Raw genomic sequence first — 461,373 nt, 5'->3', positions numbered from 1 at the left:
GGCACCCGATTTTGAGTATTTTTTCCGGATGCAGCCATTCAGCGTGTACAGTCACACCATGCTCGGTTTATGGCTGGTTGATTTGCCCATCGCGATCCTATTAGCGCTTTTGTACGGGTACGTGGTCAAAAAGCCGATGCTTGCACGGTTGCCAGAGTGGATGGGGCGAGGGCTGGACTACACAAACAAGGGAAGCAGAATGCCAGCGTGGAAAATGGCAATTGTATTTGTATACTCCGCGATAATCGGCAGTTTGAGTCATATCGCATGGGACGCCTTCACGCATGACGGTGGTCGTATGGTTGACCACTTCTTGTTCTTGCAACAATCCATCTCGTTCGCTTATTATCACGTGCCCGTTTACAAGCTGCTACAGCACAGTAGTACCCTTTTCGGCGGCTTGGCCATATTGTATGTGATTGGGCGAAGAGCGCGGAAAAACAGACAGATCGTCATGAGACAGGTACCTGTCTTGGAAAAATGGTTGTTCTGGTTCGGAGTGGGGTTATTTGGGATCGTGACGGTCTTTTTACACGCATTTGTGGTAAAAGGAATTTCACCCCTCATCCATCCTTTGCAGCAAGTTGTCCCGTTTCTCTCGGGATCACTGCTTGGAATCGTGGTGCTTTGCTTCGCTTTGGACAAGCTCGGATTGAAAAAGTAGAATCCCTCAATATGAGGGATTTTATTGTCTTTAAATGGAAAAATCCTCAGACTTCAAATTCATTAAATCATCACGGGTTGGGTCAGGAATTTTGAGCAATCTAACGGCTTGCACACGTATTGCCTTTTCTATATTATTTCGTACATATCTTGCATTACTGAAATTTACTTGAAACGGATCACTCGTTACTGTTAGCAATCTTCTTCTCAGTTTTTCACTTGCTTCAGCAGAGATTCTATACTCCTTGTTCTTTGCCATTACGTTCGCAATTTCCATCAACTCATCCACCTCATAATCAGCAAAGTTGATGTGGACGGGAAAACGTGAAGGCAGTCCCGGATTTAACTCAAGAAATGTATCGATTTCATCGTTGTACCCAGCAATGATACAGACGAAATCATTGCCGAAGTCCTCAAGGCATTTTGTAAGGCAATCTACAGCCTCTTTCCCAAAGTCTTTTTCGCCACCGCGAGCTAAAGAGTAGGCCTCATCGATAAACAGTATTCCTCCCATGGCTTTCTTAACAAGATCACGGGTCTTTTGTGCCGTGTGCCCAATAAATTCACCAACGAGGTCTGCACGTTCAACTTCAGTTAGGTGGCCCTTCGTTAAAACACCCATTTCCTTAAAAATCTTTCCGAAAAGGCGTGCAATTGTTGTTTTCCCAGTACCGGGATTTCCTTTAAAAACCATATGAAAAACTTGCTTCTCAATTTTAAGCCCGTGTCGTTCCCTTGCTTTATTCATTTTGATGAGCGCATAAATTTCATAAATCGTTTTCTTGGCTTCATGTAAACCAATCAGGCTTTCTAGTTCTTCAAAAACAGTTGTTAAATTTGAACTCGACGTGGTACGAACTATTTCAGGTAAAGTATTTAGCTGTTTAACACTTACTGGACGATTGAATACAACTTGAATTCGATTATTGCTACTTGAAGATTCGAGCACCTCAGTTTGAGGAATGGCTCCTGCTTGCTTCACATGTTTCACCTGCCTTGACCATCATACAGAAAGTATACTCAGGAACATCGGAAAACCTGCCAATTTTTATGCGAGAGATCGAATTGGAAAAGTCACTGGGCGAAATTGGATGTGCTCATTAAAATAAGAAAGGCACCTGATAAACAAGTGCCTTGGGAAACTACTTGATTGCATCTAGAAGATCGTCTTCCTTAATGGAAGGAAGTGCTTCTGATTCAGAAATGCTTTCAAATTTTTTCCGGAAGTAATGGTGATGAAACAGGATATCAAGTTATTGGAGTGGTTTGTAGGCGTGTGTTAGCAAGGAGGTAAATCCTATGAAGAAAATAATAGAATACTTGATGATATACTCGCTCTCTGGGACTTTCTTGTTTTTCGGAGAAGTATTTGTTTATATGCTAGGTGATGAACATGCATTTGGAGATTCTGCGCCTGTTTATTTTAGTTGTTTTCTATATTACATTGTGACGCTTTCTATCATTTATCTTGGTGTCAAAAGGTTGGGGTTAAATAATCGTAGTAAGACAAATAAAGCACTGGATATCACCATATTTATTATCTATGTCACTCTAGTATATTTGATTGCAAATACGTTTATCTCAAAATACGTTGTCTACTTTGTGTAGACATCTTGAGAAGTAGATATTATTCTGCAAATTAATGCACAAACGGGAGAAGTGAGTCATTTAACCAAAGAGGAAAGGTAAACGACCATTACTCCGTGATGAAGAGTGATGGTCGTTCTGTTTTCTTCAAGGAATCCCATTCAAAATTCCATAATATGATATAATCTTCCAAAATAAAGGGCTTTATCAAACATGCGGAGGATTCAGATGGAACAAAAGAAGTATACGGACGTCATACGTCTCGGACATCAAACGACAGAAGATATATTTAACGAAGGGAATTTCATTATCATTCAAGAAAAGCTTGACGGGGCGAATGCAAGCTTTCGATACGATGAAGAAACGAACAACATCCGGGCATTCTCTCGAAATATGGAATTACACGAGGAAGAGAATTTGCATGGCTTTTTTCAGTGGACACAACAGCTCGCAAAAGAGGAAATTGTGGCGGGCATGGTTTATTTCGGAGAGTGGTTGAATCCGCATAAAATTAAATATCCTCAGTATGAAAAGCAGTTCTTTTTATTTGATATGTACGATACTGTAGCCTGCGAATATGTGGATTTCGCTATCGTGGAAAGGAAGGCGCAGCGACTTGGCTTGCATCTAGTACCGGTCTTTTATCAGGGGGAATACCAAGGAGAAGAGCATCTCAAATCGTTTGTCGGCAAAACAGCGCTAGGTGGCAGGCTCCGGGATGAAGAAATCGGTGAGGGCATTGTCGTGAAAAATGCCGATTACCGGGATCGCTTTGGGCGACAGTTATTTGTTAAGATCGTCACAGATGTATTTAGTGAAGTCAAACGTCTAAAGCCACCGAAAGACCCGAATCAACCGAAGTCAGGAGAAGTGTTGTTCGTAGAGCAGTATGTAACGCGCGCACGCGTGGAAAAGTTTCTTTACAAATTAATTGACGAAGGTGTACTGGAAGAGACCTTTGGTGTAAAAGACATGGGGGCTATCCTGAAAAATCTGAATCTCCGCATTCAAGAAGATCTCTTCAAGGAAGAGGCGGATTCCCTGCCTGATGGATACGATGAGAAGGAGCTCCGCAAAGCGATTAGCAAAGTGATTCCGCTTTTCGTCAAGGAGCTTTTCTCAGAGAAAGCGCCAGGTAACCCATGATACAAGTTGATTTCAGTTGGCGTGCCCCGCTGTCGTAACGTTTTGGGCAAAATGTGGTATGATAATCAGGAAGGGGCGTGAATCGGTGAACGATCTGATCAAAACGCAAGAAACAGCCATACTGGTTGGTTGCTATTTAGATAACCGGGATGAAGAAAGAACTCGTCTTTCCATGGAAGAATTGCATGAGCTGGCCGATACTGCTGGTGTAGAAGTACTGGACGTCATCACGCAAAATCGGGACCGGGTTGATTCTGCCTGGTATTTGGGGACAGGAAAAATTGATGAAATCGCGCAGAGGGCTGAAGAGCTGGATGTAGACGTCATCATTTTCAACGATGAGTTGTCTCCGAGCCAGACTCGTAATTTGGATAAAGTATTTGATTGCAAAGTGATTGATCGCACACAGCTCATTTTGGATATTTTTGCAGGACGTGCACAGTCTCGTGAAGGGAAAATTCAGGTAGAGCTGGCTCAGTACAACTACTTGCTGCCGCGGCTTGCCGGGCAAGGGAAGCAGCTTTCCCGTCTCGGAGGCGGTATCGGTACGCGTGGTCCAGGTGAAACCAAGCTGGAAAGCGACCGTCGCCATATTCGGAAGCGGATCAGTGAGCTCAAACAGCAATTAGAGGATACCGTTCGGACGAGACAGTTGCATCGGGAGCGTCGGAAGAAAAACAATGTGTTCCAGATTGCGTTAGTCGGCTATACGAACGCTGGGAAGTCGACGATCCTCAACAAGCTTACGAATGCAAACACATTGCAGGAAGACAAACTGTTTGCCACTTTGGACCCGACGACCAGGCAATTGGAGCTGCCGAGCGGACTGGATGTGCTATTGACGGATACGGTTGGTTTTATTCAAGACTTGCCAACGAGTCTAGTCGCTGCATTCCGTTCGACGCTGGAAGGCGTTAAGGAAGCAGACCTCATCCTGCATGTGGTGGATAGTCATCACCCTGATTTCCAAGTACACATGGAAGTTGTAGACAAGATTTTGCGCGAGCTAAAAGCAGAAGAAATTCCGCATTTAGTCGTTTTCAACAAGGCAGATATGCTTACAGAGGGTTCTTACTTGCCGCGTGCAGATGAATCGATTTTGATTTCTGCCATGCGGGAAGATGACCTGAAGCAACTGCTTACCCGGATTGAGTCATTTGCACTTCAATCTTTCAATGCGATGAAACTGCGCGTTCCCGTCGAACGTGGAGACATTCTCTCCCTTTTGCATCGGGATGGGGTAGAGATGGAACAAGAATTTAATGAAGAGGAAGCGGCCTACTTGATCACCGTCCGCGTGAACAAGGATAATCCGATATACGGCAGGATTGCTCCATTCCTCCTGGATAAACCAGAGACTGTTGAAGAGAGTTGGTAAGTAACAGATGTTTTCATATTTTTCCCATGGAGAAAAGCTTCGTCCTCTCGTACTTGAGGTGGAAGCGACAATCTCAGAGAGACACCGTCAAATTTCCGCTTTGGTGGATACGAATCAACTGAAAGTATTGCGTTCCTTCCAAAAGCATGAAGTCAATGAATTTCATTTTTCAACATCCACAGGCTATGGCTACGATGATTCTGGACGTGCAACGTTAGAATCGATTTACGCTGAAGTGTTTGGTGGAGAAGCTGCTTTGGTGCGCAATCATATCATCTCGGGTACGCATGCGATCGCGATTTCTTTATTTGGTATTCTTCGTCCGGGCGACGATCTTCTCTATATTACGGGCAAACCGTACGATACGCTGGAAGAAGTAGTAGGTGTGCGCGGCGAAGGGCAGGGCTCACTCAAGGATTACGGCATCGGTTATAGTTACGTGCCTTTGACGCCAGAAGGTGAAATTGATTTTGTTGCAGTCGCACAAGCGATTACACCAAAGACGAAGGTCATCGGGATTCAACGTTCGCGAGGCTATGCAGATCGACCTTCTTTCACCATTGCGAAAATCCAAGAAATGATTCGGGTTGTAAAAGAAATCAAGCCTGATCTGATCGTATTTGTAGACAACTGCTACGGAGAGTTCACGGAGGAGCAAGAGCCATTGCACGTAGGTGCAGATATCATGGCAGGCTCTCTCATCAAAAACCCGGGTGGCGGCTTGGTCAAAACAGGCGGTTATATCGTAGGACGCGAGGATTTGGTTCAGCTTGCTTCGTATCGGATGGCAGCACCAGGAATTGGTGCAGAGGGCGGTGCATCGCTCTACTCGCTACTGGAGATGTACCAAGGCTTCTTCTTGGCTCCACACGTCGTGGGCGAAGCTTTAAAGGGAGCGGTATTCTCTTCAGCAATGCTGGAGCGTTTGGGCTTCAAAACGAATCCATTGTGGCATGAGCCGCGAACCGACCTGATTCAATCCGTGGAATTCGGAAGTGCTGAACGATTGATCACGTTTTGCCAAGGGATACAAAAAGCAGCACCAGTCGATTCCCACGTCACTCCGTATCCAAGCGAAATGCCTGGATACGCTGATCCTGTGATTATGGCAGCCGGTACGTTTATTCAAGGGGCCAGCATTGAGTTTTCGGCAGATGGTCCGATTCGTCCACCGTACTTGGGCTTCGTTCAAGGCGGTTTGACGTACTCGCACGTAAAAGTGGGAATTTTGACGGCGTTGAATGGGATGCTGGAAAAAGGCTTGCTCGAAATACCGGGTGAATAAGATAAAAACGCAAGGAATGGCGGCATTCTCTGGATGATGGAGGATGTCGTTTTTTTATGTGAGAAAACTGTACATAACTTTTCGTGTAATATTATCTAACATCTATTGACAGAGATTTTGTTATAAAATAGAATAAGACTAAGAAATACGAAACAGGAGGGACAAGTCATGAGTGATGACCTTCGCCGGAATATGGCCCTCTTTCCCATTGGGATCGTCATGAAGCTGACGGATCTCACTGCGAGGCAAATCCGTTATTACGAACAAAACGACCTAATTCAGCCTGCCCGCACAGAAGGGAAGCAGAGGCTCTTTTCTTTCAACGACGTAGATCGTTTGTTGGAAATCAAGGCTCTGATTGAAAAAGGACTGAATATTGCAGGGATCAAGCAAGTCCTGCAAATGCAAGAACCTGCTATGGAACAAACAGAGATTACTACGACGTCCGAAGAGAAACGCAAGGACATGTCCGACAAAGAGCTGCATCAGCTCCTAAGGCAACAGATTATGTATCGCGATGCCACTCGCCATGGCGAGGGTGCATTGATACGTGGAGAGCTTTCCCGCTTCTTCCACTAGATAGAAAGCCGATATAGAGACTGGAGGAGAGAAATGTGAGCAAGTTTACAAGAGAAGACATCATGCGCATGGCCAAAGAAGAGGACGTAAGGTATATTCGACTGCAGTTTACCGATCTGATGGGGATCATTAAAAACGTAGAAATCCCGCTATCCCAATTGCCAAAAGCACTCGATGGCAAAATGATGTTTGATGGTTCTTCCATCGAAGGCTTCGTTCGCATCGAGGAATCCGACATGTACCTGGTACCAGATCTGGATACATGGGTAGTATTCCCGTGGGGCAATGAGTTTGGCAAAATTGCACGTCTGATCTGTGATATCCACATGCCAGATGGCTCTCCATTCGAAGGAGACCCCCGCTACATCCTGAAGCGTGCCTTGAAAGAAGCAGAAGAAATGGGCTTCACAGCCTTCAACGTAGGTCCAGAGCCTGAGTTTTTCCTGTTCAAGCTGGATGCAAAAGGTGAGCCTACGCTGGATCTGAACGACCAAGGCGGATACTTCGACTTTGCTCCACTCGACTCCGGTGAAAACTGCCGCCGTGATATCGTTTTGACGCTGGAAAAAATGGGCTTTGAAGTGGAAGCATCTCACCACGAGGTAGCTCCAGGACAACACGAAATTGACTTCAAGTATGCGAATGCACTCCAAGCAGCTGACCAAATCTTGACGTTCAAACTGGTTGTTAAAACCATCGCGCAAAAACATGGTCTGCATGCGACTTTCATGCCAAAACCGCTGTACGGTGTAGCAGGTTCCGGTATGCACGCGAACCAATCGCTGTTCCGCGGGAAAGAAAATGCTTTCTATGACGAGTCCGATGTAATGGGACTGAGCCAAACAGCCAAGCATTACCTGGCAGGTATTTTGCAACATGCTCGCAGCTTTACTGCGATCACGAACCCGCTCGTAAACTCTTACAAGCGTTTGGTTCCTGGTTACGAGGCTCCTTGCTACGTAGCTTGGTCTGCGAAAAACCGCTCTCCATTGATCCGTATCCCTGCGTCCAGAGGCTTGAGCACGCGTATTGAAGTACGCAGCCCAGACCCTGCAACGAACCCATACTTGGCGTTGGCAGTTATGCTGAAAGCTGGTTTGGACGGAATCAAAAACAAGCTTACACCACCAGCTGCTATTGATCGCAATATCTACGTGATGACCGAGCAAGACCGCGAAGCAAACGGAATCGAGAACTTGCCTGCTACTTTGAAGGAAGCAATCGAGTGCCTGAAAGCAGATCCGGTAATTTGCGAAGCATTGGGCGAGCATGCATTGGTACACTTTATTGAAGCGAAAGAAATTGAGTGGGATATGTTCCGCACACGCGTTCACGATTGGGAGCGCGAGCAATACATGACTGCTTACTAATAAGCGAACCCCTTGTGCCTGTAGGTGCGAGGGGTTTTCTATTTGGTGGGCAATTTTGATTTTTAAGAGGCTTATCATTTTTGCCCACGAATTGCCCACATCGGCACGCCCTACGACTTCTGGCAGACGATTACAAACGGGCTGTATCTGCTCACAGGGTTGCCGATCCGTGATTCGCCTCATCGTTTGAATTGTTCGGAGACAGTGGACCGAATGTTTGCTGCCGCAGGCATTAATTTAACGCCTGATGAGTTGGGGAAAGTAACACCGGGAGATCTGGTTAAATCCAACCATCTCTTAAAAATCGCATAGCTATTTTCATGGGGAGCTGCTAATTGCGGCTCCTTATCTTTTGCCCCAGGGGGTTAGGAGGATGCAGGTATGGACTTTGCAACATGGACACCTTTCATCACGGTAGCAGCCGCAATCAGTGGAATCCTGCTTGGGTGGGCAGGGCGTTCAAGGGCAATCAATCAGGATATCGCACAGCAGGCGAGCGCTGACGCCCTTCAACGGGCGGATATCGAGTTTATTAAACGTGGGGTAGATGATATCCGCCTTGATCAGAAGCGCGAAGTATTGATTGTTGTAGTCGCGCTCCTGTTTATTGGCGTGATTCTAAAGAAAACACCGAGGGTAGCTGACTGGCTGATTCCATGGCTTCTGACCGTAAGCGGCGTTGGACTAGCCTGGGGAGTTTATGGGAGCCATTAGTGTTCAAGCAACGATTCAGGGTATTCTTGCTGCTGGGATCGCAACACTGGGGCACCAGCTTTGGAAGCAGACATTTGTGAAAAGGGAAGGTGATCAATAATGACCCAGCAAGAGTTTATCGCAAAAATCGCGCCTGCAGCTGTTGCCGATATGAAAAAGACACGGGTACCAGCCTCGCTGACCATTGCCCAGGCGATCTTTGAAAGCAATTGGGGAAAAAGTGGATTAACCATCAATGCCAACAACCTGTTTGGTATCAAAGGAACCGGCACCGCGGGCAGTGTTAACATGCCGACTACGGAGTATGTAGGATCGACCCCAATTAAAACAAGCGCGGAATTCCGGAAATACAATAACTGGGCCGAATCGATTGCCGATCACTCAGCCCTTATCCTGAACGGTACAAGGGACAAACCTACTCGATACCATGGCGTCCTCGGGGCTGATTACAAGATAGCCTGCCAGAAGATCAAAGAAGGCGGGTATGCGACTGATCCGATCTATCCACAGAAACTGATCAACTTGATCGAAACGTATAACCTTCACCAGTATGATGTCGATAAGTCTGGCAACTCTGTGGATAAAGAACAACCAGAATTAAAGCTGGAGGAATGGGAGCGCGAAGCAGGCTTGAAGGCAATTGACAGCCCTGCTGCAAAAGGATTGCTAAACGATCCTGACAAATGGAAACAGAGGCTAATAGACAATCCGAAAGGCGTTCTGGAGGAATTGCCGTGGTTAGTCTTTACGCTACTTGACCGAGCAACAGATAAAATGCTTCTGCAAGGGGTACCGCCAACAAAATGCGGACTAAGCCCCGTTTGATCAAAAAAGGGCCGGTATCCTGTACGCTAAGGATTACCGGCTATTCCTGTTATGGCTACTTCATTTGTGTTCCCACAGTGGTTTGATTTAGGGCCGAACGGAGACCATGAACTAAAAACTTTCATCTAATAGGAAAGATTAACCTCTGTCCATTAATGATAAATATTTATGTACAACGGCTTGAGCGAGACAAGTTGATGAATCAATAAAGGAAATATCATTGGATTTTTTATCTGTAACAACATTTAAATCTGTACATGCAATGATAGCGGTATCAATCGTTTCAGCTAATTCTGAATAGAATTCATCCCATAATAGAAGGGACTCATCGATTTGACCTTGTTTAATCTTTGCTATTATTTGATTCACGCAGGTTTGCCAACGATCTTGATGTAAAAAATCATAACCTTCTCTCACTAAAGCATCTTGAAATATTCCAGACTGAACCGTTGGATTGGTGGCTAAAAGAGCTACCTTTTTTGAGTTTTTTGGTATTTCCCTTATTGTTTCATCAATCATGTTTAATATGGGAACTGAAACTGAGTTGTTTATTTGGTTAAAATAGATATGTGCCGTATTACATGGGATGGCAATAAAATCAACATCTGTTTTTTCAAGTCTGCGAGCCCCATTAATAATTGCCATTTCCATGTCCGTATGGTTGAGAGGTTTATCAATGTAGAAAGGCGTTGGACATGAATAAATCATCATGTGAGGGAAATCAATGTCATTTATTGCTCCATATATCTTTTGGCACTGGTCTACTACTTTATCTACAAATGGCCCAGTAGATTTTGGACCCATTCCTGCTAATATTCCAATCATAGTTGTACCCCCTAAAATAATGTCACCATCTTCTCTATAACTTTAACATAAGTATCCAATTTCCTTCTATGTGCTTAAGTACATCATGCATAACTGGCCCGACGAGCAGGCAACTCAAATCTTGCGAAGTTGTTGGGAGGCGACGGCTCCTGGCGGTCGGGTGCTCATCATGGACCCAGTTCTCCCTCCTGGAGATACGCCTCATACAAGTAAATTAATGGATGTCCTTTGAATGGCGATCTACGAAGAGGTCGAGAACGTACGGAAGAGGAATTCCGCCGATTGCTGGCTGGGGCTGATTTACGGTTTAATCGCGTCATCGATACCGGTTGCTACGTTTTGATCGTAGAAGCTGTGGCCAACTGAGACTCGAATCCAGGAGACTTCCCAAGACGATCAGCCTTTCACAAGGCCCACTTACCATGTTCTCGGCGGGATGTCCTACGAAAAAACTACTGCAAACATTGAATTGTTCTGTACAGAAGCGGAAGCACAGGCTGCAGGATATCGGAAGGCAAAAACGTAGTGGTAAACAACCCGCCTCCACATTAAAAGGAAACGGGTTTTCATTAGTACATGTCTAGCTAAACATATAGATGAGTTTTAAGTTACTTGCGTGTTCCCGTTTTGTTCGCATATAATACAAACAAACGTTCTTGTTTCTTCGGGGTGGTTACTTTGGCCTTGTCTGACATCGAGCGGAAGGTATTAAGAGTGATCGGCAACTATTCGGCAGGACGAAGAAGGACGCCAACTGTAGATGAACTATGCATCAAGACAGGTCGTGATAGAGGCGGAATCATGACAATACTCGATGCTCTCACGAAAGAGGAATACATTGAGTGGCATAGGTCTGAGCCCGATCAGATGGAAGTGTTCGAAACTTGGGAAAGGAACGGTGTATTGAAATGGCCTCTAAGATAGAAAATCCTTTTTCGATGCGTTTTTTGCTACCAGATCAACGGACGATGTATTTACAGATGAAGGAAGACGATAAACTCGTACCCATGCCTATACTTGAGCAGGATGAACTTGAATCGTTTCATTACCAACTCAGAGACGCCGGACGAGAAAATTATGCTGTTGCGATTACTTGGTGGAAACGCAAGAAGAATAGCATCGGAACTACTTGTAGGATGTGGGGAAAAGTTGAGTGGATAGATACGAATATTAGAAAGGTAAAGCTGCTTACAGATGAAGATGTTCAATGGATACCAATGGATACGATTATCGACGTTAGGAGCTAGGAGGTTCAATAGATGGCAAAGTCAACCACACCAAAAAGACCGACTCGAGATGAATTTGAATTAGAAGAATTGGGAAATCAGCTCGTTGAAGCGAAAGATGATGGCGATGAAAGAGCGTTGACTGTTTGGGGTATGCCTGAGAAAGTCCGAGGGCGGATCACAGTTCTTGACTCGCGTACAAGGCTAGTTCATGTGGAGGAAAACGAAACAATACGGAAAATCCCCTTTCTGGACATCATGAAGGTGAGTTACGAGTAATTACCAGCGCATGTCTCTCTAGGTATTGATACAATTATATCGGTGATGCTATATGGGGTACCTTCGGCATAACGCGGAATTACCTTGATTGACAACTATTACTTAAAAAAAGGAAAACGCCTCGAATAATCGGGGCGTTTTTTGTATGTATAGATTATTTTACTGAATCCTTTAGTTCTTTACCTGGTTTAAACGCAGGCATCTTACTCGCAGCGATTTCAATTTCTTCTCCAGTTTGAGGATTACGACCCTTTCGAGCAGCTCGCTCCCTCACTTCAAAATTGCCGAATCCAATAAGGGATACTTTGTCCCCTTCTTTTAGCGCATCTGCAATAGCATCTAATATAGCATCTACCGCTTTTGTAGCATCTTTCTTAGTTAATTCGGAGGTTTCAGCGACTTTTGTAACCAGTTCAGTCTTATTCATGAAAACACCCTTTCCTCAAGATATCCTCATTTTACTAGAAAAATAGAGGGAATGTAAGTATTTGGGGAACAATCGTTTGTGGTATCTGTGATTAATAGCCTGAAAAACGACATACCAGAATGTATCGAAGAGATTGCTAATCTATAAAAAAGAGGCACCTTCCTGGTTTATAGGAGGTGCCTCGTCGTGTTATTTGGTATATTCCATCACCTTAAAGGATTGAATCTTACTGAAAGATACATAATCTTATCTATAAGTAATGGCCCCTTATTAAAAACATGTATGTTTCTTTGCCACGTCTGTCTGCACGGCCATTATACCAGGTGATGAAGTCCTTTACTTCAAATGCAGTTAGAATCAAAGGCAGGTTGTTTTTTTATTTGCTCTATGATGACCCGTGTTCCTGTGTTTAACGGATATCAATCTGACTTTTTATAGATGTCTGGAGGAATTGCGAAAAGTTCAAGCCAGCTTCTTCTTCAGTCTGCTTCAAACTTTTGGGCAATTTTTCGACATTGATTTGGTTGCTTCTACATCTCGGTACGGTGACATTTAGTTGCCGAGGATACCAATGGGTCCAGGTTGAATATTTAGAAAATATAAATTTTAAAGTATCGACAATTAGCGACAAAATGTAAAATAATTACATGTTATGGTAAAAATATACAAATTGAGGAGGTAATTTAAAAGCATGAAAAGAATATTGTCAGTAATATTGGTAGCTTCTCTAGTATTTACTTATTCTGGAGGTGCTCAGGCTGCAAGTCATAATACAAAACTATTGTCGGAACAAAGTGAAGAGCTCAATCACTTTTTCTCAGAAACAAAAGATATCTTTGGAGAAGATGGCGAAGTCATCGGTGAAGAAGTCATAAATGTTTTTAGAAAAGTAGAAGTTGATGAAAATGATACAAAGAAGGTTACAATCACTAAACAAGTAGAAGAGAAATATATTGACGATCGCGATTCAATCAAGAGTGAGAAAACATTTGAACTGGAAATCACAAGCGATGGAAAGTATTTTATTAATGGAGAAAAATTAAGTGAAAAATTTTTACAATCTCCTGTATACGAAGAAAGTAACAACGAGAATAAATCATCAAAGAAACTAAAGGCAGAATATGATGGTCAATCGGGTGGGATATACAACATTTGCTCTTACGACGAAATTAATAAGCGCTATTATAAATTGGTTGCAACACCTGATGCTGATGACTATCTGGAAAGGGGTAAAGGAAAGCGATTAACGAAGTATTCTTATAATGATGAAAACGTAAGCGATTTTAAAAGGTATTGTGATAAAGTAGAAGATGCTAGGGGCGATTTAAGAGAGGCTCAAGCTGAGTTAGCTGTAGTTATAGGTGTTGCTTTGGTAACGTGGGAAATGATACTTCCTTTAATTGCTGAAGGGGCAGCAGGTGCTGTTCTTGCTTATAAAATCTATGATTCCAGTACATCGGGAAGAGAAGATTTAGAAACTGCATATAACATACTAAAAAATGATATTACTCCATACTAATTAATGTTAAACGATCCGCAGTTAAGTAGTTTTTCTGCGGATCGTTCTTAGATTATAATTATTTTTGGAAGGATATCGGCTAATACTTAAAGAGAAAGGATGGTGAGTCAATATTGTAGCCATCATATTTGTTGTATGCACCTTGTTGTTTTTACTGCTCGTATCATTGTTAATTTTCAAAAAAAATAAGAGCCAAAAAGAAATATTTGCTTATATTGTATTGGCTCTAATAATGTTACACCAAGCCATCGATTCGTTTGGGAAAATGAACCAATGATATCATTAAAACGAAACTATAAATAAAATCCTTGCTGAAAAAAAGTTTATTTTAGCTGGCTAGAAAACAACCCGTCCCTGTTTTGAGGAGACGGGTTGTTTTGTTAATACCTGTCCATGTAGTCAGCCAAATATACGAAATGCTTTCCTCCACCAATCATGTAGCCCTTGAGTTTCTCACGGAACACTCTGTCAGCAAGTGCCAACTCAACAACAAACGCTTGGGCACTTCCTAGCGACCTATTCCGTTTCGCTCGACCTGAAATAACAGATTTTCCATTATTCCAAAAAAGCGGTTTTGTGATAGAAGCGGTAGGAGTTCGCAATTCTGTTACCAAACAAGCATGAGAGAAAAGGCCATATATTATAAAGCAAAATCCACCCAGGAGCTTGGATTACCCCTAGGTGCACTTAATTTGAAGAATATCGAGATTTGTGTTTGCCCACTATTTTGCCCACTTTTTGCCCACGAAAATTTGAAAAGGCTTTGATGTCGTTTGAAACAACAGTAGGTGAAACTGTTGATATTATGCGCTTTCCAGGGAGTATTAAAACTGATCGAAAGCCAAGGATATGTTCCGCACACGCGTTCACGACTGGGAGCGCGAGCAATACATGACTGCTTACTAATAAGCGAAACCCCTTGTGCCTGTAGGTGCGAGGGGTTTTAAAAATTTGTGGGTGCGGCTGTAAAAATCATTTCACCAACAAACGCACCCACAGATCACCCATAAATCTTCTGCATATGGTCTTCAAATTTTCTCATGTTGTCACTTTCAATCTTTTTGGAAATGTGGGCATATACATCTGCGGTAATTTGCATGCTGCCATGACCTAGACGCACCTGGATGTATTTCATATCCGCTCCAGTTTCCATGAGCAAGACTGAGTGAGTATGACGTAGTGAGTGGATAGGCATTGAGGGGATGTTTACTTTCTTTAGCGTTCGTGAAAAGGAGTTAAACAATGAAGACTTCGGTATGAAATTACCATCTTTTCTACACAAAACGAGATTTAGATCATGATGGTAGAGTTCGTCGAATCCTAATTTGTTTTTGTTTTGGTAGGATAAGTGATGTTTGAGATCATTGATTAGTGATTGGCTAATTTTGATCGTCCTATTGGAGTTAAGCGTCTTAGTATCACCAAAAAGCTCGGTTTTGTTTTTTGCTCCGAATCGAGAGTCTTATTAATGCTAATCGTATATTTTTTAAAGTCTATGTCTTGCCACCTTAAAGCAGCTGCTTCACCTTTTCGCATACCTGTTTCAATTAACACTTTGAAGAATATCCAGTAGATGTAATCATATTGAAGGGTTGCCTGTAAAAACCGAGGTATGTCACTTGATTCCATGAACGTAATTCCATCATTTTTTGACTGACCTTTGATTGTAACTCCTAAGCATGGATTTTTCTCAATTTTAGCTAATGTGACTGCTTTCTCCATAGCATTAAACATTGTGGTATGGACGATCTCGATTGATCGTTTACTATAGTTTTTATCAGTAAGTTGATTTAAAAATTTTTGATACATTATTGGCTTTACGTCTTGAAGCATGATGTTATCAAAATAGGGAAGAAAGTGTTTCTGAATATTCCTTTGGTGCAGTAGATAAGTGTTTTTACGGATAGTGTCTTTTTTGTACTCATCCAGCCAAATCTGAAGAAAGTTCTTTAGTGGTATGTCACTCTGTTCATGAAACTCTAGTAGCCCTATCGAGTCACGTTTAGAAAAGGAAAGAGACCTGGGTCCATAGGTGGTTCCTACATTAGGCCAGCCCCGTAATCGGGCTACAGACTGATGCTAAGTATATATTGGTTTGTTACATTTTATGGGTAAGAAATTTAGCCTGAGGGAGAGTAAGCATGTGAAAACTGTATGGCGAATCAGTATTTATCTCATCGTTTTTGTTGCCGTAGTAGGAGGTGCAGGCACTCTCGGGTTCGTCAATACAATGAATGAGGTAATGTCGGTTTACGATAAAGCCGCACCTGCATTGACGAATGTGCAGGTACCGAAATATGACGCAAACAAACCGACAGTGGCAGTGTTACTGGCGAATGAATCAACAGAAGTGTTCGATTTTCTCGTCCCATACGAGATGTTTGCGATGACGGAAGCTTACAATGTATACGGCGTTGCACCCGATCGTGAAATAAAATCACTAACCGGCGGACTCGATGTCGTTCCGCATTATTCGTTTGACGAAATGGATGCGATGCTCGGCAAAAGCCCGGACATTATCGTCATACCGTTTATGCCGATTCTAGATGAGAAAAAATATACGCCTGTCCGCGAATGGATTCAGAAGCACGCAAGCGACAAGACTTTATTGCTTTCCATTTGCAATGGGGCAGAAAACCTGGCTGATACTGGCTTACTTAACGGCAAATCTGCCGCGACGCACTGGGGAGACATCGACCGACTCATTAAACAATATCCGAAAGTCCAGTGGGTGAAAGATCTGCGCTACGTCCCACAAGGCAATATCATATCTTCTGCGGGTCTGACATCGGGAATTGACGCTACACTATATGTCATCTCACAGCAGTTGGGTGAGGAGGCGGCGGAGAAAGTAGCGGTAGAGATGAACTATCCATCTTACGATTACGTGAAAAAACCGCAAATGGAACCGTTCACTGCCGGGCTCAGCGATATAACGTTCATACTTAACAACGCTTATCAATGGAACAAAGTAAAAGCGGGCGTTCTGCTGTATAACGGCGTTGATGAACTAGATTTGTCCGCCGCATTCGATACGTACGCTGCTTCTGGCACGACATCGACGTTGACTGTTTCCGGTGCAAACGAACCGATCGTAACGAAGCATGGCCTGAACTTAGTCGCGCGCTATCAGATAAAAAACGTGCCGAAACTAGCGAAAATGATTGTCGTCGGTGCCGATGCCGAATCAGCCGCCGCCAAAGATATCAACCAATGGAACGAAAGCGGCAACAGCGCGGAACTACTGTACTTACATCGCGAAGCAATGGATCGGTTTGCAATGGATCCTGCATTCGAGGATTTGGCCAAGCAGGAGGATATTGGGACGGCGAAATTTGCTGCAAAGCGGCTCGAATATCGCGCCACCGATCATCTGAAGCTAGAAGGTAGAACCTTCTCTTTTGAAGCGTTTGGCGTACCAATTTTGCTCGGCATCCTATCCTTGAACGTTGCTTTTTTCATCGATCAGCGCTTCTTCCGCAGGAAAAAAGATATAAGCGCATCAAGGTAGTGACATTCTATCCGACTTGAAGGTGGCCGATCAGGGGTGCTGGCTGAAAGAATAGACTGTTTTCTACGCCTCTCCATCTTTCCGATGAAAAAATGATTTATACTGGTGTTGTTGATCTAGTGATTTCTTAACCATAACTGCTCGTTAGTTGGATAACTTGCCGTCAGATTTTTGCATGGAGCAACAACCATTTCAACAAATGCGGAAGCCCTCCCTTGGACAATCTGGGGGGGGCTTTTAGACACTGTCGTAGGGTCTCGTCGAATTCCAGTTCAATGTCTCGATGCTTCTGACCTTGCTGAACGGCAATCTGCTTCACTATGGTCTGTATTAAAGTCTTCTGTGATGGGAGACATCACAGTCATGTTCGTCTAAATTTTTGAAATTGAATGATAGGTGGATTAATGAAACTTTGGAGGCTCAGACTTCATCGTATCGTTAAGTTGGGTCACAAAAACACCTTCGTTCGGGCCAGGGTTATTTCGAAACATTTTCGCTTCTTCGACTAGAACTTCGTCTGTATCCGTACCAAGTATCTTTATCGTTGCATCAATGAATGACGCAAGTGGCATTGCACGCGGTTCATCGTTGTTGCTTTGAACCCATGGTGGCACAATTTCTATTACTTTTACCGATGTGTCTTTAAGTAGATATCTTTGGGACAGCGTATAGGTATGAAGAGCTGCCTTCGTCGCGGAGTATACAGCAGTTGCCGCTAACGGAACAAATCCAAGTATCGAAGTCGTGTTGATGACAACGGCTTCTTCTTTGGACTTCAAATGGTCGATTAATGCAGAAGTCAACCGAATCGGACCTAACAAGTTTGTGGCGACTGTCGAAACCAAAATATCCTCATCAATCACGCCCGCCGCGTCATCGGGTTGAATGATGCTTGCGTTGTTAATCAAGACATTCAAATCCGGGAATTCTTCGATTAACTGCTTGGCAGCCCCTTCTATACTGGCAGGGTCTTGTACATTCAATTCCATTGCGGACATGCCGGGATTCGCTTTGATTGTCTCCTCCAAACGCTCTTTACTTCGACCAGAGATAATAACTTTATTTCCAAGATGGTGGAGTGCTTCTGCTAACGCACGTTCCCGAGCCACCACCTGTAATGAAAATCGTGTTTCCTGTAAGTTTCATAATTATACCTCCTCTTAATTTGAACATATGTTGAATTACCAAAATATGTTTTATATAGTGAATGTATCAGTGCGATAAATGGGGTTCAATGGTTAAAACAAGCTCGGTTGTTGATTTTTCAACAGAGGGCTTTGAAGTGATCATTTTTTGGATGGGATAAAGGGGAGAAGGATATGGCCAGGCGTATTCAAAAATCGAGACAAGCGATTATAGATGCTTTTATGAGGCTGATGTCAGAAAAGGAATTCGAGAGCATAACGATCAATCAAATTGCGGTAGAAGCAAATGTCAATCGAGGAACAGTGTATTTGCATTTCGATGACAAGTACGATCTGCGCGAGCAATGTATAGCAGCTCAAATTAACCAGTTACTTCGACATTGTATGTCTGGAGATCACCTAGTTCATCTCCCTTCCAAAACCGCATTACTTCACACTTTTGAATATTTGGAGCAACATGCTTCTTTCTACTCCATAATGCTGAAGAGTAAGGGAAGCACAGTATTTCGAAATCAAATGGAGACCATGTTCGGGGAAAGTCTGAGTGAATATCTGGATTCAATCAATCTCGATAAGGAAATGAACAGGGACATTACGGTACAATTTTTAACTTCAGCAACAGTGGGTATATTGGAATGGTGGATTATCCGTTCGATGCCATATCCTCCATCGGTCATGGTTGAACAATTTTGGAATTTGCTGAACCGAGGTGTCGAAGGACACGAACATCTTTCCCTTGGAAGTCGCTAATTTGGCGGCTTCTTTTGTATTAATGAAGGTTTGCAGATTAATGAAGAGTTTTCTTAGGTTAGATAGGGGGAGGGGGGATAATTGAGAGTATAAAAAAACATCTTGAACCTCGTATGAATGTGCGCAGTTTAAGATGGGATCTTTGATTATAATAAATGCACGTCATTTTCGTGTCCTGGACTGCCTCTGACTCTTTTAACAAGGGTTGTAGAAAACTAATTTTACGAAGGCAGCTGATTTAGCAATGAAAAAACTGTTTTGATCAACAATGCCAGTCTAAAACTTATATCTCTGTACACTTATTAATCCTTCAAGCCTCCTTATATGAACTACCACTTTAAAGCGTCAATGTTTTAGTATAGAGTCTTTAACATAATCTTAAGTATATAGGTTAAAAGCACGCGCTGAGACGCTCACTGAAAAGCCAGCCTTTCGCCGCTTGTTTGAGAGGAAACGATGCATTGTACCAGCAGATGGATTTTATGAGTGGCAGCAGTGCGAGTCAGGTAAACAACCGATGCGAATCATGATGAAAAACGGAGAGCCTTTTTCGTTTGCGGGCTTGTTTGATACCTGGATGAATTCAGCAGGCGAGAAGTTCGATCATCACAACACGTCCAAACGAGATTGTAGGGCCAATTCATGACCGGATGCCTGTGATACTGAGACAAGAAGTCGAGGGAATATGGTTAGATCGTGAGAAGTTCGATGCTGACTTGTTACAATCGTTGCTAACACCATATGATCACGAAAAGATGAAAACCTACCCTGTTCCAGCAATGGTTGGCAGTCCGAAAAACGACATGCCAGAATGTATTCAAGAAATAGCTAACCCGTCCCTGTTTTAAGGAGACGGGTTGTTTTGTTAATACCTGTCCATGTAGTCAGCCAAATATACGAAATGCTTTCCTCCACCAATCATGTAGCCCTTGAGTTTCTCACAGAACACTCTGTCAGCGAGAGCCAGCTCAACAACAAACGCTTGGGCACTTCCTAGCGACCTATTCCGTTTTGCTCGACCTGAAATAACAGATTGTCCATTATCCTCAAAAATGCGGATAAGGTCAGTTAATTAAAATTACAAGGTGAGTTGAAATGAACAAATCCGTAGACATTCTCGAAGTAATAGTTCAGCAACTATTAGAGGATGATAGGCTGGTAAAAATGTTGATAGCAAGATTAGTAGAAAGGATGAAGACAAGAAGCGAGCCTACGATTGAAAAGTGGTTAACTGTTAACGAAGCAGCCAAATACCTGAATATTTCTTCTTATACGATCTACGTTATGGTACGTGAAGGTACATTACCAGCATCTCGACTCGGATCATTAAGTTCACGAAAACCAGCACTTCGCTTTCAACTCAGTAAATTAAATGCTTGGATGGAAGCGGGAGGAGTTAGAGATGCTGTTAACAAACAAGTATGATAGAGAAAACAAATACTAAATGAAATCAAGAGCCCTTCAAAGTTAAAGGGCCTAGCAGCTTTATACCGGGCATTTTTAAATGTGTAGCGCACCCACAAATCACCCATAAATTAATCATAAATATTTTGCATGTGCTCTTCGAATTTACTGATGCTACTGTTTTTAAGTTTTGGGAAACGTGGGCATACACGTCTGCTGTCACTTGCATGCTACCGTGACCGAGCCGTTCCTGGATGTATTTCATATCAGTTCCGGTTTCCAATAATAGCACTACGTGAGTGTGCCTGAGAGAGTGAAATAGGGATAGAGGGAATGTTCAATCGTTTGCGTGTATGTGAGACAGCGTAAAGCAGGCATAAAGGCGACCGACAGTCTAGCTGCCAAAGGATTATTGAATAATCCGGACGGCTGGAAAATGCGATTGATCGAGAATCCGTCAGGTGTATTCAGCTAATTGCCTTGGCTCGTGTTCCGGTGTTGGACATGTCAAAGGTGATAAAAACGCTCGTTCTACAATATATGCAAACCTGTTTTTTTATAATAAATGAAATTTATCAACTTTTGTCAAATGTGCTAGATAAAGAGCCTAGTATTGTTTAAAATATACGTTATCAAAAATATTCAGGAGACGATAATGAAAAAACTTGATTTCTTGCAAGCGTTTAGAGGAATTGCAGCATTGATGGTGGTAATTTTACATAGTAGGATAAACTACCCAATAAATGACTCTAGCGTAATATCGAACTGGCTTTTTAACGCTAATGCTTCGGGTGTTGACCTATTTTTTATTATAAGTGGGTTCATCATGGTATACACTACACGAAACTCAGATGGATCATTTTTTTACGCAATACAGTTTGGCATCAAGCGCCTTGCACGCATTGTTCCGGTTTACCTGGTGTTGACATTCATATATTACATAGTCATGAGAATAGCTTATGAAATAGTTGGTGCTAAGTTTGATTTCACATGGGAAGATGTAATTCAGTCTCTAATGTTCATCCCTCTTAACCTAAAGGATGGAGGAGCACCGTTCTTTGGAAGTCCCGTACTTCACGTTGGGTGGACACTAAATTACGAAATATATTTCTACTTAATTTTTGGCATCAGTTTACTATTTAAAAAGTTTAGGTGGCTTGCATTTTTAGCTTGGATAGCTACATCCCTTTACATGTTGCCTCATCTCCATGGTAATAGCATAACATTGGCAGGAACCGAACAGTACAACTTCACTGGGTATCTCAATATAGTGACTTCCCCTCTGATTTGGGAGTTTGTCGCCGGTGTTGGTATCGGGCTATTGTACTTTAGCCCTCTTCGAATACCTAATTCTGTAGTCGCGCGCAGTATCGCATGGATCTCTGCTACCTTTGCATTCTGGTGGATTGTTTCCGGAGTACATTCAGATATGGGAATTACTCGTTGGGGATTCCCTGCGGCAATAATGGTGCTTTGTTTTGCTATCGCAAGCAAGACATACGAATTCCGTGTCCCTAAGTGGCTTTTATGGCTCGGAAATATATCCTTTTCTCTCTACCTAGTTCATCCACTAGTCACAAACCCTACTTCTGTAATCTTGTGGGAGACTCCAGCCAGAGAGTCACTACGAGACCCAAGTTTTCTCCCATTAATGGTTGCTTTGTCTCTAGCGATTGGGACTATATCGTACCACTACTTGGAGAAACGACTAAGCAATAAAGTACGAGATGCAATTCTAAGTTTAGTTCGGGACTTGTTTTCGAAACATAAGGCATCCAAGGCTAAGGATACACCCCCTCTACCGTTTTAAAGCGACTATTTTGTTGATTTCAAATACCGATTCATGTAATCGGATAATCGAACAACTTTCCACCACCAAATCATGTAACCCTTTGTCCATTATTCCAAAAAATGCGGTTTTGTGATGGAAGCGGGAGGAGTTCGCGATTCTGTTAATAAACAAGCATGAGAGAAAAGGTTATTTATTAAGGAAAAGTGCACCCAGTAGCTTGGATTGCCCCCTGGGTGCACTTAGTTTTAAGAATATCGAGATTTGAGTTTGCCCATTTAGTTGCCCACTTTTTGCCCACGAAAATTTGAAAAGGCTTTGATGTCGTTTGAAACAACAGTAGGTGAAACTGTTGATATTATGCGCTTTCCAGGGAGTATTAAAACTGATCGAAAGCCAAGGATATGTTCCACACACGCCTTCACGACTGGGAGCGCGTGCAATATATGACTGCTTACTAATAAGCGAAACCCCTTATGCCTGTGCGTGTGAGGGGTTTTAAAAAATTTGTGGATGCGGTTATAAAAATTGTTTCACCCATAAATGCACCACAAATCTACTGGATATGCTCTTCAAATTTTCTCATGTTATCGTGTTAGCATTTGGTGATCCATAAAAATAAAAAAGCTCCCTCATCGGAAGCTGATAGGGATTCATACACCACACGCCGTTGGAGATGGATTTCCTTCGAACACAAGATGAAATGGGTTAGGCTTCAAACTACCTTTACAATCTAGTACCTTATCTTACATCGTTATCCTTTACAATAGGATAGGTTCCACTATTTTCAGACGAATTGGTTAGCGATTGAAAACCATTGAGGATACTCTTCATCTGTTTTATGTCCTCGCTTAATTCATTTGGGGAGTTTACATGTTTTTTAATATTTGAAGCAAGACCCTCCATTTGATTAGCAAGCCTGTGAACCAATCCAACATCGAATTGAGTCATTCGAATTCACTCCTTCAACTGTTTTTAAATTCCTTGCTTACAATGCCAGTGTGAGAAAGAAAATCCCCGAATCTCGAGGATTACAGTCTACCAATATGTTTGCTTACTTCAAAGCCGCTTAGACTTATCTTGGTCCCAGATTGATTCGCTTCATATTTCTCAGGTAGGTTAGTCTTCGTAACGCTCCTTTCTAACGTAGTTTTTCCAAACAAGTAAAAATGAAATCCTTTTTAGGTTTGTGCCCGGGGGAGGAGAATAGCATGGAGACTCAAGCGCCAGCAATGCAATGAGGGGAAAGCGACCGAAGAAGTTTACGGGCTGAGAAATAATTCGATCGAACCAACGCATCCAGAACTGTTTGTATGGTGGCATATGTCGCAAAATTTGATCTTTTTCCATTCCTTCTCTGCACCAATAAACCTCCTAATGCCGTCCGGAGCAAGCTTGCCACCATGAAAACCTCAGTCAATTTTGACAAATAAAGTGAGTGAGTGGTAGATTCTATTTATACTAATTCTTTAATTTGGGTGGGCTTATGAGAAAAAAATTACAAATATACATATCGTCTACTTACTACGATCTTATTGAGGAAAGACATACCGCTGTTGAAGCCGTACTCCAAGCCGGTCATATCCCTGCTGGAGTCGAGCAATTTTTCAAGGAAAGTCCAATGAAAATTAGGAAGAGATGGATCGACGAGTCCGATGTATATATCCTGATTCTCGGAGGATTCTATGGTTTAACACTTCCTGATGAATCCAAGAGCTATACGCATTGGGAATATGAGTATGCCGGAGAAGCGGGCAAACCTAGATTTGCTTTTGTTGTCACAGATGAAGCATTAAGACAAAAGCCTTACGACTTCGCAGCAATTGAATATTATCAGAAATTTCAAGAGTTTAAGCAATCGGTCATGGAACAAGTTCCTACCTATTATGTTGAAGATGTACGGCACATTAAAATGGTACTTCGTGATCAATTGCCAGAGTATGCAGCAAGAGACGATTTGTATGGCTGGTTTTCCGGCAAGGATGTCCCGGACGTTCAAAAGCTGTTGGAAGAGAATGCAAGATTAAAGGCGGAGTTGGAGAAAAAGAAATGAAAGAGGGGCTGGCACAACTAGTCCCTTTCTTCCGACTTCCATTAATTTTTCTCATGTAATGACAAAGAACAAACCGTGAATGCTCCCGGTCAGCGTAGACTTCTGCCTGGCGAACTTAAACTTCCCTAACTCCGCAGGATTCCCTCAGAAAACTTAAACCCAACAAATGGACATCTTTTAGCACATTATAAAAGCAGGTATCATTCTGAAAAAAGGTGATTGCTGTGACTGGAATGGCTATTAAAAAAATATGTAAAAACTTCTCTATTTTTACTGTTGTACTGGTTGTTATATTGGGCTTTATTTCGCTTTACCGTGTTGGATACGTAGACTACAATGATAGTTTTATTGTATGGCTAACCTCATCACTTGGATATCTATGTGTATTAATTTTATTCGAATTAAGAAATAAAACAGGCAAGAATACCTCTGGTGATTAGTGGGGCACTTGCAACGGAAAAGACTTACCAACTGAAATGGCAGCTACAATAGGAGCTGTCCATTCCGTGGGCACTCCACGTTTCTCCAATCATTTAGAAATACGAAATGAAGACAAGAGCCCTCCAAAGTTGAAGGGCTCTAAGCAGCATATATCGGGCATTTTTACATGTATAGTCCAATCACCATTCACAAATGTTGATTTTATGCGGTTTTCATGGAGTTTTGAAACCGATTGAAAACGAAGAGCATGTTCCACACACGCGTTCACGACTGGGAACCCCAGCATTACATGACAGCTTACTAATAAGCGAAACCCCTTGTACCTGCAGGTGAGAGTGGTTTTTTATTTGTTGGGCAATTTTGATTTTTTCAGGAGTTTAACTCTTTTGCCCACTATTTTCTGAGTACATACTTTCCTTGTAGCTTTCAAACTTGTCCATGATATCTATCTCAATTTTCTTTGAGAAGTGGGCATACACATCAGCGCTTCATTTTTCTCGCGCTCTTTTTCTTCCGGACGTACCAGCCACGTTTATGAAAGGAGATGGACCTGTATTTCTGAGCCAGACTGATGATTCGTTTGCGAGTAAGTGATGCTGGTTTTGAAGATAAGCTTTTGTTAAGGGAACTTCTTACAACTAGATGACCAGGGTAGTGAGCTTTCACGAAGTTACCATAAGTTTCGAACTCGGAGAAGCCAGCATAACTCTGCTTGTTGGTCTTCTTGATAATCGCCCAGTACCATCTAGTCTTATGCCTAGCTTCAATTTTAGACTTCAGTCGGGAGAGCTTCGATTTGTCGAACAGCATATAGTGGGCAACGAAAGAGCGCGAAGCGGTTGGTTTGGCCCCCATTAATTTCCTATAGGTTCGAAAATACTCGGGACGACTCCAGTTACGGCAGTAAAAAACAGTTTTCCCATTGACGAGAAAGACATGAGGTCGGATGAGAATGGTGTCGGCGTCAATCACAAGATAATACCTTTGCTTGGTCAAGTTTCCTCCTGCCAGCTTCAACAATTGTTGGAGCAGCCAGCCTGAGCGATTGGTGCGTTTGGTCTGGTAGTGAATGTCATTTTTTGTAATCGGTAGGACGCGTCTTTCATTGATGAAGGTGCAGTTTTTACGTCGGCAGAGGGCTTGAATTCGTTTGCTTGGTGGCGATACAACCATGATCTTACCGACAGGATGCTTCACTTGCTTACGGATGCTGTCAATGACATAGGGAAGAGTGCCGAGGTCTTTCTCAATAGCGGGGATCAGGACATCAATTTTAATAGAGCTGTTGAAGGTGCTTTTCGCTGAATGTGTCAACTTCTCAACTCCTTTTCGCTAGGCAGTTTCAAGCATAGGTGCCTGAGCAGGTTGGCCAAAGTGTCCGACTTTCCAGATAGGATATGATTTTCTCCCTTAGGGTGAATAAGACAGATATGGAAATCCTACAAATTGTGTATTTGTCTGCCTTCTTGAGTCATTGAGAAACTCTCCTCACTCACTTTTGTCTTGGCGAAATCGTTGACCTTCAACAATGGCAGCTCGATCCGACTCCGATAATACTGACTGGGTAAATGCGTTACTTTGAAGGTAGACCGGTATAGATGGAGCTGGCAGAAAAACAGGAGGGCTGTGATGGCCGCAACGAAATCCGAAGAAATTGACAAAAGGCGTTTAGAGGGGGATAGATTGAAATCCGATAGGAATGGTCTTTGACCATAAAAGCCGTATACAAATTCATATCGGGGATGAATTCATTCACATTTTAACAATCGGTGTACAAAGTAAAATAGCCGTTCGATTTGAACGGCATCGTTTTCAACAGATCTTGCTTCGGCGTAAGTGTTATCCTCAAGGTTGTATTGCATCACCTCGATAGTATGTAACAAAACGGTAATTGAATAAAGCCCCCAATTGGAGGCTTACTCAAATTATCTGGGATTAATATGGTGTACAATGGTGTTCAAGGGGTTTTTTGCCACCACCACCCCAACTGCCGCCACCGCCGCCACTGCTACTACAATTTGGTTTACTGTATGCAAAAGCAGCCGTAGAGACTGACATTACCATAACGACTGCTAGGGCAAAAGCAAAAAGCTTTTTCATAAGTATCACCTCCTTTACAGAAAGTTCTAATAATAATAGCGTAACTTAATTTCAAATTTTTGTAAAATATTGATCTATCAACCATTTTGATTCGTGCTTATTAGGAAGGACAGGGCTATTGAATAACAGATTAAACATAACGAGACTAAGGTGCAATTTGGACGGTCTAAGGCGCGTCAAAAAGACGTCCAAATTAGGACGTCTCTCTGTATATATCTATATACCGTATACATGTTGATCACGAAGTTTGACTAGCTTCGTAGATTTTATTTTTACATCATAATGAATCTAAGGGGAATGTATCCAGATGCTTGATCGTGAACTGCGAGAGGGCTTTTTTATTTGCATGATTCACTTCTGTTCGTATGTAAAGCAAATGAACGTTCCTGTTAATCGTGATTCCAATAAAAAACATGGGTGAGGAAGAAATCCTTCGTAGCGAGAAATCGTAAAAAATACCCCATAAAGGGGTAAAGATTAATGCTTCAAGACTGAATTGGCATGACGAACCTTGTAGGCAAATTGGACGGGTTCATCTATTGATTCAAAGTGTATAAACATGATGCCAAGGTTGTTAAAAAGCCAGTGGTTGTGAAGGGCAGTAACGAGTATATCGTAATGGCGAAGAACTGAAATGAATGGGTTAATTTCTTCTGGGAGAATTACTGTTTCACCCAAACAAAGCGCCTTCCCATTTTGATCCACGGATTCAAATGAAAACATCAAAGGAGGCCTTCAGTAGAAAGCCTCCATCAAATAAGAAAGGGAATTTATGGAGTGATGACTGACACAGTTCCACGAACTTTCCCGGCTCCATTGTTCTTAACTCTAATATAATATTGGCCTATTGGTAACACTTTAGTACTTTGAAAACTAAATGAACCTGTCCCAGGAAACAGAAAATATCCAAAGTTTGGGTTATAATCAGTTCCGTCTTGTCTATATATAGCGTACTCTACTAACGGATTATCAACATTTATTCCGCTTTGAGTCACCTTAACAGTAAGAACAGTAGGAGAATTAATATAAAAATAAGCAGAGTCAGAATATCCTCTAGTTCCTTGCTCAAAACCTAATACTTTTGTTTCAGTCGCAGCAGGTGCTGCTTCTTTGGTCGAAGACTGCTGGGAACCGGCAGCAAATGTTTCTGATGGTAGAAAAACGGAAGCAGAAAGTAGTGTAACTAAAGCAACTTTACCAAACCATTTCAATTCTATCATCTCCTAATTTTTAGATTCTACTAAATATTACAAATAAATCCAATTACTTACAATATTTTTCTGTGCGAAATACCTTGTCACTCAAGAAATTGACTGAAGCATTCCACTTTTCAAGTGATTTAACACAATATTTCGGGAGTCTAACAGCATAGGCTTCTATATCCTGAATTTCAAGGTAATCACTCTCCTTGAGGAAAAAGTAACTACTTCAGTAGGAATTTTAAGCTGCTTGTAGAATATGATTTATCAATTAGTTGAATAGGGGGACGTTAATGTGGGCTTATTAGATGGTCTAATGGGTAATGCTTCGGAAGTTAACATTGCAGAGGTTCAACAGGAGTATGCTCAAATCTTAGCGAACAATGAGAGAATAGAAAAGGCGTACAAATTAATTCGCGATATGTTCATCTTCACCAACAAGCGGTTAATATTAGTTGATAAGCAAGGTATTACTGGCAGAAAGATAGAGTACCATTCCATTCCTTATAAAAGTATTCATCATTTTAGCATTGAAACAGCCGGAAATTTTGACTTGGATGCGGAATTGAAAATTTGGGTTTCAGGAAGTGCAGTACCGATCCAAAAACAATTTAACAAAAACTTGAATATTTACCAGATACAGAGCGTATTGGCCGAGTACATTTTGGGTTAATTTCGCTTGATTAGAAGTCCTCATTCAAATGGAATGCCCCTGAAATGAATCGATTTCATAGAAGCATTATCAGCGGGCATTCTCTTGGGGATAAGGCGTACGACTTAGTCTGAGCTATTTTTTTGGCAAGAGAAGGTATGCATACTAATATATACTTGTAGTAAATATAGAGCTGATATCCTAATATATTAAAGACTACTTTTTTATTCACGTATTACTTCTTGTAACCCCCAATTTGCTTAAAGCAGTTGGGGGCTTTTTTTATCGAAGTGACCTACGAAGCTGCTCGAACAGGTAGATAAAGTTATCTGACGTCCTTTACATTTCGAACCTAAAGTATCTCTATAAAAAAATTTGTACATCATAAAAACCAATCTCAATTCTTTTGTACCATACATGACAAGCAAAATTGAATCTGTACATAAGTATCATGCTGTACAAAATAGTCTGTGTAAGCAGCTATTTTTGTACAGTTTTTTTAAAGTTCCTCCTTAATTCCCCATAAGAAAAAGAGCAAGGAAGACCTTGACTTGGAGCTTACTCCAAGGAGTAAGGTTATAACGCAAGAGAAAGTTGAGCAAGTAAGGAGGCATTCATGAACGAAGATCGGACGTATTCGATTTCCGAAGTTGCAGAGCAGACAGGGCTTTCTACGGATACCCTTCGTTATTACGAGAAAATCGGACTACTTGCTTCGCCGACGAGAGGCGGCGGACAAAAACGAATGTACGACGAGGGAGATATCGGTCGTATCCGTTTTTTGAACCATCTCAGAAGAACAGACATGCCACTGAAGAAAATCAAAGAGTACGTAGAGCACTACTCACTAAAAGACGATGCGCACTGTTATGCGTTGTTGGACGAGCACCGGGAGGCGATCGAGCAACGCATATCCGAATTGAGCGCAACCGCTGAAATCATTCGATACAAGCTCAAGCATTTTCAAGAGATCAAGGATGGGCATCAAATGGAGGGAAAAGAATATGAGGATTGAAGCAAACCAACGGATACCGCAACAACCGCTGCACACCGGTTACGGACCACGTACAACTGCCGAAGATATCATGCAAGGAGTAGATTTGGCCGGTAAGGTTGCCATTGTGACTGGCGGATATTCTGGTATTGGCTTGGAGGTATCGAGGGTACTCGCGAAGGCAGGCGCACAAGTAATCGTTCCTGCCCGTTCGCTGGACAAAGCCAAAGTTGCAATGGAGGCCGTTCCTGAAGCGGAACTAGGCGAGCTTGATCTTGCCGATCCGGACTCAATCGATGCCTTCGCCCACCAATTTGAGGAATCGGACCGCCCCCTTCATATTCTCGTGAACTGCGCAGGGATCATGGCTATACCTGAACAGCACGATCGCAGAGGATATGAACTGCAGTTTGCCACCAATCATTTGGGACACTTTCAACTGACATCACGGCTTTGGCCAGCTCTGAAACGAGCAAACGGCGCTCGAGTCGTTTCCGTTTCTTCAGGCGGTCATAGACTAGGTAGCATCCATTTCGAAGATCCGAATTATCTACACCGCGCTTACAACAAGTGGGAGGCGTATGGGCAATCCAAGACGGCTAACGCCCTATTTGCACTAGAACTGGATAAGCGGGGCAAGCCACACCATGTACGCGCGTTCTCCGTACACCCCGGTACCATCGTCACCGAACTCTCGCGTCATTTGTCCAATGAAGAATTAAGCGCTTCTGGGGTGATCGACATACAGGGACGGCGGGCGTTTAGCGAATTGACGGAGGAACGCAAAACCGTACCGGAAGGAGCAGCGACAATCGTCTGGTGCGCTGTAAGCAACCAACTCGACGGAAAAGGCGGCGTTTATTGCCAAAATATCGATATTGCTCCTTTGGTTCCGATAGATTCTGGTCATAGCCTTCAAAAGTCCAATCTTTGGGCCATTCTTTTATTACATCATCTCTATAACTTCGGGCAGCAATCGTGTATTTTTCTATTTGTTTTGACTCAGTGAAGTTCAAGAAATTGAAAACCCGTCCCTATTTTAAAGAGACGGGTTTTCTTCCTATCAGAGAGAATACTGATGAGTTCTTGAAACGCTAGTCTATGTGTGGACAGGGGGAGACTCCTAAATCATTTTAGGGAGCCCGCTTGATTCCGATTACAACGGTAGCATTGAGCTCGTCAGATATTGTCACCCGTGTAATAAGCCCTTAATGAGTGAAGATAGCGGCTGTCTCAGTATGTTCGGAGGCATACGCTACAATTCCAATTCCTAAGCCAATACGCCGCTTCATCTTATGAAGTTCAACTGTATTTTTCCAATGCTAACTTCTGGTAAAAATATTCGAAAAGAAAGGGCGCTCAAAAGCACCCAATGATGCTTAACTCGATTTACCAATGGAACCTGGAGAAGGCCCAAAAACTGGGGCTAATCTTGACGGGTGCACCTTGGGGCTAAGGCCAAAAAATTCGCAAAAGTTCATAATTAGTGGGCTCCACTTCTCAGGATCGATGTAGTTCTTCTCGCCAGTCATAAGGATTTGTTCATCAATATGAACGCGTATTATCTTCACTTCAATAGCTTTTAAAGAGCTGGGCAGTTCAAAATTATGGACCTGCTCTACGATTGCCTCTAATTGAACTGGACACTCAGCAACGCGTGGTGGACGAATTAGGTCCGAATCTTGGGGGGTGAGCCTAGCCGTTTTGAATTTATCTGGTTCAAATCGGTATCCCACATTAGCCTTACGCTCCGGGACAGGATTTCGCCCAGTAAGTAAAGCTAGTCGGTCTACCGCATGAGCAAGATCAGACGAAGGAAGATTTAAAACACATTCACGCTCACGCAATAAATTGGCAACGGTTTGAGATGAACTACTCATTCCAAGCATGCATGATTGATTCAGCCACCATGCAGAAGACATAGGTGCCAAGTTGACAGAATTGTCTTCATTTAATGTGCTGATGAGTACAACTGGCGTCCCAAAGTAAAGAATTTTTGGCTCAACTACCTTATGCATAATCGCGCTCCCTCCACTAAGAAAAGAAAGGTTATCATACTCGTCTCAGATAAGAGACCTAGTTTAAATTATAATCAGTATTCGTTTCGTTATTTTGCTGTTTCATTTCGATTGAACTTTACTCGAAATTACTTAAGAGAAGGGGAAGAGGGTAATACAGGGTTGCGTGATCAAGAACAGTTGAATCGGGCACGACGGCAGCTATGAACCAAAGTAGTTTTGCTACGATGACATTAAAAAGCAAGAGGATGCGGAGAAATTCCCAATCTGCAACATGCTTTTTATGTATCAACTTGGCCTTAGGTTGGAAGGGGCTGTCCTAAAAGTCGAGAGACAATGGGACAAGCTCTTTTTTATATATACACAAAAAATATAAAAATCATTGACATAAGAGTTCAAATATGTGATTATCTACTCTGTCACTTATAATGATAATCATTATCAAATGATATTTCACACTAAACACCACGTGACGAGGAGAAATGAGCACATGAAAAAAGGAACACAAATCGTACTGGCCTGCTTGGTCGCAGTAGTTACTGCCGTGTCGGCGGGTTGTGGAACCAGCCAAACGGCTACGGAAGCCCCGAAGAAGCCTGAGACACGCGTAGTCAAGCACCTGATGGGGGAAGTGACGATCCCAGCGGAACCAAAGAGAATTGCTGACGTATCGGGAGCAGCGGAGGAGCTTCTCATTTTGGGACACAAGCCGGTTGCTACGGCCAATACATACAAGACAAAAATCATGTCCCACGTAGCGGATAAGCTGACAGATGTAAAACCAGTTGGTTGGATGTGGGATGACTCCATCAATCTAGAAGCTGTGGTAGAAACAAAGCCAGACCTAATTATTATGAATAACCGCCAGCAAAAGATGTACGAGCAGCTGTCCAAAATCGCGCCGACTGTCGTTCTGGAGACAGACATGGACAAATGGCGTGATAAGTTTAAAGAAATCGGTCGCCTGTTTGGACAAGAAGAGGACGTGAACAAATGGCTGGCTGGATATGACGTGAAGACGAAAGAAATGCGTGAGCAACTCAAGCAAGCGTACGGCGACGAGACCTTTATGTTCCTGGCCGTAACGCCAAAATTGTTCCGTGTGTACGGGAACTATGGCTATGCAGATATCTTATTCACTGACCTCGGCCTAAAGCCGGCAGCTGGAACACCTACAGATAAAACAATGGAAATGATCGAGCTAGAAGGACTGACGAATTTTCAGGCAGACCATATGTTCCTCGTCAATTTCGGAGGGAAAGCAGATGATGTTTACGCAGAACTGAAGAATAGCCCAGTATGGAAAAGCAACAAGGCAGTTCAACAAGGCCATCTCTATGAGATTACCAATGAAACATTCAATACCAAAGCCTTTGGCCCAATTGGAAAGGAAATGCTCCTAGAGGAGATTGGTAACATGTTGCTGAAAAAGCAATAACCATGCAATCGACACAAAAGATAGGGCGATGAGGCGGATCACTATGACGGCTTTTTGAAATTCATGTTGGTTTCCTCTTTATTCATAGAAGGGGTAAACAACGTCAACGCTTGTAACACTCTTCAGAGGAAGGCTTACATGGAAGAGTGATGCAAAACGTTATAAAGCCCGTCTTCACTATCAAGACGGGCTAAAATCTATTCACGCTTTACTGAATCGTATAAGTAGCTACGATTACATTTTGATCCTGATAAGAATACGGCGCTTGAAATTGTACGTAGCGATACCCGTCCTCATCAGCCTTAATAATGATACCTGTCGTACCACTCCAAATCTGTTTATTTTGAGCATTATAAACGGTGTAATTAGCAAAGCTACCATTTGCACGGATACGGAGCTCCTGCCCTTTCTTGAGATAAATCGCTTCCTTTGGACTTAACTGCCCAGGAGTAAGGTAGTAATATTTGGTGAATGATTGTGTTTGTTTTTGTTGCTCAACGGAGACTGTGTTTGTTTCACTTTGTACGTGAGCACTAGTAGAAGCGGAAGCATATGCAGGTGCGCCAGAGAGGAGTAAAGCGAACAGTGAAATAGAGAGAAGCTGTTTTTTCATACCTAGAACACTCCTTTTGCTCAATTCTGACCAAATTCTAAATATATAAACCAAAGGTAATTATACTAAATTTCAATAAGATGGTAAATATTTACATTATGTAGCTTAACCTTTCATTTGATGACAATGACAGATGCAAAGCAAGTCGCAAGTGAAAAGCGTAAAATAAATAATACTCTAGAAGTATGTAGTCGCAAGTCGTTAGACTCCTGACATGAAGACGTTAAGCCGCTCGGAAAAGAACCGGGCGGCTCTTTTGGTGAAATGGTAGGTTTTGTCGTCTGACAGGGTGTCCTCAGCTATCCTCTCCATAATACTAATCCTCTTTCTACGAAAGCGTATCGTGGGAGGATTGGACAAAGAAGGGCTCAAAGCTCAATGATTTCGAAGAGGGAGGAAGAGGGCAGCTTAGCCGCCCATAACATTGGACAGGTATATTAGCACTCATCACAACTGCAAGCAACAATTGTTAATAAAACGAAAAGAACCAAGACCAAAGCAAAATTGTCGTCAAAGAATCCCATCGATATCACCCCTTTGAAAAGTATGAGGAAGAACCTCAAACTCAAGCTATGCAAATTGCGGAGCTATGTAAGGGCGATATCACAGTAGGCGAAAAATTTGGGCATATAACAAACAGTTACCTGTCATGTCCAACCGCTCAAAAATGTCAAATCAACCGGGGATATACGACAAAAAAAGGCTATCCCCTAGCCCTATTTATGGCATTTGGGACAGCCTTGTTGGTATGATTTTGTCGAGGGTAAGTATTGGCGTTAAACGCTATAGGTTGGCCATCCGCAATACCCGTCAACTTCACAAGGTATACGTTGTTCTTTTGCGCTGCTAACACTAGGAAATGAAAGTGATAGAAATAATGCAGCAGCAATACCAAACAGAGCAATTTTTTTCATAAATCTTCCCCCTCACAAGTTTCATTTTTCAAAAAGTATACGACCGGGAACAACATATATTTCGAAAATAAATCGAGTAGCTGGTGAGCTAGAAAAGTTGACGCGAAAAGACCATCCCTCTGCCACGCACATAGCTGTTGGGACGGCCTTTATTTACTATCTAACATTAGTTGGCGCACAGGCAATTTTTACCTGCTGGTATGCATCCCCGAGGGCATGGAATGATTGAGTTAGCACCCATTTTTTGAAGTAGTTTCTTCAACATTGTTATTCACCTCCTTAAATGGAAGAATATAACTTTCATTTCAATGATAGCACACACAAACTCAATTTAATATATAAAATATGGAAAATTCGGAAAAATGTAATCTACCGTAAAGTAAATTATCAACATTCCAGTCATTCTGGCCCATCATCAATCGCGAAGTTCATGGCAAGCCTGTATGGGAGTGTTGCACGTCATTTGAAACCCACCACAAACTGACGTATAATCAGGTATTATTGATGAGTCACTAAAAGGAGACGATTTAGAAATGGCGTCGGTCAATCGTAAAACGGAAATCATTTCTGCTGCCATTGAAGTCTTTGCTGAAACCGGATATTTCCGGGCAACGACAGCGCAAGTGGCAGAGCGTGCAAAGATTTCTCAGCCATATATTTTCAAGTTTTTTGCATCGAAGGAAGCTTTGTTACTGGCAGCATTAGAGGCATCGTGGGAGCGGATCATTGACTCTTTCCGTCTCGTTGTGGAGTCCGCATCCAAAGAGCAATTGGAAACAGATTTAATTAAGGCATATGAAAAGATTTTGGCTTCGCATCAAAATGAAATACTGCTTCAAATGCAAGCCCAGACGATTCCAGAGCCTTCGATTCGAGAGGCAATGCGCGAAGCATTTCGAGGGGTTCGCCAGATCGTCCTAACAGCTTTTCGTGAAGCGGGCATCGAGAATCCGGAAGAGAGAACGCTTATTTTCCTGGCAAGAGGAATGCTGTGTAATATTTCAGTAGCTTTGGACATGCCAGAATTGATGGAGGAATAACGGAGGGAAAATTGAGATAATTAGTTATTGACTAATCACTAACTAAAGCGTTATTCTTCAAATGAGTTAGTGATTAATCAATCACAAAATAAAACAAGTGGAGATGATCCGAATGAATAAAGCGATTGTAGTCGGGGCAACAGGCGGAACGGGAGCGGCAATTTTGACAGAGCTGATCAATCGAGGGATTGAAACGATTGCTTTTGGGCGTTCTCTACAAAAGCTAGAGCAAATGGCGTCAGAATTGGGGAATCCAGCACATTTGTCATTAGCAGTCGGGGATGCATTCCGGTCTCCAGACATCGTAGCAGCATCGGAAGGAGCGGATGTACTATTTCATTGTGCAAACGTTCCTTATCACGAGATGGTGAATAAGCTGATCCCACTTGGCGAAGCGATCATGGAAGCCGCCAACAAGAGAGGAATGAAAGTTGTTGCGGTAGACGGCATCTATCCATACGGAAGAAAGCAGATGGAACCAGTGACGGAGGAGCATCCAAAGCAACCGCATACGAAGAAAGGAAAAATCAGGTTGGCATTTGAACAGATGCTGTTTAGCAATCGCTGGGATCATAATCGAACGATGATTGTCAGACTACCGGATTATTACGGACCTACTGCTAACCAAGCATCGTATTTAGGGTCCACACTGGAGGCAATTGCCGCTGGAAAACCTGGGATTTTTATTGGGAATATGCGTGTTCCTCGCGAGTTTGTTTATTTGCCTGATGCAGCAAAGATGATTGTAGAGTTGGCCTGCCGCGAGTTTGCTTATGGACAAAATTGGCACATTCCAGGTGGAGGCATCATTTCCGGTCGAGACATTGTGCGAATTGCTCAAAAAGCAAGTGGCACCGTGAAGCCTGTCATTCCTCTTGGGAAAATGGGTTTGTCTTTGCTGGGGATGTTCGTCCCGGTGATGAAGGAGGTTGTCGAGATGCTGTACTTAACCGAAAAACCGTTGATTCTTAGTGGAGAAAAATATAAACGGCTTATTGGGCCGATTCCTGCGACGAATTTCGAGGAGGGTATAACGGCAACGATCCAACATTTGCAGAATCGTACTTCTATGAAATAAATAATAGCAATCAGTTATTGATTAATCACTTACAATGATCCGTCGGAAATTCTTTAAATATTCCTTTACAGGAATATTCCCTTTGGTGTATATTTTACCTAACAAAGATCACAATAACGCTGAAGGGGTTGAGATGAACGTAGAATCCATCATGTAACGAGGTGAGTGACATGTCAGGGATGAATCCGGGCATGGACATGGCGACGCTGAGTGCTTTGGCTGAACCAAATCGTATGAAAATCGTCGAACTTTTGCGCGACGGTCCTCTGACAGTAGGGGAAATTGCTGACCAACTGGGGCTTCGCCAGCCCCAAGCCTCGAAGCATTTGAAGGTGCTTAGTGACAATGGGATCGTGGATGTGAAGGCCGAAGCCAACCGCCGATTTTACAAGCTCAGGCCCGAGCCCTTCCGAGCGTTGGATTTTTGGGTGAGGTCATTCCAGCGTGTTATGGAAGAGCGATTCGATAACCTGGAAGACTATTTGCGGGAACTGCAAAACAAGGAAAAAGCTTGAGATCCATTCAAAAGAATGAGGAGGAATTACTATGTCAAGAAACGCAATGGTTTCAAGGGTAGAGAACGAGCGAGTGCTGGTACTGGAGCGTGTATTCGACGCGCCCAGAGATCTCGTGTTCCAGATGTTTAAGGAGTCTGAGCATCTCAAGCGTTGGTGGGGACCGAAAGGGTGGGAACTCCCGGTTTGTCATGTTGATTTCCGCCCAGGTGGTGTTTGGCACTACTGCATGAAGTGCGTCGATAAGAATCAAGGAGATTTTTACGGCATGGAATCTTGGGGCAAAGGTGTTTATAAGGAAATAGTTGAGCCCGAGAAAATCATCTATACCGATTACTTTTCAGATGCAGAAGGCAACACAAACGATGCGATGCCATCAACAGAGGTTATGATGGAATTCATCGATTTGGGTGGCAAGACGAAGCTGGTCAGCCGTTCAGAGTATGTATCTGCGGAAGCTCTCAAAACTGTCATGGACATGGGTATGCTGGAGGGCATCACCCAAACGTGGGATCGTTTGGAAGAGAGTCTGAACGAGATCAAGTAAGCGAAATAGGAAAGGCCGCCTGGTATGAAGACCCGGCGGCTTTTTCTTTTTAGTAGCAGATTTATTTCACCATTAGCGCAATAAAATCGTTTAGCTTATCCAGCGAAATGATATTTTGATTGCATGACATGCTGTCTTGGCAAATGTAGTTTCCTTTTTTCAAATACGTTCCATCCCCGGAACCTTTGGCTTCAAGGATGAACATGCCGATCTCCTCAAAGCGATTACAGAGCGCACAAACGCCTTTTTTGTTTACATTTGTAAACTGTCCGTGTATGCCAATCAGTTTTCCTTCGTGGTAAGCAACAATAAATTTCTTTTCCGTCGCAGTGTCTAGCCAGCTCAGATAAGAGATTTCTGAAAAATCGATCTCAGCTAAATTCGATACCTTTAGCTTCTTTACTTTTGGAAAGAGCTTCTTAATGGAAGATTCTGTGATAGCAGGGAATGGAATTACAAACGGTGAAAGCTGATTCAAAAACTGCTTTCCTTCTGCCTTTTCTTTTATCGAGTCAATCGGATGCAAAATCTCTTTTTGTTCTTCCGTCATGTTTGGGAACAATTGAAAGACTTCTTCATGAGCGATTTCTTTTCGAGCACGAATCACGTTGACATCTGTACTGGTCGCATAGGCGTTCATGATTGCTTGAACGCGTGATTTAATGAAGTGATATTGATGCGTATGGATAAAAGGTTCCATGTTGCGGTTCCTCCTGTTTCTGTCTTGTAAGGTGGGTTCTTCTTTAACTTTAGCGTGTTTGCAGGTGAGGAGAAAGGGAAAGGACATTTCCAAAAAAAACTCGCCATAAAAAAGCACTGACAACCTAATGAAAAGGTCTTCAGTGCTTTATAAACGTCTATTTGGTATACACGATTTTTTTAATCGTCTCTGTAGACAAAAAGTATTCCTCCGCTAACTGAGAAATAGCCGTCCCGGCCCGAAAACTGCTTTTAATAGCTGTATTCCGCTCATCCAGGAGTTTTCTTCCGCCAGTGCGCGTCCCCCATTTTTGATGGGTTACTTTTGTCTTCGGAATATAAATGGTTTCTCCTTGCACGTACTTTTGAATTTCCGCGAGTAACGATTCAGGAAGGATTAAATTTGCTTTCACACATTTCATTTCTGCTCGCTCCTTATTTATAGATAGGCAAATAAGGGGCAAAGCCAAGAAATAGGAAATGAGATACGCAAATGAAGGCGATGATTCGTTTAAACGGAAGACCACCTCATGCAAAGTATCGCCTCACTATTTCTAGGCTTTGCATGAGCCGCTGCGGTATGTGGCAAATTGAGAGCATTCGCCATTGGTACACCCCCCTCGAGGTCCATTTTGGAAACGGTGTCCCCCTTGTTTGAAAGGGGGTATTTGAATTATATAAGAAAATGGCTTTTTTGTATAACGATACTTACAAAAATGTGAGTGGATTTTGAATGTTCATTTACAACCTTTTGAAAGTCAAATATAGTAATGGTATCGAATGTGAAAAGAGGTTTTGATTGAGTATGATGAAACTGATAATCGCTAAGTAAAATTCGAATGAATTTTATATGGGAAAAGGTTAAATGAAGGGCGTGCCCTTGGTTTCTTTTTTATTCCTTTTTTCAAAAGCGATTAGAAGGCATTATATCTCATTCAAACAAATTTCACGTTTGTGCATGATATCTATTCAGTTCGGGATAAGTATCTTCATCACAACGATAAATTTGACCATGAGAAGAGAATTCTTCTTGTGGTCTTTTTTATTTGGAAAGAAGGGATTGCGAAAAAGGAATGGATGAGGACAAACCGCACAAAAAATAGAACGGGAGGTTTTTATATGCGTGAATATCGATTGATTAGTGACTACAAGCATATCGAAACATACAAGGAAAGCTTTAATGACCTCGCCAAGCAGATCTTTCAGCTCGATTTTAGAGAATGGGATAACAAGGGCTTTTGGAATGACAACTATGTCTGCTATTCCTATTTGGATGGGGATCAGGTTATTGCGAACGCTTCTGCCAGTAAGATGATCGTGACATCCAATGGAAAAGACTACAAGGCACTTCAGATCGGAACGGTCATGACGCATCCTGCCTATCGCAACCAGGGGCTGGCAGCGAAATTGATGAACCATATTCTTGAAATATGCGAGAAGGAATACGATTTTATCTATTTGTATGCCAATGATACCGTGCTCGATTTTTATCCGAAGTTTGGATTTGAGAGAGTACCTGAAAGTAGTTTTCGTTTATTGGCAACCGATTTGAAAAAGCACGTGGAACAAAAATCGGTCTTGCGTAAGCTGGATGTTGATAATGAGGCTGATTTTGATATTATGAAGGAATTTGCTGCGAAAAGAATCCCCGTTTCAACGAGACTAGGCATCAAAGATAGCGAGCATCTGTTGATGTTTTACTTTTTGCTTGTTTTTCGGGATGCGATCTATTATCTCGAAGAGGCGGATGTGATTGTCTTATTTGAACGAGAAGATGGACAACTGCATGTATTTGATGTTGTAAGTAAAAAACCAGTTGATATAGAAATGGTCATTTCTCATTTGATAACCGCTGAGACAACGATCATTCATTTTCACTTTATGCCGGATAGTGAGAATGAAAAGATCCAATCTGCATGGATGACAACAACCGATGATGTCTTATTTGTTCGCCCCTCGTTAAAAATGGAGACAGAACATTTTCGTTTTCCGCTTACTTCCCACGCATAAAAGGTTTGAAAAGACACAGTAGGTGAAACAGTAAAATAGCTTCGTGCCATCGGGGGTTGCCGAAAAATGATCAAATGTGATTATCACAATATATGAGTTATGTGCTACCAGTTTATAAAGACTGGTAGTTTTTTAATCCCCCTTCTGAAGGGTGGATGTACAAATGATGGTCACATCAAGTCGACGATCGGGAAGGATGATCAACAGATTGAGGCCAGATCGTCGTACAGCACACAAGAATGGCGGGATGATTCATTGTGATACACAACAAAAGGACCTATCCCAGCAGTTCTTTGGCTCCGTTCATGACTAAGGGCAAAGACTGTTTAACGAATGATTCCGCACTTATTAGACGCCCCTCATTGTTCCAAACGTAAGCCGCCCCATACATTCCCCAACTTAACATGACAGAAGCTGTATTTATTAAGAATTGCTGGTTTGGAGTCGATAGCATCTTGTCTTTGTCTATAAAGGAAAGAAGTATCGTTTGAATTTTTTCCTTTATTTGAATTTCGAATACAGGTACAAGCGATGTATTTCTTCTTTTGCACATAGTGCTTAGACCCATGTGAAATTCACATACCCCGAGAAAAATACTCTGAATTGTTTCTTCATTCAATACTTCGTGACCGCTTATTCTACGATTCATGATTGTCATAAATGATTCCATTAGTCTGGCCTCAAGAATTTCGAATTTATCTACAAAGTGCGCATAAAAAGTCGCTCTGTTAACAGTAGCCCGCTCTGCAATATCCCTAACGGTTATCGATTCAAAGTCTTTTTCTTGAATTAATGAAGCAAAAGCGTCTTGAAGGAGTCGCCGTGTACGTATCACACGAGGATCAGCTTCATTCTTTTTAATGGTCATGGTTAAGATCTCCCCAGTAAAACGACATTATAGAAATGGTGTTGTCTATACAACGGTTTATGGTTATTGCTGATTGCGTACCATTCGGTTGCTATTATAGCATACAAATACAACAAGTGTTGTTCAAGCAACTGGTGTTGTATTGACACAAAATGCTGAATGCCATTTTTTCAAAAGGAGGAGAGAACCATGTCGGTTTGTAACTATGATCCCGAGATCAAGATTTCGCGGGAGGAATAGACCGAAACATTACGGCAAGCTCCGCGCTGGCTCCTTTAGCTGCTGACATGCAGCCGTGGCGTTTTTTCGTAGTGATATAAAACACATCAGGAGTGTGAATGATGAAGAGCACTTGGAAAGTTTACGTTCTAGCCTTGATCAGTTTTTTAGTTGGAACATCCAATTACATCGTTTCCGGAATATTAGACCGAATTGCAGAAACATTGGGAACTAACGTTGCGGTAGCAGGTCAGCTCATTACGGTTTATTCCCTGGCCTATGCGGTCGGCACTCCTATTTTGATGGCGCTGACGGCCAAAATGGACCGGCTTAAGCTCCTACTTTATTCGCTGGGCCTCTTTATTGCCGCAAACCTGCTGACATTTATAATGTCTGACTTTGGTTTCTTCATTACCGCGAGAATCATTACGGCGTTAGGCGCCGGGGTGGTCACAGTTAACGCGCTCAGTATCGCCGCCAAAATCGCTCCGCCAGGTAAGCAGGCCAGCGCCATCGCGAACGTCACCATGGGCATTACCGCATCGCTCATCATCGGCGTCCCGCTGGGCAGAATGATAGCCTCTGCTTTTGGCTGGAAAGCGGTATTTCTGGCCATCGCGATTGTCGGGGGCTTGGCCATGCTTGTCATTGCTGCAGTTATACCACGTATGCAGGGCGACAAGCCTATCCCTCTGATTAAACAATTTGCTTTGTTAAAAAAACCTCAGGTTTTGGTTGCTTTAGCGATTACTTTTTTCTGGTTGGGAGGATATTCCCTCGTCTATACTTACTTATCCCCTTTTCTGCTAGAGGTAACTCATTTACATGAATCATTGATTAGCGCAGCTCTGTTCGTGTTCGGCGTTGCCAGTTTGATTGGCTCGAAAGTCGGCGGCTACAGTGCGGATAAACGGGGCATCAAATACACGCTCGTTTCTGGGATGGTGCTTCACGTCATTTCGTTGATTTTGCTATCTTTAGTCGGACAGTCGGTCATTGCCGTATTCGCCATTTTGATCCTCTGGTCTTTTGCCGCATGGTCATCTGCTCCCGCGCAGCAATTTAACCTAGTTTCGCTTGTTCCTGAATCCACGGGCGTCATGCTGAGCTTGAACAGTTCCATGATGCAGCTTGCCATGGCAGTCGGCGCAGGAATTGGCGGGCTGATCGTTAACCGTGTTTCTTTAGCATCCATTACCTGGTTCGGCGTACTCGGCGTACTCATCTCCATCATTGCTGTGTTTGTATTGTCCAGAATGGCATCACGGCATTCGGTGGTTCAATCAGTGGAGTAAGGTGATCTTTCAGTTCTTTACAAAAAAGCAGACCGCAAATGAACGGCCCCCCAATTGTTGGACGCAACAATGCGGTGTGGTTGTTAAGGCAACGAAAAGTACATATCCATGTAGATAAATGAACGTAAACTATCGGGGGAACGATGCTACAATAAATAAACGAGACGCGGCTGCCGGCATGATTCGGTAGCCACGTTATACTCTAGGGGGAGTTTCCATGCTACTTCGAAGATTTCATGAGACGGATATTGACCAGATCATCACTTTATTTTATGAGACCGTGCATACCATAAATAAGCAAGATTACACGCAAGAACAAGTAAATGCTTGGGCTTCCCTAGCGGATTTGAAGCAGAGGAAAGAGGTCTGGTTGAAAGCTCTAACGAGTAATATTTCCTATGTTGCTGAAATGAATGGTTATATCGTGGGCTTTTCTGACATGAGTGTACAAGGTTACCTGGATAGACTATTTGTTCATAAAGAGCATCAGGGGCAAGGAATTGCTTCAGCATTGGTAGACACACTTGAATCTGAAGCCAAAAAATTAGGTCTAATCGAAATAGAAACCGATTCGAGTATTACCGCTAGACCCTTTTTTGAAAGAAAAGGGTACATCGTAGTAAAATCGCAAATCGTTGAACGCAATAGCACTAAGCTGATGAATTTTAGAATGAAGAAAAGTTTATGCTAACGAGAGACGAAAGCTGAATACAAAAAAACAAAAAAGTCGGTAATCCTGAGAACGGGAAGCTGGTTACGTCGGCCAGCTGAGTGCCCTGATTACTCTTTAAATGAAACCATAGTAACATTCTGATCTTTTTCGTTCACCGTTAAAACAACCTCACTTGCATAGCGTGAGAGAAATACGAGAAAGGGGGATTCTAGCAGGTCGTCACTGAGCACCCAGTTCGTGGGGGATATGGAGACCTCGTCACACGTTTTGAATGGTCTATTCATAAAGTCCCAGAGCCTTTTGTGATCCGGTTGGGGAAGGTAGGTAGTCTGCTTGATAAAGGAATCCCTGTCTATTTGGAACAGCTTAATGCTTAGTCGATTACTACGCTCACATTCTCCCTGTAGATAAAAATCGCTTACCAGAGGATCAATCTTACTTGTATGTATGACCGATTCGATAAAAGAACTCTTTATATTCGGCTTTAAGTCCTCCAGCCTGATTTCCTCCAACTTTCCATTTGTGCATATTCCCCGTACTGTCGTAAACAGGCTTGTGAAATTGACGGAAGCATACGCTTCTATCTCGGGATCGTTGTGGGCCGGAATCCGATAAGCAGTGTGCTCATGAACAACAAAAGGGGCGATGGCCCATTGCAGAACGATATCATGGATAAAATCGGGAGGTTCCTGAAGCCCACTTGACTCGAATCTCTTAAATGAGAAGTCGACGTTTGTTTCTACCCGATTCTCTCCAGTGAGGAGCGGTAGCTCTATCAGCCAATCCATATAGTATGTCCTCCTTAATGATCGGTTGCAACGCCAGTCACTGTTTACCCCTTATGATCCCAGCAAGTTGATAGATTTGCTAGCAGATTAATCCTTTCGTAGGGGCTGAACTCTTTGGCGTAATTCCTGTTCGGTCAACGACTCCAATTGCAACAAGGCCTCATACGGATCATCACCCGGAATATGAAAGTATCGAGCAAATGCAGGTTCTGTTTTGAGGCCGTCTTGCTTCAGAGCCCTGATATGGATACACGCATCCAAGCCCCCTATATGTAATAATCGTGCTTCGATGTCCATATGACGATAGGCGTTTTGCTTTTCGACTGCAACCGGTTGAGCAAACAATTCAAACCAAAAGCCAGCTGTGAAAAACGAAATAACGCACGTGGGAATCCCTTTTAGATCGAGTTTTGTCACTTCAAATCTGGACAAGCAGCCAAACGCTTTACGGACAACCTGCTCAAACTGATCCAGATCACGACTCTCACAAATAATATCCAGATCGCTTTGCTCAACATCAATGTCCAATGGGATGGTTCCGGCAAGCACTGGACGGTAATCGGCTAGTACTTCCATGATATGCGTCTGTTGAATCGCTTCCCACGCCGCTTTTTGGCGCATTGTTCCTCTGCTCAAGTAAGAGAGATCATGCCAATTTTTCATGAAACTACCCCCATGTCCACTTTCTTTTAAAATAGTGTAGACAAAAGTGAATAAGTGCGCAACGAAATTGGTAATCACTCGTATACCTAAATGAAGGGAGTGTAGTGGATGGAAATACTTTTATGGGTTGTGGTTGTGTTATTGTTCCTGCTAAGCATCGCAGGAATTTTCTTACCCGTTTTACCTGATACGATCTTGTTGTGGGCGGGCTTTTTGCTCTATCACTTTTTCATTGCAGATCCGGGAGCGGGATTGCCGGCATCCTTTTGGTGGGGAATGGCCGTTCTAAGCATTCTGCTTTACGGTGCTGACTTGCTGACGAACATGTACTTTGTGAAAAAGTACGGGGGGTCCAAGTGGTCGTCCGTTGCTGCAGCGGTCGGAATTATCCTCGGAATTTTCGTTTTCCCACCGTTTGGTATGCTGATCTTGCCGTTCGTATTCGTCGTTCTCGTAGAGTTGATGGTGCAGAAGCAATCGATGGAGCGAGCAGTGAAAGCGGGGGTAGGCTCACTGATCGGATTTTTGGGCAGTGCGGTCGTAAAAGTCATCTTGCAAGTTACGATGATCATCTGGTTTTTTATCGCCAGATAACATATAGAAAACAAAAGGGACAGCCGAGGCTGTCCTTTTTTACGTGGAAACTAGTGAATGAGGCGATAGACACCAATGACTTTACCGAGAATGGTGACATGCTCCAGAATGATCGGTTCCATCGTGGCATTTTCCGGTTGGAGACGGAAGTGGTTCTTTTCTTTGAAAAATCTTTTGACGGTCGCTTCATCTTCTTCTGTCATGGCTACGACAATGTCACCATTGTTCGCTACGTGCTGTTGGCGAACAATGACGTAGTCTCCGTCGAGAATCCCGGCATCAATCATGCTATTCCCGGAGACGCGCAGCATGTAGACCTTGTCGGAAGTCACGATATTGTCTGGAAGCGGGAAGTATTCTTCCACATCCTCAATGGCTGTAATGGGTTGTCCAGCGGTTACTTTTCCAATTACTGGCACACGGACGACAGAGTCTTCGAAATTGTCTTGAAAACGATCTTCATCTGAAAGCAATTCGATGGCGCGAGGTTTGGTAGGATCTCGACGAATGAGGCCTTTTTTCTCTAAGCGTGCCAAATGACCATGTACCGTTGAGCTGGAAGCGAGTCCAACAGCCTCTCCAATTTCACGTACAGAAGGCGGATATCCTTTATCACGAACTTCCTTTCGTATGAACTCGATGATGGCTTGTTGTCTACTCGATAATTTTGACATAGAAAGACACCCCTGATTTCTCGAACATATTTTCCTATATTATACCATGGGAGCTTGCGTTCGACAAACATAAGTTCGTTTCGTTGTTGACATGAACATATGTTCTCATTTATTATGAGCTTACAAGAGAACAGAACGTATGTTTGTAAGGAGGCCATTATCATGAATTCATCGACAGTACGTAATCGTTTCGAGAAAAAAGAAGAACGTCGTGTTCGTTTTGGTATCACGAGAGGTCAAGCACTCTTGTTTCTTATTACATTTACTCTCTTTTTTTACTTGTTGACCGAACTAGTGTTTGCTGCTTCACCAATGGACGAGCCACAAGGCATAGAAGTAACCGTACAATCCGGAGATAGTCTATGGTCGTTAGCCGTTCGCTACTCAGATCAGCATACGGATGTTCGTGACTATATCATAGAAATCAAGGAAGCGAACGGTTTGGATAGCAACTGGATTTACCCGGGGCAAACTCTGATCATGCCTGATATGCCGTAAGTGTTCGGCTGTCTTGCGAGATCATTCGAATGTGGTATAATGAAGCGGCACTACTACAGAGTGGGAGGAACCAGCAGTGGTATCTGACGCAGAAATTAAACGCATTAACGAATTGGTCAAAAAGTCTCGCGAAGAAGGTTTAACTGAAGAGGAAAAGCTCGAGCAAAAAGCATTGCGCCAAAAGTACATTGACGCCGTTAAGCTTTCACTGAGAGCAAATTTGGATTCCATCCGTTATGTGGAAGACCTTGAAGAAAATAAGCCAAAACAGTAAGATAACAATTACTGATACGACAGACATCCTCGCTTGACGCTAGGGTGTCTTTTTCTGTGACAGACATAACGCTTTGATAGCCAGGGAGGGAAAGCGATGGCGTGGATAGCTGTGGCGGTTGGCGGAGCAGTTGGCTCTCTTGTGCGCTACCTATTGTCTTTACTCGCAAATCAGCCGGAATGGCCGTGGGGAACCTGGATCGCCAATGTCTGTGGCTCCTTGATCATTGGCATCTTGTTCGTGCTGGGGAAAGAACGTGGCATTTTATCTCCCACACTCTATCTCTTATTTGCAACGGGTGTCATGGGAGGATTTACGACTTTCTCTAGCTTCTCCTTGGAAGTGGTCACTTTTTGGGGAGAAGGACATCTGTTGCGGGGCACATTATATGCTCTTCTCAGTTTGGGACTCGGTCTACTTTCATGTGCGGTTGGAATATGGCTGGCCAGGCATTGGTCCTGATACGTTCAAAGACACGATACATGTGAGGGGGAATGAAGGTGAGTACACAGCATCGTGATTATGAGTTGGAACAAAAAAAGCTGGATGAAACCATTTCAGCTATTGATGAAGAAATGGAGCAGCTTCGCAATGAAATTCGCGAGGCAACCGATGACTATGTGAAACAGGTCGTTAACTCTAAAAAGGCAAAGGATTTGCGCTATCTGGAAGATCAGGGGCGAGAGAAGCCTTATTTCGGCAGAGTGGACTTCTTGAAGGATGAAATCTACGAGCTGGATCAGGTCTACATAGGAAAACGGGGAATTGTACGCAGCGATACATTTGATTCTGTCGTCGTGGATTGGCGAGCGCCTATCGCCAGTCTTTATTATTCTGGTGAGAGCAAAGACGCGTTTTATCGGATGGGACGCGAGATCGTGCGTGGTGAAGTTCGATTAAAGCGTAATTTTGCGATTGAAGACGGAAAGATCGTTGGCATCTATGATGGAGCGGTAAAAGAAACAATTAACCGCGAAATGGGGCATCCTGACGAGTTTTTGCAGGAGGGCTTCATCGATGAATTTTTGGCAGCCAATTTAAATCAGGCGAACGATAGCAGACTAAAAGACATCGTCGCTACCATTCAATCCGAGCAAAATGATATTATTCGGGCGGAAAAAGAACGGCCCATTGTCGTGCAAGGTGTAGCGGGGAGCGGAAAAACGACGATTGCGCTGCACCGACTCTCCTATTTGATTTATAACTTCCAGGATTCCATGATGTCCAAAAAATTCATGGTGTTTGCGCCAAACCGGATGTTTCTTACCTATATATCCGAGGTTTTGCCGGAGTTGGGAGTTGATGACGTTCAACAGTCTACCTTTGTAGATTGGGCAGCGCGTCTTGTGAAGCCTCTGCTTCCAAAAGGATGGAGAATCGTGAGTCCCGATAAGCCTCTTCAATTGTTCTTCGAAGAAGGGCAGGATGAGCGCCAGCAAGAAATGACGCGAAACAGGCTTCGCTTCAAAGGATCGCTCGCTTGTCGGGAGGCGCTGGAGCAATACATTCGGCATATCGTCGAAACGAGAATCCCTTTTAAGAAACTCAGCTTTTTATACAACAAAACAAAGCAAGTCTTTTCCATTCCGGGTGATTTTATACGCCAATGCTTCTTGGAGCAATTCGCCAATATGCCGTATCATCGTCGAGTAGAAGCGCTTCGCAAGCATTTAAAACAAGAAATGAACAAGCAATTATTTGCCCATTTACGAGAACGAAAAGTCGATTTGGACAAAGAAGGCTTGTACAAATTCGAGAAAATGCTGGAGCAAATCCTGGATACGTACCTGACTTCGTTTCCAAGACTGGAAATCTTCGCAGCTTATCGCGAGCTGATTGCTGACGAGGAATTGCTGCGCAAACTCGCACCTGCTGACATTTCAGACGAAGTTGTGCGTGATGTGACTCAGTCAAGTGCTGCGCTGTTTGCAGAGGAGCGATTGGAGCCCGAAGATATCGCGCCATTGCTATACTTGCAGCATATTGTGGAAGGAATGAATAAGGCGGAGCATTTTGATCATACGGTCGTGGATGAAGCACAAGACTTGAGTGCGTTAGAAATAGCTGTCATTGCATTGGCAACCAAGCGAAACTCGCTCACGATCGTGGGAGATATTGCGCAAGGCATTCATAGCTACCGAGGAATTCATGCTTGGGAAGAGTTGACCAAGGGGATATTTGCGCAGCTGTTTCCTTCCTATTATACGTTGTCGCAAAGCTATCGTTCGACAATTGAGATTATGCGCTGTGCTAACGAAGTGTTGCGGCAAATTGAATTGCCCGAGACGGTATTGGCAAAACCGGTTTTGCGTCATGGTGAAAAACCAATCATGGTCAAGGCTCGTTCACGAGCGCAACTGTGGGAGGACATCTCTTCGCGTGTGGCAGACTACCAGTCGGAAGGCTTCAAAACGATTGCGATCGTAGCGAAAACGATCCTAGCGAGTAAAAAAGCACATAAAGGCCTGCAAGACAAGATAGCTGATCTGACTCTGTTAGGCAGCAAGGATAACCAATTTCCAGGTGGCGTAACCGTCATGCCTGCTTTTTTAACAAAAGGCTTGCAGTTTGATGTGGTCATTTTGCTGGATGTGGACGCCTATCAAAATAATGAATGGGACGCGAAACTATTGTATGTCGCGATGACACGTCCAGTCCATCGGCTTGTTATGACGCAGGTTGATGACGTTTCTTCACCGTTGCTAATAGATTTACCAACAGCGCTCTACACCATGGCTACTGACGAATAAGAATCGACTCATCAAAGAAAACCCTCTGCTTGTAAAAAAACAGAGGGTTTATCTGTATCATGCTTAGTGGTCGCCTGTGTTACCTTTAGAAGGGTTCGTAATCACAAAACCTTCTTGTGGCAAGAAGAGGTAATCAATGACGACGCCATCCAGCAAAGGCTCATCCTTTTTCACGATCACATCGATCTCTTTGTCGGTAGAGATCACAACATCTTCTTCTGTTGGCTTGTCCAGAGCGAGTCCGTAATGTGCATGATCACCGTGAGCGTGCGTAATATAAACGCGCAGTTTCAATTCTTTGTCTTCTTCTTGCTCGATGATTGGAGCCAATTGCTTGGCAGCGTTACGAGTGATTTTTAGTTTCACAGGTCAAATCCCCTAACTGTATGTAAGTTACCCCTCCATCTTAGCAAGAGGGAAATCAGGATGCAATGTTGAAAGTGTTACGATATGTCTAGATAATGACAACAGGGTGGGGGAGAATCATTTATGAAAATCGATTTGCGAAGTGATACCGTTACGAAGCCAACCGAGGAGATGCTTCGAGCAATGGCAGAAGCGGAGGTTGGGGATGATGTTTACCGGGAAGACCCAACTGTCAATCGTTTGGAAGCGATCGCGGCTGAAATACTCGGAAAGGAAGCTGCCCTGTTCGTAACAAGTGGCACGCAAGGTAATCAGGTCGCTGTTTTGACGCATTGTGTCAACGGAGACGAAGTCATTGCGGAAGCGGATTCGCACATTTTTTACTATGAAGGCGGCGCAATGTCGGCATTGGCTGGCGTGCAAACACGGACGCTGGTTGGTGAACGCGGTGCTCTGCGTGCAGAAGAGGTAGAGAGGGCGATTCGGGGCAACAATATCCATTTTCCTCGGACAAAATTGATCTGTCTCGAAAATACACATAATCGCGCGGGCGGGGCGGTAATCTCTGTTGAGCAAATGAAGAACGTCTATGATATCGCGCAAAAACACGGTGTTCCCGTTCATTTGGACGGTGCGCGTCTCTTCAATGCGGCTGTGGCACAAGGTGTTGCAGTCAGTGAGCTAAGCGCTTATGCCGATACCGTTCAGATTTGCTTGTCCAAAGGGCTGAGTGCTCCAGTTGGTTCCATTTTGGCTGGTGAACGTGCGTTTATCGAAGAAGCGAGATGGTGGAGAAAAAAATTAGGCGGGGGGTTGCGTCAGGCAGGGTATTTGGCAGCGCCGGGCATCATTGCTCTGACACAAATGACCGAACGATTGGCAGAAGATCATGAACGGGCACAGCAATTGGCGAAAGGCTTGCGCCAGCTATCGCTTCAGGTGGAGCAAGTCGAGTCGAATATCGTGCTGGTGAATACGGGCTCGATTGGACAAACAGCTGTCGCCTTCTTGGAACGTTTGGAAGAAAAAGGAGTGCTCGCGGTCGATTTTGACGAGTATGTCATTCGCTTTACGACGCATCGACACATTAGCGATCAACATATCAAGACCGTTGTGGAAGCAGTAGAGGAATTATTGGTAACAGTGTAATTGAATCAAACGCTTGTAGCCAGTCGAAGGGAAGACTGGCTTTTTTCTTTGCTTCAACCATCAATTCTAAATAGTTAGACAATTTGTACAAAATAAGAGTCTATACACGATCTGTTTTTCGCCATACCGTCTGATTTGTTTCTCCTACACTTGCGTTATCATAGTAGTGTGATAAAGCAATAGTATTTACTGGTGTATGGAATCGAATGGAATCAAGGGGGATGGTCTCGATGAGAAAGAGAAAGAGCTTCATTTTGAGTTGTTTCTTGCTACTTCAAGTTATTACGGGATGTAGTACAAGTGAAACGGGGGTAACGAACAAACCGAATGATCAGGCATCTCAAACAGTGCAGCCAACAGGAAAAGAGATGGTATTGAATTGGAACGCAGACGGTGGAGAGCCTCCGACAGCGGATCCCGGACTTGCTTCCGATGGTACCTCCTTTGATGTCATTACTGCCTGTTTTGAAGGACTGACTCGCTATGGACCGGATGGAAAAATAGCTAACGCAATCGCCGACAGTTATACGGTATCCGAGGATTTGACGACGTACACATTCAAATTGAAAACGAATGCGTTATGGAGCAACGGAGATTCGGTAACCGCCCATGACTTTGAGTTCGCCTGGAAAAGAAATCTCGACCCGAAGACAGCGTCCGAATATGCCTATATGCTTTATTTCATTAAAGGGGCAGAGGGATTTAACACAGGGAAAGGATCGCATGAAGGCGTAGGGGTTAAAGCACTTGATGATTTTACATTAGAGGTCAAGCTCAATTCGCCAGCTCCGTTTTTTTATGAATTGACGGCTTTCCCGACATTGTTTCCTTTACATAAAAAGACCTTGGAGGCACATCCGGATTGGGCAGCGTCTCCAGACAACTACGTAGGCAACGGCCCATTCAAAATGGAGCTGTGGGAGCATAAAAACAAATTGGTTCTTGTGAAAAACGAGAATTATCATGACAAAGAAGCTGTGAAGCTCGACAAGATCGTCTGGAGCATGATTACTGATACCAACACAGCTCAAGCGTTGTTTGATTCTGGTGATTTGGATTGGGGAGGGCATCCAAGCTACGTGTTGCCCGTCGACGTGATTCCCGCCTTGCAGGAGGAAGGAAAAATCGTAATGGCGCCGTATCCGAACACAGTTGCCGTTACCTTTAATACAACCGTGTCCCCATTTACGAATAAAAAGATTCGACAAGCCTTCTCGTATTCGATCCAACGGCAGCCTTTGGTAGACGGAATTGTGCAGACAGGGGTGCCTGCGGCTTTTGCATGGGTTCCGCCCTCCATGCAACTTAGCGGAAATGACTATTTTCAAGAGGATGTAGAGAAGGCGAAAAAGTTATTGGCTGAAGGGTTAAAGGAGCTGGGGCTTTCGACGATGCCTGCCATGACCTTCACGTATGGTTCAGGTGACGATCGTCAGAAAAAGCTGGCTGAAGTGCTTCAAGATCAATGGAAAAGAAGCTTGGGTGTTGATGTAAAAATCAGTGGCTTGGAGGAAAAAGTATTTTTACAAAACAAGCGCTCCAAAAACTATCAGTTTGCCTACCGAAATTGGGGTGCTGATTTTAACGACCCCATCAATTTCCTGGAAATTTTCAAGGACAAAACAGTGGGGACGAACGACGCTGCTTGGGAAAACGACAGATACCGGGAGCTAATCGTCCAGAGTTACTTGGAAAAAGATCCGACGAAGCGTAATGCGATCATGCGTGAGGCAGAGAGCATCTTAATGGAGGAAATGCCGATTGCCCCTGTGTATTATGGCGTAAGACCGTATATAAAAAATGACAAAGTCAAAGGATTTTTGAACAATCCGTTTGGTGGTAGAGATTTTAAATATACAACCATCGAATAATAAAAAAAGAGTCTTGCCGTATCCGGAAACATGGAGAGCGGCAAGGCTTTTTTTGGTTCCACTCGGCAAACTCACTTGTGTGTAATTCAGAGCCGCCAATGAAATACTATAGCTATCCAACATAGGGGAAAAGAGGGATGGATATGATCTCGGCTAAAGAGCGAGAACGCATTCTCAATCAAATGAAACGGGACGAGAGCAAGATTGTCAACATCGTCCTAAACGACGCCAATCAGGTTGCGGGCGAAATTGAAAAAGCCAACCACCAAGGCATTTTCCTGGTGGATGGCCGGTACTACGGATACGAGGACATCAAAGAAATCAATGGCTCGTAATGGTTACAGACGGGGAGGTGGGAAGAAGTAGCGCAAGGCATCTGGCAGCTCTTTTTGCCACAAACCCCAGACGTGATTCCCTGGTTTTTCTCGATAGGACAAGGTTGCTTGCTTGTCCTCAAGAATCTGTTTTGCCTCGCGATTCCAGTGCACGAAATCGAAGGTACCCGCGCTTGTTTCTACAGCAGTCTCATCGAGGCCGACGACCATCCAGATTCGCAGCCAGGAAAGACTGGCCTGATTCAAAAGTGGATCGAGTGTTGTTTGGAAAAACGCCCCGGACAACGCGAGTACTTGTGGAAAGAGATCGGGATGTTCCAATGCGAGATGCAAAGAAACAGTTCCACCCAAAGAATCTCCTGCCAGTATGCGTGAACCAGGATCACGGCGCACAGGATAACGCTCCTCTATGTAAGGAATCAGTTCTTCGGTGAAAAAGCGCTGATAGGCTGCATTTCTCGACCCCGATGGAGAATACTCGCTTGTGCGCTTGTTGCGATCGACGGAGACACCGACAACGATGTAGGGTTCGATACCTTCTTCCAGAATCAGTTGATTGGAGATGGTCGCGATTCGTCCCATCGTAAAAAAGTCATTCCCATCCTGGCAGTACACAACAGGGTAAGAAAGAAGCTCATTGTACCCCGGCGGTAGGTATACTTTGACCGAGCGGGGAGTGTCCACGTGGATGCTAGGCACTTCTTCTTTCATTATGGTTCGCTTTACATAATCAGACATCGATTCACACTCCCTGATTGCTCAAATAAAAAACTAAGCCTTGAAAAAAACTGATACAGCTTATATAGTAAATGATAACAGAGAGGAAATAAACCCTGTAATATCAATACTGTAACACATTAAACAGGTATTTTGACTGCAATATAACAGGGTGTTGCAAACGGCGCTGTAAGCCCTTTCTTGCACCATGCAACTTTCTTCTGGATTTTATCAGGGTCACTTCCACCCGCGAATGGCATTCGTCGCTTATCGAGCAGATGCTCAGATAGATGACAAAGGGCAACGCGGAAAAGGAAGCCCCTTATTCTAGTGACGAGGTGAATGTGATGAGCGTATCCACTGCTGTTGAACAAACAGAGAACAACGCCCCGCTGCAAATTCTTGCCCCGGATGGTACGGTTGTTCGTCCTGACTTGATGCCGAAGCTCTCCGATGATGAATTGCGTGAACTGATGCGTAAAATGGTATTTACCCGTGTATGGGACCAACGCGCAATCAGCTTGAACCGCCAAGGTCGTCTTGGTTTCTATGCACCAGTAGCTGGTCAAGAAGCAAGCATGATCGGTTCCGAGGCTGCTCTTTCCAAAGAAGACTTTGTCCTGCCTAGCTACCGTGATATTCCACAAATGGTATGGCATGGTTACCCTATGCACAAGGCATTCCTGTACTCCCGCGGACACATCGAGGGTGGCAAAATTCCTGAAGGTGTAAACGTATTGATGCCACAAATCATCATCGCGGCTCAATGTACGCAAGCAACAGGTGTTGCAATGGGTTACAAGCTGCGCGGTGAAAAGAAAGTAGCGATCAACTACTTTGGTGACGGTGCAACTTCCCAAGGTGACTTCTACGAGGGTATGAACTTTGCAGGTGTATACAAACTGCCTGTTATCTTCTTCTCCCAAAACAACGGTTATGCGATCTCCCTGCCGTTCGAAAAACAAACGGCTTCTGAAAATATCGCAGTCAAAGCAGTAGCGGCTGGTATTGCTAGCGAACGCGTTGACGGTATGGACATTCTCGCGGTTTACTACGCGGTTCAACAAGCAAAAGAGCGCGGCGTAAATGGCGAAGGTGCGACTCTGATCGAAGCAATGACGTACCGCTATGGTCCTCATACCATGGCTGGTGACGACCCAACTCGTTACCGTACAGGTGAAGAGCAAAGCGAGTGGGAACTGCGCGATCCACTGATCCGTTTCCGCAAGTTCCTCGAGGCAAAAGGCCTCTGGAGCGAAAAAGACGAAGAAGCTGTCATCGAAGAAGCGAAAGCAGCTGTTGCGGACGCAATCAAAAAAGCGGACGAAACACCTAAGATGAAAGTTAGCGAACTGATCGATGTAATGTTTGAGACACTGCCGCCTGCACTCGAAGAGCAAAAGGCAGAATTCCTGGCGAAGGAGTCGAAATAAGCCATGGCACAAATGACAATGGTTCAAGCCATTACGGATGCAATGCGCGTAGAGTTGAAGCGCGATGAAACCGTTCTTGTCTTCGGTGAAGACGTAGGTAACAACGGCGGGGTGTTCCGTGCAACAGAAGGTCTGCAAGCTGAGTTCGGTGAGCAGCGCGTATTCGATACGCCACTCGCTGAGTCCGGAATCGGCGGTTTGGCTGTCGGTCTTTCCATCAACGGCTTCCGTCCAGTAGCAGAAATTCAATTCTTCGGTTTCGTATTTGAAACGTTTGATGCTGTAGCATCCCAATCTTCCCGTATGCGCTACCGTTCTGGTGGTCGCTTCTCGAGCCCAATTACATTCCGCTCCCCATTTGGTGGCGGTGTAAAAACGCCTGAACTGCATGCGGACTCTTTGGAAGGCTTGATGCTGCAAACTCCGGGACTGAAAGTGGTTATCCCTTCCAACCCATATGATGCAAAAGGACTGTTGATCTCCGCGATTCGCGACAACGATCCAGTTGTATTCCTTGAGCACATGAAGCTGTACCGTTCCTTCCGTCAAGAAGTTCCAGAAGGCGAGTACACGATTCCACTTGGCAAGGCAAACGTAGTAAAAGAAGGTAGCGATGTTACCATCATCACCTATGGTGCGATGGTGCATACCAGCCTGAAAGCAGCAGAAGAAATCGAGAAAGCGCGTGGAGCAAAAGTAGAAGTAATCGACCTGCGCACCATCAGCCCACTCGATATCGATACCATCGTAGCTTCTGTGAAGAAAACAAACCGTGCGATCGTTGTTCAAGAAGCACAAAAAACGTCTGGTGTTGCGGCTGAAATCATCACGCAAATCAACGAGCGTGCGATCCTGCACCTCGAAGCACCAGTACTGCGTATTACAGCACCAGATACCGTTTACCCGTTTGCTCAAGCAGAAGATGTATGGCTGCCTGACGTAAAACGCGTAGTAGATGGTCTGACACAAGTCCTCGATTTTTAATTGAGAAACAGACATAATGGCGGAAAAGTTGAAAGCTTTCCGCCTTCTTTTGGGAAATATAGGCTTACTACTATGGCGAAGTGTTATAAGGAGGAGATACTGTGAGTCGTTTTACATTCAGACTCCCGGAGCTCGGCGAGGGTATCCATGAAGGCGAAATCGTCAAATGGCACGTACAGCCAGGAGATTCCGTAGAAGAAGACCAAGTAATCATGGAAGTACAAAATGACAAGGCGGTTGTAGAAGTACCGTCGCCTGTTAAAGGGAAAGTTATCGAGCTGAAAGTAACCGAGGGTACGGTTTCCGTAGTCGGCGATCCACTGATCGAGTTTGACGTAGAAGGCGAAATTCCGAACCTGCCAGACCATGGTCATGGCGATTCCCACGCTGCTGAAGCGGCACCAGCGCCTCAAGCTGCAGACAAAATGGAGCCAGGCTGCGACATCGGTTCCCAAGTGAGCGCAAATGCGAACCAAACTTTGGAAACGCCAATGGCACAAGCAACTGCAACAGCAGTAGCGGCACCAATTGACCGTAAGCATGTGCTGGCTACACCTTCCGTTCGTAAATACGCTCGCGAAAAAGGCGTTCAATTGGCTAACGTACCTGGTACAGGCAAATTGGGTCGCATCACACGCGAAGACGTAGATCGCTTCGTATCTGGTGGAGCAGCAGCACCAACTGCACAAGCAGCGGCAGCTCCAGTAGCTACTGAAGCTCCTGCAGCAGCTACAGGTGTAGCACAAGCAGCAGCGGCTCCAACTGTTCACCACGCACCTACAGCAGGCGAGCTGGAAGAGCGCGTTCCGATGAAAGGTATGCGTAAAGCAATCGCGAAAGCAATGGTGAAATCTGCTTACACAGCACCACACGTTACCATCTTCGACGAAGTGGATGTTACAGCGCTTGTCGCTATGCGTAAAGATGCGAAGCCACTTGCTGAAGAGCGCGGTGTGAAGCTGACTTACCTGCCTATGATCGTGAAAGCAGTTGTAGCTGGTCTGAAGAAATTCCCAGAACTCAACGCTTCTATCGACGATGAGAAACAAGAAATCATCTTTAAAAAGTACTACAACATTGGTATCGCTACCTCGACAGAAGAAGGCTTGCTCGTTCCAGTTGTAAAATCTGCTGACAGCAAATCCATCTTCCAAATCGCAGGCGAAATCGGCGATCTGGCGAAGAAAGCACGCGACCGCAAAGCGACTGCTGACGAGCTGAAAGGTTCTACTTTCAGCATCACAAACATCGGTTCTGCGGGTGGTATGTTCTTCACGCCTATCATTAACTATCCAGAAGTAGCTATTCTGGGTGTTGGCCGCATTAGCGAAAAACCGATTGTGAAAAATGGAGAAATCGCGGTAGGTCAAATGTTGCACCTGTCCTTGAGCTTTGACCACCGCTTGGTTGATGGCGAACCTGCACAGCGTTTCGTCAACTACGTGAAGCAGCTCCTTGAAAACCCAACGCTGCTCGTCATGGAGGGATAAGAGACAATGGTAGTAGGTGAATTTACTACAGAGGTTGACGTACTCGTAATCGGTGCCGGTCCAGGTGGATATGTTGCAGCGATTCGTGCAGCTCAACTTGGTAAAACAGTAGCTGTCGTGGAAAAAGCTGAGCTGGGCGGTGTGTGCCTGAACGTAGGTTGCATCCCTTCCAAAGCGATGATCCACGCTGCACACACATATGAGCACACACAACATACAGAATCCATGGGTATCACCATGGAAAATGTAAAAGTGGATTTTGCCAAAGTACAAGAGTGGAAAAGCGGCATCGTGAAGCAACTGACTGGCGGCGTAGGCTCCCTCTTCAAAGGCCACAAAATCCAGGTAATCCCTGGTGAAGCGCTGTTCGTAAGTGAAAATGAAGTGCGTGTATTCCACGGTTATGATGTCAACCGTTATCGCTTCCAGCATTGCATCATTGCAACTGGTTCGCGTCCAATCGAGTTGCCTGCATTCCCGTTTGGCAAACGCGTAATGTCTTCTACTGAAGCGTTGTCCATGACTGAACTGCCGAAGAGCCTTGTGGTAATCGGCGGCGGATACATCGGTATCGAGCTTGGTACTGTGTTCGCGAAGTTTGGTACAAAAGTTACGATTTTGGAAGGTTCCGATCAAATCTTGCCAGGATTTGAGCCAGACATGCCACGTTTGGTGGAACGCAAGCTGAAAAAGCTCGACGTTACCATCCATACAAAAGCATTGGCACAAGGAATGGAAGAGACAGAAAACGGCGTGATCGTAACTGCAGAAGTAAAAGGCGAGCAACAAAAAATCGAGGCTGAATACGTACTCGTTACTGTTGGACGCCGTCCGAATACAGATGAACTCGGTATTCGCGATATCGGCATGAACATGACTGACCGTGGGTTGATCGTTGTCGACAAGCAAGGCCGCACGAGCATTCCTAACGTGTACGCGATCGGGGATATCGTAGCAGGTCCTGCATTGGCTCATAAAGCTTCCTACGAAGGTAAGGTTGCTGCTGAGGCGATTGCTGGCCATCCTGCAGAAGTTGACTACAAGGCGATTCCAGCGGTTGTATTCTGCGATCCAGAAATCGCAAGCGTTGGAATCAATGAGAAAGAAGCAAAAGAAAAAGGCATCGACTATATTGTAGGTCGTTTCCCATTCGCAGCAAACGGTCGCGCTCTGTCTGTAAATGCAGGCGAAGGTTATGTGAAGCTGATTGCAGAAAAAGAAACGAATCTCGTATTGGGTGCGCAAATCGTTGGTCCAGAAGCATCCAACATCATCGCAGAGATCGGATTGGCGATTGAAATGGGCGCAACACTCGAAGACATCGAGCTGACCATCCACGCACATCCAACACTGGGTGAAGTAACAATGGAAGCTGCTGAATTGGCTCTGGGTCGTCCGATCCACGTCATGAAATAAGAAGTGGAAAAAGCCTTGTGCCGGAAATGGGTGCAAGGCTTTTTCTTCCACATCTTCCCCTTTCCACCTGATCTTAAATAATGTAAAATAGTGGGAGACAACGTTAGGTGGAGGTCTGCAGCATGGAAATTACGAGTCGGATGATTGATGACTTGCGACTAAAACTAGAGCGCGCAGCAAAAGATGCAGGTTACAATTTTCTTGACCCTGAAATCGTGAGAATCAGCCAACAATTAGATAAATTAATTGTCGCACATATGCAACATGAAAAACGCCCTTCATGAGGGCGTTTTTGGTTGAGTGGGTACTTCCGAGATGGAATAAAGCAAATGGGCATTCCAGCCTTTTTTCGTAAGCGTGGGCTCTTGTGCATAATAATAGCTAGGATATAAAATCAAATGCTGCGCATCATAGCTAGGACCATTACTCGGACAGGTAAGCCGATGGGTTTCTGTATCATAAGTAATTGTGGGAGAAATGGATTGCAGATAGGTAGTAAGGGATTTGATTCCTTGTAAAGAGTAATAAATCCGTTCAGCTTCACGAACAAATTTTGGAGCAATCGCCTCCCAATTCGCCTCAAAAAATAGCTGCCAATAAGATGAAACGAACAGGCTGAAACGGCCTTTCACATAATCGGCATCTTCTTCTAAATCGAAGGCAACTAGAGGAGCATCATGATGCAATATCCACTCCTCCAAGATCGGTTTTATACTACGCACAAAATGATCGGTGGGAAGTGTTACGAAGTACTCATATTGATCATCGACAGCCATTACACCTTTTGTATGTAAGGGGTCAAATGAGTCAGGGATCCCATATCGAAAGAGGGGGACAAAATAGCCCCATTCTTTTAAAAGACGGGCAGACTCAAACTGCTCAACTTTTTCTTCCGTCCAATGCGCAAATCGCTCGGGAGGTGTCTCTTGGGCAAGTGTATACAAACTAGCAGCCATCTCGTACAGCGGAGAAACACTATAGCTGATCAAATTGGAAAGAGGGCTATGGTTGCCCGGAAGTGGAATGGTGATCATCTTCACTTAACCTCCATCAAGGATACTAAATTTATCATAGTGCATCCTTGTGGGACAATTCAATCATTTTTGATGTAAAAAAAAGGAAGGGTAGAGGCACCTGACTGCAATGGAGCCAGGTGCCATTCATTATCCTTCGCGTGTTTGAATGGAGCGAGAATGATTTTGCTGCTTCACTTTTTTTGAGCCGGGCTGGGGTTCGCCAGTCTGTTCTAGCGGACGGGCTACATTATTGTAAGTTTGATGCGGATTTTCATCTAGAATATGGTCCTTTTCCATAAAATCAACTCCTTCTTTACCTAGTTTGGCGTAAACACATGATGACGAATCATAGGAAATGCTGGTATTCTATAATGAGGTTGTTGCAAACTCGTATGTAAGGAAGCATGTCCACATTTAGAAGGAATTGATATGTTGTCAAAATTACAGAATGGCACGATACTGTTTATAGAACATAATATTTATTATGTAAACAATAAACGTGCTCTGCTGGTCTGGAAGGAGCGAGAACTATGCCAGTCTTAATCGCCCCCGTATTCAATTCAACAACAGCACAGCCCGTTCGGATCGATTTGCCTAATTCGTACACACTCATATCCGGCGCAAAAAGGCCATATGAGATCGCGTCTCGTTTTTTACGCAATGAGATGGACGAGAACAAACGAACCTTTGATTTGCGTGTAGATCCCAGCAGTTTATTTTTAGTTGGGGATCACGAAGAGATGAAAGTAACGGATGATCGGGTGTGGATTGAAGAAATCGAAAATAAGCTGAATCTAGCGTGCACAACGGGGACTTGTTCGATTCCTTACATCATCACCGTCAATGGCAATATGTATGGTATTACGTATTTGAAGCGATCGCTTGATGGTGACAAGTACTCATTTGATGATGAAACGGCGGGTATTTTTACTTCATTAGTGGAACAGAAGCTGCCATCCCTTGCTTTTCGTCGCTATGCGCTCTCGCTGGAGAAGAAAAACTACGAGGATCAGTTGTTGGATCTGTGGATTGCATTAGAATCTTTGTTCGTTCCCGATGGCAAAAAAGGCGAGATTACCTATAAATTGCGTGTCCGAATGGCGTACTATTTTGGAGAAACTGCCTTGCAGCGTGAACAGATTGCACAGTTTGTAAAAAAATCGTACAATCATCGCTCAGAGATTGTGCATAGCGGAAAGCTGTTTGGAGACAAGCTGGCAAAAGAAGTCACGATTCTGAGGGCGATGACAAGAGCCGCGATTTTGAATATCGCCGGGGAAAGCATCAACCTTCAGGATATGCGTGTCAGGCTGGACGAATTGGCATTTACGGGCGAATCTTATGTGGCAAGGTACGCTCCTGCTTTTTTTGAAAGAATTTTGTTGTAAGCCTCATAGAGGAAACAGATCAGGAGGAAGAATAGAGCATGAGTGTTTTGATCGTAGAGAATTTGTCCCATGGTTTTGGGGACCGTGTTTTGTTTCGCGATGTATCTTTCCGTTTGCAACCAAATGACCGTGTAGGACTCGTAGGCGCAAATGGTACCGGAAAATCAACAATGATGGGAATTTTGACAGGCCAAAACTTGCCTGATAACGGTCGTATTGAATGGATGCCCAAAATCGAATACGGATATTTGGATCAGCATACCAAGCTGCAAGCTGGTAAAACGATTCGTGATGTACTCAAGGATGCCTTCCTGCCGTTGTTGGAGCAAGAGGCTGAACTGATGACGATTGGGGAAAAGATGGCTGAGGCATCTCCAGAGGAACTGGAAGAATTGCTGGAGCGCATGGGCGAAATTCAAGACAAGCTGGAAACGAGCGGCTTTTATTTGATCGATGCAAAAGTAGATGAAATCGCCAACGCTTTGGGTTTGAGTGCAATCGGTTTGGAGCGCGATGTTGCATCTCTCTCCGGTGGTCAGCGCACCAAGGTTCTTTTGGCAAAATTGCTGCTGGAACAACCAACTGTTCTGTTGCTGGATGAGCCGACAAACTACTTGGACGAAGAGCATATCGTGTGGTTGAAAAACTACTTGAAGGAATATCCTTACGCTTTCATGCTGATTTCCCATGACACGACCTTCATGAACGAAGTCGTGAATGTGATTTATCATTTGGAATTTACCAAGTTGAATCGTTACACAGGGAACTACGAATCCTTCCTGGCACAGTCTGAGACAAAACGCAGTCAGCACTTTGACGCATTTGAGAAGCAGCAGGAAGAAATTGCTAAAATGGAAGACTTTATTGCGCGCAATAAGGCACGTGCGTCTACTACCGGCCGCGCGAAGAGCCGTCAAAAGCAGCTCGATAAAATGGATCGCATCGACAAGCCGGAGACGGCTGCGAAACCTTCGTTTATCTTTAAAGAATCCCGGGCAAGTAGCCGTTTTGTCATTGAGGCTGAAAACCTGGAGATCGGATATTCGCATGCATTGCTGCCAAAGCTTAGCGTGAAGCTGGAGCGCGGTGAAAAAGTAGCGATTGTTGGCATGAACGGTGTCGGTAAGTCTACTCTGCTGAAAACGTTGCTGGGTGTGATTCCTCCGCTGGGTGGAAAGCTGGAGAAAGGTGATTTCCTCCATCCTGCTTACTTCGAGCAAGAAGTAAAGGCGAAGCCAATTACTGCACTCGATGACGTATGGAATGAATTCCCTTCCATGAATAACCATGAGGTTCGCGGAGCGCTGGCACGTTGTGGCTTGAAAAATGAGCATATCAATCGTAACATGAACGCTCTGTCCGGGGGCGAGCAAGCAAAGGTTCGTCTCTGTAAATTACTGCAGCGCGAAAGCAACTGGCTGGTATTTGACGAGCCGACGAACCACTTGGATGTCGTCGCCAAGGAAGAGCTCAAACGCTCCTTGAAGGAGTTCAAGGGGACTGTCCTTCTCGTATGCCACGAACCTGAATTTTATGAGGATTGGGTTACACAGACGTGGGATGTTGAGAAATGGAGCTTGGAGCAGGCAAAAACACCGATTAAATTGTAAAAGCAAAAACAGGCAGCCACCATCGGGTGAGACTGCCTGTTCTTTATGTGAGCGACGCATTGCGCATACGGATCATGGAAAAGTGCAGACTGCTTTGTAGCAATGAATCCTGGAGCGGCATCAACGAAGGGGTGATGCGCAATTCAATATCCGATCGGCTAAGATAGTGTACAAGATCACCTAATGGCCTTACGTCTAGTGGCGAAACAGTTTCCTCTGACAAATAGTAGCCTGCACCTTCGTCCCAGCTATAAAAAGATTCTGGAGAGAAGGTATATTCATACAGCGTAGTTTGTGTAACCGCGGGATACCATTTGCTTTCGATCGCTATAACCATTTTGGCGCTCGTCAAGCCAAGAAAGCGCTCGACGTCTGCCGGCTCAGAATTTGCTTTTTTGTAAAAGCAAATCCTTGGGCAATCACGCGGTAAATAATACATCGGAGCTCGTTCTGCATCAATCGCCCATACAGCCGGAGCAAGTGTGGGGTGAGAGGGATGTGCGCGAGGCTGAAAAATCGTAATGGCCGGGTCTTCACTATAGTGAAACAATTTGTCCAAGAATTTGAAACCTCCTCAAAATCAACCCCGCCGTTTTCTAAAAAACTGCCCACGCATTTGGCAAATAGCGGCCTCGATGATAGGGAGAAGACGTCTTCGTGATGGCCTCACCATTGTGCAGCATCATGGAGCTGGAACCTCCGTCCATGGCCATTGCCGTAACGACACCTCGCTCAGCCAATAGCTCCGCCATGTCGTTCATGCTCGCCCCGATGGAATGCCCGGGTTGGCGACCGTCAATGACTGCAAATACAATTGTCCCGTCTTCTTTTTGTCCAATCGCGGTACGCGGCTGAATACCCCAGCTCTTGGCAGGCTTTCCTTCAAACATATTATTCCCGTTTACAATTAACTGCGGACGGAAGCTCACAGCGTCACGCACGCCCATCTTCACGAGTTGTTCAGCCGAGTAGCTGCCTGTAATCAGTTTACCGTCATAGGTAAGCCCTAACGCAGTTTCTCCGCTTCTCGGGTTGTAGCCCTGCAAAATCTTTCCTTCGTGGATGACGACGCCGTAAGCTCGTGCTCCTTTGCCGTAGCCGTCTGGGTCGGCGAATCCACTCGCATTGACGATCCCGATGGCTCCTGTTTTGTTTACAAACTCATCGAGCAAATCACCACGGTCCTTGCGATTCGTGACGACGAGCCGTACTCTGCTCGGGTCGCTAATGTACATGATTTTTCCTTTAAAGTAATAACTGCCTTTCGAGACGTCAATATCCTCGACCTCGATTAGTTCTTTTGGTTTCTCTGGAAGTGTGACGGTTACCAGATTCGATCTCGGCGGAATAGCAGGTCCTGTCGTGGCTGAGCCTGTATCCTCAGAATTGATAACAGTGGGATGTGTAATTTGCTGCTTAAGTTCTTTCAGTTTTTCATCGGGTAAAAATGTATAAGGAGCCCAGTAATCGTGCTGGGTTGTCAGCAAAGTACCTGCCGCCCACTCGCGTAATTCTACGCCGTTTTTCGTTCCAAATAAAAAAATAATTCCCAGTAGAGCCAAGGTTGTAAAGGTTAAGGCTATGCCAAGCATCCATTTCTTAACCCAACGCCATGGTCTTTTGCGGTTGGCTCGCTTGCGTGAGCGAGTCCGAGACAACGTCTCCATTCACTATTCACATCCATCTAACAAATTGTACGAGAGTTATCATTCCTATATGAAGAGACGCATGACCGGGAAAAAGGTTTCAGGAAAATAATATGTGATCAGCCTGGTCAAAATAAGAGTAGGGGGTGATAGGTGTGCGTGACTATGATGCGGAGTTTCAAAAGGAAGTAGAGGAGTACATGGAAAGTCCAAAAGGGACACGTAACCAAACCACCAGCCGGGACCGTCAAGACCAGGGTGAGAAGCAGGAAACCCGTTTCGATTCCAATAACGGGTAGAAGGAAGGTCAGGCGAAGTCCAATGCGGATTTCGCCTGTTTTTTTATCTCGAAAAGGACCTTGACTCACGAGGACTGGCTTACCTCTGTATTCTACCTGCAAAGTGTGGTAAGCTTACCCAATGCACGACTTTATGCCAGGAGGGTTTTTGTGAGCACCACGTTTGCAGATTTACAAATTAGCGCACCGCTGTTGACTATATTGCGAGAGCGAAAAATGGAAACACCGACACCGGTACAGAGTGAAGCCATTCCGTTGATTTTGGCTGGTCGAGATGCCTTGGTTGAGTCACCGACAGGGACAGGCAAGACGTTTGCTTATCTATTGCCGATTTTATCGAAAGTCAATATGGAGCAAAAAGATGTACAGGCCATTGTACTTGCACCGACGCATGAGCTCGTTGTTCAGATTGCACGGGAAGCAGAAAGCCTACTGCCAGGGAAGGACACGGCTGTGATGTCTATTATTGGCGGTGTCGATGTGAAACGCCAAATCGAGAAACTGAAAAAGAAGCCTGTATTGATCGTAGCAACACCAGGAAGACTGTTGGAGCTGATTGAGCAGCGCAAGCTAAAGGTCCATGAAGTGAAGACAGTTGTTGTCGACGAGGCAGACCGTATGCTGGATGCAGGCTTTGGCAAGCCAGTCCAAGAGGTTATGAAAAAAACACTGCGTGATACGCAACGACTGTTATTCTCAGCGACAATCGCAGAGGAAGTCGTACATACGGCTGAGATTTTTACAAAAGACGCTGCCGTTATTCGTGCAGCGGCACCAGAAGGGGCCGCAGGAGTAGCACACATGTATTTGGTCACCGATCCACGCAAAAAGGTGGATACGCTCCGTCGTTTGCTGCGCCTCGTCAATGTTCGCTCCTCCATTGTTTTTGTCAACCAAATCGAAAAAGTGGACGAGATTGTATCGAAGCTCAATTACCACAATTTGCCGTGCAGACTCTTGCACCGTGATGCTACGAAGGAAGAGCGTGCCCGCACCCTGCAACAATTCCGGGACGGAGCATTCCCCGTGTTGATTACGACAGATGTATCGGCACGTGGCATTGATATTCCAGGTGTGGAATGTATTGTGCATTATGATCCTGCATCGGATGCGGATACGTACATTCATCGCAGTGGTCGAACTGGGCGAATGGGGCGTGCCGGACTGGTATTTTCGATCGTTACGCCACAGGAACAGTTCATCATCCAAAAATTTTCCAAGCAAACAGGCTTGCCTATCGCTGAAAAATTCATGACCCACGGAGCGCTGGAAGATCCGCGTCCTGTACGAAAGCCCGCGCCAGCACAAAAGCCAGGAGCTCCAGCTAAAAATGCGAGCCCTGCCAAGCGGAATCAAAATCGTGCACATAAGAAGGGCAGCTTTGGAACAAAGTAGGACAAGAAGCACACAACTTGTCTGCAGGAGGTTTCCATGCGCAAAGATCGGTTATATGAAGAGGATTTGCTGGTAAACGGCACAGTTGGTGGAGAAGTTCTGACGAAACACGAACGACAAGTGCTGCGCCAGGAAGCAGGGGAACTAAAGGAAAAGATGGAACAGGCGAAACAAGAGCCGATTGCCGAATGAAGGACGAAGAAGAGCAGGGAGAATCCGTGAGGTCTACGGATGCCCTGCTCTTTTTTTATGGGAGTGGATCAAATAGCGATCTAGCTCTTCTAGCCAGTCCTGAACGCTCTCATAAGGGGCGTCCATTTGTAACAAACGCCGAATCATCATGCGAATCGGAGGAGATAAAGAAAGCTCCTCTTCCCAGCTTTTTTCTGGTGCATCTGGTTCCGATTCGTATCCGGAATAGAGCAAAAATAAAAAGAAATGTCCCAATGCGTACAAATCACTGGAAGGAGCGACTTCACGCTTCAATTGTTTTTCAGACGGGTAGGCGGACAAGGTATCAGCCGTGTATGTCGGACGATCACCAACGAACCTGGCGAGGCCAAAATCAATCAAGTACGGCTTGTCCCCTTTCCAGATGACGTTGGGAATCCGTACGTCGCGGTGAATCACATTTTGCATATGGAGGTAGGCCACGAGCTCCCCGATTTGGCGGATCCATTCGGCGCATTTTTGCTCATCAGCCACGATGTTTTGATCAAACAACATGTCTTCGAGTGTCGGGCCTGCTAGATAAGTCATGACTATAAACGAGTCTTGCCGGTAAGTAAAGGAATCCAGACAGCGAGGGAATTGCGGATGCGAGAGGGACATCAGCACCTTTTTTTCATACGCCTGCATGGCTTCTCCTTTTGGTGTGTGACGCAGGCTGGGTTTCACTTGCTTCAGCACAACCTGATTACCTGTAGGGTTGTGCGTTGCGAGATATGCGATCCCGTAGCTTCCCATCCCCAGTACTTTTGTTATTTCATAGTGTCCTGCCAGGTGGCCGGGCCGATATGGTTTATCGCGTATTTTTTCATTCCACCATGACTTCATACGAGTCCACATTGTCTGATTTTCCCCTCCTCCCTTCATCTTATCATGATTTGAAAAAGCTGACCTTTTTTTCAATAGGTTTGCTATAATCAGTTCGTTACATGCAGACAGGAGCGAAGGGTATGAATTTTACAATTGATTGGTTATCCTTTTATCTGATGGAACAACCTGAAGAAGAGGATGGCATAAAACAAGTGCGGATGACGCGCTATTTGGGCCATGATGAATATCAGAAAAGCGAACTGAAAGATTTTCTCGATGGGGAATTCGCCCGGATTGCGAAAAGAAAAGTCGAGATGAATCCGAAGACAGAAGGCACGCCGACAAAACTGGGTCAATTTGTGCTGGAGCCTGGACATCCATTGGAGTCGAACCCCAACTATGCCCTCTTGAATCGATTGTTGGCAGCGGAGACACCAGGGGAGAGCAAGGAGCCCTGCCAGGAGTTGATTCAGTCGTATTTGCGAACCTCTCAGGTGAGAGGCGGGGTCATGATTGTGGTCCGGACGAGGCTGGATCTGATTGATGAACGCTATGTCTTTATTTTAAAATGCGATTTCGAACAAAAAACAGCAGTCATCACAGACGAGAAGAGCCTCATATCGAATGTGCGCATGGCGATTAACGCCAAAAACATGAAATCGCTGATGTATCCGTATATGATTGAATCGGGAATGAATGATCCTTATCACGTGAAAATTCATCAGTTCTCCCACGCACGGTATTTCGAGGAGTTTCTGCGTTTTATCGAGTATCCGCAAACGATGACGCAGATCGTCTCTGAAGAAGTCATTTCATTGGCAAGACAGCACATTGAATATACGTATCCCGAAGAGTCGGAAGAACGGGTAAGGGAAGAGGAAGCCATCGAACTCATTGCCGCAAGTCCGAAGCGGGAGCTCGCAGAAAAATGGGAGCATGAGACTGTGATGGAAGCGATGCAAATCATTACAGATCGCCAACCAGAGGTCGAGCTGAAGTTCAAGCTGGATCATATGCAGATCCGCACATTATTGGCCGATTACGGTACCAACCTGCATATCGCGAAAGTAAACGGGCGTTATTTGGTATTGTTAGAAGGCGAGCAGCTACAGTTCGAGCGTGGCATGTCCCCTGTTGAGTTTTTAAAGCCAAAGGCATTGACGGACATCGTGAAAGAAATCGAAGAGCGAAGCCAAAACGTAGCGTATACCCCAATGAGCACGCCAACGGAGGACGACGATAATCCACCTTGGTAATAAACGAGGAAGGGAGTGAGTAAATTGGATCGACAACTGAAAGTAATCGGTCAAGAGCCTAACATTTATCCGGTTTTGCGCCATGCCTCGATGATCAACAAGTACCCGGAGCGTTGGGTTGTGAAGGAACATACAGCAGATACGTACGTCCTGTACGCGCTAGACCAAGGGGAAGGCTACGCATTGATTGAGAAGAGGATGTTACAGGAAGCAGGCTGGACGAGCGAGCAGCTTCATGCATACGCGATGGAAAACTTGCGAAAGCTCCCCTTTTCAGTGAAGTCACAAGAGGTAGGGGGCCAGCACATCCATTTTATTAGTCCGACAGACGGCTACGCGGCAAGCCGAATTTTGCTGGATTCATTTCTGGCGGAGATGGATCAGAAAAAGCAAGGAGACTCGCTTGGTGTCGCCATTCCGCATCAGGATGTGCTGATTGTGGCGGATATGGCAGGAGAAGCTGGAGCCCATCTGTTAGCTCGTCTTACTTATGATTTTGCATCGAAAGGGCAAGTGCCGATTTCTGTCTTGCCTTTTTATTGGGAGGAAGGGGAATTGACCCCATTTCTCGTGGTGACGCACGACTCGGGTACGAAAATTGAAAGAAAGTAGAGCAAGCGCGGGGAGAGACTTCCCGCGTTTTCTATACGGTGGAAAATCGGAGGAAACCCTCGAATGAAAAATTTCATGATTGGTCAATACGGAGGTTTTGATCAGGCAAAATACGCACGAGATTTTAAAGAGGGCTTTTACGGAATAGAGGCATGCTTATTTGAGTCGGAGGAGGATATCCAAATTCTGCAGCGCGAATCACAAGCAAAAGGATTTGCGGTTGGTGTTCATTTTCCCCTGCGTGCAGGTCAATCCGAGCTGCGGGATGCTCTATTCATGGATGCTCATGATCAGACGAGAGCAGAGGCGTTTGAAAGGATAGAGAGGGAACTGGTGTATATGGCATTCCTTTCGCCAACCTATGTCTTATTCCACTATCCGAAGCCTGTCATTTTGGATGATCGCGTCGACTGGAATGTTTGGCGTTTTCATGATTCGCGAGACTTTGTTTGGGAGCAGGTCTACACAGAAGCAGAGTTTCAATCACGTACTGAGCAGGTGTTTGCGTGGTTAGCTGAGAAAGGCAAGGAGTTTCACTTCACACCAGTCCTTGAATTCGATGCACTCAACAAATATGTGTATGAGACAAAATTTTTAGAGGACTTGCTGCAGAAATATCCAACGATCAAGCTCTGTCTCGATACGGGCCGATTGTTCCTGCAAGAAAAAATCGACCCGTGTTTCGATGCGCGCAAGGTCATCCAAACGTATACGAAATATGCGTTTAGCATTCATTTGAAGAGTATGAAGGTGACCGCGAGTGGGGTAGAATTCGTTCACTTTCCCGTTCTCCCTGAATGGAAACCAGAAGAAGGGTGGGCACCGATTGAGGACTACCTGACAATCATCCGGAAGGAAAACCCGCACGTAAAGATCATGTTCGAGCATCGTTCCGACCAAGTTACAGACGAACAGCTCGAGCGTTGCTATCGTTGGGTAAAGGACCTCCTATCTGAACCTCATGAATCCACTTCAAGTAGTAACTCGATATAGCGTCCGGCATCTTGAAGCAGCCAGTACGGGTACCTCGGACCGTGTATGTACAAATCTGTAGCGGTCACGAGCATGGTCCTCACCCGTGTTTTATCACCCATCAACTGCGCGCATACCCCCATCGTCATCCAAGGGTATAAATCACCAGTCTGAAACGTATCAAAGTGCGGGAAAGCGTCTGTGATCCTTTGGTAGAGTAGCGAAGCCGTATTGGCATCTGTCATGCTGTAGACAATGGGAAACGCTTGGGAAGTGACGTCCGGGTACCATTTTCGCCAGCCGGGATACGTACGATCATACATGGCATACGACTTGCGAATCCGACTGTACATTCCACGGATGCCGAGCTCACAGGCCCTCGCACGTGAAGCCGCTTCCTCGGCAGCCTCCACATCTCCGATCAACGAAAATAAATACGAAGCATCTGCCAGTCCTTTGGCCACCTCGCAATTGTCCATCAAATATTTGACCCGATACGAACGCTTCGCCCAGGTCAGACTGTCCTTCTGTTGAAGGCGGGCAACTGCTCGGAGAAGGGACAAGAGTGTAGCGTGGTTGGCATACAGCCAGTCCATATGCCCCGTTGCTCGTATCCATTCTGCTAGCAGGCTAAAATAGGTGGTGTGGTAGCTATCTTCGCTATCATTTGTGCCGGTATCGATTTCTCTGTTCTGTTCAAGACGAAAATCATTGATATAGCCGTCCGCATTCAGGTTTTGCAAATACCAATCGAGATGACCGCGAACAGCCTCTACCTCCTTCATACGGATGAGGGAAACAATTCCGAGATTAGTAAAATACGGATTGATTTGGTCACGTTGGGGGCCAAGGCGAAAGGTACCACTCGGCAATTGGCAGGATAGCAAAAAACCTGTTTGATTCAACGCCATTTCTTGCATCCATTTTTCCATGAGGCTGACCTCCTCTCCAAGCTACGTGATTGCTGAGACGAGTTTGACGCCGTATTCGATCCATTGCAGCGAACGCACATAAGAATCACAGTCGATGGAAGGCAGTGAAGCGGGTTCATTCACGACCTTGTGCCATTTTTCATCTCGAAACCAATCTACCCCATCTGCCGGATCGTGTCCATAATCAGCCCATGCATCTTGAAGACGGGGGCTGTATATCTTCGGGCTTCCTTCTAGCAACTCATGTCCATCCAAGCGTAGTTGGTAAGCATCTTCTTTGGTAGAAGGAGTATGATGAGGGGTGAACAAATGCGGCCAATAATCTGCTCGGGAGCCAGTATGAGGAATACGAGAGCAGTAGGAGACCATTTTTTCGGAGCGGAAAGAATCCCCAAACAATTGCTGATACAACGTTTTTCCGATCTGAATGCGGTTTCTGATGTCGGGAAAATGATGAACATGTAACCCGATCAAACTAAGTCGGCGATCAGTAGAATGCGCTTTATAGGGAATGAGCACTTGATTCATCGAGAGAGCAGATTGAGCAACGAAAGCAAACGAACTGAAAATGCGATTTAGTGTAAACGGCTTCTGTACGACACGTTGTTCGATATATTGCTGTTCATTGACGATGAGAGCATGTGTAAGGCGCGCGCTGTCTTTGGTTGCGAGGAACTCTTGCCAATACGATTGCATAAAGACTGAAACACCAAGTGGTGCCAAAAGCTTTGTTAAATCTGCCCCCGTTCGTTTCATCTCCGCATACAGAAGCAATTGCGGATAGGCATCGTGAAAAATCAGCCAGTTAGATCTTTCCAAAAACCAAAAAAACGGCTCAATTGCTTGTGCGTCCATAATAAGCGGTAGCCATTCTCCTTTTAAATCGGTCATGTTCCACCCGCCATTTCGTGAGACCAGATGGGCCAATAACGCCCAGTGAACCTCTTGATGCTCGAGATAAAAGGCGAGGTATGCTTGTGTGCGGGTGACATTGTTACGATTGGCTTTGGTCGTTGCTTGTCTGATGTGAGCAACCAGGTGTTGCTCGGAAATTTCCGTTACGGTCGTATCTGTCATGTATGGGTAGCTCCTTGTTTTTTCACATGGAAAAAAGCAGGTCCACTGGGCGACCCGCTTTTTATTCAACCAATCATTTCTAGTACGAGAAGCCGAACGAGTAGTTTTTCCTTGGCTTCCTCCCACGTATTCGCAAAAATGACAACGAGCTCCGATTGGAACTCCGTTTCCGCGACAAAAATCCCATCTTGTTCGTAGATGTTCATAGATGATCGTCCTTTCTGCTGCCTTTCAAGCATTGTATGCTATCATGAAAGAGATGATGCATTCAGCATGCTGGAAAATCATGAGAAGGGTGGCATCAAACATGATAGTAAAAGTGACAAAAGAGGCCGAAGAACGTATGGCAAGTACAGATAAGCCCATTCGGATCAACGGTGAGCTAGTCGGTGGCTGCGGGATGAATGTAGAGTATGCGTTGTGGTGGGATAGCCAAGGTCCCGAGGATGAAGTCTACCAGGTCGATTCTTTGACGTTTCTGATAGATCGCGAAACGATCGCCTATATCGGATCTGATCTGCTTACGATTGATTATCGTGCACAGCAAGGCTTCCGCATGGTTACGCCACAACAAATTTTGGCCTACGGTCTTCAGCTAAAAGAGCGCTGGAGTTAATCACTTCGGGAGAAATTGCAAGATAAAGGCGAGAATCCCTGCTGCAATTAAAGGACCGACTGCAACACCTCGGAAAAAAGTGACACCAGCGATTGTACCTAGCAAGAGGCCAGTAACGATCAATGGATTTTGGGACATCAAGACCGTTCCTTTTCCCGCCAGGTAGGCCACAAACATACCGACGGCGACGGCCAGCAGCGAATGCCAATTTGTAAAAATCTCCAAGATAGACGAAGGATTAATTTTGCCGCTTGCCAGCGGAGTCATGATGCCAATCGTCAGTATAATGATCCCGAGCTGTAATCCATGCTGCTCGAGTAGAGGGAAATATCGTTCCAATGACAGGAGCCTCATTAAGAGAAGAATCGCAACGGCAATGGATACGGTTGCGTTGTTACCAATAACACCGAGCGCAAGTAGTACCAAAAGGATGATAGAAATCCAGTCCATATGCGGGTTGGCTCCCTTTCGTTTTTCTTAGTATATCCATCTGCTGCGGCATGTGCCCGGGCAAGAAAAAAGAGATCGGCATGCACAAGTGTGCGAGTGCCGATCTCTTTTTTCTAGTCGAACCATAGCTCCAGCATTCCTACTGGAAAACCTGTCTGCTCGTCCGAATCAGGGAAACGTCCCCAAGCAAAGACGCCGTTGAAATAATCGATTGTAAATGGCTGATCGTAATCAGGCACGCTGTATTTGCTGCCGATTCGGAACTCACTTGTTCCTAAATAGTACGATTTCGCCATAAAGTACTTTTGTGTAATGATCGCAAGCTGTGAGTGATCCCCAAGCTTCTTTTTCTCTTTCGCTTCTACGTGCAGGCGCTCCATTTCCTCCTGGAGCTCTGCGAGTGTCATTTGACTGTACAAACGCAACGAACTGCCCCCTTTCCATACAGGTATATTGTAGCAAAAGACAAGGTGTTATGTCTGTATACGGGTTTGAAAATAAAAAAGGGGCACTCCCAGTTGGGAATGCCTAATTATTGGGGGCGATTGAGAAAAAGAACGACTGATTGTTCTATGACTGGTTTGCTCTCACCCAAAACAGTCAATCAATCAAAGCTATTAGCGTAGGCATACTCAGATTGAATGATCGATCTAAACATGCTTACGTTAAAAAGTCATCCAAAGAAGATAATCGAACTTTTTCTCAATGCGTTGAAAAAGTGCTTACACGTACAACATAGCAAGTAAAAGTAAAACATCAATTAAATAAAAATAAAGTATTATTAAATCTTTTTTGTGAGTAACGCGTTAACGAGCAAAACGATGGTTACCGATCTCAACCGTTACAGGACGTGACCAAATCCACTTGGATTTAGCTGTATCCGGATTAAAGAAGTACAGGGAACCGTTGGTCGGATCCTTTCCATTCATTGCGTCCTGAACCGCTTTTCTCGTACTTTCATTTAATTTATGTGTCAAATTGCCGTCATGGACAGGCGAAAACGCATTGGGAGCATAAATAACCTCCCGTACCGTATTTGGAAAATCATCTGAAGCAACCCGATTCAATACAACGGCAGCAATCGCTACCTGTCCTTCATACGGTTCTCCCCGGCCTTCCGCATACACTAACCGGGCGAGCAGTTCCATATCCCTCTCCGAAACTTTCACTTTTCCATTGCGAACCACTCTGGGGCGACTATCACGACTAACCTGTACAGACTCGCGTTTTACTGCTGTAGCAGATATGGTTGGTTTCTTTTCCTTCTTTGAAACTTGTTCCGATGGCGACGTTGTACTATCGAGAACAGGGAGGATTGGTACCGGTTGTGGTGCCATTGCACTTGTCGGTGTGACAAATAAGCATAACAGCATCAATCCAAAACTGTTCAAAAAGAAGAAAAAGCGCGTTGGCGCTTCTCGTGACAACATGGTGTGAACCACTCCTTTTCGCTTTTTGCGTTTTGATTGCGGAAGCGAATCAGGTCTTTTGCAAGTCTATCGGTCTTGCTGGAGTGGTTCAAGAGGAAAATGGTACCATAGCACTATTTACAAAACAGCATTTAACGTGAAATTGTTTTCATGAACAGATGTTTCCTCGATAAAAAAGCCACTTTCCCGTTGAGAAAGTGGCTTTCGTGTGCAGCTTTAGGCTGCTCTTATTTTTCTGTAATTGCAATGGATTTAATAGTAATCGTTTGCTCTGGAACACTTGGCTCACCCGTTTGTGGGTTTTTCTTTACTTTTGTTCCGGCAATTTTTTGAACAACATCCATGCCACCCGTGACTTTTCCGAAAATCGTGTAGTTCGGAGAGTTGTCCAATCCTGTCACGTCAGGTCCAGAACCAATGAAGAATTGGCTACCATTCGTGTTTTTACCGGAATTCGCCATGGCAACCACACCTGGTTCATATTTATGACCATTTTTCAATTCGTCTTCAAACGTGTAACCTGGACCACCCATGCCAGATCCCAATGGATCGCCTGTTTGAATCATGAAGTCTTTGATGACGCGGTGGAACTTAATGCCGTCATAGAACTTGTCCTTTGCGAGGAAGACAAAGTTGTTGACAGCAATGGGGGCATCTTTTTCAAACAGATCGATCGTAATGTCTCCCATGGAAGTAGATATTTTTGCTTGATAATCTTTTGCTTTGTCAATCTGCATAGCCGGAGCCTTCTCGTATTTCTTCTCTCCGGTTGGACCCGGTGGGTTAGCTGGCTCTTTGGATGCTGGTTTCTCTGCTGGCGTAGTCGGTTGATTAGGAGCGGCTTGATTGCTTCCTGTAGAACAACCCGTAACCAAGGCGATTGCCGTCAGACATGTGAACAGAGTTGTCATCATTTTTCTCATCTTATGCACCTTCCTTTGTATCATATCGTTGGGTGGTTCGGTTTCGAATTATAACACAAATCGTCGAGCATTTGCCAATCCGCTAGTTTCCTTTCCAATCTCACGTGGTATGATTGGGAGAAAAGGGTGATCAATGTGGCAGAGCGATTTGAGACCAAAACGGTACATATCGGACATGACCCTTTGCAGGGAGTAAAGAGCAAAACGACACCGATTTATCAAACCTCTGTTTTTGCCTTCGAAGGCTTAGAAGAAGTAGAACAATACTACGTCGGCGAAGGTGAATACTTGTACACCCGAAATGGAAATCCCAACCAGGCTGAGCTAGCTCATGCAATCGCAGCTTTAGAAGGCGCCGAGGCAGGTGTCAGTGCTGCCTCCGGTATGGGAGCGATCATGGCGGGTTTACTTGCCGTTCTTTCCCCTGGCGATCACGTTCTGGCATCCCATGAAATTTATGGGGGTACCTATGCTCTACTGCATAAGGAGCTGTCGCGGTTTGGAATCGAGCTTGGATGCATTCAGCTTGGGCAAACGACAAAGCTTGCTGATCATGTTCGCCCGACGACGCGGCTGTTTTTCGTGGAGAGCATCACCAATCCGCTGTTGACGGTTGTAGATTTGCCATACTGGATTAAGGAAGCAAAAAGACTTGGCTTAACCGTCATGGTGGATAATACGTTTGCGACCCCGTATTTGGTACAACCCGTTTCATTCGGAGCAGATCTTGTCGTGCACAGTGGAACCAAATACATAGGTGGACATAGCGATGTGACGTCAGGTGTTTTGGTTGGATCACAGGCGATAGTCAAGCGTGCTACCGAGATCGTAGTCAACTACGGTGCGTCCCTCAGTCCTTTTGAGGCTTGGTTGACATCGCGGGGTTTGAAAACACTGGCAGTGAGAATGGAGCGTCAATGCGATAATGCCAGTCAGATTGCTGCGTTTCTTCGTGATCATCCTGCAGTTGCACGGGTGTATTACCCAAGTCCTACGGAGACCTTCTTTTTTTCAAGGCAAAAACAGGGGGCAATGATATCCTTTGCTCTGGCAGACGAGACGAAGATTTACGATTTTTACCGGGCACTTGACTGGATCAAGCTGGCTCCGTCTCTGGCAGGTGTGGAGACGAGTGTATCTCATCCAGTTACGACGTCTCACCGTGCTTTTTCTGAAGAGCAGCGCAAGGAAACGGGAATCACGGTGGGACTGGTACGGTTATCGGTCGGAATTGAGGCTGTTCAAGACATTCAGATAGCATTAGATGCCGCATTAGGGAAATAATTCAAAAAACTTTGCCACATTATGAAACTTTCTTCCTAAGAAATACGTATTACTTAGTTAGAGTAGTCTCAGAATGCAGTGGAGAAAGTCCATTCTGAGAACATGCTTCAGTCTGGAAGAAACCGAGGAAAACGCAAATGGGAATGGCTATGAAGCAACCATCGGGGCCATCATCCGGAGATTATTATGAATCTCGTCCATTTACGGAACTATATGACGAATATTTTGATCGCGTCAACCGGTATTTACGATGCCGGGTTCAAAGTACGTGGGATGCCGATGATTTGACCACCGTGGTCTTTTTAAAAGCGCTAGAAAAATTCGAGCAATATAGCAGAACAAGTCCATTCGCATCGTGGATTTTTCGTATTGCTCACAATACATATGTGGATTTTATGCGGAAAAACAGGGAGTTTCCGGTTGATCAGGAGGATTTTCTAGGAGCAGAGCCGGACGACACATGGCAGCCGGAACGACAGGCGCTGACGAATGAAGAGATTCGTCTGCTTCGTGATCGTCTGGATTTGTTGTCTCAGGATCAACGAGACGTGTTGATGCTCCGGTACTTTGCTGACCTCAAAATCAGTCAGGTAGCTGAGGTGCTCGGCAAAACAGAATCGAGTATCAAAATGATTTCTTATCGCGGATTACAAAAACTTCAGAAGATGTATGAGAGGGGGGACTCCGAATGAGAGAAGAGGAGAAGCACCCCCAGGATAATCAATCGGATGATCAGACCGTAACCCAGCTCCTAGCCCATTTGAAGCAGATGCGTGGATCGGTTCCAGTCAATTATCAGCTGAAATCAGACCTGAAAAAACAATTGCTCCAGAAAATGAGAGATCTCGAAGCCAAACAGACAAAGGCCCCAAATGCCGCTCCTAAAAAGCTTGGGAAGTTGGTTTGGAGCGGAATCGCTGCTGCTGCTCTCATCCTTGCCATAGGTGGATTTGTGTGGTGGAACAATTCCTCTCTTGCCGTTCGAGAGCATGAAGTACTTACGCTGCCAGCACAAGCGGCCGTGGAGCTTGTTGATATTGATAGCAAAGCCACTCAGCTCGCTTATATCCATAACAATACAGAGCTGAAAACCATTCCAATCGACGCGGAACTAAAGCCAGTCACGATCAAATTGCCGCCAACCGAAGGCAAATACACGGGGGTTGCGTGGTCTAATTCCGGGAAGAAAATCGCTGTCGTCGAGCAAGATAAAAAATTATCGCGAATATGGATTGTGGAGATGCCGACAAGCTACAGCATAGGAAGCAGCCGATTGCTGAAGGAAGAAGAAGGGGTCGTGTATTCTTCACCAAGCTGGTCTGAACACGATGATTCGCTTGCCTTTACTCGCTCGAAAAATGGCGTCGATGAAATTTGGGTGAGCAGCACAGTTTCGTTCCAAGAGTGGAAGCTTGTAGAAGGCACTCAGCCTGAATGGTCACCAGATGGAAGCTTGCTTGCCTTCAATAAAGCCGGTGAAGTACAGCTGATGGAAATGCGAACAGGCAAAGTTACCTCGCTTGCAGTGGGACAGTGGGCATCGTGGAGCTCCGATACGAGATTGACCTATACTCACCCCGATGGAACACTGATGGAAGTAAACGTGGGTGTAGAGCCTTTTGTGACACGCGAGCTACCATTGCGAAACCAGTCATCGGAAGAGCTGATCAAAGGAAACTGGGCAAATAATGGTAAGCACTTACTGCTTATCTCACGCCATGATCAACTGCAACAACTGGTTATCTCTTTGGCGTCACGAAAATGAGCGGAGGAACAAGCATGAGATGGAAATGGGTGTTAATCTTTGTCATCACATGGCTTAGCTTTTCGATACGCCCAGCTATGGCAGAGAGCAACGTAGACATACAATTCGAAATACCCTTAAGTGGTATCGTCAAATATGAATCATGGATGAGACTAAACGTAAAGGTAACCAGCCAGGAAAAGGATTTCACAGGATCTGTAGAGTTATCGCAGCGACAAGTCAAAAAAAATAATGAATTGAAACTTCGGCGTCCGATAAAGCTCGAGCAAGGAAAGAGTACAACCGTATACTTTGATATGCCTACCCAAATATTGCTCGATGATTGGTACGTTCAGGTTACGCAAAACGGTCAAGTTGTCAAAAGTGAAAAGCTGCGTATCTCATATCCAACAGACGGACGCACAATTGGCGTGATTAGCGAGGAGGGCAATGCGTTTCATTTCCTTGCCGTCAATCAGTCTCAATCCAAAATGAATCGTCCCTTGTCCGTACAAAATCTTACGGAACAAATGTTACCTGACCAATCATGGATTTACGAAAACATAGACATGTTAGCGCTGGCAGGCAATAGTGGCTCCACAATAAATGATCAGCAGATGGCTGCGATCAAGGAGTGGATCCAGCTGGGAGGGATCGTAGTTGTTTCCGCAGGTCCCAATCAAGATGGGATGATCCAGCGGTTTGCTGATATTCTCCCTGTGGAAGCCGGAAAAGCTGGTAATATCGATCTGCAGCAAGCACTAAGTGAGTATGACATTGCAAAAGTTGCGCCAAAAGGCAGTATTGGTGTATACAACCGTGACTTGCCCTTATTTGTGTCAAAACCATACGGCAGAGGGTTGCTACTATTTGTCAACTATGATGTGACAGCAGAGCCGTTGGCATCGTGGCAATTCAATCCACAACTGTGGCAGAATGCAATGACCCAGCATGGCGCCAAGAAGATTTTTGAAGAGAAGCTTTTTATGGATCAAATGACCCGGCCTTTTCTAGACTTGAGCAAGAAGATTCCTGAAGTGCAAACTCCTCCGCCAACCTGGATGGTAGCGTTATGGGGCGGATACGTAATTGTACTCGCACCATTGACATACTTCATTCTAAGAAGAATGAGAAAACCTGAATGGGCGTGGGGAGTCATCCCGTTGGGAGGAATTTTCTTGACCGTCGCTATATTCGCGATTGGAAAGCCTGCTGTAGTGAAAACGAGTACTAGCTACGCCGTAACCAAGATCGATATATTAGATGAGTCTTTGGCTCATGTTCGCTCAGCCGCAACGTTTTTAGGGGTGGATCAGAACGACTATGATGTTCAGCTTGAACCTTCGATCGTTGCTCTGCCCTTGACAGTAGGACGAAATGATTATCGACCAGAGGGACTAATGAATGGCGAGGAGCTTCTCTCTTTCCGTAATCTACCCTATTTGACACCGAAACAGGCAATTGGTATCGGGGTAAAGCACGACATGGGGGCTTTTGATGCTTCCTTGCGAATCAATGAGAATCGTGTGCAAGGGCACGTGAAAAACAATACGGAGTTTGCCTACGATCAAACTTATATTGAAATTGGTTTTCAGCGAATTCCTCTTGGGCCTTTGAAAAAGGGAGAAGAAAAACAGATTGACAGTGTGCTTGAGCCCCTGTTTATGCCAAGAAAACCACAAGCATCAAACGAATTGCAAACGTTGGAAGAGCGAATCAAAGAAATGAGGGAAAGAGTCGTTGAGTACGAAGAGGGAAATCAGGTAAGTATCATCGGTACAACGACAGAGCCTCTTCCTCTGATGACAATGCAGGTGCCTCACCAAGCACATTACTGGAATGTTATTCAGCAGCCAATTCAATTCCAGCCGAATGAACAAGGCATCGTGACTTTTCCGTATGGCTTGCTTGATGCAGAGGTGTATGAAACGACAGGGGACTTCGATAGTACCGGATACATTTGGCAGATTGGAAAGGGCAGCATTACGTTTGAGCTGCGTGCAGACAAAGCCGCGATCAATATGAAGCGAATTACGGTACCACTGAATCACAGTTCATTTAAGCCTTTCCGGATAGAATACTTCCACCAAAAGAGTGGTAGGTGGATACCTGTTGAGCGTGGGACGAGACTTGTCCTCGACAAAGAACTCCAACAAGTGTTAACGCCAAATCAATCGTTATTGCTTCGTTTTTCCCATAATGGAACGTCACGATTAGCTCTACCAGAGCCAATTTTCCAGGTAGAGGGGGTGCGGAAATGGTAATCGAAACCGTTCATTTAGGAAAGAGATACGGCAATTTGCAAGCGTTGACGGATTTGAACCTTTCCATCGAACCAGGAAAGGTGTTTGGCTTTATTGGTCCAAATGGCGCTGGAAAATCTACCACGATGCTCATCTTGTCTACCCTTCTGGAACAGAGCGAAGGGGAAGCATTTGTCTGTGGCTACAATGTAAGAAAAGACCCTGCCAGTGTGCGCCAGTCAGTGGGATACATGCCCGATTTTTTTGGTGTATATGACAATTTGACAGCGGTGGAGTATTTGGAGTTTTATGCCGGAGCGTACAAAATTCCTGCCTCCAAAAGACGGGCACTCGTAAGTGATCTTTTAGAACTAGTGAATTTGTCTCACAAAGCAGACGCTTTCGTCGACTCATTATCTCGAGGCATGCAACAGCGTCTAGGGTTAGCGCGTTGTCTCGTACATGATCCGGCCGTGCTGATTTTGGATGAACCGGCGTCAGGACTGGATCCGCGTGCTCGTATCGAATTGCGCGAAATTATGAAGCAACTACGCGAAATGGGTAAGACGATTATTATCAGCTCCCATGTTTTGCCGGAGCTAGCCGAGCTGTGTGATGATATTGGTGTCATTGAAAAAGGCAGATTAATTGCGTATGGCTCCGTGCACGAGGTCAGTAATCGGGACACAGGCCAAAGCCGTATGCAACTAAGAGCCCTGCGGAATTTGGACAAAGCGGGACTTCTGTTAGCGTGCTCTCCGTATGTGCATCAATTGACGGATTATATGGGAGGCTTTCGCTTCTACTTTCAAGGGACGGAGCAACAAAAAGCTGAATTGCTTCAAGAACTGCTGGATGAGCAGGTCGCAGTCGTCTACTATGGTGATTCCAAGAAAGATTTAGAAGACGTCTTCTTAGCGATTACGGAAGGAGTCGGTATGGAGTGAGCGACTTCTTGTTCAATCCTCTTTTGGTAAAAGAAATGCGGGAAAGATTCCGCTCGAGAAAGACCATGCTCATTTTAGCGATTTACTTATTTGTCATGGGGGGAATACCGATGGGCTTTTTGCTCATGGATCCCTTAAAGGCCGAATCGTTAGGGGATAACCGGGATCTGTTTCTGATATCTGCGGGGATACACTACGCGATGGTTTGCTTTGTGGCACCTGCCCTGACTGCTGGAGCGATCAGTGGGGAGAGAGAACGCCAGACCTTGCATATTTTGCTGACGACCCAATTGTCGACGCGCACGATTATTTTAAGCAAGCTCATTACGTCTTTGGCGTTCTCTACGCTACTGTTGGTTGCCTCGATGCCTTTGTACAGTATCGTGATGCTGTACGGAAGCGTCTCCCCGGAACAAATGGCTCAGCTTGTCCTTTTTCTTGCGGTGAATATGTTTTTTCTCGGGTCGCTGGGGTTGTTCTGTTCTACTTGGATTAAACGAACGTCGATCTCGACGGTCACCACATACGGTATTGCCTTCTTTTTTGTGGTAGGTACTGGCTTGCTGTTCTTTTTTATCGGTGAGTCCTTGCAACAGGCGCATCCGGAACGGTACGTCAATTCGAATGTTTGGAGCATGTATGAGCTTCAGATGTTGGCAGGGATGAACCCTATCATCGTGTTGTTCGATATTTTAGGCGAGTCGTTCGATCATTCCGATGACATCACTTTTGCACCGTGGTTGTTTTTCTCATGTGTGTACGTGATTCTTTCTTTTGTGCTCGTCATCTGGAGCGCTTATTTGTTAAAACCAATTCGCCGAAAATGGTGGAGTTGGAAGAAACGACCTGTTCGTGTACAATGAAAAAGGTGCGTGGGAAAAGGGAGGTTTTTTTGTGAGCGATCAACAAGTGCAGATCATTGATTTTGAAGAACTGCTTCGTGCGATTGAGAGCCGATTGGCATCTGCTGGCATGTATGTCAAACGCGAAGCGATCGTGACGATTCTTCAGGCAGAAGAAGCATTTTTGCTTGAAAAAGGTGTTCTTGAAGAGTATAGTGAGTAATCAGCTAACAACCTGCCTCAAGTGGTGGGTTGTTTTTTCATGGACAGGGAAGGCGCAGAGTTATTCGCCTGTTTGCTTCTCCCGGAAAAAAACGGTATGATGGAACAGAGTACGAATATCAGCATAAGGACGTGAACACATTGACAGAAGAGAACAAAGACCTCGAGTTGGGCGATATCATTACATTGGACGATGAAAATGGTGAACCGTTGGGGGATTTCGAAGTATTGGCTATGTTCGACCTGAACGGTAAAGAATATATTGCCTTGGCTGAAGCTGTGGAAGATGAAGAAAGCGAAGAAGATGAAGAAGTAGATATCTTCGTATTCCAAGTGGACGGCGGCGAAATGGTACCATTGGAAGAGGACGAGGAGAGCACTGTTTACGCGAAGCTGAACGAAGTGCTGGAAGGCATCGAACTGATTAAAGAAGACAAGTAATCCCGATAGGAATGAAACAAGCCACTGCTGGCGTTAGAAACCAAGCAGTGGCTTTTTCTTGCGGTCGATCAGTCATTCATTTTAATAATGTTATCCTTAAGGTCTCGTACAACGAGAAGGCATGTATAGTCGGTATCTTGCAGTTCCCGAACCAATGCCGAGCATTCGTCTTTTGTAAGACCTAGCTTTTCGAGACGGGTACGGAGTTCTTTACCGCCATTGTCAAAGAAATGCGCCATGCTGTCAATGTGACCGACGGCACTTTCAAAATGGGTACTGTATTTATAAAAATTGTTTCGTTGATTGGAGTGATTTTTATCAGGATTCCATTTCAAAACCCAGATATCATCACTGTTGTATCCGGCAGAATTTAGTGCATGAACGTCAGAAGCTAGCTCAGCATCATACTTATGGAATTTGACAAACGGCTTGGTAGCACTGATCAAAAGTATTCCCCCCTTTTTCGCCTCAGGAATCGATGCCTTACTAGGATGTCCAAAGCTTATGAGCGAATGAATGGAAATACCTGAGGCACAGCGTGAACGCTAAGAAAGAAACCCATTGACATATTTTCCTTGATCGTAGCAGGATTTACGCAGTGGGGGAAGAAATAGAGAAAGGGAAACAAATGTTTTGGTTTTTCATTTTGACCAATCTTCACCATTAGTGCTACACTAATTAATGGAATATGCTTGTCATGTACAGAACGAATGAGAAACGAGGAATACTGAGAAGAATCGGCCATCTCGCTAGGGGCGAGGTGGCTTTTTTGCCCCATTTTGCTACTAGCGTTGAATACTATGGGAACCATACGGTACAATAGCGATTAAGTGTTCGCTTTTATTAGGAAAACGTTCCTCTCAAGGGGATTGAATCATCTCGGCGTTTCTCAAAAAAGGTGAATACGACGCTAGCCATCAGTAAAAAAGGCATGATCGTTTTTTCTACGTGTCCGAAGAGTAGAGGGGAGAGCGCGATTGAAGGAAACAGAAACACAGCAAACATTAACGTATACGGAAGAAGATATTCAGGTCTTAGAAGGCTTGATTGCTGTTCGAAAGCGGCCTGGAATGTACATAGGCTCCACGGGCTCGCGTGGCCTGCATCATCTGCTGTGGGAAATTGTAGATAACGCCAAAGACGAGGCGCTTGCAGGCGTTAATGATAGCATCATCGTCACTTTGTACAAGGATGGCAGTGTCAGCGTAGAGGACCATGGACGCGGAATTCCAACGGGTATGCACAAGACTGGCCGACCTGTACCAGAAGTTATTTTTACGACGCTCCATGCCGGTGGGAAATTCGGCGGTGGCGGATATAAAAAAAGTGGTGGCTTGCACGGGGTAGGCTCCAGTGTCGTTGTGGCTTTGTCCAAATGGCTTGAGGTCGAAATCCACCGCGAAGGCAAAATTCATAAGCAGCGCTTTGAATATGTTGTGGATGCAAATGGAACGGAGCATGTCGGTAAACCGGTTACCGGTCTTGAAATCACGGGGAACACCAAACGCACAGGAACAACGGTACGTTTTTTGCCGGATGATGCGGTGTTTGGCAATGCTCGCTTTGACTATGAGACGATTCGTGATCGTTTTCGTGAGACAGCATTCCTTCTGAAAAAGCTGCGCATGGTTTTGATTGACGAACGTGGACCTGAAAAGAAACGGGAAGAGTTTTACTTCGAAGATGGCTTGAAATCATACGTTTCTTACTTGAACGAAGGAAAAAATTCACTCCATCCGATCGTTTACTTCGAAGGAGAAAAGGACAATATCTATGTCGAGCTGGCTTTTCAGTACAATGACGGCTATGCAGAGACATTGGTGTCCTATGTCAACTCGATTGTAACAACGGATGGCGGAACACATGTCACGGGCTTCCGTAACGGTACGACCCGGATTTTTAACGAATTTGCCCGGAAAAAAGGGTACTTGAAAGAAAAGGACCCGAACTTGACTGGAAACGATTTGCGGGAAGGTTTCCTCGGTGTATTGTCATTGCAAATGGCTGACGTCCAGTTTGAGTCCCAAACAAAAGACAAGCTGGGGAACGAAGAAGCACGGGCAATCGTAGAACAGATTGTTTCCGAAAAGCTAGGCTTCTTCCTCGAGGAAAATCCGGAAATAGGCAAGCTGCTGATTGACAAGGCAGTGCGTTCTGCTGAAATTCGCGAAGAGCTACGCAAACAACGCGAAGCCCTGCGCGGCGACAAGAAAGGCAAAACCGCGAAAAAGCGCAAATCGATTTCGGAAAAGTTCACTCCGCCGCAATACAGAGACTCCAAACGCAATGAGCTCTTCCTCGTCGAGGGGGATTCCGCAGGTGGCTCTGCAAAGCAGGCGCGTAATTCAGAGTTCCAAGCTTTGTTCAGCCTGCGTGGGAAGCCATTGAACACGGAAAAAGCAAAGCTATCCGAGGTATTGGCGAATGAAGAGTTCCGTACGATCCTCGAGGTGCTTGAAACCGATATTGGCGAAGAGTTTTCCATCGAAAACTGTGCATTTGATAAAGTCATCATCATGTCTGACGCGGACGTTGACGGCTCGCACATTCAAACGCTGCTCTTGACCTTCTTCTTCCGCTACATGCGCCCGATGATTGCAGCTGGTCACTTGTATATTGCGCAACCGCCTTTGTATCAGGTGAAAAAGCAAAGCAAGGGCAAGCAGACTGAGGCGATCTACTGTTGGAGTGATTACGAGCTGGAACAGGCGTTGAAAAAGGTTGGACGCGGTGCTGAAGTGCAGCGCTACAAAGGATTGGGTGAGATGAACGCCGATCAGCTCTGGGAAACAACCATGGACCCTGAGACGCGCAAGCTCATTAAGGTTGAACTGGAAGACCTCGCTCACTGTGAGAAGCTGGTAACCGTTTTGATGGGTGATAAAGTCCCACCACGGCGTGAGTGGATTGAGAACCACGTCACCTTTGAAGTGGGGGAGGATGAATAAGCATGCTGTCCAATCAAATTATTAATCAGAGCTTCGCGGAGATTATGGGAAAGCGCTTTGGGGACTATGCCAATCTGGTTATTCTCTCACGCGCAATCCCAGATGCTCGCGATGGACTAAAACCGGTACAGCGCCGTATTTTGTATGCCATGTACCAAGAAGGCAACACGAACGATAAACCATACCGGAAATCAGCGAAAACAGTCGGGTACGTGATGGGTACCTATCACCCGCACGGTGACTCGGCGATTTACGAAACGATGGTGCGGATGGCGCAATGGTGGAAAATGCGCCAGGTGCTCATTCAAGGCCACGGAAACTTTGGTAGCTTGGATGCAGACCCGCCAGCCGCTATGCGTTATACCGAATCCAGACTGTCAGCATTGGCCAATGAGCTACTGCGTGATATTGAAAAGGATACGGTTACATTCATCCCGAACTACGACAACTCCGCTCAACAACCGGCAGTATTGCCTTCACGGTTTCCCAATCTTCTCGTGAATGGCGCTGCCGGGATCGCGGTTGGTTTTGCAACGGACATCCCTACTCACAATTTGGGTGAAGTCATCGATGCGGCTGTGGCCCAGATGAAGAACCCGAATATCTCGCTGGATGAGCTGATGCAGCATGTCAAAGGTCCAGATTTTCCGACAGGCGGCATTGTTCAAGGGCTGTCCGGAATTCGCAAGGCGTTTGAGACAGGCCGTGGACAATTCATCATTCGCGGGAAGACCCATGTAGAGGAGCCAAAAGGCGGCAAGATCAAAAAAATCGTCGTTTCCGAAATCCCTTACGAAGTGGTCAAGTCAAAGCTCGTTGGCCAAATCGATGAGCTTGTAATGGAGCGCAAAATCGAGGGGGCACTGGCGGTTCGCGATGAAACGGGTCGCAAAGAGGCCGAGCAGAAAAAAGTCCGCATCGTAGTGGATATTCGTAAGGAAGCGGATGAGCAGGCGATTCTCAACTACCTGTACAAAAATACCGATCTGCAAATCTATTACAATTACAACATGAACGTGATTCATGAGGGGACCATCCGCCAGATGGGACTCAAGGCTTTGTTGGGGGCGTACATCGACCACCAAAAAGAAGTCGTCACGAATCGCTGCCAATATGATCTGGATCGAAAGCAAAGCCGCGAGCATATCGTGGAAGGCTTGATTCGCGCCAAGTCCATTTTGCGTCAGATCGTCGATACGATTATGGATTCGGAAGACCGTGCAGATGCCAAGAAAAACATCATGGAGAAATACGGCTTCACCGACAACCAAGCAGATGCGATTTTGAGCATTCAGCTAGCTTCTTTGACACGTTTGGATATCGTCAAGCTGGAAAAAGAATTGGCTACATTAGCAAAAGAAATCGAGGAACTAAAATCGATTTTGGCAAGCGAGAAAAAGCTAATTCAAGTCATTACAGGCGAGCTGAACGAGATCAAGAAAAAATACGCAGAAGAGCGTCTAACAGAAATCCAGGGCGAGATCGAGGAAATCAAAATCGATATTGCCATGCAAATCAATGCAGAGGATTGTATCGTAACCCTGACGAATGAAGGATATATCAAGCGGACAAGCCCGCGCTCCTTCAAATCAGTGGGGGGAACGCTGGAGACATGTGGGGTAAAAGAAGGCGACCGTGTCCGTTATTTCATGGAGACGAATACGTCTCACACTGCTCTCTTCTTTACCCAGGATGGTAAATACTTCGCCACACTGGTTAACGCCTTCCCGGACGATAAGTGGAAGGATATCGGTTCGGCTCTCGTCAATATCATCCCGTTGGAGAAGAATCAGCGGATCGTTGGCTTTACGATCGTAGAAAACTTCAAACAACCGCTGTATGTATACCATGTAAGTAAAAATGGTTTGATGAAAAAGACGGCGTTGTCCGAATACGAAACCAATCGTTCGAGTGCGTTGGTAGCTGCAAAGCTAAAAGGCGGCGATGACGAGTTTATGAATGTATTCGTGGCGGACGAAGCTGGAGCGATACTCGGTGCGACAAAAGATGGAATGGGCATCCGATTCCAGCGAAGTGAAGTCAGCGCAACGGGTAGAGCGTCGAGCGGGGTAAAAGCAATCGCACTTGCTCCTGGCGACGATGTCATCACGATGCTTCCGATTGAGGAAGTCGATTCTCGTGCCTTTAGCTTGTTGACGGCTGAAGGGGTTGTAAAACGCACAGCCATTGGTGCAATCCCACTTCAGGCTCGCGCAGGCAAAGGGGTACAGTTGATTCGTAAACGAAAAAATAACCCGCATGAGCTTGTTGCGATGTTCCTCGAGGAAACGGTTTATGCCTGGACGTCGCAGAACGAATGGACCCTTGTTGAGACAGAGCAAGTGATCATCAACGAGCAAGGTGGCATTGGCCGACAACTGATCGAGGGTGGGGTAAAAGCAGTTGCTTTTGAAACCATTTTGCCGACGGATGAACCGAAGGACGAAGCGACGGCAAAAGGCCCAGGAGACGGATCTGGCACAGCAGGACAACAGAAAACGTCGAATGTCCAGGCTAATTTGTTCGATGGAGATCATCGTAAATAAAAGGAATGATGAATAGATGGCGTTTGAAGCCTTTGTTTCACCGCTAAGCTGGCAGCAGGTTTCTCTGCTCCTCGATACTGTGCAATATTTCGAAGACGCGCCAAAACTGCTCTCTCTTCCACAAGAGCAAGGAGCAGCTGTGCCTGTGCCGATTACGTCAGACACATTGAAGTCGATGCTTGGTTGTTTGGACGAAGAGGAAGCATTTAGCCGCAAAGCTTTTTCATTGAGATGGGAAACAGCTGGGGACGAAGCGAGTGGCTTTCTCGTTGTCGAGCTCCCGAATGGAGACACCGTGAGACAGCCAGCCGTTCTATCCGCCTTTTCTCCGGTTTAACAAATAAACGAATAAACGCTTTGGTGACGCGCTTGCATCCATGACAGGATGTGAGTGATCCGCCAAAGCGTTTTTTGCATACAAAAAGATTGCCAGTGAATTGGAATATGTGGTACAGTTTGAACACGAGTTATTGCGCGATAAAGTTAGTAACTTACTAAATGGCAACCATATCACTGGAGGATGGAATCATGGAAAAAGTCATCGATCAAAAGGCTTTTAAGGACGTCATTCGGGAGCGTCGTTCCGTACGTCATTACGATCCAACAGCAAAAATCTCGCGGGATGAACTAAAAGAAATGCTGAAGGAAGCAACCTTGGCACCTTCCAGCTCTAACCTCCAGCCATGGCGGTTTTTGATTATCGATGAACAGCCATTGAAAGAGAAGCTGCTCCCCATCGCATTTAACCAAAAGCAGGTGGTAGAGGCTGCGGCAATCATTGCAGTTCTAGCCGATTATGAGGGCTACAAGCAAGCCGGGAGCATTTACAAAAAAGCGGTAGAAGCAGGCTACATGACAGAGGAAGTAAAAGCTACACTCATCGACAACATCAACAAGCGTTATGAAAATCGGGATCGAGCAATCATCAAGGAAATTGCTTTGGTAGACGGAGGTCTCGTCTCGATGCAATTGATGCTCGTTGCCAAGGCAAGAGGGTATGACACGGTGCCAATGGGAGGCTATAACAGCGAGAAATTCAAGGAAGCTTTCCAAATCCCGGATCAATATGAAACGGTCATGCTGATTGCAGTTGGTAAAGCGGCAGAGCCTGGTCATCCGACTACTCGTCTGGACGTAGAAGAGATTACATTCTGGAATGAGATGCCGAATAAATAAGCATAAAGAAATGGAATAGCCTTGGCCTAATCTGATTTTTGGGCCTTGGCTTTTTTCACGTTTGCAAGCTTTCGAGGGGCAGACATGCTGGCAATCAGGTCAAATGGGGCGTACAATAGAAAGACATGACAGCGAAAGAAGGGTGCAGGATGAAAAGATTGTTGGCAATCAGCGATATTCATGGGGAATTGGAGAAACTGGAATCGTTGATAGAGCAAGTTCAGTACGATCCACAAAACGATCAATTGATCCTGCTAGGTGATTATATAGACCGTGGACCAGAGTCGAAGGGGGTCGTCGAAAAGGTAAAACAACTCCATGCACAAGGGGCAATTGTGTTAATGGGCAACCATGATCATATGATGGTTAAATCATTCGAGCAAGACCCAGTCTTTATTGAACGATGGTTCCGAAACGGCGCACAAAAGACGTTGGCGAGCTATGGTCATACCGCAGCAGATACGGAATCTGGTGCACCAGAAACCTTGGAAATTACTGCTTCAGTCAATGAGCATCTGGAATTTTTGGCTGGCTTAGACAGCTATTATGAAACCGATGATTATATTTTTGTTCACGGGGGTGTCCATCCCGAGACTCCAGTTGCAGAGACTGACCCGTATCTCCTGATGTGGATACGTGATGAGTTCCATAAAGGCTACCAGGGTGAGAAGACCGTAGTTTTTGGTCACACGCCAACCAATTATTTGCACGGTAAACATGATGTGTTTTACGGAGAAAATAAAATCATCGGCATTGACGGTGGTGCCGTATATGGCGGCCGTCTGCATTGCTTGGAGCTTCCCAGCCGAAAGGTTTACTCGGTAGAGTAATCGAACAAAAACAAAAGGCTTTCACTTCTCTTTAGAAAGAGCGGGTGAAAGCCTTTTTGATATACGTCAAGATAAGTTAAGAGTAATATTGTAATGAAATTAATTTAAATAAATTGCAAAAATTAATAATTAAAGGCTTGTCTTCTAATATTTGGGATAGTAAAATATTCCCAACTCACTCATATTCTTATTGTTTACTATCATATTAGCCCACGTGAATATTTGCAAATTAATGACTAATTTCCCCTGCTATACTCACTAAAACGTGACCGTTAAACTAATCGTCGCCCTTATTCCACTACTAGAGAAGACAAAAGTACCAGCCATTTTAAAAAAATCATTGATCGATACATTCATTCCTGGAAAAGGTAAGAATCACCCATCTCATTATGGCGATGGTTTCTTACAGTTTAACACTTCAAGTAAAATCAATTAAAGGGAATATAAGTAAAACTCGTGTATCTGGTCGTTGCATTTCATAGTGCTGAAAGAAAAAGAAGCGGCTGAGCTTTTTCTTCCGGGTAAGTGGCGCTATCGTTTCCGGAAAAAGGTTCCTAATATTCAGAACGAAAAACTACTTTTTTATTTCCCGTACCAGCATACGAGCTGCCCGGAAAAGAAAGCGGGAAACAGGCGATTCGTACAACGAGTCACAGAATGGGGAAATTCACATCTCTTGTAACACGTGGGGAGATCAAAGTAGAGCTCGATGTATTGGGTTTTACAAATGCTAGAGGGAGCATTTTGAGTGGTGATGCTCATCAGGCAAGCTAGAAACTATCAAACATGGGACAAGGGAGGAACAACGCTTTGCATTTTGTTCAGACATTAGTAGAGGCGCTGGAATTGTGGAAGAACGAGGACCATAAAGGCGTTACCTTCATTTTGGGAGACCAGAATGAGGTGTTTGTTTCCTATAAAGAATTGTATGAAGAAGCCCTCGGCTATTTATTTATCCTCCAAAAAAGTGGAATCAAACCTGGTGATGAGGTCGTTTTTCAAATTGAAGATAGTAATCTTCGAACTTTTGTCTGCCTTTTTTGGGGATGCTTACTCGGTGGAATGATTGCTGTTCCTATTTCTGTAGGGGATAACGAAGAGCATCGTCTTAAGCTGTTAAAGGTTTGGCGTACATTAATCAATCCGTATCTCATTACAACGGATAGTGTCTGGAAACGACTGGAGGATTTCTTTAGGAAACACAACTACCTGACGGAAATGGAATCGTTGAAGTCAAAGTCCTTCCTGCTTGATGAGACCGTGAAAACAGAAGAGAAGGGCACAATCTATTATCCTACTGTTGATCATGTGGCCTTTATTCAATTTTCATCTGGGTCTACGGGGGATCCAAAAGGGGTTACCCTGACGCATGAAAACCTTGTCCATAATGTGCTTGCGATTAATAACAGACTTGAAACGACTGAGTCTGACTCATTCCTAAGCTGGATGCCCTTAACTCATGACATGGGGATGATCGCGTTCCATTTAGCCCCGTTGTACGCAGGAGTTAAGCATTATTTTATTCATACCTCACTGTTTATCAGGCGACCTACGCTATGGCTGAAGAAAGCAAGCGAGCACAAGGCGACAATTACTTCTTCTCCGAACTTTGGGTATAAATATGTGTTGTCTAGGTTTAAACCAGAAGTGGCAGAAGAGTGGGATTTGTCTACGCTTCGTGCGATTCTAAATGGTGCAGAACCCATTGCTTCAGAATTGATCCATCATTTTTTGGATCAGATGAGCCCTTATGGATTGAAGAAAACAAGCATGGTCCCATGCTATGGATTGGCTGAAGCCTCTGTGGGAGTATCGATACCTGATCAAAACTTGCATTTTACAACGCTTTCTCTGGATCGTAGGTTTATCCAGATAGGAAAGCCAATCAAGATGACGGATCAAACAAATCCAGAAGCGCTCACCCTAGTAGAAGTCGGTTACCCCATTGATTTTTGCGAGGTAAGAATATGTGATGACGAGGATCATGAGCTGCCAAGCGATACGGTTGGCCATATCCACATTAGAGGGAAGAATGTAACCGCTGGATACTACAACAACCCTACTGCCACCGCAAATGTAATGACGGCTGATGGATGGCTCAGAACAGGGGATCTGGGTTTTATGCGAAACGAACGTCTTGTCATTACGGGGCGTGAAAAAGACATCATCTTCGTGAATGGTCAAAACGTTTATCCGCATGATATTGAGCGGATTGCTGAGGAAGTCGAAGGAGTCGAGCTTGGGAAGGTCGTTGCCTGCGGGGTATTCAACGAGGAGAGCAAAGAGGAAGACATTCTAGTGTTTATCCTTCACCGGAAAAGTGTTGAAGACTTCATGGAGCTTTCTAAGAAAGTGAAAAAGCATTTGAACGAGCGAACAGGGTGGAGAATAAGCGAGGTCTTGCCGATTCAGCGCATCCCCAAAACAACGAGTGGAAAAGTTGAACGATATAGAGTGGCTAGGGAGTATCAGTCCGGAGCATTTCGCGAGGTTTCCGAGGAAATGCAAAGCCGAACCACCGAACAGGTAAAAGAGGAAAGAACCGATAAATCACCTCTCTTGCGCGAAGAATTGGAAAAACAACTGCTAGCCATTTGCCGCGAGGTGCTTCAATCCGATAAATTGGGACCAAACGACAGTTATTTTGACGTAGGTGCTTCCTCTATGCAGTTGACCCAGTTAGCAGGGCGAATCGAAGAGGAGATGGGGATTACGTTGGCGGTAACAGATTTGTTTGCCTATCCGACAATCTCCAGGCTTTCTCGCAGTCTCTTCCCTGACGATCAAGCGACTGATCACATAAAAGAGACAGATACGAGCCAACAGAAGCAAAAGGATATCGCGATTATCGGGATTTCTTGTAAGTTCCCGCAGGCTCAGGATGTGGATCAATTTTGGCAAAACATCCGGGCAGGAAAAGATTGTATCCATGAGCTTCATGGTCAGAGACGAAAGGACACGGAACAATATGTATCGCTGATAAGAGGCGAGCTGGGCAATCCTACCCTTGTGGAGGGCGGTTATTTAGAGGAGATTGACAAGTTTGACCATTCGTTCTTCTCGATCACCCCGAAAGAAGCGAAGCTAATGGACCCCAACCAAAGGCTGTTCCTTCAAAATGCTTGGAATACGCTAGAGGATGCAGGCTATGGGGGCCACAAGCTTTCAGGGGAAAAAGTAGGGGTGTATGTCGGCTTCTCCAAGCTGGGATACGATTACGAACGACTTTTGTCAGTGGTAAGTCCAAAAGATTTGCCTTCTTATGCAGTAGGCAACCTTCCTTCGATCATTGCGAGCCGCATTTCACACTTGCTTGATTTGCGCGGCCCTGCTGTCACCGTGGATACAGCCTGCTCTTCTTCCTTGGTTGCGGTTCATATGGCGTGCAAGGCTATCCAAAACGGTGATTGTGAGATGGCTTTGGCAGGGGGAGTCAAAACGATCCTGCTAGCGCTGAAGGCTGGAATTGGAATGGAATCCTCTGACAACCGTTCAAGGGCGTTTGACGATCAATCGGATGGAACAGGTTGGGGTGAAGGCGTAGCTTCTGTTCTGTTAAAACCTTTGGAAAAAGCCATCGAGGATGGGGATCACATCTATGCTGTGATTAAGGGAAGCGCTGTTAATCAAGACGGTGTTACAGTCGGGATTACCGCTCCGAACTCACAGGCCCAGGCAGAATTAATCGTAGACGCTTGGAAGGATGCGCAAGTCGACCCAGAAACGATTAGCTATATAGAAGCGCATGGAACAGGTACAAAGCTGGGGGACCCTGTTGAGCTGGACGGAATTCAACGAGCATTCCGACAATATACACAGAAGAAACAGTTTTGTGGAATCGGCACTGTCAAAGCGAATATTGGACATCTATATGAAGCAGCGGGAATCGCTGGCTTGATTAAGGCTGCTTTGCAATTGAAACACAAAGAGCTGCCAGCCCTCGTTCATTTCCAGAAGCCCAATCGGAATTTCTCATTTGAAAAGTCGCCAGTCTATGTGCAAAACAGACTGGAAAAATGGGAAACAGATGGACATCCACGGAGATGCGGGGTTAGCTCGTTTGGGTTTAGCGGGACGAATAGCCACGTCATTTTGGAAGAGTATGTGCCGGTAAATGAAGCGGAGCTGACAGTCTCAGACGAGGTGCAAGTGTTTACCTTGTCGGCCAAATCCGAGTCAGCCCTTCAACATCTGATTCAAAATTATCGGGAGTTTCTATCTTCTTGCGGACCGCTTTCTCTGTCTGATTTGTGCTATACGGCAAATACTGGGAGAGAAACGCTTCCTTATCGGATTGCGCTCATTTTGCATAGCCGAAGCGATTTCGAACAAAAGCTCGACCGATTGGCGGTCCGGCTTGAAAATGATCGAGATGTTTTTGTCTACTCACCTGGGAAAAATCGCGTTCCAGAAGAGACTGTTCATCTGTTGAGTCAATCCGCGCGGGATGTGCAGGAAAAGTACCACACGGCAAGTACCGAGATGAAGTATTCCTATGCAACTACTTTATGCGATTTGTATGTACAGGGCGCCACGGTTGACTGGGATGCGTTCTACAGGGATGGCAAAAAGAGAAGAAAAATGCCATTGCCGGTGTATCCTTTCGATCAGCATCGCTCTTGGATTACAGATGATATGAGCAGTATCATTCCGGAACAGCCGAATACTATTAGCGGAAATAGAGGTGCTACTGTGTCAGAGATAGGAACTGCGCCAATCGCAAAAGTTCTGAAAGAGTTGGTTCATCAAGCTTCGGGTTTTGCTGTAGAAGAAATTGATCCATCCCTTCATTTTCTTGAGCTAGGCTTAGATTCTATTATGCTCGTACAAATCAATCGTGAAATACAGGAAAAGTTTGGAGTCGTCATTCCGGCTCAAGAGTTGTTTGAAACCATTACCAGCGTTGATAAGCTAGCAGCGCATATCGCACTGGAGCTATCCAGTAGCCCGGCTGTGGCTTCTGCCAAACAAATGGAATGGATGGCAATCGAGCAACCGAAAGCAACTGTAGTTGTGGAACAGGAACAGAATGACGTTCAGCCTATTCAACAATCAGAGCCGAGAGAGCAATCCACGAAAATGCCAGTCCCGATCAGCACAGGGGCGGTTGAAACCATTATCGAAAAGCAGATTTCGCTCTTATCTGAACACCAAAACCAAATGGCTACGCTATTACAAAAGCAATTGGAGCTGTTGAATCAGGAACAAAGCTTTGTGCCAAAACAAAGCGCTGAATCTGTGATTGTTGCTCCCGAGATCAAGAAACCTGAGGCAAAACCACCGGTCAAGGTCAAGGGGAATGAAGAGGAACGTCAGAAGCCATTTATACCGTATCAGCCACTGATGATCGGTGAACGAGGCAATTTTACACCAAAACAAAGAGAGTATCTGAACGCATTTATTCAAAGCTATACGGAAAAGACAAAGAAATCCAAGCAGTATACACAAGAGCACCGATTTGTGCATGCCAGCAATCGCAATGTGTCTGGATTCCGTTCCTATTGGAAGGAAATGGTTTACCCAATCATTACGCAAGCATCAGCTGGTTCCAAAATGTGGGATCTGGATGGAAATGAATATCTCGATCTGACGATGGGATTCGGTGTAAACCTGCTTGGTCATAATCCAGCATTTATCATGAAAAAGCTGGAGGAGCAGATTCAATCTGATTTGCCTCCGCTGGGTCCAATGTCGGATGTAGCTGGAAGGGTAGCGGAATTAATCAGCGAGCTAACCGGAGTGCAGCGTGTCGCGTTTTACAATTCCGGGACAGAGGCAGTAATGGTGGCACTACGCTTGGCCAGGGCTGTTACAGGCCGCTCGAAAATCGCCTTATTCTCCGGCTCCTATCACGGTACATTTGACGGCATTCTGACTGTTGCTGATCTTGAGTCCCAAGATGGGAAGGCCATACCGATGGCACCAGGTATTACCCAGCATACGGTGGATGACGTCCTGGTCTTAAACTACAACCATCCAAAATCAATTGAGCTGATTAAGAAACATGCTCATGAACTGGCCGCAGTTTTAGTCGAGCCTGTTCAAAGCCGCCGTCCGGATTTGCAGCCGGTGGAATTCTTGAAGGAAGTCAGAGAGATTACAAGCCAATCAGGCACTGCCCTTATTTTTGACGAGATCATTACGGGATTCCGCATACATCTTGGTGGTGCACAGGCATGGTATGGAATAGAAGCAGACCTCGTTACCTATGGAAAAGTTCCGGGTGGCGGCATGCCGATCGGTGTTGTAGCCGGGAAAGCTGCGTTTATGGATGCAGTGGATGGGGGAGTTTGGAATTTTGGAGACCAATCTTACCCGGTAAACGCTGAGAAAAAGACGTTTGTGGGCGGAACGTTTTGTACGCATCCACTGACGATGCATGCTGCGATCGCAACGCTGGAATATTTGAAGGAGCAGGGGCCGCAGCTTCAGGAAGCGATCACGCAAAAGACCCTCTACTTAGTAGAAACGCTTAACGCGTATTTTAAGAACGAGCAGATTCCAATCCAGATGATTAATTGTGGTTCCTTGTTCCGCTTCGTATCGTTTACTGATATCGAATTGTTCTTCTATCATCTGATCAGCAAGGGCATTTATATATGGGAGGGCAGAAATTGCTTCCTTTCCACTGCTCATACTGATGAGGATATCGAGAGACTGATCCAAGCGGTGAAGGAGAGTATTGATGATTTGCGTCGAGGAGGCTTTTTGCCGGAGCCACCGCCAACTTCTCCGAGTGGAGGATGCAAACAAAATCAAGTTATCGAAATGACAAGCTTTACGAGACAGGATGGGCAAAAGCCCGAGGCAACGCTTGTGGAAAGGGTGGGGGAAGAACTGAGGCTTCCCCTTAGCCCAGAACAGAAACAAATGTGGTTTGCAGTCAAATATCGCGTGGAAGCATCCGCGGCTTTTAACGAGACAGCCTCACTACAGGTCGAGGGAGAGCTTGATATCCCTGTGTTTGAGCAGGCTGTCCAAGCCATGGTGGATCGTCATGAAGCATTGCGAACCATCATTGATACCAACGGAGAGTATCAGGTGATTCTGCCCAAGAGGGATGTACGTGTTCGATTTGTGGATTTGAGCCACCTTTCGTCTGGGGAACAGGAAGAAAAAAAGAATCAGCTGCTGGAGGAACAAACAGGCACGCCATTTGAGCTGTCTTCTGAGGACCCCCTGTATCGGGTAAGTGTCATCAAGCTGGCTCCCGCCAAATTCCTGACTTCCTACACCTTCCATCACATGATTGCGGATGGGTGGTCCATGGCTGTGTTTATCAAAGAGCTGGATGACATCTACTCGGCCCTTATACAGAAACGACCAATAGCACTCGAGCCTTCTACACCGTTTTCTGCTTATCGAAACTGGCAAGAAGATCAGATGCAGAAACCAGCATTTCAGGAAGCGCTTGCGTACTGGAACGAAAAATTCGCTGATCCAATCCCCAAGCTCGTTTTTCCTTTGGAGAAACGAGGTACGGGAAAACCATCTTTTACAGGCGAGAGAATTACTTTCAAGATAGACAGCAGCATCACAAGGAAGGCAAGAAAAAGAAGCATTCAAAACAAGAACAGTCTGTTTATTACCTTGCTCGCTTCTTTTAACCTCTTCCTTCATCGTATTCTTGGCAATAGAAAAATGGTGGTTGCGATTCCTACTGCGGGTCAATCCCATATCGGTAAAATGTCTTTGATCGGAAACTGCGTTAATCTTTTGCCGATTTGCACGGAAATGGATGGCGATGATACGGCTGCGGAATATTTGTCCCGAGTAAAACAAGCGGTTGCGGAGATGGAAAAGCATCAAGCCTACTCCTTTGCAGCATTAGCTGAAAATTTGCCGCATCAGAACTTGCCAGAGCTTTCTGTGCTGTTCAATATGGATCGACCGCTTCACAATCTGACTTTCGCTCAAATGAAGGCTACGCTGCTGCCCAATCGGATCATTTACAGCAAGTACGATCTTTTTGTAAACGTGACAGAAGTGGGCGGAGAGCTTGTTGTTGATCTGGATGCACGAAGTGGGGTAGTAACCACGGAGATTCTTCGCCAGTGGGGCGTCTACTTTGCCAATCTTTTGGATCGTATCGCAGAAGACGATCAGGAAAGAATTCGTTCACTATCACTTTTACAGCCAGACGAGATGGAAAAAATGAAACGCGAATCCAATGGCAATCTGAGAAAATATACAGCGGAATGGACGGAACTTTTGCAGGATATGCCAGATGATCAGGTGGGACGAGCTTCACTCTATGTCCTGGATCAGTATCAGCAATTGGCCCCTGTGGGTGCGGTCGGACAGGTGTATTTAGCAGATGGGGAATTTGAGCATGCAAGCCCGTCTCATTGGCAGCGAACAACGAAATCTGCTGTTCCGCTAGGAAATGGAGAAATCCAAATTATCCATTCATCCGATCGGCTTACTGGGCAAAGAAGCATGAGCGGTAGAGAAGTAGAGCCGGCTGGAACGGCGACCGAAGAGACTATTAGAGTCATATGGCAGGAAATCTTGGGCAGCTCCCCGATGTATCTGGATGATAATTTTTTTGAACAAGGCGGGAACTCCTTACAAGCGACTGTCATGCTCAGTAGAATCTACAAGGAATGCCACGTGCAAATTCCTTTGCATCAAATCTTCCAATCGCAGACGATACGTGAGTTAGCCAAATATGTAGACTCGTCAAAGCATCAAGCTTTTACACCCATTCGTTCATGCGAGTTGCAGCCTTACTATCAGTCTTCTTCCGCACAGAAAAGAATGTACATCCTCCAAGGTCTGGATGGAGGAACTGCCTACAACCTATCCGGCTACTTACAATTGGATGGGGAGCTGGAGCTTGATCGTCTGATCCACTCTTTGCAACAGGTTGTTCAAAGACATGATTCTTTCCGGACCAACTTTGTCATCAAGGATAATGAGGTCGTGCAAGTTTTACATGACGATCTGCCATTGGATATTGAGGTCGAACAATTGGCCGAAGAGGATGTCAATGAGGCGATTCGGACCTTTATCCAGCCATTTGATCTGAGCAAAGCACCACTTATCCGAACAAAAATTTTCCAAGTGTCAGCCAAACGCTTCATTGTGGCTGTGGACATGCACCACATTATTTCGGACGGCTATTCCGTTTCTCTGTTTATTCGTGAGCTACTCCATACGTATAGAGGAGAATCACTGCCTGAGCTTGGCGTGACGTATAAAGATTTCGTGGCATGGGAGCAGGAGAGGGAACAGTCAGAACAGCTCTTGGCTCAAAAGGAGTACTGGCTTGAGCAATTTAGCCAAGGAGAACTCCCCGTGCTGAAGCTCCCCGTCGATTACCAAAGACCGCCGGTTCAATCCTTTGAAGGTGACCGCTTGACTATGGGAATCGGTGAGGAAGTCAGAAAACAGTTGCTCCAATTGGCTAGGGAAACTGACACGACCTTGTATATGGTATTGCTGGCTGCTTACAATGTCATGCTTTACCGATACACCGGACAGGAGGAGCTGATTGTCGGTTCTGCTGTGGCGGGAAGACAACACCCTGATTTGGAACGAATGATCGGCATGTTTGTAAATACGTTGGCTATCCGTAACTATCCAACAGGAAGCAAGACCTTTAAGGACTTCCTGAAAGAAGTGAAAAATCAAGCCCTCCTTGCATTTGAAAATCAGGAGTACCCATTTGAAAAACTGGTTGATGCTCTTCAACTAAACAAAGATTTGAGCCGGAATCCGCTATTTGATACCATGTTTGATTACCATTATGAATCCTTTGACGACGTGGCCTCAGATGATTTCAAAGTGACAACGTATGAATATTCGAAAGGCGTATCCCTTTTTGATCTCAGTCTTGATGTCCATGACGATGGGACAACGCTCACTTGCCAATTTGATTACAGCACGCATCTGTTTAAACGCGGTACGGTTGAGCGAATGGCTAAACACTTTGCCAAGATTCTTCACTCCATTCTGCAGTCTAATGAGAGCTGCTTAGCTGATTTGGAGTACTTGTCCAGTGAAGATATCAATCAGGTGGTTGCCGACTTTAATCAAGCGAGAAGGCAAATACCTGCTCCTCTCCATCCAACGTTCTATGAATGGTTTGAAGCAGAAGCAATCCGCCATGCAGAGAAAGTCGCTGTTTCTTACGGGGAAGAGCAGATCAGCTATCAGGAGCTGAATGCGAAAGCAAACCGATTGGCACGGACTCTGCGTGATCAGGGTGTAAAACCAAATAGCTCCGTTGCGATTTTGGCAGAACGCTCGATTAACATGGTCGTCGCTGTTCTGGCAGTCATGAAAGCGGGAGGAGCCTATGTTCCGATTGATCCGCAGTATCCAAAGGACCGCATTTCGTTCATGCTGGAAGACAGTCACGCAAAGGTCATGCTGGTCAACCAAAATGGGCAGAGCGGAGTAGACTTCAGCGGCACCATTATCGATCTGGACGCAGAGACCAGCTACAGGGAGGATTCGTCCAATCTCGACGCCGTTTCCGGGCCGAACGATCTCGCCTATATCATTTATACCTCGGGTACTACTGGCAAACCCAAAGGGGTCATGATCGAGCATCGCAATCTGGTGAGTGTCGCCAATACATGGCGGTACGAATACGAATTAGAAGAGATGAATGTGAATCTCTTGCAGATGGCGAGTTTCTCTTTTGACGTGTTTGCAGGGGATTTGTGCAGGGCTCTGCTGCATGGTGGACATTTGGTGATTTGTCCAAGTGAGGTAAGGATTGATCTTCCGGTTCTTTATCAGTGGTTGACCCGGTATGAAATTTCCTTGTTTGAATCGACACCTGCTCTTGTTCTTCCTTTTATGGAGTACGTTTATCAAAATGGATTGCCGCTCAATCATCTGAAACTGCTGATTCTTGGTTCAGATACATGCCAAAGCGAAGCGTTTGTCCGTTTGGTCGAGCGTTTCGGGCAGATTAAAATCATCAATAGCTATGGAGTCACTGAGGCTGCTATTGATTCCAGCTACTTCGAAATCGCTGGCGATACAGAAATGACAACCGGAAATGTTCCGATCGGAAAACCGCTGCAAAACACAGAATTTTATGTGTTGGATTCCCAATTGCGGCCGCAGCCGGTAGGTGTTTATGGTGAACTATATATCGGGGGAGCAGGTGTTGCGCGGGGTTATTTGAACCGAGAAGAATTAACCCGTGAGCGCTTCATCCAAAATCCTTTCCGTCCTGGTGAGAACATGTATAAGACCGGGGATATTGTCCGCTGGATGGCAGATGGAAATATGGAGTTTGTTGGTCGTTCGGACTACCAATTGAAGATACGTGGTTACCGTGTGGAGCTTGGTGAAGTCGAAAATCAGCTGTTACGTCATGAAAAGGTTCGCAATGCCATTGTGCTCCCGAAGACAAAGGGAGATGAATCCGTTGTGTTGTGCGCGTATTACACGACGGATGAGGGAGTAAGTCCATCCGAAATCAAGGGGTTCTTAGCCGAGTCCCTGCCTGAGTTCATGGTACCGACCTTTATCATCCAATTGGCAGAGCTGCCTGTGACGCCAAACGGCAAAATCGATCGAAATGCCTTGCCAGAACCCGATCTGTCTAAGCTTGTATCCGAGGATTACGTAGCGCCAGCGACAGAAAATGAGAGAAAACTTGCAGAAATATGGCAAGAGGTCTTGGGGATCGAGCGAGTTGGCGTTCTGGATCGATTCTTTGAGATCGGTGGACATTCGCTGCATGCTGCCATTCTTCTTGCCAAAGTGAACAAGGAGTGGCAGGCAGAGATTCCGCTGCGAGCTGTTTTCCAAAATCCTACCGTCAGGAGCTTTGCCCACGTCATTTCCGAAGCGACCCAAGCAGAAATGCCGTTGATTCAGGCGGTTGGAAAACAAGAGCACTATGAGCTCTCTCCTTCACAAAAAAGGATTTTCACCGTTCAATCACTCGATGAAACGAGTGTGGCCTATAACATGGCAGGCGCTTTGGTTCTTTCCGGGCAGCTGGATTCTATAGCATTGGAAAACGCATTTCAATCTCTCATCCAAAGGCATGAGGCGTTCCGTACATCCTTCGACTACGTAAATGGTGAGCCGAAACAATTTGTCCATGACTCTGTCCATTTTGCCATCGATCATGCTAGCGAAGAGGACAGTCCTGAACGTATAGAAGCTCTCATTCGGACGTTCATTCAACCCTTCGAACTGAGCCAGGCACCATTATTGCGCGTTAAGTTGGTCAAATTGGCGGAGGACAAGCATTTACTCCTGATTGACATGCACCACATCATTGCAGATGGAACATCGGTGAGCGTTGTGATTGATGAGTTAAATCAACTGTATAACGGGCAAAATCCAGAACCACTCACCGTTCAGTACAAGGATTATTCGGCTTGGTTGAAACAGATCAAGACGACGGGGCAGTCGCAAAAGCAGGAGAAGTTTTGGATAGATGAATTCAGCGGGGAATTACCTGTTATGAATCTGCCTACGGACTATCCGCGACCGCAGTTTCAAAGTTTTGAAGGGGGTACGGTCGAAAGCGAGATTGATGCGGATGTATCCCGCAGATTGCAGTCCTTGGCGAAGGAAGCAAACGTAACGGTCTTTTCGATTCTATTGGCGGCGTACAACGTTTTGCTGTCCAAATATACTGGGCAAGAGGACATTGTCGTTGGGACCCCGGTGGCAGGAAGAAACCACACCGATATTCAAAATGTAGTGGGAATGTTTGTAAATACGCTTGCTCTGCGAAACTATCCAGCAGGCAACAAGACGTTCCGCGAGTTTGTTCAAGAGCTAAGTGAGAAGTCCCTATTGGCGATTGAACATCAGGATTATCCATTGGAAGACCTGGTAGAAAAGCTTCAGGTTCGACGTGACCCAAGCAGGAATCCATTGTTTGACACCATGTTCTCGTATGACAATGTGGCAGATACGGCCTTTGACTGGAACAGGGTAGAGGTCAGGCTTTATCCATTCCCAACGAAAATATCCAAGTTAGACATCGTCATGAATGTCGAGATGAGAAATGAAGGCTTTTTCGTGGAGTGCGAATATAGCACGAGCCTATTTAAGCCTGAAACGATGGAGCGTTTTATTAGCCATTTTACAAACGTCTTGCGGCAGATAGCTGCGAACATGGATATTCTTGTGGGCGAGATTGACCTCATGTCTTTGGAAGAAGTGCAGTTTTTGGAGAAGCTCAGTAATGATACGAAGCGAGAGTATCCTGTGGTACACCCGATCCATGTTGCCATCGAGGAATCAGCCAGACTTTATCCAAATCGAATTGCCGTTTCCTATCAAGGCTCGACAATCACTTACCAACAATTGAACGAGAAAGCCAACGCAGTCGCATCGGATCTGCTGAAACGCGGGATAGGAAAAGGCAAGTATGTACCAGTGCTTATGGAAAGAAGTCTGGAATTGGTCGTATCGTTATTAGGTGTAATGAAGACGGGAGCTGCGTTTTCACCATTGGACGTTCAGTGGCCTGTTGATCGACTCCAGTCTGTTATTGCCGAGTTGGGTAGCGAGTTCGTATTCGTAGAATCTGGACATGCTTTTACGGAAACGGATTTGGGAGCGAAATTGGTCGAGATTGATCTGGAGCACCTGACAACGGAAGTGGAAAATCATAATCTGTCCGTATCGCCGGAAGACCCCATCTATGTCATTTTTACTTCTGGCTCAACAGGCAAACCAAAAGGAGTCGTCGTACCGCATAGAGGGATCGTCAACCGCTTTAACTGGATGAATGATTATTTTGGACAAGAGGCAGCGCAATCTGTCCTTCAGACCACCAACCATGTATATGACAGTGCCATTTGGCAATTCTTCTGGCCGCTGACCAATGGCGGAAAAACAGTTTTGCCTACAACGGGGATGACTGTCTCGGCTGATTACATGGCTGGAATCATTGAAGACGAACAGATTACTTTAACTGATTTCGTTCCATCTGTTTTTAATGTGATCGTTAATCAGTTAGCCGAAAATCTCGAGCTGCAGGGCAAATTACAATCGCTCAAAAAGATCATTATCGGTGGCGAGGAAATTGTTCCGTCTGCGGTTTCCAAATTCCTGAAAATATACCAGTATGTATCTCCGACGAATTTGTATGGTCCGACAGAAGCAAGTATCGGATGCATTGCCTATCAAATTACGGGAGAGGAAGATCGCATCCCGATTGGAAAACCGATCTTTAACACGAAAATCCTTCTACTCGATCCATACGGAAAACGAGTGCCGATAGGTGTCCCAGGAGAAATCTACATCTCAGGTATGCCGCTTGGATTAGGTTATTTGCATAACGAGGAGCTAACGAGACAGAGCTTTGTCGATAATCCATATGCGGAACCGGGCTACGAAAAAATGTATAAGACAGGAGATCTGGCTGTCTATTTACCGGATGGGAATATCCACTTCCTGGGCAGGAAGGATTTCCAGATCAAAATCAGGGGATATCGAATCGAGCCAGGTGAAATTGAAAGCAAGCTGCTTTCGCTGGAACAGGTAAAGGAAGCAATCGTTATCGCCAGAGAAGAGGAAAATGGTAGCAAGTACTTATGCGCTTATATTGTGACAGAGCATGAGCTTACGGCTGATGAGTGGAGAGACCTGCTCGCGAAAGATTTGCCGGATTACATGATCCCGTCTTTCTTCGTTCGACTAGACGCTATGCCGATTACGGCTGTTGGAAAAGTAGATCGGAAAAAACTCCCTCTTCCTGATCGCTCTCTCTTGGTAGAGGAACACATCGTTGAGCCGTCCGATGAACAGGAACAAATCATGGTCACCATCTGGCAGGATGTGCTGGGGCTTGCGCAAGTAAGTGTGACCCACAACTTCTTTGAGCTTGGGGGAGACTCCATTAAAGCACTTCAGATGATTGCGAGATTGAGGAGTCATGGGTATGAGCTCCGATTGAAAGACTTGTTCCAAAATCCGCGTATTCGCAGTGCAGCTAGATATCTCCAGACACTGACCAGACAAATTGATCAAGGGCCTGTAATGGGAGCAGTCGCGTTGACACCAATCCAGATGAACTTTTTTGAACAAAACCATCAGAACCCTCATCATTACAATCAATCGGTCATGTTGTTCAGAGAAGCTGGCTTCGATCCAGAACTGGTTCAACAAGCATTTACGAAGCTCATAGAGCATCATGATGCTTTGCGAATGAAATTCCAAATGAATGAGTCAGACATTGTCCAGGAGCATCGGAAACTGGAGGAGTGCCTGGTTCCGATTATGGTCAAGGAGTTTTCGGCGCAAAACGTAGAGGAGATGGAGCAAGCTGCTCAGCTTATACAGGAAGGGATCGATTTGACGGATACCGCGTTGGTAAATCTCGGCCTTTTCCGAACAGAAGCTGGAGATCACTTGTTAATCGTGATTCATCATCTCGTTGTCGATGGTGTCTCATGGCGGATTCTTCTAGAAGATTTCCATACAGTGTATGACGCATTGTTGCAGAAAGAAGAGCCTGCTTTGCCTATGAAAACCGATTCCTATCAAACCTGGTCAGAAGAATTGCAAAAATATGCACAGGGAAGCGAAATTCAACAGGAAATCGGATATTGGAAGCAGGTCGAGGAAATGCCATTCTCTCCGCTGGCAAAGGCGGAAACGAATGGGGCACTGCTTATGCAAGATACAACAGATGTCACCATCGAGCTTGATGAAGCCTTCACAGAAAAGCTGCTGAAGCAGAGCCACCAGGCTTATAACACGGAAGTGAATGATTTGTTGCTTACGGCGTTGGGTTCGGCGGTAAAAGAGTGGGCGGGGATAGAGCATGTGCTCGTGAATCTGGAGGGACATGGCAGAGAAGAGATCGTGAAGGGCATCGATATTTCACGCACTGTCGGATGGTTTACAGCCCAGTATCCATTCGTACTGGATATGAGCCGATCGGAATCCCTCGGCTATCAAATCAAAATGGTAAAAGATAGCCTGAGACGTGTGCCGAACAAAGGTGTTGGATACAGCATTTTACAATACCTGTCTGCGGGACAAGCCGATGTTCCGTTAACGTTCCAGGTAAAGCCCGAGATCAGTTTTAACTACTTGGGACAATTTGATACAGACTTGGAATCAGGGAGCATAACGACTTCTTCCCTGTCACCGGGCCGAGAAATCAGTCCGACCGCCATTCGTTCCTTTGCGCTTGATGTGAATGGCATGGTTGTGAATCGCAAGCTAACTCTCACTTTTACGTATCATCGTGAAGAGTTTGAAGAAGGAACCATTCAGCGCCTCGTGGATGCCTACCGAGAAAAGATCGTAGAAATCATAACGCACTGCTTATCGAAAGAGACAGTCGAGCAAAGCCCAACAGATTTCACATACGATGAGATGTCCATTGAGGAATTAGATCATCTTTCCCAACTGTTGGGTGAAAAAATTCAATGATAGCTGGTGGTGATGAGGTTTGAATGGTGTTCAAATTAAAAATATATACCGCTTGACACCAATGCAAGAAGGCATGCTATATCACTTTATCCTTCATCCTGAATCAGAGGTTCACTTCGAACAAACGGTGATTACGATGGAGGAGTCGTTGCGGCTTGATCTCCTTGATCAGAGCTTTCGCGACCTGGTCGAAAGATTCGATATCCTGCGAACAGTCTTTCACTATAAAGATAGTAAAAAGCCGCTGCAAATCGTGTTGAAGCAAAGAGAAGCAGCTATTCAGATCGAGGACATCTCTGACCTGACTCAGAATGAACAAGAAGCATTTGTGGAGCAATTTCTTGTACGGGATCGGAGCAAGAGATTTGATCTGGAGAAAGATCTGTTGTTTCGGATGACCGTTATGAAATTGAGTGAGTCGAAATACAAGATGGTGTGGAGCTTCCACCATATTATTATGGATGGCTGGTGCTTGGGGATTGTCGCAAAAGACTTTTTCCATATCTATCGCTCGTATCTTCAAAATAAGAAGGCTGAGCTGGCGCCACCGTATTCCTTCAGTAGCTATGTCACTTGGCTTGGCAAGCAAAATAAACAAGAAGGACTCTCGTTCTGGCGAGATAGTCTGGATGGATTTGATCAGCAATCTCCTTTACCGGTTGAATATATTTCAACCGGTAAAGGGTACCAACGAGAAGCGATCGTGTTCCGCATTGATCGGGAAACGACTGCCCGTTTGGAGCAAATAGCGAGATCAAATGATGTGACACTGAGCATCGTCTTTCATTCCCTTTGGGGATTGTTGCTGCAACGATACAACTATGCCAATGATGTTGTCTTCGGATCAGTCGTTTCAGGCCGTCCCTCTGAGCTCGTTGGCGTAGAAGAAATGGTTGGGCTGTTTGTCAATACGATCCCCATGCGGATTCGCAGTGAAGGTAAACAGACATTTTCGGAGTTGCTCGGGCAGGTGCAACAATTTTTCACAGCCACAAGCAGCTACCAATACATGTCTCTGGCGGATATTCAGTCCGAAACCACATTAAAACAAAACCTGATTCAGCATCTGATGGTTTTTGAGAACTATCCATTGACGGAGGAGGCATCCGACGAAGATGGAAAAGGCGGTTTATTCGGAATCACGGATGTCCAAGGATATGAGCAAACCAGCTACGACTTCAACTTGTGCATGATTCCCGGGAAGGAATTAGAAGTTCACTTTATTTATAACGCACTTGCCTACAGTGATGCCTACCTGCAAAAAGTACGAGCGCATTTGAATCAGCTGATTCAAAGTGTCGTCCGCAATCCTGACCAGCCGATTGCAAACATGCAAATGGTCACGGACGAGGAGCAGGCTCTCATTCTGCAACAATGGAATGACACGGAGATGCTGGTTGATCAAACGCGAACGATTGACCAGCTATTTAAGGAACAGGTCAAAAAGGGACCGCATCATATTGCCGTGGTCGATCAGGATGGCAGCTACACGTATCAAGAATTAGATGACAAGTCCGATGCGCTGGCTCACGTGCTGCGTGAGAAAGGGGTAAAACCAGGCAGCGTTGTTGGTGTGATGGTGGAGCGCTCTACCGCTTACAGCCTCGCCATCTTGGCCGTTTTAAAAGCGGGTGGTGCCTTTCTCCCAATTAGCACCGACCATCCGAGCGAACGGATCAGCTATATGATCGAAGATAGCGGGGCCAGCATTGTTTTGGTCCATGATCCGACGGTAGCGTACGCAAAGCGTATTCTCCCTGCAACAATGTTGATCAATCTTGATGATAGGAGCATATACACCGACGTTACATCTGATGTACAGACCCTTCATCGTTCCAGTGACCTGGCCTACGTCATCTATACCTCCGGGTCAACGGGGAAGCCAAAAGGGGTAAGGCTACATCACGTCGGAATCGCCAACCTCCAGCAGTTTTTCATCAACGATCTCGGCATCACCAAAAATGACAGAGTGCTGCAGTTTGCCAGCATCTCCTTTGATGCCTCTGTCTGGGAGTTTACGATGGGGGTATTGACAGGGGCGAGATTGGTTATTGTTTCAAAGGAAGTCGCACTCGATTCGCAGGCTTTCAGTGAGTATTTACTGCGGCATGAAGTAACGGTCGCGACGCTCCCCCCTACATTCGTGACGTATTTGGAGCCGGAAAATTTCCCGAAATTGCAAACGTTAATCACCGCAGGTTCCGCAACAAACTGGGAGCTCGTGCATAAATGGAGCGCGCATTGCCGATACATCAACGCATACGGTCCAACCGAAACAACCATTTGTGCAACGACTTGGAAGTATGAAGGGCAAGAAGAGCTGCCACAGCAAGTTCCAATCGGAAAGCCCATCGCCAACACAAAAGTATACGTGTTAGATCCGCATGGTCATTTGCAGCCTGAGGGAATTCCAGGTGAGTTAGCGATTGCGGGCATTAGCGTCGCTGATGGCTACATCAATCGAGAGGAATTGACGAACGAGAAATTTTTGGCAGATCCGTTTACTTCCGGCTCAAGGCTCTACAAGACGGGAGATATGGTGAAATGGCTTGCGGATGGAAGTCTGGAATATTTGGGGCGAATGGACAATCAGGTCAAGATACGCGGTTTCCGTATCGAGCTTGATGAGATTGAAAACGTGATCCAATCCCAGACAGGAGTGAAGGAAGCGGTCGTGTTGGCCAAAAAAGAGCAGGGAGGAGAAGCCTGCCTGATCGCTTATCTGGTCTGGGAGCAGCCTGAGTGGAACAGAGATTTGCGTCAGGAGCTTTTGTCTACCCTTCCGGCCTATATGGTACCAACGTATATCCACGTCCTTGAGAGAATGCCTGTAACACCGAATGGAAAAATAGATCGGAGGGCATTACCTGAGCCTGTCATGATCAGGGAGGCAGGTAAGCAACTGAACCCACCTGTTACAGAGCAGGAGATGAAGCTGGCGGAAATCTGGAAAGAAGTGCTCGACCTCCAGGAAATCAGTGTGGATGACCATTTTTATGATCTGGGCGGGCATTCTATCAAAGCGATCCAACTGGTAGCGCGACTGCATAAGGAAGGCATAGAAGTGAAGATTCAAACGATCTTCCAATACGATACGGTCAGAGCTCTAGCAGGATATATAGATACCGTAAACCGGATTCGTACCACAAAAGCGCATGATAAAAATGAGCTGGAAACCTTGATCTACGCCCATTTCCAAGTACGAAGCAACTATGTAGAGGTGCCGTTCGGCAGCAAGCACCGAGCTGTTCTGTACGTGGAGGAAAATGCGCGGGACAAACACCAAGAAATCCTGTCCTTATTGCGTAGATCTTGTGATCCTTCGATTCAGCCGCACGCCATTCAATATCTGGATCTCGGGCAAAAAGCATGGGAAAAAGAGAAGAAGCTTTTCCAAGAGGCTATGTTTGATGAGAAGGAATCGTTGTCCTGGCAGGAGCGCTTCGTCAACGACATAGATCAGCAGCTCCTTCGTTATTCGGAGGCGATCATCAATCAGCAGACCTTTATCAGACAGCCGCTGTCACCTTCACAGCGCTATCATGTACAGGAAAAGGATATTTCTGGAACCGTGATTCGCTTTGAGCGGATGATCGATTCTAGGACGCTGGAAAAGGCCTTTCTTAACGTCTTAGAGCGGCATCATTTGCTGCGATGCACGCTGGCTTTTGAGGGAGAAGAGCCATATTGGAAGGAATATCCTTGCCCTCGTGAAATTGCGCTCCCTGTTGTTGATGTATCGGGCGATTCAGAAGAAAGAAAAGAAGCGGTGCGCCATCTTTTACAGAGCGAATATTTTTACAAGCAGGATGATTCGATCGGCTCGTTGTCATACAAAGTGATCTTGCTGAAAGAGAGCGAGAAGGAGTACTCGTTCATATTCCCGGCGTCGCATCTCATTTTTGATTTTATTAGCAGTGAGGTTCTGCAAAACGACTTGAACCTGTATTACGAAGCTTTGGAGAATGGTACAGAACTCCCGGAAAATGGTCGGAATACGTATTGGGACTTTGTCCGGCAAATCACGAAGGGTCCAGTCGGAATCGAAGATCAGCAGATTATGGAGGAATTTGATCTTCACGGATTTGAGAATAGTCTTTTGTCCATCGAAAGACAGCTTCCATCTTCATCCGCTTTGGACGGATACACGATTGTTACCTGCGAAATGGATATGGATAACCCACAGGAGATAGAAAATGCGCGGATTCCGATTGCTCTTTTAGCCAGATTTTGTGAAAGAAGTTATGGAGTCCAAAAGGCTCCCATCTTTCTAATGAACTTTGGCAGATCCTTTATGGGGAACCATTTCTTCGATGTGCTTGGCGAGTGCATCGATCATATTCCGCTTCATATTGATCCGTCGTGGAGTCTCGATGAGATGGAAACGTATGTGAAAGTTCGGTTGGATCTCGCAAAGGAGAGCAACATTCATTTCACCAATCTCGTGCAAAATCCAGACGTAACGGAGAACTATCCTCTTTCCCATCACTCACTCATCCAATCCTTACAGATGACACCTATGATTTGCAACTTCCTGGGTGAGCAGAACAAGAGTCAACCAAGTGAATACGATCACCTGTTTATAAAAGGGAAAAAGCGAATTCTCTTTGAGGCTTCTTATACATCCACGGGTAAAATGACTATTTTTATGGCTTTGCCATATCGAGAGGATGAACGGAAGCTGCGAGCGATCTTGGAGGAGGAAGCGAAAAAATTGATAGGAATGCCTCTAGTCATACGCTAAGAGTGGCCTAGGCATCGTATTGAAAATCGGCAGATGGATTCCGCTCTATTCCGGGTTTATGTCCGTGATGTGTAGCGGGATCATCTTGCCGAAATAAATCGTCACCTAGAGGGATTACTATTCAGGGAGGTTAAGATGGGCAACCAAACATACGGATTAAATATTTTTCTCTTTTCTTTTACTCGTTTCATCACGGAATTAGGTAGTGGTGTATACAAATTTGCTCTTGCTCTTTACATTGCGGATGTGACGGGTTCTTCTGCTGCATTTGCAACTGTTCTGGGCTTTTCGTATTTGCCAGGGGTGCTGATTAATATTTTTGCAGGTGCCTATATTGATAGACACAACAAGAAAAAGATTATGATTGTCACCGAGCTGTTAAGCGGTGCGCTCGTTCTCTTGTTTTTACTGTTTTTCCTCCAGTTTCCCACGAATCTATGGCTGTTTGTCGGATACGCCTTCGTGATCAGTACCATTCAGGCTTTTACGTATCTCGCTTTGCAAGCATCCATTCCTGAGCTGGTAGATGAGGACAGAGTAGGAAGCATGAACTCTATTTACCAAGCAATCAGCGCCATTCTCAATGTAGCGGGTCCTTTGGTAGGGGCGATTGCCTATCGTTTAATGGGGATGGAAATGATTTTGCTGATTGATGGTCTTTCTTTTATCGGAGCAGGTATCTTGCAAATGTTCCTCCGTTTCCGCAAGGCCGAGGTAGTACAGGAGACAACACAAAGCTATACAGAAACAATCAAGGAAGTCTTCCAATATATCCGAGAACAGGTTGTTATCAAGTACTTGTTCCTGATTTTCCTTTTGCTCAACTTTATTTTCCCTCCGCTCATGTACGTGGGGCTGCTGCATATTGCCTATCGAGTCGAAAAAGTATCGATGGAGCAATTCTCCTTTATTCAGTCCTCCTGGTTTATTGGGATCATTATCGGAGCGGCTATTGTTTCGATGAAAAAGGTAAGCAAATACGTTGAGAATAAAATCTTCCTTTTGATTCAAGTGCAAGGGATTCTCTTGATGTCGTGGATCTTTCCGGTTTTTGTTCCGGAAACGAGTAACGCCTCGTGGATCATTACGGGCGTGTTTGTCGGGATTTTATTGGTCTCCGCCATCTTCAACTCCATGGGGAACATCCCGATCTTTACCTTTGTTCAATTGAACACGCCTGAGCATTTGCGTGCCAGCATGTTTGGTGTGGTCGGCACTTTTACCGGAGTGGCCGTACCGTTTGGGATCTGGTTGTACGGTATTTTACTGGAGGCCGTTTATTGGCCGTATCTCGTGTTGGCCTCAGGTGCCGTCATTTTCGTGATCGCCTTGATCGCTCATCTGAACAAGCAAGTGAGTCAATACTTTAAGAAAAAAGAAGAACAGGTTGTTGCTACAGACAAGTCTGCTTGAGCAAGGTCACGATAACGAGAGAGAGAATAGGATGTCAGCTTCATTCAAAAAGACAATGACAAAACTACTGGAGGACTCTACGTGAAGAGTATGCACTATGTCGTTTTGACCGTTGTACTGATGTTCATCACGGGATGTGGAGTCGAAACGAAACAGGAGACGGAGCAAACGAAACAAAAGATCGTACAGGTGCACACGGTAAAAGAGACGGAATCCTTGCCGATCCCTCTTACTGCTATCGTTGAATACAAACAGGAGAGCCACTTAGCCTTTGGGGCTTCTGGTACGATTGAACGAATGAACGTAACAAAAGGGGCAAAGGTGACACAGGGCCAGGTATTAAGTTCATTAAATACGAACTATTATCAAAAAGGGCTGGAAGCGGCACAAAGCCAGGTTCAAAGTGCATCTGCGTTGCGTTCAAAAACGTTGCAAGGAGCAAGCGCGGACCTCATCAGCAAGCAACGCTTGGCAGTGGACAGCCAGGAAAAGCGTTTGAAGGATGCTCAGCGGAAATGGGAGACAGCCCAGGAGCTGTTTAAGGGCGGCGCTATTTCGCAGAGTGAGCTGGACAGTGCGCAGTCGGAAAAAGAGCAAATCGAGATTTCGCTACAAGAGGCGCGAATTACGTTGGATAAGCTGCTAAAAGGTGCGGAAGTCAACGAGATTGCTAGTGCGGATGCCAATCTGAAACAAGCAGCCAGTGAAGTAGAGCTCGCAAAGAAAACCCTTCAAGAAACGCAACTCGTCGCACCGTTTAGTGGTACGGTCATCGATGTGACCCAAAAGGCAGGCAGTCTTGCTCAGCCTGGTCAAAGTATCATTCACCTTGTCGACGGCTCGGAAGTGAAGCTAAAGGTCGATGTCCCATTGGATGTGAGGGAAAACTACAAGCAAGGGGACACGGTGCCTGTGGCAGTGGAGGGAAAGGCCAAAAGTACAGGGACCATAACATTTATCTCGCCCGTTCTCAACGAGGAAACGGGGAAGTATCTGGTAGAGATAGCTGTTTCCAATAAAGACAACATGTTGATCGAGGGGATGGTCGCGACTGTAGAGATGTCACGCAAAGTAAACGGGATGCTCGTACCCGTCCAAAGCGTGGGCATTAAAGAAACACAGCGCTTCGTCATGGTTGTCGAGAATGGTGTACTCAAGAGACGCGACGTGGAAGTTGGGCAAATTATTGGAAATAACGTTGAGATTTTATCGGGTTTACAGTCAGGCAATCAAATCCTAATCTCCGGCATAACGTACTACGCCGAAGGAGAAGTCGTTACGGTGAAAGGGGAGTAACCGATGGACAAGGTCATTCTCTTTTTGCTGAAACGAAAAGTGATCCTCTATTTGTGTACATTCCTCATCGTGCTTACGGGAATCGGTGCTCTCTTTTCTTTCCATGTGGAGCTCGTACCGAAAACGAATTTGCCTTGGATAGAAGTGAATATTTCAGGAGGAGCGCTGCCGCCTGAAGAGATGGTGGAAAAAGTCACGAAAAAAATAGAGCAGGAATTGAAATCTGTAGCTGGGATTAAAAACTTCTCATCAAAAACAGGGACGGGGTTTTCTGGAATCTCGATCCTTGCAGAGGATGGGGAAGGTGAAAAGGTCAAGCAAGAGACCCAAAATATTGTGAATCGGCTACGCAACGAATTTCCCAAAGTAGTGGATACCGTAACTGTCACGCAAACGAATTTAGGTGACGAGGACTTAATCGACTACGCAATAGTGGGTGCCGATACACAGACCATGCTCACCTTGCTGAAAACGACCATTAAGGATCGAATAGAATCCGTCCCGGGTGTGAAGGAAGTGGTCGTATCCGAGGACGGTTTTGAAAATAAGGTTGCGATAACATTTCGACCTGAACGGCTTACTACCTATCGAACGACACCAGCAGATATTGTTGGTCAGCTACAGGGTACGAATTGGAAAAAAGCCGTGGGGATATTGGAAAATCCCGGGTTCGACACGGTTGTGATGATTGACAACAGCTTAAAGAATGTAGAAGAGTTCAAAAGCATTTTGATCAAGACACCCAAGGGCAAGGTTGCACTCGAACAACTGGCATCGGTGAGTGACTTGCGTGGAAGCGTGAAGGACGCTATTTCCATGACAGAAGGAAACCTCTTTGTGCAAATGAGTGTAAAGCGCGCAGCGGGGAGTGACCTCATCACCACACAGAAGAAAGTCGAGGAAGTTGTGCGGCAAATCAATGAGGAAGCGGGCGGAAGCTATGAGCTAAGAGTCATGTTTGAATCCGTCTCTTTTATTAAAAAAGCGATCACCAATTTGAGTCGAGATGTTGTCATTGGGGGAATATTGGCAATCCTCGTGCTCTGGGTATTCCTGCGAAATTGGCGTGTGACAATGGTCATCGCAACGACGCTGCCTCTCTCTATCCTGATGACGTTCATCGCACTGAAAGCTGCCGGATATAACATTGACATGGTGGTATTGATATCACTGAGCTTGTCGATCGGATTGATTGTTGACGCCGCGATCGTTGTGCTGGAGAGTATTTATCATTTGAGAGAAAAAGGAATGCAGCTGAGACAGGCCATCGTTCAGGGCTCAAAAGAGGTGATAGCACCTGTATTTGCTTCCCAATTAACCTTGATTGTTGTGTTTTTACCGCTAGTGGTCGCGGATTTTGAACAGTGGCTGAAGCCTATTCTTCATACCATTGCGTTTACCGTTACCTCTACCATTCTTGCGTCAACGATTGCAGCTTTTCTGTTTGTTCCGATTTTTTCAGAGCGTTTTCTCCAGCATGATAAACAGTTGCAGTCCCCTAGCGAAGAAGGGAAAAATCGCATTGTTTCTCTTTTCCAGCGATTACTGTTGTTAACCCTTCGTCATCGAGTTCTCACATTGCTGGTCGCTCTTGGAGTGTTTGTAGGGGCGTTGAGTCTCTTCCCTTTGATTAAAATAGGAAACGGCTTGAATGCCAATGAGAATCAAATTTTTGCGACGCTAACAATGCCGGATGGCACGAGCTTGGAACAGGCGCGAACAGCAGCAGTTGAAGCGGAAAAAGCATTACGAGAGCTGTCCGATGTGAATCAAGTCTTTTTTACGGCAAAGAAAGAGACAGTGGAGTTAAACATTACATTAGTGACCAAGTCGCAACGAACTCAAGAAAAAGAAGAATTTATGCAAGAAGTAAACGGTCGCTTGAATGCGATTGACGGTGTGGAACAAACGAGTATGACATTTGGATTCTCAGGTAAATCGGCACCCATTGAGTTGCAGGTTGCGGGCGAAGATTTGGAGGTTTCGCGGGCGATTTCCGCAAAAGTAGAAGAAATGCTGGCTAGCATCCCTGGTGTAGTCAACATTCGGAATGACTTCGAAAGAGGGAAGGAAAAAGTAACGCTCACACCGAAGCAGGAGGCAATGTCTCAATTACAGGTTGACTCCGATTCATTGGACAGCCAAATCAGCATGCTGCTTGGGGAGCAGCCCCTATCCACAATCAGTCAAAATGGTATCGAAACCTCGATTGTTGCCAGATTTCCAGAGACATGGGTGACACATCCTGACCAGCTCCAGCAGATCATGATACGAACAGAAACAGGCACGCAGGTGCCGCTACACCAGCTGGTTGATTTTCATTTCAGCAAATCTCCGATTACGATCAAACATGAAAAAGGAGAACAAATCATCACGGTATCCGCAGAACTGTTGGGCACAGATATTGGTACGGTGGGCAGACAAATAAATGAGAAGCTGGGTACAGTGGAAATGCCTGCTGGATACAAGATCGAGATCGCTGGTGATTTGAAGGAACAGAATAACACCTTTACGCAAGGAATTCTTGTTCTGATAGCGGTCATCTCCCTTATTTATGTGATTATGGTTGCACAGTTTGGGAGGCTATCTCAGCCGTTTATTATCATGCTGTCGTTGCCAATGGCCTTGGTGGGAGTCATTCTCGGATTCGTGGTCACGCAGCGAACTTTTGGTGAGATGGCGATGATTGGGCTCATCATGCTGGTAGGAATTGTTGTTTCCAATGCGATTCTGTTAATTGACAGAATCAATCTGCTCCGCTCACGGGGGATGGGGTTGGAAGAAGCGATTGTACAGGGCACGCGAGATCGTGTTCGTCCGGTAATCATGACCAAACTGACAGCGATCCTCGGTATGCTGCCGATGGGACTCGCTGTTGCGGAAGGAGCGGAACTAGAGGCGCCGCTTGCTACCGGGGTAATTGCGGGATTGATTTTTCACACGCTCGTAACGCTTGTATTGGTTCCTGTTCTTTATTCGATCTTTGAGGGGATTCGCGAAAAGAGAGTAGCGCGAAAAAAAGCAACTCGCATTGCTGATATGTAAAAAGGAAAACGGGGCACGGCGCTGGCGAACCAGCGTTGTGCCCTCTAACTATTTCATAGAGCCGAATAGCATGACGACAGGTGAGTCAACCAAGGGTGAAACACAACGATTTCTTTGCAACAAAATATTGGATGATTGCCATGTTGCTTGGTCACAATAAGGTGGGAGGTGTAACCATGGAACGAACTATTCAGGTCAATGGTGAGGATTATCATTTCGAGTCAACATATGATGGGGATTCACAGTACAACGTACAAGTACGATGTGGCAAAAAAGTGGTATCGAGTTTCAAAATCTCGGCCGGATCGGAAAGTGAAGTGTTTGAGGCAGCCCGTGCTCATTTTAGTGCGGATAAGGAATTGGGCAATCTAAATGGATAGAGATTGGTCTCGGAACGCAGCTTGCGAATGCAGGGCTGCGGTTTTTTCTTGCGTAAAAGGAAGTCTCATGATAAGGTTATTTTGTTTCCGCGGAAACAAAGATAGAACAGATAAGGAGCTGATGCTGCATTGGACCCTAAAAAGAAGCTTTGGAATCGATGGATCACCTTCCTACATAAACAGGAGGAGCGCAGCAAGCTTCGTGAAGAATTGCTACTGCGCCAGATCAAAAACAGTGTACCTGATTATGATAAAGTTGGAAGGTTATCCGTAACAGAGCTCCACGTCCTTCAAGAGGTAGGGGGAAAAGATCGAGTCAATGTTACGACAATTGCACAGCATATTGGGGTAACAAAGAGTGCGATATCCAAAATAACAGTCAAACTTTTGAAGAAAGGATTACTCGAGCGCTATCAGCTCGAAGACAATCAGAAGGAAGTTTTTTTCAGGCTGACATCAGTAGGGGAGATGGTAAACGAGATTCACGAACACTACCATCAACGCCTGGAGAATGATGTGTACCGATTCTTGAATAGGTATACTCCCGATGAATTGGCATTTTTGGATGAGGTCATAAGAGAAGCAACAGAAGATTAGGGGAAACATACAACGGGTGTTCATTATTTTTTTTACGAAAATTGTTTCCAAGGACACAATGTTAAAGAGATAAGAGGAGAGGAACTATGAATCCAAAAAAAGTACTGTACCTACTTGGGATAACACTTATGCTAGGTATGTTCGCGCAAAATTTGTTCATGCCTATTTTACCAGCCATGCAAAAAGAGTTTCAGACGAGTGCAGCCATGATTAACTGGACCGTTTCAATCTTTACCGTCATGCTTGCGATTATGCAAATCATCTACGGACCATTTATCGATCGGTTCGGCCGGAAACGTGTCATGATACCTGCTCTGATCCTATTTACGATCGCGTCAATCGGATGCTATCTGGTCGATTCTATTTATGGATTACTATTTTTCCGAGCTTTACAAGGGGCTGGCTTTGCTGCCATTCCGATCGTAGCCGCAACGATTATTGGAGATATATTTACAGGAGTCCAACGTGCATCTGCAATGGGTACTTATCAGATGCTGCTTGCGCTCAGTCCGGCACTTGGTCCACTGTTAGGAGGCTGGATTGGCGGTATCGGCGGACATTCTGCGGTCTTTTTGTTTTTGGCGATTTGTGCAGTCTTTCTCGTCGGCATCAATGCGATATGGTTACCCGAAACGAAAAAGGCTCAAGCTACATCATCAGGCGGCTTTACACTAGGGTCTTTCCGTAATATTTTACTCCACCCAGTCGGAGCATCTGTCATTTTGATCGGTTTTAGCCAAATGTACGCCTATTATTGCTTCCTGCTTTTTCTCCCTGTCCAATTGACGAACCATTACGCAGTCTCCGTTGAAATAATCGGATTGGTTTTCTTGCTCGTGTCAGTCGTCTTTATTATCAGTAGCAAGCTGTCTGCTGTCTTGCAAAATCGATGGGGAGCACGTAAAACATTACTGGTGACGACCGGTTCAAATGCTTTGGCGATGTTTCTCTTTATGACTGCGGCGGATGTTTCTCTTCTCCTGCTTGTGATAACAAGTACGCTGTTTGCCTTAACCTTAGGTGTAGGTATGCCTGCACATACAATTTTGCTATCCGAAGAATTTGAAGCAGAGCGTGCAACGTCCATTGGTGTGTACAATTTCATTCGCTATACAGGGATGGCTGCAGGTCCGGTTGTGGGTGCGATGCTGTTAGAATGGGGAGGGGTCTGGCTTGATTTTGGGATGGCTGGTATCCTCATTGCTTTGGCGACCTTATTCGCACAGCAAAAGGTGAGAAGAACCACAGTGAACATGCAAGCGAAGCTCTAATGTTCGGACAGACTTTTCATGTTCGGCTAAATATGCTAAAACAGGGATGAAACAATGGAGCGGGAGGAGCAATCAAAAAATGCAGCATCAAGAAGAACGGGACCCGAGGGTACTGATTGCAGGTATTAGCGAAAATCCGTCTAGCATCCAGTCATTAACCGAAGGCGAATGCCTTACATTCCTGCAAATGCTCGAACAGCAACGCCTCGAACATCCAGACGAAGAGCTTGATTTGGCTGAGGCGATGGTGCTGACGCGGATGTCTGCTTTGCGAATGCACAAAACAGGAGGCCATACACTTGCAGCTGAATGGGTCGATCGTGCGCTTCAACTAGCCCCTGATTATCGCTACGCGAGAGAGGTTAAGCTCGAGTTGTATTTTTCTCAGTTGCGAACACATGCCTTTCTCACTGAATTCAAATCTGTGCGTGAAACAGATAATGTCGTCATGCGCAGGAGAACAGTTGAAGTGCTGGCGGAGCAAGCAACCAATGAGCTGGCGGAAATCACGAAGTGGCGCGCTCTTGCGGAGGAGACGCTACTGGCAGCGCAAAAGTGGAACGATTCGGAGGCGGAAGCTACGGCTGCTGGCCTCGTGCTGTTATACACAGAACGACAAAATTTATTAGTACAATTGCAAGAACGTGTACAAGCGTATGGCGCGTCTTTATCCGGGGTCTTTTACTCGAGTGAAATGCTTGTCCAATTGCAAGAAACGATTCGCGCTTTAACGAACCAGCAAGACCAGAAAGAAAACCTTCTGCCGCAAAGGAACGAAAGGATAGAAGATCGCGAAAAAGCGCCTCAGCAAGATTTGAGTGCGTTAGAGCAATTGGAGCAGTTGATCGGCTTGGACGAGATCAAACAGCGGGTTCGGCAGTTGGCGCAATTTCTGCAATATCGCCAGCTGCGTGAAGAAAAGGGCTGGCATATGAAAGACCAGCTCCCCTTACATCTCGTACTGATGGGGAACCCAGGCACGGGGAAGACGACTTTGGCTCGCTTGATCGCCAAGCTGTATCAAGAGCTCGGGTTGTTGGCAAAAGGACAGCTCATCGAGGTAGATCGTTCTCAGTTGGTCGGGGCTTACGTGGGACAGACAGAGCAGCGCGTCATGGATGCGATCAAGCAGGCAGACGGCGGCGTCCTGTTTATCGATGAGGCATACAGCTTGAAGCGCCCCGATAGCTCTGGCAGTGATTACGGGCAAGTGGCCATTGACACGCTTGTATCCGCTATGACAAGTGGCGAGTATGCAGGACGCTTCGTCGTGATGCTGGCGGGCTATCCGGAAGAAATGCGTCATTTTTTGTACGCCAACCCTGGGTTGAATAGCCGTTTTCCAGAGACGGGCCACTTTTTGCTGCCGGACTATCAGGCGGACGAACTGGTACAAATCGCAGAGGAAGTAGCCGGACGGAACGATTTTACTCTAACAGAGGCGGCAAAAATTACGTTGGGTCAGCGCATTGAAAAAGCGCAAGTAGACGAGACGTTTGGCAATGCACGGGCAGTCACTAATATCGTACTCGATGCGATCTTTGCCAAAGGGCGCGAGACAGACGGTAAGGAACTGAAATGGGATGACTTTACGATTCTGAAACCCGAGGATGTACGTGGCTTCGATCCGCCGCAAACAGAAAGAAATGCGGAAGCTCGACTGCAAGCGTTGATTGGTCTTGCTCAAGTGAAGACGGAGCTGAAAAAAATCGCTGCGTATGTGTCCGTCCAGCAAGAACGCGCAACTAGAGGCTTGCCGAAAAGTCCGATTGAACTGCATGCCGTCTTTACTGGAAATCCAGGCACGGGGAAGACGACAGTGGCACAGCTGTATGCGCAGATTTTGCAAGAAATCGGCTATTTGAAACGCGGTCATCTTGTTACAGCGAGTAGAGCCGACTTGGTAGCTGGGTATGTCGGACAGACCGCAGCGCTTACACGACGAAAAGTTCGCGAAGCGTTGGGTGGCGTCTTGTTTATCGATGAAGCGTATTCGCTGCTGGGCGGAGGAGAGCGAGATTTTGGGCAGGAAGCGGTTGATACGCTTGTAGAGGAGATGACCAAACACGAAGAGAATCTGGTCGTGGTCCTCGCAGGTTACCCTCTCGAAATGAATACTTTAATGATGAGCAACCCTGGACTTTTGTCACGTTTTAAAAAATACATTGCGTTCCCAGACTACACCGTGAAGGAACTCGTGCACATTCTTGAACAGGCTGCATGTGAGGTGGGGTATGCGATTGAGAAGACCGTGCTGGAAAAGATCTCACAGTCTTTGGAAAAAGCAATCAGTGATCATCGATTGAATGGCAACGGTCGTTTTAGCCATAACCTGTTGCAAGAGGCGATCCAAAACCAGGCTGTACGACTGATGGATATTCCGAAGCAGGAATGGAATCAGGAAATGCTGATGCAGTTGGCATGGGCCGATTTTCAACCGCTATTACAGTGGACAGTAGAAGAAAATGGGGCAAAAAATTAGTTTTTGTCCCATGTCTATGCCTTCTTACTCTTTTGACAATTCACCCTTTCTCTTATAATGGATAGAAATGGTTTTCTTATGCCATGGGGGAAGGGTGTTTGGTTTGCGAAAAAAATGGCAGGCAGCTTTATGCACGACACTTGTTCTGACACTTTCACTGGAGGGCATTCCGGCGGATGCCAAGCAAGAGGGAGAGCGTCGGGGCAACATCCAGATCGAAGCGGATAAGGGTCTTGCATTGGACAAGCTTTCGTCGAAGAAGAGAGAGTCTGAGCTCGTCGTTATTCAGTTATCTGGTCCTGTTCGTGAGGAGTGGAAAGAAGAACTGGAAAATCTCGGCGTCACGCTTGGTGATTACATACCGGATTATGCATTCATAGCAAAAATGGAAAATGAACAGGTAAGAAAGGAAGTCGAGGAGCTGTCCTTTGTCGAAGAGGTTATGGCTTATACACCGAAGTCAAAGGTATCGTCCGAGCTTCGCTTTGAAGGAGGCAACAGCGAGCGGGTCGAGGTTGCCGTCATCGGTTTCAACCAACGGGTGGACATGTATCGAACGATGACGAAAATGACGGAGGATCAAGATATACGAGATATTCAAACACCAGAGGATGCTCCGCATATTTCAATCGCTAAGATGGATCAGCAAACGATTGAACAAGTGATCGAGTCAGATGATGTCGTTGCGGTTGTCCCCGTGCCAGAAAACAAGCTACACAATGATGTGGCGGCTACCATCATTCATTCGGACAAGCTGGCCTCGACAGGGTACACAGGCAAGGGACAAATTGTCGGAGTCGCCGATACCGGACTTGATACAGGGAAGCTCCAAACGATGCATCCAGATTTTAAAGGCCAAATTGAGAAGCTCATTTCACTTGGTCGACCGAATGATGCGAGTGATGTCCATGGTCATGGTACGCATGTAGCCGGCTCCATTGTAGGCACAGGAGCAGCATCAAATGGACAGTATAAAGGAACGGCACCGGGTGCCAAGCTCGTATTTCATTCCATAGAGAATGCGAAAGGAAAGCTCGTCACGGATGTCGAGACCATTTTGCAGGAAGCATATGAAGAGGGAGCCCGCATTCACTCCAATTCATGGGGGGCGAATGATAAGGGAGAGTACAGCCTGTCATCACTACTGTTTGATCGCTTTTTATGGGAGCATCCAGATATGACGGTGCTTGTTGCGGCTGGAAACGAAGGCGAGAAGGGCTATAAAACGATTGGGAGCCCAGCCACGGCTAAAAACGTCATTGCCGTTGGCGCTACGGAAAATGTTCGTCCCAACTTGGGGAAGAACTCCGATAAAGCGGACGACGTGTGGGTATCGAGTAGTCGTGGGTTAACAGGCGACGGGCGTTTGAAGCCGGATATTGTCGCGCCCGGTACAGCGATCTTGTCCACGCGGTCTTCACTGGCACCGAGCAAAAATTTCTACAAGCGTTTTAACGAACAGTACGCGTATATGAACGGCACGAGCATGGCTACGCCAATTTTAGCGGGCGGTGTGGCACAAATCCGGGAATTTTTGCAGGAAGAAGGGGAAAAAAAACCGAGTGGTGCATTAGTAAAAGCCATGCTGTTGACGAGTGCTGACAACTTGGATGAAGATATGCGAGAGCAAGGCTTCGGACGGGCCAATCTGGCGAATGCGATTGAAACGAGCTACAAGGACGAGAAGGACGGCATTCGCACGCGTGAAAAAGTTACGTATAAAGTCAAGGTCTCGGATGATTCCAAGCCGTTGGCAATTACGCTTGCGTGGACGGATTATCCTGCTACCATTGTCGCAAAGCGTGCACTCGTCAACGATTTGAATCTGAAAGTGACGACACCGAGTGGAGAAAAGCTGAACGGCAACGACTTTTTTGAGGCACCGTACAACGACGAAGTGGACAACCTCAACAACGTCGAGCAAGTATGGATTACCGAGCCGGAACAGGGAACCTACACCGTGACGGTCGAAGGTTATAACATCCCGAAAGGACCTCAGCCGTATGCGCTCGCAACTACGGGAAAATGGCAAAAGGCCGATGACGAGGGAGAGGAAGAGGAAAAGCCACCGGTTGAACAGAAGCCTTTCCGAACAGGAAAGCTGACGAAAAAGCAGAAATACATGGATTATTCCATTCGCGTCAATGAGCCTGGGGATTTGGAATTGTCTGTAGACTGGAAAGAGGATGCAGACGTTGATTTGTACGTGTATAACAGTCGTTCAAAAGAGCTTGCTTCTGCCACAACGCCCAACAGTCCTGAGCAACTAACGGTGAATATCGAACAAACTGGTCTGTACAAAATCCGGGTTGTGCTAACGGAAGGAAAAGAAGCGAATTATCGCATGTATATGAATAAGCCAAAAAAATAAATCAAAGACACAACCTTCGTCTCCGAACAGATGAAAGGTTGTGTCTTTTTTAATGCTCCTCTTCTTTGCTTAACCACTCCTGTGCACGCATGGCGATTTCTAGGCAAATTCTGTTTTGCGTTACCGTGTAATCCTCACCAAGAATTTCTGCGATTTTTTCCAAGCGATGATAGAGCGTTTGACGATGAATGAACAGTTTTTCCGCCGCCTCCTGCTTGGAGAGGTTACTATCCAAATAGACACGTAGCGTATGAACGAGCGAGGAGCCATGTGCTTGGTCGTGGGCTAACAGCGGGCCGAGGTAATCGCTGATGAAGGTCTTTAGCACAGGCTCACTAGGTACGTGGAACAGGAGCCGGAACAATCCGAGATCAGCGAAAAACGGACTGGAAGATTCCTGACAAAAAGCCAGTGCCTGTTCCGCCTCCGCGAGGTGCCGCCCAGCGTCTGACAACCGTTTTCCGGCTCGACTGACGCCCATTCGTATGGGAACATCCGCGCCTAGCATTTGCGTCATGATCCTTTTGACCTCGCGAAAGGCTTTTTCCAGGGTGCGACGGGAATCTGCAAGCGGTCGTTGTTCGATCAGCAAAAAGTAAAACCGATGGCCCATGCAGCGTATGAAAGGACGAAAGTGATGACGAGTCAATAGTGAACGAAAGATAGCCGTCAGATCGTGCGGTGGAAGGGAATCCTCGGTCAGGTTCTTCGGCTTCTCAAACGATAAAATAATCATGTGATAGCCAGTTGCTTTACTGTTGCCAGTGATACCGAGCAAGGAACGCATTTGTTCCTCTGGTATGGAGCGATTGGCAATCAAATCATCAAACAGACGGTTTTCCGTAGCAAGTGCCTGTTCCTCCACAAACATTTTCCGCATTAAAATTTGGGCCAACGCACTGACCGTATTGTCTAAGGTCAAGAGCAAATACTCATCTGGACTGCGTTCATACAAAACAATGCCGACATAAGCGAGCACGTGCCCCATTGCCATCACCGGTTGATAGGCAAGCTGCCTGGTCGCAGATAGAGAAAGAAAGCGGACGCCAGCTTCACTACTATCCAGTTCGGAAAAATGGGACCGCATTAAATCGCTCATTTCCACTGCAACATCATGCGGAACCACCGGGGCAAATTGTGTCGAGCCATCTGGAGCGTAATAGAAGACCTGCGTCTGAACCGCCACCTGAAAATGCTGCAATAGCTTGAGTATGCCCGCTGCCTGCAGGCTGAGCTGTTGCAAACTGCGAGAGTAGGCTTCGAGATTGCGGAGTGCTTGCATCTGCGCATGGATCAAATGCTCGTGCAAATCTTGCGTGATGTCCACAAAGCGGACAGGCTGATGAAAGACGAGCAACGGAAACTGGTGGTGGTTCGCCAGCTCGAGCATATCTTCAGGGATGGACGGGATGTAACGTCCCAGCTCGATGCACAGCCCGACTGCTTTTCGCCGAATCAGCTCTGTTAAATAGGCAAGCCGCTTTTCCTTTTCTTCGCCAAATCCGAGTCCGGTCGATAGGATCAGCTCACCGCCATTTAAAAACTGTCCCGTATCGGCAGTCTCCAAGACGTGAACCCAGCGAACAGGACGGGACAGACCACGATGCCCAGCTACCACTTGGGCATGTTGAAACAAAGGACGCTTGATGATTTCTGCAATGGTCAGGCGCAAATCGTTACTCATCAGGATCACCTCTTCATTTGCACTCTGTATGATTAACCCTACGGAATGCGTTACGTTTTGTCTAGTGCTGACAGGCATTATTTTTGGATAAAATGAAATTGTCAATCAATTGATCGTGAGGAGTTGAAGGGATGAACACAGCTATCGTTGGAAATCCGTTGAAAAACTACATCGGGGGCCAGTGGGTAGATTCACTGACGACACGTTTTGAGGATGTACCGAATCCGGCAACAGGAGAATTGTTGTCACGCGTACCACTGTCGACGAGAGAAGATGTGGACAAGGCTGTTGCTGCTGCAAAGGAAGCATTTGTGAGCTGGAGTGCTACCCCTGTCGTGGATCGCGCGCGCATTATGTTTCGTTTTCATAGTCTTCTCGTCAAGCACGAGGATGAACTGGCCCGGATGATCACCATGGAGAACGGCAAAAATCTCCCTGAGGCACAGGCAGAGCTATTGCGTGGGCTGGAAATGGTAGAGTTCGCTTGTGGGATGCCGACACTGATGATGGGAGAAACATTGCCTAATATCGCAAACAGCATCGACAGTCAGGTGATCCGCTTTCCATTGGGGGTAGTCGGCGGGATTACACCGTTTAACTTCCCTGTGATGGTCCCGATGTGGATGTACCCAATTGCGATTACCGCAGGAAATACGTTTATCCTGAAGCCGTCGGAGCGAACGCCGCTGTCTTCGATTCGAATTGCCGAACTGCTAAAGGAAGCAGGGCTGCCAGACGGTGTATTCAATGTGGTTAACGGAGCGCATGATGTCGTCAATGGTCTGTTGGAGCATCCGGACGTAAAAGCGATCTCATTTGTCGGCTCGCAGCCAGTTGCAGAATACGTGTATAAAACAGCAGCGACGAACGGGAAGCGCGTGCAAGCACTGGCTGGGGCGAAAAATCATCATTTGGTCATGCCTGATACGGATTTGAAGCGCGCGGCAAAAACAATTACGAGCTCCGCATTCGGCTGTGCAGGAGAGCGGTGTATGGCAGCCAGTGCTGTAGTAGCTGTGGAGGAGATTGCCGATGAACTGATCGCACATCTGATCGAGGAAGCGAATGCTCTCGCGATGGGGAATGGTTTGGAGGAGGGCATCGACCTCGGTCCTGTCATCCGTGATTCGCACTTGTCCAAAGTACATGACTATATCGAAAAAGGTGTCGCGTCTGGTGCCGCTCTGGTTCGTGATGGTCGTGAGGACGCGCAAAAGTTGCGGGATGGCTACTTCCTCGGGCCAACGATTTTTGACAAAGCAGATGCCGAAATGGTCATTGTCCGTGACGAGATTTTCGCGCCTGTCCTGAGTGTCATGCGTGTAAAGGACTTTGAAGAGGGCTTGGAGACGATCAGTCGCTCCCGTTTTGGCAATGGCGCGACCATCTATACGAACAACGGAAAATGGGGAAGAGAATTCGTTCAACAAGTGGAAGCGGGGATGGTCGGTGTCAATGTAGGGGTGCCTGCTCCGATGGGCTTTTTTGCTTTCTCGGGCTGGAAACAGTCCTTTTACGGTGATTTGCATGCAAATGGAAAAGATGGGGTTCTCTTTTTCACGAAGAAAAAAACGGTCACATCCAGATGGTTCGAAGATGGTGATACCAGCATAGGCTCGCAAAAAGTTTTTGTAAAATAACCGCTTACGAAAAAGAAGGAGGATTGTGCGATGGAGCAAGGACAAGTGACAAAAGATTTTGATAAAGAGAGCTTGCTGGATGCCGACCGTTCGCATATGTGGCACCATATGTCCCCCTACAACCCAAATCCGATGATCGTAACGGAAGCGAGCGGATCGTGGATCACCGATATCGACGGGAATCGGTACCTGGATGGGATGTCTGGCTTGTGGTGCGTCAACGTTGGCTATGGCCGACAGGAGCTTGCAGACGCCGCTTACGAGCAGTTGAAGCAATTGGCCTATTTTCCACTCACACAAAGCCATGTCCCTGCTATTCGTTTATCTGAGAAGATCAGCGAATGGCTTGGGGAGGAGTATCGCGTATTTTTTTCCAACAGCGGCTCGGAAGCGAACGAAGTCGCATTCAAGATTGCTCGTCAATATCATCACCAGAACGGCGAGCCTGGTCGCTACAAATTCATTTCGCGACATCGCGCTTACCACGGGAATACGATGGGCGCTCTCGCTGCAACTGGTCAATCCATACGTAAGGAAAAATACGAGCCATTAGCGCCTGGCTTCCTTCATGTGCCACCGCCTTACTGCTATCGCTGTCCGGCTGGAAAATCGTACGGCAAATGCAATCTGGAGTGCGCCCAATATTATGATCAAGTGATCAATTGGGAAGGCGAGAAGACAGTGGCTGCCGTCATCATGGAGCCTACCATTACCGGGGGAGGCGTCCTCGTTCCTTCGCCGGAATACATGCCAAAAGTTCGGGAAATCTGCGATAAGTACGGTGTGTTGATGATCGTGGATGAGGTCATCTGCGGATTTGGTCGATCCGGTCAAAAATTCGGGCACCAAAATTTCGGAATCAAGCCAGACATCGTGACTATGGCCAAAGGTATTACGAGCGCCTACTTGCCACTTTCCGCAACGGCTGTACGCGCAGAAATCGCAGACAAATTCAATGAGCAGGGGAATAATCTGCATTTCCGTCATGTCAATACATTCGGCGGCAATCCGGCAGCATGTGCACTTGCCCTAAAAAATCTCGAAATTTTAGAAGAGGAAAAACTGGTGGAGAGAGCCGAGGAACTCGGTGCAGAATTGCGTGCCAAGCTGGCTTTTCTCGCAGATCATCCATACGTTGGAGACATTCGCAGCTTCGGCTTCCTGATGGGGATCGAGATGGTAGAGGATCGTAATACGAAGGAGCCTGCGGCACCAGCGAAATTGACGCAGGTGATTACCGAGTGCAAGAAGCGGGGGTTAATCATCGGGCGCAATGGCGACACCATTCCGAGCTTCAATAATGTGCTGACACTCTCGCCGCCGTTTACTACGACGAGCGACGATATCGATTTTATTGCGCAAGTGATGAAGGAAGCCTTTGATACGTTGGAATAAGAATAGCTTGGACGAAAAGACGAATAGAGGAAAGCAGCGGCAGACTAGGAAATGCGAAAATTCTAGTCTACCGCTGTATTTATTCAACGATGCAGCTGATAGCGCTTTTGCAGCTTCGCTCGATGTGCGTCCAAAATTTCCTCAAAAGGAACCTCGTATTGGTTTGCCAGCAAGATTAAATTCCCAAGTACATCGCCTAGCTCTTCCACCAGCTCCTGTCGTGCTTCCACTGCGGGCTTTTCCCCTTCATCAGGACGATCTCGACCGATTTCAATGGCGCGTACAGCTCTTGCCAGCTCGCCAGCCTCTTCCATCAGAAAACCTACACGAATAAACGGACCGTACCCAGTCCAACCTCGTTCTTGATAAAAATCTCCAACCCATTTTTGGAACTCAGTTATATTCATATATCTGTCCCTTCCTGATTTTAGTATAATTATATTACACGCAAAGAAATTTAGGAAAAGCCATTCTACTTCAACAAGTTTTGGGAGGATGACATGAAACGTATTTGTGTTTATGCAGGTTCCAATCCTGGTGTAAATCCACTTTTTGAGCGTTACGCCCAGGAGTTGGGAAAAGAACTGGTCTCTCGTGGTCTTGAATTGGTCTATGGTGGCTCTAGCATGGGATTGATGGGGCGTGTTGCAAATGCAGTACTGGAGGGCGATGGAAAAGCGATCGGCGTCATGCCTACAGGACTGTTCCGCGGAGAAATCGTACATAAAGGGCTGACAGAATTGCATGAAGTCCTAACGATGCACGAGCGCAAAGCGAAAATGATCGACTTGTCTGATGGCTTCATTGCTTTGCCAGGCGGATTGGGTACCTTTGAAGAGATTTTTGAAGTGGTGAGCTGGGGGCAAATTGGCATTCATCAAAAGCCAATCGGACTATTGAACGTGGATGGTTACTATACGCCGTTGATGCAAATGGTAGAGCATGCGACTGAAGCTGGATTTATTCCCGCTATGCAGGGCGAATTGATCCTGTGTGAGAGTGATCCCGCTATCTTGCTAGATCGGATGCGAGATTACACACCGCCAGTGAAAGTGAACAAGTGGTCGGAATTGGATAAATAGTGACGTGAAAAAATAACCCGAAGCCCTCCGTTTGTGGGAGAACTTCGGGTTATTCTAGTGATTGACAGAATGAATGCAGGAGTGTTAATGTAGTTGATTATATCCCTAGTAAACACATAGGAATAATATTAATATGATTCGTCTTCATACGTCAGGAGGATTCTTCATGAACAGATCAGCGAAATGGCTACAACTCTCCACTTCGGCAGCCGTACTCTCAGCGGCGCTCGTTTTTCCAACGGCAGTCGGTGCAGCAACGAAAACAACGGTGGAAGCACACGCAGAGTGGAACAGCTTTTTACAGCAGCAATACGGTGTGACTTTTGACAAGACGGTGACTCGCGAGCAATTTGAGAAAGCGTTGCTCAAGATCGTATCTGCTACTACAAGTATATCGGAAAAAGACTTGTCAGCCAAAACTTTCTTGCCTGCATCCAAAGATTCCTCCAAGCTGCTTGTATGGGAAGCGGTCAGTGCTGCTGCAAAAGCGGCAGAGTTAAAGGAGCTCGGGTATACATATAGCGAGGAAAAAGTAGCGACTGCCTTGAAAAAAACAGGGATTTCGTATAAAAAAGGCGGCACGCTTACCTTGCAGGCTGCACAAGAGCTGGCTGTGGCCGTTGACACGGGGCTTGTGTCCGCCAATGCCTTGAAGTCAGCTTCGGTAGAAGGGGCAGTAACCGCAGAGCTTGCGAGTCAATTGCTAGCAAAAGTAGCAGAATTCCATGGCTCAGCCAAAAACTATTTGGGAACAATCGCCGATGAAGAGATTTTTGGCAAGCTCGCTCAAGCATGGAATGAATCGCAAATCATCAAAGCTGGTGAATTGCAAGAGCTCGTAGACAAAGGCTTGAAGCAAAACCTGATTACTGGCTACAATCTGAAGGATGCTGCATTCGATCCTCATTTTGATCCACAGCGCACGATTACGTATGGGCATAGTGATATTGCTCACGCTATTCAATTAATCGCCCTCTTAAAAAGTGAAGGCGTCGATGCTAAGGTCCAATTTGAGCCAAAAACATCTGCCTTCATTTATCTGAAAGAATGGGGAGAGCCCGTTCAAACAGCCGATTATCAGGTGGTTCAGATTGAAAACGGCAACTATATTGCGTATGCCAAGGAGTACGATCTCAGCCTGGAATTCGACAGCGTAGAGGCGAAGAAGAAGTTCCAGCCACTTGTTTTGAAATATGCCAAACGGGATCAAGAGGACATGACCGGATTGCTCAAGGCTTCTTGGTGGCAGCCGCTTTATCATTCTCGTACGGAGCTGGCAGATTATGCTGTCATTACGAACAACGTGTTAAAAGACGGCCGTTATGTCGTGCAGTCTTTCTCCCTAAATGAAGAATCACCAAAAGTCGTGGAAGGCTTCCAGAAGCTGAATGCCAAGGTAAAGGTAGAGACATACAAGTTTTGGGTGGATCAACCGTTCTTTCATTATCTCAACGGCGAATCGAAGTAAAAACCGTGCATCGAAAAGCGTCCTTCCCTTCACAACATCGGGGAAAGGACGCTTTATTTTCTAACATGGATCTTGAATGAAAAATTCCGTTTAGCGGATTTTGTCTATTTCTGGTATAATTTAGGGATAACCGTTGTTTTATGACGATAGTTGTATAGTCATGCTGATAGTTTGGGAGGGAATGAAGTGGAAAAGAAAGCGATAATGCTACTGTTGTCCTGCTGTTTGTTCGCTTCGACAGCATTTGCAGCAAACGCATCAACGACAATGCCAACCTCAACGCAAAGCGGTACTGGAACATCCGTGCAGGCACCAGCAGATTTGTCAAAAGGGCTGCTCGTGAATACCTTCACTTCCCATCAGTGGAAACAAGATTCGCTCACAAAGCTTCTGGGGAAATCCGTAAAAGAATTTGATGATTATGTGTATTATCCACAAGGAATCAGCATGAAGTGGGACGAAAACAAGCAAGCGTTTGCCGTTCTCGTTGAACCTTCCTATAAAGGCGAAGTTCTAAAAGGGATTACGACCTCTAAAAGAAAAGACGAGATCATCCGAATCTTGGGTAAACCACATTTCTCTGATGAAAAGCTTGCGTTGATTGGCTATGCGGAACAGGGCTATCACTTGTTCTTCACGTTCACGCAGGATAAAGTAAAAGCCATTTCTATTTATCGTCGCGATCAGATCGCCGATACAAAAGCACTTGTTGATATGGCTAAAAACTTGCAAGACTATGGTGAAAAATTAGGGGCACCCGCAGAATTTGCTGATTTTTCTATCTTTGGCGCTTGGGGTAAGCCGGATTTTTCGTATCACCTTAGAGGAATCGGTACATACGCCTGGGAGTATCCTTCCAGAGGCATCGCCTACGATGGTATGCCAGATGATGCAACGCTAACCATCTACAGTAATTTTCCGAGCAAAGACAAGCTCGCAGATTTGAAAAACGTAAAGAACATCGTCTTTTCGAAAGAAGATTCCCTGTTCCTGATCGAAAAACTGAGAATCGAAAATGAAAAAGAAAAAATCGAATTGGCAAAAAAAGCCGGAATTCCTTCACCAGACAAGAAAAAAATTGCCGTGATCGATTCAGACAATTTGTACAATACCGCGAATCTGCGTTTCTACCAGCCAGATTACACACCGCAAGCCCAACTGTTTCCAGGTTATTTTATCGATGAAGTAACATGGCTGGACAACAACTGGATCTTGTATCAGACCATGATGGGTGTGGGAGTTTATCATGTCGCGACCCATGAAAAGATAGAAATTGTAGGGATGGAGAAAAAGGCAAACGAGCCGTTTGATATGCTGGATGTCCTTTCAGTCAAGCCGGATCTGACGAAAAAAGCAATTGTGTTTGAAGTTAGCATGAAAGAGAAGAAACAGACTTATACGGTGCGCTATCAAATCACGGGTAACAAAATCACGTTCTCCAAGTAAAGAGTAGGAACTAGTGCTCTTTTTTGGCGCTGATGGGCGAGGTGGCTGCTTCCTTCTCGGCCAGATACGAGCGCATGCCTCGAACAAACAACTCACGAAGGACTTCCTGCTGCGTTTTGCTGCTGACAAGAGAGCGAATGAGCTCTAGCTCAGCTACCAATTCTGAATCAAGGTGAAGGTTGACAGTCTTCCCTTTGGCCCGCGGGTGCAGCTCGTAGTAATCTGTTGATTTTTTTACGATTCCTTCGATGACAACAGCTTCGTCCAACCATTCATGGACAGGGATATACAAGCATGGTGCTTCTAAAATAATATGGGTCAGTTCTTCGCTAAAGCGTATGGCGAGGATCTGGCCCTTTTTTTTATGCAAGTCGCGGATTTGTCGTGATCTCTCTTGATTGGCAACTGTATTTTCCAGCGTGAGTACGGCCAGTTCCATAGTGCCTCCTTACGGGATGAGCAGTTCTTCTTCTGGTACCGACAACAATACTTCTCCCGTTTTTTCCAATTGGACTTGGTAGGTGAAGTGCTGATCGCTTCGCTCAATGGATGTGACGATTCCCCAGCAGCAATCGCTCTTTCTTGTGAGTTGGACACGATCCAAAACCTCGTAGCTCGGGCGAAGATACCCTTTTTTATATAAATAAGTGAGTACGGATTCTCGAGGAAAAAGAAATCGTTTGTTTCCTTGTTTACTGACCAACAGGGGGAAGGACTCCCGTTCGTCGATACAATCTCCTAAATAGCCTTGATCTGCCCAGCGTTTGACGGTAGCCATACTACCAGCACGACCGGCTTTTGACTCCAGGATGTCGAGTATTTCGCGCGAAGAGAGAAACGCTTTGCGCTTTTCGAGTTGCGTCAGGTAGTTTTTGCGCTCGTCTTCCAATTGGCTGAGAATCGCATGTGCTTCCGCGATTTTTTGTTTCACTATCCTGATCTCCAGGTCGTAATCCTTCATACGGAATGGCCCTTTCTACCTTGTTTGTTTTTATCCTATTCAAACATGAAATCATTCATGTCAATTCAAGCAGATTGATTTCGTTTCCTCACTAGGCAAATACGAAATGTAACAATCATAAAAAAGCGAATTCGCACATTGATTAATAGCAAGCATGTTTAGATCTGGTGAGGAGGTTGTGGACCGATGAGCATTCCCAATGAGCTGGCGAAAAATTTCTCGGAAGTCGTGCCTGCCCTAAAACCGATGGAAGCCATCCATGAAGCGAATCGTTGCTTGTATTGCTACGACGCACCCTGTATTAAGGCTTGTCCCACGTCGATCGACATCCCTTCCTTTATCAAAAAAATTGCGACCGGGAATTTGTTCGGATCAGCCCGGACGATCATGGAATCGAATCCCGTTGGGGCGAGTTGCGCGCGCGTATGTCCAACCGAGGAGCTGTGTGAGGGTGCCTGTGTACTCAATTCAGCCTCCAAGCCCATCATGATCGGCCTGCTCCAGCGTCACGCGACAGACTGGGCAATCCAAAATCAGGCAACGCTTTTTTCAAAAGGCGAAGCAAATGGAAAACGGGTAGCCATCGTCGGAGCGGGCCCTGCGGGATTATCAGCAGCGCGAGAGCTTGCGCGTCTCGGCTACGCTGTTACGGTATTTGAAGCAAAGGAAAAAGCGGGGGGATTGAACACGTACGGCATCGTGTCGTTCCGTCTGCCACAGGAAATTTCGCTATGGGAAGTAGAGCAAGTAGAGGCATTGGGGGTAGAGATACGTACCCATACACGAATCGGCGAGGATGTGTCGACAGATGAGCTACTTGACCAGTATGACTCCATCCTGTTGGCAGTCGGTATGGGCAATGTCCCTCAGCTGAATATCCCGGGAGAAGAACTGGAAGGTGTTCTCGATGCCATCGCACTTGTGGAGGAGACCAAGACCAAGCCACTATCAGACGAGATGCTAGGCAAAAAAGTCGTGATCATCGGTGCGGGGAATACGGCAATTGACGCTGCCACCTGTTCGAAACGGCTGGGTGCAGACAATGTCCAGATTCTGTACCGGCGGACCGTTCAGGAGATGTCCTGTTATCAGTTTGAGTACGAATTCGCCAAGCAGGATGGCGTAGAATTCCGCTGGCTCGTTGCCCCAACGCGTGTGCTCGAGGAAAATGGCCGAGTAAAAGGATTAGAACTGGTGCGCATGGAGCTGGGTGAGCCAGATGAGAAAGGAAGAAAGCGTCCAGTAGAAATTCCAGGCAGTCATTTTGTCATCGAAGTCGATTATGTCGTCAAAGCGATCGGACAAAACAGACATCTGTCTTTACTAGAAGCATTTGGGCTCCAACATCGCAATGGGATTGTCAAGGTCGAGGAAGGCACCTATCGAACCTCCCATGTCAAAGTTTACGCAGCAGGCGATGTCATTTTTGGTGGAGGCAAAACAGATGCGATGGTCGTTGATGCAGCCAATCATGGGAAACGAGCGGCTCATGCCATCCACCAATCGCTCAGTGATCGAGAACAGCCAGTATAAAGGAGGAGACCTATCATGGCAGATCTCAGCATTAATCTGGCAGGAATCCAATCCCCGAATCCATTCTGGTTGGCTTCTGCGCCGCCGACTAATTCAGGCTACCAAGTACAGCGTGCCTTTGAAGCGGGTTGGGGTGGCGCGGTCTGGAAGACACTCGGAGAGCCGATCATCAACGTCACCTCTCGCTTTGCCGGTCTGAACTTCGGGGGTCAGCGCGTCTTTGGTTTCAACAACATTGAACTAATTACGGACAAACCGCTCGAGGTCAATTTGAAGGAAATGGATGAAACGAAGCGGCGTTTTCCGAAGCACACGTTGATTGCGTCGTTAATGGTTGAACATAAACGGGAAGCATGGCACGAGATTGTCAAAAAGGTCGAGGCAATCGGCGTAGACGGTCTGGAATTGAATTTTGGCTGTCCGCACGGCATGGCAGAACGCGGGATGGGCTCTGCGGTTGGTCAGCATCCAGATTTAATCCGGCAACAGGTCGAATGGGTAAAAGAAGTCGCCCAAACCCCTGTCATCGTCAAGCTCACCCCAAACATTACGGACATTCGCTTTACTGCACGAGCCGCAAGCCAGGGAGGGGCAGATGCCATCAGCATGATCAACACGATTAACAGCTTGATGGGGGTTGACCTCGACAAATGGCTGCCGATCCCACACGTGGATGGAAAAGGGGCACACGGCGGCTATTGTGGACCAGCAGTCAAACCAATCGCTCTGAACATGGTCGCAGAATGTGCACGCGATCCCAAGGTTGGTATTCCGATCTCTGGTATTGGAGGAATCTCTGATTGGCGCGATACCGTTGAATTTCTGCTGATGGGTGCAACAGGTGTTCAAGTATGTACAGCTGCCATGCATCATGGATTCCGGATCGTCGAAGACATGATTGATGGGCTAAACCATTATCTGGATCAGCGCGGAATTGCCTCCGTGATGGACATTGTCGGAAAAGCCGTGCATACGTACTCGGATTGGGGCCACTTGAATCTTAATTACAAGGTAGTGGCACGCATCCATGAAGAGACCTGTATCAATTGCAACAAGTGTCATATCGCTTGTGAGGACACCTCGCATCAATGCATTGACATTGTTCCTGATGCAGTAACAGGCAAAGAGCGCTTGGTCGTACGAGAAGAAGATTGTGTGGGCTGTAATTTGTGCTCTATCGTTTGTCCAGTGGAAGGAACGATCGAGATGGTCGAGATCCCGAGCGACAAAGCCCCTCTCAGCTGGAATCAGCGGCAGGCTGCGTTGGCTGCGGGAGGTAGCTGCGAGCTGTAAAGCAATCATGTTTTCGACGTGGGATGCATAGCGTGTACAAGGGAAAGCATGTCTACTTAGTGACGGGTTGAAGGGGAGATGATCATCGGATGAAAAAATGGATTCGAAATGGCACAGTCGTGACAGCATCAGACACGTATCGGGCGGACATTTTGATCGAAGGGGAAAAGGTAGTCGCAATCGGCTCCAATCTGGATGGGAAAGAAGCCGAAATGATCGATGCTACCGGGTACTACGTTTTCCCAGGAGGGATTGACCCACATACCCATCTCGATATGCCTTTTGGCGGAACGGTTACTTCCGATAACTTTTATACAGGCACGAAGGCAGCAGCCTTTGGCGGTACGACGAGCATCATCGATTTTTGCCTGACAAATAAAGGGGAGCCATTGCATTCATCGATTTCAACCTGGCACGAAAAAGCAAGAGGGAAAGCGGTCATTGACTACGGCTTTCACCTGATGGTTTCAGATGCGAACGATCAAGTGCTCGAGGAATTAGGAGCAGTCGTACGAAATGAAGGGATTACTTCGCTCAAAGTATTCATGGCCTATAAAAATGTACTGATGGCCGATGATGAGACGTTATTTAAAACATTGGTTCGCGCTAAGGAACTAGGTGCGCTGGTACAGGTCCATGCAGAAAATGGAGACGTTTTGGATTATTTGATCAAGCAGGCAATTGCAAAAGGGCAGACAGACCCCGTGTACCACGCCTACACCCGCCCTCCTGAAGCGGAAGGAGAAGCGACGGGACGTGCAATCGCATTGACTGCACTGGCAGATGCCCAGCTGTATGTCGTGCATGTATCATGTGCAGAGGCAGTGCGCCGGATCGCAGAGGCTCGGGAAAAAGGATGGAATGTGTACGGGGAGACATGCCCGCAATATTTGGTACTCGACATTACGGATCTACAGAAGCCGGGCTTTGAAGGGGCGAAGTACGTCTGGTCCCCCCCACTCCGGGAAAAGTGGAATCAGGACGTCTTGTGGAACGCGTTGAAAAACGGCATCTTGCAAACGGTTGGTTCCGATCATTGCTCCTTTAATTTCTCCGGACAAAAAGAACTGGGGCTGGGGGATTTCACAAAAATCCCGAATGGTGGACCAATCATTGAGGACCGCATGCGCCTCCTCTTCTCGGAAGGCGTAGCAAAGGACAAGATCAGTCTCAATCAGTTCGTCGATATGACCTCTACAAAAGTAGCCAAACTGTTCGGGATGTTCCCGCAAAAAGGAACGATTGCGGTAGGTTCGGACGCGGATATTGTATTGTTTGATCCAACGGTTACGCGCACGATCTCTGTTGAAACGCACCATATGAATGTCGACTACAATCCATTTGAAGGGATGGTGGTGAACGGCGATATCATTTCTGTGCTCTCGCGCGGCTCATTTGTCATTCGCGATCAGCAATTCGTCGGTCAAGCCGGGACTGGACGCTTTGTAAAACGATCGACCTTTGCAAGACCGTAATAAGGGAGAGCGTAAAATGCGAGGAGGGCGCTTATGGCAGATATCATTCGCATCGGCTTGATTCAGGCAAAAAACGATGTCCACGGAGACGAACCGGTTCATTTGCACAAAGAAAAAGCCATCGAGAAGCATGAGAGGATGGTGCGAGAGGCGGCAGCCAAAGGAGCACAAATCATCTGTCTGCAAGAAATCTTCTATGGCCCCTATTTTTGTGCCGAACAGCAACCGAAATGGTATGAGTCAGCGGAAGAAGTCCCAAATGGACCAACCGTACAACATTTCTCTTCCCTTGCCCGTGAATTAGGAACCGTACTCATTTTACCTGTGTATGAACGCGTAGGGATCGGAACGTATTACAATACTGCCGCTGTGATTGATGCGGATGGCACGTATTTGGGCAAATATCGCAAGCAGCATATTCCGCATGTCGGAGTGGGAAGCAGCGGCTGCGGATTCTGGGAGAAATATTACTTTAAGCCCGGCAATCTCGGGTATCCCGTTTTTGAAACCGCTTTTGCCAAGGTTGGGGTGTATATATGCTATGACCGACATTTTCCAGAAGGCGCGCGATTGCTTGGCTTGAACGGAGCGGAGATTGTATTTAATCCGTCTGCAACGGTAGCGGGCTTATCCGAATACTTGTGGAAGCTCGAGCAGCCTGCTCATGCTGTAGCCAATGGTTACTATGTGGCAGCGATCAATCGGGTAGGGACAGAAGCGCCGTGGAACATGGGAGAGTTTTACGGACAATCGTACTTGGTCGATCCGCGCGGACAATTTGTCGCCATGGGGAGCCGGGATCAGGATGAGGTCATTCTCGCTGAAATGGACCGCAACAAAATTCATGAGGTGCGAGATACGTGGCAATTTTATCGGGATCGCAGACCGGAGACCTACGAAGATATGGTAAAACTATTACCTTAAGAAAAGAGTGAGGGAGGTGCCGGTTACGCGCCTTCCTCCTTTTCACATCATTGGAAGGATTCCATCAGAGTCAAAAGGAGCGTTCAGGGATGAGGCAGATTGTATATCGAGGGGTCGAATACGGTGAGGGACTTCGTGTCGTGAAAGCGCAAAAGTATGAGAGAGCAGAAAGGCGTCATTTTACAAACGGTGCGAGTGCAAAGGCAGTGTTTGGCGCTGGTGTTTACTTGGTGAGCAATCCGGAAATCGCCGCACAGTATGCGATTTGTCATGCAGAAACCAATGGGGAGAAGGCAGTGGTGCTGAGTCAGCAGCTTCATTTGCAGGGTCTCGTTTGTTTGGACGAGCGCTATGGGGAAAATGAACTGCGCATCGATGCATTGCGTGCTGCTTTTTCAGAAGAGGAACTCGAACAAAGACAAAACGGAATGGGCTATGAAGAGTGGCTGCAATGGACAGGGGACAAGGTGCGTGCGTATTTGATTGCCTGTGGATACCGGGGGATTCGGTATCGAATCAGCCCGGAGCTAACGTATTATATTTGCTATGAGCCTGACATTCAAATCGAAGAGATTGCGATACTATCTGTGCTCGATGTCAGTCCATTTAAATGATAGAGGAAGTGAGCAAACGAAAGACTGGCAAACCCAACGGGGCAGCCAGTCTTTTTTGGTAGCTTGCTATTTAAGAAGCAATCGTTTGTTTGTTGTTTGCCGTGATTTTCTCATAATCGTTGGCACTCAAGATCGAACCATCATTTTTCATCATCCATGTGTAAATCACGAGTGAAATTAGTAGTCCGACAGTCCAAGCATTGTCCCAAATAATGGATAAGCCCGGGATGTATTTACCAATAAAAGGAATCGCAATCCCGATGAGCATCGCCCAGATGGCTCTACCATTAAAACCCGTTTTGTAGGTGTAGATTCCATTTGTTTTGTACAACTCTGTTAAATGAATACGCCGCTTGCGCACAAGCCAATAGTCGGCGATGGCTATTCCGTCAATCGGGCCTAACAAGGCTCCATATGTGCCGAGCCATAAAAAGATGTAGTTGCCGAAGTTCTCTAAGATGTACCAAGGCTGCATCAAGAGCGACACGACCCCGGCGATGAGGGCGCCGGCTTCATAGGAGAGACGGCGAGGGGCCAGATTCTCCACTGCCCGGGCGGGAGCAACGATATTGGCCGCTACGTTGGTCGTCAATGTGGCAAGAATAATTCCAATCGTTCCGAGGAAAATGGCGAAAGGCGAGAATTTAGCCAACACGGCAGCAGGGTCCCACAACGCTTCTCCGTAAATAACGACAGTAGCAGAAGCGACTGCAACTCCAATGAATGAGAAGAAACCCATCGTGGTCGGTAACGAAGAGGATTGTCCAATGACTTGGGCTTTTTGACTTTTGGCATACCGACAGAAATCCGGAATGTTGAGGGCCATCGTTGCCCAAAAAGCAATGGCTCCCGTCAATGCTGGGAAGAAAACCTTCAGAAATTCAGCAGTGGTAGTGAATTTCGAAGGTGCAGAGAGCATCGGTCCCCATCCGCCTGCTTTCGTTAGCGCCCAGACGAGAAGAGCCAAACTCATAATGATCAGGATGGGAGCAGCCCAAGCCTCCATTTTTTTGATCGCTTCGGGACCGCGATAAGCGACCCATACGTTTAACAGCCAAAAGCCAAAGAAGGATATCCAGAGATGTCCGGGAACATTTGCCCAGCCTGTCATCGACATGAGGAGAGTATCGATGGCAGCACCTCCGAACCAACAGTTGATGCCAAACCAGCCTGCACCAATCAAACCGCGAGCGACAGCAGGGATGTGCGCTCCTTTGGAGCCAAACCAGAGGCGCGCAAAAACTGGATACGGAATGCCAAATTTCGTCCCGGCATGAGAGTTAAGGAGAATGGGAATAAGGACAATACAATTACCGAGAATGATCGTCAAAATGGCCTGCCACCAGTTCATACCCAAGGAAATTAACCCTGCCGCCATTGCATACGTCGGCAAACAGATCGACATACCAATCCACAAGCTGGCGAAGTTGTAAGATGTCCAGGTGTGCTCTGCTGTCCTCGTCGGTCGAAGACCTTCATTATAAAGCGGACTGTTCTTGATTGCCTCTTCGCCTTCCTTCGTCAGGGTAACAATTCCATTTGATACCGTTTGCGTCTTCACTTCTTTCCCTCCTTTGCTTTTCAAGATGTCTCGTATTCGGACAAGCTCCCCAGTTTGTCTTGAATACAAGTTGTAACATTATATTGGGGGAAAGAAGGCCTAATACCTGAATTTTCGTCGTAAAAAGATAGCCTGCAACGACAAGCTTCGCCATTGACAATGGGAATGATTCTACCTTTTTACCTAATGAGGGTGGTAAGATGAAGCAAGGGGTGAGCAAGCTGTGACGACAAGAAAAATCCATATGTCTTTGCAAACCAGAATGATCTTATTAATTACTATCGTTATTATTCTGATTGTTTCGTCAATTGGAATGGTGTTTTCTTCCCTTGTTGCGTCTTCGATCGAAGAGCAGGTGGGCAAAAAAGCATTAAGTGTGGCGAAGATCGTTGCCAGCGATCCTGAGTTGCGTAGTGCTTTTTCAAGCAATGATCCTCCTGCGCTCATTCAACCTATCGCTGAAAACGTCCGTGTTCAAACCGGAGCAGAGTTTGTGGTCGTGGGAAACCATGAGGGAATTCGGTATGCGCATCCGATTGCGGATCGGATTGGAAAGGAAATGGTGGGAGGAGATAACGAGCCTGGACTCTCGCATGGTCAATCTTACATATCGAAGGCGGTTGGCAGCATGGGACCATCATTGCGAGGGAAGGTGCCGATCAAAAATGAGGAAGGGGACATTATCGGAATCGTTTCCGTGGGGTTCCTGCTAGAGGATATCGAGGAGGCCATTGACCTCTACCAAGACCGTATATTGATTCTGACTCTTCTCGCTTTGTTGTGCGGTGTTGCTGGTGCCATTGCACTCAGTCGCTATTTAAAGCGCTTAATTTTGGGATTGGAGCCGGAGGAGATCGCATCGTTGTACGTAGAGAGAAATGCTGTACTGGAGTCAGTCCGCGAAGGCATCGTGGCGATTGACCGCAATAAACGCATTACGATGATGAACAAGGCTGCCATTCGTATTTTGAACCTACCGGAAGAAGAGTTTCATCGCAAAGAAATAGTGGAAGTGCTACCAGACAGTCGTATGCCAGAAGTTCTGGAATCAGGCGAGCATCAATTCGATCGCGAAACGATCATGAGCGGAAAAGAAATCATTGTGAATCGACTTCCGATCAAGTTCGGGGGGAAGGTCGTAGGAGTAGTCAGCAGCTTTCGACCCAAATCGGAAATTGACCAGTTAGCTTCTGAATTGTCCCAAGCGAGGCGTTATGCGGACGTACTTCGCGCCCAAACACATGAATTTCACAATTTGTTGTATACCATTTCCGGCTTGTTGCAGCTTGGTTCGATTCAGGAAGCGGTCGAGCTGATTACGAGTGAAACGTCCGCACAACAAGAGATGATTTTATTTTTGGCGAAGCAAATTCCTGACCCGTTAATAGGCGCGTTGCTGTTAGGCATGCACAATCGAGCCAAGGAGCTGAAAATTCAATTCGTCATCCATCCCGACAGTCACTTGAAGGAGCTCCCGCCGACGATTAACCGACAACAGATCGTGGTTTTATTGGGGACACTGATCCAAAATGCGATGGAAGCTGTCAACGAGCCATGTGTCGAGCACAAACGAGTGGAGTGTTATTTGTCTGACACAGGCGATGAGATCATGTTTGAAATCGAGGACTCAGGACCGGGAGTTGGGGAAGAACTGCGAGAAAAAATATTCGAACACGGCTTCTCAACGAAAAAAGGCGAAGATCGTGGAATTGGTCTGGCCAAGGCGCATGGAATCATTAATGAATGGGATGGCTATATTCTCGTCGGCAAAAGCGAGCTAGGAGGCGCACTTTTCACAGTATCTCTACGCAAAAAAATGGAGGTGGCGTCTTGAGAAAGCTGGAGGTTCTCATCGTTGAGGACGATATGCGGATTATCGATATCAACAAGCGATTTGTCAGCAAGATTGAAGGCTTTGAAGTCATTGCTACAGCAACGAATGGGACGGATGCCAAAGAATTACTGTCTTGTACGCGCCCCCAGCTCGTTTTGTTGGATGTGTACCTGCCTGACATGCTGGGAACGGAGCTGGTCTGGCATATTCGGCAACATTACCGCGAAGTTGACGTGATCATGATCACCGCAGCCAAGGAAATGGAAATGGTACAGGAAGCACTGCGCGGCGGAGTGTATGATTACATCGTCAAGCCGCTGGTTTTCGAGCGTTTTCGTGAACGGTTGGAAAGCTATCGCAAGCATGTCATTCGGACGAGAGAAGCCGTAGAGGTAGACCAGGAAGTCATTGACCAAATGCTGACCAGAAGACTGGTCGCCCCGAAAAATCGGGATGTGCTTGCACCAAAAGGAATTGACCACTTAACGCTTGAAAAGGTGATCGAAGCGATTAGACAGACGGGAGACAAAGGGGTCTCGGCGGAGGAAATTGGCCGCGAGATTGGAACCAGTCGAACAACGGCGCGACGGTATTTAGAATACTTGGTCCTGGAAAAAAAGGCGCGTGCTGACTTGATTTATGGCACCGTTGGCAGACCGGAAAGAAAATATCGCTATCTTCCGTCATGTTCCATGAACAATATGAACAAAAAGTGATTAATTTTCAAAATAGACCTTATGCACGAAAACTATTCCCCTGGCTACCGCGGTGGTACATTATGTCCAAGCGTGATAGCGCTTACAAATAAGCGGGTTAAGGGGGATATTTGCTTGATGAAAAGAAAAAAAGTGCTAATCACTGTGTCCACTTTTCTTACACTAGTTTTGGCTGCTTGTGGTGGAGGTACCGGAAATACGGGAACAGCAACTCCCGGAGCGCAGCCTGCCCCAGAGGCATCCAAATACCCGGAAAAGCCGATCGTGTATGTAGCTCCATCCGGTGCAGGCGGGGGCTGGGATAAGACAGCTCGCTCGGTAGCAAAGGTGTTAGCAGAAAGCAAGCTGGTGACAGAAACCATCACGGTAGAAAACAAGCCAGGCGGCGGGGGAACTGTGTTCTTGGCTGAGTATGTAAGCAAAGACAAAGGCAATCCTTATAAATTATTCGTGAGCTCTCCTCCTATCTTGATTAACCATAACAAAAAAGAGGGGAACAGCCCATTTGGCTACAAAGAGGTCACACCATTGGCGCAAATGACGAAAGATTTCGGTACTCTTGTTGTGAAAGCGGATTCGCCTCATAAGGACATCAAGAGTGTGCTGGATGCGATCAAGGCTGACCCTAGCAAAATTACTCTGGCAGGGGGCTCTGCTCCTGGATCGATGGACCATCTGATCGGCGTATTACCAGCAGCTAAATATGGAATTGATCCGAAAAGCGTCAAATACGTCTCGTATGATGGCGGTGGAGAAGCAATGGCAGCCTTATTGGGCGGGAATGCAGACATCATTGCAACGGATGCTTCCAGCGTGGGTGAATATTTGAAAGCAGGGAAAATTCGCGTGCTGGGCGTTACTTCTGATGAACGTCTCGGCGGGAATTTAAAAGAGATCCCGACGTTAAAAGAGCAAGGCATTGATGCCACGTTCACGATTTGGCGCGGTGTCTTCGGTCCGGCTGATATGCCAGCAGACGCCAAAGCTTACTGGGATGCCAAGCTGAAAGAGCTTTCCAAGCATGAGGCATGGGCCAAAGAATTGGCGGCAAACGGTTGGGAAAGCGAGTACAAGGACGCTGCTGCTTTCTCAGCATTCCTGGACGAACAAGATAAGCAGGTCAAAGAACTGTTGACATCACTGGGAATGTCGAAGTAGGGAGAGGAGGGGCATCCCCTCCTTTTTCCACAACTTAGGAGGTATACATGAACCTGATGTTTGATCGGATCGGTAGCCTGTTCTTTGCGCTTGTAGGTGCACTTTTCATCGCTGAAAGTCAAAATATTTCGTCTAGTGCATATGGAAGTCAGGTCGGGCCGAATATGTTTCCATTTGGACTTGGTGTCATCCTGATCTTGTTGAGCTTGCGACTGTTGTGGGAGACCTATAAGAAAGGCGTGGTTGCTTCCACAACTGTGTCACAAAGTCCACTGCGTTATAAGCGGTTTTTATTCATTTTGGCAGCGACAGTTTTGTATGTTTTGTTGCTGGAGCAACTCGGTTATGTTATCGCGAGCTTCGCATTCCTTCTGTACACCTTCACCATGATGGGCAGTAAAAGCGTACTTAAATCGGCAATCGTTTCCTTACTGTTTTCAGTAGGCGTTTATGTTATCTATGTGCATTTGCTAAAAGGTACGCTTCCAGGACTACCTGTCTGGCTAGGCGTCTAGGGAGGGGATAGATTAGCATGAGTGCCTTGCAATTTTTGGCGGATGGTTTTCTCGTTGCCCTACAGTGGCATAATCTTGTCTTTGCCTTTATTGGCGTCCTGATCGGTACTGCGGTAGGGGTCCTTCCCGGCATCGGTCCGATGAGCGGCGTCGCGTTATTGATGCCCGTTACGGCTTCCTTGACCTCTGGCTTACCTCCTGAGAGTGCGGCGGCTAGCGCACTGATTTTGTTGGCAGGCGTTTACTATGGCGCGATGTACGGTGGTTCCACGACATCCATTTTGTTAAATACGCCGGGTGAATCCTCCTCTGTCGTCACGACATTGGATGGCTATCAAATGGCCAAACAGGGACGTGCTGGCGCAGCGCTGTCGATTGCAGCGATCGGTTCTTTTGTCGCGGGGCTAGTAGCGTTGATAGCGCTTGTGTTTTTAGCTGATCCATTATCCGATCTCGCTTTGAAATTCGGCCCCGCTGAATATTTCTCCCTCATGCTTCTCGGTTTGTGTGCGGTCAGCGGACTGGGGGGTAAGTCGATGACGAAAGCCCTCATTATGACAGTCATGGGACTGTTGCTTGCGACAATTGGGATGGATACCGTTTCGGGTGTGGCGCGATTTACTTACGATATTCCCGATTTGTACCAAGGCTTGGAGTTCCTCACGATAGCAGTTGGTTTGTTTGCCCTTGGAGAAGTGTTCAAGACGATAATCGAAGACGATCAATCCTCAAAGGAAATCATTAAAGTGGGGCGGGTACTGCCTTCCAAGCAGGACTTAAAAGAAAGTGCCGGACCGATTACACGCGGGTCGTTGCTCGGCTTTTTCATTGGTGTTTTGCCTGGTGCTGGCGCTACCCTCGCATCCTTCTTCTCGTATATTTTTGAGAAAAAGCTGAGCAAAGATCCTAGCCGCTTTGGAAAAGGAGCGATCGCAGGTGTAGCAGCACCGGAGTCTGCAAACAATGCTGCTTCTGGCGGTGCGATGATTCCACTGTTGACGTTGGGCATTCCCGGCTCTGGTACCACTGCGATTTTGATGGGTGCCTTATTGATGTATAACGTACAGCCGGGGCCACTATTGTTTAGTGATCATCCACAGATTGCTTGGGGCTTGATTGCTAGTATGTTTATTGGAAATGTCATGTTGCTGGTTTTGAATATGCCTTTGGTAAAAGTGTTTGCCAAAATTATTGAAACACCGTCCCATTTCCTGCTTCCGCTCATTATCGCGATTTCCGTTTTCGGAGTGTACGCTGTGCAAATCAGTACGTTTGACCTGATTTTGCTTGTGATTTGTGGGGTAGCTGGCTATTACCTGACGAAAAACGATTTTCCACTGGCACCGCTTGTCCTCGGCCTTGTTTTGGGACCGATGATCGAAAATAACATGAGAAGAGCGTTGACCACCTCGAATGGCGACTTTTCGATCTTCTTCACGAAGCCGCTTTCCGCTGCTTTTCTGGTTTGTGCGGTTCTGTGGTTGCTGATCCCTCTACTCTTAAAACGCAGAGGGAAGCAGGTCATTATCAGTGAAGAAGCGTAACCTCATCTTTTTTGTCTTGACAGCTTCCTCGCAAGCCCGTATCATTGGAAAAATTTCGAGGGACTGTTCTGCCTGATGATTGAAGCAGAACAGTAGAGGAGAGACAGACATGTTAAACATTGAACCTGTTATCTTGGAAGGCAAACTGGTCCGATTGGAGCCGCTCAGGATGGCTCATGTGGACGGAATCTGGGAAACAGGTGCATACGAAGAGATTTGGCCGCATATGTCCATTACCATTCGAACGAGAGAAGATGCTCAGGCTTTTATCCTGCAGGCTTTAAAAAATGAACAAGCCCAAACTGAATTGCCATTCGTCATCATTCGCCGAGCAGATGAGCAGATCATCGGGAGCACGAGATTCTTAGGGATAGCGAAAAAGGATCGCGGGCTGGAAATCGGGTTTACATGGTTGACCCCATCCGTCTGGAAAACGGGTGTCAATACGGAATGTAAATGGCTGCTTCTGCGTCATTGCTTCGAACAACTGGGGTGTATTCGCGTACAGCTCAAGACAGATTCGCGCAATTTGAATTCGCAACGTGCGATTGCCCGAATCGGTGGCATTCGAGAAGGTGTCCTGCGTAATCATATGGTGATGCCAGATGGATATATTCGCGACTCGGTATACTTCAGCATACTTGATCGTGAATGGCCAGAAGCCAAACAAAAGCTGCAATTGTTGCTGTTTGGTGAATAAAGGCTTGGATTGATTGAAGGGCGTTCAGAGCATGTGTACAATAGGGGTGAACCAAGAGGGTTTACTCTGACAAGACCCGGGAAAGAGGGTATACATGAGACTGCGTTTGTCGACACCGGGCTATTTATTGTTGCTCGGGGATCTGATCGCCTTTGTGCTTTTTGTTTATTACGGAAAAATCATTCATAACTACCCAGTTACGGTCATGGGAATGATCGAAACATTAGCGCCTTTCCTCGTAGGATGGATCATTGCGATTCTGCTTTTCAAGAGCTACGGACAACGAACGTATGAATCTGCGGGCAGACAATTCTTATCAGTACTGCTTACTTGGACAGTAGCGGCACCCATTGGCTTACTGATCCGGTCCTGGTGGACAGATGTACCGACTACGCTTATTTTTGCAGGTGTGACTTATTTCATCACGCTGGCGTTTTTGTTTGGGTGGCGCGTACCGTTCGCCATCGGCTACGCGATCTACAAACGCAAGAGACTACTCGCAACCAGCTAATAAAGTGACCCGAATTGGTTACGCTATCCTATGAACGACGTAGGAGGTGAATCAATTGGGAAAGAACAACAACAGCAAAGACCTCGGGAAAAATCGTGGTAAAACGCTGGATGAAAATGATCGCAACACAAATTTGCGACAATCGAATCATAATGATCGAAATGAAGGAACTGCAAAAGACCGCTGAGCAATCAGCGGTTTTCTTCATTGATACAGGTCATGATGTGATATAATAGATTTTGTTTTTTTCTAGCGAGTGGAGGGAAACGTATGACGGAACCGATGCAGAATGTACAGCCGGTGACCTTGTCGTCACAGGCGTTTTTACTTTTGTGCAGACTATATGATGGCTGCTATGACGAATTAAATCAAAATGAGCAGATTCGCGAACTTGTGGAGTCCATCGGGGATATTTTGTTGGCGGGTGTAGAGACGTTGGAGAAACAAGAAACCAAGCCCAAAAATATTACCTTTCCACTTACCGTGCAACAAGCATTTTTCTTGCGACGTCTCGTGATTGAGTTGTTGGCTCAGTCGCCTACGGACAAAGAAGACCGAACGACACAATGGCTACAGGAATGTGTGACAGCACTCGCTGGAGGCGGTGTCCAACCTAATGTCAAGCACTCGTGAGCTGCATGTGATTACGAGCGGTCGACATTCGCTTGATGACGCAATGCGAATGGCAGAAGCTGCTTATGCAGGTGGTATGAACTTTTTACACATACGGGAAAAACAGCGTACCGCAAAGGAATGCATGGACTGGGTAAAGGCATTGTCGAATGTTATCCCCCTTTCGTCCTTGATCATGAATGATCGGGTGGACGTGGCAGCTGCGTCTGGTTGTGCTGGTGCTCACCTGGCATACCATAGTCTGTCTCCTGCGGAAGCGAGAATGGTACTGAAGACTGGTCAAAAAATAGGGCGTTCTGTCCATTCCGTTGTGGAAGCACAGGAAGCCATTGCTGCAAAAGTCGATTACCTGCTCTACGGGCATATTTTTGCGAGTGGTTCGAAGCCGGGTCTTGCGCCAAGAGGAACAATCGAACTTGCGCAAATAACGGCAAGATGGCATGTGCCGATCATAGGACTCGGTGGTATCACACCAGATCGGACGACGCATGTTTTGGAAGCGGGTTGTGCGGGCATTGCTGTTTTATCGGGGATCACAGATGCAACGGATGCCAAGTCAGCAGCCAGCGCTTATCGAGAGGCATTGGATCGTTGGGAGGGGAAATAAAGCATGCGTGATAGACAAAGACTTCGAGAAAAGATGGGTGTCTATTTTGTCATTGGCACGCAGGATTGCGGGTATTCCAGTGAAAAGACCGTGCAAACCGTGGAAGCAGCATTGCGCGGTGGAGTGGGCACGCTTCAGCTACGTGATAAAGGAAGCAAGCTAACTGCTCAGGAACAATATGAGTTGGGCATTCAGTTGCAACAGCTATGCCGTGAATACGATACCGTATTTTTTGTGAATGACGATGTAGAACTGGCGATTCGCTTGCAGGCAGACGGCGTCCATGTTGGGCAAGATGACATGACGTTGTCAGAAGTACGAGCCAAAGTTGGCTCTGAGATGTACATCGGTGTTTCGGCAGGTACAGTCGAAGAGGCACTTGCTGCCCAAAACGGTGGCGTCGATTGTATTGGTGTAGGAGCGATGTTCGCTACCCATTCCAAGGCAGATGCTGGTGAGCCCATCGGACCAGTTGGGCTAGAGGAGATCCGCAAGGCTGTCGGTAATGACTTGCCTATCGTCGGGATTGGTGGTATCACACTGGAAAATGCCTCTGAAGTGCTTGCTGCGGGGGCCGATGGCGTCGCGATTATCAGTGCGATCAGCCGGGCAGAATCACCTGAAAAAGCAGCCCAAGCGCTTCAGCGGATTGTACGAACTCGTTAGCACGGACAAAGCGACGATTACATAAGGTAGGGTAATAGAAACAAACCAGGATGATGCAATAATGGCGATCAAAAGGAGGTGAAGCCGATGAAAAATCGGATTTACCGCATCGGATATGAATGGGTGAGCAAGCGGGAATTGCTCGAGCGATTGTTCATGACCGACTGCATTCTTATCGAACACAAGCGAATTCATCCCCCACCGGAGGATCAAGATACAGAATTGCCACCAGAAAAAGAAACTCATGCTGTTTTAGTTCGCAGTCAGCGCCGCCCTGGCGAATGGGTGACGTTTAACGGGCTATACGAAATACAGACGAGAGAGCCCATTCCCTGGATAGATTCACCGCTGGAGTACCATCAATTCGGCGTAGAATTGATTCCTGGTAATATTCGTAGGGAAAAGGCACCTCAAGGCAGGATACCAGCGCGAACCAAGCTGCAAATCGCAGCAGTGCGACAAGATACGGTATTTGTCACGGTTCCAGGGCATCCGTCCAGACGTTACGAAATGTCGTTGGCTCACGCTCGATTTGCCAAGGATAACCCGACAGAATTGGAAATGAAGCTGCAAGTATACGCTTTTCCTCCACGTAACGATATTTTTGTGGATTGGTTATTGAAAGAAGGGCGCAAAACAGGAATCATTACGCGCTCCAATCAGGAAAGGGTAGAAAAATCTGCTTTTCAGGTGTGGGACGATCTACGCCAAGAATACGGAATTAGTGTCAGTGCGGCATTGATTGCGATTAAACAGGCACTCATTGTTCTCGATCGTGCTGGTGTCGAGACTGACTTCCCATATCCGCCCCAAGAGCGATCGGATATATCTTTGTTTAGTGAATCGGAGAGAGATGCTTTTTATTCCTACCAATCCGTTCGATGTTCGATGGCCGCTGTCGCTGCCTTGCTGACGGCAGACCCGAAAGATCCGTTGCAGGATACACTCTTGATGGATATCATGCTCGAGCAACAAATCAACCGCAGGCGCGAATAGCGTTTGCGGTTTTTAGGTTTTTCGCCAAAGGAGTAGTATAATGGAAATTGGTAGATGAACCCAATGAAAAGGACGTGTGACCCATCATGTATGTATCCATGAACAGACTGACTGTACCAGCAGACTACCAATCCCATTTGGAACGTGCATTTGGTAATGGAGGAGAACGGATGAAGGAGGTTCCTGGTTTTTTGGAGTTCCTTTTCCTGGCACCTACGGAAGGTGAAGAATACATCGTGTTCACGAAATGGACAGATGAAGAATCGTTTAAAAATTGGACGGAAAGCGAGGCTTTCAAGCGCGCGCATACAAGAACCAATCCAAATAGCCCGGTAAAATCGGATTTGCGCAATTACGCTGTCAAGTCCCATTCATAAAGCGAAAGCATTTGTCTCTATGGGGGCAGATGCTTTTTGGATTAGTTGACGAATAAACATCCTTGACCTTTTTATGCTCGATCGTGATATGATAGAAAATGTTGGGAAAGCGGTTTCAGTCAAACTCGGTTAGGAGGTGAGGGACTCCGAAAGCGGCAATAAAAGCGCGCGATAATAGGATGCTAGCCGAGATTGTTTGTCTGTAAGGATAAGAAGAGAACCTGATTGGATGGTGTCATTCTCTGCACCAGGATATCATCAAGCCGCTTTACATCTTGTCTCATTTACGTCCATAATAGAGCCTATACATACTTGGGAAAATAGCCTCAATGAAGCACGGAGAAAAGGAGCCAGAGTGTTTTGAAAAATCGAATAAGTAAGTATCTTACTCATTTGGTCCCTGCGGCGGTGGCCAAGACGTTTTCCTTTCTTTCAGATCATCATTACTCTGCTTTGCTTCTAGAAGACCGCGAAAATACAGAGGCTTTGTTTGTTCAGCAAATCACGAAATGGATTGAAGTAGTAAATGCAGTCGACACGTGTGCATTCGAGCGAGAATGGAGCGAAATGGCGTACCAATTTTCGTTGCTCGGAATGAATCTTACGTATTTACAGCAATTTTTGCGCAAGTGTCGAGACGTTATTATTGAAGAAATGAATAACAACGCATTTTCTCTTGCCACGACGGAAATGGAGCGAGTAGAGCTTTTGCAAGCACAGCTTCGTCTCTATCAATCGATGGACTACATATTGCAACAAATGGACGATGTCTTCAACAAAAATTCGCATCAATTTCCTCTTGAAAAAACACCAATTTCTCCTACAAGTGACGCCAAAGGAGAAAATGTTACCATGCTCGCTGAACAGGAGCTTGTCCAATTGGTTCTACAGTCCAGTGATATTGCCGTTTTGATGATTGACCGCCAGCTAAGAGTCATTGAGGCGAATTACGCGGTCTGTCATTTATATGGCGTGGATAGGAATCAACTCATTGGTCAAAACATTGATCATGCCCTTCGCCCTCATGTAAGCGAGCGTTTTGTCCAGTGGGTGATTGAACGCGGGCAGTCCGGCCATTATGTTGCGGAATACAGAAGCAAATGGACGACGGTGAGTACGAGTCCCATTTATTACGGTGGAGAGATGTGGGGAGCGATCGCCGTTCTTCGGAATGTTACGGAAAGCAAAAAGTACGAAGAAGAATTGAACAAGCGTGAAGCGCTGGCAGCAGTGGGGCAATTGGCTGCCGGGATGGCACATGAGATACGGAATCCACTGACAGCCATCAAGGGCTTCATTCAGTTATTGCGGGAGCAAGGGGAAGCAAATCGTAGTGAATCCTATTTTTCTGTTATCTTAACGGAAATTGAACGCATTGATGGGCTATTGAATGATGTCCTTGTTTTGGCACGGTACAGGGATGATAAAATCGTATCGGAACGTTTCTTAGTGATGGACGAGTTATATGGCGTCATTCGTTTACTGGAGCCAGAAGCCAATCGAAGAGGAATCAAGCTAGAGCTGGATATTGCACAAGGCGAGTGGCATGTGTTTGGTCATCGTTCACGAATCAAGCAAGCCATCTTGAACATCTTGAAAAATGCGCTTGAAGCATTGATGACCCAAGGCAACCTCGTTCATGTGAAGGTATACTCCTCTCTCAATCAAGTAATCATTGTTGTGGAAGACAACGGACCTGGTCTATCAGATTCTTGCCTGCAAAATTTATTCGTTCCTTTTTATACGACCAAACAAGAGGGAACGGGGTTAGGTTTGTCTACGACACAACGCATCATTGCGGATCACGGTGGCGAACTCTATGCGGAAAACTCTCCGAAATGGAAAGGAGCCCGCTTTGAGATACGTTTACCTCTTTCCATTTCCTAAAAAAACAAAATAGCATTGTGACTGTAGACGGATCGAATATCCGTCTTTTTTTATGTTAAAATGAGCGAAAAGTCCTATTCGATAAAAAGTTGCAAGTCTTTCGAATCAATCTTTTTGTAAGTTGTTGTCAAGGTCTGTCGATCAGTGGAATAATTTACAAAACGGTTACAATTTGAACGGAGTTGAACAACAGTGATTCGGATGCTGAAAAAAAACGAAATGAGGTGGAGCTACTGGGAGGTTTGGTATGAGGAATCAGAGCATCTTTATACCGTTCATTACGGAAATGTCGGGGAAATTGGCGAGTATTTTGCTGTAGTAGCGGAACAGATCGAGGGAAGACCTGATGAGGTTTTGCAGAGCTGGACAGAAGAGATGAAAGAACAAGGATATCAGGTCATGAAAGAGCACGATTTCCATCCAATGATCATTCGCTTTCCCCATTTACGTGAGTCAGAGATTGAAATGCGCTATTTGATCGAACAGCTGTTGGACGAATGCTTGGGAAAGACAGGGAATGGTCACAGTGACGGTGGGGAAGACAGTGAGAGGACGTTGGCAGTGATTTGCCGGGTGATCGATACGAAGAAAGCGGCTGCTGCCGTATTTGAAGCGATGTCTTGTGCAAAGCTGGGCGAAGGGGTTTCCATCAGCATAAAGCAGGAGGATGGAAACTTGATTCCACTTCATCCTCCTGCCTAAAACTGTCTGATTTATTTCACGATTTTATGCCGCAGAGCTTTTGCCACTGCCTGTGTACGATCCTCAACACCCATTTTTTGCAAGATGCGATGCACGTGTGTTTTGACAGTGCCTTCAGATATAAACAAGTTTTGCGCAATCTGATCATTTCGATAGCCATCTGCGATCTGTTGAAGTACATCTAACTCCCGATCCGTGAGTTCATCTAGCAAGACTGATTGGGAGGTGGTTGTCGAATCAGGTGTCTCACGTTGACCTTGCAGAGCTTCGGCAAGGGCTTTTGCGGCTGTCACGGTGTGGAAGAGGGCTTCTCCCTGATGGGCTCTGCGAATCAGATCAAGCATTTCCTGAGAGTCGGCATCTTTTAGCATATAGCCAACCGCTCCCGCGCGAATCCCTTCCACCACGTAATTGTGATTGTCAAAGGTGGTGAGGATCAATACCTTCGTGCGAGGATGCTGTAGCATGATTTCTCTTGTGGCCTCAATACCCGACTTGTTGGGCATCTGAACATCCATCAAAACGACATCAGGTGCGAGGGAGCCAATCAGCTCTACTGCTTCTACACCATCGGATGCTTCCCCAATTACTTCCATATCGGCTTGCATTTGTATGACATAACCTAAACCTTGGCGAATCATGGTTTGGTCATCTACTAGGACCACGCGAATGGCTCCTTCTTTTTGTTTAACGGTCATGTTCGCATGCTCCTTTCTTGTTCAGTCTGGTGAATCGGAAAGCTGAAATCGAGTTGGAATCCGTGGGGCTCTCGAATGCGGTACGCGAGAGTTCCGTTCAATAGTTGAATCCGTTCAAATATGCCAGTTAGGCCAAAGCCAGGTTTGATTTTTTGGTCGCTCGTGATGCTTCCATCGTCTCGGATGGACAACAAAAGGATGTCATTCTTCTGTTCAATGATGACGAGAATTTCTTTTGCGTCAGAATGACGTAAGGAATTGGTGATCGCTTCTTGCAAGATTCGATAAAACGTTATCGTCATTTCCTGAGAGAGTGGGATGTCCAGGTCGGAGCATATCAGCTCCATCTTTATTCCTGTATGCTTTTGAGCCTGCGACAAAAGAGCTCGCAGAGGCGTAAGTCCCAAGGAGGTTTTATCCAGAGCCAGTGTATGGACAGATGTGCGAATATCCTCCAGACTTTGCTTCGCAACACCAAGCATGTTGCGCACGGCTTCTTGTGCATTGTCAGGTCCATCCTGCAACATATACTTCAAGGCATGTAGCTGGACAATGAGTGAAGTCAAACTATGACCCAAAGCATCGTGAATATCACGGGCAATTCTCGTTCGTTCCTCCAGAACCGCTACTTGCAGGGAATGAAGCGCTGCTTCTTGAAGTTGTAAGTGTGCCTCCTGCAACTCTGTATGTGCTTTTTGCAGCTGCTCCAGGTGCTGTTGGTTGGTTTCGTATGCTTCTCTTTGAATCCGATAGCCACGTGCACCGATATAGCAACCCACATACGTTAGAATATAAGAGATGATGTGCGTGAATCTCAGGTTTTCTTCAAAATATAAAAAAAGCGTACTGCACGTACCAAAAAAAGTAGCATAGGCCAACGCTCGGCGTCCATGAATGTGAAAACCGATAAAAACAGCGAGTGGGAGCATCAAGCCGAAGCCCTCTCCCCCCAAGGTGAGAGACTTTACTAAGGAAACGATTCCAAGCACGACTGCTACTAATTCGAATTGGAAAGGCTTCCATTTTTTCTTGGAAATCCAAAATACCACAAGGTAACAAATAAATAGTACAATGGTAAGGGAAAATTGCAACGGAGTTTCCCGTTTAAATGAATCAGGAAGCAAAGCTAATACAAGTAAGATGGAAAACCACATGATCAGCAAACGTTTTTGTATGGCTTTCATCATTATTTTCAACAATGAAAAGTCCTTCTTTCTCTGCCGGATAATCACTTAACTTCATTCTAGCATGCGTTGTCGTCTATCTCCAGATAGATAAATCCTTGTCAGAAATCTACCCCTGGGTAGACTTCACTACATATACTTTTCAGTAGAATTATTTTTGGGAAATAAACGACTAGTTATGGGTGTGGAGTGGTTAAGTAAGGATGGCAAGGGAGGTTCTCATGAAAGAACTGATTCAGTTGGCAAAACTCCTGCAAGAAGCCAGTGTTTTGTTTACCACGATTTCTGAGCAAGAGCTGGATACAAGTGATGTAACCTGGCAACAGGTCTTGATTCTGGAGCAGCTTGGAAACGGGCCAAAAACGATGGGGGACATAAGTAAGACTGTCGGTCTTTCATACAGCACAACTTCCGGTCTTATTAACCGATTGGAGCAGGAAAACCTGGTACGCAGATTCCGGGACCAAGCAGATCGACGAGTTGTGTGGGTGTCACTGACAGAGCGTGTGTACCAACAGCGAGACGTGAAATGGGGAAATTCACAAACCGTTTAAAAATGGTTTCACCCCTTTATATTTCGTTAAACGAAATGTTATGTGAGATTTACCTTGTTCATTTCGTTATGCGAATTATTTCTCACAAAAAATTAGCAGATATATAAAAAAGAGGTGAGTGGATTGAATCTTTCTGAACTATCGATTAAACGCCCGGTCACCATGATTATGTTGACTCTGGCCATGCTGATTTTTGGTTTCGTCTCTCTGCCTCGCTTGGCGATTGATCTCATGCCGGATCTGAACTTCCCGGTTGCTGTCGTGGTTACATCCGTAGACGGCGGATCTCCAAGTGAGGTAGAAAAACTAGTAACGAAGCCGATTGAGGATGCACTTGCAACGGTATCCGATTTAGATAGTATACAATCGGTATCGATGGAAGGCGCCTCGCAGGTTATCCTCATGTTTAACTGGGGGACAGACCTTGATCAGGCGACTCTCGACATGCGAGAGAAGGTAGATCAGGTTCGTGGTTCTTTGCCTGACTCAGCCAGAGCGCCACGCGTACTGCGTATTGACCCGAACAGTACACCGATCATTGAGTTTGCGGTGACGGGTGAGCAAGATATCAACAAATTGAAAAAGATGGCAGAGGATATGATCCAATCACGCCTGGAGCGTATTGATGGGGTCGCATCTGCTTCCATCAGCGGCGGACAGAGCCGGATCATCGATGTTACCGTCGACCCAGCCAAACTGGCGGCGTATGGTTTGTCACTTGACCAAGTCCAGCAGGCTCTACAGGGCAGCAACTTGTCAGGTTCCGGTGGAGCGGTACGTGAGGGTGATGCCAAGCTCAACATCCGTGTACAAGGTGAGTTTGCTGATGTCGATCAAATCGCGCTGACACCAATTTCTGTCGGAGGAAACTCCATTAGGCTCAGCGATATTGCTCAGGTAAAAGACACGCATCAAGATGTAACGCAAATGAGTTACGTGAATGGAACACCTAGCTTGGGTATTAGAGTGACAAAAGCTTCTGGCGGAAACACCATTGAGGTAGCAGATGATGTAAAAGCTGAGCTGGAGAAAATCAAAAGCGAGCTGCCAGAAGGCGTTCAAATCATTACAACTCTAGACACATCCACCTATATTAAGGATTCCGTTTACACGACCGCTGAACATGCCCTGTTGGGTGGCGGTATCGGAATGGTCTTGCTGTTCTTCTTCTTGGGCAGCTTGCGATCCATGGTAATTGCGGTCATCGTTCTTCCTGTATCGATCGTCGCTACGTTCTTGCTAATGTACATGTCAGGACAGACGATCAACCTGATTTCCCTTTCCGGTTTGACATTGGGATTGGGATCATTGATTGACTTTGCGGTTGTTATGCTCGAGAATGTTTTCCGTCATCGAGAACAGGGAAAAGGTATGATGGAAGCGGCCTTGGATGGTTCCAAAGAAGTAGGTACGGCAGTAATGGCTTCGGCTTTGGCGCAAATTTGCGTATTCTTGCCGATTGCCCTCACGGAAGGTATTGCTTCTGAGTTGTTTGGACCACTTGCATTGACGGTTGTTTACTCACATATTGCGGCGCTTGTCTTCTCCATTTTGCTCGTGCCGATGCTGAGTTCGAGAATTTTGAACAAAATTCCGTCGCATACGCATCATGAGAACTATCGTGGAATTAATCCGGTTACTTGGTTCAACATTGGATTTAGCAAAGTAGAAAAAGGCTATCAAGGATTGTTAAAATGGTCATTGGGCCATCGTAAAACCGTCATGATTTCTTCGGTTGTCCTGATGGTGGGCTCTCTCGCATTAACTCCGATGATCGGGGCAGAGTTTATCCCGGCCATGGACCAAGGTCAAGTAAATATCTCCATCAAAATGCCGAATGGTACGGTTCTGGCTGAAACCGAGAAAGTAACTAGACAAGTAGAAGAAATTGTCAACACGGTTCCAGAGAAGAAAATTGTAGCGACTTCGGTTGGTAGCAATGCATCACCGATAGCGAGCACATTGTCATCCAATCAGGGAACGATCACCCTGATGCTGGTAGATCTCGACCAGCGCAAACGTTCCTCCAATGAAATTGTGATGGATCTCCAGGAAAAGCTGAAGCATATTGCCGGACCAGAAATTAAGGTAAGTGCACCAGCCGGTATGTCTACAGGTTCCCCCATTCAATTGAAGGTGAGCGGGGATGACTTGGCCGTACTGAAGGACATCAGTGGTATTATTAAAGGCGAGATTGAGAAGGTACCTGGTACGAGTAACGTAACAACCAGCTTGGAAGAATCAAGACAAGAGTTGGAAGTGAAAATCAATGCTGAGAAGGCGAGCTTGTACGGATTGACGACAGGACAAATTCTCTCCAGTGTTCGAACTTCCTTCCAAGGTCAAACGGTAACGCACTATCGCACGGGTGATGATGAGATTGACGTCAACCTCAAGCTGCCGAAATCGTATCAGGAAGATATCAACTTCTTGAACAATTTGCGAATTTCCGCTCCTGGTGGGGCACAGATCGCATTGACCTCGGTTGCGACTATCAATAAGATAGATGTGCCGGTATCGATTAACCGTGCCAACTCCAGCCGTGAAGTTCAAGTAACAAGTGATTTGGCCGGGCGTGACCTGAGCTCTGTCACGCGTGAAGTGCAAGAGAAAATTTCGAAGCTGAACTTACCAGATGGCTACACAGTCGATTTTGGCGGGCAAAGTGAAGAAATGATGGAATCATTCAGTAGCCTTGCTCTCGCGATTGTCCTGTCAGTCGTGTTGCTCTATATGGTAATGGCTGCGCAGTTTGAATCGCTATACACCCCATTTATCATCATGTTCTCCGTGCCACCAACCGTTACAGGCGTTCTACTTGGACTATTGGTGACAGGCACGACGATCAGCGTTGGGGTTTTGATCGGATACATTTTGTTGATCGGTCTGGTCGTGAACAACGCGATTGTATTGATCGACTACGTGAACCAACTACGTGCAAAAGGTATGGAGCTGTTTGATGCGATCCTGCACGCTGGGCCGATTCGTCTTCGTCCGATTTTAATGACGACACTCACCACGATTCTGGCGATTGGACCACTTGCGTTCTCTGGTGGCGCCGGATCTGAGACGAACGCACCAATGGCCGTGACGGTTATTTTCGGTCTTGGATTCTCTACCTTGATTACACTGGTTCTGGTTCCTGTCGTTGCTTCTTGGTTTGATGATGCAGGGAAAAAGAGACGCTTGAAGCGCCAGTTGAAACTAGAAAAGAAACTTGCTAAGAAACAAAAGAAAATCAATCCCGCTTTGGAATCGTAAGACGTTTGTGGGAAGAGGAGGGACATACATGAAACGAAGTAAAAAACCCGTCATTTTGGCATTGCTGGCCATCACTCTAGTGGCAGGGTGCTCCAGCCCGCAAGCGGAAACGCCGCCTACGGAAACGGTGGAAGCCGCCGCAACCCCTGTACAGATTGAAACCGTCGCTACAGGCTCAGTAGTATCAGATTCTGGTCTCACGGCAAAGCTGGCGCCGAGTGAGGAAGTGCAAGTTTCCCCGAAAATGGGCGGGAAAATTTCTTCCCTGCCAGTGAAACTGGGACAATACGTGACAAAAGGTCAAGTATTGTTCAAGCTCGATGAAAAAGATCTGGTGAACGGTGTCAAGCAAGCAGAAGCAGCCTACAATGTATCAAAAGCCAGCTTAAACCAAGCAGGCAGCAGTTCAGATCAAGGCTTGGTGCAAGCAAAAAATAGCTTGAAGCAGGCAGAAACTGCCCTTCAGGATGCAAAAGTAAACCAGCAGCGGATGCAACAGCTCTTTTCACAAGGAGCAATTTCCGCACAGCAGATGGAACAGGCCAACTCCCAACTGACAACAGCACAGACTTCTTATGATAACGCACAGCAGGCTTTACAATCAGCTGGGCAAAAAACGAGCGTGCAAGTTTCTGAAGCATCTGTGCAGCAAGCACAAGTAAGTCTGCAAAATGCTCGTGAGCAATTGGCGAATGCGACTGTGACGTCTCCGATCAACGGATATATTTCCAGCGTAAGCGGTGCAGTTGGTCAAATGGCAGGTCAGCAGCCGGTTGTGGTTGTCGTTAACACGAACCCACTTCTGGTAAAAGCAAATCTGTCTGAAGCTGATATTACAAAAATAAAAGTAGGAACAACCGTAAAAGTAAACGTACAATCGACAGGAAAAACGATTGATGCAAAAGTAACGGCGATGAGTCCAGTCATGGATTCGCAGCTCAAGGCATACCCAGTGGAGATTACGATTCCAAACCCATCCAATGAGCTGAAGTCCGATATGGTTGTGAATGTGATCTTCCCATCGGTTGGGGAAAGCGGAGCAAAATCGATCGTTGTAACGCGCGGTGCCGTTTTTGATCGCGATGGCAAACAGTATGTATTCAAGCTGGAAGGTGACATTGCCAAACAAGTCGAGGTCACTACGGGCAAATCCTCCAGTGATCAGATCGAAATTTTGACAGGCTTGTCTGCCGGCGATAAGATCGTGGTAAAAGGGCAAACATTGCTCCAAGATGGCGGAAAAGTTACGATTCAGTAAGAAAAAGAGTAGCAAGAAAGGGACGGAGTACATCCGTCTCTTTTTTGTGTACAATGGAACTACTCGGCCATATTATGGATACAGAGCGAATCATGAGCTATCTTTTTCTATCTAATTATGAAAAGGAAATTGTCACGGATTTAAGACAAAGTGTCATTGCTACTTTTGAAGGGGGCAAAGATTCGATACAATGAGAAGATAGTGGATAAAATACCCAGCGGAGGTACATATGACTGGCGATATTACTGTGTTTGTGGCTTTTGCAGCAGGTTTTCTCTCGTTTATTTCTCCTTGCTGCCTGCCGCTTTATCCGTCCTTTTTGTCTTACATAACTGGAGTAACGATTGATGAAGTAAAGAAAGGGAGAGCAGTTTTTCGCAAGGAAGCCTTCTTGCATACCTTTTTCTTCATTGTCGGGTTTTCGATCATTTTCGTTGCGCTGGGACTGTCTACCTCTTGGATCGGAAGCTTGTTCACCGACCAGCAGGATTTGATTCGTCAATTGGGCGGTATTTTGCTTGCTGTTATTGGCTTTGTTATGCTTGGCGTGTTTAAAATGGATTGGATGATGCGTTCTTTTAAAATCGATTTAAAATCGAGGCCATTGGGGTATACTGGGTCCATACTGGTGGGAATGACGTATGCAGCTGGATGGACACCTTGTGTGGGACCCATTCTTTCTGGCATTATCGTCATGGGTGTATCCAATCCTTCAAGCGCCTTGGCTTACACATTGGCGTATACACTTGGTTTCGCCATTCCATTTTTTGTCATGACATTCTTCATCAGTAAGGTGAAAGCGATTGTGAAGTATTCCGACCTGTTTATGAAAATCGGAGGAGCCATTATGATTTTGTTCGGTATTCTTCTGTATACAGATAAACTGACGGATATTACACGCGTTCTCATTCAAATGTACGGAGGCTTTACGGGATTCTAACTCAGTAGGGCAGAGGTGACAAAATGAAAAAGCTGTTGCTCGCGGTGATCGTATTATTGGGGGTCGGACTTGCTGTTTGGGAAAAGCCTCAAGAAACAGCCGCAATCGTAGCAGAGGTTCAAAAACCAGAAGTTGGCTTTGCGGCTCCTCATTTTACACTGACAGGATTGGATCAGCAGACGTACAAGGTAGAAGGTAAAAGGGCGAAACCATTGGTCTTGAATTTTTGGGCTTCCTGGTGTGGACCATGCAAGCTGGAAGCGCCTGATTTACAAAAAGTCTATGAAAAATACGGCGGACAGGTTGATCTGTATGGTGTGAACGTCACGAGCAATGACAGCCCGGAAGCAGCCATGGCCTTCGTCACCAACTATAAGCTGACATTTCCGATACCGATGGACGTCGCTGGAACTGTGTCGAACCGTTACAAGGTGATGGCATTCCCAACGACTTACTTGATTGACGCGGATGGGATCGTACGAAAAAAGATCATCGGCATGGTTGATGCTCCTACACTGGAACTGGAACTGCGCCAGTTGTTAAGTCCAAAGCCATAAGGAAGGCACATAAGTCGCTGGGGGAGAATTCTCCGGCGGCTTTTTCTATTTGTGACACGTATGACAAGGCCCATTTTGCAGGTGAAGATCTTGATTTTGTATGCTTGCCTAAAGAGCAGTGGTGTTCTCCTTCATAGACTGGAGTGATCTAGGGCAAAGGGAGGAAAACGGATGGCCAAGGGCAAAAAGGTAAAGAAGAAGAATACACGACAGCATCCCAATCAAGTACAGCTAAGAATCGTAACGTCCCATACATGTCAAGTATGCAAACAGCAATGTGCACGAGGGTTGGCATATCTGGAACAGATGTCCCAGCCCGGCGCGATCGGCTTTGGTGTACCATGCATTCTCACTAAGCAAAAGCAATAGCTTGTCTTTTTCTATGAGCGAAATCTTCTGTTCACGAGAGAGATTCCCTTCAAAGTGAGAAGGGATCTACAGCCTGTCTCCAAATTGGAGCTGCCTATGGGTGGCTCTTTTTTCAGTTTTTATGAGGAGTTAGGAGTGGGGGAATGTGGACAGGGGAGACAACAAGTAAAGGAATATTAAACTCTACGCCTTTTCCATTGTGGCACATCGAAAAGCAAAATATAGACGTTGCATTCTATTATAATTTTTATCCATCGTTAAGAGTGCTATTAAAAGGAGACAAGGTAGCTAGTATTGAAATAAGCAATGAAGAAGAGCAACCATAAAAAGGAGTGGGTAATGCGATTTGAAGAAGGCTAGAGAAGCCAGAGAGGGAGAGTAATATAAAGGATGCAGAATTCTATGATTTTGTCTGAGCAATACAAAGCGTTGTCTAAGCCAAATTTTTCTATAATGCTTGAACTGTTATTTTCACCATCAAGTTTTCATGAAATATATTTACATCTTGGACATACAAAGGAATCAGAAGATAAATTAAAATATTCGATTAGGTATGCTACGTTTTCATTCATGGAGCCATATGAAGTGTTAGAAGTCCCAATTGAGCTAAGTATAGCAGAAAAAATAGAGGAGATACTTTGTGAGTCAAAGATTAGTATTATTCCTCAAAGATATAGTATGGGACTAGATGGACATTCTTTCATACTAAAAGTAAATAGAGGATTCAATAAAATTGAAATTCGGTGGTGGTGTGAACCTGATGAGGAGTGGGCACCACTTGGAGAACTAGTTGAACTTATATTTAGTCAACTACCTAAGAAATTAAGGGAATATTAGTTATGTAAAGACCTACTTATAGCTTGCATGCTGGCAGCTTTAACAACCGTGTATTATACTGAAGGGACTGATGAAAGCAAGGGAAAGGAGCAAAAATGCGTCCATTACAAATATCACCGGAAACGGCAGTCAAACTGGCGGAAGCACTTCAGGTACCCTTGGAACGCCTCATGCACATGCCGCAGCATATTTTGTTGCAAAAAATGATGGAGCTGGCTAATCAAGAAAAGGAAGCAAACGAAGCAGCGAATAAAAACCAAGAATAGGCCAGCGATACAAAAGGAGGAGAAAAGATGGGGGCAAATGTAGCACATAAATTCCGTACGGGGCTTAAGCCACAAGTGTTTGTGGAAAGCATGACGAAAAATCAGGATACATACCAAAACTGGTCGGATGCATTTTCATGGGAGGATGAACAAGACCGTGCGTTTTTTGCTTCTCTCCAGCATCGTGATGACCTCAGATGCTTGATTTTGGCTGCGGAATGGTGTGGCGACGTCGTTCGCAACTTGCCAGTCGTCTTGCATGCCTTGAAAGAAACAGACATGCCAGTGGAAATTATGGTGATGGAAGAACACCTCGATCTCATGGATGAGTTTCTTACGATGGGCGGTCGGGCGATCCCTGTTGTTATTTTCGCAGACACGGGTGGACATGTTCTGGCAAAATGGGGACCACGACCAAAGCATGTCCAAGCTGTCATGACGGCATTCAAACAACAAAATCCGGACCGAAACGCCACGGATTATGAAGACAAGATTAAAGTAGCGCGTGCCGAAATGCTCGAGCAGTATGGAGAAGGAACTGGCTACCAGCAAGTGATTGTCAAAGAACTAAGAGAGCTACTTTCCTCGATTTAATCTATCACATCCATAACAGGGCGGAGTCACGGCTCCGTCCATTTTCATGCAGAAGGGCTGAATAACATGTATTACTACGGGAATGAAACGATTATGTCCTTGGAGCAGGTGCTACGCTTAAAAGCATCGGAAGTTCGAATTTTGGAGTGGGTACGTACCTACGAGTTTTTAGAAAACAGTTATGGAATAGATGAAGCTGTTCCCTACTTCTTGGAGATAAAATGTGAAGAAGGGCAAGTGAAGATTCGCAAAAACCGTATACTTGACTTCCCGGAATACTCCTGTGAGGGAGAAGCAACCTTTCAAGAAGTAGATGAAGCACTGCGCGTCTTTCACGAGTGGGCACAAGAGATCTTGGCGAAAAAAGAGAGTTAATCAAAATAATATGTTGACGTCAAACAAAGTTCATGATAAATTAATAAATGTCGCTTCTGGTTGAAGAGAAAAGCAGAAGATAGACAGCACATATTGTGGGGAGATAGTGAAGTGGCTAAACACGGCAGACTGTAAATCTGCTCCCTCCGGGTTCGGCGGTTCGAATCCGTCTCTCCCCACCATTGATTTTCTATCGATGATGTGCTAATTTATTCATAGTTCACTTGCCGGTGTGGCGGAATGGCAGACGCGCGCGACTCAAAATCGTGAGGGAAACCGTGGGGGTTCAAGTCCCTTCACCGGCACCATATCAAAAACGAATGCACACTAACCATGATGTTTACAGACACATGGATGGTGTGCTTTTTACTATACGGGAAACAATTCAAACAGCGGCGAGTCTAAGACTTGGTTTTCAGGTCTTAGGTCGCCGGTGTTTCATTTTTGGGTAATGAAAACTCGCTTAAAAGTTCAATTCTGCAATCGTCTCGCCGAACAAAACCATTCCATTCTTTTGAAATCCGAGCGAAGCGTAAAGGTTTTCGGCTGCGACATTGGCTGGGGCATAGCCAATGACAATTTTTTGACAATCTTCCTTTGCTTTCAGGATCTCAATGACTTGTGAAATGGCAGTACGTCCATAGCCTAGTCGTTGGTACTTCGCATCAATTAAGAGTCTGTAAATCCAGTAATTTCCGTCGTCGGGGTCAAGCCCATACATGACAAAGCCAACCATCGTGTCATCATGGTATATGGCCAAAGGAACAAATGTAGTTTGAAACTTTGATTCAGCGATGGAGTAAAGGTTTGGGGCAACAAACTCGCTCTGTTCGGGAGTAGGTTCCAGTTCAATACACTCTTCCCAGTTTTCCAACGTTACTTCACGAAGTGTCACAGGCATCTAATCACATTCATCCTTCCGGGGATTTATTATTTTGTCAATATATTACATTTTATCCTACGTGAAAAGAAAGTCAAAATCAATAGAGTGCACAAATTTTTTTCTAAATCTATGCAGCACCAGAGGAAGGGAAAGAGGGAAAGAATTAGCTCAATTTTCAGAAATAACAATTTATGGAAAATTCATTTGACACTATAGAAGAGTCATCTATATAGTTGAAACTGGAAGTATTTGTAACCGATTTGATTTTTTACCATGCCTGAGTTGTGATTACATCTACACAATTCAGAAAGGGGGATATTCTTTGCGCCAGGATAAGAAGCAATGGAAGGTCGGTTATCCTTTAAGTCATCCACAAAAGCGTATCTGGTATACGGAAAAATTACATCCACAGCTTCCTATCCATACGTTAGGGGGGATGGTGCGAGTTCAAGGAAAGGTGAAGCTGGATGTACTGGAAGCGGCCATTCACCTGTTCATTCAAAAGAACGATACCTTGCGACTCAACTATCAGGAGGAAGAGACAGTCCTTCAGTTTGTTGGAGAGTACGAACCGCAGCCATTGCAGGTGTTTGATTTCAGTCAGGAACCGAATGCCCCTGATCGGTGCAGACAAGTCCTGCAAGCTTTGTTTACAAAGCCGTTTTCAATCGGACAAGAGCCTCTGTTCTACTTTTGTCTGATCCAACTGAGTGACGAGGAAGCAGGGTATTTTGTAAAGCTGCACCATTTGATTGCTGATGGCTGGTCCATCTCAATCATGACAGAACAAATTGCTCACTATTATGACACGTTGTTGGCAGGCGGTACCGTTCATGTAGGAGATGAACACGCTTATCAAGCTTTTGTCGACAGGGAGCATGCCTATGCTCAGTCTGAGAGATTTGAAAAGGACAAGCGCTACTGGCGGGACAAGTTTCAGAGCTTGCCCGTAATCACGACCTTACAAAAGGCAACAGATACTACCGAAGGCAAGCGCAAAGTCTATGCATTTAACAAGGAAGATTCGACAAGAATACGCCAGTTTGCGGAACAGATGAAATGCTCGCTAAATTCCGTGTTTGTAGCTCTCGTCAGTCTTTACCTTCAGCGTTGTACGAGGCAAGAAGAAATCGTGATCGGTACGCCGCTGTTAAACCGTTCAGGCAAAGTGGAGCGCAAAATATTCGGGATGTTTACCAGCACCATGCCTTTTCGTCTGGCAGTTCCGATGGAAATGGATGCCTTCGATTATGTTAAATATGTCAACAGGGAATTGACTTCCTGTTTTTTTCATCAGAAATATCCGTACGATTTGCTGGCTCAAGAGTTGGAATTGAAGAAACATGGCTATGACAGCCTGTTTCAGATTTGTGTGAATTATTACAGCACGCAGCTGCCCTTCACCCTTGGCGGATACCCCGTGACGAATGAGGAGTTTTACAACGGACACCAGTTGTATTCGCTCCAAGTCATTATCAGGGAGTGGGCTACAGATGAACAATTGACGCTGGAATTGGATTATAAGATCGCCGAGTACACGGAAGAAGATATTGACCGAATAGCTGATCATCTCGTGCGGCTTCTCAATCAGATGATCTCGAATCCAGAAGGACCGCTATCCAATCTGAACTTCCTTGCTGACGAAGAGCTGGCGCTACAGCTCAATACATGGAACGATACTGCAGCTTCCTATCCCAGCGAGAAGACGGTTGTCCAGTTGTTTGAAGAGCAGGTAATGCGCTCGCCACAAGGAATTGCATTGGAGTCAGAGGGGCGCACGCTGACATTCCAGGAACTGCAGGATCAAGTGAATCGACTCGCTCAGTCGTTGCGAAACCGAGGAGTTGGTCCTGGCGTAATTGTGGCGTTGCTAGCAGATCATTCGCCAGAGATGATCATCGGACTGTTGGCTGTTCTAAAAGCTGGCGGGGCATACCTTCCGATTGATCCTCAGCTCCCTTCACAGCGTATTGAATACCTGCTGTCTGATTCTAGAGCGGATCTGTTGCTTCGTCACACGTCGCGATCAGAGGATATTTCGTGGTCCAAATCAATTCTGGAGCTCGGTGATTCGTCCTTGTATCGAAATGATGGGGCAATCCTGGAATCGGTCAATCAGCCAGATGATTTGGCTTATGTCATTTATACATCAGGTTCTACTGGAAATCCGAAGGGAGTCATGGTTACTCATCGAGGGTTGGTCAACTATATTTCGTGGGCGAAAGACCGCTATCTCTCTTGTCCTGAAGAAGCGTTTGCTCTGTATTCCTCACTGGCATTTGATTTGACGGTTACGTCCATTTTCTGCCCGCTGGTAAAGGGAAATCGGATGGTTATTTATCCTCACTCCGATTCAGAGTTTGTGTTATCGCGCATCTTTAGTGACGGACGCTCTCATGTTGTAAAGCTGACACCTGCCCATCTGTTTTTGCTGCAAGAGATCGCTCTGCCTTCTACTACGGTAAAGAGAGTGATAGTGGGCGGCGAAGACTTGAAGGTGAGTCTGGCTGAGGCCATTCATGCGAAATGGAACGGACAAATCGAAATTCTCAATGAGTATGGCCCTACCGAGACAGTAGTCGGATGCATGATCTATCAATACGATCCAGTGACCGATGTCGAAGGATCTGTACCGATTGGACATCCTATTAGTAACGTGCAGCTCTATATTTTGGATTCATATGGGAAGCCAATCCCAATCGGATCGACAGGAGAGCTATTCATCTCAGGAGATAGTGTGGCACGGGGGTATCTTAACCGCGAGGAATTGACCCAAGAGCGTTTCCTACCCGATCCGTTTCGGCCAAGGAAAGTGATGTACAAGACAGGCGATCTGGTTCGCTATCGTCCCAATGGAGTCATGGAGTATTTGGGGCGAGCTGACTATCAGGTGAAGATTCATGGATACCGCATTGAGTTGGGTGAAATTGAACAGCAGCTACTTGGTCATGCTTCTGTGCGTGAGGCAGTGGTGATTGATCGCATGGATACGTGGGGGCGTAAGTACCTTTGTGCTTATTTGATCACGGAAACATCTTTCCGGGAAAAAGAGCTCCGCGAAGAACTGGCAAGTCGATTGCCCGCTTACATGATCCCTTCACAAATCGTACAGCTTGAACAATTTCCGCTGACCTCAAATGGCAAAGTTGATCGAAAACAGCTTCCCGAACCTGTCATGGAGCGAAAAGGTGCGGAGGATGAAACAAGTCCTCGTGACGAGTTTGACAAGCTATTGGTTGAAGTGTATGAGGACGTGCTCGGTCATTCACCATTTGGTTTACAGGACCCGTTTTCCCAGCTAGGGGGGGACTCGATCAAAGCGATTCAGGTTTCTTATCGCTTGCATCAGCGGGGAATCAAGATTCCGGTTAGAGACATCTTGATTTATGACACGATTGCAGAACTAAAAGCGAGAAGTGACTGGAGTTGGGGAGTGGAACAGATCCCACAAGAGCCGTGTACGGGCGAGTTGCCTTCATCTCCCATTGTTTCTTGGTTTTTGTCACAACAGTTCCGCAATGCTGATCATTGGAACCAGTCGTTGCTCCTCGAAAGCAAGGAAAAAGTAACGCTGGAGGAGTTTGAGGCGAGTCTGTCAGCACTGGTTAGTCATCACGATTGTTTGCGACTCAATTACTCGGCAAAAGAGGGGAAGCTCTTTTACAATGAGCGCCACCTAACCAATCGAGTGTCAGTATCTTACGTTGACCTTTCTTCCGTACCGCAAGAAGAACAGGAGAGAAGAATGCTTGAGGCGATGAGAGATTGTGCTGTTAGCTTCAAGTTGGAAGAATCAATACTGTTTACCGGTTGTCTCTTTGAATTGGGACCGGATCGACCTCAGCGATTGTTTCTGACGGCCCATCATCTTGTTGTGGACGGCGTCTCCTGGAGGATTCTCCTGGAAGATTTGATGAGCGCCTTGACCAGTCTGAAACGTAATGAGCCGATTGTTTTACCAGATAAAACGCATTCGATGCAAGCGTGGATCAAGGAAGTCTCCGCCTATTACCAGTCGACTCAAGCAAGCAAAGAAAAAGCATATTGGGACATGTTTTCCATCCCGGAAGACCAGCTACCGACTGACTTCGATTTTGGCGAAGACTTGGTAGAATACAGCGCTACATCTACTCGCACACTTTCAGCCGAGATGACGTCGCGACTGTTGACAACGGCCAACCGAATGTTTAATACGGGTCCCCAAGACCTATTGGTTGCAGCACTTACTCGGACACTGAGTGATGTGTTTGATAGGGAGCGTCTCTTGCTGGTAATGGAGTCGCATGGGCGTGAGTCTTCTATTCACACGATGAACGTAACCAGAACAGTAGGATGGTTTACTAGCATGTATCCTGTTTTGTTTGAAACGAATCCATCCAATCGGACCGATCACCTAAAAGGGGTAAAGGAGAAGTTGCGCCAGATTCCGATGGGGGGGCTTGGGTTTGGCTGGCTAAAACCTGATTTGCTCGCGGCAGTGGAAAAATCCCATGTTCGATTCAATTATCTGGGATCCGTGGATAATCAACTGAGTGATGAGCTGGTTCTCATGGGAGGAAACTTGGCGGTTGATGCCGGAGTGGGTAATCATTTGACAGCATTGCTTGACGTGGCTGCTCTCATTCGCCAAGGAGAACTTCAGGTTTCTGTTACGTACAGCTTGCGCAAGTATAGCGAGGAGACCATGGAGAAGGTACTTACGTTGTTTATCAATGAATTGGAGCAGCTCATTGATCATTGCTGCCATCAGGAGGTCCCTGAATTTACGCCATCGGATTTTGAAGAGGTGGAATTGACGCAAAAAGAGCTGGATTTGCTGTTTGGTTAAGAAGCGAATCTCATGCTTGACCAAGTTTTCCGAGAAGCCAAAAATGACGAGTGTTTAATGAATGACAGGAGGGATTACATTGAGTGTCAAGGTACTAATGGGAAAAAAGGGGTTTGAGGAGTTCGCAACAATTGTCGGCTTTACAGAAGCAGAAAAGGAAGAACGCGGTGCATTGCTGGAGCAGTCTTATATGCCATTCAAGGTGACTCGCTATTATGCCGAGTTGATAGCAAGTCAATCAGAGCCTTATCGTACCCAGATGATCAATATCGTGCTTCCTCCACCGGGAGTGAAACCCTATAAAGGCCGTTTTGATCCGTATGGAAACAAGTCGTATCGTCAGGATGAAACAGCATTCCTGCAACACAAGTACAAAAAGACATTATTGCTTCACATCGACGACTTTTGTATTGCCAACTGCCAGTTCTGCTACAAAGTGAACGAAATCCGCCATGAAGATATTGGATACACCAATATTATGGACAAGGCAGAAAGGGCAGTGCAGTATTTGGAAGCCCATCCGTACATCGATAATGTCCTCTTTACCGGTGGAGACCCTGCTTCCTTCCGTAAAACTTCTGACTTAATCAAGCTGATCAGCACGCTATTGAGTGTGAAGAGTATTCGACTCGTTCGCTTTGCAACCAAGGCTTTGGCCTATGACCCTGCTCGTTTTCTTGATGGAGAGCTGCTGGCGTTTTTTGACCAAGTAAGACAGACGCCCGGTAAGCAGGTAAGTGTAATTTCCCAGTTCAACCATCCTGGGGAAATCAGTGACGTTTCGATCCAAGCAACGCAAGCACTGCTATCCGTCGGTGTCCAGATTCGCGGACAGCCTGCTATCATTCGTGGCGTGAACGATTCTGTCGAGACCTTGATCGACTTGCAGCGCAAGTTTTTGGATAATCGAATCATTTCGTATTATTTGACGGTGTTTATGCCAGTTAGGGGAGTCGAGCAGTATGCCATTCCACTGGACGAGGCGTTCCGGAATGTGGCCGAGTCCAAACGCAATCTGGGTGGCTTGGAGAAAAAAGGGGTACTTCTTACTTCGCACGACTTTGGAAAACTAGAGATTTGTGGCTTTTATCCGACAGCCGAGCGCCCAGAAAAAATTGTTTTGAAATGGCATCAAGCGGTCGGACCAGACTATCTTCCAGAGCGGTTGAAGGAATTAATCCCAACCCGTTCAGAAGACCTGATGATTTTGGACTACAAACAGGGAGAGATGTACTGCCTCGACCATGTTTTCGAACATAATGGCTTGCCGTACGTGAATGCAGATGGGGAGATCGTGGAAAACCTGCCGAGTGAAGCTGTTCGGTAAGGGAGTCAGGAGAGAAAAATTGTGATGAACAAGATCGACAAAAACAATATAGCTGACATTTTGCCGTTAAGTCCAACGCAGGAGGGTATGCTGTTTTACTATCGACTCCAAAAGGATTCCAATCTGTATTTCGAACAGCATCGACTAACCCTTCGTGGCAAGTTTCAGCTGGAGTTGTTTACGCAGGCTGTTTCGATGGCGTTTGAGGCCAATGAAATGCTTCGTACGGTTTTTCGCTGGGAGGGGCTTCAAGCCCCTGTCCAGCTCATTCTCAAGCAAAAGACATTGGAGATTCCTTATTTCGATTGGAGCGAGTTACCGTCCGGAGCGCGTGAAAGAAAACTGTCTGCCTTGCTGTCACAGGACAAGCAAACACCTTTCACGCTTGAGTTGGGCAATACCATTCGCATCCAAGTAGTAAGGATGGAGTTGTATCGTTATGAAGTCATATGGTCATTTCATCACATTCTCATGGACGGATGGAGCTCTGGCATTCTCCTAAGAGAGATATTTACGGCATATGGACAATTATGCTCGGGGCTGTCCCCTGCAATCAAACAAAAGGCGAAATATAAGGAGTATCTGCGTTTTCTCAAAGAAGCATCGAAAGAACATTCCTTATCGTATTGGAAAGATTCCTTACAAGGAATTAACTCGCCTACACCGCTTCCCTATATGCGGGATCGTAACGAAGAGCGGAAGTATTCTTCTTATCATCTTCAGCTTAGTCGAACGCTGACGGAGACACTAGAGGAAACATCCAAGCGTTACCGCGTGACAATCAGCACATTGTTGCAAGCCGCATGGGGTATTTTGCTGCAAAAATACAGCGATACGCGGGATGCTCTTTTTGAAGTGGCCTACGCCGGACGTCCTGCCCATCTCACCGGAGTAGAGGAAATCGTCGGCCTCTTCATCAAGACGTATCCGCTCCGGGTCAAACGGACAGAAACGACAACAGTCAAAGATCTGCTGGGTGTCATGATGGAAGAGCAGCACCAGATGGCCCCGCACTTGTACGTGCCAGCAGTTGAGTTGAAAAACTGCTCAGAGATGGACGTACAAACCCCTTTGACGCATAGTTTGTTCGTTTTCCAAAACTATCCGATCGACAAGACGCTGGCTGGATTGGAACTTGATTTCGAGCTAGAAAATATTACTTCACATGAAACAACCGACTATCCATTGGTGCTGGAAGTAACACCAGGTGATGAATGGACAGTCCATGTCAACTACCAGGCATGGAAGTTTCAAGCAAAGGAAATCGAACGCCTGGCGCTTCACTATCAGAGCCTTCTCGAGCAGATTGCGGCTGATCCAGATCAAGAAATTCGTGACCTTACCTTGCTCAGTGATCATGAGCGGCACGAGATGATTGAGGAACAGATGAAAGTCGTACCAGTTCCGAGTAACTACTGCGTGCACGAGTTGATTGATCAAGCGGCAGAAAAAACACCGGATGCAGTTGCGCTTGTACAAGGAAAGCAGACAGTGACTTACAAGGAGCTACAAGAGCAAGCCAATCGCCTGTCTTGCGCTCTGCAAAAGGAGGTGACAGATGCAGGTAGACCGATAGTTATCATGTGTGATCGTTCCCCTGAAATGATTACTGCACTGCTAGCTATCCTCAAAGCTGGGTGTTACTATGTCCCACTTGATCCAGACTTGCCGAAAGCGCGAATTGAACAGATCGTAAGCCAGATTCAGCCTAGTCTGATCGTGACAGAGGGCAGCTATCTGGAACTCGTTGCTGACTTGCAAACAAGGGTGTTTCGTCTGGATGAACCAGCTTGCTGGGCACAGGAATTAACACAAATACCACAGCGAAAAGCGACGCCTTCGAGTACCGCATATGCCATCTTTACTTCTGGTTCAACAGGTACGCCAAAAGGTGTGCGTGTAAAGCATGATCAATTAATCAACGCTCTTTGGTGGCACATTGAATTTGTTGGGTTCGGAGAGCAGACGAGAACGTTGCAGATCGCCACATTGACTTTTGACGCATCGGTTGTCGAGATTTTCTGCACACTCATCAGCGGTGGGACCCTTTGCTTGTTGCAGCGACATGAAAACAAATCCCCGCAAAAGCTTGCGGCTGCCATCGAGAGCCAACAAGCAAACGCGATACTCGTCGTCCCTACGATGTATCACGCTTTGCTTGACCACGCGGCTGATGGATCGCTGGATTCGATTCAAAAAGTGTTGTGTACAGGAGAGATGTTATCTTCTTCGTTAGTGGAACGACATACAGCCCTTTTACCTCAAGCGCAGATGTACAACTTGTATGGTCCGACGGAAAATAGTATCTCGGCATCCGGGTATTGTGTACCGCGACAAGGGCCTTTTGAAAACCCGCTTCCGATTGGACATCCGAGTTACAACGTTCGTGTTTTTCTTCTGGACCAAGATTTTCACCTGTTGCCCAAAGGGGTAATAGGGGAAATGTACGTTGGCGGGATGGGAGTAACGGAAGGTTACATCGCTGACGAGGAAAAAACCAGAGCGTCCTATATCCTGACCCCGTATGGCAGGCTTTATCGTACAGGAGACTTGGCTTGCTGGACGGATGAAGGACATCTGCAATATTTTGGCCGCAAGGATTTCCAAATCAAGATTCGTGGCAACCGCGTTGAATTGGAGGAAATTGAAGCTGTCCTGCGCCGTCAGCCTGGTGTCCGGGAAGCAGCGGTAGTGGCTATTCAGGAGTCAAAGCGCGATCCTTATCTGGTTGCATGCTTGGCCGCGATGCATCCGATTGAGGAACACGTTCTGAGAGAAGCAGTGCTGACTTATCTGCCTGACTACATGCTACCTGCCTTTTTCGTCCATCTTGATGCCTTGCCTCGGACTCAGAGTGGAAAAGTAGACAAGACTGCCTTGCAACGTCTGGATTACACGCAGTATCGCTCGGGAAAGGAAGAGGCCCCGGCAGATGAACTTGAGCAGCAATTGGCACAAATATGGCGAGAACTTTTGGCAGTCGAAAAAGTAAGCGTGCACGATCATTTTTTCTCGCTAGGAGGCCACTCGCTGAAGGCTGCTCAACTAGTGACCAGATTGCAAAAAGAGAGAAAAACGGACATCACAATCAAGGATGTATTCCAGAACCCGACCATTCGACAATTGGCTGATCGCATCAGAGGTAGACAGGCGATATCTTACACGCCGATTGATCGGGTCAGTCAAGCTGAGAGATACAGGGCTTCTTCTTCCCAGAAACGAATTTTCGTGATGCATGGAATAGAAGGGGAAAGCACCAGCTACAACATGTCGGGTGTAATCGCGGTAAACGGTCATTTGGATGTAAGTCGAGTGAAACGTGTATTTAAGGAAATCATCCAAAGGCATGAAGCATTCCGTACTTCGTTTACAGTGCAGGATGGGGAAGTGTATCAGTACATCAGCGACCATGTGCCATTTGAGATCCAAACGATGCATAGCGATGGCAGGACATTGGACGAAGTAATGGAGGACTTCCGGCAATCTTTTGATTTGACGAAAGCCCCTCTCCTTCAGGTTTGCCTAGTCGAGGTCACAGCCACTCAGCATTACCTGCTGTTCAACTCTCATCATATTATTTTGGATGGCATTTCACTGAATGTATTAATGGAAGACTTCGCTAGAGTGTACGTGGGTGAAGAGCTGCCTGCACTGCCTATTCAATACAAGGACTACGCCGACTGGCAGTGGCAGAAGCGGGGGAGCGAGCAGTGGAATCAGCAGGAAAAATATTGGGTGGACACCTTTAGCGACCGAGTCCCGCTTATGGCTTTTCCACTGGATTACCCGCGTCCCGCTGTTAAGACATTCCAGGGCGATCACCATACGTTCTTCATTACTGATTCTACGTACGGTGATTTGCACGCGTTTGCCAAGCAGAACGAAGTGACTGTCCATGCTGTTTTGATGTCGGCATATTACGTGTTGTTGATGAAATACACGTCTCAGGAAGATTTCGTTGTCGGTTCACTGGTAGCTGGACGAAACCACCCCGATTTGGAACGAATCGTCGGTGTCTTTATCAACTTCCTTCCGATTCGCAATCGTCCTCGTGCCGAACTCGTGTATACCGATTTTGTACAAAAGGTTCAGCGCAGTCTGTTCCTGGCCTACGAACATCAGGAGTATCCGTTTGAAGAAATCGTTGCTCGTAGCGCTGCAGGCATCCAGCAAACGCAAAATCCATTGTTTGATACGATGCTGATCTTCCATAACCAACGGGAGCAAGAAGTCAGGTTTACATTGGGTGACGTGCAGTTTGAAGAGGTTCCGCACGAATCCAAAACATCGAAGCTTGACTTTAAGCTGGATATTACACCACTCGCTGATCAATTCAGATGCGTGCTGGAATACGATACCCAGTTGTTTAAAGCGGAGACTATGGAAGGCTTTGCTGACAACTATTTGCGTGTACTCGCAGCGCTTCTGAAGCAACCGAAGCAGCGATTGGATGATGTTGACATCGTACATCACCAAACAGAAAAAGAGAGCGTGATGAACCGCCTTCATCATGTCGGAATTGCCGTTCCAGAACTGGGTCCGGCTCAAATCATGTATGGCACTCTCGGGTTTGATGCGAGCGATTCCCTGCAAGATCCAGAACAGAACGTGTATCTCTCGATGTGCATGAAACCGGGAAGTGTACCAATCGAGCTGATTGCGCCAGTCGATGAAACCTCACCTTGCGTTCGTTTGTTGGAAGAGAAGGGGACGGGACCATACCATCTATGTTATTCTATTTCCAATATTAATCATTTTTTGAAAAGGTTAGTTGATTCTGGATTCAAATACGATTTGGTCAGCGCTCCTAAGCCAGCGGTGCTTTTCAATCATAGACTCGTTGCCTTTCTCTTTCTGGAATCGGTAGGCTTGATTGAACTTGTAGAGAGCGAGGATATGAAGCTTGACGAATGGCAAAGCAGCGATCAGCGGTCTGTTGTCCGTTTGCTTACGCCAGATGCTAATCAGGCACTGTCGTTCTTTACATTCCTAGGCTACCGTGTTCACGAGAAATATCTGGATCGGCAATCGCAAGCGAGTATCATCACACTGGGCAAAGCGAGTGAGAGCAGTATCCAATTAGTCGAGCCTCTTATGGAACACTCGCAAGAACAACGGGCGCTCATGAAAAATGGTTGTGGTGTTTACCAAATAGAGGACAGGGTAGCGAATCTGACTGAACGGATCGATACACTGATTGCGTGTGATATCCCCGTTTCTTTTGCAGACCGGGCAGGACGTAATCTGCTCCTGACAGATGCCCCCTACCTACTTTTAACCGACGGGAAATCAGCCGCCGAAAGACCTAAGCCGATTCTAGGCGAGTTTCATTCGGAAGCTACGCCCATCTATTCCTTCGTTCAGGAACGTTTGCTGAAGCAGGAACAAGAAGAGGGGATTGTGGCTGTCAGATGTTTTGACATCGAGCTTCGAAGCAGAATCGAACCGTCATATATGCAGCAAGCATGGCAAGCTCTCGTGCGACGTTTTCCACAGCTGTTGCCACTAGGCTTATCCGAACCGATTCCGCTTGCGTTTTGGGATTTACAGGAGAAAAGCGAGGCAGAGGCAACGGTATGGTTGCGGGATCGATTAATTGCCGAGCAGAAGAGACCGTTTGAGCATCATGCAGGAAGTTTGGCTCGATTTGAACTGATAAAGTTGGCAACTGATCACTATCGGTTGATTGGAAGTCTACACAGCTCCATTAGTGATTGGCGAGGCATCGGACTTCTTCTGGAGGAATGGGAGGCTCTGTATCAGACGATTGAAGAAGGGCATGAACCTTCTACGGAAGAACAGCCTCACTACGAAGAAGCATTCGCTGTTTGGCAGAAAAAAATGCTTTATTACGGACATCTCGAGGCCGAGCGCCACGAGTGGTTGGCAGCAGCAAATCTACATTCTGCTCAACCCTTTGGTACAGGAGGGGTAGCAAAGCGACAAGTCGAGCAGTATATCGACCCGATGAGTCACGCTGATTTACTGCATGTAGCTGCTCAGTCCAATCAGGAGCTGGGCGACATCTTACTTGCCTCCTACCTGCTGTTGCTTCGACAGGTCACCCAATTGTCTAGTTTGACGCTTGGGGTAGTAACGACGAATCGGAAACAAGATGTGCTGGAACATACGCTTGGCAACTTTGACAACATCGTACCGCTCACGATCGATATGCAGGCGATCAGTTCGTTTTCACAATTATTGGATCAAACGAAGCAAATACATGCCCGGATGCAAGGGCTCGCGTTGTATCCGTCAGAGCACTGGCAAGCGACGACGAACATGGAATGGCCGACACTTTTTGTCAACCAGACGATTCCGTTCAAAGCTCAGTCAACTGTTTGGAAACGTGAAGTCAAACGATCAGTCGAGCCAGAGATGGCCGGAAGCCCATTAGTTCTCCAAGTAGCAGAAACTTCGGAAGGTATCCATGTCGTTTTTACCTTTGATCCAGCTATGCTTCAGACGGCATATGTTGAATCGCTTTCGGATCGCTATGTGAAAATCCTAAAAATGTTAGCAGAAAAATCCAAAATAAAGTAAAAGGGGTAGGAGAATATGGAAATCAGATCCTCAATTAATTTTCACGACGAGCGCTTTTTGATGTTTGTACTGGACCAGATGGCAAATGAGCTTGAGAGAAACGGTGGAGAAGCGATCCGCATGACTCTTGGGAAGTCAGAAATGCCGCTGCATCCAGAAATTATCAATTCCATGCAACAGGCGTTGAACAGCTTTGAAAAATATTCGCTCGTATATCCAGGTGGTCTGCCTGAGCTGAAAGATAAGCTCGCGACCCACTATCAAACAAAATACGATGTGACAATCAAGCCGGAAAATTTCGTGATCAGTGTCGGTACCAGCACACTCTTCCGTAACCTGTTCTACCTCTTGCTTAAAGAGGGTGATGAAGTGTTGCTGCCACTTCCGTACTACTCGCTTTACCATTTCTGCGCGCTCTTAGTCGGTGCGAAAGTTCGTTACTACAAAATTGATATGGATACATTGAGACTTGATGTGGATTCTTTCAAAGAGAATTTCACAGACAAGACGAAAGTGGTCGTGATCAACACGCCAGGTAACCCGTTGGGAAATATTCTTACAAGAGAGGAATTGTATACGATCGACAGCATCGTAGACGGCCGTGCGGCTATTATCAATGACGAGATTTATGCGAACACTTACTTCGATGACGAGTGCGAATCCGTGATGCAGCTGAAAAATACCAAGTCTACCTTCATCACAACGGATGCGTTTTCCAAAGCGTATCGGATGTATAGCAGACGTGTCGGATACGCGATCGTACCAGATGAGCTGGTGCAACCACTGACGGTCATTCAGCACCACACACTGCTCACAGCTGACCCGGTCGTACAATTCGGGGCAATGGCTGCGCTTGATTACCAGCATGAAGTTGATCATTTAGTCCAACTGTATAAAGGTCGTCGGGACTACACGATAGACGCTTTCCAAAATGTACCCGATGTCCGTGCTCTGCCAGCGAGAGGCAGCTTCTACTTCACGCTTGATTGCGAAGCCTTTATGAAGAGAAAAGGCATCAGCACCTCGCTTGAGTTGGCTACACAAATTTTCGAAGCTACACATGTGGCGACTGTACCGGGTTCTGACTTCGGCATCCCGAACACACTGCGCCTCTCGTACTCTGCCGCGAAGTATAACGAGGGAATTAACCGTTTGCGGGAATTTTTCACCACCACCTAAAAAGGGGAAGAGTCGCAATGAATGGACGTATGCAGCTCGATCTGGATCTGAATGAGTTTAACCTGCTCACTGATGATGAAGCGAACTTGTTAACTCGAGTCAATCAGACAGACAAACCTTATCGCAACAAAGTGACAATCGCTGAACTGTTCGTCCGGCAAGCAGAAAAAACGCCTGATAGAGTCGCTGTGGTAGAGGCGGATCGAGAAAGAACATACGCAGAACTACACGCGGAAGCAAACCAGCTAGCCCGTATCTTAAAAGATGCGGGTGTGGTTCCTTCGCAACTCGTAGGAATTCTCGCAGACAGGAGCTCCCGTATGGTAGCGGGAGTTCTTGCCATCCTCCAAGCGGGTGGGGGATACGTCCCGGTTGATCCGCATTATCCCCGAGCTAGAATTCGGTATCTTTTGCAGGATAGCCGCTGCAAGGTGCTTGTAACAGAATCCATCTATCTGGATGAAATTATACCGGATCTACCTGACAGCATCGAAACGATCATTTGTTTGGACGAGACTTCCTTCCAGCACGAAGGATACAAGGTCTATACAGCGTCCGACATTTGCCGCCAAAAGGATGAGGCGATAGCTCCGGCAGGTTCAGAGGATGATGTTGCGTATGTCATCTACACATCTGGTTCGACCGGTGCACCGAAGGGCGTCATGATTACGCACAAACAGGTCTTGAATACGTTGTTTTGGCTGGAGGAGACTTTTCCGTTAAGCGAGACAGACGTTGTTGCCCAAAAAACCTCGATTTCTTTTACGGATTCGGTGTGGGAATTGTTTTGGCCGCTGATAGTTGGATCAAAGCTGTCTATTTTGAAAGAGGAAGACGGAAAAGATCCGGGAGCGTTGTATGACTGGCTCCGGGAGCAACGCATCACAGTCACGCAGTTCGTTCCAGCGATGATGAATGTGTTTCTGGCGCATGTGCATTCTCGTAAGGAGCCAGATCCATTGCCCAATTTGAAGTGGGTATTTAATGGAGGAGAAGCACTGACCGCTAATCTGGTTCGCGAATGGAATCGACTGTTCCGTGTTGCGCGAATCGCGAATATTTACGGGATGACAGAATCAGCGATATACGCTTCCGTCTTTCTTTGCACAGAACAGCCTGCTGAAGAAACACTCAGAATTCCTATTGGTGTTCCTATTGCCAATACGCATATGTTCATCCTTGGTCAGACGGGGGGAATTTGTCCCCCTGATGTCAAGGGCGAGATTTGTATCGGAGGAATTGGCATCACCGATGGATATTTAGGCAAGCCTGATTTGACTGAGAAAGCTTTTACGTATCATCCCATTACCGGCGAGCGCCTTTACCGTACTGGAGATGTCGGTTTGCTCAGTGAAACGGGAGTTTTTGAATATCTGGGGCGGATGGACGATCAGGTTCAAGTGCGCGGCTATCGTGTGGAACTAAAAGAAGTTGAACGCGCCGTCCTTCAGCATCCCGCTGTAAATCAAGTAGCTGTTTTGGCTATGGCTGATCAAATGGGGCTAACCGAGCTGGCTTGCTACTATGTTGTGCAAATGGACGGTGTTCAGCCGGATGAGCTTCGCGCGCACCTGCAGGAGTGGCTCCCTGAATATATGATCCCGAGTTACTTTATGGAATTGTCGGAGATGCCGCTTACCCCGCATGGAAAGATCGATCGTAAAGCTTTGCCTGCTGTAAAGCCAAGTGCTAGTAGTGAATACGTACCTCCAGCAAATCCTATCGAACAAAAGCTGGCTGAGTTGTGGGCGGATGTCTTACAGCTTCCATCCCCTGGTGTACTTGATCACTTTGTCGGACAGGGAGGACATTCGCTCAAGGCCATTCAGCTTTTATCCAGGATTGAAAGTGACTTTCAAGTGAAGCTTTCCATGCGTGACCTGTTTGATGCTCCAACGATTCGTGGTTTGGCGAATCGGATCACAGGCAACCTCCAAGAGATGGAGCAAAAACCGATAGTCATGCTTTCTAATCAGGAATATTACCCTGTCACACGTGCCCAAGAGCGGCTTTACCTGTTGTGGCAGTTGGAAGAAGATGCTACCAGCTATCATACACCGGGAGTTATGCGGATCACCGGTTCCCTTGATTCAGGGCGTCTCCAAGACGTTGCAGATCAACTCGTCGCACGACATGAAGCCCTGCGAACTTCGTTTCATCTGCTGGAAGGTCAGGTGAGGCAAAAAGTACACAGTGACTTGTCTGTAGAAATCGAGATATGGGAAGCAGACGAGGAAGCTGTGGAAAAGACAATCGAAAGCTTTTTTAGGCCATTCGATTTAAAGCAAGCTCCCTTACTTCGTATCGGCTTAATTAAGCTCTCATCAGAAGATCATCTGTTGATTTTCGACATGCATCATATCATTTCAGATGGCATTTCCAAGTCCATCTTGCTTGAGGAATTTTGTTATCTCTACCAAGGACAGGTGTTGCCGGAATTGTCGGTACAAGCCAAGGAATTCGCTTGGTGGCAATCAGAACAAGCTGCCGAAATCGGTTGGGCCGAGCATGAAGCCTACTGGTTGGAGGCATTTTCCAAGCAGCCGCAACCGCTGGCAATCCCGACCGATTATCCTCGCCCACAAACCATGACATTTGATGGAGACGAGTTGTTGACTGAGCTGTCTAGAGAATGGGTGGAAAAGCTCGACGCGTTTACCCGTCAGAGTTCTACGACGCTCTACATGCTTCTGTTGGCCGTCTATTCTGTTTTGTTATCGAAATACAGCAATCAGGAAGACATCGTCGTAGGCTGCGACATGGATGGTAGACAACGTGCGGAGTTTGCCCCTGTTGTCGGAATGTTTGTTAACACCTTGGCCTTGCGAAACTGGCCGAAGAAAGAATTGACCGTCGAAGAGTATATCGGGCAGGTACGCCAAAACGTGCTTAGCGGTTTTGAGCATGGAGACTATCCATTCGATCAACTCGTAAGCCAGATTCAATTGACTCGGGATCCAGCAAGGAACCCGTTGTTTGACGCCATGCTGACCCTGCATCATGCAGCGGAGCAGCAAAAAGTCAGCCTCGATCAAATCGAGTTTGCACCGTACGAGTTCAGACGCAAAGCTGCCATGCTCGATCTAGCTTTGGAAGTGGTTAAAGCTGAGGATCACCTATGCATGCATTGGCAATACAACACGAACTTGTATCAAAGAAGAACAATCGAGAGGATGGCTCAAGACTTTGTCATTCTTCTGGAGCAAATGGTAGCCCACCCGAACCGAACCATCGGACAACTTCAGATCGGTCATGGAGTAGTACAAGTAGCACAGGGACAAGTGGACGACGATGACTTTGCTTTTTAAGAAATACATGACGGACAGAAAAGAGGGATTGGCTTGACAACGATAACGGCACAAAACATCTTGCTGGCCAGTGGGCAGTTTGATCGCGAAAAAGACTATTGGATGGAGAACCTCTCTCGAGAGTTTCATTCACTCGACCTTCCAACAGACTCTCGGGCCTCGTTTCAGCGTCAGTCTGAGCTTCGTGAGATGACCATCGTGTTTCCGGACGAACTGAGCAAGGCGCTGATTCATTTGAGCAATGGTTCGGATCAACGTTTGTTCATGGCTTTGCTGAGTGGATTTGGCATCCTGTTGTCCAAATACACGGGACATCAGGACATATGCGTTGGAACGGCTATCTTTCGTCAAACAGAGCCGGGTGAGTTCTTGAATAAAGTGCTGCCTCTGCGTCATCAGGTACTCCCGGAATGGAGCATCAAGGAGCTGCTGCAAGAAGTTCGGCAGACCTTAAAGGCCGCTGTGGAACATCAGAACTACCCAATCTTGCGGTTGATCGAGGAACTGCAAGTACCACAGCAGGGGAACAGCACACCGTTCTTTGAGGCGACTTGCTTGTTGGACGTTCTTCATGATCAGGACAGCCTGGAGCAGGTCTCGAGTGAGTTGCAGCTCCTCTTTTCTAAAAAGGGGAACTCGCTCGAATTACTTGTGCGTTACGTCGGGCAAAGATACCAACTCCCCATGATGGAACGGATGATAGAGCATTTGGTCCGTATCTATCAGGTTATCGTAACCCTACCAGATCAGAAGATCGCGGAGATCGCGTGCTTATCTGAGGCAGAGGTACGGGAGCTAGTTCTTTCATTCAACGACAACCGGATTGATTTTCCACGCGATCAGAGCTTTGATCGCCTCTTTGAGGAGCAGGTAAAAAAGACGCCTCATCGCAAAGCGGTGACAGACGGTAAATCAACGTTAACCTATCAGGAATTAAACGAGCGAGCCAACCGACTTGCGCGCCATTTTATCCAGCAAGGATTACGACCTGGCACGAAAATCGGTATCTATATGAAGCGTAACGTGGATACGCTTGTTGCGACTCTTGCCGTGTTCAAGGCAGGAGGAGCCTACGTACCGATTGATCCAGACTATCCGCAGCATCGGATCCTGTATATCGTGCAGAAGAGCGAGATTGCAGGGTTAATCACTCAGCCTGACTTGCTAGATGGGTTGGAGCCGATTCGAGCATCCTCACCTGAACTGAAGTATTTCTATGTTTTTGGTCAATCTGATCAATTAATAGAGTCACTTTCGGGAGAGGACATCGATCGGGAGAGTGCGGGAACAGACTTGGCATATATCATCTTCACATCGGGTACGACTGGACAACCGAAAGGCGTAATGGTGCACCATCGCGGAATGATTAACCACATTTTCGCTAAAATCAACGATCTGTCCCTCTGCGAGGATGATCTTGTCACACAAACGGCTTCGCTTTGCTTCGACATATCCGTTTGGCAATACCTGGCTGTTCTGCTAGTGGGTGGCTCTGTGCTGGTGATCGATACAGAGACGGTAATGGATACGCAGGCTCTTCATAACGTACTCCGTTCCAACCACGTTACCGTCGCTGAAGTGGTACCGTCTCTGCTCTCCGTACTGCTTGATCTCGTTCAAGAATGGCCCAACTCCGAACGTAGCTTCCCTGATCTGCGGTGGATGGCCGTGACAGGAGAGGAGTTGCCTGCTCCTCTGGTGCGACGCTGGTTTGCCAGCTATTCAGAAATTCCTTTGGTGAATATGTACGGGCCAACGGAAGCATCTGATGATATTACGCACCACATTATTCGGGAAATGCCCAGTGATCAGCAGATTGTGGTTCCCATCGGCATACCGATCCAGAACACTCATATTTACATACTCGATCAAAATCAGTGTATCTGCCCGCGAGGCGTAAAAGGAGAAATAGGTGTGGCCGGTCCGGGGGTTGGTTACGGCTACTACAAAGATGACGAACGAACGCAAAAAGTCTTTGTAGCAAATCCGTATGCCAGTTGGATAGATGACCCAGACTACCAAGTCCTCTACCGAACGGGTGATGTAGGCCGGATCACGGAGGACGGATATATTGAGTACTTCGGGAGAATGGACAATCAAGTCAAGATTCGGGGTTACCGAATCGAATTGAGTGAGATTGAACAGGTGATGCGCAGACATCCAGCGGTTAAGGATGCAGTGGTCTTGGCGCTTTCAGAGGAAACGGGTGCAAAGTACTTATGTGCCTATGTCGTTCCCCAAGAGGAATTTTCCGCACGAGATGTACGTGAGTATCTGCTTACTGTGCTTCCGGAATACATGGTGCCGATGCACTATGTAAAACAAAACGTATTACCACTTACGCCTAACGGAAAAGTGGATAGAGGGGCTTTGCCGAAGCCTGGCATACAGGATCGCATAGACACATCTATTTTGGTGTCAGCGACAACCGAGACGGAAAAAGCTCTCATACACATCTGGGCGCATGTGTTACAGCTCGATCCAAACACAATCAGCACTCGGGACAATTTCTTCGCTCTAGGGGGGCACTCGTTAAAAATCAACGCGGTGGCTGCGCAGGTTGCACAGCAGTTTGGCGTACAGCTTCCACTGCGAACGATGTTTAATCACCCAACAATTCAGGAGCTTGGCAACGTGATTGATGGATCAGACAAGACGATTATGAAAAGACGATTCTCAGTCGAAGCCAGATCGTACTATCCTGTTACGGCTGCCCAGCGAAAGTTCTTTATTCTTCAGCAGTTGAACCCGGCTGACACAAGCCTTCACATTACGGCTGCCCGTTTCATCGAGGGCGAGTTGAGCCGTGAAAAGGTAGAACATGCGTTTCAAGGATTACTTGACCGCCATGAATCTCTTCGTACCTCGTTTGATTATAGAGATGGGCAAGTCGTTCAAATTGTACATGATTCGTTAGTCTTCCGTTTGGAAGTGAGCGAAGCAAGTGAAGAGCAGTTGGAGGCCAGCCTGGCAACGTTTGTACGGCCATTCGACTTGCGTCAAGCACCTTTGCTGCGCGCGGGGCTAATCAGGATTGCACCAGAAAAGCATCTGTTGTTGTTCGATATGCATCATATCGTTTCAGACGGTGTATCCATGGATATTCTCGTAGAGGACTTTGTTCGTCTCTATGCAGGCGTGACACTTCCTGCATTGGAAGTTCAGCAAAAAGAGTTTGCTGTTTGGCAGGAATCTGCACTTGAGTCAGGGGAGCTTCAAGCTGACTATTGGGCAGACTTGTTTACCAGCCCCGCTCCACTTCTATCGATTCCGACTGATTACGAAAGACCAGAATCTCTTACGTATCCTGGTGAAACGATTGAGTTCGAGATATCGGTAGAGGAGAGGCAGCGGTTGCAGGAGCTGGCAACGCAGGAACATACGACACTTTACATGGTGCTGTTGTCGGTTTACAACATATTGCTTGCAAAATACAGCGGCCAGGAGGATATCGTTGTCGGAACTCCTGTAGCTGGGCGTAAATTTGCAGAGTTTGATGAAGTCATTGGGATGTTTATCAATACCATTCCCCTCCGCAATTATCCAAAAGGCGAGAAAACCTATCGCGAGTTTCTTGCGGAGGTCCGCGAGCATACGCTAGCCTCTTTTGAACAAGCGGATTACCCGATTGATCTGTTTGTCCAGACTCTTGGTCTTGAGCCAAATACAGGTCGTCAACCCCTTTTCGATACGATTTTCGTCCTACAAAACATGGACAATCCGGAAGGGGAACTAGAGCTTGAGGACATGATCGTCAAAAACTATCCACTGCAAAACAATACGGCTAAACTTGATCTTCATCTGGCGGCTTATCCCGTTTTCGACAGACTTATATGTAAGCTGGATTACCGCAGTGATCTGTTCCGAAGAGATACGATGGAACAGTTTGTGAGTGACTTCAAAAGCTTGTTGCAGCAGGTGATGGAAGATCCGCAGCGCCTCCTGCAAGACTTTGAATTGACCCGTGAGGTAGCCCTTATTCAAGCACAGGGCGTCGATTGGGATTTTGAATTTTAGAGCAAGCGGTGAGTAAGAGGGGGAGGGCATATGGAGACTACTATTTCGCAAAACATTCTGCTAACCAGTCGGAAATTTAGCCGGGAGGAGCAGTACTGGCAAGAGAAGTTACAGGGGGAGTGGACGCTCTCCCTCCTTCCAACCGAAGGAACGGAGAAGGAAGGCGATGGGGAGGAGGAGACAAAAGAAATATCGTTTGTCTTTCCAGATGATTTGAACGCTGCCGTTGCGGCCCATTGCGATCATCATCCGATGAAGCTCTACCTGTTCCTTCTGTCGACGTTTCAAATCATGCTGAATCGGTATAAGCAGACAGACGACATGATCATTCTCACACCCGTCTTTCAGAATCCGCTTCCCCCTAACGCTTGGAATCGGGTGCTGCCGCTGCGTGTACGGATGCATCAAGAAGCTACTTTTGCAGAAGTGGCGAAAGAGGGTAAGCAGCTAGTCAAAGAGGCAATGGAGCATCAGAACTATCCGTTTTCGCAAATGATGCAATGGCTTGATCTACCCGACACGGATCGGATGGCACTGCTGGATACAGCCTTCGTACTAGAAAACATGCAAGATATTACTGCTTTAGAAGGCCTGTCCCTACAAATGGTATTCGCATGCAAGCAAACAGAAGCTGGAATTACCGGACGCGTACGGTATAAGGGCGAGCAGTTCAAAGAGGCTGTCATCGAACGAATGATCAACCATTATCAACAAATTCTTCGTGAAGTCGTCGTCGATCCTAAACGCTTCGTTCACACAATCGAAATGTTGACAGAAGCAGAGCGGACAGATCTGTTGTACACCCGCAACCAGACGGATGTTGCTCATCCTGCTCCAAAGCCGATCCATCAACTGATCGAGGAGCAGGCAGCGCGGACGCCTCATCTAACAGCTGCTGTGCTTGGCAACAAAACCCTTACCTACGCTCAACTTAATGGCAAAGCCAATTGCCTTGCACGTATGTTGAAGGAAAGTGGCATTGGAAGAGGAAGCTATGTTCCGGTCTTGATGAATCGTAGCTTGAATTTGGTCATTTCCTTGCTAGCTGTGATGAAAACAGGTGCGGCATTTGTCCCGCTAGACGTGCAAAGTCCAAGCGAACGGAAAAAGCAGCTACTGGATGAATTGAATTGTCCCGTGACGCTGATCGGACCAGAAATACGCCAGGAGCCGTCATTCGTGCAATGGACACGTGCTGTAATCGTTGATGCGGATGATATCCGGGAAGAAGGGGACTTGAATGTCCAGGTAGATATGGACGATCCGATCTATGTGATCTATACATCTGGTTCTACTGGTAAACCAAAAGGGGCAGTCGTTCCTCATATCGGTATTTTCAATCGGTTTCGCTGGATGGATGAACACTACGGTTGTACAGAGCAGGACGCCATTTTCCAGACGACTCCCCATCACTACGACAGTTCGGTCTGGCAACTCTTCTGGCCGCTCTTGCATGGTGGCCGTACGGTATTGCCGATTCCTGAATTCGAGATGACGCTCGATCAAGTGTTGCAAGCCATTTCAACCTATCAGATTACAATTACGGACTTTGTGCCGTCGGTGTTCAATCTGCTGGTGGATCAAATGGAAACACGGATGGACATACACGATTCACTTTCTTCGATTCGCCACCTGATCTTGGGGGGAGAGGAAATCACCGCTCACACCGTGCATCTGTTTCTTCAGCGGTTTTCCCACGTTCGTATCACGAATCTGTACGGTCCGACGGAGACGTCTATTGGTGTCATCTACTTTGAGATCGATCATACCCATGAGGGACCGATCCCGATTGGAAAACCGATAGCCAATACGAAAATTTTGCTGCTAGATTCAAATCGCAAACTTGTTCCGGCCGGACATCAAGGGGAGATATATATAACAGGCTTGTGCTTGGGGCACGGTTACTTGCACGATCCCGAGAAAACAGCAGCCAGCTTTGTTGACAACCCTTATCCGGAAATTGGTTATCAAAAGCTTTATCGGACAGGAGACCTTGGGCGTTATCTGCCGAATGGCAATATCAAGTTCTGCGGTCGCATCGATCATCAAGTAAAAGTACGCGGGCACAGAATTGAGCTGGGCGAGATTGATGAGGTGCTATTGTCCCACCCGCTAGTAAAGGAGTGTGCCGTGCTTTTTCAAGAAGAGAAGGCTCGATTGTGCGCGTACTACGTGGCAAATGCCGAGGAATTGACCGCAAGTGACCTTCGCGGTTATCTTAGCGAACGACTTCCCGATCACATGATCCCATCCTTTTTTGTCAGCATTGAAAAAATGCCTTTGACAGCAGGGGGCAAGATCAATCGCAAGCTATTGCCTGAAGTGGATGAACAACAGGCGTCCGATGCTGAATATGTAGCCCCACGAAACGAGAAGGAAGAACAGCTGGTTACGATCTGGAAAGAAATCTTGGGAATCGAAAAAGTGGGGGTACACGACAGCTTCTTCCAGCTGGGAGGAAATTCCCTGCTGTTGCTTAAAATGCATGCACAAATTGTAAAACAAGTGGATAGCGAGATTAGCGTCGCGCATTTGTTTTCCTACTATACGATTGCCATGTTTGTGGATTTTCTCGAACAAAGAAAACAGGATCAGTTTGCATCGATGGAAGATCAAAGCGATGATGATGAATCCCTTCTGGAATTGCTGAGGGAGGTCAAGGAGGGAGTTCTCTCCGTAGACATGGGTGCCGAGCTGATCGACAAAAGGAAGGGGAATTAAGATGAGTTTGCTAAAAAAATACATCTTGGAGCAAGTGGCAGCTCATCGACTGCATGAAAAGGAAGCACTTCCTTTGCTGAAAGAATTGTCCTCTGCCAACGTAAATACGCGCCAAGATATCGCAATCATCGGTATGGCTTGTCGTTTTCCTGGAGCCAACAGCCTCGAAGAATACTGGAACAATTTGAAACAGGGGCACGATTCGATCAGTGATATCCCGGCTGCAAGGCGTCCAGATGTCGAGAGGGTCGCGAGAGAATTTTTTAACGGCACAGATTTTCAGTATGAGCGGATGGGTTATCTCGAACACGTGGATTTATTTGATCACGCGTTTTTCGAGATATCACCTGCTGAGGCTCGAACCATGGATCCTTATCAACGGATGTTTCTCGAGTTGGCTTGGGAAACATTTGAACATGCCGGGTATAGCGAGAAGATGATCAGCGGTTCTCCTACCGGCGTATTTCTGGGATATTGTGACAATGAATCACAATACCAGCGTGTGCTGAAAAACGTTGATTCGTCCTCGCTGGCTGGCAACGTTGCAGCAATTATCGCTTCCCGGATTTCCTATTTGCTGAATTTATCAGGTCCGAGCCAACTGATTAATACATCTTGCTCTTCCTCCTTGGTCGCTCTGCACCAAGCATGTCAGGCCATTGGAAATAACGATTGTCGAATGGCTCTCGTAGGTGGAGTTAACCTTTCCCTGTTTCCGATTCAACAAGATACGGACTTTGGCATCGTTTCCGTAGATCGCAAAACCAAAGCTTTTGATGACTTTGCTGATGGAACCGTGTGGGGAGAAGGTCTTGGCGCTGTTCTTTTGAAGTCATACGATCAAGCAGTTAGAGACAATGACTATATCCATGCCGTGATCAAAAGCACAGCGGTCAATTGTGATGGCCGTTCTACCAGCATTACTGCGCCAAATGCGATTTCTCAGTCTGCTTTGTTGCGAACAACATGGGAGCGGGCGCGAATCAATCCAGAGAGCATCTCCTATATTGAGGCACATGGGACAGGGACTAGATTAGGCGACCCTGTCGAGATTGAGGGGATCATGCATGCCTTTCAGAAAGTTTCAAAACGCAAGCAATTTTGCGCAATAGGCTCGGTTAAAAGTAATATCGGGCACACGATAGCGGCATCAGGTGTGGCTGGGATCATTAAAACGGTTCTGATGATGAAGCATCGCCAGATTCCGCCGACGCTGCATGTGAAACGGCCGAATACCTTAATTCCTTTTATTGATTCGCCTGTTTATATAAATGATGTGTTAAAGGCTTGGGATGTAGAGGCTGACCAGCCTGTGAGGAGAGCCGGGATAAGCGCATTCGGCCTGAGCGGGACAAACGCCCACGTCATCTTGGAAGAGCCTCCTGGGCGCGAGGCGATAGCCGGTTCAGAATCTGGCAATTACCTCATTACGTTATCTGCCAAAACAAGTGAGTCGCTCTGGGATTTGCTCGAGAAATACCAAACATTTTTATCAGGACCTTCTGAGCATTCCCTTTTGGATATGTGCGCTACTGCTAATATGGGGCGCGGACACTATCGGTATCGCCTTGCCTTCGTTATCAACAGCAAAGAGGACTTTTTGCAGAAGATCCATCGCCTGTGCGCGGGAGAACGGATGGAGGACGGTGCTCCGCTTGTTGATGGGAACCAGGTGCTCTACGGAGTACTGAATTCCCGTGGGGAAAGTTCATCGCCGATCAGCATGCAAATAGACAGCTCTGACCCTGTAGAAATGGCAAAACAGTACGTACGAGGAGTGCCAATCAATTGGCTTGAATACTACCGTCCAGTCAAATGGAAAAAGGTACCTTTACCAACCTATAGCTTTGCCAAAACCCGTCACTGGGTGCAAACGGATCAACCCGCAAACAACATGGTTGAGCAGTCCGATGCTGTAGCATCTGTAGCGGCTCATGAGAACGAAACTGCTGATGTGCATAAAATTGCTTCCACCTTCTTTACTTTTGGAGAAATGTTACTGACTCAGGTGAATGTCCAAAAGCAAACGAGTTTGGAAGAGGACGAAACTTTTTATTCCGGCTTGTTATCGCTTGAATGCTTCAAGCAACTAGGCGCTTTCCACAAGCAGACGCAAACGTATTCGCTGGAAGAATTGCGTGAAGCTGTAAGGTTTGATGGAAAAAATGAACACTTCTTCCAACTCATGCTTGAACTTGTCGTTAAAGCCTCCCTGGTTGAACACGTTGAAGGAGCATACCGTCTAACTGCACATGCAGAGGGTCTTGATGCAGAAGCGTTTTATCAGGATTGTCTGGATCGCTATCCAAATGAGCATGATACGTTCTCTCAATTGAAAGCGTGTTTTGCCCATTACTCAACGAGCATGACGGGACAAGACGTATTCGTGACGAACGGCGGTTCTTCTGACTTATATAAGTCGTATGCGGATCGCATTACTCTTGGAAACCCTTCTGGACTTATGGCAGTGGAAACCATTGCTCAATACATCCATTCGTTTAGCCGTCCCGTTCGAATTCTGGAGCTCGGAGGAGGTTCCAGCGGTCTTACTCGCTTATTGCTGCCGAAAATTGAGAAACAAGATGTCACCTATCTGTTTACGGACGGTGAGCAATCGTCTCTCGCAGATGCAGAAAAAGAGTTCCAAGAAGTATACCCGTTTGTGCAGTTCCGCCTGTTCAACATGGAGCAGGCCCCAGCCGAACAAGGCTTCGATCTGCATGCTTACGATGTGATTATCGCGAATAACGCTATACACAGGACGAAGGATGTTCGGGCATCCTTATCGATTGTGCATCAGTTGCTTGCAGAGCAAGGTGTGCTGTTTGCAATCGAGCTCGTGAAAAATCGCTCAACGGCAAATGTGATCGGGGGGCTTGCCGCAGACTGGTGGCAGCACGAAGACACCGAGCTGCGACCGCAAGCCAGACTGATGGATCCCTTACGTTGGGAAAAGGCGCTTCGAGATACGAACTATCAATCGGTTGCCATTTATCCGTCGTCAACAGCGATGGGTGATCTGTCTGATTCAGCGTTATTGATCGGACATTCAGCGTATACGCCACAAGAGTATCGGGAGTGGCTCTACCAGATCCATTGGCAAACGAAAGAGCTGAGAACCAATCAGCAGACCCAGCGTCCCGGGATATGGCTCGTACTTCAAGATGAAGGCGGTGTAGGAGAAACACTGGCTGACGCGATGTCATCGGACGGACATGAAGTGTTCAGACTTCGCAGCGGTGAGGCTTTTGCCTCTGTTTCTTCCCACGAGTTTATCCTAGACCCTAGCCAGCCGGCAGATTTGCGGCGTGTGTTCGAGAGCCTCGGGGACAAAAAGGAAAGGCTGACTGGGATTATCCATTTATGGAGCTTGACCTCGGGCGTCCAACAGCCAAATGATCTCAGAGAGCTTGAAGCTCTTGAGTCTGCGCAACCTCTGGGAGTTTACAGTCTGTATCATTTGACACAAGCGTTGCTTGAGCTGGATCTGAAGCAGGTGCTTGATTTACGGATCGTTTCGAACTACGCACAAGCAGTAGATGAAAACGGACCTGTTTTTCCAGAAAAAGCTCCCTTGTTCGGTCTAGCCAAGGTTATTTCGCAGGAAAATCCAAAACTGCAGTGCTTTAGCCTGGATCTCGCAACAGAGGGGCGTTCAACATCCCAGTTGGTAGACCAGCTTCTAGCGGAAATTCGCTGCAATCGAGATGACACATTGGTTGCCTATAGAGGAAATCGCATCGTACCAGAAATGAATCGCTGCGATATCGATAAAATTCCGAAACGGCCTGTAGAGATACGTGAAAATGGTGTTTACTTGATCGCCGGAGGTACCGGAAAACTGGGCCTGGCATTTAGTAAGCATCTGGCCGCTCAAAAAAATGTGACGCTCGTGCTGATTAATCGTTCGCCACTTCCACCTAACCACGAGTGGCAAGCGCGTTTACAGCATCCAGACTGCAGTGCTGCTGAGGCCCGAAAGCTGAAAGCCCTGCTGGAGCTAGAGGAAATGGGAGCGCAGGTAGTCTGCTACGCTGCCGACGTGTCGGACCGTCAGCAAATGGAGGATATTTCCGAGCAAGTCCGTGCTCGTTACGGACCGATCAACGGCATTATCCAATCCGCGGCGCATATCACCTTTGAGACGATTCAGAAGAAGAAGTTTTCCGATTTTCAAAATGGTTTGAAAGCGAAGATGGCGGGCACAGTCATACTCGATCAGATAGCTGAACCGGAGCATTTGGATTTCTTTGTGATCTTCTCATCACTTGCTTCGATTTGGGGTGGGGCGACTGGAAGTGACTATGTCTCGTCCAACTGCTTCTTGGATGCCTATAGTGCAGCTCGCAGTCGAACAGGAAGACCAACGATAGCTTTGAACTGGTATGCGTTTGAAGGGATAACAGGTCCTGGTTTTATCGGATACATGCCGATGGATGGCGCAATCCAAGCCTTCGCTGCTTCGCTGTCTTGCCAAACTGAGCACCTGATCATTGGGCAGTTTGATTTGCAAGTGCTGAAGGAATGGGCACCGTCTCTGAAAGTAAAGCTCGGAGATTCGATATTTGCAAGCGAAAAGTCTCGTAAAGAACGCGAAGTACCTACAGAAGTGACCATGCAAAACCGTGTTGTTTTGTCTGGTAGGGAAAAAGGCGATCACTACACTTCGCTGGAGCTTGCCTTAGGCCAGATTTGGTCTGATGTGCTGGGTTACACCGAATTGAGCATCGACGACGACTTTTTCAGACTGGGTGGCGATTCTCTTTTGGCAATTGGTATCGTTTCCCGTGTCTCCAAGCAGATGCAAAAAGAGATCACGATCACCAACCTGTTTCAGACACCGACGATCCGTCAATTGGCTATGTTGATGGCTCCGAATGAAGAAACAGCCGTGTCAGCGATTCCTGTAGCGGAGTATCGGGAAGCTTACCCAGCCACCTCGTCTCAGCAGAGAATTTATGTGCTGGAACAAATGCAGGGAGGGGCAGTCGCCTACAACATCCCTACAGTCATGATGCTTGAAGGAGAGCTGGACAGAGAGGCTTTCGAACGTGCATTTATCTCGCTGGTGCAGCGTCATGAGTCGTTGCGCACCTCGTTTTCCATCGTGGATGGAGCATTGATGCAAACCGTTCAACCGAGCGTAGATTTTACGTTGGCGTATAGTGAAGTCGACGAGAACGATGCCAAGAGAACGGTCGAACAATTCATTCGACCATTTGACTTGTCAAAAGCGCCGCTTGTTCGCGGGATGCTCATTCGCATGGATGTCAATAAACACTTGTTGCTGTTCGACATGCATCACATTATTTCCGATGGTGTATCCATCAACATTTTGATCCGCGAGTTCTTCCAGTTGTATCAGGGACTCGTGTTGCCCGAGCTGCGAATTCAATATAAAGACTACAGCGTGTGGCAAACCGAACAACTTAGCAATGGGATATTGGCCGCTCAGGAGAAATTCTGGCAGGGAGAGTTGGATGGAGAACTTCCTGTGCTTAATCTGCCTACGGACTACCCTCGACCGTCTGTCCAGAGCTTTGACGGAGATGTCCTAACCTTTGAGATTCCTCAAGAAATGACTGAGAAGATACTGGCACTGGCAAAAAACAATGGGGCAACCTTGTACATGACGCTATTGGGCGCGCTCAGCATTATGTTGTCGAAATACGCTGGCGAAGAAGACATTATCATCGGATCGCCAGTGGCTGGTCGTCATCATGCAGACCTGGAAAACATCGTGGGTGTCTTTCTGAACACACTGGCGATGAGAAATTTCCCGCGAAGCGATCGAACCGTGTCAGATTTCCTTCAGGAAGTAAAAGAACGGGCACTGGCGGCGCTCTCTCATGCCGACTATCCGTTCGAAATGCTGGTGGATCGTCTGACGCTGCCCAAGGATACAGCGCGCAACCCATTGTTTGATGTGATGTTCATTTTGCAAAATACCGGCGACGCGAAGGGAAGCATGAGTGCAAATGGGCTGACGCTCTCACCTTATCCTTTTGAACAGCGCTCTGCCCAGTTTGATCTGACCTTTGACATTATTGAACGAGAACAGCGCCTGATTGTCGATATCGAGTACAGCAACAAGCTATTCAGCAAAGAGACGATCGCGTCAATGTCCACACACTTCCAGAAGATTCTGGAGCAAATGGTGGAGGATCCTGAACAGTTGATCGGCAAGATGTCCATGCTGGCAGCAGAAGAACGCATGCTGCTGATTGAGCATTGGAATGACACGAGTCTGGAATACTCTCGTGAAAAAACGGTCGTCCAGCTCTTTGAAGAAGTAGCGGAAAAACAGCCGAACGCGTTAGCAGTTTCATGCGGAGATGAGAAAGTTACTTATGCGGAATTAAATAAGCGAGCAAACCAGGTTGCCCGTTTGATCAAACAACAAGGCGTCATTGCTGATACTTGCGTGGGCCTTCTGACGAATCGCTCCGTGGAAATGATGGTCGGACTCATGGCGATCTTGAAAGCGGGAGCTGCGTTTGTTCCGATTGATCCGCACTATCCAGAAGAACGCATCTCCTATGTTTTGGAAAACAGCATGACTCGCCTCGTCTTAACCCACGATTCTCTGGCAGAGAAGCAGTGGGGAAGTGTTGTCCGGGTGGACGTAAACGATTCCCGGATAGAGACGGAAGACGACTCCAATCTTCCGCCACAGGCTACACCTGGTGATCTCGCCTATGTCATTTACACATCGGGTTCTACAGGCAAGCCTAAAGGTGTCATGGTTGAGCACGGCAATTTGATGAGCTTCTGCGCAGGGATCGGAGAACACATCGATTTTGCCAGCGCAGACAAAATGCTGGCTGTGACGACGATTTCGTTTGATATTTTTCTGCTTGAAACGATTGTACCGCTGACGAAAGGGATGACTGTAGTCATTGCAACCGAGCAGCAGCAAGCAGACCCGCAGGTGCTAAAGGAGTTGATTTTGCAGGAAGAAATCACATTCCTTCAACTGACTCCATCCCGGCTGCAGCTCATGCTGGAAGAGAAGAGCAACTTGCATGCACTTGACAGCCTGAAAGCGATCCTGATTGGAGGAGAGGCTCTTTCAAAGTCTTTGTTCCAAAGGCTTCGCACACAAACGAAGGCGAGACTTTACAATCTGTACGGTCCGACTGAAACAACGATTTGGTCTACGGTGCAGGACTTGACCGATGCAGAGGAAGTAACGATTGGTGCGCCGTTGCCCAATACACAAGTCTACATCCTCGATGAGCATCTCCAAGTGCAGCCGATGAAGATCAATGGTGATCTTTATATTGCAGGAGATGGGGTAACGAGAGGATACTTTGGCCAGCCAACACTGACGGCTGAGCGCTATATTCCTAATCCGTTTCAACCTGGTCAGCGCATGTACAAAACAGGTGATCTCGCGAGATGGCTGCCGGACGGGCGTATTGAATACGTGGGACGATCTGACTTTCAGTGCAAAGTGCGCGGTTATCGCATCGAATTGGGTGAGATTGAAACTGCCCTTTCTCAGCATCCGGATATTACGGAAGCAGTGGTCAGTGTGCGAGATACCGCCAGCAATCCTTACCTGGCTGCCTACTATATGGCGAAGCGAACGTTGGACAGTGATGAATTGCGTGCGATGCTGAGCAAAAGTTTACCCGATTACATGATTCCACATTTCTATACGCATATGAATATGTGGCCGCTGACACCAAACGGAAAGTTGGATCGCAAATCATTGCCAGAGCCTGATTCACTCCAAGACAAGCACATCGAATATCAAGCCCCGGCTACCAGACTGGAAGAACAGGTGGCGGGCATCTGGCAGGAAGTGCTTAAACGTGAAACGGTCGGTATGCAGGATCACTTCTTCCAAATAGGCGGTAATTCGCTTTTATTGGTACAAGTTCATGCCAAGCTTGAACAGCTTTACCCTGGACGGGTTCGAATTGCCGATTTGTTCGCTCATCCTACGCTGTCTAGCCTGACCAACTTTTTGAAGAATACCGCTTTAGACCTGGCAGATGAACAAGGGGAATCTGATACGGCTACCTATTGGTTGAAGGAGCTGGATCGTGTCTCGCTGATAGAGTTGTCGCCTGAGTATTGGGCTAGTGGAGAAGCGAATGTGGACACAGACTGGGTCCAATTCTCACTTACTGATGATCTGTTTGAAAATGTTCAGCAGGTAAGTCAAATGGAAGCAGTTGAGGTACAAGACGTTCTGCTTTCGATGTACCTGTACCTCATGGCGGAATTGACAGGACAGCAGGATCTTTATATGGAAGTAGCTGTCGCCAGGGAGCTGCAGATGAATGTTTATCCATTCCGGGTGAACATGTCAGAGGTCAATACCTTCTTCGATCTTTTCAAGCAGGTGCAGCAGAAACGACAGTTCATCGAGAAATGGACGGGAGACGCCTCGTTGTGGCTTGAAAAATTGCGGATAGAACGCAACGACGGAACGATTATTCCATTATTTGGCGGTGTCAATGCGTTTACAGATGCATCGTTTACACACCATGAACATGAGCTTGCCTTCTGGATCAAGGAAGGAAACGACGTGATTGATATCGTGTGTGCGTTCGACCCTAAATGCCTCCGGGCAGAAAAAGTCACGGAAATGACTCAGGATTACCAGCAATTGCTCAAGATGCTAGTGAATGAATACATGACGTAGAGAAGGGTGATCAAACATGGACAAAATCGCACTCTTATTCCCGGGACAAGGTTCGCAATATGTTGGAATGGGCCAAGCATTATGTGAGGCCCATCCCATTGCGGCGCGCACCTTTGAAGAAGCAAGTGATGCACTTGGATTTAACCTGCAAACACTTTGTTTTGCAGGGGATGTACAAGAATTGACCAAAACAGAGCACGCACAGCCAGCAATCCTGACAGCAAGTGTCGCAGCCTTCCGCGTTTATTCACAGGAAATGGACATCGAACCGAAGTGGGTGGCTGGTCACAGTCTGGGCGAGTTTACGGCCCTGACTTGTGCCGGTGCCATCCAGTTTGCAGATGCCGTCCGCCTTGTCTATCGGCGAGGTCAGTTCATGCAGGCGGCTACGCCGCAGGGTGTCGGAGCCATGTCAGCAATCTTCGGGTTGGATGCTCAACTTGTCGAGGAGATTTGTCGGGAACATTCTCGTGACGGTGCGATCGTTGTGGTCGCCAACCATAACTCCGCTGATCAGATCGTCATCTCTGGACATGCACATGCGGTGCGGCAAGTAGAAGAAGCGTGCAAGCAGCAAGGCGCTACTTCCGTTGTCACCCTCAAGGTGAGTGCGCCTTTCCATTCGCCTCTCATGGTGCAAGCAGCCGAACAATTAAATGAAGAACTGACGCGGTACACGTACTGCGATCCCAAATGGCCTGTCATTTCCAATGTGACAGCACAACCATATGTCCATGCTAATCAGCTTGTCGATTTGCTCACAGCCCAGACAACCAGCCCTGTTCGCTGGCAAGCTACGATGGATTACTTGGTAAAACAGGGAGCGAATACTGTAATTGAGCTCGGACCAAAAAGTGTACTGACAAATTTGGCCAAAAAATGTCCGCTTCGGGCCTTTGCCTTTGACAAGCAGGGGGAGATCGATCGTTATCAACAAGAGCTTCAAGATGCTAAAAAGCGTAATCAAGCAGCAATTGCCCAATTCGTCGATTCTTGCATTGCGATTGCCGTTTGCACGAAAAACCGCGGTCTCGATGAAGAAGCGTACCAGCAAGGGGTGATTACGCCCTATCAAGCACTTCAACAACTGAGACAACAGCTGGAACAAGGGGAAAAAGAGGGGGGCTATGGGGATGTACGCGAAGCTTTTTCTCTGCTTCGTTTGATCTTGCAAACCAAAAAAGCTCCTGACGCGGAACAAGCCATGCGCTTTGAACAGCTGACCAGCAAACCAGAACTGCAACAGCGATTTCCCGAGATCAGCAACGAATGGCAAGCAAGCTAAGCCGAACCAGGTAAGCAGAGGACCCAAGGAGGAAGAATGCAGTGAGCAAGCCATTAGGACTGAACCGAGTCAAACTGAATAAACAGCAGACGGATGCTCATTCAACTGACAGCAAAGCCAATCAACACGATATTGCGGTGATTGGTGCTGCTTGCCGATTCGGAAGCGCAGAAAACCCGGAAGACTTTTGGCGTCTTTTACAAGCTGGTCAAGATTGCGTCCGAGAGCTTCCCAAAGAGCGCCAGAACGATTTGATTCCATTGTTACTCGCCAAAGGGTTGACGATGGAGCAAATTCAATTTCGAGAGGCTGCCTACCTGAATGAAATTGATAAATTCGATCCGCAGCTCTTCGGTCTTTCTCCTAAGGAAGCCAGCCAGATGGATCCGAACCAGCGCTTATTTTTGCTGACATGCTGGGAGGCGATTGAGGACGCAGGATATGGTGGAACAATGCTCGCGGGCAGCCGTACGGGTGTATATTTGGGATTTAGCAGTGATTTTGGTGAGGAGTATAGACGAATGATTCGAGAGCTGGAACCAGAAGCGTTGTCCACCTCAATCATTGGCAATATGAAATCGGTGATCGCTTCTCGCGTCTCCTACCTGTTGGATCTCAAAGGTCCGAGCATGCTTGTAGACACATCCTGCTCCTCGTCGCTGATGGCTGTTCATCTGGCATGCCAAGCGATTCGTCGAGGAGAATGTGAGATGGCGCTGGCCGGCGGTGTCAAGCTCATATTGCTGTCTTTACAAGATGGAAGCAATGATTTGGGAATTTTATCGCAATCCGGTCGTACTCGCCCTTTTGACAATGATTCAGACGGTACGGGTGTCGGTGAAGGCGTTGGCGCCGTTTTACTGAAACCGTTGGCAAAGGCTCTTGCAGACGGGGATTCGATTTATGCGGTGATCAAGGGAAGCGCCGCCAATCAAGACGGCCATTCGTTCGGGCTTACAGCGCCAAATTCACTGGCACAAGCCGAAGTAATCCAGCAGGCATGGAAAGACGCTCAGATTGATCCCGAAACCCTTTCCTATATCGAGGTGCACAGCATAGGTACCAAGCTGGGTGATCCTATGGAGATGGACGGGCTGGAGAGAGCGTTTCGCCCATACACAAATCGGCGCCAATTTTGCGGGATCGGCTCGGTAAAGACGAACATCGGTCACACCGACCACGTAGCGGGGATGGCTGGTCTTTTCAAAGTGATCCTGTCTCTTAAACAAAAGCAGATACCTCCGCATTTGCACTTTCAACGTGCGAATCGGATGATTCCTTTTGAACAATCTCCCATTTACATCCATGACACGTTGACAGAGTGGGAACCTGAGAAAAGCGTGCGACGGGCTGGAATCAGTTCGTTTGGGATGAGTGGAACGAATGTGCACCTCGTAGTAGAGGAAGCACCAGGATTTATACCACCTCCCAAGCAAGAAGAAGGGACTCAGGCTATTGCGTTATCCGCGAAAAGCAAGGAGAGCTTGCTCAACCTGTTGCTCCGCTTTCAGAAGTGGACCAGCAAGCCAGTGGAGGAACTGCCGACATTGGAAAGTCTCAGCTTTACGGCAAATACGGGGCGTAGTCATTACGGCTACCGATTGTTACTGATTTGCAGGGACATGGACGATTTTGCAGCAAAAATCTCCAAGTTGTGCGTAAGCGACTGGACAACACTTTCTGATCCAGATATTTTCTTTGGCTGGCACAAAGTTATCTCCCAGGAAAAAGCGGATAAAGAGCCTGGAATACTGACCGAGGCCGAACAACAAGCGATGAATAAGGCGGCTAATGCTCTTTTGCAAAAGCTTTTGTTAGCGCAAAGCAAAGAGTTATCTGATCTGAAAGAGCTTGGCGAATTGTATGTGAGCGGGGCAGATGTACGCTGGAGTGCCATGTATACGTTTAAAAAGCCGCGCCGCGTGCACCTCCCTGTTTATCCGTTTGAGCGTAAGCGTTATTGGCTGGACATCTCTTCTCTTCCTTCTCTTGACAAGGATGCCGGGAGAGAAAAAGACAAGGTCGCACCGCAAAAATCTGGAGAAGCGAAGCTGCCAAACGTGGTTGTACGTGGGAGAAAACATGATACCTACACCACTTTAGAGCAAGAGCTGGCTCACATTTGGGGATATGTTCTGGGGCTTGAAGAAGTAGATGTCCACGACAATTTTTACGAGCTGGGCGGGGACTCGATCATCGCAATTAAAATGATCAGCGAAATCTCCAAGCGGATGAACCGAGAAGTAGAAGTACAAGACCTGCTTACCCATTTGACGATTTCCGATTTTGCTGCCTTTCTTGATGCGGCTGGGCATGTAGAAGAACAGGTTGCGAAAGCAGAGGCAGCTGCTACTACAGTCCAAGCTATTCAACAACAAAACGCAAAATCAAGGCAGGGTGCGCAAATCAAGCGCGGCTCGTATGCCGATGTCAGCCATTTATCCTGGCGTCAATGGAATTGTTATGATCGCGGTCTCGCTTTATTAATGGAGGAGCAGGATGCTCATCTGATCCCTTATTTTAAGCTTTTTCTCGGGTTGAAGCGCAGCTATCAGCTTGATACTGAGGGGTACCCCTATTCGTATCGGGAACATGCTGAGGTTATGGGATATTTGTCGGATGAGGAGATGCTTTATAAATTTGGCTATCGGGTCAAGCTCGTGCCAGTCACACATCTGGATGAATTGCATGAGTCGATCATTCGCCAACTGGATCATGGCAAGCCCGTAATGGTTGCGTTTGACGAGTACTATACCTTTTACACACCGCAATACCAGAAGGAACATACCGATCATCTCACCGTCATCACTGGCTATGACCATGAAAAGCAGGTCTATACGATCATCAATCACAATCATTTGACTCGCGGGCAAGCGCAGCGAATCCAATATGATAAATTTTCCACAACGTACCAAACGCTTGAAGAGATTTATGCAAATGTAGATCCGCATTCCCGGCTGATCATGGTGCTCGATCGCGTTACAGATGACGAGGCAAGCTTGCGTGCGAGCGCGGATGAGGAGTTGCTGCGATTACTAAAAGCGGTCGAGACTAAACAGCAAGTTGGCCGTGAGCTTACGCTGTTGCTGTCACTTACGGAGCAGCCAGACACCTATTTTCATGAAGCTAATCTAAACGAGCTCTACGTTCAATTAGGCGGGAAAGAACTGTGGATGGAAACATTATTGGACTGGTACATTCCACAGGCGGATCAGTCTGTACGCGAACTGGCGGAGGAGATTTTGCAGATATCCAATAACGCGGTGAATCGTTATGCCCTTAGCTTATACAAAGAAAAAATGTTGAAGCGATCCGATGTGGAAGCTGCTGTCGACAAGTTGAAGTCACTTACTAGTCAATTTCTGCAACAAGTATTTGCCTTGCGAGAACGTGATTCGGATATCCGATAGTCGCATGTGTTTACCATTACGATAGACAGGAAGGAGAGTGCTCATGTCACTCATCGAGATTCAACCGAGCAAGCATCCGAACCTGGATTGCATCGGCGCTTCTATCTACACGGTTCTGAAATACTTGAACTTTTCCGCTTTGGAAACAGCTTGGAAGCAGTGTGGTGCCATCTATCTTAAAACGCAAGATTCTCCTTATGGAGATGTAAACGGTCAATACATGAGAACAGTTGCAGAACTGACGTGGATTCACAATATCCGCGTAGAAGGACAGGCTGAACCGGAAAACGACCTGTTTTTGGCAAATATTCAAGAACGTTTGGAACGGGACATACCGACAATCGTCCTCTGCAATATGGCAGAACTCCCGTATAACCCTTATTATCAGGACCTGCCTGAAATGCATAGCATCATTGTCACCGGTAGAGAGGGTAACCAGCTGCTGATCGTCGATGATTACTACCGCTATAAAGGTCTGTTGCCCATCGAGCAATTCTTACTGGCGAGCAACTCTTCCTATCGGGATGCAGGTACAGGTGAATGGTATCCACTCCACAATCGTTCATTTGAATTGGTACTTTCAGATTCCCTGCATCCGACTCACAATCAGTTGCTGGAAGCGGTCAGGAGCAATCTCAGCGTACTTGAGGGTCGTTGCGACATCAATCAAATCAAGCGGGAGTTGGATGTACCCGATGATGTCAACATCGAGGTAGGGCTGAAATCCCTTGATCCTTTTATGAAAGACGTAGAGGCTTTTCTCGCTAGTGGAGTGGAGATTACTGACGATCATCTCGATATCCTTAACCATAGCTTGATCAGCATGGCACAAACACGAGCGATGTATGCCAACGTGCTACAGGTGATCAGTGAGAAGTACGAAAGCTTTGCAGATCTTGCCGAGCTGTATCGTAGTATCGGACATCAATGGAAAATTACGACCAATATGATTTTAAAGGCTTTTGATAGTAATCGCAGTGACATGGTTCATCGTGTTCTGCAAAAAATCAGCAGCATAAAAACGCAGGAATTTGAAGCGGTCACAAGCACAAGAGAAGTACTGGAACGAGTTGGCGTTGTTGTGTAAGCATCTAGCACATGGAGGTACTCCTATGGAAAAGGAAAACGAAGTATACGAGACGCTCCTACAGTTGTTTTCTGAGTACGTGAACGAAAGCGGAGAACTTACGGAGTACATTGATTCATTGACCTTTATCAAGTCGGTCGTAAAGGTTGAAAAAGAGTTTGGTATTGAATTCGATGATGACATGCTCCACTTGGAAAACTTTCAAGATATGAAAACATTGGCAGGTTACATTCAGCAAAAAATGGATGCAAAGACTGCCTGATCAAGGGCCGAGATATATTCAATCGATCGGACGAAGACGGGAAAAAACGGGAGAGAGGGCTCACCATGCTAACGAAAATGATGGCCATTAGTCACATGATTGGCAATACGCCTTTAATCAAACTTGAGCATGAGCACATCAATCTGTTTTGCAAGCTGGAGTACAACAACCTCATGGGAAGTGTAAAAGTGAGGCCCGCCTTTTATATATTACAGGAGGCGATCAAAAGAGGAGAGATTACGCAAGAAACTACCGTAATCGAGTCATCTTCGGGAAATTTTGCTATCGCTTTAGCGACTTTGTGCAAGCAAATCGGAATTAAATTTATTCCAGTCATTGACCCCAATATTAATCCTGTATATGAGAATTTGCTCAGGGTATTTTCTCATGAGGTCGTAAAAGTAACGGACCGTGACGAGACAGGGGGATTTCTCCTAACGCGCATCCAAACTGTCAATCGTTTACTCAATGAGACGAAGAACTCGTTTTGGACCAACCAGTATGGAAATCCGGATAGCGCTCGCGCCCATTACTTCGGACTGGGAGCCGAGATCGGAGACAGCTTCGAGACGTTGGATTATGCGTTTATCGGCGTCAGCTCTGGCGGCACGATTACTGGAATCTCGCAGCGATTGAAAGAACGATATCCGAACGTAAAAATCATTGCGGTCGACACGGCAGGATCCGTGATTTTCGGACAAGAGCCACAAAAACGATACATCCCGGGAATTGGATCAAGCATGCGACCTGACATACTCAAGGGTGCGATCATTGATGAGGTCGTTCATGTTTCGGAGGAGGACACAGTCGAGGCTTGCTATCAGCTTTACACTGAGCATGGCATTTTTGCTGGAGGATCTTCTGGGACTTCCTACTGGGCGATTAAAAACTATTTCAAAGATCAAAAGCATGTAGTCAAGCCTAATGTCGTCTTTTTATGTCCAGACGGTGGTATGCCATATGTCAATACCGTATACAACCAGGAATGGGTTCAGTGGTTGCATCAGCAAAAGCATTCTTTCGTTGGCAATTAAGCAGTGTCCAATAAATCTACTACGATAAGCAGGGTGGGATGTACAATGTTATATCTAAATACGAGTGATATTGAAAAGGTCGGCAAGAATTGGAAGGAAACCATTGATGTTATTGAACATGCTGTGCATTCCTTATACAAGGAAGATTATGCACAGCCAGTTAAACCTTACTTGCGATATCATGACATGGCAAACCGCATTATTGCCATGCCAGCATTTGTAGGCGGAGATACTTACATGGCGGGAATCAAGTGGATTGCCAGTTTCCCGAAAAACCTCCAAGAGGGCATCCAACGCGCGCATTCGATTACGATCCTCAACGAAGCCAGAACGGGTAAGCCTGTGGCAACGATTAATACTGCCCTGGTGAGCGGGATTCGAACGGCTTCTGTTTCCGGTCTTCTCCTCAAGCATTACGAACAAGTACGTCCCCTGCAAAATGTAACGGTCGGAATTATCGGATTTGGTCCGATTGGCAGACTTCATCTACAAATGGTAACGGCCATGTTAGGTGAGAAAATCGACAAGGTGGTTCTCTATGACATTGCGGGTATCCAGCAGGAGCATATTCCGGCTGAGATAAAAGAGAAAACGGTTATCGCGCAAACGTGGGAAGAGGCATACTGCGAGGCAGATGTGTTCATTGCATGCACGGTATCACCGCATGGTTTTATTGACAAGCAACCCAAACGTCACTCTTTGTTGTTAAATGTGTCGTTACGCGATTTTACACCAAAAATCCTCGACTATACCCGCTCCATTATCGTAGATGACTGGACTGAAGTTTGCCGTGAGAACACAGACATCGAGATTATGCATCTGGAAAGAGGATTGCAAAAAGAAGATACCAAATCCATTACAGATATCGTCTGCCTGGACCAGATGAAGGAATTTCCACAAGATGAGCCCATCATGTTTAATCCGATGGGGATGGCGATTTTTGATATCGCCATTGCTGCCTACTATTACAAACAAGCGCTCTCGCAGGGGATCGGAACTCACTTGCAAGACTAACTGGAGGTTACCATTTTGTACGATGTGCTAGCAAATCTAAAACTGGTAGAGTCATCTCGTATTTGTTTGCACGAGTCACATGAAAACAAGCGACTACACAAGACCAGACAGATCATTGAGGAGGAAGGAATTTTGCGACATCCTCCGCTGGCGATTCTCATGCAAAACGGCCAGTATTTGATCATTGATGGTGCACATCGGACCTTTGCTCTTCAAGCGCTTGGGTGCAAACATATCCCCGTACAGGTAGTGGAGCATGAGGATTTTCACTTGGATATGTGGGATCATATTGTGCCAGTCGCTGCATGGTTGCAATCAGTGGAGCAAGATTCTGTGTTTCGATGGGAAACAGAGCGTTTACGAGAAACACCTGTGGCAGAAATGAAGATAGGGAACAACGAACGTTTCTATCTGTATCCAAATGAGAATCGGCAGGATGATGAGTGGCGAATGAAGCTATGGCGTCAACTAGTAGATAGTTACAACTATAGCCATCCGGTGCATCGGCTGCCCACAGGGATGCTCGAATGGCCGGACACAGGAGCTGCCTTGATACGATTCCCGCAAATCAGTTTGGCTGAATTGGAGCGTATCGTATCGGAAGGGCATGTTTTGCCTGCGGGAGTTACCCGTTTTGAGATAGACGGGCGTCTATTAAACTTGTGTATTCCGATTAGCCTATTGAAACAAGAGCAAATCGAGCAAGAACAGTGGGAGCGATTGGTTAAAAAATGGAGAGAAACCTTGCGCCTCTACTCGAAACCCGTGTATATGTGCGATGCGTAATAAGAAACCGTGGCGAGTTTGATTCGCCACGGTTTCTATCCAATCCCAATTGACATCATGTGCTCGTTTTCTTGCGGTTACGGTCTTTCCCACAGACGCAGTGCCTAAAAAGGAGTGGATCATTCTGCAAAAGATCATAGAGGAGTCGAGACGAAAATTAGCGTTTTTGCTAATAAGTTTGGTTCTCGTACTATCTGGCAGTATGCCCGTGTACGCCGAAACAAGCGTTCGACAGGATACGGAAATCGGAACGGCAATCGAACAGCTGGTCAATCAGACCATGGAGTCGGAAAAAATCCCAGGTGCAGCCGTTGTGGTCGTCAAAGAGGGGAAAACCATTTACAAGCAATCGTTTGGTTTCTCTGACACCGAAAAGCAAGAGCCGGTGACTTCTGACACATTGTTTGAAATCGGATCGAACTCCAAAGCATTTACAGCGTTAGCCGTTCACCAGCTTGTCGAGCAAAAACGACTTTCGCTGGACGACCCGGTTCAGAACTATATTCCGTGGTTCAGTGTTACATATAAAGGACAACAGGAAACGATCCTGATTAAGCATTTGCTGCACCATACCAGCGGGATTCCGTTTGAAAGCATTGGCTCCATCCCTATTTCTTCTAGCGAAAATGCGATCGAAGAAACTGTGCGAGCCATCAATCATTCTGAACTGGTACGCAAACCGGGGACCGAGTATGAATACGCCACCATTAATTACGATATCCTGGGCTATGTCGTTGAGAAAGCCACCGGAGAAACGTATGAGCAATATGTACAGCAACAGGTCATTGCCAAATTGGGATTAACCCAAACTTTTTTGAAGGCGCAAGCACCCGTGGAGGGGATGGCAAAAGGGCATAAAATCGAGTTCTTTTCCCCAAAAGTGTATGATGCGCCTGATTATCGTGGAAATACGCCAGCAGGCTATGTCGTTTCCAATGTAAACGATATGGAACGATGGTTGCAGATTCAGCTGGGGTTCGAGGCATCTTCGTTTCCTCCCGAGTTGGTGCGTGCTTCCCAGCTTCCTGATCGTTCGGTAGCTCCTGCTGCAGACGGTTTCTCGTATGCGTCAGGCTGGATGATTTATCAGGATGGTGGAGGACAAATTTCGCACGGCGGAAATAACCCAGCATTTTCTTCGTATATGGTATTTCGTCCAGAAGAAAAGCTGGGCGCCGTCGTTTTGACCAATCTCAATTCGTTGAACGCATCTGTTATCGCCGAAGGGGCCGTCAATCTCGTACTAGGCAAAGAAGCTCCCGTAGTCGTGTCCGACACCAATCTTCAAGCGGATCGCCTGGCAAGCATTTCTCTTGTGATCCTTGGCATCCTTTTGTTGCTACTTGTTGGGGGGATCGTGCAGATTTTCGTACAAGTTTACCGAGGCGAACGAAAACTCGCCGCAAATGCGGGGCGAATCTGTTTTGCATCCTTTGTTGCATTTGTTGTCATGGGCAGTGTTTTGACAGCCGCCTTATACTATTTGCCGGACGTTTTTTTTATGGGCTTACCGTGGACATTCATTGAGGTCTGGCTCCCCATCACCATTTTTTACGCCATGTACGCATTGGTGACAGGACTCGCACTGTTTAATGTCTACATCACACTCATCCGCTTGTTCCCGAAATCGCAAGAAAACTCCATGACGTCTATTGTTATACAGGGGCTTATCAGCGGATTTGGAAATGCGTTGATTATTTTTATGATCAATCTGGCGCTTACTTCTACGAACAAGTTTCACGCATCCATTTTCCTGTATTTTCTCCTGGGTATCTTGTTGTATATCGTTGGGGAGAAAATGATGCGTAGCCGGCTGATTGTCATCACAAATGAAATTGTATACGAAAAAAGAATGGAACTGATCCGCAGAATTTTTCGGACCCCCTATCAAAAGTACGAGACACTTGATAACGGTGAAATATATGCGGGGTTAAATAACGATACGGAAACGATTAGTACGTTCGCCAATAGTGTCGTCGTGGCACTGACGAGTGCGGTTACACTCGTGTTTTGCTTCATTTATCTGGGCTCGCTGGATCTATACGGATTTTTGTTTTGCTTAGCGGTCATTTTTGTGGCAGTAGGCTTGTATACGTTGGCAGGTCGCTTTGCAAACAAAGTATGGGAGGAAACCCGAGACATCCAAAATGTGTTTTTCTCCTATATTACCGATATGATCGGAGGCTTCAAGGAGCTGTATCTGACGCAGGCGCAACGAAAAGAATTCGAAGCAGACATGGAAAGAAGCTGCTCTGACTATCGACATAAGAAATCAGCGGGCCAATTTAAATTTGTGAACGTGTATTTGATTGGGGAATTGCTTTTCGTTGTGGTAATCGGCACGGTTGCCTTTTTATTCCCGGTCCTATTCCCTTCGCTTCAAAAAGAGATGCTGATTAGTTATGTGTTTGTCTTTCTGTATATGACAGGGCCTGTTCACGGTATTTTGAATGCAGTACCGGAGCTGATTCGGATCAAGATCAGCTGGCAGCGACTAAATGCGTTGCTTGATTCCTTATCAGTGGAAACGAGAAGAGAAGAGGAGAGCTTAGCTGAGCGGAATGTGCAAGATTTTGAGTCGTTTTCAACGGAACAGGTACGTTTCCGATACAAAAACAAGGAGGGAGAAGAGTTTTCCGTAGGACCGCTGGACTTCTCCTGCCAAAAAGGGGAAATCGTCTTCATTGTTGGTGGGAACGGCAGCGGGAAGTCAACATTTGCCAAGCTAATCACCGGATTGTATGAGCAGGATGAGGGCGAGTTTTTCATGAATGGCCAAAAAGTGAATGCTGATCAACGCTGCGAATTTTTCTCTGCGATTTTCAGTGATTTCTACCTATTTGAGAAGATGTACGGAATCGATTACCAAGCGAAGCAAGAAGAAGTGAACAAATATTTAGAGGTGCTTCGCATCGCTGACAAAGTAGAAGTGGATAAAACGGGAACGTTTAGCACGACGAAGCTGTCTACGGGTCAGCGTAAACGTCTTGCCTTAATGCTCAGTCTGGTAAGAAACCGACCTATTTTCCTCTTTGACGAGTGGGCAGCAGACCAAGATCCTGAGTATCGTCAATTCTTTTATGAATCCTTGCTGCCAGAAATGAAAAGACAGGGGAAATGTGTCATCGCGATCACACACGACGATCGCTACTTCCATCTTGCTGATCAGGTAGTGAAAATGGAGAGTGGACGAATTATTTCGCAGCAAACGTTTGCGCATGCCTGATGGAAAAACAAGCAGAGAAGACCGGACGGGGACGATACCCGGCGGTCTTTTCTTGTAGGAGTGGCACGGCTCCCTTCGATTGGAAATACTAGACAAATAATTCAGACAGGTTTATAATTGGAAGCAGCTGGAATGGAATGCGGTAACATCATGCGGGTGTAGTTCAATGGTAGAACTCCGGCTTCCCAAGCCTGCGGCGTGGGTTCGATTCCCATCACCCGCTCCATACGAAATGGTAGAAAAGCCTTTGATATCAAGGGCTTTTCTTGTTTTTGTAGCAATGTTTGCAGAAAAACACGATTGGAAGCGAAACTTTTAAGTAGTTCATACAATTAAACTGTAAGTAGAGGTGGTCAAATGGAGTCCATATTGACAGAGGAATTGATATTGGAAGACTTAATTAGAGCTTCCCATCATTTTTTTGGATTGGAAGTAATTGAATCCAGTCCAATAAAACGTGGTTGGTTAAACCTGAAATGGAGAGTCACGACTGAATCAGGGCAATTCTTACTTAAACAATTCAATAAAGAACGATTTAAGCTGTATAATCCTGAGGATCTAAAGTTTGCATTTTCTCAACAGGTTCGATTAAAAATCAAGGCCTTGAATGTCCTAATCTTTTATCACACGATGAAAGTATACTGCTTGAATCAGATAAAGGAGAACTCTTTATTGTCATGGAATATTGCCAGGGCAAACTAATCTCGCCAGGTAAAGCTAATGCACATCAAGTATACAATCTAGGTCGAGCAACTGGAAAAATGCATCGATTGTTAAACGACGGGACACTTGGTTCTAAAGATACCCCCCAATTTGTTCCTCCAAGCCGTGAAGAGCGTTTAGCACATTGGAAATCAGTTTTGAAAAAGGCGAGGGAAGCTGGGAAGATCGAATTGCTTGATGATATAGAGACACAACTTAAAGCAACTGAAGAAATGAATATTGAAAACCTTGAAATACTTTCTACTGGGTGGGCACATCGTGACCTCTGGGTCGATAATATTTTATTTGATCATAATCGATTAACTGCAATACTAGATTTTGATCGACTGAAATATGATTATCCTCAACTTGATGTTGCACGGGCAGTTATGTCATGTGCCTTAGGTGATTATTTTGACGTTTCCCTGGCTTCAGCGTTTATTGAGGGATACAGTGAGGAACGTACCGTTATGGATGGTTACTTAACAAATTCATTGCAGTTGTTGTGGTATATGGAAAGCCCATGGTGGATTCATTCTAACATGGACCAACATAGTGTACCTCCGGCTCGTTTTGCAAAGGAAATGATTTGGCTCGCTAACAATCATAAAAATATGTCCACACTTTTAGGGAATATCTAGCTAAAGAAAGTGATCATGAAAAACGAACCGACTTTTTGCCGTTTAAATGGTTCAATAAACACAACAGTTAGCTTTAATAATCTGTTGTGTTTATTTATTATCAAATACCCTACCAGTCTTTCATAGTCAATAATGACCGCATATTATTTCGTTTTTGGATTTATTCAACTAACAGGCAGGATAATACAACAGCCGTGTTTATCGCAAGGGTTTTTCCAATGTCTACATTAATGGGTGCACTTCAACCGAAACACATTGGCTGCTTAGGCTTTTTTAGTTCCGTCTACTTGACAGGGGTAAGAGACGGTCGACTGGTAATCCAAAATGGTTTTCTTTGGATGTGAAATAAGGCGGTAACTTGTTATTACATCAATTTCATGTATAATGCAATTAATGCATGATACATATTATGCGCAAGACACTAGTTGAGGGGAGTAATTAATTTCTTATGAATAGAGAAGATGCCTTGAAACTAAGAACAGATATTAAAAAATTTATTAGAATGACTGGAATTCTCGAACCAGAAAGAATTCCAAAAGATCTGTTTGAAAAACCTTTGTCGGTTTCCCAAATGATGGCGTTAGAAGAACTAGAGCTCAAGAAATTAACTATTTGGGAATTAGCTAACAAGCTTAAATTAGAACAATCATCAGTAAGTAGATTAGTAGACAAGTTGGTAAAAAATGAGCTTATTTGCCGTGAAGTAAATGAAAATAACAGAAGGGAAGTTTATCTACATCTCACAGAAAAAGGTAAAATAACGGTTGCTTCTTTACGGGAACAATCGATTCATTTTTATCAAGGAATTCTCAATGATTTATCAGAAGCTGAACGGAAAACAGTTGTCAATGGCTTTGAACTCTTAATCAACTCGATAGCTAAATCCGCTTCCTTAAAAAGGAATGGAAAATCGTATATAGAAGGAGGCAATGAATGAGTTTAGATTTTGAAGGGCCAATTATAGAATTAAAAGAAAAAATCGATGAATTACAGAAGTATATGGAAAAAAATGATCTCGATTTATCTTCAGAAATTCATGCATTAAAAGAACGATTAAAAGTAATGCAATCTGAAATTTATACGAATATTTCACCATTTCAACGAGTTCAAATTGCTCGGCTTCGTAACCGGCCTACAACATTGGACTATATTCCGTTATTGTTTACAGATTTTATCGAACTTCATGGCGATCGACTTTATGGAGATGATAAAGCAATAATCGGTGGAATTGCGAAATATAAAGGCATGCCTGTTACGATTATTGGTCACCAAAGAGGTAGGAACACAAAGGAAAGCATAGAAAGAAATTTTGGAATGGCACACCCAGAAGGTTATAGAAAAGCTTTACGCCTTATGAAGCAAGCTGAAAAGTTTAATCGCCCTATTATTACATTCATTGATACTTCAGGTGCTTATCCGGGGAGAGAATCTGAAGAACGTGGAATTTCTGAGGCAATAGCTCGTAATTTATTTGAAATGGTAACACTTAGAGTACCGATTGTTTGTATTGTAATAGGAGAAGCATCAAGTGGTGGAGCCCTTGGGATTAGTATCGGTAACCATATTCATATGCTAGATAACTCGTGGTACTCGGTTATTTCACCGGAAGGAGCGGCATCGATATTATGGAAAGATGCTAAGTATGCTCCAAAAGCGGCTGAATACATGAAAATTACAGCAAAAGAATTGAAGCATTTAGGAATTATTGATCAAATCATTCCTGAAGTGAAAGGTGGAGCACAAAATGATATAAAATGGCAGGCGGAAATGGTTGAATCTGTCATCGAATCATCTCTAAAAGAATTGGTACGATTGTCTCCAGAAGAGCTTACGCAACACCGATATGAAAAGTATAGAGAGATGGGGAAAATTGGAATCATAAACGGAACTAATGAGGAAAAATAGTGAAGATTGAAAGGAAAGGTAAATACGCTTTTCTGTGAGGTGAAATGCTTTATTTTCTCTGAACAGAAGAAACAAGGGTGTACAGGGAAGTTACACCAAACAAAGTCCTTCCATGGGAAGGACTTTTTATTTGTACATTCACCTTATCCATCTCGAGCTCCATTCCCGCAGGATTCTCAGTCTTGTGAGTAGAATAAACCAATGAGCACGCATGAAAATCCGCTTTAACAAGCCGTCCTTTCTTGTTGGTACCAGTTGAAAAAATAGAATCGGAGGATTGACATGAGAACCATACCACTCGGCACGAGCACGTTAGAGGTACCTGTTATCGCAATCGGTTGCATGAGAATAGGCTCACTAGACAAGCTGCAAGCAGAGAGCTTCGTACAAACGGCGCTTGAAGAAGGGGCGAACTTCTTCGACCATGCAGATATTTATGGAAAAGGCAGTTGTGAGGAAGTATTTGCAGAAGCGATTCAGATGAGTCCTTGCGTTCGCGAGCGTATCCTGTTGCAATCGAAATGTGGTATTCGGCCCGGTATGTTCGACTTTTCCAAAGAGCATATTTTGAATGCGGTAGATGGCATTCTAAAGCGTTTAAAAACTGAATATTTGGATGTTTTGCTGTTGCACCGTCCTGACACGCTTGTCGAACCGGAAGAAGTAGCGGAAGCGTTCGATCTTTTGGAAAGCACGGGTAAAGTACGCCACTTTGGCGTTTCTAATCAGAATCCGATGCAGATCCAGTTGTTACACAAATATGTGAAGCAACCAATCGTCGCTAACCAGTTGCAGCTCAGTATTATGAACGCGACGATGATCTCACAAGGCTTCAACGTCAATATGGAGAGCAACTCGGCTGTGAACCGAGATGGCAGTGTACTCGACTTCTGTAGGCTGCATGATATTACCATTCAGCCTTGGTCGCCATTCCAGCATGGATTCTTCGAGGGGTCTTTTCTTGGAAACGAGAAATTTCCTGAGTTGAACAAAAAAGTCGACGAAATTGCAGCTAGATATGAGGTATCCAACACGACAATCGCCATCGCTTGGCTGCTACGGCACCCGGCGAACATGCAACCTGTCATTGGCACGACGAATATCGACCGAATGAAAGATTGCGTGAAAGCCGCCCATATTCGTTTGACGCGAGAAGAGTGGTATGACATCTATCGTGCTGCCGGAAATGTGTTGCCATAACGGCTTCCATTTACGAAAATACCTGATCGATCTTGGCTCTGTCATAGTCTAAAATCCAATGCGAATAGCTTTCATAAATCCCTCTGATTGTTTCAGGAGAAGTGGCTAATAAATCACAGCCTCGATCGTCATAGATGTGAAAGATGGTTTGTTTGCTCGTATTGATAATGTAGACCCGGTGAAAAATATGTGGTTGTAATCCCATGTCCTGACGGCAGATTGCTTTTATCATCGGAACAAATGAAAAGTCCGATGTCTTACTTCAAGGCGAATCGATGCGTTCGATAGGCTTCATTCTCATCGTCTTCTGGAAAAACAAAAGGGATAGTGTGTTGTTGCAGCTTATACAAAAGGGATTTGTTCTTCACATATTTGGAAAAGACGTTCAATTTACGCTTGAAAGCTCCACCGTCTCCAAAATCGTTTACATCCACTACAATATAAATGTCATCGTTAGGTGCATGTAAAGTCTTACATAAAGTAATCGCTCGCGTATAAACCCCCTGTAAATAGGGGCAATTTTCATAAACGTTATGGTAATGGTAGTCCACGCCCAGTTCAAAACGGATTCCGATATCCCAGTTATAAAACAATGGTGGTCTAAGCATTAACGTTGGAAATGTATGGCGTAAATACTCGTGAAACGTCATCAAAGCACCTCTCTATTAAAATGGATGAAAGCTATTCCTGTAAAAATTCTTTTTGTTTCCACTCTTTGTATAGAGTAAGGTCGCTGCTCACTTGTCGAAACACCAGTCCAATGATTGTCGCGTCATCTAGTAAACCAACAACGGGAATAAAATCTGTGATGGCGTCTACGGGTGAAACAAAGTACAAAATCCCGCCAATAATCATCAAGATGGATTTAACCGGGATTGTTCGGTATTTACCACTCGTCCAATCACCGAAAATACTAAAGAGTAGCTGTAAATTCTCCCAAACATCACCGATCGCTTTTTTATCAGCTTTTTTCATTGCTTTTTTTAGGAGATGAGAAGCTTTTTCTTTATCGTTCAGATATTCAGAGGCTTTGGATTCATAATTTTTAAGAAACGTCTTTTCATGTTTAGCCATAGTGCCCCCTATGTTTCGTTGAAGCCAAAAAGGGCGAGAACACGGTCATTTTTGGCTTCGGTGTTTTTGAAACCGCTTATAATCCTTGAGGTGCTGCATGATGGATCGTTCCCAGCGTCTTTTTCTGGTGTTTACACCAAGATGACTTTCCCCGTACGATGACGGCTCTCCGCAAATTGCACGGCCTCTTTTACATCCTGCAAAGCAAATTTTTCTCCAGGTGCAGCTATAAGGAGCTTCCCATTCTGAACGAGCTCGATGACTTTCTCAAACGTTTCGTGCCAGGTAGACAAGGAAACGCGTTGATTCCAGTGGCGCAATAAAAATAGTTGTGGGAGAACGCCAAGCTCTTTCGAGATGATCGACCAATCCACTTGAACTCCCGATAAAAGGCCTAATGACAAGAAAATCCCGCCAGCACGTGTAGACTTCGCCAGCTCTAAACCATCAGGTCCGCCAATGGAATCAATAGACGCATGTGCACCTTGTCCGTTCGTGACACTCATGATGGCATCATAGATAGACACATGTGAACTGTCGATGACATGCCATGCCCCAAGCTCCATCAACTCCTCGGTATATCTTGCGTTTCGGACGATAGCGATTACCTGAAAACCAAAAAGAGCGGATAGTTGAATAAACAAGCGGCCAATGGCTGAGTTAGCTGCATTGACTAACAAAACCTGCTGAGAAGACAGTTGAAGGGTCTCCATGCAGATGACCCACGCAGTAATGGGGTTGATATACAACCGACTGGCGATATCATCTGGGATCGAATCAGGTACCTCAATGGCTAGCTCGGCAGTCGTTTTGACGTAATCTTGCCATGTACCCTCACCGCGCAATGGCAGAACACGTTTCCCGATAAGAGAGCGTTGAGCAAAAGGACCTGTATCAATAACGGTACCAACCCCCTCATACCCAGGAATAGCGGGGAGGTTGATGCGATGCTTGTAAGCACCACGAATCGGGATGATGTCAGAAGGGTTAATAGGACGTGCGCTCATTTTCACCAAAATTTCATCTTGCTTCAACGGTTCAATTAGCCGTTGTTCAACCTTCAATACTTTATGGGGCTCACCAAATTGATCGTAACGTACTGTTTGTGCATACATGTTTGTGTACTCCTAACTTTGTCAGCCATAACTGACGAAGGAAAGTGTTTCGTCATTGCGTATATGGGATCGGAATGTCTTTATCTTAGGTATAAAAAATAACCCCCGTCAATCAAAACGAGAATACAAAAAAGAACAGATACGTGATCGGAGCGCTTTTCAAAATTATACCAGTACTTCTATGAGGAAACAATTTGATAGAAAAAGCGATTGATAAAAGAAAAAGAGCGCATCTGCGCTCTTTCGGATCATTCTTTTGCTCGTGGTGCACTTTCAAAGCCTACTTTTTTATGCGTGCCATCACAGAACGGTTTTTTCTCGGATTGACCGCATCGACAGAGTGAAAAAGATGAACCGACTTCATACTTGTCACCTGCTCCATCCAGTAACTCAACTGCACCGGTAACACGAATTGATCCATTGTCGTTAATCTTGATGGTTACTTTTTCTTGATCCACATGTCATCCCTCCTTTTTTACTATCTTTACCTACTATGATTTCGGGCAGAAGGGTATGTGGTAAATAATTATTCTCTACATGGGAAGAGCCTGTCACAGCGATAGTGAACTTGCTGGTGGAACAATGCAAATTGGTGTTGAAATCAGGACAAGGTACGGTTATTTTTAGCAGGGAAAGGGTTTTGTCTCATGACGATTTCAATGGATAACTTAGAGTCAGATCCTCCTACACTTTATAAAGAAGCATTTGTAAACGAGTGAGCTTGAAAAAAAAGCGAGAGGTCGTCAGCTCCTCACCTGGTTACGGGTGGGAACTGGCGGCCTTGTTAGCGAGCAGAAGGATTAAATCGGCGTAGACCGATCAGCAAGAAAATAAAGAGTAAGACAAGCGGAATCGCTACAGTAGATGTGTCACCATGTAAAAGCAGAGTGACTGTAGCACCAAGCATAATGATTGCGAGTGTATAGGCAGCGTAACGCGCATACTTTTTCATCAATAAACCCAGTCCGCCGAGCACTTCTCCCAAACCGATTACAACTTGGAACCAAAGGGGAAACCCGAATCCTTGGAAAGCGAGTGTGGTCTCTGGATGACCAATCAGCTTGTAAATACCAGAGGAAACGAACATCAAGCACAATCCTACAATCATTACCCATTTTGCAAACATACGCAGACTTTTCACACTGAAATCCTCCAATCGTTTCGTTGTTGGATTCAGTATAAGCCGTCATTTATGACATCTTTTGTCATATAGCAATGACTGAACGTTTTGGATCGTAGTTGAAGGTAATTCCTCCATTTCGTAAGCTGATTTGAGTATAATAGGATGGAGATATAGCCGAAAAGTAGATAATTTCCGGGAACCAGGTGTACACAAAGGTACCAAACCATCGGGAAAAAAGCATGGAGGAATGCGATATTCAAACGAAACAATATAACGTACCCGTTGAAGCGACATTGGAAGTAATTGGTGGGAAGTGGAAGGTTGTTATTCTTTGTTTGTTAAAAGAAGGTACGAAAAGATTCGGTGAGTTGCATCGATATATGCCTAGCGCATCGAAAAAGATGCTGACCCAACAGCTACGAGAGCTCGAAGAAGATGGATTGGTCAACCGATCCGTCTATCATCAGGTTCCTTTAAAAGTGGAATATTCACTTACGGAGCAAGGAGAGAGCTTGCGGACGATCTTGAATCTGATGTGCGAGTGGGGCGAAGCGCGTATTCATAAATAAAATGATACATAGGAAAAACCCGCCATTTCATCCACAATGGAATATCGATGGCAAGCCCTTGTATAACAGATATGCGCTACTCATCACTTGTATTTTTCAGCGTACTCGGCGTAGTTTACTACTTCGATGACACTCGACCAACGAAGAACGGTTCCTACAAACCGTTTAATGTCTAAACCTTGCATGTCGTATGATTCGGCCGTATTTGTTGTTCCAGTTGCGTCCTTAATAAACGTCACCTTATATCCGCGATCATAGGCAGCGATCGCCGTAAACATACAACAAAATTCCGTCTCAAAACCGATTATAAAAAGATGCTCGACCCCTAAGTTTTCTAAAGTTTGTGTGAGCTCTGTTTGGAAGAAGGAACTAGGGGTTTGCTTCTCGATCAAGTAGTCGGAATAGTCTTTAAATGGAGGGTGTATTTCAGAACCGATAGAGCTTCTATTCAGTGGACTTTCTTCTGCAGCATCGATATGTCTGATAAAAATGACAGGACGATTGCTCTCTTTAAAATCCTTAATTACTTGTTCCATCAAAAAAAGTTCCTCTTTGTAATCCCCACCATTCACAATTCCGCTTTGCACATCAATGACTAAGAGTGCGTTCATTGCTTCACCTTCCTTCAATCATGTAGATAAATCATTCGGTAGGAAAGCGTGTACTTCCTGCAAAGTAAATACCATGAGATAATGAAGGAAATTCAAGTACTTCATCCGTGTTTCCCAATTTTTAGCCACACAAGGCTCTTCTTCCACGAGTGAAATACCGGAAATGGGAACGGTTTCCGTCTTGCATGTCGTCAATGAAGTGCGAATTAAGCTAGGGTAGTATGGATTTTCATTGGAAACAAGCTGTTGACCAACTCGCATTCACGGCCTCGACTAGTACAGTTCGAGGCTTTTTGTATGCAGTTTAGCCTTCTGTTTTTGATATGATAGAAAGGTCTAGTTTGTACGAATACTTGATCAATAAAGATTTCTGGAGGTTGCCATGCGCTATCAAGTCATATTATTCGATGTAGATGATACACTTCTTGATTTCAAAAAGACAGAAGCAAATGCTTTGCAAAAGACGTTTTCCCAGTTTGGACTTGCTACGGGATCGTCTGATTATGGAGCGACTTACAAAGAGATCAGTAAAGGATTGTGGGAGGATTTAGAAAAGGGGCGAATCACTCTAGCAGAGCTGGGCGTAGAAAGATTTCGAAGACTTTTCAAAGCTGTTCAGCTAGACGTCGATGCAGAGGCGTTCGGCAGTGCCTATCTCCAATCCTTGGGCAAAGAAGTGCATTTGGTACCGGGAGCGGTTGAATTGTGCCACAGTTTGGAGGATTGCCGTTTGGCGATCATTACGAATGGGTTCGCCTCTGTGCAAACAACAAGAATCGCCGCTTCACCGCTTTGCAACTCTTTTGAGCATCTGATTATTTCCGAAGAGGTCGGCTACAAAAAGCCTGATCGAGAAATTTTTGACTACGCGTTTTCCAAATTGCAATGGACGGAGAAGGCGAACGTATTGATGGTGGGAGATTCCCTGACCTCTGACATACAAGGGGGGGCCCAATACGGGATTGATACGTGCTGGTTCAATCCTCAGGGCAAGGAAAATCAGACGAGCATTCAGCCGACGTACGAAATCAGAGAACTGAGCGAGCTTCAAGAAATTGTGCGGAAGGGTATCGTGAATTTGTAGGATCTTTCCTGTATGATGAGAAGGTATTGATCTACAGGTAAATCTAGAATCTAGTGATTGGAGCCCTATAGATATGTATCAGAATTTAGAAGAGTGCATCCTTGACTTGGAAAGGCACGGACATTTGGTCCGTATACGCGAAGAAGTAGATCCCTACTTAGAAATGGCCGCGATTCACTTGAAGGTCTACGAAGCGGGCGGACCAGCATTGCTGTTTGAAAATGTAAAAGGCTCAAAATTTCGCGCGGTATCCAATCTATTTGGCACAATCGAGCGCAGCAAGTTTATTTTCAGAAGCACCTGGCAAGCCGCTGAAAATATCATCGCTATGCGCAATGATCCGATGAAAGCGCTAAAGCAGCCATTTAAAAATATCGAGAACGGCTTTGCAGCTCTGAAAGCATTGCCTGCAAAAAAATCCACTAGCATGCCGGTAACTGCACAGGAAATCAGCATAACGGACCTTCCACTCATCCAAAGCTGGCCGATGGATGGCGGAGCTTTTGTCACGCTGCCCCAAATCTATTCGGAAGATCCGGACAAGCCTGGAATCATGAATTCCAATTTGGGTATGTACCGTGTGCAGTTGACTGGTAATGAGTATGAAGTAAACAAAGAAATTGGCTTGCACTATCAAATCCATCGTGGGATCGGTGTCCACCAAGCCAAAGCGACCAAAATGGGGATGCCGCTGAAAGTAAGCTGTTTCGTTGGCGGGCCGCCTGCACATACTTTATCGGCTGTTATGCCGTTGCCAGAAGGCTTGAGCGAAATTACTTTTGCAGGTTTGCTATCTGGGCGCCGTTTTCACTACAGCTATATCGATGGTTACTGCATAAGCAATGATGCGGATTTTGTCATCACAGGAGATATTTATCCTGGAGATACGAAACCAGAAGGACCGTTCGGTGACCATCTGGGTTATTACAGTCTGATCCATCCATTCCCTGTGATGAAGGTACAGAAAGTGTATGCCAAGCCGAATGCCATCTGGCCCTTCACGGTTGTGGGCCGTCCGCCACAAGAAGATACATCGTTTGGCCAGTTGATTCACGACTTAACGGGCGATGCGATCAAACAAGAAATCCCGGGTGTAAAAGAAGTCCATGCAGTAGATGCTGCCGGTGTACATCCGCTGCTGTTTGCCATCGGAAGCGAGCGCTATACGCCATATCAACAAGTCAAACAACCGACTGAGATGCTCACCATTGCCAACCGCATTTTAGGGACGGGTCAATTGAGCTTAGCCAAGTATTTATTCATTACCGCAGAAGAAAACCGCCCATTGACGACGCATGATGAAGTTGATTTTATGACCTATATTTTGGAAAGAATCGATCTGCATCGCGATGTTCATTTCTATACGAACACGACCATTGATACGCTGGATTATTCGGGAACGGGCTTAAACAGCGGCAGCAAGGTTGTCCTCGCAGCTTACGGCGATCAAAAACGAGAGCTGTGCAAAGGGGTACCAGATGAACTGAAGGATTTGCGAGAGTTTGCGAATGCTCGCCTGATTATGCCAGGTGTGGTGTCGATTCAAGGTCCAGCTTTTACCGATTACGCAAACGCCCAGCAGCAATTACAGAATCTGTGTGACGCGATTCAAGCAAGAGGACCGATCCCGTCTTGCCCGATGATTATCCTTTGTGACGACAGTACCTTTATGAGCGCCTCGCTACAAAACTTCCTGTGGGCTACCTTCACACGAAGCAATCCATCCCACGACATTTATGGCGTGAACAGCTATTACGAGAACAAGCATTGGGGCTGCGATAATTTGATTATTGATGCTCGTACCAAGCCACATCAAGCACCGCCATTGGTACCAGATCCAACTGTCGAGAAAAATATCGAACGACTGTTTGTCAAAGGTGCGAGCTTGGGAGGAATCCTGTAAGCATTGCCTAAAAGTAGAGGTCCGTAACCTTTCGGTGCGGACCTTTTTCATGGAATGGTACTATTTGGATGGAGGTTTCACCAAAAAATGGTTGGAGGGGTACGGAATGCTTTTCATGGAGCGAAAGCAGTCTTCGAGGATTTATTTCCTCATGAGTTGGATTATAGCAGTAGCCTTGCTTGTCACATGGTCACCACAGTCACCCTGGCATCCGAAGAAATAGAAGAGTCGATACCGGTTGAACTAAAAATAAGTCCAGAAAAAGACAGGTATTCTCCAAGAACAAAGATACAGATGGAGGCAGTTACGAAAAAAGAGGGAAAATCATTCGAAGCGAAAATCGTGGTTAAGGCAAAAATGGATAAAGAGCAGACGATAACCATTGAGCCAGACACGAAAATAAAGGGAAAGAACTATGTGTCAAAGGCGACATTTACACCGGAGGATATCATCGGCGACAGAGTGGGAAGTTTGGGTATCGAGTTTGAGATCATTATGAGTGATACAGATAAAATATGGGTAGGAAGAGCGAATAAAAGGATCTTTGTAGACAACATGCCGGAAACGGTGCCTTCTGTAGATTCAGAATTTTTCATTTCACCTGAACAAAAACTTAAAGTGGATGAAAAAATAAAATTCACTGTACATACTCCGTATAAGGGAATGATTCGCGAAGACGCGAAGTTTTTATTTTTCTCGTTTAATTCAGTAGATACGACTCAAAAGGTAGAAAAAGTAAGAACCACACTTGATCGCAAGAAGGGGATGTACGTAACAACAGGTTACTTTACCCCACGTAAAGAGGGAACCTATACCCCTTTCTTTTTCTTGGAAATGTATGATAAAGAAAAAGATGAGGAGATAAGTGGAAGTGGAGTGGTAAAGTTTGACGTGATCGCGAATCCCAAAACCGAAGCTTCTCTTAGCCCACAAACCGCAACAATCAAGCTTGGTGATGAAATTTACTTGCTGCTAACCTATCAAGCAACTGGAATGGATTCAGCAAAATTTAGCAGAGAGTATAATTATGACGTGGCCGAAATCAATGATGAATATGACGAAGAAAATAAAACGCACAAAGTACTGCTAAAGTTCAAGCCGGAGCAAAAAAAGACACATAAGTTTGAGGCAACTGTGAAAAACATCGAAACGGATACAAAGGCAACTGCAAAAACGACAATCTATGTCAAATAGGTTATAAAGAGAGGATGGATGGCTCCCAGTTTTAACCGGGGTCATCTTTTTCATTGCTGTCGAATCGAACTGATAATTGCAAAAATTGCACGATTGATGGGGAAAGGAATCGTTCTTTACCACCGAGAAAGCGTTTTCTATAATGAATCTCAAGCAAGGACACAGCTTTTTATGGAAAGGAGAAAGGAATGGTCTTTTTAACCACACGTTCCCATGCATTACTGAAGGTGATACTCGACAGCTACTATCCGCTGAAAATTAAGGACGTCGCGCGCGATTTCCAGGTAAGCGAACGCACCGTCAAGTACGATCTGGATAACGTTAGGCAATGGTTAAAGGAACGAAATGTCATCCTCCATTCTCAACCGAATAAAGGGCTGTGGATCACGGAAGAACAAGAGCATCGAAATGCTTTGAAGGAAAATTTGCAAAGGGATGACAGCAAAACACTCATTCTGCCGCAAAAGGATCGGGTCAAGCATTTTTTGTTCATTCTTCTACTGTCGGAAGGGTATCAGCGAATGAACGATTTGGCCGACCATATGGGTGTTAGTCGCAATACCGTCGTTGCCGATGTGAAGGACGCGGAAAAGCTGCTCGATGGCTGGCGTCTCGAGCTCGTCACGAAACAAAGGTATGGTGTGCGCGTAGACGGGAGTGAGCGGCACAAGCGGTATGCCCTCGAAAACTTGATTCACGATCTGTTGGATGGAATCGACATGTATCGGATGGTACAGGGGATGTTTTTGGAAAATGGACAAGAAGCGAGAACGGGTCCGTTATTGGAGAAGTGGCTGATCAGCCGTGCAGAATTAGGGGAGATTATTCACAGCATCAAAGCATGGATGAATGCTGCTTCGGAGACGCTGGCAGACCGAGCACTGATTAGTTTACTGATTCGCTTATGTATTGTCGTCCATCGTGTACAACGAGGTCAATTGGTCACGGCAGATGATGCCGAGCTGGGGGAAGCGAGGCATTGGAGCGGGTACGAGCTGTTCTCACACGAGGTTCGAGTATTATGTCAGCGATTGCACGTCGATATTCCCGAACACGAGATTGCGTATGCGTGCCTTCCGCTGTTAGGGACCGAACAGGTGCCAAGAGAGGCGCGAGCAGGGAGGATTGTTTTGGACGTTTTCCAGACAACCAAAGAACTGACGGAAGCGGTTAGTAACCGGATGCTGGCACCGTTGCACGAGGATCAGGAGCTGATGAGACTGCTTTTTGCTCACCTGGATGACAGTTTGAACCGTTATCGCCAGGGAGTTCTTTTTGCGAATCCACTGACAGAGGAGATTCGCCGTTCATACGCACGCATGTTTGATGCAGTCAAACGCTCTTGCGAAGAAGTGTTTTGGCAGCGCGGGGTCTATTGGCTTGATGCAGACATTGCTTACTTTGTCCTGCATTTCCAAGCGGGATATGATCGCTGGCTGGAGCAGAAAAAGGCAGATGCGCTCGTCGTTTGCGGAACAGGCAGAGGGACTTCTCGGTTTTTGAAAACGTACCTCGAAAGCGAATTGCGTTCACTTCGGGTCGTAGGCCTGTGCTCCAGTACAGAGGTAGAGAAGTATTTGGCGAGTCGTCGCGTGGATGTCATCATCAGTGTTCTGCCGATCAAAGCCGAGGTGCCTGTTGTGATTGTCAGTCCCCTTCCAACGCGCCAGGATATCAACCAGATTCAGAATTGTCTGGAAGCCTTGCAAGTGGAGGGAGGAAATCGACAGCAGACTGTGAATGGTCGCAAGGAAGCTTGGTTTCCCACGATGACTGCTGATCTCAATCCGTCAGATTTGCCAGTGGTGGAGAGGTTGTCTCAGGATGTCATCTGCAAAGGGTATGAGATCAATCAAAAAATCGTGACTGCTTTTCGTGAGTACGTAACGGAACAGACGGCAAGCGGACTGACGCTGCATCTACTGCTAATGGTGAATCGATTAGCTTTTGGCTCACCCTATCAGGAGGAGTGGGAATCGTTGGGTGAGGCAGAATCAAAAGAATGGAAGGCATGGCGTGAAAAGCTGAACCAATTGATGGCTGAGGCAAACCTCCAAGTTCCGTCTAGTGAGGTGACGGCCATTATGCGCTATTTTTCAGGAAAAGGGGCGGTAGAGAGTGAAAGTGGATCTACTCATACGCAACGGACGGGTCATTGATCCTTCCCAGAACCTGAACGGGCACTATGATCTTGCCATTCGGGAAGGGCGAATCGTTGGGTTGTATGAGAAAGGGAAGACAACCGACGTTCAAGGGATGTATCTGGAAAGCAAGGAGACGATCGAGGCAGAGGGATATGTGGTGACACCTGGTTTGATCGATCTGCACGCTCACGTTTTTCCGACAAAGACGAGTTTGGGCGTAGCCGCGGATCGGGTCGGGGTCGAGCAAGGAGTGACAACCGTAGTAGATGCTGGCAGTGTCGGGCTATGGTCGTTTGATGCTTTTCTTGAAGAAGCAGTGCACCCTTCTGTTACTCGTGTTCTGGCATTTCTGAACATTTCAGGGGATGGCTTGTGTACAGGTGGTGGGGAGCTCGCAGACATGTCGAGGTTAACCCCGAGAGAAGCGGTAGCCCTTATCAGAAAACAGCCGATAATACGAGGAATAAAAGCCCGCATGAGCGGTTCTGTTGTCAAGCAAAACGGGCTTCAACCCTTGCTCGTAGCCAAGGAAGCGGCGAAGGAAGCGGGCGTACCCATGATGGTGCACATCGGAAACGCTCCGCCAAAACTCACGGAAATATTGCCTCTGCTAGACCGAGGAGACGTGGTGACACATGCGTTTCATGGGAAAAAAGGAGGGATGTTCGACGAACGAGGCGAGTTGATTCCAGAGGCACAAGACGCATTAGAGCGGGGAGTCTTACTCGACATCGGGCACGGCGAAGCGAGCTTTAGCTTCCAAACATTGCGTCATGCGCAGGCCCAGGGTATTACGCCACATGTCATTAGCACGGATGTTCACCAGCGCAATATCGATGGTCCTGTGCACAGCTTGACGCACACACTCACGAAGTTTCTCGCAATGGGCTACGCGCTCGATGAGGTGATAGCGGCGAGTACGTATGCGCCCGCACGAATTCTCGGGCTGGAAAACGAGATTGGGACGTTGAAAGTAGGGGCATGCGCGGACGTATCCATTTTGCAGCTCAAAAAAGAGAGGACAATTTTAACGGACAGTGAACAAGAAACGCTGGAGACAATGCAAAGAGTAGTGGCTTATCAAGCGATTACTTCAGGAAGGGTACTGACATGCAAATGATTGATGACATTCTCAAGGAACTGGCTGAGACAAAACCGGAATATATATCTGAAATTTCTGAATGTAAATGGATTCTCCAGAAAATTGAGGAGGAGTTTCGCCTCATAGAGATTCATATACCGCGAGAGCGCTGGCTGGCCATCGGTGCTCATGTACTGGCATTTGTGCGTCGGATGACAAACGGTGAAAGGCTACCCGTAATTGAAGCGGAGTTATTCGCTGAAATTCATCCCGATATGGTTATGCTCTCGCACAAAGTCCTCGCGGAAGAAAAGAGTGCATGGCAGGCCGATGATACAGAAGCGTTTCTATTGGCTGTTCATTTTGAAGCGATCCGTGCCATGCAGATGGGGCCAACTTAAAACATTGCTGTGAATATAGGGAGGTTTTGCATATGTCTAAGGTAAAAATCGTGATTGGGGATCGTCTCGGAAAAGGACAGAACATCGCAAAAGGAATCGAAGCAGCTGGCGGGACCGCGATCGTCATTCCAGGTGTTGGCGCGGATATGAAGGTAGGGGATGTCATGGTCAGTGAGAGCGCAGACCTCGGGCTGTCCTTTTGCGGAAGTGGTGGGGCTGGGGCACTGACAGCCAAGACCAAGTATGGTTTTCCAGTCGAGTACGGCTTGCGCTCAGTAGATGCTGGTATTACTGCTTTGCGTAGCGGCAACAAAGTGATTGGCTTTGGCTTCATGGATACAGAAGAGCTGGGCAGACGCATGGCGGAAGAATACATCAAGCTGGGAGGGAGGTAATTCATGTACACGGAGACGACGCAGACCTTGCGATTATCCGGCAGTGGCGATACGAAAGAAGGAGCCTTCAACAGGATTTTTTCCCAAATCAAGCATGTAGTGGCCAGACAAACGAATGATTTGGTCGTGCGAATCGAACCTGTAGGGGTTTCCATTGTGTCTGCGACAGAAATAGTGAAGTATGAGCGATTTTTGGGTTTGTTTTTCCCCCGTAAACGGACGCGGTATGACATCACCGTAGATATTCAAGTGAGGCTGGGTCTGGTCCAGGTAGAAAACATAACGTTTCAGCAGCAGACCGAGACGACTGCGGGTATGGGGCAGTTGGTTCGTCAGCGATAGAAGCAGACAGGGGGTAGCTTTATGGTTACATTGATGATTGTGTTGAAGTCGATCGTCATCGGGGCATTGGTCGGCTTCGGGGTTGGTGCGGGGGCAGCGAGGATGTTCCATGCACCCAATGTTCAGGGGATGGGAGCATTCCGGACTTTTGGAGAGCTGAACGCATGTGCAGGCGATCCCATTTCCCACTTTTCATTTGGTCTTGGTTTTTTGTTTAACGCATGGGCGTCTGTTGTTGGTGCTGGTGCATTGACGCAAGATGTCGATCATCGCGTCATCCCGAACTGGGCGGCGGCATTGTTGCTCTGGCGCAACAAGAATGTCGCAGAAACGTTGCACAATCCGAAACAAATGGCGATTGCCGGAGCAGCGGTCGGTGTCGTTGTGGTCACCGTGTTGAATTCCACTGCAACGGCAATTCCCGAATCGATGCAGCTCGTAGCGACGAAGGTACTGGTCCCGGCTGCGAACTGGTTGATTAACCCGATTATGCCGATTGTGTTCTGGATGGCGGCGATGGATGCAGGCAAACGGACCGGGATTTGGGGAACGGTCTTGGGCGGTTTGTCGCACTTGGTCATGGGGAATGCAGTGCCTGGAATCGTCTTGGGTATTTTGATCGGTAAAGGTTTGGATGACAGCGGTTGGAACAAAATTACCAAATCCATGTTTATTGCAGTCATTCTCTTGTTTGTATTCAGTGGCTTCTTCCGCGGTTTTGATGTTGCGCTCTTGAAGAGTATGTACGTGGAAATTCCACAGTGGTTGATAGAGCTACACGAAACATTCGGATCGGTGGTGAAAAAGTAATGGGTGAATTGCAGGCAAAAGGGTTTTGGTATTCAGAATGGGCATTTCCCCTCTTTGTGGCGTGCTTGGCTTCAGGAATCTTTGCGGGTACTCATCTTTACTATGTGTATCATGTCGGGGCCTTTAACGATATCGCCATCGTTGCGATGCTCGAGGCGGGGATCAAGGGTGGCGGATATGGTGCGGCTGCCGCGTTTGGTGCGAGCTTTTTGTTTGCTCGTATTTTGGAGGGACCGTTGGTTGGGATTCTCGATATTGGAGGCTCGTTGCAAACAGGTATTGGGATTGGCGTTCCAGCGTTGATGCTGGGAGCGGGCTTTACAGCTCCGTTGACTTCTTTTCCTTTGGCGCTGGCGACAGGTGCGCTCTTGGGCTTTATCATTGGTACCGTGATTATTTTGATTCGGAAGTATACGATCAACGCATCGAACTCCACCTTTGGTGCCGATGTCATGATGGGAGCAGGAAACGCAGCAGGGCGTTACTTAGGTCCATTGATCATCATTTCAGCGATTATGGCTTCGATTCCAGTTGGACTCGGTGCAACAGTTGGAGCAGCGATTTTCTATTATTACAACAAACCAATTGCGGGTGGTGCGATTATCGGGGCCATGCTCCTCGGCGCCATTTTCCCGATCCCGACACAATGAGGGAAGAGCGAAGCGTTTTCACAGGAGGGATGGGCAAACCATGGGAATCTATCAGCAGCTAGGGTTGAAGCAAGTCATTAACGCAAGCGGTAAGATGACGGCATTGGGTGCGAGTGCCGTCCATCCTTCTATCGCAAAGGCCATGGGCGAAGCCGCTATGGATTATGTAGAAATCAGCGAGCTGATGATTGTGGCAGGTCGTCATATCGCAGAGGCGACCGGGGCAGAAGACGGTTGTCCTACCTCTGGAGCAGCTGCGGGCATTGCCATTAGTGTAGCAGCTGTCATAGCTGGTTGCCATCTGAGCTTGATCGAGCGGCTTCCTTTTTCCGAAGGGATGAAGAACAAGATCATCATCCAAAAAGGACACGCGGTGCATTTCGGTGCTTCCGTTCAACAGATGATTGCACTGGGCGGAGGGAAAGTCGTAGAGGTCGGGCATGCCAATCAGGTAGAAGCAGACCATTTGCGAGAAGCCATTGATGATCAGACCGCAGCACTGCTCTATGTCAAATCTCACCATTCGATTCAAAAAGGGATGCAGTCGTTAGACACGATGATTCAACTCGGTCGGGAGTTTGGACTTCCTGTCATTGTAGACGCAGCGGCGGAGGAGGATCTGCGGCGTTACGTGGCGATGGGGGCCGATCTGGTCATTTACAGTGGCGGAAAAGCAATTGGTGGACCCACGTCTGGGTTTATCGCAGGTCGTGCCGATCTGGTTGCCGCATGTCGCGCGCAATATAAAGGCGTTGGTCGTGCGATGAAGGTAGGAAAGGAAGCCATTGCGGGTTTACTTGCAGCGCTTGGACAGTACGATCCCGAAAAGCAAAATGTTACCGAGCAGCGCAGGCGAGTGGAGTGGCTGGCAGGAGAACTGGACAGATTGCCCGGTGTGAAAGCAAGGATCGCACAGGATGAGGCAGGCAGGGAGATCTATCGTGTGCAAGTTCAGCTTGACGAACGAGTGACGGGAATGACGGCTCGCGAGCTTACACGCCAACTGGAGCAAGGAAATCCAGCTATTTTTACCCGTAACCATTATGTGAATACGGGTGTGATCGCCTTTGATCCACGACCGTTTCATGAAGGGCAAGAACACATCATTGCAGCACGAATGAAGGAACTGCTGCAAAAACAGGGAGAAGGAGAATAACAAAAGTGGGCACACAAAAAATTCGTTTAAACGTTTTGGCACGGGATGTAGAAAACGCAAAACAAATATGTGCCGTGGCTGATGGCCGCGCTCTGGTCGGGATCTTGGTCAAAGGATTTGCGTCCGTAGAAGCAGCAATAACCGCTGTTGAACAATACCAGCAAGCAGGTGTACCCGTGTCTGTAGGGCTTGGCGCAGGTGATCCTACGCAATGGAAAAAGGTCGCTGAAGTCGCGGTGCAGACACAACCAGATCACGTCAATCAGGTATTTCCGGCAGCAGGCTATACGCTCGGGGGGCTACAGGCAGTCGGCAACTCACATACCATCGTGAATGCATTGATTGCCCCCGGTGGGCAACCAGGAAAGGTTCAAGTCACCACGGGACCAATGAGCAACAAAGTGCCAGAATTGCTCTCTTGTGATGCAGCCGCCGCGATGCTGGCGGAGATTGGCGTACACTCGGTCAAATTTTATCCAGTCGATGGGTTGGAAAGGCTGAATGAAATCAAGGCGATGGCAGAAGCAGCCGTACGTTACGGGATTCCCGTTTTTGAGCCGACTGGCGGGATCGATGCTGCTTCGATTCGGCCGATTGTGGAGGTATGCCTCGCAGCTGGTGCCAAACAGGTCATTCCACACATTTATACATCGATCGTTGACAAGGAAACGGGATTGACTCGTTTAGATCAGGTAGAAGAACTGCTGACGGCTATAGAAGGCCTGTAGCTATTTCACGAGAAAGGGATAGGGGTGAATCAAATGAGAGAGAGACAGGTCATCGTCCAGTTGGCACAGGGATTACACGCGCGTCCCGCTAGTTTGTTTGTGAAAGTAGCAGCATCTTTTTCCAGTGAAATCGGATTGAACAAGGAGGAGAAGAAGGTGAATGCCAAGAGTATCATCGGCGTCATGTCCCTCGCTGTGTCGAAAGGACAATCAGTCGTCTTGACTGCGGATGGTGCCGATGCAGAACAGGCGTTGGATGCGTTGGAGCGCGTTTTGGTCAGTGTGGAGTAATGGGGAACGACAATAGGTAATGCAATCAGCGTCAGTGTAAGACTTTATTAGGTCTTACACTGACGCTTTTTCTTTTATTGGATCAGACTAAAACATGGTTATCATCAGGGATTTCGTCTCATTCGAACCTCAACCACCGTAGAAAATGGTTACTTCCAGGTTCCTACTGTACTAAAAAGTGCGTTCTTTTCTTTGATGAGGCTATACCACATAATGAGTCTCAAGATGATCATCACCTTTGAAGAAGACGATTGTATCGTTCAAAGGATGTCGTCGATACGAAATATACTCACTTCTTTAGGAGGAATTCATATATGAAGAACATTCTGCAGAAGAAACAACTTGGTTTTGGTACGGCTCCTCTGGGTAATATGTTCCGCAACATCCCGGAAGAAGAAGCACTGGCTACCGTCGATGCTGCTTGGGAGAATGGTGTCCGTTACTTTGATTCTGCCCCATTTTATGGTGCCGGCTTGGCTGAGCTTCGCCTGGGGGAAGCCCTCGCGAAACGTCCGCGTGACGAGTATGTGTTGAGCACAAAAGTTGGGCGCATCATCCTGGATGAACTGGAAGATCCAACCTTGCGTGACTTGGGTGAAAAAGGCGGACTGTTCGAATATGGTCGCAAAAATAAGCTCCACGTGGACTACAGCGAAGACGGTACGCTTCGCTCGATCGAGGACAGCCTGAAACGGTTGCAGACCGATCGCCTGGACATCGTCTACGTTCATGATATCGCACAGGACTTCTATGGCGACGAGTGGCTTTCCCACTTTGAAAGTGCGCGAAAAGGTGCCTTTCGTGCCCTGACCCGTTTACGTGAGGAAGGTGTCATTACGTCGTGGGGCCTCGGGGTAAACCGTGTAGAGCCAATCGAGATCGCGATGGCATTGGATGAAGTACAACCGGATGCCTTCTTGATGGCTGGTCGCTACTCCCTGTTGGATCATGACCGAGCTTTGCAACGCGTGATGCCAAATGCCGCAAAAATGAATGCCAAGATTATTGCTGGAGGGCCATACAGCTCAGGTGTATTGGCCGGAGGTACCCACTTCGAGTATCAGAAAGCATCGCCTGAAATCATGGCAAAAGTCGATCGCATCAAAACGATTGCCAATCGTCACAACATCAGCGTCAAGGCTGCTGCGCTGCAATTTGTGCTTGCAAACCCAGCAGTTGCTGCCGTCATCCCAGGTGCGAGTCGCCCGGATCGAATCACGGAGGACGTAGCTGCGATGAACGAAGTGATTCCTGCAGCCTTCTGGCAGGAAATGCGTGAACAAAAACTGGTGGCGCAAGACGCTCCACTACCAATCTAACGATAAAAGGGGTAATCAACATGGCAAACACAATGGCAACGATTGAAATCTCTGCTTCTCCTGATCAAGTGTGGAAATTGATCGGTGGATTTAACTCACTACCAGACTGGCTTCCATATATCCCAAGCAGCGAAATGAGCGAAGGGGGACGGGTGCGTCGGTTGGAAAATCCGGACGGTGATGTGATTATAGAGCGCCTGGTAGGCTTCAATGAAAAAGAGCGCCATTACACCTACTCCATTATGCAAGCACCTTTTCCTGTTACCAATTATGAATCGACGATCCACGTTCGTGAGAATGGTGGCAAAGGAACGCTGGTGGAATGGTCTGGCGAATTTACACCAGTAGGGGTTAGCGACGATGAGGCTATCAAGCTGTTCCACGGAATCTATTCAGATGGTCTGGATGCATTGAAAAAAGCATTTCAAGCTTAAGCATTTGGAACGGATAGTAGAGCAAAAGGTCAACTGACAAAAATAGATACGGCAGCCGCGGTGTAGAACATATCAACGTGTTCTACACCGCGGCTGTTTTTTGGGGGAAAATGCATTTCATTTTCAGAGCTTTTCATTTTTATTAGGATACAGAATCCCGTACCGATGGGGTGAATCCTTTTATGATTAGCCATATAGCCAAAACCAATTGTTGAAAGGCTATTGGAATGTTCAACATCATGTAGGTTGCATCTAGACCGATGAAGCGAATCATAAATAATAAGCTTGCCAATATAGACAATGTAGCTCCGATAAGACCCCAGACTGACAACCAACGTGGAACTAATTGTGTTTGATAAAATACGCAGGTGAACAAGAGCATCGCCAACGCGAATGCCAGTGTCGTTGCCACATGGTTCACCAAATCACGTCCTTCCCGCAACAATCCACCCAGGGTCTGAAAATACGATACATGCAAAGTTCCGATTTTTGCAAACTCGTGGCTTACTGTCAAAAGCAACAGAAGAATGATTACACCTAGAATAATAAACACACCCGCAATGATGCCAAAAGCAACAGATCCTAGAGCTAACCCTTTATGGTGCTTACTTAACAACGGATACACCAAAACAGGAATACCAACATAGGCAACAATCATTAACAATTGGAAAAACGCTCCTAGTAGTACCTGGTTCTCATTTGGAGAAGCCATGACAAGGTAGTCGGCTCCATCTATTACAGGTACAACACTACATATACCTGTAATCAATCCGGCTAGTAATAACACCCCAGTCATTATTGCAGACCTTCTACCTGCATTTGTTCTCTTCCTCAACATAATTAGCCTCCTTCTCATACACTACCTTTGGCGGATGAAGGGATGCTGCCTTCCTCGGCATTTTTTATCGCGCATCAAGTGTAAAGGGTAAGGAGGAATAAAGTTCAATGAGGCAGTCTATAACATTATTATTCAGTTGCGATCCATGATTTGCTCCATATTTTTAAAAATGCTTCCAAGTAAAATCAATACTCAAGTACCCAATCGGTTTCTCCTTGAAGGTCAGTGCTTCTTTCGTCGCCAATTCTGGATTGCGAAAACAGACAAGGTCTTTGTGATATCCAAAAGCGCGACACACTTCCGGTCGAACGCTATGAATGCCACACTGATCTTTTTGCATGTCGTAGAAGATACAAGTTCCAAACATTCTCGGTTGATTTTTTAGATCGTCACGGAGTTTATTTGGAAGCGCTTTCAATTTCTTGTGTACCATTTTATATTCTTTTTCTGTTATGGGAACAGGCCCACAGCACAATCCTTTACAGCCTTGGCAAGGCAAAGTATTCATATCATCTACAACCTTTCGTCATGTGATGTTTGCTAGAAAAAACAAAAAAGATGATCCTCATTCATTCAGGAGATCATCTTAGGAACTACCGCATTCAATTGTGTGGGTGATTCAAAAATTCGGTAAGAAAAAAACTGTACTTCTATTATAGCACATATAGGAAGATTTTGACGAATGCTTTTCGAAACAGTCGAGTTGGTTTCGAACTGTACGATGCTCCGGACGGGTCCATCACCAATGATCCAACATCGAGGAAGTCATTGACGGAGCAAGCCCCATTTTTCTTGTTTATTTCGTCAAAACATACAACCACTCACCATTGCACTCTTCATCGTCCCCAGTCAAGCCTTCTAAGACGCGTTCAAACGAGAAGCCGAGCCTCTCGATGATGCGCACCGATGCTTTATTGTCTGGGTGTGCTTTTACGTACAATCGATCCAATCCGATTACATCAAAAGCGTAGCCGTTCCCCCAATAATCCCGTCCGATTAAATAATAGAGTTCTTTTTCCGGAGCAAGAAAATCGAGAACGCTAACACCACACCAGCCAATGAAACTGCCAGTAGCCTTTTCGTGTATGGCCACAGAATATTTAAAAGGCTGGTCAAAAGGGTAGGATGTCCCTTTCGATTTTGAAATGATCGCTGGATATAAAGAAGGGAAGCGCTCACGGTAAGCGCTTCGAACCTCATGTGTGTTTAATCAGAATGAGTTCTTCTACTTCTTCGCTTCGTGCTTCCGAATATGCCCGATCGATACCGAAAGGCTGAAAACCGTTTTTTTCTAACACACGAATGGATCCGATGTTGTCATGGGCGACACGCGCATATACAGGACGTAGTCCAAGGTCCTCTAAAAAGAGAGTAAGTGCATTTGTCGCGATTCCTTTGCCCCAAAAGCTTTTGTCTATCCAGTATCCAATCGTAGGTAAGCGAAACAGCTCAAAGCACGAAACATTACCAACAATCTGCCCATTCAAGAGAATGGCTCTTTTCACAATCGAATCATTGTTCAAAATCCTCGTCCAATGAGCGATGAAACCGTCCCTATCTTCTGGGTCCTTGACAGTAAAAGCAGCCATCTCATGTGCGGATTTGTCCAATTGCTGGGTGAAAAATATAGGGAGATCTGCCTCTGTTACTTCTCGCAAAGTAAGGGACTGATCACATAATGGCTCCAAGGAAAAGCACCTCCAAATACATCAGCTACTCTCTCTTCACCAACACTTTGATAATCAACGACAGTACCGTGAGAACCAAAATGACATTAGCGATGAGCATAATGCTAGGTAATTCAAGCCTAAACAAGATGTACACACTCCTACTCGTTACAACCTTTGAAAGTGAAAAAACTAGTTCTCCTCAGTGACAAGCATGATCGCAAAGCCATCATAGCCCTTGCTGCCAACTGTCTGTACAACGGTTCCACTAACACGCTTTTCTTCAGCTACCAAATCGGTGAATTGACGTACGCCGACAATATTGGGATCCGTGCTTGTTTCGTCCACGACTTGACCACTTCGTACAACGTTATCCGTGATAATCACAGTACCTTTGCGAGAGAGCTTTAATGCCCATTGGAAATAGTCGGGGTTTCCTTTTTTATCTGCATCGATAAAAATAAGATCAAAAGGTCCCTGATTTTCTTTGTGCAGTTGGATGAGAGAATCAAGGGCAAGTCCGACCTTCACTTCTACGATTTGATCCAGTCCTGCGCGGGTAATGTTCGATTGTGCAACTTCTGCATGCTTTGGATCATATTCAAGAGTAATGAGACGACCGTCCGCAGGAAGTGCGCGGGCTAGCCAGATGGTACTGTATCCACCGAGAGTGCCAATTTCCAAAATCGAACGAGCGCCTTGAATCCGTGCTAACAGATGAAGGAATTTACCTTGATTGGGTGCTACATCAATAGCTGGAAGACCTGCAGCTGCGTTCTCTTGAAGGACTGTGTCTAGAACGGAATCGGCTTCCAGTAGTTTATCTGTAAAATAGTGATCGACCGCTGTCCATTGCTCTCTATTCATGATCTCAACTCCTCAAGAATTTACAGGGATATCATAACACGATTAGCAACTTCTGGCTGGCTTTTTTGTAACAATTAACACACTTCAGCGGAGGGATTGTATGGTCGATCAAGCTTTATAGGTAAGATTTTCACCTGTTACCATTATTTGCGCATAGCGTGAACGCTGAATTTTCATGATAATAGAAAAGTAATCCAAGCTAGCTAGTATAATCCAACCTTGGGGATTCTTTTTACGCGTCCGACTAATTGAGGCAGTCTAAGTCGGCGCCACTTTTTTGTTCCATCTATAGGTAAATGTACCTATTATTGTTCGTTGTCAACAGAAAACAAGTCCTATATGATTATATCATTCACGTATGACATACGCGTACTACCCCGTACGCCCCAACCACTTTTTGTTGGTTGGGATTTTTTTTGTTCCGATTCATATCCAGTTATCTCCTATCGCGTTTCGATGCGATTTTTAATATCCTTGTACATAGGACTTGAAATGTTCTTGGGGTCCGCGGTGACTCAAATTATGCAGAGGAGTCACCGCTTTTTTTTACATACTTCCTCCGTTCAAGGTCAAGCTAGTAACAGGTGATTTTGGTCAGGAGGTGTTTTGTGTGCGCGCAACTTTCGTGGTGCTGACACTGGCTTTTGCTTTAACCGTAACGGGATGTACAAAGCAATCTGGTACGGAAACGAAGAAATCTGGTACAGAAACGAAGCAAAAAGCGGAAGCGGAGCCGTTGTGCATGCCTGTTCCCGTGAGACATTATCAATGGGAAGAGCGAGCGAGATCGATTACGGCTAGCGTGAAGGGCATAGACAAAATCGTGGTTGTGCAAATCGATAAAGAGCTCGATGTGGCTATTCAAGTAACGAATTTTAATCGGTTCAAGCTGGAATCGATTCAAAAAGAAGTCGGAAAGAAATTAAAAGAGGCCTTCCCAGATGCCAATATTCATGTGACAGCTGACAAGCGATTGTTAAAAGATTTGCAAAGGCTGAGTGACGAACGGTGGCCAACCGATGTAAAAGAGGCATGCCAGAAGAAGAAATCCTTAAAAGAAATTGAAAAGAAAATGAAGGGCTAGCCCATTTCTCAAACCTCACACACTGCATGGGTAGAGTGAGGTTTTTGTCGTTTGATTTGACAGAATGATGAATAGAAAAGGAAGGTTCTGTGATCAATGAACAAAGAAGGACTCCCTGACTGGGAGTCTATATCAGCTAGTAGTGATCACGATCGTAATGATGAGCGCGCTCTCGATCTCGATGGAGATCAATGCCTCTTAATTCACCCTTGGCTTTTTCCACAAGGACTTGATAATCTCTTACCACTTCCGTCAAGGTCGTAATGGATTCCTTATAGTCGGGATCATTACAGATTCCATCTATCGCTCGATGGAGGTGATACATCTTATCTTCGGTTTTTCGGATAAATTCTACCCAATCCATTCCGTTCATAAAATACCTCCTTTCCGTCATAGGCTTTACTCCCATGCGCGAAAGTATGCAAGGTGAAAATGCGAATAAAATCATGTGCATGCAATCTAATAATGAACTTTGGTCTTGTAACAATAATCTGTTCATGATAACATACCTCACATCACTAGCATCAAAGGACGAGACTTGAGGTGTATTAAATGAATGGGTTAGCCAAACTGAATCGATTTCTTGAGAAAATCATGCCCATACTAACGCCGAGTAGTGTTGCTATTGGCGTAATAGCCGGGACACATTTGCAACCGTTTGCTTTTTTGTCTCCTTGGGTGTTTGCCTTCATGACATTTACCGGCAGTCTGGGTTCAGGATTTAAAGAATTTGCAAAGGTACTGACCAGACCACTCCCTTTAATTGTCAACTTGTTGATTCTTCATGCACTTATGCCGCTTGTTGCCTGGTCAATGGCTCGGTTGTTTTATCCAGATGATATCCATGTCATCACGGGCTTTTTGCTGGCGGCCTTAATTCCCACAGGGATCACGAGCTTTTTGTGGTCATCGATTTATTTCGGGAACATCGCCCTGACGCTATCCATTATATTGTTGGATACGATGCTCTCTCCATTGATTGTTCCGTTGGGAATGTCCTTGTTTTTAGGGGCAACCGTCGAGATGGATTTGGCAGAACTGATGAAGGGTTTATTTTATATGATCGTGTTGCCGTCGCTAGTTGGTATGCTGCTCAATCATTTGTCAAAAGGGAACGTCAAAAAAACGTTGGCACCAAAACTAGCGCCATTTTCGAAGATGGGAATGGGTGTTGTTGTCGCGATCAACAGCTCGATGGTTTCGTCTTACTTTCATATGATGGACGCTAAACTGGTGGGAATGGCAGTCCTTGTACTGGTAGTAGCCATTTTAGGTTATTTGATGGGGTGGGGGATCGCAAAGCTGTTCGGGTGGGAGCGCGATGTGATTGTCACGTTAACCTTTAACAGTGGAATGCGAAACATTAGTGCAGGGGCAGTGATGGCGATCACGTACTTTCCGGCGCCTGTTGCTCTCCCAGTTGTTCTCGGTATGCTTTTTCAGCAAATACTCGCTTCTACCTTCGGAAAGTTTTTGGAGCTGGTCGAGAAAAGACCGCAACCTCAACCACAGGAACTATCAAGCTAAAAGGAAGAGCCGTTTTCCAAAGCCACTGGGAAAACGGCTTTTTTCTTGGTACAACCTGAGCTACCTACTTACATGGCGATAGGAGTGGCTAAAAAAAGAGTTGCGAACTTATGTTCGCATTCACTATAATGTAAGTACAATTTCCCACACAAGATGAGGATTTGGATATAAATGTTCGTAAGTAGGCGGGTGGAAAAGCGTGGCTAACGGCAATCTTGAAGTAACGCACGATGAAAGAGAGGCATTTATGTACATGCTACGAGATTCGGGTAGAGAGAATTATCCCTTAAATGTGAGCTGGTGTGTGTCCTTTGAGGGGGAGCGGGGGAATACATGCAGCATGTGGGGTGTGGTCAAATGGGTAGACCCGAAGGCGAGACGTGTTCAATTAGCGAACCAAACGGGGAGTCAATGGATCGAGATGGAGAAAATTATCAATGTACATGCATAGGTGTACGTACGGAGACCTTACATGAAAATCGACTGCATTCTCTCCACTTCCTTTTTTGACCCAATGATTGGGTCTTTTTTTCTTATGTACCTTTCTTCGGATATGGTTTCGCATCCGCTTGAAACAACTTGCTCACCATTCCATAAAGACGACCTGACATGTTAGGAAAAACGAAGGAGTATTCATTCGCTCCTTGATTCAGCAAAACGATCGGTGCTTCCACGATGTAGGGGATTTTCATTAGATCGAGCATCTTCTTATATTCTTCTACCTTGGAATGGTTGACCGTATAATAAAATGATTTAGAAAAATTCATGCGAGCACGCTCCTTTTCCTTATTGTAGCATATCCACAGGTTGGCGTATAAGTGAACATAATAAATGTTATGTAAACTCAATGTGGTTTCCTTCTCTTTAGGAAGAGAGAAGATTCACAAAGACTTCTACCTATGATAAAATAAAAGACCAAAATTTTACCAATAGGAGAAAAATGATGATAATCAGCCAGCAACTACTTTCTGTGAACGGGTTATCCTACACGATTCGCTCTGCAATGGAAACAGATGCACAACAGTTGTCGGACCTTCGACTGCAAATCGATGGGGAGACTGAAAATTTGGACAGAGAAAGAGGAGAGGCCTTCATCGATGTGCAAGGATTCGAAGGCATCATCAAAACGGATGCAGAGAGCCCAAGAAATTTGTTTTTAGTGGCTGTTGTTCAAGATCGAATTGTCGGGTTTTCCAGATGTGCAGGTGTTTACTTAAACAGATTTGCGCACAAAGTAGAGTTTGGTGTATGCGTATCACAAGATTTCTGGGGTTATGGCATCGGGAAGAATCTCTTGCAAGAATCGGTTGCCTGGGCAGACGCCAACCACATTACCAAAATGACGTTGAATGTAATGGAAACGAATGAGAAGGCAATTGAGCTGTACAAACGGTTTGGTTTTGAAATCGAAGGGGTACTCAAAAACGACAAAGTTCTTTCCGACGGCAATTACTACAACACCATTATTATGGGAAGATTCAAAAATGATAGGAGCGTAACATGACGAGAAAACGAGCGAGAGAATGTGGCGTATTGATTGGGACGGGGATCCCAGGTGCGTATAATGCAATTACGGATGTAAAAGGAGTGAGGGTCGGACACAAAACAATTAACAAGGAAGACGTTTGTTCGGGTGTCACGGTGATCGTTCCCAACGACGGACATTTGGAGGGGCAGCATTTTCCTGCTGGTTTTTTCTCCTTTAACGGTACGGGAGAGTTTACGGGAAGTCACTGGATAGAAGAGACGGGTACGCTGGTGACACCCATCGTATTTACGGGAAGCCATCTGCTAGGGTTGGCACATCATCATCTTGCTCGTGCGACGAGAAAAATCGAGGGACTTGAACCGTTTTCTAACGGAATCGTCGCGGAGACATGGGATGGTTGGTTAAGTGATCTCGAAAAGACGCAGATTCAGTATGAGGATTTGGAAGAAGCGATTGTAGAGGCTCGTACAGGACATGTCGAGGAAGGCAATGTGGGCGGAGGTACCGGGATGATCTGCTTCGAATTCAAGGGCGGAATCGGAACCTCTTCACGCATCGTCGAGACTGAATGTGGCACTTTTACTATCGGGGCATTGGTGCAGACGAATTTTGGCAGAAGACAGGATTTCAACGTGAATGGTATTCCCGTGGGCCAGCTGATTTCCGAGAATGAAGTTCCTTTGCCTTGGGTAACACCTGAAAATGATGGTTCTTTCTTAGTCACAATTGCGACAGACGCGCCTCTCTTGCCGACTCAATGCAAGCGCATTTCCAAGCGAGCCTCACTCGCGATGGCACAACTCGGCGCGATTGGTGAGGAGGGCAGCGGTGATTTCTTTCTGACCTTTTCCACAGGAAATTGCTATTCATATGGCGACGAACAAATGAGCACAGTGAAAATGTTTCCGTCCGAACAACTGGATGCACTGTTTGAAGCAGCGATCGAAGGGGTCAAGGAAGCGATCCTGAACTCCATGTTGATGGCGGAAACGATACAAGGCCAGAAAAACAGAACCGTACATGCATTGCCACTAGATCGTTTCGTAGAAATCATGTCTCGTTAAATGAAAAAACTCCGCTAGCATAAGCGGAGTTTTGCTGTCTAATCATTTGTTGAACAATTGTTTAACTGCTGAAGAAGCTACGGCTGGAGCGCTTTCTTTTATAATGAGAGCTGCCGTAATGGGAATGTCCGTACCGATTGCTGGAGCTGTACTTTCTGCGATGTTTGTAATCGCTGCTGCTGTATTTCCGGTGCTTATGCGAAGATGAGTGATTACCGAGTAAATTTTTTAAAAGCTTCTTGAGCATATCAATCACTCCTAGTTAGGTTGGAAATGTATTCCGTATAAGTATATACGAATATGATGAAGAACCGTTTCATTATTTTTCTGCGTTTTCGTGAAAAGCTGGACCGATCAGATCGATCCGGTTCGTCCATATTCCTCCTGTAAAGCTTTCAGGCACCCGTTTTAAATCATTCGGGACATCAAAGCCTTGTGACACCTCTCCACTGCCTGCGACTAGGATCACGCGGGTGTCTTTTGCTTCCATTCTTGCCATGAACCGATTCGGCCAACCCCAGAGCCATGGGGCAATCTGATCAGGAATATGTAGTTGGGTATGTGCACAGGCTTGTGGTACATATCCGGACCAACCTGCAGCGATGTAAGGGATCAGGCAGCTTTTCATTGTCGCCATTGACATCACACGCAGTTGGGGGAGTTGTTGTTTCAATGTCTCGATTGGCTCGTCGCCGCCATAAACAGAGAGCTGTCCCAGTCGTTTTGCAGGCAAGGTCGCCAAAACATCCGCCAACGCTTTCCCCTCGAGTGGGTCATTGCTTTTGATATGGATAAGCAGCGAGCGATTAGGGAATGTTTGTAGCACATCTTCGAGAGCGGGCATCATGCCAATCCCTTTTCCACGGAAGGGGAAGGTTTTCCCTTCATCGGCTGTATAATGGTAGCCAATGTCGAGCTGGTGTAATTCGGCCAAGGTATAATCTCTCGTGACACCAGTACCATTTGTCCGACAGTCAAGCGTCCAGTCATGAAACACGGCGAATCGATTGTCTTTGGTCCATTGTACATCAAGCTCAACAACGTCCGCGCCTGCATCAAAAGCCGCCTGCATGGACGGAATCGTATTTTCCAGGTACGGATGCTCCGGTGGATAAATCCGTTCCGCCGTACAAGTTTCGTTGGTGATGTTCTCCATATGAAAGGTTTGCGCCATTCCCCGGTGAGCAAGTAAAAAAGGCTCGCCTTCTGGCTCTTTTGCAAGATAAGAGCTGTTACCCAGAAACAGGAAAGCGATGAAAAGAAGAGGAATCCAGATGCGTTTTCGCTGGAACCATTTCTTTCGAGGTTGATTTCGTTGTTTTGACATGATGGAATACCACCCCTTCCTTAAAATGCTCTGTTCATTGTAGCAAAACGCAAGGGAGTAAGGTACATGCTTTGGGAGTAGGGCTAGGGGCTTGGCATCATTCGAAAAGACTGGCACAATAGACGGAAGATAAGATGTATCCTTGAAGAGCAAGGGGAGGTTCCATGAAAATAGCTTTACATCAAATCGCTTATCAAATCGGCATGCACCCAACTGAGATGGCGAAGCTTGTCTACGATGGTGAAATAACGGGAGAGATACCTGACCGCAATCCGCAAGCGAAGGATGCCTGGGTGGATTTGCACTCTCTGCGTAACTTCGTTCAATGGCGATACGATCAGGGGCAAATGGAGCAGATGTTCTATGATAAAGCTATGCGTCACCTGAACAAAGCAATGCCCAAAAAATAATCGAATGTGGGGGAGAAGCATGCAAGACTCTATCATTTACTGTATGGTACCAAAAACATACTGGGAAAAGTGGATGGACAAGGATCACTACTTACCGCGCGATTACGAGCAAGAAGGCTTTATTCACGCGTCAAAAGGGGATGAGCTGCTTGAAAAGGTAGCAAACCGCGTCTACGCACAGTTTGACGAGGAGTTGTATGTACTCGTTATCGATGAAACGAAAACGACTTCGGAAGTCAAATACGAGGCTGCGAAGGATGGATTGCTGTATCCGCACATCTATGGACCGCTGAATCAAGAGGCGATCGTGGATATAAAGCAAATGAATCGGATAGACGGTCAGTGGCGTCTGGGAACGTCTATCCGCTAATCTCTACCATTTAAACCATTTGAGTAGCGCAAGCACTTCTTGACGCTTGGCCTCAGGTAGCTTGTCGAGTCTGCGCAAGAGAAGATCGATTCGCATGCGCTGTTCCACTTCGGATTCAGGTACCTTCTGCCCCTTCACCCATTGTCGTTTCAGGCGGACGGGATCGGTATCAGAGATGATCCGAAGCAGCTTTCTTTCCAACAAATCTAAGGAAGCCATAGGTGAAACCCTCTTTTTCGTTTAATCCGTTTCTTCTATTATAACACGGGTACATAAAGAAACCATGATTGGCGCACAATGGTAAAGGTGTTGAATATAACCCTTTGTAGGAGGCGTATCGATTATGGCGAAGCCGGATGACCGTTCTGACAACGCAGAAAAGCTTCAACAGATGATTTCCAATACGGAAGAGAACATTCGTGAGTCCGAAGATTACCTGACGGCTCATGCTGGAGAGATTTCTGCAGAGGAAAAAGCAAACCTCGAGGCGAAGAATCATCGTCGTGAAGAAAGCATCGAGGGATATCGCGCAGAAATCAAGGATGAATCTACGCAGGCATAACCTTGCTACCAAACGTCTGGCGCCAACTACGCGTCAGGCGTTTTTTCATTCTATCGGGCAAAAGTGCAACAAAACATGATTTGTTTTGCGAAACATGGTAATCTGTAATGGTACAAATTGAATAAGAGGAGAAAGACTTATGAAGCGACCAGAAGATACACGCGTCGTTGTCGGCATGTCCGGCGGAGTCGACTCCTCCGTGACGGCTTACCTGCTTAAGCAACAGGGATATGACGTCATCGGCATCTTCATGAAAAACTGGGATGATACCGATGAATTCGGCCACTGCACGGCGGAAGAAGACTTCCAGGATGTCCGGCGCGTCTGTGAACAGATCGGCATTCCATATTACACGGTAAACTTTGAAAAAGAATACATGGACAAGGTATTCCAGTATTTTTTGGATGAATATAAACGAGGCCGTACACCGAATCCGGATGTCATGTGCAACCGTGAAATCAAGTTCGGTGAGCTTCTCGCCAAGGTGATGGATCTGGGGGCGGATTATATTGCTACCGGCCATTACGCGCAGGTTAAGTACATCGATGGCGAGTACAAGCTGATTCGTGGCGCTGACAACAACAAGGACCAGACTTACTTCTTGAATGTATTGGGCCAAGAACAGCTTTCCAAAACGATGTTCCCGATTGGTCATCTCCCGAAACCGCAAGTAAGGGAGATCGCGGAAAAAGCAGGACTCTATACAGCGAAAAAGAAGGACAGTACAGGGATCTGCTTTATTGGGGAGCGCAACTTCCGCGAGTTCCTGCAAAACTATTTGCCAGCCAAACCAGGAAATATCGAGACCGTAGATGGAGCAGTCATCGGTACGCACGACGGGCTGATGTACTATACATTGGGCCAACGACAAGGCCTAGGGATAGGCGGAGGTCATGGCACAAGCGGGCAGCCTTGGTTTGTTGTAGACAAGGATCTGGAACGGAATGCCCTGATCGTTGGCGAAGGCTCTGATCATATCCGTCTGTACTCGAAGAGTCTCTTGGCGACCAACGTGAGCTGGGTGAGTGATAAGAAACCATCCGAAACGTTTACTTGTACAGCCAAATTCCGTTATCGTCAGCCAGATCAGGGAGTAACCGTTCATCTGCTGGAGGATGGCAACGTAGAAGTTGTATTTGATCAACCGCAAAAAGCAGTGACACCTGGTCAGGCTGTCGTCTTCTACGATGGGGAAGTGTGCTTGGGTGGAGGTACGATTGACAAGGTACGCTTAGTCGATAAAGAGAACTAAGATAGACGGGGGAAGCACTCGGTGGATGCTACGAAAAAATCAAAAGTGATTATCGTTTCATTTTTGGCGGGAGCAGTTCTCTTGGCGATCATCTCTTATTTCGGGATGGCCTCCATGGGTAAAGAGCATATGGCGACGATCCAAAACGTCATCAAGGAGAACGGCGGGGTTGTAAACGCGGGTGGAGTGACAGCGGTACCGATGGATGAAAGTCCTTTTACCAATAGCGGAAAAGGCAATACCATCTACCGTATCTACTTTACGAAAGATGGGCAAACGTTGACGGCTTGGTATCGTGCTGATAACGAATCCTCCATCAAGAAAGAGCCGGAAGCGTGGATTCTGCCGTAATAACGAGGATAAACCTGACTGGGAGAGTGAAGGCATCACATGACCCAATATGCTGGATTGCGTGAACTGGCTGAACTGATTCGAAGACTCGAGCCAGAGTTAGCGGGTGCACAATTAAGTATTCTTGCTCATGAAAATAAAGAGGAAATCGCAACATTGCTAGTGGAAGGACTCGGGACAAAGATTCCTGTCCAACACAGCTCTGGCGAATATGCGAATCATTTGGCGATTTTGCGTGTAGGAGCGAACAAGTACACCTTTGCGCAAGATTGGAGAGAAGTGTACATCAGTGAAATCAATTACTGCGCTTGTCGCATACCTCCAGGGGCCCACGGATTGTTGGTTCGCCATATCGATTATCCAGGCGTGATTTATGATGTCTCACGAAAACTGGCCGAGTATCAAATTAATGTTTCCAAGTTGAATGTATCCCGCGAGCAAAAAGGGAAGAATGCCCTGCTTATCTCTGTGACTGATGAAGAGATTACACCAACGATTGTATCTGCCATCGAAGAGCTGCCCCAAATCACCAAAGTGTTATCTCTACAGTAAGCGAATCATGAAAAACAAAAACTGCCCGTTGTTAGTAGCGGGCAGTTTTTTTCGTGGCGAATCTGAGTCCTTGACTAATGAAGACTGGCAAAACGGACGAGTGATTTTCGTTGGCAAATTCCTTAAAGGAAGCCTTGATTTGGCCCTTACCCATGGAGGACAATCGTTCGATCATCGCCAGCGATTTTTCTTTGACCAAGAATCGCCCATCGTTTTCCAACTCCCCGATGGTGAGGAGTGCATGGACGTCGAGGTCATCTGTCAGCAGGCTCGGCAATTGACTCTCCTTCGCAAGCAGCACGCTCTCATTCCAGTGGATAGAGGGACTACCGGCAATATATCGCTGGAACGCGTGTGGTCTTGACAGAAGCACATGCAAGACAAATAAGCCGCCTAGCGAATGTCCCAAAATCGCTTGCTGGGTCCGATCGATGGGGAAGTCGTTTTCGATGCTAGGCTTGAGCTCCTCCTCTAAAAAGGTGAGGAACTGCTCGGCTCCCCCCATCTGTGGCCACTCGGCTCCTTTTGGGCTGTCAGGAAGCTCTGAGGCGGGAACTTCATACGTGTAATCATAGAAACGGGCAGGATGGTATGGATCGTCTGTTGGATAGCCAATCCCGACGACGATAGCAGGATACACGCCAGTTCGTTCAGGGCCACGTGATTGTATCCGTATCGCTTCGGTCATAGTGGCAAAAACAGAGTTGCCATCTAGCAAATATATGATGGGAAAGCCTGATTCCGGAGGGGGATCGGCAGGTATACTTACGAAAATGTGATAGTCACGCTCTTGATAAGTCATGATTCTACGGTATGAACGAGGTATGACGACAGGTTGATAGTCGGTGCTTTTCATGAGGGCGACTCTCCAATCTCTCCAAGGCTAACCAACACACACAAAATCTATTATATGAACGAGAACCAGAGATTGGCAATAGCCGAAAAAGGAGAATAGTTAGTTTTCGAAAAGAGCCCATACTGAGCTTGACTCCTACGATATATTGAGGTAAAGTAAGTTTTACCAACTACATATTGATGCGGTAAGGTGTTTACCAGCCAGATTTGGTAGACTTAATAGGGAAGTCGGTGAGAATCCGACGCGGTCCCGCCACTGTAATGAGAGAGCTCCATTTGCGAAAGAAGGCCACTGATCATGAAGGATCGGGAAGGTGAAAATGGAGCGATGATCCAAAAGCCAGGAGACCTGCCTAACCGCTTGCACTGTTTACCCTACGGGAGATAGGGAAGTGTTCGAGCGCTCAATTCGCATTGGTGAATTGCTAGATGGAAGTCATCACGCGCATTCGGCATGTAAACGTCGGATGCGCTTTTACTTTGGCTAAATAACATACATACAGAGTAAAAATAGCAAGGATAGGATGAGGGACATGCTAATCGCTTATGATTCAAAAACAGGAAACGTCCGACGATTCGTCAACAAAATTAATCTGCCACATGTGGAAATTGATCAAGATATGGTGCTGGACGAGCCATTCATTTTGATCACATACACGACGGGATTCGGACAAGTGCCGGAGAAGGTGGCGACGTTCCTGAAGCGAAATCATGTCCATCTGCGCGGGGTATCTGCCAGCGGCAACCGCAACTGGGGAACCAGCTTTGCCAAAAGCGCGGATACGATCGCGAGCCAATATGGCGTTCCGGTGATTTCTAAATTCGAACTGTCCGGTACCGGCCGTGACGTGGAACAATTTACGAGTGGGGTGGCAGCAATTGCGGCATATTGAATTGAACAACGAACTGATGCAGCGTGGCAACGACGGATTTTATCAACTGGAAAAGGATCGGGAGGCGGTTGCGGTCTTCATGGAAGAAGTGCAGTCCAACACGATGACTTTTGGCAGTGTCAAAGAACGCATGGACTATTTGATCGAGAATGACTTCTATGAAAACGTCTATGAAACATACACAGTTGAGCAGGTCGATGAGGTTTTCCGTTTGGCCTATGACGCCGATTTTCAATTTGCTTCGTATATGGCTATCTCCAAATTTTATAAAGATTACGCTTTGAAAACGAACGATAAATCGATGTACTTGGAGCAGTATCCAGACCGGGTGGCCGTTGTGGCACTGTCCCTTGGACAAGGTGACTTTGAGCTCGCCAAGCGTTTAACGGTCTCCATGATGGACCAACGCTTGCAGCCAGCGACACCAACCTTCCTGAACGCAGGCAAAAGCCGCCGGGGAGAAATGGTCTCCTGCTTCTTGCTCGAAATGGATGATTCACTGAATTCCATCAACTTTATTTTGGGAACTTGTATGCAGTTATCTAAAATTGGCGGCGGTGTAGCCGTGAACCTGTCCAAGCTTCGCGGACGAGGAGAGCCGATCAAAGGCGTCGAGGGCGCGGCAAAAGGTGTCATGCCCGTTCTCAAGCTGTTGGAAGATGCGTTTTCCTACGCGGATCAAATGGGGCAACGCAAAGGCTCAGGTGCAGCGTACTACAACATCTTCGGCTGGGATATCAACGAGTTTCTCGATTGCAAAAAGATCAATGCGGATGAAAAAGCCCGCATCAAAACGTTGTCCATCGGCCTGATCGTACCAAACGTGTTCTACAAGCTGGCCGAGGAAAACAAGCCATTGACTGTGTTTGCTCCGTACTCCGTGTACAAAGAATACGGTGTGCATCTGGATGATATGGACCTCGATGAGATGTACGAGGAGCTCTTGGCTAACGATCGCATCAAGAAAAAGACCGTGATGAGCGCACGCGAGATGTTGACCAAAATCGCGATGATCCAAATGGAATCGGGCTATCCGTACATCATGAACAAAACGAATGCGAACAACAACCATGCGCTGAAAGATCTCGGTTCGGTAAAAATGTCAAACCTGTGCACGGAAATCTTCCAGCTACAGGAGACTTCGACGATTGCCAATTACGGCGAGATGGATATCATCCGTCGCGATATTAGCTGCAATCTGGCATCGCTCAATATTGTCAATGTGATGGAACGCAAAATGATCCGCGAATCTGTCCACGAAGGAATCGAAGCCATTACAGCCGTGAGTGACATGACGCGTGTAGAAAACGCTCCAGGCGTTCAAAAGGCAAATCGTGAGCTGCACTCTGTAGGTCTCGGTGCGATGAATCTGAACGGATATCTGGCAAAGAACAGAATCGCTTATGAAAGTGAAGAAGCGAAAGATTTCGCCCGTACGTTCTTCATGATGATGAACTTCTACTCCTTGGAAAAAAGTATGGAAATTGCAAGGGAAACAGGCATGACCTTCTTGGGCTTTGAACAATCGGAATATGCAAAAGGCACTTATTTTAACAAGTACGTGACGAACGATTACAGCCCGCGGACGGAAAAAGCAAAGCTTCTCTTTGAAGGAATGCACATTCCGACGCAAGCAGATTGGGCGGAGCTACAGCAAAAGGTGCAAAAGCATGGCGTTTATCATGCGTACCGTTTGGCGATTGCACCGACACAGAGCATTTCCTACATTCAGAATGCGACTTCTAGTGTGATGCCAATTGTTGAGCATATCGAAACGAGAACGTATGCCAACTCTACGACGTATTACCCGATGCCGTACTTGTCGCAGGAAAACTATTTTTACTACAAATCGGCGTATGTAATCGATCAATTCAAAGTGATTGATCTGATTGCCGAAATTCAAGAGCACATCGACCAAGGAATTTCGACTGTGCTGCACGTGAACAGCAACATTTCAACCAGAGAACTGGCTCGCTATTATATTTACGCAGCGAAAAAAGGTCTGAAGTCGCTCTACTATACGCGTACGAAGCATTTGACTGTAGAAGAGTGCATTAGCTGCGCAGTTTAGTGAAGTCGATTCATATAAGGAAAAGCATCAAGCAAAAAGAGAAGAGGAACGCCATATGAAAGCAGTCAATTGGAACAGGCCGGACGACGATTTTACGATGACGTTTTGGAATCAAAACATCATGCAGTTCTGGACGGATGATGAGATTCCGTTGTCAGATGACAAGATGGCCTGGATGGAGCTCAGTGCGACTGAACGGGATACGTATAAAAAAGTATTGGGCGGCCTCACCTTGCTGGATACGGTTCAGGGTGGAGTAGGGATGCCGAAGATCATGGAGCATGTCGATGGACTGCAAAGAAAAGCGGTTCTCGCCTTCATGGGCATGATGGAGCAAATCCATGCCAAATCGTACAGCAGTATTTTTACAACGCTGGCATCAACAGAGGAGATTGACGGTATTTTTTCGTGGGTAGAAAACAATCCACATCTGCAAAAGAAAGCGGCCCTCATCTCCAAACGCTATCAAGAAATTGAGAAACCGAAAGACTTGTACATGGCGATGGTAGCGTCCGTCTTCCTGGAAAGCTATCTGTTTTACAGCGGCTTCTTCTATCCGCTCTATTTGGCGGGGCAAGGAAAGATGACAAGCAGCGGGGAAATTATCGACCTGATTGTTCGTGACGAGAGCATCCACGGACTCTATGTCGGTGTTCTCGCGCAAGAAGTCTATCAAGGCCTGAGTGTGGTCGAGCAGACCGCAGCAAAAGAGGAGCTGTATGCCCTTTTGCACGAGCTGCAAGAAAATGAAGAGGCCTATACGACTTCGTTGTATACCGAAATCGGATTGGCTGACGAGGTTCATGCCTACGTGCGCTACAACGCGAACAAAGCTTTGATGAATCTGGGGCTGGACCCGCTATTCCCGGAGGAAGAAGTGAACCCGATTGTGCTGAACGGCATTCGTACGCAGACGAAGCAGCATGACTTCTTCTCGAAAAAAGGAAATGGTTATGTCCGTACACTAAACGTAGAGCCGTTGACGGACGATGATTTTAGATTTTAGTATGACAAAAATTGGATTCTGTGTTACTGTATGAACAGTATGCTGCCCTGCTCGTTTTCTGGGGCACTTCATAGAACCATGATAATTTCATAGGAGTGGGAACAGGTTCTTTGGTTATCAAAATCAACCAAGGATGAAAAGGGAAGTCGGTGAGAATCCGACACGGTCCCGCCACTGTATGAGGGGAGTCGGCACATTTATTAGCCACTGATCCAAACGGATTGGGAAGGTATGTGCAGATGATGATCCCAAAGTCAGGAGACCTGCCTGTTTCGACGACACTGCTTAACCTACGGGAGATAGGGAGGTGTTAGGATGCTGTGATCTCAGTGCTTATTTGGCATTTCTAACGTTCTTTTTGATCGTTGGAGATGCCTTTTTTATTGGGCGGATTCAAGTCAAGATCGAATGAAGAATGGAGAGGAAGCTCATGAAAAGCAGCAATTTGGGATATCCACGGATCGGGAAGAACCGCGAGTGGAAAAAGGCATTGGAAGCATTTTGGGCAGGCAGCATCGATGAGGCAAGCCTGGTACAGCAAATGGAGCAAATCCGTCACCAAAACCTGTTACGTCAGCAGGAAAAAGGGGTCGAGCTGATCCCTGTGGGTGACTTTACGTACTACGATCACATGCTGGATATGGCTGTGATGTTTGGAATGGTCCCCAAGCGCTATGAATACGAGGGAGGCCCGGTTTCATTAGCCACTTACTTCGCCATGGCTCGCGGTTCGAAGGAAGCTGTCGCCAGCGAAATGACGAAATGGTTTAACACGAACTACCATTACATCGTCCCGGAGTTCGGTGAAAGACAACCAGCCATAACCGAGAACAAGCCTCTCCAGGCCTATTTAGAGGCCAAAGAAAAGTATGGCATCATCGGAAAGCCTGTTATTGTAGGCCCGTATACGTTTGTCAAATTGTCTAAAGGATATGAGAAAAACGAATTTGAGATCATCGTGGATCAACTCGTTCCGCTCTACATAGACGTTCTCCGGGAGTTAGAGCTGCACGGCGTGGAATGGGTGCAAATCGATGAGCCTGCATTTGTACTGGATGTCTCTGAGCAAGAACGCGCCATCATCAAGCGTATCTATACGCAAATCGGTCAAGCACTACCGCATCTACAATGCATGTTGCAAACCTATTTTGAAGCGGTGGATTGGTACAAGGAGCTAGTTTCCTTACCGGTAAAAGGAATCGGTCTTGATTTTGTACACGGAGCGAAGCGCAATTTGACTCATCTGAAAACACACGGGTTTCCAGCAGACAAGATTCTCGCAGCGGGAATCATCGACGGTCGTAACATATGGCGTGCGTCCATTGAGGAGAAATGGGAGCTGGTCAATGAAATTTCCGAGATCGTTCCACTCGAAAAGCTGTGGCTGCAACCGTCTAGCAGTTTGTTGCACGTTCCTGTAACAGTTGAAGCAGAGAGCGAATTGCCAGAGGAAGTCGTGTCTGCATTGGCGTTTTCCGACGAAAAACTAGGGGAAGTACAGCTTTTAGTCCAAGGATTCCGATATGGTAAGTACGTCATTTCAAAAGAGATCGCTCAAAATGAAGCGGACTTGCTGAAGCTCGCTTTATCTCCAGCAAGGAATCGTCAAGATGTGAAGAATGCTTTACGTCAAATCGCTGCTGTCAAACTTGAAAGAAGTGTTCCTTATCTCGAACGTCGAGAGATTCAACAAAATACGTGGAAGTTGCCACTGTTACCAACGACCACAATCGGTAGTTTCCCGCAGACGGCGGAGGTTCGTCAAGCTCGACAGCAGTTTAAAAAAGGGAACTGGACAGTGGAGCAATACGACGCTTTCATTCAGGCGCAAATCAAGGAATGGGTCAAAATACAAGAAGAGCTCGGTCTGGATGTCCTCGTCCATGGTGAGTTCGAACGAACAGATATGGTTGAGTATTTTGGCGAAAAGCTCGATGGCTTTTTGTTCACGAAAAACGGCTGGGTGCAGTCATATGGCTCGCGTTGCGTGAAGCCACCTGTTATTTACGGAGATGTGGAGTTTGTGGCACCAATGACGGTCAAAGAAAGTGTGTATGCAAAATCATTGACCGCCAAACCAATGAAGGGTATGTTAACGGGCCCAGCAACTATTCTGAATTGGTCGTTTGCTCGAGACGATGTCTCCAGACAAGAAGTGTGCGAACAAATCGCGTTGGCATTGCGAAAAGAGGTAGAAGCCTTGGAAGAAGCGGGGATTCTCATGATTCAAGTCGATGAACCAGCGTTGCGCGAAGGACTTCCGCTCAAAAAAGAAGAGCAAGCAGCTTATCTCGAGTGGGCTGTCAGAGCGTTTCGTCTAGCGACTTCCACTGTTGCGCCGAGCACCCAGATTCATACACATATGTGCTATTGCGAATTCCATGATTTCATGGACGTCATCAGCGAACTCGATGCAGATGTGATCTCGATTGAAACCTCACGTAGCCACGGAGAACTCGTGTCTGTGTTCGAAACAGGTACGTATGATAAAGGCATCGGGCTCGGCGTATATGATATCCATAGCCCCCGAGTTCCAGCTGTTTCAGAAATGGAAGATATGGTAGCACGAGGCGTACAAGTACTGCCACCGGACCAATTTTGGATAAACCCGGATTGCGGGCTGAAGACGAGAGGAAGAGAAGAAACCGTTCAGTCATTACGAAACATGGTTGCGGCAACGAAGGCGATTCGGAATCGTTTGACAGCTCAGTCGGGAAGGTGAACGCGATGAGAGGAGCCACACAAATGATGACAGAAGCACGACCGATCCAACAATCGAGAACCTTTTTGACTGATCTCGTCTTTCCGCCGGATACCAATCACCACCATACCATTTTCGGTGGAAAAGTCATGGCCTATGTAGATAAAATCGCCTGCATCGCAGCTATGCGACATTGCCGTAAGCCTGTTGTCACCGCGTCGAGCGATTCCTTCGATTTTCTTGCGCCAATCAAGACAGGGGAAGCGATCAACCTGGAGGCATATGTGACCTGGACCCATAAGACATCGATGGAAGTATTCGTGAGAGTGGAAGCGGAGAACTTGTTGACTGGGGAAAAGCGCATGACAGCACGCGCGTATCTGACGATGATTGCCCTCGACGATCAAGGAAAGCCGACGATCGTACCTGGTGTTATTCCTGATACTGAGGAAGAGCGCATACAGTATGAAAAAGCGAAGGAACGCCATGTATTGAGAAGGAAGCGGAAGGTAGAGATGTAAGGAGGGACACTATCCCCCCTATAACGAATAGATGCCTCTGGTGAGCTTGGTTGCAACAAGTCACCGGAGGCATTTTTTTTATGACTATTTAGAAGGTCGTTTTCTGCCACTGGATTCATTCTCGCTTCCGTACGATTTACCTTTTCGTCTATGGCTAACTTCTTTAAAAGGGGTGCTCTGGTAATTTTACGATTTAGTAAGATTGTACTCTGTATTGTAAGACAGCAGTCATTCATTTATCTAAATTTAACGTGTATGTTTAAGTCATGAAACCGACTTGGGGAGTTGAAAAGATAAAGGTAGGTAAGGTGTTTAATCCAAATAACTATTTTCAATGAGGAGATTCTACATGAATAAAATAAATTCGTATACAAGAATAGACATTATGGATTACTTACGAGGATTTGCCTTGATTGGGGTACTTCTTGTGAATAGTTTTCAGGTGATGAATAATGTGTCGAATTATAATGAATTACATGCTGGACTGTATTATATTTTTAACAGTAAATTTTATCCAATTCTATTTTTCTTATTTGGACTTGGAAGCTACTTTTTTATGAATCGATCCCAACAACAAATAAAGAACCGTTACCTTCTGTTTTTCCGCAGAATCTGCTTCTTATTTGTACTAGGACTGATCCATACATTTTATGCACCGTCAGGTATTCATGATGTGCTGATGCAATACGCTGTACTTGGCCTATTTATAGCTCTGTTTTTTAAAACAAATCAATGGACGAACTTAGTGGTAACGATAATTCTAATCATTTTGTCTATCGTAACTGCCTTTTGTCAACCGTATTATGGGGAGAGAATTGCATGGCTAGAACTTATCTCAGCAATTAGTAAATGGTTATCTCTGATGATGATAGGTTTTACCATGGGCCAATTTAAAATAATGGAAAATATCTATGCGAAAGTAAAGCATGTTTTGATTTTTTTAATTGGGATAATATGTGCTTATGTCATTTTATATTTTGTAAATATCGCAGTAGAGATTACTCCAGCAGGCATTGAAATACTAGAAGATTATTTAGTTTCCTCGATGATGGTTAGCATCCTTATTATTTCTCTGCAATGGAATCAGATAAAAGCTATATTGTCGCCATTAAAATTATATGGACAAATGTCCTTAACAAATTATCTTGCACAAAGTGCCTTACTAATTGTTTTTAGCTCCATGATTAGTATTCATTCTTTGATTACTTTCTTAATCATTCATGCTGTTCTACTCACTGGTAGCTCCATATGGTTAAAGTATTTTAAGATGGGACCGGTTGAACTGTTATTACGATCTTTCACTTATTGGAGTAAAATTCAAATAAAAAAGACTAAGCAAGTTGAGAAATAAGCGAAATACGATATAGCTTGAGGGCTTGGTTCCAAATGAATGTCTCAGTACGGAATAAAAAGAGAAGAGAAGGGGCCTTCCAACTGTGGAGGTCCCTTTTACAGTCCGCATACACCAAAATGAAGCAAAAACTACATTTTCTGAGAAGTATTGAAGTGATTTATTGCAAAGGATATAATATTCACAAAATTAAAATAAATCAGAATGGCAAAGGAGCTTCAGGTATGGCACAACTCGTAAAAGAACGGATTCGGAGGCAGTATGGAAAGCTGACAGCAAGCCAAAAAATCATCTGTAAGATCGCGATAGAAAAGCCCAGCTTACTTGCGATCCATACCGCCAAAAAAATTGCGGAATTTACGAATACCAGTGAAGCGACTGTCATTCGCTTTTGTTACGCATTGGGTTACTCCGGATACACAGAGCTTCAAGAAGAAATCAAAAAGTCTCTTTTGATAGGAGACCAAAGGAAGGGGCCGATCCAGAAATATCGAGACACGGAGGTTACGCTCGATCTGAGCAATTACGCCCATCAAGTGATGGAGAGTGATATTGCGTATCTCCAGCAAGGCTTGCAGCAAATAGATTACAACTTGCTCCATGATGTGGTCAAAAGCATCGTGCAGGCTAACCGAATCGTAGTGGTGGGATTTCGCTGGTGCCATATTCCTGCAAAATGGCTGTTTTCGGCGTTGAATGCGATCAAAGGAAACACACATCTGTATACGGGAGCCGTTGATAACGCCGATTATTTTCTCACCGAACGGGATCAAGAATGGCTGGTCATTGCGATTTCATTTCCTCGTCATCCTAGCGAGACAGTTGCAATGGTCCATTCAGCAAAAGAGCTGGGAGCAAAGATTTTGGCGATTACGGAAGGCGAGTTCTCCCCTATCAGCCAAGTCGCAGATCATCTCCTGAAAATCACCACACCCCAACCCGTTGCCACTAGCGGTATGCCCACACTATTCTCCATGCTAAATGTCTTGATCAAAGGCGTCATGCTCCACGACTCGGAAAATGTCCAGAAACGATTGCAGCACTATGATGAAATCAGTTCGAAGCTATACTCGTTTGTTGGAGAGGAAGAGGAAGACTTCTCGATCTTTTGAAAACAGTAAAAATGAGAAAAGCGAAAGGGGAATCCTGCCAATGACCAAGCCGATTTGGTTTACCGCGACTGGCGACAGCTTCATTACACGCAATCTTCCATACAGGGACCAAGCTTTTGAAGAGGTATCCAGCTTGCTGCACCGTGCGGACGTACGCATTGCGAATCTGGAGACGACCGTACACGATAACGAGGGCTATCCCAGCGCACAAAGCGGAGGCACGTGGGCGATGTCACCACCATCCGTTTTGCAAGTCATGAAAGATTATGGCTTTAACATGATTGGGTGGGCGAATAACCATACGCTCGATTATTTGTATGGGGGACTAGAAGCAACGGAACGATATCTCAATGAGTATGGCTTCGTCCATGCTGGAGCTGGCAAAAATCTCGCTGAAGCGGGGGCGCCGCGTTATCTCGAATGCGAAGGAGCCAGGGTAGCTTTCATCGCTGCAACGTCGACTTTTCATCCATGGTGGGCGGCCGGAGATCAGCGTTCGGATAGTATCGGCAGGCCAGGGATCAATCCGATGCGATATATCATGACACACCACATTACGGAAGAAAAGCTCGCTGATTTGCAAGCCATTGCGGAGTCGACGGACATTAACGCCTTCAACAAGCTTCTCATCGAGGAAGGCTTCATGAACGATCCGGGCAAGGAGATCTTTCTCTTCGGAAATGCGCGTTTCATGATAAGCGACGAAGAAGGGACGACTACTCAGCCGCATCCGCGCGATCTGAACAGAATCGTCAAAACGATTGAGCAGGCAAAAAGGCGGGCTGATTACGTCATCGTGAGTATTCACGCGCATGAGATGAAGGGGGATGCGAAGGAAGTGGCGGCTGATTTCTTGCCTGTGTTCGCAAAAGCTTGCATCGATGCGGGCGCACACGCCGTGGTGGGACATGGCCCCCATTTATTGCGAGGCATTGAAATCTACAACAATCGGCCGATCTTTTACAGCTTGGGGGATTTTATTTTTCAGACAGAAGCTGTTACGAGTCAGCCTGCTGATTTCTACGAGCACTATGGTTTAGACCACAACCATAATGTGGCAGACGCGTTGGAAGAGATGAGTGCCAACTACACACGCGGACTCTGTGTGCACAAAGAGGTGTGGGAGTCGGTTATTCCCTTGTGGAAAATGCAAGATGGTGAACTGCTCGAACTAGAGCTGCATCCGATTGAATTAGGCTTTGATCTGCCTGTACATCGTATGGGGTGGCCGAAATTAAGCGAGGATATCTCCATCTTGGAGGGGCTCAAAGCTTTGAGTGAACCATATGGCACAGTGATTGAGATCACGGATGGAATTGGGCGCGTCCGACTTTCAAAATAGCGGGAAACAGCGGTAGTCTATTTCCTACACAAATGGAGTGATTCACATGATGGCCAGAATCACCATGATTATGTTGTTTTTGCTATACATGATCAATTATGCGGATAAAACGATTGCGGGATATTCTGCCGTGCCGATCATGACTGAATTTTCATTGAACGAGAAAGAATGGGGACTTGTTGGAAGCAGCTTCTTCTGGTTTTTCTCCATTGCCGGGATTATAGGCGCGGCATTATCGGATCGCATCGGGACGAAAAAAATGCTGGCGATCATGGCACTGTCCTGGACTGTCATCCAATTCGGCGCTTATGCGATCGCGGGTTTGCCGATGCTTGTCGTAACGCGTGTATTGCTTGGAATAGGCGAAGGGCCATTTTGGGCAACGGTTGTCAGCCATCTGAATAAATGGTTTCCCGAAGAAAAGCGTGGATTGGTTTATTCCACCGTGAACTTTGGTGCTTTCGTCGGTGCGGTTGCTTCCGCACCGATGATTGTCGCGCTGATCGATAGCTATGGATGGCGATTTTCCTGGGCATTTATGGGCGCACTCAGTCTGATATGGCTCCTGGTCTGGTTGTGGATTGGAAAAGAAAAACCACATGTCACTGTCGCTCCTGCAAAAGGCGCGGCTCCTACCTTGCCAAAAGCGAAATGGTCGGATATATCCGGTATCTTGCTCTCATCCACGTTTCTATTCTGTTTTTTAATCTATTTCGCACAAATATGGGGGACGACCTTCGCATCCGTTTGGGAGCCTGTCTATCTCGTCAAGGTCTTCCAGTTTACAAATCAGGAAATGGCCTATGCAATTGCTGGCACGGGACTTTTAGCCGGACTGATGACCATACTCATTTCTTCAATCGGTGATCGTTTCTTTAAAAAGCATCGCAGCTATCGTAAATCATACGTTTTGGTTGGCGGTGTTTCGATTATTTTAGGGGGACTGTGCTTTTATGGTGTGACTCTCGTTCAATCTACAGTATTTGTTTTGATCTTTCTGTGCCTCGGAAAAGGATTTGCCTTTTCTGTTGGGACAGCTGCCTCTGTCATTGTTAGCAGCTTGTTGCCGGAACGCACGGGACTTTTAGTAGGCGTGTTGTCCAGCCTGGTTACATTGGCAGGGATCATCTCGCCGTTGGTAACGGGCGCTATTGTTCAGTCAGCTGGAGATATTGGAACTGGTTTTGGCAACGCCATGATCGTCAACGGGTTGCTATTTATTATTTGTGGCGTGCTTTTCCTGCTCTTTGTGAAGCGCAATGAACAAGTCAGTCAATTAGCACCGCCAATCTCCCATGTTTCCTAAAAGTAATGCTTTATAGGCTTGTCTCTAGGTGTTAAAATTTTCTGAAAAGGGGGTAGGTGTGCGATGTATCATTTGAATGAAAGCCTCATGCAGAGCGCGAAACAATTTGCGGATCGTCCGGCCTTTGTCTTTATGGGAGAAACGACGACGTATGCACAATTCAATCAGCAGGTCGAACATCTCGCAGCAGGACTTGCCCAGCACGGGATTGGAAAAGGGGATGCTGTCGCTCTGCTCATGGATAATCGGCCGCATTTTGTAATCGCTTACTATGCGATACTCCGCGTAGGAGCAGTTGTTGTTCCCATGAACCCCATCTATACGGCTCGCGAAATTAGCTTCATTCTTTCGAACAGTAAAGCAAAGGCAGCCATTGCCTTATCGGCGTTGCAGCCGGTACTAACCCCGATGAAGGAAGAAATAGAAGATTTGCAGCTTCTTATCTACTCGGAATCTATTGAGAATGAAATAACGATCGATCAGCTTGTAAAGGAAGGGCAAGAGTCAGAGGTAGGCTACGCGGAGCCGGAACGAAACGAAGACGACCTCGCTGTTATTCTGTACACATCAGGTACGACTGGCCAGCCAAAAGGAGCGATGCTCTCTCACCGGAATATGGCTTCGAATGCGGATGCGATGGGGATATTGTTCGAGTTGGTGCCAGAAGATCGCATGGTCGCGGTACTCCCGATGTTTCACGTCTTCTGCATGACGGTGTGCATGAATGGCCCGATTCAAACGGGTGCAGCCATTATTATCGTGCCAAAATTTCATCCGGTAGACGTCCTCCAAACGATTCGTGAGCAAAAAGCCACATGCTTTGCAGGCGTTCCGACCATGTACAACTATCTGCTACAGGTGCCGACTGCGACAAAAGAAGATTTCTCATCCATCCGGATATACTGCTCGGGAGGTGCATCCATGCCCGTCGAGCTCCTGCACAAGTTTGAAGCAAAATACGATGCCAAGGTACTGGAAGGCTACGGTTTGTCCGAGGCAGCCCCAGCTACAACATTCAATCCATTGCATGGGACCAGAAAGCCAGGATCGGTTGGAATCGATATCCCGCTTGTGAAAAACAAGGTCGTCGATCCCGAAGGAAACGAAGTCGCACGTGGAGAAGTGGGTGAGCTGATAGTACAAGGGCCCAACGTCATGATAGGGTACCTCGGTTTGCCAGATGATACGGCCGCAGCGCTTCGAGATGGTTGGCTGTATACGGGAGACATGGCGCGTATGGACGAAGAAGGATATGTGTACATCGTTGACCGCAAAAAAGACATGATTCTCGTTGACGGCTATAACGTGTACCCCCGTGAGGTAGAAGAAGTGTTATACCAGCATCCCGCGATTATCGAGGCGGCTGTGATCGGAATTCCTGACGAAGTGCATGGCGAGGCAGTCAAGGCATTTGTGGCATTGAAGGAAATAGCGGTTTCTCAAGAGGATATTATGGCGTTTTGCCGTGACAAGCTGGCGAAATACAAAGTTCCTCGTCAGGTGGAATTCGTAGCGGAGCTCCCCAAAAACACTACAGGGAAAATCTTGCGTCGCTCGTTACGGACCACGTAAACGATCGCACGACGGGATGTGGAGGTGTTGGGATTGCTGCGTTTGATTCATGCAACGGAGGATGATGAATACGAACAAGCACGTGAACTTTTTTTGGAATATGTAGATTCATTAGGAGTTGATTTGAGCTTTCAAAACATTGCCATCGAATTGCAAAATATACCCGGCGAATACGCACCACCAGACGGTTGTATTTTGTTGGCACTCGATAACGAACAGCCCGCAGGATGTGTTGCCTTACGGAAAATAGATGAACAAGTTTGCGAAATGAAGAGATTGTACGTGAAGCCTGAATGGAAGGGTAGAGGAGTAGGGAAAAAATTAGCCTTGGCGATCATCGACGAAGCGAAATTTCGAGGCTATTCATTCATCCGATTAGATACGCTTCCTACGATGGAACAAGCGATTCAGCTTTACCGCTCGTTGGAATTCTATCCAATTGAGCCCTACCGTTTCAATCCGATTGAAGGCACGCTGTACATGGAGAAACAACTCAAATAACCCATTTGCAAAATGGTCTCCCACGATACCAACCTAGAATCATTAGGTCGCGGGGAGGCTTTTTTCTGTTCTTTACACTCACCTTTATGTAAGTAACTGAACAAAATGTGCGTACTTACAAATTTGCAGCAAGCATTTTATACTCATAAAACAACAAACTTCAAGGAGGACCTTACATTGAAAACGCTTGTAATCGTCACACATCCAAACATCGAAACATCCGTCATCAATAAGCGATGGGTAGAAGAACTCAAAAAATATCCAGAAAAGTATACCGTACACGAATTGCATAAGGTTTACCCGGATGGAAACATTGATGTGGAAAAAGAACAACAATTGGTTGAATCGCATGGACATCTAGTATTACAGTTCCCGGTTTACTGGTTTAATTGTCCACCTCTCCTGAAAAAATGGCTGGACGATGTTTTTGCATATGGGTGGGCGTACGGTTCAAAAGGAGGCGATAAATTAAAGAATCGCAAAGCTGCATTAGCGGTGTCTGCGGGAATTAGGAAGGAGGATTATCAGGAAGGGGGAAGGTATCGGTATACGCTTGAGCAAATATTGACCCCTTTTGAAACAACCTTCCGCTACTGCCACGCGGATTATCGCTCTTTCTTTGCGTATTATGGTGCGGAGACTGAGTCAGGGGAAAATGTACCTGGTCAAGAACTTGAGCCGACTGGTAGCGTATTGGATAAGAGCGCGCAAGATTATGTGAAATTCATCGATAACCTGTAAGAAGCCCAAAGAAAAAAGAAGTATTTCCGCGGTTGGGAGATACTTCTTTTCTTGTTAGAAACGATCGTTATGCCTGTTTCTTTACATCCTCCTGAGGCTGCAAGCTGTTTTTCTCTCCCCAGTCGCACATCATATTTAATAAAGGGATGAGAGAAAGACCACGTTCTGTTAAGGAATATTCCACTTTGGGAGGGACTTGGGGGAATTCCTTGCGGATGATCAAGTCATCTGCCTCGAGCTCTTTTAACATCACGCTCAGCGTTTTAAAAGAAATGGTACCGATACTTCGCTTTAGCTCATTATGCCGCATCACCTTCTTTTCAGCGAGCCAATACAAAATGATCATTTTATATTTACCGCCGATTAAAGACAACGTATAACCAAAACCAGTATCTTTCAGCTCCACACCAGTCGGAACACAGGTTTCACGCACGAATCACACTCTCCTTTGGGAAGTATGGTTTGTAAATACATATACTTTACCATATACCATACTGCCATCTTTGGAAAGTGATGCGGAGCATGAAACCCGTGGACTTTTATGATTCGACACTCTTTTGATGGCGCTCAAGCTTGCCAGGGCCTGCGTATAGTACGGAAAAGAAACCAATAACGGCGAAAATCAATCCCACGATATAACCATGATTGATGGCAGTACCTAGAGAGTCACTCAGAAAAGAATGAATACTCGGCTCGATTTTTAACGGCTCACGCATGAGAACTTCAGGATTAAGCAGATCAGCTACTTTCTCCGAGGAAATGCCATGTAATGACGCCCTGGTGGATACGATACTTGCATAATTTTGGTTCACAACAGCAGCCGTGATCGATGCACCGAGTACGCCTCCCATGTTTCGGCAAAACCCAACGATCGAGGAAGAAATACCGATATATGGTTTATCGACGGAATGCACGATCGCGTTTTGTGCAACGCTCATTAACGGCCCGATTGCAGCAAACCCGAACAGAATCATCAAGAGTGTTAAGAAAAAGAAGGAAATGCCCGTTGAAACGTACATGAGCAAAATAGAACTTACTACACTAGCGAGCATAGAGAACGCCATGAGAGATCGGAAGGAAAACTTTGTTTGCAACATTCCGAATACCACGGCACCTCCCGTCAAAGAGAGCATCAACGGAGTCAAAACACTATTGGAGTTCGGATACCCGAGCACGGCCACAGCGAAAATAGGCAAATAAGTGATGGCAGCAAACATGATGGCACCTTGAGAAAGACAAGCGATACAAGTCGCGACCACCATACGGTTTTGGAAAATCTGGAAAGGAAGGATCGGTTCCTGTGCATGACGTTCTACCAGAATAAAAGCAATCCCTACTATTATGGCCAGGGCAAATAGTGAGATGATTTGCCACGATGACCACTCATATGCTTTTCCTCCCCATTCAAGCGCCAGCATGACAGCTATACAGGAGACGATTAATGTAACAGTCCCCAAATAGTCAATCTTTGGCTTTGATTGAGAACGAGATTCTTTCAAGGAAAACAGAAGCGTTAAGAGAGACAACAAACCGATCGGAACATTGACATAAAAGCACCAGCGCCACCCCAAGTAATCAGAGAGCAAGGTCCCGACTTGAGGTCCGGCGATAGAAGAGAGCCCAAAGATTCCTGCAAACACGCCAGAGATTCGTGCCGTATATTTCGGATCAGAGGAAAGCGTAAATAGGATTGTGAAAGTAATCGGAAAGAGAGCCCCTGAACCAATTCCTTGAAGGGCACGGAAAGCAATTAGCTGTTCGATGCTTTGGGCAACGCCACAAAGTGCCGAGCCAATGAGAAAAATCGTGATGCCAAGTAAGTAAAACAACTTGCGTCCAAAAAGATCGGACATTTTTCCGAAGATGAGCATCGTACTGGTTGCGGCTAATACGTACGAAGTGAAAACCCAGCTCATGCTTTCAAAGCCACCGATATCTTTAATCATGTGACTAATGGCCGCTGAGGTGATGGTATTGTCGAGGGATGACATCAGTAAGCCAAGTGCCATTGCAAGGATAATGAAACGGTTACGTTTTTCGGATCGTGACATAAAAAGCGAACTCCTATCTCTTTTTCTATTGATTTAGCAAACTTCGCTACAAGACTATTATTTATGCTTTCGTTGCCAAGAAATAGGGAAAGAACAGTTGCAAATAAAACTTTACCTCGTTACAAGCCACGCGTACCATTTTGCTAGAAGAGGGGCTATCGGCGAAAAAGCAAAAGGAGCTGTCGCGGTGCGACAACTCCAGAAAATCCATTTCGCTCTTCTCTGTATTTATCGATTTCGAAATCCGGAATCTGCCACGGAATGGCCTTCTTTAATCAAGCATGAGATACCAATAAATTGCAATCTCATCACTATCTTTATCTAGACCTCTGTAGACGTAGGAATCGAAACCTCCGATGACAAAACCACAACTTTCGTAAAATTTACATGCGCGGACATTATTACTTTGTGTCTCCAGCATGATTCCCGTCATACCGCCATCCTTCGCCCAGCGTTTAGCTTGTTCGATTAGTTTTTTACCGAGACCGTATCCTCTATATTGCTTATCAACTTTGATATCTTCCACATAGGCAAATTTGTTCCAATTTCTTTTCAAAACAATTTGGCCCACAACTTGATTGTTTACGAGCGCTATATAAATGATTTGATGGGGATTGCCGATATAGTTCGAATAATCCTCAATCGTATCTTCTTCAAGCTGTTCATCATCGTAGCTTTTCGTTCTAAGAGGTCTCTCGTTCACCGTATATCCGATTTGCTGTCCGATGAGTTGCAAGACAAGGGTAGAGTCTACGATAAAGCTCCCATCAATGTTTGCACCACATTCTTCGTCGCCAGCCCGCAGTTCTCTAATGAAAATATCCATATTCGTCCTCCTCTGTATTTATAAGGTGAGAATAGGGATAGAAAGGGGGACCGCGGACTTAACGGAATACATATTGCTCCGCCATTTGCAGAACCTCCTCGTATTATTTTGTATGTAAGATTCTCTCAATAATTGTACAATGATTGCCTAGTAGGTGCTACAGTTTTCATGCGGGAATGATCATATTCATCTCACATGATGGCCGATTGCTGAAAAACGGCTCTTGCAGTTGACTTTGCCCTTAGGGGAAGGGGTATAAGTAGGATATCGATATAGATTGAAGAATAGAGGTGAGCCTGTGCTATCAATCGGAGAATTTTCAAAGATATGCGGAGTGACAACCAAAACGCTTCGCTATTATGCCGAAATCGGATTAATGAAACCGGACGAGATTCATCCTGAAAATGGCTATCGATATTATTCCATCAAGCAACTGAAAAAGATGCTCTTCATCAATCGTTTGAAATCGTATCATTTTTCGCTAGACGAAATAAAAGCCATTCTGGAAAGGGAAGAAGATCAATCGGAAGAGAAGCTCGTTACCGTGCTTCTTCGCAAGCAAAGGGAAATGTATGAAAAACGAAACGCGTTGGATTACACCATCAAACAACTGAACCATGATCTTTTGAAAATGGAGCAGGGGATCCCCATGATGGCATACCTTGACAACATTGAAGTACAGCTTGTCGAGACCCAGCCCATCCATATTCTTTCGTTACGCCAGGTGATGACGAGTGATGATTATGCAACAGGATATAGAAAGTATTTTAGTAAGCTGTATGAAAGGATTGCGACTGAAAAGCTCACCTTGCTCGGTACGCCAATAACGATTTATCACAGCCCGGAATTCAATCCCGCCGGAAATGATACCGAGTTTGCACTTCCGGTCGCGGAGGCTGTAATGGGAACAAGAGATTTGCCAGGGGGACTTTGTGCAAAGTCTGTATGTAAGGGGCCTTACTCAGAATTGACATCGGTATATGCCAGGCTGAGGGAATGGGTAGAAAAGGAAGGCTATGAATTGGTGAGATCACCCTACGAAGTCTATGTAACCGAACCCGATCATGCCAGCGTTCCTGAGGAGCTTGTTACGGAAGTGTATTTTCCAGTTAGAAAAAAATGACATTCTCTTGTGGAGGAGGGAATTATCATGCAAAGAAGTGATTGGTCCCCTACAAAATGGCAAGCAGTTGACCCGGCCCTCTTGAACATAGAGGCTGAAAAACTAGCAGAGCTAGACCCTATCATTGAAGCCTCGTACAGCAACATAAACGGGATCATTCTTGTAAGAAATGGTTATATCGTCCATGAAAGGTACTATCATGGCTATGGACCGAAAGATAGACATCATGTCGCGTCTGTAACGAAAAGTATTCTATCTGCTCTCATCGGAATTGCCATACAGAAAAGGTTTATCAAACATGTTGACCAAAAGGTGCTGGATTTTTTCCCAGACTATGCACCCGATCATACGGAAACGCATAAACAAGCAATTACCATACGCCATCTCCTCACGATGACAGCCCCCTATCCTTTTGAGGACTGGCACGAACCACTGGACAAGATGTGTATGCAGTCCGATTGGGTAACATATACCCTGGATATGCTCGGGCAAAAGGGAAGGATTGGCGGGTTTAAGTATTCGACTGCTGGGGCGCATTTGCTTTCAGCCATCCTCACACGCAGCGCAGGAAAAAGTGCCCGGGAATTTGCCAACGAACACTTGTTTAAACCCATCGGCATAGAAGAAATCCCTGATTATGATATGAAAGCGTTTGGATTTGAAGATTTATTCGGGAAAGATGTGAGAGGGTGGGTAAAAGATCCTGACAACAACTCCACAGGAGGGTGGGGGCTCACGTTAACTCCCCGTGACATGGCACGTATTGGCTTGCTCTATCTGAATCGTGGCTGTTGGGGTAATCATCAGATCATTCCAGTAGCTTGGATAGATGATTCAACCGCGATGAATCTCAATCACTACGGGTATCTATGGTGGTTACGTGAAGAGGACGGTGTTTTTTCATTCGCTGCACTGGGCGATGGCGGAAATATGATCTGTTGCATCCCAGAAAAAAACCTCGTCGTAGCCATTGCATCAGAATTCATGCCGAATTCTCGTGATCGATGGACGCTGATCAAGGAACATATTATCGAGGCGGTAATCTAAGGCAGCAGATAGGAATGGAAGCAATGAACCGGGGAGTGGCCGCTCACCCGGTTTATTTGTTAAACGGTCGTTTAACTATACTTTACTTAGAAGCGTAATTTTCGGCAGCCATGCAAATGTAGTAGCTTAAACCCGTTTGCTGCTCTTCCAACATCGCGCGGTGGAACTCATCTGAAAGGAAAAATCTTGACTGCTCGGCAAATGCTCGCGCATCAATCGGATGGTCTTTTTGTAAAAAAGAAAGATGGTTTTCGATTGCAGAAACCACTGTTTCATCGTCGACACTTTTGTTGTTTTTCAGCGCATCGGCCATAAACGTCATGAATGCCTTCGCTTCGGCAGCTTTTTCATTCAAGGAAGCCACGTCCAGATTCTCTGTATCCAATTGAAAATCATACGCTTTCTGCAAATGCTCATTTTGTTGAGTGAATGCCTGCTTCCATTCTTCTTCGTTCAATCCATCAAACATGTTTTCTGTGGACATTTTTCCTCGCTTCCTCTCGTGTCGAATTGTTTCTTCGAGCGTATCCAAGATGCGCTCCAATCGTAGCTGGCGTGCCTTTAACATCGCTTGCTGCTCACATAAGCATCGAAGTCTTTCTGGTTCGTGATCAAGTGCAGCTTTAATGCTGTCCAATGAAAAATCTAGCTCACGATAAAACAAGATTTGTTGTAACCGCTTGAGCTCATTCTCACCGTAATAGCGGTACCCATTTTCTGTAACGACTTCTGGCATTAGCAAACCAATCTTTTGATAGTGATACAGTGTCTTGATTGTGGTACCAGACAGTTTAGCTACATCGTTAACGGTATACAACATGGCGCTTCACCTCCTGAAGTTGAGTTTGCAGTCTGACCTTAGGTTGGAGTCAAGCGAAAAAAATGAAAAAAGGAGTACGGCCGAAAACAACCGAATGTAAGCGTATGATCCATTTATTGGGTGGGGGGATTCGCATGACGAAGCTATTTCAGTTGAATTCTGAAGATGACATGGAGAAGGTAGTGGCCCAGTTCCAGCAAATCGCACAAAAGGCGCTGCAAGAATACGACTTGGATGGGGCGCACATTCGATTCAACCAACTGTCCGATACTTGCACATTTATCGTAGAAACTGAGAAGGATGGGGATTATTTACTCCGCATTCACGCTAACAAGAACAGAAAAGAAATAGATTCCGAGCTTGCTTGGCTCAGCTATTTGCATGAAAAAATAGACGTAGCGATTCCAACGGGAGTAGAGTGCCGCAATGGTTCCAAGACAGTGAGCATCGAGCTAGCAAATGGTGACTGTGTCTTCGTATCCGTCATGCGCTGGGTCGAAGGAGAGCATGTAGATGAAAAAATGACCGAAGAACAAGTATACAAAGAGGGTGTCTTGTTAGCAAAGCTTCATACAGTATCTCCAGATTTCCAATTGCCCCCTGAATTTGCACGTCCGATATGGGGAGAGGATAGCTTCAAGCAATCTATGACTCGTTTGACAGAGCATTACCATCGATTTCTGACGGATGAAGAATTCGAACTATATCAATTGGCAGCGGATAAAATACTCACTGGTCTTTCCAAATTGGACAAGAATAGCAGCAACTATGGAATCATTCACGGCGATTTGCACCAAGGAAACATTGTTTTTCACAACGGAGATCCTCGTCCGATTGATTTTGGAAGATGTGGGTTTGGTTACTATCTTTATGATATCGCCCATACCATTTTGGGTTTATTTCCTGCACAAAGAGAGCTAGTTATGAAAGGCTACGAGAGTTTGCGGAAACTGGAAGGGGACTGGCTCTCCAAACTAGAGAGCTTTGCGGTGATGGTCATGATTGAAAATTATAGTCATCATGCTTCTGACCCCAGGGAAACCGAGGGACTTAAAAAAGAACAACCCTATGCAATACCTATGGTTAAAAACTACTTGAATGGTAAGCCATTTCTTTTTCCTTCAAAGGCAGTGAAATACTGGAATCAAACCACCATTTGAAATGCTGGTTGATGACTTAGTTTTATGTGTCGGTATTATAAGTAATGTAAGAAAAATCATAATCCAGAAGAATAAACGGAGGCAAAGAAATGATATTAAGAGGTAGTGTTTTTTCTAGTATGCTAGAAATTGAAACCGGAATAACGGTTATTATTCCAAACAAATTTAATATGGAGCAAAATTATCAAGTGGTATATCTGCTTCACGGTCTTTGCGGAAGTAATGGTGATTGGGCAAATTATACGATGTTGCCTGTTTATGCAAATGACTATAATGCAATATTTGTCATGCCGGAAATTTCGAGGAGTTTTTGTTCGGATATGAAGTTTGGATTTAAATACTTTAGTTATATTTCCGAAGAATTGCCAATCATATGCAAAAGTGTCTTTAACATATCTTCAGAAAGAGAGGATACGATCATTATTGGTGATTCAATGGGAGGATATGGAGCTTTGAAATGTGCATTGTCAAAACCAGAGCAATATGGTTATTGTTGTGCATTTTCATCACCATGCTTATTTTTGAAGGAGGATTTAGATGAGCATGGAGAGATTGAAAAATTTAGAATGGTTTATGGAGAACAGATGCTCAAGGATTTTCAAGGGATTTTAGGAGGTAACTTGGAGTGGAGCGATGAGCATGAGATATTGGACTTAGCTAACAAGATCAAAGATCAGTCAGTCAGACCTGAAATATATATCGCATGTGGAACTGAAGATTTTATGCGTGATATCAACGTAAGATTCTACAATGAAATGCGGAATCTTACCTTTACCATTGAGTATGAAGAATGGTCTGGCAATCATGACTGGTATTTTTTCAATGAAGCGTTACAAAAAGCATTAAAGAAAGTTTTGAAATAATTTGAAGTGTTATTCTCATCAAATAGAAAAGCCATAAAGAGGTCGTTTACATAATAAAATTATGGTAAACAATACATCAAACACGAAAAAAAAATCGTTTGTAAAGAAAAAAGGCAGTGGTAGCTCAGGACTTTTTCCGTCCGAAGCTACTCCTGCCTTTTTCGATTTATCCTTCCTGGCGCAAATGACAAGCGAGCTGTAATTTTAGCAAGTCTTCCGGATTTCGCAAATCGATATGAAGAAGCTCCTCGACTTTGCGCAAACGCTGATACAGCGTATTGACGTGTATGTGCAGCTCTTTGGCAGTCAGTTGAGGGGATTGACTGCATTTCATATACGTGATGATCGTCTGTTCCCATTCCTCATATTTTTCCGGGTCTTGCCAGAGGGGGGCAAAGACATCATGAATGAATGCATCAATATCGGTTTGACTCTGGTTCAGCATGAGGCGATTGACACCCAGGTCTGTATAGTGAACCACACCAGAACGGCTGCGGTTGGTCAGGTAGAGAGCGGCTTTCTTGGCTTCTTCGTAGCTTTTGCTGATTTGCTCAATCCCGCTTGCCATACTTCCCACGCCAATGGATAACGATGCTTCCTTGCCAAGTTCCCACTCATCGTACGCCTGTTGCAGCCTCTCCCGGATGTCCTTTCCATCTCGGGAGCCGAGAGTCCGGATGAGGAGGGTGACATGGTTATGGAATCCGTAGACAAACATTTGTGTTTTGTTGAACGCCCATTTGCAACGGGTAATGAGTCGGTGAATGTTTGCTTCTAGCAATGCCAGGTCGTGGCACTGCGTCAGATGGGCATAGATCACGTAGTATGTTGCTTGTGGCTGTAACCCCATCGAATGGGCGCGGTCAAACAGTTCATTGCCTTTGCTTGCGATCAATTCTTGAAAAAGATCGTGTGCACGCTTGTACAGCACAGAGCTGATCGATTGCTTTTTCACCAAATCGAGTATGAGCACAGCGCTCCCTTGTTCGACCGTCATGCGTGTGAGATCAGATAGCCCGCGTTCGTCTACGGGAAGCATGAGACATCCGAGAAAGATGCTTCCATTGATTAGTGGATACAGACAGAACCGTTGATCGTCACCAGAAGCGGGCGAGAACAGGTTGACGGAAACGGGCTGTCTTCTTTTGTTCAGCAATGTATACAGTTCATCCCAGCTAAAAAAACTCTTTTCAGGATACATTTTCTGCTCAAGCCAATCGGCAAAATAGATGGGATGTCCGGTCATTTTGCTGAGGGTTTTTACGATTGTTTCCGCGCCTTTATTTTGCAAGGACAACTGCTTGATGGACTCGTGGATATGGTTGCGTTGTATCCAATCATCGTGCTTGGCTTGCAGTTGAGCACTAATGGTAGCCATATGCTCATACGCTTGTTTGACTTCAGCATAGAGCTCGGCATTTTGCAGGGCGATGGAAGTTTGGTCTGCGAAGCCTTGGAGGAGGTTGAGGTCGTACTCGGTAAACACATTTTCTTGATGAAACTGATGCAGGACAACTACACCAATACGCTTTTCTCCTCGTGATATTGGAACACATAACAACCCATTCAAGTCTTGCAATGCTTTTGCGTGGTTCAGAGAATGAAAGTTATCAGCAGAGATATCCTTCATTGCATGGGCTGTTTCTTGGCTGGTTTTGTACATACGTGGGATTCCGTCCTCGAACACTTTGCCCGCGATGGATTCTCCTACTCGCATTTTGAGGTCTTTGAACACGGTATCATAAAAACCGACAGTCGCTTTCGGAATCAATCGGTCGATAGAGGGATCATACAAGTGCAGGAGGCCTGCGTCTGCAGCCGGGATAACAGCCAGTGCATTACCAATGATTCCGGGGATGATTTGGTCAACGTCGAGAGTAGCAGATATGGAACGAATCCCTTCAAAAAGCTTCTTGCTTTCCTCCGCTTTGGCAGTCATTTTTTCTTCTGCCAACAACAGACGAATCCCGAACCACAATAGGTCCCATTGGTCAGCGGTTAGGATGACCGGTTGGTTTGCTTTATGTGCTTGTGCTAGACAGATAACAGCTTGTCCTTCGTTTTCGTAGAAAAAACGGTACATTTGTTGGGAGGGAAGGGACTCATAGGTATAACGCTTATCGTTCGCATCGCTATCACAGTGAGGTACAGTCATAGGGGGAATAACTGTGGTAGCGTTTTCGTGAAAAGAGGAGAAAACAAGCCGAAAATGTCGATCACGCGAAAATTGGAACCAGATAGAAAAAGGCTGATCAGCAAACCATTCATGCAGCTTTTCAAGCAGGAGCGAAAAAGAATTCATCCACGTGTCCTCCATATAGAGAAATACACATTTGTATCTGGAAATAAGTGTCTGTATATACATTGTATTCATAATTTTTGCTAGATACAATACTCCTATATGAAGCGGAAGGTGGGAGACGATTTGACAGCAACTTACAATAACTACATCGCCGGAGCTTGGGTGACGAGCCATACTGGACAGGTTTTCCCCAGCACGAACCCTGCCAATACGAATGAGGTTCTCGGTTATTTTCAAAAATCGGACGGGCTAGATGCGCGTTCTGCCATTGAAGCTGCTGCCGATGCTTTTGGTGAATGGTCACAAAAATCGGCTCCCACACGTGGAGAATTCTTGTTCTCCCTCATTCACTTATTGGAAAAACACAAAGAAGAGCTCGCAGAAACGATCACCCGTGAAGTCGGGAAAACATTGCGGGAAGCGAGAGGTGAGGTTGCCAAGACAATCGCTTCCATGAAGCAGTTGACCGGAGAAGCGACTCGCTTGACTGGTCAAACGGTGCCTTCCTTTGATGAACGGGTAGTGGGTTACACGGTACGAGAACCAATCGGGGTTTTCGCGATTATTGCTCCATGGAATTTTCCGCTGGGGATTGGCTTGTGGAAGATCGTTCCAGCCATCCTCGCAGGTAATACAGTGGTGTTCAAGCCAGCAAGCAACACCTCCTTGATTAGTGTAAAGCTAGTAGAGCTCCTAATTGAAAGTGGCGTTCCAAGTGGCGTTGTGAATTTGGTTACAGGACCAGGTGCAGTAATCGGGGATGAATTAGCGAATCATCCACTGGTCAAAGGGATTTCATTTACGGGTTCATCTGAAGTGGGACTTGCCTTGGGGAGAGCAGTTGGAGCTAGAGGAGGGAAGATTCAGGCGGAGATGGGCGGGAAAAATCCGGCGATCATCCTAGCAGACGCCGATATTGACCTCGCTATCGATTCCATCGTACTGAGCGGATTCTTCGATAATGGTCAACGTTGTACGGGGACCAGTCGCGTATTGGTTGTTCCCGAAGTAGCCGAAGAAGTAAAAGCAAAACTGATCGAGCGGGCGAAGGGCTTGAAAATCGGGAATGGTTTCGATCCAGACAATCATAATGGTCCAGTAGTGGACGAGCATCAGCTCAATTTATATCTTCATTATATACAAAAGGGCATCGAAGAAGGCGGCGTACTGGAATGCGGAGGGAAGCGCCTGGTAGATGGTGATCTCGCCCAAGGCTATTTCGTCGCGCCGACGGTATTTACCGGCATCACACAGGAGATGACGATTGCCAACGAAGAAATTTTTGGCCCTGTGATCGCCGTGATCGATGTGGATTCTTTCGAACATGCTATGCAAGTGGCTAACCAGGTGGAATTTGGCTTGTCCTCTACGATTTTTACGAACGATTTGCAAAAAGCTTTCCAGTTTGTCAAAGGGATTCAGTCAGGTGTCACGCATGTCAATATGCCGTCGACTCATTTTGAATCACAGTTTCCGTTTGGCGGGAAAAAGATATCTGGATTGGGTCCGAGAGAGCAAGGGGAGTCAGCGCTCGATTTTTACGTCGAGACAAAAACGGTCTATATTCGGCCATAAGTATAGGGAAAGCAGGAGGAGCGAAGATGGAAGCGATTGGTGTGATCGGCATTGGTGCAATGGGAAAAGGGATGGTCTGCAATCTGTTGCAAAAAGGCTACCACGTGTATGCCTACGATCCAAGTCCGGCAGCAAAAGCCTGGGCAAAGGAAAAAGGAGCGACGGTCGTCGAGTCTCCACTGGCAGTGGGTAGCGTAGCACGTGTCGTTTTCACTTCGCTTCCAGGTCCTGCGATTGTAGAGGAAGTCATGCTGGGTGCGGACGGACTTTTCTTATCATTAGGGGCTGGCAGTTTCGTATTTGATACCAGTACGATCGATCCTGCAACAGCAAAACGTCTGAATCAGCAAGGCGTAGAAAAAGGGATCTACTATTATGATTGTCCGGTGAGTGGGGGACCCGCTGGTTCTGCGGCCGGAACGTTGACCATTATGGTCGGCGGTGATGAGACAAAGCTTCCAGAAATCATGGACTATCTCAGAGCGATTGGAAAGGAAATTTTTTACTTGGGGGAATCCGGAGCTGCACAAGTGGCGAAGCTTTGTCACAACTCTGTCGTTGCAGTCATTACAGCAGCGTTGGGCGAGGCGTTCAGTGTCGGAGCAAAAGCTGGCGTTGATCCACACAAGCTGGCAGCCGTCATGGATAAAGGCTCTGCCCACAATCGTGTGCTTTCCGTTTTTGGGCCTAACATCTTGTACGGTACGTATGAAAATACAGTCTTCTCCTTGGATCATATGCACAAAGATTTGCAGCTCTATGCGCAAACCGCACGTGAACAGCAAGTGCCTGTACTCGTTGGAGGAACGGTTGCACAAATGTATGAGGCAGCCAAAGCACAAGGCAAAGGTAGCTGGGATTCGAGTGCGGTCTGTACCGTGACCGAAGAGCTGGCTCAGACAACGATTGCGCGTTAAGCGTTGAGTTTGAAAGTGAAAGTAGACTACGGCAACGATTGCTTGTAGTCTACTTTTTTGTAGGTTGCAATTCACTGAAAGTATGGACCACTATCTGCGATCAAAAGCAAGACTCGCAGCAAGACCTGTCAAGACACTTGCCATTAGCCAACGCTGTACCCGTAGCCATGTTGGTCGTGTACCAAACCAGACAGCAACTCTGCTTGCTACAAGAACAATAAGCAGGTTAACAGTAAAGCTGACGGCAATTTGTGTAATACCTAGAGTAGCACTTTGCAGGAGCACCGATCCCCGCGCAGGATCTACAAACTGAGGCAAGAGTGAAACATACAAAATAGCAATTTTGGGGTTCAGCAGATTTGTCATCAATCCCATTAGAAATAACTTTTTCGGTGGTTCAATAGAAAGAGTATCAGGCTTGAGAATGGAAGTCGCACCCGGTTTTACTGCATTCCAAGCGAGCCAAAGCAGGTAGATAGCTCCGACCCACTTGACTGATTCGTAAACGAACGGAACCGTTATGAAAAGAGCAGAGAGACCGAGCATAGTGGCGATCATGTAAATCACGAATCCAAGTATGACACCAAGAAGTGAGATGACTCCAGCTCTGCGACCTTGTGAAATCGTCCGGGAAATGAGGTAAATCATGTTAGGGCCAGGAGAACAAACCATGCCGAGCGAAACAAATAGAAAGGTAATAAGAGTACCGAAACTCACCAATTTGCATGACCTCTTTTCATGAAGCAGCTTCTCATTTACTCACTCTCTTTATTCATTTGTGCATAAGACCGTTCAATCACATGCAATGCTTCATCGTGCTTCACGACATTGTTGCCTAACGTCACAATGACGAACAATAGGATAAGACCGAGTAATGCCTTTTTTACTTTCACATGGCGCAGATGCATGATGAACCTCGCAGCGAGCAGGAAAAAGGCGAAGAAGTAATGTCCGGCATACAAGTACAAATCGTATGTAAACGTGGCGAGTCCGAACCCTATTACAATGTGCAGCACGAAAGCAAACCCGATATAGGCGGCGAGCGACCAGGCTTCTTGTGTACGAATCCCTTTGATGAAACCGAGTATAGCCAGAGTGATCAGCGTCAAGCCGATGACATGCACATACCATGGATACGGCAGCGTGAGGTCCGTAGCGAATGCGACCATCCCCGGTTTTGGATCGATGAGCGCAATGTCTGGGGTCAGCACAGGACTGATAACGAGCATATACAGAGCTTTCCAATGCTCGAAAAACGAGAACGGAGCCGTGTAGATGAACCCTCCGGTATGAATCGCTTTGAGGTGACACCAAAGTTGACGAGGGCGAATGAAGCGTTGGGCCACACAGCCAATTTCTTTTCCGCACGACTGTACTGCGTGTAAAGTACCGATAATAGAATGACGAACTGCGCGTACGGATAGGAATCGGGAATCATTGCCGTGAAAATTTGATAAGAGGCCGTCCCGAAAAATACGGCAAAAAGCAATGGGGTATAGAAGCTATTCCATCCCTTGCGCAGGTAGTAGTAAACCATTACAACGCCGAGCGCGTTCATGATCGATTGAACCACCGCGAAGAAGAAGTTTTCCTTGAAAAATTCCGATAAATAAGCCAAAGGAAAAGAAATCAAATTTATAAATGGATGGATCACCGTCGGGTTGTTAGAGCTATAGTACAGCGTCGGGTCAAAATTAAACAGATTAAGCGTAAATGGAACGCCGTAAAAAGGGCTGATCGGGGCAAGAACAGTGATGTTTTGATTCATATAAGTGAGAAAAGGCACATTCATCGACAAATAAAACATGAAAAAACAGGCAAATAGAAGGAACGCTCTGACATTATCTTTTCGATCATGAAACAAATAGCTGAAAAAACGCATACCAATCCACCATTCAACGTATTTTTGAGATTAACGTAACGAATTTTAGCTATATTATACAAAAATAATGAATTCTGCACCAAAATTTTACATTCAATTGGCTAGCCATTTTTTACGAAGCCTGTGCATCACGCTGTTGACAGCTACAATCAGTGGGTCTAGCATGAATGAACATGTCCGATGAGATTGAAAGGAGTGAACGACTTGCAAGAACTAACCTCAACAGAACTGATCCAATACCTGCAAGAAAAGAAGTCGGTCGCTCTTTTTGTCTATACACCGATGTGCGGGACCTGCAAGCTCGCAGCACGTATGCTCGGCATCATGCAAGAAGCATTGCCTGCCGTTCCTCTGTATCAGATTAACATTAATACGGCGCCTGCATTGGCAGAACAATGGCAAGTGACCAGCGTCCCCGCCTTGCTTATTTTTCAACGAAACGAATTGGTAGCACGGCATTATGCCATCCAGTCCGTTGGATTTTTATACGATGTATTGAAACCTTTGGCCTAGACATACACCTATTCCCTTCGCTATGAATATGACAAAGAGAGAAGAAATGCGAAGGAGGAGGCGTATGCAAATCCACGTGGTGGAAGAAGGACAAACCTTAGCAAGCATCGCCGAGACGTACGGCACAACGTCAGAAGCGATCGATAAGGCGAATGAATTACCAGATCCCAATAAACTGGCAATCGGACAGGCGATGGCGATCCCGATTGTAGGAAGCTACTATTGGGTCAAACAAGGAGATACGTTGTATACCATCGGTCAGCGTAACCATATCAGCGCAGCAGAGCTTGCTCGTGTCAATGGGATTTCTCCCTATAAACCGCTACAAGTTGGGCAAAAGCTATATATCCCGCCTCGCCCTAGACGAGCGGCTGATTTCAATGCCTATGTGGAACCGCGCCGCACTGTCCCACCCGCGATGGAAGCGGATGTTCGGAGGGCTGCCCCTCATCTTACGTATTTGGCACCGTTCAGCTTTCGTATCAAACGGGATGGAACTCTCCAACGACCAAATCTGAGCAATTTTCCAGCGATCGCAAAAGAAAACCAAGTCCTCCTTATGATGGTTGTGACGAATTTGGAAAAAGGTCAGTTCAGTACGGAATTGGGCGCACTCATTTTGAACGATCAAGAACTCCAGAACAAATTGCTGGATAATATTCTTGCGACCGCCCATGAGCTGGGAATGGGGGATATCCATTTTGATCTGGAAGCTTTGCCTACAACAGGTGCAGAAGCTTACGCGAACTTCTTGCGAAAAGCAAGGAGTCGTATACATGCAGAGGGGTTGATGATGTCTGTTGCGCTCGCACCGAAGACGAGTGCCGAGCAAGCAGGTAAATGGTATTCCGCCCATGATTACAAGGCGATAGGAGCGCTTGCCGATTTTGTCGTGATTATGACGTATGAATGGGGCTATAGTGGCGGTCCTCCCATGGCAGTTTCTCCGATTGGACCGGTGCGGCGTGTCTTGCAATACGCCATTACTGAAATACCAGCTGATAAAATTTTGATGGGCCAAAATCTGTACGGATACGACTGGACCTTACCGTACGAGCGAGGAACGACAGCGAAAGCGCTGAGTCCGCAAGCGGCAATTGCCCTGGCTGCGCGGCATAATGCCGTCATTCGATATGATTATCGCGCGCAGGCTCCATTTTTTACGTACACCGATGATCAAGGCAAGCAACATCGCGTATGGTTTGAGGATGCGCGGTCGATTCAAGCCAAGTTCAATCTGGTTAAACAGCTCGGTTTAAGAGGCGTCAGCTACTGGAAACTCGGTTTGCCATTTCCGCAAAATTGGCTGTTAATCGAGGAGAACTTTCGCGTCCGTAAACGAGCATAGTCATCTGGCGTACATTCCACCGCGGGTTGTACGCCTTTTTTTTGAATGAAAAATCATGGTATGATGAAGATGACAGGAAGGAAAAGGGGAGAAATCATGGGAGAATGCAAATTGGATCACAGCCATGAGGATGTACTCAAAAAACTGGCAGAGCAAGCTCCACATTTATCAGAGTTGCGTGTGAGTCAATTCAAAAATCAGTTGAATGGCGAGCTCAGCCAAGAGCGTCTAAACGAGCTGTTTCATTTATTGAAAAAGTATGACCTGGCAAGCCCAGAGGAGCGCCAAGAGCGCGAAAAACAAATGGATCACTTGTTTGGCTAAGCTTTATACATACGCTTTTTGTTTTGCCCCCGAGTGGGAGAATCAGGCTGGAATCATGGTTCCATGCAGCGAGGAGTAACGATGGACGACAGACTCTATTATCAGGATGCCTATACAAGAACGTTTTCGGCCCGGGTGACAAAAACTGGTGTCGAGCAAGATGGGACACCTTACGTGGTACTGAATCAAACGGCTTTTTACCCTACTGGAGGCGGACAGCCTTCCGACCTGGGTGTATTGGAAGAGATTCGTGTGGTAGATGTTGAAGAGGTAGACGGTGAAATTCGTCATCGACTGGAGGCTCCCTTGTCCGAAAGTATAGGGGAAGTAACGGGGCACATCGATTGGGACCGCCGCTTCGATCACATGCAGCAGCATGCTGGCCAACACATTTTATCTGCGTCCTTCCTGGAAGTTGTGCAAGCGGAGACCGTTGCCTTTCACTTGGGAAAAGAACGCGTCACCATTGATGTACGACTGGATGAGTTGACAACAGAAGTATGGGAAAAGGTAGAAAAGCGCGCGAATCAGATTGTTTTGGAAAACCACCCCATCCTTGTACGGTTTGTTGATGACGAGGAATTGGCAACGCTGCCCTTGAAAAAACAGCCGACTGTTACCGAAAATATTCGTGTCGTGATGATTCCTGAGTTTGATTACAACCCGTGTGGAGGAACACATCCAGCGCGCACGGGCGAAGTCGGGATGATCAAGATCTTGGGCTGGGAGCGACATCGCGGGAACATTCGTCTGGAATTCATCTGTGGCTGGCGAGCTTTGCGGGACTACAACCAAAAGCAAGCTGTCGTTCGCGATACAGCGAAGCTGCTCGCTACCAATGAAGGCGAACTGATCGCACAGACGGAACGCGTCCTTGCAGAACGCGACACCTTAAAGGCAAAATTGGCAGAAGTGGATAAGCAGCTCCTGGAAGTGGAAGTCAATCAACAACTAGCTGCTGCTAGCCAACTCGGTCAGTCGCGCCTCATTATGTGTACCTTCACAGACAAGACCATTCAACAGCTTCAGCAGTTCGCACAGCTGGCTACCGCTTTGGCGCCAGATGCAATTTGCCTCTTGGCTGCTACTACCGAAGACAAAGTGCAAATCGTGTTTGGTCGTGGGCAAGAAGTCAACGTAGCCATCAATCAAGTGTTGAAAGAAACCTTGCCGGTCATTAATGGTAAAGGTGGGGGAAATCCTGCCATGGCACAGGGTGGCGGTCAGGCAGTAGTGGATGCGGAAGAAGTATTGCTGCATGCACGCAAACTGCTGGAAGCCTCACTGTTGTAAATGCATTCGATTCAAGAAAAGGAGGAGACCGCGATGAACTGGAATCCGGGAGATATCGTTCGCGTTGCGCAGCGAACGGGTGAATATATTGCAGAAGTATTGGAAATCCACGATTCGAAGTTGCTGGTAAAGGTGTTGGCAGTTACCAAATACCCGACGCAAGGCGATTTGCATTCTTCCTACGAAGTAGATGTGCCGCTGTTTCACCAGCGTCCAGCACTGTCGTACATGGAAAAATTCATGACGCCTGTCCAAGGGCTCATTCGCTATAATGGAGCGATTCCCGACTACAAGGAATCTGTCCGACAAGCGATGGAGAGAGAAATGGAAAAGCTTTCGAAAATGGCAGCTTGGGCAGAGCGCTGTCTCGTTGAGCTGGAAAAGATGCATAAGGAAGCCTTTACAAACACGAAATAGAGTGGTACTGTAGTACTCGAATGTACGACAATTGCATAGCTTTACTACCAAACGGGGGCCAAGCAACGTTGGCTGAGATTGTGACGAGTGTGTTACTGACCGTTGAACCTGACCTGGGTCATGCCAGCGGAGGAAGAGGTATTTGGAATCAGTATCACGGTGTCGCAACCGAGCGGAACTATGCTTGTTTGCGTGCATACATGATAAGATGACACTCAACCATCCGAGGCGGATGGTTTTTTTACGCCATTCGTCCGGTGAGATGGGATGGGTATACAGCTTCTTCTGTTTGTCTGAATCGACTCAGGCAGGCGGGAGAAGCTGTTTTTTTTCCAGTAGAAGGAGGTAATCAATGATTGTTCAGCTGAATGGGAAAAAAGTAGAGTTGGCGGAAGAGATCACGACAGTGCGGGCTTTGCTCGCTTCTTATTCCCTGCAAGAGAAGATTGTCGTCGTTGAGCGAAATGGTGAAATTATTGATCGCTCAGCGTATGAGCAAACACCGATTGCAGACGGAGATCGCATAGAAATCGTTCATTTTGTTGGAGGAGGATGATCATCATGATGGATACATTGAAAATTGGACCGTACGAGTTTCGCTCCCGCTTGCTTCTGGGTACTGGTAAATTCGCTGACTTGGATACACAAGGGAAAGCGGTAGAGGTGTCGGAAGCAGAAATTTTGACCTTTGCGATTCGTCGCTTAAATTTGGAAAATCCGCAAGAACCGAACTTTTTGGAACAACTGGATTTGAAAAAATTCACCCTGCTACCAAATACAGCAGGTGCCTATACAGCAGAAGAAGCAGTGCGCATCGCCCGTTTGGCTAAAGCATCTGGGCTGTGTGACATGATCAAGGTCGAGGTTATTGGAGACCCGAAAACACTTCTCCCTGACCCGATTGGCACGCTCGAGGCTTCGAAAATCTTGGTGGAAGAAGGCTTTATCGTGCTGACCTACACCAATGACGACCCGATTCTTGCTAGACGACTGCAAGAGGTTGGCGTACATGCGGTTATGCCAGGTGCCTCACCAATTGGTTCAGGGCAAGGGATTGTCAACGAAAACAACCTCCGCTTTATCATTGAGGATGCCAACGTACCGATTATCGTAGATGCAGGAATTGGCTCGCCAGCAGACTGCGCGAAAGCAATGGAGCTGGGTGCTGATGGTGTCTTGTTGAATACAGCCGTCGCTCTCGCTGACAATCCTGTCCTGATGGCAGAAGCGATGAAGCTCGGCGTGGAAGCAGGTCGCAAAGGCTTCTTGGCAGGCCGTATCGCGAAAAAGCGTTACGCGTCCGCGAGCAGCCCGGTCGAAGGGATGATTGAGTAGCGTGGATCGACTGACAGAAGCGGTAGAATCGATCGCCAGCCGCAAAGAAGAGCTGTTCGCTTTATTGGCAGAGCTCGTTTCTTATCCGACTGTGAGTCCTCCAGCGCGAAACAGTGATACCGCACAAGGAGCAATCGCCGACAGGCTGCAAACGATGGGATTCGAGGTAGATCGCTGGACGGTATATCCGGGAGACGACAATATTGTCGGTCGGTTATCAGGGAGTGCCTCAACCTACGCAAACAGCTTGATTGTCAACGGGCATATCGACGTGGCTGAAGTCGGTGATGACATCGGGTGGACCTATCCACCTTTTGCTTTGACACACGGCAAGGATGGGCGCCTGTACGGACGTGGAGTTGCGGATATGAAAGGCGGACTCGCAGCGAGCTTGTTTGCGATCCAAATGCTGCGCGAACACGGAGTGGAGCTCCAGGGAGATCTGCTTTTCCAATCCGTCATCGGAGAAGAAGCGGGTGAAGCGGGGACATTGGTCGCTATCGAGCGTGGCTATCAGGCTGACTACGCCGTTGTAGTGGACACGAGCAATTTGCAAATGCAAGGGCAGGGCGGGGTCATTACAGGCTGGATCACGATTGAGAGTCCGACGACGCTGCATGACGGAATGCGTGCACAGACGATTCATGCAGGCGGACGCGTCCGGGGAGCATCTGCCATTGAAAAAATGACGAAGGTGATCACCGCACTACAGGAGCTGGAGCGGGACTGGGCTGTCATGAAGTCCTATCCCGGCTTCCCGCCAGGCAGCAATACGATCAATCCTGCAGTCATCGAAGGAGGCCGGCACGCTGCGTTCATCGCAGACCGTTGCGCCCTATGGATTACCGTTCATTTTTATCCGAACGAATCCTACGAAGAGATTATTCGAGAGATCGAGGATCACGTCGGGCGTACGGCTGCCGCAGATCTTTGGCTGAGAGACAATCCTCCAACATTCCGCTGGGGTGGACGTTCGATGATTGAGGAGCGCGGTGAAATCTTCCCTTCACTGGAGTTGGATACGAAGCATCCGGGGTTGGTAACGCTGCAATCCGCATATGAAGGTCACATGCATCAAACACCTATCGTTAACATGTCGCCTACGGTTACCGATGCAGGCTGGTTTGCGCATGCAGGCATTCCAGCTGTCCTATTCGGGCCTGGTGAGCTCACGCATGCTCATGCCGTCGATGAATCAATTGATTCTGACCAGCTTGTTCATTTTGCCCAGATCATGGCCCGCTTTATTGCCACCTGGTGCAATACCCCAAAGGAAGCGAAGGAGTGAGTATCGCATGACAACCTTTACTGATCGTCTGAGAAAAAGTGTAGCCCCGATCTGGGAGCGTGTTCATCAACATCCTTTCGTCACGGGACTTGGAGATGGCAGCCTGCCTGTCGGTGCATTCAAATATTACATGAAACAAGACTACATCTACCTGATTGATTACGCGAAAATGTTCGCGATTGCGAGTGTAAAGGCGTACGATCTGGAAACAAGCTCCCGATTCGCTGCTTTGCAAGAATCGACGCTAAACACAGAGATGGAGCTGCATCGCCAATATGCTGAGCGCTTTGGTATCTCTCGCGAGGAGCTGGAAGCGACAGAGCCTTCGTTTGTGATGCTGGGATACACCAGCTACATGCTGCGTGTTGCTCATCAAGGGTCGTTGGCGGAATTGGTGAGTGCACTACTCCCATGCACATGGAGCTATTGGGAAATCGGCAAGCGCTTGGCACAAGTAGAAGGGGCACTGGATCACGAACTGTACGGCGAATGGGTACGTATGTACAGTTCCGATGAATTTGGGCAGTTGGCGATCTGGCTGATTGATATCATGAATCAATTGGCAGAAGGTAAGAGTGAGCAAGAGCTGGCCAAGCTAGAGGAGTATTTTGTCAACACCTCCAAAATGGAGTACATGTTCTGGGACATGTCCTACAGAGAGGAAATGTGGCCGTGGGAGAACAACTAGCTTTCGCCGACGTCAGCTTTTCGTATGGCGACAGGCAGATTCTCGATCATTTTGATCTGCGTGTGGAAAAAGGGGAATTCGTCAGCTTGATCGGTCCGAGCGGGATCGGGAAAAGCACGTTATTTCAGCTCATCGCAGGTCTTCTTGAGCCGGGACGAGGCGAAATCAGGCTCGGCAGTGTACCGGTAGCAAATCGTTTGGGGCAGGTCGGCTATATGCCCCAACGCGATTTGCTCATGCCATGGCGTACGATTGTCGAAAATGCAGCTTTGCCGCTGGAAATCAAAGGTATGACGAAAAAAGAAGCGCATGAGCGTGTCAGACAGCAATTGCCAAGGTATGGTCTTCAGGACTGGGCTGACAGCTATCCAGCCCAGCTTTCCGGCGGGATGCGTCAGCGAGTTTCCTTTTTACGGGCATTGTTTTCAGGCGCAGAGATGATGCTGTTGGATGAACCATTTAGTGCGTTGGATGGAATTACAAGAATGGACATGCAAGAGTGGCTGATGGAAAAATGGCACGAAACAGGCAGCACGATGCTGATGATTACACATGACATCGACGAAGCCATTTTACTTGCCGATCGGATTATCGTGCTTGCAGGTAGTCCGATCACCAAGCCGATGGAATTAACCGTTCCGGTGAGCAGACCGCGAACGGCGAGCAGCCGCAACCAAGCCGAATTTTTGGCATTGCGTGAACAGATTTGGGAACGGCTTCGACAGGATCGCCAAGCAACAATGAAGCCGTTGAGGAGAGAAGCATGATGGGGAGAGGCATATGGTTTGGTATCTCCATCGCCATTTTTCTTCTGGTATGGGAAGCTGGATGTCGCTTCCTCGGGGTGCAGCCCTTCATTTTACCGCCGCCTAGCGCTGTGATTGTGTCTTTGTGGGATTTACGCGCCTCTCTAATAGGGGTACATCTTTGGGCGACGTTAAAGGAAGTGTTACTGGGGCTATCGATCTCGATTGTATTTGGAATCTCCCTTGCATTTGCGATGATTCGCAATCGGATTGTGGAGCGCTTGGTCTATCCGTATATCGTCATCTCCCAAACGATCCCCATTATCGCGTTATCACCCGTATTCATTTTGTGGTTCGGGTATGATTTATCTGGAAAAATCGCGGTTACGATTCTGTTTACTTTCTTTCCGATTGTCGTCAACGCGTATGATGGACTTCGCTCGACGGACAAGGAAATGCTTCAGCTGTTAAAAACCATGGGGGCAACAAACGGACAAATTTTCACCAAGCTGCAACTCCCGTCGAGTTTACCTCATTTCTTCAGTGGTCTAAAAGTGGCAGCTACCTACAGTGTGGCTGGGGCGACCATTGGGGAATGGCTGGGAGCGAGCGAAGGACTCGGGTACTTTGGCAGACGGGCATCCGGTAATTTTCAGGCACCCGCGCTGTTTGCCTCGGTCCTGTTGCTCTCGATTCTCGGTATGCTGCTGTTTTGGCTGGCTGGACGAATCGAACGTCATTTTTCCCCGCATATGAAAATCAAAGGAGAACAACAATGAAACCTTTCAACAAATGGACGAAAGCATTCATGGCACTTACATTGGCAACAGGTCTTGCTGCTTGCGGCAATCAGGCGAGCTCGGATGCTGGTCAGACGCAAGCCCCTGCTGATAAAGGAGTTGCGCCTACTGAGCTGACGATTGCGCTCGATTGGTATCCGAATGCCGTTCATTCCTTCTTGTATGCAGCAGAGGAGCAAGGCTATTTCAAAGACGAAAATCTCAAGGTGACCATGCAAATGCCTTCGGACAGCAATGATCCGTTAAAGATGGCGGCTGCGGGCAAAGTGGATTTGGCAATCAGCTATCAACCACAGCTCATCCAAGCTCGTGCAGAAGGAGTTCCTGTCGTATCTGTAGGTGCACTCGTTCGTCATCCGTTAAACGTGATCATGACGCGCCAAGACAGTGGAATCGATACTCCGCAAAAGTTGGCTGGAAAAAATATTGGTTATCCGTCACTTCCACTTGATGAATCGATTGTACGTCAAGTTGTGAAGCATGGTGGTGGCGATGATTCCGGACTGACCTTCACGGATATCGGCTTTGACATCGTCCCGGCGTTGACGGCCAAAAAGGTCGATGCAGTGGTAGGTGGCTATATCAACCACGAACAACTGATTTTGGAGAAGCACGGCGTTCCAGTCAATGCGTTCAAGCCTTTTGAGTTTGGTGTTCCAGACTATTATGAGCTCGTATTGGCAACAAGTGACGAGACTTTGAGCAAAAAACAGAAAGCAGTGGAAGGTTTCCTGCGTGCGATTGGCAAGGGTCAGGACTATGTGAAAAATAATAAGGAAAAGGCACTCGATTTGTTACTTGCCAAACAGGCTGCCGATTTCCCACTGGAAAAAGACATTGAGACCAAGAGCTTGGATATCCTGATTCCGTTGATGGATGCAGGGGAAAAGCCTTTTGCATACCAGACGGCCGAATCTTGGCAAACACTGATTGATTGGATGAAAAAAGAGAAGCTGATAACAGCTGACATCAAAGCAGATGAGATCATGCGCGATCTCGTGAAGTAATCAGTTAAAAAGCACCCCCTTTGCACGCTTTTGAGAGTCTACTCTCGATTAGCCAGACAGAGGAGGTGCTTTCTCTATGATGTCTTCCCTTTAGGAGGAGAGGGGGAAACAAAGTTCTGCTGTCATCCCTTTTCCTGTATCGCTTGTTAACAGCAGGTGTCCATGATGAGCGGCAGCAATCCGTGCAACCATGGGCAACCCGAGACCATGACCATTTTGTAAGGGAGATTTTCTTTTCGACGAATAAGGCAATTCCACCAAGTCAGGTAGCATGCTTGGCTCAATGCCTTTTCCGTCGTCAGTGATAATCAAAAGAGCATTGCGCTGGTTGGGTGACAGGGCCGTTTGCACGTGGATGTGACAGCCTGATGGGTTATGCACGATGCTGTTTAGGATCAGATTCGTGATGGCGCGGACAAGAAGTTTTTCATCGCCCATTACGAAGCATTGCTCAGTCGTGACATCCAGCTCAATGGTAAACGTCTCTGCCAAATCATTGTTTAAAAAGTCAGTGACAATTTGCCGCGCAAGTGTCGATAGCCGAATCGGTTTGGTATGAATGGGCTGCATTTCGTATTCCAGCATGGAAACGAGATTCAAGTCACTGACCAAAGACCGGAGCTTTTCCCCTTGCTTTCGAATAATGCTTGCTTTTTGCTGCTGCTCGTAAGGCACCGCGTCGCTCTCTTCCAGTTCACTGGCATACCCGAGCACCATTGATAGTGGCGTGCGTATATCGTGGGAGATTCCAGCGATCCAATTCGAGCGTGCTTCGTCTCTGGCTTTTAACAAAGCGTTCTTCTCTTGCAGAAGCGACGATGCATGATTGATGCTTCTTGCAATCCCGCTGAACATTCCTTTTGCCTCGACATGTGTATGCTGATCTTCTGACAGAGCGTGAATCCCGCTAATCAGTGGGCGGATTGCCCGAATGAGTCGAGAGCCAATGAACAGAGAGAGAAGAGCGGCGAGCAGGATATTTCCGAAAAGCAAAGCCAGTAAGCGGTATGGCAAATCGCTTATCCAACTGATCGGAAAATGAAACTGGTACTTGGCGAGACTGTCCTTCGGGTAGCCCACGACGACCAGCCCCAACTCATGCTCCCAAACAAAAACAGGATAGTCCTGTAAGTAATTTCGCGAGAACTGCGCCACTCCTGCCAGAGAATAAGTGCGGGGCAATTCGTTCGGTATGGCGTAGTCCCAGATGACCTTCCCATCGTTTCCAATCAACATGGCCCAAGCCTGGCTTTTTTGCAACCACTCTTGTGCATTTGGTTCCAACGTATAGTGGGAACCGTTCTTGTGCAGCCCCTCTGCGACAGCTTGTGTGACGTGGATGGGAGGAGAGCCCTCGTTCATTCCTTTGAAAACAAATGTGCCGAGAATGATGTAATTGACGATGAGCAAAAAGACGGCGATCAGGATAGAAGCACCTGTATAACGACGTAAAATTCGTGCGGCTCCATCCATCTACAACTCTTCCTTTACGAGTAATTTGTATCCGAGTCCTCTTACCGTGAGCAAATATTCAGGAGTGGACGGGCATGGCTCGATCTTTTCGCGAATGCGCCTCATATGAACCATCAGGGTGTTTTCATACCCGTAGTAATCGTCCCCCCATACGGATTGGCACAGGGCATCGCTCGTGACGATTCGTCCTCGATTTTCATAGAGTTTTCGCAAGAGCGCGTGTTCCTTTGCAGTCAGAGCATATTCGTGGTGATCTCTCGTCACGATTGCTGCCTCCAAATCGATCGTACTATCACCAAGCTGGAAAACGGGGAGACGATCGATTTGGGGAGGAGCGTAAACGCGTCGTAAAATGACCAGAAGACGAAGAACGAGCTCGCGCGGTAAAAATGGTTTCACAATATAGTCGTCAGCGCCCAGGCCAAGTCCGAGCAATCGATCTTCATCTTCCCCTCTCGCTGACAGAAAAATGACAGGGATTTGCGAGAAACGACGGATCGAAGTCAATAGTCCAAATCCATCGCCATCAGGAAGCATGACATCCAGGATCGCGATATCTGGCTTGTCCGAAGCGCATATCTCTAACGCCTCTTTACAACTACCCGCATGAAAAATTCGAGAGAATCCTTCCTTACGTAAAAATCCATCGATCATGTTTCTGATTTCTAGCTCATCTTCCACAATGAGCACTTTTTTCTGTTTCCACTCTTCCATATTGAATCACCCGTATTTATTATACTCGTTCGATTTGTGTGTTCTACCCACTCGGAGTCGATTTAAGGTTGTTGTAAGATTCTTGTCAGCTTATCGACGGGTTGGGACTCTAAGATTTCGTAGGAGAGACCAACAGATAGGAGCGAGAAGAGATGAATACGGTGATTCGAACAGAAAACCTTTCCAAAAACTACGGAGGAGCCTATTGCGTCCAGCGGGTGAATCTTGCGGTAGGAGAAAGGGAGGTCTATGGCTTCCTCGGTCCAAATGGTGCAGGAAAATCGACGACTCTGAAAATGCTGCTAGGCTTAGTCAAGCCGACTGAAGGGAGTGTATCTGTATTCGGGAAGGATTTTAGCAGGAATCGACTTGAGATATTGAGTCAGACGGGTTCCTTGATCGAGGCTCCTTCCTATTACGGCCATCTTACCGGTCTGGAAAATATGCGCGTCATGCAGCGGTTGCGAGATGTCCCGGACAAACAAGTAGAGAAGGCCCTGCAAATCGTTCGTTTGGAAAAACAACAGAACAAAAAGGTAGACCAGTATTCGCTCGGGATGAAACAGCGACTGGGAATTGCCATGGCTTTGCTGCATTTTCCAAAGCTCGTCATCCTCGACGAACCGACAAACGGTCTGGACCCTGCGGGAATCGGCGAAATTCGGGAATTGATTCAATCATTGCCACACCAGTATGGAATGACGGTCTTGCTCTCCAGCCATCTGCTATCGGAAATCGAGCAAGTCGCCACGTCCATCGGCATTATCCACGGGGGGAAACTCTTGTTTCAAGGGAGTATGGAGCAACTGCAACGGAATAGTCGGCCTCGTGTTTGGATGAAAACACAGGACAATGACAAAGCGAGAAGAGTTCTTCAAGAGCGGGAGCTTTCTCCAAGTCTCCAAGATGGCTTCCTTGTTATGGAAGGGATGGGGGATAGAGAGGTAGCCCAGACAAACCGGGCGCTGATGATGGCGGGCATTGATGTTTATCGCATTGAAGTGCACAAACAAAGCTTGGAGAGTATTTTCCTTTCCCTTACAGGCAAGGAGGGAAGTTTGTAATGCGGATGCTTTGGCTGGAGTTTTATAAAATTCGACATAAGCGTTTGTTTCTCATGCTTGCCATTCTTTTGAGTATCGAACTGGCATGGGGGTTTATGGCTGTCAGTATCTCCATGACAAAAAATCCGGATGCGCAGACGTGGAGCGCCATACTTGTCACGATTACAGCCATGAACGGATTGTTTTTGCCGATCGGTTCGGCTGTCATTGTTTCACGGATTTGTGATATGGAACACAAAGGGCGTACATGGAAGCTGCTGATGGCTGCTTCTGTCAGTAGGAAAGCTGTTTATGCGGCAAAATTCGTCTCTGCGGCTGTTTTGATGGGAGGTGCCGTCATTCTACAAGCTTTGGCGATCGTGGCCTTTGGCATTGGTTTTGGTTTAGCCGAGCCAGTCCAGATTGGCCTATTACTCCGCTTTGTGGTAGGAACCACGGTGACAACACTCGTGGTGATCGCTCTGCAACAATGGGTCTCTCTCGCCATCAAAAATCAGGCGTTCAGCCTATGCCTTGGGATGATCGGGGGATTCATTGGCATGACAGCAAGCTTGTTTCCGCCACAAGTCGGACGCCTTTTCATCTGGTCGTACTATGTAAACTTTTCGCCCGTTACGTATCAGTACGTGAACGAAACTATGCGGTTTACTACACGAGAAATCGGCATTCAATTGCCGATCATCGTCGTACTCATGGGCATCGCATTTTACCTTGCTGGGAGCATTCACGTATCCCGGCAAGACGTATAGGGAGGACCTTGTATGCTAATCAGATGTTTGGGAGCAGAATGGGTAAAACTTCGACGCTCTCGTATATGGCTCGTTTTGCTTGTGCTTCCTGTTTTCAGTACGCTGATCGGTTTTGCCAACTACTGGATGAACCAAGCGATCCTGCAAAATGGCTGGTACAGCCTGTGGACGCAGGTGAGCTTGTTCTACGGAGAATTTTTCTTGCCCATTCTCATCGCAATCTGCTGTTCGTTTGCGTGCAGATTGGAGCATGTAAACCGAAACTGGAATGTAATCCTGACAGCGCCTGTATCGACTCCAACGATTTTTTTCGCGAAGCTGGTGGTGGTTGGCGTTCTTCTTTTTGGTGTGCAGCTTTTCTTCTTCGTGCTGTATATTTGCGCGGGTTTCATCGCTGGACTACATGCACATTTTTCGTTTCCTTTGGAAGTGTTCGGGTGGATGATGCGAGGCTGGCTGGCTTCGCTCACCATTATTTCCTTCCAGCTATGGCTTTCTACGCGGATACAGAGCTTTGCTGTACCTGTCGGCATTAGTGTTTGCTCTGTTTTTGTAGGGTTGGGCTTGTATGTGTCTGGGCTCGGGATGTTCTTTCCCCAGTCACTTTTGACGATTGGCATGGGCGTGCTCAGTCAAGAAAGTTTGTCACTAGGAGAGCTGGGGGCGTTCGTGGTCATGTGTGTACTGTTCGTGACGAGCGGTTGTGCGCTGGGGATTCGTCGTCTTACGAGAGAAGGGTTTTAACAGTTTTCGCCATATTAACGGTTTCCCTTTCCTGTCAAACAACCTTATAATAGAAGGTGAATGATCGAATGAGGAGAAGTTTCCATGGACGATAAACACATAAACAAGACGAATAGCAAATGGGTGATCTGGGGGTTTATTCTCAGCGTACTCGCTTGTGCTGTGTCTATGGTGATTTTTATCTACGTGATGCGCAACTGACAGCACATGATGGAAGCGTCAAAAAACCGCTCGTTCCATAGAGCGGTTTTTTGCTGTGGTGTTAGCGGGATATCGCTGTTATTTTTCGGATGGCTTCTTCTTGTGATACCTGGTTCAGCTCAGTAAAGCCAAGGTTGGAAAGAGCAATTGTTTTTCCTTGATAGATTGGATAAATGCCTTGCCAGAGACCTGCTGTACTGTACAGCTGTGATCCGCTCACTTTTCGTAAAAACAATAAATAATTCCCTTCCGCCAGCGGCCCAGGATATTGCAGGTTGAGCGGACTGGAGGCATCAGGAAGCGGCTCTACGCCAGTGCTAACGACTGTTAATAGTCGGGATGCTGTGCCTTTTACGGCCTTTTTTACCTGGAGTCTTTGTGTGTAGTTCACGATCTTACCCTGGGGAAGGGTGCGTCCCGTGGGATACGCCCGATGGGTACTGTCTACCCGCCCGATGACGATCAAGTCGCACTTTTTGACGAGCTCCGCAAGGGAAGAAAAGGGGGAGGGATCTACTTGTACCCGCCCGATGTCCGTTTGGGCATGGACAGGGAATGAAAAGCTGCAGAGAAGTGACAGACAAAGCAGCAATTGATAGAACATGAAACCATTTCCTCCAAACAAAAGAAGTCTTGAAGGTAGTATGAACGGAATGGGTATCGTTCATGCCTGTATGTTTTTAGTATAATGGTAATATTCCGAATAAATAGAATACGTGCTATCATGGTGGCGTACTGTGATTTGTTGGTTGAAATCGCCCAGACTATGACAAGGAGGTTATCATGAATCAATTATTTGCTTTTCGACGTGTCGGTACGTGGTTTTTCGTGTTGGCTCTTTTGTTGCAGGTAGCAGCTTCGCCTGCGCTAGCCAAGGAAGAGGCCACTTCTTCTAGTCCTCTTGCACTCCACATAGAAAAATTCCTCGCCGATTTGAAAAACGATGAGAATAGCAAGGGGATGTACGCTGGAATTGCGGTCTACGATCTACCCGACAAAAGGTACGTATATAAGCACAATGCCGAACGAAATTTTATCCCGGCTTCCAACATGAAGCTGTTTACGACCATTGCGGGTATGGATAAGCTGGGGCCGGATTATCAATGGAAGACCGAGGTGTTTGTTTCAGGAAAGGTAAATAACGGAGGTATTTTGCAAGGAGATCTGATTTTAAAAGGCTATGGGGACCCTAGTCTGAAGCCAGAGGATTTGCAGCAAATGGCAAAAGCCATCAAAGATTTGGGGATCAAACGAATCAATGGAAACCTGCTTCTCGATGACAGCTATTTCGATGAGACGAGACTGGGCACGAGCTGGATGTGGGATGACGAACCGTATGGGTACAGCGCTCAGATAAGTGGATTAGCCGTAAATAAAAACGTTACGACCCTAACCGCAACCCCTGGAAAAACGGTGAACGATGCCCCCGTCCTGACGATGAACCCAGCTACCACATACATAACAGTCACAAACCAGTTGAAAACGACAGCGGGCAAGGAGAGCAACGTGCTTGTCGAGCGTCCGCGCGGAAAAAATGAAATCATCGTATCCGGTACGATCGGGGTGCAAGCAGCTCCTTATGATGAAGATGTCACGATGGAAGACCCGGCTTTTTATGTAGGCGATCTATGGAAGGATCAGTTGCAAAAACAAGGGATTGCCTTACATCCGAAGGCAGAAGTGAAAAAAACCGTGCTGCAAAGCGGAGTGCCTCTCTATACCCACTTGTCCAAACCATTAGGTGAGATCACGGTGGAGCTCAATAAGGATAGTGACAATTTCTATGCGGAGATGCTTGTAAAGACACTGGGCGTTACCCAGAAAGGTGAGGGCAGCTTTGAAGCAGGCAGTGAGGCGGTAGCGGACGTGATGAAGCGAGCTGGCATTGAGTCAGGCTTCCGTCAGGTAGACGGCTCCGGGTTATCGAGATTTAATATGATCACTCCGGAACAGATAATCGAAACACTCATCTTTTTGCAGGAGCAAGAATATCGAACGGAACTGGAAAAATCACTCCCAATCGCGGGAGTAGACGGCACCTTGAAAAACCGCATGAAAGGAACCAGTGCGGAAAAAAACCTGGTAGCGAAGACAGGCTCATTAAGCGGAGTCAATACGATGTCGGGTTATGTAACGGCAAAAAATGGTCATAAGCTGGCCTTCTCGATTTTGATCAACGGCATTTATAAATCGAAGTATGCAAGGGAGCTACAGGATCGAATCGGAATTTTGTTAACAACCTACCCGGATATCGCAGCACCGGAAGGATTCAGCCTTCCAGAGAAAAAGTCGTACCCACTCTCTGCTATGATCGATCCCATCCTAGATACGCCGGAAGCAGCAGGGGTAACGGCTGGAATCTTGATCAAATCGTTGGATTCAACAGGTGATCCTGTTTTATACGAGCGGGATGCGGACACACTGATTACCCCAGCTTCGAATTTGAAGCTGTTGACGACCGCAACCGCGTTGAACCAGCTTGGCTCGGATTACGTCTTTAAAACAGAAGTGTATGGAGATGCCCCGATCACCTCAAGGGGCATACAACAAGGCAATCTGTATGTGAAAGGATACGGTGACCCTACCTTGCATACGGAGAATGCACTACAGGTGCAGGAAGGTGTGTCGATTGAAAAAATAGCGGGGTGGCTCAAGCAACAAGGAATCACGCGTATCAACGGGAACCTCGTGATGGATGACAGCTACTTTGATCAACAACGGCTTGGCCTCGGCTGGGCATGGGATGACGAGAGCTACTATTACAACCCGACCATAGGGGCTCTCGCATTAAACCGAGGGACGGTCATGATCGAATTCAAGCCCGCTAACGATGCTGGCAAGCCAGTGGACATCAATGTGCTACCCAAAACAGCGTATGTGCAGGTGATCAATGAAGCCAAGACCGTACAAAAAGGGGAAGAAAATACGTTTGCGATCCTGCGTGACCGTGGAGCAAATACCATCAGACTGTCAGGGAACCTCCCGCTTGATCACGAAGGGGATTACGAGCGCGTACCCGTGGAGGAGCCAGCCAAGTACGTGGGGACCGTACTGAAGGAAACGTTGCAGCAGCAAGGAATTGCGTTTGCTCCAAAAAGCGAAGTGCTGATCCAGCCAGTTCCTCCTGCAGCTGTGAAATGGACACAATTTGAGTCACTGCCGCTCAAGGACATCGTTAAGTACCTCAACAAGCGAAGTGACAATTACTACGCAGAAATTCTCCTCAAGACGCTCGGAGCGGCAAAGAAAGGCAAAGGGAGCGCAGCCAGTGGTGCAGAGGTCGTTCAGGAAGCTGTAGCTTCACTTGGCGGGAATACCACCTTCGACATGATGGATGGGTCTGGTTTGACCCGCTACAATCTAATTTCTGCTCGGCAGATCGCATCTGTGCTTGAAGGGATGACCAAGGAATCGACATTTGCTGCTTATGATGAATCTTTACCCATAGCGGGAATAGATGGTACACTGAAAAACCGCTTGAAGGACACACCTGCCGCAAATAATCTTCATGCGAAGACAGGTTCGATGACGGGTGTGAACACACTGTCAGGCTATATCACGACAAAAGGCGGGGAGAAGCTCATCGTTTCGATTCTATTTAATGGCTATGTCGAGGATGAAGAGCTGTTTACCAAGATGCAGGATCAGATTATTACGATACTAGCCAGTTACGAATAGATATACGAAAAAGGAGTGCCAATTACTAGGTGCTCCTTTTTCTGTTGGTATCGTCTCCTGAACTGGGTCAATGCCTGTAGCGGTCAATCAACGGGCGACATATCTATATTCAGATTAGGATGCAGACGAAGTATAGAACAGCGGTGAAGGAGGGGAAAAAGAAAAGATGCACCCTGCACTCTTTCATTGGAAGCGTTTGGAGCAAGTCGTAACAGAAGTGCTTGTACAGGCAGGTGCCAGACATGAGCATGCAAGGCTTGTCGCAGAATCCCTCATCCATGCTGATTTGCGCGGCATCGAATCCCATGGTTTGGCGAGGCTGCCGATCTATATCCAACGAATCGAAGCAGGCTTGATCGAATTGAATGATGAACCTGTTGTATGGAAACAGGAGGGAGCAACAGCATTGGTAGACGGCAAAAACCATTTGGGTGCGGTAGTCGGGGTTGCGGCATTGGAGGAAGCAATTAAATTGTCGCGGCAGATGGGAATCGGGATAGTTGGTGTTCGGCATTCCAACCACTTTGGCTCCTGTTCGTACTATGCAGAACGAGCGATCTCAGAAGGAAAGATTCTCATTGTCCTTTCTAACGCCCCCGAAGCCATGGCGCCAACAGGTGGGATTCGCCCTTTTTTCGGAACAAATCCGATTGCAGCGGGAATACCGGCAGGAGAAGAGCCATCCTTTTTGCTAGATATGGCTACAAGTGTTGCTGCCAGGGGAAAAATCGCCTTAGCCGTTAAAAAAGGAGAATCCATTCCTGCAGATTGGGCCATCGATGCCAATGGGAAGGAAACGACTGATCCTACAAAAGCCTTGTTAGGCTCACTTTTGCCGATCGGGGGAGCAAAGGGATACGGATTGGCGATGTTCATCGATATCTTGTGTGGGCTGCTAACCGGTGCAGCAACGGGACCACATGTAAAAAGCCTGTATGACAATTGGCACGATCCACAAAACGTAGGACATCTATTCTTGACAGTGGATATTGAACGATTTATACCACTCCCCGATTTTTGTGCCAATATGGATGCCTACATTCGTGAGGTGAAAAGTGTACCTAGGAAAGAAGGTGTCTCGGACATTTTCATTCCTGGGGAGATCGAGAGCCGAAAAAAGCAAGAACGAATGGAAAACGGTATTCCTTTCGATCCAAATCTGACAAAAGAACTGAGCCAATTATGCCGCACCTATGGAGTCGATTTGCAGGCAGCGTGTTATCTCCCCTAACCAGATTTCCTTTCGCAGGCGGTTTCATGGACAATCCATCCGACATAGACTAATGTCATCGGTTTGGAAAGGAGTGAACCGTCTATGCAACGACACATGTGCAAAGGCAAAATTCACAGAGCGACAGTTACGCAGGCCGAACTGGATTACGTGGGGAGTATCACAATTGACGTTGCTCTCATGGATGCGGCAGATATCAAGCCTTATGAAATCGTGCAAGTAACCAGTTTGCGTAATGCCACGCGCTGGAAAACATACGCGTTACCCGGAGCATCGGGAAGCGGAGTCATCTGTTTGAACGGTCCACCTGCCCACTTATTCTCGCCGGGAGATCTCGTCATCATTTTGAGTATGGGCATGTACGATGAATCCGAGATGGAACAGCTCGTTCCCAAGGTCGTGTTTGTGGACGAACAGAATCGCCTCACGAAAATAGAGGAGCATCATCTGATAAAGAATGGAGAGACACTGCCATAAAACCGCCAAACGTAGGAAAATGGGGCAAGCATAAACACATGGTCAAAGACGAACTTTTGCTGGAGTATTTGCCCAAAACCCGCGTGTACTCTCCTGAAGAGCTTTGGGAGTATGCAGAAGCGTTTACACACGTGATGCTGAAGCCTTCGGGAGGCGGCGGTGGGGCAGGGATTATTCAAGTAACGGCGCGAGGAGAAGAGAAGTATTTGGTCCATAGTGGGAGTCGTCAGCGTCTCGTGGAGGGGAAGGAGGCCACGATCCGATACGTGGAGTCGTTGTTTCGACCTAAAACATATCTGCTCCAGCCACGTATCCCACTCGGGAAAATCAAGGGCAAGCCTTTTGATGTGCGTGTCATGATCCAGCGCAGGAGCAATAAGGAGCCTTGGGTGATAACGGGGTGGTGTGCAAAGCTTGCAGGTCCGGGCTTTGTCGTGACAAATGTGGCTCGCAGCCGTGGAAAAGTTTTGCCCATCCAGACAGCAATCAAGCTGTCGAATATAAAAGCGGGCCCACATCTCTTGCGTGATATCCGCATGATAGCATCGGCAGTAGCTAATCGATTGGGAAGAGTCTATCCGACACTACGGGAGATCGGTTTGGACTTAGGGATTGATGTGGATGGCAAACCGTGGATTATTGAGGCCAACTTCCGACCTTCACTTGCTCTCTTTCAAAAGCTGGAGGATAAGACCTTTTACAAACGAATTGTTTCCATGCGAAAACGATAAGAGGAAAACCACTTGTCGTTGTGGTTCAAACGGTAAGAGATGGACAGGTGGTTTTCTCAGTTTTTTTTCAACGAATGGTAGTGAGAAAAATCTTTCAATTACAACTATGGCGTTACTACTAGCGAAGGAGCGCAAAAGTTGATAGAATGCCTCTCAATAAGATGGGAGGTAATATACACGTCGATGATAACCTTATCTAAGAAAGAAATGCTGCTGGTCAGTTTTATGCTGTTTTCGATGTTTTTTGGTGCAGGAAACCTTATTTTTCCACCCTATCTGGGTCAAGAGGCTGGTTCCTTTGTTTGGCTGTCGATTGCAGGCTTTGTGTTATCTGCTGTTGGTCTTCCCATTCTTGGTGTGATTGCCATCGCAAAGGCAGGGAGCTTTTACCAATTGGCAAGTCGTGTTCATCCAAGCTTTGCTCTTATTTTTCCTATTTTGATTTATGTGTCGATTGGACCCGCACTTGCTATCCCGCGCGCAGGTAGTCTCGCGTACGAGATGGGAATGGCGCCATTTTTGCCGGCGCAAGCCGTGGATTCCCCCTGGAGTCTTTTCCTCTATACGCTCGTATTTTTTGGCATTGTCTTTTGGTTCAGTCTGACTCCTTCCAAATTGATTGATCGCTTTGGGAAAATACTGACGCCTACACTGTTAACTATGATTGCATTGATCTACGTTAAGAGCTTATTCACACCACTTGGTCCAACGGGGGTACCAGCAGGAAAATATGCCACCAATCCCGTTGTGCAAGGTTTTCTGGACGGGTATTTAACGATGGATGCTTTGGCTGCACTTGTATTTGGGATCGTGATCGCCAATACACTGCGTAGCAAGGGAATTGAGGATAAAAAGCAACTGTCTGCGAATATGATCAAGGCAGGCATTGGAGCAGGTATGTTGCTGACATTCATCTATGTCATTTTGGGATTGCTTGGTTCATCCGGTGCGTCTTTAGGACGGCCGGAGAATGGCGGACTGCTCCTGACAGCAATCATGAGGCAGCTATTTGGGACAAGCGGTACGCTGATTCTTGGTGTCATCTTTACTGTTGCCTGTCTTTGTGTATCCATCGGACTCGTAACTTCTTGCAGTCAATACTTTCATGGACGATTCAAAGGCTTATCCTACAGAGCATGGGCGATTATTCTCTGTGTCCTGAGCATGGGTGTCGCAAACTTGGGCCTATCGGAGATTTTAAGTGTATCTGTCCCGATCTTGGGGGCCATTTATCCGATTGCTATCGTACTCATTTTGTTGGCGTTGCTTGAGCGGTGGATACCTGCGCATTCGTCTGTGTATATGACGACTGTCGCCGTTGTGACGGTTTTTGGTGTCGTGGATTTGATGAATCTTACGTTTTTTCATCAGAGCTGGAACGATATCTTGGGTTTCCTTCCGTTTTATAAGGAAGGCGCCGGTTGGATCATGCCAGCAATATTTGCAGGCTTTGTCGGAGTTTTGCTTGATTTTCGGAAAAGGACAGACCGCACAGGAACAAGAACAACAACCACCCCATCCAAATAAGGTAGCACGAAAGAGAGGGCTTCGATTTTGCGAAGCTCTTTTTGTTGTGGAAGAAGCATTTTGTTACTTTTTTCAAGATTCATTCGTATTAAAAGTGTTAAATATTAGGAGTTTTTAAGGAGGTTCATTGACGTGAAAGTAGCACCTGTTGCGGAAGGTGAGCGAATCCGGCAGCTTGATGGGATTCGAGGCTTTGCCCTCCTGGGGATCTTGCTAGTGAATATGCCGTCATTTTTGTTTCCTATCATGTTCTTACCAGATGCAGGGATGGTCAATACGCATTCGGAAATAGATGGTTGGATACGGCTTTTGTTTAACATGTTTGTACAAGCGAAGTTTTACACCATCTTTTCGTTTTTGTTTGGGGTAGGCTTTTTTCTGTTTATGCACCGTGCCGAGAGCAAGCAGTTGCCTTATCGGAGTCTATTTACTCGCAGATTAGCCGTTCTGCTGATTTTTGGTTTGGCCCATCTCGTTTTCCTCTGGTATGGAGATATTCTTCATACGTACGCCCTAGCTGGTTTTCTCCTGTTGCTGTTTTACCACAGACAAGAAAAGACAATCAAAAGATGGGCGTGGACGCTCTTGATTGGTATGCAGACCCTGTCTGCTCTGATTCTGGCTGTTCCCGAGAACCTGGGTTCTATGCCTGATCAGTCTTCGCTCATTCAAAAGGCAATCAATACGTATACGAACGGGTCGATTATCGAGAGGTTGCAATTCCGGCTTGGTTACGAAATTCCGGTAGTCCTTCCTTTTGAGTTTTTTGTCATCCTATCGGTATTTCCTCTTTTTTTATTCGGATTCTTGGCAGCCAAGCGGGGAGTATTTGCGAGGACGGAAGAATTTATTCCAGCCATTCGCCGCGTATGGTGGCTGGCGCTGAGCTTGAGTGTTGTGCTTGTACCGATGATTCCGCTTGTTCAATTTGGCATCGTAAAATTCCCTGCCTCGATCTCGGTCGCCGTTCAGACTTTTGTTACCTGGAGCGGTCTTAGTCTGTGCGCTTTTTACATCACGTCACTGTTGCTTCTTTATCGGAAAGAGAGCGGACAGCGCATACTGAAGCATTTGGAACCGGTTGGCAGAATGGCATTAAGCAACTATTTGAGCCAAACCATCATCATCATATTGGTTGTACGTGTTGGACATTTGTATGGAACGTCTGGATTGGCGCTCGGATTGGTGTTGAGCTTGGTGATCTTCTCTGCGCAAATCTTGGCTAGTCGCTGGTGGCTCGCCAACTACCAGTTTGGTCCGGCAGAATGGCTTTGGCGTTGTTTGACATACGGCAAATTTGTACCAATGAAACGAAAAGGAGGGCTTCTCTCGAAAACGTCCAGTTAAGGTGGACGTTTTTTTGTTCCTTCAGCGTGAGGGTAGAGCATCGGATAAAAGTGGAAGAGTTGGGGCAAAATTTTCCTATCTCACAAACCGGGTAACAAGCAGCAGCGCTCTGAAAAGTAGGAAGGAGAAAGAGGATGGCTGGCAACTGGATTCCGTTTTTGATCGGCTCCTTTGTAGGATCGATGGTAGCTCTCATCGTGGTGGGACTGCTTTTGATCTGTCTTTTTCGTCCTCTTACACAGTGGTTACTCGCCAAGTTCATGAAGCGCCTTATGTCAGACCGCTATCCGGAAAATATTTTCGAGATGGTCTCTGCAATGACCAAAGTCAGTCCTCGCTATGTTCTGGAGAACAGCTTGCGAGCAGCTACTGGACAAGCCATCGAACGTCCTTTCGGAAGTCCACGCAAGTTCTTGAACTTCGATAGCTTGATATTTTCTCCTGCCCAGCTGGCTATGATGCCTGCGTGTGAGGATATAGAAGTGGATATGCAAATCACGATTGGACCCATGGCAAAAAAGCCGTTAACCTTGGACATTCCGATCATGGCAGGGGCGATGGGATACGGTATCGGTGTAAGTGAGGATGTGAAAATCGCGATTGCAAAAGGAACGGCCGCCGTGGGGAGTTTGACGAATACGGGGGAAGGTCCGTTACTGCCGGAAGAAAGGAAATTCGCCAAACATCTGATTCTCCAATACAACTCGGGAAAGTGGGCAAAGGAGCCGGAGATTTTGCGACAGGCGGACGCCATCGAAATCCATTTTGGACAGGGGGCGACAGCAGCTTCCGCGAGCTTTATCCCCGCTGAATATATTCAGGGAAGAGCTGCTAAAATCATGGGGGTTCAGGACGAAGAAATGATCGTCATTCCTTCGCGGCATCCGGAAGTACAGAAGCCGGAAGATCTCAAGCAGCTCGTAGACAAGCTGCGCACCATAACAGACGGCGTCCCGATTGGCGTCAAAATCTGCGCCAGTGCCATTCTTGAAAAAGACCTGGAGATTGTCATCCAAGCCGGTGTAGATTTTATCAGTATTGATGGCGGACAAGCGGGGACAAAAGGAGGACCTCCAATTCTGGAGGATGATTTCGGTTTGCCAACGATTTATGCCCTGACCCGCGCCGTGCGCTATTTGGAGAAAAAAGGTGTGAAAGAACGAATTACCTTATTGTCTGGGGGCGGATATAATACCCCGGGTGAGTGTTTGAAAGCGATTGCTTTGGGAGCAGACGGCATCTTTATGGGGACGGCTCTTTTGTGGGCGATGACTCATGATCAGGTGACAAAAGCAATACCATGGGAACCACCGACAGAGCTGATCACCTATCCAGGGAGCTTGAAAAACAAATTCGACCCCGATTCAGCCGCGAAATACTTGACTAACTTTTTTCTTTCGTTTGTGGATGAGATGGAAATTGCCATTCTCGCGCTGGGAAAAACGTCTCTTTGTGAAGTGACCGCTGCGGATCTCGTCTCACTCGATGAGATGACGAGCAAAGTGACGAAAGTACCCCTTGCCTATCATTCATCCTCTTCCAGTTAAAATCGCTTGATCGACGTACGAATGGGAGGGATTCGTATCGAACAGAGGATCATCCAAATCAAGTCACCTGCTCAGTATAATGGATGGACCATGACGCAGACGTGGGAGCATCTTCTTTTTTTACATTGGGCAATTTCCCCGGCGTCTATCAAAACGCTGATTCCAGCAGGGCTTGAGCTTGATACTTACGAGGGCAAGGCATGGATTAGTATTATCCCGTTTTTGCTGAGTGGCGTCCGTCTGCGGCGGATGCCATCCGTACCATTCACGACGACTTTCCCTGAAATTAATGTGCGGACGTATGTGAAGGCGAAAGGGAAGACGGGCGTGTATTTTCTTTCGCTTGATACGTCGAATCCCCTCGTGATCAAGATTGCGAAATTTTGGTACCGACTGCCGTATTATCGGGCCCAAATGGCTTTTCATCGCCAAGCGGATCGGATTGATTTCACCTCCCGACGCTTATCTGGTCTATCTCAGTCTCCTTCGTTCAAAGGCAGCTACCAGCCTCTCAGTGACAAATTTTTCGCCAAAGAGGGAACGCTGGTCCATTGGCTGACAGAGCGATACACGCTCTTTTGCAGGTGTAACAGAACGAAGCAATTGATGTTTGCGGATGTAGTACACGAGCCGTGGCAGCTACAGGAGACAGCCTTTCATATTCGTGAAAACGCGATGACCGAAAATCTGTCGATCTCACTCACGGATACTCCGCATCTAGCATTGTATTCACGTGGGGTACAAAGCCTGATTTGGCCGATTCGCAGCCTAGCGGATTTATCTTCAGATCAAGGTGGATAGTGGTGACTGATACTGCTCCTAACGGTATCAGTCTTATTCGATTTGAGACTTGTCAGACTGACTTTTGGTCGGTAAGATGGGAAGAGTACTTTTTTTCGTAAAAGAGGAAGGATCTGGTATTTGGTTATGGCTCGAAAAGAACGAATTGGTGAGTTGGATCTGATCCGGGCCTTTGCATTCTTGGCTGTGGTTTATCAGCATGTCATTGGTGTATACATCCGTGAGCCGGGATTGACAGAGCAGGTGTCGATCATCTACGGAATGTTGTTTCATTTGCTAAAATTCGCGGTTCCAGCATTTATTTTCATCACGGGTCTTGTATTGTTTTACAACTACTCCGAAAAAGTGAACTATATTTCCTTCACACGTAAACGGATATCCGAGATTTTGGTTCCGTATGGAATATGGTCGGCGGTTTATCTTTACTTGATGGAGAAGCCCCTGGGTGAGGGAGCAGCGTTCATTTGGAATGTAAGCAAAAACTTCCTGACAGGGACATCCTCGTATCATCTGTGGTTCGTCGTGATGATTTTTCAGTTCTATCTTTTGTATCCATTTTGGCAAAGAGTATTTGAACTTTTCCGCAGATTCGTGACAAGCCGCTTCCGTCTTGTTCTCGCTCTTGGTGTCACCGGATTGATCTATGGGGGCCTCATGTGGTTTTCAGCGCGGTACATCCCGGCGCACGGCTTCCGATTCGATATGAATTGGCTTGATACGTATTTCATCAAATACCGCGATCGAAATGCGTTCTATTATTTCTATTACTTTTTGTTCGGTGGCTTGGTTGCCTGCACGTTGCCTGCATTTCGTGCCATGCTGAAAAGATACTGGCAATGGATCATCATTTCGGTTGGTGTCCTGTACGCAGTCATTGGCTATGAGCTTTTCCATGATTCAGGGCAAGGCCATATCAATTTAAACGTAGCGACATCCTTGAAGCCGTCCATGTTCCTCTATACGATGGCTTGCTTACTGGCTGTGTACGCGCTCTGCCTATGGATGAGCAAAAAGCAGTCCAAATGGACACATTGGCTGGGACTCGTTGGGAAGTATTCGTATGGAGCTTATTTGATTCATGCGCTGATCTTAACGTACTTGATGAAGCTTTTGCGCGAGCTCCAGCTTTTTCACACGGGCGTGTGGGGGAGTGTGGTCGCATTCGTCTTGTGCTCTATTCTTTCTTTTGCCCTATCATATGGGCTGGGAAAACTGCCGTTTGGTTCCTGGCTAGTGGGAGCAACCGAGAAAAAGACAAAAAAGGTTCCGTCCTCTCAAAAAGAATGGCAAAACGCAGGATAATCGCAGGCAGTTTGGCCAGATGCAGAGAATGGTAGGAGGTTGAAGGGGGAAGCGGGTCGTCATGCTGTTCGCTTACATACAGTTAGCCTTGGCTATGGCCTTGGTTGGAAGCAACATCTCCATCGGGAAAGAAATTGTTTCCCATGTTCCCGTGTTTTTGTTTTCGGAGCTGCGCTTTTTGCTAGCGATCGTCATCCTATTGCCGTTGCTCGCTATGCGTGGAGAATGGAAAACGTCTTGGGGCCGTGAGGAAGGCAAGGTGCTATTCTGGCAGTCGTTTTTCGGCGTGTTTCTGTTTAGTATTTGCATGCTGTACGGCGTTCAGTGGACGACTGCTACTGCCGCGGGTATCATTACGAGTACAGTACCTGCCTGCATCGCTTTGTTTTCGTTCTGGATTCTCAAAGAAAAATTACAGGCCAACAGCTTAGTGGCAATCGGTCTTTCAGTCGGCGGCATCGGCTTCATTACGTTCACAGGTAGCGGAGTGGAGCAAAACTGGGTAAGTATGCTTGGCAATTTGTTCGTATTTTTTGCAGTCGTCAGCGAAGCGCTTTTCACGATTTTCGCCAAAAGACTGTCTGGGAAAATTACGCCTTTTCAAATGACGGCTGCGATTAATGTCATCAGCTTTGTCTTGTTTCTTCCGTTTGCGATCTGGGAAAGCTTGCGATTTGATTGGAGTGCTGTACTGTACCTGCAAATGTCTGGTGGCTTCTTATGTACTATGCGGTTACGGCCAGTGTCTTATCCTTCTTTCTCTGGTACAAAGGGGTGGAGAAGGTGGAGGCATCCAAAGCGGGCTTGTTCACCGGAATGATGCCGATAAGTGCTGCTCTCGTGGCTGTCTTTTTCTTGAATGAAGCATTTACTTGGTTGCATGGGGTGGGGATGATCCTGGTGCTTGCCTCCATTTTTATCGGTACACAGCAGCCTCGTCGTATACGTTCGTCGATGGAAAGCGAATGGAAATAGCTTGATGATAAGGTCTCGGAAACCCTCGCATTTTTATTTCGTGGGTATCCGGGTCTTTTTTTATAAAGGAAAACGAAAGCGCCCTGACACGAGGTCAAGACGCTTTTGCAAGAGAGCTTGTTATTTGGTCAATGCATTTTCCAAATCTTTCACACCGCTGTAGACTAATTCGAACAAGTCCGCAATGTTTTCTTCTTCAATGCAAGAGAAGGCAATGCGCAAATCGGTTTGACCGAGAGCGATCGTACCCACGCCATACTGTTCCAGCAAGTGCTGGCGCAATGTTTCTGCTTCGACAGTCTTTAGCTTGAGGCACATGAAGTAGCCAGAATTAAATGGATAGTAGGTCCACACGTCATCGTATTTACCGCTGTCGAGCACTTCCTTGGTGCGGTTGGCGCGGCCTTTCATGATATCGAATTTCTCCTGCTTCTGTGCTTTGTACTCCGGTGCAGTGATTGCTTGCAGGACGAACGTTTGGGAAGGATGTGATCCGCTAGAAAGAGTCGCGCGGATGATTCCCATTGTCTTCTGCTCCAAAGCGCTGAGCAAGTCGCTGGACGGGGATGCATACGTAATGAAGCCAACGCGGAAGCCCCATACGTAATCCTCTTTGGTAGCACCATCTACTTTTACAGGCAGAATGCGAGGGTGAACATCGCACAGGCCAGCGAAGAGAGATTCGTGCATCGAATCTTCGAAGAACAAGCCGAAGTACGCGTCATCTGTGACCGCAACAATGTTGATTCCAGCCTCTGCGCCTTCTTTGAGCGCAGCGATGATTTGTTTTCCTTCCTCTGGGCCTGGTGTATAGCCTGTTGGGTTATTCGGGAAGTTGAGTACGACGATGGCTTTGCCTTTGTCTTTTTGTGCGAGAATGGCATCGCGCAAAGCAGCAGCATTAAATTTCATCTCGTCGTTATATAATGGGTAATAGACCATTTCCGCACCACGGCGGATCGAAAAAGTAAGCTCGTAGTTTTCCCAGTTTTTGTCCGGGATGATGACACTGTCGCCGCTGTCAGCGAACAGGTCCGACACGATGCTCAGGCCATGCGTCAAAGCGTTTGTAACGATAGGATTACTGAACGTATGATTAGCCAGTGAAGGCTGTTCCTCGATCATTTTTTTACGCCATGCTGCACGCAGCTCAGGCTTTCCAGCTGGGGGCGCATACTCGTAAATGTCTTTTGGCTGGTAAGCTGACAGGTTATCTTGGATGACCTTAAGGTGCATCGGTTGACCGTTTTCCAGTGCAATCCCGATGGTTGCGTTGTACTTTTTCGCTTTTGCTTTCGCTTCTGCCGATTGGCTGAGAATCCCCTCTTTTGGGAAATAGATCAGCTTGGCGATATCGGACAGCATTTCATACACGTGCGGGTTTTCTCGTTGGATGGTTTCGTTCAGCGTTGATGCCAATGAATGCATGGTAGCCTCCCTTTTCATATACAAACATCTATCTTTACCAATAAAGATAGCGTATCTACATGCATTTGTCACCCTTGCCTAACGGGATATTTCAGATTTTGCGAGGTTCTTTTTGACAGCGAGGACCTGATTTGCTACCTTGAAATCGAAAACTGAGTAATGCGGGAGGGAGAAGGAAATGGCTGAACGTATGATCGTTCGCCTGGGGGACCCTATCTTGCGTGAAACTTCAAAAAGAGTACAATCCATTACTCCGCAGGTTGAAAAGATATTGGATGATATGACCCAAACCATTTATGCTGCGAAAGGTCGAGCAGGCTTGTCTGCGATCCAGATTGGTATCCCGAAGCGTTTGGTTGTCATGGATTGCGGCAGCGGCTTGATTGAACTAATCAATCCGGTGTTGATGGAAAAATCAGGTGAGCAGGTAGGGCAAGAAGCTTGTCTTTCGATCCCAGGTGTTTTCGGAATTGTACCTCGAGCGAATTATGTCAAAGTCCAGACGCTGAACCGCCAAGGAGAAACAAAGACAATCGAAGCCGAAGATTTCCTTGCTCGGTGTATTCAGCACGAGATGGACCATTTGGAAGGAATATTGTTTATTGATCAAACGGAAGAGCTCTACTCGGCAAAAACAGGAAAGAAACTGAATCGCAAGGATTTGCACCGGATACAAGATAAAAATAGAAAAAAATGGTGGAAATAAACGGAGCATAAACAGCAAGGAGATTGACTCATGAAACGTTGGAATATTATGGTGACAGGCTTCGGAACAGTAGGACAGCAGGTAGCCAGACTGCTGGAAGAGCGACGGGAGCGGTACCGCGAGCTATATGAAGCAGATGTCAGACTCGTGGGAATCGTTCGTTCATCCTCCGGCCTCTATGATGAGAACGGAATCGATCCAGGGAAATGGGCAGACTATGCTCATACAAAACAAGCAGGGAACGCATCTTGGAACGCGCTGGAATTTATCAAATCAGTTCAAGCAGACGTACTCATCGAGGCAGGTCCATCTGAAAAAGAGGGGGGACCTGGTCTGACTTATATTCGGTATGCATTGGAGAATGCCATGCATGCGATCGCGATTTCAAAAGGTGCGCTTGTTGTTGATTATGCTGGTTTGGCCGCTCTTGCCAAAAAACATGGTACCGCGTTGAAAATTAGTGGGGCAACAGCAGCAGCTCTGCCGACGATCGATCTTTTGCAGTATAACTTGGCAGGCTGTGAAGTAAAACGAGTCGAAGGTATTTTTACAGGAACGACGAACTTCGTGCTAACAAAAATGATGGAAGAGGGGCTCACCTGTACAGCAGCTGTCGAGCTCGCTCAGAAGATGGGGATTGCCGAACCGGATCCCTCCTACGATATCGATGGTTGGGATACAGCTTCGAAGCTCACGATCCTGGCAAACGCTGCTTTTGGCGGGCAAGTAAATCTAACCGATATCGAACGCGCAAGTATTCGCGAAATAACCACGTTCCAAATCGAGACGTGGAAAAAGCATACGAAGATTCCCAAGCTGATCGGAACGATTCAAAAGGAAGCGAATGGTACGGTTTCTGTAGCAGTTGAGCTGTGTGCGGTGGATTTTACCCATCCGTTTGCATCCGTATCAGGTACGACAAAAGCCATCCGGGTAGAAACAGATGTCATGGGGGATTTATTGGTCGTTGGAGGAAAATCAGATCCTGTCGCGGCAGCAGCGGCTGCCTTAAAAGACCTTGAACATATTATTAGCAGATAGGTTCATTTGCATGTGCTTCCAGTGTTCCTTAGGAATGAGTCGTTTAGAGCCGCGTGCATACTAGGGATGTACCACCAAAAACGGCGAGGGGGCCATACGGATGAAACAATCGTCTGATGTCAATGCCGAGCTGCAGCAAGTATCTGCTTACCCAACCAAGCAAGAAATGAATCAAAAGGACGTTGCTTTGCTAGATGAGCAGGAAAGCTGCTGTACCCCCAAAAAACAGGCTTCTGAAACACAGCCGGATTAATGTCTACACGAAAAAGCCGGGTCTCGATTAAGAGACACCGGCTTTTCGTTTCGTGCAAAGCGTGTTACCCGATAAATTCTTGTACCCAGTAGCCATTTGTGAAGCCTACACCAATTTTTGTGAAGTCAGGGTTCATAATGTTTTGGCGGTGGCCTTCACTGTTCATCCATTGTTGCATGACTTCTTGTGGACTCTGTTGACCCATGGCGATATTCTCACCTGCTGTCGAGTATTGAATGCCATACTGCTTCATCATGTCAAATGGGGAACCGTACGTTGGGCTGTTGTGGTCAAAATAGTTGTTAGCAGACATATCTTGTGCTTTTGCCAACGCTACTTTGGACAGTGTTGCATCCATTTGAACAGGCTTGAGACCTGCTTTTGCACGTTCTTGGTTTACCAAATCCGCGACTTGTTTCGCAAAATCACCCGTCTTAGCTTGATCCGCTTGTTTTACTGGAGCGGCAGGCTCAGTGACATTATTGGTAGGTTGTGCTGGTGCTGTTTGTACTAGTTGTGCTGGTGTTTGTTGTACTGGAGCTTGTTGTACGGGTGCTTGTTGGAAAGATCCTGGTTGATACGGGCATGGTTGTTGTACAGGTGTAGCTTGTCCTTGCTTAACAGGTTGCATCAGCTGTACTGCTTGTGGCTGGCCAGGAACAAAGCCTTGCTTTTGGAAAAAGTTAAGGAACTGTTGAGCATTTGGTGCTTTTTGGAATTGTCCCATATTTTGACCCACATTGAATTGGAATTGTCCGTTCTTCAATGGGCAGTTAGATGCTGCGGAAGCAGAAGAAGCAAACCCTGTCAAAGCCAAGCCCAGACCAAGAGTCATCGCGATTGTAACAGAACCAAAACGTTTCATAAAACAAATCTCTCCTTTTTTTTGCCTACGAGGTTAGTTGTCGGATTCGGATTGAGGAAACAACCCTACGCCAGTTTGGCGATTCACCCCAATGTGGAATAGCTCATCCACAAAAAAGTCCCCCGCACTTCCTTTTCAAAGAGGAAGTCTCGGCTTATTTCGTTTGGCATGAACAACGATATCAAACAATCCCAATCGAAATAAAGGAGTAATATATGGCAAATAGCTAGAATCGTTGATAAATTAGGCTCATTTCGTTTCGTTTGATTGTTCCTTCCAGGCAGTTAAGCCGCCTTCCAATGCTTTTGCATGAAAACCATGCTCACGAAGGAGAGCCGCAGCTTTTTGAGCTTTGTTACCTGTTGTACATAAGGTAACGATTTGCACATTTTGCGCGAGTTTTTCGGTTTCTTCATCAAGCGGCTTGTCCTGTTCTTTCATAAGAAGATAGGGGACGTTTTGCGTCGATGCGTTTTCGTGAACGAGGCTGCCGGAAACAAATTTCTCGGCGTCGCGTACGTCCAATAAAAGTACGGGCACTTTCTTTTCAAGCATTTCAGATAATTGAATGGTTGTCAAAATATGATTTTGCAATGTAATCCCTCCCAATCCTATTGTATCAGAGTCCCGCTTCGTCCAGAATAAGGGTGAACGGTTGCTTTTTTTGGACAACCATGGTAGAATGAGGTTGCTACTTGAAAAATTGATACCTAATCATTCATCGAGGTGTTTGTATGCTGATGGATAACATTTTTGGATCCCCGATTCACACTGGCGCGGTCATCGGAGCCGCAAGGATGGAAGAGAGGAAGGGCTTTCATTGTTTTAGGTTTTCAAAAGGTTTAGTTTTTTATTTTGCAGTTCCGTCCTATGACATTCACATTTTTGCCGGGTAGGTAAAATTCACATATCATGAAGGCGTATCATCGCACATGATCTGGTATTTCTTCATGATATGTGAGCTTTATTTGCTTCGGTAAATATGACTAGCATATTCAAATCAATTTTTGGAGGTTTTTTCAAATGCAAACGAACGGAACAGTAAAATGGTTTAACGCAGAAAAAGGTTTCGGTTTCATTCAAGTAGAAGGCGGAGACGATGTATTCGTACACTTCAGCGCAATCCAAGGTGACGGTTTCAAAACTTTGGACGAAGGTCAAAAAGTTCAATTCAACATCGTTCAAGGCAACCGTGGCCCACAAGCTGAGAACGTAGTAAAACTGTAAGTCTCCTTTTCAAAGAAACTGTCCTTTCGAGGGCAGTTTCTTTTTTTGTCGTGGTCGTAGAAGCAAAAAGGCGTTGGGATCGTCCCAAGCGCCTTTTCCTGCATGCGAATGGATAAAAAAAGGAACTATGGCGTCCCACCATAATTCCTCATTTTCTTCCTGCAAGATAGTTAAATACAAGTTTCGATTTCGACAGTTTGGAACTGACTGTCAAGAACGGTAAGACCAACAACTTGACCGCCGCCGATAGTAGTACGGCCATAAGTGGTGAGAAGGACATTTCTGTTGTTTTCTGCTACGGTAAGGCGGACTTCATAGTGGAAAGAAGCGGGGATCAGCGCATTGAAAGCAGTTCGAGTATTCGCTGGGATAAATTGCGTGATGTCAAGCAAGGTGCTAACTGGATTCGTTTGCGTAACTGCGTTACCCCAGTTTAATACTTGCACACGTACTTCAACCGGTTCTGTGTTCAGATTTACCAGGTCGAGGTGAGCGGTGAGAGCACGGGCGAGGTTGTTTTGCAAAATACCGGTCGTTCTCACAGTATTTCTTCTTGGGCGTTTGTGATTTCTTTTTTCCGAATTACCTTGATCGTCGTCGTATTCGATTTCAGACATCCATGTTCACTCCATTCTTGTTAATCTAGTGGGACAATAATACGATATTGTTTCTTGTCTTAATTCGTAACGGCGAACGTAAGGGGACGAGTACCTATTTTTGATAGAGGATGGTGGAGGGTTTGGGAGATAGAACTGTATGCAAACAACTTGACTATACAGCTCGATTTGATTGGGGATACGAAGGGGTAGAACAGGTCGGGGCAGCATCGGATATGATCGTCATTATCGATGTGCTCTCCTTCAGCACGTGTGTCGATATCGTAACGGGACGAGGAGGTATCGTCTATCCTTATCAGGTAAAGGATGAGTCAACCGTAGCATTCGCCAAACAAAAAGCAGCGCTGCTCGCTGGAAAACGCGGAGAACCAGTCTCCCTTTCACCCACCTGTTTGAAAACGGTTCCAATGGGAAGTAGAATCGTATTACCCTCGCCAAACGGATCGACCTGTACCGTGTTGGCGAAGAAAACAGGTGCGAAGGTAATCGCTGCGTGCTTGCGAAACGCGCCATCTGTGGCCAGATACATACAGCAGCAGAATGGAACCGTAACCGTCATTGCTTGCGGTGAACGGTGGGGAAATGGAGCATTGCGACCTGCTATTGAAGATATGATTGCGGCAGGTGCGCTGCTTCATGAATTGAAGGGATATCGATTGTCACCAGAGGCCGAAATAGCAGTGGCAGCCTTTCGATCGGCTCAAGATCATCTTCCTGCTTACTTGCAGAAATGTGCTTCTGGCCAAGAACTGATCAGTATGGGGTACCCGGAAGATGTCGAACTTGCAGCGCAGTGGAATCAGAGTGGCGCAGTTCCAGTGCTTAACGATGATTTTGCGTACGAAGCGATTTAGTCTTTTCGCATAAAGAATCCCTCATTCGGTAACCATGGTTATGAACCACACATGAGAAAAACTGGACAGGGAGGATTCATATGGATGAAAAGAGCAAGTCCATCAGCCAGGCAGAAGATAATATCCTGACGAATCGTCAAGGCCATCCGATCACAGACAACCAGAACTTGCGGACAGTTGGAAATCGCGGGCCAACCGTTCTGGAGAATTACGATTTTCTTGAAAAAATTACGCATTTTGATCGGGAGAAAACACCTGAGCGTGTCGTGCATAGTCGAGGTGCAGGAGCACATGGCTATTTCGAAGCGTATGGAACCGTTGGTGATGAGTCGATTTCTACGTACACGAGGGCAAAGCTGTTTTCGGAGCGTGGGAAAAAAACGCCTGTGTTTGTGCGGTTTTCTACGGTAAATCATGGCACACATTCGCCCGAAACATTGCGAGATCCACGTGGGTTCGCGGTGAAGTTTTATACAGAGGACGGGAACTGGGATCTGGTAGGCAATAACCTCAAAGTTTTTTTCATTCGGGATGCCATGAAGTTTCCTGATCTTGTCCATGCGTTCAAGCCTGATCCTGTCACAAACATTCAAGACGTGGAACGGATTTTTGACTTCATCTCGAACACGCCTGAGGCCATACATATGATTACGTTTTTGTTCTCCCCGTGGGGAATACCAGCGAACTATCGACAAATGCAAGGCTCTGGCGTAAACACGTACAAGTGGGTAAACCATGAAGGAAAAGCGGTCCTGGTCAAATACCATTGGCAGCCGTTAGCGCAAGGAATTAAGAATTTGACACAAAAACAGGCGGAAGAGATCCAAGGGAAAAACTTCAATCATGCCACGCAGGATTTGTATGAAGCGATTGAGCGGGGAGAATATCCGGAGTGGGAAATGTGCGTCCAGATCATGAGTGATGACGATCATCCCGAACTCGATTTTGATCCGCTTGATCCAACGAAAATATGGCCTGAAGATCAGTTTCCGTTTCTTCCGGTAGGCAAAATGGTATTGAACAAAAACCCGGATAACTATTTTGCTGAAGTCGAGCAAGTAGCATTTGGGACAGGTGTTTTAGTGGATGGACTTGATTTCTCTGATGACAAGCTCCTGCAAGGAAGGACCTTTTCCTACTCCGATACGCAACGGTATCGCGTTGGCGCCAACTATTTGCAGCTTCCGGTCAACGCTCCCAAAAAGCATGTCGCTACCAATCAGGAAGGCGGTCAAATGCTGTATCGAGTTGATCGGACCCAGCGGCATATTAACTATGAGCCATCAACGATTGGCGGATTGCAGGAAGCCAAGCAAGCAGCTCCTGATCATCAGCCAGAAGTGGAAGGGAAGGTCGTTCGTCAAAAAATTGATCGCACCAACGATTTCAAACAGGCGGGAGAACGATACCGCCTCTTGGAAGACTGGGAAAGAGAAGACCTCATTGCCAATCTGACGGATGCACTCCTCTCCTGTGATCCTCGCATTCAAGAGAAAATGCTTGGTTACTTCTCCCAATGTGACGAAGAGTACGGTCAGCGTTTGAAAGCTGGAGTTGCACAGGGCAATGGCGGAAATCACAAAGAAATGGGCGGACCGATGGGAGCGACGAATCCTGGAGCGGCTGTCAAGGAAGCTGAACAGAAGTCTCGCCCGTCCAAGCCTTACTGATGACCCGCGTGAAAACAAGACTGAATGAACTGCGGAGCTTTGCCGAATCTATGGTAAAGCTCTTATTTGTATCCGGTTGCAATTGCTACAGAAGTAGGGATCACGAAGCCGGCGATCTACAGTAACGCAATTCGAGTTGCCAACGTCTTACATTTGTTTACATTTGACGATGGCGAGGAGACTCATGATGGTACAAAGAGAGAAATGGGTAGCAGTGTTGAGCTATACCGCGGTACTTTCCCTATTGACGACAGGGGGCGTCGTTGCTGCATCCCCTGCGAAGGCAGCTTCCCAAAAGGTTGAAGCAACGGTTAGCACGACGGGCAATACCGAGGTGAAGCTACAGGCTTGCGGTCAAGATGATGCAAAAGCAGATTTATCGAACACAACGATGAAGTCCTGGAAACCATTGGGGAATAAGCCGGTACTGGAAGGGATTACTGCCATTGCAACAGGCGTCATTTTTGATGAAGCAGGCTATGGGTGGAGGCCAGGCATTTCTTATGCCTTCACTGAGGATGGGCAAGTGTGGAAGTGGGGCTTTCAATCTGACAAGAAGTATGAACCGCACAAGCTAGCCGGGATCAAGGATGCCAAGCAAGTCATGACGGATTATGTCCTCACGAGCGCTGGTGAAGTATGGCAGATTGATGAGAAGAAAGCACCAGAAAAACTGGCCGGTTTGGATAAAATCAAGAACATTCAGCAGCTCGATCTTCATGAAGGCGTACTTTTTTTACTGAAAGAAGACGGTACTGTACTGAAATGGGAAAAAGGAGCGAAAGCAGCGGAAAAGGTGACGAAGCTCTCGAATATCCGTGACATGTATAGCTCTGCCTTTTCCTTGTTTCTAGTAGATGACCAAGGGAAGCTTCTTTATCTCGATGGCAAATCCGGAGAGCTGAACACTGAAAATCTACAGGTAATGGATATCCCAGGGAAAGTCAAACAGGTAGCCGTCGATTACACGGATCGCGCCCTGATCCAAACAGATAAGGGCGAAGTGTACAGCTACAATACAAAAGAAAATGAAAAAGTAGTGCGTGCTGCTCATGCAGATGGTGCCATGCGGATGGCAGTTGGCGGAGAAGGAATGTACGTAATCGTAAAAGTGGACGGAACTGTTTGGGGCTGGGGACATAATACACTAGGAATGCTTGGTGCGAATCTGGAAAATGAGCTCGAGGAGCCAGTTAAAATAGCGGGTCTTTCTGATATCACGGACGTAAAAGCGGGCACCGACCATGTGATTGCTCTCGATAAAAAAGGAAACGTCTATTCATTTGGCAGCAATATGACAGGACAGCTGGGGCGAATCCCTGTTACCTTTGACACTTGGACGGAATTGGGCGAATTACGTGATGTAAAACAGGTAGTAACTGAGCTGAATCGACCGTACTTCGTTCGGAAGGATGGTTCTGTATGGGGTTTTGGCGCGGATCGAGTGCCATATGAAGTAAAAGGACCTACGAAAGTAAAAACAATGGATAGCATCCTGGATTCTCCGGTTACCTTGAATGAGAACGGACAAATCCAGTTGTGGACCAGTGAATTTAGCAGCTGTCAAACATTGGCGTTGCCTTCTCGCATTAAGGATTTTGTTGGTGGAGAGGAGCATCTCTTGTTGCGTACGGAGGATGACCAATTCCTGACTGTGGAATTCAGCTTTGATTCTGCCGAACGCGGAGGGGTATATGTCATCACGAACCTGCGCCCACAAAAAGTGGAAACCCTCCAAATAGATTCAAAAATGGCTGCGGATGTGACCAAGCTTTATGCCAATCTTTATACGTTTTTTGCTGTGACGAAAAATGGTCAGGTATTGTACGCAGAACGGAAGAATGATGAACCGTTCACTTCATTTGCGACAATAGCTGGTTTGGAAGGAATTCGTGAGCTTGCGCCTGAATATTTTGTCCGTTATACAAAGGATACCGCATCAGTTTGGGCAATCAATGATGCAGGCAAGGTTCAGGAAATGCAGGTTTACCCTGAGAGTGAAGGAAAGAACGCTGGAGCTATCAAAGTAAAGCTGGAACCCAAAACGGAAGAAGGCATTGCCATGATGAGCGGACGTTTGCGGATTACGAAGGATGGGCAAATCTTCGAACACGAATGGGAACCGCTTCAAAAGCAAAAAGTGGCGACTCCCGTTAGACTGATTTCTTCTTCGTACGACTATGCGATCGAAGGGCCAGGCTACCATTATCATGTGCTGGTCACTGAAGCTGATAAGATCGTATTGATTGGCGATAATCCATACGGAAAAGGTGAGCTTCACCCAGATAGGGTCAGACAATAAAAGAAGAAAAGTAACGGCACAGTGGGAATATTCTTTTTCTACTGTGCTTTTCATTTTTCCGTTTTTAGAAGTTGTGGAAAAAGATGGTTGACAGTTTGTATTTACAATTGTAATATTTTCATAGAAGCTGAATTTACACTTGTAAATCTAAGAGGTGATGTATGGATGAACAACATTCCGAAAATATCGGAGGCCGAGTGGGAAATCATGAAGGTGATCTGGCGAGATCATCCAGCGACAGCGGAGCAAATCATTGAGCGTTTACCAGCCGATATCGAATGGACGGAGCAAACGGTACGCACGTTTTTGAACAGGCTGCTTAAAAAGAAGGCAATCAGCTATGAAAAATCGGGCCGCAGCTACCGATATTTCCCACTCGTCCAGGAAGATGAATGCAAACGGGCGGAAAGCGAGTCCTTTTTGAAACGAGTATTTAACGGGGCAGTAGGCACGATGATGACCAATTTTCTCGAAGATGTGCAACTATCCAATGAAGAAATCGATAAGCTGCAAAAAATACTGACGGAAAAACAAAAGAAAAAGCAGTGATGAGGGACCAATAAATGGATATTCTAGGGAATGTTTTTTTGTGGATGTGCTACATCTCGTTGGGAGCAAGCCTAGTAGCTATTTTGTTGGTAGCCATGAAAAAAGGGGTTCACAAAGCGATCAGCTGGCGTATGCACCATTTGTTATGGTTCATCGTTTTAGCCCGACTAATGATTCCCGTGCTACCGGAGAGTTCATTTAGCCTCTTCACTTGGATATCCTGGGCGAGTACGAGCATGTCCGTCGAACAGCCGCTTTCTTTCTCCGCAGAACCACTACTACAGACAACCACACAATCGCCTGCCGTCATCTCAGATCTCTCACATGGATCAGAACACAATGAGAATACCCCAATACAAACCGAAGTTGTCAAGGATGAGGGGATAACTGAAAGATCATCCTCACATCCAGCTTACATCCAAATCATGGCAGTTTTATGGCTTATCGGCGTAGTCATTTTGCTAGCAAGACTATTCATTTACCTGTATAACATGCACACCAAAGAACGCTTTTTGATGCGGGTGACAGATGAAAGGGTAACGACCATCATGAATGCGTGCAGGGAGAAGTTCGGTGTGAAAAGGCAAATGCCCGTATACACAGGAACGCTGGCAAAGGGGCCGCTAATCTCGGGGATCTTATCACCATGGGTTTATTGTCCGCGGGATGTATACCAATCGTTGTCAGATGCCGAGCTGTATCACGTCTTCGCACATGAGCTCGCTCATCATAAGCGCAAAGATTTGCTGTGGAGCTTCATCGGCTCCCTGGCACTCGCCATCCATTGGATGAATCCGCTTGTCTGGCTATGGATTCGAAAAATGAAGGCTGATATGGAACTTGCCTGTGATGAATATGTTTTGGAGATTCTGGGGGAAAAAGAAGCGATTCCCTATGGCATGACACTCCTTTCATTTGCGAGACAGATCTCAGAAAAAAGACCCATGTCGTATCCGCTCTATTTTCACCATTCTCACCATATCAATCAAATGAAAAGGAGAATTCAAATGATTTCCACGTTCAAAAAAGGCTCCGCAAGGTTATCTGCTGTAGCCATTGCATGCGGGCTCGTTATTAGTGCAGTCACACTTACAAATGCAGCAGAGCCGTCAACACTTCGGATGCCTGTAAAACAGGATGAAAAATTGCGCCCCTTGTTTGAGGAAACAGCCGTCAAGGAGACAAATCGGCTGGAAAAAGCTGAAAAACTTGCTGGTTTTCCTTTCAAAGTTCCGTCTTATTTGCCACCAGAATTTACCTATCAAAACAGCCTTATCTATCACTTGGGGGAATCTGAACCTTCTGATAATGGCGTGTTCCATTATTTCAAAGGTCCCGATACCAGTTTCAAAATAGTAACGAGCACAATCGAAAGGACCGAGAATTCTTTACACGTGAAATCGGAAGACGGTAGCATCCTCTCCACACTTTCAGCAGAAGAAGATCTATCTGCGAATGGAAAAACCGTAAAAGTTATCAAAAGAAAGACAACTTATGATAAGGATTCGGTTGGTCAAGACTTACTTTATTTCTGGAGTGATGAAGGTCTCTATTACTCAATCGAAGGAGATAGCTCCTTCGAAAATGAGGAGATCGTAAAAGTCATTGAATCGTTTCAAGCTCCAAATGAAGAACTGAGAAAAAGGTACGTCAATTACGACATATTAAATTACAATATCCTTGATTTAGAGGATGTGGAGTACTTCTCAGGAATAATCGGTTTTGCACCAGCCTTTCCGTTGGAGCTGCCTGGAGGATACAAGGCAACAGATGCATATGTGAACAAGAAGCTCAATTTTAGTTATCCTGAAAACGAAGAGGATAAACAAAAGCGCACCATCCATCTCACGTTTGAAAATCCTGAAAAACCAAAAACGATTGTGTTGTTTGCCCAAATCAAGGACAAATCCATTGTGGAAAACATGAGAAAAACAAAAAAGATCCCTTTTGAGAGAATAGACGGGGTAAAATTTGAAGTTCCAGTCACCTCTTTGAACATCGGTGGCCAAGAAGTATTCCGCACAGTGCCGTATAAAATCGATGATACACTGAGTAGCCCAACGGATAAGTACAACCACACTTATTTTTGGTTAAAAGGAGATATCTGCTATAAAGTGACGTTCAAAGAAGTGGAAGAAGAAGCACAACAGCAAATGGTAGCAGCTCTGGTAAAGGAAAAAGCGATCGATTTGAAAAAGTAGCGGGAACATTTAGAGTCTGTACATAAAGCGTGCAGACTCTTTCCTTTTTTGATCTTCTTTTGTAAAGCATTTCTAAACAGTAGATGGAATCATTTTGTAATTATTGATACAATGATGAGAGTCCCTTCGGGGGCTATTTTTTTAAGGAGGGTTTATCTGATGAAGAACATTACGTTCATCAAACATGTTTATGAAAAGCAACTGGGGGGTGAAATCTACTATGAACCCTAGTATTTTGAATGGCACCAGAAATCATCTAATCAACCAGCTAGTCTTTTTTGACGAGCAGTATTCACTCTTTTATGATCAATATGTACGCAATTATGGGAAAGAAAAGCAAGCCATCGATGAGATTGTCGATCGTTACAAGCAAACACTTGAAAGCCTTTTGGCTAAAGAAGACAGTGCACTCTTTCAATCGCTTAAAGCAATTACATTATTAGGCAGCAGCGTTAAAGTGCTATTTGAAGAAGATCAATTTGAGGAGTCATTTACTGTGGTGTATCCCACAGACATTGACCCGGATAACAACAGAATTTCATTCTTATCGCCCATAGGCAGGCAACTGCTGCTAGCGGCTCCACACGATTCTGTTGTGCTGGAAAGTCCGGTTGGCAGACAACAGGTGCAGGTTCGGGAGATAAGCTTTACATATATGGGGGGATTTTCGTCACCTTAGGAACCTCCCCATCACAAGGATCACATGAGAAGGCACTAACACGAGGTTAGTGCCTTTTTTTGTCCATTTTAGTAAAATACAAGAAAAGTAAGCTAAGGGTACAGGGGGAAAGACAATGCAAATCATTGCCTGTCCAACATGTGAACAAGATGTGCAATGGGATATGAATCGCCTGCAAAAGCTGGGGGAGCAGTGGGTGATGGCTTGTGAAAAATGCGGTGATCCGTTTTTTAGCGTGTCAGGGGAAGAAAAGGAAATGATTCTTGAAGGCATCCGATTGACGGTAGCGTATGTACCGGATATTATCCATGCTTATCATAGTGAGGATGTAAAGAATCTCCCTTCCAGGGTTGGGTTCGAGAAACATGGGAAAATGGGTCTCTAGACACTAGAAATTTGTTAGTGTCTTTTTTTATTTATTCAGGTAAAATTTAGTCGGATGATATTTCTGAAAAATAGAATGAAAAGAAGGGATTTCATGATTGTTTTTGGGATGATAATTTGCATTTGGTTGTTATCTCTCTGGCTGCTGCCGATCCTACAACCTTATGTGGAAACTTTTCTGCTCTCCACTTATGGGGACAGATATAAAACGTACATTCCTTATGAAATGACAGCCTTACATTATGTGGTATATGCCATGGCACTTGGTTTCATCCTTGGACTTCCTCTTGAAATCAAATATAAAAGGGCAAAATCAAAATGGCTCAAGAAACTCAAGTTTCATGAAAGCCTTGAGTCCGATAATATCCTGCTTATCCTTTCCCTTGCGCGTGATCAGCAGGGCTATGTGACAGCTGCGGATATCGCGTCCCAATCTACTCTTACGATAGAAAAAGCCCAGAATATTTTAAGTAAGCTTCAAAAAGACGGTTTCGCTGACCTAAGTGTAACCGAAAAGGGTGACATTCTCTATTATTTCGAGGGCTTTAGTGAAGGTGAGGTATGAGCGGCGAATGAAAATAATTTTGGGTCTCTTGGCGTTTCTTCAAATTATTGGCTTTTTTCTCATAGTTGCTTTGTTTGCTGGTTTATTTGTCATTGAGGTTATCTATCAAATCTTAGATAACGCAATCTTCTTAGCAATCTTGATGAGTCTCATTTCCATTGGTTACGCGCTCTTTTACATGGAAGGAAAAAGGCTGTCAAAAAAGCAAATGCAACGAACACAGCAAGCTGTTGCCATGAAAGTCGCCAATCGTAATCATGGAGTCGTCTCTGTTGCATCGTTTGCTCTGGAATCTCAGTTGTCGCTATCGCAGTGTGAGCAAATTCTAAAAGAGATGGAACGACTAAAAATTCTGAGGACGTCCTCCTTACCTGGCAAGATGGCGGTCTATCAGTTGGATGATTACGTATACAGACAAATGCCTTATGAAAGTAATGACAACAAGAAGGCTGATGATGAGGAAACGCAAAATGATTATGACGATGACGACGATTATGACTACGATGACGATGACGACGATTATGACTACGATGACGATGATGACAATTATGATGATGATGATGATGACGATCACGACGATGATGAAACACAAGAGCTGGAACGAACGCAGCGCAAACGTAAAAAAAGAATTGTTGGTGGTGTATCCCTTACCGTTATCGGCACATTGGTTATGATCTCCGAAGAACAGATCTTACAAAACCTGAGTGAGTATCTCTATGCTACAATTACTGCACTTATCTTTCTTGTTTTAATCGGACGTTACCTATTAACCACCCATCGAAAAGAGGATCAACGACATTCGGAACACAATGTTTTGGCGTATGTCATGGATAATGAAGGGGAACTCAATCAGAAAGAAATTCCTTATTATACGCAGGAAAGCTATCAATCGATCGAACCCATGATCGATAGATGGCACAAAAGAAACTACTGCTCGATTGCGTATCAAGAAGATGATGGAATCCTCTATCTCTTTCCGAATTATACGGATGAGTCGAAAGTGTACGATTATGACGAAGAGTATGAACCGATCCCTGCATGGATCGATAAAAGGACGAAATTTCTGCTGTTTAGCTGTTTAGCATTTGTCTTCAGCTATGTAGGCGGCTATGCCCTTGTACATTGGAACAGCCTTATCTTCATTCTCGCTTGCACCATTATAGGAGGAGTCTACGGTTATTTTGCCTTCTCAAAAGAACGGGAGCTAGAGAGAATCGAGCGAATCGCACTGCAAGTAGCTACAAAGAAAGGCGGTACTTTAGCAGTTTACGAGTTGGCTTATAATGCCAGGATCACCATGGATGAGGCAGCAACGTTTTTAGAAAAATGGGAGCAAACGGACATGGCGAGAAAAGTGTATTCGGAGGAAGGCGCGCCAGTTTACGTGGTGAGTGGTGTCGTTTCCAAAGAACAAAGACTACAGTCGGAGCATGTTTGAATACACTCCCATAATCTGCACATACTACCATACACGACAACAATCACAACCAGAGGTGAACAGCATGGCACGTTCGAATTCCTTGGTGAATGGACAAGCTCGTGCAGCATTAGATCAATTAAAGTACGAGATCGCTGCTGAATTCGGAGTCGAGTTGGGCGCAGATACGTCGGCACGCCAAAATGGCTCTGTCGGCGGAGAGATGACGAAGCGTTTGGTACAATACGCGGAACAGCAAATGTTTCGCCTGTAATCCCTCCTTGTGAGGGATTTTTCTTTTGCTTACATACAGTGTACTGACAGAGGCATTGGTGAAGGTCGATGACGAATTGTTTACTCAAGGGGCAAGTGTCTATACAACCAGACGGGCGATCACGTATGGATAAAGGAAGGCATATTTTGATGGAAAGGAGTGAGGACATGCCGAACGACAAGAGAAATCCGAAGAATAGAAGACCCATTCTTAACCAGCGAGGAGCCTTGCAAAAGTCGAGAGCATCACTCCCGCTCCTCTTTGTCGCACCAAAGGAACAGATAAAGCCCCAGGAAGGTTCCATGGATAAGCAGAAAATGTATCGCACCAGGAAACCCAAGGGTAAACGAAACCATGCGCCTTTACATCGGGTCAAGCAGACAGCTACTGAACAAGTCACACCGCAGTCCACTTCTCCCACGCCTCCCACCTCCATGGAGGCCAAGACTCTTACTGAAGAAAACAACAGATCCAAGCAAGAACTGATTCAAGCAAAAGTAGTCTACGTGGAAAATGTGGGACAATCGTTTATGCAGGTTGCTTTTTTAGAAGAAATTTGGGACGTAGAGTGGGTCCATTCCTTACGCGTGCCCTGGAAGCTTGAGTGGAAAGAGGTGGAATGCCAAAGTAAGATCGATGTCCAGCACGTTCGGCATGAGGATAGTAAAAAGATTGTCTGGCTGTCAGGTGAATTGGAAGTCCAGGCTTTGGGCGTCACTGTCCATTCGCAAAAAGTAGAGCATGAAACGATTCGCATTCCATTTACCGCTACAGTATTACGCCCTTCCATACCGAAAGGAAATGTAGCAACAAACGCCATTTTTCATGGAGCACCAACTTGTCCGACGAATAGATGGATAGAGACGGGGGACTGGCAAATCAACATCACAGCAGATCCGCTCACCCATTCGCAATCAACATGGAAGGAGTTCAGCGGCTTGGCAACCATTAGCGGTCGTGTATGGTGGTATCGGAAGCAGCTGGTTCCTGCTCCGCCTCCATACATAACGAAAAAGGTAAACAGTCTTTTTTAGAAAAAAGGGCAGATAACGCTTGGCATCAGCCAAATCCATATTGTGTCTAGTCCATATAATATAAAGAGAGTAGGTGGCTGATAAAGGAGAGAGTAAACATGGGAATACATGGCGATGGCTGTAATTGTGGCCAAACTCAAGTTACGCAAAATAGCTGCACGGTAGAAAACGCCCGTGTGTTCGGAATGGCTTCAACCGATACCATTTTTCCTAAAACGATAAAAGTACCTGTAACGTTGGCAGAAACGGCTGTTGTCGTATGTGTAGAGGCTAACGTTCACTTGGAGAGGCCTGCACTGGAGATCATTCGGGTATTGAAGAGTGTCATTCTGGAGCAATGTGAGCTGGTTCCTACATTTAACCCGTTGTCTGCAAAGCTGTTCGTGAGTGGTTTCATTCGCAAAAATATCGAGTACACCACAGTCGACCAAGTAACAGGAACTGCTGTATGCGGTGATGTCCGACATACAACGGCTCTGATACCATTCGATTTCTGTACGGATCTGACCTTTCCGGCTACAGGACCGACTTTGCAACTGGCACCAGATTTCGAGTCACACGGAGAATATTTGAATAAATCAGGGCATGCGGCAAAGATTAACGTAGGTTTGTTCGGTAACCGAAAAGTTTACAACGAAAGACCGTATTGTGAATTGGTATTCACGGAATTCACCGAATTAGACATCGGTTTGGAAAATAAGCGGTGCAAAGACACAACCAAAACATTCTCGACCGTCCGTGAAAAAATCGTACTGCGTCTTGGTATAAAAGTTTTGCAGGATCAACAAGTTCCTATTCCAACACCACCACCGACACATCCTCCAAAACCGACATTTCCGCCACCTTGCAAACCGATATGTCCACCTAAGAAAAAATGGTAGCATAGCTGTAGGAAAAAAACATAGAAAAAGGGCAGATGAGACTACCAGTAGCGTTATACTTGCTGACTGGTAGTCTCATTTTGTTTAGGCAAACGATGCTTTTCGTCAAAAGCAGGTCAAAAATCAACGAAAATACAAATATCGATTCGTAATCAAAAACGATATGGATACTCTGCCATTCTGGCATATAATTGGGAGAGCAATCTCATACGAGGAGGATCTTTGCTGCGTGAAAATAAGCGAATTATCACAATTAACCAATGTCAGTACCCGGTCAATCCGCCATTATGAAGAGAAGGGCTTGCTACAGGCAGAACGACTGGAAAATGATTACCGTTATTTCAATGAATCGGCAGTCAACCGTGTCAAGATGATTCAACTGTACTTGAAGCTGGGCTTAACAGCAGATGAAATCAGATTGGTGTTCCGAGGGGAAGTGGCATCTCCCGACGATTACGAATATTGCGAGGAAATGCTGGCGATTTACGAACAAAAGCTCAGCAAAGTGAACGAACAGATTGAGGCACTCCAAGAGTGGAAAAAAACGCTGGAGAGGCAAATATCCATTACACGTGGAAAAAAGGTTACGAACTAGTACATAGTCACGGCCCCGAAGCGATCAGCTGCTCCGGGGCCGTCTTTTTACAAGGAATGCAAGTTTTGTCCGATGCCACCATCCACAGTTAGCCTCGCACCAGTCGTAAAAGTGGCGTCAAAAGCGAGGAAAAGCACCGCTCTCGCCACTTCTTCTGATGAACCATGACGTTTCATGGGTGTAACCTTGTCGCCAAGCTCCTGGAAGGTAACGCGTTCCGCATCTGTGAAACCGGCAACTCCCATGGAAGGTGTATCAATGAAACCAGGACTCACGACATTGACGCGAATGCCCTTGTCTAGCAACTCCACCGCAAAGCTGGAGGCCAAGGAACGCAATGCCGCTTTGGATGCACTATATACGCTCATGCCAGGATAGCCGCCTTCATCTGCTACGGAAGATGTAAATACGATCGAACCGCCTTCATGAATAAGTGGCGCCAATCGCTGAACGGTGAAAAATGCCCCTTTCGTATTTACCTCAAAAATTCGATCGTAGGTCTCTTCATTGACTTCCAAAAACGGTTCCAGAATGGAAGTGCCTGCATTTACATGGAGAAAATCGATCTTGCCAAAATGCTTTTCAACATACTCTCCGAATGCTTGCACATCCTTCATGCTCGATACATCAGACACCACAACATGTGCCCGTTCTCCCAGCTCACGTTTTGCTTCTTCCGCATTTTTCGGATTGCGACCAGAGACGATGACCTCGGCGCCGCCTGCCAGCAAAGCTTTTGCCACAGCCAAGCCCATACCATGTGTACCTCCAGTTACGACTGCTTTTTTCCCTGTATAGTTGTTGTTCATTTTTGTTCCTCCTTGAGTGGATGAGTTATCTTTCTGAATGTAGTCTAAACGTTCACGCTAATGTGAAGGTCAAGGGCTTATGGAGGAAAAAGAGGGGTTCACCTCTCCAAAATTTAGATAGTCGGTATACGGGAAAGAAAACCTGTTGTGTAATTTTTGAAAAGGAGTGTGTGGAATGAAAAACAGAAGCTTCACGAAGGGAGAAGGAGATTAATACTAGAGGTATATGTTGCAGCTCCTTGGGATCAATCAGCACCAAGATGTTACGGAAATTAGATGCAATAGACTATTACCATAATTATTTTCTCTTTAAAAATTGAATAAATTTTTTTAGACCTTGTGGTTGCTGTTTTCTATGTTTGATTAGAAAATCAATCTTGATTGTTTCAGACAGTTCTTTATATCGAATTAATTGTACTTCTGTTCGATTTTTTGCAACGTCTGCCGGTATTATACTGATACCAAGCCCATCTTGAACTGCTTGCAGAATAGATTCAAGTGAATCAAACTCCATGATAGTCGGATCATAAAAGTTATTCTCCTTGGAAAATTCTAATGTTTTGTTTCTATATATGCAATTTGGATCACTATTAACAATTAACGTTTGTTCATGCTTCTTTTCAAAATGACTATGTTGAGGTAAAACGAGTACGAGTTTCTCAAAATAACTATAAACGGTTTCGAACTGTGGGTAATTATATGCATCATTTATAAAAATACCATCAAGTTCTCCATAGGAAAGCATTTCCTGTAACTTTTTCTTATCATGTGTTTTTACTTTTACATCGATATTTTTATGTTCCCTTAAAAAAGAAGAAAATAGCTGAGGAATTCTAACTGCAGAGATCGTTTGGGATGCACCAATTGTTAAAGGTTCCCTCCATTTTTGGGGGTTAATTAATGACTTGGCTTCATCCATTAATTTTATAATTTGATTTGTATAATCTAATAAAACTTTTCCTTCCTCGGTCAATGTTACTCCTCTATTATTACGCACAAATAATCTAGCACCTAGTTCATCTTCTAAGCTCTTAATTCGCTGACTGACATTAGGTTGTACATAGCCCAATTTTTCTGCGGCTCTAGATACTGATTGCATTTCTGCAACATGTTTAAAAATCCACAAATCATGACTTTCCAAGAATAACATTCCTCTCATTGGTATCATTTAAAATGATACCTTCTTCATTATTCAGAATTATACTCCTCATATTAATAAAAGCATAATAGAACATATAAATTAGACAAAGTAAGGAGGATTTAGAGTGGAATTAAAAGATAAAGTAGTTATTATAACAGGCGGTGGTACTGGTATTGGTAGAGCAACCGCTTTGAAATTAGCTGCTGCTGGTGCAAAAGTTGTTATTAATTATAGCCGATCGGGAAAAGAAGCTGCCGAAGTCGTCAATGAAATTACACAGAAAGGGGGAACAGCATTTGCTTATAGAGCGAATGTAGCGATAGAAAACGAAGTGATCAATATGGTATCCCAAACTGTATCAACATTTGGGAAGGTCGATGGTTTAGTAAACAATGCGAGTATTACGGCTCAAATAGCTATGGATGACTTAGTCGCCGTAACAGATGAAGTGTGGGATTCCCTTCTCAATGTAAATGTAAAAGGGATGTTTCATTGCATAAAAGCTGTTGTCCCTTATATGAAAAAGCAACAATCGGGTGTAATTGTTAATATAGGAAGCGTTGCAGGAACGACCGGAATAGGCTCATCTATCCCATATGCAGCAACAAAATCAGCAATCCACACAATGACAAGGTCGTTAGCTATCGCATTAGCACCTTATATCAGAGTGAATTGTATATCTCCTGGTGCAGTTGATACAAGGTGGTGGTCTGGTCATGAAGAAAAGATGTATAAACTTACAGGCAATTTACCACTTAAGAGAATTTCAACACCTAATGATATTGCAGAGGCTATTCTTTTTCAACTGACTCAAGAATCTGTTACAGGCCAAGTTTTTACAATCGATAATGGTCAAACACTTTAAACATCTTCTACAAACAATCGAGGCATGAAAGGATATTAGGGCAGAAGGATGTAGACTGAACAGTAAAATCAAAACAGTGGTAGTCTTGGACGAGAAAATAAAGTCCTAGACTTACCACTGCTTTACTGAACATTCGATCTGGTAGCACCCTTCCATCGGGCATTCGTCTGTGATTCCATTTATGCTTTGGTCTCTTCTTCAAGGATAAGTGCGTGAACAATTCCTGGACCGTGAACGCCAATGGTTAAGTCGTTCTCAATATCGGCTGAACGGCTGGGACCGGAAATCAAGTGAACGCCCGCAGGCATTTTGACGTTATTCCATTTGTTGATTTCCTGTAGAGCTTCACCCATACGTGTTTTGATATTTTCAGTTCGAATGACAGCCATAAAAATGGTGGGCAGTAGGCTGAGAGAGCGGCCTTTTGACGCTGCCGAAGTCATTACGATTGTGCCAGTATGGGCAATAGCAAAATCTGCAATAGAAATCCCAATATCAGCATGCGCCGCTTTACTCAGCAAATCAGATTCTTCCTGTTTCCGCCATATCGTCATCTCTACACCATTAAATGGGCCGTCCTGGTGCATGCTTTGAAAAAGGGCGTGGTCTTCGTGAATGATTCGTTTTGCTTCAAAGGTTTGGACTACTTCAGCGATATATGAGCAAAGCGCTTCTGGAGAAGAAAAGCGTTTAGCGACACCACCAAGCATCCCCCAATTTTTAATAAATAGGTCTATTCTTTCATCAGAGCTGAGATGGTACATTTTCCAAAAGTCCGGAACACCGCGAACGGGTTGTGGGGGAGGAGTGGTCATCCGGCTTCTGCCTAACCGATTTGCGATCGTGTTGAAGAATTGTGCTTCTTTTTCACTGTGACTCATGTGTGTCCCCCCGTTTTTTCAGGATGTCGGCTAGACGATCTTTCATTTCCGGACCCATTTCTTGCAATTCAAACTGAAGTTCAGTATCAAGCGCTTTCCACGTATCCCGAAAGGAATGTTGGGCAAGTTTTGGTGCGTAACGATAGGTATTCCAACCCTTTAAAGGTCCGATTTTGGCTGTGATCACTCCACCTTTGACAAAAGGCTTTTGTCCCAGTTGGCTGATTCGCAGAATTCGATGGAACAGCCTGTGGTTGGAAGAAATAAATTTAAAGGCTTTCATTCCCAGTTGTTCCGCTTTCTTTGTCAAAGCTTCTTCCACATTTCGTCTACGCTGATAGACGAGCATATCATGCAGCGGTATTTTGACGGGACAGGCTTCATAGCAGGCCCCACATAGGCTGGATGCATTCGCCAATTCCTTGTCTTCATGCAGGAGAGGAGTCAGTACGGCGCCAATCGGACCACTGTACACCCAACCATACGCATGTCCGCCTACATGTCGATAGACAGGGCAAGCATTTAGACATGCTCCGCAGCGGATGCAGTTTAAAACCTCCTGAAATTCGGGATCTCCCAGCTGCTTAGAACGGCCGTTGTCAATAATTACTACGTGTAACTCCTCTGGTCCGTCGAAGTCATCTGAGCGGCGAGGCCCATTTATCAACGACATGTATACCGTCAGCTTTTGCCCTGTAGCGGCACGCGGCAGCAAGGTAGCCATTACTTCAAGGTCTTCCAAAGAGGGAATGATTCTTTCCATGCCCATGAAGGTGATCTGTGTTTTAGGAACCGTGCTTACCATGCGGGCATTTCCTTCATTGGAAAACAATGCAATGGAGCCTGTTTCCGCGATAGCAAAGTTGCATCCAGTCATCCCAATATCGGCCTCAAGGAATTTCTCCCGCAGCTTGGATCGGGCAAAGCCTGCCAGAACAGCAGTATCTGCTGGTAAGCGCTTTCCAGCCACGTTTGAAAATAGCTCTGCTACTTGCTCTTTGTTTTTGTGAATGGCGGGAATGATTATATGGGAGGGAGTCTCACCAGCGAGTTGAATAATATATTCTCCTAAGTCCGTTTCCACCACTTCGATTCCATGTTGTTCAAACACTTGATTAATATGCACTTCTTCAGAAAGCATCGATTTTGATTTGACAACGGATCGAGTATGCTTTTCTTTCACGATATTCATTGTGATTTCGATAGCTTCTTTGGCATCAGAGGCGAAATGTACATGCCCACCTGACGCTCGCACATTATTTACGAACAGCGACAGGTAGTAGTCTAAGTGTGCAATTGTATGCAGGCGAATCTGCCGTCCTTGTTCACGCCATTCTTCCCAGTTACCCAACTCGTCAGTTGCTGTAACTTTGTTTGTTCTTAGTCTTTCTGTTGTGAATTTTACGGCATTTCGTAAAAAATTATCGTTTAGTGCAGTTTGTGCGCGTTCATTTAAAGTTGCGGTTGAGGATGTTTTTACGTTCATACCCTCTCTTTCACCCCTTCATACAATAGCTCTGCCAGATGCATTACGCGAATCGGATGTCCAGCATGGTGTAAACGTCCGGAGATATTTGTTAGACAGCCCATATCAAGGCCCACCAGGACTTCTGCTTTGGTTTCCAGCACATGTTCTGCTTTTTCCGTAACCATCGCACCGGAGATGTCGGAGACCTTTATGGCAAAAGTTCCTCCGAATCCGCAGCAATCTTCCGCAAAAGGAAGGGGCACGAACTCCAAGCCTTTTACCTGGGAGAGCAGAATGTGAGGCTCGTCTTTGACGCCAAGTAAACGGCTGCCGTGGCAGGAGGGATGATAGGTGACGCGGTGGGGGAAGAGGGCACCGATATCCGTCACCCCGAGCACATGAACGAGAAACTGCGAGAACTCATAGCTTTTACCAATGAGATCATGGGCCATTGCCAGATATTTCGGATCTTCTTTAAATAGAGTAGGGTAGTGGTGATGAATCATCCCGATACACGAACCGGATGGAGCAACCACAAAATCGCTGTCTGCGAATGCATGAATAATTGTTTTTGCGCCTTCTCTAGCGGTATCCCAAAACCCGCTGTTAAAAGCTGGTTGGCCGCAACACACTTGCAGTTCGGGAAAATCCAGCTTGATGCCATATCTGGCGAGAAGTCGTGCCATTGCTTCGCCCACTTTAGGATAAAAAGCATCTGATAGACAAGTAATAAACATTGATACTTTCATTCATTCAGCTCCCTTTCGAATGTGTTAGCCATAATGATCTATAATCTATATGGTCATGATGTCATCTGATGACTTGGTTTAAAAGAAAATGTTTGATCTTAATCAAACATCTCTTTTTCTACGCCAAGTAGGTGGTAGAGCATGGATTCTTCGGCTCTTTTTGAATTTTTGTTGGCGATCGCCTTGAAAATTTCCTTGTGTTCAGCCAGGAGCCGTTCCGGATTTCCTTTCGTTTGAAACATTTTTTCGCGGCTTGCCTTTAATGCCTTGCTCATGGTTTCAGATATGGTTTGCATGATCGATTCCAGAACCGAGTTATGACAAGCTTTGGCGATTTCGTAATGAAATTTCCAGTCGGCCTTTTCTCCTAAATCTCCATTTGAAACTGCGGCTTCCATTTCTTTCAATGCATCCTCGATGCGTTGCAAATCTTCATTAGAACGTCTCTCGGCGGCCAGTTGAACGATTCCCGTCTCAATGATCTTCCGAACCTCCAAGAGTGACATGATGTCTTGTTCCGTGACAGGTTGAATCGGTTCAAATCCTGACAATACCTCATCTGGATTTAAGCGGGTGACAAAAGTACCTTCCCCCTGACGAATGGTCACAAGACCCATCGTTTTGAGTGCACTGATTGCCTCTCGCATGGTTGACTGACCGACTCCGAAAAGCTCGCTGAATTCGCGAAGAGAAGGCAGGCGATCTCCAGGTTTGTAAACTCCATTCATAATTTGATCTTTGATATAGTCGGATACTTCTTCGTACGTTTTACGTACTTTGAATTTTGGTATCGCTTTCATTCTGCATTCACCCGTTACTTTCTTAGGGTCATCTGATGAGTTCATACTAGCTGAATTGTCAGTTAGTTGTCAAGGCTGCATTCTTTCTGGCATTGGTTGCGAGTGGAAAAGGGAAATCATTCAACTTTTAAACTACCAGTTTCGAATATTCAAAAAATACTTGTCAAAAAAAACAGGGGTACATATAATGAGAACTGTCGAATAGAAGACATCAGATGACCATATCAGATGGTGACACTTTGACTGTCGGGTAAATATAAGTTCGTAAGGGGGATATCAAGCCATTTTAAAATTTCATTTCCGAAACCGCTTTCAAATGAAAAGAATAAAAAAGAGGTGGAAACCATGACATGGACGCAAGTTTTTACTCCTGTTGGGGGGAGTCTCGGAATCTCTGCGCTTGTTGCGCTTATTCCCATTCTTTATTTTTTCTGGGCGCTTGCGATCAAACGTATGAAAGGCTATATGGCAGGGCTGACCACTTTACTGATGGTGATCCTAGTTGCCGTATTGGTGTATCGCATGCCTGCGGGAATAGCGATAATGTCTTCGGTGCAAGGAGCCGTTTATGGTATTCTGCCCATCGGATGGATCATCATTTCCTCAGTATTTTTGTACAAGCTCACGGTGAAGACAGGGCAATTTGATATTATCCGCAGCTCTGTCTTATCGATCACGGAAGACCGCCGTCTGCAGGCGCTTCTTGTCGCCTTTTCTTTTGGAGCCTTTCTTGAAGGGGCTGCCGGTTTTGGCGCTCCTGTAGCGATTTCTGCTGCGCTTCTTGTCGGCTTGGGTTTTCATCCTTTGTATGCCGCGGGTCTTTGCCTAATTGCCAATACGGCACCCGTTGCTTTTGGCGCGATCGGAATTCCGATTATCGCCATGGAAGGTCCCACGGGCGTTCCAGCCATGGAAATATCCAAAATGGTCGGCCGCCAGCTGCCTATCCTATCTGTTTTTGTTCCCTTCTATCTGGTTGTGATCATGTCTGGATTTAAAAAGGCTCTTGAAGTGCTTCCAGCGATCCTAGTTTCCGGCATTTCTTTCTCCTTGACACAATACGTCACATCCAATTTTATGGGGCCGGAGCTTCCTGACATTTTATCTGCACTGGTTTCTTTGGTTGCGTTAACCTTGTTCTTAAAAGTTTGGAAACCGAAAACGATTTTCCGTTTTGCCTCGGAACAAGCAGCTACCGCAGAAGTAGCAGCCGCTTCACAAGCGATCAAGAACAGCAAAGCTCCCTTTACAACCGGACAAATATTCAAGGCATGGTCTCCCTTCCTGGTATTGACCGCCTTTATCTCTATCTGGGGGATTCCGACTGTGAAAAAAGCGCTGGTCGGCAAATATGAAGGGGCTAATCTTTTATTTAACTGTCTCAATCCCATTGGCAAAGCTTTAAGCTTCACGCCTGAGGTCCCTGGTCTGCATAACCTGATTATCGATGTGAATGGAAAACCGATTGCTGCTCTCTTCAAATTGGAAGTATTGGCAGCAGCCGGAACAGCGATATTGCTTGCTGCCATCGTAACCAAATTTATCGTCAGCATCTCTTGGAGAGATTGGCTTGCCACTTTTGGCGAGACATTGAACGAGCTGAAATTTCCGCTGCTCACGATTGCGTCTGTTGTCGGTTTTGCCTATGTTGCAAACGCTTCCGGAATGAGTACCACACTGGGGATGGCGTTGGCAGGCACGGGGATGTTATTCCCGTTCTTCTCTCCGTTCCTTGGCTGGTTAGGGGTGTTTATTACTGGCTCAGATACTTCTTCCAACCTGCTGTTTGGAAATCTGCAAAAAGTCACAGCAACTTCAGTGGGAATGGAACCTGTTTTGGCCCTTGCAGCCAATACGAGCGGTGGTGTAGCGGGTAAAATGATTTCGCCGCAGTCGATTGCCGTTGCCTGTGCTGCGGTAGGACTCGCCGGAAAAGAATCTGATTTATTCCGCTTTACAGTGAAACACAGTCTACTCTTGGTTGTAATAATCGGTATTATCACGTATTTGCAGTCCAATTTACTGTCATGGATGGTTCCATAAAAAACAGCGGGTGCTGAAATAGCACTCGCTGTTTTTTTATCCGTTCCAAACCATTTATGACCGTTGTTCAGGCACAGTGCTTTCCTGAGGGCGTTGTCAAAGTCCACGCAATCGGCTTTTACTTAATCGGCAAACTGTTCATGAGCTTGGTTGAAGTCGGTAATGTTCGCGTACCGTGGCACTTCCTTCAGATTTATTCCTTGGGTGCTCTGTTGTAGGCCCGATAAGGCTCGACTGCCTCGTCACTCGCCATGTCGGCAACTGCGCGGTACAGATTCGGGGGATATTCGGCGATCCGGTGGCACAGGTATAAAAACCATTCACGACCATAGGTTACGTAGATGCGAACCGGATAGCCAGCAGATTGCAGCTTTTCGCTAAGCTCCGGACGAATGCCGTAAAGCATTTCGAACTCGGCGCTCCCGGAATCGAGCAGCCCGAGGTGGATTGCCTCGTTGATTATACGCTCATCATGTGTCGCGATTGATACGCGATGTCCTCGGTGGATGGCGTCTTGCACCAGCGTCAGATAACGCTCGTCCAGTTCTGATGATCGGGACAGCGCATGCGTCGCTGGTTCTTGGTAAGCTCCTTTGACAATCCGAATGAGGCGAGGCGAATCACTTAAGACAGCCAAATCCATCGGTGTGCGGTGTAAATGCGCCTGCAGCGTTATGCCGATATTCGGATAGTGGGCAACGGCCTTCTGATAAGTGTCCAGAATAAGATCCGTCTTTGCGGATTCCTCCATGCTCACAAACAGTTCTACGTTAGCTGTCCTTGCTTCATCGGCCATTTCCATCAACTGACGGTAAGCAAGATCCTTCTTCACCGACAGGCCGATATGCGACAGGTCGAAGGAAACACGGTCACCGATTTCACCCAACTCGCAAATGAGTGATTTCATCTCTTCTGCAGCTGCCTGACACCTCTTTACATCCAGCGTGTTTTCGCCTATATATTCCAACGATATTTTGTACCCCATGTCGGCGAGCCTGCGTGCAGCTGCAAGCCCGTCTTGACGGTTTTCGCCTGCCACGTACTGTCCAGCCGCACGCCGCAACAGCCGATTCAGCCAGGGTGTCAGCTCTACATAAGACTTGATCTCCTGGCGTCTGGCCACATTTTTTAGGGTATCAGTCAATCTTTGCTCCCAGTCAAATTCATGGTTCATAAGTAGTCTCTCCCTTCTTCATTGCACCTGAGTATACAAGGGAACAGGGGAGAGCGTATTGTAATTTATTGCTCTTTTTTAACGAGATAAAGCATATCGCTGGGGGGGAACACCGACAATCCTGGCGAAGGCCCTTGAAAAATGGCTCTGGTCGTAGAAGCCTGTTTCCACGGCAATATCTGCAATCGGCCGTTTTTTAGCAAGCTCGACCTTGGCGTGATTGATCCGGAGCAGGTTCTGGTAAGCATGAGGAGGCATATGTGTTCCTTTCTTGAACAGTCGGATGAGATGAAATCTGCTAATCCCTAAAGCCTTCTCCAACTCCTCAAGTGTGACCCGTTCAGTATAGTGAGCGTGCAGATACTCTCGAATTCGTCCGATATACTTTAGCTCTTGCCTGTTGCGGGATGAATGCTCTGAATCGAGTGTATTCCAGTTAACGAGGGCATGTATCAATTCAATGACCAGGGTTTCAATTACCAGCGGTTCGTCTGCTACTGTGAGAGATTCCATCACCCGGTTGATCAGATGGCGGCAATATTGATTTTTATCTCCTTCTAGTAAAAATGGGATGTGAAGTTGTTCCAGTTCTCTTCGCTCCAACTGTTTCAGCCAATCCTGCTTGATGAACAACATCTTGTATCTCCATACTGTGAGGGACGCTGGATGACAGGCGTGCAGCATGTACGGCGGAAAACTGATCACTCTGCCAGCCTCAACCTGATGCATTGTTCCGTCGCACCAAGCGCTCGTTTCTCCTTCATCAATCGATCCTATCGAATATTCCTCATGAAAATGCTTCTGGTATGTCAAATCACTCTTCGTACATTGTTTTGCTTCAAGGAAAGGCAAAGCTTCGTTTCGGTAAAAGGTTACATCTGGCATGGTATGGCTCCTCTCCCTAATGTTCTGAGAAGAATAAATAGTTTTTGTGTCCGTTCTTACCTGAAATTCTTTCAATTATAATAGTACTTCTCTGTCAAAGACAATTACACGCTCATCGGAACTGGTTGCACCGGATCGCATATAACCATTGTGTCAATGAACTGCGGCGCCGAAAGAAGACCGAGAGAGTGGAGATCAGCGAGATTTGAGACATCCCCGTTAACCTGGTTCAAGTCCGTCTCCATCGTGCCAGAAAAAAATTGGAAGTGCCCGATTCAACTCCGAGAAAAATAACGAGTATGCTACTGCAGGCTGGCACCCCTGTCGGAAATGCTTAGACAAAGGAGAAACCCCACATTTGTTGGGGTTTCTTACAGTATTGCTTCTTAATCTCACTTTTCTAAAAGAAAATAGAAAGTATTTTAACTACATGCATCTTCTTTGTTACGACTAGATATTGTCTAAATGGAGAGATGCTTATGGATAGTTATAGAGGATGAGGTAGGGCTTGCAACCCGCAACTCAAGAAAACAGTGGGAGGTAGCGAAAGCCGTTCTGTTCTTAACCAGCAAAGATGCTTCTTTCATTACAGGCCTCAGTTTGATGTTTGTTGGTAGATGGGGGATACACTGCCGTTTAAAATACTGAAAATGTGGCTGTTCTCTTGTCCCGCTATGCTTCATCATATAGCAAGAACGAAAACGGCAGAGACGCCGTTTTTTACTTTGAATAAAACTCACTGGCTCATCAACCGGGAATCCTTTGGCAAGAGTAACGCGAGTATGCCAATCAACGGCAAGTACGCGCATAGTTGGATGACGAAGGCCACCCCGGTCTGGTCAATCAACCAGCCGAGCACAACCGAGCCAAGTCCGGCCATGCCGAACGAAAGACCGAAAAACAAACCTGCGATCGTCCCCACCTTGCCTGGAAGCATTTCCTGGGCATATACGATGATGACGGAAAAACCCGACATAAGAATGGCTCCAATCGCCAGGCACAGAAAAACAGAAGCGACCGGACCAGCGTAAGGCAGCCACAAAGAAAACGGTGCCGTTCCGAGAATCGAAAACCAGATGATCTTTTTTCGACCGAAACGATCTGCGAGCGGGCCTCCGAGCAAAGTACCCAACATTCCCGAAAATTGCAGGGCGAACAAGGACATCTGGGCGCTTTCCATCGGCAGCTGATAACGTTCCATGTAATAAAACGAATAGAACCCTGTCATGCCCGCCAGATAAACGAACTTGGAAAACAGCAACATGATCAACGTACCCAGAACGAAAAATACGAAAACCTTGGGTCTCGTAAAATCACTTTCCCCAGAGGAGCGCCTCTCCGGCCTGTTCTGTAAATGGATTTGGCCGGTGTACCATCTGCTTACATACCGCTGAACCACGATGCCAATGAGGGCAAGCAACGTAAACCACAGAAACCCCAGCTGTCCCTGCGGCGAAATGATAAATGCCGCCATTAGCGGGGCAAGAGCCTGTCCGGTGTTACCGCCAACCTGAAAGATCGATTGCGCGAGTCCTTTGCTGTTGCCTGCGGCAAGGTGTGCCACGCGGGATGATTCCGGGTGAAGCACAGAAGAGCCGACGCCTATGAATGCAGCGGAAACAATCAGCATCCATAAAACAGACGAGAAAGCAAGACCAATCATGCCAAGCAACGTGAAGACCATGCCCAAGGGCAGCAATGCCGGCATTGGTTTGCGGTCTGTATAAGAGCCGATCAGTGGCTGAAGTACCGATGCCGTCAGGTTAAGAGTAAACGCGACCCACCCAATTTGGGTAAAGCTGAGCTGCATCGATTTTTGAAAAATAGGAAATGCGGCAGGCACAATATTCTGCATTGCGTCATTAAGCAAATGTGCCATGCTGACTCCCAGTAGTATGAAGTTGGCGGTTTGTCTGGCCGTTCCAACTGTCGCAGGTTGAGACATTCATTTCACCTCTTTCTTTTTTCCTATCTTAACGATGGGCTGAAGAGCTTGTCGCCGTGATTATTGCTTTGAAATTGTGCAATAATTGCTATAATGAAAAAAGGTGAGAATTATATGATTATTAAAGTCTCAACGCCGCATCTGGAACTATGGCAGATCGAAGGGGAATTCTCCAATCATCCGCATATTCACGAGAACGAGCTCCAAATTACGATTCCGATATTTGGTCATTGCCAGTTCACGCTAGTAAATCGCCATTACAGGCTAGTGGACGGTGGTGGACTAGTGCAGCATCCAAAGGAGCAGCATTCTTTCGAGATCGGGTCGCAGTCGGGCGTACTCATTTTTAAAGTCAACCAAAACAGCTTGAAGGAGCTAACCGGACAAGAAGAATTTGAATTTGCGGTGCTGCAGAAATTCGACCCCAAATTTATGCGAGAGAAGTTCCGCAATTGGACGAACGCGCTTCTCACTTGCGACACAGCAGATCGGCTTGCACAGGAAGAATTGGAGTCGCAGGTGCTTTTTTACTTACTCGGCGCTTTAGCTGGCAACCACAAAAACGATCCCAATCCCACCGTGAGGATACCCGCGCACTATTCCGATCCGCAATTGGGAAAGGTTCTGGAATATATTCATGAGAACTATCGGAATGATATCCGGGTTGATACGCTTGCTTTCATGGCCCTGCAAAGCCGATATCATTTTATACGGTCCTTTAAAGCGATGATGGGTGTCACACCATATCAGTACGTACTCCTGCTGCGAATGGAGGAGGCTAAAAGGCTTCTGAAAAGATCGATCCATTCGGTGACGAAGATTAGCTTCAGCCTCGGTTTTTCAAGCGTCAGCCAATTTCAAAGGACGTTTGTCAAAACGGTAGGCATGACACCTACGCAATTCCGGAACTTCAGCAATTGAAGAAGGAAAGAGTGAGTCTTTAGGGCATCCACCGGTTGAAAACTGGTTCATTCGCTCCGATTGGCTCCTGACTAAGTTCAAACCTTGACGGAAGATTCCAATCCCTTTTTATAATCTAACCAGTTAGTTATATTTTAATGAACGAGGTTCAACATGACAGAAAGAAAGAAAAAGACGTATGACGCTGCCAGAACTAAGGAAATGATCCTTAACGCCGCGGAAGAATTGTTTGCTGTGCATGGGTTTTCTGCGACCCGAATTGCGAATTGATACGATTGCAAGTGTAGCTGGATATAACAAAAGTCTCATTTATCAATGATACTTATTCATGTAACAGATTCCGAGATTTTGTCGACGCACCGGATGAGAAAAGTCCTGGCGGAGGAAGAGGCGAATCTCTATTCGTTTGACCAAGACTCATGGGTGAATGGAGTGGGGTATGATCAGTTGGATCTCGAACAGCATCTGCTGCTCTTCCAATTGCTACGCAACAGTATGTTGCCAATTTTGACCAATCTGACAATACAACAGAGCGAGCGAGTAGGGGTGTATCCCGATCGAGCGCGGTTCACTTTCAAAGAATTGCTGGAATATCGCATCCAGCATGTGCGCGTTCACCTTGCCCAGATTGAGCGTGTGAGAGAGGAGTATCGACAGAGATAACCCCACGCCAGTTTGAGAACGTGGGGGCAAAAATGAATAGGAGTTGGTAATCTCCTATATTTGGGAAATCTCATAATTGAGTGTGTAAGCTATATCGTCGTTGGACTCTTTCACAGGATGAAATCCTAAGCCCCAATGGTTATCTATGTTCCATGTATGAATAAAACCAGGTAATTCGTCATCACTAACCGTATCAATTTCGTTTCCATAAACCTCGATATGAATGATTGAGTTATCAGGAACATCAAGATCATGACTGATATCAATGGCGTACGGTGTATTTTGTGCTTTTAGATTTTTTGTCCAGGAAAAGATGGATCCATTAATGATAAAATTCCATTTTGTTTCTAACGTACTGTCAAATGCTCCATCATCAGATCTGTGAACGACTATGCTTTTAAACGTAACACGAAATTTACCCATTCCTCATTCTCCCTCAGAACAAAAGTTTTTTGATTGTGTCGGAACACAATTCTAAATTTATTCAGGTTTAGTGGGTATATTACTCTTGGCGAAATAATAAATCATTGTGAAAAAAATCTAAAAAATCGGGGAGTATCAATACATGGTTGCAGTATAAAATAACGAAACTAAACATTCAGAGGAGCACTCTATCATGCGATTTTTCGTTTGATAAGGGTTGCTCTTTTTTTGCTTGGTGAGGTGATCGCCAGACCCATACTTAATCTGGTTGGGTGTAAGAAGCCAATTAAACGGCTTTGGACGAGTTCACTTACAAAAGATAGTGTAATGAATCTTTTCAAAGATGTTGCCTGAATATGCAAAACACCCTTTATTTTATGAAGCGCAAGCTCGAGCGCAGGCCGATTGGTTAATCGGATTAAAATGCTATAGGAACTTTTCAGTACCTATAGCACAAAAAAGTACGTACTTTTGATTAGATTTGTTATGGATCATAATAACACTTGCCGGTAAGGGGGAAAACGAAATCCGGTTGTTGCCCTGTTTTATATGTTTATTTTGAAAGCAGTTGTGTTTTTTCTCTTAACGTTCACTGCTCCATTTAAAGCTATTGGGTTAATTTCGATTATTTTGATGGGGTTACATCATTTTATTACGTGCCTGGACGTTGTGATCTTGGCTGAACGCTTTACTCAGGTGGGGTGATCACTGATTCCATCGGACTTATTCAAGCTTGGATAGGTGGTTTGATGGTTGTAGGAGCCGATATCCGTACAGGTTGGAGTATGGCTTTAGAACGAAAAGATCAAAGAAATCCGGTATAAAATCCATGAGGTGATAGATATGAGTACAGCATCCTTTGATGAAATGATGAAAAAGATAATAAATGATGAGGAAACGCTGCAATTCACATCATTTACGAATGAAGACGCTCTCCAATTGGGTTTGTTGATTGTTGATATGGCCAAACAAGAGGAAAAACAGATCGCTGTAGATGTAACAAAAAATGGTGTGCAATTGTTTCACTTTAAGATGACAGGCACATCTCAGGTAAATACGGAATGGATCCAACGCAAAAATCGAGTTGTAGCCCTGCATGATCACAGTTCCTATTATTTGCAAAGACAAAGTGAAATAACTGGAATTCCTCATCACGAATCAATTCGAGTGGATGCCTCTAAATACGCGGCATATGGGGGAGCTTTTCCCATCATGGTGAAAGGCGTTGGGATCATCGGGACCATAACGGTATCAGGACTAACTCCCGAAGAAGATCATGAATTGGTTACAAAAGCAATCAGCTCTTATTTAAACAGATAATTAGAAGAGTAATCTTCTGATTTAAGGGGGTGGTTCAAGCTTATAAAAACATTCGTTCGGATATATTTAAGTAACCTGCTCCTTTTTATCAAATAATCAAGGATGTGTATGAAATGCCATTCATTGTACTAAATACATGGCCAGCTATGTCGAAAGATATGAAAAAAGAATTCATTGCACAGACAACAGAGTTAACAACAAACGAATTAAAGATCGTGCCGGATAAAATTCAAGTGTTGATACATGAACTTGAAAAAGAAAACTGGGGGAAGGCAGGCGCTTCCGCAACGGATCATGACTTTGCTCTTAAGAGCCGGCGTATCAATTGGGTTACAGAAGAGTCTTATCACACAGATGACGCGGAAATAAATGGTATGGCTGTCGTTACAGTTGATATTTGGAATACGTTTGACCAGGTAACGAAAGATAAATATGTAAATGACCTGACTCACCTCACTATGAAATTCACCCGTGCACCTTTGGATAAAGTTTTGATCCTTATTCGAGAAATGGTACCAGGTAATTGGGGGCAAAGTGGTGTGACAGGAGCAGATAAAGATTTTCTTTCAAAAAGTCGACAATTGTAAACAGTTTTCATAATAGCAATGGAAATTGGCTCAATAAAATAACAATAATAAGGGAGATAATGTTCAATGGCGAAAAATTTGCAAGATACTACGACTCTTTACAATGGTGTTAAAATGCCTTGGTTTGGTTTGGGAGTATTTAAAGTGGAGGAAGGTCCAGAACTTGAGAATGCGGTAAAAACAGCCATCAAGCATGGATATCGCAGTATTGATACAGCTGCTATTTATGGAAATGAAGAGGGAGTCGGCCGCGGGATCCGTGAAGGGCTGAAAGAGGCCGGTATTTCCAGAGAGGAACTTTTTGTTACTTCAAAAGTATGGAATGCAGATTTAGGATATGAGTCAACTTTGGCAGCTTATGAAGCCAGCTTAAAAAAATTGAATTTGGAGTATCTGGATTTATACCTGATTCACTGGCCAGTGGAAGGGAAATTTAAAGAAGCTTGGAGAGCATTGGAAACACTTTATAAAGAGGGACGAGTAAAAGCAATCGGGGTAAGTAATTTCCATATTCATCATCTCAAAGAGCTGATGAAAGACGCGGAGATTAAACCAATGGTGGATCAAGTGGAACACCATCCACGTTTGACCCAAAAGGAGCTTCAAGATTTTTGTAGGGAGCAAGGCATTCAATTTGAAGCATGGTCTCCGTTAATGCAAGGACAACTGTTGGATAATCCAGTATTAAAAGAAATTGCTAATAAGCATCACAAATCCATTGCACAAGTTATCCTGCGTTGGGACTTGCAAAATGGTGTCGTAACGATTCCAAAATCTACAAAAGAACATCGAATCGTTGAAAATGCATCGGTGTTTGATTTTGAGTTGACAAAAGAAGAGATGGATCGGATCGATGGCTTGGATCAGAATCATCGAGTTGGTCCAGACCCGGACAATTTTGATTTTTAATAGGTCCATGGACAAGCTAATTTGACAAAATAATCGGTTGCACCCTTAACGTGGAGATAACCGGCTCGGCAAAGACTGGCTGTTTATTCACATGGTAGAGATAACAAGCCAAGGAGCATGAGATTGGCAAAACATCACATGCGCATTCCAGTCGTTTCTTTAACCAACGGAAAATCAAGTCGAAGGTAGACCTGAAAGATATTTCTAACGTTACTGACATACTGTTGTCAGTAACGTTTTTATATAGTTACGTTAAGATGATTATATGGCAAAATACTTACTCATCCGTGATTCGGTGTACTACATACAAACGTATAAATTTTAAAGAAGGAAGGGATAGGAACGATGCCGATGAAAGTAACAATCCAGAAAAGTCGCTACTGGATTGGAGTTGTATCTGCTTCACATGTGAAAAGGGGGGTGCTGGGTGGATTCGCCCAGCTCTGCCATGGCAAGTCGGCACCATTGCGACGGATGTCTCCCGGTGATTGGTTGATATACTACTCTCCACGAACAGACTTGTCTAAGGGGGAGGTGCTTCAAGCATTTACCGCCATTGGACAAGTGGCAGATGACAAAATCTACGAATATCCGATGTCCGAATCCTTTGTGCCATATCGTCGGAATGTCCGCTATATTCCGTGTCGCGAAGTGAAGATTGCCACTCTATTGGATCAGCTAACTTTCACGCGCGGGAATCGAAATTGGGGATATCACTTCCGCTACGGTCACTTTGAAGTCGAGTTCGAAGATTTTCTGACGATTGCTGGCGCAATGATTGGCGATGTGGAAGGTATCCAGCATGACGTCGACAATCCGTATAAGCGGCAGGATTCTAAACCTACTAGACAAAATAGAGGTGAAGCAAATGACTGATGGGCTATAACGGTAGCAATATGCATGGTTATCCCATTACAACTAAAAAGTCCCCTTCAGGATAAAAGGCAGATGGTCACTTTGCCTTTTATCCTGAAGGGGATTCCTTTGGAGTTGAATTATTTGAGATATCAGTTTAATGATAGTAAAAACGCGAAATTAGTCGAGAAATTGGTTTTCTAATATTCCAACGAGTATATTATGCAACTTTTGACGAAGAAAATTTTGAGCATTATATTGGGTTTACGAACTAGGCTGAATTTTTTCATTCCACATGGTCAGAATTAAAGAACCGATTTCCTGTAAACTTATTTGAATAGGGTATAAGTACCTTGTTGGATAAATTCTAACAAGGTCCTCAAGTCTGTTAAGATTTTGTGTAAACTCATACAGTTATTTGCGAGAAATGCAATTACATGCTAAATGCCACCTATTTACATATGGAGTCAGAATCCGATACATATAAGAACAGCTATGATTGTCCCCGATGTACAGAGAAAATGCCGCCTGAGCCAATCGGTGAGAAGCTCTTAGACAGGGGAGAGTATTTAGTCGGGTTATTGACAATGTCTTGGGAATTAAAGGAGAATCTAACATGAACATTTGGCCTAAGCCTTTCTTGGAGCCAGAAGTATTAAAACAGCGTCTGCATATCCTGAGCGCACTGGATATCGTATTGTGTGAAGAGGAATGGCTGCGCCGATATCACTTCGATCCGCAATGGGATGAAAACACGACATTCGCGAGCGTTAGCAACGGTTCAGGCGACGATCTTTACATCCTGTTCACCCCCGAGGGCGTTATTGTAAAAGGATTCGATCATGAATCGGAAATGAGTCCACATGCTAGGGAAGAATGCGAGGTTTGGCCTGGTATCTATGAGCAAGTCCCTCCAGCATTGCTTCACCGTCTCAATGACGAAGCGTTGACCAGAGAGGAAGTTACTTTCTGCTTATGGCGAGAATCTGCTGATCACGTATGGAAAACGGGAGAGGTACATAATCCGCATGGGTTAGATGATGGATCAGATTTTTTGCTAGGAATGATATATGATAGTCCAGAAGACTATGTAGAGTGGGCAGAGGACTACTACGAGGTGAAAGTCCCGCTTAATGTAATTGGTTATGTCTTTACGGATACTTCCATCACCAAAGAAATGATGATGGAGCTGAATCCAGAAGTTGATCTGGAAATGGCGATGAAGGAGCTTCAAGCAATCGGTTTTACAGTTGCGTAAAGTACGTCTTGACTCATACAAATACAATTAGGAAGAAGATGACGATATGCCAAAAGGTATGTATTCTCAAGGGGTTGCCGTCCTGTTGTCAACAGCGGTTCCAATTCACAAAATAGCAGACAGGCTCAAGGCTCAATTCGAAATTGCGAATATCATAGAAACGTTCGACCAATGGGTGTTCAGCGGCCCTAGCTTGCTTATTCCGTACCGTCCAGAAGTAAACGGATATATCCAGGTCGATGTCGTCGATAAGCCTTGGCCGGATAGTATGGGAGATCCGGTAGAAGATACGATGCTGTTTGGCGCTTGGTCGATGGGCTTTTTCGGACCGTTTACATTCTCGAATAACCTGGAGCGGGCAGCTCAGCAGTCGTGGGGATTTCCCGAAGGGCGGCAAGCCGCCACCGAGCACGGAGCGTTTATTCGAATCCGCTCTTCTTTCGTGTTGGGGGAGTCGGATGATCAGGCTCCAGTACTGCCTGAGGATTATGAGTCGCTCTCGGAGTTGATGACTGTCACCGCCATTGCAGAGTCGCTCTTGAAAATGCCAGAAGCTCTTTGCTTTTTTAATCCGAATGGGGAGTGCCTCGCGTCTGCCGAGCTGATGCAAGAGCTCAATCAACGCTATGAGCAAATCCAGCTTCTTCCGCTGGAGCTATGGTCCAATGTCCGGTTGTTCAATCTTCCAGAGGGATGGCTCTTGATGGATACTGTCGGCATGCAGCAGTTGGATGTGATCGATCATGAGGCGGTATTTAATGGGGATGCCTACGATCCAAATGAGGTCGCGAGTTTCCTACGTAATATATCGAACTATGTATACGAGAATGGTCCTGTTATCAATGACGGCGATACAACCGATGGGCCGGGTGAAGAAATTTGGAAGTGTGTCTTGTTGGAGGAAGGGTTGGCAAGTCCTCCGCGTGATGTGCTTCGCTGGTATCCGTTGGATGGAAGGGAAAAACCTGCGGGATTGGAATAATTGCGTGATCACTCGGGAGACCTGAGGAACTTGATAGGAAAAAGCACGACCATACCCCTGTTTTAGGGCATTGTCGTGCTTTTATTTATTAGTATGAGAATGTAAGAAAAGTCAGGCTCACTGTACCTACTTATTTGATAATCTCCTCGTAGATCAGTTTGCCGTCATGCGTATACACACCGATCTTTTTAGTCCCTGAGATGGTGTACTCGATGGCGACTGTCTCATTCGTAGGGGTGATCAACAATTGATGTGGAAAGTTGAAGCTTTTATTGTTAGCTGTGTTCGCAATGATCTGGGTTTCGGTATGGAACAACTGTCCCGTCTGCTTGAGCTCTTTCATTTGTTCTGGCTTATTTAGCAAATATTGTTGGGGTGAGACGACTTTATCCGTTGCATTTATTTTGGAAAAGGTATATTGCTTGTTGGTTTTCGTCACTGCGAGAAAGTGACCATCGGATGTTGGGTGGATAAACGCATACTTTTTGGACACAATGAGTCCCTTTTTATTCATTAGCACATAAAATTCTTCGTTCCCCAGCTTGCCTGAGACAATGAATGCTCCACTGTGCATATTCGATTCGACTTTATAGTTACGGGAAGGCTTCAGCATAATTTTGCCTTCATTGCTGATAAAATGCGTTTGGCCGTTTATTTTCACACGATGCCAGCCTTCACCATATCCGAAATATTCATCAAAAAATGGCTTGCTCAGTATTTTTCCATGAATATTTCTCATGCCCAACTTGTAGTATTCATCCCCTTTTGCGTCTTTTACCAGTCCACCATAGGGCAAGTAATACGGATCAAACGTTTTCGTAGTCGGTTCGGCTAAGTAGATTGGATGATCCGCGTCTGGAAACTTCTTGGTAATTTTCCTTGTTTTGGCATTGTACAGATACGGCAGGTTTCCTGGATAGTCTGTGCCCGTAAACCATTCCCCATGTATCTGCTTGAAAGAGCCAATATCGCAACAAGTAGTCATTTTCTTAACATTGCCCTGTTTATCGTAAAGGAAATAGTCCATATGTTTAAAAAAGGGGGAATCAAAATAATATCCGTATCCATTTTGGAGCGGGTACACTTCACTTTTATAAGCGAGGTAATTGCTTATTATTACTTTTCCAGACGGTGAAACCAATGACATGGTGTAACTCTTTGGAGGTGAATCATACTTGTAAAGTGGTTGCTTCGTGAAAAGAAAGAATGGCTCTGTCAAATGAGACGGTATTTGCAGGTTTTGATACACCACTGGTAATTGCGGTTCTCTTGATGGGTCCTGCTGCTCTTCGGCCTTGATTGGCGAAGTAGAGAAGAACGTGAGTAACAGAACGAGCATGGTTTTTAATAGGGTAGAAAATTTCACGATAGGAATTCCTTTCTAGTAGCTTGATGAGTTGGGCCTTAACGAATGACGTTTCAACTGTTACAAATGTTACCATTGTTGGTGTAAAAATTAAATCTAAAGTCTCGAAAGGAGGCTACGAATATGCCTGGCGGTGACAAATTGTCAGAAACAGCGAAGGCTTTTGTTCAGCAATGTACAAGAAGGAAAACCATTACGGACAGAGAGCAAGTAAAAAAAATCCTACAACAGAAGGGCATTCCAGCTTTTGATGCTTTGTTGGATGTGCAGGAAAAGTATGGAGGCTTGAGCTATTCATTTGGGGGAGAGATCGACAATCGTTTTTGCATCGATTTATGGGGGAGCTTTGCGCATCGAGATGGAGAGGAACGGAGAATACCCCAGGTATTAAATTATGAAGGTCAAAAGGTAGTAGAGTGCTTTTATGTGATGGATGATCGGTTGAGTAAGGGTGGATATATAGGTGAGGACGGCAAGTTGTATACGTTACTCCATACTACGTTTCAAGTATTTGCTGAAAATATGGAGGAACTGCTAGAGAGTGAAGGTGTCAAATACAGCCTGCTTCGAGAGAAAAAACAATGGGTAGTAAAATGGATAGAACAGTCAGACGTTTCGCATTGGCTCTCACGTATAGAACAGAAACCGATTCTTATTGAGCAGGCGAGTCAGGGTTATCAAAAATGGTGGAAGAGTCACGATGGCAGGTTATATGTTCATGTTCGAAATGGAATGGGAATATATGCGGTGGCTTATGCGATGGAAGTCGCTGATCTTACGCAGCTCGACCTTAGCAGTTATTTCATTCTGCGTGGGTTTCCGTTTGATTGCTCTTACCAATATGATCGCGAACGTGCTGAAGTCAAGAATACGATGGAAATGTTTCATTTTCAATCTCGTTTGTATAGAACCTGCGATTATTCCATGATCACCCTTCCTCAGGTAAAGGAAGCGAAAGACATCTATTTGTATGTAACGGGACAGAAAAACTACCAGAGAGAGCGACCAATCGAAGACTTTTTATTGAAATTTCCAGCGCTTGAGCTGCCTATCGAAGATTTTGATCATAGTCTGCTGGAATTTGCTTTGTGCAACGGAAATGAACGGATTCTAAAGCTGATCACGTATATAGCCAACCTGGCAAACCACCATAGCCATAGAAGTACTTCAGCTGAGAATAACGTGGTTTATTTCCTGTTCCATGAATATTTGCGACGGATCCACGTATTCATCGAAGCTCATCCAATGAATGTTCACCCACTGTACTTTCATCCTTATCGTGCAGCAGGTGTACCAGCCGAGCATGATATCGCAAAGAAAAATACAGTCGTGGCAAGAATGAGGGGTAACCGTGTTCAATCCGTTAGTGAGCTAACGTTATACTATATGACTTGTGCCAAAGAAGGAAATGAGATCGCTGCTCACATCTATCGAATCTATGAACCTTTACTTTTACTATATGCACTCGAAGGAAGTATACGTGTAGATCATGGGCTTATTGAGGTTGGCGGTAACGCCTTTCATCCCTCGAGTTGGCAGGCGAGGGCTGGTAAAGAACCATTCGATGTGTATCACAGAACAGCTGAAGCCTGGAGAAATCGGAATGTAGAGTTTGCCATTGACCAAATCAAACGCGTGAAATGGGATAAGAAAATCGGGAATACGGTGGAGCGGGACTTTGGTAAATCAAAGAGAAGTGGCGAAGCGCTGAAAGCTGCGTTTACACGTTTAGAAAGACGTCTAGGAGATGCTCTTTCTGAATCGCCTTTCGCTTCTGTTCATACTGATCAAATCCTGTCAAAGCTATGCTATGATTACCCGTTGTTACAGACTGATGACGGCACCATCGCTTACTCGATTTCCCAACGATATCTAGAGTGGGCTCATTTAGTGGACCGAAAACATCCTGTCGCAACCAAAAGCCCGTGTTTGTACGAACCATTCATTGAGCTGTTATATGAAGAGGATCAAATAGAGAATTGGGAAAGCAAGGCGATGAATTTGATTCGGCTCATGGAACTGGAATCTATAGAAAAGTATGCAGAAGTATTACGAAAGAAAAATGTTTGAGATAACGAATTCCATACTTTATGGCTATACATATGATAATTGTTCGTTTTTTAAGATAGCCTTTTGCTCGTTGTTAAAAAAATTACGGGGGTAATACTTTTGTACGGGCCCTTCGATCACCTTAAATCCGAACATTATCGTCATTGGAGAGGGTTCGAAAATGTCTAATGGTCGTCCAATCAAAACCGCTTTCTGATTACATTCCCTGGAAGCGAAATCCGACAGAGCGTAGACAACCCCAAATACCCAAACAACGGATACAAAAACATGAGCAACTGACTATACCCAATCAGGCACAAAACGAAAGCAGTAGAAAACAAATACAAGTAAAGCCGCGTTTCCGGAACGTCCAATAACTCACGCAGCTGCTGACCAATCCCGAAGACGTTGGAAATCAGCGTGGTAAAAATCTCGGAGTAGAGCACGAAAACAAAGAACAGCTGGAGCCATTCATTCCATTGCTCCGTTACAAAAAGAATCGGGATATTCATGAGACGGACATCGTCCCAGTTGGCCAACATGGCAGTATGGACGACGAGGAGCATGAATCCAAGCACGACTCCGCCAATAACGGCTGCCCGTAACAAAACAACCTTGTTGCGGATTGCATAGCCGATCGGGATGAGAACGGATTGGGCCATGGCTAGATTAAAGGATACGTATAAGACTGTTTTCCATAAGAAGGAGTAATTAGTTGGGGTCGAGAGCGGCATGGGAGATTCTGCGGTGCCATCCAGCAAAATGAGCAAAGCGAACAATACCATGGACGGAACGACGATCGCATTCACGACGAGTAACTGCTCCAACCCTTTTCGCAGAAGCAACAGGGCGAACAGAACGGTGGCGACGGTCCCGACCAAATACGGAATGTCGAACTGTTCCTCCAAGACCGAGCCCGCTCCTGCCAACATGACAGTCGTGACGCCAAAAAGGGTGAGAAATACCAAAATATTCATCGTACGACCGATCATCGGTCCAAACAGTTTTTGATTAAAGGATTCATAGGAGGGTGTGCGCAAATGATGAGCGATTAGCATCATCTTGTAGCCCAGCCAAACAAAAAGAGAGGTGGCGAGCAGGATGCCGATTGTTCCGGCATGGCCGTAGGCAGTGAAAAACGCGAGGATTTCTTGACCGCTCGCAAACCCGGCGCCTACGACGGTTCCAATGTACGTTGCTGCGACTTGGATACTTTTTCCCCACAACTTCATACTGGTTTTTTCCTTTCCCATCCAAATAGAGGCTAGTACAAGTGTATGAGTCTCGGAGAAAAACAGAATGAGAAAACGCGTCTATCTAATCAAACACCCCATGAAAAAAGCGAATGGCTTGTGACCATTCGCTTTTTCGTATAAATACTGACATTTTACAAAAGAAACATCGCCGCGATTGTCGTGACCAAAAGCCCAATCGCCACGGGATACAAATTTCGTCTCGCCAGCTCAAAAGGGTCTACTCCACAAATTGCTGCAGCAGGAATCAATGCCCAAGGAATGATCGTTCCACCACCGACCCAGATAGCGGCAATTTGACCGAGTGCAGTTAACATAGCGGCACCGGCACCCAGAGCAGTTGCGAATAGTTGAGCCAAAGAGCCAGCCAGTGTAATCCCGGAGAAGCCTGAGCCATCCAGCCCTGTAATGACACCTACTGCGGATACAGTGAGAGCAGCTACTTCCTTGCTAATGGGAATCGTCTGTGCAAGCGCCACGCCGAGGTCATTCACGATTCCGTGTGAACCCTGCGGCAGGACCTCCCCAAACACCTTGATAAACCCACTGTCGCCCATATAAAAGAACGCAGCAATCGGGATGACCGGACCAAATACTTTAAACCCGAACTGAAAGCCTTGAATGAGATGTGTCGTTACCTGCTCGAGACCACTTTTCTTGTGCGCGAGCATCGTTGCGATGACGAGAATGAGCAAGGCAGTTCCGCCCACAAGCGCCGTTGCATCACCACCGTGTAAATCAAAAGCAAACATGGCCACGACATCGAGAACAAATAATACCGGTACGAGTCCAGCCAACGTACGCCGCACGCCATCAGACAAAGGGACTCGTGCGGAAGTAAAAACAGCATCGGGCACGACAGTTTCTTTGGGAGACGCAAGCACGCCGAGCTTCATGTCTTTTTTCAAATACCAGAATGCGATTGCAGTTGCCACGACGCCCATAATAATCACAAGAGGGACACTGGCCGAAATCACGTCCGTGACAGGAATTCCTGCGGCTTTGGCGGTTAAAGTGGGGGCGCCTTGAATAATATAATCACCGGACAGTGCAATCCCATGTCCAAACAAGTTCATCGAAACGGCGACACCCATTGCCGGCAGGCCAGCGCGCAATGCGACGGGCAACATGACAGCACCGATCAGGGCGACAGCTGGAGAAGGCCAGAAAAACCAGGAAATGACCATCATGACGATCCCGATGACCCAATAAGCTAATGTTGGATTTCGAACCAAATGGGTCATCGGCCGAATCATCGTTTCATTTACGCCTGTATCGGTCAAAACGTGACTCATCGCAACGATGATGCAGATGACTAAAATCGTCGGTAATAGCTCGGTAATCGCATAGATGAAGCTGCCGAATATTCCACCGACGGCTGTTGTCACAGAGCCTGTCGCGACGAAGCCGATGATCGCTATACCTACGATACTAATCAGACTCGTATCTTTTCGCAAAACCATTACGAGAATAATGCCGATCACGAACAAAACATACACACCATGTATCCACAAAAGCTCGATTCCCATGTAGCACCCTCCTTCTTCGTTACTCCGATGGAAGTACCTTGTTGTCACAACATATGCGAAAAATAGGCCATGGGTGAACGCACATCACAGAGCAGACGAGTGAACCAACTGGAAACTGGCATTTTTGTCCACGATATGCCACTATTAATGAATGACGTACATTTGGGTTCCAAGCAAGAGAGGGGGATCGGCACATCGACGTTCGTAATCAGTCCGTCGTGCAGCCAACTACGATGAATTCGACTACACCCATCCAACGTAAAATGGACCAGGCAATTGAGCTTTTGGAGCGCCGTTTCCTGGAAAGAAGTGAACTGATTCGCCTTTTAATGCTGGGCATCATGAGCGGGGAAAATGCTTTGTTAATCGGTCCGCCGGGAACAGCGAAGTCTCAGTTGGCACGATCAGTCTCTCAGCTTTTTGGATCGGAACATTGGTTTGAGTATTTGCTTACCCGTTTTACGACTCCTGATGAGATATTCGGTCCAGTCTCCCTTCAGCAATTGAAACTGGATCAATACGTACGAAAAACAGCTGGCTATTTACCCAACGCTCAGTTTGCGTTTTTAGACGAAATTTTCAAAGCGAACAGCGCGATTCTGAATGCGCTGCTTTCTATATTGAACGAACGAGTTTATTTCAATGGCAGAGAAAAAGAGGAGGTTCCGTTGCAGTTCTTAATCGCTGCATCGAATGAGCTTCCCGATGACGATGATCAATTGACTGCTCTTTATGACCGCTTCCTGTTCCGTTATGAGGTTCACTATTTGAAGCAGGCGTCCAGCTACGAGCGCATGTTTTCTTTGCCAACGACGCCTCTTCCTGTTGTGTTCTCACTGTATGACGTGAAGGATATTCAAGTAGCAGCGAAGCAAGTGGTCATTCCAGAAACCATCATTTATTTTCTGTACCGCCTCAAACAAGACTTGGAAGCAAAAGAGTATGTGCTCTCCGACCGCCGTTGGAGCAAAATCGCGCATGTATGGCGCACTTCTGCTGCCTTGCATGGACGTGAGCAAGTGACGATCTGGGACACGGTTTTCACTCCGCATATGCTGTGGAATGTCCCTGAGGATTTACCTGTTATGCAGGAAGCGTTTGAACAACAATTTACGGAAATGCTGAAGAATGATATGGAGAATGAATTACCACTCCAACGCTTCGGACAAATTGCAGATAAATGGAAGGAAAAAGAATCGGAGCTGCATGCTTTCCAGTTTAAAAAAGAAGTGGGCGCAAAGCTGGGCAAGGAAGCGATGGAGCGCAATGTCCGGTTGTTGGAGGAGAGTCGCGAAGAAGTAGAAGAGACGGCACGAGACTTGCGTAATCGTCTTATTCAGTGGGAGAAGCGGGAGCACGATCTGCATGCCTATGTCCTGGAAAAAAACCGTTTGATTCCTCATGCAGAAAAATACGCAGTTAAATATTCGTATCTGCGAATTGAAGGCGAACGGATTTTACAACAACTCCAGCGCACGTATCGGACGATTTTTGACAAGGAAATCCCCGGGGCGGATTATGATTTTACGTTGTAGGGGGTAGCTCGTATGATCATTCGCGCTAGTGGTGTTGATCGTTATGTATTTGAAACATACCTCGCCTCTTCGCGCACAGCTCAGGAATGGGTTCATGAAGCGCAGGCACGAGCAGCATGGTTTGATTTGGATCTCTTGGCTGACTTTTTCCTCGTCTTTTATTTGGAAAAGCCGGAGATCGATCTGACGCAAGAATCCACTCCTTTTCATCATTGGATGATTCGTACGCTCATGAAGCAGTATTTTACACGCATGATTCATCCACGTACAGTCGGGCAGGAAAGTGCGTCGTTCAAAACCGCAATCAAGGCCTTGCTGTGGCTGACAGAGACGTTTTCCGAGGAAGTGAAGCAGCGGGAAAAGGATCAACGGCTCTCTCCGCTCTTAACTGGCTTGAAAGACCAGCAAGGCCAGGAGGGAAGTCAACAAGCACAGCTTTCCGAGCTACTGACAGAAAAACAAAAGGCCAAGCTCGAGTTAGTCGGTTATACCCTTCAACAGGGGAAGCGCATCGTGGAGGATAAGCAGGAAGCCATGGACACCAAGCCGTTAGTGCGGGCAGAGGTACTGTCCTTGCAAAATCGCATTACCGAGCTGCAAGAAGAAATGAAAGTACAGTTCACGAAACGGACTAAGCTTCTGCAAAAGGTAAAAAAATTGGAGGGGGAGCTCGTCCAACGCGAAAAGCAGCTAGATCGATTGCAAAAGCAAGAGAAGGAAGCGATCGCCGCTTTTGAAAAAGAGCTGGGACACTGGCTGGAGCAATCGTTAAAGGCGACGCTATCCACTGAGGAACTCGATACGCTTTTTGTCGAAGAGGTATTTACGGCCAGTCAGCGTTTTGCCAACCGAAGCTGGGGGCATGAGTTAGGAAAGCTGCGTAGGCAAAGCTTTGAGCAGTATTTGAAATGGATTGAGAAATTGAAGCGCCATCCGGATCTGGTCGCTTTTCTGAACGAGGTAGGCAGGCAAGTCCATCGCTTTCGTGTAAAGCGCAAAGAAATTCGCTCCAGACATTTTCCAGAGGAATACTATGATTTGCGACAATCGGGCGATATTGCACACATGCTGCCTGGTGAAGCGGTGCTTCTCGCTGATCCGGACTTTGAGAATTACTTCATGCTCAAATGGCTGGAGCAAAAGCTCATGACCTACGATACCTCGGGATGGGTAGAAGAGCCGCCAAAGGGTCCGGTGATCTGCATGCTGGACACATCCCATTCGATGCGGGGAAGTAAGCTGCGGCTTGCGCAAATTTTCATCATGACGTTTGCTGCCCTCTCGATGCTGGAAAAGCGCGATTTTATCCTCCTCTTGTTCGGGGCAAAAGGAGAGATTAAGGAGCAACCGCTCTATCACAAGAAGCCAGATTGGCCTGCCTTTTACGGCCTGGCGCAAATGGCGTTTGGCGGTGGGACTCACTTTGACGCTCCGATGAAGCGAGCCATCGAGCTGGTTGAAAAGGAACAGGCGTGGCGCGGAGCAGATTTTGTCATGGTAACGGATGGAATTGGGGGAATTTCTACTTATGTCCAAGAAAAACTCATCTCTTTGGGCCAGCATAAACAAGTTCGCTTGCACAGCTTGATTGTGGGTTCTGCGAGGCAGCATCTCGTACAAGCGTATGATTTGCTGGGCGTTTCTCATCGCGTCAAATTTGCGACGAGCTGGGAAGCGGATGGGGAGGAGAATACAGGGCTGCTCCTAGATGTTTTTCAAACAGCCAAATAAGTTGTTCGACGTACTTCCAAATCTCGTCTCCTCTCGTGGGACGGGATTTTTTCATTTCGTTTAAGAAAAATTTTAACTCTTACCCACTGTTTTCTTTAATTGTTTCGCCTATGCTGAGCGTAGCCAATAAAATAGCAGAAGGAGGACTCTATGGAGAGACTGATTAAGCTGGCCAAGCTTATACAGGGAGCCAATGTATTATTTTCAAATATTGCACGAAAAGAGCTAAAAACAAATGATATCAATTGGCAACAAGTATTGATTCTCGAAATTCTTGAAAACGGGCCAAGAACAATGGGGGACCTTAGTAAGGCTGTTGATTTGTCAAACAGTACAACTTCAGGCTTAATTAGTAGGCTGGAGGAGGAAAATTTGGTACGAAGGTACCGAGACCAAATGGATCGCCGGATTGTGTGGGTTTCACTGACGGAGCGATTATGCAGTGCATAAAGAAATCGGCTGAAAAAAAGGGGTAGTCCGCTTCTTCTCAGCCGATGCTCATGACCCAATTAGCCAACTCTCGCGGCCATCGTACGTCCGAATTCAAGCTCGTCGAATTTGTTCTGAACGACTTGACGATCGTATTCCCATAGGGCATCCTCCAGCGCATACTCCACCGGAACATCCCGAATAATCGTAGCCAGTTTTCTGCTCAAGTATACCTGATCGCGATTTTCTTCCAGCTTGCTGCGCATTTTAGGCGTACAGTTTGCCAGATTTACATATAGGTTGTCCAGATCACCATGCTCGGTAATCAATTTTGTCGCTGTTTTCTCACCAATTCCTGGGCAGCCTGGGATACAGTCAGAGGCATCTCCCATTAAAGCTTTGACATCCACGACCTGTTCAGGTGTAATTCCACGCAATGCCAAGAGACTCGCAGGATTATAATGCTCGTGTTTACCGCCATTTTTCAGGATTTTTACACTCACTCGCTCAGATATGAGCTGCAAGCTATCGTAATCACCTGTCGCAATGATGACCTCGTGTCCTTCTTCGGAAAGACGTGTGGAGAGCGTGCCCAATACATCATCGCCTTCAAAGCCAGGGCAACCCAAGTTCGGAACCGAGAATGCATCCGTTACTTCTTTTACCAAATCGAATTGTGGAATGAGCTCATCCGGTGCCGCTTGGCGATTTGATTTATAGCCGTCATACCATTGACTGCGCACCAAAGACTCGCGCGAAGCGACATCCCAGCCCACTACGAGATGAGAAGGACGTGTCAACTCTGCGTAATCGAGCATCATTTTTGTAAATCCGTAAACTGCATTTGTGTACACACCTGTTGAAGTCTGGCGATAGGCTCCACCCCAAGCAGAACCATAAAAGGCGCGAAATAAAAAGCTCATACCATCGATGAGCAGTACTTTTCCAGAATCACTCACAAAACCTTGCCCCTCTCACTACCAAACTATACGCACCATTATAGCATAAAGGAGCGGGACAACCTTGTCAGATTTTACAACAGAAATATCGGGAGAAAACGTGTATGTACTTTTCTTGCGGTGGGATGATAGTACCACAAGAGGTCAACAACCACCTCTTGAAAATCAACTTCCGGTCTCAAGGCGAGAAGCAACAAGCTGACGGTTCAAATCCGTCCCGGGAGAAAAAACCGCGTCGGGAGGAATCAATCATGGCTAACAACAACTCGGGCAGCAACAACCTGGTAGTTCCTCAAGCGAACCAAGCTTTGGATCAACTGAAGTATGAGATTGCATCTGAATTCGGTGTAAATCTCGGACCAGACACTACTTCTCGCCAAAACGGTTCTGTTGGTGGAGAAATTACTAAGCGTCTGGTGAGCTTCGCAGAGCAACAATTGGCAGGTCGTCAAGTCTAACGTTCAGACAAGTAAATAGCTGGATGAAGAGAGGTCCCTTTTTAGGGGCCTTTCTATGTTTGCCATGAATAGCCCTTTTCTTTCCTGTGTGGTGCAAACACACAAGCACAATCGCGGACTAGTCATATGGTGTAACGAACAGTTAACTATCCTCGTTTGTCCAGTGGAAAGGAGCGACGTCCGGCTATGAAGAAAAAAGAAGTCAAGCAGCTTTTAAAAAAGCATCCCGAATTTGAAGCATGGGTCCTCGAAGATTCCATGCGGATTAGAGCGGTTAAAAGCAACCCCGGTATGGCGGAAGAATTGTTTAAAAGATGGAACGAACGCAAAAAAGGGTTACTTGATTTTGAAGGCATCTCACAAAAAACCAAACGTGCAAGCGAAATGCTGACAGGCGTGCAATCCATCATGGAAATGATGTCGGATTATTCGAAGAAACAGTAAAATTACATTTGGAATGATTGGAGAAGGCTAGCTCATTAGCCTTCTTTTTCTTTTTCCTTTCAGGGTGTGTTTTGTTATACTAGAAAATGGGAGGGAGCATGTCTATGTTTAAATCAATGGTTAGTTTCATGTTGGCCACAGCATTGCTCGTCCCTGGGACAAGCATATTCAGCCAGACAGTAGAAGGAGTTTACGCCCAAACGACGAAACAACAACCAGCGATTAGCGTAACGCCAGCCAAAACATATCCTGGGGACGTTATTTTTGTACGCAGTAAAGAGCCACAAACCGTAACGGTATTCTCTCAGAACTATCAATTGCAAAAGACACAGGATGAGTATGCCCGGTTTATCCCGATTCCTTTTAACACGAAAGCAGGGACCTATAAAGTTACATCTGCAGACAAAAAACTTTCCGTAACGGTGACAATCGCACCGAAAAAATTTGAAGTAGACAAGCTTACGGTAAGTAAACAGCTCAACAACATGCGACAGGATACAAAACGAATCAATGCAGATCAAAAAAAGATCAATGCAGCTAGATCAAACTCGCGAGCGATTCCGTATTTCTCGGAGCCGTTTCAACAGCCGGCAGTCGGAAAATTAACGACTCCATTTGGCTACCAGCGCGTAGTAAATGGTGTACCAGCCAACAGACACGCGGCGATTGACATCGCGAACAAAACAGGTACGCCAATTGGGGCGAGCAACCACGGGAAAGTGGTTCTGGCCGACTCTTTATACTTAACAGGCAATACCATCATCATCGATCACGGGTTAAATATTTTTTCCATCTATGCTCACTTGTCCAAGCTAGATGTAAAGACAGGGCAAGAAGTGAAACAGGGACAGGTGATTGGACAAATGGGTAGCACCGGTTTTTCTACAGGTCCTCACCTTCATTACGGCATGTTAGTAGGTAATACGTATGTAAATCCGCAGCCGTTTTTTGATGCATCACCTTTCCTCTGGAAGTAATTTGGAGGTGTCTTTATGAGAGTCACAAATGTGCCAAGCAAAGTACTCAACAACATGGTTCATTTCTTGGCGCCGTATGAACAGGCAGTTGAAGAGCTAAAGTTAAAACTAAAAGGAATTAAATATGGCTTTCAAAAAAGCGGCCGTTATTCTCCTATTGAATTCGTTGTCGGACGAGTGAAAAAAGTCGACAGTTTAGTAAAGAAGGCAAATGAAAAAGGAATCGACTTTTTGGGAGATCATTGGCAAAGTGACGTCGCCAGGGAAGTCCAGGATATCGCGGGCCTTCGAGTCGTATGCCGCTATGTAGACGACGTGCGCGAGGTGCTGCAGTTGCTGCAGGAGCGGGAGGATATTGTCATTCACGATGTCAAAGACTATATAGCAGCTCCGAAGGAATCTGGCTACAGAAGTATTCACATGATCGTTTCGTATACGGTCTACCACGGCAGCGAAAAGAGAACACTTTTTTGTGAGATTCAAATCCGTACATTGGGAATGAACTTCTGGGCGACAAATGAACATGAACTGCGCTACAAATATGCGGGCAACATTCCGGCAGACGTGTTGCAGCAGCTTCATGAAGCGTCTGTAATCACACATCAGCTCGACGTGTTGATGAACAATTTGCGCCAAGAAATTCTCACACCGGCAGAAGTTGATACGACACTGGAAGAAAAACTGGAAGAAATATTTTCTTTGTACGTCAAGCAGGATTTGGATTCCGCCGCAGCCTTGTACAGGGAACATGTCAGCGGTTTCGAAGAGGCTTTTGCGGACAATCCTAAGTTTAAAATGATTCACGATTTGTTGGGAATACGGTTGAAATAACGTCTCTAGTTGTCTACAGACCAAATGTAACCTGAAATAACGCGACAAAGTAGGAAAGGATATAGACTAACATGCGCTTTTTACTAACGAACCTACTCGTTGTGGTGATGGTTTTGTTCAACCTAGGCATGCCTTCCGCTTTTGCCGAGGAGTCATCAAGCCTGGAGCCTAACACTCTCATTGGACAATCAGCCATTCTGATTGATGCTACAACGGGACAAGTCTTGTTTGAAAAGAACCCTCATGAGAAGTTGTACCCTGCTAGTATTACGAAAATCGCAACAGGTATTTACGCGATAGAAAAAGGGAATCTGGATGACACTGTCACCGTCTCAAAAAAAGCACGTCGTGAAGAAGGGACACGTGTTTATTTAGAGGAGGGAGAAAAGATTTCCCTCCGCAATTTGTTGTACGGACTGCTCATGAATTCGGGCAACGACGCTGGTACAGCGATTGCGGAGCATATGAGCCAGACGACAGAGCGTTTTGCAGTGGATTTGAACGCCTATTTGAAAGAAAAAGTAGGGGTCACCGAAACGAATTTTGCCAATCCACACGGACTACATGACCCGAATCATTACACGACTGCCGCTGACATGGCCAAAATATCGCGGTACGCGATGAAAAACCCCGTATTTAGGGAAATTGTCGGTACCAAGCGGCTGCCTTGGCATGGACAAACGTGGGAAACAGTGCTAGTGAATCATAACAAGCTCCTGCGCGAATACGAAGGGGCGACTGGCATCAAAAACGGGTTTACAGATCAGGCGATGCATACGCTGGTAGGCTCTGCCAAGCGTGGAGAAACAGAGCTCATCGCTGTCACAATGAAGGCGTCTACTAGTGCAAATGCATACAAAGATATAAAAAAGCTACTGGACTTTGGCTTTCAAGGATTTGAGACCAAATTTATTGCCAAAAAAGGAGATTCTTTTTCAGAAGTAGCTGTTCCTGGCAATACCTCGGTTGTGACTTTTACAGCCAAGGAAGATTTGTATGCGACGGTTCCCAAAGGGGTGGAGCCTTTGGTAGAGCTAAAAACAGATGGGAGTCTGTCTGTCCACGCTGGCAAGCTAGCCATCTCTTATCCGTTGCTTCGCCATGATCCGCCTGCGCCAGCTCCTGCTACTATATTTGGGGATTCAGAAAGTGGCAACCCACATCCACTGGCGCGCTATAGCGTATTAATCGTCTGGTTAGGAATGAACCTTTTCTTAATCGCGTATACGTTTTCCCGTGTCCAGAGGAATAAACGAATTCGCGAGCGCAGTCTGCAACGACGGTTCTACTAATACAAAAATGAGAATCCAAACAGGACGTAGCACCATGCGCGTCCTGTTTTTTAGTTAGGTCAACTGTGGGGGATAGATGCCGTGTCCAATTGTGGAAAATGAACGTACATTAGAGAAAGAACTTTTCTCTGGTGAGGGGGAGTGAGATGGACAACCGAATCTATGATCGCCCTGCCGTGTCCGTCATCATCCCAATGAGTGACAACGCCAGGAATATGACGAAACTACTCTCTGTTGTTAAAAGAATAGATCCACACACGGAAGTAATCGTCATATGCAACGGAATGAGCTCCCAAGAAGCTAATCTTTCCAATGAATGGGGAGTACTAGTCCTTTCAACCGGTTTAGAAGTTGACAGTCATGAGGCAAGAGCGATCGGCTCTGCTCACGCGAGGGGAGACGTTGTCCTTTTTATCGACGAGCGACTCGCCATGCCTCTCTTATACTTGAAGAAATATGTCACGCTGGTCAAAAAGGGATGGGATGTCATTATCACGACATGCTCGGACCACGGGGGATCCAAAAGAGGAGAACTTTCAGCACACAGTGCCTATTGCCTGTTGAACCATCTTCTTGGTCAAAAAAGCATGGGGTCCGCTTCCTTTGACAATATTCCCGTTGCTTTGAGCAGAAATGCTCTGGAGGCCATTGGTTTCAAGACTTTATTCAATCCGGCGGTTACTATGGTTCAAGCGTCTGTCTTGGGGCTCAAAATGACGACAATCGCCCCGTTTGCTGCGAAAAAACAACCAATTGGCACTTGTGATATCGTGCAAAAAGACATCCGTACGATTTATCGGGAGCATGCGAAGGCAATCCAGCTACTAACGGGTGGAACGAAGCAGCGCCGCGCAGAGCAGGATGGTCAACGACACCGCGACTTGGTGCATGCATCGGACGTTTTGCATCTGCGCTCGGTCATTCATCTAGAATCGCGCGTTAAGGAGGGCGGTGGACGGGGTGGCAAACGCAAAGCGAAATATGCGCGATCCCACAAAAAAACGCAGAGAAGAGCACATTAATGGCAAAGAAAAAGGCCAGAATGGATATCGATTAAGTGTCATCCTCTCTGTTCACCACGAGCGGACAATCCAAAAAGTACTCAGACAAATTGAGAAGCTTCGGCCCATGGAAATCGTACTCGTTGTGGAAGGCTGCCCGGATCAATCGGTGAAAAAGCTCGCTTATTCCTCCTGTCCACTCACCGCGCTTGTGTACCCGTTTTCTTTGGGGGATGATGTATGGAGAGCCATTGGTGCCAGGGAGGCCACAGGAGATGTGTGGTTGTTTCTCGATGCAGATCAAGTTGTAGCTGCAAATGATATGCAGTCCTTTGTCAGAACGTGTTACCGAGGAGCAGACATCACGTTGAGAAGGTGCATGACACCCCTTCGACAATCAATTATGGAAGCGGATACCATTTTGCTAGCGAAGACATTTCTCAATTCCTTGGTTTCACGTCATGAACTAAGAACGTCCTCGATGTACGATTTACCTTTTGCTATGACACGACAAGCTGCCGCTACCATCGGCGTTCAACATTTGGCCGTACCTGCCGTTGCGCACGCCATTGCACTACACAAACAATTGCGTGTCATGTCATCTCCTTTCAGTGCATCAGCAAAGCATACGAGAAAAAGAGCGACACCAAGCAAGAATAAATCGAGCGTTAACCAGACGATCTTGGGAGATCATCTAGAAGCAATGGATTACGTAATGCCCCTCAAATGAATGAAACCGTTGTCGAGGCGATGCCAACTGTGGGTATCGCTTATTCGTTATTTTCAAAAGTTGCGCGCAAACGCGCCATCAAAAGCCGCTGGAATCATTTGATCTCTTGACTTTGCATTGTTCGGTTTTTGTAGTACGATAGGCAAGTAGGTCATTTTTTCTTGATAAAGGAGCAAACAGATTATGAGTATCCATATTGGAGCACAGCAAGGTCAAATTGCTGAAACTATCCTGCTGCCGGGAGATCCGCTACGGGCCAAATACATTGCTGAAACTTTCCTCGAAGGAGCAGAGTGCTACAACAACGTGCGTGGCATGCTCGGCTTCACAGGTACATACAAAGGTAAGCGCGTTTCTGTACAAGGAACGGGCATGGGAGTTCCTTCTATCTCGATCTACGCCAATGAGCTCATGCAATCGTATGGCGTTCAAAACCTGATCCGCGTAGGCACATGCGGCGCGATCCAGGAAGACATCAAAGTTCGTGACGTGATTATCGCCATGAGCGCATCCTCCGAATCCCAAACGAATCGTCTCTTGTTCGACCAGATTGATTTTGCTCCTACTGCTAACTTTGAATTGTTGCACAAAGCATATCAAGTAGCGACTGAGCGCAATCTGCCTGTCAAGGTAGGGAATATCTTTACGAGCGACAGCTTCTATCGCGAGAGCTTGGATTTGTACAAAAAATTGGCATCCTACCAAGTGCTTGCTATTGAAATGGAATCTTCCGCGCTGTACACATTGGCTGCAAAATACAAACGCAACGCATTGTCTATCCTTACCGTGAGTGATCACATTCTTACTGGTGAAGAAACTTCCGCTGACGAGCGCCAATCGACTTTCAATGAAATGATTGAAGTCGCGCTGGACGCAGCTCTGATCAAGTAAATTAGCATGCAGACGACATCCCACTGGCAAACTATCGTCAGTGGGATTTTATGTAGAGAATGGAAAAAGGGGATGGAATCATGAAACATAACTGCCCTGCCTTTTTTGAAACGGCATTTGACGAAGGGTATACGCAAGAGCAGGAAGGCTATTTATACAGGCTGTTCCGTGAAGATATGGGCAAGCTTCAAATAAAAACCGGAAAAATCGTAGCGAACGATCCGTTTGTCATGTTTGAGACTGAACCATTTCAGGAGGTTTTCCCAAAAGGGAGCTTTTCCGTACAGCTTGCTATTGCGCAAGTTCAATCCCTGTCAAACGATGAGCAAACGGATGACGCTCTGGAGCCAGATGAACGGGTAGCATTGGCACGGATTGTCTTCTCAGATAAACCTGTCGTGTCTTGGAAAATGGCTGTTTGGCCAGAGTCAGATGTGTCACAGCTTGGCGAAGGTGAATTTTTTGGCTACGGTGTGGATGCGGGGACAGGCTCGTTCATGGATGCAGAGGCCTGCGCGCTTTTGGAACGTGAAATGGAGAAGGACGAAATGTTTTATGAGACATTGACAAAGAAAATGGATCAAACATATAAACATACGCGGAGTTGGGGGCTAATAGATTTGGCGGAAGGCTCTAATGTGGCTATGTTTTCAACGGGTTGGGGAGACGGCAGCTACGCGAGCTATATCGGTTATGATACGGAAGGACAGATCGCACGTTTGGTAACAGATTTTTACTTGTTGGATTGGATGAGAACTGCAGAAGAATAGAAGTCGGGGTAAACGGGGAAGGAAGAGAGAAGAAAAGCTTATAGACGCCAAAGTAGAGTGCCTCCAGTGGCACTCTTTTTATTGGTTATTTTTTCTTATTTCGTTCGAGGTATTGCGCCAGGTTATTCAACGTATTTTCGTACGATCTTTTTTTCGGTGTAGGGGCGATCGTTTTAGATTTTGGAATTACTTTGGTCATTTGGGGACCTCCTGGCGTTTTTAGTTATAGTGATCTTAATTATAATATAAATGAATTTACAATAAATGTAAATATTATTTTTTATTTAAAGTGAATTTTTTTATTTTGGTGAAATTTAAGCGATTTATGTAGATTGTTGATAAATGTCTGTGTGGTCTTATTAGATGATAGATGGTTCAGACAGTAATATTGTTACTGCTTGTTAATATCTTATGGTGAAACTGATAAACATACTGGTAGAGTTTCTGATTACTAATTAGATTTTTAAAAAAGCAAGTTTCGGTACATGCATGTATTTGCACCATCTTTTCATTAGATCCTTGTACGAACGAGCTTGTGACATAAAACTGATAAACAGGTGAGTACCCCTCTCAGAAATTACGCATTTCATTTTGAGTCCGATAATATATATTATGTAAACTTATAAAAAGTGCAAAAGAAAATGGGACATTAGCGATGGTGTCTTGTCTGGCGACACAAACATACTTTCAAGTAATTTCACGACACAAACATACTACTAATCAGGACTGATTTTTGTGTTCAGTAGCATGTTTGTGTCGTAATAATTAGCACACAAACATACTGCTATAACTGTCTTATGACACAAACAAGTCCACCATAAAAAATCACTGGTGGACTTGTTTGTGCATAGACATATTTATGTTTACGACACGACTATCTAAAATCTGACCTGCATTTTTTTGCTTTTTCTTATTCAGTACATAAAATAAGCATTTCATGTACTGGAAATTTGGTGTTTATTCTACTCTTTTATCGTCATTAAATTCTGTTGTTAAACACAAAAACGATTTGAGCATCTCGATTGATCCTTGCTTTACAGAACTCTTTGGCAACATTTAGTGTAATATTCTCTAATAACATTTGCTTAGATAGCGAGTTACCATTCACTCATGTCTGGACGAATCCTCATGAGTTCATTTCTTTCGTCTGGTGTTAGTAATTCTCTCCCTCTAACCGGCATACACTGCTCATCCTTTCATATTATTTCCAAGCTATTTTTTCTACTTCGGATTGTAAATCAGCACGTGTTGCTTTGACGTAAATCATTGTTGTATCTAAGCTGTCGTGCCCCATAATTTGCGCTAACCGATGTAATGGAGTGTTGTCGGCCATGACATAGCCGAATCGATGGCGTAAATCGTGAGCACTCAATCCTTCTAATCGAGCTAACTTCATGTATTTTTGAATGAGATGTCGTAAAGCACGTTCAGTTAAACGGTCACCAGTTTTTTCTGATGGGAATAGATACGGACTATCTGGAGACAAGTCCGCCAAATACTTTTCCAAGATGGTCCGGCAGGTTGCATTCAGCGGTACTTCTGCGTACGGAGTTCCAGGACAAGCTTCAAAAAGCAAATGAAGAACCTACGACTAAAATTCAGGCTCTTTATGAACGGATCGAGCAGATCAGAAAGGAACATGAAGAAGATTTAAAAAAGCAGGAAAAAGAATATGAGCAGCAGATCGAGGAATTGAAAAAGAAAGAGTAACGAAAAAGCCGATTTTCCTTAGCGTACAGGATACCGGCCTTTTTTCTGTCAATCAGGGCTTAGCGTACAAAATCCGCACTTTGTTGGCGGTACCCCCTTATGATCTTTACGATCTGCTCCCGATCAAACACATCTGTAATAACAGCTTTTGCTCCTAATTTTTCGATCGCCTGTCCTTGTTCCTCTCGACGAGTCATTCCGATCACTTCGTGACCTGCTTGTATTATTGTCGGAAGTAAAAAGCGTCCAACAACACCACTTGCTTCAGCAACCCTGAAGCCCCACTGTCAGGTGACTTGCTCTCTCATGCTGAGATTCTCACTTGGCTCTCTTTCTTCTGAGGTTTCTTCAGTTTTGGTCTGATTTCGTTTCTTGAGCTCCCGCGTAATTAGCAAGATCAAGAAAACAAAAATAACGGCTAACATTAGAAGAAACACCCCAAGCTCTTCCCAATAGTACATCATGTTTCCGCCACGAAGACCCATTCCACGGAAGATTTTGAAGTACCATGTTGCCGGGATCAGATTGCTCATGATTTGGATGGGCTGTGGAAAGAGGATTATGGGGGAAAGCACACCAGATAACAAGAACGCAGGCGAGATCAGTATCTGTGCCCTCCCAGCAGCACTAAGCGGATGCTTGGCAGTCCAGCCTATCAACATTCCAAGCCATGCGCTCACTAAACAAAATAATCCAAGGGGTACTATATATTCCAATGGGCTTGCAACGAAACGCATGCCCCCGATTTGTTTAAGCGCTGCTAACGTAAAAATCATGGCTATCATGTAGACGATCGTGTAAGGCACAACTCTCAACAATAAACCGATTGGCTGCTTCAAATCATCTGCCAGCCTACCTTCCACCCGTAAACGTGGAACGATGGTGAGGGTTTGTCCATAAATGATTCCTAAAGAAATAATGGTGATATAACCGATGCCTATAAAATTCAGATTATCGTTCGTCGGATTAAATAGGAATCGCTGCTGAAGCGCAAGGTTGGAAATCGTAGCCGAGATCTGATCATCGACCAACCCCAACGCTTTCAATTTCCCTACTGTTGGAGCCGTGCTATTCTCAATTGAGATGATTTCCGTCATAGCCGAGCGTAAATTTCCTGTAGCAGATGGGACCGAATAATCTACCAGAAAGCCGATGTTGGACTGCTTGCCCTGGTAACGGTTCTGCTCCAATCCGTGCGGGAGATAGATCACCGCTATGTACTTTTCATTGGAGAGAAGCACCTCAGGATCAACATCCTGGTGAAGAATTGTCTTTACATCAATATATTGGGAAGCGTTTACCCTGTTAATCAGTTGTTGGCTGTATAAACTATTATCCTCGTCTATGACCGCTATAGGTGTCTTGACAATTTGATTGTTGCTAAATACATACCCAAAGAAAACCGAAAGAATTAGAGGGGTAAGGATTGCTTTTCGAACAAATTTGCCACTTAACATCAAATTCCATTCTTCAAGAAAAGCCCTCACTTTATATTCACCTCAATGGTCATTCCCGGGAGAATGTTTTTTGTACGTTCAGGATATACGCGGATCTGAAAGGTATTCAGATCGGATTGACCTTTTTCTCTGCTCATTCGGAGACTCGCAAACTGGGGCGCGGCCGTAATAAATTTAATCATCCCAGTTATATCCTGATCAGTCGATACCAAGTGACCAGCAACCGATTGACCAACCTTGAACTTCGCAGCCTGGGTCTCATCCACATAAAAGTCGTAGTATATCTGGTTCGTCTCTAACAAGATAACTGGAACACCAGCGGAAACGTTCTCACCCGTTTTGGGGATTACTTTGACAATCTTTCCATCATGAGGCGCACGAAGAGTCAGACGATCTTTTTGAACGCGAAGCGACTCCAGTTGAATTTGCAAGGCTTCCCTTGATTTGATTAACAAGTCGATTCCTAATGCGCTGTTTTGTAATTCCGCTTTAGACTGTGCGATCACTTCCAAACCCAGCATTGCTTTTTCCGTCGCCTGGCGTGCCAGATCTTTATCTTGTTGTTGTGCACCTCTACTCATTTGGCGATATGTTTCATCCTGTTGCTTCAATGAATTTTGCGCACTGGTTACTTGAAGGTAAGCCGTATCCAAGGATGCTTTTGGAACCGCACCGCTTTCATATAATGAGTGGATCCGATCATAATTGGTCTGAGCGTTTTTCAAGGATTCACTTGCCGTATCAACAGCCAGGCGCTGCTTTTCCAGTTCTTCCTTTCTGGTTCCTTCTAAAATTTTGCTTTCAGCCGTTTGAGCACTCCGAATCCCAAGAGACGCTTGACTCTCTTGGGTTTCTATCTTCTGTTCACCAATTCGAATGGAATCCTGCATCTGTTTGATCCTGATATCTGTCGATTGAATGTCTGATGTTACTTTGGCAATTTGCAGGTTGACGTCAGTGGGATCTAACTGAAGCATTACGTCCCCTCTTTTTACTTCCATCTCTTCCTGTACACCAACATTTGTTACCTTTCCACCCACCTGTTGGAACGAAACATTAATTTGTTCAGCGGTTACAATACTGCCTTTTTGCTGCATGGCGAGTGAAACAGCATCTTTTCCGCCTAGTAGAAGCCCAAATCCACCTAAAGCTGCTATCACTATTAAAATAACGATGGTTGCTATATTTTTTTTCATCGTGGTTTCTCTCCCAAATTATTACTATTTGTGCAATACTGTTCTCACTTTGCCAAGAAGAAATCTTTGTGTCGGTTTTCCAAATCCGTCAATCGCTTTATACCATCTTTGGTAAACCGCATTTCGACATAAGTGAATCATTTATCGCTTTCCTGCACGTTTCGGCGACAAGCTGATCTTTATTCGCAAAGTGAGCGTAAAATCCGCGATGCGTTAAGCCTGCACCCTTCATAATTTGCGGCACGCTCACCTCTTTAATGCCTTTCTTGCGGAATGCATCTGCAGCACTTCCCACGATTTTTTCACGAACTTTCATTTTGTGTGTTTGGGTATAAGACATGCCTATCACTCCCGTAAAACATGTGCCCTAAAATATTATAATCATCATATTTTAGCCGTCAAATAGGAACAGAAAATGACGGAAATAGCTGAAAGTGGAGAGGATGTGGCTGGATGCAACGCCGCCACATAGCCTTCGGGACCTGATCCAATAACCAAAGTGGCCGATGGTTTAAGCAACGTACATATGGAGAACTGACCTCAGACCCTTGTCGTAAAAGACCGTTTTCTGCTCCGCTTCAAGTACTGCTTGTTTTCTGTACTCCGCCTGGCTGACGGCATCGTTCCCTTTTACGGTAAGAAGCAGGCCTCCTGCAACAAGTAAGATTGCGATACCAAAATATAAACCTATTTTAAGCTTCATTGTCCCGTTCTACCTATCTTGATTGTCCCTAGACTGTATTTGTTTATTTTCTTGTGTTTTTTTTGCTGCGTTGCCGGCAGCCTCCATGATCACTTCTCCCATGGTGGGATGGGGATGGATAGTCATCGCCAAATCCTCCACGGTTGCTCCCATCTCAATCGCCAATGCAAGCTCTGAAATGAGAGTTGACGCCTCTGCCCCAACGATTTGCGCGCCCATGACGATGCCTGACACCGGATCGGCGACCACTTTGACAAACCCTACTGCCGCTTTCAGCGCCAACGCTCTGCCGTTTATCGAAAATGAAGATTTCCCAACGACAACCGGAATCGCTTTTGCCTTGCACTCCGTTTCAGTTAACCCGACGCTCGCCAACTCCGGCTCGGAAAAAACGACAAGCGGAATCGCTTTGTAATCGACTGCAGAATGCTCGCCCGCAATGGCTTCCGCCGCAACCTTGGCTTCATAAGAAGCCTTATGGGCAAGTGCAGGTCCGTTTGCAATATCGCCTATTGCGAAAATATGCGGAATCGCCGTTCTGCATTGTTCGTCTGTTTCTATCAATCCTCTGCTCGTTGTCGGCAATCCGATACGGTCCAGCCCCAAGCTCCCGTCCGTATTCGGTTTTCTTCCGACAGTCACTAACGCATATTCAGCGCGAACAAGATGCTCTTCATCTTTTTTTAAATAGTGGAGGGTAAGCCCTTCCGTATCCTGTTCAGCTTTAACGGCTTTCGCCCCCGTAATGATGGTTACGCCGTCTGTGTTCAATTGCCTTCCTACAAGAGCTGTAAGGTCCGCCTCAAACCCGGGCAGCACTTGTTCTCCTCCCTCGAGAATCGTCACCTTGGTGCCGAATTTGGCAAACATTTGTCCCAGCTCCACGCCAATATATCCCCCGCCTATAACGACCAGACTGGCAGGAAGTTGAGAAAGCGACAGCGCTTCTGTGGAAGACAAAATACGATCGCCGAATGGCAAAGCCTGCAACTCTATCGGACGAGAACCCGTTGCCAATATTGCGTATTTAAATGAAATCAATTGTTCCGTTTCCGGTCCTTTCATCACAACTGTATGCTGGTCAATAAAGCTTGCCTCCCCCTCGAGAATCGTTACTCCAGCACTTCTTAACAAGTAATGCACTCCACCGGACTGTTTGTTTACGACCGCTTGTTTGAACGCTTGAGCCTCCTCAAAGGATACCGAGGCGACCGCATGATTCCATTGACTGTGCAAATTGTAGCGGTGTGCTTCCGCTATCAACGATTTGGAAGGAATACAGCCTATATTCGTGCACACTCCGCCAATTTGACCGCGTTCGACAACGACCGTCGTCATTCCAAGCTGCGCCGAACGCACCGCAGCCGCATAACCACCCGGACCTGAGCCAATGACCAAAGTATCTATCTGTTTAAGCTCGCTCATCTCCCTTGCGCCTCCCTAAATAAAATATTATGATCGTAATATATTATTATCATCATATTTTGGAGCGGTCAATAGTTCCCTAGAAATTGACGTGTTAAATTATGACGACTATAATATTTTTAAATATGAATTTAAATGTGAAGAGGTGACTGCAATGCCCTATCCTGAAGGCCATAAGATCAAAGTTCGAGGCCGTATCATCGAAAGTGCCGCCAAAGCGTTTCGTACAAATGGAATACGCGACATCAGCGTTCCGTTCATTATGAAAGGAGTCGGTCTGACCCATGGGGGATTCTATTCACACTTTGACAATAAAGAACAACTAGTCTCGGAAACGTGCCAATATGCCATAAGCGATACGATATCACTTTTGCAGAAAGCAGCTGAGAAGGAGGAGGGAAAATCTAAGATCGATACGGTTATCGATTATTATTTAAGCACGTATCATCGTGATCAAACTGAGATGGGTTGCATTCTCCCCGCTCTTTCCAGTGAGATATCCAGATCATCCGATGAGGTGCGTCAAGTCTTCACCCGCGAACTGCAACGGATGATTGATTTTATTTCCACTCTGGCACAAATCAATAATTCCACTGGGAGTGCAGTTCTTAGCATGATGGTTGGAACGCTTGTGCTAGCTCGGTCGGTTAATGATTCTAAGCTTAGCGACAGCCTCCTGGAAACGGGCAAACAGCAGGCTAAAGGGATAATAAAGACCAATCAATAAAAATAGCCGACACGGCTGCTTTTGGATCATTCACCAAGCAAGTAAAAGGGATGTCTATCCGATTTCCTCTACTACAAATATTGTGGTCGTGTATTTCCGGACTCAAAGTTAACCTAGAAAATAACTTGTGTTCTCTAATACTCAATAGCCGGCATAACTACTCAAATACAAAAAGAAAGAGGAACTGTCTGACGCCCACATGTTAACAAAAGTACTATACAGCGAATTAGATCGATCAACTAGCTGCAATAGTTTATACACTTCAACATCTGTTACAGAAGCGGGGATTTGTGAAAGTAAGTTTATATTATTGAATGAATCCTCTCTAAGATCTGATTCGTATCCAAAATTAATAAGCTTGCGTATTAATAACGGATGATGAGTAAGCCCTGCCATCAGAACGTGATAATGTTGACCGGGCCCAGGAAGTTAGCCAAGAAAAAACGCTGCTTCAACGGCAGCGTTTCTCTGTTAACGTCTATGAAATCCTTGTTTCTCCACAAATTCCTTCATAAACATTCTAGTAGGTTTGGACAGCATTGCTGCCATTTGGCCTGTCCAAGTATCGCTTCTCTCTCCGCCAGTCCGCTGCAAGTAGTACTCTTGAATCGTTTTGTTGTATTCTAACAGTTGTGCCTGTAGCTCATTTTTATCTTCATTGTATCCCTCTTCATGATAGACATGTTCAAAGGGGAGCCGCGGTTTCTTACTTGATTCATGCAAGGGATAACCAACAGTCATAGCGAACAGCGGAATGACCCGCTTGGGGATCGAAACCACCTGTGCCACTTCTTCCACATTATTACGCAAGCCCCCAATATAACAAATACCAAGTCCCATTGACTCGGATGCAATTGCAGCATTTTGGGCTGCCAGTGCCGCATCGATTACAGCCACCATATATTTCTCTGCACTTTCAAGAGAAGCTGTAATATCTGCTCCTTCCATTTCTGCTAGGAGCTCATGGCGATACAAATCTGCGCAAAAAATGAAGAGGTGTCCGTTTGTTTCCACATATGGCTGATTCCCTGCCAGTTCAGCAAGTCTTCTCTTCTTTTCTTTCTCTTTCACGCCAATGATTGAATAGGCCTGAATATAGCTCGATGTAGAGGCAGCCTGTGCACAATCTATAATCGTACGGATTTGTTGGTCAGTGAGCGGGCGATCTTCGAACTTTCGGATCGAGCGATGGTGTAACAACGTCTTGATCGTTTCATTCATTTGGCATCCCTCTTTTTAATAATCGATAATGGTACCAAGTCTAAATACCTCCTGATCTTCTGTCAATGAACAGGTATAGTGAAAACTGTAAGTTACGTCCGTCAAATTCGTAAAAAGGCATTTGGTATAACCAGCTGCTTTTAAAAACCGACTACCTTTGTGTTTGGAATGTTGAACTATCGAACCGGTTAGCACAATCATGCATTTGTATCAAGCATCGCTGGTATATTTATTTCTTTCACACAAGAGGCCTTGGAAAGGTTCATGACGCATTTAACCAACGAAACGATATCTTGAAGGGGAATCTGTGTGCCATTATAAGCCGATAATACTTTCTCTATTCCGTCTTCATAAGGAATTTGGGTAGCAATTTCACCTGGATTTATACATGTTACACCTATTCCATACTTCTTTACATGTTCCCGTAAAGAATTGCAAATACCACGCAATCCGAATTTTGAAGCTACAAATGAAACTTGTGTAAATTCATTATTTTCAAGACCTGCCGTAGATCCGATTAAGATGATTTTTGCGTTATCTGATTTTTTTAGATTCGGTAACAGCTTTTGGATGCAAGTAATTGCGGATGTTATATTTACATGAATAATTTTAGCAATTTCGTCCGGATCATCTTTCTCAAAATCATATCCATCCCTAAATCCTTTGCTCTCCCAGATCCCAACATTATATATTAATACGTCTATAGTAACGCCATTTATTGTCTTCGCAATCCTATTGCTTACATCGGATAACGATAGGTCAGCTTCTATCCAATATCTATGGACACCATCGTTAAGCTTCAAACTCTCTGGACGACTTCTGGAAACCATCCATACGTTATCACCCGTATCAGGCAATTCTTTGACGAATGCCTCACCTAATCCTTTACTCGCTCCGAAGACAATAAAGTTTTTCATATTTTCCTCCCATGCGGTTTTTTTCCATTATTTTAATTGCATTTTTCTACTTTGTAAATAATTATGTTTAGTTATTTACAAAGATAGGTTCATGCTACCGATTTTGGGAGGATTTTCGTTATCCTGCCCGTTAGTTTAACGGCACCAGTAAAATCGGAACAAAAATCTTTGGAGTCAGCTATCGCTAAGCTTTCAGACAAAGAGTTTGACTCATTTATTCACAATTTGGTAATGGCTAACAAGCGGGATGATAAAGAACTGAAAGAAAAATCAAAACCAATTAGAGTAGAATTTGAAACATAGAAAAAACTCCTCTAACGTTGGAAATACAAGTTATACAACAGCAAGAGATGGAAGTAAACGTTTAGAAGGAGTGTACATATTTAATGCCCACGATTATAAATTGGGCTTTGGTTCATTTGTAGCTGTCTATGTAACTAAAAAGACCAACTCAACGTTAGAGTATGGTTCTAAATATGTTCATACCTATGATACTGTATCATAGAGCGGTAATTTCCAGGCTAATTTCGCTTGGGAAAAATTGGGTAATACTGGTGGTGCATCGTTTACACTTACTCCAACCACGACAGAGAAAACTTGGCAAGTCTGGGCTGATGGTGCATTACATTCGGTAATCCGAGTGCTTTTTTTAACTTAAGAAAGGAAGAAAACACCTTATGAAGAGATTTTCCATAATATTCGGTTTATCCCTCATTTTGGCTTCATGCAGCACAACATCATCGGAGCCTACGCAGAATCAATTCGCAATTACTTTGACCGATGTATTCAAACATCAACACTCCTCCTCGATCTTTCAGTTTGAACTTATTACGAAAGAACTCTCCAATGTAAAAGACAAAGAGAGGTTAGCTTATCTTTCAGGAATGATTGATAGCTATTTGATTCCGAACCCCCTTTTCCTACCATCCATTATTTTTACCAATGGAGAAACAAAACAGATTATAGCCGATGAACAATTACAATCCGAAATCGTAATCTTGTACCAGAATAAAAAAGAATATCTTAAAAAAATTCAGTCATTAGTAAATGAGAATAACATCAAGGAGATCCAAGGTAAACAAGATGAACTCAAGAGACTAAGTCAACTTATGGAGAGAATAAATGATGATCGGCTTTTCAGTAAAGATAAGCAAAAGGTTGATTCTTATAAGAAAGATCTAGAAACTGTTATTCAGGCATTCCCCAAATAAGAAAATAATATATCCGTTGCCCGAATCCGAAGGTAAAACATGATTTTAGAAGTGCTCAGTTCTACATCCTACTCATCCAGCTTTGCTCAAAGGCATAACGTGCAAGTTGAACTCTATTTTCCAAATGTAGCTTTTGGAGAATATTTTTCAAATGGTTTTTTACGGTATGCTCGGAAATGACCAGCTTGCTTGAGATATCTCTATTACTCAGGCCCTTGGCGACCAGACCTAGTATTTCACGCTCTCTGCTGGTTAACTTGCTGGGCTGAGCTACATCGGAGCCTATTGGCGCGAACTCTTTCAAGATGCGAAAAGCGAGCTCCCGCGTCATGGGTGTCTCATCGACAGCAATTGCTCTCAAATATTCGTGCCATGCTTCCGGTTTCATATTTTTTAATAAATAGCCTTGTGCGCCCTTTTTAAGTGCATCGAACAGGTGCACAATATCGTCCGAGACGGTTACCATGACCACTTTGACATAAGGAAGTTTTTCCTTCAGGCATTTAGTAGCCGCCAGCCCGCCCATTCCCGGCATTTGAATATCCATTAGGATCAAATCAGGCATCCACCGTTCGCTAAGAATGATCGCCTCTTCGCCGCTGCTCCCCTCCGCTACCACTTCAAAGATCGGGTCGCTTTCCAGAATCATACGTATTCCTTCTCTGGCCATTTCATTGTCATCTATGATCATTACTCGAAATGTTGACATTTACATTGCCTCCTTTACAATCGTGACCATCGTTTCTCCATCTTTTCGTTCGTAGTTTAGGTTCCAGGACATATTGTTAGCGCGATCCCGCATCATCTTAAGTCCATAGCTGCTTCCTCCCATCTCCTTCTCCAGATCAAATCCTTTTCCATCATCTATGATCTGACAAATCCATCCATTTTTGTTTGCCAACGCGTGTACACGTACACAGGTAGCATTCGCATGCTTATGTATATTGAGTAATGCCTCTCGAACAATGGCTAATAACTCCACTTTATCTTTAGTTGAGAGGAGAGATTCTGGAATTTCCCATTCTGTTTCAAATTGCATATTGGTTTCACGGCGCAGCTCGTCAATCAAGCTCTCCACTCCTTGCAGCCACGGTATTCTGTTTACATCTGGCGCATACCGTAGATTTGCGATGGCTTGCCTTACGTAATCGTTCGTGTGATGAACGCTCTTTTTGAATTTGTCTATAAGCAATTCGTCTACCTGCTTCATGCGCTCAATCCGTGATACCTGGGCATTTAAGAAGAATAATGATTGGGCGATACCATCGTGCAACTCCCGAGCAATTTGCTCGCGTTCCTCCAAAATCGCCTGTACAGCCTTTGAACGATTCAATTCCTCATGATTATGCTCGATCATCGCGAACAATTGTGTCAGAAACAACAGGCTTACCACTAGCACAATGACAGGAGCAAGCCAATTGCCAAGCTCCATGGAAATATAGGGGAGCAGAAACTCATGTCTTACATACTCCCATGTGCCAATCGTTAATGTAGGAATCGTCAAAATCAACCATTTCATTTGTTTATAAGTCAACCTAAAAATCCCCTCTCTGATATGACGTGTCCTTAGAGAAATAACAAGAGACCCGGCACATTGAAAAATCGTAACGGGTCTGTTTACGTGCTTATAGAAGAAAGAATGAGGCGTCATGGATCATTTTCTTTCCTCCTTTATTCAGCGCTTTACCGGCAAAAGCCGCATCGATTTGATAATCGGATGACCGCTCCCTTCTTCCAGCTCTACGCATGCTTCTACCTCAAATACATCTCTGAGCATCTCAGCGCAGATTACTTCACTTGGCTTTCCGTGAGCATAGACGGTGCCTTGTTTCATGACAGTAATTCGATCGGAGTATGCTGCGGCATGATTCAAATCGTGCAGTACCATAATAACTGTCATGTTTTGAACGCGGTTTAAATGCAGGACAAGTTCCATGATTTCGAGTTGATGACAGATGTCCAGATAAGTTGTTGGTTCATCTAGCATCAATACTTTTGGCTGCTGGGCTACTGCCATTGCGATTCGAGCTCGTTGGCGTTCCCCGCCCGACAGTTCGAGTACGCTTCTTTCCGCGAATGCTTCCATGCCTGTTAGCTTGAGCGCGCATTCCACGATCGCCCTGTCATCGTCGTCAAGTCGCTGCATAAACCCTTTATGAGGAAAACGTCCGTACGAGACCAAGTCATACACGCTGATATCTGACAATCGTTCCTGCGATTGTGCAAGCATGGCCAGATGACGAGCGAACGGCTTCAACCCCCACTCCTTCGCCTCTTTTCCATCAACATAGACTACGCCGCTTTCTTCCTGCAGCTGGCGGGAGAGCACTTTTAATAACGTGCTTTTCCCACAACCGTTCGGACCCAAGATACTGTGAATGAGTCCTGATTCAAAGCGAATATTTACATGGTTCATGGCCGTATTTCCGCGATATTTGACAACCAGATGCTCTCCACGAATCATTCTTGCATCCCCCTTTTTCTAAGCAAATACAGAAAAAAGGGAGCGCCGACAGCACCCATCATAATCCCTACAGGCAGCTCAACCGGAGCAAAAATAATTCGAGCAAGCGTGTCGAATATGGTCAGTACAGCTATACCAAGCAATGCTGTGACAGGAAGCAAGATTCGATAGTCGTTTCCGATCAGCAACCTTGCAGTATGAGGAACAATCATACCGACGAAAGCAAGCAAACCAACAACGCTGACCGCGCTGGCAGCCAGGAGCGCCGCGATGGCTGTCACGAGTAGTCTCGTACGCTCGACATGCAAACCCAGCCCTTTCGCATCCGAATCTCCAAGCATTAAGATGTTCATTCTCTGAGTGGTCATTAGTGCGAAAAGGGTACCGATTATGGAATAAGGAAGCAGGATCTGTAAATGAGGCCAGCTTTTCGCCGAAAGTCCGCCCACAAGAAATAGCAATGCTCCATTCACCTGCTCACTATAAAATACAAGCAGACCTGAAGTACCCGAACTAAAAAAAGCAGAAACGGCCACCCCGGCCAATATAATCCGCCCGGGACTCGCCCCGTTTTTCCAGGCAAGTGTATAAATGAACAGTGCCGCCCCAAGCGCTCCCAGGAAAGCGGCAGGCGTCATCAGGTATGCATAAGCCGGAAACATGACAAGCATGGCAATACCGAAAAATCCCGCTCCCGATGATACACCAATAATGTGCGGGTCCGCCATCGAATTTCGCATGACTCCCTGCAGCAAAGCACCCGCGAGTGAAAGATTGATCCCAATCAGACCAGCAAGCAGAGTTCTTGGTAATCGGACGTTCCAGATGATCTCCCGTATCGAGCCTTGCTCGCTTCCTGTAAATACATGAATAATTCCCATGAGGCTTACTTTTACTGCTCCACTGACAAGGCTGAAAATTACCCCCGCCGCAGCCAATAGGATTAAAATCAAGAGGACGCCAATTCGCCAGGATGTGGTTTTCCGAAACCCCGATGTCGATTTATTTTTCATAGGTATCGGGATATACCAGCTTGGCGAGATATTCAAATGTCTGATCGATTTTCAAACCTGGCGAATTCACAAAATCGGATGGTAAAAATATCATTCTCTTCTCTTTTACAGCCCGAAGCGATGCCCATGCAGGGTTGCTTTCCAATTCATCTTTGAGCTTTTGGCGCCCGTATTCCTCCGTTCCATATACAACCATGAAAAGGTAATCCGGATCAGCCTCAATTAATTTCTCGATGCTGTAGGGCACGGAACTTGGCATTTGACCAGACTGCATATCTTCAGCCGCATTTTTCAAGTTCAATTTATTCGCTATATCGAGTGCAAGGTTGCCATTTTTTTGAATGGATATCCCATTAGATGCGATTGTAATGAAAGCAAATTTTAGCGACCTATTTGGCACTTTGGTAATAATCGTCTGGATATGGTTTTCCGTTTCTTTCCATGCTTTTTCCGATTCTGCTTCTTTTCCGATGATTTGTCCGAACAGCTTTCCGGTTCGTTGAATATCGTCATAGCTATTGATATTCACTAAAGCGAGCGGTATTTGACTGGTAACCAGAGCGTCTTTCAAATTCGCATGAAAACGAGGATGCCCAATTACAAGATCTGGCTTCAAGCTTGTGACTTTTTCCAAGCTAACCTGGTTAATTTCCCCGATATCCTCCACCGCTTTAGCCGCATCTGGTACGGGCGTTCCCGATGCTTTGGCTCGTGCGATCGCTGCACCCCCAAGCTGGTAGAATAGACCAAGCACCTCTGTATTCAGAATGACCACGCGTTCTGGTTTTTTCACTAAAACAACCTCTTGTCCTGTATCGTCAGTAAAGGTGAAAAAAGGCTGCGGGTTGGAAGACGACGTGTTGTCTGGATGACCGTCATGGTTCGAATAGGAACTACAACCGATCACAGCGAGCAACAATATAAGACTCAGCAGCGCACACGTAATCCTGATTTTCATTTGCATTCCTACCTTCATTCAGCTTTTTGGATGGAAGGAATAGCTCCATGCTCGTCAAAGCGAATATCGTATTCCATGAATTTTGCCGTATCTGCTGCTACTTTCGTTCCGAGCAATCGACTTACCATATGAAAGGCCATATGGATGCCCGCAGAAATGCCTCCGGAAGTGACGATCCGATCCTCATCAACAAATTTGACACCTTCGACGACAGTTACTTTGGGGTATTCGCTTCTCATGCTATCCAGGCTTGCCCAATGCGTTGTCGCACGTTTACCATCGAGCAATCCGGCCTCGGCCAGTAGCAAAGCACCTGTACAAACGGATGTCATCCATTGAACCTCTTGAGAGTGCTTACGGATCCAATCGAGCAATACTTTGTTGTGGATCTCACGCCTGGTTCCTGCCCCTCCCGGAATAACTAGCAAATCATACGCAGGAGCGGTATGTATGCTATAGTCGGGAATCACCTTTAAACCGTTTCTCGCTGTGATAAAATGACCTGATTCCGAAATCGTGGTTACTTGGAAAGGCTTACATTCATTCGTTTGACCGCGATTCAGCGCCGTCACGGAAAACACTTCAAACGGACCCGCAAAGTCAAGCACTTCTACGTCGTCAAACAATAAGATACCGATCTTCCAAGGTTGCATAAATACTCCTCCTATCATCGTTCATGCTTTAGCATGGATTTGCGGCAATCCATCATCTGCAAATGTAAGTAAGAACAATTTTCTATGCCCAAATTATATAGAGCGGCCAAGGAAGGTAGAATGACTCACAAGAGCTATTGATGTGGCTATTATGTGAAGTTTTGATGATCGATTCCAGGGGGCATATAACTCTCAGTAACGGGGCGTGCATGAACAAAAAAACCAGCCAAATTTAAATTTGAGCTGGTTTCGATTTGTTCCTATTTAATTAAGCCCTTGGAACGAGCTTTCGTGAGATACGATGGGAACTCGGCAAGAGAACGTTTGAACAACTCCTCGTCTGAGATCCGATCAAGATCGGTGCAAGTAAAAAAGTTTGCGTTATCGATAAATCGTCCCTGAAGGTTATCGAGCTTATTCAAAAATTGAAATTTTTCATTTCCGATCCCAACGAATTGCCAAAAAATGCCCAATTTAGATGCTTCCCGAGTTACTAATTCCGTTTCATCCTTATCGCCATTATCCCCATCTGTAAGAAAGTAAACGTATACTGGTTCACTATTCTGGTAATGCGCTTTATACGCATTCTGGTCAATTGAAAACTTTTGCCCACCAAATAGCTTTCCGAAGAACCCTCCACCTGTAGAGGAACCCTCAAAAGCTTGTGGGTAATACTTTTTCGTAATGCGTTTCATTACCCCCGCGTAATTTGTATAACCCTCAAGTTGATATTTCTTGACAATGTGATCATTTACGTAGTTGAAGAAATCCCTTTCAGACAGTTCTCCTACTTCGTAATCATTTTTGCCAAACAGAAAGATGTCAATCGAGCGATTATCATCAAACTTCACACCAAGCGCAAGCAAACGCTCAACAGCTCGTTGGACTACTCCATTTTTGTATAGAGTATGCATCGAACCAGAAATATCAATAGCTAGTGCGACCCGAGCTGTTTGACCATTCAAACCGACTTTAGAAATGGCTTCATCAGCCTTTTTCTTCAGACTAATAAAGTTCTCTTCTGCTTTCTTTTTCAAATCAATAGACACCAAGATCACTTCCTTTAATTATGTACACACTTTTGGTTAGTCCATAGAAATATGTAGAATCTATTAAACAAATTGTACCATAAAATGCTAAAATCAAGTATATATAGGGAACCCAACCCATTGTTCCTCCCCTATTAACGGCTCTCTTATCTGAGAATTTTTTGTCGAAAGTCGAAATAGACATCTTTACATATTTTTTTGTCATGTTATATATGGGGTACAAGGTTTCCGACAAACAAGTAAGAAAGAGAGGATAAATGATGAAAAAAAGAGTTAGATACAGAAAAAGATATGCATTCCTTGGTGCTATAACGGGATACTTCTTAGCTTTGCTTGCATCCATAATACTTCCGACTTTTATCATGTTAGCCATACCGTTGCTAGCAGCAGCCATAGGGTTTGTCTTAGGTGAAAAGAAAGAGCAGCGATTCAGTGGGATTACGGTACCAGAACCGGACCAGAGAATTACTTCTACTGAAACGGGGAGTGAACAAACGAAAAAGGAACTGGAATCTACCTATTCATCAGAAATACGAGAATATCTACAAGTTATTAAGGAAATTGTGATTAACGAAAATGAAAAGCGCAACCTCGATGATGAAATATCCGAAAAGACAATAAACCTTTGTTCTAAGATCGATACTCTCCTCCCCTACATAGAAACGCTCGGTAGTGCGCAAACAAAGCATGATATTAAAATGCTCGTCATGAAAGACTTGAATAGTGTCATCAACCCCTTCTTGAGGCTGAGTGTTGAAAACAAGCTGAAGAATAGACGAAAATTATTAGACGGTCTCCGTGACATCAACCTAAAGCTGAAAGTGATCTCTACATCCATTGAACAACACGACATCTATGAGTTGGAGAGAAAGCTTACTCTTATCACCGAAAAATATAATGCCAAAGAAATTTACTAATCACCTTTAAGGAGCGTGTTAGATCAATGACGACACAGGCTATCCAATTAGTTAAACAAGAAGACATCATCAAGATCCAATCTGAAGCAGAAAATGTGGTGCGCCAGCTGCAAACGGATAATCAAAGCCAGATGGATTCAATTTTGGAGCAGCTGGGTAATTTGGGCGAAAGCACCCAACGAAATGCCGCTGAATCTCTCGAAATTCTAAAACGACCTGTGAAAGATCTGATGGAAGGGAAAAACAATGAGATTCCGAATACACTCTTAAAGCTTCGTTCTTGCACAGAAGAATTGAATCCGAATAAAATCTTTCAAAGCGGTGGGATCAGCAATCTCTTCAACAGAATCTTAGGGAAAAACCCAATTTCCCAATATATTCGAAAATATGAATCCGTTCGTACGCAAATTGATAACATCATTGCCTCCTTGCTTAATGGCAGTGACAAGTTAAAAGAAGATGTCATTAACTTGAAATACATTAAGAAAAAATCCGGTGAAAATATTTATGAATTAGAGAAACGGATTTACTTCGGTAACAAGTTGCTTGAGATGCTTGAAGTTGAAAGCAATAAGCCTGAAAATCAACTTCGCAAACCCGAATTCGAAAAAGCAATGGTCAAAGTCGTAACAAGAGTAAAAAATATGAGTCAAATGATCAACATTTTACAACAATCTATCGCTTCTGTTGATGTTATTGCGGACAATAACGAAAAGTTGGATGAAGCTGTCTTTAACGCGATTACGATGACGCAAAACGTTGTCACAGTGTCCGCTGCCATTCAGTTGGCCTTGAATAATCAGAAGAAGGTAATCGAAGCTGTACAAAATACCAATCAGGCCATTGAGGATATGCTGGTAGCCAATGCCCAAAGCTTAAAACAGAATACACAAGAAATCACCTCGATGCTGGAGCAACCAAGTATCGCAATCAATAAACTGCAGCAGGCATTTAATGATGTGTATAGCGCAATCCAAATTACCGAAGATTCAAATCGAAGAATTATCGATTCTAGCAAAAACTTCATCCAAGAGATGGATAAGCTCAACGCAGACATGAGAGTAAAACTCGGTATGGCAGATCCAAATCAACTTTCTGCACCAGCCAATCAGCAAACCTCACTTCTACAGTAAATAAAAAAAGAGGGAACCAAGTGATCATTCCTTGGTTTCCTCTTTTCTTTCCCTTGGCGACCTATCGCTCCCCTTGAGATGACGCTTCAAGGAGCTTTCCGACACCTAATGAAGCTTTTTCACTGAACATTATTCTACAAAGAAGTTTTCACTGCCCATTAGTTCCTTGTAAACTTTTTTCGTGTATTGTACAATCGCTGCCGGTGCCGTCTTAACTGATCCCGCATCAAAAGGGGGCTTCGGATCGTACTCAAGCGTCAACTGCGTTGCCTGTGCTATCTCTGCTCCAAACTCCCAAGCTACAACTTGGAGCGCCATGTCAATGCCGGAAGACACGCCCGCTGCAGTGACAATCTTCCCATGGTGCACCACCCGCTCCTCCTGTGGAATCGCACCGAGAGCGCGAAGAGATTCGCATACAAACCAGTGGCTCGTTGCCGGTACTCCTTCCAGCAGACCTGCAGCACCGAGAACCATTGAGCCTGAACAAACCGAAGTCGTCCATTTCGACGTCTTATGTAACTGGCGAATCCAGTTCAGCGTCTCTTCGTCATTCATTAGCTCCTTACAACCTATACCACCAGGAACGATTAAAACATCCGCAGAAGGGACTTCTGCATAACAGTATTCTGCATGCAGGTAGCCCATCTTTGAATCGAGTTGAATCAATCCTTTTTCTTTCGCGACAAATTTGATTTTGCATTTCATACTTCCAGCGAACGCTTCATAAGGACCAATTGCATCTAATGCTGTCACACCGTTATACAACAAAATAGCGACTTCCATAGTGTCATTCTCCTTTGGTTCTGGTTCTAAGTTGTAGTTAAATTAGTTGAACGCTTAAAGAATCGGCCCCAATCTCATAAACGGTTTTACCCTCCAAAATCGTACACAGGACTTTTGTGTTTCGAATGTCGGTTGGCGGTATCGATAACGGGTTGCGGTCGAGAACAATCATGTCGGCTGATTTCCCGACCTGGATTGACCCGGTTATGTTATCCAGATACATCGACCGTGCGCCATTGATCGTAAACAATTCGATAGCTTGAACGACGTCGAGGGCCTCGCTGGCATTAACTGTCCCTGGATAATCGATATACGGGTTTTGACGGGTAACCATCGCTTCGAGGCTTGGCCACGGATTAAACGAAGGCACGACAGGCCAGTCCGTTCCATATACAGCCAAAGCGCCAGTATCTACCACACTGCGAATCAAATACTTGCCATCTGCGCGCTCGGGCCCAATCACCACTTTATCCTGGGTATGAAAATCGGAAGGGAACCACATCATCGGTGAAAACTCTGCCACGGCATCTAGTGCGCAGAAACGATGAATATCTTCGGGATGAATAAAGGTCGTATGGGCAATCTCATGCTTCAATCCAGAGAACCCGTTTACCGCTCGAGCAGCCTCAATGGCATTCAGTCCGACCCGAATCGCTGCGTCTCCGACGGCGTGCATTTTGACTGTGATACCCATGCTGTCTAAATAAGCGAGATCCTTTTTAAGCTGTTCGGCATCAACCAAAATGTTGTCGTTGGCATCTTCGTCTCCGAGATATGGCTGCATAAACGCCGCAGTCTTGAATGCAGGGACTCCATCTATAAACATTTTCGCAAAATCCGTGAAAATGCGGGAGGAACCGTACTTCTTGCGGTCTTCGATCAACGCAAGCTGCTCTTCCAGGCTGATCTCTAATGGTACCTTGTACATAAGGTTGGTAACTACCCGCAAATGAAGTCCGTTTTCATCATCCAGCCGCTTATAGGTCTTCAAGATTTCCCGATCCGTCATCGGTTCTTTTATGCCCGTAATCCCATGGGAATTAAGCTGGTTCACGATCCACTTCACTGCTTCAAAATGTTCTTGCTCACCGCCTTTGGGAATATGTTTGGCGACAAGCTGTATCGCAGGCAGCTCGATCAAGACTCCTGTTGGCTCTCCACTTTCATCGCGATGGATGTGACCGCCCTCTGGGTCAAAGGTATGGGCGTCAATTCCTGCAATCTCTAATGCCTTACTATTCACCCAAGCATTATGATGGGAGAAGTCGTATAGAATGATAGGACGTGAAGAATCAATAGCGTCTAACTGGCTTTTGTTTATGTACGGCATAATCTCGGGCTGCCAGTCCACCCCTACAATCCATGGCTTGCTCGGATTATTTTTGGCATATTGTCGGACGCACTCCAAGATGTCTGTTACTGACTTATGAGATTCGCAAGGAAGGTGGCATTCATTTACCGCGGAATAAGACCCCAAATACGCATGTATGTGCATATCATGCAAGCCAGGTAAGACTGTCTTTCCTTTCAAATCAACTACTTCGGTTGTTTGAGAGATCAGCGACTTGATTTCGTCGTTACTCCCCACTGCAACGAACTTTCCCGCTTTCACCGCTACTGCCTCAACGTAGCGATAGCGCGGAACTATACAATAAATCTGTCCATTCAAATAAACCGTATCCGGTGCCACCAAATGAACAACCCCTTCGCAAGAAAGTAGAATCGCAGACAATCAGATAGCTAGCCGCCCCCCTTCCCCATCCATAAGGGTGCTTGCTTGAGCTTTATTATGACAAAAGCTGAAAACGCTGCCTATTACCCAAAAGGGTGATTTTTGCGCTCGTCTCCTCACCCCGTCAGGCCGTTGCTGCCAATGGGCGTATGTATTATGATTGTGGAAACCTGGTACCATAAGGGGGAAAACAATTTGCTGGATAAGGGCGCATTGAAAACAGATTATTTGAAAGTTCTACAATTTATCGACTCCATGCTGGTTCCCGCAGAGAGTTTTCGCAAGCAGGTATTGCTTTCGCTGTCGCAACTATTTGGTTTTAACAGATCTATCTTTTGGACAGCTGACAGACAAGGCAATTTATGCGATCCGCTCACCTATAACGTCGAGGACCGACTAATCCAAGAATATGTTTCCTATTATTTTCAATTCGATTTGCTGCATCCCCAAAAGATTCTTCACCGGATTTCTACCAGTAAGGCTTTGCGGATCAATGACATCATGTCCTATGAGGAATATGAACAATCTGTTTACTATAAACAATTTATGCAAGTATACGGAAACTACGATATGATTAGTGTTTATCTGGAAAAGGAAAATAAATTGGTGGGCGGTATTGGATTGGCACGCTCCAAACAGGAAAAAGGGTTTACCGCTGATGATGCCCAAATATTAGGGATCCTTGCCAAGCATATTGCCAATACCTTGGCCATGCATACACGTGTGGAAGAGATGGAGAACGAAAAAATACTGTTTGAGACCCATTCCAATATGTCCTCCATCGGCATGATTATCGTCGAGCCTCCTGCCTTTATCCGCTATGTGAATCCGGCGGCCCGGGACATTTGCATCGAATTGACCCGTGGAAATACATGGACGAATCCGATCAAAGCCTTTATTGGGCAGCTTTTGGCAGACCATTCTACCAACAGGCTCCCCGCTTATGTCACGACAGTGCATTCACCTACACTGCAGGAAGTAACGATACATGTCCAGCACTCGTTTCAGACTCAAGCTTCCTATCAAAGAAAGCTTCAATATGTCATATACCTTGTCCCAAAAAGCAAAGTAGCCAGCCGAATTGCATCGCATGACAGTAACAAGCTTGCCCTCCTGACCCCGAAAGAGTGGGAAGTTTACGAGCTTGTGCAGCAAGGATCTACAAACAAGCAGATTTCGGGCGAATTACACATCAGTCTGAATACGGTCAAAAGGCACTTACAAAATATATATAAGAAAATGGAAGTAACGAACAGAACGAGCTTGTGTTACAAGATTAACTGGTAATTTCATCTTTTTATGACGCGATGATAAGCGCATACGGCAGGGGATCTACACTAAAAAAGCTGTGAATGCATTCGCACTCACAGCATAGGCCTCAATTGATCAGTGTCATCCTCGCTCGGAACCAATAGCGAGTCCATAAACTCTTTGGACAGGATATACGGTTCATAGGCAAGAGGAACTTTTGTTACCTTGCTCGTCAATTCATCAAGGGCTGCAAGATCATCAACGCCAACTTGATGAACAGATGTTTTTCCCAATGCAAGAATCGCGACTTTCATTTCCTCCACAAAAGACGTAAGAAAGTTCTCTAAATACTTTGCTGCTTCTTGCTCATCAAATTGAGCAGTTAAACTTCCCGGATAAAAAACAAGTTGAGTAGGAGGTTCCCAAGGAATTGCTTTTGTTACCTGATCATGCGTCATCGCCCAAAGGAGTGCCGTCCCCATATAGACACCATCAACACCCAACGCAAATGCTTTCAAGCAATCAGATGGCGTGAAGTACCCTCCTCCGCTTAACAAGGTGATTTTTTCCTTCACCCCGCGTTTTTGTAAGTAATGTACGGCACGTGAAACGGCATAAATGGTGGGAATTCCAAAATCGTCCTCCAGGATGGGAGGTCCGCCCTTAGATCCTGCCTGTCCGCCATCGATGCTCACAAAATCAACCCCTGCAAAAATGGCGACTTCTAAATCGGCTTCAATCTTTGCGCTTGCACATATTTTAACTCCAATGGGGATTCCACCAGTAAGGGCGCGCAGATGATCAACTACTTTACGAAGATCTTGCGGTTTATTGATATCCTTATGCCTGGAAGGAATCACGACATAATCATCATTCTCCACTTTCAAGATTTTTCTGGCTCTTCCCTGAACGTACTCCGAAGGGATAAAACTCCCCGCACCAGCAATAGCTCCTTGCCCGATATGGATTTCGATTGCATCGGCCTGTTTGAGAATTTCTGGCTCTTTTGACCACTTACCGCTGTGGTATTGAATAATTAGATGTTTGGCGTTTTGTCTCTCTTCGGGTAAAAACCCCCCTTCACCCGTATTTGTTAATGTGCCGACTGCAGCAGTTCCTTTTGCAATCGCTATCTTTGTTTTCTCTGACACACCAATTCCATACCCCATTCCCCCTGCCATAATGGGTATTTCCAGCGACAAAGGTTTTTTTGCCTGAGGTCCGATGGTAATCCGCATATCTATATCTACATCTTCAGGGGTGACTAACGTAGCCAGTTGTGCCGGTGAAAAGATAAGTCCGTCGTAAGTAAGAAATTTACGCGGACTCCCAAACGGTCTTTCAATGACGGCCCCTTCTGAAGCTCGCAAGCTATTTTCAATCAAAATTCTTGGTGGCAGGCGAGTCAAAGCCGTTACCATTTCCCAAATGTTTTCGGGATACCGTTCATTCATGAGCCGCTTCGTGAACCGGCCAATGATCCATTGCAGCAACGACCTGGAAAACATAAGCGCTAGAATTCCTGAAAATAGAATGGCTGTCATTGTACCCGTAAATGATCCGATGTCAAAAGACATCCATTTACTTCCCATTATACTTCTCCCCTTCGATACCGTTAGCAATAGCGTACATGCAGATAAGAATGATCCATGCGCAGGTTAGCGATAGTGGCGGATTTTCAAGAATTTTGTGTTTTACCATCGTTTGGCTTACCGCAGTATCGTATTCTTTTTTTCCTGGTTGTAGTATAAGCCAGTTAGACAAGTTTATTCTCGCAAAAACGTCGTTGAGCAGTACATCCTGAGACAAACAGATGCTCCGGTGCGAGGCTATCGACGAAAAATGCAAAAGGAGCTGTCGTGGTGCGACAAGAATTCTAGTACAAACTCTAATGTCCTAAATGGGAGAGGAAGTTTGGGACTAATGTGGTCGACCGACCGCTGTCATGCAGCGAAACACCACGCGCAGAGAGCTGTGCGTGGTGCGAAAAAAATAACCTAGGTTTGTCGCTGTTTAATTAGAAGGAGTCATTGTATAATTCTTGCTGCTGTTCCTCTGCAATGGCCTGTAAGTCATATGCGTTAATTCGAAAAAACTGATAATCGCTACTATCCGCTTTTTTTGCGGCAAGCTTACTTAAAAATTTCGGGGAGCCTTCGTTTTCTTCATCGTAAACTAACAAGATCCCATCTGAATTCGATAGCAAAAATTTGTCTTTCTCTCCAAGCTGCCAAGCTCCTTGGTAAGGTGTTTGATAGACACTATTGATATAATCGGCTTGCGTCACAATATTTCGGTAGTAATCCTGGGTTTCTTCTTTCCACCTTTCCTCTTGATTCAAAAATGGAGTAATTACCGCCAGTTTTAGATGTGGATACTCCTTCTTTAATTCCAGAACAGTTTCGGCTGCCCACATTTCTACCCCAAGCTGACCTGATATGATGACCCATTCCAACTCTTCCTCAAGGAATCTTACGAGCTCCCGCTTCAGTGCTTTCTTTATAATTGCAAATCCCGGATTTTTTTCATTAAATATTCCAAGCTCGTGAGCCTTGTATCCTGAAACAAATAACCGTTTTAACATGATACCACCTCATGTCGCTGATCCTTTTTATCATCAAATTAAAATTTGAACATCCATTATAACAAGATCTGACTGTTCCTGATATACCAAATTCCATTAGTAGGATCGAAGCAATAGATGGCTCTGGGTCATTGAATAATAAAAGGGATCATCTGGCCCCCATCCATTAGGTGAACGAACATATCACCGAATGGTTGCCGCGGTAAGCTCGATGAATCGAATCATTGGCAGGCAGCCCCTACCATGAACCATTCGAGAGCTTCAGAAAATTCATGAGGAAGCTCTGACACATGGAGGAAGGTACACATCTCGCTTACGATCCGTTCTCTGTTTTGCCCGTATTGCTCTGTGAGCAGAGCTAGCTGCTCCCAATCACGGAGCTCCTTTTGAAAGGCAGCTCGATCCAATGGACGGCCGTGCGATTCCACGAAAAGGATTGCTTCAGACTGGTACGCTTGCTTCAACACGTGCAGAAAACGGGAGGCTGTATAACTGCGCGGTCCGCCATAAACAGAGGGCCCCAAGGCATCTCCCAAGAACAGAGTTTGATCCTCTTTTACGTACACATAGCACGAATCTTCCGAATGATCCCCTCCGACAAGGTTCACCTGACATGTCACGCCACCAAGGTCGATCGTAATCGATTCATCGAATAGGATATCCGGCTCGACTATTCGGATCAAGTCCCGGTTCTTACCGTACTCTTTTTTGATGTTCGCCATCGTGCTGGCATTGATGATCTTCGCCGTACAGAGCTGTTCCATGACTTCATCCGACCAATTCAGCCTCATCAGCTTGCTCAATGAATGTGCGGTTTTTGCCTGCGCGATGGTAGGTAGAGCCCATTCTGACATTCCGAATGTATGATCCCAGTGCCAATGAGTCAGTATGAGCAGATCTGGAAGGCGAACGCCTAGCCTTTGCAACTCCTGACGAAATAACGCGGCATGCGCCGGTGAATTTCCAGCATCAATCAAGAGAGTTTTTCTTTCCCCTGTAATGGCTGCTAGGATGGGGCGATCCGTGTCATGGCTTGCATGCATAATCAAGATATGCTCGGTAATTTGTTCGAACGTGGACATTTCCCCTACTCCCCTTTCCAAATACGCCAATGTAATTTTCTATCTACAGAATGACTCGGCAATATTTTCCATGTTATCACACAACAATTCCCCTCGCGCAAACAAAAAACGCCCGTGTTACCAGGGGGCTTTGTAGATACTCGAAAATAAAATGGAGGCTAAGCAGTTCAAGCTGCTCAGCCTCATAAAACGAGAATATTGAAATACCTGCTAGTTTTTATCGATAATATTGCCTTTTGTCCTTTTCTTTTACGGATACTCTTAGTTTCCAAAGTTCTTGAGCCAATTGGAAAGCTTCTTTATCATTTCCTTTTTCAATGGCTATTTCCCTTGCTTTTAATAGAGCATTCGCAGCAGGAGATAGGTCAGGAGAATCCACAACCCATATTTTAAAATCATGTTGAAATGGATCCGTATCGCTCCAAGCATAATCATGCTTTCTAAATGCAGCACCTACTGTGTTTTTCGTAAGCTCTTGCTTAGAACGAAATAGTTCCTTCTCATCATGACCTAAAAACACCAATTGCTTTTTATCCATAAATACCAGGGAGATATCCTTCTTTTTAAAAAGAATTTCATCATCTCTAAGTTTACATGTAACCTTATCATCGTAGACAGACGTTTCTAAGCTTTCATGGAAAGAGAGTAGAGTCAAGGCAATACCCGCAATCAGACCAAGGATCATCGTAACAATGCCAACCCATGCTCCATTATAGGCGGCAATTAGTTGTAAGGGTCCCTGTAAGGGTATCCATGGCAAAGAGCTGCCCCATTTAGCAATACTCGGAAGAAACCAGCCGAACACTAAACCGATAAGCGGGAAACCAAGCCACAAGATAACCTTATCCGTTTTTGAAAAATGTAATATTGTATGATTCTTGCTCATTTACAGTCTCCTTTTTTAGATAATACACTTGTAACGGTTTCTCTCCATACAGCTGATACATCTAGTTGAATGCCGATCAGCGGATAGTTTGATAAGTTATCGAGTGTTAACGCTAATACACATGCTTTTTCACGTAATCCTTTTGAATCAGTGTGACCAAATTCTTCACCTTTTTGTAGTAATCGAAAAAAACCGTCAATAAAGCCTTCCTGAATGGCCTTAATTTTTAATCGGTACTCTTTATTATGGGAAGATTCTCGGTTTCCATATAAAAGAAACTCATTTAATACCTGTACAACAAGCATTTGTGCATCTGTAGGCTCTTCACCTAACAATTGCAAGCCATCACGAACCATCTGCTCTACAAAATTCTTTTTCGTATACTCATGAATCTGAAAGTATTGTTCAAAACTATATCCATCTAAAATCCATGCGAATACAGCGTCTATTAGTTCCTCTTTTGAAGCGTAATAATAATAGATGGATGGCTTCTGTATGCCTACAGACTGAGCAATCATGGAAAGGGAAGCTTTTTCAATTCCATACTGCCCGATCAACCATGTAGTCGTTTCAAGAATTTTTTGTCGTGTTGCTTCGCTTTTATTCATTTTTTCACCATTTTCTACCTATCGTTAGTTAGATAATAGCGCCTACTTTCGCTGACTGTCAAGATGATTCATTAGGGGATTCGCTTCCCAACATAAAAAGGAGCCGAGAGAATACGGGATAACCCCGTGCATTCTTCTCGGCTCCTCGCCTTGCTGCCTATCTCGTTTTCACCACAAACTCAATGCTTCCGAGGCCACCCCATTTGGCGACTACCACATCCCCTTCCCGTAGTTGGTGGGAACCGGTAATGCCCCCGGACAATATCAAATCTCCCTTGTGCAGCTTGCGTCCTTCGCGAGCAAGCATGTTCGCCAGCATCGCGACCGCGTGGGCTGGATGACCGAGAACCGCCGCACCAGCGCCCAAGTCTTTGAGCTCGCCATTGATCGAAAGAGTAACGCCAACCAAATCGAGATCAAGATCATCAGGCTTTCTCCAGGTCGATCCGATAAACACACGTGAAGATGAAGTATTGTCGGCAATGACATCCGGCAAGGAAAACTGGAACTGCGCATACCTGCTGTCAATAATCTCTAGTGCGGGAACCACATAATCAGTGACTGCCAGGACATGACCCTCCGTGATGCCTGGTCCTTCCAAATCCTCACGCAAAACAAAGGCGATTTCCGCTTCCACTTTGGGATGAATCAATTCATTGATCGGCAGAATGCCGTCCTCGATATTCATATAGTCAAAAATGTACCCACGAATCGGTTCGTGCACATTCATTTGCTTCATTTTTACCTGACTGGTCAAACCCATTTTAGAGGCAAAGATTCGATGTCCCTGCTCAAGCTTGAGGGAGACCAACTCATCTTGAATACGATAACCATCTTCCACGGTCAGCTCAGGGTATTCAGCCGTCAGTTTCACGACCACCTCCCTATTTAACTCCGCATCCACCAGCTTCTGAGCCAACCTTTTGTACAATAGTTCCGATTGCACGCTGATCACCCCCTATCTGATTTTGGTAGAGCTGTACCGTTGGGCGATTTCCGCTGCAACATCCACGATCATGTCTTCTTGTCCGCCCACGACCTTTCGTCGTCCCAACTCGATCAAAATATCTCGGGAGTCGATACCGAATTTCCTGGCTGCACGCTCGGCATGAAGCCGAAAGCTGGAATAGACACCCGCGTATCCAAGAACCAGGGCGTCTCTGGTAATCTCCTGTGGTACTTGAAGAATCGGCGAAACGATATCCTCTGCCAGGTCCATCATTTTGTACAGATCGACGCCTGTCTGAATGCCCATACGATCCAATACAGCAAGAAGAACCTCGGTTTGTGTATTGCCCGCACCTGCACCCAAGCACCGAACACTGCCGTCAATCCAGGTGGCACCCTCTTGAATGGCAACGAGCGTATTGGCCATGGCTAAAGACAAATTGTTGTGTGCGTGGAAGCCAACGGGAACATGCAGACATTGCTTCAATGCTCGGACTCGTTCCCCTGCTTGATCAGGTAGCAGAGCGCCAGCTGAATCAACAATGTACACGACATCGGCTCCGTAGCTTTGCATGAGTCTAGCTTGCTCCACCAGTTTTTCCGGAGCAGCCATATGCGCCATCATCAAAAAGCCAACTGTCGTCAAGCCAAGCTCTTTCGCCTGATAAATATGCTGAGCGGAGACGTCCGCTTCGGTCGCATGTGTGGCGATTCTTGCCATGCCTACCCCCAGCGCTGCAGCCGTCTTCAAATCTTTGATCGTGCCGATTCCCGGCAGCAAGAGCACGCTCACTTTCGCTTGTTTACAAACGGAAACGGCAGCCTCGATCAGCTCCAGTTCAGGGGTCCTGGATAGCCCATACTGCAGGGATGATCCCGCCAATCCGTCTCCATGGGAGACTTCAATGTACGGTACGTTCGCTTCATCTAATGCACGGGCCACCTCGACTACTTGCTCCACGGTAAACTGGTGATTGATCGCATGGCTTCCATCTCGAAGCGCTACCTCAGTGATCACAATATCACGAGTCATTTGCGGTCCCTCCTTTCATTCATGGCTATAGCTACATACTCGTGCCGATGCCGACAGCATGCTTGGCATACTCCTCTGCTACCTTCACCGCTGTCGCCGTCATGATATCCAGATTGCCTGAATAAGTAGGGAGGTAGTCACCCGCGCCTTCCACTTCCAAAAAAACAGTGATTTTGCTTTCATCAAAGATCGGTTCTGAGCGCAGGCGGTAACCAGGAACGTATGATTGAATATAGGCAACGGTCTGGTGAATAGCCTTCACGATCGCCTGTCGGTCCGCACCTTCGTCCACTACGGCATAGACCGTATCCCTCATCAGGATCGGTGGCTCCGCCGGATTCAGGATGATGATCGCCTTGCCTTTCTTCGCTCCGCCGATCGCTTCGATACCTTGGGCGGTCGTCTCTGTAAATTCATCGATGTTGGAACGTGTGCCAGGACCCGCGCTTTTACTGGAAATAGTGGCCACGATCTCTGCATAACTGACTGGACTCACACTCCCTATCGCATGAACGATCGGAATCGTAGCCTGGCCGCCGCATGTGATCAGATTGATGTTCGTTTCATTCAAATGCGCACCGAGATTCACAGATGGTACTACGTAGGGCCCCACAGCAGCAGGCGTCAGATCGATGGCGAACTTTCCTGCCTCCCGGAGCGCCTTGGCATGCAGAATATGTGCTTTGGCTGACGTAGCGTCAAAGACGATATCCGCAAGTTCCGCACCGCTTTCCAAAAATGGTTGTAATCCGCCCTCAAATACGTAGTATCCAGCTGCCTTTGCTTTACGCAGACCATCCGAATCAGGATCAATTCCAATCATGGACGTCAGTTCAAGAATTGGCGATCTTCCCAGCTTGATCATCAGGTCTGTCCCGATGTTACCCGACCCGAGTATGGCTACTTTTACTTTCCTCATACAGGCACTCCTTTCCTATTTTTTACTTGCCAAACCTGACTCCTACGGAACCAAGTCCAGCAATCCGTGTATGAAATACATCGCCAGGCTTAGCTTCAACCGCAGCCGATAACGCACCGGACAAAATGATTTCTCCTGCTTTGAGTGTAATCCCTAATTCGTGCAGCTTATTCGCTAACCACGCCACACAGGATGCGGGATTGCCCAATGCGGCGGCACCTACACCGGTATTGACCAGCTCCTGATTTTTATAAAACGCCATCCCTACCAGAGGAAGATCCAGATCTTGCGGTTTCACGGGATGTCCACCTAGCACGTAGAAGCCCGACGATGCATTGTCCGCAATGGTGTCTTCGAGCTTGATTTGCCAGTTGGCTATACGGCTGTCCACGATTTCCAAGGCGGGGATTACATATTCTGTTGCCATTAAGACGTCATAGATGGTTACATGTGGTCCTTCCAGATCGCGCTTCAGCAGGAAGGCGATTTCTGCTTCTACCTTTGGCGAAATCACATGCTCGAAAGGCAGTTCACCGTTGTTTTCCACGACCATGTCGTCCAATAGATGTCCATAGTCTGGCTGTTCCACGCCAAGCAATGTCTGCATGGCACGAGAGGTCAGACCGACTTTCTTCCCTGTAATCCTCGCGTCTGCTGTCACTTTTCGCTCAATCGTCTTCAATTGCACATGGTATGCCTCTATTTCGGTGATTTTCGGATCCAGTAAAGTGAGTGGCGCGACTCCTACACCTTCACGACTCGCCGCCGCTAAATGATCGGCGAATCGCGTGATTTTTTCTATGTCCACACGGCTCCCTCCCTGATTTGTTCTTCTCGCTATAATTTCATGGTGACGGTCTTGACCTCGGAGTAGAATTCGAAGCTGTGACGCCCGCCTTCGCGGCCAATCCCGCTGTCCTTGGCACCGCCAAACGGAGTACGCAAATCCCGCACATACCAGCAATTGATCCATAAAAGACCTGACTGTACTCGATCAGCTACGCGATGTGCGCGCCGCAGGTCGTTGGTCCAAACCACACCTGCCAGGCCGTAAGCCGAATCATTGGCGATTCGAATAGCGTCTTCTTCTGTACGAAATGGAATGATTACGATGACCGGACCGAAAATCTCCTCCTGCGCCACCCTCAATTTGTTGTCTACATCATAAAGAACGGTTGGCTCTAGGAAATTGCCGTCACCCAGCGCGCTGAGCCGTTTTCCGCCGTGACCGAGCTTGGCTCCTTCCTCCAGTCCGATCTGGATGTAGTGCTCCACCGTCTCTAAGTGACTGCGGGAAACCAACGCTCCCATATCTGTGTCTGGTTCCAGCGGATTTCCCACCTTGATCCTTTGAACAGCCGCCACAAATCTGTCCAGAAACTCATCATATATGCTTTGTTGCACCAACAATCGCGAACCTGCCAGACAAATCTCACCCTGGTTGCGGAATATCGCCTCGACCGACCCTTTTACCGCTTCATCAAGATTGGCATCCTCAAATACGATATTGGCTGATTTGCCTCCTAATTCGAGCGATACTGGAATCAGATGCGAAGCGGCATTCCTCATAACGGTCTTGCCGGTGCTAGATTCTCCCACAAAAGAGATCCGGCGTACATGGGGATGCGTCGTCATCGTCGTCCCGACAGTCCCGCCCGGACCAGTGAGGATGTTGAGCACGCCAGGAGGCAGACCTGCTTCATTGGCAATTTCTCCGAGCATCACCGCCGAGAGAGGCGTGTACGAGGCTGGCTTTACAACGACGGTATTTCCTGCCGCTAAAGCCGCCGATGCTTTCCAGGTCATCTGCATGAAGGGCAAATTCCATGGAATGATCAGACTTGTCACACCTGCCGGAGCATATTTGGCGTAGGACATAAAATGGCGCATTTCATAATGCTCATGGACCATGTATTTGGCCATTTCGGCAAAAAATCGCAAATTTGCCGCCGCCCTGGGAATATCGAAGCCCCGACTTTCTTTGATTGGTTTGCCGACATCGAGCGTTTCCACCAAAGCGAGTTCGTCCACACGCTCCATCACTAGGTCAGCCATTTTGCAGAGAATCTTGGCGCGCTCATCTACAGGCAACTCACTCCAAACGCCTGACTCAAACGTACGCTGCGCCACGTCGATCGCCCTTTTTACATCCTGCTCACTTGCATTGGCCACAGAAGCCAGCTTGCGATTTGTCGCTGGGTTGATTGTATCGAAGGTTTCACCGGAAACAGCGTCCACGTAATCGCCGTCTATGAAAAGCTTGGCGTCTTTTCGTACATAGTTTTCCTTGGCGGTCTGACTCATGGGAACCCTCCTAATTCTCGATTTCCAAGATCATCTCTACTTCTACGGCGTTATTTAGCGGGAGTTGGGCCATTCCTACAGCGGACCGCCCATGCCTGCCTTTGTCTCCGAAAAGCTCTACCAACAAATCGGATGCCCCATTCATGACTGTAGGCTGATCGATGAAAGCTGGATCGCTGTTAACGAATCCGAGTATTTTGACCACTCGTTTGACTCTCCCCAGCTCACCTAACTCATGCTTGGCAACAGCCAGCAGATTGAGCATGCACTGTCTGGCAGCTAGGTAGCCTTCCTCTATCGTGACATCCTGTCCCAGCTTCCCTCGATATTCGTTTGTCCCTTGGCCTGCCAGAAAGAGGAGATTACCCGCTTGGACACAACCGACATAATTACCGGCCGACTGTCTCGGTTCGGGCAAAGCAAGGCCCATAGCCTGTAGACGTTGCTCCGGCGTTTCAGTCTGATGCTTCACAGTCCGTTCATCTCCTTTATGTTCAGGAAGCGAAGCGCGTTTTCACCCAGCAACGCCCGTTTCTGTCCATCCGTCAGCTCCAATGTATGATCGATGACTTCCCCGGGAGGTGTTTCACGAAGCAGGAAGGGATAATCCGATCCCATCATGATTTTATCTTCGCCAAAGCGCTTCATCATGTATGAGATGTTCAGTGGGTCGTACGTCAAGGAATCAAAGTAGAATTGTTTTGCGTACACACTAGGCGGTTGTTCGGTCAGACGCAGATGCGGCCATACCTTCCAGCCTTGGTCTAGCCTGGGTAGAATATAAGGAAAAGAGCCGCCGCCATGGGCAAAGCAGATTTTCAGGCGCGGAAACCTCTCGATCACGCCTCCCAGGATAAGACTTGCTGCGGCAAGCGCTGTCTCGCTTGGCATCCCGACGGTGTACATCAGGTTGTGCCGCGGCATCCGTTCTCTCCCCAGCGTCTCCCATGGATGTACGAAGAGCGGCACATCCCATGTCTGACAGCTTTCAAAAAAAGGAATCAGTCCCGGGTCGTCCAGATTGTTGCCATTTATGTTGGTACCGATTTCGATTCCTCTCAGGCCGAGCTCGTGCATGCAGCGATCCATTTCCCGAATGGCTGCCTCGGTGTCTTGCATGGGAACAGTACCCAATCCGATGAAATGCTTCGGATGCTGGTTGACCGTCTCTGCGATAAAATCGTTTTGAATCCGCGCCATCACTTCGGCTTCGGCTGCCTTGGCCCAATAGGAAAACGTGACGGGAATGGGTGACAACACCTGCCTATCCACGCCTTCCTGCTGCATGTCATGAATCCGTTTTTGGGGATCCCACACTTGATCCGTCACTTCGCGAAAGACTTTTCCTCCGACCATGATAGTTGCCCCGCATGTGCAAGTGCGATGCAGAACTGGCCAGCGCTCTCCATGAAATCGTTCAGCCAGGTTGGGAAGGTCCTCTGGAATAATGTGGGTATGGAAGTCTACTCGCATTTCCACTCACTCGCTTCCGGAGACATGATGTGCCCGCATTTGTGGCATGTCCGCAGCTCCAGATTGCTGTTGAAGCCTTCGATCGCTTCTTTTACCTGTACCTCTATGTTGGTCAGTTGAATCCGTACGCGATGCATTTCGTGGTCGCAGTTTTCACAGAACCAAGCAAAATCCTCTAGTTCTCCCTCATTTCTGTTGCGCTCTATCACGAGGCCGATCGTATCCGCAATCCGGTGTGGGGAATGCGGGACATTCGCAGGAAGAAGGAACATTTCGCCTTCTTTTACTGTGATGATCTCACGCTTTCCATCCTGATTGATGATCTCGACGAAGCAATCGCCCTTGAGCTGGTAAAAGACTTCTTCGGATGGATCAATGTGAAAATCCCGCCGCTTATTCGGTCCTCCCACTACCATGACCATTAGTTCTGCATCTTTCCAAATCACTTTGTTATTCACTGGTGGCTTGAGCTGATCGATGTGATCCTCGATAAACTTCCACAAATGGACCGGTGCCAATGTACGCATGCTCTATACCCTCCCTGTTTTTATTTGTTTAAAGAACCTGCTTCGTCTGCGATGCTGTTTTGGTAGCAAAAACGCTGAGCGCATCATCCACCATCGTGCAGGCATGAGACTTCTTATAGTTGTTGTAAAAAATCGCCAATTTCCGCACCGGGTCACCGGTATAGTACCGTTCGTATTGCAGCAAACGCTGTCCGAAGGCTTCCCCGCACAGGTCCCAAGCGAGCTTAAACAGGCGAACACGATCTGTACCAGAGATACCCTTTCGTCCCGCATAAAACTTTTCCATATCCTCCGCCAACTTGGGATGCTCCATGTCAGAGTCAGTCGGGGACATGAGAAATCCGCCTGCACCAATAATCTGGATGACTTCGATCGCACGCGGGTACAGCTTCGGAAGGAGTCCGCGAATGGTTTCGAGCTGTACGTAACCCGGCATGAGCTCGCCAGACGGCAAGGTCTCGTAGTCCTGCTCGGCTGTCCTCAGGAGCGCTCTAACCGATTCCAACGATTGCGCCAGTTCTCCGAGATGGTTTTGGACATTCGGATAGACGTCTACTCCGATAGAGTCTGCCAGCCGCATGGCAACTTCTGTGGCAAATTGGAGCTTCAACAGTCCTCGCACTCCTGTCTGGTGCGCTGGCTGCTGTCCAATGCCTGTCTTTGGATAAAGCAGGTTGGCCGCTTCTACATTGTTGTAAAGGAATAAGCGATCCCAAGGTACGAGTACGTCATGAAAGACAAGAAGAGCATCCATTTCTTCGAAGCGTGATGCCAAAGGATGGTCATAAACGGAACGAATTCCATCCTGCATGGGCTCTCTACAAATGATGCGCAAGCCCGGCGTGTCAATCGGAATGGCAAATGCCAAGGCGTAACGCTCATCTCCTGGCTGGAACCCAGGGAATGAATAAATGATGACTTCATCCGTGATCGGCGCCAGTGTCGCGAGCATTTTTGCTCCTTTGACAATCAGCCCATCTGGCGTCTCCTCTACTGCCCCCAAATGGGTGTAGGCATCGTTTTGTTCGTGCGAGGACTTGCTGCGGTCATTTTGCGGATTGATAATGGCATGCGTTAAAAAAAGGTCTTGGTCGCGCACATACTTGTAATAATTTTTCACATTTTCCGCCCATTGCGGGTTGTACCTTTCCAAGAAAGACGCATTGCTGTAAAGCGACGTCAAGACGACATTGAGAAAATCGGGCGTTCTTCCCATCAAGCCAAAAGTGGCTTCCGCATAGGTTTCGTACAAGACTCGTTTCGCCTGCAATTCCTCAGGGGTCTTTGCAACGAGAAAGGCGTTGTTCACTCGCTCACCAGTCTCCTGACAAATATGCGTAATCTTGTCCTGGTACTTCTCGTCATGCTGCATGTTATACAATTTGGCTATTTCATGAATTGGCTGTCGAAAAACAGCTTCCTCACATACGTTTGTCACCATTCTGCCTTGCAGCCAAATCTCCGGTTGCCGTGATCCCAAGCCCCGGATGTATTGGTCACCTGTACGGATTCCCACCCAAATTCCTCCCAGTAGATTTTTGTTGGTTGAGACGTTTTTGTTCTTAAACCGGATTATAATGTCTGTCTTTTCTGAAAAATGTAACCCACTTAACATCACGGCAGAAAAATGTAAAATACCGATCACCTGATTCATGGGCAACTGAGGATGTGTAAACGAATTAACATCATTTCTGTTTTTCTTTCGAATACACATCATTTACACGTTGAAAGATTGGTAAGGAGCTTTTTATTTTCATATAATCAAGAGAGATAAGTTCAGAAAATTAAGACTTAATGTTGGGTGATGGGAAGGGCCAGATCATTGATGAGGAAAGGAGCGGTGATAATGGTATCCTCTTTTGAAACGGATTTAAAATGGGAAACCCTTTTAGAATACGGCACACGCCAATTTGTGAAAGGAAAAACAGCTATCTATAAGCAAGAGATGATCGGAGAAGGCTTTTATTATCTTCATAAGGGACTAGTGAAGATTGTGACCTCTACCTTCAAGGGGAAAGATCGTCTGGTGAACATCGTTGTCCCTGGTCAAATCATGGGACTCCAAACGCTGGATCAACAACCTCATTTCACAACGGCTATCGCTGTCAAGAATGCAGTCGTCTACCATTTCTCCTGTTTGCAATTCCTCGAAATGCTGAAGGCACGCCCCGAACTCTTGTCTCTTTTCACGCAAACAATCAATCAAAAAATGCGGATTCTCCTAACCGCCATCAACATGAAAGCGCTGACTTCAGAAGAGCAAATCGCTCGTCTCCTCCTCAACATTTGCGAAGACTTTAAAAACCACGAGGTTCCCCTCACTCAACAAGAGCTGGCTGAATGTGCTGGCCTCACCCGTATTACTGTCTACAAAATCCTGAAGGCATGGAAGGAACAGGGCATCATTGAAATCAAAAACCGATCCTTTGTCGTTAAACGCCCAGATATGCTAAAGCCTCCACAATTCACGACACACACCGCTCGCACAGTGTAAGCAAAAGCAAATCAATGTGAAAGGTGGTCACAATGGCCTGTCTTCGCTATCAGTGGACTCCGTACCTCATGTATGGCAAGAAGATCGAAATGGGAAAACACACAACGATCTACCATCAAGGCGATGTGGGGACTGGATTTTATTATCTAGACAAAGGGAGCGTAAAGATCACTCTTTTATCTGAGAACGGGCATGAGCGGTCTATCGATTACATTCCCACAGGTGGGTTGTTTGGGGAGCACGGCGCTTACAACGGCTCATACCTGACATCAGCCATAACGACCTCTCCTTCCGTCATTCACTTTTTCTCTGACGACGACTTAGCGCGCATATGTCAAGACCACCCACAGTCGGCCGTGATCTTCACCCATTCACAAATCGATAAGCTCCGTCTCCTGGCTGAAATCATCGCGTTTACTGACAGTCCAATTGAGCTTGCGATGGCGAATTATCTGCTCAAGCTGGTAGCTGTGCACGGAAGTAATCATATCCCTATTGATCAGATGTCTTTTGCACGCTATATTGATACGTCTCGCATGACAGTGAACAAGACTTTGCAGAAATGGCGCCAGCAAGGCTTGATTGAGCTTTCTGGACGTAGTGTCATCCGAGTTGTGAATATAGAGGGATTGCGTCGGGTTTATTCTCGCATCCAATGTAAATAGGGCGAAGCCTCCTCAGGCTCGCCCCATCTGCATTCTATATATCCTTTGAAACTCTTGGTACAGCCCTGCTCGGTTCTGCTTAGAGCAGATGCATCTTTGCTTCTGCCTCGTCCCACGGTACTGAGTAGCCTGCCCCCTTGGCGCAAAAGATCGAAGAGGATGTATAAACAGGATCTGCGTCCTTTTCATAGCTTTTCCTTTCGATTACTTCCTCCGCGTTATGGCAGCGATCGTATCCGCCAAATACACAGCGGATGCTACCACGTCCATGCGTAAAAGAAGCGAATTCGGTGCTGTAATTCATGAATGTAGCTACGGGCACCCTTCCTGTAATGACCGCATGCGTGTCCGACATCTGCGGTGGCTCGAACGAACCGGAGGCGCGCTGAACATCCGACAGTACCCTCCCCATCTCGTTCATTCCCACCTTTATTTTGAAGTAATAATAAGGTTCTAACACCATATTCTCCGCTTTCTCCAGCCCCTGACGCAGCGCGCGGAAGGTGGCCTCACGAAAGTCACCCCCATGCGTATGTTCGTTATGCGCACGACCCCTTAGGAGCGTAATTTTCATGTCGGTGACCGGCATGCCTGTCAATAGCCCATGATGCTCCCGTTCGTAGAGATGAGACTGAACCAGATTCTGATAGTTAAAACTCAGTTCATCAGGATGACATACACTAGTGAAGTGTAGCCCGCTGCCTCGCTCTCCTGGTTCAAGCAGGAGGTGCACTTCCGCGTAATGCCTGAGCGGCTCGAAATGTCCATATCCTGTCACAGCAGACTGTATCGTTTCTTTATACAAGATTTCCGGTTGACCGAAAGAGACATCGAAACCGAAGCGTTCCTTCACCACCTGCTCCAGCACTTCTAATTGGATCAGACCCATGACGCGAATGTGAATCTCTTGCAAACTCTCTTCCCAAACCACATTCAAAGACGGGTCCTCCGCATTTAGAATGCGAAACGCACCTAGCACTTGCTGCACGTGAAGCGAACCATCAAACTGTACTTTCGACTGTAGCGTCGGCTCGGTCTCATAAGCAAAATTGTCTGAGTAGAGCCCCACCCCTTGACCAGCTTTGGCCTCGGACAAGCCGACGACCGCGAACAAATCGCCAGCAGTTACTTGTTCAACCGAGTGTGATTTCCTACCCGTAAACAATAAGATTTGTGTAATCTTCTCTTCGTATCGAAGTCCACCGCTCTCATAGCTGAGCAGCTCCCGTACCTTCAGGTTGCCACTCAGCGCTTTGACGAACGTTAGTCTCAATCCGTTTGCTGCGTGTCGAATTTTATAAATGCGCCCCCCGAATGGAGCTGTCTCGTCGTAGGACGCGGTCGTCAACAAGGACAGTTGATTCAGGAATTCTAAAACGCCATCATCTTGTAGTGCCGAGCCGTAAGCGCAGGGAAAAAGACGTCCTTCCCGTATCATCTCCTGCAAGGCCCCCAGCCAAAAAGCTTGATCCTCTCTTTCCTCTATGAACGCTTCTAGCAATGAGTCGTTCCGCTCCGTCAGCATCTCTCGCAGCCCCTCAGCGACGATACCGTTGTCGAAGCTGTCCTTGATGGAACAGACATCCCCTGTCAACTGACTGCGTATCTCCTCTTCCGTCCTGCTGGCATCCGCGCCGATCCGATCTGTTTTATTGATAAAGAAAAATGTCGGTATCCGATGTTTGCGCAACAACTGCCAAACTGTCTCGGTATGACCCTGAACACCTTCTACCGCACTGACAATCACGATAGCGTAATCCATTACCCCGATCGCCCGCTCCATCTCAGAAGAAAAATCGACGTGTCCGGGTGTGTCGATTAAATAATAAACGTCGCCCTGATGGTGCATAACCGCCTGATCGGCGAACACGGTAATGCCTCTTTTCCTCTCGATATCGTGGCTATCCAAAAAGGCATCTTGATGATCCACCCGGCCCCGTGACCGGATGCTGTTCGTATGGTATAGCAACTGTTCGGCGAAAGTAGTCTTGCCCGCATCCACATGGGCAAACAAGCCGATCGTTAGACGCTTCATGTTATCCCTCTTCCATAGCTACTCGACTGCATTTTTCTTTTCTCATTAAAACATAAGAATGGAGCAGAAGAATAGTTTCGCACATTTTCATTTCCTACAGGCTCGTATCAGTTGCCAAGCTTCCCCCATTCGAATCCTGATCCTTTTCAGACGTACCGTAGTGCATGGCGTACGGAGGCGAATTATTCGCGACGTTAGCATCATTGGAAGTGCCGCACCATGCATCCGATTTTTAATGATTGGTAGACGTGTGGGTCCAGCTGCACGTTGTCTTTTGAATAACGGGTTCCAACGTGTGTTATCAAGAGATAATGTTTTGGTGTTTTTCCGTGTAAGATAAATGGGTCCGTATGAAAACGGTAGCGAATAGGGTTACCGTTTTCGATGCATCGGCTCCCTCCTCTTTTGAAAACAAGTGCTTGCTTCTCGTTTTCTTAAGAAGCAAGCACTTGATTACTCATTCTTTATGCTGGATGATTTGACCTGTAAAAGCATCGATGCTGTCTCCTGCTTGTTCATTTCGCTCTGCTATGTAGGCAAGGACGGGAAGTTCAGCTTTTTGTCCGCCAATGATAGGCTTCATGTATACCAGTTTAAGCGGATGATACTTGAGGTACTCTTTTGCCGCCTGTTCAGCACTTACTGCTTTGTTGGGGGTGGGCAAGTTCAGCTTCCTGTGTCCAAATTCCCCACTCATTTGCACTGGCATGCCTGTTTCACCATTAATCGTGACCGCATAGGTTTGATCAACGATCGGGATATCGTGAACGGTTGGATAAAACGTAAAAGTATAATGATCCCCTTGCCAATAGTAGCTATTGACTTCTGATACAATCATTTTGGTATCCGTGTTCAAATAAGTTTGCAAAAGCTGAACAGCAGTCTTTTGAGCGTCTTCACGCGTTACTTTTCTAGTAACTTTGCGTTCAATCTTCGTCTTCTCTTCCACACCTACTGACTTTACTTGCCCTGTTTTCTCCTGAACGATCACAAAACCGCTCTGTTCACCTTTTTGCCATCTAAATTCCTTCATGCCTTCACGCATGCGGTCAGAGAAGCTCTGTTCCGAAAAAGCTGCTCCGGCAGAATCCAAACCGACGATGCTTTTCAAAAGAGCAACAGCCTCATCTTTGTTTTTAGCCATTAATTTTTGATTGCCATGGGTTAGCGGGATGGCGGGGGACAACTGACCTGATAAAGGTTGAAATTGTGCACTCCTCGTTTCTAGCGACATGCCAGTCTGGGCATCCATATAACCGGACCACATGGGTTGATAGGTTAAAACGGGATCGTTACCTGCTGGACCCAGACGATATACGAGCTTCATCATGCTAGTCAGGGCATTTTCCGCTTGTTCTAACGAAATAGCCTTCGTTGGTTCGGGGAACTTAGAGACATCGACAAGGTAAGAGCCATTTTCATCTTTGTTTAAGCTGACAATTTGCCCCTGTGAGTTCACATCAACAAATACATTCTGGTTTAGATAAGGGACGCCATTGATCACTCTTCTAAATACCACTTCATTTACTCTCTTCGATTCACTCTCATCGAATTGCAGCTCCGTTGCCAGCTGCCCGAATAATTCCTTCAGAAATGTCTGCGCTTTTTCCTTTTGGACCTCCAAAGAAAACTTGTCTTCTTTGTTGGGAACCTCCACTTCCAAATCGAAGCTGTTTACTTCTCCGCTTCTCCTATCCAAATAGATGGTCAGCTGCGGCGCGGATCTGTCGGCTTTATTTGTTCGTGTGACTACGACCACACCGCTTTTTTCATTGATAGCCATCGTTTGATTAGGCAATTCTTTCATATAGGGAAGTGCCTTGGATAATTTATCTATTGTCTTGTTAATATTGTCTAATATTGTTGGATCAACAGCTTTTGTTTTTCCTTCCGCGAAACCCGATTCAGCCATCCACACTGGCGTTGTTGCTACTACAGAAGCAACGATTAATGACAGGATAGCTCGATTCATCATTCTCATCTTCGTACCTCCTGGAAATGTTTTCTTTACGTTATTCGTTTGAAATTCCAAAAGGTTACAGTTCGATTCGAATATAACGATGATAAGTCAGAGAAGGACCCACCCTGTAAAAATCAGGATAAGTCCTTTTATAGTTAAGGGTACTGGCGGCAAGTTATTAAACTAACGGGCAGTTATTTTTCAATAGCTCTTGTTTTTATGCTTCAGACAATGGTAAAATATAACAAGAACATTAGTTCGCATTTTGTTTATATTCCTACAGATAGGGGGAATAGGCGTGGTTGAAATACTGCCATTATGGCAAGAAGCAAATCGTAACTTTATTGTGATAAGCAACTTCGCCATCCATCAGCATGTGCAAGCTTCTCCCGTTTGTTTCGTTAAGGAGTCGACGCGTACATGATCCAATTGACGAACCGCCAAGCACGGCAATTTCTGTTAATGAAGCACGGGCTGTTGGGCGAATATCAGTTTACCGGAAAGCAGGGCGTAATGGATTTTGTGCGGCAGGTCGGCTGTATTCAATTTGATCCCATCGATGTTTGCGGAAAAAACGCCGAACTGGTTCTGCAGTCGCGAATTAAAGGATTTACCAAGAATATGCTTGACGAATTGCTGTATCAAGATAGATTCCTGATCGATTATCCCGACAAGAATTTGGCCATTATCCCTATCGAGGACTGGCCGTATTTTGAGCGATACAGGCAAGCCGCCCGACAACATGCCAAGCGCTATCCCGAAATGGAGGGCTTGACAGCGCAAGTACGGACTCATATTCAAAATCACGGTACGCTAAGTTCGGATGAACTGAAATTGGATGGAGATTTCACTTGGCAATCGGCCATCCACTGGAGCAGCGGAAACAATACATCGCGATCGGTGCTAGAACAGATGTACTCGACAGGCGAGTTGATTATCCATCATAAAAAAGGAACGCGTAAATACTACGATATTGCCGAGAAGTACATACCGCCAAACCTGCTAAATGCACCGGAGCCACTGGAGGACGAGCTTGAGCATCACAAGTTGCGGGTACTGCGTCGAATCGGCGCTGTTGGCCTTTTATGGAATCGCGCATCCGATGCCTGGCTGAATATATGGGGATTGAAAGCGGAGCAGCGCAACGAGGTTTTCCGCCAACTGTTACACGAAGATCGCATTGTTGCTGTTACCGTAGAACAAATGAAGGATACGCTATACTGTCGCACGGAGGATTTGCCGCTTATTGAAGCCGTCCTGCAAAATCCATCGCCGAAATTACGCTGCGAGCTGATTGCTCCGCTGGACAATTTGATATGGGACAGAAAGCTGATCAACAAATTGTTTGGCTTCGATTATACTTGGGAGATTTACACGCCTGCAATCAAACGAAAATTCGGCTATTATGTGCTGCCTCTATTGTACGGAGAGAGCTTCATCGGACGAGCCGAGGTAATCGTGGAACGAAAAGCCGGGACGCTCGTTGTTAAAAACATCTGGTACGAGAACGACATAAAGCCAACAAAGCAATTGCGAACAGCTTTGAACAATTGTTTTCAAAATTTCGCATTTTTTAACGGATGCGAGACGATTTCGACAACGTTAATTTGAATAGCAAGCAAAACACCAGCGGTAGTCTAAGACTTTATTTCCAAGGTCTTACACTACCGCGTTAGATCAACAACTCCAGTCTGAAACACTATTTTCACCAGACATTTACTTCATCACTTCGTCAAACACAGATTCTATTTGATCCACGTCTTTCGACACCGCGAATAAAATAAACGGCCCACTCGTCTTCAAAACATGTTTTTCGATGAGAAAATACTCCTCTGGGCGATAGTCTTTCAATTTGATTGTTTGGGCCTCGATCCGTTGTTGTATTTTCTCTATTACATGTTCGGTATCGCTCGCATCTTTGACTTTGATAACAGCCAGTTCATCCGCTTTTACATTGGATGAAGCCGTGTACAGAATGAAATCCTCCACTTTGTCTGCCTCGATCTGATACAACTTCTGCAGTTTCGTCAGATCCCCTTGCTTCATATTCTGTAAGCTTACTGTTTGTTGAATTCTTTCTCCCACTTCGGCGGACGAAAGTTCTTCGGAAGTCCCGCCGTCACTGGAGCATCCGGTCAACATTCCCATTCCGATTACAAACATAAGTAGTAGTAAAAACAAAAATCGCTTCATTCCATTCACTCCATGATGTTCAGAATAGAGGTGTCTTCAAAAAACGTTTTGACATTGTAAAGGAATAGCATGTCGTGAAACTGCCGATCTTGGATAAGCTTCGCTACGGATTCCTCATAATATCGAAGGTCTACGACATCAATCTCCGCGAAGTGTTCGGCCAAAAAGGGAATCAGACTATTGGCGTACGAATCTTTCACGACTAGCAGCTTCTTCCCGTCCGGATGGTCCGTTGTGATTCGTACCAGTGCATGGTTGCCGTTCAGGAATACTGTATACTTATCCTTTTTGGACAGATTATCCATCTGGTACAAGGAATCCGTAGTACGTCCTTCGTCCACGTAGTCCACCTTCTTTTTGCGTTCCTCCTTCGGCAGATAGAGATCGATACGATCGGGCTGTAGATGACGAAAGCCGCTTTTCGAATAGAGTGATCCGTAGAATGCATCCGTCACCTGCCGAATGTTGAACGCAGCTTCGTCTTTTGGAACAATCCCCATCTGCTTGCACAACACCCGATAGGCATCATAAGCGCCCTTGCTTGTCCAATGATGATCTGTTTTATAAAAAATGGCATCTTCGCGTCCGGCAGACAGCGCGGGATAGACATCAACGAAGCGAATATCAGATGGAAGCGATTGCCGAACTCGATTGAGCGCAGCATGCTCGTCGCCCATTGGCGCGTAGGCAGGGAGTTTATCCTGAAGCAACGCGGCGGTTGGTACCAGCATGATGTACTTGCGAAGGTCAGGTGTTGTCTGGTGAATCGACTGAATGGCCTGAACCCTGTCATTCACCTCGGCATCGAGCGGCGATGAGAAATGCTGAATCAGGTATCCATCCTTGCCCAGATAAACGCCGTTGCTGTCCTTTTTGCCCATAACACGATCCGCATCCGTTTTTAGCCCGATCCAAACGTCCCGGAAAGCAAATTGATCGGTGATATAAGCTTCGTAATCAGAAGTGAACTTCCCCGCCAGCAGTGATCGTAGTGAAAATGGCGGCTTCTTTTCTAGCACCCTGTTTTCCGACTCCGAGAACGCCTGATCAGGAGTCAGTATGTTCAAAACAGCCACCACGAGGATAAACAGCAAGAACAACAAGCCCGTCACGGTTCGTGTCCGTTTGTCATAGCTGGTCAAGGCCTCTCCCTCCTCTCAAAACCGAAAATATAAGAATGGATTGTAATCCTCAAAGACCAAATAAGCGGACGACAAAACCAAGCTAATGATAGAAAATGCTAGAGCAGCGATCATGCCTACCGAATTCCATCGTGTTTTCATTTGCTCCCATACTTTCCCTGGTAGCGGTGTCGCGCATAAGGCCAACAGAACGAGCAATCCCCCATACGTCGTCAGTTCGTAGAGCGCCTGGCGATCCACCCATTCGTGCGCTCCGAAACCAAACATCGTACTGATGAAAATCCACGCGGAAGGCAAATGTTCGAATTCAAAAAAGACCCACCCGACGACGACAATCAGCAGCGTGTAGAGATGTCCTGCCCAGTTGGGCCAATGCTTCAGCCATTTCAGCAAAAACAGCTTCTCCAACACAACGAAACAGCCGAAATACAAGCCCCATACGATAAAGTTCCAGCTCGCCCCATGCCACAGTCCCGTTAAGAACCATACGATCAAGAGGTTTCGGAACTGCTTGCCCAAGCCAAACCGGTTGCCGCCGAGCGGAATATAGACATACTCCCGGAACCAGGAACCGAGGGAAATATGCCATCTGCGCCAAAATTCTGTGACGCTTCGTGAAATATACGGATGGTTGAAGTTTTCCGGGAATTCAAAACCGAACATTTTGCCGAGCCCGCGCGCCATATCCGAATACCCGCTGAAATCAAAATAAATTTGAAACGTAAACGCCAAAATGCCGAGCCACGCGGAAAGGACCGTCAATTCCTCCATCGGCGTCGACTTCACATTGGTCCATAAGAGTCCGATATTGTTGGCGAGCAGTACTTTTTTGGCCAATCCCCGGATGAACCATTCCGTTCCTTCGCCGAACCTCTCCAGCGTCACTTTACGAAAGACCAGCTGCTCCGCAATATCTCCGTATTTGACGATGGGACCTGCGACCAGTTGAGGAAACATCGTGACGTAAGTGCCGAAAGCGACGAAATTTCGTTGTGCCGGCACTTTACCAAGATATACATCCACTACATAGGACATCGTTTGGAATGTATAAAAGGAAATACCGACGGGTAGTGGCAGATCAGCCACCTGAATATGCAGACCAAATAGATCATTTACATTCGAAACGACAAACCCGGCATATTTGAAGAAACCGAGAATCGCCAAACTACCGCAGATGGAAATGAACAACACTACTTTGGCGATCGGCTTACGGTGTCTGTACTTGTCGATCACAAGCCCGTTGATATAATCAAATACCGTTGTAAAAATCATGAGGATGATATATACCGGTTCGCCCCATGCATAAAAGATGAGGCTCGCTGCGAACAGAACAGCATTTCTCAGCTTATTGGGCGACAAATAATAAACGAGCAGCACGGCGGGCAAAAATTGAAACAGAAAAATCAGACTGCTGAATACCAACGTTCGTTTCCTCCCGCGCCGTTATTTTGCGCTCTCCATACGCGCCAGCTCATCTTTTACGTAATCGAGCAGGATCGGATAAAACTTGGCCTGGAAATGAATGCCGTCTGCATCGTACATGTCAGGATGATCGGCAACAATTGACGATACATCGATGTATCCGACTTTTACCTTGCTTGCCAGCTCTTTCAATCCCTTATTGTAGTCACCGATATTTTGATAGCGGGGCTCCGCTTTTTCTGCCTTGGCCGTAACCGGTGTAACGGATAATATCGTGATGGGTGCCTCAGGGAGCCTTTCTTTGATGCGCTCGATCAATTGAGCGTAGTACGATAACGAATATTCCTTGGGGTGGTCGGTCGGCCATAAAATGTCGTCCGAACCCAGTTGGATAAAAATATGCTCAGGCTTTCGCTTGACTAATTCGTCCAAATCTTCCAGCGCGAATTCAGCCGTTTTCCCTGCACCTGCCAGCACGTTCTCATCTTTCAACACATCATGGTAAGACAATCCCTCCGTAATCGAATCTCCGAGAAAAACGCTTGTTTGATACAGTGATGCATATGAGGTTTGCTCCGGTGTGGAGATGTCACCAGCTTGTCTAGTAATCTCTGAAGCGGGTGGTTGTCCATTGGTGCCACATGCCGCAACCGTTAAGGCGACCATGGCGAACAGTGTAATACCCATCATTTTCTTTTGCACTTTCATCTTTCCCCTTTCTTTTTGAACAAGGTAAAGAGTAATCGTCGGATATCAAGATCAGATGCAGATCAGTTGCAGATTGGGTAGAAATGCAATAAAAAAAGTGCAGAACCGAAGTTCTACACTTTCGTTTTCTTCAATTCAAAATAGAACAAGACGCCTTCGTCCGTATTCATTGCCCCATAGTCCGCCCCGTGTAGTTCTAGTATCTGCTTGGAGATCGCCAGGCCCAAACCGGTTCCCCCGGTCGTACGGTTGCGGGAATGCTCAACTCGGTAGAAGCGATCCCATATCTTCTCCAACTGCTCGGCAGGAATCTGGACGCCTTTGTTTTCGATGCAAATCTTGACGGTATCCTCCCCTTCAACCGTCGAGATGACAATATCCTCTTGTTCCGGCGTGTAGCGTATGGCGTTTGTCAGGAAATTCACGATTACCTGCTCGATTCGATGCTGATTGGCGGTGACTTCAACTGGGGCTAAACGGTGGTGCAACTGTAACTGCTTGCCGGCAAGATCTGGTGCCAACTTTACGCAGATTTTCTCCAGTAGCATATCAATCCGGAACGAATCCATCTGCATTCTATACGTACCGGATTCATATTTTGCCAATTCCAGCATATCGGTAACCAGCAGGTTCATCTTCTGCACTTCATCTTCCATCGCAGCAAAATAGTAGTCACGCTTCGGGCTGTCCGCCTTATCCTTCAAAATGTACAGGCAGCTTTCCATGATGCTGAGAGGAGTTTTCAGCTCATGCGACACGCCCGCTATAAATTCTTTACGCGTTTGCTCCAGCCGCTTTTCTTTCTCAATATCCTGCTCCAGCCGGACAATATGAGCATGCAGCATATCCGAAAGTCGATTAATATTCCGTGACAGGCTCCCGATCTCATCCTCTGTCTTGATCGGAATTTTTTCAGAGAAGTCTAGCTTGGCCATTTTTTGCGTCATGTCATCCATGCGGAGCAAAGGACCTGCTATTCTGCGGGAGTAATAGAAGGAGGCGAGCAGAACGAGCAGCAAGGTACCCACAGTGATGTAGCCGTAATAACTTCGCATGATCTCCGCCGCTTCGTTTACGGGCTGCAGCGATGTCATGGCAAACAGATAGGCGGGTTTCCCTGTTTGATCGGTCACGCGCTCAACGAATATTTTGTAATCGATATTGTTCTCTTGGTAGTCCATTATGGTGCTTGTTTGCTCCACAACATCTCCGTAGAGAAGATCCGCTTGAAAAGCTTTCACCCGTTCAAGAAATAAGCGGTTCATATAGCGGGATACATCCGCGCCTTGCGGTTTTCGGACCTGTGTGATGGTTCCACGAAACAAAACGCTGGGATACCGCTCATGGTATTCGGTGCCACTCTTGAATCTCGGGACGACCTCATACTCTTTTTTGACGAGTTGCTGATTCTCCAGTTGATCTTCCTCTCTGAGATTGGAGACACTCCTCCCGATCCGTTGCGCAAACCAATGATTATTGAACATGATCCCTTCCATGGCAATCTGTTGTCCCACTTTCACATAAGGATCGAGGAAGGGGGTATCGGTGCTTATATCCTCCGCATCCATGACCGTGTACAACGGAACGACAAGCGACTTGCCAGAAAGAGCAGGGATGATGTCTGAGTCCTCCAGACGGACCTCCATCTGGAAATCGTCAGTATATTTCAACTGGCCTCTATCATCCAGTCGAGCGAACCAGGCATTCGTCTTTTGATAAAACTCCTGTTCCTTCCTGACTTCATCCTGGGAAGCACCGTCATGAGTCAACTCGTTTTGCCGATAGGATTGAAGGGCTTCCTTCACCTTTTCTACCTTTTGATGCACATAATACTGCTCGAAAAATACGGTTTGTCCGATAAAAATGCTCGCGATCACAGACAGGCATAATCCCGTCGTGAGCAGAAATAGCTTGCGTACAATGCTTGTTCTCATGGTCGCTCCTCGAATTTATAACCGGAACGAACAACCGTGACGATATGCTTCGCATGATCTCCCAGCTTGGAACGCAAATTCCGAACATGGCTGCTGAGCGTACGATCCTCGCCGACAAAGTCGTAACCCCAGATTTTTATAATGAGCTGTTCTCTAGAGAGGATAATGCCTTTGTTTTTCATCAAGTAGGCCAAAATTTCGTATTCCGTGTGCGTCAGGCTATAATTCTTACCCTCAATCGAAACGGTTCGGGACGGCAAGTGAATCGTAATCCCCCCTCCGGACAACATATCCCCCGGTTCGTGCATTTGTCGGTTTTCCAGCAACCGTTTGGAGCGTGCCAGCAGGATGGGAGGACTGCACGGTTTCACCACATAATCGTCCGCCCCGAGCTCGAACCCAAGCAACGTGTCATCCTCATCCGAACGAGCTGTTAACATCAGAATGGGGACGTTGGAAACTTTGCGAATGCGTCTGCATACTGACCACCCGTCCAATTCTGGCAGCATAACGTCCAGAATGATCAAATGCACTTCATGCTCTTGAAATAACGTCAGAGCCTGACTCCCGTCCCCCGCTTCCAGCACTTCGTATCCCTCGTCCATCAAGTATTCCTTCATAATCTCTCGCAAAACCTGCTGGTCTTCCACAATCAGTATCGTTTTCGCCATGCTAATGACCTCTCGCCCTCTATCTCTCCAAAAGATATTTTTTAGAATGGTATCATGACTTTGCGGTCGTCACAATATGGCTCAGCTTCAAATCGACATTCGAGATACCTTCACCTTCCATTACGGGCGCACAACAAAAGCCAAATCTTGTCGTCTAACAAGATTTGGCTCGTCTCTACTATTATTCTGCTAACAACATTCTTTCCTGCCCCATGAACTGGAGAGTCATCCTCATCGCTTATTTTTCAATTTTGTAATAGCGATCCCCGGTCTTCGGATTGAAGTATACACGACGTTTTTCCTGCGTTACCGGATCGATCGTCACTTCATTCGTCGGCTCAAATCCAGGCGGGACGACTTCGCCGTGGTCTTGGTGCAGTCTCTTGTCCTTGATTTTCGAGATGATTAGCAAAATGATGAGTAGCAAGACCTGAAAAACGATGTAGGAAATGATATAAATCATTCATTTACACCTTTTCAATGACAACTGCTGTACCGTATGCGACAACTTCCCCCATATTTCCCATATTTCCAGAGTCGTAACGACACATGACCACAGCGTTAGCTCCCATGGCAGTTGCGTTTTTTATCATGCGGTCAAGTGCCTGCTTGCGCGCGTCCTCCAGAAGCACCGTGTACTCCTTGATTTCTCCGCCAACGACTGAACGAAGACCAGCCATGATGTCTCCGCCAATTCCGCGTGCTCGAACGATTAAGCCGAATGTTGTTCCTTTCACTTCAACGACACGATATCCTGGAATGTTTTCTGTTGTTACAACGATCATTTGCTTCTCCTACTTTCTATCGTTTTATTTTTCAAGATCACATGTAGTACGATGTCAGCGCTAAAATGACTGATGATCGCAGCTTCTAAACCGTATTGCCAATATAGGAAGCCAAACAAGATGCCCAAGATACCGTTTAGCAACAACGTCCATACAGTGACCACGTTACCTTTTCCGTACGTCATGTAATTGGTTGGAAGATGGGATACCGCGAAAACAATGGCGGCCACACAGATGCCTAGCCAATAGGAACTTCCCAGCCATCCCATCTTCTGTGCCAAAAAGACGACAACAGTCATAACCCCTAGACGCATGAGCACTTCTTCGCAAACTCCTCCGTAAAAAGACGAGAGAAAGCCGAAGAATCTTGATGAAATCGGTTCTTTCCCCATTATTGTGGTCATGTGTTGTTGAAAGAAAGAACGGTCCAACCATTTTACCAAGAGACCTACCACGACACCTGAACCAATCGATACAGCCAAAAACGACCAAATGGAAAAAGGCAGCTCCGCTCTGGACACCCAATGATCGAGAATCCAGAGTCGAAGACCAGTGGAAGGCATGAGCCATAGACCTATCGCAGTCGCCAGAGCCAAAAATATACAACTCTGAATGATCATAATCGCAACCATGACAGAAACAGGCGGGACTTTGTTAGTAGAATAGATGGCGGCTTGTAGCTGTACTTGTTGGCGAATCACGTTGGATTGAATAGGTATCGTGCATAGAGCGCACAGTACACTAACCAACCAGATCAGCCAAAAATGTTCCATTTCTACGCCTCCTCTTTAGATTTCTGATCGCTCTAAAAAGTACCAGCCCATAAAGAAAAACACGATGTTGAGTGTAAAGACACCTGCGAGGCCCGGTAACCCTGTGATGAAAGCTTGGGCCAGCGTTGAGTTTTCTTGAATCACCATCATCGCCGCATTTGACAATCCACCTGGTGACACCATATCTAAAAATTTACCCAAAAATTGTGGAACAGTGAAGATCAGGATATTGAATACCAGCGAGGCTCCACCGGCACCAACAGCATTGCTAAAAAAGCTGGAGGCGCACAGCGTTGTTGTGACGACAAGGAATAGATTCGGTATGTACATCAACGTACCGATCCATACATGGGTCCAATCTAGTTTTCCGAAAAGGATCTCCGTATAATAGGCAGTTATCCCCATCCCGATTAGCATGCTTGCCATTGTTAACGTGTAGTAGGTAATTGCTTTGGCGAGATAGTATTTAGCTCGACTGATGGGCTTGACGAATACCATGGATGCTACCCCTGAGGCTTTCTCTCCGGCAATGGACCCCATGACGATAAGGATTAGCACAAACGTGCCGAGTGAGCTGAATTTGCTAATCGCCGTCGAGAGTACTTCCGGCGCAGACGGGGTTGGAATTTTGATGACGGCCCCTTCTGGCAGTCCAGTGGAATTGGCCAAAATATCAGGGAGCATTTTCATCGTAATCGGTTGTGTAATCATTAAAGCAATAAACACAATCGGAATGATGAGAATCTTGTAGGTTTTGACCAATTCATTAAATTCTTTTCTGATCATTGGGTGGGAAGTCATCAGTTATTCACAACCTTTAGGAAAATATCTTCGAGGGTCGATGCGGACAAGCGATAATACGCCAGTGTCCCGCCAGTTTCCAAAAGAATGTGCGGCAGGAGTGCCTTGGCTTTTTCCATGTCATTGATGAGAACTTTGTAAATATTGCCGTCTAGGTTCCATTCCCTGATCCAGGTTAGCCCATTCAATACATCGGTTAAATCTATGTCTTGTTGATCAAGCTTGAATTCAATCAGTGGCTCCACATGGTTTGCTCGCAGCTGATCCAAACTGGACGACAGCACCACCGTACCGTCCTTGATGATGACGATGTGGTCGGCGATTCTTTCGATGTCATCCAAAATGTGAGTCGACATAAAAACTGTCATATGTTGTTTCAACTTTTCTATTAGCAATAAGACGTCATATCTGCCCATGGGGTCGAGCGCGGAAACAGGCTCGTCCAAAACGAGTAGCTTGGGGTTGTGGATGAGCGCCTGGGCAATACCCAGACGCTGCTTCATCCCTCCGCTGTAACCGCTTATTGGGCGGTTCCTCGCCTCATTGATTCCGCATAACTCCAAGAGTTCATCCGTCCGCTGCGCAATTGTGCGCTTGTCCAATCCATAAAGTTTGCCCACCCAATGCATCCACTCTGTCGCTGTCATGTAGTTGTAAAAGGCTGGGATTTGTGGGCAATACCCTACTTCACTTGTGACTTTATTGCGGTCAGTCACGACGTCGTAGCCTACTACTTTCACTTTTCCTCTGGTCGGTGCAGCCAATCCGGTTAGGATGCGAATGGTCGTCGTTTTCCCGGCACCATTCCCCCCAAGAAAACCGACACAACCGATGCCATCGACGGAAAAGGTTACGTTCTTTAACGCTTTATGCTCTTTATATTCCTTTGTGAGGCCTTCACATTCGATAACTCGCAAAGAATGTCAACCCTTTCCTCGGTTCTCTTGAGCTAGTCTTTTCTGCCTACAAAGAAATACACGATCGGACCCAAGGTGTTTATAAAGATAATGCCGAGAGCCCATGGCCATTTTTTTCCACCTGCAACGCGGTATGCTTCACGTCGAGCCAAGTCGATTAATGCAATAACTGCTAGGATCAATTGAATAGCAATGATAGGTGCAAGTAGCTGAATGTCAAATGGCATGGATAAAACCTCCAATATTTGTAGTTATTTTAAAGTTTATCACTATTTTGGTTATTTTCCCACCCGCCACCATGATAATGAGGTGACGGATGGGCATTATTTTTTTATTGCAGGGCTTGCTCCGGTAATTTTAGTTGGCCGCTTCTGATAAAGTAATCAAGGACTTTACCGAAAACTTCCTCGTCAATTTCCGGGCAATCAATGTCGTTTTGACGCAGTAAACGTGTCGTTTTATTGCCTATATAGACTACACTTCCTCTGCTTGTGTGGCCGTCTGTGAACAGATTGCCGAGCGGAGCGGCTGAGTTGGCTTCATTGCCGTTTTCTTTCGTATCCTCTTGCACCGCCTCAATCCACTCATCCATGGTGACTCGTTCCAATACAAATCCTCTGTCTTCAATCGCCGAAATCAGGTCTTCGTAATCGGTTGAGTTCGGGTTGAGCAAGTGGAAGTTTTCGCTCAAGCTCTGCTCGGTCATGGAGAGATGAACGATTCCCTTACTTGCAAAATCAACTGGCATCATGTCCAGATCGCCGCTCATGTCAGGAGCTTTGCCCAAATCTATAATCCCGGCTGCAATTCTCCACATCAGATCGTCCTTCTGGCATGCTCCTGTTTCGCTGTCCCCAGTCATCCGTCCACAACGGTATATCGCCGCTGGAATGCCGCGTTCGCGAGCGAGATTGACGAGATGCTCGGCTACCCACTTGCTCTGTGTATAACCGGAAGTGAGGACGCGACTGTTCTCTGGCATGTCCTCTTCGCGGAAGGCCATGGATTCTTCTGTTTCTTCGGATGCAAACGTGAAAATCGTTGAGACGAAATGCACAGGCTTGGTCTTTTTGGCTACAGCGAGGCGAAGGATTTCCTCCGTCCCATTTACGTTAGCTTTCTTCAAGGCTGCGTACGGATACACAAAGTTAACGAGAGCACCATTGTGATAGAGCACATCCACTTTTTCAGCCAGCTCGGAGAACTGATCTTCGGACAGATTCAGTCGTGGCTTTGCCAAATCACCGATGACAGGGATGATCCGATGCGCCTGCTCCTCATTCCATAACTCGTATAGCTCTAATGTTTGGCGTAGTCGTGCCATTCCTTCCTCTTCATCAGAAGCTCGAACGAGGCAGTAAATGTCAGCCTCTGTCATCTGTAGCAGGTCACGCAACAAGAAAGCACCAAGGAAACCAGTGGCTCCTGTCAATAATGCTGCTTGGAACTGACTTGGATCACCCACGTACGGATGTTCAGCCTGAATCGCAGGATCGAGTATGACTTCATCCTTGAGATCCTTTGCGTCGATGTCATGGGAAACAACAGAAAGACCGTGTTTGAGAATTTCCTCGATGGTCTTGGCCATACCCGCAATGGTCGGGGTCTCGAATAGGATTCGCAGCGGTACCTCAAGCTGTAGCTCTTCGCGAACCTTGAAGATAAGCTGGGTAGCGAGCAATGAGTGACCGCCAACCTCGAAGAAGTTGTCGTGTACTCCGATTTTGTCCATTTCGAGTACGGAAGCCCAGTGCGTATGCAACATAATCTCGACTGGCGTTTGCGGCGCTTGGTATTCGACGCCTGATTCCGAGCGGTCGTATTCCGGCTTCGGTAGCGCTTTGCGATCCAGCTTACCGTTTGGCGTCTTTGGTAAGCTCTCCATGATCATAAAGTGTTGCGGGATCATATAGGCTGGAAGCTTGTCAGTCAGGAAGTGGTTCAGGTCATGAGACGTACTTGTGTGATTCTCTTCGAACACGATGTACGCTACTAGACGTTTGTCCCCTTCTCTGTCTTCACGAGCGACTAGCACGACTTCCTTGACTTCAGGGTGGTGTCTCAGAACAGATTCGATTTCGCCCAACTCGATACGATAGCCGCGGATTTTGACCTGGTAATCAACACGTCCCATAAACTGAAGATTTCCATCTGGCAAGTAGCGTACGAGATCTCCCGTCCGGTACATTCTCTCCCCTGGCCCACGGAACGGATTCTGCACAAAGCGCTCCATGGTCAGATCGGGGCGGTGGAGATAGCCACGTGCTAAGCCTGAACCACTGAGGTACAATTCTCCCGGCACTCCTACCGGAACTGGTTTTCGATGACTATCTAATACAAAAACTTGCGTATTGAACTGCGGTCGTCCGATCAGTGGTTCGCTGACGGCTCCTTTTTTCACAATGGAGTGTGTAGAGTAAACGGTATCCTCTGTAGGTCCGTAGAGGTTAAAGACTTTTTCTACGTTTTCAAAGGCATACAATTCCTGTGCCAGCTTGTTAGAAAGTGGCTCACCGCATAGGTTCATGACGCGCACCGACGCTGGAATCCCATTCATACGCACCAGCTCCATCGCTGCTGATGGTACGGTATTGATCAGTGTCACCTGATTGGCTGCTGGCAAGGATGGCAATTGTAATGCATTTTCCGCCATGATAACTTTGCCACCCATGGTCAGTGTTGCGAACATTTCGTAGACAGACAAGTCAAAGCAGATTGACGTGGAGAACAGTACGCCACTCATCTCCTCTGGTGTGAATGTGTCGTGTGCCCACGATAGGAAGTAGCTGACACTGCGATGCTCGAGCGCTACTCCTTTTGGATTGCCTGTAGAACCGGACGTGTAGATGACATAGATCAAATTGTCGGAATTTCCAAGCTTGGTCGGGTTCTCCTCGCTTTCGTCGGCAACTGCTTCCCAATCATTGTCCAGGCAGATCACTTTGGCGTTGTGCTCAGGCAGAGTTGGCAACAGTTTTTCTTGTGTTAATAAGACCGGAACTTGTGAGTGTTCGATGATGTAGGCAATGCGATCCGCCGGGTAGCTTGGGTCGATTGGCACATAGGCCCCGCCAGCTTTCATAATGGCCAAAAGTCCAATCATCATCTCGGTTGTCCGCTGTGCGCAGACACCGACGAGTACTTCGGGTCCTACTCCTTGCTTGCGTAAATAATGAGCCAGTTTGTTCGCTTGTCTGTTCAATTCCCCGTAGGTAGTCGTTTGATCTCCTACGATGAGCGCGATGTTGTCCGGGGCTTTCGTTACCATGTCCTCAATCATTTCATAAACGCATTTTTCTTTCGGGTATGGCGCTTCCGTACGATTCCATTCGGTAATGAGTCGCTGTTCCTCTTCCTCACGCATGAGCGGTAGCAAGGTGATTGATTGATCCGGGTTGGCAATGATTTCTTCCAGAAGCTTGTGGAAATGATCAACCATTCGAACGACCGTACTGTGATCAAACAGCGCCTTGTTGTACTCCAAGGTAGCGATGAGACCGGCTGATGTCTCTACCATGGTCACCGTCAAATCGAACTTCGAGGTGACGGCCTCCGCCCCCACATCAAAGCTGCTTATCTGAATATCATCAACAGGATCGACCTGCATCGGGATGTTTTGCAGAATAAACATCACCTGGAAGAGTGGCGAGTAGCTCATGCTACGCTCCAACTGCAGCTCATCTAACAATTTTTCAAACGGTACGTCTTGGTTTGCATATGCCCCTAGAGCTGTTTCACGAACGCGTGCAAGCAATTCGCGGAAGCTTGGTTGACCCGACATATCCGTGCGTAAAACAAGCGTATTGATGAAATAACCAATCAATTGCTCCGTTTCCTGTTTGTTACGTCCCGCAATCGGTGTTCCGACGAGAATATCTTCTTGATTCGTATAGCGGTACAACAGCGTTTGGAAGGCTGCAACCAATGTCATGAAGAGTGTCGTCGTTTCTTTTCCACTCAGATTACGCAATTCTTCCAAGAGATCGGCTTCAAACTGAACGGAGAGCTTTTCTCCTTCGTATGTCTGTACAGGTGGACGCGGTCGATCTGTTGGCAGTTGCAGTAATGGCTCGCTGCCCTTGAGTTTTTCTCTCCAATACTCGAGCTGTCCATCAAGCACCTCTCCACTTAACCATTCACGCTGCCAGACGGCAAAATCTGCATATTGGATCGGCAATTCCGTAAATGGTGATGCCTCACCTTGACTAAATGCTTTGTAATTGGTCATTAATTCGCTCAGCAAAATTCCCATCGACCAACCGTCTGCTGCAATGTGGTGCATCACGAACAGGAACACAAAGTCTTTTTCGTCGAGCTGAACCAGATTGGCACGGAGCAACGGACCTTTGGTTAGGTCAAATGGCTCGAGTGTGACCTCTTCAGCAAGGCGTTTGACTTCTCCTTCTCGTTTCGCAGGATCCAAAGCACGCAGATCGGTTTGGTTCATGACCCAATCGTCCTCAGGGTGAATCACTTGAACAGGACGTCCGTCACGAACCTCAAAGCGAGTACGCAAGCTCTCGTGACGCTGTATGATAGCTTTCAAGCTTTCTTCCCAAGCGATTATGCTGAGGTCTCCCTGAATCCGCAGGAAGGATGGAATATTGTTGACTGAGCTTCCTTGGGTGAACTGCTCCAGGAACCACAAACGCTGCTGGGTAAATGACAATGGGAGCGGTTCTTTGCGAGATACTTTCACAATCGGTGGAGCCATCTTAATGGATGTTTGCTTTGTCAGCATAACTAGCTGTTCACTAAGCCCTTCGACTGTTGGGTATTCAAACAACGCACGGATTTGCAACTCTACCCCAAAGATTTCCCGCAGGCGAGAAACGGTCTGCGTTGCGAGCAGGGAGTGTCCGCCTAACTCGAAAAAGTTGTCGTGTACGCCCACTTTCTCTATGGAAAGGATTTCAGCAAAGACGTTAGCGACCATTTCTTCTACTGGGGTACGTGGCGCGACATATACGGCTGTTAGCTGGCCCCATTCTGGCGTAGGTAATGCTTTGCGGTCAATTTTTCCGTTGACCGTAAGGCGAATTTCCGGAAGCCACATGAAATGCGACGGGATCATGTACTCGGGAAGCTTCTCTTTGAGCCAGAGCTTAATTTCGTCTATGGACGTCTCCTGCTCCAAAGCATGGGTCAGATAGGCTACCAATCGTTTGTCACCAGGTCGAGCTTCTCGGGCGATAACGACTGCTTCTTTGATTCCTGCATGTTGTCTCAATGCCTCTGCAATTTCGCCTAACTCGATACGGAACCCACGGATTTTCACCTGATCATCGACACGACCGATGTAGTCCACGTTGCCATCTGGCAGGTAACGAACAAGGTCGCCTGTTCGATAGAGGCGTTCTCCCGTTTGACCGAATGGATTCGGGATAAAACGCTCTGCTGTAAGCTCTGGACGATTCCAATATCCACGCGAAAGGCTCTCGCCACCAATGTATAGCTCTCCCGGAACACCGATAGGAACTGGCTGTAGATTTCGATCTAACACGTACAGCTTGGTATTCGGGAATGGACGACCAATCGTTGGGGCATGGTCAGCATCCGTTAATCGAGCAATGACCGTACCAACTGTTGCTTCTGTCGGTCCGTAGCAGTTATAAAATTTTCGTCCTTTTGCATAGTGGGCAACCAGTTCGCGGCTGCATGCGTCTCCTCCGACCTCAAGGCAGACCAGATCCGGGTACTCTTCAACAGGTAGTGACGCGAGTACCGAAGATGCCATTGATACCTTGGTGATGCGACGTTCACGAAGGGTGCGAACGAGGTCTGGGCCTGGTAATAGCGACTCACGATCTTCGATGACTAACGTTCCCCCAGAGAGCAGGGCCTGTAAAATCTCGGAAATGGAAACGTCGAAGCCAAATGACGTAAATTGCAGTACACGGCTGGATTCGTTTATTTCAAAGTAATTCATGTAAGCCTGTACCATATTCATCACACTGCGATGCTCAACAGCTACCCCTTTCGGCAACCCTGTGGTTCCGGATGTGTAGATAACATAGGCGAGATTGGTTGCTACGACATCGCTTTGTGCGTTTTCTACGGACATCTGCTCGTAGAACAGTTCTTCTTCATCTAAGCAGATGACTTTCGCGTTCGTTTTTGTGAATGGCTCAGCAAGTCTAGCTTGTGTCAGCACGACAGCCGCTTGTGAATCTTCCAGCATGAAGGCCATTCTTTCTTCGGGATGAGCTGGGTCGACCGGGACATAGGCCGCTCCCGCTTTTAATACACCAAGAATGCCAATGATCATTTCCAGAGAGCGCTCCACGCAGATCGCAACCGTCGTATCAGGCTGCACGCCTTGTGCGAGAAGCAGGTGCGCCAACTGGTTGGCTCTTTGGTTTAGCTTCGCATAAGTCATGGCTTGTTGTTTATACTCAAGGGCCACATTTTCAGGAGTTTTCGCGACTTGTTGCTCAAATGCCTGATGGATGCAAAGTTCGCGTGGATACTCCTTCTCCGTGCGATTCCAATCGATGAGTACCTGCTCGCGCTCGACATCGTCTATCAATGTCACGTCACCCAGATGCATCTCTGGAGACTGGCTCATCGTGACCATGAGCTGGGTGATTTGGTTCAAGACCCGGTCGATCATCGTGTCATCAAAACGGTTTTGTTCATACTTGAGCTTGATGGCCACTTGCTTGCCTGGTGCTGCGACCAAGGTAAGTGGATAATTCGTTTGTTCGACAGCTGCTACGTCGTGTATTTCCAAAGAAACACTGGACGAAGCTGAACTGGACTCTTCTGTTTCTTGCCCTGTTGCTTGTACAGCCGGATAGTTCTCGAATACGAGTATCGATTCAAACAGCGCAGATCCACGCGGCAATTCGCTCCATCCCTGAATGTCGAACAGCGGAGTGTATTCATATTGGCGTATTTCTAACTGTCTATGCTGCAAATCTCTCAGCCACTCTAGCACCGTCGCGTTCGGCTGCAAGGATATCCGGACAGGTAAGGTATTAATGAAGGAGCCTACGATTGTCTCAACATGGGAGAGGTCTGCCGGACGACCTGAACCTGTCGCACCAAAAATGACTTCCTCTTCCCCGCTGTAGCTTCCCAAAATCCAGCCCCACGCCGCTTGTACCACGGTATTGAGTGTTAACTGGTGCTCGCGTACGAATTTTTGCAAGTGCTCGCTTGTCTCTTCTGACAGGAGGACGCTCTTCTCTTCGTATTGCTTCGGCCCCGCGGCGACAACTGCTTTGCTCATTCCCAAGCTGGTTGGCTCGTGGAAGCCTTTCAGTTGGTCTACCCAGAAGCGCTTCGCTTCCTGCATATCCTGACGTTTCAACCAAGCAATGTACTGGGAAAACGGCTGAGGATGTCCAAGCTTAACTTCTTGGCCTTCGCAGATCGCGGCATAATAGGCAAACAGCTCATTCAGTACCAAAGGAACGCTCCAGCCATCAAGAAGAACGTGATGGAAGCTCCAAACGAAACGATACCTTTCTTCTCCTGTTCGGAAGACAACCCATCGTGACAAAGGTACATGTGTAATATTGAAGCTTCGTCTACGGTCTTCCTCCAGAAAAGCGGTAAACATCTCATCCTGTACATCGGAATGCAGATGGCGCCAATCTTCCTGACGAAGAGATACCTTAACCTCTTTGCGGACAATTTGGTGCGCTTGATTCAAACCTTCCCAAACGAAGTGAGTTCTTAGAATGGAATGGCGGTCCATCACTTTTTGCCACGCTTGCTCGAACACCGGCACATTCAGGTTTTTGAAATCAATCGCAAATTGGACGACGTAATCCCCGCTGTCGCTTGCATACAGGGAGTGGAACAGCATCCCCTGTTGGAGCGGAGAAAGTGTATAGATATCCTCGATATGTCGGTCAGAACCGATATGTTTGTCGATGCTCTTCTGATCCAATTCAGCCAGAGGAAAATCGGATGGGGAGTAACCGCCAGCTTCCTCTGTCGCACAATGGACAATAATCTCACGAAGCGCATCCATGAAGTCCTTCGCGACTGCTGTAATCGTGCTCTCTAGATGAATGTTCTCACTGTATCGCCAAGTCACATGTAGTTGTTCCCCTGCAACGACAGCATTTACGTCGATCAGGTGGTGTCTTCCAGCGTCTTGGCTCAGGTTGGAACCGCTGGACTCAGGTGCCCCGCCAAATAAGGAATCACCATCGACAATTTGATCGATTTTGCCCATGTAGTTGAACAGCACTTGTGATTGGATGCGGGATATTTCATCGACAGTATTCTGATCCGCATGAAGGTAACGAAGAACGCCATAACCAAGCCCTTTGTTTGGAATCGCACGCAGTTCTTCTTTGGTCGTCAAAAGTGCTTTTCCGACAGAGAACGTTTCGTCCCATTGAAGATGCACCGGATACATACTGGTGAACCAGCCGATGGTACGGGACAGATCGATTCTCTCTGACAATTCTTCACGGCCATGCCCTTCTACGTTGACGAAGACAGATCGATTCCCCGTCCATCGAGTAAGTGACTTCGCCAAAGCGGTTAGCAGGACGTCGTTGATCTGGGTGCGGTATGCCTGCGGGACGTTTTGCAGTAATGCTTTGGTTTCTTCGTTGGTCAATGTAGCGCTGACGGACTTTGTCGTTGCTTCTGTATTTTCACCAGCCTCTGTCACGTCCACAGGTAGTTGTGCTGAATGGACAGAGGATTTGGTCATCCAGTATCTTTTTTCGTTTTCTAAAGCATCTGAATTCGCGTAGCGCTCCAGTTCTTCCGCCCATTCTTTGTAGGATGTCGTTTTCGCTGGTAGTTTCACCTCTTGCCCTGCGGCAATTTGTTGATAGGCGCTTTGCAAGTCCTCGAGAATGATGCGCCACGATACTCCGTCGATGACTAAGTGATGGGCGACGATCAAAAGACGATTGGGTTTGGCTTGACCCAAATCGAAATAAATGGCCTGAACTACATGCCCTTCAAACAAATTCAGACTTGCCTGCGTCTCATCTGCAATCTTTTCGATGGCCTTGAATTGCTCATCTGGTGTAAGGTGGGACAGATTTTCGATCCGGAATGGAATCGTATCACTTGGCGCATCCATCTCTTGCTTCCAGCCGAGTTCTGTCTGTGTATAGCGCATGCGTAAAGCATCGTGTTGATCGAGCAAGTGTCCTACCGCCTGTTTCAGTGCCCCCTGATCAATGCCTGCCTGGATGGAGAGCAGCACGGATTGATTCCAGTGATGTCTGTTCTTCAACGGAAGCTGGAAGAACCACTTCTGAATCGGCAAGAGCGGCAATTCGCCGATAATCGGACCTTGTTCAGCAAGGATCGCTTCTTTTTCCTCTACGACTTCTGCTAATTCGGCGATGGTTTGGTACTCGAATAATTGCTTCGGAGTGAGCCTTAGACCTGATTGATTGGCACGTGACACAATCTGGATACTGAGAATCGAATCACCGCCAAGCTCGAAGAAATTATCGTGTATGCCAATTTGGTCAATACCGAGAACTTCTTTCCATATCGCGGCAAGGTGTTGCTCCTTTTCCGTTGTTGGTGAGACGAATTTCCCTTCCAACTCAGGACGATTGAAATCAGGTGCAGGTAAATTTTTACGATCTACCTTTCCGTTTGGTGTGAGCGGCAGATATGCTAACGGGATGAAAAACGCAGGAACCATGTAATCAGGCAGTATTTCCTTTAGCGCTTTGCGGATGTCGCTTGTGGCAGTCTCCGTGCCCTCTTCCAAAACCAGGTAGGAGGCAAGACGCTTCGTTCCTTGATGATCCGTGCAGACAGTGACCACTGCTTCTTTTACCGCAGGGTGAGCGAGAATGGCCGTTTCTACTTCGCCTAGCTCGACGCGGAATCCGCGAATGCTTGTCTGATCATCTGCACGACCAATGAACTCAATGCTGCCGTCCTCCAGGTAGCGCACCAAATCCCCTGTACGGTAGAGACGTGCCCCTTCTATCTCACTAAAAGGATGAGCGACAAAGCGCTCTTGTGTCAGTTCGGGACGGTTCAGGTAGCCGCGTGCCAAGGAACTCCCACCAATGTATAGCTCACCAGTGACTCCTACAGGTACAGGCTGCATCCGCGCATCGAGAATATAGACTTGCACATTGTCAATCGGACGACCGATGGATGGTGCAAAGCTTTGTCCTGCCCCTACCGGAACGATACCTGCTGTTGCAACAACTGCATTTTCGGTTGGACCGTATTGGTTCACCAGGGTAAACGGCAGATTCGCACTTGGATAGTGATGGAGCTTGTCTCCTCCTGTCAGCATATAACGAAGCTTAGTATGGCTTGGCCAATTCAGAGCCAGCAAGCTCTCAGTTAAAGGCGTCGGCAAAAAGCTGATCGTGATCTCAGAATGGATGAGCCAATCACGTAGTTTTTCCGGTATGAGGCGGATATCCTCTTCTGGCAAATAAAGTGTGGCTCCTTTTGTTAAATAAGGCCAAATTTCCCATACGGATGCGTCAAATGCCGTCCCGGAGATCTGCGAGGCTCGATCTGCCGAAGTGACATGATATACGCGTTGATGCCAAGAAATTAAATTGAGAAGGGCGGCGTGCTCAATCTCAACCCCTTTTGGCGTACCCGTCGAACCAGATGTGTAGATGACGTAAGCAAGCTGGTTCGTCGTAGTCAAGTTCATTGGAGTCGTCGTACTTTCTTGGGCGATCGACTCCCAGTCTGCGTCCAGGCAAATCAATTGACTCGTACCCGCTGGGAGCTTTTCTGCCAGTCTGGCTTGGGTAAGTACAATCGACATACCTGCATCCTGCATCATGAAGGCGAGACGATCCTTTGGATACGCTGGGTCCATTGGTACGTAGGCACCGCCAGCTTTCATGATAGCCAATTGACCAATCAGCATCTCAATAGAGCGCTCAACGCAGATCCCTACCAAATTTTCCTGACCGATTCCCTGTTTTTGCAGATAATGCGCCAGTTGATTCGCTTTGGCATTCAATTCCGCATACGTAATGGAGTGGTCTCGTGTGACAACAGCCAGCTGGTTGGGCATTTCACGAGCGACCTGCTCCACCAGTTCATGTACGCAATGATCCTTGGAGTAGGCAATTAGGGTGTTGTTCCATTCGGTTACGACCTGCTGCTGCTCCGTTTCTCCCATCAACTGTAGAGCGGTGATCGCTTGATTAGCGTTGGCAGCAACGGCTTTGAGCAGCTGGGTAAAGTGTTCGATCATTCGTTCTACTGTATGCTGATTAAAGAGAGAGGTATTGTACTCGAATGTTGCGGACAAACCCTCTGTCGTCTCTGCCATCGTCAAGGTGAGATCAAACTTGGTAGTCTCTACCTGTTGATCCCCTTTTGGAGGCAAAATACGAATTCCGTCAAGTGCTTCTACCTGAACCGGAATATTTTGCAGAACGAACATCACTTGGAACAATGGCGAGTAACTGAGACTGCGCTCTAATTGCAGCTCGTCTACGAGCTTTTCAAAGGGTAAATCTTGATGGGAATAGGCTCCCAGGGCTGTTTCCCGCACACGGCTAAGTACCTCTCTGAAGCTCGGGTCTCCTGACAAATCTGTTCGCATCGCCAATGTGTTGATGAAAAATCCAATTAACCCTTCTGTCTCCTGGTGACTGCGTCCTGCTACAGGAGTACCGACGAGAATGTCGTCCTGCCCTGTATATCGATACAAAAATACTTGGAAAGCGGCGAGCAACGTCATAAACAACGTCGTACCTTCGCGTTTGCTCAAAGAAAGCAGATGCGTCATCAATTCTTTGTCATACATCAGTGTGATGCTGCTTCCTTCATAGGACTGAACAGCAGGACGGGGACGATCTGTTGGCAAGGCGAGAAGCGGTTCTGCTCCACCCAGCTTTGCACGCCAGTAGGACAGTTGCTTTTCCAATACATCTCCTGTAAGCCATTCACGCTGCCATGCCGCATAATCTGCATATTGTATAGGCAGGTCAGTAAGTTGTGGTACTTCTGATTTGCTAAATGCCTGATAGCAGGTAAATAATTCGCTCAGTAAAACACCCGCTGACCAACCATCGGCGATGATATGGTGTACGTTCAGCAGGAAGATGAAATCCTGCTCTCCTGTTTGAATAATCGTCGCACGCATGAGCGGGCCTGTGACGAGGTCAAACGGCTTGTTCGCGTCTTCTTTGGTCAAGCGTTGTCCTTCTTCGTCTCGTCTATCATCTGGCAGCTCTCGTATATCCATTCTGCTCAGTTTCCAATCTATCTCTGGATGAATGACCGCAACAGCTTCCCCGTTGATGTCGGAGAACGTTGTACGCAAGCTCTCGTGACGGCGGATGATCATCTGCAAACTTTGCTCGAGCGCTTCGATGTTTAGCTCGCCTTGTAAGCGAACGGCAGTTGGGATGTTATAGAGCGAACTATTTGGCATCAAGCGGTCAAAGAACCATAAGCGCTGCTGTGCAAACGAAAGCGGCAAATGTCGATCACGTGAAACGGGTACGAGCGGAATGCTTGCGAGTCCAGATTTGTCCTCAATCATTGATACAATCAATTCGCTGAGTCGGTTGACTGTCGAATATTCAAATAAAGCACGGAGCGGTAAATCTACGCTGAACGCTTCTTTTAAGCGGGAGATGGTTTGCGTTGCTAAAAGAGAATGGCCTCCAAGCTCAAAGAAATCGTCGTAGCTGCCGATTCGCTCTACCGAGAGAACCTGCGACCAGATGTTGGCTACCAACTCTTCTGTAGGAGTACGGGGGGCAACGTAATTACGCTGCGTGGAAAGTTGTCCCCAATCTGGTGCTGGTAGTGCTCGTCGGTCTACTTTTCCATTCACCGTGAGCGGAATCGTCTCTAGCCATACAAAGCCTGCTGGTATCATGTATTCAGGCAAGGATTCTTTCAGGAAAAGAACGAGTTCCTCTGCGGTTGGCACGTCGCCCGTTGCCACCAGATAAGCGGCCAAGCGTTTGCCTCCCGCTTTTTCTTCACGGACGATGACCACAGCTTCATGGACGGCAGGATGCTGTCTGAGCGAATTTTCGATTTCACCTAATTCAATGCGGAAACCGCGAATTTTGACTTGATCATCCATACGTCCAAGGAATTCGAGGTTACCGTCTTCCAGATAGCGAACCAGGTCGCCCGTCCGATAGAGTAGCTCCCCTTCTTTTCCGAACGGATGAGTGATAAAGCGCTCCTCTGTTTGTTCTGGACGATTCCAGTAGCCGCGAGCCAAGCCTTTTCCCCCGATATACAGTTCACCTGGTACGCCGATAGGCACGGGCTGTCTATTTGCATCCAAAACGTACATCGTCGCGTTGGCAATGGGTCGACCGATAGGCGGATTGCTCATGCCAGCCTGGCAGCGCATCATTGTGGAGCAGACGGTTGCTTCCGTTGGACCGTAGCAGTTGAAGAACTGGCGATTTGCTGCATAGCGTGCCACGAGTTCACGGCTCGGAGCTTCTCCGCCTACAATCAAGGTTCGTAGATCAGGCAGGTCAGCTTCAGGCAGTGCTGCCAGTACCGAAGAAACCATGGATACGGTGGTAATGCGTTGTTCTTGCAAGACTTGGATTAGTTCAGGGCCTGGCAAAAGGGACTCTCGATCCTCGATAACTAGCGTCGCACCAGCGAGTAAGGCCATTACAATCTCGGACACCGATACGTCGAAGCTAAACGAGGTAAATTGCAGCACACGACTCGTTGGCGAAATATCAAACGAATGGATCAAGGCGTGAGCCATGTTTATCACACTATGGTGCTCTACCATTACCCCTTTTGGCTGTCCTGTTGAACCAGACGTATAGATAACGTAAGCAAGATTATGTTCTGTGACCTTGCAAGCAACGTTGGCGATAAGTTCATTTGTTAAAGGATTGCTGTCTATACAAATGACAGTCGCCTGTGTCGCTGGCAAGATGTCCATGAGCGACTGCTGGGTCAGCAGCACATTTGTTTGCGAATCCTCGATCATATAGGCGATGCGTTCTTGCGGGTAAGCCGGGTCAATCGGTACGTAGGCAGCTCCCGCTTTTAAGACGCCGAGTATACCGATGATCATCTCAGGGGAACGATGCACGCATATGCCGACGAGTGTATCCGGTTTTACCCCTTTACTCACGAGGTGATGGGCCAGTTGGTTTGCTCGCTCATTTAGTTCCTTGTAGGTGAGGTCTACATTTTTATAGGTAACCGCAATCGCATCTGGTGATTTCTCTACTTGTTGTTCAAACGCCTGATGGACGCACAGTCCGCTCGGATATTCCTCCGCCGTCTGGTTCCACTGAACGAGAACCTGTTCACGTTCGTTTTCGCTGATCATGGAAAGGTCAGCAATTCGTTGCTTGGCGTTTTTGGCGATAGAGATCAGAAGTGAATGAAGCTGATCTAGAACTCGCTCAATTGACGATTGCTCAAACTGACTTTCATCAAATTTGACTTTGATATCGATAGTTTTGCCTGACGCCGCAACCAAGGTAAATGGATAATTGGTTTGCTCCTCGGAATGTACATCCACGATCGCAAGCTCACTCTCTCCACCGCCGCCGCTAGCATTACCGACAGGAGTGTTTTCAAAGACGAGAATACTCTCAAACAGAGATTGTCCACGCGGCAAGTCGCTCCAGCCCTGAATTTCCACGAGTGGGGTATATTCGTACTGGCGGAAGTCGGCTTGCTGTTGTTGCAGCGATTTGAGCCAATTGATTACGCTCTCCTCCGCTTTTACCTGCACACGGACAGGGAGTGTATTAATAAACAGACCAATCATTGTCTCGACCCCGGGCAAATCAGCAGGACGTCCGGATACAGTGGCACCGAAAATAATGTCGTCCTGCCCACTGTAGCGATTCAACAGGAGTGCCCAAGCGCCTTGCACAATCGTGTTGACTGTCAGGCGATGTTGACGAGCCAATGTCTGTAATGATTTGGAGATTTCCTCGGAAACAGTCAGATCTAGCTCCCGATAATTTTTCTGATCAAGGTACGGATTTTTATACGCTCGACCGAATGAAAGTGGTGTAGTTTCCGTAAAGCCTTGTAGATACGTGCGCCAAAACGCCTCCGCTTGCTTCAAGTCCTGCTTTTTCAGCCAGACGATGTAGTCTCGGTAAGATTTAACCGGAGGAAGCTGCACAGGCTGCCCTTTGCATAGCATATTGTACGCCGCAAACACTTCCCCGAAGACTAGCGGCATACTCCATCCGTCTATCAGCACGTGGTGCAATGTCCACGAAAAATGAAAGGTATTACTACTTAAATGGAATAGATTTAATCTCATCAACGGCGCTTCTTCGATATTAAAACCACGTTTGCGATCATCTTTGGTAAAGGTATGAAGAAACGATTCTTGTTCGGAGGAGGAAAGATGAATAATGTCATGTTCCACCAGGGAAACCTTCAGCTCTTTTAAGACAACCTGGACGTATTCTTTTACTTTACCGCCAATAAATCTGGTGCGAAAAATAGCGTGTCTGTCCACGAGGCATTGCCATGCCTGTTCGAATAACGGAATGTTCAAGGGACCTTGCAGCTTCAACCCCATCTGTACGATATAGGCTCCGGACTCTGGTTCCAACAAGCTGTGGAAAATGAGACCTTGCTGCAAAGGAGTAACGGGATAATACGTTTCAATGTTATTCATCTTCTCCTGCCCACTCCCATAAAAAATTTGCCATAGAGGCGCCGTGGTTGACGCCTCTATGCAGTTTTGATTCATTACTTGTCTTGAATGAGATCAAGTAGGTCGGCAATCTCTTCATCATCCCAACCGAATTCGGACAGATCACTTGTTGTTGATGTTGCGGTCGTTTCCGTCTGACCTAGCTCGATCAATTGTCGTAGCGCATTTACATAGTATTCCGCTAAATCTTTGACAGTTTCTTTGCGATAAATCTCTTCACTGAAGGCGATCGTTACAATCAATTGTCCCCCAACGACAGAGCTACCGAAATCCAGTAGGTGCTGGCGTTCTGAGTTACGGTTGAAGTTGTCGCCTCTCGCTTCGTTTGCGAAGCCAAACAGGGATTCTGTGTCATCAACTGACTGATCAAGCTGACCGAGATAGTTGAAGCTAATCTCCGCTTTTGGCAAAGACTTGAACGTTTCCGTCATTTCCTCGTTCAGGTAACGGAGAACGCCATAGCCGATCCCCTTGTTCGGAATGCTACGCAGCTGTTCTTTGGTCGTTTGTAGCGCTTCTTTGAGCGAGGTAGTTTCCCTTGTATCCAAGAGGATGGTATACATGCTCGTGAACCACCCCAAGGTACGGGAAAGATCGACATCATCGAAAAGCTCTTCACGTCCGTGCCCTTCCAAATGGACGAGGGAGGTTTGATTTCCGGTCCAAACGAAGATTGCTTCTGCCAATGCAGTGAGCAAGACGTCATTGATCTGCGTTTGGTAGATCGAAGGCAATTCCTGTAAGAGCACTTTGGTTTCTTCCTGCGTAAGGGCAACCGAAACCATCTTGGCAGTAAGCTCTCGGTTCTTTCCGTTCTCATAATCTTTTGGCAGAGCGTTTACTTCTGTATCGAGGCTGCTTAACCAATAATCGGCTTCCTCTCGCAGGCTGTCTGATTGTGCGTACTCCGTCAATTTTTCAGCCCAATACTTGTAGGAGCTGGTTTTTGGCGGTAGTTGCACCTGTTTGCCTTGTAGCAGTTGGGTGCTGGCCTTATTTAAGTCTTCCGTGATGATGCGCCAAGACACACCATCGACTGCCAAGTGGTGAATGACGATAAGCAAGCGGCCTTCCTGTTCACTGCCCAAATCGAAGTAGACGGCACGGAGCAACGGACCTTCCGAGAGATGCAGGCTTGCCTGAGCTTCCTCAGAGATTTCCCCGATTCGCTTGACTTGCTCTTCATGCGGCAAATGACCCAATTCCTCTACGGTAAATGGAATGATATCTGTCCATTCCTCGTTGATTTGCTTCCATTTTCCATCCTGATGGTAGAAACGGAGGCGGAGGGCATCATGATGTCCGAGCAAGTGATAGAAAGCTTGTCTCAAAATTTCTGGATCGATCGGTTTGACAGTTAAAAGGACAGATTGGTTCCAGTGGTTGCGGTCTGCCAATTTTTGCTCGAAGAACCAGCGTTGAATCGGCAGGAGTGGCACTTCCCCAGTGACAATGCCTTGTTCGGCGAAAATGTTAACCGACTCCCCGAGCGCTTGTGTCAACTCGGCAATCGACTGATTTTCGAACAAGAGCTTCGGTGACAAGCGAATTCCAGATTGGGCTGCGCGGGCCACGATCTGAATGCTCAGAATCGAATCACCACCGAGTTCGAAGAAGTTATCGTGAATTCCGACTTGCTCTACTCCTAGAACCTTTTTCCATATCTCTGCCAATACTCGCTCGACAAACGTCTCCGGAGCAACGAATTCTCCATTACTCACTCTGTACTCTGGTATAGGTAATGCACGACGATCTACTTTGCCATTTGGAGTGAGTGGCAGAGCATCCATGATTACGAATGCGGACGGCACCATGTACTCCGGCAATAGTTCTTTCAGGTAGCTGTCGTAGTTACCCGCTTGGTCCTCTTCCCCTTCTTCTAGCACGACATACGCGGCCAGTCGTTTCACACCCGGCATGTCTTCACGGGCAAGGACGATCGTTTCTTTAACAGAAGGGTGCGTGTACAGGGCGGTTTCAATCTCGCCCAACTCGACACGGAACCCACGGATACTCACCTGATCGTCGGCACGACCGATAAACTCGATGTTGCCGTCCGGCAGGTACCGGACAAGATCTCCTGTGCGGTACATTTTTGCCCCTCGAATGTGCGCGAACGGATTTTCGACAAAGCGTTCTTGGGTCAGATCAGGACGTTTTAGATACCCGCGAGCCAAGCTGTTCCCTGCAATGTACAGTTCGCCTGCAACACCGATCGGCACAGGTTGCAGATTTGCATCAAGAACGTATACTTGCACATTGTCGATTGGGCGTCCGATTGTTGGGGCTGCGATCTGACCAGCTTGTACAGGAACGATGCCGGCTGTAGCTACGACGGCATTTTCCGTTGGCCCATACTGATTTACCAATGTAAATGGCAGCTGTGCCGATGGATAGTGATGCAGCTTGTCACCGCCTGTTAGCATGTAGCGCAAATCTGCATCGGACGGCCATTCAATAGATAGCAAGCTCTCTGCTAATGGCGTTGGCAGGAAGCTGATTGTGATTCTTGAGTCGACGAGCCAATCGCGCAGTTTTTCCGGTACCAGACGAATCTCTTCTTGTGGCAGATACAATGTGGCTCCAGCCGTCAAATAAGGCCAGATTTCCCAGACAGCGGCGTCGAAGGCTGTTCCGGCGATTTGTGATGCTTTATCTTCTGGCGTGACATTGTAAGCGTTCTGGTGCCAATTGATGAGATTCAATAGAGCACGTTGCTCGATTTCCACTCCTTTTGGTGTTCCGGTAGAACCAGACGTGTAAATGACATAAGCGAGATTGTTCGTTGTCGTCGTGATTTCGGGTGATGCCGTGCTCTCACTGGCAATCAAATCCCAATCGATATCGAGACAAATAAACGTTGCATCACCTGTTGGCAATGCTTCCAGCAAGCGTTCTTGGGTCAAGACGATCGGCATGTTCGTGTCATCCATCATGAAGGCAAGGCGTTCCTTTGGATAAGATGGATCCATCGGAACAAACGCACCGCCTGCTTTGAGAATCCCTAATTGGCCGATCAGCATCTCGACGGAACGTTCGACACAAATACCAACGAGAGTCTCTGACGTAATCCCCTGTTGTTGTAAGTAGTTCGCCAGTTGATTCGCTTTCGAATTCAGCTCTGCGTAGGTGAGCGAGCCTTCCTTGGAAACGACTGCCAGTTGATTCGGCATTTTCCTTGTCATTTCGGCGACTAGCTCATGTACTGTCTTTTCATACGTGTAAGTTGCAGCTGTGTTGTTCCACCCAAGTATCAGCTGTTCACGTTCATCCGGACGTAGCAATGGTAGCGCCATGATCGATCGATCAGGTTGGGCGACGATTCCCTCTAGTACATGATGGAAATGATTCACCATTCGCTCCATCGTTGTTTGGTCGAACAAATCTGTATTGTAATCAAACGTAGCGATCAAGCCGTTTGGCGTTTCTGCCATAGTCAAGCTGATGTCGTATTTGGACATCACTTCTTGGTTTTGGCTTTCAAACGGTGCAATCTGAATGCCCTCCAGTTCATGCGTCTGCATTTCGAAGTTTTGCAGAGCGAACATGACTTGGTAGAGTGGCGAATAGCTTAGGCTACGTTCCAACTCCAGCTCATCTATTAACTTTTCAAAGGGCAGGTCTTGATGGGTATACGCTTCCAGTGCAGACTCGCGCACTCTTGCAAGTAGTTCACGGAAGGTTGGAGCGCCAGACATAACGGTTCTCATCGCCAACGTGTTGATGAAGAAGCCAATTAATGATTCCGTTTCTTGTCTATTGCGTCCAGCAACCGGACTACCGACGATAATGTCGTCTTGACCGCTGTAACGATGAAGCAGGATTTGGAAGGCAGCGAGCAAGGTCATAAAGAGCGTGGCGCCTTCTTGTCTGCTGAGCGCGTGTAATTTTTCCACAAGCTCAATTGGGAAGCTCGTTGTGTATAAGGCTCCATTATAGGTCTGTACAGGTGGACGCGGACGATCTGTCGGTAGGGCCAATAGCGGCTCACTACCACTCAGTTTTGCTTTCCAGTATGCGAGCTGTTGCTCCAACGCCTCACCTTGTAGCCATTCACGCTGCCAAGCTGCAAAATCTGCATACTGTAGTGGCATGTCCGTGAGTTGTGGCGTCTCTTCCTTGCAAAGCGCTTCATAGATCGTAACCAGCTCTCGTATGAAAATGTTCATCGACCAGCCGTCAGATACGATATGGTGCATGTTTAGCAGGAAGACAAAATTCTCTTCGCCAATCTGGATGATCGTGGCCCGCAGTAACGGTCCTGTACGTAGGTCAAATGGCTTGGCTGCCTCTTCTCTCTCCAGGCGATGTACCTGGGTGTCACGCTCTTCTTCTGGTAGCTCACGCAAATCAATCTTGCCCAGGCTCCACGCGATTTCTGGATGAATGACTTGTATCGCTTCCCCGTTGATGTCAGTGAAGGTTGTTCGCAAGCTCTCGTGTCGCTCGATAATCATCTGCAGACTGCGTTCCCATGCACGAATATTGAGGTGTCCTTGCATCCGCATGGCAGACGGGATGTTGTACAAGGCGCTGTCCGGCATTAAGCGATCCAAGAACCACAAGCGTTGCTGTGCAAAGGAGAGCGGTAGATGCTGGTCGCGAGAAACGGGTGCGAGTGGAATGCTGGCAACATTCGATTTGGCTTCCAGTAGACCCGTTAACTTTTCGCTCATTTGTGCCACGCTAGGGTTTTCGAACAAGGCACGGAGCGGTACTTCCACACCAAATGCTTCTTTTAAGCGGGAAACGGTTTGGGTAGCCAAGAGCGAATGTCCACCCAGTTGAAAGAAGTCATCGTGGATTCCTATTCCCTCAACGGAAAGAACCTGTGACCAAATATGGGCAACGATTTCCTCGGTTGGTGTACGTGGTGCCACATATTCCTTCTCTGTCTCCCCTTGTCCCCAATCCGGTACTGGAAGAGCGCGGCGATTTACTTTCCCGTTGACCGTGAGTGGAATCTCTGCCATCCATACGTAACCTGAAGGAACCATGTATTCTGGTAAGGTCTCTTTCAGGTAGTGGATAAGCTCAGCATCACCCGGTTGTTGTTCGCTTGCTGCAACGAGGTAAGCCGCCAAACGCTTGTCTCCTTCTCGATCCTCACGCGCAATAACGACGACATTCTGAACGGCTGGATGCTGTCTGAGTCTATTCTCGATTTCGCCCAGCTCGATTCGATATCCGCGAATTTTGACTTGGTCGTCGATTCGTCCGAGGAATTCGAGCTGCCCGTCTTCCGTATAGCGAACCAGGTCGCCAGTCCGGTAGAGGCGTTCTCCTTCCTTGCCAAACGGATGATTGATAAAGCGTTCTTCCGTAAGCTCAGGACGATTCCAGTACCCTCTGGCTATTCCTTTTCCGCCGATGTATAGCTCTCCTGGTACACCTATTGCCACAGGTTGCAGATATGCATCCAGTACATACACTTCCACATTAGCGATTGGTCGGCCGATTGTTGGATTTTGGCCGTTATTCTCACAACGTGTGAGAGTAGCAGTGACGGTTGTTTCCGTTGGTCCGTAGCAGTTAAAGAACTGGCGATCCGTGGCATGACGGGCAACAAGCTCACGACTTAACGCTTCCCCACCGACAATCAGCGTCTTCAGGTCTGGCAAATCCGCTTGTGGCAAGGCTGATGCCACAGAAGAAGCCATTGTCACGGTCGTGATGCGCTGTTCCTGTAGGACTTGGATCAATTCCGGACCAGGTAAAAGTAATTCACGATCCTCCATGACGAGCGTGGCACCAGCCAGCAGGGTCATAGCGATCTCGGAGACTGAAACATCAAAGCTAAAGGATGTGAATTGCAAAACTCGGCTCGTCGCATCGATTTGGAACGAATGGATCAGGGCATGTGTCAAATTGACAACGGAATGGTGCTCGACCATTACCCCTTTCGGTAATCCGGTTGATCCAGACGTATAGATGACGTAAGCGAGATGATGCTCATTCACGTTGCTATCCACGTTTGTGGTAGACTCATTTGCCAGTTCATCGCTATCGAGGCAAATGACCTGTATAGAAGGAACTGGTAGCATGTCTTTCAGCGATTCTTGCGTCAACAAAATGTTCGCTTGCGAATCTTCGATCATGTAGGCAATGCGATCTTGCGGATGCGCCGGATCAATAGGTACATAAGCAGCACCAGCTTTCATCACACCGAGGAAAGCGATGATCATCTCGAAAGAACGCTCGACGCAAATGCCAACTAGCTTATCCGGTTGTACACCCGATGCAATCAGCCTGTGTGCCAACTGGTTTGCACGGTTGTTCAGCTCGGCATAGGTCAACTCCCTCTTCTTGTAGACGAGTGCAATCGCATCAGGTGTCTTTTCCACTTGTCTCTCAAATGCTTGATGGATGCAAAGCTGCGCCGGATAATCCACGCGCGTGTCATTCCATTCGACTACTACCTGCTGGAGCTCGCTTTCACTAATCATCGACACCTCTGCGAGGCACTGTTCAGGTTTTGCCATCATGGATTCGAGCAAGTAAGACATCTGGTGCAGAACACGTTCCATATTTTCAGATGCGAATCGGCTCTGGTCGTATTTGATCTTGAGGATGAACTCTTTACCCGGACCGCAGACGACGGTGATTGGATAATTCGTTTGTTCCATCGTCTCCACGTCAGATAATTGCAGCTGATTCTGTTCAGCTTTTACCGATTCACCAATCGGGTAGTTCTCGAAAATGAAGATGCTCTCGAACAGGGCAGTATTACGCGCCATTTCACTCCAGCCTTGGATGTCAACCAATGGCGTGTACTCAAACTGGCGAAGCTCCACTTGATGTTCTTGAATCTCGCAAAGCCATTCCCGCACCGATTTGTTCGCATCGATCCAAACCCGAATCGGCAGGGTGTTGATGAAGAGACCTACCATGCCCTCTACGGTAGGCAGATCAGCCGGGCGACCGGAAACGGTTGCACCGAAGACGACATCATCCGTTGCGCTGTATCGGCTCAGGATGAGAGCCCATGCTCCTTGGACAAGCGTATTCAAGGTCAACTGATGTGTACGGACAAAGGCTTGCAATCGTGAAGTCATTTCCGCCGATAAGCGAATTTCTTTCTCTTCGTACACTTTCGGCATATGATCCCTGCCGCCTGATTGGTTACTCATCGCTAATGGTGTCGACTCGTGGAAGCCTTTAAGCTGTTCACGCCAAAAATGTTCGGCAGTACTCAAGTCTTGGCGTTGTACCCAATCGATGTACGCAGAGAACGGTTGGACGAAGCTGTACGAAACCTCTTTATCTTCTGCTATGGACACATAAGCACTAAACCAGTCTTTTAGTACAATCGGGACGCTCCAACCATCAAGCAATACATGGTGGAAGCTCCAAGTGAAGCGATAGATTCCCTCACGCAAGTGGAACAGCGTCCAACGCATGAGTGGTGGTGACGCAATCTCGAAATTTCGTCTGCGGTCAGCTTCTAGATAGTCAGCCAGTTCCGTTTTTTGCTGCTCCGTTGTTAAATGACGAAGATCGATTTTTTCTACAGTTGCTTTTACTTGTTTGCGTACAATTTGATGAGCCTCTAAACCTTCCCAAACAAAGTAGGTACGTAGAATCGGATGGCGATCCACTACTTTTTGCCACGCCTGTTCAAACGCTTCAACGTGCAAGCCCTCCATCGTCATAGCGAAGTGAACAATATAGTCTCCTCCCTCTTGCTCGTACAGGGAGTGGAACAGCATGCCACCTTGCAAAGGACTGAGTGGATAAACGTTCTCGATCAAGCGATCCTGTCCCAGATGCTTGTCGATAGCCCGTTGATCCATTCGCGCAAGTGGGAAGTCAGATGGCGTATAGCCGCCTGCTTCTTCAGATTGGCAGTGTGCAATGATCTCGCGTAAAGCTTCCAGATAGTTGCAAGCAAGCTCTTGAATCGTGCTTTCCTCGTGAATGTTTTCGCTATAGATCCACGTAACATGGAGTTGTTCCCCGGTTATGACACTGTTTACATCAATCAGGTGCTGGCGTATTGTGTCTTTCCCCAGATTGGAGCCTCTTGATTCTTGCGCCATGCCAAATCTCGATTCGGCTTGAACCATCTGATCAAACTGGCCGAGGTAGTTGAAGCTGATTTCTGGCTTCGGCTTTTCACTTAGACGTTTTTTCAACTCCTCATCCTGACTGAGGTATTGAAGGATGCCGTAGCCGACACCTTTCATCGGAATGCGACGAAGCTGTTCCTTGACCGCTTTCAAAGCGTCACCCCACGGCTTCGACGGATCAATTGAAAGCTGTACCGGGTACATGCTCGTAAACCAGCCGACGGTACGGGATAAGTCTGCTCCTTCAATAATTTCCTCACGTCCGTGCCCTTCCAGATGAACGGCTACTCTCTTTTCACCTGTCCAACGATTCATTGCTTTGGTTAAAGCGGTAAGCAATACATCATTGATTTGTAGACGGTAAGGCGAAAGCGTATCCTGCAACAACGCGCGAGTTTCTTCACTAGTAAGTGCAAGACTGACTTGCTTGGAGGTTGCATCTGTGTTTTGGCTTGGCTCGAAAGCACGGTCAATGGGAAGTGGACTCACTTCATCACTTTGGCCCAGCCAGAAAGCTTTTTCCGGCTCGATCACTTCGGAATTCGCATAGGATTGCAATTGCTCTGCCCACGACTTGAATGAAGTCGTTTTCGCTGGGAACTGTATCGGCTCATCGTTTACCAGTTGCTCGTAAGCAGCTTGCAGATCCTCTAGCAAAATGCGCCAGGACACACCGTCAATCACCAGATGGTGGGCAACAATCAGCAGACGGCCAGGTAGGTCCGCTCCAAGATGGAAGTACACGGCTTGGAAAACGGGTCCCTCACTTACATGTAGACTTGATTGCACCTCGTTTGCGATTTGCTCCAGACGATCGGCTTGTTCTTCTTCAAGAACAGCGGACAGGTCCACGCTACGAAATGGAATGGTCTCAGGAAGTCCCTCCATATGTTGGGTCCAGCCTTGCTCCGACTGGGTATAACGCATACGTAATGCGTCATGATGCGAGAGCAGACTCTCGATGATACGCTCTAGAACGGTCAAGTCAACGGGTTGTTGCACGGTCAAAAGCAAGGATTGGTTCCAATGATGGATCGACGGTTGTTCAGTCGTGAAGAACCACGATTGAATTGGCGTGAGCGGCACCTCTCCCGTCAAGATTCCTTGTTCTGCTTGGACTTTTCCTGTTTGTATGCCGTCAGTCGTTGTCACGACACTTGCCAGTTCCGCGATGGTTTGATTTCTCAAGAGCTGTTTCGGTGTCAAACGAATTCCAGCCTGATTGGCTCGAGAAACAATTTGGATACTCAAAATGGAGTCTCCACCAAGCTCGAAAAAGTTGTCATAGATACCAACATTGTCAATGCCTAGGACTTTTTTCCATATATCTGCAAGCGTAGCCTCAATAGCAGTTGTCGGAGCAGCAAAACTGCCTTCTGTATCATTGTGTAAGAAATCAGGTATAGGCAATGCCTGTCGGTCTACCTTACCGTTTGGCGTCAGCGGCAGGTTATCCATGACGACAAATGCAGCTGGTACCATGTACTCAGGAAGCTTTTCCTTTAGATAGCTACGGAATTCACTTGCTTGAATCTCTTGTCTCTCTCTGAGTACGACGTAGGCAGCGAGTCGTTTTACGCCCGGCATATCCTCACGTACGAGGACGATGGTTTCTTTTACCGCCGGATGCGTGTACAGAGCGGTTTCAATTTCGCCCAGTTCGACCCGGAATCCTCGGATGCTCACCTGATCATCTGCGCGACCAATGAAATCTATGCTTCCATCTGGCAGGTAACGAACCAGATCTCCCGTTCGGTACATGCGTGCTCCCGGTTTTTGTGAGTATGGATTGGCTACGAACCGCTCTTTGGTTAGATCAGGACGCTTCAGATAGCCCCGTGCCAAGCTGTCTCCCGCGATATAGAGCTCTCCAGCTACACCAATCGGCACAGGATTTCGCTTTTCATCCAGGACGTATACCTGCACATTGTCTATTGGACGTCCGATTGATGGTGCGAAAACATGAGCAGCTTCTGGTGGAACGACGCCTGCTGTGGCAACAACCGCGTTTTCGGTTGGACCGTATTGGTTTACAAGAGTAAACGGCATGGTTGCTAGTGGGTAATCGTGTAGCTTGTCGCCCCCTGTGAGCATATACCGCAGCTTCGTGTCGATAGGCCATTCCAAGGTAAGCAGCCTTTCCGCCAAAGGCGTTGGCAAAAAGCTAATCGTAATACCCGATGCAACAAGCCAATCTCTTAGTTCCTCTGGCACCAGACGAATATCTTCTGATGGGAGATAAAGTGTTGCTCCCTTTGTCAGGTATGGCCAGATTTCCCAAACAGATGCATCAAAGGCTGTCCCTGCGATTTGTGAAGCTCGATCATTTGAATCTACGCTGTACGACCGCTGGTGCCAGCAAATCAGATTTAACAAGGCGGCATGTTCGATCTCTACCCCTTTTGGCGTTCCAGTAGAGCCAGACGTATAGATGACATACGCCAGATTCTCTGTTGTCATTGCCACGATCGGTGCTTCACTGCTCTCTTCCGAAATGATATGCCAATCACGATCCAAGCAGATGAATGATGCAGTTCCTTCTGGCAATCGCCCTAACAGTCGTTCTTGGGTTACTACAACTGGCATATTGGCATCTTTCATCATGAAAGCAAGACGCTCTTGTGGATACGCTGTGTCCATTGGGACATATGCACCGCCAGCTTTGAGGATTCCCAGTTGACCGATGAGCATATCGATGGAACGTTCTACGCAGATACCGACAAGTGTTTCGGAGGATACTCCCTGTTTTTGCAGGTAGTTCGCTACCTGATTCGCTTTGGCATCTAGTTCTGCATAGGTGATCTGCCCTTCTTCGGAAACAACGGCTAATTGATTTGGCAACTCTTGTGCTATCCGTGCAACAATTTCATGCACGCATGTTTCACGTTCAAAAGGTACATTTGTATCATTCCATTGATGGAGAAGCTGCTCCCTTTCCCTATCGCACAGGAGAGGGATGTCTGTGACTGGTTGCATCGGATTTACCGAAATCGCCTCTAGCAGGTTGGCGAAATGGTTCCCCATGCGCTCGATCGTTGCTGGATCAAAAAGATCGGTATTGTACTCGAACGTTGCGATTAGTCCATCTGGTGCCTCTACGGTGGTCAAGGTGATGTCAAATTTGGCGCTTACGCCCTCCTGACCTCGGTGGAAAGGTTCGATGCGAATCTGGGACAATTCTTGTACTTCCATCGGGATGTTTTGCAGGACAAACATCACTTGGAACAACGGTGAGTAGCTTAGGCTTCGTTCCAGCTCCAGCTCATCTACCAGTTTTTCAAATGGCAGGTCTTGATGCGCATAAGCCTCCAGTGCGGTCTCACGTACTTTTGCTAGCAAGTCTCGGAAGGTTGGTTCTCCAGACATGTCCGTACGCATTACCAAGGTGTTAATGAAGAAACCAATAAGTGACTCCAGCTCCTGTCTATTTCGTCCTGCGACCGGACTTCCGACGAGGATGTCTTTTTGACCACTGTAGCGATAGAGCAGGGTCTGAAAGGCAGCTAGCAAGGTCATGAATAAGGTCGATCCCTCTTCACGGCTGAGCGCTTTTAGATCGGCAAGCAGTTTTTCTGGGAGCTTAATCGTATGCATCGCCCCTTTATGGCTCTGAACAGCAGGGCGTGGACGATCTGTCGGCAATCTCAGAAGTGGTTCTGCATCGCCTAATTGTTTTTTCCAGTAGTCCAATTGTTGCTCTAATACCTCACCTTGCAACCAATTGCGTTGCCATGTGGCATAGTCTGCATATTGCAGCGGCATTTCCGCAAGCTGTGGCGTTTCTCCAGCAGATAACGCTTCGTAGATGGAGACTAACTCACCCATGAATACACTCATGGACCAGCCATCCGCAATGATGTGGTGAAAATTGAGCAAAAATACATACGCTTGTTCATCCATGCAAATCAGTTTTGCACGCAATAACGGCCCTTGATTGAGATGAAACGAATGTTCAGCATCTTCTATGGCGAGACGCAATACTTCCCCTTCTCGCTCCTCTTCGTTCCAGTCCCGTAAGTCGATTCGTTCCATGTTCCACTCAATCTGCGGGTGAATGACTTGAACGGCTTCCCCATTGCTATCGGAGAAAGTTGTACGCAAGCTCTCATGACGTTGGATGATCTGCTTCAGACTGCGTTCCCACGCCTCGACGTCCAGCTCACCCATCAGACGAACAGCTGTTGGGATGTTGTAGACGGAACTGTCTGGCAACAGCTTGTCCAAGAACCACAAACGTTGTTGTGCAAATGATAGCGGCAAGTGTTCGTCACGCGACACGGGCACGAGCGGGATGTCAGTGAGACCGGCTTCCCCTTGTAACAATGCCGTTATTTTTTCGCTAATCGCTGCCGTTGTCGGATAATCAAACAGCGTACGAAGCGGCATGTTTACGCCAAAAGCTTGACGCATACGGGAAATCGCTTGGGTAGCTAAGAGGGAATGTCCCCCTCGTGCAAAGAAATCGTCGTGAATTCCGACTTGCTCAACAGAAAGCACCTGTGTCCAAATGTTCGCCACTATTTCTTCTGTTGGTGTGCGAGGTGCGACATACTCCTGTTGTGTGGTCAAAAGTCCCCAATTCGGTGTGGGCAGTGCCCGGTGGTCTACCTTTCCGTTGACCGTAAGCGGAATCGCCTCCATCCAGACCATGCCTGCTGGAATCATGTAATCTGGCAATGTTTCTTTCAGATAAAGAGCGAGCTCCTCTGTGGCTGGCTTCTCTTCACCCATTGCAATCAGATAAGCGGCCAAACGATTGTCTCGTACGGTAATGACAGCTTCCCGAATCGCATCGTGCTTTCTCAATGCGTTTTCGATTTCGCCTAATTCGATGCGGAAGCCGCGAATTTTCACCTGATTATCGATACGACCAAGGAATTCAAGGTTACCGTCTTGCAGATAGCGCACCTGATCTCCTGTGCGATAAAGTCGTTCGCCTTCCGCTCCAAACGGATGAGTGATGAAGCGTTCCGCCGTAAGCTCTGGACGATTCCAGTAACCACGTGCCAAGCCTTTTCCACCAATGTATAGCTCACCTGGTACGCCAATAGGGACCGGCTTCAGATTGGCATCTAATACGTAGATGGTCGCGTTGGCGATAGGACGGCCAATTGGCGTGTTCGCCAGATTCGTATCCATAAGCATCAGCGTGGTGCAAACGGTTGCCTCCGTTGGACCGTAGCAATTGAAAAATTGACGATGATTTGCATAGCGAGTGATGAGCTCATAGCTTGGTGCTTCGCCACCGATCACGAGTGTCTTCAGATCAGGTAGGTCGGCGTCTGGTAATGCCGCAAGCACAGCGGGCACTGTCATCACAGTCGTGATTTGTTTTTCTTGCAAGACCGTGATGAGTTCAGGACCTGGCATGAGCATTTCCCGATCCTCAATGACTAGGGTCGCACCCGAAATCAAAGCCATGACGATCTCAGCGACAGATACGTCGAAGCTAAACGAACATAACTGCAAGACGCGGCTAGAAGGCTGGACTTGGAACAACTCAATCAGGTAATGAGCCATATTCATTGCACTTTGGTGTTCGACCATCACGCCTTTGGGCAACCCAGTGGAACCAGATGTGTAAATGACATAGGCAAGATTTTGTTCGGTAATCTCGCACATCACATCATGAACAGGTTCATTTTCCAGCGCATTACTATCCAGGCAAATTACCTGGGCCTTCGTTGTAAGCAATTGGTTTGCCAGAGATTGCTGAGTCAATACGATGTTAGCCTGCGAATCCTCGATCATGTAGGCAATACGCTCTAGCGGATGTGCCGGATCGATTGGAACATAAGCGGCACCTGCTTTCATCACACCGAGAATCCCGACGATCATCTCAGGAGAGCGCTCGATGCAAATCCCGACGAGTGTATCTGGTTTCACACCTTGGGCAAGGAGATGATGCGCCAATTGGTTCGCTCGCTGATTCAGCTCGGCATACGTCATTTCCATCTCTTTGTACATGAGTCCGATCGCATCTGGTGTCTTTTGTACTTGTTGTTCAAATGCTTGATGAATGCAAAGCCCGGTTGGATAATCGACCTTCGTATCGTTCCACTCGACCAAAACCTGCTCTTGTTCGCTTTCGCTGATCATGCACACATTAGCCAGAGGTTGATCAGGATTTGCTATCATCGATTGGAGCAGCAGCGTCATTTGCTCTAGCACACGTTCAATCCGTACATGATCGAATCGGTTTTGATCAAAAACGATTTTGAGGACAAATTCTTTGCCAGGCCCACATACTACGGTAAGTGGATAGTTTGTTTGCTCCGCAGAGTCTACATCAGAAATCTGAATACTGCTGTCCGCTTCTTTCACAGACTCATCGATCGGGTAGTTCTCAAAGATAAAAATACTTTCGAACAGAGAGGTGTTGCGCTCGAATTCGCTCCAGCTCTGGATGTCAACCAGCGGCGTGTACTCATATTGGCGAATCTCCAATTGCATTTCTTGCAATTCGCGCAGCCATACCCGAACGGTTTTGCTTGGATCGATTGTGATTCGAACCGGGAGCGTATTGATGAACAGACCCACCATATTTTCTACGCCATGCAAATCGGCTGGACGTCCTGAACCAGTTGCCCCGAATACGACATCTGCTTCCCCACTGTAAGCTCCAAGGATCATGCCCCACGCACTTTGTATAAAGGTATTCAGCGTTACCTGATGCTGACGGGCAAAGGATTGCAGCTGTTCGGTAAACTCGGCCGAGAATCGGATAATGCGCTCGTCGTAGGTTTTTGGTTCACCCATGGATTGATGAGCTTGTCCGAGATTGATTTGTGTCGGCCCGTATATCCCCTTCAAATGGTTGCGCCAGAAATGTTCCGCAGCTTGCAGGTCTTGGCGCTGAATCCACGCTACATACTGGGAAAATGGCTGTACAGCCCCAAGCTGAATGTCTTTTCCATCTGCCAGCGCTAGATAAGCGGCAAACCAGTCTTTTAAGACGAGCGGCAAGCTCCAACCGTCCAGCAATACGTGGTGGAAGCTCCAGATAAAGCGATACGCTTCGTTGCTAATCCTAAACAAAGTCAAACGCATGAGAGGTGGTTCTGTAATGGAGAAGTTCCGCTTCCGATCCTCTTCCAAAAATTCGTCTAGCGCTGCTTTCTGTTTATCCGTCGGTAAATGTCGCAGATCTCTTTCATCAACTGTCACCCGTACGTGCTTGCGGACAATTTGATGCGGATTAACTACTCCATCCCAGATAAACGAGGTACGCAGAATGGAATGACGATCGATGACTTTTTGCCATGCTTGTTGGAGTGCATCGACGTGCAAATGATGGATCGTCATGGAGAACTGAACCACATAGTCTCCGCCCTCTTGTTCGTACAGGGAATGGAAAAGCATGCCTTCCTGCAACGGCGTCAGTGGATAGATGTTCTCGATGGAACGATCTCTACCCACATATGTGTCGATTGTACGCTGATCCAGACGGGATAACGGGAAGTCAGAAGGAGTATAACCCCCTGCTTCTTCGGAGCCGCAATGTGCCATAATCTCACGCAAGGCGTCCATATAATCACGAGCAACTGCTTCCATCGTAGTTTTCTCGTGGATGTTTTCGTTGTAAAACCAAGTGACATGCAGTTGTTCTCCGGAAATGACGCTGTTTACATCGATTAAATGCCCGCGAATGGAATCAGGTGCAAGATTCGAGCCTCTCGATTCAGCAGCCATGCCAAATTTAGCATTAGACGAGACGACTTGATCAAACTGGCCGAGGTAGTTGAAGCTGATCTCTGGTTTCATTCGAGACTTCAACTGCTCTTTCAGTTCGTCATCCTGACGTAAGTAGTGCAGGATACCATAGCCAACTCCATTTTGCGGAATGGCTCGAAGCTGTTCTTTGACCGCTTTCAGCAGTTCACTCCACGTTTTTGTCTGGTCAAGTGTAAGATGTACAGGATACATACTCGTAAACCAGCCAACGGTGCGGGATAAATCTGCTCCTTCCAAAATATCTTCGCGTCCATGCCCCTCGAGATGGAAAGATAACGTCTGTTTTCCTGTCCAGCGATGCATTGCTTTTGTTAAGGCAGCGAGTAAGACATCGTTTATTTTCAAGCGGTAAGGAGAAAGTGTTTCCTGCAACAGAGCACGGGTTTCTTCTGCATCTAAAGAGAACGTTACTTGTTTGGTTGTCGCTTCTGTGTTCTGGCTCGGTTCATAAAGGTGATCAATCGGGAGCGGATTCGCCTCTTGATTTTGTTTGAGCCAGTACTCTTTTTCTTGCTGGATGGCTTCTGAATTGGCATACGCGACTAATTGTTCAGCCCACATCTTGAACGAAGTCGTCTTTGCTGGCATTTGTACGTCATGACCACTCGCTATTTGATCATAGGTATGCTGCAAATCCTCCAGCAAAATACGCCACGATACACCGTCAACAACTAAGTGGTGAATGACGAGCAGCAGTCGGCCAGCTTGCTCTTTGCCCATGTTGAAGTACACAGCCTGTACGATGGGACCTTCCGTGATATTTAGGCTCGCTTGTACTTCTTGTGAAATTTCCTCTAGCCTAGACTCCTGTTCCTGTTTAGGGAGATGAGAAAGATCCACGCTACGGAATGGAGCATTCTCTTCTAGACCTTCCATCATTTGTGTCCACATGCCGTCATAGTGTGAAAAGCGCATACGCAACGCATCATGATGGGCCAGCAGGCTCTCAATTGTTTGCTCCAGGACAACAAGGTCTACTGGTTGCTGAACAGTCAGAAGTACCGACTGATTCCAGTGGTGCAGCGACGGTTGATTGGAGTCAAAGAACCATTTTTGGATGGGAGTGAGCGGTACATTTCCAGTAACAGTACCCTGTTCATTTTTCCATGTTGTATCCGTTTCTTGGCTAAAATCAGTAACAACACGTAGCAATTCTGCAATAGTTTGATTCTCAAAAAGTTGCTTAGGTGTGAAGCGAATTCCGGAATGATTGGCTCTCGCGACGATCTGGATACTGAGAATGGAGTCGCCACCCAATTCGAAAAAGTTGTCGTAGATGCCGATGTTCGCAACACCCAGCACACTTTTCCAGATTTCCGCCAATTTCACTTCCAGATCCGTTGCAGGTGCTACATAACCGCTATCCGCCTCATTTCGGGAATAGTCAGGGATTGGTAGTGCCCGCCGATCCACTTTACCGTTTGGTGTCAGCGGGAAGCTGTCCATATTCACAAACGCGGATGGGATCATGTACTCAGGCAACCTATCCTTGAGATAAGATCGCATCTCGATGTGAGTAACCTCTTTTTCTTCTGCAAAAACGAGGTAGGCAGCTAAGCGCTTGTCCCCAGGAGTTTCCTCTCTCACCATGAGTACGGTTTCTTTTACAGCCGGGTGGCTCTGCAATACGGTCTCGATTTCGCCTAGCTCAATGCGGAAGCCGCGGATTTTTACTTGGTTGTCGATACGTCCGATAAACTCAATCGTGCCATCAGGTAGATAACGAACCAAGTCACCAGTACGGTACAGGCGTGAACCTCCTCGTGGATCAAACGGATTCTCCACAAAACGCTCTGCGGTTAACTCCGGATTGTTCAAATAGCCTAGAGCGAGGCCATCCCCGCCTATATATAATTCTCCTGCTGCACCCAGAGGGACAGGCTGTTGATGTTTGTCCAATACGTACACCGTGGTATTGCTGATCGGTCGGCCGATCGGGAAGGAGTTGACGCCTTCTGGAAGCTCCGTGACGGGATTGCAGCAAGTAAACGTCGTGTTTTCCGTCGGGCCATATCCGTTAATCACCGTGATCCCGCCCAGTGAAAGTACCTTGCGTACATGGGATGCAGAGACAACATCCCCACCGACAAGTAGCTGGCGCACGCCGCGCAAGTACTCCACCTTGTGGTCAACCATGACCGTAAACAGACCAGCTGTCAGCCAAAGTGTCGTCACCTTGTGATTCTGAATCGTCTCTCCCAGTTCATCGAGTGAAGGTTGATGTGGCGGCATCAACACCAGCTTCGCTCCGTTTAACAACGCCCCCCAAATTTCAAAGGTAGCAGCATCAAACGATACGGTAGAGGCTTGCAGGAACACGTCCTCTTCCGTGATGGTCACGTAGTTCGTGTTTTTGATGAGGCGAACAATCCCGCGATGAACGACTAGCACTCCTTTTGGTGTACCTGTCGAACCCGATGTGTAAATGACGTAAGCGAGGCTGTCGGCTGTCATATTTACATGGGGAGCAAGTGTGCTTTCTTCCGCCCATTGTTCCGCAGCATGGTCGAGATTGAGAATGGTAAGCTCTTGGCCCTGCCACTTGTTAGCCAAATGCTCCTGTGTCAATAAAATGGAAATCTGGGCATCTGCCAGCATGAAAGCCAAACGTTCTTCTGGATACGCAGGGTCGAGCGGCACATACGCTCCACCTGCTTTGAGAATCCCGAGCATACCCACGAGCATATCTAACGAACGCTCTACGCAAAGCCCGACAAAAGTACCTGTTTCTACTCCTTGCTTTTGCAAGTAGTGGGCGAGCTGATTGGCTTTTGCCTCCAGCTCGACGAAGGTCAACTGCTCTTCTCCCGCCACGACGGCGATACGATCTGGGTATTGGGCCGCTGTTTCGGTAAACAGTTGAGGAACGGTTTTTTCCCGAGGGTATTCGCTCGCTGTGTTGTTAAGCTCTACCACCTGTTTATTTCGTTCGCTTTCCCTTAGAAGATCAAGTTTTTCAATCGACTGTTCTGGTTGGGCGATGATAGCCTCAAGCAGATTTTGCAAATGTCCAGTCATTCGCTCGATCGTCGATCTGTCGAACAAATCTGTGCTGTACTCAAAGGAAGCCACGAGTCCGTCTGCCTGCTCTCTCATTGTCAATGTGAGGTCAAACTTGGATGTCGTCAAATGTCGCTCAGAATCCAATGGTGTGAGCTGAATGCCGGACGTTACTGCCTCCTCCAGCGGGAAGTTTTGCAGGACAAACATGACCTGGAACAACTGCGAGTAGCTGAGGCTACGCTCTAGCTGTAGCTCATCGACTAATTTTTCAAAAGGTAAATCTTGATGTGCATAGGCCTCCAACGCTGTTTCCCGAACGCGTGCCAGTAATTCCGTAAAGGTTACTTCTCCTGTTACGTTGGTTCGGAGTGCCAACGTGTTGACGAAGAATCCGATCAAATTCTCGGTTTCTTGCCGATTGCGTCCTGCTACCGGACTTCCCACAACGATGTCTTCTTGACCACTATAGCGGTATAGAAGGATTTGGAAGGCAGCCAGCAATGTCATAAACAAGGTAGAATTGGACTCCTGGCTAAGTACTTTCAATTTGGTAAGCAAGTCCGCGGAAAAGGTCCTGGTGTAAATGGCTCCTTTATAGGACTGCACAGCGGGGCGCGAACGGTCAGTCGGCAGTGCTAGAAGCGGTTCTGCTCCACTCAGTTTTTCTTTCCAATAAGTAACCTGCTGCTCTAAGCGTTCGCCTTCCAGCCATTCACGCTGCCATGAGGCAAAATCCGCATATTGAATCGGTAGTTCTGCTAGCTCTAGTGTTTCTTGTTTACGGAAGGCTTCATAATTGGCAAGCAATTCGCGATAGAAGATGCCCATCGACCAACCATCAGAGATGATGTGGTGCATGTTGATCAAGAAGACATATGCGTGATCATCTGCTTGGATCATCGTCGCGCGTATCAGCGGTCCTTGTCCGAGAGTAAATGCTCGGGCCGCTTCTGCTTCGGCCAACTGCTCTATCTTTTGTTCTTTCTTTTCATCTGGTAGGTCGCGTAAGTCCAGAAGGTCCATTTTCCAGTCGATCTGCGGATGAATCACTTGTATGGATTGTCCTTCTATTTCGTGGAACGTGGTACGCAAGCTTTCGTGACGCAAAATGATCGCCTGTAAACTCTTCTCCCATGCCACTACGTCGAGTTCGCCTTGCAAACGAAGGGCAGATGGGATGTTGTACATCGGACTATCTGGCATGAATTGATCAAAGAACCACAATCGCTGTTGGGCAAAAGACAACGGCAGATTGTTCTGTCTTGAAACAGGCTGAATCGATCCACCAATCGCTTCTTTCTCTCCCAAATGAAGGGCTGCTCCTTGTTCACTCCATGCTGCAATGGTCGGATGTTCAAAAATGGAGCGTACCGTTTGCTCTATTCCAAACGCCTCTCTCAGGCGTGAAATGACTCGTGTCGCCAAAAGTGAATGTCCACCCAGCTCGAAAAAGTTATCGTGAATCCCTACTTTTTCGACTCCGAGCACCTGCGACCAAATGTTGGCAATCAGCTCTTCTACCTGATTGCGCGGCTCCATGTAGCCTTTGTCGGAAGCAGGATTTGTCCATTCTGGTTCCGGCAATTGTTTGCGGTCGATTTTACCATTTGCCGTCAAAGGCATCGCATCCAAGAAAATATAAAATGATGGCCTCATAAATTCTGGCAACTTTGTTTTTGTCCATGCACGTAAATCAGAAGTTTCGAGCGTGTTGTCTCCTGAAACGGTAAAATACGCCGTTACATGCTTCTCGCCCGACTTCATCTCACGGACCATGACCACAACTTCGTTCACAGACGGATGCAAGCTGAGTGCTGCTTCCACCTCACCTAATTCGATCCGGAAGCCGCGGATTTTTACTTGGTTGTCGATACGCCCGATAAACGCAAGCGTGCCATCAGGCAAATAACGAACCAAGTCACCAGTGCGGTACAGGCGGGAACCTCCTTGTGGATCAAACGGATTCTCCACAAAACGTTCTGCGGTTAGCTCCGGATTGTTCAAATAGCCTAGAGCGAGACCATCTCCGCCTATATATAATTCACCGACTGCACCCAGAGGGACAGGCTGTTGATGTTTGTCCAATACGTACACCGTGGTATTGCTGATCGGTCGGCCGATCGGGAAGGAGTTGACGCCTTCTGCGAGCTCCGTGACGGGATTGCAGCAAGTAAACGTCGTGTTTTCCGTCGGGCCATAGCCGTTTATGACCGTGATCCCGCCAAGTGAAAGTACCTTCCGTACATGAGATGCAGAGACAACATCCCCACCAACAAGTAGTTGGCTCACGCCACGCAGGTACTCCACCTTGTGGTCAACCATGACCGTGAACAGACCAGCCGTTAGCCAAAGTGTCGTCACCTTGTGATTCTGAATCGTCTCTCCCAGTTCATCGAGTGAAGGCTGATGTGGCGGCATCAACACCAGCTTCGCTCCGTTTAACAACGCCCCCCAAATTTCAAAGGTAGCAGCATCAAACGATACGGTAGAGGCTTGCAGAAACACGTCCTCTTCGGTAATGGTCACGTAGTTCGTGTTTTTGATCAGGCGAACAATCCCGCGATGAACGACTAGCACTCCTTTTGGTGTACCTGTTGAACCCGATGTGTAAATGACATAGGCGAGGTTATCGGCTGTCATATCTACTTGGGGTGCAAGTGTGCTTTCTTCCGCCCATTTCTCCCCAGCATGGTCGAGATTGAGAATGGTAAGCTCTTGGCCCTGCCACTTGTTAGCCAAATGATCTTGTGTCAATAGAACGGAAATCTGGGCATCTGCCAGCATGAAAGCCAAACGTTCTTCTGGATACGCAGGGTCAAGTGGCACATACGCTCCACCTGCTTTGAGAATCCCAAGCATACCCACGAGCATATCTAACGAGCGCTCTACGCAAAGTCCGACAAAAGTACCTGTTACTACTCCTTGCTTTTGCAAGTAGTGGGCAAGCTGATTGGCTTTTACCTCCAGCTCTGCGTAAGTCAACTGTTCTTCTCCCGCAACGACGGCGATACGATCCGGGTATTGGGCCGCTGTTTCGGCAAACAGCTGGGGAACGGTTTTTTCCCGAGGGTAATCGCTCTTCGTATCGTTTAGCTCGGCTAGTAGATGTTGTCTTTCTTCTTGACTGAGAAAAGAGATAGAGGACAGGCGTTGTTTCGGATTCTCGACGATGGCCATTAAAATGGATGCCAGTTGGTCAAGTGTCCGTTCGATTGCCGTCTTCTCAAAGCGGTCAGTCCTGTATATCATTTTGATGCTAAACTGCTCGCCCGGAACCCCGACAATCGTGAGCGGGTTATCCACCTCTTGGAAGTGCTGTACATTGGAGATGGAAAAACCGAATTCCTTCTCTTCCCCTTCTCCCAGCGGGTAGTTCTCAAAAACGAAAATACTTTCAAACAGTGGTAGTCCACGCGGTACATCGGTCCAGCCTTGGATATCCACCAATGGCGAGTATTCATATTGTCGGACTTTTGATTGCTGATCCTGTAACGCTTTGAACCACTGATCCAACGTTTGCTCAGGCTCGACTCTCGTTTTCATCGGCAATGTGTTGATAAACATTCCAACCATCTGCTCTACACCCGGCAGGTCGCTCGGGCGCCCGGAACCGGTTACGCCGTATACCACGCTTTCTTCCCCGCTCAAACGGCTGAGGAGAATGGCCCACGCTCCCTGCACGATGGTGTTGATCGTTACCTTATACGTTCGAGCTAATTTTAAGAGAGCTTTCGAGACTTCATCAGTCAAGGTTCGAGTCGATTCATGAATCCCTTTTTCCTCTTCTGAACCTCTCAAGGGATAAGATTCAAAGGGAAGAGGTGTGGGACCCTCGACGGACGCTAGGAACTCGCGCCAGAACTTTTCAGACTCCTTGTTGTCCTGACGGCGAAGCCAGGAGATATAATCTTTGAATGGCTTTGGCTGTGGAAGTCTCAAGTCCTTGCCTTGGCAGTACGCCTCATAGAAATCGAGGACTTCCTGAAAAAGAATGGGGCTGCTCCATCCATCCAAGAGCAAATGATGAAAGGTCCAGATGAACTGGTGCACATCTTTGGCCTTTTTGATGACCGTCACTCGCATGAGGGGGGCTTCGCTCAAGTCGAAGCCCGCCTCTTTTTCTGTTTGCAAAAACGATGTCAGCATGGTTTTTTGCTCTTTATCAGTGCGATGTGACCAGTCTTCCTGGTGTATGGAAAAAGGAACACTTTCGAAGACCACCTGAAGTGGCTTCTCTACTTCCTCCCAAAGGAATCCAGTACGCAAAATGGAATGTCTTTGAACCACTTTGTTCCAGGCTTTTTCAAAGTTGACGATATCAAGCTCGCCTGTAAGAATGGCAATGTTCTGTACCATATAGGCTGAACCCTCAGAGTACAGCGAATGGAACAACATCCCTTCTTGCAGCGGGGATAAGGTGTATAGATCAGTAAAATCCCCCATTGGATTAATTCCCCTTTCTTTTCTTCAGCTTGGAGAGTACCTTGTTTAACGCCAACTGACTCAAGTCTGCATCCTCGAAGTCTTCGGCTCTATAGCTTTGTTTCTCCGCTTGTATCAGTGAACGCAGAATTTCCGTGAAATGACGAGCGAAAGTTTCGATGCTCGCTTCGCTATGCAATGACTCGCTGTAGAGGAAGCTTAGGTTCAGCTTGCCTCCTGTGACTGCCCCTATCACATCAATCAGATGAGCCCTTCTGTTGTCTGGACTGATGTTGGAGCCTCTTTCTCCTTCCGCAAATCCAAACAGGGAATCTCCTTCTCCCGCCTGATTGAATTGTCCTAGATAGTTGAAGCTAATCGGTGGTTGCGGAATAGCCGCTAGCTTTTCGGACGCCTCATTATCTTTCGTCAGATAGCGCAGGATGCCGTATCCAAGGCCTTTGTTCGGAATTTGTTGAAGCTTCTCTTTGACTCTTACTAGCGCATCTTCCTGAGACATGTTCTGATCCAGTCGAATCAAAAGTGGATACATGGACGTAAACCAGCCGACCGTTCGGGAGAGATCGACCTCCGAGAACAATTCTTCACGACCGTGACCTTCTAGGTTGACTAGTAGGGCTTGTTCTCCCGTCCATTTGGCGTGTGCCAATGCTAACGCGGTTAATAGAACATCATTGATTTGCGCGCGGTAACGGGACGGTACTTTTTGTAGCAGGGTTTCTGTCTCTTGCTCCTCCATTGCAATCGTAATCGTCCGGCAGTTCCCTTCTGTGTTCGAACCACTGTCATGGATTGGCGTTGTAGTTGACATCATCTCGTCTGCTGCAGCTACCCAGTACTCCTTTTCAGCGACAATACGTTCAGAAGATGCGTACTCAATCATTTTTTCTGCCCATGCTTTGTAGGAGGTTGTTTTTGCGGGCAAGTGAACCGCTGTTCCATCCGCAGCCTGTCTGTATGCGGTTTGCAAGTCTTCGATCAGAACACGCCATGATACCCCGTCTACCGCCAAATGGTGAATGACAATCAGCAAACGGCCTGGTCGATCATAACCGAGATCGAAGTACACGATCTTCATAAGAGGTCCATTTTCTAAATCAAGGCCCGCTTGTGCTTGATGTGAAAGTTTTTCGATTCTTCTCATGTGCTGAGCTGGCGAGACCATGCTAAGATCCTCCACGCTGAGCAAAACTTCCGATTCGACTTCTGCGTGTGTCTGCCTCCACTGTCCATCTGTGTAGGTATAACGCAGGCGGAGTGCGTCGTGGTGAGCGAGCAGGTGGGTAATGGCTTGCTCCAGATGCTCTTCGTCCAATTGTTCGTTCACTTGCAGGAGCATCGATTGGTTCCAGTGATGTGGTGTTGGTTGCTCTTGCTCGAAGAACCATTTTTGGATCGGCAATAGTGGAGCTTCACCTGTTACCATGCCTTGCTCTGCTTCTACTTTCGTGCTTTGGCCTGCAACCTTTGCCAACTCTGCAATCGTTTGATGGTCAAAAAGATTCTTCGGAGTCAGATGAATGCCAGCTTTGTTTGCACGTGCGACGATTTGAATACTGAGGATCGAGTCGCCCCCGAGCTCAAAAAAGTTATCGTGAATGCCGATGCGATCCATTCGCAGAACGCCGCACCATATTTCCACCAGTTTTTGTTCGATGAGGTTGGTAGCCTCTGTAAACGAATCAACATCGTGGCTGCGATCATAGACAGGGACTGGAAGTGCTTTTCTGTCTACTTTCCCGTTTGGCGTAAGCGGCAATTCATCCAGCATGACAAAAGCAGATGGCACCATATAATCCGGAACATGTGTTTTGAAATGTTGGCGCAGCTCCGCTGTGTCAACCTCTTGCTCAGCTTGCTTGACCGCATAAGCGACGAGCTGTTTCTTGCCTGGTTCATCTTCGCGGACAATGACGACGGATGCGGCTAGAGCAGGGTGTTTGGCTAAAACGGACTCTACCTCACTCAGCTCGATGCGGAATCCGCGGACTTTTACCTGATTGTCGATTCGGCCGATGAATTCGATAAGACCATCTGGCAGGTAACGAACCAGGTCACCCGTCCGATAAAGTCGTGCCTGCGGATCGGTTGAGAACAGGTTAGGTACAAAGCGTTCTTCCGTCAAATCAGGGCGATTCAAATATCCATTCGCCAAACCATCTCCGCCGATGTACAGTTCACCTGTTACACCAATCGGGACGGGCTGCATTTTGCCGTCCAGTACGTACACAGTCGTATTTTTGATCGGACGGCCAATCGGGAATGAACTGATCGTCTCTGGTAACTCTGTGACTGGATGGCAGCAGGTGAATGTCGTGTTCTCCGTTGGACCGTACCCGTTGATAATCGTGAGTCCTTCGAGTTCCAACGCTTTTCTTACGTGAGGAACCGAGACGACATCTCCACCCACGAGCAGTTGGCGAACCCCTGTCAGCGATTCTTTGTGATGATCCACCATCAGTGTAAACAGTCCCGCCGTCAGCCACAGCGTCGTAACCTTGTGCGTCTGAATGGCTTGTCCCAGCTCTTCCAGGGAAGGCAGATCAGGCGGCATCAGCACCAGCTTTGCCCCATTCAGCAAGCTGCCCCAAATCTCAAAGGTCGCCGCATCGAATGATACCGTGGACGCTTGCAGGAAAACGTCCTGCTCTGTAATCGTCACGTAGTCGGTTTCTTTGACGAGACGGACAATGCCTCGATGGATGACAAGCGTTCCTTTTGGCAAGCCGGTAGAGCCTGAGGTGTAGATCACGTAAGCGAGACTTTCCGCTGTGGTGTCAATATTAGGTGCCTGTTCACTTTCTTCGGCAATCATCACCCAGTCGCAATCCAGACATATCACGGTATGCTCTCCGGATGGGAGTGACGGTAGAAGCTGTTCCTGTGTGAGCAAAACAGTGACGCGGGCGTCGTCCATCATGTATGCCAGACGTTCTTTCGGATAATCCGAATCGAGTGGTACATAAGCTCCACCAGCTTTGAGAATCCCGAGCACCCCGATCAGCATTTCAAGCGAACGATTCACGCAAATGCCGACGAGTGAACCAGGGCGAACGCCTTGTTTTTGCAGGTAGTTGGCCACTTGGTTGGCTCGCTTCTCTAACTGGGAGTATGTGAGACTTTGGTCTCCCGCTACCACTGCAATTTGATTCGGGTAACGCATCGCGGTCTGCTGGAACAATTGATCCACGCGTTGATCCCGTGGGTAAGCAGTCGTGGTGTCGTTCCATTCCACCAGCAGCTGCTCCCGTTCTGCCTGAGGCAAAAGCGGCAATTGGGTAATGGTCTGCTCCGGCATCTGAACGATGGCTTCGAGCAAGTAATGGAAGTGCTGTGACATACGCACAATCGTCGTTTCATCAAACAGCGCTGTATTGTACTCAAATGTTGCGATCAATCCGTCTTGTTTTTCTGCCATCGTCAACGTCAGGTCATATTTGGCGGTGACGAGGTGTTTGTCCATATCGAATTCCGATACGCGTATGCCAGCCTGTTCGTCTAAATCTAGCTGGAAG

Annotated in this window: 384 protein-coding genes, 3 tRNA genes, 11 pseudogenes and 4 riboswitches (1 of these 402 only partly in view); of the genes and pseudogenes, 257 read left to right on the top strand and 141 right to left on the bottom strand. The window is 46.3% G+C overall.

The genetic code is table 11. The annotated features are described in order from the left end of the window. Positions 1-664, top strand: the 3' portion of a protein-coding gene (locus tag HP570_RS01965) for a DUF4184 family protein (RefSeq protein WP_173624746.1). Its footprint begins 89 nt before the window's first position; only the last 664 of its 753 coding nucleotides appear in the window; its start codon lies beyond the left edge, outside the window; it ends in the stop codon at positions 662-664. A gap of 30 nt (positions 665-694) precedes the next feature. Here HP570_RS01965 and HP570_RS01960 read toward each other — a convergent pair whose 3' ends face one another. After that, the gene (locus tag HP570_RS01960) at positions 695-1,645 is read right to left on the bottom strand and encodes an AAA family ATPase (protein WP_041749481.1); all 951 of its coding nucleotides are present in this window, start codon (positions 1,643-1,645) and stop codon (positions 695-697) included. Positions 1,646-1,962: 317 nt separating this feature from the next. Here HP570_RS01960 and HP570_RS01955 point away from each other — a divergent pair, with 317 nt between their 5' ends. From HP570_RS01955 to HP570_RS01920, 9 genes are all read left to right on the top strand, one after another. Continuing rightward, positions 1,963-2,271, top strand: a complete 309-nt coding sequence (locus tag HP570_RS01955) for a hypothetical protein (RefSeq protein WP_173624745.1) — start codon at positions 1,963-1,965, stop codon at positions 2,269-2,271. A 207-nt stretch (positions 2,272-2,478) separates the two neighbouring features. Beyond that, positions 2,479-3,396: an RNA ligase family protein gene (locus HP570_RS01950; protein ID WP_173624744.1), complete on the top strand. Its 918-nt coding sequence runs from the start codon at positions 2,479-2,481 to the stop codon at positions 3,394-3,396. An 85-nt stretch (positions 3,397-3,481) separates the two neighbouring features. Continuing rightward, positions 3,482-4,774: a GTPase HflX gene (gene hflX, locus HP570_RS01945; protein WP_015891643.1), complete on the top strand. Its 1,293-nt coding sequence runs from the start codon at positions 3,482-3,484 to the stop codon at positions 4,772-4,774. A 7-nt stretch (positions 4,775-4,781) separates the two neighbouring features. Next, the gene (locus tag HP570_RS01940) at positions 4,782-6,059 is read left to right on the top strand and encodes a methionine gamma-lyase family protein (RefSeq protein WP_015891642.1); all 1,278 of its coding nucleotides are present in this window, start codon (positions 4,782-4,784) and stop codon (positions 6,057-6,059) included. A gap of 168 nt (positions 6,060-6,227) precedes the next feature. Then, positions 6,228-6,638, top strand: coding sequence for a MerR family transcriptional regulator (locus HP570_RS01935; RefSeq protein ID WP_015891641.1), 411 nt, complete (start codon positions 6,228-6,230; stop codon positions 6,636-6,638). Between the two features lie 35 nt (positions 6,639-6,673). Next, entirely contained in the window at positions 6,674-8,008 is a 1,335-nt protein-coding gene (gene glnA, locus HP570_RS01930) for a type I glutamate--ammonia ligase (RefSeq protein WP_015891640.1), read from the top strand. Positions 8,009-8,389: 381 nt separating this feature from the next. Next, positions 8,390-8,722 (top strand): phage holin family protein, encoded by a 333-nt coding sequence (locus HP570_RS29435; protein ID WP_254494984.1) that lies wholly within the window; start codon positions 8,390-8,392, stop codon positions 8,720-8,722. Continuing rightward, positions 8,709-8,822 carry a phage holin family protein gene (locus tag HP570_RS30100; RefSeq protein WP_309139174.1) on the top strand — a complete coding sequence of 38 codons (114 nt, stop codon included), beginning with the start codon at positions 8,709-8,711 and terminating at the stop codon, positions 8,820-8,822. Before HP570_RS29435 ends, HP570_RS30100 begins: the two co-directional genes overlap by 14 nt. Next, entirely contained in the window at positions 8,822-9,547 is a 726-nt protein-coding gene (locus HP570_RS01920; protein ID WP_173624743.1) for a glycoside hydrolase family 73 protein, read from the top strand. The genes HP570_RS30100 and HP570_RS01920 overlap by 1 nt, the downstream gene beginning before the upstream one ends. A 138-nt stretch (positions 9,548-9,685) precedes the next feature. Here the strand turns inward: HP570_RS01920 and HP570_RS01915 are convergent, their stop codons facing one another. Then, positions 9,686-10,372 (bottom strand): aspartate/glutamate racemase family protein, encoded by a 687-nt coding sequence (locus tag HP570_RS01915; RefSeq protein ID WP_064202658.1) that lies wholly within the window; start codon positions 10,370-10,372, stop codon positions 9,686-9,688. Between the two features lie 70 nt (positions 10,373-10,442). Between HP570_RS01915 and HP570_RS29995 the strand changes: the two genes are divergently transcribed. The 5 genes from HP570_RS29995 (at position 10,443) to HP570_RS01895 (ending at position 11,877) form a co-directional block, all read left to right on the top strand. Next, entirely contained in the window at positions 10,443-10,604 is a 162-nt protein-coding gene (locus tag HP570_RS29995) for a methyltransferase (RefSeq protein ID WP_353618583.1), read from the top strand. Continuing rightward, complete coding sequence (locus HP570_RS01905) at positions 10,601-10,738, top strand: hypothetical protein (protein WP_173624742.1); 138 nt, start codon at positions 10,601-10,603, stop codon at positions 10,736-10,738. Before HP570_RS29995 ends, HP570_RS01905 begins: the two co-directional genes overlap by 4 nt. Further along, entirely contained in the window at positions 10,725-10,898 is a 174-nt protein-coding gene (locus tag HP570_RS30095) for a sunset domain-containing protein (protein WP_441299787.1), read from the top strand. Before HP570_RS01905 ends, HP570_RS30095 begins: the two co-directional genes overlap by 14 nt. Positions 10,899-11,256: 358 nt before the next feature. Next, positions 11,257-11,619, top strand: coding sequence for a YolD-like family protein (locus tag HP570_RS01900; protein WP_254494982.1), 363 nt, complete (start codon positions 11,257-11,259; stop codon positions 11,617-11,619). Positions 11,620-11,631: 12 nt separating this feature from the next. Beyond that, positions 11,632-11,877 carry a YolD-like family protein gene (locus tag HP570_RS01895; RefSeq protein ID WP_173624741.1) on the top strand — a complete coding sequence of 82 codons (246 nt, stop codon included), beginning with the start codon at positions 11,632-11,634 and terminating at the stop codon, positions 11,875-11,877. Between the two features lie 154 nt (positions 11,878-12,031). On the opposite strand, the gene HP570_RS01890 is transcribed toward HP570_RS01895, so the two are convergent. Further along, positions 12,032-12,304 (bottom strand): HU family DNA-binding protein, encoded by a 273-nt coding sequence (locus tag HP570_RS01890; protein ID WP_173606781.1) that lies wholly within the window; start codon positions 12,302-12,304, stop codon positions 12,032-12,034. A 691-nt stretch (positions 12,305-12,995) separates the two neighbouring features. Between HP570_RS01890 and HP570_RS01885 the strand changes: the two genes are divergently transcribed. Further along, on the top strand, positions 12,996-13,823 hold the full coding sequence (locus HP570_RS01885) for a hypothetical protein (RefSeq protein ID WP_173624740.1): 828 nt from the start codon (positions 12,996-12,998) through the stop codon (positions 13,821-13,823). Positions 13,824-14,823: 1,000 nt separating this feature from the next. On the opposite strand, the gene HP570_RS29910 is transcribed toward HP570_RS01885, so the two are convergent. The 3 genes and pseudogenes from HP570_RS29910 to HP570_RS29900 all read right to left on the bottom strand — a co-directional run. Next, on the bottom strand, positions 14,824-15,192 hold the full coding sequence (locus tag HP570_RS29910; RefSeq protein ID WP_309139183.1) for a tyrosine-type recombinase/integrase: 369 nt from the start codon (positions 15,190-15,192) through the stop codon (positions 14,824-14,826). Further along, positions 15,192-15,656 carry a tyrosine-type recombinase/integrase gene (locus HP570_RS29905; RefSeq protein WP_309139173.1) on the bottom strand — a complete coding sequence of 155 codons (465 nt, stop codon included), beginning with the start codon at positions 15,654-15,656 and terminating at the stop codon, positions 15,192-15,194. Before HP570_RS29905 ends, HP570_RS29910 begins: the two co-directional genes overlap by 1 nt. Positions 15,657-15,665: 9 nt before the next feature. Further along, positions 15,666-15,728: pseudogene (locus HP570_RS29900) on the bottom strand (hypothetical protein); the annotation flags it as partial. Between the two features lie 238 nt (positions 15,729-15,966). On the opposite strand from HP570_RS29900, the gene HP570_RS01875 reads away from it, so the two are divergent. After that, positions 15,967-17,334 carry a DJ-1/PfpI family protein gene (locus HP570_RS01875; RefSeq protein ID WP_173624739.1) on the top strand — a complete coding sequence of 456 codons (1,368 nt, stop codon included), beginning with the start codon at positions 15,967-15,969 and terminating at the stop codon, positions 17,332-17,334. 401 nt (positions 17,335-17,735) lie between these two features. Here the strand turns inward: HP570_RS01875 and HP570_RS01870 are convergent. Continuing rightward, positions 17,736-18,480, bottom strand: a pseudogene (locus tag HP570_RS01870) (SDR family oxidoreductase). Between the two features lie 173 nt (positions 18,481-18,653). Between HP570_RS01870 and HP570_RS01865 the strand changes: the two are divergent. The 3 genes and pseudogenes from HP570_RS01865 (at position 18,654) to HP570_RS01850 (ending at position 20,654) form a co-directional block, all read left to right on the top strand. Then, positions 18,654-19,229, top strand: a complete 576-nt coding sequence (locus tag HP570_RS01865) for a TetR/AcrR family transcriptional regulator (protein ID WP_173624738.1) — start codon at positions 18,654-18,656, stop codon at positions 19,227-19,229. 439 nt (positions 19,230-19,668) lie between these two features. After that, positions 19,669-20,077: pseudogene (locus HP570_RS29990) on the top strand (SOS response-associated peptidase). A gap of 247 nt (positions 20,078-20,324) precedes the next feature. Next, positions 20,325-20,654, top strand: coding sequence for a helix-turn-helix domain-containing protein (locus tag HP570_RS01850; RefSeq protein WP_173624736.1), 330 nt, complete (start codon positions 20,325-20,327; stop codon positions 20,652-20,654). Positions 20,655-20,679: 25 nt separating this feature from the next. Here the strand turns inward: HP570_RS01850 and HP570_RS29425 are convergent, their stop codons facing one another. Further along, positions 20,680-20,898, bottom strand: coding sequence for a hypothetical protein (locus HP570_RS29425; protein WP_254494980.1), 219 nt, complete (start codon positions 20,896-20,898; stop codon positions 20,680-20,682). A gap of 390 nt (positions 20,899-21,288) precedes the next feature. Here HP570_RS29425 and HP570_RS01840 point away from each other — a divergent pair, with 390 nt between their 5' ends. After that, positions 21,289-22,443, top strand: a complete 1,155-nt coding sequence (locus HP570_RS01840; protein WP_173624735.1) for an acyltransferase family protein — start codon at positions 21,289-21,291, stop codon at positions 22,441-22,443. Positions 22,444-23,163: 720 nt separating this feature from the next. Here HP570_RS01840 and HP570_RS01835 read toward each other — a convergent pair. Then, the gene (locus tag HP570_RS01835) at positions 23,164-23,373 is read right to left on the bottom strand and encodes a hypothetical protein (RefSeq protein ID WP_173624734.1); all 210 of its coding nucleotides are present in this window, start codon (positions 23,371-23,373) and stop codon (positions 23,164-23,166) included. A 535-nt stretch (positions 23,374-23,908) separates the two neighbouring features. Between HP570_RS01835 and HP570_RS01830 the strand changes: the two genes are divergently transcribed. After that, complete coding sequence (locus tag HP570_RS01830) at positions 23,909-24,475, top strand: DUF4062 domain-containing protein (RefSeq protein ID WP_173624733.1); 567 nt, start codon at positions 23,909-23,911, stop codon at positions 24,473-24,475. Between the two features lie 921 nt (positions 24,476-25,396). Here the strand turns inward: HP570_RS01830 and HP570_RS01820 are convergent. The 4 genes from HP570_RS01820 to HP570_RS01805 form a co-directional block, all read right to left on the bottom strand. After that, complete coding sequence (locus tag HP570_RS01820; protein ID WP_173624732.1) at positions 25,397-26,230, bottom strand: DUF6492 family protein; 834 nt, start codon at positions 26,228-26,230, stop codon at positions 25,397-25,399. A gap of 621 nt (positions 26,231-26,851) precedes the next feature. Then, positions 26,852-27,016, bottom strand: coding sequence for a hypothetical protein (locus tag HP570_RS01815; protein WP_016743420.1), 165 nt, complete (start codon positions 27,014-27,016; stop codon positions 26,852-26,854). Positions 27,017-27,493: 477 nt separating this feature from the next. After that, positions 27,494-27,739 carry a DUF1259 domain-containing protein gene (locus HP570_RS01810; protein WP_254494977.1) on the bottom strand — a complete coding sequence of 82 codons (246 nt, stop codon included), beginning with the start codon at positions 27,737-27,739 and terminating at the stop codon, positions 27,494-27,496. A 47-nt stretch (positions 27,740-27,786) separates the two neighbouring features. Further along, positions 27,787-28,227, bottom strand: a complete 441-nt coding sequence (locus HP570_RS01805; RefSeq protein ID WP_016743422.1) for a hypothetical protein — start codon at positions 28,225-28,227, stop codon at positions 27,787-27,789. Positions 28,228-28,510: 283 nt separating this feature from the next. Here HP570_RS01805 and HP570_RS01800 point away from each other — a divergent pair, with 283 nt between their 5' ends. The 3 genes from HP570_RS01800 (at position 28,511) to HP570_RS01790 (ending at position 30,870) form a co-directional block, all read left to right on the top strand. Continuing rightward, on the top strand, positions 28,511-28,888 hold the full coding sequence (locus HP570_RS01800; protein WP_015891615.1) for a PH domain-containing protein: 378 nt from the start codon (positions 28,511-28,513) through the stop codon (positions 28,886-28,888). A gap of 595 nt (positions 28,889-29,483) precedes the next feature. Beyond that, positions 29,484-29,882: a MerR family transcriptional regulator gene (locus HP570_RS01795; RefSeq protein WP_173624731.1), complete on the top strand. Its 399-nt coding sequence runs from the start codon at positions 29,484-29,486 to the stop codon at positions 29,880-29,882. Continuing rightward, a complete protein-coding gene (locus HP570_RS01790; RefSeq protein ID WP_254494975.1) occupies positions 29,872-30,870 on the top strand; it encodes an SDR family NAD(P)-dependent oxidoreductase in 999 nt (332 codons plus the stop codon). The genes HP570_RS01795 and HP570_RS01790 overlap by 11 nt, the downstream gene beginning before the upstream one ends. 370 nt (positions 30,871-31,240) lie before the next feature. Here the strand turns inward: HP570_RS01790 and HP570_RS01785 are convergent, their stop codons facing one another. Further along, positions 31,241-31,879, bottom strand: a complete 639-nt coding sequence (locus HP570_RS01785) for a flavin reductase family protein (protein WP_173624730.1) — start codon at positions 31,877-31,879, stop codon at positions 31,241-31,243. Between the two features lie 490 nt (positions 31,880-32,369). Between HP570_RS01785 and HP570_RS01780 the strand changes: the two genes are divergently transcribed. Continuing rightward, a complete protein-coding gene (locus HP570_RS01780; protein WP_173624729.1) occupies positions 32,370-33,317 on the top strand; it encodes an ABC transporter substrate-binding protein in 948 nt (315 codons plus the stop codon). 208 nt (positions 33,318-33,525) lie between these two features. Here the strand turns inward: HP570_RS01780 and HP570_RS01775 are convergent, their stop codons facing one another. The 3 genes from HP570_RS01775 to HP570_RS01765 all read right to left on the bottom strand — a co-directional run bounded on the left by HP570_RS01775 (position 33,526) and on the right by HP570_RS01765 (position 34,844). Beyond that, on the bottom strand, positions 33,526-33,930 hold the full coding sequence (locus tag HP570_RS01775) for a hypothetical protein (RefSeq protein WP_173624728.1): 405 nt from the start codon (positions 33,928-33,930) through the stop codon (positions 33,526-33,528). A 437-nt stretch (positions 33,931-34,367) separates the two neighbouring features. Then, positions 34,368-34,454, bottom strand: coding sequence for a YjcZ family sporulation protein (locus HP570_RS01770; protein ID WP_016743434.1), 87 nt, complete (start codon positions 34,452-34,454; stop codon positions 34,368-34,370). A 252-nt stretch (positions 34,455-34,706) separates the two neighbouring features. Continuing rightward, positions 34,707-34,844, bottom strand: coding sequence for a hypothetical protein (locus HP570_RS01765; protein WP_155801098.1), 138 nt, complete (start codon positions 34,842-34,844; stop codon positions 34,707-34,709). A 533-nt stretch (positions 34,845-35,377) separates the two neighbouring features. Here HP570_RS01765 and HP570_RS01760 point away from each other — a divergent pair. The 4 genes from HP570_RS01760 (at position 35,378) to HP570_RS01745 (ending at position 38,024) form a co-directional block, all read left to right on the top strand. Beyond that, the gene (locus HP570_RS01760; RefSeq protein ID WP_173624727.1) at positions 35,378-35,884 is read left to right on the top strand and encodes a TetR/AcrR family transcriptional regulator; all 507 of its coding nucleotides are present in this window, start codon (positions 35,378-35,380) and stop codon (positions 35,882-35,884) included. 112 nt (positions 35,885-35,996) lie between these two features. Next, complete coding sequence (locus HP570_RS01755) at positions 35,997-36,962, top strand: SDR family NAD(P)-dependent oxidoreductase (RefSeq protein WP_173624726.1); 966 nt, start codon at positions 35,997-35,999, stop codon at positions 36,960-36,962. 170 nt (positions 36,963-37,132) lie between these two features. Beyond that, entirely contained in the window at positions 37,133-37,477 is a 345-nt protein-coding gene (locus tag HP570_RS01750) for an ArsR/SmtB family transcription factor (RefSeq protein WP_087349026.1), read from the top strand. Positions 37,478-37,508: 31 nt separating this feature from the next. Continuing rightward, entirely contained in the window at positions 37,509-38,024 is a 516-nt protein-coding gene (locus HP570_RS01745) for an SRPBCC domain-containing protein (protein ID WP_173624725.1), read from the top strand. 61 nt (positions 38,025-38,085) lie between these two features. Here HP570_RS01745 and HP570_RS01740 read toward each other — a convergent pair whose 3' ends face one another. Further along, the gene (locus HP570_RS01740; protein ID WP_173624724.1) at positions 38,086-38,724 is read right to left on the bottom strand and encodes a FusB/FusC family EF-G-binding protein; all 639 of its coding nucleotides are present in this window, start codon (positions 38,722-38,724) and stop codon (positions 38,086-38,088) included. A gap of 157 nt (positions 38,725-38,881) precedes the next feature. Further along, a complete protein-coding gene (locus HP570_RS01735; RefSeq protein ID WP_007718970.1) occupies positions 38,882-39,145 on the bottom strand; it encodes a CD3324 family protein in 264 nt (87 codons plus the stop codon). A gap of 697 nt (positions 39,146-39,842) precedes the next feature. On the opposite strand from HP570_RS01735, the gene HP570_RS01730 reads away from it, so the two are divergent. Beyond that, positions 39,843-40,733: a GNAT family N-acetyltransferase gene (locus HP570_RS01730; RefSeq protein WP_015891603.1), complete on the top strand. Its 891-nt coding sequence runs from the start codon at positions 39,843-39,845 to the stop codon at positions 40,731-40,733. A gap of 277 nt (positions 40,734-41,010) precedes the next feature. On the opposite strand, the gene HP570_RS01725 is transcribed toward HP570_RS01730, so the two are convergent. Then, positions 41,011-41,601 carry a TetR/AcrR family transcriptional regulator gene (locus tag HP570_RS01725; RefSeq protein WP_087349029.1) on the bottom strand — a complete coding sequence of 197 codons (591 nt, stop codon included), beginning with the start codon at positions 41,599-41,601 and terminating at the stop codon, positions 41,011-41,013. 341 nt (positions 41,602-41,942) lie between these two features. Here HP570_RS01725 and HP570_RS01720 point away from each other — a divergent pair, with 341 nt between their 5' ends. Both HP570_RS01720 and HP570_RS01715 read left to right on the top strand, forming a co-directional pair. Beyond that, a complete protein-coding gene (locus tag HP570_RS01720) occupies positions 41,943-43,115 on the top strand; it encodes an MFS transporter (protein ID WP_173624723.1) in 1,173 nt (390 codons plus the stop codon). 217 nt (positions 43,116-43,332) lie between these two features. Further along, positions 43,333-43,806: a GNAT family N-acetyltransferase gene (locus HP570_RS01715; protein WP_142496699.1), complete on the top strand. Its 474-nt coding sequence runs from the start codon at positions 43,333-43,335 to the stop codon at positions 43,804-43,806. An 89-nt stretch (positions 43,807-43,895) separates the two neighbouring features. On the opposite strand, the gene HP570_RS01710 is transcribed toward HP570_RS01715, so the two are convergent. Next, the gene (locus tag HP570_RS01710) at positions 43,896-44,576 is read right to left on the bottom strand and encodes a hypothetical protein (RefSeq protein WP_173624722.1); all 681 of its coding nucleotides are present in this window, start codon (positions 44,574-44,576) and stop codon (positions 43,896-43,898) included. Positions 44,577-44,663: 87 nt separating this feature from the next. After that, positions 44,664-45,239: a DUF4269 domain-containing protein gene (locus HP570_RS01705; RefSeq protein WP_173624721.1), complete on the bottom strand. Its 576-nt coding sequence runs from the start codon at positions 45,237-45,239 to the stop codon at positions 44,664-44,666. A gap of 108 nt (positions 45,240-45,347) precedes the next feature. Here HP570_RS01705 and HP570_RS01700 point away from each other — a divergent pair, with 108 nt between their 5' ends. After that, the gene (locus HP570_RS01700) at positions 45,348-45,833 is read left to right on the top strand and encodes a DUF456 domain-containing protein (protein ID WP_173624720.1); all 486 of its coding nucleotides are present in this window, start codon (positions 45,348-45,350) and stop codon (positions 45,831-45,833) included. A gap of 50 nt (positions 45,834-45,883) precedes the next feature. Here the strand turns inward: HP570_RS01700 and lexA are convergent, their stop codons facing one another. Then, entirely contained in the window at positions 45,884-46,507 is a 624-nt protein-coding gene (gene lexA / locus HP570_RS01695) for a transcriptional repressor LexA (protein ID WP_007718939.1), read from the bottom strand. 162 nt (positions 46,508-46,669) lie between these two features. Here lexA and yneA point away from each other — a divergent pair, with 162 nt between their 5' ends. The 4 genes from yneA (at position 46,670) to HP570_RS01675 (ending at position 50,029) form a co-directional block, all read left to right on the top strand. Then, entirely contained in the window at positions 46,670-47,005 is a 336-nt protein-coding gene (gene yneA / locus HP570_RS01690) for a cell division suppressor protein YneA (protein WP_015891596.1), read from the top strand. Positions 47,006-47,081: 76 nt separating this feature from the next. Then, positions 47,082-47,279, top strand: a complete 198-nt coding sequence (locus tag HP570_RS01685) for a DUF896 domain-containing protein (protein ID WP_007718933.1) — start codon at positions 47,082-47,084, stop codon at positions 47,277-47,279. Between the two features lie 96 nt (positions 47,280-47,375). Beyond that, positions 47,376-47,741, top strand: coding sequence for a fluoride efflux transporter CrcB (gene crcB / locus HP570_RS01680; RefSeq protein ID WP_173624719.1), 366 nt, complete (start codon positions 47,376-47,378; stop codon positions 47,739-47,741). A 38-nt stretch (positions 47,742-47,779) separates the two neighbouring features. Beyond that, the gene (locus HP570_RS01675) at positions 47,780-50,029 is read left to right on the top strand and encodes a HelD family protein (protein WP_173624718.1); all 2,250 of its coding nucleotides are present in this window, start codon (positions 47,780-47,782) and stop codon (positions 50,027-50,029) included. A 63-nt stretch (positions 50,030-50,092) separates the two neighbouring features. Here the strand turns inward: HP570_RS01675 and HP570_RS01670 are convergent, their stop codons facing one another. After that, positions 50,093-50,395 carry a HesB/IscA family protein gene (locus HP570_RS01670; RefSeq protein ID WP_015891593.1) on the bottom strand — a complete coding sequence of 101 codons (303 nt, stop codon included), beginning with the start codon at positions 50,393-50,395 and terminating at the stop codon, positions 50,093-50,095. Between the two features lie 123 nt (positions 50,396-50,518). Between HP570_RS01670 and ltaE the strand changes: the two genes are divergently transcribed. The 3 genes from ltaE to HP570_RS01655 all read left to right on the top strand — a co-directional run bounded on the left by ltaE (position 50,519) and on the right by HP570_RS01655 (position 53,750). Further along, on the top strand, positions 50,519-51,544 hold the full coding sequence (gene ltaE / locus HP570_RS01665) for a low-specificity L-threonine aldolase (protein ID WP_173624717.1): 1,026 nt from the start codon (positions 50,519-50,521) through the stop codon (positions 51,542-51,544). Between the two features lie 230 nt (positions 51,545-51,774). After that, complete coding sequence (locus HP570_RS01660; RefSeq protein ID WP_173624716.1) at positions 51,775-53,415, top strand: peptide ABC transporter substrate-binding protein; 1,641 nt, start codon at positions 51,775-51,777, stop codon at positions 53,413-53,415. A 137-nt stretch (positions 53,416-53,552) separates the two neighbouring features. Beyond that, entirely contained in the window at positions 53,553-53,750 is a 198-nt protein-coding gene (locus HP570_RS01655; protein WP_015891590.1) for a hypothetical protein, read from the top strand. Between the two features lie 3 nt (positions 53,751-53,753). Here the strand turns inward: HP570_RS01655 and HP570_RS01650 are convergent, their stop codons facing one another. Beyond that, entirely contained in the window at positions 53,754-54,488 is a 735-nt protein-coding gene (locus tag HP570_RS01650; protein WP_173624715.1) for an alpha/beta hydrolase, read from the bottom strand. 326 nt (positions 54,489-54,814) lie between these two features. Between HP570_RS01650 and pdhA the strand changes: the two genes are divergently transcribed. The 5 genes from pdhA to HP570_RS01625 all read left to right on the top strand — a co-directional run bounded on the left by pdhA (position 54,815) and on the right by HP570_RS01625 (position 60,074). Next, on the top strand, positions 54,815-55,900 hold the full coding sequence (pdhA, locus tag HP570_RS01645) for a pyruvate dehydrogenase (acetyl-transferring) E1 component subunit alpha (RefSeq protein WP_015891588.1): 1,086 nt from the start codon (positions 54,815-54,817) through the stop codon (positions 55,898-55,900). Positions 55,901-55,903: 3 nt separating this feature from the next. Then, positions 55,904-56,884, top strand: a complete 981-nt coding sequence (locus HP570_RS01640) for an alpha-ketoacid dehydrogenase subunit beta (protein ID WP_015891587.1) — start codon at positions 55,904-55,906, stop codon at positions 56,882-56,884. A 101-nt stretch (positions 56,885-56,985) separates the two neighbouring features. Then, positions 56,986-58,374 (top strand): dihydrolipoamide acetyltransferase family protein, encoded by a 1,389-nt coding sequence (locus tag HP570_RS01635; protein ID WP_173624714.1) that lies wholly within the window; start codon positions 56,986-56,988, stop codon positions 58,372-58,374. A 6-nt stretch (positions 58,375-58,380) separates the two neighbouring features. Then, positions 58,381-59,790, top strand: a complete 1,410-nt coding sequence (lpdA, locus tag HP570_RS01630; RefSeq protein ID WP_015891585.1) for a dihydrolipoyl dehydrogenase — start codon at positions 58,381-58,383, stop codon at positions 59,788-59,790. A 122-nt stretch (positions 59,791-59,912) separates the two neighbouring features. After that, positions 59,913-60,074 (top strand): aspartyl-phosphate phosphatase Spo0E family protein, encoded by a 162-nt coding sequence (locus tag HP570_RS01625; protein WP_015891584.1) that lies wholly within the window; start codon positions 59,913-59,915, stop codon positions 60,072-60,074. On the opposite strand, the gene HP570_RS01620 is transcribed toward HP570_RS01625, so the two are convergent. Next, entirely contained in the window at positions 60,069-60,824 is a 756-nt protein-coding gene (locus tag HP570_RS01620) for a hypothetical protein (protein ID WP_173624713.1), read from the bottom strand. The two genes, HP570_RS01625 and HP570_RS01620, sit on opposite strands and share 6 nt — an antisense overlap. A 129-nt stretch (positions 60,825-60,953) precedes the next feature. After that, positions 60,954-61,103, bottom strand: coding sequence for a hypothetical protein (locus tag HP570_RS01615; RefSeq protein ID WP_015891582.1), 150 nt, complete (start codon positions 61,101-61,103; stop codon positions 60,954-60,956). 233 nt (positions 61,104-61,336) lie between these two features. On the opposite strand from HP570_RS01615, the gene HP570_RS01610 reads away from it, so the two are divergent. Continuing rightward, the gene (locus tag HP570_RS01610) at positions 61,337-62,194 is read left to right on the top strand and encodes a HEPN domain-containing protein (protein ID WP_087349042.1); all 858 of its coding nucleotides are present in this window, start codon (positions 61,337-61,339) and stop codon (positions 62,192-62,194) included. Positions 62,195-62,232: 38 nt separating this feature from the next. Then, a complete protein-coding gene (locus tag HP570_RS01605) occupies positions 62,233-63,804 on the top strand; it encodes an ABC-F family ATP-binding cassette domain-containing protein (RefSeq protein ID WP_064202620.1) in 1,572 nt (523 codons plus the stop codon). A gap of 43 nt (positions 63,805-63,847) precedes the next feature. On the opposite strand, the gene HP570_RS01600 is transcribed toward HP570_RS01605, so the two are convergent. Together HP570_RS01600 and HP570_RS01595 are read right to left on the bottom strand one after the other, a co-directional pair. Continuing rightward, the gene (locus HP570_RS01600; protein WP_173624712.1) at positions 63,848-64,363 is read right to left on the bottom strand and encodes a DUF6886 family protein; all 516 of its coding nucleotides are present in this window, start codon (positions 64,361-64,363) and stop codon (positions 63,848-63,850) included. A 37-nt stretch (positions 64,364-64,400) separates the two neighbouring features. Continuing rightward, a complete protein-coding gene (locus tag HP570_RS01595; RefSeq protein ID WP_173624711.1) occupies positions 64,401-65,471 on the bottom strand; it encodes a phosphodiester glycosidase family protein in 1,071 nt (356 codons plus the stop codon). A 134-nt stretch (positions 65,472-65,605) separates the two neighbouring features. On the opposite strand from HP570_RS01595, the gene HP570_RS01590 reads away from it, so the two are divergent. The 3 genes from HP570_RS01590 to HP570_RS01580 all read left to right on the top strand — a co-directional run bounded on the left by HP570_RS01590 (position 65,606) and on the right by HP570_RS01580 (position 67,336). Then, positions 65,606-65,749, top strand: a complete 144-nt coding sequence (locus HP570_RS01590) for a hypothetical protein (protein ID WP_015891577.1) — start codon at positions 65,606-65,608, stop codon at positions 65,747-65,749. 150 nt (positions 65,750-65,899) lie between these two features. Beyond that, entirely contained in the window at positions 65,900-67,144 is a 1,245-nt protein-coding gene (locus tag HP570_RS01585; RefSeq protein WP_173624710.1) for a DEAD/DEAH box helicase, read from the top strand. 36 nt (positions 67,145-67,180) lie between these two features. Further along, on the top strand, positions 67,181-67,336 hold the full coding sequence (locus HP570_RS01580) for a hypothetical protein (protein WP_007718860.1): 156 nt from the start codon (positions 67,181-67,183) through the stop codon (positions 67,334-67,336). Positions 67,337-67,369: 33 nt separating this feature from the next. Here the strand turns inward: HP570_RS01580 and HP570_RS01575 are convergent, their stop codons facing one another. Next, on the bottom strand, positions 67,370-68,212 hold the full coding sequence (locus tag HP570_RS01575; protein WP_087349046.1) for a serine/threonine protein kinase: 843 nt from the start codon (positions 68,210-68,212) through the stop codon (positions 67,370-67,372). A 110-nt stretch (positions 68,213-68,322) separates the two neighbouring features. Here HP570_RS01575 and HP570_RS01570 point away from each other — a divergent pair, with 110 nt between their 5' ends. From HP570_RS01570 to HP570_RS01560, 3 genes are all read left to right on the top strand, one after another. Beyond that, positions 68,323-69,438, top strand: a complete 1,116-nt coding sequence (locus tag HP570_RS01570; protein WP_173624709.1) for a DUF3900 domain-containing protein — start codon at positions 68,323-68,325, stop codon at positions 69,436-69,438. Between the two features lie 15 nt (positions 69,439-69,453). Then, positions 69,454-70,050 (top strand): DUF1444 family protein, encoded by a 597-nt coding sequence (locus HP570_RS01565; RefSeq protein ID WP_173624708.1) that lies wholly within the window; start codon positions 69,454-69,456, stop codon positions 70,048-70,050. A gap of 63 nt (positions 70,051-70,113) precedes the next feature. Beyond that, complete coding sequence (locus HP570_RS01560; protein WP_173624707.1) at positions 70,114-71,043, top strand: apurinic/apyrimidinic endonuclease family protein; 930 nt, start codon at positions 70,114-70,116, stop codon at positions 71,041-71,043. Here the strand turns inward: HP570_RS01560 and HP570_RS01555 are convergent. The 3 genes from HP570_RS01555 to HP570_RS01545 all read right to left on the bottom strand — a co-directional run bounded on the left by HP570_RS01555 (position 71,010) and on the right by HP570_RS01545 (position 73,237). Continuing rightward, entirely contained in the window at positions 71,010-71,954 is a 945-nt protein-coding gene (locus tag HP570_RS01555; protein ID WP_173624706.1) for a hypothetical protein, read from the bottom strand. The genes HP570_RS01560 and HP570_RS01555 overlap by 34 nt on opposite strands. A gap of 21 nt (positions 71,955-71,975) precedes the next feature. Then, positions 71,976-73,031, bottom strand: a complete 1,056-nt coding sequence (locus tag HP570_RS01550; RefSeq protein WP_173624705.1) for a DUF2515 family protein — start codon at positions 73,029-73,031, stop codon at positions 71,976-71,978. 65 nt (positions 73,032-73,096) lie between these two features. Continuing rightward, positions 73,097-73,237 (bottom strand): hypothetical protein, encoded by a 141-nt coding sequence (locus tag HP570_RS01545; RefSeq protein ID WP_016743472.1) that lies wholly within the window; start codon positions 73,235-73,237, stop codon positions 73,097-73,099. Positions 73,238-73,338: 101 nt separating this feature from the next. Between HP570_RS01545 and HP570_RS01540 the strand changes: the two genes are divergently transcribed. Continuing rightward, complete coding sequence (locus HP570_RS01540) at positions 73,339-73,647, top strand: iron-sulfur cluster biosynthesis family protein (protein ID WP_253721054.1); 309 nt, start codon at positions 73,339-73,341, stop codon at positions 73,645-73,647. Here HP570_RS01540 and HP570_RS01535 read toward each other — a convergent pair whose 3' ends face one another. The 4 genes from HP570_RS01535 to HP570_RS01520 form a co-directional block, all read right to left on the bottom strand. Then, positions 73,648-74,097, bottom strand: a complete 450-nt coding sequence (locus HP570_RS01535) for a DUF441 domain-containing protein (RefSeq protein WP_016743474.1) — start codon at positions 74,095-74,097, stop codon at positions 73,648-73,650. A gap of 113 nt (positions 74,098-74,210) precedes the next feature. After that, positions 74,211-74,522, bottom strand: a complete 312-nt coding sequence (locus HP570_RS01530; RefSeq protein WP_015891565.1) for a YfhH family protein — start codon at positions 74,520-74,522, stop codon at positions 74,211-74,213. A gap of 381 nt (positions 74,523-74,903) precedes the next feature. After that, complete coding sequence (locus HP570_RS01525) at positions 74,904-75,527, bottom strand: cell wall hydrolase (RefSeq protein ID WP_173624704.1); 624 nt, start codon at positions 75,525-75,527, stop codon at positions 74,904-74,906. 227 nt (positions 75,528-75,754) lie between these two features. Continuing rightward, complete coding sequence (locus HP570_RS01520; protein WP_015891563.1) at positions 75,755-76,450, bottom strand: peptidylprolyl isomerase; 696 nt, start codon at positions 76,448-76,450, stop codon at positions 75,755-75,757. 126 nt (positions 76,451-76,576) lie between these two features. On the opposite strand from HP570_RS01520, the gene HP570_RS01515 reads away from it, so the two are divergent. From HP570_RS01515 to HP570_RS01480, 8 genes are all read left to right on the top strand, one after another. Further along, positions 76,577-77,734 carry a trans-sulfuration enzyme family protein gene (locus HP570_RS01515; RefSeq protein WP_173624703.1) on the top strand — a complete coding sequence of 386 codons (1,158 nt, stop codon included), beginning with the start codon at positions 76,577-76,579 and terminating at the stop codon, positions 77,732-77,734. Between the two features lie 137 nt (positions 77,735-77,871). Next, positions 77,872-78,426: an RNA polymerase sigma factor gene (locus HP570_RS01510; RefSeq protein WP_015891561.1), complete on the top strand. Its 555-nt coding sequence runs from the start codon at positions 77,872-77,874 to the stop codon at positions 78,424-78,426. Further along, the gene (locus tag HP570_RS01505) at positions 78,423-79,499 is read left to right on the top strand and encodes a TolB family protein (RefSeq protein ID WP_173624702.1); all 1,077 of its coding nucleotides are present in this window, start codon (positions 78,423-78,425) and stop codon (positions 79,497-79,499) included. The genes HP570_RS01510 and HP570_RS01505 overlap by 4 nt, the downstream gene beginning before the upstream one ends. Positions 79,500-79,513: 14 nt before the next feature. Further along, on the top strand, positions 79,514-81,742 hold the full coding sequence (locus tag HP570_RS01500) for a hypothetical protein (protein ID WP_173624701.1): 2,229 nt from the start codon (positions 79,514-79,516) through the stop codon (positions 81,740-81,742). Further along, complete coding sequence (locus HP570_RS01495; protein ID WP_173624700.1) at positions 81,736-82,668, top strand: ABC transporter ATP-binding protein; 933 nt, start codon at positions 81,736-81,738, stop codon at positions 82,666-82,668. The genes HP570_RS01500 and HP570_RS01495 overlap by 7 nt, the downstream gene beginning before the upstream one ends. After that, the gene (locus HP570_RS01490; protein ID WP_173605221.1) at positions 82,665-83,531 is read left to right on the top strand and encodes an ABC transporter permease; all 867 of its coding nucleotides are present in this window, start codon (positions 82,665-82,667) and stop codon (positions 83,529-83,531) included. Before HP570_RS01495 ends, HP570_RS01490 begins: the two co-directional genes overlap by 4 nt. Beyond that, positions 83,521-83,733, top strand: a complete 213-nt coding sequence (locus HP570_RS01485) for a hypothetical protein (RefSeq protein ID WP_016743483.1) — start codon at positions 83,521-83,523, stop codon at positions 83,731-83,733. Before HP570_RS01490 ends, HP570_RS01485 begins: the two co-directional genes overlap by 11 nt. A gap of 29 nt (positions 83,734-83,762) precedes the next feature. Further along, positions 83,763-84,173: a DUF1292 domain-containing protein gene (locus HP570_RS01480; protein ID WP_254494973.1), complete on the top strand. Its 411-nt coding sequence runs from the start codon at positions 83,763-83,765 to the stop codon at positions 84,171-84,173. A 68-nt stretch (positions 84,174-84,241) separates the two neighbouring features. On the opposite strand, the gene HP570_RS01475 is transcribed toward HP570_RS01480, so the two are convergent. Next, a complete protein-coding gene (locus HP570_RS01475; protein ID WP_016743484.1) occupies positions 84,242-84,619 on the bottom strand; it encodes a YflT domain-containing protein in 378 nt (125 codons plus the stop codon). A gap of 531 nt (positions 84,620-85,150) precedes the next feature. Between HP570_RS01475 and HP570_RS01470 the strand changes: the two genes are divergently transcribed. The 15 genes from HP570_RS01470 to HP570_RS01400 all read left to right on the top strand — a co-directional run bounded on the left by HP570_RS01470 (position 85,151) and on the right by HP570_RS01400 (position 125,655). After that, a complete protein-coding gene (locus HP570_RS01470) occupies positions 85,151-87,121 on the top strand; it encodes a DNA gyrase/topoisomerase IV subunit B (RefSeq protein ID WP_015891554.1) in 1,971 nt (656 codons plus the stop codon). A gap of 2 nt (positions 87,122-87,123) precedes the next feature. Then, positions 87,124-89,667, top strand: coding sequence for a DNA topoisomerase IV subunit A (gene parC / locus HP570_RS01465; protein WP_173624699.1), 2,544 nt, complete (start codon positions 87,124-87,126; stop codon positions 89,665-89,667). Between the two features lie 16 nt (positions 89,668-89,683). After that, positions 89,684-90,004 carry a hypothetical protein gene (locus tag HP570_RS01460; protein ID WP_016743487.1) on the top strand — a complete coding sequence of 107 codons (321 nt, stop codon included), beginning with the start codon at positions 89,684-89,686 and terminating at the stop codon, positions 90,002-90,004. A gap of 191 nt (positions 90,005-90,195) precedes the next feature. Beyond that, positions 90,196-90,843 carry a nitroreductase family protein gene (locus tag HP570_RS01455; protein WP_015891551.1) on the top strand — a complete coding sequence of 216 codons (648 nt, stop codon included), beginning with the start codon at positions 90,196-90,198 and terminating at the stop codon, positions 90,841-90,843. A gap of 149 nt (positions 90,844-90,992) precedes the next feature. Then, positions 90,993-91,673 carry a metallophosphoesterase family protein gene (locus tag HP570_RS01450; RefSeq protein WP_064199171.1) on the top strand — a complete coding sequence of 227 codons (681 nt, stop codon included), beginning with the start codon at positions 90,993-90,995 and terminating at the stop codon, positions 91,671-91,673. Between the two features lie 810 nt (positions 91,674-92,483). Then, on the top strand, positions 92,484-108,056 hold the full coding sequence (locus HP570_RS01445; RefSeq protein ID WP_173624698.1) for a non-ribosomal peptide synthetase/type I polyketide synthase: 15,573 nt from the start codon (positions 92,484-92,486) through the stop codon (positions 108,054-108,056). Positions 108,057-108,075: 19 nt separating this feature from the next. Further along, positions 108,076-112,800 carry a non-ribosomal peptide synthetase gene (locus tag HP570_RS01440; RefSeq protein WP_173624697.1) on the top strand — a complete coding sequence of 1,575 codons (4,725 nt, stop codon included), beginning with the start codon at positions 108,076-108,078 and terminating at the stop codon, positions 112,798-112,800. 135 nt (positions 112,801-112,935) lie between these two features. Continuing rightward, a complete protein-coding gene (locus tag HP570_RS01435; protein WP_173624696.1) occupies positions 112,936-114,213 on the top strand; it encodes an MFS transporter in 1,278 nt (425 codons plus the stop codon). Positions 114,214-114,303: 90 nt separating this feature from the next. After that, entirely contained in the window at positions 114,304-115,509 is a 1,206-nt protein-coding gene (locus HP570_RS01430) for an efflux RND transporter periplasmic adaptor subunit (RefSeq protein WP_217364511.1), read from the top strand. A 3-nt stretch (positions 115,510-115,512) separates the two neighbouring features. Then, complete coding sequence (locus HP570_RS01425; RefSeq protein ID WP_173624694.1) at positions 115,513-118,554, top strand: efflux RND transporter permease subunit; 3,042 nt, start codon at positions 115,513-115,515, stop codon at positions 118,552-118,554. A gap of 176 nt (positions 118,555-118,730) precedes the next feature. Then, positions 118,731-118,934 (top strand): hypothetical protein, encoded by a 204-nt coding sequence (locus HP570_RS01420; protein ID WP_026043127.1) that lies wholly within the window; start codon positions 118,731-118,733, stop codon positions 118,932-118,934. A 129-nt stretch (positions 118,935-119,063) separates the two neighbouring features. Then, the gene (locus HP570_RS01415) at positions 119,064-119,531 is read left to right on the top strand and encodes a MarR family transcriptional regulator (protein WP_173624693.1); all 468 of its coding nucleotides are present in this window, start codon (positions 119,064-119,066) and stop codon (positions 119,529-119,531) included. 86 nt (positions 119,532-119,617) lie between these two features. Next, a complete protein-coding gene (locus HP570_RS01410) occupies positions 119,618-120,802 on the top strand; it encodes an MFS transporter (protein WP_173624692.1) in 1,185 nt (394 codons plus the stop codon). Between the two features lie 79 nt (positions 120,803-120,881). Then, positions 120,882-123,284, top strand: coding sequence for an AAA family ATPase (locus tag HP570_RS01405; protein ID WP_173624691.1), 2,403 nt, complete (start codon positions 120,882-120,884; stop codon positions 123,282-123,284). Between the two features lie 94 nt (positions 123,285-123,378). Continuing rightward, positions 123,379-125,655 carry a S8 family serine peptidase gene (locus HP570_RS01400; RefSeq protein WP_173624690.1) on the top strand — a complete coding sequence of 759 codons (2,277 nt, stop codon included), beginning with the start codon at positions 123,379-123,381 and terminating at the stop codon, positions 125,653-125,655. Positions 125,656-125,704: 49 nt separating this feature from the next. Here the strand turns inward: HP570_RS01400 and HP570_RS01395 are convergent, their stop codons facing one another. Then, the gene (locus HP570_RS01395; protein WP_173624689.1) at positions 125,705-127,339 is read right to left on the bottom strand and encodes a PucR family transcriptional regulator; all 1,635 of its coding nucleotides are present in this window, start codon (positions 127,337-127,339) and stop codon (positions 125,705-125,707) included. A 131-nt stretch (positions 127,340-127,470) separates the two neighbouring features. On the opposite strand from HP570_RS01395, the gene HP570_RS01390 reads away from it, so the two are divergent. Then, a complete protein-coding gene (locus HP570_RS01390) occupies positions 127,471-128,979 on the top strand; it encodes a CoA-acylating methylmalonate-semialdehyde dehydrogenase (RefSeq protein WP_173624688.1) in 1,509 nt (502 codons plus the stop codon). A gap of 30 nt (positions 128,980-129,009) precedes the next feature. Further along, positions 129,010-130,374 (top strand): aspartate aminotransferase family protein, encoded by a 1,365-nt coding sequence (locus HP570_RS01385; RefSeq protein WP_173624687.1) that lies wholly within the window; start codon positions 129,010-129,012, stop codon positions 130,372-130,374. An 83-nt stretch (positions 130,375-130,457) separates the two neighbouring features. Here HP570_RS01385 and HP570_RS01380 read toward each other — a convergent pair whose 3' ends face one another. Beyond that, positions 130,458-130,781, bottom strand: a complete 324-nt coding sequence (locus HP570_RS01380; protein ID WP_173624686.1) for a MazG nucleotide pyrophosphohydrolase domain-containing protein — start codon at positions 130,779-130,781, stop codon at positions 130,458-130,460. A gap of 93 nt (positions 130,782-130,874) precedes the next feature. Here HP570_RS01380 and HP570_RS01375 point away from each other — a divergent pair, with 93 nt between their 5' ends. The 3 genes from HP570_RS01375 (at position 130,875) to HP570_RS01365 (ending at position 134,370) form a co-directional block, all read left to right on the top strand. Further along, positions 130,875-131,456, top strand: coding sequence for an LOG family protein (locus tag HP570_RS01375; protein WP_173624685.1), 582 nt, complete (start codon positions 130,875-130,877; stop codon positions 131,454-131,456). 166 nt (positions 131,457-131,622) lie between these two features. After that, positions 131,623-132,924, top strand: coding sequence for a hypothetical protein (locus HP570_RS01370; protein ID WP_173624684.1), 1,302 nt, complete (start codon positions 131,623-131,625; stop codon positions 132,922-132,924). A 186-nt stretch (positions 132,925-133,110) separates the two neighbouring features. Then, positions 133,111-134,370: a hypothetical protein gene (locus HP570_RS01365; protein WP_173624683.1), complete on the top strand. Its 1,260-nt coding sequence runs from the start codon at positions 133,111-133,113 to the stop codon at positions 134,368-134,370. Between the two features lie 10 nt (positions 134,371-134,380). On the opposite strand, the gene HP570_RS01360 is transcribed toward HP570_RS01365, so the two are convergent. Further along, positions 134,381-134,809 carry a hypothetical protein gene (locus HP570_RS01360; protein ID WP_173624682.1) on the bottom strand — a complete coding sequence of 143 codons (429 nt, stop codon included), beginning with the start codon at positions 134,807-134,809 and terminating at the stop codon, positions 134,381-134,383. A gap of 9 nt (positions 134,810-134,818) precedes the next feature. Then, positions 134,819-135,301: a hypothetical protein gene (locus tag HP570_RS01355; protein WP_309139172.1), complete on the bottom strand. Its 483-nt coding sequence runs from the start codon at positions 135,299-135,301 to the stop codon at positions 134,819-134,821. Positions 135,302-135,517: 216 nt separating this feature from the next. Here HP570_RS01355 and HP570_RS01350 point away from each other — a divergent pair, with 216 nt between their 5' ends. The 5 genes from HP570_RS01350 (at position 135,518) to HP570_RS01330 (ending at position 141,170) form a co-directional block, all read left to right on the top strand. Beyond that, a complete protein-coding gene (locus HP570_RS01350) occupies positions 135,518-136,864 on the top strand; it encodes an NAD(P)-dependent oxidoreductase (protein WP_173624680.1) in 1,347 nt (448 codons plus the stop codon). Between the two features lie 15 nt (positions 136,865-136,879). Beyond that, the gene (preA, locus tag HP570_RS01345) at positions 136,880-138,157 is read left to right on the top strand and encodes an NAD-dependent dihydropyrimidine dehydrogenase subunit PreA (RefSeq protein ID WP_142496740.1); all 1,278 of its coding nucleotides are present in this window, start codon (positions 136,880-136,882) and stop codon (positions 138,155-138,157) included. Positions 138,158-138,246: 89 nt separating this feature from the next. Beyond that, a complete protein-coding gene (gene hydA, locus HP570_RS01340; RefSeq protein WP_173624679.1) occupies positions 138,247-139,632 on the top strand; it encodes a dihydropyrimidinase in 1,386 nt (461 codons plus the stop codon). 33 nt (positions 139,633-139,665) lie between these two features. Then, a complete protein-coding gene (locus tag HP570_RS01335; RefSeq protein ID WP_173624678.1) occupies positions 139,666-140,556 on the top strand; it encodes a nitrilase-related carbon-nitrogen hydrolase in 891 nt (296 codons plus the stop codon). An 89-nt stretch (positions 140,557-140,645) separates the two neighbouring features. Continuing rightward, the gene (locus HP570_RS01330) at positions 140,646-141,170 is read left to right on the top strand and encodes a hypothetical protein (RefSeq protein ID WP_173624677.1); all 525 of its coding nucleotides are present in this window, start codon (positions 140,646-140,648) and stop codon (positions 141,168-141,170) included. Between the two features lie 70 nt (positions 141,171-141,240). Here the strand turns inward: HP570_RS01330 and HP570_RS01325 are convergent, their stop codons facing one another. Further along, a complete protein-coding gene (locus HP570_RS01325; RefSeq protein WP_173624676.1) occupies positions 141,241-142,731 on the bottom strand; it encodes an NCS1 family nucleobase:cation symporter-1 in 1,491 nt (496 codons plus the stop codon). Between the two features lie 223 nt (positions 142,732-142,954). On the opposite strand from HP570_RS01325, the gene HP570_RS01320 reads away from it, so the two are divergent. The 15 genes from HP570_RS01320 to HP570_RS01255 all read left to right on the top strand — a co-directional run bounded on the left by HP570_RS01320 (position 142,955) and on the right by HP570_RS01255 (position 155,577). Continuing rightward, entirely contained in the window at positions 142,955-144,565 is a 1,611-nt protein-coding gene (locus HP570_RS01320; protein ID WP_173624675.1) for an ATP-binding protein, read from the top strand. A gap of 32 nt (positions 144,566-144,597) precedes the next feature. Further along, a complete protein-coding gene (locus HP570_RS01315) occupies positions 144,598-145,281 on the top strand; it encodes a response regulator (RefSeq protein WP_064199696.1) in 684 nt (227 codons plus the stop codon). A gap of 117 nt (positions 145,282-145,398) precedes the next feature. Next, entirely contained in the window at positions 145,399-146,439 is a 1,041-nt protein-coding gene (locus HP570_RS01310; RefSeq protein WP_173625119.1) for a tripartite tricarboxylate transporter substrate binding protein, read from the top strand. Between the two features lie 47 nt (positions 146,440-146,486). Continuing rightward, complete coding sequence (locus tag HP570_RS01305; protein WP_173624674.1) at positions 146,487-146,954, top strand: tripartite tricarboxylate transporter TctB family protein; 468 nt, start codon at positions 146,487-146,489, stop codon at positions 146,952-146,954. Between the two features lie 17 nt (positions 146,955-146,971). Further along, a complete protein-coding gene (locus HP570_RS01300) occupies positions 146,972-148,498 on the top strand; it encodes a tripartite tricarboxylate transporter permease (protein WP_015891519.1) in 1,527 nt (508 codons plus the stop codon). A 109-nt stretch (positions 148,499-148,607) separates the two neighbouring features. Further along, entirely contained in the window at positions 148,608-149,198 is a 591-nt protein-coding gene (locus HP570_RS01295) for a GNAT family N-acetyltransferase (RefSeq protein ID WP_173624673.1), read from the top strand. A gap of 94 nt (positions 149,199-149,292) precedes the next feature. Beyond that, positions 149,293-149,709: a DUF3054 domain-containing protein gene (locus HP570_RS01290; RefSeq protein WP_173624672.1), complete on the top strand. Its 417-nt coding sequence runs from the start codon at positions 149,293-149,295 to the stop codon at positions 149,707-149,709. Between the two features lie 55 nt (positions 149,710-149,764). Then, positions 149,765-149,896, top strand: a complete 132-nt coding sequence (locus HP570_RS29745) for a hypothetical protein (RefSeq protein ID WP_255413062.1) — start codon at positions 149,765-149,767, stop codon at positions 149,894-149,896. An 83-nt stretch (positions 149,897-149,979) separates the two neighbouring features. Continuing rightward, positions 149,980-150,342, top strand: a complete 363-nt coding sequence (locus HP570_RS01285; protein WP_015891515.1) for a hypothetical protein — start codon at positions 149,980-149,982, stop codon at positions 150,340-150,342. Further along, the gene (locus HP570_RS01280; protein WP_173624671.1) at positions 150,326-150,949 is read left to right on the top strand and encodes a thiamine phosphate synthase; all 624 of its coding nucleotides are present in this window, start codon (positions 150,326-150,328) and stop codon (positions 150,947-150,949) included. Before HP570_RS01285 ends, HP570_RS01280 begins: the two co-directional genes overlap by 17 nt. A gap of 3 nt (positions 150,950-150,952) precedes the next feature. Next, positions 150,953-151,615, top strand: a complete 663-nt coding sequence (gene thiE / locus HP570_RS01275; RefSeq protein WP_173624670.1) for a thiamine phosphate synthase — start codon at positions 150,953-150,955, stop codon at positions 151,613-151,615. A gap of 87 nt (positions 151,616-151,702) precedes the next feature. Then, positions 151,703-152,611 carry a hypothetical protein gene (locus HP570_RS01270; RefSeq protein ID WP_142496752.1) on the top strand — a complete coding sequence of 303 codons (909 nt, stop codon included), beginning with the start codon at positions 151,703-151,705 and terminating at the stop codon, positions 152,609-152,611. Between the two features lie 86 nt (positions 152,612-152,697). Then, positions 152,698-152,988: an antibiotic biosynthesis monooxygenase family protein gene (locus HP570_RS01265; RefSeq protein WP_173624669.1), complete on the top strand. Its 291-nt coding sequence runs from the start codon at positions 152,698-152,700 to the stop codon at positions 152,986-152,988. Between the two features lie 360 nt (positions 152,989-153,348). Then, the gene (locus HP570_RS01260; protein ID WP_173624668.1) at positions 153,349-154,875 is read left to right on the top strand and encodes a two-component system sensor histidine kinase NtrB; all 1,527 of its coding nucleotides are present in this window, start codon (positions 153,349-153,351) and stop codon (positions 154,873-154,875) included. A 192-nt stretch (positions 154,876-155,067) separates the two neighbouring features. Then, on the top strand, positions 155,068-155,577 hold the full coding sequence (locus tag HP570_RS01255) for a hypothetical protein (protein ID WP_173624667.1): 510 nt from the start codon (positions 155,068-155,070) through the stop codon (positions 155,575-155,577). A gap of 11 nt (positions 155,578-155,588) precedes the next feature. On the opposite strand, the gene HP570_RS01250 is transcribed toward HP570_RS01255, so the two are convergent. Further along, positions 155,589-156,275, bottom strand: a complete 687-nt coding sequence (locus HP570_RS01250) for a response regulator (RefSeq protein ID WP_064199203.1) — start codon at positions 156,273-156,275, stop codon at positions 155,589-155,591. Next, complete coding sequence (locus tag HP570_RS01245; protein ID WP_015891507.1) at positions 156,272-157,507, bottom strand: sensor histidine kinase; 1,236 nt, start codon at positions 157,505-157,507, stop codon at positions 156,272-156,274. The genes HP570_RS01250 and HP570_RS01245 overlap by 4 nt, the downstream gene beginning before the upstream one ends. A gap of 173 nt (positions 157,508-157,680) precedes the next feature. Between HP570_RS01245 and HP570_RS01240 the strand changes: the two genes are divergently transcribed. The 13 genes from HP570_RS01240 to HP570_RS01180 all read left to right on the top strand — a co-directional run bounded on the left by HP570_RS01240 (position 157,681) and on the right by HP570_RS01180 (position 166,778). Beyond that, a complete protein-coding gene (locus tag HP570_RS01240; RefSeq protein WP_035985616.1) occupies positions 157,681-158,013 on the top strand; it encodes a MarR family winged helix-turn-helix transcriptional regulator in 333 nt (110 codons plus the stop codon). 123 nt (positions 158,014-158,136) lie between these two features. Then, positions 158,137-161,274 (top strand): efflux RND transporter permease subunit, encoded by a 3,138-nt coding sequence (locus tag HP570_RS01235; RefSeq protein ID WP_173624666.1) that lies wholly within the window; start codon positions 158,137-158,139, stop codon positions 161,272-161,274. 28 nt (positions 161,275-161,302) lie between these two features. Continuing rightward, the gene (locus tag HP570_RS01230; protein ID WP_173624665.1) at positions 161,303-162,532 is read left to right on the top strand and encodes an efflux RND transporter periplasmic adaptor subunit; all 1,230 of its coding nucleotides are present in this window, start codon (positions 161,303-161,305) and stop codon (positions 162,530-162,532) included. A 229-nt stretch (positions 162,533-162,761) separates the two neighbouring features. Then, the gene (locus tag HP570_RS01225) at positions 162,762-163,472 is read left to right on the top strand and encodes a cytochrome c biogenesis CcdA family protein (RefSeq protein WP_015891503.1); all 711 of its coding nucleotides are present in this window, start codon (positions 162,762-162,764) and stop codon (positions 163,470-163,472) included. Between the two features lie 23 nt (positions 163,473-163,495). Then, positions 163,496-164,029 (top strand): TlpA family protein disulfide reductase, encoded by a 534-nt coding sequence (locus HP570_RS01220; RefSeq protein ID WP_064199206.1) that lies wholly within the window; start codon positions 163,496-163,498, stop codon positions 164,027-164,029. A 171-nt stretch (positions 164,030-164,200) separates the two neighbouring features. Then, positions 164,201-164,398 (top strand): hypothetical protein, encoded by a 198-nt coding sequence (locus HP570_RS01215; RefSeq protein ID WP_015891501.1) that lies wholly within the window; start codon positions 164,201-164,203, stop codon positions 164,396-164,398. Positions 164,399-164,541: 143 nt separating this feature from the next. Beyond that, on the top strand, positions 164,542-164,724 hold the full coding sequence (locus HP570_RS01210; RefSeq protein WP_173624664.1) for a hypothetical protein: 183 nt from the start codon (positions 164,542-164,544) through the stop codon (positions 164,722-164,724). Between the two features lie 76 nt (positions 164,725-164,800). After that, positions 164,801-165,235, top strand: a complete 435-nt coding sequence (locus HP570_RS01205; RefSeq protein WP_173624663.1) for a hypothetical protein — start codon at positions 164,801-164,803, stop codon at positions 165,233-165,235. Between the two features lie 95 nt (positions 165,236-165,330). Beyond that, positions 165,331-165,501 (top strand): YycC family protein, encoded by a 171-nt coding sequence (locus HP570_RS01200; RefSeq protein WP_015891498.1) that lies wholly within the window; start codon positions 165,331-165,333, stop codon positions 165,499-165,501. A gap of 27 nt (positions 165,502-165,528) precedes the next feature. Next, a complete protein-coding gene (locus HP570_RS01195; protein ID WP_173624662.1) occupies positions 165,529-166,095 on the top strand; it encodes a thioredoxin family protein in 567 nt (188 codons plus the stop codon). A 66-nt stretch (positions 166,096-166,161) separates the two neighbouring features. Continuing rightward, positions 166,162-166,470: a hypothetical protein gene (locus HP570_RS01190; RefSeq protein ID WP_015891496.1), complete on the top strand. Its 309-nt coding sequence runs from the start codon at positions 166,162-166,164 to the stop codon at positions 166,468-166,470. Positions 166,471-166,567: 97 nt separating this feature from the next. Beyond that, positions 166,568-166,652, top strand: a tRNA-Tyr gene (locus HP570_RS01185). Between the two features lie 44 nt (positions 166,653-166,696). Then, positions 166,697-166,778: transfer RNA gene (locus HP570_RS01180), tRNA-Leu, on the top strand. Between the two features lie 155 nt (positions 166,779-166,933). On the opposite strand, the gene edeQ is transcribed toward HP570_RS01180, so the two are convergent. After that, positions 166,934-167,371: an edeine self-resistance N-acetyltransferase EdeQ gene (gene edeQ, locus HP570_RS01175; protein WP_142496761.1), complete on the bottom strand. Its 438-nt coding sequence runs from the start codon at positions 167,369-167,371 to the stop codon at positions 166,934-166,936. 304 nt (positions 167,372-167,675) lie between these two features. Here edeQ and edeP point away from each other — a divergent pair, with 304 nt between their 5' ends. The 21 genes and pseudogenes from edeP to HP570_RS01070 all read left to right on the top strand — a co-directional run bounded on the left by edeP (position 167,676) and on the right by HP570_RS01070 (position 216,487). Next, positions 167,676-172,181: an edeine non-ribosomal peptide synthetase EdeP gene (edeP, locus tag HP570_RS01170; RefSeq protein WP_173624661.1), complete on the top strand. Its 4,506-nt coding sequence runs from the start codon at positions 167,676-167,678 to the stop codon at positions 172,179-172,181. A gap of 79 nt (positions 172,182-172,260) precedes the next feature. Further along, a complete protein-coding gene (locus HP570_RS01165) occupies positions 172,261-173,508 on the top strand; it encodes a lysine 2,3-aminomutase (protein WP_041749467.1) in 1,248 nt (415 codons plus the stop codon). 24 nt (positions 173,509-173,532) lie between these two features. Next, entirely contained in the window at positions 173,533-180,051 is a 6,519-nt protein-coding gene (gene edeN / locus HP570_RS01160; protein ID WP_173625118.1) for an edeine non-ribosomal peptide synthetase EdeN, read from the top strand. A 15-nt stretch (positions 180,052-180,066) separates the two neighbouring features. Further along, positions 180,067-181,230, top strand: a complete 1,164-nt coding sequence (locus HP570_RS01155; RefSeq protein ID WP_015891491.1) for a pyridoxal phosphate-dependent aminotransferase — start codon at positions 180,067-180,069, stop codon at positions 181,228-181,230. A 17-nt stretch (positions 181,231-181,247) separates the two neighbouring features. Next, positions 181,248-184,538: an edeine non-ribosomal peptide synthetase EdeL gene (gene edeL, locus HP570_RS01150; RefSeq protein WP_173624660.1), complete on the top strand. Its 3,291-nt coding sequence runs from the start codon at positions 181,248-181,250 to the stop codon at positions 184,536-184,538. 33 nt (positions 184,539-184,571) lie between these two features. Further along, positions 184,572-188,555, top strand: coding sequence for an edeine non-ribosomal peptide synthetase EdeK (gene edeK, locus HP570_RS01145; RefSeq protein ID WP_173624659.1), 3,984 nt, complete (start codon positions 184,572-184,574; stop codon positions 188,553-188,555). 30 nt (positions 188,556-188,585) lie between these two features. Next, a complete protein-coding gene (gene edeJ, locus HP570_RS01140) occupies positions 188,586-191,276 on the top strand; it encodes an edeine non-ribosomal peptide synthetase EdeJ (protein ID WP_173624658.1) in 2,691 nt (896 codons plus the stop codon). A 1-nt stretch (position 191,277) separates the two neighbouring features. After that, on the top strand, positions 191,278-199,935 hold the full coding sequence (gene edeI / locus HP570_RS01135) for an edeine biosynthesis hybrid PKS-NRPS EdeI (protein ID WP_173624657.1): 8,658 nt from the start codon (positions 191,278-191,280) through the stop codon (positions 199,933-199,935). A gap of 16 nt (positions 199,936-199,951) precedes the next feature. Continuing rightward, positions 199,952-201,220 (top strand): ACP S-malonyltransferase, encoded by a 1,269-nt coding sequence (gene fabD / locus HP570_RS01130; RefSeq protein ID WP_173624656.1) that lies wholly within the window; start codon positions 199,952-199,954, stop codon positions 201,218-201,220. 41 nt (positions 201,221-201,261) lie between these two features. Next, positions 201,262-204,630, top strand: coding sequence for an edeine polyketide synthase EdeG (gene edeG / locus HP570_RS01125; protein WP_173624655.1), 3,369 nt, complete (start codon positions 201,262-201,264; stop codon positions 204,628-204,630). A gap of 43 nt (positions 204,631-204,673) precedes the next feature. Further along, positions 204,674-205,717 (top strand): BtrH N-terminal domain-containing protein, encoded by a 1,044-nt coding sequence (locus tag HP570_RS01120; RefSeq protein WP_173624654.1) that lies wholly within the window; start codon positions 204,674-204,676, stop codon positions 205,715-205,717. A 25-nt stretch (positions 205,718-205,742) separates the two neighbouring features. Next, positions 205,743-205,979, top strand: coding sequence for a phosphopantetheine-binding protein (locus tag HP570_RS01115; protein ID WP_064199219.1), 237 nt, complete (start codon positions 205,743-205,745; stop codon positions 205,977-205,979). A gap of 65 nt (positions 205,980-206,044) precedes the next feature. Next, positions 206,045-207,013, top strand: a complete 969-nt coding sequence (gene sbnA, locus HP570_RS01110) for a 2,3-diaminopropionate biosynthesis protein SbnA (protein WP_173624653.1) — start codon at positions 206,045-206,047, stop codon at positions 207,011-207,013. A gap of 45 nt (positions 207,014-207,058) precedes the next feature. Further along, positions 207,059-208,027: a 2,3-diaminopropionate biosynthesis protein SbnB gene (sbnB, locus tag HP570_RS01105; RefSeq protein WP_173624652.1), complete on the top strand. Its 969-nt coding sequence runs from the start codon at positions 207,059-207,061 to the stop codon at positions 208,025-208,027. A gap of 24 nt (positions 208,028-208,051) precedes the next feature. After that, the gene (locus tag HP570_RS01100) at positions 208,052-208,813 is read left to right on the top strand and encodes a ParB N-terminal domain-containing protein (protein WP_309139182.1); all 762 of its coding nucleotides are present in this window, start codon (positions 208,052-208,054) and stop codon (positions 208,811-208,813) included. A 166-nt stretch (positions 208,814-208,979) separates the two neighbouring features. Further along, positions 208,980-212,039 (top strand): cyclic peptide edeine export ABC transporter EdeA, encoded by a 3,060-nt coding sequence (gene edeA, locus HP570_RS01095; RefSeq protein ID WP_173624650.1) that lies wholly within the window; start codon positions 208,980-208,982, stop codon positions 212,037-212,039. A 152-nt stretch (positions 212,040-212,191) separates the two neighbouring features. Then, a tRNA-Gly gene (locus tag HP570_RS01090) sits at positions 212,192-212,265 on the top strand. A 131-nt stretch (positions 212,266-212,396) separates the two neighbouring features. Next, positions 212,397-213,382: pseudogene (locus HP570_RS01085) on the top strand (phosphotransferase). Between the two features lie 448 nt (positions 213,383-213,830). After that, positions 213,831-214,319: a MarR family winged helix-turn-helix transcriptional regulator gene (locus HP570_RS01080; protein ID WP_173624649.1), complete on the top strand. Its 489-nt coding sequence runs from the start codon at positions 213,831-213,833 to the stop codon at positions 214,317-214,319. After that, positions 214,316-215,287 carry an acetyl-CoA carboxylase carboxyltransferase subunit alpha gene (locus tag HP570_RS01075; RefSeq protein WP_173624648.1) on the top strand — a complete coding sequence of 324 codons (972 nt, stop codon included), beginning with the start codon at positions 214,316-214,318 and terminating at the stop codon, positions 215,285-215,287. Before HP570_RS01080 ends, HP570_RS01075 begins: the two co-directional genes overlap by 4 nt. Positions 215,288-215,569: 282 nt before the next feature. Further along, positions 215,570-216,487, top strand: coding sequence for an aldo/keto reductase (locus HP570_RS01070; protein ID WP_173624647.1), 918 nt, complete (start codon positions 215,570-215,572; stop codon positions 216,485-216,487). A gap of 10 nt (positions 216,488-216,497) precedes the next feature. Here HP570_RS01070 and HP570_RS01065 read toward each other — a convergent pair. The 5 genes and pseudogenes from HP570_RS01065 to HP570_RS01045 all read right to left on the bottom strand — a co-directional run bounded on the left by HP570_RS01065 (position 216,498) and on the right by HP570_RS01045 (position 219,817). Continuing rightward, a pseudogene (locus HP570_RS01065) lies at positions 216,498-217,137 on the bottom strand (DUF3885 domain-containing protein). Between the two features lie 31 nt (positions 217,138-217,168). Continuing rightward, positions 217,169-217,561 (bottom strand): YkvA family protein, encoded by a 393-nt coding sequence (locus HP570_RS01060; protein ID WP_015891474.1) that lies wholly within the window; start codon positions 217,559-217,561, stop codon positions 217,169-217,171. A 131-nt stretch (positions 217,562-217,692) separates the two neighbouring features. Beyond that, positions 217,693-218,676, bottom strand: a complete 984-nt coding sequence (locus tag HP570_RS01055) for a zinc-dependent alcohol dehydrogenase family protein (RefSeq protein ID WP_173624646.1) — start codon at positions 218,674-218,676, stop codon at positions 217,693-217,695. A gap of 248 nt (positions 218,677-218,924) precedes the next feature. Then, a complete protein-coding gene (locus tag HP570_RS01050; protein WP_016743559.1) occupies positions 218,925-219,134 on the bottom strand; it encodes a CDGSH iron-sulfur domain-containing protein in 210 nt (69 codons plus the stop codon). A 326-nt stretch (positions 219,135-219,460) separates the two neighbouring features. Continuing rightward, the gene (locus tag HP570_RS01045) at positions 219,461-219,817 is read right to left on the bottom strand and encodes a DoxX family protein (protein ID WP_173624645.1); all 357 of its coding nucleotides are present in this window, start codon (positions 219,815-219,817) and stop codon (positions 219,461-219,463) included. A 221-nt stretch (positions 219,818-220,038) separates the two neighbouring features. Here HP570_RS01045 and HP570_RS01040 point away from each other — a divergent pair, with 221 nt between their 5' ends. Next, on the top strand, positions 220,039-220,368 hold the full coding sequence (locus HP570_RS01040; RefSeq protein ID WP_015891469.1) for a winged helix-turn-helix transcriptional regulator: 330 nt from the start codon (positions 220,039-220,041) through the stop codon (positions 220,366-220,368). Between the two features lie 83 nt (positions 220,369-220,451). Here the strand turns inward: HP570_RS01040 and HP570_RS01035 are convergent, their stop codons facing one another. Further along, positions 220,452-220,979 (bottom strand): isochorismatase family protein, encoded by a 528-nt coding sequence (locus HP570_RS01035; RefSeq protein WP_087349961.1) that lies wholly within the window; start codon positions 220,977-220,979, stop codon positions 220,452-220,454. Between the two features lie 382 nt (positions 220,980-221,361). Between HP570_RS01035 and HP570_RS01030 the strand changes: the two genes are divergently transcribed. The 15 genes from HP570_RS01030 (at position 221,362) to HP570_RS00960 (ending at position 234,911) form a co-directional block, all read left to right on the top strand. Then, positions 221,362-222,063, top strand: a complete 702-nt coding sequence (locus HP570_RS01030) for a YjjG family noncanonical pyrimidine nucleotidase (RefSeq protein WP_173624644.1) — start codon at positions 221,362-221,364, stop codon at positions 222,061-222,063. Positions 222,064-222,136: 73 nt separating this feature from the next. Beyond that, a complete protein-coding gene (locus HP570_RS01025; protein ID WP_173624643.1) occupies positions 222,137-223,966 on the top strand; it encodes a UbiD family decarboxylase in 1,830 nt (609 codons plus the stop codon). 87 nt (positions 223,967-224,053) lie between these two features. Beyond that, positions 224,054-225,160 carry a hypothetical protein gene (locus HP570_RS01020; RefSeq protein ID WP_254494969.1) on the top strand — a complete coding sequence of 369 codons (1,107 nt, stop codon included), beginning with the start codon at positions 224,054-224,056 and terminating at the stop codon, positions 225,158-225,160. 188 nt (positions 225,161-225,348) lie between these two features. Next, positions 225,349-227,319, top strand: a complete 1,971-nt coding sequence (locus HP570_RS01015; RefSeq protein WP_173624642.1) for a BglG family transcription antiterminator — start codon at positions 225,349-225,351, stop codon at positions 227,317-227,319. Next, the gene (locus tag HP570_RS01010; RefSeq protein ID WP_173624641.1) at positions 227,279-228,424 is read left to right on the top strand and encodes an amidohydrolase/deacetylase family metallohydrolase; all 1,146 of its coding nucleotides are present in this window, start codon (positions 227,279-227,281) and stop codon (positions 228,422-228,424) included. The genes HP570_RS01015 and HP570_RS01010 overlap by 41 nt, the downstream gene beginning before the upstream one ends. Further along, positions 228,415-228,786: a hypothetical protein gene (locus tag HP570_RS01005; protein WP_173624640.1), complete on the top strand. Its 372-nt coding sequence runs from the start codon at positions 228,415-228,417 to the stop codon at positions 228,784-228,786. Before HP570_RS01010 ends, HP570_RS01005 begins: the two co-directional genes overlap by 10 nt. Before the next feature lie 32 nt (positions 228,787-228,818). Further along, a complete protein-coding gene (locus HP570_RS01000; protein ID WP_173624639.1) occupies positions 228,819-229,181 on the top strand; it encodes a glycine-rich SFCGS family protein in 363 nt (120 codons plus the stop codon). Between the two features lie 3 nt (positions 229,182-229,184). Continuing rightward, on the top strand, positions 229,185-229,523 hold the full coding sequence (locus HP570_RS00995) for a DUF4312 family protein (protein WP_173624638.1): 339 nt from the start codon (positions 229,185-229,187) through the stop codon (positions 229,521-229,523). Between the two features lie 21 nt (positions 229,524-229,544). After that, on the top strand, positions 229,545-230,333 hold the full coding sequence (locus HP570_RS00990; protein ID WP_015891458.1) for a DUF4311 domain-containing protein: 789 nt from the start codon (positions 229,545-229,547) through the stop codon (positions 230,331-230,333). Continuing rightward, positions 230,333-230,983 (top strand): DUF4310 family protein, encoded by a 651-nt coding sequence (locus tag HP570_RS00985; RefSeq protein WP_041749462.1) that lies wholly within the window; start codon positions 230,333-230,335, stop codon positions 230,981-230,983. Before HP570_RS00990 ends, HP570_RS00985 begins: the two co-directional genes overlap by 1 nt. A gap of 40 nt (positions 230,984-231,023) precedes the next feature. Continuing rightward, positions 231,024-232,139 carry a DgaE family pyridoxal phosphate-dependent ammonia lyase gene (locus HP570_RS00980; protein ID WP_173624637.1) on the top strand — a complete coding sequence of 372 codons (1,116 nt, stop codon included), beginning with the start codon at positions 231,024-231,026 and terminating at the stop codon, positions 232,137-232,139. Positions 232,140-232,144: 5 nt separating this feature from the next. Beyond that, entirely contained in the window at positions 232,145-232,867 is a 723-nt protein-coding gene (locus HP570_RS00975; protein WP_173624636.1) for a KDGP aldolase, read from the top strand. Between the two features lie 33 nt (positions 232,868-232,900). Beyond that, on the top strand, positions 232,901-233,158 hold the full coding sequence (locus tag HP570_RS00970; RefSeq protein ID WP_015891454.1) for an HPr family phosphocarrier protein: 258 nt from the start codon (positions 232,901-232,903) through the stop codon (positions 233,156-233,158). Positions 233,159-233,472: 314 nt separating this feature from the next. Continuing rightward, positions 233,473-234,477, top strand: coding sequence for an aldo/keto reductase (locus tag HP570_RS00965; RefSeq protein ID WP_173624635.1), 1,005 nt, complete (start codon positions 233,473-233,475; stop codon positions 234,475-234,477). Between the two features lie 20 nt (positions 234,478-234,497). Then, entirely contained in the window at positions 234,498-234,911 is a 414-nt protein-coding gene (locus HP570_RS00960) for an SRPBCC family protein (protein WP_173624634.1), read from the top strand. 142 nt (positions 234,912-235,053) lie between these two features. Here the strand turns inward: HP570_RS00960 and HP570_RS00955 are convergent, their stop codons facing one another. The 5 genes from HP570_RS00955 to HP570_RS00935 all read right to left on the bottom strand — a co-directional run bounded on the left by HP570_RS00955 (position 235,054) and on the right by HP570_RS00935 (position 238,283). Then, positions 235,054-235,749, bottom strand: coding sequence for a DUF4386 domain-containing protein (locus HP570_RS00955; protein WP_173624633.1), 696 nt, complete (start codon positions 235,747-235,749; stop codon positions 235,054-235,056). Positions 235,750-235,912: 163 nt separating this feature from the next. Next, positions 235,913-236,257 carry a YkgJ family cysteine cluster protein gene (locus tag HP570_RS00950; protein WP_173624632.1) on the bottom strand — a complete coding sequence of 115 codons (345 nt, stop codon included), beginning with the start codon at positions 236,255-236,257 and terminating at the stop codon, positions 235,913-235,915. A gap of 288 nt (positions 236,258-236,545) precedes the next feature. After that, positions 236,546-236,842, bottom strand: a complete 297-nt coding sequence (locus tag HP570_RS00945) for a GNAT family N-acetyltransferase (protein ID WP_309139171.1) — start codon at positions 236,840-236,842, stop codon at positions 236,546-236,548. Between the two features lie 103 nt (positions 236,843-236,945). Continuing rightward, on the bottom strand, positions 236,946-237,437 hold the full coding sequence (locus HP570_RS00940; protein ID WP_173624631.1) for a GNAT family N-acetyltransferase: 492 nt from the start codon (positions 237,435-237,437) through the stop codon (positions 236,946-236,948). A gap of 171 nt (positions 237,438-237,608) precedes the next feature. Further along, positions 237,609-238,283, bottom strand: a complete 675-nt coding sequence (locus tag HP570_RS00935) for an O-methyltransferase (RefSeq protein WP_015891446.1) — start codon at positions 238,281-238,283, stop codon at positions 237,609-237,611. 610 nt (positions 238,284-238,893) lie between these two features. Here HP570_RS00935 and HP570_RS00930 point away from each other — a divergent pair. Beyond that, complete coding sequence (locus HP570_RS00930; protein WP_087349986.1) at positions 238,894-239,367, top strand: YhcN/YlaJ family sporulation lipoprotein; 474 nt, start codon at positions 238,894-238,896, stop codon at positions 239,365-239,367. Positions 239,368-239,503: 136 nt separating this feature from the next. On the opposite strand, the gene HP570_RS00925 is transcribed toward HP570_RS00930, so the two are convergent. Then, positions 239,504-239,740, bottom strand: a complete 237-nt coding sequence (locus HP570_RS00925; protein ID WP_016743588.1) for a hypothetical protein — start codon at positions 239,738-239,740, stop codon at positions 239,504-239,506. A gap of 179 nt (positions 239,741-239,919) precedes the next feature. On the opposite strand from HP570_RS00925, the gene HP570_RS00920 reads away from it, so the two are divergent. Both HP570_RS00920 and HP570_RS00915 read left to right on the top strand, forming a co-directional pair. Continuing rightward, positions 239,920-240,894, top strand: coding sequence for a bile acid:sodium symporter family protein (locus HP570_RS00920; RefSeq protein WP_015891443.1), 975 nt, complete (start codon positions 239,920-239,922; stop codon positions 240,892-240,894). A 199-nt stretch (positions 240,895-241,093) separates the two neighbouring features. Continuing rightward, positions 241,094-241,345, top strand: coding sequence for a YolD-like family protein (locus HP570_RS00915; protein WP_142496795.1), 252 nt, complete (start codon positions 241,094-241,096; stop codon positions 241,343-241,345). Positions 241,346-241,427: 82 nt separating this feature from the next. Here HP570_RS00915 and HP570_RS00910 read toward each other — a convergent pair whose 3' ends face one another. Beyond that, positions 241,428-241,661 (bottom strand): hypothetical protein, encoded by a 234-nt coding sequence (locus HP570_RS00910; protein ID WP_015891441.1) that lies wholly within the window; start codon positions 241,659-241,661, stop codon positions 241,428-241,430. Between the two features lie 176 nt (positions 241,662-241,837). Here HP570_RS00910 and HP570_RS00905 point away from each other — a divergent pair, with 176 nt between their 5' ends. Beyond that, entirely contained in the window at positions 241,838-242,398 is a 561-nt protein-coding gene (locus tag HP570_RS00905; protein WP_173625117.1) for a GNAT family N-acetyltransferase, read from the top strand. Continuing rightward, complete coding sequence (locus HP570_RS00900) at positions 242,395-243,447, top strand: P1 family peptidase (RefSeq protein ID WP_015891439.1); 1,053 nt, start codon at positions 242,395-242,397, stop codon at positions 243,445-243,447. Before HP570_RS00905 ends, HP570_RS00900 begins: the two co-directional genes overlap by 4 nt. Before the next feature lie 61 nt (positions 243,448-243,508). On the opposite strand, the gene HP570_RS00895 is transcribed toward HP570_RS00900, so the two are convergent. Further along, positions 243,509-243,694, bottom strand: a complete 186-nt coding sequence (locus tag HP570_RS00895; protein ID WP_015891438.1) for a hypothetical protein — start codon at positions 243,692-243,694, stop codon at positions 243,509-243,511. 72 nt (positions 243,695-243,766) lie between these two features. Next, positions 243,767-244,774 carry a glycerophosphodiester phosphodiesterase family protein gene (locus HP570_RS00890; RefSeq protein ID WP_173624630.1) on the bottom strand — a complete coding sequence of 336 codons (1,008 nt, stop codon included), beginning with the start codon at positions 244,772-244,774 and terminating at the stop codon, positions 243,767-243,769. Positions 244,775-244,938: 164 nt separating this feature from the next. On the opposite strand from HP570_RS00890, the gene HP570_RS00885 reads away from it, so the two are divergent. Both HP570_RS00885 and HP570_RS00880 read left to right on the top strand, forming a co-directional pair. Further along, positions 244,939-245,184 carry a hypothetical protein gene (locus HP570_RS00885; protein ID WP_015891436.1) on the top strand — a complete coding sequence of 82 codons (246 nt, stop codon included), beginning with the start codon at positions 244,939-244,941 and terminating at the stop codon, positions 245,182-245,184. A gap of 19 nt (positions 245,185-245,203) precedes the next feature. Further along, complete coding sequence (locus HP570_RS00880) at positions 245,204-245,554, top strand: DUF952 domain-containing protein (protein ID WP_173624629.1); 351 nt, start codon at positions 245,204-245,206, stop codon at positions 245,552-245,554. Between the two features lie 3 nt (positions 245,555-245,557). Here the strand turns inward: HP570_RS00880 and HP570_RS00875 are convergent, their stop codons facing one another. Further along, entirely contained in the window at positions 245,558-245,773 is a 216-nt protein-coding gene (locus HP570_RS00875; RefSeq protein WP_016743595.1) for a hypothetical protein, read from the bottom strand. A 124-nt stretch (positions 245,774-245,897) separates the two neighbouring features. Between HP570_RS00875 and tlp the strand changes: the two genes are divergently transcribed. The 4 genes from tlp (at position 245,898) to HP570_RS00855 (ending at position 248,271) form a co-directional block, all read left to right on the top strand. Next, positions 245,898-246,116, top strand: coding sequence for a small acid-soluble spore protein Tlp (tlp, locus tag HP570_RS00870; RefSeq protein WP_015891433.1), 219 nt, complete (start codon positions 245,898-245,900; stop codon positions 246,114-246,116). A gap of 139 nt (positions 246,117-246,255) precedes the next feature. Beyond that, on the top strand, positions 246,256-247,368 hold the full coding sequence (gene mnmA, locus HP570_RS00865) for a tRNA 2-thiouridine(34) synthase MnmA (protein ID WP_064199254.1): 1,113 nt from the start codon (positions 246,256-246,258) through the stop codon (positions 247,366-247,368). 21 nt (positions 247,369-247,389) lie between these two features. Next, positions 247,390-247,719, top strand: coding sequence for a hypothetical protein (locus HP570_RS00860; protein ID WP_015891431.1), 330 nt, complete (start codon positions 247,390-247,392; stop codon positions 247,717-247,719). Positions 247,720-247,758: 39 nt separating this feature from the next. After that, the gene (locus HP570_RS00855; protein ID WP_015891430.1) at positions 247,759-248,271 is read left to right on the top strand and encodes an ACT domain-containing protein; all 513 of its coding nucleotides are present in this window, start codon (positions 247,759-247,761) and stop codon (positions 248,269-248,271) included. 31 nt (positions 248,272-248,302) lie between these two features. On the opposite strand, the gene HP570_RS00850 is transcribed toward HP570_RS00855, so the two are convergent. Then, positions 248,303-249,127 carry an alpha/beta hydrolase gene (locus tag HP570_RS00850; protein ID WP_173624628.1) on the bottom strand — a complete coding sequence of 275 codons (825 nt, stop codon included), beginning with the start codon at positions 249,125-249,127 and terminating at the stop codon, positions 248,303-248,305. Between the two features lie 170 nt (positions 249,128-249,297). Continuing rightward, positions 249,298-249,497, top strand: a riboswitch (cobalamin riboswitch). A 162-nt stretch (positions 249,498-249,659) separates the two neighbouring features. On the opposite strand from HP570_RS00850, the gene nrdI reads away from it, so the two are divergent. From nrdI to HP570_RS00790, 12 genes are all read left to right on the top strand, one after another. Further along, complete coding sequence (nrdI, locus tag HP570_RS00845; protein WP_015891428.1) at positions 249,660-250,019, top strand: class Ib ribonucleoside-diphosphate reductase assembly flavoprotein NrdI; 360 nt, start codon at positions 249,660-249,662, stop codon at positions 250,017-250,019. Then, positions 250,006-252,090: a class 1b ribonucleoside-diphosphate reductase subunit alpha gene (gene nrdE / locus HP570_RS00840; RefSeq protein ID WP_173624627.1), complete on the top strand. Its 2,085-nt coding sequence runs from the start codon at positions 250,006-250,008 to the stop codon at positions 252,088-252,090. The genes nrdI and nrdE overlap by 14 nt, the downstream gene beginning before the upstream one ends. A gap of 55 nt (positions 252,091-252,145) precedes the next feature. Continuing rightward, positions 252,146-253,096 (top strand): class 1b ribonucleoside-diphosphate reductase subunit beta, encoded by a 951-nt coding sequence (nrdF, locus tag HP570_RS00835; RefSeq protein WP_087350004.1) that lies wholly within the window; start codon positions 252,146-252,148, stop codon positions 253,094-253,096. A gap of 86 nt (positions 253,097-253,182) precedes the next feature. Further along, a riboswitch (cobalamin riboswitch) is annotated at positions 253,183-253,381 on the top strand. A 145-nt stretch (positions 253,382-253,526) separates the two neighbouring features. Further along, positions 253,527-255,818 carry a 5-methyltetrahydropteroyltriglutamate--homocysteine S-methyltransferase gene (metE, locus tag HP570_RS00830; RefSeq protein ID WP_173624626.1) on the top strand — a complete coding sequence of 764 codons (2,292 nt, stop codon included), beginning with the start codon at positions 253,527-253,529 and terminating at the stop codon, positions 255,816-255,818. A 23-nt stretch (positions 255,819-255,841) separates the two neighbouring features. After that, positions 255,842-256,318 (top strand): acyl-CoA thioesterase, encoded by a 477-nt coding sequence (locus HP570_RS00825; RefSeq protein WP_015891424.1) that lies wholly within the window; start codon positions 255,842-255,844, stop codon positions 256,316-256,318. 349 nt (positions 256,319-256,667) lie between these two features. Beyond that, positions 256,668-257,669 carry a DUF418 domain-containing protein gene (locus HP570_RS00820; protein ID WP_173624625.1) on the top strand — a complete coding sequence of 334 codons (1,002 nt, stop codon included), beginning with the start codon at positions 256,668-256,670 and terminating at the stop codon, positions 257,667-257,669. 224 nt (positions 257,670-257,893) lie between these two features. After that, entirely contained in the window at positions 257,894-258,781 is an 888-nt protein-coding gene (locus tag HP570_RS00815; RefSeq protein ID WP_173624624.1) for a MurR/RpiR family transcriptional regulator, read from the top strand. A 40-nt stretch (positions 258,782-258,821) separates the two neighbouring features. Beyond that, positions 258,822-260,123: a CapA family protein gene (locus tag HP570_RS00810; protein WP_173624623.1), complete on the top strand. Its 1,302-nt coding sequence runs from the start codon at positions 258,822-258,824 to the stop codon at positions 260,121-260,123. Positions 260,124-260,169: 46 nt separating this feature from the next. Next, entirely contained in the window at positions 260,170-261,429 is a 1,260-nt protein-coding gene (locus tag HP570_RS00805) for an MFS transporter (protein WP_173606026.1), read from the top strand. Positions 261,430-261,492: 63 nt separating this feature from the next. Next, positions 261,493-263,001: a fatty acid--CoA ligase family protein gene (locus tag HP570_RS00800; protein WP_173624622.1), complete on the top strand. Its 1,509-nt coding sequence runs from the start codon at positions 261,493-261,495 to the stop codon at positions 262,999-263,001. A gap of 24 nt (positions 263,002-263,025) precedes the next feature. Next, positions 263,026-263,502 (top strand): GNAT family N-acetyltransferase, encoded by a 477-nt coding sequence (locus HP570_RS00795; RefSeq protein WP_309139170.1) that lies wholly within the window; start codon positions 263,026-263,028, stop codon positions 263,500-263,502. A gap of 177 nt (positions 263,503-263,679) precedes the next feature. Continuing rightward, positions 263,680-264,243, top strand: a complete 564-nt coding sequence (locus tag HP570_RS00790) for an NAD(P)H-dependent oxidoreductase (protein ID WP_173624620.1) — start codon at positions 263,680-263,682, stop codon at positions 264,241-264,243. Between the two features lie 67 nt (positions 264,244-264,310). Here the strand turns inward: HP570_RS00790 and HP570_RS00785 are convergent, their stop codons facing one another. The 3 genes from HP570_RS00785 to HP570_RS00775 all read right to left on the bottom strand — a co-directional run bounded on the left by HP570_RS00785 (position 264,311) and on the right by HP570_RS00775 (position 267,120). Further along, positions 264,311-264,676 (bottom strand): winged helix-turn-helix transcriptional regulator, encoded by a 366-nt coding sequence (locus HP570_RS00785; RefSeq protein ID WP_173624619.1) that lies wholly within the window; start codon positions 264,674-264,676, stop codon positions 264,311-264,313. Positions 264,677-264,782: 106 nt separating this feature from the next. Next, the gene (locus HP570_RS00780; protein ID WP_173624618.1) at positions 264,783-266,294 is read right to left on the bottom strand and encodes an MFS transporter; all 1,512 of its coding nucleotides are present in this window, start codon (positions 266,292-266,294) and stop codon (positions 264,783-264,785) included. Positions 266,295-266,565: 271 nt separating this feature from the next. Next, the gene (locus HP570_RS00775) at positions 266,566-267,120 is read right to left on the bottom strand and encodes a GNAT family N-acetyltransferase (protein WP_173624617.1); all 555 of its coding nucleotides are present in this window, start codon (positions 267,118-267,120) and stop codon (positions 266,566-266,568) included. Between the two features lie 298 nt (positions 267,121-267,418). On the opposite strand from HP570_RS00775, the gene HP570_RS00770 reads away from it, so the two are divergent. Further along, complete coding sequence (locus tag HP570_RS00770) at positions 267,419-268,243, top strand: MerR family transcriptional regulator (RefSeq protein WP_173624616.1); 825 nt, start codon at positions 267,419-267,421, stop codon at positions 268,241-268,243. A gap of 27 nt (positions 268,244-268,270) precedes the next feature. Next, the gene (locus tag HP570_RS00765; protein WP_173624615.1) at positions 268,271-269,290 is read left to right on the top strand and encodes a serine hydrolase domain-containing protein; all 1,020 of its coding nucleotides are present in this window, start codon (positions 268,271-268,273) and stop codon (positions 269,288-269,290) included. Positions 269,291-269,372: 82 nt separating this feature from the next. On the opposite strand, the gene HP570_RS00760 is transcribed toward HP570_RS00765, so the two are convergent. Further along, positions 269,373-270,110 (bottom strand): MerR family transcriptional regulator, encoded by a 738-nt coding sequence (locus tag HP570_RS00760; protein WP_173624614.1) that lies wholly within the window; start codon positions 270,108-270,110, stop codon positions 269,373-269,375. Between the two features lie 134 nt (positions 270,111-270,244). Between HP570_RS00760 and HP570_RS00755 the strand changes: the two genes are divergently transcribed. Together HP570_RS00755 and HP570_RS00750 are read left to right on the top strand one after the other, a co-directional pair. Next, entirely contained in the window at positions 270,245-271,270 is a 1,026-nt protein-coding gene (locus tag HP570_RS00755; RefSeq protein WP_173624613.1) for a phosphotransferase enzyme family protein, read from the top strand. Between the two features lie 89 nt (positions 271,271-271,359). Then, complete coding sequence (locus HP570_RS00750; protein WP_173624612.1) at positions 271,360-272,133, top strand: alpha/beta hydrolase; 774 nt, start codon at positions 271,360-271,362, stop codon at positions 272,131-272,133. 166 nt (positions 272,134-272,299) lie between these two features. On the opposite strand, the gene HP570_RS00745 is transcribed toward HP570_RS00750, so the two are convergent. Then, complete coding sequence (locus tag HP570_RS00745) at positions 272,300-274,435, bottom strand: helix-turn-helix domain-containing protein (RefSeq protein WP_173624611.1); 2,136 nt, start codon at positions 274,433-274,435, stop codon at positions 272,300-272,302. A 99-nt stretch (positions 274,436-274,534) separates the two neighbouring features. On the opposite strand from HP570_RS00745, the gene HP570_RS00740 reads away from it, so the two are divergent. Then, on the top strand, positions 274,535-276,010 hold the full coding sequence (locus HP570_RS00740; RefSeq protein ID WP_173624610.1) for an aldehyde dehydrogenase family protein: 1,476 nt from the start codon (positions 274,535-274,537) through the stop codon (positions 276,008-276,010). Between the two features lie 26 nt (positions 276,011-276,036). Continuing rightward, on the top strand, positions 276,037-276,927 hold the full coding sequence (locus tag HP570_RS00735; RefSeq protein WP_064199279.1) for an NAD(P)-dependent oxidoreductase: 891 nt from the start codon (positions 276,037-276,039) through the stop codon (positions 276,925-276,927). A 90-nt stretch (positions 276,928-277,017) separates the two neighbouring features. On the opposite strand, the gene HP570_RS00730 is transcribed toward HP570_RS00735, so the two are convergent. From HP570_RS00730 to HP570_RS29415, 3 genes are read right to left on the bottom strand one after another with little or no spacing between them, the layout of a single operon-like run. Beyond that, positions 277,018-277,647: a LysE family translocator gene (locus HP570_RS00730; RefSeq protein WP_173624609.1), complete on the bottom strand. Its 630-nt coding sequence runs from the start codon at positions 277,645-277,647 to the stop codon at positions 277,018-277,020. Positions 277,648-277,682: 35 nt separating this feature from the next. After that, positions 277,683-278,156: a DUF6080 domain-containing protein gene (locus HP570_RS29420; protein WP_254494967.1), complete on the bottom strand. Its 474-nt coding sequence runs from the start codon at positions 278,154-278,156 to the stop codon at positions 277,683-277,685. Continuing rightward, a complete protein-coding gene (locus HP570_RS29415; protein ID WP_254494965.1) occupies positions 278,132-278,809 on the bottom strand; it encodes a hypothetical protein in 678 nt (225 codons plus the stop codon). Before HP570_RS29415 ends, HP570_RS29420 begins: the two co-directional genes overlap by 25 nt. A gap of 204 nt (positions 278,810-279,013) precedes the next feature. On the opposite strand from HP570_RS29415, the gene HP570_RS00720 reads away from it, so the two are divergent. From HP570_RS00720 to HP570_RS00665, 12 genes are all read left to right on the top strand, one after another. Continuing rightward, on the top strand, positions 279,014-279,322 hold the full coding sequence (locus HP570_RS00720; RefSeq protein WP_173624608.1) for a thioredoxin family protein: 309 nt from the start codon (positions 279,014-279,016) through the stop codon (positions 279,320-279,322). Positions 279,323-279,386: 64 nt separating this feature from the next. Beyond that, positions 279,387-280,670: a glycoside hydrolase family 18 protein gene (locus tag HP570_RS00715; RefSeq protein ID WP_173624607.1), complete on the top strand. Its 1,284-nt coding sequence runs from the start codon at positions 279,387-279,389 to the stop codon at positions 280,668-280,670. Positions 280,671-280,766: 96 nt separating this feature from the next. Beyond that, positions 280,767-280,994 (top strand): hypothetical protein, encoded by a 228-nt coding sequence (locus tag HP570_RS00710; RefSeq protein WP_041749457.1) that lies wholly within the window; start codon positions 280,767-280,769, stop codon positions 280,992-280,994. A gap of 81 nt (positions 280,995-281,075) precedes the next feature. Beyond that, entirely contained in the window at positions 281,076-282,287 is a 1,212-nt protein-coding gene (locus HP570_RS00705) for an alanyl-tRNA editing protein (RefSeq protein ID WP_173624606.1), read from the top strand. Positions 282,288-282,320: 33 nt separating this feature from the next. Further along, positions 282,321-282,704, top strand: coding sequence for a kinase-associated lipoprotein KapB (gene kapB / locus HP570_RS00700; RefSeq protein ID WP_173624605.1), 384 nt, complete (start codon positions 282,321-282,323; stop codon positions 282,702-282,704). Positions 282,705-282,745: 41 nt separating this feature from the next. Beyond that, positions 282,746-282,856, top strand: a riboswitch (TPP riboswitch). Positions 282,857-283,056: 200 nt separating this feature from the next. Further along, positions 283,057-283,260 carry a sulfur carrier protein ThiS gene (gene thiS, locus HP570_RS00695; protein WP_007729348.1) on the top strand — a complete coding sequence of 68 codons (204 nt, stop codon included), beginning with the start codon at positions 283,057-283,059 and terminating at the stop codon, positions 283,258-283,260. Between the two features lie 5 nt (positions 283,261-283,265). Further along, positions 283,266-284,039: a thiazole synthase gene (locus tag HP570_RS00690; protein WP_173606046.1), complete on the top strand. Its 774-nt coding sequence runs from the start codon at positions 283,266-283,268 to the stop codon at positions 284,037-284,039. Then, positions 284,032-285,327: an acetylornithine deacetylase gene (locus HP570_RS00685; protein WP_173624604.1), complete on the top strand. Its 1,296-nt coding sequence runs from the start codon at positions 284,032-284,034 to the stop codon at positions 285,325-285,327. The genes HP570_RS00690 and HP570_RS00685 overlap by 8 nt, the downstream gene beginning before the upstream one ends. A gap of 7 nt (positions 285,328-285,334) precedes the next feature. Continuing rightward, a complete protein-coding gene (gene tenA / locus HP570_RS00680) occupies positions 285,335-286,015 on the top strand; it encodes a thiaminase II (protein ID WP_064199701.1) in 681 nt (226 codons plus the stop codon). Continuing rightward, positions 286,000-286,782: an ABC transporter ATP-binding protein gene (locus HP570_RS00675; RefSeq protein WP_173624603.1), complete on the top strand. Its 783-nt coding sequence runs from the start codon at positions 286,000-286,002 to the stop codon at positions 286,780-286,782. Before tenA ends, HP570_RS00675 begins: the two co-directional genes overlap by 16 nt. After that, positions 286,782-287,540, top strand: coding sequence for an ABC transporter permease (locus tag HP570_RS00670; protein ID WP_173606098.1), 759 nt, complete (start codon positions 286,782-286,784; stop codon positions 287,538-287,540). The genes HP570_RS00675 and HP570_RS00670 overlap by 1 nt, the downstream gene beginning before the upstream one ends. Then, positions 287,537-288,568: an ABC transporter substrate-binding protein gene (locus tag HP570_RS00665; RefSeq protein ID WP_173624602.1), complete on the top strand. Its 1,032-nt coding sequence runs from the start codon at positions 287,537-287,539 to the stop codon at positions 288,566-288,568. Before HP570_RS00670 ends, HP570_RS00665 begins: the two co-directional genes overlap by 4 nt. 90 nt (positions 288,569-288,658) lie before the next feature. On the opposite strand, the gene HP570_RS00660 is transcribed toward HP570_RS00665, so the two are convergent. Next, positions 288,659-290,041 carry a sensor histidine kinase gene (locus HP570_RS00660; protein WP_173624601.1) on the bottom strand — a complete coding sequence of 461 codons (1,383 nt, stop codon included), beginning with the start codon at positions 290,039-290,041 and terminating at the stop codon, positions 288,659-288,661. Further along, the gene (locus tag HP570_RS00655) at positions 290,042-290,755 is read right to left on the bottom strand and encodes a response regulator transcription factor (protein WP_172138770.1); all 714 of its coding nucleotides are present in this window, start codon (positions 290,753-290,755) and stop codon (positions 290,042-290,044) included. It lies immediately after the preceding gene. A 152-nt stretch (positions 290,756-290,907) separates the two neighbouring features. On the opposite strand from HP570_RS00655, the gene HP570_RS00650 reads away from it, so the two are divergent. The 3 genes from HP570_RS00650 to HP570_RS00640 are packed head-to-tail and all read left to right on the top strand — an operon-like array spanning position 290,908 to position 293,312. Next, positions 290,908-291,819, top strand: coding sequence for an ABC transporter ATP-binding protein (locus HP570_RS00650; protein WP_173624600.1), 912 nt, complete (start codon positions 290,908-290,910; stop codon positions 291,817-291,819). After that, on the top strand, positions 291,819-292,568 hold the full coding sequence (locus tag HP570_RS00645) for an ABC transporter permease (RefSeq protein WP_173624599.1): 750 nt from the start codon (positions 291,819-291,821) through the stop codon (positions 292,566-292,568). Before HP570_RS00650 ends, HP570_RS00645 begins: the two co-directional genes overlap by 1 nt. Before the next feature lie 12 nt (positions 292,569-292,580). Then, a complete protein-coding gene (locus HP570_RS00640) occupies positions 292,581-293,312 on the top strand; it encodes an ABC transporter permease (protein WP_173624598.1) in 732 nt (243 codons plus the stop codon). Between the two features lie 262 nt (positions 293,313-293,574). Here HP570_RS00640 and HP570_RS00635 read toward each other — a convergent pair whose 3' ends face one another. Beyond that, the gene (locus tag HP570_RS00635; protein ID WP_173624597.1) at positions 293,575-294,117 is read right to left on the bottom strand and encodes a hypothetical protein; all 543 of its coding nucleotides are present in this window, start codon (positions 294,115-294,117) and stop codon (positions 293,575-293,577) included. A 179-nt stretch (positions 294,118-294,296) separates the two neighbouring features. Here HP570_RS00635 and dacB point away from each other — a divergent pair, with 179 nt between their 5' ends. The 10 genes and pseudogenes from dacB (at position 294,297) to HP570_RS00585 (ending at position 307,129) form a co-directional block, all read left to right on the top strand. Then, positions 294,297-297,191: a D-alanyl-D-alanine carboxypeptidase/D-alanyl-D-alanine endopeptidase gene (dacB, locus tag HP570_RS00630; protein WP_173624596.1), complete on the top strand. Its 2,895-nt coding sequence runs from the start codon at positions 294,297-294,299 to the stop codon at positions 297,189-297,191. Between the two features lie 166 nt (positions 297,192-297,357). Further along, positions 297,358-298,422, top strand: a complete 1,065-nt coding sequence (locus tag HP570_RS00625) for an Ldh family oxidoreductase (RefSeq protein WP_173624595.1) — start codon at positions 297,358-297,360, stop codon at positions 298,420-298,422. Positions 298,423-298,506: 84 nt separating this feature from the next. Beyond that, positions 298,507-298,899: an aspartate 1-decarboxylase gene (gene panD, locus HP570_RS00620; protein ID WP_173624594.1), complete on the top strand. Its 393-nt coding sequence runs from the start codon at positions 298,507-298,509 to the stop codon at positions 298,897-298,899. Positions 298,900-298,937: 38 nt separating this feature from the next. Continuing rightward, positions 298,938-299,630: a YheC/YheD family protein gene (locus HP570_RS00615; RefSeq protein ID WP_173624593.1), complete on the top strand. Its 693-nt coding sequence runs from the start codon at positions 298,938-298,940 to the stop codon at positions 299,628-299,630. 183 nt (positions 299,631-299,813) lie between these two features. After that, the gene (gene brnQ, locus HP570_RS00610) at positions 299,814-301,157 is read left to right on the top strand and encodes a branched-chain amino acid transport system II carrier protein (RefSeq protein WP_015891380.1); all 1,344 of its coding nucleotides are present in this window, start codon (positions 299,814-299,816) and stop codon (positions 301,155-301,157) included. Between the two features lie 132 nt (positions 301,158-301,289). After that, positions 301,290-302,504 carry a DUF418 domain-containing protein gene (locus HP570_RS29895; RefSeq protein ID WP_173624592.1) on the top strand — a complete coding sequence of 405 codons (1,215 nt, stop codon included), beginning with the start codon at positions 301,290-301,292 and terminating at the stop codon, positions 302,502-302,504. A 134-nt stretch (positions 302,505-302,638) separates the two neighbouring features. Continuing rightward, entirely contained in the window at positions 302,639-304,051 is a 1,413-nt protein-coding gene (locus HP570_RS00600; RefSeq protein ID WP_142496839.1) for an FMN-binding glutamate synthase family protein, read from the top strand. 90 nt (positions 304,052-304,141) lie between these two features. After that, a complete protein-coding gene (locus HP570_RS00595; protein ID WP_238351974.1) occupies positions 304,142-304,852 on the top strand; it encodes a YqjF family protein in 711 nt (236 codons plus the stop codon). Positions 304,853-304,978: 126 nt separating this feature from the next. Continuing rightward, positions 304,979-306,154, top strand: coding sequence for an acyltransferase (locus HP570_RS00590; protein ID WP_173624591.1), 1,176 nt, complete (start codon positions 304,979-304,981; stop codon positions 306,152-306,154). 61 nt (positions 306,155-306,215) lie between these two features. Further along, positions 306,216-307,129, top strand: a pseudogene (locus HP570_RS00585) (DMT family transporter). 120 nt (positions 307,130-307,249) lie between these two features. Here the strand turns inward: HP570_RS00585 and HP570_RS00580 are convergent. Then, positions 307,250-308,557, bottom strand: a complete 1,308-nt coding sequence (locus HP570_RS00580) for an aminotransferase class I/II-fold pyridoxal phosphate-dependent enzyme (RefSeq protein ID WP_142496843.1) — start codon at positions 308,555-308,557, stop codon at positions 307,250-307,252. Between the two features lie 178 nt (positions 308,558-308,735). Between HP570_RS00580 and def the strand changes: the two genes are divergently transcribed. The 3 genes from def to HP570_RS00565 all read left to right on the top strand — a co-directional run bounded on the left by def (position 308,736) and on the right by HP570_RS00565 (position 310,557). Then, complete coding sequence (gene def, locus HP570_RS00575) at positions 308,736-309,263, top strand: peptide deformylase (RefSeq protein WP_173624590.1); 528 nt, start codon at positions 308,736-308,738, stop codon at positions 309,261-309,263. Between the two features lie 30 nt (positions 309,264-309,293). Then, positions 309,294-310,304 (top strand): homoserine dehydrogenase, encoded by a 1,011-nt coding sequence (locus tag HP570_RS00570; RefSeq protein WP_173624589.1) that lies wholly within the window; start codon positions 309,294-309,296, stop codon positions 310,302-310,304. A gap of 100 nt (positions 310,305-310,404) precedes the next feature. Continuing rightward, positions 310,405-310,557, top strand: coding sequence for a hypothetical protein (locus tag HP570_RS00565; RefSeq protein ID WP_015891371.1), 153 nt, complete (start codon positions 310,405-310,407; stop codon positions 310,555-310,557). Positions 310,558-310,621: 64 nt separating this feature from the next. Here HP570_RS00565 and HP570_RS00560 read toward each other — a convergent pair whose 3' ends face one another. Together HP570_RS00560 and HP570_RS00555 are read right to left on the bottom strand one after the other, a co-directional pair. Beyond that, positions 310,622-311,422: a CAP domain-containing protein gene (locus HP570_RS00560; protein ID WP_173624588.1), complete on the bottom strand. Its 801-nt coding sequence runs from the start codon at positions 311,420-311,422 to the stop codon at positions 310,622-310,624. A gap of 7 nt (positions 311,423-311,429) precedes the next feature. Beyond that, positions 311,430-311,587: riboswitch (cyclic di-AMP (ydaO/yuaA leader) on the bottom strand. An 84-nt stretch (positions 311,588-311,671) separates the two neighbouring features. Next, positions 311,672-312,016, bottom strand: coding sequence for a rhodanese-like domain-containing protein (locus tag HP570_RS00555; RefSeq protein ID WP_254494959.1), 345 nt, complete (start codon positions 312,014-312,016; stop codon positions 311,672-311,674). A 429-nt stretch (positions 312,017-312,445) separates the two neighbouring features. On the opposite strand from HP570_RS00555, the gene HP570_RS00550 reads away from it, so the two are divergent. After that, positions 312,446-312,649: a cold-shock protein gene (locus tag HP570_RS00550; RefSeq protein ID WP_007729289.1), complete on the top strand. Its 204-nt coding sequence runs from the start codon at positions 312,446-312,448 to the stop codon at positions 312,647-312,649. Between the two features lie 170 nt (positions 312,650-312,819). Here HP570_RS00550 and HP570_RS00545 read toward each other — a convergent pair whose 3' ends face one another. After that, complete coding sequence (locus HP570_RS00545; RefSeq protein ID WP_142496847.1) at positions 312,820-313,266, bottom strand: hypothetical protein; 447 nt, start codon at positions 313,264-313,266, stop codon at positions 312,820-312,822. Positions 313,267-313,379: 113 nt separating this feature from the next. On the opposite strand from HP570_RS00545, the gene HP570_RS00540 reads away from it, so the two are divergent. The 13 genes and pseudogenes from HP570_RS00540 to HP570_RS00480 all read left to right on the top strand — a co-directional run bounded on the left by HP570_RS00540 (position 313,380) and on the right by HP570_RS00480 (position 326,671). Continuing rightward, positions 313,380-314,120: a 2-phosphosulfolactate phosphatase gene (locus HP570_RS00540; protein WP_309139181.1), complete on the top strand. Its 741-nt coding sequence runs from the start codon at positions 313,380-313,382 to the stop codon at positions 314,118-314,120. Positions 314,121-314,200: 80 nt separating this feature from the next. Continuing rightward, positions 314,201-315,790 carry a catalase gene (locus tag HP570_RS00535; protein ID WP_173624585.1) on the top strand — a complete coding sequence of 530 codons (1,590 nt, stop codon included), beginning with the start codon at positions 314,201-314,203 and terminating at the stop codon, positions 315,788-315,790. Positions 315,791-315,959: 169 nt separating this feature from the next. Then, a pseudogene (locus HP570_RS29985) lies at positions 315,960-317,072 on the top strand (RCC1 domain-containing protein); the annotation flags it as partial. 1,185 nt (positions 317,073-318,257) lie between these two features. Then, positions 318,258-318,641, top strand: a complete 384-nt coding sequence (locus HP570_RS00525; RefSeq protein WP_015891363.1) for a BlaI/MecI/CopY family transcriptional regulator — start codon at positions 318,258-318,260, stop codon at positions 318,639-318,641. A gap of 14 nt (positions 318,642-318,655) precedes the next feature. Further along, positions 318,656-320,842: a M56 family metallopeptidase gene (locus HP570_RS00520; RefSeq protein WP_173624584.1), complete on the top strand. Its 2,187-nt coding sequence runs from the start codon at positions 318,656-318,658 to the stop codon at positions 320,840-320,842. Positions 320,843-321,062: 220 nt separating this feature from the next. Continuing rightward, a complete protein-coding gene (locus HP570_RS00515; protein WP_035985656.1) occupies positions 321,063-321,521 on the top strand; it encodes a GreA/GreB family elongation factor in 459 nt (152 codons plus the stop codon). A 115-nt stretch (positions 321,522-321,636) separates the two neighbouring features. Then, on the top strand, positions 321,637-321,906 hold the full coding sequence (locus tag HP570_RS00510) for a hypothetical protein (RefSeq protein WP_173624583.1): 270 nt from the start codon (positions 321,637-321,639) through the stop codon (positions 321,904-321,906). A 93-nt stretch (positions 321,907-321,999) separates the two neighbouring features. Further along, the gene (locus HP570_RS00505) at positions 322,000-322,470 is read left to right on the top strand and encodes a MarR family transcriptional regulator (protein ID WP_173606074.1); all 471 of its coding nucleotides are present in this window, start codon (positions 322,000-322,002) and stop codon (positions 322,468-322,470) included. Positions 322,471-322,477: 7 nt separating this feature from the next. Next, positions 322,478-323,908: a DNA primase gene (locus tag HP570_RS00500; RefSeq protein ID WP_173624582.1), complete on the top strand. Its 1,431-nt coding sequence runs from the start codon at positions 322,478-322,480 to the stop codon at positions 323,906-323,908. Between the two features lie 64 nt (positions 323,909-323,972). Continuing rightward, the gene (locus HP570_RS00495; RefSeq protein WP_041749454.1) at positions 323,973-324,161 is read left to right on the top strand and encodes an alpha/beta-type small acid-soluble spore protein; all 189 of its coding nucleotides are present in this window, start codon (positions 323,973-323,975) and stop codon (positions 324,159-324,161) included. A 302-nt stretch (positions 324,162-324,463) separates the two neighbouring features. Next, positions 324,464-325,195, top strand: coding sequence for a hypothetical protein (locus HP570_RS00490; protein WP_254494950.1), 732 nt, complete (start codon positions 324,464-324,466; stop codon positions 325,193-325,195). A 98-nt stretch (positions 325,196-325,293) separates the two neighbouring features. Next, on the top strand, positions 325,294-326,076 hold the full coding sequence (locus HP570_RS00485; RefSeq protein ID WP_142496854.1) for a CsxC family protein: 783 nt from the start codon (positions 325,294-325,296) through the stop codon (positions 326,074-326,076). Between the two features lie 229 nt (positions 326,077-326,305). Then, entirely contained in the window at positions 326,306-326,671 is a 366-nt protein-coding gene (locus HP570_RS00480) for a MerR family transcriptional regulator (RefSeq protein WP_173624580.1), read from the top strand. 47 nt (positions 326,672-326,718) lie between these two features. Here the strand turns inward: HP570_RS00480 and HP570_RS00475 are convergent, their stop codons facing one another. Both HP570_RS00475 and HP570_RS00470 read right to left on the bottom strand, forming a co-directional pair. After that, positions 326,719-327,480: an SDR family oxidoreductase gene (locus HP570_RS00475; protein ID WP_173624579.1), complete on the bottom strand. Its 762-nt coding sequence runs from the start codon at positions 327,478-327,480 to the stop codon at positions 326,719-326,721. Positions 327,481-327,778: 298 nt separating this feature from the next. After that, positions 327,779-328,621 carry a LysR family transcriptional regulator gene (locus tag HP570_RS00470; protein WP_173624578.1) on the bottom strand — a complete coding sequence of 281 codons (843 nt, stop codon included), beginning with the start codon at positions 328,619-328,621 and terminating at the stop codon, positions 327,779-327,781. Positions 328,622-328,745: 124 nt separating this feature from the next. On the opposite strand from HP570_RS00470, the gene HP570_RS00465 reads away from it, so the two are divergent. Beyond that, positions 328,746-329,486 (top strand): SDR family NAD(P)-dependent oxidoreductase, encoded by a 741-nt coding sequence (locus tag HP570_RS00465; RefSeq protein WP_173624577.1) that lies wholly within the window; start codon positions 328,746-328,748, stop codon positions 329,484-329,486. A gap of 179 nt (positions 329,487-329,665) precedes the next feature. Here the strand turns inward: HP570_RS00465 and HP570_RS00460 are convergent, their stop codons facing one another. From HP570_RS00460 to HP570_RS00445, 4 genes are all read right to left on the bottom strand, one after another. Continuing rightward, on the bottom strand, positions 329,666-330,367 hold the full coding sequence (locus HP570_RS00460; RefSeq protein WP_173624576.1) for a LutC/YkgG family protein: 702 nt from the start codon (positions 330,365-330,367) through the stop codon (positions 329,666-329,668). After that, positions 330,354-331,853: a LutB/LldF family L-lactate oxidation iron-sulfur protein gene (locus HP570_RS00455; RefSeq protein WP_173624575.1), complete on the bottom strand. Its 1,500-nt coding sequence runs from the start codon at positions 331,851-331,853 to the stop codon at positions 330,354-330,356. Before HP570_RS00455 ends, HP570_RS00460 begins: the two co-directional genes overlap by 14 nt. Continuing rightward, positions 331,850-332,584 carry a (Fe-S)-binding protein gene (locus HP570_RS00450; protein WP_015891347.1) on the bottom strand — a complete coding sequence of 245 codons (735 nt, stop codon included), beginning with the start codon at positions 332,582-332,584 and terminating at the stop codon, positions 331,850-331,852. The genes HP570_RS00455 and HP570_RS00450 overlap by 4 nt, the downstream gene beginning before the upstream one ends. Positions 332,585-332,682: 98 nt before the next feature. Then, on the bottom strand, positions 332,683-333,384 hold the full coding sequence (locus tag HP570_RS00445) for a FadR/GntR family transcriptional regulator (protein WP_173624574.1): 702 nt from the start codon (positions 333,382-333,384) through the stop codon (positions 332,683-332,685). 345 nt (positions 333,385-333,729) lie between these two features. Between HP570_RS00445 and HP570_RS00440 the strand changes: the two genes are divergently transcribed. Further along, a complete protein-coding gene (locus HP570_RS00440) occupies positions 333,730-335,427 on the top strand; it encodes an L-lactate permease (protein WP_015891345.1) in 1,698 nt (565 codons plus the stop codon). 193 nt (positions 335,428-335,620) lie between these two features. Here HP570_RS00440 and HP570_RS00435 read toward each other — a convergent pair whose 3' ends face one another. From HP570_RS00435 to HP570_RS00425, 3 genes are all read right to left on the bottom strand, one after another. Beyond that, complete coding sequence (locus HP570_RS00435) at positions 335,621-336,601, bottom strand: proline dehydrogenase family protein (RefSeq protein WP_173624573.1); 981 nt, start codon at positions 336,599-336,601, stop codon at positions 335,621-335,623. A 78-nt stretch (positions 336,602-336,679) separates the two neighbouring features. Continuing rightward, positions 336,680-337,486 carry an AraC family transcriptional regulator gene (locus HP570_RS00430; protein WP_173624572.1) on the bottom strand — a complete coding sequence of 269 codons (807 nt, stop codon included), beginning with the start codon at positions 337,484-337,486 and terminating at the stop codon, positions 336,680-336,682. 736 nt (positions 337,487-338,222) lie between these two features. After that, complete coding sequence (locus HP570_RS00425; protein ID WP_173624571.1) at positions 338,223-339,431, bottom strand: MFS transporter; 1,209 nt, start codon at positions 339,429-339,431, stop codon at positions 338,223-338,225. A 114-nt stretch (positions 339,432-339,545) separates the two neighbouring features. On the opposite strand from HP570_RS00425, the gene HP570_RS00420 reads away from it, so the two are divergent. Both HP570_RS00420 and HP570_RS00415 read left to right on the top strand, forming a co-directional pair. Then, a complete protein-coding gene (locus tag HP570_RS00420) occupies positions 339,546-340,352 on the top strand; it encodes a helix-turn-helix domain-containing protein (RefSeq protein WP_173624570.1) in 807 nt (268 codons plus the stop codon). A gap of 315 nt (positions 340,353-340,667) precedes the next feature. Beyond that, positions 340,668-341,015, top strand: a complete 348-nt coding sequence (locus HP570_RS00415) for a DinB family protein (protein ID WP_375138850.1) — start codon at positions 340,668-340,670, stop codon at positions 341,013-341,015. A gap of 54 nt (positions 341,016-341,069) precedes the next feature. Here the strand turns inward: HP570_RS00415 and HP570_RS00410 are convergent, their stop codons facing one another. Next, positions 341,070-341,438 (bottom strand): hypothetical protein, encoded by a 369-nt coding sequence (locus HP570_RS00410; protein WP_173624569.1) that lies wholly within the window; start codon positions 341,436-341,438, stop codon positions 341,070-341,072. A gap of 513 nt (positions 341,439-341,951) precedes the next feature. Here HP570_RS00410 and HP570_RS29395 point away from each other — a divergent pair. The 7 genes and pseudogenes from HP570_RS29395 to HP570_RS00380 form a co-directional block, all read left to right on the top strand. Then, positions 341,952-342,262: pseudogene (locus HP570_RS29395) on the top strand (MFS transporter); the annotation flags it as partial. Between the two features lie 19 nt (positions 342,263-342,281). Then, positions 342,282-342,758 (top strand): heme-degrading domain-containing protein, encoded by a 477-nt coding sequence (locus HP570_RS00405; RefSeq protein WP_173624568.1) that lies wholly within the window; start codon positions 342,282-342,284, stop codon positions 342,756-342,758. 113 nt (positions 342,759-342,871) lie between these two features. After that, a complete protein-coding gene (locus HP570_RS00400; protein ID WP_173624567.1) occupies positions 342,872-343,345 on the top strand; it encodes a tautomerase family protein in 474 nt (157 codons plus the stop codon). A gap of 66 nt (positions 343,346-343,411) precedes the next feature. Next, positions 343,412-344,254: an aldo/keto reductase gene (locus HP570_RS00395; protein WP_173624566.1), complete on the top strand. Its 843-nt coding sequence runs from the start codon at positions 343,412-343,414 to the stop codon at positions 344,252-344,254. Between the two features lie 351 nt (positions 344,255-344,605). Further along, positions 344,606-345,130, top strand: a complete 525-nt coding sequence (locus HP570_RS00390) for an EVE domain-containing protein (RefSeq protein ID WP_173624565.1) — start codon at positions 344,606-344,608, stop codon at positions 345,128-345,130. Between the two features lie 595 nt (positions 345,131-345,725). Beyond that, positions 345,726-346,367, top strand: a complete 642-nt coding sequence (locus HP570_RS00385) for a hypothetical protein (RefSeq protein ID WP_173624564.1) — start codon at positions 345,726-345,728, stop codon at positions 346,365-346,367. Between the two features lie 46 nt (positions 346,368-346,413). After that, entirely contained in the window at positions 346,414-347,349 is a 936-nt protein-coding gene (locus HP570_RS00380) for a DUF4261 domain-containing protein (protein WP_173624563.1), read from the top strand. A gap of 130 nt (positions 347,350-347,479) precedes the next feature. On the opposite strand, the gene HP570_RS00375 is transcribed toward HP570_RS00380, so the two are convergent. Beyond that, on the bottom strand, positions 347,480-348,715 hold the full coding sequence (locus tag HP570_RS00375; protein ID WP_173624562.1) for a hypothetical protein: 1,236 nt from the start codon (positions 348,713-348,715) through the stop codon (positions 347,480-347,482). A gap of 123 nt (positions 348,716-348,838) precedes the next feature. Here HP570_RS00375 and HP570_RS00370 point away from each other — a divergent pair, with 123 nt between their 5' ends. Further along, on the top strand, positions 348,839-350,785 hold the full coding sequence (locus HP570_RS00370) for a hypothetical protein (protein WP_173624561.1): 1,947 nt from the start codon (positions 348,839-348,841) through the stop codon (positions 350,783-350,785). Between the two features lie 179 nt (positions 350,786-350,964). Here HP570_RS00370 and HP570_RS00365 read toward each other — a convergent pair whose 3' ends face one another. Both HP570_RS00365 and HP570_RS00360 read right to left on the bottom strand, forming a co-directional pair. Then, positions 350,965-351,996 carry a YkvI family membrane protein gene (locus HP570_RS00365; RefSeq protein ID WP_173624560.1) on the bottom strand — a complete coding sequence of 344 codons (1,032 nt, stop codon included), beginning with the start codon at positions 351,994-351,996 and terminating at the stop codon, positions 350,965-350,967. Positions 351,997-352,151: 155 nt separating this feature from the next. Then, positions 352,152-353,546: a hypothetical protein gene (locus tag HP570_RS00360; protein ID WP_173624559.1), complete on the bottom strand. Its 1,395-nt coding sequence runs from the start codon at positions 353,544-353,546 to the stop codon at positions 352,152-352,154. A 233-nt stretch (positions 353,547-353,779) separates the two neighbouring features. Between HP570_RS00360 and HP570_RS00355 the strand changes: the two genes are divergently transcribed. The 3 genes from HP570_RS00355 to HP570_RS00345 all read left to right on the top strand — a co-directional run bounded on the left by HP570_RS00355 (position 353,780) and on the right by HP570_RS00345 (position 357,262). Then, the gene (locus HP570_RS00355; protein WP_173624558.1) at positions 353,780-355,081 is read left to right on the top strand and encodes an AAA family ATPase; all 1,302 of its coding nucleotides are present in this window, start codon (positions 353,780-353,782) and stop codon (positions 355,079-355,081) included. 12 nt (positions 355,082-355,093) lie between these two features. Further along, entirely contained in the window at positions 355,094-356,812 is a 1,719-nt protein-coding gene (locus tag HP570_RS00350; protein ID WP_173624557.1) for a hypothetical protein, read from the top strand. A gap of 150 nt (positions 356,813-356,962) precedes the next feature. Beyond that, the gene (locus HP570_RS00345) at positions 356,963-357,262 is read left to right on the top strand and encodes a MarR family transcriptional regulator (RefSeq protein ID WP_173624556.1); all 300 of its coding nucleotides are present in this window, start codon (positions 356,963-356,965) and stop codon (positions 357,260-357,262) included. A 59-nt stretch (positions 357,263-357,321) separates the two neighbouring features. On the opposite strand, the gene HP570_RS00340 is transcribed toward HP570_RS00345, so the two are convergent. Next, positions 357,322-358,200 carry a 5'-3' exonuclease gene (locus HP570_RS00340; RefSeq protein WP_015891329.1) on the bottom strand — a complete coding sequence of 293 codons (879 nt, stop codon included), beginning with the start codon at positions 358,198-358,200 and terminating at the stop codon, positions 357,322-357,324. A gap of 251 nt (positions 358,201-358,451) precedes the next feature. On the opposite strand from HP570_RS00340, the gene HP570_RS00335 reads away from it, so the two are divergent. From HP570_RS00335 to HP570_RS00295, 9 genes are all read left to right on the top strand, one after another. Continuing rightward, complete coding sequence (locus tag HP570_RS00335) at positions 358,452-358,658, top strand: alpha/beta-type small acid-soluble spore protein (RefSeq protein ID WP_015891328.1); 207 nt, start codon at positions 358,452-358,454, stop codon at positions 358,656-358,658. 186 nt (positions 358,659-358,844) lie between these two features. Further along, entirely contained in the window at positions 358,845-359,102 is a 258-nt protein-coding gene (locus HP570_RS00330; protein ID WP_015891327.1) for a hypothetical protein, read from the top strand. A gap of 104 nt (positions 359,103-359,206) precedes the next feature. Continuing rightward, a complete protein-coding gene (locus HP570_RS00325; protein WP_173624555.1) occupies positions 359,207-360,079 on the top strand; it encodes a M23 family metallopeptidase in 873 nt (290 codons plus the stop codon). 15 nt (positions 360,080-360,094) lie between these two features. Then, complete coding sequence (locus HP570_RS00320) at positions 360,095-360,910, top strand: GTP pyrophosphokinase (RefSeq protein WP_173605998.1); 816 nt, start codon at positions 360,095-360,097, stop codon at positions 360,908-360,910. Between the two features lie 71 nt (positions 360,911-360,981). Continuing rightward, complete coding sequence (locus HP570_RS00315) at positions 360,982-362,202, top strand: D-alanyl-D-alanine carboxypeptidase family protein (protein ID WP_173624554.1); 1,221 nt, start codon at positions 360,982-360,984, stop codon at positions 362,200-362,202. Positions 362,203-362,348: 146 nt separating this feature from the next. Continuing rightward, positions 362,349-363,224: a glycosyltransferase gene (locus HP570_RS00310; RefSeq protein WP_173624553.1), complete on the top strand. Its 876-nt coding sequence runs from the start codon at positions 362,349-362,351 to the stop codon at positions 363,222-363,224. Continuing rightward, positions 363,184-363,933 carry a glycosyltransferase family 2 protein gene (locus HP570_RS00305; RefSeq protein ID WP_173625115.1) on the top strand — a complete coding sequence of 250 codons (750 nt, stop codon included), beginning with the start codon at positions 363,184-363,186 and terminating at the stop codon, positions 363,931-363,933. Before HP570_RS00310 ends, HP570_RS00305 begins: the two co-directional genes overlap by 41 nt. 183 nt (positions 363,934-364,116) lie before the next feature. Next, positions 364,117-364,824, top strand: coding sequence for a purine-nucleoside phosphorylase (gene deoD / locus HP570_RS00300; protein ID WP_015891320.1), 708 nt, complete (start codon positions 364,117-364,119; stop codon positions 364,822-364,824). 80 nt (positions 364,825-364,904) lie between these two features. Continuing rightward, positions 364,905-365,594: a DUF4241 domain-containing protein gene (locus HP570_RS00295; protein ID WP_173624552.1), complete on the top strand. Its 690-nt coding sequence runs from the start codon at positions 364,905-364,907 to the stop codon at positions 365,592-365,594. A 1,201-nt stretch (positions 365,595-366,795) separates the two neighbouring features. Here the strand turns inward: HP570_RS00295 and HP570_RS00290 are convergent. Next, positions 366,796-367,134: pseudogene (locus HP570_RS00290) on the bottom strand (tyrosine-type recombinase/integrase); the annotation flags it as partial. Here HP570_RS00290 and HP570_RS00285 point away from each other — a divergent pair. After that, complete coding sequence (locus HP570_RS00285) at positions 367,116-367,304, top strand: hypothetical protein (RefSeq protein WP_173624506.1); 189 nt, start codon at positions 367,116-367,118, stop codon at positions 367,302-367,304. The pseudogene HP570_RS00290 and the gene HP570_RS00285 overlap by 19 nt on opposite strands. 59 nt (positions 367,305-367,363) lie before the next feature. Here the strand turns inward: HP570_RS00285 and HP570_RS00280 are convergent. The 6 genes and pseudogenes from HP570_RS00280 to lpdA (HP570_RS00255) all read right to left on the bottom strand — a co-directional run. Next, a pseudogene (locus HP570_RS00280) lies at positions 367,364-367,555 on the bottom strand (NAD-dependent epimerase/dehydratase family protein); the annotation flags it as partial. A gap of 36 nt (positions 367,556-367,591) precedes the next feature. Beyond that, complete coding sequence (locus tag HP570_RS00275; protein WP_309139168.1) at positions 367,592-368,791, bottom strand: ABC transporter permease; 1,200 nt, start codon at positions 368,789-368,791, stop codon at positions 367,592-367,594. Then, entirely contained in the window at positions 368,788-369,957 is a 1,170-nt protein-coding gene (locus HP570_RS00270) for an HlyD family secretion protein (RefSeq protein ID WP_173624551.1), read from the bottom strand. The genes HP570_RS00275 and HP570_RS00270 overlap by 4 nt, the downstream gene beginning before the upstream one ends. 130 nt (positions 369,958-370,087) lie before the next feature. After that, positions 370,088-370,297 (bottom strand): annotated as a pseudogene (locus HP570_RS00265) (TetR/AcrR family transcriptional regulator); the annotation flags it as partial. Positions 370,298-370,468: 171 nt separating this feature from the next. Then, the gene (locus HP570_RS00260; protein WP_173624549.1) at positions 370,469-370,660 is read right to left on the bottom strand and encodes a hypothetical protein; all 192 of its coding nucleotides are present in this window, start codon (positions 370,658-370,660) and stop codon (positions 370,469-370,471) included. Positions 370,661-370,669: 9 nt separating this feature from the next. Then, positions 370,670-372,085 carry a dihydrolipoyl dehydrogenase gene (gene lpdA / locus HP570_RS00255; protein WP_173624548.1) on the bottom strand — a complete coding sequence of 472 codons (1,416 nt, stop codon included), beginning with the start codon at positions 372,083-372,085 and terminating at the stop codon, positions 370,670-370,672. Between the two features lie 154 nt (positions 372,086-372,239). Here lpdA (HP570_RS00255) and HP570_RS00250 point away from each other — a divergent pair, with 154 nt between their 5' ends. Further along, positions 372,240-372,812 carry a TetR/AcrR family transcriptional regulator gene (locus tag HP570_RS00250; RefSeq protein ID WP_173624547.1) on the top strand — a complete coding sequence of 191 codons (573 nt, stop codon included), beginning with the start codon at positions 372,240-372,242 and terminating at the stop codon, positions 372,810-372,812. 471 nt (positions 372,813-373,283) lie between these two features. Here the strand turns inward: HP570_RS00250 and nfsA are convergent, their stop codons facing one another. Both nfsA and HP570_RS00240 read right to left on the bottom strand, forming a co-directional pair. After that, complete coding sequence (gene nfsA, locus HP570_RS00245) at positions 373,284-374,033, bottom strand: oxygen-insensitive NADPH nitroreductase (RefSeq protein ID WP_173624546.1); 750 nt, start codon at positions 374,031-374,033, stop codon at positions 373,284-373,286. A 197-nt stretch (positions 374,034-374,230) separates the two neighbouring features. Continuing rightward, positions 374,231-374,950: an SDR family NAD(P)-dependent oxidoreductase gene (locus HP570_RS00240; protein ID WP_173624545.1), complete on the bottom strand. Its 720-nt coding sequence runs from the start codon at positions 374,948-374,950 to the stop codon at positions 374,231-374,233. A 677-nt stretch (positions 374,951-375,627) separates the two neighbouring features. On the opposite strand from HP570_RS00240, the gene HP570_RS00235 reads away from it, so the two are divergent. After that, positions 375,628-376,161: a hypothetical protein gene (locus HP570_RS00235; protein ID WP_173624544.1), complete on the top strand. Its 534-nt coding sequence runs from the start codon at positions 375,628-375,630 to the stop codon at positions 376,159-376,161. A gap of 61 nt (positions 376,162-376,222) precedes the next feature. On the opposite strand, the gene HP570_RS00230 is transcribed toward HP570_RS00235, so the two are convergent. The 7 genes from HP570_RS00230 to HP570_RS00200 all read right to left on the bottom strand — a co-directional run bounded on the left by HP570_RS00230 (position 376,223) and on the right by HP570_RS00200 (position 382,298). After that, positions 376,223-376,870 carry a response regulator gene (locus tag HP570_RS00230; RefSeq protein ID WP_015891291.1) on the bottom strand — a complete coding sequence of 216 codons (648 nt, stop codon included), beginning with the start codon at positions 376,868-376,870 and terminating at the stop codon, positions 376,223-376,225. Beyond that, positions 376,871-377,695 (bottom strand): sensor histidine kinase, encoded by an 825-nt coding sequence (locus HP570_RS00225; RefSeq protein WP_173624543.1) that lies wholly within the window; start codon positions 377,693-377,695, stop codon positions 376,871-376,873. 141 nt (positions 377,696-377,836) lie between these two features. Continuing rightward, positions 377,837-378,625: an ABC transporter ATP-binding protein gene (locus tag HP570_RS00220; protein ID WP_173624542.1), complete on the bottom strand. Its 789-nt coding sequence runs from the start codon at positions 378,623-378,625 to the stop codon at positions 377,837-377,839. After that, entirely contained in the window at positions 378,622-379,638 is a 1,017-nt protein-coding gene (locus HP570_RS00215) for a FecCD family ABC transporter permease (RefSeq protein WP_173624541.1), read from the bottom strand. The genes HP570_RS00220 and HP570_RS00215 overlap by 4 nt, the downstream gene beginning before the upstream one ends. Then, positions 379,628-380,596: an ABC transporter substrate-binding protein gene (locus HP570_RS00210; protein ID WP_173624540.1), complete on the bottom strand. Its 969-nt coding sequence runs from the start codon at positions 380,594-380,596 to the stop codon at positions 379,628-379,630. Before HP570_RS00210 ends, HP570_RS00215 begins: the two co-directional genes overlap by 11 nt. Positions 380,597-380,610: 14 nt before the next feature. After that, positions 380,611-381,249, bottom strand: coding sequence for a DJ-1/PfpI family protein (locus HP570_RS00205; protein ID WP_173624539.1), 639 nt, complete (start codon positions 381,247-381,249; stop codon positions 380,611-380,613). Positions 381,250-381,509: 260 nt separating this feature from the next. Next, complete coding sequence (locus tag HP570_RS00200; RefSeq protein ID WP_173624538.1) at positions 381,510-382,298, bottom strand: VWA domain-containing protein; 789 nt, start codon at positions 382,296-382,298, stop codon at positions 381,510-381,512. A 257-nt stretch (positions 382,299-382,555) separates the two neighbouring features. Between HP570_RS00200 and HP570_RS00195 the strand changes: the two genes are divergently transcribed. Both HP570_RS00195 and HP570_RS00190 read left to right on the top strand, forming a co-directional pair. Then, positions 382,556-383,215 carry a TMEM165/GDT1 family protein gene (locus HP570_RS00195; protein WP_254494947.1) on the top strand — a complete coding sequence of 220 codons (660 nt, stop codon included), beginning with the start codon at positions 382,556-382,558 and terminating at the stop codon, positions 383,213-383,215. A gap of 26 nt (positions 383,216-383,241) precedes the next feature. Next, positions 383,242-384,348: a toxic anion resistance protein gene (locus HP570_RS00190; RefSeq protein ID WP_173624537.1), complete on the top strand. Its 1,107-nt coding sequence runs from the start codon at positions 383,242-383,244 to the stop codon at positions 384,346-384,348. Between the two features lie 129 nt (positions 384,349-384,477). Here the strand turns inward: HP570_RS00190 and HP570_RS00185 are convergent, their stop codons facing one another. Together HP570_RS00185 and HP570_RS00180 are read right to left on the bottom strand one after the other, a co-directional pair. Further along, on the bottom strand, positions 384,478-385,134 hold the full coding sequence (locus HP570_RS00185; RefSeq protein WP_173624536.1) for a DJ-1/PfpI family protein: 657 nt from the start codon (positions 385,132-385,134) through the stop codon (positions 384,478-384,480). 37 nt (positions 385,135-385,171) lie between these two features. Next, positions 385,172-386,824, bottom strand: coding sequence for an amidohydrolase (locus HP570_RS00180; protein WP_173624535.1), 1,653 nt, complete (start codon positions 386,822-386,824; stop codon positions 385,172-385,174). Positions 386,825-387,061: 237 nt separating this feature from the next. Here HP570_RS00180 and HP570_RS00175 point away from each other — a divergent pair, with 237 nt between their 5' ends. Further along, a complete protein-coding gene (locus HP570_RS00175; protein ID WP_173624534.1) occupies positions 387,062-388,153 on the top strand; it encodes a LuxR C-terminal-related transcriptional regulator in 1,092 nt (363 codons plus the stop codon). A gap of 77 nt (positions 388,154-388,230) precedes the next feature. On the opposite strand, the gene HP570_RS00170 is transcribed toward HP570_RS00175, so the two are convergent. From HP570_RS00170 to HP570_RS00105, 14 genes are all read right to left on the bottom strand, one after another. Continuing rightward, on the bottom strand, positions 388,231-389,709 hold the full coding sequence (locus HP570_RS00170; RefSeq protein ID WP_173605987.1) for an FMN-binding glutamate synthase family protein: 1,479 nt from the start codon (positions 389,707-389,709) through the stop codon (positions 388,231-388,233). A 425-nt stretch (positions 389,710-390,134) separates the two neighbouring features. Continuing rightward, positions 390,135-390,701, bottom strand: coding sequence for an SLOG family protein (locus HP570_RS00165; RefSeq protein ID WP_173624533.1), 567 nt, complete (start codon positions 390,699-390,701; stop codon positions 390,135-390,137). A 221-nt stretch (positions 390,702-390,922) separates the two neighbouring features. Next, positions 390,923-391,783, bottom strand: coding sequence for an MBL fold metallo-hydrolase (locus HP570_RS00160; protein ID WP_173624532.1), 861 nt, complete (start codon positions 391,781-391,783; stop codon positions 390,923-390,925). Between the two features lie 217 nt (positions 391,784-392,000). Next, positions 392,001-392,669: a YqeB family protein gene (locus HP570_RS00155; protein ID WP_173624531.1), complete on the bottom strand. Its 669-nt coding sequence runs from the start codon at positions 392,667-392,669 to the stop codon at positions 392,001-392,003. Continuing rightward, positions 392,666-393,277 carry a TetR/AcrR family transcriptional regulator gene (locus HP570_RS00150; RefSeq protein ID WP_173624530.1) on the bottom strand — a complete coding sequence of 204 codons (612 nt, stop codon included), beginning with the start codon at positions 393,275-393,277 and terminating at the stop codon, positions 392,666-392,668. The genes HP570_RS00155 and HP570_RS00150 overlap by 4 nt, the downstream gene beginning before the upstream one ends. Before the next feature lie 157 nt (positions 393,278-393,434). Then, positions 393,435-394,223, bottom strand: a complete 789-nt coding sequence (locus HP570_RS00145) for a 2-keto-4-pentenoate hydratase (RefSeq protein ID WP_173624529.1) — start codon at positions 394,221-394,223, stop codon at positions 393,435-393,437. A gap of 12 nt (positions 394,224-394,235) precedes the next feature. Beyond that, entirely contained in the window at positions 394,236-395,258 is a 1,023-nt protein-coding gene (gene dmpG, locus HP570_RS00140; protein WP_173624528.1) for a 4-hydroxy-2-oxovalerate aldolase, read from the bottom strand. Positions 395,259-395,289: 31 nt separating this feature from the next. Continuing rightward, a complete protein-coding gene (locus tag HP570_RS00135; protein ID WP_173624527.1) occupies positions 395,290-396,177 on the bottom strand; it encodes an acetaldehyde dehydrogenase (acetylating) in 888 nt (295 codons plus the stop codon). A 22-nt stretch (positions 396,178-396,199) separates the two neighbouring features. Further along, positions 396,200-396,985: a 2-keto-4-pentenoate hydratase gene (locus HP570_RS00130; RefSeq protein WP_173624526.1), complete on the bottom strand. Its 786-nt coding sequence runs from the start codon at positions 396,983-396,985 to the stop codon at positions 396,200-396,202. Between the two features lie 29 nt (positions 396,986-397,014). Beyond that, positions 397,015-398,481 (bottom strand): aldehyde dehydrogenase, encoded by a 1,467-nt coding sequence (locus HP570_RS00125; RefSeq protein ID WP_173624525.1) that lies wholly within the window; start codon positions 398,479-398,481, stop codon positions 397,015-397,017. 10 nt (positions 398,482-398,491) lie between these two features. Next, complete coding sequence (locus tag HP570_RS00120) at positions 398,492-398,953, bottom strand: RidA family protein (RefSeq protein WP_173605974.1); 462 nt, start codon at positions 398,951-398,953, stop codon at positions 398,492-398,494. Further along, the gene (locus HP570_RS00115) at positions 398,950-399,954 is read right to left on the bottom strand and encodes an amidohydrolase family protein (protein ID WP_173625111.1); all 1,005 of its coding nucleotides are present in this window, start codon (positions 399,952-399,954) and stop codon (positions 398,950-398,952) included. Before HP570_RS00115 ends, HP570_RS00120 begins: the two co-directional genes overlap by 4 nt. Next, positions 399,945-400,481 carry a 3-hydroxyanthranilate 3,4-dioxygenase gene (locus HP570_RS00110; RefSeq protein ID WP_173624524.1) on the bottom strand — a complete coding sequence of 179 codons (537 nt, stop codon included), beginning with the start codon at positions 400,479-400,481 and terminating at the stop codon, positions 399,945-399,947. Before HP570_RS00110 ends, HP570_RS00115 begins: the two co-directional genes overlap by 10 nt. Positions 400,482-400,509: 28 nt before the next feature. Beyond that, positions 400,510-401,997 (bottom strand): 4-hydroxyphenylacetate 3-hydroxylase family protein, encoded by a 1,488-nt coding sequence (locus tag HP570_RS00105; protein ID WP_173624523.1) that lies wholly within the window; start codon positions 401,995-401,997, stop codon positions 400,510-400,512. Between the two features lie 330 nt (positions 401,998-402,327). Here HP570_RS00105 and HP570_RS00100 point away from each other — a divergent pair, with 330 nt between their 5' ends. Continuing rightward, complete coding sequence (locus tag HP570_RS00100) at positions 402,328-402,975, top strand: Crp/Fnr family transcriptional regulator (RefSeq protein ID WP_173624522.1); 648 nt, start codon at positions 402,328-402,330, stop codon at positions 402,973-402,975. Positions 402,976-403,007: 32 nt separating this feature from the next. After that, positions 403,008-403,640: a Crp/Fnr family transcriptional regulator gene (locus HP570_RS00095; protein ID WP_173624521.1), complete on the top strand. Its 633-nt coding sequence runs from the start codon at positions 403,008-403,010 to the stop codon at positions 403,638-403,640. Positions 403,641-403,719: 79 nt separating this feature from the next. Here the strand turns inward: HP570_RS00095 and HP570_RS00090 are convergent, their stop codons facing one another. Further along, positions 403,720-405,675 carry a GTP-binding protein gene (locus tag HP570_RS00090; protein ID WP_173624520.1) on the bottom strand — a complete coding sequence of 652 codons (1,956 nt, stop codon included), beginning with the start codon at positions 405,673-405,675 and terminating at the stop codon, positions 403,720-403,722. Positions 405,676-406,132: 457 nt separating this feature from the next. Further along, positions 406,133-407,656, bottom strand: coding sequence for a YcdB/YcdC domain-containing protein (locus HP570_RS00085; RefSeq protein ID WP_173624519.1), 1,524 nt, complete (start codon positions 407,654-407,656; stop codon positions 406,133-406,135). A gap of 399 nt (positions 407,657-408,055) precedes the next feature. Here HP570_RS00085 and HP570_RS00080 point away from each other — a divergent pair, with 399 nt between their 5' ends. Then, complete coding sequence (locus HP570_RS00080; RefSeq protein ID WP_173624518.1) at positions 408,056-409,246, top strand: winged helix-turn-helix domain-containing protein; 1,191 nt, start codon at positions 408,056-408,058, stop codon at positions 409,244-409,246. Between the two features lie 105 nt (positions 409,247-409,351). Here the strand turns inward: HP570_RS00080 and HP570_RS00075 are convergent, their stop codons facing one another. The 15 genes from HP570_RS00075 to HP570_RS00005 form a co-directional block, all read right to left on the bottom strand. Further along, positions 409,352-409,828: a DUF4358 domain-containing protein gene (locus HP570_RS00075; RefSeq protein WP_173624517.1), complete on the bottom strand. Its 477-nt coding sequence runs from the start codon at positions 409,826-409,828 to the stop codon at positions 409,352-409,354. Positions 409,829-409,833: 5 nt separating this feature from the next. After that, positions 409,834-410,970 (bottom strand): DHHW family protein, encoded by a 1,137-nt coding sequence (locus HP570_RS00070; protein WP_173624516.1) that lies wholly within the window; start codon positions 410,968-410,970, stop codon positions 409,834-409,836. Between the two features lie 15 nt (positions 410,971-410,985). Then, positions 410,986-412,392, bottom strand: a complete 1,407-nt coding sequence (locus HP570_RS00065) for an MBOAT family O-acyltransferase (RefSeq protein WP_173624515.1) — start codon at positions 412,390-412,392, stop codon at positions 410,986-410,988. A gap of 21 nt (positions 412,393-412,413) precedes the next feature. Then, entirely contained in the window at positions 412,414-413,100 is a 687-nt protein-coding gene (locus HP570_RS00060) for a GDSL-type esterase/lipase family protein (protein WP_173624514.1), read from the bottom strand. Positions 413,101-413,213: 113 nt separating this feature from the next. Further along, entirely contained in the window at positions 413,214-415,034 is a 1,821-nt protein-coding gene (locus tag HP570_RS00055; RefSeq protein WP_173624513.1) for a sensor histidine kinase, read from the bottom strand. Beyond that, positions 415,031-415,705 carry a response regulator transcription factor gene (locus tag HP570_RS00050; protein WP_173624512.1) on the bottom strand — a complete coding sequence of 225 codons (675 nt, stop codon included), beginning with the start codon at positions 415,703-415,705 and terminating at the stop codon, positions 415,031-415,033. Before HP570_RS00050 ends, HP570_RS00055 begins: the two co-directional genes overlap by 4 nt. A gap of 238 nt (positions 415,706-415,943) precedes the next feature. Then, complete coding sequence (locus tag HP570_RS00045) at positions 415,944-416,168, bottom strand: hypothetical protein (RefSeq protein ID WP_015891251.1); 225 nt, start codon at positions 416,166-416,168, stop codon at positions 415,944-415,946. Between the two features lie 4 nt (positions 416,169-416,172). Continuing rightward, the gene (locus HP570_RS00040; protein ID WP_015891250.1) at positions 416,173-416,490 is read right to left on the bottom strand and encodes a heavy metal-binding domain-containing protein; all 318 of its coding nucleotides are present in this window, start codon (positions 416,488-416,490) and stop codon (positions 416,173-416,175) included. Continuing rightward, positions 416,487-417,263, bottom strand: coding sequence for a CPBP family glutamic-type intramembrane protease (locus HP570_RS00035; protein ID WP_173624511.1), 777 nt, complete (start codon positions 417,261-417,263; stop codon positions 416,487-416,489). The genes HP570_RS00040 and HP570_RS00035 overlap by 4 nt, the downstream gene beginning before the upstream one ends. Positions 417,264-417,278: 15 nt before the next feature. Continuing rightward, positions 417,279-418,064, bottom strand: coding sequence for an ABC transporter permease (locus HP570_RS00030; RefSeq protein ID WP_015891248.1), 786 nt, complete (start codon positions 418,062-418,064; stop codon positions 417,279-417,281). Beyond that, on the bottom strand, positions 418,064-418,981 hold the full coding sequence (locus HP570_RS00025; protein ID WP_173624510.1) for an ABC transporter ATP-binding protein: 918 nt from the start codon (positions 418,979-418,981) through the stop codon (positions 418,064-418,066). Before HP570_RS00025 ends, HP570_RS00030 begins: the two co-directional genes overlap by 1 nt. A 32-nt stretch (positions 418,982-419,013) precedes the next feature. After that, positions 419,014-419,208, bottom strand: a complete 195-nt coding sequence (locus tag HP570_RS00020; RefSeq protein WP_007729128.1) for a PLD nuclease N-terminal domain-containing protein — start codon at positions 419,206-419,208, stop codon at positions 419,014-419,016. A gap of 104 nt (positions 419,209-419,312) precedes the next feature. Next, complete coding sequence (gene lgrD / locus HP570_RS00015; protein WP_173624509.1) at positions 419,313-434,570, bottom strand: linear gramicidin non-ribosomal peptide synthetase LgrD; 15,258 nt, start codon at positions 434,568-434,570, stop codon at positions 419,313-419,315. Positions 434,571-434,644: 74 nt separating this feature from the next. Then, on the bottom strand, positions 434,645-457,858 hold the full coding sequence (gene lgrC, locus HP570_RS00010; protein ID WP_173624508.1) for a linear gramicidin non-ribosomal peptide synthetase LgrC: 23,214 nt from the start codon (positions 457,856-457,858) through the stop codon (positions 434,645-434,647). Between the two features lie 4 nt (positions 457,859-457,862). Then, on the bottom strand, positions 457,863-461,373 hold a 3,511-nt coding region (locus tag HP570_RS00005), incomplete at its 5' end, for a non-ribosomal peptide synthetase (protein WP_173624507.1).

The sequence above is a fragment of the Brevibacillus sp. RS1.1 genome (assembly GCF_013284365.1).
GTDB classification, from domain to species: domain Bacteria; phylum Bacillota; class Bacilli; order Brevibacillales; family Brevibacillaceae; genus Brevibacillus; species Brevibacillus brevis_D.
Note: the sequence above shows the minus strand (reverse complement) of the source record. Positions and strands in the feature narration are given on the sequence as shown.

Excerpts from the sequence above, each read along its gene's own strand:
- HP570_RS00525 (WP_015891363.1), top strand. The coding sequence starts at position 318,258 with ATGAACAACATTCCGAAAATATCGGAGGCCGAGTGGGAAATCATGAAG.
- HP570_RS00615 (WP_173624593.1), top strand. The coding sequence starts at position 298,938 with ATGGTCAAAGACGAACTTTTGCTGGAGTATTTGCCCAAAACCCGCGTG.
- HP570_RS01650 (WP_173624715.1), bottom strand. The coding sequence starts at position 54,488 with ATGTCTGATTATGTAAAGCGAACCATAATGAAAGAAGAAGTGCCTAGC.
- HP570_RS00495 (WP_041749454.1), top strand. The coding sequence starts at position 323,973 with ATGGCACGTTCGAATTCCTTGGTGAATGGACAAGCTCGTGCAGCATTA.
- yneA (WP_015891596.1), top strand. The coding sequence starts at position 46,670 with ATGAATTCATCGACAGTACGTAATCGTTTCGAGAAAAAAGAAGAACGT.
- dacB (WP_173624596.1), top strand. The coding sequence starts at position 294,297 with ATGAATCAATTATTTGCTTTTCGACGTGTCGGTACGTGGTTTTTCGTG.
- HP570_RS00880 (WP_173624629.1), top strand. The coding sequence starts at position 245,204 with ATGCAAGACTCTATCATTTACTGTATGGTACCAAAAACATACTGGGAA.
- HP570_RS01735 (WP_007718970.1), bottom strand. The coding sequence starts at position 39,145 with ATGAAATGTGTGAAAGCAAATTTAATCCTTCCTGAATCGTTACTCGCG.
- HP570_RS00380 (WP_173624563.1), top strand. The coding sequence starts at position 346,414 with ATGCCAAAAGGTATGTATTCTCAAGGGGTTGCCGTCCTGTTGTCAACA.
- HP570_RS01730 (WP_015891603.1), top strand. The coding sequence starts at position 39,843 with ATGCGTGAATATCGATTGATTAGTGACTACAAGCATATCGAAACATAC.
- HP570_RS01850 (WP_173624736.1), top strand. The coding sequence starts at position 20,325 with ATGAACAAATCCGTAGACATTCTCGAAGTAATAGTTCAGCAACTATTA.
- HP570_RS01215 (WP_015891501.1), top strand. The coding sequence starts at position 164,201 with ATGGCCAAGGGCAAAAAGGTAAAGAAGAAGAATACACGACAGCATCCC.
- HP570_RS01025 (WP_173624643.1), top strand. The coding sequence starts at position 222,137 with ATGTATCAGAATTTAGAAGAGTGCATCCTTGACTTGGAAAGGCACGGA.
- HP570_RS01300 (WP_015891519.1), top strand. The coding sequence starts at position 146,972 with ATGAGTGCCTTGCAATTTTTGGCGGATGGTTTTCTCGTTGCCCTACAG.
- HP570_RS00095 (WP_173624521.1), top strand. The coding sequence starts at position 403,008 with ATGGCCTGTCTTCGCTATCAGTGGACTCCGTACCTCATGTATGGCAAG.
- HP570_RS00235 (WP_173624544.1), top strand. The coding sequence starts at position 375,628 with ATGAAGAGATTTTCCATAATATTCGGTTTATCCCTCATTTTGGCTTCA.
- HP570_RS00320 (WP_173605998.1), top strand. The coding sequence starts at position 360,095 with ATGAGAGTCACAAATGTGCCAAGCAAAGTACTCAACAACATGGTTCAT.
- HP570_RS30100 (WP_309139174.1), top strand. The coding sequence starts at position 8,709 with ATGGGAGCCATTAGTGTTCAAGCAACGATTCAGGGTATTCTTGCTGCT.
- HP570_RS00820 (WP_173624625.1), top strand. The coding sequence starts at position 256,668 with ATGAATAAAATAAATTCGTATACAAGAATAGACATTATGGATTACTTA.
- HP570_RS01040 (WP_015891469.1), top strand. The coding sequence starts at position 220,039 with ATGGAGGAATGCGATATTCAAACGAAACAATATAACGTACCCGTTGAA.
- HP570_RS00895 (WP_015891438.1), bottom strand. The coding sequence starts at position 243,694 with ATGCTCAAGAAGCTTTTAAAAAATTTACTCGGTAATCACTCATCTTCG.
- HP570_RS00690 (WP_173606046.1), top strand. The coding sequence starts at position 283,266 with ATGATGGATACATTGAAAATTGGACCGTACGAGTTTCGCTCCCGCTTG.
- HP570_RS00460 (WP_173624576.1), bottom strand. The coding sequence starts at position 330,367 with ATGAGTCACAGTGAAAAAGAAGCACAATTCTTCAACACGATCGCAAAT.
- HP570_RS01370 (WP_173624684.1), top strand. The coding sequence starts at position 131,623 with ATGAACAGATCAGCGAAATGGCTACAACTCTCCACTTCGGCAGCCGTA.
- hydA (WP_173624679.1), top strand. The coding sequence starts at position 138,247 with ATGAAAAAATGGATTCGAAATGGCACAGTCGTGACAGCATCAGACACG.
- HP570_RS01535 (WP_016743474.1), bottom strand. The coding sequence starts at position 74,097 with ATGGACTGGATTTCTATCATCCTTTTGGTACTACTTGCGCTCGGTGTT.
- HP570_RS01625 (WP_015891584.1), top strand. The coding sequence starts at position 59,913 with ATGGAAATTACGAGTCGGATGATTGATGACTTGCGACTAAAACTAGAG.
- edeQ (WP_142496761.1), bottom strand. The coding sequence starts at position 167,371 with ATGCCTGTGACACTTCGTGAAGTAACGTTGGAAAACTGGGAAGAGTGT.
- HP570_RS01815 (WP_016743420.1), bottom strand. The coding sequence starts at position 27,016 with ATGAAAAAGCTTTTTGCTTTTGCCCTAGCAGTCGTTATGGTAATGTCA.
- HP570_RS00980 (WP_173624637.1), top strand. The coding sequence starts at position 231,024 with ATGGGAATCTATCAGCAGCTAGGGTTGAAGCAAGTCATTAACGCAAGC.
- HP570_RS29905 (WP_309139173.1), bottom strand. The coding sequence starts at position 15,656 with ATGCTTCAAGACGTAAAGCCAATAATGTATCAAAAATTTTTAAATCAA.
- HP570_RS00135 (WP_173624527.1), bottom strand. The coding sequence starts at position 396,177 with ATGAGGAAAGTAAAAGTAGCCATACTCGGGTCGGGTAACATCGGGACA.
- HP570_RS00325 (WP_173624555.1), top strand. The coding sequence starts at position 359,207 with ATGTTTAAATCAATGGTTAGTTTCATGTTGGCCACAGCATTGCTCGTC.
- HP570_RS01835 (WP_173624734.1), bottom strand. The coding sequence starts at position 23,373 with ATGACTCAATTCGATGTTGGATTGGTTCACAGGCTTGCTAATCAAATG.
- HP570_RS00805 (WP_173606026.1), top strand. The coding sequence starts at position 260,170 with ATGATGGCCAGAATCACCATGATTATGTTGTTTTTGCTATACATGATC.
- HP570_RS00600 (WP_142496839.1), top strand. The coding sequence starts at position 302,639 with ATGGCTGGCAACTGGATTCCGTTTTTGATCGGCTCCTTTGTAGGATCG.
- HP570_RS00315 (WP_173624554.1), top strand. The coding sequence starts at position 360,982 with ATGCGCTTTTTACTAACGAACCTACTCGTTGTGGTGATGGTTTTGTTC.
- HP570_RS00195 (WP_254494947.1), top strand. The coding sequence starts at position 382,556 with ATGATGAAAAAAAGAGTTAGATACAGAAAAAGATATGCATTCCTTGGT.
- HP570_RS00160 (WP_173624532.1), bottom strand. The coding sequence starts at position 391,783 with ATGTCCACGTTCGAACAAATTACCGAGCATATCTTGATTATGCATGCA.
- thiE (WP_173624670.1), top strand. The coding sequence starts at position 150,953 with ATGCGTGATAGACAAAGACTTCGAGAAAAGATGGGTGTCTATTTTGTC.
- HP570_RS00900 (WP_015891439.1), top strand. The coding sequence starts at position 242,395 with ATGACGAGAAAACGAGCGAGAGAATGTGGCGTATTGATTGGGACGGGG.
- HP570_RS01705 (WP_173624721.1), bottom strand. The coding sequence starts at position 45,239 with ATGAAAAATTGGCATGATCTCTCTTACTTGAGCAGAGGAACAATGCGC.
- HP570_RS01080 (WP_173624649.1), top strand. The coding sequence starts at position 213,831 with ATGAATAGAGAAGATGCCTTGAAACTAAGAACAGATATTAAAAAATTT.
- HP570_RS00220 (WP_173624542.1), bottom strand. The coding sequence starts at position 378,625 with ATGATTCGTGGAGAGCATCTGGTTGTCAAATATCGCGGAAATACGGCC.
- HP570_RS00150 (WP_173624530.1), bottom strand. The coding sequence starts at position 393,277 with ATGAATAAAAGCGAAGCAACACGACAAAAAATTCTTGAAACGACTACA.
- HP570_RS00595 (WP_238351974.1), top strand. The coding sequence starts at position 304,142 with ATGACGCAGACGTGGGAGCATCTTCTTTTTTTACATTGGGCAATTTCC.
- HP570_RS00410 (WP_173624569.1), bottom strand. The coding sequence starts at position 341,438 with ATGGGTAAATTTCGTGTTACGTTTAAAAGCATAGTCGTTCACAGATCT.
- HP570_RS00045 (WP_015891251.1), bottom strand. The coding sequence starts at position 416,168 with ATGATTTATATCATTTCCTACATCGTTTTTCAGGTCTTGCTACTCATC.
- HP570_RS00445 (WP_173624574.1), bottom strand. The coding sequence starts at position 333,384 with ATGAAAGCGATACCAAAATTCAAAGTACGTAAAACGTACGAAGAAGTA.
- HP570_RS01435 (WP_173624696.1), top strand. The coding sequence starts at position 112,936 with ATGGGCAACCAAACATACGGATTAAATATTTTTCTCTTTTCTTTTACT.
- HP570_RS01315 (WP_064199696.1), top strand. The coding sequence starts at position 144,598 with ATGCGGATTATCGATATCAACAAGCGATTTGTCAGCAAGATTGAAGGC.
- HP570_RS00165 (WP_173624533.1), bottom strand. The coding sequence starts at position 390,701 with ATGTTAAAACGGTTATTTGTTTCAGGATACAAGGCTCACGAGCTTGGA.
- HP570_RS00035 (WP_173624511.1), bottom strand. The coding sequence starts at position 417,263 with ATGGAACATTTTTGGCTGATCTGGTTGGTTAGTGTACTGTGCGCTCTA.
- HP570_RS01020 (WP_254494969.1), top strand. The coding sequence starts at position 224,054 with ATGGTTGGAGGGGTACGGAATGCTTTTCATGGAGCGAAAGCAGTCTTC.
- HP570_RS01640 (WP_015891587.1), top strand. The coding sequence starts at position 55,904 with ATGGCACAAATGACAATGGTTCAAGCCATTACGGATGCAATGCGCGTA.
- HP570_RS01940 (WP_015891642.1), top strand. The coding sequence starts at position 4,782 with ATGTTTTCATATTTTTCCCATGGAGAAAAGCTTCGTCCTCTCGTACTT.
- HP570_RS01155 (WP_015891491.1), top strand. The coding sequence starts at position 180,067 with ATGGAAATCAGATCCTCAATTAATTTTCACGACGAGCGCTTTTTGATG.
- HP570_RS00385 (WP_173624564.1), top strand. The coding sequence starts at position 345,726 with ATGAACATTTGGCCTAAGCCTTTCTTGGAGCCAGAAGTATTAAAACAG.
- HP570_RS00085 (WP_173624519.1), bottom strand. The coding sequence starts at position 407,656 with ATGAGAATGATGAATCGAGCTATCCTGTCATTAATCGTTGCTTCTGTA.
- HP570_RS00960 (WP_173624634.1), top strand. The coding sequence starts at position 234,498 with ATGGCAAACACAATGGCAACGATTGAAATCTCTGCTTCTCCTGATCAA.
- HP570_RS00080 (WP_173624518.1), top strand. The coding sequence starts at position 408,056 with ATGATCCAATTGACGAACCGCCAAGCACGGCAATTTCTGTTAATGAAG.
- HP570_RS00425 (WP_173624571.1), bottom strand. The coding sequence starts at position 339,431 with ATGTCTCAACCTGCGACAGTTGGAACGGCCAGACAAACCGCCAACTTC.
- HP570_RS00205 (WP_173624539.1), bottom strand. The coding sequence starts at position 381,249 with ATGCAACCTTGGAAGATCGGTATCTTATTGTTTGACGACGTAGAAGTG.
- HP570_RS01495 (WP_173624700.1), top strand. The coding sequence starts at position 81,736 with ATGGTAATCGAAACCGTTCATTTAGGAAAGAGATACGGCAATTTGCAA.
- HP570_RS00260 (WP_173624549.1), bottom strand. The coding sequence starts at position 370,660 with ATGAAGCTTAAAATAGGTTTATATTTTGGTATCGCAATCTTACTTGTT.
- HP570_RS00190 (WP_173624537.1), top strand. The coding sequence starts at position 383,242 with ATGACGACACAGGCTATCCAATTAGTTAAACAAGAAGACATCATCAAG.
- HP570_RS00240 (WP_173624545.1), bottom strand. The coding sequence starts at position 374,950 with ATGAAAAACTTTATTGTCTTCGGAGCGAGTAAAGGATTAGGTGAGGCA.
- HP570_RS00355 (WP_173624558.1), top strand. The coding sequence starts at position 353,780 with ATGAATTCGACTACACCCATCCAACGTAAAATGGACCAGGCAATTGAG.
- HP570_RS01240 (WP_035985616.1), top strand. The coding sequence starts at position 157,681 with ATGAAAGAACTGATTCAGTTGGCAAAACTCCTGCAAGAAGCCAGTGTT.
- HP570_RS00440 (WP_015891345.1), top strand. The coding sequence starts at position 333,730 with ATGACATGGACGCAAGTTTTTACTCCTGTTGGGGGGAGTCTCGGAATC.
- HP570_RS00360 (WP_173624559.1), bottom strand. The coding sequence starts at position 353,546 with ATGGGAATCGAGCTTTTGTGGATACATGGTGTGTATGTTTTGTTCGTG.
- lgrD (WP_173624509.1), bottom strand. The coding sequence starts at position 434,570 with ATGAATAACATTGAAACGTATTATCCCGTTACTCCTTTGCAGCAAGGT.
- HP570_RS00645 (WP_173624599.1), top strand. The coding sequence starts at position 291,819 with ATGCGGATGCTTTGGCTGGAGTTTTATAAAATTCGACATAAGCGTTTG.
- HP570_RS00520 (WP_173624584.1), top strand. The coding sequence starts at position 318,656 with ATGGATATTCTAGGGAATGTTTTTTTGTGGATGTGCTACATCTCGTTG.
- HP570_RS01425 (WP_173624694.1), top strand. The coding sequence starts at position 115,513 with ATGGACAAGGTCATTCTCTTTTTGCTGAAACGAAAAGTGATCCTCTAT.
- HP570_RS00545 (WP_142496847.1), bottom strand. The coding sequence starts at position 313,266 with ATGTCTGAAATCGAATACGACGACGATCAAGGTAATTCGGAAAAAAGA.
- edeN (WP_173625118.1), top strand. The coding sequence starts at position 173,533 with ATGAACAAGATCGACAAAAACAATATAGCTGACATTTTGCCGTTAAGT.
- HP570_RS00050 (WP_173624512.1), bottom strand. The coding sequence starts at position 415,705 with ATGGCGAAAACGATACTGATTGTGGAAGACCAGCAGGTTTTGCGAGAG.
- HP570_RS00640 (WP_173624598.1), top strand. The coding sequence starts at position 292,581 with ATGCTAATCAGATGTTTGGGAGCAGAATGGGTAAAACTTCGACGCTCT.
- HP570_RS01920 (WP_173624743.1), top strand. The coding sequence starts at position 8,822 with ATGACCCAGCAAGAGTTTATCGCAAAAATCGCGCCTGCAGCTGTTGCC.
- HP570_RS01560 (WP_173624707.1), top strand. The coding sequence starts at position 70,114 with ATGAAAAATTTCATGATTGGTCAATACGGAGGTTTTGATCAGGCAAAA.
- HP570_RS01555 (WP_173624706.1), bottom strand. The coding sequence starts at position 71,954 with ATGGAAAAATGGATGCAAGAAATGGCGTTGAATCAAACAGGTTTTTTG.
- HP570_RS00535 (WP_173624585.1), top strand. The coding sequence starts at position 314,201 with ATGGATGAAAAGAGCAAGTCCATCAGCCAGGCAGAAGATAATATCCTG.
- HP570_RS00185 (WP_173624536.1), bottom strand. The coding sequence starts at position 385,134 with ATGGAAGTCGCTATTTTGTTGTATAACGGTGTGACAGCATTAGATGCA.
- HP570_RS01310 (WP_173625119.1), top strand. The coding sequence starts at position 145,399 with ATGAAAAGAAAAAAAGTGCTAATCACTGTGTCCACTTTTCTTACACTA.
- HP570_RS00345 (WP_173624556.1), top strand. The coding sequence starts at position 356,963 with ATGGAGAGACTGATTAAGCTGGCCAAGCTTATACAGGGAGCCAATGTA.
- HP570_RS01810 (WP_254494977.1), bottom strand. The coding sequence starts at position 27,739 with ATGTTTTCATTTGAATCCGTGGATCAAAATGGGAAGGCGCTTTGTTTG.
- HP570_RS00570 (WP_173624589.1), top strand. The coding sequence starts at position 309,294 with ATGAAACGTTGGAATATTATGGTGACAGGCTTCGGAACAGTAGGACAG.
- HP570_RS01540 (WP_253721054.1), top strand. The coding sequence starts at position 73,339 with ATGATAGTAAAAGTGACAAAAGAGGCCGAAGAACGTATGGCAAGTACA.
- HP570_RS01290 (WP_173624672.1), top strand. The coding sequence starts at position 149,293 with ATGAGACTGCGTTTGTCGACACCGGGCTATTTATTGTTGCTCGGGGAT.
- HP570_RS01280 (WP_173624671.1), top strand. The coding sequence starts at position 150,326 with ATGTCAAGCACTCGTGAGCTGCATGTGATTACGAGCGGTCGACATTCG.
- nrdF (WP_087350004.1), top strand. The coding sequence starts at position 252,146 with ATGAAAGCAGTCAATTGGAACAGGCCGGACGACGATTTTACGATGACG.
- HP570_RS01270 (WP_142496752.1), top strand. The coding sequence starts at position 151,703 with ATGAAAAATCGGATTTACCGCATCGGATATGAATGGGTGAGCAAGCGG.
- HP570_RS00500 (WP_173624582.1), top strand. The coding sequence starts at position 322,478 with ATGAAAATAATTTTGGGTCTCTTGGCGTTTCTTCAAATTATTGGCTTT.
- HP570_RS01225 (WP_015891503.1), top strand. The coding sequence starts at position 162,762 with ATGACTGGCGATATTACTGTGTTTGTGGCTTTTGCAGCAGGTTTTCTC.
- nfsA (WP_173624546.1), bottom strand. The coding sequence starts at position 374,033 with ATGAATGAAACGATCAAGACGTTGTTACACCATCGCTCGATCCGAAAG.
- HP570_RS00815 (WP_173624624.1), top strand. The coding sequence starts at position 257,894 with ATGGCACAACTCGTAAAAGAACGGATTCGGAGGCAGTATGGAAAGCTG.
- HP570_RS00875 (WP_016743595.1), bottom strand. The coding sequence starts at position 245,773 with ATGGCTTCCTTAGATTTGTTGGAAAGAAAGCTGCTTCGGATCATCTCT.
- tenA (WP_064199701.1), top strand. The coding sequence starts at position 285,335 with ATGACAACCTTTACTGATCGTCTGAGAAAAAGTGTAGCCCCGATCTGG.
- HP570_RS01120 (WP_173624654.1), top strand. The coding sequence starts at position 204,674 with ATGTCACTCATCGAGATTCAACCGAGCAAGCATCCGAACCTGGATTGC.
- HP570_RS00715 (WP_173624607.1), top strand. The coding sequence starts at position 279,387 with ATGCAAATCCACGTGGTGGAAGAAGGACAAACCTTAGCAAGCATCGCC.
- HP570_RS01430 (WP_217364511.1), top strand. The coding sequence starts at position 114,304 with ATGCACTATGTCGTTTTGACCGTTGTACTGATGTTCATCACGGGATGT.
- HP570_RS00800 (WP_173624622.1), top strand. The coding sequence starts at position 261,493 with ATGTATCATTTGAATGAAAGCCTCATGCAGAGCGCGAAACAATTTGCG.
- HP570_RS01410 (WP_173624692.1), top strand. The coding sequence starts at position 119,618 with ATGAATCCAAAAAAAGTACTGTACCTACTTGGGATAACACTTATGCTA.
- HP570_RS01790 (WP_254494975.1), top strand. The coding sequence starts at position 29,872 with ATGAGGATTGAAGCAAACCAACGGATACCGCAACAACCGCTGCACACC.
- HP570_RS01615 (WP_015891582.1), bottom strand. The coding sequence starts at position 61,103 with ATGGAAAAGGACCATATTCTAGATGAAAATCCGCATCAAACTTACAAT.
- HP570_RS01285 (WP_015891515.1), top strand. The coding sequence starts at position 149,980 with ATGACGGAACCGATGCAGAATGTACAGCCGGTGACCTTGTCGTCACAG.
- panD (WP_173624594.1), top strand. The coding sequence starts at position 298,507 with ATGCAACGACACATGTGCAAAGGCAAAATTCACAGAGCGACAGTTACG.
- HP570_RS00885 (WP_015891436.1), top strand. The coding sequence starts at position 244,939 with ATGAAAATAGCTTTACATCAAATCGCTTATCAAATCGGCATGCACCCA.
- HP570_RS01385 (WP_173624687.1), top strand. The coding sequence starts at position 129,010 with ATGGAGCAAGGACAAGTGACAAAAGATTTTGATAAAGAGAGCTTGCTG.
- thiS (WP_007729348.1), top strand. The coding sequence starts at position 283,057 with ATGATTGTTCAGCTGAATGGGAAAAAAGTAGAGTTGGCGGAAGAGATC.
- HP570_RS00515 (WP_035985656.1), top strand. The coding sequence starts at position 321,063 with ATGAACCCTAGTATTTTGAATGGCACCAGAAATCATCTAATCAACCAG.
- HP570_RS00430 (WP_173624572.1), bottom strand. The coding sequence starts at position 337,486 with ATGCCAGATGTAACCTTTTACCGAAACGAAGCTTTGCCTTTCCTTGAA.
- HP570_RS01750 (WP_087349026.1), top strand. The coding sequence starts at position 37,133 with ATGTCAGGGATGAATCCGGGCATGGACATGGCGACGCTGAGTGCTTTG.
- HP570_RS01305 (WP_173624674.1), top strand. The coding sequence starts at position 146,487 with ATGAACCTGATGTTTGATCGGATCGGTAGCCTGTTCTTTGCGCTTGTA.
- HP570_RS00210 (WP_173624540.1), bottom strand. The coding sequence starts at position 380,596 with ATGAAAATCAGGATTACGTGTGCGCTGCTGAGTCTTATATTGTTGCTC.
- HP570_RS29435 (WP_254494984.1), top strand. The coding sequence starts at position 8,390 with ATGGACTTTGCAACATGGACACCTTTCATCACGGTAGCAGCCGCAATC.
- HP570_RS00350 (WP_173624557.1), top strand. The coding sequence starts at position 355,094 with ATGATCATTCGCGCTAGTGGTGTTGATCGTTATGTATTTGAAACATAC.
- HP570_RS00560 (WP_173624588.1), bottom strand. The coding sequence starts at position 311,422 with ATGAAACGTTTTGGTTCTGTTACAATCGCGATGACTCTTGGTCTGGGC.
- HP570_RS00030 (WP_015891248.1), bottom strand. The coding sequence starts at position 418,064 with ATGACTTCCCACCCAATGATCAGAAAAGAATTTAATGAATTGGTCAAA.
- HP570_RS01830 (WP_173624733.1), top strand. The coding sequence starts at position 23,909 with ATGAGAAAAAAATTACAAATATACATATCGTCTACTTACTACGATCTT.
- HP570_RS01525 (WP_173624704.1), bottom strand. The coding sequence starts at position 75,527 with ATGTTGTCACGAGAAGCGCCAACGCGCTTTTTCTTCTTTTTGAACAGT.
- HP570_RS00490 (WP_254494950.1), top strand. The coding sequence starts at position 324,464 with ATGGATAAGCAGAAAATGTATCGCACCAGGAAACCCAAGGGTAAACGA.
- HP570_RS01770 (WP_016743434.1), bottom strand. The coding sequence starts at position 34,454 with ATGGGATTCTTTGACGACAATTTTGCTTTGGTCTTGGTTCTTTTCGTT.
- edeI (WP_173624657.1), top strand. The coding sequence starts at position 191,278 with ATGAGTTTGCTAAAAAAATACATCTTGGAGCAAGTGGCAGCTCATCGA.
- HP570_RS00735 (WP_064199279.1), top strand. The coding sequence starts at position 276,037 with ATGGAAGCGATTGGTGTGATCGGCATTGGTGCAATGGGAAAAGGGATG.
- HP570_RS00710 (WP_041749457.1), top strand. The coding sequence starts at position 280,767 with ATGGGAGAATGCAAATTGGATCACAGCCATGAGGATGTACTCAAAAAA.
- HP570_RS00580 (WP_142496843.1), bottom strand. The coding sequence starts at position 308,557 with ATGCATTCATTGGCATCAACGCTGAACGAAACCATCCAACGAGAAAAC.
- nrdI (WP_015891428.1), top strand. The coding sequence starts at position 249,660 with ATGCTAATCGCTTATGATTCAAAAACAGGAAACGTCCGACGATTCGTC.
- HP570_RS01190 (WP_015891496.1), top strand. The coding sequence starts at position 166,162 with ATGTATTACTACGGGAATGAAACGATTATGTCCTTGGAGCAGGTGCTA.
- HP570_RS00970 (WP_015891454.1), top strand. The coding sequence starts at position 232,901 with ATGAGAGAGAGACAGGTCATCGTCCAGTTGGCACAGGGATTACACGCG.
- HP570_RS01500 (WP_173624701.1), top strand. The coding sequence starts at position 79,514 with ATGAGATGGAAATGGGTGTTAATCTTTGTCATCACATGGCTTAGCTTT.
- HP570_RS00450 (WP_015891347.1), bottom strand. The coding sequence starts at position 332,584 with ATGAAAGTATCAATGTTTATTACTTGTCTATCAGATGCTTTTTATCCT.
- fabD (WP_173624656.1), top strand. The coding sequence starts at position 199,952 with ATGGACAAAATCGCACTCTTATTCCCGGGACAAGGTTCGCAATATGTT.
- HP570_RS00780 (WP_173624618.1), bottom strand. The coding sequence starts at position 266,294 with ATGTCACGATCCGAAAAACGTAACCGTTTCATTATCCTTGCAATGGCA.
- HP570_RS00905 (WP_173625117.1), top strand. The coding sequence starts at position 241,838 with ATGATAATCAGCCAGCAACTACTTTCTGTGAACGGGTTATCCTACACG.
- dmpG (WP_173624528.1), bottom strand. The coding sequence starts at position 395,258 with ATGACTCGTGATATTGTGATCACTGAGGTAGCGCTTCGAGATGGAAGC.
- HP570_RS00295 (WP_173624552.1), top strand. The coding sequence starts at position 364,905 with ATGAAACATAACTGCCCTGCCTTTTTTGAAACGGCATTTGACGAAGGG.
- HP570_RS00635 (WP_173624597.1), bottom strand. The coding sequence starts at position 294,117 with ATGTTCTATCAATTGCTGCTTTGTCTGTCACTTCTCTGCAGCTTTTCA.
- parC (WP_173624699.1), top strand. The coding sequence starts at position 87,124 with ATGCTGTCCAATCAAATTATTAATCAGAGCTTCGCGGAGATTATGGGA.
- HP570_RS01405 (WP_173624691.1), top strand. The coding sequence starts at position 120,882 with ATGCAGCATCAAGAAGAACGGGACCCGAGGGTACTGATTGCAGGTATT.
- preA (WP_142496740.1), top strand. The coding sequence starts at position 136,880 with ATGGCAGATCTCAGCATTAATCTGGCAGGAATCCAATCCCCGAATCCA.
- HP570_RS01620 (WP_173624713.1), bottom strand. The coding sequence starts at position 60,824 with ATGATCACCATTCCACTTCCGGGCAACCATAGCCCTCTTTCCAATTTG.
- HP570_RS01375 (WP_173624685.1), top strand. The coding sequence starts at position 130,875 with ATGAAACGTATTTGTGTTTATGCAGGTTCCAATCCTGGTGTAAATCCA.
- HP570_RS00040 (WP_015891250.1), bottom strand. The coding sequence starts at position 416,490 with ATGATCGTTGTAACAACAGAAAACATTCCAGGATATCGTGTCGTTGAA.
- HP570_RS00125 (WP_173624525.1), bottom strand. The coding sequence starts at position 398,481 with ATGAGTCAGACCGCCAAGGAAAACTATGTACGAAAAGACGCCAAGCTT.
- HP570_RS01780 (WP_173624729.1), top strand. The coding sequence starts at position 32,370 with ATGAAAAAAGGAACACAAATCGTACTGGCCTGCTTGGTCGCAGTAGTT.
- HP570_RS00270 (WP_173624551.1), bottom strand. The coding sequence starts at position 369,957 with ATGAAAAAAAATATAGCAACCATCGTTATTTTAATAGTGATAGCAGCT.
- HP570_RS00660 (WP_173624601.1), bottom strand. The coding sequence starts at position 290,041 with ATGGATGGAGCCGCACGAATTTTACGTCGTTATACAGGTGCTTCTATC.
- HP570_RS00215 (WP_173624541.1), bottom strand. The coding sequence starts at position 379,638 with ATGAAAAATAAATCGACATCGGGGTTTCGGAAAACCACATCCTGGCGA.
- HP570_RS00855 (WP_015891430.1), top strand. The coding sequence starts at position 247,759 with ATGACCCAATATGCTGGATTGCGTGAACTGGCTGAACTGATTCGAAGA.
- def (WP_173624590.1), top strand. The coding sequence starts at position 308,736 with ATGGCTGAACGTATGATCGTTCGCCTGGGGGACCCTATCTTGCGTGAA.
- HP570_RS00625 (WP_173624595.1), top strand. The coding sequence starts at position 297,358 with ATGCACCCTGCACTCTTTCATTGGAAGCGTTTGGAGCAAGTCGTAACA.
- HP570_RS01060 (WP_015891474.1), bottom strand. The coding sequence starts at position 217,561 with ATGGCTAAACATGAAAAGACGTTTCTTAAAAATTATGAATCCAAAGCC.
- HP570_RS01520 (WP_015891563.1), bottom strand. The coding sequence starts at position 76,450 with ATGAGAAAAATGATGACAACTCTGTTCACATGTCTGACGGCAATCGCC.
- HP570_RS00565 (WP_015891371.1), top strand. The coding sequence starts at position 310,405 with ATGAAACAATCGTCTGATGTCAATGCCGAGCTGCAGCAAGTATCTGCT.
- HP570_RS01570 (WP_173624709.1), top strand. The coding sequence starts at position 68,323 with ATGAATTTTACAATTGATTGGTTATCCTTTTATCTGATGGAACAACCT.
- HP570_RS00950 (WP_173624632.1), bottom strand. The coding sequence starts at position 236,257 with ATGAATACTTTGCCTTGCCAAGGCTGTAAAGGATTGTGCTGTGGGCCT.
- HP570_RS01885 (WP_173624740.1), top strand. The coding sequence starts at position 12,996 with ATGAAAAGAATATTGTCAGTAATATTGGTAGCTTCTCTAGTATTTACT.
- HP570_RS01035 (WP_087349961.1), bottom strand. The coding sequence starts at position 220,979 with ATGAACGCACTCTTAGTCATTGATGTGCAAAGCGGAATTGTGAATGGT.
- HP570_RS00655 (WP_172138770.1), bottom strand. The coding sequence starts at position 290,755 with ATGGAAGAGTGGAAACAGAAAAAAGTGCTCATTGTGGAAGATGAGCTA.
- HP570_RS01350 (WP_173624680.1), top strand. The coding sequence starts at position 135,518 with ATGAGCATTCCCAATGAGCTGGCGAAAAATTTCTCGGAAGTCGTGCCT.
- metE (WP_173624626.1), top strand. The coding sequence starts at position 253,527 with ATGAAAAGCAGCAATTTGGGATATCCACGGATCGGGAAGAACCGCGAG.
- HP570_RS01360 (WP_173624682.1), bottom strand. The coding sequence starts at position 134,809 with ATGGAACTGGCCGTACTCACGCTGGAAAATACAGTTGCCAATCAAGAG.
- HP570_RS01455 (WP_015891551.1), top strand. The coding sequence starts at position 90,196 with ATGGAAAAAGTCATCGATCAAAAGGCTTTTAAGGACGTCATTCGGGAG.
- crcB (WP_173624719.1), top strand. The coding sequence starts at position 47,376 with ATGGCGTGGATAGCTGTGGCGGTTGGCGGAGCAGTTGGCTCTCTTGTG.
- HP570_RS00110 (WP_173624524.1), bottom strand. The coding sequence starts at position 400,481 with ATGCGTACATTGGCACCGGTCCATTTGTGGAAGTTTATCGAGGATCAC.
- HP570_RS01785 (WP_173624730.1), bottom strand. The coding sequence starts at position 31,879 with ATGCATAAGGTAGTTGAGCCAAAAATTCTTTACTTTGGGACGCCAGTT.
- HP570_RS00405 (WP_173624568.1), top strand. The coding sequence starts at position 342,282 with ATGAGTACAGCATCCTTTGATGAAATGATGAAAAAGATAATAAATGAT.
- HP570_RS01935 (WP_015891641.1), top strand. The coding sequence starts at position 6,228 with ATGAGTGATGACCTTCGCCGGAATATGGCCCTCTTTCCCATTGGGATC.
- HP570_RS00850 (WP_173624628.1), bottom strand. The coding sequence starts at position 249,127 with ATGAAAAGCACCGACTATCAACCTGTCGTCATACCTCGTTCATACCGT.
- HP570_RS01380 (WP_173624686.1), bottom strand. The coding sequence starts at position 130,781 with ATGAATATAACTGAGTTCCAAAAATGGGTTGGAGATTTTTATCAAGAA.
- HP570_RS01505 (WP_173624702.1), top strand. The coding sequence starts at position 78,423 with ATGAGAGAAGAGGAGAAGCACCCCCAGGATAATCAATCGGATGATCAG.
- HP570_RS00955 (WP_173624633.1), bottom strand. The coding sequence starts at position 235,749 with ATGTTGAGGAAGAGAACAAATGCAGGTAGAAGGTCTGCAATAATGACT.
- HP570_RS01115 (WP_064199219.1), top strand. The coding sequence starts at position 205,743 with ATGGAAAAGGAAAACGAAGTATACGAGACGCTCCTACAGTTGTTTTCT.
- HP570_RS01510 (WP_015891561.1), top strand. The coding sequence starts at position 77,872 with ATGGGAATGGCTATGAAGCAACCATCGGGGCCATCATCCGGAGATTAT.
- HP570_RS01610 (WP_087349042.1), top strand. The coding sequence starts at position 61,337 with ATGCCAGTCTTAATCGCCCCCGTATTCAATTCAACAACAGCACAGCCC.
- HP570_RS29425 (WP_254494980.1), bottom strand. The coding sequence starts at position 20,898 with ATGAAATACATCCAGGAACGGCTCGGTCACGGTAGCATGCAAGTGACA.
- HP570_RS01605 (WP_064202620.1), top strand. The coding sequence starts at position 62,233 with ATGAGTGTTTTGATCGTAGAGAATTTGTCCCATGGTTTTGGGGACCGT.
- HP570_RS01865 (WP_173624738.1), top strand. The coding sequence starts at position 18,654 with ATGGCCAGGCGTATTCAAAAATCGAGACAAGCGATTATAGATGCTTTT.
- HP570_RS01015 (WP_173624642.1), top strand. The coding sequence starts at position 225,349 with ATGGTCTTTTTAACCACACGTTCCCATGCATTACTGAAGGTGATACTC.
- HP570_RS01460 (WP_016743487.1), top strand. The coding sequence starts at position 89,684 with ATGGCGTTTGAAGCCTTTGTTTCACCGCTAAGCTGGCAGCAGGTTTCT.
- HP570_RS01725 (WP_087349029.1), bottom strand. The coding sequence starts at position 41,601 with ATGACCATTAAAAAGAATGAAGCTGATCCTCGTGTGATACGTACACGG.
- HP570_RS00075 (WP_173624517.1), bottom strand. The coding sequence starts at position 409,828 with ATGAAGCGATTTTTGTTTTTACTACTACTTATGTTTGTAATCGGAATG.
- edeJ (WP_173624658.1), top strand. The coding sequence starts at position 188,586 with ATGGAGACTACTATTTCGCAAAACATTCTGCTAACCAGTCGGAAATTT.
- HP570_RS01950 (WP_173624744.1), top strand. The coding sequence starts at position 2,479 with ATGGAACAAAAGAAGTATACGGACGTCATACGTCTCGGACATCAAACG.
- HP570_RS01655 (WP_015891590.1), top strand. The coding sequence starts at position 53,553 with ATGGATATGATCTCGGCTAAAGAGCGAGAACGCATTCTCAATCAAATG.
- HP570_RS00755 (WP_173624613.1), top strand. The coding sequence starts at position 270,245 with ATGACGAAGCTATTTCAGTTGAATTCTGAAGATGACATGGAGAAGGTA.
- HP570_RS00310 (WP_173624553.1), top strand. The coding sequence starts at position 362,349 with ATGGACAACCGAATCTATGATCGCCCTGCCGTGTCCGTCATCATCCCA.
- HP570_RS00090 (WP_173624520.1), bottom strand. The coding sequence starts at position 405,675 with ATGAAGCGTCTAACGATCGGCTTGTTTGCCCATGTGGATGCGGGCAAG.
- HP570_RS01740 (WP_173624724.1), bottom strand. The coding sequence starts at position 38,724 with ATGGAACCTTTTATCCATACGCATCAATATCACTTCATTAAATCACGC.
- HP570_RS00920 (WP_015891443.1), top strand. The coding sequence starts at position 239,920 with ATGAATGGGTTAGCCAAACTGAATCGATTTCTTGAGAAAATCATGCCC.
- HP570_RS00910 (WP_015891441.1), bottom strand. The coding sequence starts at position 241,661 with ATGAATTTTTCTAAATCATTTTATTATACGGTCAACCATTCCAAGGTA.
- HP570_RS00055 (WP_173624513.1), bottom strand. The coding sequence starts at position 415,034 with ATGAGAACAAGCATTGTACGCAAGCTATTTCTGCTCACGACGGGATTA.
- HP570_RS01575 (WP_087349046.1), bottom strand. The coding sequence starts at position 68,212 with ATGTGGACTCGTATGAAGTCATGGTGGAATGAAAAAATACGCGATAAA.
- HP570_RS01895 (WP_173624741.1), top strand. The coding sequence starts at position 11,632 with ATGGCAAAGTCAACCACACCAAAAAGACCGACTCGAGATGAATTTGAA.
- HP570_RS00765 (WP_173624615.1), top strand. The coding sequence starts at position 268,271 with ATGCAAAGAAGTGATTGGTCCCCTACAAAATGGCAAGCAGTTGACCCG.
- HP570_RS00395 (WP_173624566.1), top strand. The coding sequence starts at position 343,412 with ATGGCGAAAAATTTGCAAGATACTACGACTCTTTACAATGGTGTTAAA.
- HP570_RS01005 (WP_173624640.1), top strand. The coding sequence starts at position 228,415 with ATGCAAATGATTGATGACATTCTCAAGGAACTGGCTGAGACAAAACCG.
- HP570_RS00810 (WP_173624623.1), top strand. The coding sequence starts at position 258,822 with ATGACCAAGCCGATTTGGTTTACCGCGACTGGCGACAGCTTCATTACA.
- HP570_RS00115 (WP_173625111.1), bottom strand. The coding sequence starts at position 399,954 with ATGCGAGTAGACTTCCATACCCACATTATTCCAGAGGACCTTCCCAAC.
- HP570_RS01055 (WP_173624646.1), bottom strand. The coding sequence starts at position 218,676 with ATGTATGCACAAACAGTACGTTACGATCAATTTGGTGAGCCCCATAAA.
- HP570_RS00390 (WP_173624565.1), top strand. The coding sequence starts at position 344,606 with ATGAAAGTAACAATCCAGAAAAGTCGCTACTGGATTGGAGTTGTATCT.
- HP570_RS01745 (WP_173624725.1), top strand. The coding sequence starts at position 37,509 with ATGTCAAGAAACGCAATGGTTTCAAGGGTAGAGAACGAGCGAGTGCTG.
- HP570_RS01700 (WP_173624720.1), top strand. The coding sequence starts at position 45,348 with ATGGAAATACTTTTATGGGTTGTGGTTGTGTTATTGTTCCTGCTAAGC.
- HP570_RS00750 (WP_173624612.1), top strand. The coding sequence starts at position 271,360 with ATGATATTAAGAGGTAGTGTTTTTTCTAGTATGCTAGAAATTGAAACC.
- edeL (WP_173624660.1), top strand. The coding sequence starts at position 181,248 with ATGAATGGACGTATGCAGCTCGATCTGGATCTGAATGAGTTTAACCTG.
- mnmA (WP_064199254.1), top strand. The coding sequence starts at position 246,256 with ATGAAGCGACCAGAAGATACACGCGTCGTTGTCGGCATGTCCGGCGGA.
- HP570_RS00825 (WP_015891424.1), top strand. The coding sequence starts at position 255,842 with ATGATGACAGAAGCACGACCGATCCAACAATCGAGAACCTTTTTGACT.
- HP570_RS00925 (WP_016743588.1), bottom strand. The coding sequence starts at position 239,740 with ATGAACGGAATGGATTGGGTAGAATTTATCCGAAAAACCGAAGATAAG.
- HP570_RS00400 (WP_173624567.1), top strand. The coding sequence starts at position 342,872 with ATGCCATTCATTGTACTAAATACATGGCCAGCTATGTCGAAAGATATG.
- HP570_RS00060 (WP_173624514.1), bottom strand. The coding sequence starts at position 413,100 with ATGAAAGTGCAAAAGAAAATGATGGGTATTACACTGTTCGCCATGGTC.
- HP570_RS00760 (WP_173624614.1), bottom strand. The coding sequence starts at position 270,110 with ATGTTGTATACCGTTAACGATGTAGCTAAACTGTCTGGTACCACAATC.
- HP570_RS00230 (WP_015891291.1), bottom strand. The coding sequence starts at position 376,870 with ATGTCAACATTTCGAGTAATGATCATAGATGACAATGAAATGGCCAGA.
- HP570_RS01580 (WP_007718860.1), top strand. The coding sequence starts at position 67,181 with ATGCGCAAAGATCGGTTATATGAAGAGGATTTGCTGGTAAACGGCACA.
- HP570_RS01030 (WP_173624644.1), top strand. The coding sequence starts at position 221,362 with ATGCGCTATCAAGTCATATTATTCGATGTAGATGATACACTTCTTGAT.
- HP570_RS00995 (WP_173624638.1), top strand. The coding sequence starts at position 229,185 with ATGTACACGGAGACGACGCAGACCTTGCGATTATCCGGCAGTGGCGAT.
- pdhA (WP_015891588.1), top strand. The coding sequence starts at position 54,815 with ATGAGCGTATCCACTGCTGTTGAACAAACAGAGAACAACGCCCCGCTG.
- lpdA (WP_173624548.1), bottom strand. The coding sequence starts at position 372,085 with ATGAGCGAGCTTAAACAGATAGATACTTTGGTCATTGGCTCAGGTCCG.
- HP570_RS00965 (WP_173624635.1), top strand. The coding sequence starts at position 233,473 with ATGAAGAACATTCTGCAGAAGAAACAACTTGGTTTTGGTACGGCTCCT.
- HP570_RS00935 (WP_015891446.1), bottom strand. The coding sequence starts at position 238,283 with ATGAATAGAGAGCAATGGACAGCGGTCGATCACTATTTTACAGATAAA.
- HP570_RS01450 (WP_064199171.1), top strand. The coding sequence starts at position 90,993 with ATGAAAAGATTGTTGGCAATCAGCGATATTCATGGGGAATTGGAGAAA.
- HP570_RS01765 (WP_155801098.1), bottom strand. The coding sequence starts at position 34,844 with ATGAAAAAAATTGCTCTGTTTGGTATTGCTGCTGCATTATTTCTATCA.
- HP570_RS01000 (WP_173624639.1), top strand. The coding sequence starts at position 228,819 with ATGTCTAAGGTAAAAATCGTGATTGGGGATCGTCTCGGAAAAGGACAG.
- HP570_RS00485 (WP_142496854.1), top strand. The coding sequence starts at position 325,294 with ATGGGAATACATGGCGATGGCTGTAATTGTGGCCAAACTCAAGTTACG.
- HP570_RS01720 (WP_173624723.1), top strand. The coding sequence starts at position 41,943 with ATGAAGAGCACTTGGAAAGTTTACGTTCTAGCCTTGATCAGTTTTTTA.
- HP570_RS01840 (WP_173624735.1), top strand. The coding sequence starts at position 21,289 with ATGAAAAAACTTGATTTCTTGCAAGCGTTTAGAGGAATTGCAGCATTG.
- HP570_RS01205 (WP_173624663.1), top strand. The coding sequence starts at position 164,801 with ATGATTTTGTCTGAGCAATACAAAGCGTTGTCTAAGCCAAATTTTTCT.
- HP570_RS01330 (WP_173624677.1), top strand. The coding sequence starts at position 140,646 with ATGAGGCAGATTGTATATCGAGGGGTCGAATACGGTGAGGGACTTCGT.
- HP570_RS01795 (WP_173624731.1), top strand. The coding sequence starts at position 29,484 with ATGAACGAAGATCGGACGTATTCGATTTCCGAAGTTGCAGAGCAGACA.
- HP570_RS00365 (WP_173624560.1), bottom strand. The coding sequence starts at position 351,996 with ATGAAGTTGTGGGGAAAAAGTATCCAAGTCGCAGCAACGTACATTGGA.
- sbnA (WP_173624653.1), top strand. The coding sequence starts at position 206,045 with ATGCTAACGAAAATGATGGCCATTAGTCACATGATTGGCAATACGCCT.
- HP570_RS01715 (WP_142496699.1), top strand. The coding sequence starts at position 43,333 with ATGCTACTTCGAAGATTTCATGAGACGGATATTGACCAGATCATCACT.
- tlp (WP_015891433.1), top strand. The coding sequence starts at position 245,898 with ATGGCGAAGCCGGATGACCGTTCTGACAACGCAGAAAAGCTTCAACAG.
- HP570_RS01420 (WP_026043127.1), top strand. The coding sequence starts at position 118,731 with ATGGAACGAACTATTCAGGTCAATGGTGAGGATTATCATTTCGAGTCA.
- lpdA (WP_015891585.1), top strand. The coding sequence starts at position 58,381 with ATGGTAGTAGGTGAATTTACTACAGAGGTTGACGTACTCGTAATCGGT.
- ltaE (WP_173624717.1), top strand. The coding sequence starts at position 50,519 with ATGAAAATCGATTTGCGAAGTGATACCGTTACGAAGCCAACCGAGGAG.
- HP570_RS01195 (WP_173624662.1), top strand. The coding sequence starts at position 165,529 with ATGGGGGCAAATGTAGCACATAAATTCCGTACGGGGCTTAAGCCACAA.
- HP570_RS00335 (WP_015891328.1), top strand. The coding sequence starts at position 358,452 with ATGGCTAACAACAACTCGGGCAGCAACAACCTGGTAGTTCCTCAAGCG.
- HP570_RS00420 (WP_173624570.1), top strand. The coding sequence starts at position 339,546 with ATGATTATTAAAGTCTCAACGCCGCATCTGGAACTATGGCAGATCGAA.
- HP570_RS00590 (WP_173624591.1), top strand. The coding sequence starts at position 304,979 with ATGGCTCGAAAAGAACGAATTGGTGAGTTGGATCTGATCCGGGCCTTT.
- HP570_RS01265 (WP_173624669.1), top strand. The coding sequence starts at position 152,698 with ATGTATGTATCCATGAACAGACTGACTGTACCAGCAGACTACCAATCC.
- HP570_RS00665 (WP_173624602.1), top strand. The coding sequence starts at position 287,537 with ATGAAACCTTTCAACAAATGGACGAAAGCATTCATGGCACTTACATTG.
- HP570_RS01070 (WP_173624647.1), top strand. The coding sequence starts at position 215,570 with ATGAGAACCATACCACTCGGCACGAGCACGTTAGAGGTACCTGTTATC.
- HP570_RS01545 (WP_016743472.1), bottom strand. The coding sequence starts at position 73,237 with ATGAACATCTACGAACAAGATGGGATTTTTGTCGCGGAAACGGAGTTC.
- kapB (WP_173624605.1), top strand. The coding sequence starts at position 282,321 with ATGAACTGGAATCCGGGAGATATCGTTCGCGTTGCGCAGCGAACGGGT.
- HP570_RS00305 (WP_173625115.1), top strand. The coding sequence starts at position 363,184 with ATGCGCGATCCCACAAAAAAACGCAGAGAAGAGCACATTAATGGCAAA.
- HP570_RS00510 (WP_173624583.1), top strand. The coding sequence starts at position 321,637 with ATGCAAATCATTGCCTGTCCAACATGTGAACAAGATGTGCAATGGGAT.
- HP570_RS00020 (WP_007729128.1), bottom strand. The coding sequence starts at position 419,208 with ATGCCATTTGACATTCAGCTACTTGCACCTATCATTGCTATTCAATTG.
- HP570_RS00475 (WP_173624579.1), bottom strand. The coding sequence starts at position 327,480 with ATGAACAACAACTATACAGGGAAAAAAGCAGTCGTAACTGGAGGTACA.
- HP570_RS01955 (WP_173624745.1), top strand. The coding sequence starts at position 1,963 with ATGAAGAAAATAATAGAATACTTGATGATATACTCGCTCTCTGGGACT.
- HP570_RS01550 (WP_173624705.1), bottom strand. The coding sequence starts at position 73,031 with ATGACAGATACGACCGTAACGGAAATTTCCGAGCAACACCTGGTTGCT.
- HP570_RS01395 (WP_173624689.1), bottom strand. The coding sequence starts at position 127,339 with ATGAGTAACGATTTGCGCCTGACCATTGCAGAAATCATCAAGCGTCCT.
- HP570_RS00745 (WP_173624611.1), bottom strand. The coding sequence starts at position 274,435 with ATGAATTCTTTTTCGCTCCTGCTTGAAAAGCTGCATGAATGGTTTGCT.
- HP570_RS01210 (WP_173624664.1), top strand. The coding sequence starts at position 164,542 with ATGTGGACAGGGGAGACAACAAGTAAAGGAATATTAAACTCTACGCCT.
- HP570_RS00250 (WP_173624547.1), top strand. The coding sequence starts at position 372,240 with ATGCCCTATCCTGAAGGCCATAAGATCAAAGTTCGAGGCCGTATCATC.
- HP570_RS01890 (WP_173606781.1), bottom strand. The coding sequence starts at position 12,304 with ATGAATAAGACTGAACTGGTTACAAAAGTCGCTGAAACCTCCGAATTA.
- deoD (WP_015891320.1), top strand. The coding sequence starts at position 364,117 with ATGAGTATCCATATTGGAGCACAGCAAGGTCAAATTGCTGAAACTATC.
- HP570_RS01200 (WP_015891498.1), top strand. The coding sequence starts at position 165,331 with ATGCGTCCATTACAAATATCACCGGAAACGGCAGTCAAACTGGCGGAA.
- HP570_RS01390 (WP_173624688.1), top strand. The coding sequence starts at position 127,471 with ATGAACACAGCTATCGTTGGAAATCCGTTGAAAAACTACATCGGGGGC.
- HP570_RS00435 (WP_173624573.1), bottom strand. The coding sequence starts at position 336,601 with ATGAACCATGAATTTGACTGGGAGCAAAGATTGACTGATACCCTAAAA.
- HP570_RS01295 (WP_173624673.1), top strand. The coding sequence starts at position 148,608 with ATGTTAAACATTGAACCTGTTATCTTGGAAGGCAAACTGGTCCGATTG.
- HP570_RS00330 (WP_015891327.1), top strand. The coding sequence starts at position 358,845 with ATGAAGAAAAAAGAAGTCAAGCAGCTTTTAAAAAAGCATCCCGAATTT.
- HP570_RS01660 (WP_173624716.1), top strand. The coding sequence starts at position 51,775 with ATGAGAAAGAGAAAGAGCTTCATTTTGAGTTGTTTCTTGCTACTTCAA.
- sbnB (WP_173624652.1), top strand. The coding sequence starts at position 207,059 with ATGTTATATCTAAATACGAGTGATATTGAAAAGGTCGGCAAGAATTGG.
- HP570_RS01760 (WP_173624727.1), top strand. The coding sequence starts at position 35,378 with ATGGCGTCGGTCAATCGTAAAACGGAAATCATTTCTGCTGCCATTGAA.
- lgrC (WP_173624508.1), bottom strand. The coding sequence starts at position 457,858 with ATGGGGGATTTTACTGATCTATACACCTTATCCCCGCTGCAAGAAGGG.
- HP570_RS00100 (WP_173624522.1), top strand. The coding sequence starts at position 402,328 with ATGGTATCCTCTTTTGAAACGGATTTAAAATGGGAAACCCTTTTAGAA.
- HP570_RS01710 (WP_173624722.1), bottom strand. The coding sequence starts at position 44,576 with ATGGATTGGCTGATAGAGCTACCGCTCCTCACTGGAGAGAATCGGGTA.
- HP570_RS00505 (WP_173606074.1), top strand. The coding sequence starts at position 322,000 with ATGATTGTTTTTGGGATGATAATTTGCATTTGGTTGTTATCTCTCTGG.
- HP570_RS01595 (WP_173624711.1), bottom strand. The coding sequence starts at position 65,471 with ATGGAGACGTTGTCTCGGACTCGCTCACGCAAGCGAGCCAACCGCAAA.
- lexA (WP_007718939.1), bottom strand. The coding sequence starts at position 46,507 with ATGTCAAAATTATCGAGTAGACAACAAGCCATCATCGAGTTCATACGA.
- HP570_RS00775 (WP_173624617.1), bottom strand. The coding sequence starts at position 267,120 with ATGGATATTTTCATTAGAGAACTGCGGGCTGGCGACGAAGAATGTGGT.
- HP570_RS00550 (WP_007729289.1), top strand. The coding sequence starts at position 312,446 with ATGCAAACGAACGGAACAGTAAAATGGTTTAACGCAGAAAAAGGTTTC.
- HP570_RS01250 (WP_064199203.1), bottom strand. The coding sequence starts at position 156,275 with ATGACCGTTAAACAAAAAGAAGGAGCCATTCGCGTGGTCCTAGTAGAT.
- HP570_RS29420 (WP_254494967.1), bottom strand. The coding sequence starts at position 278,156 with ATGCTCGTTATCAGTCCTGTGCTGACCCCAGACATTGCGCTCATCGAT.
- HP570_RS01220 (WP_064199206.1), top strand. The coding sequence starts at position 163,496 with ATGAAAAAGCTGTTGCTCGCGGTGATCGTATTATTGGGGGTCGGACTT.
- HP570_RS00170 (WP_173605987.1), bottom strand. The coding sequence starts at position 389,709 with ATGGGAAGTAAATGGATGTCTTTTGACATCGGATCATTTACGGGTACA.
- HP570_RS29415 (WP_254494965.1), bottom strand. The coding sequence starts at position 278,809 with ATGCGTTTTTTCAGCTATTTGTTTCATGATCGAAAAGATAATGTCAGA.
- HP570_RS00740 (WP_173624610.1), top strand. The coding sequence starts at position 274,535 with ATGAAGCGGAAGGTGGGAGACGATTTGACAGCAACTTACAATAACTAC.
- HP570_RS01915 (WP_064202658.1), bottom strand. The coding sequence starts at position 10,372 with ATGATTGGAATATTAGCAGGAATGGGTCCAAAATCTACTGGGCCATTT.
- brnQ (WP_015891380.1), top strand. The coding sequence starts at position 299,814 with ATGATAACCTTATCTAAGAAAGAAATGCTGCTGGTCAGTTTTATGCTG.
- HP570_RS00455 (WP_173624575.1), bottom strand. The coding sequence starts at position 331,853 with ATGAACGTAAAAACATCCTCAACCGCAACTTTAAATGAACGCGCACAA.
- HP570_RS00155 (WP_173624531.1), bottom strand. The coding sequence starts at position 392,669 with ATGAGCAAGAATCATACAATATTACATTTTTCAAAAACGGATAAGGTT.
- HP570_RS00670 (WP_173606098.1), top strand. The coding sequence starts at position 286,782 with ATGGGGAGAGGCATATGGTTTGGTATCTCCATCGCCATTTTTCTTCTG.
- HP570_RS00890 (WP_173624630.1), bottom strand. The coding sequence starts at position 244,774 with ATGTCAAAACAACGAAATCAACCTCGAAAGAAATGGTTCCAGCGAAAA.
- HP570_RS01230 (WP_173624665.1), top strand. The coding sequence starts at position 161,303 with ATGAAACGAAGTAAAAAACCCGTCATTTTGGCATTGCTGGCCATCACT.
- HP570_RS01075 (WP_173624648.1), top strand. The coding sequence starts at position 214,316 with ATGAGTTTAGATTTTGAAGGGCCAATTATAGAATTAAAAGAAAAAATC.
- HP570_RS00415 (WP_375138850.1), top strand. The coding sequence starts at position 340,668 with ATGATACTTATTCATGTAACAGATTCCGAGATTTTGTCGACGCACCGG.
- HP570_RS00990 (WP_015891458.1), top strand. The coding sequence starts at position 229,545 with ATGGTTACATTGATGATTGTGTTGAAGTCGATCGTCATCGGGGCATTG.
- HP570_RS00650 (WP_173624600.1), top strand. The coding sequence starts at position 290,908 with ATGAATACGGTGATTCGAACAGAAAACCTTTCCAAAAACTACGGAGGA.
- HP570_RS01755 (WP_173624726.1), top strand. The coding sequence starts at position 35,997 with ATGAATAAAGCGATTGTAGTCGGGGCAACAGGCGGAACGGGAGCGGCA.
- HP570_RS00370 (WP_173624561.1), top strand. The coding sequence starts at position 348,839 with ATGCCTGGCGGTGACAAATTGTCAGAAACAGCGAAGGCTTTTGTTCAG.
- HP570_RS00985 (WP_041749462.1), top strand. The coding sequence starts at position 230,333 with ATGGGTGAATTGCAGGCAAAAGGGTTTTGGTATTCAGAATGGGCATTT.
- HP570_RS00705 (WP_173624606.1), top strand. The coding sequence starts at position 281,076 with ATGGACGACAGACTCTATTATCAGGATGCCTATACAAGAACGTTTTCG.
- HP570_RS01335 (WP_173624678.1), top strand. The coding sequence starts at position 139,666 with ATGGCAGATATCATTCGCATCGGCTTGATTCAGGCAAAAAACGATGTC.
- HP570_RS01775 (WP_173624728.1), bottom strand. The coding sequence starts at position 33,930 with ATGAAAAAACAGCTTCTCTCTATTTCACTGTTCGCTTTACTCCTCTCT.